The organism is Cycloclasticus pugetii PS-1 (assembly GCF_000384415.1).
In the GTDB taxonomy this organism is placed as follows: domain Bacteria; phylum Pseudomonadota; class Gammaproteobacteria; order Methylococcales; family Cycloclasticaceae; genus Cycloclasticus; species Cycloclasticus pugetii.
Window position 1 is genome coordinate 862,987 of the sequence record NZ_ARVU01000001.1, and the last position, 461,373, is coordinate 1,324,359.

At 40.8% G+C, this 461,373-nt stretch carries 425 protein-coding genes, 12 tRNA genes and 1 riboswitch (2 of these 438 cut by a window edge); of the genes, 271 read left to right on the forward strand and 166 right to left on the reverse strand.

Features of this window, described 5'->3' with window-relative positions:
- The 3 genes from CYCPU_RS0104195 to CYCPU_RS0104210 form a co-directional block, all read right to left on the reverse strand.
- Positions 1-1,561, reverse strand: partial view of an ATP-binding protein gene (locus tag CYCPU_RS0104195; RefSeq protein ID WP_020162017.1) — the 5' portion only. 809 nt of this gene lie to the left of the window's left edge; only the first 1,561 of its 2,370 coding nucleotides appear in the window; it begins with the start codon at positions 1,559-1,561; its stop codon lies beyond the left edge, outside the window.
- Positions 1,545-2,501, reverse strand: coding sequence for an ABC transporter substrate-binding protein (locus CYCPU_RS0104200; protein WP_020162018.1), 957 nt, complete (start codon positions 2,499-2,501; stop codon positions 1,545-1,547). The genes CYCPU_RS0104195 and CYCPU_RS0104200 overlap by 17 nt, the downstream gene beginning before the upstream one ends.
- Positions 2,502-3,026: 525 nt before the next feature.
- Positions 3,027-5,090 (reverse strand): TonB-dependent receptor plug domain-containing protein, encoded by a 2,064-nt coding sequence (locus tag CYCPU_RS0104210; RefSeq protein WP_020162020.1) that lies wholly within the window; start codon positions 5,088-5,090, stop codon positions 3,027-3,029.
- A 138-nt stretch (positions 5,091-5,228) separates the two neighbouring features.
- Here CYCPU_RS0104210 and cysM point away from each other — a divergent pair, with 138 nt between their 5' ends.
- The 3 genes from cysM (at position 5,229) to CYCPU_RS0104225 (ending at position 7,999) form a co-directional block, all read left to right on the forward strand.
- Positions 5,229-6,116 carry a cysteine synthase CysM gene (cysM, locus tag CYCPU_RS0104215; protein ID WP_015005638.1) on the forward strand — a complete coding sequence of 296 codons (888 nt, stop codon included), beginning with the start codon at positions 5,229-5,231 and terminating at the stop codon, positions 6,114-6,116.
- 62 nt (positions 6,117-6,178) lie between these two features.
- Entirely contained in the window at positions 6,179-7,507 is a 1,329-nt protein-coding gene (rlmD, locus tag CYCPU_RS0104220) for a 23S rRNA (uracil(1939)-C(5))-methyltransferase RlmD (RefSeq protein WP_020162021.1), read from the forward strand.
- A complete protein-coding gene (locus tag CYCPU_RS0104225) occupies positions 7,508-7,999 on the forward strand; it encodes a L,D-transpeptidase (protein ID WP_015005640.1) in 492 nt (163 codons plus the stop codon).
- A 1-nt stretch (position 8,000) separates the two neighbouring features.
- Here the strand turns inward: CYCPU_RS0104225 and CYCPU_RS0104230 are convergent, their stop codons facing one another.
- On the reverse strand, positions 8,001-8,387 hold the full coding sequence (locus CYCPU_RS0104230) for a flagellar basal body-associated FliL family protein (protein WP_015005641.1): 387 nt from the start codon (positions 8,385-8,387) through the stop codon (positions 8,001-8,003).
- A gap of 64 nt (positions 8,388-8,451) precedes the next feature.
- Here CYCPU_RS0104230 and nagZ point away from each other — a divergent pair, with 64 nt between their 5' ends.
- Genes nagZ through CYCPU_RS0104250 form a run of 4 tightly spaced genes read left to right on the forward strand, consistent with a single transcriptional unit; the run spans position 8,452 to position 11,548 of the window.
- Positions 8,452-9,486, forward strand: coding sequence for a beta-N-acetylhexosaminidase (nagZ, locus tag CYCPU_RS0104235; RefSeq protein WP_020162022.1), 1,035 nt, complete (start codon positions 8,452-8,454; stop codon positions 9,484-9,486).
- Entirely contained in the window at positions 9,473-10,063 is a 591-nt protein-coding gene (locus tag CYCPU_RS0104240) for a hypoxanthine-guanine phosphoribosyltransferase (protein ID WP_020162023.1), read from the forward strand. Before nagZ ends, CYCPU_RS0104240 begins: the two co-directional genes overlap by 14 nt.
- Positions 10,051-10,803 (forward strand): S-methyl-5'-thioinosine phosphorylase, encoded by a 753-nt coding sequence (locus CYCPU_RS0104245; protein WP_015005644.1) that lies wholly within the window; start codon positions 10,051-10,053, stop codon positions 10,801-10,803. The genes CYCPU_RS0104240 and CYCPU_RS0104245 overlap by 13 nt, the downstream gene beginning before the upstream one ends.
- A 37-nt stretch (positions 10,804-10,840) precedes the next feature.
- Positions 10,841-11,548, forward strand: a complete 708-nt coding sequence (locus CYCPU_RS0104250; RefSeq protein WP_015005645.1) for a DUF3581 family protein — start codon at positions 10,841-10,843, stop codon at positions 11,546-11,548.
- Between the two features lie 28 nt (positions 11,549-11,576).
- Here the strand turns inward: CYCPU_RS0104250 and CYCPU_RS0104255 are convergent, their stop codons facing one another.
- The 3 genes from CYCPU_RS0104255 to CYCPU_RS0104265 all read right to left on the reverse strand — a co-directional run bounded on the left by CYCPU_RS0104255 (position 11,577) and on the right by CYCPU_RS0104265 (position 16,277).
- On the reverse strand, positions 11,577-12,215 hold the full coding sequence (locus CYCPU_RS0104255; RefSeq protein ID WP_020162024.1) for a CsiV family protein: 639 nt from the start codon (positions 12,213-12,215) through the stop codon (positions 11,577-11,579).
- Between the two features lie 5 nt (positions 12,216-12,220).
- Positions 12,221-15,616 (reverse strand): transcription-repair coupling factor, encoded by a 3,396-nt coding sequence (gene mfd, locus CYCPU_RS0104260; protein ID WP_083923779.1) that lies wholly within the window; start codon positions 15,614-15,616, stop codon positions 12,221-12,223.
- 358 nt (positions 15,617-15,974) lie between these two features.
- Entirely contained in the window at positions 15,975-16,277 is a 303-nt protein-coding gene (locus CYCPU_RS0104265) for a hypothetical protein (RefSeq protein ID WP_015005648.1), read from the reverse strand.
- Between the two features lie 115 nt (positions 16,278-16,392).
- Between CYCPU_RS0104265 and CYCPU_RS0104270 the strand changes: the two genes are divergently transcribed.
- Positions 16,393-17,640 (forward strand): lipoprotein-releasing ABC transporter permease subunit, encoded by a 1,248-nt coding sequence (locus tag CYCPU_RS0104270; protein ID WP_020162026.1) that lies wholly within the window; start codon positions 16,393-16,395, stop codon positions 17,638-17,640.
- Positions 17,633-18,313, forward strand: coding sequence for a lipoprotein-releasing ABC transporter ATP-binding protein LolD (gene lolD / locus CYCPU_RS0104275; RefSeq protein ID WP_015005650.1), 681 nt, complete (start codon positions 17,633-17,635; stop codon positions 18,311-18,313). Before CYCPU_RS0104270 ends, lolD begins: the two co-directional genes overlap by 8 nt.
- Here lolD and CYCPU_RS0104280 read toward each other — a convergent pair.
- On the reverse strand, positions 18,281-18,802 hold the full coding sequence (locus CYCPU_RS0104280) for a DUF2062 domain-containing protein (RefSeq protein ID WP_015005651.1): 522 nt from the start codon (positions 18,800-18,802) through the stop codon (positions 18,281-18,283). The two genes, lolD and CYCPU_RS0104280, sit on opposite strands and share 33 nt — an antisense overlap.
- Before the next feature lie 136 nt (positions 18,803-18,938).
- Between CYCPU_RS0104280 and CYCPU_RS0104285 the strand changes: the two genes are divergently transcribed.
- The 7 genes from CYCPU_RS0104285 to CYCPU_RS0104315 all read left to right on the forward strand — a co-directional run bounded on the left by CYCPU_RS0104285 (position 18,939) and on the right by CYCPU_RS0104315 (position 25,092).
- Entirely contained in the window at positions 18,939-21,230 is a 2,292-nt protein-coding gene (locus CYCPU_RS0104285; RefSeq protein WP_020162027.1) for a DNA internalization-related competence protein ComEC/Rec2, read from the forward strand.
- A gap of 87 nt (positions 21,231-21,317) precedes the next feature.
- On the forward strand, positions 21,318-21,926 hold the full coding sequence (locus CYCPU_RS0104290; RefSeq protein ID WP_026362587.1) for a MotA/TolQ/ExbB proton channel family protein: 609 nt from the start codon (positions 21,318-21,320) through the stop codon (positions 21,924-21,926).
- Between the two features lie 5 nt (positions 21,927-21,931).
- Positions 21,932-22,351 carry an ExbD/TolR family protein gene (locus CYCPU_RS0104295; protein WP_015005654.1) on the forward strand — a complete coding sequence of 140 codons (420 nt, stop codon included), beginning with the start codon at positions 21,932-21,934 and terminating at the stop codon, positions 22,349-22,351.
- A 16-nt stretch (positions 22,352-22,367) separates the two neighbouring features.
- Complete coding sequence (gene lpxK / locus CYCPU_RS0104300; protein WP_020162028.1) at positions 22,368-23,366, forward strand: tetraacyldisaccharide 4'-kinase; 999 nt, start codon at positions 22,368-22,370, stop codon at positions 23,364-23,366.
- Complete coding sequence (locus tag CYCPU_RS0104305) at positions 23,359-23,550, forward strand: Trm112 family protein (protein ID WP_015005656.1); 192 nt, start codon at positions 23,359-23,361, stop codon at positions 23,548-23,550. The genes lpxK and CYCPU_RS0104305 overlap by 8 nt, the downstream gene beginning before the upstream one ends.
- A gap of 1 nt (position 23,551) precedes the next feature.
- Complete coding sequence (kdsB, locus tag CYCPU_RS0104310) at positions 23,552-24,310, forward strand: 3-deoxy-manno-octulosonate cytidylyltransferase (RefSeq protein ID WP_015005657.1); 759 nt, start codon at positions 23,552-23,554, stop codon at positions 24,308-24,310.
- 299 nt (positions 24,311-24,609) lie between these two features.
- Positions 24,610-25,092, forward strand: coding sequence for a low molecular weight protein-tyrosine-phosphatase (locus CYCPU_RS0104315; protein ID WP_026362588.1), 483 nt, complete (start codon positions 24,610-24,612; stop codon positions 25,090-25,092).
- On the opposite strand, the gene CYCPU_RS0104320 is transcribed toward CYCPU_RS0104315, so the two are convergent.
- Positions 25,089-25,916, reverse strand: coding sequence for a cytochrome C assembly family protein (locus tag CYCPU_RS0104320; protein ID WP_015005659.1), 828 nt, complete (start codon positions 25,914-25,916; stop codon positions 25,089-25,091). The two genes, CYCPU_RS0104315 and CYCPU_RS0104320, sit on opposite strands and share 4 nt — an antisense overlap.
- Before the next feature lie 146 nt (positions 25,917-26,062).
- Between CYCPU_RS0104320 and ffh the strand changes: the two genes are divergently transcribed.
- The 7 genes from ffh to CYCPU_RS0104355 all read left to right on the forward strand — a co-directional run bounded on the left by ffh (position 26,063) and on the right by CYCPU_RS0104355 (position 31,303).
- Positions 26,063-27,430, forward strand: a complete 1,368-nt coding sequence (ffh, locus tag CYCPU_RS0104325; RefSeq protein WP_016389538.1) for a signal recognition particle protein — start codon at positions 26,063-26,065, stop codon at positions 27,428-27,430.
- A gap of 130 nt (positions 27,431-27,560) precedes the next feature.
- Positions 27,561-27,812 (forward strand): 30S ribosomal protein S16, encoded by a 252-nt coding sequence (gene rpsP, locus CYCPU_RS0104330; protein WP_015005661.1) that lies wholly within the window; start codon positions 27,561-27,563, stop codon positions 27,810-27,812.
- 2 nt (positions 27,813-27,814) lie between these two features.
- A complete protein-coding gene (gene rimM, locus CYCPU_RS0104335; protein ID WP_020162031.1) occupies positions 27,815-28,351 on the forward strand; it encodes a ribosome maturation factor RimM in 537 nt (178 codons plus the stop codon).
- A 5-nt stretch (positions 28,352-28,356) separates the two neighbouring features.
- Positions 28,357-29,118, forward strand: coding sequence for a tRNA (guanosine(37)-N1)-methyltransferase TrmD (gene trmD / locus CYCPU_RS0104340; RefSeq protein ID WP_020162032.1), 762 nt, complete (start codon positions 28,357-28,359; stop codon positions 29,116-29,118).
- 3 nt (positions 29,119-29,121) lie between these two features.
- Positions 29,122-29,466 (forward strand): 50S ribosomal protein L19, encoded by a 345-nt coding sequence (rplS, locus tag CYCPU_RS0104345; protein WP_015005664.1) that lies wholly within the window; start codon positions 29,122-29,124, stop codon positions 29,464-29,466.
- A gap of 166 nt (positions 29,467-29,632) precedes the next feature.
- Positions 29,633-30,523: a site-specific tyrosine recombinase XerD gene (gene xerD / locus CYCPU_RS0104350; RefSeq protein WP_020162033.1), complete on the forward strand. Its 891-nt coding sequence runs from the start codon at positions 29,633-29,635 to the stop codon at positions 30,521-30,523.
- 78 nt (positions 30,524-30,601) lie between these two features.
- Positions 30,602-31,303 carry a DsbC family protein gene (locus CYCPU_RS0104355; protein ID WP_020162034.1) on the forward strand — a complete coding sequence of 234 codons (702 nt, stop codon included), beginning with the start codon at positions 30,602-30,604 and terminating at the stop codon, positions 31,301-31,303.
- Here the strand turns inward: CYCPU_RS0104355 and mutS are convergent, their stop codons facing one another.
- Positions 31,304-33,874 carry a DNA mismatch repair protein MutS gene (mutS, locus tag CYCPU_RS0104360; protein WP_020162035.1) on the reverse strand — a complete coding sequence of 857 codons (2,571 nt, stop codon included), beginning with the start codon at positions 33,872-33,874 and terminating at the stop codon, positions 31,304-31,306.
- A 63-nt stretch (positions 33,875-33,937) separates the two neighbouring features.
- Here mutS and CYCPU_RS0104365 point away from each other — a divergent pair, with 63 nt between their 5' ends.
- From CYCPU_RS0104365 to CYCPU_RS0104395, 7 genes are all read left to right on the forward strand, one after another.
- A complete protein-coding gene (locus tag CYCPU_RS0104365; RefSeq protein WP_016389530.1) occupies positions 33,938-34,438 on the forward strand; it encodes a CinA family protein in 501 nt (166 codons plus the stop codon).
- Between the two features lie 114 nt (positions 34,439-34,552).
- Positions 34,553-35,581 carry a recombinase RecA gene (gene recA / locus CYCPU_RS0104370; RefSeq protein WP_015005669.1) on the forward strand — a complete coding sequence of 343 codons (1,029 nt, stop codon included), beginning with the start codon at positions 34,553-34,555 and terminating at the stop codon, positions 35,579-35,581.
- Positions 35,582-35,583: 2 nt separating this feature from the next.
- The gene (locus CYCPU_RS0104375; protein WP_408639742.1) at positions 35,584-36,039 is read left to right on the forward strand and encodes a regulatory protein RecX; all 456 of its coding nucleotides are present in this window, start codon (positions 35,584-35,586) and stop codon (positions 36,037-36,039) included.
- 17 nt (positions 36,040-36,056) lie between these two features.
- Positions 36,057-38,672 carry an alanine--tRNA ligase gene (gene alaS, locus CYCPU_RS0104380; RefSeq protein WP_026362590.1) on the forward strand — a complete coding sequence of 872 codons (2,616 nt, stop codon included), beginning with the start codon at positions 36,057-36,059 and terminating at the stop codon, positions 38,670-38,672.
- A gap of 65 nt (positions 38,673-38,737) precedes the next feature.
- A complete protein-coding gene (locus CYCPU_RS0104385) occupies positions 38,738-39,958 on the forward strand; it encodes an aspartate kinase (protein WP_015005672.1) in 1,221 nt (406 codons plus the stop codon).
- Positions 39,959-40,070: 112 nt separating this feature from the next.
- Entirely contained in the window at positions 40,071-40,256 is a 186-nt protein-coding gene (gene csrA, locus CYCPU_RS0104390) for a carbon storage regulator CsrA (protein WP_015005673.1), read from the forward strand.
- Positions 40,257-40,271: 15 nt separating this feature from the next.
- Positions 40,272-40,363 (forward strand) — tRNA-Ser (locus CYCPU_RS0104395).
- Between the two features lie 205 nt (positions 40,364-40,568).
- Here CYCPU_RS0104395 and CYCPU_RS0104400 read toward each other — a convergent pair.
- The 7 genes from CYCPU_RS0104400 to ectA form a co-directional block, all read right to left on the reverse strand.
- Positions 40,569-41,663 carry an endonuclease/exonuclease/phosphatase family protein gene (locus tag CYCPU_RS0104400; RefSeq protein ID WP_016389524.1) on the reverse strand — a complete coding sequence of 365 codons (1,095 nt, stop codon included), beginning with the start codon at positions 41,661-41,663 and terminating at the stop codon, positions 40,569-40,571.
- 402 nt (positions 41,664-42,065) lie between these two features.
- The gene (locus tag CYCPU_RS0104405; RefSeq protein WP_015005698.1) at positions 42,066-42,950 is read right to left on the reverse strand and encodes a TPR end-of-group domain-containing protein; all 885 of its coding nucleotides are present in this window, start codon (positions 42,948-42,950) and stop codon (positions 42,066-42,068) included.
- On the reverse strand, positions 42,935-44,368 hold the full coding sequence (locus tag CYCPU_RS0104410) for an aspartate kinase (protein ID WP_016389523.1): 1,434 nt from the start codon (positions 44,366-44,368) through the stop codon (positions 42,935-42,937). Before CYCPU_RS0104410 ends, CYCPU_RS0104405 begins: the two co-directional genes overlap by 16 nt.
- 285 nt (positions 44,369-44,653) lie before the next feature.
- Complete coding sequence (gene thpD / locus CYCPU_RS0104415; RefSeq protein ID WP_020162037.1) at positions 44,654-45,598, reverse strand: ectoine hydroxylase; 945 nt, start codon at positions 45,596-45,598, stop codon at positions 44,654-44,656.
- Positions 45,591-46,010: an ectoine synthase gene (locus tag CYCPU_RS0104420; RefSeq protein WP_020162038.1), complete on the reverse strand. Its 420-nt coding sequence runs from the start codon at positions 46,008-46,010 to the stop codon at positions 45,591-45,593. Before CYCPU_RS0104420 ends, thpD begins: the two co-directional genes overlap by 8 nt.
- Positions 46,011-46,160: 150 nt before the next feature.
- Positions 46,161-47,453, reverse strand: coding sequence for a diaminobutyrate--2-oxoglutarate transaminase (ectB, locus tag CYCPU_RS0104425; RefSeq protein ID WP_015005702.1), 1,293 nt, complete (start codon positions 47,451-47,453; stop codon positions 46,161-46,163).
- Positions 47,450-47,968, reverse strand: coding sequence for a diaminobutyrate acetyltransferase (gene ectA, locus CYCPU_RS0104430; RefSeq protein WP_083923780.1), 519 nt, complete (start codon positions 47,966-47,968; stop codon positions 47,450-47,452). Before ectA ends, ectB begins: the two co-directional genes overlap by 4 nt.
- 466 nt (positions 47,969-48,434) lie before the next feature.
- On the opposite strand from ectA, the gene CYCPU_RS0104445 reads away from it, so the two are divergent.
- The 13 genes from CYCPU_RS0104445 (at position 48,435) to CYCPU_RS0104510 (ending at position 64,912) form a co-directional block, all read left to right on the forward strand.
- Positions 48,435-48,935 (forward strand): MarR family winged helix-turn-helix transcriptional regulator, encoded by a 501-nt coding sequence (locus CYCPU_RS0104445; RefSeq protein ID WP_026362592.1) that lies wholly within the window; start codon positions 48,435-48,437, stop codon positions 48,933-48,935.
- A 194-nt stretch (positions 48,936-49,129) separates the two neighbouring features.
- Positions 49,130-49,206 (forward strand) — tRNA-Arg (locus CYCPU_RS0104450).
- Positions 49,207-49,488: 282 nt separating this feature from the next.
- On the forward strand, positions 49,489-51,642 hold the full coding sequence (locus CYCPU_RS0104455) for an adenosylcobalamin-dependent ribonucleoside-diphosphate reductase (RefSeq protein ID WP_020162041.1): 2,154 nt from the start codon (positions 49,489-49,491) through the stop codon (positions 51,640-51,642).
- 28 nt (positions 51,643-51,670) lie between these two features.
- Positions 51,671-52,372 (forward strand): TSCPD domain-containing protein, encoded by a 702-nt coding sequence (locus tag CYCPU_RS0104460; protein ID WP_020162042.1) that lies wholly within the window; start codon positions 51,671-51,673, stop codon positions 52,370-52,372.
- Positions 52,373-52,449: 77 nt separating this feature from the next.
- Positions 52,450-53,268 (forward strand): hypothetical protein, encoded by an 819-nt coding sequence (locus tag CYCPU_RS0104465; RefSeq protein WP_020162043.1) that lies wholly within the window; start codon positions 52,450-52,452, stop codon positions 53,266-53,268.
- Between the two features lie 94 nt (positions 53,269-53,362).
- A complete protein-coding gene (locus CYCPU_RS0104470; RefSeq protein WP_020162044.1) occupies positions 53,363-54,322 on the forward strand; it encodes a restriction endonuclease in 960 nt (319 codons plus the stop codon).
- A 558-nt stretch (positions 54,323-54,880) separates the two neighbouring features.
- Entirely contained in the window at positions 54,881-55,240 is a 360-nt protein-coding gene (locus tag CYCPU_RS0104480) for a hypothetical protein (protein WP_020162046.1), read from the forward strand.
- A gap of 150 nt (positions 55,241-55,390) precedes the next feature.
- The gene (locus tag CYCPU_RS0104485; protein WP_020162047.1) at positions 55,391-56,671 is read left to right on the forward strand and encodes a TolC family protein; all 1,281 of its coding nucleotides are present in this window, start codon (positions 55,391-55,393) and stop codon (positions 56,669-56,671) included.
- Complete coding sequence (locus tag CYCPU_RS0104490) at positions 56,664-57,986, forward strand: efflux RND transporter periplasmic adaptor subunit (protein ID WP_020162048.1); 1,323 nt, start codon at positions 56,664-56,666, stop codon at positions 57,984-57,986. The genes CYCPU_RS0104485 and CYCPU_RS0104490 overlap by 8 nt, the downstream gene beginning before the upstream one ends.
- Positions 57,979-61,116 (forward strand): efflux RND transporter permease subunit, encoded by a 3,138-nt coding sequence (locus CYCPU_RS0104495; protein ID WP_020162049.1) that lies wholly within the window; start codon positions 57,979-57,981, stop codon positions 61,114-61,116. Before CYCPU_RS0104490 ends, CYCPU_RS0104495 begins: the two co-directional genes overlap by 8 nt.
- 179 nt (positions 61,117-61,295) lie before the next feature.
- Positions 61,296-61,511: a mechanosensitive ion channel family protein gene (locus CYCPU_RS0104500; protein ID WP_016389502.1), complete on the forward strand. Its 216-nt coding sequence runs from the start codon at positions 61,296-61,298 to the stop codon at positions 61,509-61,511.
- A 225-nt stretch (positions 61,512-61,736) separates the two neighbouring features.
- A complete protein-coding gene (locus CYCPU_RS0104505; protein ID WP_016389500.1) occupies positions 61,737-63,569 on the forward strand; it encodes a cation:proton antiporter in 1,833 nt (610 codons plus the stop codon).
- The gene (locus CYCPU_RS0104510) at positions 63,566-64,912 is read left to right on the forward strand and encodes a DUF2254 domain-containing protein (RefSeq protein WP_020162050.1); all 1,347 of its coding nucleotides are present in this window, start codon (positions 63,566-63,568) and stop codon (positions 64,910-64,912) included. The genes CYCPU_RS0104505 and CYCPU_RS0104510 overlap by 4 nt, the downstream gene beginning before the upstream one ends.
- Before the next feature lie 26 nt (positions 64,913-64,938).
- Here the strand turns inward: CYCPU_RS0104510 and CYCPU_RS0104515 are convergent, their stop codons facing one another.
- The 5 genes from CYCPU_RS0104515 to CYCPU_RS0104540 all read right to left on the reverse strand — a co-directional run bounded on the left by CYCPU_RS0104515 (position 64,939) and on the right by CYCPU_RS0104540 (position 69,480).
- Positions 64,939-65,664, reverse strand: coding sequence for a Crp/Fnr family transcriptional regulator (locus CYCPU_RS0104515; protein ID WP_015005722.1), 726 nt, complete (start codon positions 65,662-65,664; stop codon positions 64,939-64,941).
- Positions 65,665-66,074: 410 nt separating this feature from the next.
- On the reverse strand, positions 66,075-66,251 hold the full coding sequence (locus tag CYCPU_RS12025) for a hypothetical protein (RefSeq protein ID WP_015005723.1): 177 nt from the start codon (positions 66,249-66,251) through the stop codon (positions 66,075-66,077).
- A gap of 131 nt (positions 66,252-66,382) precedes the next feature.
- A complete protein-coding gene (locus tag CYCPU_RS11900; protein ID WP_016389497.1) occupies positions 66,383-66,547 on the reverse strand; it encodes a DUF1328 domain-containing protein in 165 nt (54 codons plus the stop codon).
- Between the two features lie 78 nt (positions 66,548-66,625).
- Positions 66,626-66,826, reverse strand: a complete 201-nt coding sequence (locus tag CYCPU_RS0104535) for a CsbD family protein (protein ID WP_015005725.1) — start codon at positions 66,824-66,826, stop codon at positions 66,626-66,628.
- 239 nt (positions 66,827-67,065) lie between these two features.
- Entirely contained in the window at positions 67,066-69,480 is a 2,415-nt protein-coding gene (locus CYCPU_RS0104540) for a fatty acid cis/trans isomerase (RefSeq protein WP_020162052.1), read from the reverse strand.
- Between the two features lie 2 nt (positions 69,481-69,482).
- On the opposite strand from CYCPU_RS0104540, the gene CYCPU_RS0104545 reads away from it, so the two are divergent.
- The gene (locus CYCPU_RS0104545) at positions 69,483-70,151 is read left to right on the forward strand and encodes a DUF502 domain-containing protein (RefSeq protein WP_232228571.1); all 669 of its coding nucleotides are present in this window, start codon (positions 69,483-69,485) and stop codon (positions 70,149-70,151) included.
- A gap of 111 nt (positions 70,152-70,262) precedes the next feature.
- Here CYCPU_RS0104545 and CYCPU_RS0104550 read toward each other — a convergent pair whose 3' ends face one another.
- From CYCPU_RS0104550 to CYCPU_RS0104560, 3 genes are all read right to left on the reverse strand, one after another.
- Positions 70,263-71,372 (reverse strand): ribonucleotide-diphosphate reductase subunit beta, encoded by a 1,110-nt coding sequence (locus CYCPU_RS0104550; RefSeq protein WP_015005728.1) that lies wholly within the window; start codon positions 71,370-71,372, stop codon positions 70,263-70,265.
- 35 nt (positions 71,373-71,407) lie between these two features.
- Positions 71,408-74,200, reverse strand: coding sequence for a ribonucleoside-diphosphate reductase subunit alpha (locus tag CYCPU_RS0104555; protein WP_020162054.1), 2,793 nt, complete (start codon positions 74,198-74,200; stop codon positions 71,408-71,410).
- Positions 74,201-74,471: 271 nt separating this feature from the next.
- Complete coding sequence (locus CYCPU_RS0104560; protein ID WP_020162055.1) at positions 74,472-75,368, reverse strand: LysR family transcriptional regulator; 897 nt, start codon at positions 75,366-75,368, stop codon at positions 74,472-74,474.
- A 97-nt stretch (positions 75,369-75,465) separates the two neighbouring features.
- On the opposite strand from CYCPU_RS0104560, the gene metE reads away from it, so the two are divergent.
- On the forward strand, positions 75,466-77,757 hold the full coding sequence (metE, locus tag CYCPU_RS0104565; RefSeq protein WP_026362594.1) for a 5-methyltetrahydropteroyltriglutamate--homocysteine S-methyltransferase: 2,292 nt from the start codon (positions 75,466-75,468) through the stop codon (positions 77,755-77,757).
- A gap of 190 nt (positions 77,758-77,947) precedes the next feature.
- Positions 77,948-78,859 (forward strand): cation diffusion facilitator family transporter, encoded by a 912-nt coding sequence (locus CYCPU_RS0104570; RefSeq protein ID WP_020162057.1) that lies wholly within the window; start codon positions 77,948-77,950, stop codon positions 78,857-78,859.
- Here the strand turns inward: CYCPU_RS0104570 and CYCPU_RS0104575 are convergent.
- Complete coding sequence (locus tag CYCPU_RS0104575; protein WP_016389488.1) at positions 78,856-79,512, reverse strand: glutathione S-transferase; 657 nt, start codon at positions 79,510-79,512, stop codon at positions 78,856-78,858. The genes CYCPU_RS0104570 and CYCPU_RS0104575 overlap by 4 nt on opposite strands.
- Before the next feature lie 219 nt (positions 79,513-79,731).
- Between CYCPU_RS0104575 and CYCPU_RS0104580 the strand changes: the two genes are divergently transcribed.
- From CYCPU_RS0104580 to CYCPU_RS0104615, 8 genes are all read left to right on the forward strand, one after another.
- Entirely contained in the window at positions 79,732-80,589 is an 858-nt protein-coding gene (locus CYCPU_RS0104580; protein ID WP_269493139.1) for a DMT family transporter, read from the forward strand.
- Positions 80,590-80,868 carry a peptidylprolyl isomerase gene (locus tag CYCPU_RS0104585; protein ID WP_016389483.1) on the forward strand — a complete coding sequence of 93 codons (279 nt, stop codon included), beginning with the start codon at positions 80,590-80,592 and terminating at the stop codon, positions 80,866-80,868. It abuts the gene before it with no gap.
- 21 nt (positions 80,869-80,889) lie between these two features.
- Complete coding sequence (locus CYCPU_RS0104590) at positions 80,890-81,132, forward strand: hypothetical protein (protein WP_015005736.1); 243 nt, start codon at positions 80,890-80,892, stop codon at positions 81,130-81,132.
- A 46-nt stretch (positions 81,133-81,178) separates the two neighbouring features.
- A complete protein-coding gene (locus CYCPU_RS0104595) occupies positions 81,179-82,096 on the forward strand; it encodes a lysophospholipid acyltransferase family protein (protein WP_020162059.1) in 918 nt (305 codons plus the stop codon).
- Positions 82,097-82,132: 36 nt separating this feature from the next.
- Positions 82,133-83,659 (forward strand): AbgT family transporter, encoded by a 1,527-nt coding sequence (locus CYCPU_RS0104600; RefSeq protein WP_020162060.1) that lies wholly within the window; start codon positions 82,133-82,135, stop codon positions 83,657-83,659.
- A 63-nt stretch (positions 83,660-83,722) separates the two neighbouring features.
- On the forward strand, positions 83,723-84,181 hold the full coding sequence (locus CYCPU_RS0104605) for a DMT family transporter (protein WP_020162061.1): 459 nt from the start codon (positions 83,723-83,725) through the stop codon (positions 84,179-84,181).
- Between the two features lie 46 nt (positions 84,182-84,227).
- Complete coding sequence (gene rssA, locus CYCPU_RS0104610; RefSeq protein WP_020162062.1) at positions 84,228-85,130, forward strand: patatin-like phospholipase RssA; 903 nt, start codon at positions 84,228-84,230, stop codon at positions 85,128-85,130.
- Between the two features lie 41 nt (positions 85,131-85,171).
- Positions 85,172-85,954 carry a methyltransferase domain-containing protein gene (locus tag CYCPU_RS0104615; protein WP_020162063.1) on the forward strand — a complete coding sequence of 261 codons (783 nt, stop codon included), beginning with the start codon at positions 85,172-85,174 and terminating at the stop codon, positions 85,952-85,954.
- A gap of 276 nt (positions 85,955-86,230) precedes the next feature.
- Here CYCPU_RS0104615 and CYCPU_RS0104620 read toward each other — a convergent pair whose 3' ends face one another.
- The 3 genes from CYCPU_RS0104620 to CYCPU_RS0104630 are packed head-to-tail and all read right to left on the reverse strand — an operon-like array spanning position 86,231 to position 89,039.
- Complete coding sequence (locus CYCPU_RS0104620; protein ID WP_020162064.1) at positions 86,231-87,130, reverse strand: VOC family protein; 900 nt, start codon at positions 87,128-87,130, stop codon at positions 86,231-86,233.
- Between the two features lie 28 nt (positions 87,131-87,158).
- Positions 87,159-87,707: a 3-phenylpropionate/cinnamic acid dioxygenase subunit beta gene (locus CYCPU_RS0104625; RefSeq protein ID WP_016389470.1), complete on the reverse strand. Its 549-nt coding sequence runs from the start codon at positions 87,705-87,707 to the stop codon at positions 87,159-87,161.
- 15 nt (positions 87,708-87,722) lie between these two features.
- Complete coding sequence (locus CYCPU_RS0104630; RefSeq protein WP_015005744.1) at positions 87,723-89,039, reverse strand: aromatic ring-hydroxylating oxygenase subunit alpha; 1,317 nt, start codon at positions 89,037-89,039, stop codon at positions 87,723-87,725.
- 358 nt (positions 89,040-89,397) lie between these two features.
- On the opposite strand from CYCPU_RS0104630, the gene CYCPU_RS0104640 reads away from it, so the two are divergent.
- A complete protein-coding gene (locus CYCPU_RS0104640; protein ID WP_020162065.1) occupies positions 89,398-90,483 on the forward strand; it encodes a S1C family serine protease in 1,086 nt (361 codons plus the stop codon).
- A gap of 20 nt (positions 90,484-90,503) precedes the next feature.
- On the opposite strand, the gene CYCPU_RS0104645 is transcribed toward CYCPU_RS0104640, so the two are convergent.
- The 4 genes from CYCPU_RS0104645 to CYCPU_RS0104660 form a co-directional block, all read right to left on the reverse strand.
- The gene (locus CYCPU_RS0104645; RefSeq protein ID WP_015005747.1) at positions 90,504-90,731 is read right to left on the reverse strand and encodes a FeoC-like transcriptional regulator; all 228 of its coding nucleotides are present in this window, start codon (positions 90,729-90,731) and stop codon (positions 90,504-90,506) included.
- Positions 90,728-93,085, reverse strand: a complete 2,358-nt coding sequence (gene feoB, locus CYCPU_RS0104650; RefSeq protein ID WP_020162066.1) for a Fe(2+) transporter permease subunit FeoB — start codon at positions 93,083-93,085, stop codon at positions 90,728-90,730. Before feoB ends, CYCPU_RS0104645 begins: the two co-directional genes overlap by 4 nt.
- Complete coding sequence (locus CYCPU_RS0104655) at positions 93,082-93,330, reverse strand: FeoA family protein (protein ID WP_016389466.1); 249 nt, start codon at positions 93,328-93,330, stop codon at positions 93,082-93,084. The genes feoB and CYCPU_RS0104655 overlap by 4 nt, the downstream gene beginning before the upstream one ends.
- Before the next feature lie 69 nt (positions 93,331-93,399).
- On the reverse strand, positions 93,400-94,266 hold the full coding sequence (locus CYCPU_RS0104660) for a CPBP family intramembrane glutamic endopeptidase (protein WP_015005750.1): 867 nt from the start codon (positions 94,264-94,266) through the stop codon (positions 93,400-93,402).
- A 96-nt stretch (positions 94,267-94,362) separates the two neighbouring features.
- On the opposite strand from CYCPU_RS0104660, the gene CYCPU_RS0104665 reads away from it, so the two are divergent.
- From CYCPU_RS0104665 to CYCPU_RS0104735, 15 genes are all read left to right on the forward strand, one after another.
- Positions 94,363-94,447, forward strand: a tRNA-Leu gene (locus tag CYCPU_RS0104665).
- 46 nt (positions 94,448-94,493) lie between these two features.
- Positions 94,494-95,801, forward strand: coding sequence for a trigger factor (tig, locus tag CYCPU_RS0104670; RefSeq protein WP_015005751.1), 1,308 nt, complete (start codon positions 94,494-94,496; stop codon positions 95,799-95,801).
- A gap of 24 nt (positions 95,802-95,825) precedes the next feature.
- On the forward strand, positions 95,826-96,446 hold the full coding sequence (clpP, locus tag CYCPU_RS0104675) for an ATP-dependent Clp endopeptidase proteolytic subunit ClpP (RefSeq protein ID WP_015005752.1): 621 nt from the start codon (positions 95,826-95,828) through the stop codon (positions 96,444-96,446).
- A 124-nt stretch (positions 96,447-96,570) separates the two neighbouring features.
- Positions 96,571-97,848 (forward strand): ATP-dependent Clp protease ATP-binding subunit ClpX, encoded by a 1,278-nt coding sequence (clpX, locus tag CYCPU_RS0104680; RefSeq protein WP_015005753.1) that lies wholly within the window; start codon positions 96,571-96,573, stop codon positions 97,846-97,848.
- Positions 97,849-97,973: 125 nt separating this feature from the next.
- The gene (gene lon / locus CYCPU_RS0104685; RefSeq protein ID WP_020162067.1) at positions 97,974-100,385 is read left to right on the forward strand and encodes an endopeptidase La; all 2,412 of its coding nucleotides are present in this window, start codon (positions 97,974-97,976) and stop codon (positions 100,383-100,385) included.
- A 219-nt stretch (positions 100,386-100,604) separates the two neighbouring features.
- Positions 100,605-100,877 (forward strand): non-specific DNA-binding protein Hbs, encoded by a 273-nt coding sequence (locus CYCPU_RS0104690; RefSeq protein WP_015005755.1) that lies wholly within the window; start codon positions 100,605-100,607, stop codon positions 100,875-100,877.
- 17 nt (positions 100,878-100,894) lie between these two features.
- Positions 100,895-100,970 (forward strand) — tRNA-Val (locus tag CYCPU_RS0104695).
- A gap of 4 nt (positions 100,971-100,974) precedes the next feature.
- Positions 100,975-101,051 (forward strand) — tRNA-Asp (locus tag CYCPU_RS0104700).
- A 414-nt stretch (positions 101,052-101,465) separates the two neighbouring features.
- Complete coding sequence (locus CYCPU_RS0104705) at positions 101,466-103,373, forward strand: SurA N-terminal domain-containing protein (RefSeq protein WP_020162068.1); 1,908 nt, start codon at positions 101,466-101,468, stop codon at positions 103,371-103,373.
- 6 nt (positions 103,374-103,379) lie between these two features.
- The gene (locus CYCPU_RS0104710; RefSeq protein ID WP_016389460.1) at positions 103,380-104,642 is read left to right on the forward strand and encodes a dicarboxylate/amino acid:cation symporter; all 1,263 of its coding nucleotides are present in this window, start codon (positions 103,380-103,382) and stop codon (positions 104,640-104,642) included.
- 66 nt (positions 104,643-104,708) lie between these two features.
- Positions 104,709-106,796, forward strand: a complete 2,088-nt coding sequence (locus CYCPU_RS0104715; protein WP_033422329.1) for an ABC transporter substrate-binding protein — start codon at positions 104,709-104,711, stop codon at positions 106,794-106,796.
- Positions 106,793-107,770 carry an ABC transporter permease gene (locus CYCPU_RS0104720; RefSeq protein WP_015005759.1) on the forward strand — a complete coding sequence of 326 codons (978 nt, stop codon included), beginning with the start codon at positions 106,793-106,795 and terminating at the stop codon, positions 107,768-107,770. Before CYCPU_RS0104715 ends, CYCPU_RS0104720 begins: the two co-directional genes overlap by 4 nt.
- Entirely contained in the window at positions 107,770-109,119 is a 1,350-nt protein-coding gene (locus CYCPU_RS0104725) for an ABC transporter permease (RefSeq protein ID WP_020162070.1), read from the forward strand. The genes CYCPU_RS0104720 and CYCPU_RS0104725 overlap by 1 nt, the downstream gene beginning before the upstream one ends.
- 46 nt (positions 109,120-109,165) lie before the next feature.
- Positions 109,166-109,993, forward strand: a complete 828-nt coding sequence (serB, locus tag CYCPU_RS0104730; RefSeq protein ID WP_016389457.1) for a phosphoserine phosphatase SerB — start codon at positions 109,166-109,168, stop codon at positions 109,991-109,993.
- 5 nt (positions 109,994-109,998) lie between these two features.
- Positions 109,999-111,993 (forward strand): ABC transporter ATP-binding protein, encoded by a 1,995-nt coding sequence (locus tag CYCPU_RS0104735; protein WP_026362596.1) that lies wholly within the window; start codon positions 109,999-110,001, stop codon positions 111,991-111,993.
- Between the two features lie 10 nt (positions 111,994-112,003).
- Here the strand turns inward: CYCPU_RS0104735 and CYCPU_RS0104740 are convergent, their stop codons facing one another.
- Complete coding sequence (locus CYCPU_RS0104740) at positions 112,004-113,602, reverse strand: LysM peptidoglycan-binding domain-containing protein (protein ID WP_020162072.1); 1,599 nt, start codon at positions 113,600-113,602, stop codon at positions 112,004-112,006.
- A gap of 58 nt (positions 113,603-113,660) precedes the next feature.
- Between CYCPU_RS0104740 and CYCPU_RS0104745 the strand changes: the two genes are divergently transcribed.
- The 6 genes from CYCPU_RS0104745 to CYCPU_RS0104770 all read left to right on the forward strand — a co-directional run bounded on the left by CYCPU_RS0104745 (position 113,661) and on the right by CYCPU_RS0104770 (position 117,463).
- Complete coding sequence (locus tag CYCPU_RS0104745; protein WP_020162073.1) at positions 113,661-114,446, forward strand: class I SAM-dependent methyltransferase; 786 nt, start codon at positions 113,661-113,663, stop codon at positions 114,444-114,446.
- A complete protein-coding gene (rnhA, locus tag CYCPU_RS0104750; RefSeq protein ID WP_015005765.1) occupies positions 114,415-114,852 on the forward strand; it encodes a ribonuclease HI in 438 nt (145 codons plus the stop codon). Before CYCPU_RS0104745 ends, rnhA begins: the two co-directional genes overlap by 32 nt.
- Positions 114,849-115,562, forward strand: a complete 714-nt coding sequence (gene dnaQ, locus CYCPU_RS0104755) for a DNA polymerase III subunit epsilon (RefSeq protein ID WP_020162074.1) — start codon at positions 114,849-114,851, stop codon at positions 115,560-115,562. Before rnhA ends, dnaQ begins: the two co-directional genes overlap by 4 nt.
- 232 nt (positions 115,563-115,794) lie before the next feature.
- Positions 115,795-117,213 (forward strand): glutamate--tRNA ligase, encoded by a 1,419-nt coding sequence (gene gltX, locus CYCPU_RS0104760; RefSeq protein ID WP_020162075.1) that lies wholly within the window; start codon positions 115,795-115,797, stop codon positions 117,211-117,213.
- Between the two features lie 42 nt (positions 117,214-117,255).
- Positions 117,256-117,331 (forward strand) — tRNA-Ala (locus CYCPU_RS0104765).
- A gap of 56 nt (positions 117,332-117,387) precedes the next feature.
- A tRNA-Glu gene (locus CYCPU_RS0104770) sits at positions 117,388-117,463 on the forward strand.
- A 159-nt stretch (positions 117,464-117,622) separates the two neighbouring features.
- Here the strand turns inward: CYCPU_RS0104770 and dinB are convergent.
- Positions 117,623-118,720 (reverse strand): DNA polymerase IV, encoded by a 1,098-nt coding sequence (dinB, locus tag CYCPU_RS0104775; protein ID WP_016389451.1) that lies wholly within the window; start codon positions 118,718-118,720, stop codon positions 117,623-117,625.
- A 536-nt stretch (positions 118,721-119,256) separates the two neighbouring features.
- Here dinB and CYCPU_RS0104780 point away from each other — a divergent pair.
- From CYCPU_RS0104780 to CYCPU_RS0104875, 20 genes are all read left to right on the forward strand, one after another.
- Entirely contained in the window at positions 119,257-119,550 is a 294-nt protein-coding gene (locus CYCPU_RS0104780; protein WP_020162076.1) for a putative quinol monooxygenase, read from the forward strand.
- A 127-nt stretch (positions 119,551-119,677) separates the two neighbouring features.
- On the forward strand, positions 119,678-120,748 hold the full coding sequence (locus tag CYCPU_RS0104785; RefSeq protein WP_015005770.1) for an efflux RND transporter periplasmic adaptor subunit: 1,071 nt from the start codon (positions 119,678-119,680) through the stop codon (positions 120,746-120,748).
- A complete protein-coding gene (locus tag CYCPU_RS0104790) occupies positions 120,741-123,827 on the forward strand; it encodes an efflux RND transporter permease subunit (protein WP_020162077.1) in 3,087 nt (1,028 codons plus the stop codon). Before CYCPU_RS0104785 ends, CYCPU_RS0104790 begins: the two co-directional genes overlap by 8 nt.
- A gap of 180 nt (positions 123,828-124,007) precedes the next feature.
- On the forward strand, positions 124,008-124,604 hold the full coding sequence (locus tag CYCPU_RS0104795) for a TetR/AcrR family transcriptional regulator (protein WP_015005772.1): 597 nt from the start codon (positions 124,008-124,010) through the stop codon (positions 124,602-124,604).
- A gap of 642 nt (positions 124,605-125,246) precedes the next feature.
- On the forward strand, positions 125,247-126,161 hold the full coding sequence (locus CYCPU_RS0104800; RefSeq protein ID WP_015005773.1) for a VOC family protein: 915 nt from the start codon (positions 125,247-125,249) through the stop codon (positions 126,159-126,161).
- A 97-nt stretch (positions 126,162-126,258) separates the two neighbouring features.
- Positions 126,259-127,506 (forward strand): aromatic ring-hydroxylating oxygenase subunit alpha, encoded by a 1,248-nt coding sequence (locus CYCPU_RS0104805; RefSeq protein ID WP_232228588.1) that lies wholly within the window; start codon positions 126,259-126,261, stop codon positions 127,504-127,506.
- 34 nt (positions 127,507-127,540) lie between these two features.
- Complete coding sequence (locus CYCPU_RS0104810) at positions 127,541-128,365, forward strand: alpha/beta fold hydrolase (RefSeq protein WP_015005775.1); 825 nt, start codon at positions 127,541-127,543, stop codon at positions 128,363-128,365.
- 16 nt (positions 128,366-128,381) lie between these two features.
- Positions 128,382-128,867, forward strand: a complete 486-nt coding sequence (locus tag CYCPU_RS0104815) for an aromatic-ring-hydroxylating dioxygenase subunit beta (protein WP_015005776.1) — start codon at positions 128,382-128,384, stop codon at positions 128,865-128,867.
- Between the two features lie 47 nt (positions 128,868-128,914).
- A complete protein-coding gene (locus CYCPU_RS0104820) occupies positions 128,915-130,087 on the forward strand; it encodes a Rieske 2Fe-2S domain-containing protein (protein WP_015005777.1) in 1,173 nt (390 codons plus the stop codon).
- Between the two features lie 12 nt (positions 130,088-130,099).
- Entirely contained in the window at positions 130,100-131,422 is a 1,323-nt protein-coding gene (locus CYCPU_RS0104825; RefSeq protein ID WP_016389445.1) for an aromatic ring-hydroxylating oxygenase subunit alpha, read from the forward strand.
- The gene (locus tag CYCPU_RS0104830; RefSeq protein WP_016389443.1) at positions 131,419-131,925 is read left to right on the forward strand and encodes an aromatic-ring-hydroxylating dioxygenase subunit beta; all 507 of its coding nucleotides are present in this window, start codon (positions 131,419-131,421) and stop codon (positions 131,923-131,925) included. Before CYCPU_RS0104825 ends, CYCPU_RS0104830 begins: the two co-directional genes overlap by 4 nt.
- A gap of 208 nt (positions 131,926-132,133) precedes the next feature.
- Positions 132,134-133,738 carry a DUF1302 family protein gene (locus CYCPU_RS0104835; RefSeq protein WP_016389441.1) on the forward strand — a complete coding sequence of 535 codons (1,605 nt, stop codon included), beginning with the start codon at positions 132,134-132,136 and terminating at the stop codon, positions 133,736-133,738.
- 34 nt (positions 133,739-133,772) lie between these two features.
- Positions 133,773-134,999 carry a DUF1329 domain-containing protein gene (locus tag CYCPU_RS0104840; RefSeq protein WP_016389439.1) on the forward strand — a complete coding sequence of 409 codons (1,227 nt, stop codon included), beginning with the start codon at positions 133,773-133,775 and terminating at the stop codon, positions 134,997-134,999.
- Between the two features lie 80 nt (positions 135,000-135,079).
- Positions 135,080-136,297: a Rieske 2Fe-2S domain-containing protein gene (locus tag CYCPU_RS11685; protein WP_016389438.1), complete on the forward strand. Its 1,218-nt coding sequence runs from the start codon at positions 135,080-135,082 to the stop codon at positions 136,295-136,297.
- Positions 136,298-136,359: 62 nt separating this feature from the next.
- Positions 136,360-137,196, forward strand: a complete 837-nt coding sequence (locus CYCPU_RS0104850) for an alpha/beta fold hydrolase (RefSeq protein ID WP_016389436.1) — start codon at positions 136,360-136,362, stop codon at positions 137,194-137,196.
- 76 nt (positions 137,197-137,272) lie between these two features.
- Complete coding sequence (locus CYCPU_RS0104855) at positions 137,273-137,599, forward strand: non-heme iron oxygenase ferredoxin subunit (protein ID WP_016389434.1); 327 nt, start codon at positions 137,273-137,275, stop codon at positions 137,597-137,599.
- A gap of 489 nt (positions 137,600-138,088) precedes the next feature.
- The gene (locus CYCPU_RS0104860; RefSeq protein WP_020162079.1) at positions 138,089-139,207 is read left to right on the forward strand and encodes a beta propeller repeat protein; all 1,119 of its coding nucleotides are present in this window, start codon (positions 138,089-138,091) and stop codon (positions 139,205-139,207) included.
- On the forward strand, positions 139,200-141,575 hold the full coding sequence (locus tag CYCPU_RS0104865) for an efflux RND transporter permease subunit (RefSeq protein ID WP_020162080.1): 2,376 nt from the start codon (positions 139,200-139,202) through the stop codon (positions 141,573-141,575). Before CYCPU_RS0104860 ends, CYCPU_RS0104865 begins: the two co-directional genes overlap by 8 nt.
- Positions 141,576-141,649: 74 nt before the next feature.
- Positions 141,650-142,411: an SDR family NAD(P)-dependent oxidoreductase gene (locus CYCPU_RS0104870; RefSeq protein ID WP_198003962.1), complete on the forward strand. Its 762-nt coding sequence runs from the start codon at positions 141,650-141,652 to the stop codon at positions 142,409-142,411.
- A gap of 205 nt (positions 142,412-142,616) precedes the next feature.
- Complete coding sequence (locus tag CYCPU_RS0104875) at positions 142,617-143,513, forward strand: NAD(P)-dependent oxidoreductase (RefSeq protein WP_020162082.1); 897 nt, start codon at positions 142,617-142,619, stop codon at positions 143,511-143,513.
- Between the two features lie 25 nt (positions 143,514-143,538).
- Here CYCPU_RS0104875 and CYCPU_RS0104880 read toward each other — a convergent pair whose 3' ends face one another.
- The gene (locus CYCPU_RS0104880) at positions 143,539-144,207 is read right to left on the reverse strand and encodes a Crp/Fnr family transcriptional regulator (protein WP_020162083.1); all 669 of its coding nucleotides are present in this window, start codon (positions 144,205-144,207) and stop codon (positions 143,539-143,541) included.
- A gap of 89 nt (positions 144,208-144,296) precedes the next feature.
- Here CYCPU_RS0104880 and hcp point away from each other — a divergent pair, with 89 nt between their 5' ends.
- The 3 genes from hcp to CYCPU_RS0104895 all read left to right on the forward strand — a co-directional run bounded on the left by hcp (position 144,297) and on the right by CYCPU_RS0104895 (position 148,119).
- Positions 144,297-145,967, forward strand: a complete 1,671-nt coding sequence (gene hcp / locus CYCPU_RS0104885) for a hydroxylamine reductase (protein WP_020162084.1) — start codon at positions 144,297-144,299, stop codon at positions 145,965-145,967.
- Between the two features lie 285 nt (positions 145,968-146,252).
- Complete coding sequence (locus CYCPU_RS0104890; protein WP_015005786.1) at positions 146,253-147,581, forward strand: aromatic ring-hydroxylating oxygenase subunit alpha; 1,329 nt, start codon at positions 146,253-146,255, stop codon at positions 147,579-147,581.
- 1 nt (position 147,582) lies between these two features.
- The gene (locus CYCPU_RS0104895; RefSeq protein ID WP_015005787.1) at positions 147,583-148,119 is read left to right on the forward strand and encodes an aromatic-ring-hydroxylating dioxygenase subunit beta; all 537 of its coding nucleotides are present in this window, start codon (positions 147,583-147,585) and stop codon (positions 148,117-148,119) included.
- Between the two features lie 64 nt (positions 148,120-148,183).
- Here CYCPU_RS0104895 and CYCPU_RS0104900 read toward each other — a convergent pair whose 3' ends face one another.
- Positions 148,184-148,903: a Crp/Fnr family transcriptional regulator gene (locus CYCPU_RS0104900; RefSeq protein ID WP_015005788.1), complete on the reverse strand. Its 720-nt coding sequence runs from the start codon at positions 148,901-148,903 to the stop codon at positions 148,184-148,186.
- Between the two features lie 169 nt (positions 148,904-149,072).
- On the opposite strand from CYCPU_RS0104900, the gene CYCPU_RS0104905 reads away from it, so the two are divergent.
- Positions 149,073-149,576, forward strand: a complete 504-nt coding sequence (locus tag CYCPU_RS0104905; protein ID WP_016389422.1) for a DUF411 domain-containing protein — start codon at positions 149,073-149,075, stop codon at positions 149,574-149,576.
- Positions 149,577-149,762: 186 nt separating this feature from the next.
- Here CYCPU_RS0104905 and CYCPU_RS0104910 read toward each other — a convergent pair whose 3' ends face one another.
- The 7 genes from CYCPU_RS0104910 to CYCPU_RS0104940 all read right to left on the reverse strand — a co-directional run bounded on the left by CYCPU_RS0104910 (position 149,763) and on the right by CYCPU_RS0104940 (position 155,224).
- Positions 149,763-150,104, reverse strand: coding sequence for a thioredoxin family protein (locus CYCPU_RS0104910; RefSeq protein ID WP_016389420.1), 342 nt, complete (start codon positions 150,102-150,104; stop codon positions 149,763-149,765).
- A 48-nt stretch (positions 150,105-150,152) separates the two neighbouring features.
- Entirely contained in the window at positions 150,153-150,578 is a 426-nt protein-coding gene (locus tag CYCPU_RS0104915; RefSeq protein ID WP_015005791.1) for a DUF3010 family protein, read from the reverse strand.
- 128 nt (positions 150,579-150,706) lie between these two features.
- The gene (locus CYCPU_RS0104920; RefSeq protein ID WP_020162086.1) at positions 150,707-151,606 is read right to left on the reverse strand and encodes a DUF481 domain-containing protein; all 900 of its coding nucleotides are present in this window, start codon (positions 151,604-151,606) and stop codon (positions 150,707-150,709) included.
- 99 nt (positions 151,607-151,705) lie between these two features.
- Positions 151,706-152,287, reverse strand: coding sequence for a GDP-mannose pyrophosphatase NudK (gene nudK, locus CYCPU_RS0104925; RefSeq protein WP_020162087.1), 582 nt, complete (start codon positions 152,285-152,287; stop codon positions 151,706-151,708).
- Positions 152,288-152,376: 89 nt separating this feature from the next.
- Positions 152,377-153,801: a cardiolipin synthase gene (cls, locus tag CYCPU_RS0104930; RefSeq protein WP_020162088.1), complete on the reverse strand. Its 1,425-nt coding sequence runs from the start codon at positions 153,799-153,801 to the stop codon at positions 152,377-152,379.
- Positions 153,802-153,891: 90 nt separating this feature from the next.
- Positions 153,892-154,512 (reverse strand): LysE family translocator, encoded by a 621-nt coding sequence (locus tag CYCPU_RS0104935; protein WP_020162089.1) that lies wholly within the window; start codon positions 154,510-154,512, stop codon positions 153,892-153,894.
- Between the two features lie 25 nt (positions 154,513-154,537).
- Positions 154,538-155,224 (reverse strand): class I SAM-dependent methyltransferase, encoded by a 687-nt coding sequence (locus CYCPU_RS0104940; RefSeq protein WP_020162090.1) that lies wholly within the window; start codon positions 155,222-155,224, stop codon positions 154,538-154,540.
- A gap of 531 nt (positions 155,225-155,755) precedes the next feature.
- Between CYCPU_RS0104940 and CYCPU_RS11690 the strand changes: the two genes are divergently transcribed.
- A complete protein-coding gene (locus tag CYCPU_RS11690) occupies positions 155,756-157,285 on the forward strand; it encodes a peptidoglycan-binding domain-containing protein (RefSeq protein ID WP_020162091.1) in 1,530 nt (509 codons plus the stop codon).
- Between the two features lie 268 nt (positions 157,286-157,553).
- Here the strand turns inward: CYCPU_RS11690 and CYCPU_RS0104950 are convergent, their stop codons facing one another.
- Entirely contained in the window at positions 157,554-157,862 is a 309-nt protein-coding gene (locus CYCPU_RS0104950; RefSeq protein ID WP_020162092.1) for a hypothetical protein, read from the reverse strand.
- Positions 157,863-158,078: 216 nt separating this feature from the next.
- On the reverse strand, positions 158,079-159,260 hold the full coding sequence (locus CYCPU_RS0104955) for a BaiN/RdsA family NAD(P)/FAD-dependent oxidoreductase (RefSeq protein WP_020162093.1): 1,182 nt from the start codon (positions 159,258-159,260) through the stop codon (positions 158,079-158,081).
- Between the two features lie 162 nt (positions 159,261-159,422).
- On the opposite strand from CYCPU_RS0104955, the gene CYCPU_RS0104960 reads away from it, so the two are divergent.
- From CYCPU_RS0104960 to CYCPU_RS0104985, 6 genes are read left to right on the forward strand one after another with little or no spacing between them, the layout of a single operon-like run.
- Entirely contained in the window at positions 159,423-160,406 is a 984-nt protein-coding gene (locus CYCPU_RS0104960) for an AAA family ATPase (protein WP_020162094.1), read from the forward strand.
- A complete protein-coding gene (locus CYCPU_RS0104965) occupies positions 160,407-161,297 on the forward strand; it encodes a DUF58 domain-containing protein (RefSeq protein WP_020162095.1) in 891 nt (296 codons plus the stop codon). It abuts the gene before it with no gap.
- Positions 161,297-161,761 carry a DUF4381 domain-containing protein gene (locus CYCPU_RS0104970; RefSeq protein ID WP_020162096.1) on the forward strand — a complete coding sequence of 155 codons (465 nt, stop codon included), beginning with the start codon at positions 161,297-161,299 and terminating at the stop codon, positions 161,759-161,761. Before CYCPU_RS0104965 ends, CYCPU_RS0104970 begins: the two co-directional genes overlap by 1 nt.
- Positions 161,758-162,744: a vWA domain-containing protein gene (locus tag CYCPU_RS0104975; protein WP_020162097.1), complete on the forward strand. Its 987-nt coding sequence runs from the start codon at positions 161,758-161,760 to the stop codon at positions 162,742-162,744. The genes CYCPU_RS0104970 and CYCPU_RS0104975 overlap by 4 nt, the downstream gene beginning before the upstream one ends.
- On the forward strand, positions 162,741-164,486 hold the full coding sequence (locus CYCPU_RS0104980) for a VWA domain-containing protein (RefSeq protein ID WP_020162098.1): 1,746 nt from the start codon (positions 162,741-162,743) through the stop codon (positions 164,484-164,486). Before CYCPU_RS0104975 ends, CYCPU_RS0104980 begins: the two co-directional genes overlap by 4 nt.
- Positions 164,487-164,499: 13 nt before the next feature.
- Complete coding sequence (locus tag CYCPU_RS0104985; RefSeq protein WP_232228589.1) at positions 164,500-166,194, forward strand: BatD family protein; 1,695 nt, start codon at positions 164,500-164,502, stop codon at positions 166,192-166,194.
- A gap of 294 nt (positions 166,195-166,488) precedes the next feature.
- On the opposite strand, the gene CYCPU_RS0104990 is transcribed toward CYCPU_RS0104985, so the two are convergent.
- Complete coding sequence (locus CYCPU_RS0104990) at positions 166,489-167,817, reverse strand: LLM class flavin-dependent oxidoreductase (RefSeq protein WP_015005806.1); 1,329 nt, start codon at positions 167,815-167,817, stop codon at positions 166,489-166,491.
- Positions 167,818-168,101: 284 nt separating this feature from the next.
- Positions 168,102-168,998, reverse strand: a complete 897-nt coding sequence (locus tag CYCPU_RS0104995) for an alpha/beta hydrolase (protein ID WP_020162100.1) — start codon at positions 168,996-168,998, stop codon at positions 168,102-168,104.
- A 184-nt stretch (positions 168,999-169,182) separates the two neighbouring features.
- Between CYCPU_RS0104995 and CYCPU_RS0105000 the strand changes: the two genes are divergently transcribed.
- A complete protein-coding gene (locus CYCPU_RS0105000; protein ID WP_020162101.1) occupies positions 169,183-170,673 on the forward strand; it encodes a flavin-containing monooxygenase in 1,491 nt (496 codons plus the stop codon).
- Between the two features lie 175 nt (positions 170,674-170,848).
- Here CYCPU_RS0105000 and CYCPU_RS0105005 read toward each other — a convergent pair whose 3' ends face one another.
- From CYCPU_RS0105005 to CYCPU_RS0105020, 4 genes are all read right to left on the reverse strand, one after another.
- Complete coding sequence (locus tag CYCPU_RS0105005) at positions 170,849-171,463, reverse strand: cation efflux transmembrane domain-containing protein (protein WP_015005809.1); 615 nt, start codon at positions 171,461-171,463, stop codon at positions 170,849-170,851.
- A gap of 80 nt (positions 171,464-171,543) precedes the next feature.
- The gene (locus tag CYCPU_RS0105010; RefSeq protein WP_015005810.1) at positions 171,544-171,789 is read right to left on the reverse strand and encodes a GlsB/YeaQ/YmgE family stress response membrane protein; all 246 of its coding nucleotides are present in this window, start codon (positions 171,787-171,789) and stop codon (positions 171,544-171,546) included.
- 169 nt (positions 171,790-171,958) lie between these two features.
- Entirely contained in the window at positions 171,959-172,312 is a 354-nt protein-coding gene (locus CYCPU_RS0105015; RefSeq protein ID WP_020162102.1) for a DUF4870 family protein, read from the reverse strand.
- A 55-nt stretch (positions 172,313-172,367) separates the two neighbouring features.
- The gene (locus CYCPU_RS0105020) at positions 172,368-173,786 is read right to left on the reverse strand and encodes a bifunctional diguanylate cyclase/phosphodiesterase (protein WP_020162103.1); all 1,419 of its coding nucleotides are present in this window, start codon (positions 173,784-173,786) and stop codon (positions 172,368-172,370) included.
- 458 nt (positions 173,787-174,244) lie between these two features.
- On the opposite strand from CYCPU_RS0105020, the gene CYCPU_RS0105025 reads away from it, so the two are divergent.
- The 5 genes from CYCPU_RS0105025 to CYCPU_RS0105045 are packed head-to-tail and all read left to right on the forward strand — an operon-like array spanning position 174,245 to position 184,130.
- A complete protein-coding gene (locus CYCPU_RS0105025; RefSeq protein ID WP_020162104.1) occupies positions 174,245-176,941 on the forward strand; it encodes a PD-(D/E)XK nuclease family protein in 2,697 nt (898 codons plus the stop codon).
- Positions 176,934-180,314 carry a UvrD-helicase domain-containing protein gene (locus CYCPU_RS0105030; protein ID WP_020162105.1) on the forward strand — a complete coding sequence of 1,127 codons (3,381 nt, stop codon included), beginning with the start codon at positions 176,934-176,936 and terminating at the stop codon, positions 180,312-180,314. Before CYCPU_RS0105025 ends, CYCPU_RS0105030 begins: the two co-directional genes overlap by 8 nt.
- On the forward strand, positions 180,307-182,448 hold the full coding sequence (locus CYCPU_RS0105035; protein ID WP_020162106.1) for a dihydrolipoyl dehydrogenase family protein: 2,142 nt from the start codon (positions 180,307-180,309) through the stop codon (positions 182,446-182,448). The genes CYCPU_RS0105030 and CYCPU_RS0105035 overlap by 8 nt, the downstream gene beginning before the upstream one ends.
- 2 nt (positions 182,449-182,450) lie before the next feature.
- A complete protein-coding gene (gene arsS / locus CYCPU_RS0105040) occupies positions 182,451-183,404 on the forward strand; it encodes an arsenosugar biosynthesis radical SAM (seleno)protein ArsS (protein WP_020162107.1) in 954 nt (317 codons plus the stop codon).
- A 33-nt stretch (positions 183,405-183,437) separates the two neighbouring features.
- Positions 183,438-184,130: a TIGR04283 family arsenosugar biosynthesis glycosyltransferase gene (locus CYCPU_RS0105045; RefSeq protein WP_020162108.1), complete on the forward strand. Its 693-nt coding sequence runs from the start codon at positions 183,438-183,440 to the stop codon at positions 184,128-184,130.
- Here the strand turns inward: CYCPU_RS0105045 and glnD are convergent.
- Together glnD and map are read right to left on the reverse strand one after the other, a co-directional pair.
- On the reverse strand, positions 184,123-186,759 hold the full coding sequence (gene glnD, locus CYCPU_RS0105050; protein WP_015005818.1) for a [protein-PII] uridylyltransferase: 2,637 nt from the start codon (positions 186,757-186,759) through the stop codon (positions 184,123-184,125). The two genes, CYCPU_RS0105045 and glnD, sit on opposite strands and share 8 nt — an antisense overlap.
- Positions 186,756-187,559 (reverse strand): type I methionyl aminopeptidase, encoded by an 804-nt coding sequence (gene map, locus CYCPU_RS0105055; RefSeq protein WP_015005819.1) that lies wholly within the window; start codon positions 187,557-187,559, stop codon positions 186,756-186,758. Before map ends, glnD begins: the two co-directional genes overlap by 4 nt.
- A gap of 297 nt (positions 187,560-187,856) precedes the next feature.
- On the opposite strand from map, the gene rpsB reads away from it, so the two are divergent.
- From rpsB to CYCPU_RS0105185, 26 genes are all read left to right on the forward strand, one after another.
- Positions 187,857-188,654 (forward strand): 30S ribosomal protein S2, encoded by a 798-nt coding sequence (rpsB, locus tag CYCPU_RS0105060; RefSeq protein ID WP_015005820.1) that lies wholly within the window; start codon positions 187,857-187,859, stop codon positions 188,652-188,654.
- A gap of 78 nt (positions 188,655-188,732) precedes the next feature.
- Positions 188,733-189,617, forward strand: a complete 885-nt coding sequence (gene tsf, locus CYCPU_RS0105065) for a translation elongation factor Ts (protein ID WP_015005821.1) — start codon at positions 188,733-188,735, stop codon at positions 189,615-189,617.
- Between the two features lie 4 nt (positions 189,618-189,621).
- Positions 189,622-190,335 carry a UMP kinase gene (gene pyrH / locus CYCPU_RS0105070; RefSeq protein WP_015005822.1) on the forward strand — a complete coding sequence of 238 codons (714 nt, stop codon included), beginning with the start codon at positions 189,622-189,624 and terminating at the stop codon, positions 190,333-190,335.
- A 14-nt stretch (positions 190,336-190,349) separates the two neighbouring features.
- The gene (frr, locus tag CYCPU_RS0105075) at positions 190,350-190,907 is read left to right on the forward strand and encodes a ribosome recycling factor (protein ID WP_015005823.1); all 558 of its coding nucleotides are present in this window, start codon (positions 190,350-190,352) and stop codon (positions 190,905-190,907) included.
- Positions 190,908-190,992: 85 nt separating this feature from the next.
- A complete protein-coding gene (uppS, locus tag CYCPU_RS0105080) occupies positions 190,993-191,736 on the forward strand; it encodes a polyprenyl diphosphate synthase (RefSeq protein WP_020162109.1) in 744 nt (247 codons plus the stop codon).
- A gap of 3 nt (positions 191,737-191,739) precedes the next feature.
- Entirely contained in the window at positions 191,740-192,561 is an 822-nt protein-coding gene (locus CYCPU_RS0105085) for a phosphatidate cytidylyltransferase (protein ID WP_073024372.1), read from the forward strand.
- On the forward strand, positions 192,558-193,736 hold the full coding sequence (gene ispC, locus CYCPU_RS0105090) for a 1-deoxy-D-xylulose-5-phosphate reductoisomerase (protein ID WP_020162111.1): 1,179 nt from the start codon (positions 192,558-192,560) through the stop codon (positions 193,734-193,736). The genes CYCPU_RS0105085 and ispC overlap by 4 nt, the downstream gene beginning before the upstream one ends.
- On the forward strand, positions 193,736-195,091 hold the full coding sequence (rseP, locus tag CYCPU_RS0105095; protein WP_020162112.1) for an RIP metalloprotease RseP: 1,356 nt from the start codon (positions 193,736-193,738) through the stop codon (positions 195,089-195,091). The genes ispC and rseP overlap by 1 nt, the downstream gene beginning before the upstream one ends.
- Positions 195,092-195,240: 149 nt before the next feature.
- On the forward strand, positions 195,241-197,469 hold the full coding sequence (gene bamA / locus CYCPU_RS0105100) for an outer membrane protein assembly factor BamA (RefSeq protein ID WP_015005828.1): 2,229 nt from the start codon (positions 195,241-195,243) through the stop codon (positions 197,467-197,469).
- Between the two features lie 96 nt (positions 197,470-197,565).
- Positions 197,566-198,075, forward strand: coding sequence for an OmpH/Skp family outer membrane protein (locus tag CYCPU_RS0105105; protein WP_015005829.1), 510 nt, complete (start codon positions 197,566-197,568; stop codon positions 198,073-198,075).
- Positions 198,076-198,100: 25 nt separating this feature from the next.
- The gene (gene lpxD, locus CYCPU_RS0105110; RefSeq protein WP_015005830.1) at positions 198,101-199,123 is read left to right on the forward strand and encodes a UDP-3-O-(3-hydroxymyristoyl)glucosamine N-acyltransferase; all 1,023 of its coding nucleotides are present in this window, start codon (positions 198,101-198,103) and stop codon (positions 199,121-199,123) included.
- Complete coding sequence (gene fabZ, locus CYCPU_RS0105115; protein WP_015005831.1) at positions 199,123-199,572, forward strand: 3-hydroxyacyl-ACP dehydratase FabZ; 450 nt, start codon at positions 199,123-199,125, stop codon at positions 199,570-199,572. Before lpxD ends, fabZ begins: the two co-directional genes overlap by 1 nt.
- The gene (lpxA, locus tag CYCPU_RS0105120) at positions 199,569-200,339 is read left to right on the forward strand and encodes an acyl-ACP--UDP-N-acetylglucosamine O-acyltransferase (RefSeq protein ID WP_020162113.1); all 771 of its coding nucleotides are present in this window, start codon (positions 199,569-199,571) and stop codon (positions 200,337-200,339) included. The genes fabZ and lpxA overlap by 4 nt, the downstream gene beginning before the upstream one ends.
- A 40-nt stretch (positions 200,340-200,379) precedes the next feature.
- Positions 200,380-201,558 carry a lipid-A-disaccharide synthase gene (gene lpxB, locus CYCPU_RS0105125; protein ID WP_016390765.1) on the forward strand — a complete coding sequence of 393 codons (1,179 nt, stop codon included), beginning with the start codon at positions 200,380-200,382 and terminating at the stop codon, positions 201,556-201,558.
- Positions 201,555-202,121 (forward strand): ribonuclease HII, encoded by a 567-nt coding sequence (gene rnhB / locus CYCPU_RS0105130; RefSeq protein WP_016390764.1) that lies wholly within the window; start codon positions 201,555-201,557, stop codon positions 202,119-202,121. The genes lpxB and rnhB overlap by 4 nt, the downstream gene beginning before the upstream one ends.
- Positions 202,118-205,621 (forward strand): DNA polymerase III subunit alpha, encoded by a 3,504-nt coding sequence (gene dnaE / locus CYCPU_RS0105135; protein ID WP_020162114.1) that lies wholly within the window; start codon positions 202,118-202,120, stop codon positions 205,619-205,621. The genes rnhB and dnaE overlap by 4 nt, the downstream gene beginning before the upstream one ends.
- Before the next feature lie 42 nt (positions 205,622-205,663).
- On the forward strand, positions 205,664-206,623 hold the full coding sequence (gene accA, locus CYCPU_RS0105140) for an acetyl-CoA carboxylase carboxyl transferase subunit alpha (protein WP_015005836.1): 960 nt from the start codon (positions 205,664-205,666) through the stop codon (positions 206,621-206,623).
- 60 nt (positions 206,624-206,683) lie between these two features.
- Positions 206,684-208,012 carry a tRNA lysidine(34) synthetase TilS gene (tilS, locus tag CYCPU_RS0105145; RefSeq protein ID WP_020162115.1) on the forward strand — a complete coding sequence of 443 codons (1,329 nt, stop codon included), beginning with the start codon at positions 206,684-206,686 and terminating at the stop codon, positions 208,010-208,012.
- A gap of 96 nt (positions 208,013-208,108) precedes the next feature.
- Complete coding sequence (locus CYCPU_RS0105150) at positions 208,109-209,755, forward strand: CTP synthase (protein ID WP_015005838.1); 1,647 nt, start codon at positions 208,109-208,111, stop codon at positions 209,753-209,755.
- Entirely contained in the window at positions 209,752-210,585 is an 834-nt protein-coding gene (kdsA, locus tag CYCPU_RS0105155; RefSeq protein ID WP_015005839.1) for a 3-deoxy-8-phosphooctulonate synthase, read from the forward strand. Before CYCPU_RS0105150 ends, kdsA begins: the two co-directional genes overlap by 4 nt.
- A gap of 21 nt (positions 210,586-210,606) precedes the next feature.
- Positions 210,607-211,887 carry a phosphopyruvate hydratase gene (eno, locus tag CYCPU_RS0105160; RefSeq protein ID WP_020162116.1) on the forward strand — a complete coding sequence of 427 codons (1,281 nt, stop codon included), beginning with the start codon at positions 210,607-210,609 and terminating at the stop codon, positions 211,885-211,887.
- Positions 211,888-211,890: 3 nt separating this feature from the next.
- Positions 211,891-212,175 (forward strand): FtsB family cell division protein, encoded by a 285-nt coding sequence (locus CYCPU_RS0105165; RefSeq protein ID WP_016390758.1) that lies wholly within the window; start codon positions 211,891-211,893, stop codon positions 212,173-212,175.
- Entirely contained in the window at positions 212,165-212,881 is a 717-nt protein-coding gene (gene ispD, locus CYCPU_RS0105170; RefSeq protein ID WP_020162117.1) for a 2-C-methyl-D-erythritol 4-phosphate cytidylyltransferase, read from the forward strand. Before CYCPU_RS0105165 ends, ispD begins: the two co-directional genes overlap by 11 nt.
- The gene (gene ispF / locus CYCPU_RS0105175; RefSeq protein WP_016390756.1) at positions 212,872-213,348 is read left to right on the forward strand and encodes a 2-C-methyl-D-erythritol 2,4-cyclodiphosphate synthase; all 477 of its coding nucleotides are present in this window, start codon (positions 212,872-212,874) and stop codon (positions 213,346-213,348) included. Before ispD ends, ispF begins: the two co-directional genes overlap by 10 nt.
- Positions 213,349-213,354: 6 nt before the next feature.
- Positions 213,355-214,401: a tRNA pseudouridine(13) synthase TruD gene (gene truD, locus CYCPU_RS0105180; protein ID WP_020162118.1), complete on the forward strand. Its 1,047-nt coding sequence runs from the start codon at positions 213,355-213,357 to the stop codon at positions 214,399-214,401.
- 9 nt (positions 214,402-214,410) lie between these two features.
- Positions 214,411-215,211 (forward strand): undecaprenyl-diphosphate phosphatase, encoded by an 801-nt coding sequence (locus CYCPU_RS0105185; RefSeq protein ID WP_015005845.1) that lies wholly within the window; start codon positions 214,411-214,413, stop codon positions 215,209-215,211.
- Here the strand turns inward: CYCPU_RS0105185 and CYCPU_RS0105190 are convergent.
- Entirely contained in the window at positions 215,208-215,756 is a 549-nt protein-coding gene (locus CYCPU_RS0105190) for a Smr/MutS family protein (protein WP_016390754.1), read from the reverse strand. The two genes, CYCPU_RS0105185 and CYCPU_RS0105190, sit on opposite strands and share 4 nt — an antisense overlap.
- 63 nt (positions 215,757-215,819) lie before the next feature.
- Between CYCPU_RS0105190 and surE the strand changes: the two genes are divergently transcribed.
- The 20 genes from surE (at position 215,820) to lysS (ending at position 234,952) form a co-directional block, all read left to right on the forward strand.
- Entirely contained in the window at positions 215,820-216,572 is a 753-nt protein-coding gene (gene surE / locus CYCPU_RS0105195; protein ID WP_015005847.1) for a 5'/3'-nucleotidase SurE, read from the forward strand.
- Positions 216,569-217,225: a protein-L-isoaspartate(D-aspartate) O-methyltransferase gene (locus tag CYCPU_RS0105200; protein WP_020162119.1), complete on the forward strand. Its 657-nt coding sequence runs from the start codon at positions 216,569-216,571 to the stop codon at positions 217,223-217,225. The genes surE and CYCPU_RS0105200 overlap by 4 nt, the downstream gene beginning before the upstream one ends.
- Before the next feature lie 11 nt (positions 217,226-217,236).
- Positions 217,237-217,812 carry a YqaA family protein gene (locus CYCPU_RS0105205; protein ID WP_020162120.1) on the forward strand — a complete coding sequence of 192 codons (576 nt, stop codon included), beginning with the start codon at positions 217,237-217,239 and terminating at the stop codon, positions 217,810-217,812.
- Between the two features lies 1 nt (position 217,813).
- Positions 217,814-218,569, forward strand: a complete 756-nt coding sequence (locus CYCPU_RS0105210) for a peptidoglycan DD-metalloendopeptidase family protein (protein WP_015005850.1) — start codon at positions 217,814-217,816, stop codon at positions 218,567-218,569.
- A 58-nt stretch (positions 218,570-218,627) separates the two neighbouring features.
- Positions 218,628-219,491 carry an RNA polymerase sigma factor RpoS gene (gene rpoS, locus CYCPU_RS11695; protein ID WP_015005851.1) on the forward strand — a complete coding sequence of 288 codons (864 nt, stop codon included), beginning with the start codon at positions 218,628-218,630 and terminating at the stop codon, positions 219,489-219,491.
- 110 nt (positions 219,492-219,601) lie between these two features.
- Complete coding sequence (gene alaC, locus CYCPU_RS0105220; RefSeq protein WP_015005852.1) at positions 219,602-220,786, forward strand: alanine transaminase; 1,185 nt, start codon at positions 219,602-219,604, stop codon at positions 220,784-220,786.
- 64 nt (positions 220,787-220,850) lie between these two features.
- Complete coding sequence (locus CYCPU_RS0105225; protein WP_015005853.1) at positions 220,851-222,161, forward strand: homoserine dehydrogenase; 1,311 nt, start codon at positions 220,851-220,853, stop codon at positions 222,159-222,161.
- An 8-nt stretch (positions 222,162-222,169) separates the two neighbouring features.
- Positions 222,170-223,312: a threonine synthase gene (gene thrC, locus CYCPU_RS0105230; RefSeq protein ID WP_015005854.1), complete on the forward strand. Its 1,143-nt coding sequence runs from the start codon at positions 222,170-222,172 to the stop codon at positions 223,310-223,312.
- A gap of 7 nt (positions 223,313-223,319) precedes the next feature.
- Positions 223,320-225,080, forward strand: a complete 1,761-nt coding sequence (gene recJ / locus CYCPU_RS0105235) for a single-stranded-DNA-specific exonuclease RecJ (RefSeq protein WP_015005855.1) — start codon at positions 223,320-223,322, stop codon at positions 225,078-225,080.
- Between the two features lie 111 nt (positions 225,081-225,191).
- The gene (locus CYCPU_RS0105240) at positions 225,192-225,491 is read left to right on the forward strand and encodes a 4a-hydroxytetrahydrobiopterin dehydratase (RefSeq protein ID WP_015005856.1); all 300 of its coding nucleotides are present in this window, start codon (positions 225,192-225,194) and stop codon (positions 225,489-225,491) included.
- Entirely contained in the window at positions 225,492-226,199 is a 708-nt protein-coding gene (locus CYCPU_RS0105245; RefSeq protein WP_015005857.1) for a transglutaminase-like cysteine peptidase, read from the forward strand.
- A gap of 16 nt (positions 226,200-226,215) precedes the next feature.
- Complete coding sequence (locus CYCPU_RS0105250; RefSeq protein ID WP_015005858.1) at positions 226,216-226,437, forward strand: RNA-binding S4 domain-containing protein; 222 nt, start codon at positions 226,216-226,218, stop codon at positions 226,435-226,437.
- A gap of 164 nt (positions 226,438-226,601) precedes the next feature.
- A complete protein-coding gene (locus CYCPU_RS0105255; protein ID WP_015005859.1) occupies positions 226,602-227,072 on the forward strand; it encodes an SUF system Fe-S cluster assembly regulator in 471 nt (156 codons plus the stop codon).
- On the forward strand, positions 227,073-228,521 hold the full coding sequence (gene sufB, locus CYCPU_RS0105260) for a Fe-S cluster assembly protein SufB (protein ID WP_015005860.1): 1,449 nt from the start codon (positions 227,073-227,075) through the stop codon (positions 228,519-228,521). It abuts the gene before it with no gap.
- 27 nt (positions 228,522-228,548) lie between these two features.
- The gene (gene sufC / locus CYCPU_RS0105265) at positions 228,549-229,301 is read left to right on the forward strand and encodes a Fe-S cluster assembly ATPase SufC (protein ID WP_015005861.1); all 753 of its coding nucleotides are present in this window, start codon (positions 228,549-228,551) and stop codon (positions 229,299-229,301) included.
- 2 nt (positions 229,302-229,303) lie between these two features.
- Positions 229,304-230,635, forward strand: coding sequence for a Fe-S cluster assembly protein SufD (sufD, locus tag CYCPU_RS0105270; RefSeq protein ID WP_020162121.1), 1,332 nt, complete (start codon positions 229,304-229,306; stop codon positions 230,633-230,635).
- Positions 230,632-231,873: an aminotransferase class V-fold PLP-dependent enzyme gene (locus tag CYCPU_RS0105275; protein ID WP_020162122.1), complete on the forward strand. Its 1,242-nt coding sequence runs from the start codon at positions 230,632-230,634 to the stop codon at positions 231,871-231,873. Before sufD ends, CYCPU_RS0105275 begins: the two co-directional genes overlap by 4 nt.
- Positions 231,873-232,319, forward strand: coding sequence for a Fe-S cluster assembly sulfur transfer protein SufU (gene sufU, locus CYCPU_RS0105280; RefSeq protein WP_015005864.1), 447 nt, complete (start codon positions 231,873-231,875; stop codon positions 232,317-232,319). Before CYCPU_RS0105275 ends, sufU begins: the two co-directional genes overlap by 1 nt.
- A 22-nt stretch (positions 232,320-232,341) precedes the next feature.
- Positions 232,342-233,440, forward strand: a protein-coding gene (prfB, locus tag CYCPU_RS0105285) for a peptide chain release factor 2 (protein WP_156815269.1) whose coding sequence is annotated in 2 segments (ribosomal slippage) — positions 232,342-232,416 and positions 232,418-233,440 — 1,098 coding nt in all. Because the reading frame shifts where the segments join, the coding sequence is not laid out codon by codon here.
- Between the two features lie 3 nt (positions 233,441-233,443).
- Positions 233,444-234,952 carry a lysine--tRNA ligase gene (gene lysS, locus CYCPU_RS0105290; RefSeq protein ID WP_015005866.1) on the forward strand — a complete coding sequence of 503 codons (1,509 nt, stop codon included), beginning with the start codon at positions 233,444-233,446 and terminating at the stop codon, positions 234,950-234,952.
- 30 nt (positions 234,953-234,982) lie between these two features.
- Here the strand turns inward: lysS and CYCPU_RS0105295 are convergent, their stop codons facing one another.
- Entirely contained in the window at positions 234,983-235,579 is a 597-nt protein-coding gene (locus CYCPU_RS0105295; protein WP_016390741.1) for a Yip1 family protein, read from the reverse strand.
- 197 nt (positions 235,580-235,776) lie between these two features.
- Here CYCPU_RS0105295 and CYCPU_RS0105300 point away from each other — a divergent pair, with 197 nt between their 5' ends.
- The gene (locus tag CYCPU_RS0105300; RefSeq protein ID WP_015005868.1) at positions 235,777-236,607 is read left to right on the forward strand and encodes a cytochrome c oxidase assembly protein; all 831 of its coding nucleotides are present in this window, start codon (positions 235,777-235,779) and stop codon (positions 236,605-236,607) included.
- Positions 236,594-237,175 carry an SCO family protein gene (locus CYCPU_RS0105305; protein WP_020932674.1) on the forward strand — a complete coding sequence of 194 codons (582 nt, stop codon included), beginning with the start codon at positions 236,594-236,596 and terminating at the stop codon, positions 237,173-237,175. Before CYCPU_RS0105300 ends, CYCPU_RS0105305 begins: the two co-directional genes overlap by 14 nt.
- Before the next feature lie 118 nt (positions 237,176-237,293).
- On the opposite strand, the gene ygfZ is transcribed toward CYCPU_RS0105305, so the two are convergent.
- Positions 237,294-238,175 carry a CAF17-like 4Fe-4S cluster assembly/insertion protein YgfZ gene (gene ygfZ, locus CYCPU_RS0105310; RefSeq protein ID WP_020162125.1) on the reverse strand — a complete coding sequence of 294 codons (882 nt, stop codon included), beginning with the start codon at positions 238,173-238,175 and terminating at the stop codon, positions 237,294-237,296.
- 136 nt (positions 238,176-238,311) lie between these two features.
- Here ygfZ and CYCPU_RS11905 point away from each other — a divergent pair, with 136 nt between their 5' ends.
- Genes CYCPU_RS11905 through CYCPU_RS0105345 form a run of 7 tightly spaced genes read left to right on the forward strand, consistent with a single transcriptional unit; the run spans position 238,312 to position 242,544 of the window.
- Positions 238,312-238,473: a DUF1674 domain-containing protein gene (locus CYCPU_RS11905; protein ID WP_015005871.1), complete on the forward strand. Its 162-nt coding sequence runs from the start codon at positions 238,312-238,314 to the stop codon at positions 238,471-238,473.
- Positions 238,474-238,503: 30 nt separating this feature from the next.
- The gene (sdhC, locus tag CYCPU_RS0105320) at positions 238,504-238,899 is read left to right on the forward strand and encodes a succinate dehydrogenase, cytochrome b556 subunit (RefSeq protein ID WP_020162126.1); all 396 of its coding nucleotides are present in this window, start codon (positions 238,504-238,506) and stop codon (positions 238,897-238,899) included.
- Position 238,900: 1 nt separating this feature from the next.
- Positions 238,901-239,281, forward strand: a complete 381-nt coding sequence (sdhD, locus tag CYCPU_RS0105325; RefSeq protein ID WP_015005873.1) for a succinate dehydrogenase, hydrophobic membrane anchor protein — start codon at positions 238,901-238,903, stop codon at positions 239,279-239,281.
- 6 nt (positions 239,282-239,287) lie between these two features.
- The gene (gene sdhA / locus CYCPU_RS0105330; protein WP_015005874.1) at positions 239,288-241,081 is read left to right on the forward strand and encodes a succinate dehydrogenase flavoprotein subunit; all 1,794 of its coding nucleotides are present in this window, start codon (positions 239,288-239,290) and stop codon (positions 241,079-241,081) included.
- A 20-nt stretch (positions 241,082-241,101) separates the two neighbouring features.
- Positions 241,102-241,887 (forward strand): succinate dehydrogenase iron-sulfur subunit, encoded by a 786-nt coding sequence (locus CYCPU_RS0105335; RefSeq protein WP_015005875.1) that lies wholly within the window; start codon positions 241,102-241,104, stop codon positions 241,885-241,887.
- Positions 241,887-242,123 (forward strand): FAD assembly factor SdhE, encoded by a 237-nt coding sequence (locus CYCPU_RS0105340; protein WP_015005876.1) that lies wholly within the window; start codon positions 241,887-241,889, stop codon positions 242,121-242,123. Before CYCPU_RS0105335 ends, CYCPU_RS0105340 begins: the two co-directional genes overlap by 1 nt.
- Positions 242,098-242,544 carry a protein YgfX gene (locus CYCPU_RS0105345; RefSeq protein ID WP_232228590.1) on the forward strand — a complete coding sequence of 149 codons (447 nt, stop codon included), beginning with the start codon at positions 242,098-242,100 and terminating at the stop codon, positions 242,542-242,544. The genes CYCPU_RS0105340 and CYCPU_RS0105345 overlap by 26 nt, the downstream gene beginning before the upstream one ends.
- Here the strand turns inward: CYCPU_RS0105345 and nadB are convergent.
- Positions 242,534-244,135 carry an L-aspartate oxidase gene (nadB, locus tag CYCPU_RS0105350; protein ID WP_016390735.1) on the reverse strand — a complete coding sequence of 534 codons (1,602 nt, stop codon included), beginning with the start codon at positions 244,133-244,135 and terminating at the stop codon, positions 242,534-242,536. The genes CYCPU_RS0105345 and nadB overlap by 11 nt on opposite strands.
- A gap of 172 nt (positions 244,136-244,307) precedes the next feature.
- Here nadB and rpoE point away from each other — a divergent pair, with 172 nt between their 5' ends.
- The 22 genes from rpoE (at position 244,308) to CYCPU_RS0105460 (ending at position 264,020) form a co-directional block, all read left to right on the forward strand.
- Positions 244,308-244,877, forward strand: a complete 570-nt coding sequence (gene rpoE / locus CYCPU_RS0105355) for an RNA polymerase sigma factor RpoE (protein WP_016390734.1) — start codon at positions 244,308-244,310, stop codon at positions 244,875-244,877.
- A gap of 24 nt (positions 244,878-244,901) precedes the next feature.
- Complete coding sequence (locus tag CYCPU_RS0105360; RefSeq protein ID WP_015005880.1) at positions 244,902-245,372, forward strand: sigma-E factor negative regulatory protein; 471 nt, start codon at positions 244,902-244,904, stop codon at positions 245,370-245,372.
- Between the two features lie 115 nt (positions 245,373-245,487).
- A complete protein-coding gene (locus CYCPU_RS0105365; RefSeq protein WP_020162128.1) occupies positions 245,488-245,931 on the forward strand; it encodes a SoxR reducing system RseC family protein in 444 nt (147 codons plus the stop codon).
- Between the two features lie 41 nt (positions 245,932-245,972).
- Positions 245,973-247,370 (forward strand): DegQ family serine endoprotease, encoded by a 1,398-nt coding sequence (locus tag CYCPU_RS0105370; RefSeq protein ID WP_015005882.1) that lies wholly within the window; start codon positions 245,973-245,975, stop codon positions 247,368-247,370.
- A 125-nt stretch (positions 247,371-247,495) separates the two neighbouring features.
- Positions 247,496-249,298, forward strand: coding sequence for a translation elongation factor 4 (lepA, locus tag CYCPU_RS0105375; protein WP_026362606.1), 1,803 nt, complete (start codon positions 247,496-247,498; stop codon positions 249,296-249,298).
- A complete protein-coding gene (lepB, locus tag CYCPU_RS0105380) occupies positions 249,298-250,071 on the forward strand; it encodes a signal peptidase I (RefSeq protein WP_015005884.1) in 774 nt (257 codons plus the stop codon). The genes lepA and lepB overlap by 1 nt, the downstream gene beginning before the upstream one ends.
- A gap of 26 nt (positions 250,072-250,097) precedes the next feature.
- Positions 250,098-250,466, forward strand: coding sequence for a DUF4845 domain-containing protein (locus CYCPU_RS0105385; RefSeq protein WP_015005885.1), 369 nt, complete (start codon positions 250,098-250,100; stop codon positions 250,464-250,466).
- A 15-nt stretch (positions 250,467-250,481) separates the two neighbouring features.
- A complete protein-coding gene (rnc, locus tag CYCPU_RS0105390; RefSeq protein ID WP_016390732.1) occupies positions 250,482-251,159 on the forward strand; it encodes a ribonuclease III in 678 nt (225 codons plus the stop codon).
- On the forward strand, positions 251,156-252,058 hold the full coding sequence (era, locus tag CYCPU_RS0105395; RefSeq protein ID WP_015005887.1) for a GTPase Era: 903 nt from the start codon (positions 251,156-251,158) through the stop codon (positions 252,056-252,058). Before rnc ends, era begins: the two co-directional genes overlap by 4 nt.
- A gap of 43 nt (positions 252,059-252,101) precedes the next feature.
- Entirely contained in the window at positions 252,102-252,797 is a 696-nt protein-coding gene (gene recO, locus CYCPU_RS0105400; protein WP_020162130.1) for a DNA repair protein RecO, read from the forward strand.
- Between the two features lie 17 nt (positions 252,798-252,814).
- Entirely contained in the window at positions 252,815-253,555 is a 741-nt protein-coding gene (gene pdxJ / locus CYCPU_RS0105405) for a pyridoxine 5'-phosphate synthase (protein ID WP_016390730.1), read from the forward strand.
- A 10-nt stretch (positions 253,556-253,565) separates the two neighbouring features.
- Positions 253,566-254,375: a tRNA pseudouridine(38-40) synthase TruA gene (gene truA, locus CYCPU_RS0105410; RefSeq protein ID WP_015005890.1), complete on the forward strand. Its 810-nt coding sequence runs from the start codon at positions 253,566-253,568 to the stop codon at positions 254,373-254,375.
- 8 nt (positions 254,376-254,383) lie between these two features.
- Positions 254,384-255,013, forward strand: a complete 630-nt coding sequence (locus CYCPU_RS0105415; RefSeq protein WP_015005891.1) for a phosphoribosylanthranilate isomerase — start codon at positions 254,384-254,386, stop codon at positions 255,011-255,013.
- Between the two features lie 7 nt (positions 255,014-255,020).
- Complete coding sequence (gene trpB / locus CYCPU_RS0105420; protein WP_016390728.1) at positions 255,021-256,232, forward strand: tryptophan synthase subunit beta; 1,212 nt, start codon at positions 255,021-255,023, stop codon at positions 256,230-256,232.
- Positions 256,229-257,041, forward strand: a complete 813-nt coding sequence (gene trpA, locus CYCPU_RS0105425) for a tryptophan synthase subunit alpha (protein WP_015005893.1) — start codon at positions 256,229-256,231, stop codon at positions 257,039-257,041. The genes trpB and trpA overlap by 4 nt, the downstream gene beginning before the upstream one ends.
- Positions 257,042-257,061: 20 nt before the next feature.
- The gene (gene accD / locus CYCPU_RS0105430) at positions 257,062-257,985 is read left to right on the forward strand and encodes an acetyl-CoA carboxylase, carboxyltransferase subunit beta (protein WP_016390727.1); all 924 of its coding nucleotides are present in this window, start codon (positions 257,062-257,064) and stop codon (positions 257,983-257,985) included.
- A 12-nt stretch (positions 257,986-257,997) separates the two neighbouring features.
- A complete protein-coding gene (gene folC, locus CYCPU_RS0105435) occupies positions 257,998-259,272 on the forward strand; it encodes a bifunctional tetrahydrofolate synthase/dihydrofolate synthase (protein ID WP_016390726.1) in 1,275 nt (424 codons plus the stop codon).
- 40 nt (positions 259,273-259,312) lie between these two features.
- Positions 259,313-259,837 carry an SPOR domain-containing protein gene (locus CYCPU_RS0105440; protein ID WP_016390725.1) on the forward strand — a complete coding sequence of 175 codons (525 nt, stop codon included), beginning with the start codon at positions 259,313-259,315 and terminating at the stop codon, positions 259,835-259,837.
- 8 nt (positions 259,838-259,845) lie between these two features.
- The gene (locus tag CYCPU_RS0105445; RefSeq protein WP_015005897.1) at positions 259,846-260,352 is read left to right on the forward strand and encodes a CvpA family protein; all 507 of its coding nucleotides are present in this window, start codon (positions 259,846-259,848) and stop codon (positions 260,350-260,352) included.
- A 22-nt stretch (positions 260,353-260,374) separates the two neighbouring features.
- Positions 260,375-261,883 carry an amidophosphoribosyltransferase gene (purF, locus tag CYCPU_RS0105450; protein ID WP_015005898.1) on the forward strand — a complete coding sequence of 503 codons (1,509 nt, stop codon included), beginning with the start codon at positions 260,375-260,377 and terminating at the stop codon, positions 261,881-261,883.
- A 17-nt stretch (positions 261,884-261,900) separates the two neighbouring features.
- Positions 261,901-263,091, forward strand: coding sequence for an O-succinylhomoserine sulfhydrylase (locus CYCPU_RS0105455; RefSeq protein ID WP_016390724.1), 1,191 nt, complete (start codon positions 261,901-261,903; stop codon positions 263,089-263,091).
- 209 nt (positions 263,092-263,300) lie between these two features.
- Positions 263,301-264,020 carry a YebC/PmpR family DNA-binding transcriptional regulator gene (locus CYCPU_RS0105460; RefSeq protein WP_015005900.1) on the forward strand — a complete coding sequence of 240 codons (720 nt, stop codon included), beginning with the start codon at positions 263,301-263,303 and terminating at the stop codon, positions 264,018-264,020.
- Between the two features lie 233 nt (positions 264,021-264,253).
- On the opposite strand, the gene CYCPU_RS0105465 is transcribed toward CYCPU_RS0105460, so the two are convergent.
- On the reverse strand, positions 264,254-265,021 hold the full coding sequence (locus CYCPU_RS0105465; RefSeq protein ID WP_015005901.1) for an NRDE family protein: 768 nt from the start codon (positions 265,019-265,021) through the stop codon (positions 264,254-264,256).
- 155 nt (positions 265,022-265,176) lie between these two features.
- Here CYCPU_RS0105465 and acnB point away from each other — a divergent pair, with 155 nt between their 5' ends.
- The 3 genes from acnB to CYCPU_RS0105480 all read left to right on the forward strand — a co-directional run bounded on the left by acnB (position 265,177) and on the right by CYCPU_RS0105480 (position 273,241).
- Complete coding sequence (acnB, locus tag CYCPU_RS0105470) at positions 265,177-267,774, forward strand: bifunctional aconitate hydratase 2/2-methylisocitrate dehydratase (RefSeq protein WP_015005902.1); 2,598 nt, start codon at positions 265,177-265,179, stop codon at positions 267,772-267,774.
- A gap of 390 nt (positions 267,775-268,164) precedes the next feature.
- On the forward strand, positions 268,165-271,581 hold the full coding sequence (locus CYCPU_RS0105475) for a PAS domain-containing hybrid sensor histidine kinase/response regulator (protein ID WP_016390723.1): 3,417 nt from the start codon (positions 268,165-268,167) through the stop codon (positions 271,579-271,581).
- On the forward strand, positions 271,568-273,241 hold the full coding sequence (locus tag CYCPU_RS0105480) for an EAL domain-containing protein (protein WP_020162132.1): 1,674 nt from the start codon (positions 271,568-271,570) through the stop codon (positions 273,239-273,241). Before CYCPU_RS0105475 ends, CYCPU_RS0105480 begins: the two co-directional genes overlap by 14 nt.
- Positions 273,242-273,479: 238 nt before the next feature.
- On the opposite strand, the gene CYCPU_RS0105490 is transcribed toward CYCPU_RS0105480, so the two are convergent.
- The 7 genes from CYCPU_RS0105490 to sthA all read right to left on the reverse strand — a co-directional run bounded on the left by CYCPU_RS0105490 (position 273,480) and on the right by sthA (position 282,341).
- Positions 273,480-275,159 carry an ABC transporter ATP-binding protein gene (locus tag CYCPU_RS0105490; RefSeq protein ID WP_016390721.1) on the reverse strand — a complete coding sequence of 560 codons (1,680 nt, stop codon included), beginning with the start codon at positions 275,157-275,159 and terminating at the stop codon, positions 273,480-273,482.
- A gap of 10 nt (positions 275,160-275,169) precedes the next feature.
- Complete coding sequence (locus tag CYCPU_RS0105495; RefSeq protein WP_016390720.1) at positions 275,170-276,321, reverse strand: ABC transporter permease; 1,152 nt, start codon at positions 276,319-276,321, stop codon at positions 275,170-275,172.
- 73 nt (positions 276,322-276,394) lie between these two features.
- The gene (locus tag CYCPU_RS0105500; RefSeq protein WP_020162133.1) at positions 276,395-277,786 is read right to left on the reverse strand and encodes a CmpA/NrtA family ABC transporter substrate-binding protein; all 1,392 of its coding nucleotides are present in this window, start codon (positions 277,784-277,786) and stop codon (positions 276,395-276,397) included.
- Positions 277,787-277,955: 169 nt separating this feature from the next.
- Positions 277,956-278,534 carry an ANTAR domain-containing response regulator gene (locus CYCPU_RS0105505; protein ID WP_015005908.1) on the reverse strand — a complete coding sequence of 193 codons (579 nt, stop codon included), beginning with the start codon at positions 278,532-278,534 and terminating at the stop codon, positions 277,956-277,958.
- A 50-nt stretch (positions 278,535-278,584) separates the two neighbouring features.
- A complete protein-coding gene (locus CYCPU_RS0105510) occupies positions 278,585-279,805 on the reverse strand; it encodes a hypothetical protein (RefSeq protein WP_232228592.1) in 1,221 nt (406 codons plus the stop codon).
- A 373-nt stretch (positions 279,806-280,178) separates the two neighbouring features.
- Complete coding sequence (locus tag CYCPU_RS0105515) at positions 280,179-280,868, reverse strand: SIMPL domain-containing protein (protein WP_016390718.1); 690 nt, start codon at positions 280,866-280,868, stop codon at positions 280,179-280,181.
- Between the two features lie 60 nt (positions 280,869-280,928).
- On the reverse strand, positions 280,929-282,341 hold the full coding sequence (gene sthA / locus CYCPU_RS0105520; protein ID WP_015005911.1) for a Si-specific NAD(P)(+) transhydrogenase: 1,413 nt from the start codon (positions 282,339-282,341) through the stop codon (positions 280,929-280,931).
- An 86-nt stretch (positions 282,342-282,427) separates the two neighbouring features.
- Between sthA and CYCPU_RS0105525 the strand changes: the two genes are divergently transcribed.
- Complete coding sequence (locus tag CYCPU_RS0105525; protein WP_020162134.1) at positions 282,428-283,249, forward strand: ferritin-like domain-containing protein; 822 nt, start codon at positions 282,428-282,430, stop codon at positions 283,247-283,249.
- A gap of 24 nt (positions 283,250-283,273) precedes the next feature.
- Here the strand turns inward: CYCPU_RS0105525 and CYCPU_RS0105530 are convergent, their stop codons facing one another.
- Both CYCPU_RS0105530 and CYCPU_RS0105535 read right to left on the reverse strand, forming a co-directional pair.
- Positions 283,274-283,999, reverse strand: a complete 726-nt coding sequence (locus CYCPU_RS0105530; protein ID WP_016390716.1) for a UDP-2,3-diacylglucosamine diphosphatase — start codon at positions 283,997-283,999, stop codon at positions 283,274-283,276.
- A gap of 3 nt (positions 284,000-284,002) precedes the next feature.
- Entirely contained in the window at positions 284,003-284,599 is a 597-nt protein-coding gene (locus tag CYCPU_RS0105535) for a peptidylprolyl isomerase (protein WP_015005914.1), read from the reverse strand.
- Between the two features lie 198 nt (positions 284,600-284,797).
- Between CYCPU_RS0105535 and cysS the strand changes: the two genes are divergently transcribed.
- Positions 284,798-286,189 carry a cysteine--tRNA ligase gene (gene cysS, locus CYCPU_RS0105540; protein WP_020162135.1) on the forward strand — a complete coding sequence of 464 codons (1,392 nt, stop codon included), beginning with the start codon at positions 284,798-284,800 and terminating at the stop codon, positions 286,187-286,189.
- Here the strand turns inward: cysS and folD are convergent.
- Positions 286,186-287,040 carry a bifunctional methylenetetrahydrofolate dehydrogenase/methenyltetrahydrofolate cyclohydrolase FolD gene (folD, locus tag CYCPU_RS0105545; protein WP_016390713.1) on the reverse strand — a complete coding sequence of 285 codons (855 nt, stop codon included), beginning with the start codon at positions 287,038-287,040 and terminating at the stop codon, positions 286,186-286,188. The two genes, cysS and folD, sit on opposite strands and share 4 nt — an antisense overlap.
- A gap of 127 nt (positions 287,041-287,167) precedes the next feature.
- Between folD and CYCPU_RS0105550 the strand changes: the two genes are divergently transcribed.
- From CYCPU_RS0105550 to CYCPU_RS0105610, 13 genes are all read left to right on the forward strand, one after another.
- A tRNA-Pro gene (locus CYCPU_RS0105550) sits at positions 287,168-287,244 on the forward strand.
- Between the two features lie 18 nt (positions 287,245-287,262).
- Positions 287,263-287,339 (forward strand) — tRNA-Arg (locus CYCPU_RS0105555).
- A gap of 77 nt (positions 287,340-287,416) precedes the next feature.
- Positions 287,417-287,492 (forward strand) — tRNA-His (locus CYCPU_RS0105560).
- A 95-nt stretch (positions 287,493-287,587) separates the two neighbouring features.
- Positions 287,588-288,367: a class I SAM-dependent methyltransferase gene (locus CYCPU_RS0105565; RefSeq protein WP_198003963.1), complete on the forward strand. Its 780-nt coding sequence runs from the start codon at positions 287,588-287,590 to the stop codon at positions 288,365-288,367.
- A gap of 163 nt (positions 288,368-288,530) precedes the next feature.
- Positions 288,531-290,825: a DNA translocase FtsK gene (locus tag CYCPU_RS0105570; RefSeq protein ID WP_020162137.1), complete on the forward strand. Its 2,295-nt coding sequence runs from the start codon at positions 288,531-288,533 to the stop codon at positions 290,823-290,825.
- Positions 290,826-290,828: 3 nt separating this feature from the next.
- A complete protein-coding gene (gene lolA / locus CYCPU_RS0105575; protein ID WP_020162138.1) occupies positions 290,829-291,461 on the forward strand; it encodes an outer membrane lipoprotein periplasmic chaperone LolA in 633 nt (210 codons plus the stop codon).
- Positions 291,461-292,759, forward strand: a complete 1,299-nt coding sequence (locus CYCPU_RS0105580; RefSeq protein ID WP_020162139.1) for a replication-associated recombination protein A — start codon at positions 291,461-291,463, stop codon at positions 292,757-292,759. Before lolA ends, CYCPU_RS0105580 begins: the two co-directional genes overlap by 1 nt.
- Before the next feature lie 64 nt (positions 292,760-292,823).
- The gene (locus CYCPU_RS0105585; RefSeq protein WP_016390708.1) at positions 292,824-293,168 is read left to right on the forward strand and encodes a BON domain-containing protein; all 345 of its coding nucleotides are present in this window, start codon (positions 292,824-292,826) and stop codon (positions 293,166-293,168) included.
- Positions 293,169-293,178: 10 nt separating this feature from the next.
- On the forward strand, positions 293,179-293,655 hold the full coding sequence (locus CYCPU_RS0105590) for a BamJ family beta-barrel-assembly machinery protein (protein ID WP_015005921.1): 477 nt from the start codon (positions 293,179-293,181) through the stop codon (positions 293,653-293,655).
- Positions 293,656-293,708: 53 nt separating this feature from the next.
- Entirely contained in the window at positions 293,709-295,109 is a 1,401-nt protein-coding gene (locus tag CYCPU_RS0105595; protein WP_020162140.1) for a mannose-1-phosphate guanylyltransferase/mannose-6-phosphate isomerase, read from the forward strand.
- Positions 295,110-295,336: 227 nt separating this feature from the next.
- The gene (locus tag CYCPU_RS0105600; RefSeq protein ID WP_020162141.1) at positions 295,337-298,090 is read left to right on the forward strand and encodes an intermembrane phospholipid transport YdbH family protein; all 2,754 of its coding nucleotides are present in this window, start codon (positions 295,337-295,339) and stop codon (positions 298,088-298,090) included.
- 16 nt (positions 298,091-298,106) lie between these two features.
- On the forward strand, positions 298,107-298,310 hold the full coding sequence (locus tag CYCPU_RS0105605; RefSeq protein WP_016390705.1) for a YnbE family lipoprotein: 204 nt from the start codon (positions 298,107-298,109) through the stop codon (positions 298,308-298,310).
- A gap of 8 nt (positions 298,311-298,318) precedes the next feature.
- A complete protein-coding gene (locus tag CYCPU_RS0105610; RefSeq protein ID WP_020162142.1) occupies positions 298,319-298,651 on the forward strand; it encodes a YdbL family probable chaperone protein in 333 nt (110 codons plus the stop codon).
- 380 nt (positions 298,652-299,031) lie between these two features.
- Here CYCPU_RS0105610 and CYCPU_RS12030 read toward each other — a convergent pair whose 3' ends face one another.
- Positions 299,032-299,172: a hypothetical protein gene (locus CYCPU_RS12030; protein ID WP_198003964.1), complete on the reverse strand. Its 141-nt coding sequence runs from the start codon at positions 299,170-299,172 to the stop codon at positions 299,032-299,034.
- Positions 299,173-299,215: 43 nt separating this feature from the next.
- On the opposite strand from CYCPU_RS12030, the gene CYCPU_RS12035 reads away from it, so the two are divergent.
- The 13 genes from CYCPU_RS12035 (at position 299,216) to CYCPU_RS11705 (ending at position 313,811) form a co-directional block, all read left to right on the forward strand.
- The gene (locus tag CYCPU_RS12035) at positions 299,216-299,620 is read left to right on the forward strand and encodes an ATP-dependent zinc protease family protein (RefSeq protein WP_015005925.1); all 405 of its coding nucleotides are present in this window, start codon (positions 299,216-299,218) and stop codon (positions 299,618-299,620) included.
- A gap of 3 nt (positions 299,621-299,623) precedes the next feature.
- Positions 299,624-301,147 (forward strand): inactive transglutaminase family protein, encoded by a 1,524-nt coding sequence (locus CYCPU_RS0105620; protein WP_020162144.1) that lies wholly within the window; start codon positions 299,624-299,626, stop codon positions 301,145-301,147.
- Entirely contained in the window at positions 301,144-302,106 is a 963-nt protein-coding gene (locus tag CYCPU_RS0105625) for an alpha-L-glutamate ligase-like protein (protein WP_020162145.1), read from the forward strand. Before CYCPU_RS0105620 ends, CYCPU_RS0105625 begins: the two co-directional genes overlap by 4 nt.
- Positions 302,107-302,194: 88 nt before the next feature.
- Complete coding sequence (locus tag CYCPU_RS0105630) at positions 302,195-303,952, forward strand: CHASE domain-containing protein (RefSeq protein WP_020162146.1); 1,758 nt, start codon at positions 302,195-302,197, stop codon at positions 303,950-303,952.
- A 26-nt stretch (positions 303,953-303,978) separates the two neighbouring features.
- The gene (locus tag CYCPU_RS0105635; protein WP_020162147.1) at positions 303,979-304,401 is read left to right on the forward strand and encodes a response regulator; all 423 of its coding nucleotides are present in this window, start codon (positions 303,979-303,981) and stop codon (positions 304,399-304,401) included.
- 82 nt (positions 304,402-304,483) lie between these two features.
- The gene (locus tag CYCPU_RS0105640) at positions 304,484-306,199 is read left to right on the forward strand and encodes a two-component system response regulator (RefSeq protein ID WP_020162148.1); all 1,716 of its coding nucleotides are present in this window, start codon (positions 304,484-304,486) and stop codon (positions 306,197-306,199) included.
- A gap of 139 nt (positions 306,200-306,338) precedes the next feature.
- Positions 306,339-307,031 carry a hypothetical protein gene (locus tag CYCPU_RS0105645; RefSeq protein WP_020162149.1) on the forward strand — a complete coding sequence of 231 codons (693 nt, stop codon included), beginning with the start codon at positions 306,339-306,341 and terminating at the stop codon, positions 307,029-307,031.
- 24 nt (positions 307,032-307,055) lie between these two features.
- The gene (locus tag CYCPU_RS0105650) at positions 307,056-307,334 is read left to right on the forward strand and encodes a hypothetical protein (protein WP_020162150.1); all 279 of its coding nucleotides are present in this window, start codon (positions 307,056-307,058) and stop codon (positions 307,332-307,334) included.
- 286 nt (positions 307,335-307,620) lie between these two features.
- The gene (locus CYCPU_RS0105655) at positions 307,621-309,372 is read left to right on the forward strand and encodes an ATP-dependent nuclease (RefSeq protein WP_020162151.1); all 1,752 of its coding nucleotides are present in this window, start codon (positions 307,621-307,623) and stop codon (positions 309,370-309,372) included.
- Between the two features lie 387 nt (positions 309,373-309,759).
- A complete protein-coding gene (locus tag CYCPU_RS0105660) occupies positions 309,760-310,956 on the forward strand; it encodes a tyrosine-type recombinase/integrase (protein WP_020162152.1) in 1,197 nt (398 codons plus the stop codon).
- A complete protein-coding gene (locus tag CYCPU_RS0105665) occupies positions 310,953-311,765 on the forward strand; it encodes a hypothetical protein (RefSeq protein WP_020162153.1) in 813 nt (270 codons plus the stop codon). The genes CYCPU_RS0105660 and CYCPU_RS0105665 overlap by 4 nt, the downstream gene beginning before the upstream one ends.
- A 132-nt stretch (positions 311,766-311,897) precedes the next feature.
- Positions 311,898-312,095: a helix-turn-helix transcriptional regulator gene (locus CYCPU_RS0105670; protein ID WP_020162154.1), complete on the forward strand. Its 198-nt coding sequence runs from the start codon at positions 311,898-311,900 to the stop codon at positions 312,093-312,095.
- Positions 312,096-313,811, forward strand: a complete 1,716-nt coding sequence (locus CYCPU_RS11705; RefSeq protein ID WP_020162155.1) for a replication endonuclease — start codon at positions 312,096-312,098, stop codon at positions 313,809-313,811.
- Positions 313,812-313,921: 110 nt separating this feature from the next.
- Here CYCPU_RS11705 and CYCPU_RS11710 read toward each other — a convergent pair whose 3' ends face one another.
- Both CYCPU_RS11710 and CYCPU_RS0105685 read right to left on the reverse strand, forming a co-directional pair.
- Positions 313,922-314,611: an SH3 domain-containing protein gene (locus CYCPU_RS11710; protein WP_020162156.1), complete on the reverse strand. Its 690-nt coding sequence runs from the start codon at positions 314,609-314,611 to the stop codon at positions 313,922-313,924.
- Positions 314,612-314,692: 81 nt separating this feature from the next.
- Positions 314,693-315,550: a DUF2167 domain-containing protein gene (locus CYCPU_RS0105685; RefSeq protein WP_020162157.1), complete on the reverse strand. Its 858-nt coding sequence runs from the start codon at positions 315,548-315,550 to the stop codon at positions 314,693-314,695.
- 572 nt (positions 315,551-316,122) lie between these two features.
- Between CYCPU_RS0105685 and CYCPU_RS11990 the strand changes: the two genes are divergently transcribed.
- Positions 316,123-316,611: an ion channel gene (locus CYCPU_RS11990; protein WP_020162158.1), complete on the forward strand. Its 489-nt coding sequence runs from the start codon at positions 316,123-316,125 to the stop codon at positions 316,609-316,611.
- Positions 316,612-316,850: 239 nt separating this feature from the next.
- Here CYCPU_RS11990 and CYCPU_RS0105695 read toward each other — a convergent pair.
- Together CYCPU_RS0105695 and CYCPU_RS0105700 are read right to left on the reverse strand one after the other, a co-directional pair.
- Positions 316,851-316,938: transfer RNA gene (locus CYCPU_RS0105695), tRNA-Leu, on the reverse strand.
- Positions 316,939-317,002: 64 nt separating this feature from the next.
- Positions 317,003-317,650 (reverse strand): response regulator, encoded by a 648-nt coding sequence (locus CYCPU_RS0105700; RefSeq protein ID WP_016390669.1) that lies wholly within the window; start codon positions 317,648-317,650, stop codon positions 317,003-317,005.
- A 66-nt stretch (positions 317,651-317,716) separates the two neighbouring features.
- Positions 317,717-317,923, forward strand: a riboswitch (cobalamin riboswitch).
- Positions 317,924-318,034: 111 nt separating this feature from the next.
- On the opposite strand from CYCPU_RS0105700, the gene CYCPU_RS0105705 reads away from it, so the two are divergent.
- Positions 318,035-319,858, forward strand: a complete 1,824-nt coding sequence (locus tag CYCPU_RS0105705) for a TonB-dependent receptor domain-containing protein (RefSeq protein WP_020162159.1) — start codon at positions 318,035-318,037, stop codon at positions 319,856-319,858.
- Positions 319,859-319,895: 37 nt separating this feature from the next.
- On the opposite strand, the gene CYCPU_RS0105710 is transcribed toward CYCPU_RS0105705, so the two are convergent.
- From CYCPU_RS0105710 to CYCPU_RS0105725, 4 genes are all read right to left on the reverse strand, one after another.
- The gene (locus tag CYCPU_RS0105710) at positions 319,896-320,678 is read right to left on the reverse strand and encodes an ABC transporter ATP-binding protein (protein ID WP_020162160.1); all 783 of its coding nucleotides are present in this window, start codon (positions 320,676-320,678) and stop codon (positions 319,896-319,898) included.
- On the reverse strand, positions 320,675-321,676 hold the full coding sequence (locus tag CYCPU_RS0105715) for a FecCD family ABC transporter permease (protein ID WP_026362608.1): 1,002 nt from the start codon (positions 321,674-321,676) through the stop codon (positions 320,675-320,677). Before CYCPU_RS0105715 ends, CYCPU_RS0105710 begins: the two co-directional genes overlap by 4 nt.
- A 22-nt stretch (positions 321,677-321,698) precedes the next feature.
- On the reverse strand, positions 321,699-322,544 hold the full coding sequence (locus tag CYCPU_RS0105720) for an ABC transporter substrate-binding protein (protein WP_020162162.1): 846 nt from the start codon (positions 322,542-322,544) through the stop codon (positions 321,699-321,701).
- Positions 322,545-322,651: 107 nt separating this feature from the next.
- Complete coding sequence (locus tag CYCPU_RS0105725; protein WP_020162163.1) at positions 322,652-323,062, reverse strand: MAPEG family protein; 411 nt, start codon at positions 323,060-323,062, stop codon at positions 322,652-322,654.
- A 107-nt stretch (positions 323,063-323,169) separates the two neighbouring features.
- Between CYCPU_RS0105725 and CYCPU_RS0105730 the strand changes: the two genes are divergently transcribed.
- The 3 genes from CYCPU_RS0105730 (at position 323,170) to CYCPU_RS0105740 (ending at position 326,115) form a co-directional block, all read left to right on the forward strand.
- Positions 323,170-324,018, forward strand: a complete 849-nt coding sequence (locus CYCPU_RS0105730) for a fumarylacetoacetate hydrolase family protein (RefSeq protein ID WP_015005950.1) — start codon at positions 323,170-323,172, stop codon at positions 324,016-324,018.
- Between the two features lie 194 nt (positions 324,019-324,212).
- Complete coding sequence (locus CYCPU_RS0105735; protein WP_020162164.1) at positions 324,213-324,809, forward strand: LexA family protein; 597 nt, start codon at positions 324,213-324,215, stop codon at positions 324,807-324,809.
- A gap of 25 nt (positions 324,810-324,834) precedes the next feature.
- Positions 324,835-326,115, forward strand: a complete 1,281-nt coding sequence (locus CYCPU_RS0105740) for a Y-family DNA polymerase (RefSeq protein ID WP_020162165.1) — start codon at positions 324,835-324,837, stop codon at positions 326,113-326,115.
- A 110-nt stretch (positions 326,116-326,225) separates the two neighbouring features.
- Here CYCPU_RS0105740 and CYCPU_RS0105745 read toward each other — a convergent pair whose 3' ends face one another.
- Positions 326,226-327,461: an ABC transporter permease gene (locus CYCPU_RS0105745; RefSeq protein ID WP_015005953.1), complete on the reverse strand. Its 1,236-nt coding sequence runs from the start codon at positions 327,459-327,461 to the stop codon at positions 326,226-326,228.
- Positions 327,455-328,141: an ATP-binding cassette domain-containing protein gene (locus CYCPU_RS0105750; protein WP_033422337.1), complete on the reverse strand. Its 687-nt coding sequence runs from the start codon at positions 328,139-328,141 to the stop codon at positions 327,455-327,457. Before CYCPU_RS0105750 ends, CYCPU_RS0105745 begins: the two co-directional genes overlap by 7 nt.
- Positions 328,142-328,239: 98 nt before the next feature.
- On the opposite strand from CYCPU_RS0105750, the gene CYCPU_RS0105755 reads away from it, so the two are divergent.
- Positions 328,240-328,914 (forward strand): DUF3299 domain-containing protein, encoded by a 675-nt coding sequence (locus CYCPU_RS0105755; RefSeq protein ID WP_020932554.1) that lies wholly within the window; start codon positions 328,240-328,242, stop codon positions 328,912-328,914.
- Positions 328,915-328,925: 11 nt separating this feature from the next.
- On the opposite strand, the gene CYCPU_RS0105760 is transcribed toward CYCPU_RS0105755, so the two are convergent.
- Genes CYCPU_RS0105760 through CYCPU_RS0105780 form a run of 5 tightly spaced genes read right to left on the reverse strand, consistent with a single transcriptional unit; the run spans position 328,926 to position 331,854 of the window.
- Positions 328,926-329,930 (reverse strand): CobW family GTP-binding protein, encoded by a 1,005-nt coding sequence (locus CYCPU_RS0105760; RefSeq protein WP_020162167.1) that lies wholly within the window; start codon positions 329,928-329,930, stop codon positions 328,926-328,928.
- Positions 329,920-330,342 carry a phosphoribosyl-AMP cyclohydrolase gene (gene hisI, locus CYCPU_RS0105765; protein WP_015005957.1) on the reverse strand — a complete coding sequence of 141 codons (423 nt, stop codon included), beginning with the start codon at positions 330,340-330,342 and terminating at the stop codon, positions 329,920-329,922. The genes CYCPU_RS0105760 and hisI overlap by 11 nt, the downstream gene beginning before the upstream one ends.
- Positions 330,339-330,767 carry a MerC domain-containing protein gene (locus tag CYCPU_RS0105770; RefSeq protein ID WP_015005958.1) on the reverse strand — a complete coding sequence of 143 codons (429 nt, stop codon included), beginning with the start codon at positions 330,765-330,767 and terminating at the stop codon, positions 330,339-330,341. Before CYCPU_RS0105770 ends, hisI begins: the two co-directional genes overlap by 4 nt.
- 19 nt (positions 330,768-330,786) lie before the next feature.
- A complete protein-coding gene (locus CYCPU_RS0105775) occupies positions 330,787-331,248 on the reverse strand; it encodes a Fur family transcriptional regulator (protein ID WP_015005959.1) in 462 nt (153 codons plus the stop codon).
- A gap of 9 nt (positions 331,249-331,257) precedes the next feature.
- A complete protein-coding gene (locus CYCPU_RS0105780; protein WP_020162168.1) occupies positions 331,258-331,854 on the reverse strand; it encodes a DUF2796 domain-containing protein in 597 nt (198 codons plus the stop codon).
- A gap of 787 nt (positions 331,855-332,641) precedes the next feature.
- On the opposite strand from CYCPU_RS0105780, the gene CYCPU_RS0105785 reads away from it, so the two are divergent.
- The 4 genes from CYCPU_RS0105785 to CYCPU_RS0105800 all read left to right on the forward strand — a co-directional run bounded on the left by CYCPU_RS0105785 (position 332,642) and on the right by CYCPU_RS0105800 (position 336,565).
- Positions 332,642-332,953 carry a hypothetical protein gene (locus tag CYCPU_RS0105785; RefSeq protein WP_016390652.1) on the forward strand — a complete coding sequence of 104 codons (312 nt, stop codon included), beginning with the start codon at positions 332,642-332,644 and terminating at the stop codon, positions 332,951-332,953.
- A 175-nt stretch (positions 332,954-333,128) separates the two neighbouring features.
- Positions 333,129-333,689: a CBS domain-containing protein gene (locus tag CYCPU_RS0105790; protein ID WP_016390651.1), complete on the forward strand. Its 561-nt coding sequence runs from the start codon at positions 333,129-333,131 to the stop codon at positions 333,687-333,689.
- A gap of 149 nt (positions 333,690-333,838) precedes the next feature.
- Positions 333,839-335,275 (forward strand): sodium:proton antiporter NhaD, encoded by a 1,437-nt coding sequence (nhaD, locus tag CYCPU_RS0105795; protein WP_020162169.1) that lies wholly within the window; start codon positions 333,839-333,841, stop codon positions 335,273-335,275.
- A 291-nt stretch (positions 335,276-335,566) separates the two neighbouring features.
- The gene (locus CYCPU_RS0105800) at positions 335,567-336,565 is read left to right on the forward strand and encodes a dihydrodipicolinate synthase family protein (protein ID WP_015005964.1); all 999 of its coding nucleotides are present in this window, start codon (positions 335,567-335,569) and stop codon (positions 336,563-336,565) included.
- Between the two features lie 27 nt (positions 336,566-336,592).
- Here the strand turns inward: CYCPU_RS0105800 and CYCPU_RS0105805 are convergent, their stop codons facing one another.
- Positions 336,593-337,654 carry an alanine dehydrogenase gene (locus tag CYCPU_RS0105805; protein ID WP_020162170.1) on the reverse strand — a complete coding sequence of 354 codons (1,062 nt, stop codon included), beginning with the start codon at positions 337,652-337,654 and terminating at the stop codon, positions 336,593-336,595.
- A 133-nt stretch (positions 337,655-337,787) separates the two neighbouring features.
- On the opposite strand from CYCPU_RS0105805, the gene trxB reads away from it, so the two are divergent.
- From trxB to infA, 4 genes are all read left to right on the forward strand, one after another.
- Complete coding sequence (gene trxB / locus CYCPU_RS0105810) at positions 337,788-338,747, forward strand: thioredoxin-disulfide reductase (protein ID WP_015005966.1); 960 nt, start codon at positions 337,788-337,790, stop codon at positions 338,745-338,747.
- Between the two features lie 16 nt (positions 338,748-338,763).
- Entirely contained in the window at positions 338,764-339,456 is a 693-nt protein-coding gene (aat, locus tag CYCPU_RS0105815) for a leucyl/phenylalanyl-tRNA--protein transferase (RefSeq protein WP_015005967.1), read from the forward strand.
- The gene (locus CYCPU_RS0105820) at positions 339,453-340,226 is read left to right on the forward strand and encodes an arginyltransferase (protein WP_020162171.1); all 774 of its coding nucleotides are present in this window, start codon (positions 339,453-339,455) and stop codon (positions 340,224-340,226) included. The genes aat and CYCPU_RS0105820 overlap by 4 nt, the downstream gene beginning before the upstream one ends.
- A 94-nt stretch (positions 340,227-340,320) precedes the next feature.
- The gene (gene infA, locus CYCPU_RS0105825; RefSeq protein WP_015005969.1) at positions 340,321-340,539 is read left to right on the forward strand and encodes a translation initiation factor IF-1; all 219 of its coding nucleotides are present in this window, start codon (positions 340,321-340,323) and stop codon (positions 340,537-340,539) included.
- 83 nt (positions 340,540-340,622) lie between these two features.
- On the opposite strand, the gene clpA is transcribed toward infA, so the two are convergent.
- The 5 genes from clpA to aceB form a co-directional block, all read right to left on the reverse strand.
- Positions 340,623-342,887 (reverse strand): ATP-dependent Clp protease ATP-binding subunit ClpA, encoded by a 2,265-nt coding sequence (gene clpA, locus CYCPU_RS0105830; RefSeq protein ID WP_020162172.1) that lies wholly within the window; start codon positions 342,885-342,887, stop codon positions 340,623-340,625.
- Positions 342,888-342,890: 3 nt separating this feature from the next.
- Positions 342,891-343,220 carry an ATP-dependent Clp protease adapter ClpS gene (gene clpS / locus CYCPU_RS0105835; protein ID WP_015005971.1) on the reverse strand — a complete coding sequence of 110 codons (330 nt, stop codon included), beginning with the start codon at positions 343,218-343,220 and terminating at the stop codon, positions 342,891-342,893.
- A gap of 372 nt (positions 343,221-343,592) precedes the next feature.
- The gene (locus CYCPU_RS0105840; RefSeq protein ID WP_020162173.1) at positions 343,593-344,156 is read right to left on the reverse strand and encodes a hypothetical protein; all 564 of its coding nucleotides are present in this window, start codon (positions 344,154-344,156) and stop codon (positions 343,593-343,595) included.
- Positions 344,157-344,297: 141 nt separating this feature from the next.
- On the reverse strand, positions 344,298-345,896 hold the full coding sequence (locus tag CYCPU_RS0105845) for an isocitrate lyase (protein ID WP_020162174.1): 1,599 nt from the start codon (positions 345,894-345,896) through the stop codon (positions 344,298-344,300).
- A 100-nt stretch (positions 345,897-345,996) separates the two neighbouring features.
- The gene (aceB, locus tag CYCPU_RS0105850) at positions 345,997-347,580 is read right to left on the reverse strand and encodes a malate synthase A (protein WP_020162175.1); all 1,584 of its coding nucleotides are present in this window, start codon (positions 347,578-347,580) and stop codon (positions 345,997-345,999) included.
- 124 nt (positions 347,581-347,704) lie between these two features.
- Between aceB and CYCPU_RS0105855 the strand changes: the two genes are divergently transcribed.
- The 6 genes from CYCPU_RS0105855 (at position 347,705) to CYCPU_RS0105880 (ending at position 353,266) form a co-directional block, all read left to right on the forward strand.
- Positions 347,705-348,613, forward strand: coding sequence for a LysR family transcriptional regulator (locus CYCPU_RS0105855; RefSeq protein ID WP_083923781.1), 909 nt, complete (start codon positions 347,705-347,707; stop codon positions 348,611-348,613).
- A 144-nt stretch (positions 348,614-348,757) separates the two neighbouring features.
- Positions 348,758-349,207, forward strand: a complete 450-nt coding sequence (locus tag CYCPU_RS0105860) for an NUDIX hydrolase (protein WP_015005976.1) — start codon at positions 348,758-348,760, stop codon at positions 349,205-349,207.
- Positions 349,208-349,229: 22 nt separating this feature from the next.
- Entirely contained in the window at positions 349,230-350,327 is a 1,098-nt protein-coding gene (mnmA, locus tag CYCPU_RS0105865; protein WP_015005977.1) for a tRNA 2-thiouridine(34) synthase MnmA, read from the forward strand.
- A gap of 14 nt (positions 350,328-350,341) precedes the next feature.
- Positions 350,342-351,721, forward strand: a complete 1,380-nt coding sequence (purB, locus tag CYCPU_RS0105870) for an adenylosuccinate lyase (RefSeq protein ID WP_020162177.1) — start codon at positions 350,342-350,344, stop codon at positions 351,719-351,721.
- Positions 351,722-351,929: 208 nt separating this feature from the next.
- On the forward strand, positions 351,930-352,448 hold the full coding sequence (locus CYCPU_RS0105875; protein WP_020162178.1) for a DUF7931 domain-containing protein: 519 nt from the start codon (positions 351,930-351,932) through the stop codon (positions 352,446-352,448).
- Entirely contained in the window at positions 352,445-353,266 is an 822-nt protein-coding gene (locus tag CYCPU_RS0105880; RefSeq protein WP_020162179.1) for a hypothetical protein, read from the forward strand. The genes CYCPU_RS0105875 and CYCPU_RS0105880 overlap by 4 nt, the downstream gene beginning before the upstream one ends.
- Before the next feature lie 3 nt (positions 353,267-353,269).
- On the opposite strand, the gene CYCPU_RS0105885 is transcribed toward CYCPU_RS0105880, so the two are convergent.
- From CYCPU_RS0105885 to CYCPU_RS0105910, 6 genes are all read right to left on the reverse strand, one after another.
- Entirely contained in the window at positions 353,270-354,625 is a 1,356-nt protein-coding gene (locus tag CYCPU_RS0105885) for an ATP-binding protein (protein ID WP_020162180.1), read from the reverse strand.
- A gap of 17 nt (positions 354,626-354,642) precedes the next feature.
- Positions 354,643-355,323 carry a response regulator transcription factor gene (locus CYCPU_RS0105890; RefSeq protein ID WP_015005982.1) on the reverse strand — a complete coding sequence of 227 codons (681 nt, stop codon included), beginning with the start codon at positions 355,321-355,323 and terminating at the stop codon, positions 354,643-354,645.
- A 15-nt stretch (positions 355,324-355,338) separates the two neighbouring features.
- Positions 355,339-355,605, reverse strand: a complete 267-nt coding sequence (locus tag CYCPU_RS0105895; protein WP_016390636.1) for a PepSY domain-containing protein — start codon at positions 355,603-355,605, stop codon at positions 355,339-355,341.
- An 84-nt stretch (positions 355,606-355,689) separates the two neighbouring features.
- The gene (locus CYCPU_RS0105900; protein WP_015005984.1) at positions 355,690-356,661 is read right to left on the reverse strand and encodes a S49 family peptidase; all 972 of its coding nucleotides are present in this window, start codon (positions 356,659-356,661) and stop codon (positions 355,690-355,692) included.
- 2 nt (positions 356,662-356,663) lie between these two features.
- A complete protein-coding gene (locus CYCPU_RS0105905; RefSeq protein ID WP_015005985.1) occupies positions 356,664-357,308 on the reverse strand; it encodes an HAD family hydrolase in 645 nt (214 codons plus the stop codon).
- Positions 357,305-358,243: an RluA family pseudouridine synthase gene (locus CYCPU_RS0105910; protein WP_016390633.1), complete on the reverse strand. Its 939-nt coding sequence runs from the start codon at positions 358,241-358,243 to the stop codon at positions 357,305-357,307. Before CYCPU_RS0105910 ends, CYCPU_RS0105905 begins: the two co-directional genes overlap by 4 nt.
- 491 nt (positions 358,244-358,734) lie before the next feature.
- Here CYCPU_RS0105910 and CYCPU_RS0105915 point away from each other — a divergent pair, with 491 nt between their 5' ends.
- Positions 358,735-361,227, forward strand: coding sequence for an Rne/Rng family ribonuclease (locus tag CYCPU_RS0105915; RefSeq protein ID WP_020162181.1), 2,493 nt, complete (start codon positions 358,735-358,737; stop codon positions 361,225-361,227).
- Between the two features lie 109 nt (positions 361,228-361,336).
- Here the strand turns inward: CYCPU_RS0105915 and CYCPU_RS0105920 are convergent, their stop codons facing one another.
- The gene (locus tag CYCPU_RS0105920; protein ID WP_020162182.1) at positions 361,337-361,789 is read right to left on the reverse strand and encodes a PaaI family thioesterase; all 453 of its coding nucleotides are present in this window, start codon (positions 361,787-361,789) and stop codon (positions 361,337-361,339) included.
- Between the two features lie 499 nt (positions 361,790-362,288).
- On the opposite strand from CYCPU_RS0105920, the gene CYCPU_RS0105925 reads away from it, so the two are divergent.
- Genes CYCPU_RS0105925 through CYCPU_RS0105945 form a run of 5 tightly spaced genes read left to right on the forward strand, consistent with a single transcriptional unit; the run spans position 362,289 to position 366,732 of the window.
- Complete coding sequence (locus CYCPU_RS0105925; RefSeq protein ID WP_020162183.1) at positions 362,289-362,687, forward strand: Zn-ribbon domain-containing OB-fold protein; 399 nt, start codon at positions 362,289-362,291, stop codon at positions 362,685-362,687.
- Between the two features lie 3 nt (positions 362,688-362,690).
- Positions 362,691-363,842: a thiolase family protein gene (locus tag CYCPU_RS0105930; RefSeq protein ID WP_020162184.1), complete on the forward strand. Its 1,152-nt coding sequence runs from the start codon at positions 362,691-362,693 to the stop codon at positions 363,840-363,842.
- Between the two features lies 1 nt (position 363,843).
- Positions 363,844-365,037, forward strand: coding sequence for a CaiB/BaiF CoA transferase family protein (locus CYCPU_RS0105935; RefSeq protein WP_020162185.1), 1,194 nt, complete (start codon positions 363,844-363,846; stop codon positions 365,035-365,037).
- A 27-nt stretch (positions 365,038-365,064) separates the two neighbouring features.
- Positions 365,065-365,526, forward strand: coding sequence for a flavodoxin family protein (locus tag CYCPU_RS0105940; RefSeq protein ID WP_020162186.1), 462 nt, complete (start codon positions 365,065-365,067; stop codon positions 365,524-365,526).
- A gap of 39 nt (positions 365,527-365,565) precedes the next feature.
- Positions 365,566-366,732, forward strand: a complete 1,167-nt coding sequence (locus tag CYCPU_RS0105945) for an acyl-CoA dehydrogenase family protein (protein WP_020162187.1) — start codon at positions 365,566-365,568, stop codon at positions 366,730-366,732.
- 19 nt (positions 366,733-366,751) lie between these two features.
- On the opposite strand, the gene CYCPU_RS0105950 is transcribed toward CYCPU_RS0105945, so the two are convergent.
- From CYCPU_RS0105950 to CYCPU_RS0105975, 6 genes are read right to left on the reverse strand one after another with little or no spacing between them, the layout of a single operon-like run.
- The gene (locus CYCPU_RS0105950; protein ID WP_015005994.1) at positions 366,752-367,531 is read right to left on the reverse strand and encodes a citryl-CoA lyase; all 780 of its coding nucleotides are present in this window, start codon (positions 367,529-367,531) and stop codon (positions 366,752-366,754) included.
- Between the two features lie 47 nt (positions 367,532-367,578).
- Positions 367,579-368,004: a MaoC family dehydratase gene (locus tag CYCPU_RS0105955; protein ID WP_020162188.1), complete on the reverse strand. Its 426-nt coding sequence runs from the start codon at positions 368,002-368,004 to the stop codon at positions 367,579-367,581.
- Positions 368,001-368,429, reverse strand: a complete 429-nt coding sequence (locus CYCPU_RS0105960; protein ID WP_015005996.1) for a MaoC family dehydratase — start codon at positions 368,427-368,429, stop codon at positions 368,001-368,003. Before CYCPU_RS0105960 ends, CYCPU_RS0105955 begins: the two co-directional genes overlap by 4 nt.
- A gap of 11 nt (positions 368,430-368,440) precedes the next feature.
- Positions 368,441-369,457, reverse strand: coding sequence for an MBL fold metallo-hydrolase (locus tag CYCPU_RS0105965; RefSeq protein ID WP_020162189.1), 1,017 nt, complete (start codon positions 369,455-369,457; stop codon positions 368,441-368,443).
- A gap of 15 nt (positions 369,458-369,472) precedes the next feature.
- Entirely contained in the window at positions 369,473-370,603 is a 1,131-nt protein-coding gene (locus CYCPU_RS0105970; protein ID WP_015005998.1) for an acyl-CoA dehydrogenase family protein, read from the reverse strand.
- Positions 370,604-370,620: 17 nt separating this feature from the next.
- On the reverse strand, positions 370,621-371,820 hold the full coding sequence (locus CYCPU_RS0105975) for an acyl-CoA dehydrogenase family protein (RefSeq protein ID WP_015005999.1): 1,200 nt from the start codon (positions 371,818-371,820) through the stop codon (positions 370,621-370,623).
- A 529-nt stretch (positions 371,821-372,349) separates the two neighbouring features.
- Here CYCPU_RS0105975 and CYCPU_RS0105980 point away from each other — a divergent pair.
- On the forward strand, positions 372,350-373,738 hold the full coding sequence (locus CYCPU_RS0105980; RefSeq protein WP_016390217.1) for an MmgE/PrpD family protein: 1,389 nt from the start codon (positions 372,350-372,352) through the stop codon (positions 373,736-373,738).
- A gap of 58 nt (positions 373,739-373,796) precedes the next feature.
- Here the strand turns inward: CYCPU_RS0105980 and CYCPU_RS0105985 are convergent, their stop codons facing one another.
- The 4 genes from CYCPU_RS0105985 to CYCPU_RS0106000 form a co-directional block, all read right to left on the reverse strand.
- Positions 373,797-374,411, reverse strand: coding sequence for a TetR/AcrR family transcriptional regulator (locus tag CYCPU_RS0105985; RefSeq protein ID WP_015006001.1), 615 nt, complete (start codon positions 374,409-374,411; stop codon positions 373,797-373,799).
- A gap of 42 nt (positions 374,412-374,453) precedes the next feature.
- Positions 374,454-376,106 carry an electron transfer flavoprotein-ubiquinone oxidoreductase gene (locus CYCPU_RS0105990; protein ID WP_020162190.1) on the reverse strand — a complete coding sequence of 551 codons (1,653 nt, stop codon included), beginning with the start codon at positions 376,104-376,106 and terminating at the stop codon, positions 374,454-374,456.
- A gap of 80 nt (positions 376,107-376,186) precedes the next feature.
- Positions 376,187-377,125, reverse strand: coding sequence for an electron transfer flavoprotein subunit alpha/FixB family protein (locus tag CYCPU_RS0105995; protein WP_015006003.1), 939 nt, complete (start codon positions 377,123-377,125; stop codon positions 376,187-376,189).
- Positions 377,125-377,871 carry an electron transfer flavoprotein subunit beta/FixA family protein gene (locus tag CYCPU_RS0106000; protein WP_020162191.1) on the reverse strand — a complete coding sequence of 249 codons (747 nt, stop codon included), beginning with the start codon at positions 377,869-377,871 and terminating at the stop codon, positions 377,125-377,127. Before CYCPU_RS0106000 ends, CYCPU_RS0105995 begins: the two co-directional genes overlap by 1 nt.
- A 249-nt stretch (positions 377,872-378,120) precedes the next feature.
- Between CYCPU_RS0106000 and CYCPU_RS0106005 the strand changes: the two genes are divergently transcribed.
- Entirely contained in the window at positions 378,121-378,786 is a 666-nt protein-coding gene (locus CYCPU_RS0106005) for a nitroreductase (RefSeq protein ID WP_020162192.1), read from the forward strand.
- Between the two features lie 61 nt (positions 378,787-378,847).
- Here the strand turns inward: CYCPU_RS0106005 and CYCPU_RS0106010 are convergent, their stop codons facing one another.
- From CYCPU_RS0106010 to CYCPU_RS0106045, 8 genes are all read right to left on the reverse strand, one after another.
- Positions 378,848-380,050 carry an NnrS family protein gene (locus tag CYCPU_RS0106010; protein WP_020162193.1) on the reverse strand — a complete coding sequence of 401 codons (1,203 nt, stop codon included), beginning with the start codon at positions 380,048-380,050 and terminating at the stop codon, positions 378,848-378,850.
- A 114-nt stretch (positions 380,051-380,164) separates the two neighbouring features.
- Positions 380,165-380,566, reverse strand: coding sequence for an MAPEG family protein (locus CYCPU_RS0106015; protein ID WP_016390213.1), 402 nt, complete (start codon positions 380,564-380,566; stop codon positions 380,165-380,167).
- 85 nt (positions 380,567-380,651) lie between these two features.
- The gene (locus CYCPU_RS0106020; RefSeq protein WP_020162194.1) at positions 380,652-381,488 is read right to left on the reverse strand and encodes a CoA transferase; all 837 of its coding nucleotides are present in this window, start codon (positions 381,486-381,488) and stop codon (positions 380,652-380,654) included.
- Between the two features lie 15 nt (positions 381,489-381,503).
- Complete coding sequence (locus CYCPU_RS0106025; RefSeq protein WP_020162195.1) at positions 381,504-382,367, reverse strand: SDR family oxidoreductase; 864 nt, start codon at positions 382,365-382,367, stop codon at positions 381,504-381,506.
- Between the two features lie 29 nt (positions 382,368-382,396).
- On the reverse strand, positions 382,397-383,161 hold the full coding sequence (locus CYCPU_RS0106030) for an enoyl-CoA hydratase-related protein (RefSeq protein ID WP_232228595.1): 765 nt from the start codon (positions 383,159-383,161) through the stop codon (positions 382,397-382,399).
- A 5-nt stretch (positions 383,162-383,166) separates the two neighbouring features.
- On the reverse strand, positions 383,167-383,937 hold the full coding sequence (locus tag CYCPU_RS0106035; protein WP_015006011.1) for a 3-hydroxyacyl-CoA dehydrogenase: 771 nt from the start codon (positions 383,935-383,937) through the stop codon (positions 383,167-383,169).
- A gap of 11 nt (positions 383,938-383,948) precedes the next feature.
- Entirely contained in the window at positions 383,949-385,121 is a 1,173-nt protein-coding gene (locus tag CYCPU_RS0106040; RefSeq protein ID WP_020162197.1) for a thiolase family protein, read from the reverse strand.
- A 39-nt stretch (positions 385,122-385,160) separates the two neighbouring features.
- Entirely contained in the window at positions 385,161-386,786 is a 1,626-nt protein-coding gene (locus CYCPU_RS0106045) for a long-chain fatty acid--CoA ligase (RefSeq protein WP_232228596.1), read from the reverse strand.
- Between the two features lie 296 nt (positions 386,787-387,082).
- On the opposite strand from CYCPU_RS0106045, the gene CYCPU_RS0106050 reads away from it, so the two are divergent.
- Positions 387,083-387,643: a DUF2889 domain-containing protein gene (locus CYCPU_RS0106050; RefSeq protein WP_020162199.1), complete on the forward strand. Its 561-nt coding sequence runs from the start codon at positions 387,083-387,085 to the stop codon at positions 387,641-387,643.
- A gap of 61 nt (positions 387,644-387,704) precedes the next feature.
- On the opposite strand, the gene CYCPU_RS0106055 is transcribed toward CYCPU_RS0106050, so the two are convergent.
- The 7 genes from CYCPU_RS0106055 to CYCPU_RS0106090 all read right to left on the reverse strand — a co-directional run bounded on the left by CYCPU_RS0106055 (position 387,705) and on the right by CYCPU_RS0106090 (position 392,942).
- On the reverse strand, positions 387,705-387,938 hold the full coding sequence (locus CYCPU_RS0106055) for a hypothetical protein (RefSeq protein WP_020162200.1): 234 nt from the start codon (positions 387,936-387,938) through the stop codon (positions 387,705-387,707).
- Between the two features lie 413 nt (positions 387,939-388,351).
- Positions 388,352-388,696, reverse strand: coding sequence for a hypothetical protein (locus CYCPU_RS0106065; protein WP_020162202.1), 345 nt, complete (start codon positions 388,694-388,696; stop codon positions 388,352-388,354).
- A 79-nt stretch (positions 388,697-388,775) separates the two neighbouring features.
- Entirely contained in the window at positions 388,776-389,318 is a 543-nt protein-coding gene (locus CYCPU_RS0106070) for a hypothetical protein (RefSeq protein ID WP_020162203.1), read from the reverse strand.
- A gap of 122 nt (positions 389,319-389,440) precedes the next feature.
- Positions 389,441-389,947, reverse strand: a complete 507-nt coding sequence (locus tag CYCPU_RS0106075; RefSeq protein ID WP_020162204.1) for a hypothetical protein — start codon at positions 389,945-389,947, stop codon at positions 389,441-389,443.
- Entirely contained in the window at positions 389,944-390,870 is a 927-nt protein-coding gene (locus tag CYCPU_RS0106080; RefSeq protein ID WP_020162205.1) for a hypothetical protein, read from the reverse strand. Before CYCPU_RS0106080 ends, CYCPU_RS0106075 begins: the two co-directional genes overlap by 4 nt.
- 175 nt (positions 390,871-391,045) lie before the next feature.
- On the reverse strand, positions 391,046-392,071 hold the full coding sequence (locus CYCPU_RS0106085; protein WP_020162206.1) for a MaoC family dehydratase: 1,026 nt from the start codon (positions 392,069-392,071) through the stop codon (positions 391,046-391,048).
- Positions 392,072-392,087: 16 nt separating this feature from the next.
- Positions 392,088-392,942 (reverse strand): HpcH/HpaI aldolase/citrate lyase family protein, encoded by an 855-nt coding sequence (locus tag CYCPU_RS0106090; protein WP_020162207.1) that lies wholly within the window; start codon positions 392,940-392,942, stop codon positions 392,088-392,090.
- A 452-nt stretch (positions 392,943-393,394) separates the two neighbouring features.
- On the opposite strand from CYCPU_RS0106090, the gene CYCPU_RS0106095 reads away from it, so the two are divergent.
- Together CYCPU_RS0106095 and CYCPU_RS0106100 are read left to right on the forward strand one after the other, a co-directional pair.
- On the forward strand, positions 393,395-395,422 hold the full coding sequence (locus tag CYCPU_RS0106095; protein ID WP_020162208.1) for an oxidoreductase: 2,028 nt from the start codon (positions 393,395-393,397) through the stop codon (positions 395,420-395,422).
- A gap of 37 nt (positions 395,423-395,459) precedes the next feature.
- Entirely contained in the window at positions 395,460-396,662 is a 1,203-nt protein-coding gene (locus CYCPU_RS0106100) for an acetyl-CoA C-acyltransferase (RefSeq protein ID WP_020162209.1), read from the forward strand.
- 119 nt (positions 396,663-396,781) lie between these two features.
- On the opposite strand, the gene CYCPU_RS0106105 is transcribed toward CYCPU_RS0106100, so the two are convergent.
- From CYCPU_RS0106105 to CYCPU_RS0106125, 5 genes are read right to left on the reverse strand one after another with little or no spacing between them, the layout of a single operon-like run.
- Complete coding sequence (locus tag CYCPU_RS0106105) at positions 396,782-398,581, reverse strand: acyclic terpene utilization AtuA family protein (protein WP_020162210.1); 1,800 nt, start codon at positions 398,579-398,581, stop codon at positions 396,782-396,784.
- Positions 398,574-400,544, reverse strand: coding sequence for an acetyl/propionyl/methylcrotonyl-CoA carboxylase subunit alpha (locus CYCPU_RS0106110; RefSeq protein WP_020162211.1), 1,971 nt, complete (start codon positions 400,542-400,544; stop codon positions 398,574-398,576). Before CYCPU_RS0106110 ends, CYCPU_RS0106105 begins: the two co-directional genes overlap by 8 nt.
- A gap of 3 nt (positions 400,545-400,547) precedes the next feature.
- The gene (locus CYCPU_RS0106115; protein WP_020162212.1) at positions 400,548-401,354 is read right to left on the reverse strand and encodes an enoyl-CoA hydratase/isomerase family protein; all 807 of its coding nucleotides are present in this window, start codon (positions 401,352-401,354) and stop codon (positions 400,548-400,550) included.
- Position 401,355: 1 nt separating this feature from the next.
- A complete protein-coding gene (locus CYCPU_RS0106120) occupies positions 401,356-402,975 on the reverse strand; it encodes an acyl-CoA carboxylase subunit beta (protein ID WP_020162213.1) in 1,620 nt (539 codons plus the stop codon).
- A gap of 9 nt (positions 402,976-402,984) precedes the next feature.
- Positions 402,985-404,145 carry an acyl-CoA dehydrogenase family protein gene (locus CYCPU_RS0106125; protein ID WP_020162214.1) on the reverse strand — a complete coding sequence of 387 codons (1,161 nt, stop codon included), beginning with the start codon at positions 404,143-404,145 and terminating at the stop codon, positions 402,985-402,987.
- 163 nt (positions 404,146-404,308) lie between these two features.
- Between CYCPU_RS0106125 and CYCPU_RS0106130 the strand changes: the two genes are divergently transcribed.
- Positions 404,309-404,503 (forward strand): hypothetical protein, encoded by a 195-nt coding sequence (locus CYCPU_RS0106130; protein ID WP_020162215.1) that lies wholly within the window; start codon positions 404,309-404,311, stop codon positions 404,501-404,503.
- A 10-nt stretch (positions 404,504-404,513) separates the two neighbouring features.
- Here CYCPU_RS0106130 and CYCPU_RS0106135 read toward each other — a convergent pair whose 3' ends face one another.
- The 8 genes from CYCPU_RS0106135 to CYCPU_RS0106170 all read right to left on the reverse strand — a co-directional run bounded on the left by CYCPU_RS0106135 (position 404,514) and on the right by CYCPU_RS0106170 (position 413,449).
- A complete protein-coding gene (locus CYCPU_RS0106135) occupies positions 404,514-405,956 on the reverse strand; it encodes an NAD-dependent succinate-semialdehyde dehydrogenase (protein WP_020162216.1) in 1,443 nt (480 codons plus the stop codon).
- A 38-nt stretch (positions 405,957-405,994) separates the two neighbouring features.
- Positions 405,995-408,091 (reverse strand): acetate--CoA ligase family protein, encoded by a 2,097-nt coding sequence (locus CYCPU_RS0106140; protein WP_020162217.1) that lies wholly within the window; start codon positions 408,089-408,091, stop codon positions 405,995-405,997.
- Between the two features lie 141 nt (positions 408,092-408,232).
- Positions 408,233-409,036, reverse strand: a complete 804-nt coding sequence (locus tag CYCPU_RS0106145) for an enoyl-CoA hydratase-related protein (RefSeq protein WP_020162218.1) — start codon at positions 409,034-409,036, stop codon at positions 408,233-408,235.
- Positions 409,037-409,050: 14 nt separating this feature from the next.
- Positions 409,051-410,382: an acetyl-CoA hydrolase/transferase family protein gene (locus CYCPU_RS0106150; RefSeq protein ID WP_020162219.1), complete on the reverse strand. Its 1,332-nt coding sequence runs from the start codon at positions 410,380-410,382 to the stop codon at positions 409,051-409,053.
- A 73-nt stretch (positions 410,383-410,455) separates the two neighbouring features.
- Entirely contained in the window at positions 410,456-410,869 is a 414-nt protein-coding gene (locus tag CYCPU_RS0106155; protein ID WP_020162220.1) for a MaoC family dehydratase, read from the reverse strand.
- A 15-nt stretch (positions 410,870-410,884) separates the two neighbouring features.
- Positions 410,885-412,033 carry an acyl-CoA dehydrogenase family protein gene (locus tag CYCPU_RS0106160; RefSeq protein ID WP_020162221.1) on the reverse strand — a complete coding sequence of 383 codons (1,149 nt, stop codon included), beginning with the start codon at positions 412,031-412,033 and terminating at the stop codon, positions 410,885-410,887.
- A gap of 26 nt (positions 412,034-412,059) precedes the next feature.
- Entirely contained in the window at positions 412,060-412,842 is a 783-nt protein-coding gene (locus tag CYCPU_RS0106165; RefSeq protein ID WP_020162222.1) for a crotonase/enoyl-CoA hydratase family protein, read from the reverse strand.
- Positions 412,832-413,449, reverse strand: coding sequence for a TetR/AcrR family transcriptional regulator (locus CYCPU_RS0106170; RefSeq protein ID WP_015006038.1), 618 nt, complete (start codon positions 413,447-413,449; stop codon positions 412,832-412,834). The genes CYCPU_RS0106165 and CYCPU_RS0106170 overlap by 11 nt, the downstream gene beginning before the upstream one ends.
- Positions 413,450-413,582: 133 nt before the next feature.
- Between CYCPU_RS0106170 and CYCPU_RS0106175 the strand changes: the two genes are divergently transcribed.
- The 7 genes from CYCPU_RS0106175 to CYCPU_RS0106205 are packed head-to-tail and all read left to right on the forward strand — an operon-like array spanning position 413,583 to position 421,891.
- The gene (locus CYCPU_RS0106175) at positions 413,583-414,743 is read left to right on the forward strand and encodes an isovaleryl-CoA dehydrogenase (protein WP_020162223.1); all 1,161 of its coding nucleotides are present in this window, start codon (positions 413,583-413,585) and stop codon (positions 414,741-414,743) included.
- Positions 414,744-414,745: 2 nt separating this feature from the next.
- Entirely contained in the window at positions 414,746-415,927 is a 1,182-nt protein-coding gene (locus tag CYCPU_RS0106180; protein WP_020162224.1) for a thiolase family protein, read from the forward strand.
- A gap of 32 nt (positions 415,928-415,959) precedes the next feature.
- Complete coding sequence (locus CYCPU_RS0106185; protein ID WP_020162225.1) at positions 415,960-417,567, forward strand: carboxyl transferase domain-containing protein; 1,608 nt, start codon at positions 415,960-415,962, stop codon at positions 417,565-417,567.
- A 12-nt stretch (positions 417,568-417,579) separates the two neighbouring features.
- Positions 417,580-419,583, forward strand: coding sequence for an acetyl/propionyl/methylcrotonyl-CoA carboxylase subunit alpha (locus tag CYCPU_RS0106190; protein ID WP_020162226.1), 2,004 nt, complete (start codon positions 417,580-417,582; stop codon positions 419,581-419,583).
- Positions 419,584-419,586: 3 nt separating this feature from the next.
- Positions 419,587-420,486, forward strand: a complete 900-nt coding sequence (locus CYCPU_RS0106195; protein ID WP_020162227.1) for a hydroxymethylglutaryl-CoA lyase — start codon at positions 419,587-419,589, stop codon at positions 420,484-420,486.
- Between the two features lie 36 nt (positions 420,487-420,522).
- Positions 420,523-421,224, forward strand: coding sequence for a CoA transferase subunit A (locus tag CYCPU_RS0106200; protein ID WP_020162228.1), 702 nt, complete (start codon positions 420,523-420,525; stop codon positions 421,222-421,224).
- Between the two features lie 10 nt (positions 421,225-421,234).
- Positions 421,235-421,891 (forward strand): 3-oxoacid CoA-transferase subunit B, encoded by a 657-nt coding sequence (locus CYCPU_RS0106205; protein WP_020162229.1) that lies wholly within the window; start codon positions 421,235-421,237, stop codon positions 421,889-421,891.
- 47 nt (positions 421,892-421,938) lie between these two features.
- Here the strand turns inward: CYCPU_RS0106205 and CYCPU_RS0106210 are convergent, their stop codons facing one another.
- Both CYCPU_RS0106210 and CYCPU_RS0106215 read right to left on the reverse strand, forming a co-directional pair.
- Positions 421,939-422,799, reverse strand: a complete 861-nt coding sequence (locus CYCPU_RS0106210) for a fatty acid desaturase (protein WP_020162230.1) — start codon at positions 422,797-422,799, stop codon at positions 421,939-421,941.
- Positions 422,800-423,073: 274 nt separating this feature from the next.
- Positions 423,074-423,832 carry an NUDIX hydrolase gene (locus tag CYCPU_RS0106215; protein WP_020162231.1) on the reverse strand — a complete coding sequence of 253 codons (759 nt, stop codon included), beginning with the start codon at positions 423,830-423,832 and terminating at the stop codon, positions 423,074-423,076.
- A gap of 92 nt (positions 423,833-423,924) precedes the next feature.
- Between CYCPU_RS0106215 and CYCPU_RS0106220 the strand changes: the two genes are divergently transcribed.
- The 3 genes from CYCPU_RS0106220 to CYCPU_RS0106230 are packed head-to-tail and all read left to right on the forward strand — an operon-like array spanning position 423,925 to position 427,168.
- Positions 423,925-425,067: an acyl-CoA dehydrogenase family protein gene (locus CYCPU_RS0106220; RefSeq protein WP_020162232.1), complete on the forward strand. Its 1,143-nt coding sequence runs from the start codon at positions 423,925-423,927 to the stop codon at positions 425,065-425,067.
- A gap of 53 nt (positions 425,068-425,120) precedes the next feature.
- The gene (locus tag CYCPU_RS0106225; RefSeq protein WP_016390175.1) at positions 425,121-425,978 is read left to right on the forward strand and encodes an AAA family ATPase; all 858 of its coding nucleotides are present in this window, start codon (positions 425,121-425,123) and stop codon (positions 425,976-425,978) included.
- An 8-nt stretch (positions 425,979-425,986) separates the two neighbouring features.
- A complete protein-coding gene (locus tag CYCPU_RS0106230; protein ID WP_020162233.1) occupies positions 425,987-427,168 on the forward strand; it encodes a vWA domain-containing protein in 1,182 nt (393 codons plus the stop codon).
- Positions 427,169-427,177: 9 nt separating this feature from the next.
- On the opposite strand, the gene CYCPU_RS0106235 is transcribed toward CYCPU_RS0106230, so the two are convergent.
- From CYCPU_RS0106235 to CYCPU_RS0106275, 9 genes are all read right to left on the reverse strand, one after another.
- Entirely contained in the window at positions 427,178-427,795 is a 618-nt protein-coding gene (locus CYCPU_RS0106235) for a flavin reductase family protein (protein WP_015006050.1), read from the reverse strand.
- Between the two features lie 280 nt (positions 427,796-428,075).
- On the reverse strand, positions 428,076-428,984 hold the full coding sequence (locus tag CYCPU_RS0106240; RefSeq protein ID WP_015006051.1) for an SDR family NAD(P)-dependent oxidoreductase: 909 nt from the start codon (positions 428,982-428,984) through the stop codon (positions 428,076-428,078).
- 36 nt (positions 428,985-429,020) lie between these two features.
- Positions 429,021-429,821: a crotonase/enoyl-CoA hydratase family protein gene (locus CYCPU_RS0106245; RefSeq protein ID WP_015006052.1), complete on the reverse strand. Its 801-nt coding sequence runs from the start codon at positions 429,819-429,821 to the stop codon at positions 429,021-429,023.
- A gap of 17 nt (positions 429,822-429,838) precedes the next feature.
- A complete protein-coding gene (locus CYCPU_RS0106250) occupies positions 429,839-430,873 on the reverse strand; it encodes an acyl-CoA dehydrogenase family protein (RefSeq protein ID WP_015006053.1) in 1,035 nt (344 codons plus the stop codon).
- Positions 430,870-432,018 (reverse strand): acyl-CoA dehydrogenase family protein, encoded by a 1,149-nt coding sequence (locus CYCPU_RS0106255; protein WP_020162235.1) that lies wholly within the window; start codon positions 432,016-432,018, stop codon positions 430,870-430,872. The genes CYCPU_RS0106250 and CYCPU_RS0106255 overlap by 4 nt, the downstream gene beginning before the upstream one ends.
- Before the next feature lie 75 nt (positions 432,019-432,093).
- Positions 432,094-433,266, reverse strand: a complete 1,173-nt coding sequence (locus tag CYCPU_RS0106260; RefSeq protein ID WP_016390170.1) for an acyl-CoA dehydrogenase family protein — start codon at positions 433,264-433,266, stop codon at positions 432,094-432,096.
- A 13-nt stretch (positions 433,267-433,279) separates the two neighbouring features.
- Complete coding sequence (locus CYCPU_RS0106265) at positions 433,280-434,425, reverse strand: CaiB/BaiF CoA transferase family protein (RefSeq protein WP_020162236.1); 1,146 nt, start codon at positions 434,423-434,425, stop codon at positions 433,280-433,282.
- Between the two features lie 249 nt (positions 434,426-434,674).
- A complete protein-coding gene (gene amt, locus CYCPU_RS0106270) occupies positions 434,675-437,713 on the reverse strand; it encodes an ammonium transporter (protein WP_020162237.1) in 3,039 nt (1,012 codons plus the stop codon).
- A gap of 225 nt (positions 437,714-437,938) precedes the next feature.
- Positions 437,939-438,028: transfer RNA gene (locus tag CYCPU_RS0106275), tRNA-Ser, on the reverse strand.
- 198 nt (positions 438,029-438,226) lie between these two features.
- Between CYCPU_RS0106275 and CYCPU_RS0106280 the strand changes: the two genes are divergently transcribed.
- Entirely contained in the window at positions 438,227-438,898 is a 672-nt protein-coding gene (locus CYCPU_RS0106280; RefSeq protein ID WP_015006058.1) for a Bax inhibitor-1/YccA family protein, read from the forward strand.
- Between the two features lie 59 nt (positions 438,899-438,957).
- Here CYCPU_RS0106280 and serS read toward each other — a convergent pair whose 3' ends face one another.
- Genes serS through crcB form a run of 3 tightly spaced genes read right to left on the reverse strand, consistent with a single transcriptional unit; the run spans position 438,958 to position 440,936 of the window.
- On the reverse strand, positions 438,958-440,235 hold the full coding sequence (gene serS / locus CYCPU_RS0106285; RefSeq protein WP_020162238.1) for a serine--tRNA ligase: 1,278 nt from the start codon (positions 440,233-440,235) through the stop codon (positions 438,958-438,960).
- A gap of 24 nt (positions 440,236-440,259) precedes the next feature.
- Entirely contained in the window at positions 440,260-440,565 is a 306-nt protein-coding gene (locus CYCPU_RS0106290; RefSeq protein WP_015006060.1) for a DUF190 domain-containing protein, read from the reverse strand.
- Positions 440,562-440,936, reverse strand: a complete 375-nt coding sequence (crcB, locus tag CYCPU_RS0106295; RefSeq protein ID WP_015006061.1) for a fluoride efflux transporter CrcB — start codon at positions 440,934-440,936, stop codon at positions 440,562-440,564. The genes CYCPU_RS0106290 and crcB overlap by 4 nt, the downstream gene beginning before the upstream one ends.
- A 388-nt stretch (positions 440,937-441,324) precedes the next feature.
- Here crcB and CYCPU_RS0106300 point away from each other — a divergent pair, with 388 nt between their 5' ends.
- The 5 genes from CYCPU_RS0106300 to CYCPU_RS0106320 are packed head-to-tail and all read left to right on the forward strand — an operon-like array spanning position 441,325 to position 446,098.
- On the forward strand, positions 441,325-442,659 hold the full coding sequence (locus CYCPU_RS0106300) for a TRZ/ATZ family hydrolase (RefSeq protein ID WP_020162239.1): 1,335 nt from the start codon (positions 441,325-441,327) through the stop codon (positions 442,657-442,659).
- 9 nt (positions 442,660-442,668) lie between these two features.
- Complete coding sequence (ubiG, locus tag CYCPU_RS0106305; RefSeq protein ID WP_020162240.1) at positions 442,669-443,379, forward strand: bifunctional 2-polyprenyl-6-hydroxyphenol methylase/3-demethylubiquinol 3-O-methyltransferase UbiG; 711 nt, start codon at positions 442,669-442,671, stop codon at positions 443,377-443,379.
- Between the two features lie 6 nt (positions 443,380-443,385).
- Positions 443,386-444,069 (forward strand): HAD-IA family hydrolase, encoded by a 684-nt coding sequence (locus tag CYCPU_RS0106310; RefSeq protein WP_015006064.1) that lies wholly within the window; start codon positions 443,386-443,388, stop codon positions 444,067-444,069.
- A gap of 15 nt (positions 444,070-444,084) precedes the next feature.
- A complete protein-coding gene (locus CYCPU_RS0106315; protein WP_016390164.1) occupies positions 444,085-445,353 on the forward strand; it encodes a DNA recombination protein RmuC in 1,269 nt (422 codons plus the stop codon).
- Complete coding sequence (locus CYCPU_RS0106320; RefSeq protein WP_020162241.1) at positions 445,346-446,098, forward strand: SDR family NAD(P)-dependent oxidoreductase; 753 nt, start codon at positions 445,346-445,348, stop codon at positions 446,096-446,098. The genes CYCPU_RS0106315 and CYCPU_RS0106320 overlap by 8 nt, the downstream gene beginning before the upstream one ends.
- Here CYCPU_RS0106320 and CYCPU_RS0106325 read toward each other — a convergent pair.
- The 3 genes from CYCPU_RS0106325 to CYCPU_RS0106335 all read right to left on the reverse strand — a co-directional run bounded on the left by CYCPU_RS0106325 (position 446,086) and on the right by CYCPU_RS0106335 (position 448,835).
- A complete protein-coding gene (locus CYCPU_RS0106325) occupies positions 446,086-447,204 on the reverse strand; it encodes a cysteine desulfurase family protein (RefSeq protein ID WP_016390162.1) in 1,119 nt (372 codons plus the stop codon). The genes CYCPU_RS0106320 and CYCPU_RS0106325 overlap by 13 nt on opposite strands.
- Before the next feature lie 14 nt (positions 447,205-447,218).
- The gene (cysE, locus tag CYCPU_RS0106330) at positions 447,219-448,007 is read right to left on the reverse strand and encodes a serine O-acetyltransferase (protein WP_015006068.1); all 789 of its coding nucleotides are present in this window, start codon (positions 448,005-448,007) and stop codon (positions 447,219-447,221) included.
- Between the two features lie 69 nt (positions 448,008-448,076).
- Complete coding sequence (locus CYCPU_RS0106335; protein WP_232228598.1) at positions 448,077-448,835, reverse strand: RNA methyltransferase; 759 nt, start codon at positions 448,833-448,835, stop codon at positions 448,077-448,079.
- Between the two features lie 58 nt (positions 448,836-448,893).
- Here CYCPU_RS0106335 and CYCPU_RS0106340 point away from each other — a divergent pair, with 58 nt between their 5' ends.
- Positions 448,894-449,694: an inositol monophosphatase family protein gene (locus tag CYCPU_RS0106340; protein WP_015006070.1), complete on the forward strand. Its 801-nt coding sequence runs from the start codon at positions 448,894-448,896 to the stop codon at positions 449,692-449,694.
- Positions 449,695-449,765: 71 nt separating this feature from the next.
- Here CYCPU_RS0106340 and secF read toward each other — a convergent pair whose 3' ends face one another.
- The 9 genes from secF to CYCPU_RS12150 form a co-directional block, all read right to left on the reverse strand.
- A complete protein-coding gene (secF, locus tag CYCPU_RS0106345; RefSeq protein ID WP_016390159.1) occupies positions 449,766-450,701 on the reverse strand; it encodes a protein translocase subunit SecF in 936 nt (311 codons plus the stop codon).
- 3 nt (positions 450,702-450,704) lie between these two features.
- A complete protein-coding gene (gene secD, locus CYCPU_RS0106350; RefSeq protein WP_015006072.1) occupies positions 450,705-452,564 on the reverse strand; it encodes a protein translocase subunit SecD in 1,860 nt (619 codons plus the stop codon).
- 21 nt (positions 452,565-452,585) lie between these two features.
- Positions 452,586-452,945, reverse strand: coding sequence for a preprotein translocase subunit YajC (gene yajC / locus CYCPU_RS0106355; protein ID WP_015006073.1), 360 nt, complete (start codon positions 452,943-452,945; stop codon positions 452,586-452,588).
- 36 nt (positions 452,946-452,981) lie between these two features.
- Complete coding sequence (gene tgt / locus CYCPU_RS0106360; RefSeq protein WP_015006074.1) at positions 452,982-454,097, reverse strand: tRNA guanosine(34) transglycosylase Tgt; 1,116 nt, start codon at positions 454,095-454,097, stop codon at positions 452,982-452,984.
- Between the two features lies 1 nt (position 454,098).
- A complete protein-coding gene (gene queA / locus CYCPU_RS0106365; protein WP_015006075.1) occupies positions 454,099-455,127 on the reverse strand; it encodes a tRNA preQ1(34) S-adenosylmethionine ribosyltransferase-isomerase QueA in 1,029 nt (342 codons plus the stop codon).
- Between the two features lie 817 nt (positions 455,128-455,944).
- A complete protein-coding gene (locus CYCPU_RS0106370) occupies positions 455,945-456,667 on the reverse strand; it encodes a hypothetical protein (protein WP_020162242.1) in 723 nt (240 codons plus the stop codon).
- The gene (locus tag CYCPU_RS0106375; RefSeq protein WP_015006077.1) at positions 456,657-456,938 is read right to left on the reverse strand and encodes a heavy-metal-associated domain-containing protein; all 282 of its coding nucleotides are present in this window, start codon (positions 456,936-456,938) and stop codon (positions 456,657-456,659) included. The genes CYCPU_RS0106370 and CYCPU_RS0106375 overlap by 11 nt, the downstream gene beginning before the upstream one ends.
- Positions 456,939-456,948: 10 nt before the next feature.
- On the reverse strand, positions 456,949-457,347 hold the full coding sequence (locus CYCPU_RS0106380) for a hypothetical protein (protein ID WP_015006078.1): 399 nt from the start codon (positions 457,345-457,347) through the stop codon (positions 456,949-456,951).
- Positions 457,344-457,598, reverse strand: a complete 255-nt coding sequence (locus CYCPU_RS12150; RefSeq protein WP_456297524.1) for a GDCCVxC domain-containing (seleno)protein — start codon at positions 457,596-457,598, stop codon at positions 457,344-457,346. Before CYCPU_RS12150 ends, CYCPU_RS0106380 begins: the two co-directional genes overlap by 4 nt.
- A 47-nt stretch (positions 457,599-457,645) precedes the next feature.
- On the opposite strand from CYCPU_RS12150, the gene CYCPU_RS0106385 reads away from it, so the two are divergent.
- Entirely contained in the window at positions 457,646-458,080 is a 435-nt protein-coding gene (locus CYCPU_RS0106385; protein ID WP_020162243.1) for a MerR family transcriptional regulator, read from the forward strand.
- An 83-nt stretch (positions 458,081-458,163) separates the two neighbouring features.
- Here CYCPU_RS0106385 and CYCPU_RS0106390 read toward each other — a convergent pair whose 3' ends face one another.
- The 4 genes in view from CYCPU_RS0106390 to CYCPU_RS0106405 are tightly spaced (at most 50 nt apart) and all read right to left on the reverse strand, a layout consistent with a single transcriptional unit that may run on beyond the window.
- Positions 458,164-459,534, reverse strand: coding sequence for a dicarboxylate/amino acid:cation symporter (locus CYCPU_RS0106390; RefSeq protein ID WP_020162244.1), 1,371 nt, complete (start codon positions 459,532-459,534; stop codon positions 458,164-458,166).
- Positions 459,535-459,584: 50 nt separating this feature from the next.
- A complete protein-coding gene (locus CYCPU_RS12110; RefSeq protein WP_020162245.1) occupies positions 459,585-459,851 on the reverse strand; it encodes a DUF5676 family membrane protein in 267 nt (88 codons plus the stop codon).
- Positions 459,852-459,889: 38 nt separating this feature from the next.
- Positions 459,890-460,360: an ion channel gene (locus CYCPU_RS0106400; RefSeq protein WP_020162246.1), complete on the reverse strand. Its 471-nt coding sequence runs from the start codon at positions 460,358-460,360 to the stop codon at positions 459,890-459,892.
- On the reverse strand, positions 460,357-461,373 hold the end of the coding sequence (locus CYCPU_RS0106405) for an efflux RND transporter permease subunit (RefSeq protein ID WP_033422344.1). It continues 2,190 nt past the right edge of the window; only the last 1,017 of its 3,207 coding nucleotides appear in the window; the start codon falls outside the window, past its right edge — the gene reads right to left on this strand; its stop codon occupies positions 460,357-460,359. Before CYCPU_RS0106405 ends, CYCPU_RS0106400 begins: the two co-directional genes overlap by 4 nt.

A 461,373-nucleotide genomic window follows, 5' to 3' on the forward strand; every position in this document is an offset into this window, starting at 1 on the left:
GCAGAGGGTGTTCAATCGCTATGGGTTTATTAATAGCTTGGTAGCTATCTTTCACCTGTGTAAAGGGTAGACTAAAGGTGAAATTAGAGCCTTCGCCTAAGGTGCTTTCTACCTTAATGCTGCCGTGAAGTGCATTTAGCAGGCGTTTAGTAATTACTAAGCCAAGACCTGTTCCCTGGTCGCTAGTAGCGCCATCAAGTTGAGAGTATTCTTGAAAAAGCTGTTTGAGGTTATGTCCACTGATGCCGATACCGTGATCAATGATGCTAATATCAATAACATCCTGCTTGTAAGGGTTCATTTTTAAGCGAACGATAACAGATGATTGGTGACTGAACTTGATAGCATTGCTAAGTAGGTTAATAAGTATTTGACCAAACTTGACGTGGTCTTGATTAATAACCACAGGGACATTGGCATCGTGCTGATAATTAATGCTGACGTGATTTTCCTTTGCTTGGGCAGATAAAAGCAAGATGGCATCTTGTATTGCTTTTTTCAGTTCAAAATTTGTTTTATGAATAAGTACTTTGCCAGATTCAAGCTGGGTAAAATCTAATACTTCATTAATAATGGTTTGTAAATTTTTTGATGATAAATGAGACGCATTGACCAATTTCAGTTGCTCATCATCAAGAGGGGTTTGTTGAATGATTTCAAGAAAGCCGATAATGCCATTTAACGGAGTTCGTATTTCATGACTTATATGTGAAATAAACCGTGATTTTGCATCCGCGGATTTGAGGATTTCTTCTTGGGCAGAAAAAAGCTTGTCGTTTTGAGACCTTAACTCTTGCGTCGCTTCAAGGACCCTCTGTTTCAGAATCCGTTGGTGATTATTAATTTGCTGAGCCATTTCATGAACACCGCTCTCGAGTGTGGCAATTTCATCTTTGCTACTGATATTTGGGGTGTTAGGTGGTGGAGTGTAGTTGCCTTTAGTAATGTTTTTTACATCACGTGTTAATTTTAGAATGGGGCGACTAATTGTTGCGCTGAAGTATTTTGCAATAAGAGCGATTACCAATAGTAAAAATAAGGTGATGTAGATTGTGTTAGATAAAATATTATATTGCCGTTGTTGAATAGCCTCATATGAAAGCGTGAGTGTGACGTAACCAATGGTTTCATTTTTTTCAACCGGTGGGCCAACCAATAAGCTATCAAATTCATCCGTGTTTTCAATTGATTTAAGTGTGATTGGTTGAACAATTTCTTTTGATGGGTTGGATAGTAATGAGGGTGTTGCAATATCACTGTTTGCATAGGAAAGAGCCGTTCCCGCACTGTCTGTAATTTTAATAGAGAGGATATCTGGCTCATTAACTACTGAACGGACAACTGCATCGAGCGCCGCTAAATTCCCAGAAAAGACACCATTAACACTGGATTTGGCTATTGAAAGACATAAGTTCTCATTCGTTTTATGCAATAAATCGTACATGTCATTTAAACGCGTTGAGGTTAGGTAGGTGGCTAATATAATGGCTACGATGGCTGCTGGCATAACGCCTAGGAGTAGCAGCTTATCTTGTAATTGAAACCTACTTATCAAACTCATAGCTGATTAATTGCGCTTGTAATGCTTTATCGTTAGGGAAATGTAGGTTTAAACTTTTTGCGACATTTCTATTGGAAATAACGCTGAAATATTTAGGGTAAACAATACTGTTTGCCAGAGGCTTCTTTGCTTCCTCTAGGGCGAAGATTGTTTCGGTTAGATGCTTAGCCAACTGCTCGAGGCTACTGACTGTTCCTGCAATAGCCCCGGCTCTTATAAAGCCTTTAGAGAAACCTATGATGGGTGTTCCATAACGGTAACTGGTTAGTAGGATTTGTGAAAGAGACGTGGCGTTATAAATATCGGTATCGGCTATTGCGAGAATGATGTCCGAAGATTGTGAAACACGACCTATTTGGGAATTTACATTTTTTGAATTACTAAGGTGTTCGTTAATGGTTAATTTTTTATCCGCGGCAATTTTCTTTAAGTGTGTTAGCTGATCTTTTGATTGATGAGTGACAATAACACCAATGTTTTTAAATAAAGGGCTAAGACGTTGTATTAAATTTAATTGTCTAGCTGGTGGCTGATCCAAGACAAAGAAAAAGTGATTAGGCCGAAGCTCTCGGCATGACGGTAAGCATGGGATGTTCTTTTTAGCATGTGATAATGTTGTTAAGGCGTGAAATGTTGTGGTTTGTATATTCAATTCCACGAGTTTTTTTATGGCTTTATTATCGAGATTAATCAGGATGTCGGGTGAGTCTTTTATTAGCGTTTCGGTGCTTAATGAGCTGGTCGGTATGTTTCGTAATTGTATGCTGGGGTCTTGAGATAGCTGGTTCGTAATAAGTGTTTTATAGCTGGTTTGATAATGGCTAGCGTTATCAGAAATGATAGCCAAATTTTGTGCAAGTAAGGGTATAGGTATCAGCAGTAAAGCCACTGCTAGATAGACACTATAAAATTTTCTGGGCTGATGGGTGTTAATCAGCACGCTATTTTATCCTTTGATGCATTTGGTTATTGGTGACTACGTATTGATGAAGAGGCTGCTTTTTATTGGATGCTAATGATGAGCTAAAACGGATTCCATTAGTTAGCTTTTTCGATAGTTTAAAGTACAGTCGAATATTAGCAATGGTTTGATACGTGGGGTTGCCTTTGGTGAGTAGTCTGTTCCTTTTTAGACGTTCTGCGAAAAATTGTTGCTTAACAACATAAGAGAATATGTTATGACTATGACTAAGTTTAATGCCGAAAGTTAGGCAGATAATTTTAGCTATCAAAAAAGCATTAAAAATTATAGTCATCATGTTATTAATAGCTTAGCTAAGGAGCATTGCTGTGTGAGGCTATTCAAAATTAGGTAGAAGAAGAGTAATCGAGGGAACATTGAAAATAGGTATTGATTCTCAACATAAGGAACATAAATAAAGCCGACCAGTAATAAGCTGGTTAGTAAATACCTAGAGTTTTTTGTGCAACATTCCATGTCTTAACTTGTATTACTGTCGTCCTTTTAGTCATACCTATAGGTTAGTTCGACAAATGCTCGGTTATCGAGTTCAAATTCATTCAGGAAGTCTTTGTTTTTATCAAGAGCCAGTTGTAGGTTAAAGCTAAGGTCTATTTCTTGGCGTTGTGATAGGTTAAATGATTTTCCTGTATTAATATCTAAGCGCCTTAACGGACCTTGTGGGTTACCCGAGTCTAAATACTCCATGCTACTAGTGTAGTAGAAAGCAATGCTAGCCCATAAATTATTATCAAACGTATGGGAGACCAAAATATTAAAAACATCTTTTGGTACAGAGCTGCGAATATTTTCAATATCATTGTGAGTGATTCTCCCAACATTGGTATGGTTGTATGCATACCCTAGGTGAACTAAGTTATTTGCATCGGGTCGATAGTTCAGTTCAATTTCATAGCCGTTTATATTTGCATAATGCAGGTTGTCGACTGTTTGAACTTTGGTGCCAAGGTCAGCGGTAGCTATAGGGATGCCAAATAGTGACAGGGTCGCGTCAGTTGCTAGGCCCTTTACGTCAATCAGGTTGTCGTACTCATTTCTAAATAACTTAAGGTCTACGGTGAGTGCGTTATTAAAAAACAAACCATGGTAGCCTGCTTCGAGTGAGTCTACTGTTTCAGGGTCAAGCCCAGCTTTGGTTCGTAATAAAGGTTGATTCAATACCAGCCCCGGTATGCTAATAGACTCTATTGACGCATCGGCATTTAAATTATTTTCAACTAAGACTGGAGCTCTAATGGAATGAGAGGCAGAAAACCTAATACTTTGTGAAGGCGTTAGCAGGTAGTTTACTGCCAACCGTGGTGACAGATCATCACCTGATAATTGAGAATGCTCCCAAAGTGCGCCCATGTTGATAATTAAATTATGTTCGGGGCGCCACTCAACATTACTAAAGATGCGCTGAATAGAATTATCAAGTTTCTGTGTAGAGTTTTGTAAAAGAGGTAAATAGACACGATCGATTCTACTGCCAAGGCCCCAAGAAACGCGAACTTGATCATTAAAATGAAATTGATGCTCAAATTCCATATCATATCGATCAAAGTACTCGGTGAAGTCGAGACGACTAACGGAGCTCCCCATAAAGCCTAAACCTATATTGTTGGCATCAAAGAAAGTTGTAAATTTGTCTTTGTGTAGGTGTCTGGTATAGGAAGCTTGAGTAATAAACAGTTGATCATCAGGTGTTGAATGTTCCCATTTAGCATGAATTGAATGCTGCGAGTCATCAGTGTTTCTAGGTGGGTCAAAAGGATCTAATAAAGTGCCAGGTGTATGTGTTTCCCTTAAGGTATTGATGATACCGAAATTCAATTGCAAGCTATCGAGATGAGTAATTTGGTAATCCAATCGCCCGGTCAGCGAGTCATGACGGCTATCGTCATCATTATTGGCGTAGCCGTTATCATCAATGTGTGAAGCGGAGAGTCTAACGTCGATATCTCCAAAGGAATGGCTACCAGTTAGGAGCGTGCGTTGATAGCCCCTTTCACCGAGCGTGCTTTTAACTTGAAAATCATTTGTTTGCACCGCATGTGATGTGGTGATATTGATGACTGCTTGGAATGCATTCGAACCAAAGGAGGAGCCGTTCGGACCACGGATAACTTCAATTCTTTCAATATCTTCCATCATGATAGGAAGATTTGACCAGTCAACACCACCAAAAAGGGGACTATAAACAGAGCGCCCATCAATTAATACTTGAACGCCTTGGGGGAATTCACCACTAAGCCCCTGATAAGCAACAACAGGTTCATTGCCACGAAAGTGAGCAACATGAAAGCCGGGTACTAATCTAAATAATTCGGGAATGGCTTTTGCCCCCGATAGTTTGATCAGTTGACGGTCAATGATGGTGATCGTTGCCGGTGCTTCGGTTTGTGGTTGTGCTAACCGAGTGGCAGATAAGACAATAGGAATCTCGGTATTAAAAAAAGATAAATCGTTTATCTCATTTGCAACGGCAAAAGGTGTGATGAAGGCAATATAAAAAGCGAATAAGAGATTTTTTCTAGCAAAAAGGGGGCTTTTAACTATCTTCATTAGGCAACTATTTTTTTATGTAATTTTTAAAAAAATTTTAGCATAAGTCGATGGCCTTAAGGACATAACTCAAAATTATTAGCTACGTCGTAAAGGTATGATAGTCTTCTGTGCCAATTTTTGTTTTAAAGAGAGTAAATGACTTACCCAACCATTGAAGATTTTGTTGGAAACACGCCGCTCGTCAGGTTACAGCGGATGGACTCAACAACAAATACTATTTTGTTGAAGCTTGAGGGTAATAACCCAGCAGGCTCTGTTAAAGATAGGCCTGCCATTAACATGATTCAACAAGCGGAGTTACGTGGTGATATTAAGCCTGGAGACCGTTTGATTGAAGCGACTAGCGGAAACACAGGCATCGCTTTGGCAATGGCTGCGGCTATTAAAGGCTACAAAATGACACTCATCATGCCAGATAACATGAGTGCAGAACGGCGTGCATCAATGAAGGCTTACGGGGCCGATATTGTTTTAACACCGGCCGCTGGCAGTATGGAGGCGGCGATCGATCTAGCAAGGCAGATGGAGCAGCAGGGCAAAGGCACGATTTTGGATCAATTTGCTAACCCAGATAACCCTTTATCGCACTATAACGGCACGGGACCTGAAATTTGGCGCGACACGTCAGGAGAGGTAACCCACTTTATTAGTTCAATGGGGACGACCGGAACGATTATGGGTACCTCAATGTACTTAAAAGAAAAAAATAATGATATTCAGGTGATTGGTGTTCAGCCGGAAGGTGATTCTAAAATTCCAGGAATCCGCCGTTGGCCTGAAGAGTATTTGCCAAAAATTTATGATCGTTCACGTGTTGACGACATTCTTGAAGTTAATCAGCAGCAAGCCGAACAGACAATGCGAGCCTTAGCGCAGCGAGAAGGCATTTTTTGTGGTGTCTCGTCTGGTGGGGCCACTCATGTTGCTTTAGAGCTTTCAAAGCGTTTAAGCCATGCAACAATTGTTGTTGTTATTTGTGACAGAGGTGACCGGTATATTTCGACAGGAGTTTTTCCGGATTAAATTTTGTTTAACGTTTAAAATGTAATGCTTATTTAACATAGAAAGATGGTTTTAAAAGCAACATGGCTAGACGTAGGAATAGAAGAAAGAACTTACCGCCTGAAACGGCAACAGCAACAATAGAATCGTTAGCCCACGATGGTCGCGGTGTGGCACATGTAGATGATAAGGCGGTTTTTATCGCAGGTGCGCTACCAGGCGAAGACGTTGTTTTTGAATACAGTAAAAAGAAAAAAGATTTTGCCGAAGGCCGTGTTACTGAGGTGTTAAAAGCATCTGACGACCGTGTTGAGCCGGGCTGCCAGCATTACAGTATTTGTGGTGGCTGTAGTTTTCAGCACATTGATCCTGAGAAACAAATTCTTGCCAAGCAAGGCATTTTGCTCGATCAGTTTAAAAGCATAGCTAAACTCGAAGATGTTGAGTTATGGCCTGCGTTAACAGGGCCTTTTTGGGGTTATCGTCACCGGGCGCGTTTAGGCGTGAAAGATGTCGTAAAAAAAGGCCGAGTGCTGGTAGGGTTTAGAGAAAAAGCCAGCCCTTTTTTGGCTGAAATTGAAAAATGTGAGGTGTTACATCCCTCAGTTGGGCAACGCCTAATGGATTTGTCATCGTTGATTGGCAACTTATCGATTAAAGATAAAATTCCGCAGATCGAAGTGTCTATTTGCGATAGCCGAACAGCATTAGTTTTTAGAATTCTCGAGTCGTTAAGTGAAGAGGATATAGCGGTATTAAAACGTTTTGAAGTGTCTGCTGATGTAGATATTTATACCCAATCCAAAGGCCCAGATACCATTATCCCATTAAGCGGTGAAAAAGCACCGCTCAGTTACCAATTGCCGAATAATGTAAGTTTGTTCTTTGGCCCTAGCGACTTTGTTCAAGTTAATGTTGATATTAATCGCTCTATGATTAATAGAGCGCTAGAAACACTGGCGTTAAATGAAAATGATAACGTGCTTGATCTATTTTGTGGTTTAGGAAACTTTACGCTACCAATGGCTCGAGTGGCAGGTCATGTAACCGGTGTTGAAGGCAGTGATGAGCTGATTATACGGGCAAAACAAAATGCCGATAAGAATGGCTTGGACAACGTGGATTTTTATACCGCTAATTTAATGGAAGCTGTCGCTGAGGAACCTTGGACGAAGAAAAAATACAATAAAGTATTAATTGACCCACCTCGTTTAGGCGCAAAAGAAATCCTACCTTATTTGCCAAAGTGGGGCGCTGAACAGGTGCTTTATGTGTCTTGTAACCCATCTACGCTTGCACGTGATTCAGCTATTTTAGTGAATGAATTAGGCTATACATTAAAAAAGGCCGGTGTCATGGATATGTTTCCGCATACCTCGCATGTCGAATCGATCGCGTTATTTGAAAAATAAATGAATCGCCCTAAACTGAACATAATAATCAGTATTAGCGATCAGTTATTAGCGTTATATAACAGTGACCGATTGATTAAGTCCTATCCGGTATGCACCGCAAAAAATGGTGCCGGTGAACTGTTTGGTAGTGAGTGTACCCCACGAGGGAAACATATCATTCGCGCAAAAATAGGTGCTGGTCAGTTGTCAGGCAGTGTGTTTGTAGGTCGCCGTTTTACAGGTGAAATTTACCAACATGGCTTTGCAAAAAGCCAGCCGAATAGAGACTGGATATTGACTAGAATTTTGTGGCTGTCTGGTTTAGAAAAAGGCAAAAATCGTTTAGGTCAGGTTGATACGATGCGGCGTTATATTTATATTCATGGTGCACCTGATGAACTGGTGACCTCTACACCCTCGTCACATGGATGTATTCGAATGTTAAATACAGATGTTATTGAGCTTTTTGATCGGGTATCGGTTGGGTCTAGTGTGTTAATTAATGAATAGTTTATTGAGAAACAAACTCAGTAAAAAAGACAGCTTCTACGCCTTCTTTTTTAGCGTATTTTTTTAGTGTGGTGTTTAGAACTTGCACTGCTCGGTTTTGTAATTCTATTTTATCGCTGCCGCTGGAAATATTTTCCACATAATTATTGCTTAGCAATACAATAAGTGCGTGGCGAATAGCAGGGTTATGAGCCTCTATCGACTCTTTTATTTCATTGTTACGTAGTTGTAATTGAATACTGGTGCGCAAATAATGATTGTCGCCCAATAGGTTTACAGTGAACTGAGGTGTTAGCGGTAGATAGATGGCTTCTGCAGAAGTTTCCTCATTGGCAACAGTGAAGGGGGAAATAAACATAAGGCCTAAAAGTAAAGCAACAAAACGCATAACAGCTCCAAATAACGATGTGTTTGATTTAAGAAAATTATATTGATAAGGATAGACTAAAAAAATGAAATCGCCTATGCCCCTTGGGCCTTTAATGATTGATATTGACAGTGTGGAATTATCGGCCGTTGATCGAGAGGTTCTTAAACACCCTCTAGTGGGCGGTGTTATCCTTTTTTCAAGGAATTATGACAGTATTGAACAAGTCTCAGTGCTTTGTGATGAAATTCATCGTTTAAGAGCAGAGCCGTTGTTGCTAGCTGTTGATCATGAAGGTGGGCGAGTGCAGCGCTTTAAAGAGGGGTTTACCCCCATCCCTTGTATGCAAATGTTAGGTGAGTGCTATCAGGAAGATAAGGAAAATGCTCTTAATTATGCGCGGCAAGTGGCTTGGTTAATGGCAATGGAATTGAGGCAGGTGGGAGTTGATTTTAGTTTTGCACCAGTGCTGGATATTGATTACGCTTGCAGCGATGTTATAGGCGATCGTGCGTTTTCGAGTGATAAAAAAATCGTTGTTGAGTTGGCTGAAGCATTCCAGCAAGGGCTGGCTGAAGCAGGCATGGCAAGCATCGGTAAGCATTTTCCTGGGCATGGTGCAGTAGCACCTGATTCTCATGTTGCGATTCCAATTGATGAGCGTTCATTAGAAGACATTTTACAAGATGATGTGTACCCCTTTAGGCAGCTCATACAAGCAGGAATGAAAGGCATTATGCCGGCGCATGTGATTTATCAACAGGTTGATGAAATGCCAGCCGGTTTTTCTGAGTTTTGGTTGCAAACTATTTTGCGTCAGCAATTAGGCTTTCAAGGTGCTATATTCAGTGATGACCTGACCATGCAGGGTGCTAGTGTAGTTGGTGATATTGGACAACGAGCGCAGCAGGCGTTAAAGGCGGGTGGCGATATGGCACTTATCTGTAATGATCGAAGCGCAGCCGAACAGGTTATTGATCACTTAAATGGTGTTGAAATAAACACTAACTCTATCGAAAGGTTAAAAAAAATGCGACCGACAACAAGGCTTCCTGAAGGCCATCTTCAAGATTCTTTAAAGTGGCAACAATGCCGAAAGATCATTGATGGGTTTAACTAAGCTGATGATGCCTTTAACAGAAATAGAGTGGGTAAAGAAAAACAGTACCTGTTTGTTGGATGGCGCAGCTGTAGAGCAGATGTACAATACACTGGCTGTTGAAATTACTGAAGAATGTGGGGATAAGAACCCACTTATTCTTTGCGTTATGACCGGTGCAATTGTAGCCGTTGGTAGCTTAATACCTAAATTGGATTTCGCATTAGAAGTTGATTATATCCATGCGACACGTTACCACCGTGATCTGGTTGGGGGGCGACTTGAGTGGAAGCAACTTCCCGCCACGCCGATACAAGGTCGAACAGTTATTATTGTTGATGATGTGTTGGATGAAGGTATCACAATGGCGCATATAAAAGCGTATTGCGAGGAACAAGGTGCTGCCTCTTGTTATACAGCTGTTTTAGTGGATAAAGATTTAAACAAGCAAAAGCCCTTGCGGGCTGATTTTGTTGGCTACCATAGTGGTAAGCAATATTTGTTTGGTTTAGGCATGGATTACAAAGGCTACCTAAGAAACATAAATGGTTTATATGCCTGCCCAGAAAATATTGAGGAACTAGTATGTCAAAGCTAGCGATTATTGGCGGCACTGGTTTAAGCAAACTTGTTAATTTGGAGCGTGTCCGTAAGCGAGTGGTTAAAACCCCCTATGGTGAACCTTCATCACCGATCACTTTTGGTGAATTAAATGGCGTTGATATTGTGTTTATGGCACGTCATGGGTATGGTCATAATATTCCACCACACAGAATTAATTACCGGGCAAATATGTGGGCCTTGAAAGAAGTGGGTGTAACGGATGTTGTTGCAATCGCTGCTGTTGGCGGTATTAATCGATCAATGCCACCCGCGAGTCTTGTTCTGCCAGATCAGTTAATTGACTATACATGGGGGCGAGCCTCAACGTACTTTGAGGATGATCTAGAGCACGTTACTCACATAGATTTTACAACCCCGTATTCGGTGGAGCTGAGAAAAAAAATAAAGCGCGCAATGTATAAAGCGGAAATCGCTGTTTTCGACAAAGCTGTTTACGCTTGTATGCAAGGCCCAAGGTTAGAAACGGCAGCCGAAATAATAAAATTAGAGCGCGATGGTTGTGATTTAGTTGGTATGACAGGCATGCCTGAAGCAGCGTTAGCTAGAGAGTTGGCACTAAATTATGCCTGCTGTGCTTTGGTGGTTAATTGGGCGGCAGGTTTAGAAGGTGGTGAAATTAGTATGCGAGACATAGAAGGCCATGCAGAAGCGGGCATGATCAAAGTGGAGCATTTATTGAAAGTGCTGGTATATGAAATGAAAGTGGATGAATAACGTATAATTCTGTTGGTCTTAACGAAAAATCATAATCATGGATATAAAAAAGTTTTATAAAATAGACGATCAAAAAGTTAGTTTTACAAGGCAGCAAGCCAGCCTTTTTGCTAAATCAGTAGCTGGTGACTTTAACCCATTGCATGATGTTGAGACAAAACGATTTTGTGTACCAGGGGATTTATTATTTGCGGTAGCGTTAACGGAATTAGGTGTTAGCCAATCAATGCGTTTTAGCTTTGAAAGCATGGTGACCGAGCAAACGGTTGTTACTTTGCCTGAGAAGCTGAGTGAGCAGTTTATTTTGTCTGATCAAAATAATAAGTCGATGATGACGGTTCAGTGTTCTGGGGAACAGAGCAACAACGATAAGTTTATTTCGAGTTTGATTGAGAAATATGTTCAATTCTCAGGTCGAACATTTCCAGAAATACTTATCGATTTAATGCAAAAGAAAGGGGTGATGATTAACCCTGCTCGGCCATTAATTATTTATAAAGATATGGTCATTGAAATTCATTCGTTTCTAGAAGGTTCATTGGATCTCGAGTTTTCTGGTGCGTCGATGCGTGTTGATGGTAAAAAAGGCAGTGTGAAGCTTGAATTTAATTTGTTTGTGGATGGTCAAGCCATAGGGCATGGTACAAAAGATATGGTGGTCAGCGGTTTGAGGCCTTTTGAACAATCGGCGATTGACAGCATTGTAGATGAATATAATGCGGTTAAATTAGCCTATGTGAGCTAGCTGTATCAGTTAACTTTTGTTGAGTGGGTTAATTAGGCGAGTCAATTTTTTTCACAATAGCCAAAATACCAAAACGCGGATGATCAAAATAGTGTGATTCATCCGTTTTTATTCGCCGAGTTTCTGTTAATCGGTATAAGGTAACAGGTTCATGAAAACGTTGTGAAAGATTGGTTTGAGTTATCGCTAACGAGTTCATCTCACTCAACTGCAAATCAATGTCTAGGTGTAAAAACCGTCCACGGTGAAAAGTAAGTGTCCCCTCAAGTTGTAAAGGCCCAGTTTGGTGGCTAATTTGTACAGGCTTCCGCTCGCCTTTTTGTTGAAGTGGTTGAACCCACCCCGCATGAGCGATGGGTGTATATGAGGATAGCTTTTCTAACCGATTATAAACGCCGTAAAGTTGTTGTTGGTTGGGTGCTAAAGGCTTAAAGGCTGTATTGCTAGATACATTGCTCAGCCTGATGGCATTGTCAGGTATTTTGAAGGCTGCGCTTGTCCAAGGCTCTAACGTTTGGTTACTCAATGATTTGTTTTCGAAAATGAGGTATTCAATACTGTACCAAGTGCTTGGCTGAGTTGAGCTTTCATTGTCGGCAAACGCCTGAATGTTGTATGAAAGCACAATAAGAATTAAAGCATATGAAAATAATCGTGTTGCTGTCATGTTTATTACTTGCTCAATGCGATAGAGTTAATGAGGTCGAGTATAAACTCAACTTTCTCTTCAGTGGTATTAAGTTTTTTACTAAAACGTAATTTTTGAGGTCCATCCAATTTAAAAATTTGTGGTTGTGTTTGGATCAATTCAATTATTTTTGCAGGGTCTATCGATGGGGCATTTGAAAATATTAATCGCCCATTGGATTTGGCAAAATCAATTTTATCAATACCAATACGTTTAGCCTGTTGTTTTATCTCGCTGATACCAAAGAGGCATTTTGTGCTGTCTGGTAGAAGGCCAAAACGATCTATCATCTCGACTTGTAAGTCCCTTAGTTCTTCTGCATCATCTGCACTAGCAATTCGTTTGTACAACACAAGACGTGTGTGAACGTCCGGTAAATAATCATCGGGGATTAATGCGCTGGCAGACAGGTCTATTTCTGGTCCTGTTTCGATACGTTCTTCAAGTTCTGGTTGCTTACCTGATTTTATTGCGGCTACTGCGTTATCCAGTAACTCGGTATATAAGGTAAAGCCAATTTCTTGGATTTCCCCACTTTGGTTGTCGCCCAATAACTCACCCGCACCACGAATCTCCATATCGTGCGTTGATAAGGTAAAGCCAGCACCTAGGTCGGCACTGCTTTGGATTGCATCAATACGTTTTTTTGCATCTTTAGTCATAACACCTTCTGGCGGTACGATCATGTATGCGTATGCACGATGATGAGAGCGGCCAACCCGACCTCTTAATTGATGCAATTGAGATAAACCGAGTTTATCGGCGCGGTTAATAATAATGGTATTGGCATTGGGTAAATCAATACCATTTTCGATAATCGTCGTAGACACCAGTACGTTAAATCGGGCGTGATAAAAGTCGAGCATGATATGCTCTAATTCGCTTTCACGCATTTGCCCGTGTGCTTTTCGAATATTGGCGTCGGGTACTAGTTCTTCAATGTCACGAATAACCCTATCCATTGTAGCAATGTCGTTATGGAGAACGAACAGTTGACCGCCGCGTCTTATCTCACGTTGGCAGGCCTCTTGAATCAGTCCACTATTCCATTCAGATACAAAGGTTTCGATAGCATGTCTATTCGGTGGTGGTGTTGCAATGATGGAAATATCGCGTAATCCAGACATGGCTTGATTAAGTGTTCTGGGTATTGGGGTAGCGGTGAGTGTAAGCATGTCCACTTCAGAGCGCATGGATTTTAAATATTCTTTATGGCGCACGCCAAAGCGTTGTTCTTCATCAATAATCACTAAACCAAGGTTTTTGTAGGTTAATGATTTTTGTAATAATTTATGGGTACCAATAAGAATATCAACTTTCCCTTCGGCGGTATCAGCAATAATTTGATTTTGCTTTTTGCTGCTGACAAACCGTGAAAGTACTTCAATGCGAATGGGCCAATCGGCAAAACGGTCGGAAAAATTCTGATAATGCTGTTGAGCAAGTAAGGTGGTTGGCACTAAAACGGCAGTTTGGTAGTGATTATTGGCACAGGTGAAGGCCGCGCGCATAGCCACTTCTGTTTTACCAAACCCCACATCACCACAAACAACACGGTCCATTGGTTTAGCAAGGCTCATGTCATGTAGTGTTTGTTCAATAGCGGTTGCTTGATCTTCGGTTTCTTCGAACGGAAATGCACGGGCAAAGTTATCGTACTCGGTTGATTCAGTAACCATTGGGCGGCCAGGTTTGGCGGCGCGTCGAGCATGGATGTCTAATAATTCTGCGGCGACATCGCGTGCACGTTTCAGTGCTTTTTTGCGTGCTTTTTCCCACTGATCACTACCCAATCGGTGTAATGGGGCGCTATCCCCTTGGGTGCCCATGTATCGACCAATTAAATTAAGCGATGAAACAGGCACATAGAGTTTATCGCTATTGGCATATTCTAAGGTTAAAAATTCGGTTTCAATCTCGTCTACAACTAAGTGCTTCAAGCCGATGTATCGACCAACACCATGTTCTTGGTGAACAACAGGGGAGCCGATTTCAAGGTCGGCTAAGCTGTTAAATACATTTTCAAGTCGTTGGTTAGAGGAGGACCGTCTGCGTCTACGTTGTTGAACACGTGTGCCTAATAGGTTGTTTTCCGTAATGATGCTGACGGTAGAGGAGCTAAGGCCTTCATCTATCGGTGCAACGACAATGCAGGGGGATACATCGTTTTGAACAAACGTCGCCCAATCTTCAACGAGGGTAGGGCGTACATTTAGTTTTTGTAGTTGCTGACGCATTGATTCACGATGCCCCGCAGACTCCGCAACAAACAAAGTTTTATGTTTTTGTATGTTTAATAAGTCTAATAAAGGGTGTGCCTGGTCATTTTTATCGGTATTGATTAAGGCTGTTTTTTCTGTTTCATGGATGTCACTTTGTAATGAAGCAGAGGGGTAGTTGGCCATTCTTTGTTGCAGGCTCTCTAAGTCGTGAAACAGTAATTCTGGGCGTAATGCCGGGCGATCAATATCACGTTGCCTGTGTTGAAATCGCTCAATGACCTGTGTGGCAAATGTTTCTCCAGCAGCTAAGATATCACCGTGCAAGATGAGAGTGGCCTTCGGGATGTAATCAAAAAATGATTCGGTATGTTCTACAAATAAGGGCAAATAGTTTTCTATACCATTAGGGATATTACCTTTAGAGACTTGTTGATATAAGGTGTTCTTATCAGACACATTTGGGAACTGGTCTCTAAATTGTTGGCGAAAAAGTTGAATGCTTTTGTCATTAATAGGGAATTCTCTTGCGGGAAATAGTTGAATGGAGTCAACTTTATCAATCGAGCGTTGGGTTTCGGTGTCAAACGTACGGATGGACTCTACTTCATCATCAAACAAATCAATTCTATAGGGCTTTTTGCTGCCCATTGGGAACATGTCTAAAATAGCCCCTCGAACGGAGTATTCACCATATTCATGAACAGAGTGCACATTCTGGTAGCCTAATTTATCTAGATTTAGGCAGGTTTTTTCAATATTGAATTGTTGACCTGTTGAGAGTGAAAAGCACTCATTTAAAAGTTGATCACGTGGCGCTAGCCGTTGTAGTAAGCAAGCGGTGGTGACAATGAGTATGCCTTTATTTAGGCTTTGCAGTTTGTATAAAGTCGCTAGCCTTTCAGAAATAATTTCGCCTAGAGGAGAAAAGCTATCATAAGGTAAGACTTCCCAGTCTGGAAAATAAATAACCGGCAAAGGCGTGGTTAGAAAAAAAGGAACTTCTCGTTCTAATCTCAGTGCCGATTGGGTATCTGAACAAATAACCACCAGTAATTGCTCCGACTCCATTCCTGCGTTTGCGATGGTTAAGGCATCAGAGCATCCTTCGAATTTTCCCCAAGAAATGGATTGTGTGGATTTTGTAGGTAGGTTTGGCATAGCTGAGTAGACGTAAAAAATGGAAAAAATAAAAGAATTATTTTCTCATAAACAAAACAAGGGGTGTATTTCATTTGGCTTAAATAAAGCGCTAAGTGGAAATAGTTAGGTTGACTGGTTGAGACAGTGCCTTTTGATCATGCCAGCCAGTTAGTGGATGGTTAGCTTGTGTGTAATGTATAGAGTAGGGCTGTGTGTCTAATAAGAATAAGGGTTGTTATTGAGCACCTTAATCTAAAGCAAAGACGGTGAGACCACAGTGGTTATATGCTTTATGAAGGTTTTTCCGTGCAGGTGTAAAGTCAAATTACAATATAGGTAATTGATTTATAACTGACTTTAGCCTTTGCCGATTATTTTAAAGTGCTTTTTTGGGCTTGTTAACAACACTATGAATAACAAGGTTGTGTTCAAAATAAACAGAAAATTTGACATATTGCCATCGGGTAATCGGTGGTTCGCCAACAGTAGGGTATATTCTTATGGGGTTGCCAAATTGAGAGATCACGGTATCCATTGATTGCCCATTTTTGGGTCTCAATAAGCCGGCTGGCGTGTTCGCTGGTTCCTTGTTAATCACGTCAATAAGTAAAACGTCAGCATGAGTGATCAATGGTGTGAAACAAAAAATGCTGGCTAAAATGATTTTTTTAAACGTCATGTTGATATCCCTATATGTTTTCCAGCATTAATATATCACCTCTTGATGAAATGTTGATAATTCTCTAGACAGTAAGTTAGGTTTACAAATTAAATATATGATCTAATTCGCACCTATGTTTAAACCACTCGAAATTTTTATTGGCCTGCGTTATACACGAGCAAAACAACGTTCGGGGTTTATATCGTTTATTAGCATGACATCTATGCTGGGTGTCGCGCTAGGTGTGATGGCGCTAATTACAGTACTATCGGTGATGAACGGGTTTGAGGCGCAATTACGTGAAAAGATTTTAGGGATGGCGTCCCATGTTACCATTTCTGAATACTACAATGCATTGCAAGACTGGCAAGTCTTAGGTGATACATTAAGTGAAACTGATGATGTGGCTGGCTGGGCACCATTTGTAAGAGCGGAAGTAATGTTAAGTGCTAATCAACGAGTCAGCGGCAGCTTGTTAAGGGGTGTGTTACCCGGGCAAGAAGATCAAGTGTCTGATATTAACCAGAAAATGGTTGAAGGTCGTTTGGAATTATTAAAACCAAAGGAGTTTGGTATAGTCCTTGGGTCGGAATTAGCTCGTTATTTACGTGTGGGTGTGGGTGATAAAGTGACTGTCATCACACCACAAGTTACGCCAACGCCAGCAGGTATATTGCCTAGATTGCGTCGCTTTACGGTTGTCGGTGAGTTTGAAGTGGGCATGTATGAGTACGATCGAAATTTAGCCTTTATTCATCTTGATGATGGTTCAAAACTGTTACGTTTAAACAAAGGCGTGACAGGGGTTAGGGTGAAGTTGCATGACCTGTTTCAAGCGCCTGTTGTAACCGGCAAAATTGCGCAAACACTGACACCGAATTACAGTATTTCTAATTGGACGATGGAACACAGTAATTTCTTTAAGGCGATTAAAACTGAAAAGCGCGTGATGTTTATCATATTGATGTTAATTGTCGCTGTTGCGGCATTTAATATTGTGTCGACGTTAGTAATGGTCGTCACGGATAAACAGTCTGAAATTGCCATTTTAAGAACACTGGGGTTAACACCTCGCTCTGTGATGGGTGTGTTTATGGTTCAAGGTACATTAATTGGTCTGATTGGCACCCTTGTTGGCGTGGCTGCAGGTGTTGGTTTGGCGTTAAATGTTGAAATGATCGTGCATACCATTGAGCAATTCTTTCATGTTCAGTTCTTACCCGCTGATATCTATTACATTAGTGAGTTACCGTCAAAATTAGTTTGGTCGGATGTGACCACCATAGCGACGTATTCATTTTTATTATCTTTTGTTTCAACGCTTTACCCTGCTTGGCAGGCGTCACGAGTGAACCCTGCGGAGGCATTACGGTATGAATAATGACGTTTTTTTAAGTTGTTCAGGACTGACCAAAACGTTTGGTGAAAAAGACCTGATTGTACCTGTGCTCAAAGGGATTGATTTAAGCCTAAAGCAGGGCGATCGAGTTGCTATTATGGGGTCGTCCGGCTCGGGTAAAAGCACCTTGTTGCATTTGTTAGGGGGGCTAGATCAACCGACCTCAGGTGAAGTGATGATGAATGGCGTAAACCTGACCACACTCACAGAAGTGGAGCGTTCATCATTAAGAAATAAATGTTTAGGGTTTGTGTATCAGTTTCATCATTTGCTGGCAGAGTTTAGTGCCTTGGAAAATGTGGCGATGCCTTTGTTGATAGGTGGCGAGAGTGTTGCACTTGCCCAAGAAAAAGCAGACGAGATGCTCAAGCAGGTAGGCTTAGAAAGTAGGATAAAGCACCGTTATGGTGAATTGTCTGGTGGTGAACGGCAGCGTGTTGCTATTGCGCGTGCGTTAGTTACGCAACCAGCTTGTGTCTTGGCAGATGAGCCAACGGGTAATTTGGATAAAAAAACAGCCGAGCAAATTTATGAATTAATGTTGGAGTTGAATCAACGCCTCAATATTAGTTTGCTGTTAGTGACACATGATCATGAGTTAGCAAATAAAATGGATAGGGTTTTAACGCTTGATGATGGAATGCTTACGAGCTAACCATTTTTTGATAACAGCAAGTCTCCAAATAATACGAGCAAGAACATAGCCGACGGCAGATGTTGCAGAACCCAATATAAAACAACCAAGTAAAAAAGGCTTCCAGCTAGCCCCCAAAGTGTCGAGAATAAAGGCTACTGAAAATGAAAATTCATGGGCCTCTATTGGTACTTCCATAAGGGTCGCACCAACCGAGTATGCGGCATAAAAAAGAGGGGGCATGGTGACCGGGTTACTGACCCAAACGGTGGCAACAGAAACCGGTAGGTTAACCTGTAAAAAAATGGCTGCCGCTGCGGCAATTAACATTTGTGTGGGTAAGGGAATAAAAGCAATAAATAGACCTGTCGCAATCGCCCCTGCAAAAGAGCGGCGGTTAAGGTGCCACAAGTTTTGATTATGTAATAAGCTACCAAAGACCTTTAGGTGTTTGTGTTCCTTTATCGATGTATTGTTGGGGAAGTATTTTTTAATGAATCTTTTTGGCATGTGACGATAAAAACAGCTTAAATTTAAGATACCTTTGTTTGATTGGGCTTAATAATCAAGGGTGGAAAAGTCATAACGATGGGTGCTTGTGAGTTGACCAAGCAAGCCAAGTGTAGCAGAGCATGGATGCGGCTAAATGAATAAATTTCAACAAATGACGTTGTTTTTTTGCATAGGCATTTTACCGGTGCAATTGTTAATCGCCTTACCACCAATATACATTTTAATTTTAGCCTTTTTTGTTGCATTAGGGGTATATAAGTGGGCCAAATGGTTGAGTTTTTTATTGTTTGGTTTTGTTATGGCTACTGGGTACGCTGCTTGGATAAACAATAATGGTTTGCCAAGAGACTTAGAGTCTAAAGAAGTACTGATAAGTGGCCAAGTCATTGGCCTGCCAATACAAACCGATCGCTCAACTGGCTTTTTGTTTAAGGTGGATAAGGTGCTAAGCCCTGCTAATATCGTTGCCTTCCCAACAAAAATTAGACTCAATTGGTATAACCTAGATAAACAAGTGCGCTCTGCTGAAAGGTGGCAGTTATTAGTAAAGCTAAAAAGACCGCATGGGTTGATAAATCCACATGGGTTTGATTTTGAAAAATGGCTATTTCAGCAACAAATAGGAGCAACCGGTTATGTTCGAAAAAGCACTAACAATCAACGGATGGGTGAAGCTTCTCGTTGGGCTATTGGTTACTGGCGAGAATCGTTAAAAAAATATTTAGAGGAGGCGCTTAATGAGCAACAACAGGCCGGTATTATCAATGCCTTAGTGTTGGGCGATAGGCAATCTATTACGCCTGGTGAGTGGCGCGTTTTTCGGCAAACTGGGACTTCCCATTTGATAGCTATCTCGGGTTTGCATATTGGTTTGGTAAGTGCTTTATTTTTTGGCGTTGTTCGCTGGTTTGTACTTAGACTGCCAACTCTACGTGGGAGCGCGACTCGCTGTGCGATTATTGTAAGCATAGCAGCAGCAACTGGGTATGCAGCGTTGGCGGGGTTCTCTATTCCAACGCAAAGAGCTCTCATTATGTTGGTGGTGATAATGGGAGGTGTTTTTTGGCAACGACATTACAATCCTTTCCATGTGATTTCAATGGCTTTGCTGGCGGTGTTAATTTACGACCCTTTGGCGCCTATGTCGGTTGGTTTTTGGTTGTCGTTTTGCGCGGTTTTTATCATTCTGCATGCTGTGGTAGGGCGTATGGAAAAAGTTGGTTTTATAAAACAGTTATTGTATGCCCAGTGGTGGGTATCGATTGGTTTGATGCCATTGGTGCTGTATTTTTTTCATGAAGTTTCATTGGTTGCGCCGTTGGCTAATATTGTTGCCATACCGTTTGTAAGTTTTGCTATTGTTCCAATGTTAATTATTGCGTTGTTAATCGCATTGATAGCCCCATCTGCAGGTGCTTATGCCTTAAAGTTTTCAGCGTTGTTAATAGATGTTTTATGGCAGTTTTTAGAGGCTCTCGCTTCAGTAGACTATTCAACCTTAATGATGCCGGAGGTATCCATTTTTGCCTGTATTACCGCAATGGTGGGTGTTGTGTTTTTATTGATGCCTAAAGGTTTTATTCCTAAGCCTTTAGTATGTGTTCTTTTTTTGCCGGTGTTGTTTCCAATACATGAGAAAAGTTTAGCTTATGGCGAGTTTAAGCTGGTTTTACTGGATGTGGGTCAGGGTTTATCGGCGGTTGTTCATAGCGCAGATAATACCTTGGTATTTGACACAGGCGCTAAATATAGCGAAAAGAGCGATTTGGCATCTCGAGTTCTTGTTCCATATTTGAATTCGGTTAGAACAAAACAAATAAAACAATTAATTATTAGCCATGGGGATAATGATCACGCAGGTGGCGCGCAAACCGTTTTAAATACCTTTGATGTTAATCGCCTTTATACCAGTGTTCCTGAACTATTTAAGGGGTATAACCCTTTGCATTGTGAAAATACTATCAGTTGGCATTTGAATGGTGTTTTATTTGAATTTATAAACCCTTCTGCGGATAACTTATTTGAAGGGAATAATGCATCTTGCGTGTTAAAGGTCAGTTCAGTAAATGGCAGCGTTTTATTAACTGGCGATATCGAAAAAAGCGCGGAATATTCATTGTTGCAATATAAAGGGCATCAATTGAAAGCAGATGTAATGATTGCCCCTCATCATGGTAGTACTACATCTTCTAGTGAAAAATTTATAAAGGCTGTTGATCCTGATGTTGTTTTGTTTCCAGTTGGTTATAAAAACCGGTTTGGGTTTCCAAAGCAGGAGGTTATCGAGCGATATGAAAAACAAGGTAGTCGTCGATTAGATACGGCTCGTCATGGTGCAATTATAGTACGTTTCTACAATCATCAAGGTCCTCGAATAGAAAGTGTTAGAGAGCAAACGGCTAAGTTTTGGAATTGGAGACATTAAAAAATTTTAACGGGTTGTAAAGGTGAATAGAGTTTAAAAATACAGTAATATGACAGCGTAATTAAATTATTGAAAATTGAGGGTGCTGTGCTAGAAATTTTGATGTCAGGTGGTTGGTTAATGGTTCCAATTATTGCGTGTTCAATTGTTTCATTGGCGATAATTGGTGAACGTTTCTGGTCATTAAATAGTGAGAAAATACTCCCGCGTGAACTGGTTTCTTCTGTATGGTCTTTACATAAGGCTAACCAGTTGGATAACAGCAAAGTGAGAAGCCTCTCGAATAGCTCACCCCTTGGTCGTGTCTTAGCGGCGGGCATTATTAATCAATCTCATGGCCGCGAAATTATGCGTGAAAGCATAGAAGAAGTAGGGCGCCAAGTAGCACACGAGCTTGAAAGGTATTTAAACTCTCTTGGTACAATTGCGTCAATTACACCCTTATTAGGCCTATTAGGCACCGTTATCGGGATGATTAATGTTTTTGCTGCTATTACAGCAAATGGTGTGGGGGACCCTACTGTATTGGCGGGGGGTATTTCTCAAGCATTAATCACAACGGCTTCGGGGATGTCTGTGGCGATTCCTTCATTAATGTTTTATCGCTATTTTAGGGGTAAGGTTGATGAGTTGGTGATAAAAATGGAAAGTGAGGCGCTTAAGTTGGTTGAAATGATGCACGGGGAACGTGAGTAAACCAGATGAATTTTAAGCGTAAAAACAGAGAAGGTTTTGATCTTAATTTAACCCCTCTAATAGATGTCGTTTTTTTATTATTGATCTTCTTCATGGTCACAACAACGTTTGATCGTGAAACACAGTTAAAAATTGAATTACCGCAAGCCTCTGGTGAGCAAAAGCAAGCGACTAAAACCTTAGAGGTCAGTATTGATTCAAAAAGTCGTTTTTTTATTAACGACAAAGAGCTCGTCAACTCAGGCTTGGAGACTATCAAGAAAGCATTAAAGCAGGCTGCGGGAGATCAAAAGAACCCACCTTTGTTAATTAGTGCAGATGGTCAAGCGACACATCAATCGGTGATTACGGTATTAGATGCCGCTGGTCAGTTAGGTTTTGTAAATATTACTTTTGCGGCGAACCAGCCTGTGCCAAAGCAATAACGTAGTTTAACGTTTTATGAGTCATAAAATAAGTCGGTTTATTGATAGTATGTGGTATGGGCAACGCCCTGTTGCCCTATTGTTCGTTCCATTATCATGGTTGTTTGGGGTCATTGTTAAGCTACGTGCTTGGCTCTATAAAAAAGGCTGGTTAAGGTCAACTTGTTTAAATGTGCCGGTTATTGTGGTCGGTAATATTACCGTCGGTGGAACTGGTAAAACGCCTATCGTGATTTGGGTAGCCGAACTGTTAAAGTCTGCTGGCTATAAGCCGGGCGTTATTAGTCGTGGTTATGGTGGTATCGCATCTAGTTGGCCCCAGCAAGTACGAGAGGACAGCGACTCAAGAGTGGTCGGTGATGAGGCAAAAATATTAGCAAGACGAACGCAATGCCCGGTGGCGGTAGGGCCTAGCCGAGCGGATAGCGCACAAGCGTTAATAGACCACCATCACTGCGATATTATTATCTCAGATGATGGGCTTCAGCATTATGCATTGCAACGAGATATTGAAATTGCCGTAGTTGATGGGGAGCGTCGCTATGGTAATCGTTATTTACTGCCCGCTGGGCCATTGCGTGAACCTGTCGAGCGATTAGAATCAGTTGATTTTATTGTCTGTAATGGGCTTGCAAATAAGCATGAATACCCATTGAGGGTAGATGGCAGTGAGGCGGTAATGCTAGTGGATGAGTCTGAACGACTTGATTTGCAGAGCTTTAGAGCAGCAGAATGTCACGCGATAGCGGGTTTAGGTAACCCCTCTCGATTCTTTTCACATTTAAAGAAATTTAACCTTTCTTTTGAACCACATATTTTTCCAGATCACTATAAGTACACCGAAAAAGATATAAACTTTAATGATGAAAAGCAGGTGCTGATGACCGAAAAAGATGCTGTGAAATGTACGCATATGGCGACTAGAAAACACTGGTATGTGCCAATCAAAGCGCAAATGACACAGAATTTTGGCTTAACGTTATTATCATTGATAAAAGAGAAAATAAATGGATAAGAAACTACTGGAAATATTGGCGTGCCCCTCTTGTAAGTCGAGTTTGGTGTACGTACAAGAGGAACAAGAATTAGTGTGTATACCGTGCCGGCTTGCTTATACGGTCCGCGATGATATTCCGATTATGTTGATTAATGAGGCGAGGGAGCTGAGCGCTGATGAGGCTGACGCGCTGAGGTCATAAAATGGTGAATACCTTTAAAGTTGTAATTCCTGCCCGTTATGGTTCATCTCGGCTGCCCGGCAAACCACTATTAAAGATAGCTGGAAAAGAGATGATCTTACATGTTTGCGAGAAGGCCTCCTTAGCGGGAGCGCAAGAAGTTGTCGTGGCAACGGATGATGAGCGTATTGTCGACTGTGTTAAACAAGCCGGCTTTAATGCGGTTATGACATCTGCAAAACATACCAGTGGCACAGAACGTTTAGCCGAAGTCGCGAATACACTGCAATGGAAGGATGACACGGTAGTGGTAAATTGCCAAGGTGATGAACCGCTAATCCCACCAGAATTAATCAAGCGAGCTGCAATAGCGTTAATGGAGCAAGAGGTGGCTCAAGTAGCTAGTTTATGCGCCCCTATCTTTGAATTGGCAGAAGTTTTTAACCCGAATGCGGTAAAAGTGGTTCGTGATGCAAAGGGGTATGCACTGTATTTTAGCCGAGCCCCTATTCCCTGGGATCGTGATGCATTTCCTGTTAAAGCAGGCAGTGGCCAAGGTGAGCATTTTAGACACATCGGTATTTATAGTTATACCGCCGGCTTTTTGAGGCGTTATATTACATGGCCTGTATGTGCACTTGAACAAATTGAATCGCTTGAACAGCTGAGGATTTTGTACCAAGGCGAGAGAATTATCGTGCCTGCGGTAGAGAAAGTGCCTGAAGCCGGAGTGGATACACAGGCTGATTTAGATAGAATTAATGCCTTATTGAGCGTGTAATAACAACGCATAATAATATACGTGGAGCTATTTCTAGCTCTTGATTACCTAAAAAGGTTCAAATTTATAAGCCGTATACGCATGTTGTCGTGTAGTTCCAGATCAATCGCAAAACCGTGCTGATGTGCAACTCAATGTGCTGGTTGAGAAGTAAACTGTCGTGACTTTTGGTCGATGACCATCTCAGTGCTAATATAAAGCGAATGGCATGCTTATTAGAATGATTGAATTTGTAACTAGTTAGCAATGTGTTTTGCTATTTGTATAAATGTAAACGATTAATTAGTTTTCAAGGTGATATGGAAGCAATAAAAGTACTCTTTATTTGCATGGGCAATATTTGCAGGTCCCCAACTGCTCATGGTGTTTTTCGAGAAATGGTCAAGGCAAAAGGGTTTCAGCACTCAATTCATGTCGACTCGGCTGGGACGCATGCTTATCACATCGGTAAAAGCCCTGATCCAAGGTCAGTACAAGCGGCGCATGAACGTGGCATTGATTTGCACGATTTAAAAGCACGACAATTAGATGATTATGATTTTGAAGAGTTTGATTATTTGCTGGTGGCAGACAAAGATAACTACTATTTAACTTTAGAATCGTGCCCGAAAGAGCACCGGCATAAGATTAAATTTATATTGGACTTTGCAACACGCACATCGCTTAAGGAAGTGCCTGATCCATATTATGGTCAAGGAAATGGTTTTGAGCGAGTATTAGATTTGATTGAGGATGCTTGTGAAGGTTTGATGCGGGAATTGGAAGAAAAGCTGACGCGTTAACCTTGATTTAAGAGCATTTGTAAGACGAACTTACTACCAAAATAAGCTAACATCAAGGCAAAGTAACCACCATAGGTCCACTTAACTGCCTTTTGTCCGCGCCAGCCAAAAAAATATCGGCCACCTAATAATGCGGCAAATAAAACCCAAGCAATAATTGATAGGAAGGTTTTATGAACTAAATGTTGGGCAAAAATATCATCAAGAAAAATAAAACCACTTGCAAGAGCAAAGGTTAACAAAAGCATACCTAAAAAGATGGTTCTAAACAGTAGGCTTTCCATCAGTTGCATAGGCGGCAAACAATTGATTAATCGACTTGGGTGGCGGTTATGCAATTGTTTTTCTTGAAGCGAAAGCAGAATGGATTGAAACGCGGCAACGGTTAATAAGCTGTACGATAAAACGGATAAAATGATATGCGCTTGTAAGCCGCCATCTAGGTTGCTAGTTGGTAAGGGTGGTGATGCATTATTAAAGTTTAGTAAAACAGCGAGCGCAGAAAAAGGAAAAATAATAATCGATAGAGTCTCTATAGATTGATTTGCTGCTGAGATAATAAATAATAAACCGATCACCAAAAAAACCAATGAAAGCATGCTAAATAAATCGTTGGCAATAATTTGGTTGACGCTATAGCTATGGGCAACCAGTGATGTATGTATAACAATGGCTAAAATAGCAGAGATTAAGACCCATTGACGTTGGCTCTTAAACGTAGGCTCTGTGCTGTTTAGATTAACAACAATAAGGCAGGCGCCAATAATGTATAAAAGGGCGCTAACAACGGTTAAGGTATTAAAAATCGTAAGGGAAAAAAGCATAAACGATAGTGTGTCATAAAGCACCGTTTGGTAGAAGTACTGATGTTCAAAATTATCTCTTTATCTGACTTTTAAGCTATAAAATCAACTGCACAGGACGTAAAGACGTGCGAAAATACCACTAATACATTTTTAAGGTAATAATCATGTTTGATAACTTAACAGACCGTCTTAATGCCACCTTTAAAAATATCCGGGGGCAAGGGCGTTTAACAGAAGACAATATTCAAGAGACAATGCGCGAGGTCAGAATGGCCTTGTTGGAAGCAGATGTCGCTCTTCCAGTCGTTAAAGCCTTTACTGATACAGTTAAGCAAAAAGCGTTAGGTCAAGAGGTGATGCAAAGTCTGTCACCTGGTCAAGCGTTGCTCAAAATTGTTAATGACGAATTAGTTAAAACGATGGGCGATGGCAATGAGTCATTAAACCTGTCGGCTACTCCACCGGTCGTCATTTTGATGGCTGGTTTGCAAGGGTCAGGTAAAACCACAACGGTTGCTAAATTGTCTCGTCTGTTAATGGAGCGCCACAAAAAATCAGTAATGGTAGTTAGTGCTGATGTGTATCGCCCTGCTGCAATTGATCAGCTACAAACATTAGCGACAGAAGTAGGGGCGGGTTTTTACCCAAGTTCAGCCGAGCAAAAACCAGTTGATATTGTCAATAACGCAATTGCACAAGCAAAAAAGGAATTTAGCGATGTGTTGATTGTTGATACGGCGGGTCGTTTACATGTGGATGATGAAATGATGAATGAAATTCGTCAGGTTCATATGGCTGCTAATCCCGCTGAAACACTTTTTGTTGTCGATAGTATGACCGGGCAAGATGCCGCAAATACGGCAAAGGCATTTAATGATGTGTTGCCGTTGACGGGGGTCGTGTTAACTAAAACAGATGGTGATGCAAGAGGCGGTGCGGCCTTATCTATTCGTCAAATAACAGGTAAGCCGATTAAGTTTTTAGGGGTTGGTGAAAAAATAGATGCTTTAGAGCCTTTCCACCCTGATCGAGTGGCTTCACGTTTGTTAGGTATGGGCGATGCGTTAAGTTTAGTTGAAGAGATTGAACGCAAAGTTGATAAAAACAAGGCTGAGAAGTTAGCAAAAAAAATTCAAAAAGGTAAAGGGTTTGATTTAGACGATTATAAAGATCAATTAAGTCAAATGATGGAAATGGGTGGTATGAGTGCAATGATGGATAAAATTCCTGGTATGTCGAATGTTCCCCAAAATGTGAAAAGCCAAGTCAATGATAAAGAGTTTACAAGACAAATTGCATTAATTAACTCCATGACCAAAAAGGAAAAAATATTTCCAACTTTGATTAATGGTTCAAGAAGAAAGCGAATTGCGGCAGGTGCAGGCTTACAAGTTCAAGATGTTAATAAACTTATGAAACAGTACAAGCAGGCACAAAAAATGATGAAAAAAATGTCAAAAGGCGGCATGGCTAAAATGATGCGTGGATTGAAAGGCCAGATGGGGCAAGGGCAAGGTTTCCCTTTCCAATAACTGTAAAGGCATCGAATTTTATTAATTATTAGGTGGAATAATGAAAAAAACTTCACCAAATTAAATAATTCGCGTAAAATTAACGAGTTAACCTAATTAAGATTTATAAAACAGAATTTAAGGAAAATAAATGGTAAAGATACGTCTTTCAAGAACTGGCGCGAAAAAACGTCCTTTCTATCACGTTGTTGTTGCAGATAGTCGCAGAAGTCGCGATGGTCGATACATCGAAAGAGTGGGTTATTACAACCCAAGAGCTACTGGTGGCGAAGTTCGTTTAACACTCGATACTGATCGTGTAGACCATTGGGTTGCTCAAGGCGCCCAAACAAGCGAGCGTGTTGCAAAGCTTGTAAAAGAGGCTGCTGAAACTGCCGCTTAAAGGTGACACAAGTAACAAAAAAAGAACAAATACAGAAAGAAAGCAGCTGGCTAAAACTAGGGAATATCTCTGGTGTGTTTGGCGTTAAAGGCTGGTTAAAGGTCTACGCAAACACAGATAAAAAAGAAAATATACTGTCTTACCAACCTTGGTATATAGAGCGAAATAAGGTTCGTAAGCAAGTTAAAATAAAAGCAGGTAAGCCACACGGAAAAACAATCATCGTCCAATTAGAGGATGTTGATGATAGAAATGAGGCTGAATTGTGGGTTGGTTCTGATATTTATATTAAGCCAGATCAGTTGCCAACCTTAGAGAAAGGTGAGTATTACTGGTCTGACCTGATTGGTTTGAAAGTTGTCTCAACAAAAGGAGATGATTTTGGAATGATTGATCATTTGCTTGAAACCGGAGCGAATGACGTTATTGTTGTTAAGGGAGATAAAGAGCGGTTAATCCCTTATGTTACAGGCCAGGTAGTAAGGTCTGTTGATTTGGAAGCGCAACAGATGGTTGTTGATTGGGAGTTAGACTTTTAACGTCCATGCGTTTTGATGTTATAACGTTATTTCCTGAGTTGTTTGAACAAGCGGCATCTATGGGTGTTGTTGGTAAAGCGATAGACGCTGGTAAGGTGCAGTTAAAAACGTGGAATCCTAGGGATTTTACGAAAGATGTGCACCGAACGGTAGATGATCGCCCTTTTGGGGGAGGTCCTGGCATGGTGATGAAGGTCGAACCGTTGAAAAAAGCAATACAAACAGCGGTAAGACAGAATGATAAGCCATCAAAGGTGATTTATTTAAGTCCTCAGGGGCGAAAACTAGATCAACAAGGTGTTGAATATTTGGCTGAATTCTCACATCTAGTGTTGTTGGCGGGTCGGTATGAAGGTGTTGATGAAAGGCTGCTAGAAGATTATATCGATGAAGAATGGTCGATTGGTGATTTTGTACTGAGTGGTGGTGAGTTACCTGCATTGGTATTGATAGATGCAGTGTCTAGGAGCTTACCAACGGTGTTAGGGCACGAATGTTCGGCTGTTGAAGACTCGTTTGTTGAGGGTTTGTTAGATCACCCTCACTATACGCGACCAGATGAGTTTGAAGGAAAGTCAGTACCAAGTGTGTTGTTAAGTGGGCACCATGAAAAAATTGCTCAATGGCGAGAAAAACAGCGGTTAGGAAAAACGTGGCAAAAACGACCTGACTTATTAGACAAAATTGTCTTAAATAAGCACCAACAGTCGTTACTTGACGAGTTTATAAAAGAATCAAATAATCAAAGAGTTAAAACTAAGGAATAAAAAATGAGTAATATAATTGCACAAATTGAAGCGGAACAAATGACTAATGAATTGCCTGCATTTAGTTCAGGTGATACGGTCGTTGTGAAGGTTAAAGTTAAAGAAGGCACCACAGAGCGTATTCAGGCGTTTGAAGGGATTGTGATTGCAAAACGTAATCGTGGTGTAAATTCAGCATTTACAGTTCGTAAAATCTCACACGGCGAAGGTGTTGAGCGTGTTTTTCAAACATATAGTAAATTGATTGCTGGTGTTGAAGTGAAAAGACGTGGTTCAGTTAGACGTGCGAAACTTTATTATCTTCGTGAGTTACGTGGTAAAGCGGCTCGTATTAAAGAAAAGCTATAGCATTATATTTAAAGTAACTAAGTTGCTTTAATGACGATTAGTTAATCGTTAGCAGACACATAAAAAAAGGCCGATGTACTGGCCTTTTTTTATGCATGTGGTTTATGTGAATTAGCTGAGTTTTTATTGATATGATATGTTTTTTAATAGCTGAAAGGCCTGCTGCTTGAGTGATAAAGAATATATTGTTTCATTTCTTGATAACATATGGGTTGAATATGGCCTAAGTGATAATACTTTAGCGGCGTATAAAACTGATTTAACATCTTTTTCTAGTTGGTTACTTGAACAGCGTAAGAGCTTCTTGACAATAGAGTCATCGGATATATCTTCGTACCTAGCCGATCGATTAGCCCAGGGGGTCTCGGCTCGCTCTTCAGCACGTTTTTTATCTAGTTTAAAACGTTTCTATTCTTACTTAATACGTGAGGCTGTGATAACCGAAGACCCTACTGCGATAATTGATGCGCCAAAGCTTGCTAGAAGTTTGCCATCAACATTATCTGAAGCAGATGTAGAGGGCCTGTTAAACGCACCAGATACTTCTACAGCGCTGGGGTATAGAGATCGGGCAATGCTTGAATTACTGTATGCAAGTGGTTTGAGGGTTACTGAGTTAGTGGGCTTGACGCTATCAGAAATAAACTTTAGACAGGGGCTAGTTAGAGTAACTGGTAAAGGCAATAAGGAACGTTTAGTCCCAGTCGGTGAAGAAGCGTTGGATTGGTTGCAAACGTTTATTGAGCGATGGCGTTTAGATATTTTGGGTGACAAAAAAGCGGACGTTGTGTTCCCAACTAATCGTGGCGGAGGGATGACGCGTCAGGCTTTTTGGTACATCATCAAACGTTATGCGGCGAAAGCAGATATTCATAAAGATATTTCGCCACATACGTTGCGTCATGCTTTCGCTACACATTTGTTAAATCATGGAGCAGATTTACGAGTTGTTCAGTTATTGCTTGGTCACAGTGACTTGTCAACAACACAAATTTATACCCATATTGCTAAAGAACGTTTAAAAGATATCCACGAACGGTTTCACCCTAGAGGTTAAAAAGTTAAAGCCGCTGGTATGCTTTTTATCTTTAAACGTGTTTAATACCATCACAGATGAATAAAGAAGGTGTTGTAGATGAATAAGGTTTTGCTTAGTTGGTTTTTATTAGCGTGTTGTAGTGCACCGGTTTTGGCAGATGAGGCTTCTGTTGTGACAGGCTTATCTAAAGTGATACCAAATATTATGGAGAACCATGTTTCTAAAACACCTATAGAGGGTCTGTATCAGGTATTGATAGGGGCTAGGGTTGTTTATGCATCTGAGGATGGACGGTATATTCTTCAAGGTGAAATGGTTGATTTAGTCAGTCGTGAAAATATGACAGATTCTGCGTTAAAAACTGCTCGTCAATCAGAGATGGCAAAGATAGATGAAAAAAAGATGATTGTTTTTCCGGCTAAAAATGAAAAACATGTTATTACCATTTTTTCAGATATTGACTGTGGTTATTGCCGAAAACTACATGCCGAAATCAACGATTATACGGATGCTGGAATGACCGTACGCTATATGTTTTTCCCACGTTCGGGTCCAAATACAGAGTCTTACCATAAAGCGGTGTCGGTCTGGTGTGCAAAGGATAGAAATAAAGCGTTAACAGATGCAAAATTAAACAACAAAGTGGTTGATAAAACGTGTGAAAACCCAGTTGATGAGCACATGAGAATCGCGCAAGTTTTCGGTGTTACTGGTACACCGGCTATCATTGCTGATGATGGCACCATGGTGCCAGGCTTTGTTCCGGCTAACGATTTGATTCAGCACTTAGGCTGGTAATTAATTCGTTAAAGACTTTAACTGATACAAGGCCTCTAGCGCTTCTTTGGGGCTTAAATCATCGGGTGACAGCTGTTCAATAAAATCAGTAGTGGCTTGGTTATTAGCCGTGTTGAAAATATCAAATTGCGTATGCGTTTGTGTGGGCTTTTCAAAGTTGCTTTGCTGGTTTTCAAGGCTTGCCAGTTTTAGGCGAGCATTGCTGATAACTGTTTTAGGCACGCCTGCTAAAGCGGCAACTTGTAGTCCGTAGCTTTGATTGGCTGCACCGTCTTTAACGGCATGTAAAAAGACAATGTGGTCGCCGTGCTCAATAGCATCTAAGTGAACATTTTTGGCTGTGGGGGCTGACTCGGGCAGAGATGTCATTTCAAAATAATGCGTGGCAAATAAGGTGAACGGTTGAGTTTTATTAGCCAGATAATCAGCACATGCCCAAGCCAGTGAAAGGCCATCAAAAGTACTGGTTCCTCGGCCAATTTCATCCATCAAAACTAAGCTTTTGTCACTGGCGTTATGCAAGATATTAGCTGTTTCCGACATCTCTACCATAAAGGTTGAGCGCCCACTGGCAAGGTCGTCAGTTGCTCCAATACGCGTAAAAATTTGATCAATAGGGCCAAAATGGGCCTCTGATGCCGGAATGTAACACCCAATGTGTGCCATCAACGTTAATAAGGCTATTTGCCTCATATAAGTTGATTTTCCGCCCATATTTGGCCCCGTAATAATGAGCATTTTTTGGCTAGAATTTAGTTCAATATCATTAGCAATAAACGGCGTGTCGATAACACTTTCTACAATAGGGTGCCGGCCTTGTTTAATTGATATACCAGCAGTATTACTTAAAGAAGGTTGATTAAAATTTAAAGTGGCAGCACGTTCTGCGAAATTTGTTAGTAAGTCTATCTCAGCAAGCGCTTCAGCACATGCTTGTAATGCGCTAAGTTTTGGAGCCATGCTTAAAAGTAGGGCGTTATATAGCTCTTTTTCATAAGATAAAGCTTGTTCTTTTGCATGCAATACTTTGTCTTCAAATGTTTTTAGTTCAGGCGTAATATAGCGTTCAACATTTTTTAGGGTTTGCTTTCGAATGAAGTAATCAGGTACCTTGTTGGCTTGAGAACGAGGCACTTCAATATAGTAACCATGCACACGGTTATAGTTAAGCTTTAGCGTACTAATTTGACTAAATTCACGTTCCTTTAGTTCGATCTCTAGTAAAAACTGATCAGCATTCGCACTGATGTTTTTAAGTTCGTCGAGTTTCTCGTCATAACCATTGGCGATCACACCGCCATCACGTATTAAGACTGGGGGGTTGTCAACAATCGCCTTATCTAAGAGCTCGGTTAATGTTTGGTGGTTGCCAGTCTGATCAAGTAAGGTTTTTAGGCGTGGTGCATCGAGGTTAGCTAAGGTGTTTTGGATAGCAGGAACTGCCTTTAGTGTGTCACGTAAAACCACAAGGTCACGAGGTCTAGCCGTTAATAATGCGATTCGGCTTGTGATTCGTTCAATATCACCGGTTTGTTTAAGGCTTGCTTGTAGCTGGTCAATTATTGTTTGGGTTTGTAGTTGCTCAACGGCTAAATAGCGGTGCTTTATGGTGCTCTGATCACGTAATGGTAAATGAATCCAGCGCCGTAAAAGACGTGTTCCCATTGTGGTTTTGCAACGGTTAAGTAAACCAAATAAGGTGAAATGCATATTACCGCTTGGGTGATAGTCCAACTCAAGGTGCTGACGCGTTGCTGCATCGAGGGTAATGAAATCTGTTTGTTGAATGACCTTAATGGATTGTAAATGCGGTAGCGATGATTGATGCGTATCTTTTAGGTACTGTAGTAATGCACCGGCTGCACTTAGAGCAAGTGTCATCGCATGGCAGCCAAAGCCTTTTAGATCCTGGGTGCCAAACTGTTTATTTAACAGTCGAGTAGCTGTTTGCTGATCGAAGTGCCAATCAGCCATTAAATTTAGGCCTTTATGCGTTGCTAACAGTGTTGATAAAGAGCTGTCTTCACTAATTAATATTTCAGCTGGATTAATTCGCGCTAATTCGGTTTTTAGCGATGCTTCATGATCTATTTCTTGTAATAAAAAACGCCCACTAGCTAGATCAAGTGTTGCTAAACCGTATTGTTTTTTTTGTTCGAAAACGGCGCAAAGCAAACTATCGCAATGAGAGTCGAGTAGTGAGTCTTCGGTTAAGGTGCCTGGGGTAATAACGCGAACAACTTTTCGTTCAACAGGTCCTTTAGAGGTGGCAGGGTCACCAATTTGCTCGCAAATTGCAACGCATTCACTGGCTTTTAATAGTTTAGCGATGTAACCATCGGCAGCATGATGCGGGATGCCAGCCATAGGAACAGGCTTGTTTTCAATTTGCCCACGACTGGTTAATGTGATGCCCAGTATATTAGACGCCTTGATGGCATCATCAAGAAACAGTTCATAGAAATCCCCCATACGGTAAAATAAAAGAGTATTGGGGTGATCCTCTTTGATGCGCAAATATTGTTGCATCATCGGAGTGATGGCTTTTTTTGTAGGGGTACTTTTAGGCATCGTGATAGTGTAACAACCTTGCAGGTATTCGGTAAATTGTAATAAAAAATTAGGTAGTGGTGAATGACAGATTCGATATTAAACGAAGCAGGCTTATTAGCGGAAAAATTGGCTGGCTTACTCATTGAAAAGAATAAAACACTGGCTGTTGCAGAATCCTGCACAGGTGGCTGGCTTTCAAAAATACTGACAGACTTAGCAGGTAGTAGCGAATGGTTTCTAGGCGGGGTGGTGAGCTATAGCAATGATTCAAAGCAGCGGTTAATCCATGTGAATAAAAAAAACCTTGATCAATATGGTGCGGTTAGTCAGGAGGTAGCTGAACAGATGGCTGAAGGTGTGATTGAGGCGTTTAACTCATCCATATCAGTATCTATTACTGGGGTTGCTGGGCCATCAGGCGGCACACTAGAAAAACCCGTTGGTTTGGTCTGGTTTGGGCTTAAAGCATCGCCTTATGAGACATATTCAATAAAGAAAAATTTTGAAGGAACTCGAGATCAAGTCCGGCAACAAGCCTTGCTAACGGCATTAACATTATTGGTTGATCATCTAAGTCAATAAGCCACCATAAAATAGTGATTTCATTATGTGCTCATCTTAAGGATGTGTGATAATTCAAGATTATTGACGATAACTAGCTTTTACAGGATGTGGAAGCCTTTAAGGGGATAAAAAATGGATGAAAATAAGAAAAAGGCGCTGAGTGCGGCATTACTTCAAATCGAGAAACAATTCGGTAAAGGGTCAGTCATGCGAATGGGCGATGGTTCAACCATTCCTGATATTGGAACCTATTCAACTGGGTCAATTGCATTGGATGTTGCCTTAGGTGTTGGTGGCTTGCCACGTGGGCGTATTGTTGAAATTTACGGTCCTGAATCCTCTGGTAAAACAACGTTAACTTTAGAAACCATTGCTCAATGTCAAAAAGCAGGTGGTACAGCGGCCTTTGTTGATGCAGAGCATGCTCTAGATCCTATTTATGCCGATAAAATTGGTGTGAATATGGACGAATTACTCGTTTCGCAACCTGATACGGGTGAACAGGCCTTAGAAATTGTAGATATGTTAGTACGTTCTGGCGCTGTTGATATGGTTGTTGTTGACTCAGTAGCGGCTTTAACACCAAAAGCTGAAATCGAAGGGGATATGGGAGATCACCATGTTGGCCTGCAAGCCCGCTTAATGTCTCAAGCGCTTAGAAAGTTAACAGGTAATATCAAACGCTCAAATACCTTGGTAGTATTTATTAACCAAATTCGAATGAAAATTGGCGTAATGTTTGGCAACCCAGAGACCACAACAGGCGGTAACGCCTTGAAGTTTTATTCATCAGTTCGTTTAGATATTCGTCGTATCGGTGCGATTAAGAAAGGTGATGAAATATTAGGTAATGATACACGTGTAAAGGTTGTAAAAAATAAGGTAGCGCCACCATTTAAACAGGCATTATTTGAAATTTTGTATGGTGAAGGAATTTCACGTGAGGGCGAACTGGTTGACTTAGGTGTGAGCTTAGACCTTGTTGAAAAAGCAGGCTCTTGGTACAGCTATGGCGGTGCTAAAATTGGCCAAGGTAAGGACAATGCCAAAAGTTTCTTTAAGGAAAACCCTGATAAATCAGCCGAACTAGAGGCAAACATTAGGGATGCTTTGTTACCTAAAAAAGAGCAGAAAGAAAAATTAATTGATGAAGGTGAGTAAGCCTGAGTGAAGATAAGAAAAGAGAGCTATCAAAGCTAAGAGCGAGCTGCCTTGCTATGCTGGCTAGGCGTGAACATAGTCAGCTAGAACTTATTCAAAAGCTCACAGGAAAAGGTTTTGCTGAAAATGATATTGAGCGCTTATTAGAAGAGTTTATTGAATTAAATTGGCAAAGTGATCAACGGTTTGCAGAGAGTTACAGTCGTTCAAGGGTTTATAAAGGTTTTGGGCCAACTCGAATAGAATACGAATTAAAGCAAAGAGGCGTTGAAGTCAATATTGACACCGTGTTTGATGAACCACCTGATTGGCAAGCGTTATTAAGCGAATTACATACTAAGAAATACGGGCATCAACCGCCAAAAGATATGAAAGAACGGGCAAAACGTACACGCTTCTTTCAACATAAAGGGTATACCAACGAGATGATTCGGCAATTGTTTAATCAATTGTCTTAATGCAGGTTTTAAACGAGATGAAAAATTTAAGCAGTGCTGAAATTAGATCAGCCTTTTTGACATATTTTGAAAAACGCGGACATCAGATTGTTCCGTCTAGCTCGTTGGTGCCTGGAAACGACCCAACGCTATTGTTTACTAATGCGGGTATGGTGCAGTTTAAAAACGTTTTCCTAGGAGAAGAAAAGCGTTCATACACGATGGCGACCTCTTCGCAGCGTTGTGTTAGAGCGGGTGGTAAGCATAACGACCTTGAAAATGTTGGTTACACGGCGCGTCATCACACCTTTTTTGAAATGCTGGGCAATTTTAGTTTTGGTGAATACTTTAAACGTGATGCTATTAAATATGCATGGGATTTTCTTGTTGAGGAACTTGGTATTCCTGCTGAAAAACTATGGGTGACCGTTTTTGATGAAGACACAGAAGCTGCTGATATTTGGCTAAATGAAGTCGGCGTCGATGCGGACCGTTTGTCAAGAATTGGTGCAAAAGACAACTTCTGGTCAATGGGCGAGACAGGTCCGTGTGGCCCATGTTCTGAAATATTTTATGATCATGGTGAGCAGGTTGCCGGAGGCCCCCCCGGCACACCAGAAGAAGATGGTGATCGTTACGTCGAAATATGGAATTTAGTTTTCATGCAGTACGATCGTAATGATAAAGGCGAGTTAACACCATTACCAAAGCCCTCTGTTGATACAGGTATGGGTTTGGAGCGTGTGGCAGCTGTTTTGCAAGGCGTCCACAATAATTATGATATTGAGCTGTTTAAATCTCTCATTAAAAATGCAGCAACATTAACGGGCACAAAAGATACAAGTCATACTTCTTTACGTGTTTTAGTTGACCATATTCGCTCATGTGCATTTCTTATCGTAGATGGTGTGCAACCTTCTAATGAAGGTCGCGGTTATGTGTTAAGGCGTATTATTCGCCGAGCCATTCGACACGGCTATAAATTGGATATGAAAGAGGTCTTCTTTCATAAGCTCGTGCAACCCTTAGTGGAGCAAATGGGCTCAGCGTATCCTGAATTAACTGAAAAAGCGGATATGGTGAGTAATATCTTGCTAAAAGAAGAGCAACGTTTTGCTGAAACGTTAGAGCAAGGAATGAAGCTTTTGCAAGATGGTACGCAATCATTAAAAGATAAACTGATTACCGGTGAAACGGCTTTTAAACTCTATGATACCTATGGTTTTCCCGTTGATTTAACCGCTGATTATGCAAGGGAGAATGGCTTAACTGTAGACTTCGATGGTTTTGAAAAGGCCATGGACGCTCAACGTGAACGTGCAAGGTCAGCCAGTTCATTTTCTGCAGATGGCCCCGATTTGCCGCATTTAACACAAGCAACTGAGTTTATTGGCTATGAGTCGCTGCAAGCAGAATCCAAACTGGAAGCTATTTATAAAAATGGTGAACAAAGTTCGACAATTTGTGAGGGCGAAAGTGGTTATTTAGTGTTAGATAAAACGCCTTTTTATGCAGAGTCAGGCGGTCAAGCTGGCGATCATGGACAGATTACTACATCAACGGCAATATTTGATGTGGTAGATGTTCAAAAAAAGGCAGATGCCTATTTCCATATTGGTCAAGTCAGCAAGGGTGAGTTTAAAAGCGAGCAGATTGTACGCGCTGTAGTCGATAAGAATAATCGACAAGCAACGGCCTCTAATCACTCGGCGACACACCTTTTACACGCAGCTCTTCGTAAAGTGCTGGGTGAACACGTTACACAAAAAGGCTCGCTGGTTGAAGCAAGCAGGCTACGTTTTGATTTTAGCCACTTCGAGCCCATTACAGCTGCTCAGCTTCAAGAAATTGAGCGTTTAGTTAATGCACAGATTCGCTTTAATGAAGAGGTGCAAACACAGGTCACCGATCAAGAAACAGCCATCGCTAACGGTGCTATGGCACTGTTTGGTGAAAAGTACGGCGATAAAGTCCGGGTCTTGAAAATGGGTGAGTTTTCCACAGAGTTATGTGGTGGTACGCATGTCAATCGGGTAGGTGATATTGGCTTTATTAAAATACTCTCTGAAACAGGGATTGCATCGGGCGTACGTCGTATAGAAGCTATCGCTGGAGAAGGTGCGTTATCATGGGTAGAGCAGGGTGATGAGCTACTGCAAAAAATTGCCAAAGTGGTTAAAGGTAATCGTGAATCTGCATTAGAGAAGGTTGTTCAAATTCAAGATAAAAATAAAGCACTTGAAAAAGAACTAGAACAATTAAAAGGTCAATTAGCAACAGCAGCCAGTGGTGATTTGCAAAACCAAGCAGTACAAATTGATGGGCTTAATGTGTTGGCTGCCAATATTGAGGGTGCAGACAATAAAACGTTACGTGATTTAGTAGACCAATTAAAAGACAAATTAGGCAATGCAGCGGTTGTTCTATCTACAACACAGGGTGAAAAAATAACGTTAATAGCGGGTGTTTCTAAAAATCAAACTGACCGTATAAAGGCGGGTGAGTTGGTTAATTCCGTCGCTTTACAGGTCGGTGGTAAAGGTGGTGGCAGAGCGGATATGGCACAGGCGGGCGGTAATGATCTTGCTGCGTTAGAGGGTGCTTTAAAATCAGTACCAACTTGGGTTGAGAAAAAATTAACGGATGCTAGTTAATAAGTATTAGGGTCTAATCTAGCAACGTTCAGACGATAAATTACGCAAGATATGATGAAGCAACGATGAGTTTACATGTACATAAATATGGTGGCACTTCCGTAGGCACTGCTGAAAAAATAAAAGGTGTTGCCAAAAAGTTAGTCCAAGAAAAAAAATCGACACAGCATGATTTAGTTGTTGTGGTGTCAGCGATGAGTGGTGAAACAAACCGTATGACGGAGCTTGCAAAGCAAATGCAGCGCAGCCCCTCTGCGAAACAAATGGATGTATTACTATCTACTGGAGAACAAGTGACCATAGCCCTATTGTGTATGGCGCTTGAAGAACTGGGTCAAGAAGCAACGTCTTATACGGGTGGGCAAGTCAAAATAGTGACTGATGACGCCCATGGGAAAGCTCGTATAGAGGAAATCCAAACAACGAACATTCAAGCAGATTTAGATAACAATAGAATTGTTGTCGTAGCAGGCTTTCAAGGTGTAACGGCTAGTGGGGCAATAACGACCTTAGGGAGAGGGGGCTCAGATACAACAGCTGTGGCCTTAGCTGCCGCGCTAAAGGCTGATGAGTGTAGAATTTATACTGATGTAGATGGTGTTTATACCACCGACCCAAGGGTTGAACCAAAAGCAAGAAGATTGGACAGAATTACTTTCGAAGAAATGCTTGAAATGGCCAGCTTGGGTTCTAAAATTTTGCAAATTCGTTCTGTAGAATTTGCGGGTAAATACAATGTTCCATTACGTGTTTTATCGACCTTTGTTGAGGGGGAAGGCACGCTAATTACTTATGAGGACGATGAAATGGAAAAAGCATTAATTTCTGGAATTGCGTTTAATCGTGATGAGGCAAAAGTAACCTTGGCTGGCGTGCCAGATATGCCTGGCGTTGCTTCAGCAATTCTAAAACCGATTTCAGATGCTAATATTGAAATTGATATGATTGTGCAAAATATTGCGGAAGATAAAACCACAGATTTTACCTTTACAGTCCACAGAAATGATTATGAAAAAACGATGCAGATATTACAAAATATTTGCGCTGAGCTAGGGGCTAAAAATGTTGACGGCGATAATAAAATAGTTAAAGTGTCGATCGTGGGCGTTGGGATGCGTTCGCACGCAGGCATTGCCAGTCAAATGTTTACAGCGTTAGCAGACGAAGGGATTAATATTCGAATGATATCAACCTCAGAAATTAAAATTTCAGTTGTGGTCGATGAAAAATACTTAGAATTAGCGGTTCGTACGTTGCATGAATCTTTTGGTCTGTCAGGTGAATAATCATCACTTGAGAGCTGTTTGAGTTTAATTAGCTATGGTAGAATACGCCAAATAATAATAAATATATAAATTGGTTGGCAACGCTTCAAAGAAGAAGCAATAAGGAGCTAATATGCTTATATTAACGCGTAAAGTTGGTGAGTCCCTTGTGATTGGAGATGATGTCTCTATCATCGTTTTAGGGGTAAAAGGAAACCAAGTAAGAATTGGAGTTGACGCACCTAAAAGCGTTACTGTTCATCGTGAAGAGATTTATAATAAAATTCAAGATGAAAAAGGTACAGACGGTAACAAATAGTCAGTAATAAATTCCGGAGAGATGGCCGAGCGGCTGAAGGCGCTCCCCTGCTAAGGGAGTATGGGTTTTATAGCCCATCGAGGGTTCGAATCCCTCTCTCTCCGCCATTTGTGAGATCAATCAATAAAGTTCAATTTATTGGTTTCTCTTAGTTAATACATCATTGTTGGTGTTAATTCCCGTTCAAATCGACTTAATTAGCTTTGTTCATCAAAGCAAAATAGCCTAGTAGTTAGCGTACAGTGCAGATCGTTTGTGAAGCAATGAGCTGACTTTCTTTATATGACTACTCAAAAGCAGCAACATTAGTCTTCATTCACGAGATACTTCACCAGGCTTTGGGACATCGTCCTTATTAACGTGTTGTTCGGCAGAAATTTCACTAGCCCATTGATGATCAGCGGCGCGGGAATCTAAACTACTTTGTTTGTTGTTTTCTAATGGCGTTAATGAGAGCCTAGTTAGTAAAGGAAAGTGGTCAGAACCAATAGAAGGTAAGCACTGAATGGCCCGTAAAGTGAAATGTTTACTATGAAATAAATGGTCTAAAGGCCAACGCATAAAGGGGTAATCCACATGGAATGTGTTGAGCACGCCTCGTCCAACTCGCGGGTCTAATAAGCCGCTAATTTTTCGGAAAAGTCGGGTTGTTGCAGACCATGCAACGTCATTAAGGTCGCCAGCTACGATGACAGGCTGGTCACTTTCGGCCACACTTCTAGCTACAATAACTAGTTCAGCATCCCGTTCTGATGACTCAGGGTTTTCCGTTGGACTTGGAGGAGCGGGGTGAAGAAAATGCGCGCGAATTTTGTCACCCGTGCGTAGTTCTAGCGTTGCATGTATCGATGGAATACCTTCTTCAACTAAATAGCATATTTCTGTTTCTGCTAACGCTAAGCGTGAAAAAACGTGCATGCCATAAAGGTTGTCGAGAGGGCACTTAACACTATAAGGCATTTGCGTTGCCAACACTTGAAGCTTTTCTTCCCACCACTGATCTGACTCAAGCGTAACAAGGACATCAGGTTGATGTTTGTTGACCAACGCTATTAACGCATCAGCATTATGGTTTGATTTAAGTACATTAGAGGTCAGAACACTCAGTTGATTATCTGGACTGTCATCAGTTGAAGTAAGGACCTCCTTAGGCCAAAAAAAGGTGTAGGGTAATATCCAGCATAATTGCCAGATTAAACAGATAAGCGTTATGCTTATTAAGCATTGAGTGATCAGCAATTGGCTGTCAAGAAAAAGAAAATGTGCTGCTAAAAGGACAATCGCCAACGTGGCAAACTGTAAGCGAGGAAAATCCATCGCTCTAATTAACCAATGTGAAATTTTTAATAAAGGCAGGAAAGTCACCAAAAAAATAAAAACTGTGGAGATTAAGAGTACGGATAACATTCTGCGACTACCTTTGTATGGTTAATAAAATCGTACGTATTTAGGCTCGAAATGGCCAATTTATCGTGGATAAGAATGCCATAAAAACTTATAAAGTGCAGCGTCAGTTGTTACTGGAGATAAGCTTTTGTGCCCAATTCTTATTTGGTAGTGCTATATGAAATAAAATTAGAAGCTTTAAGTTTAATTAAGGTGTGTCGTATATCTACCTACAGCTTATTAGCTGAAGGCTGTTCCATCAAGTTCAGCAGCATAAGATCTGACCGTTTAAGTAAACGATATCGTTTGTGTTGCTGGTGCTGTAAAAATCAGCATGGTTTTTTATGACAGTTATAAAAAAAGGCGCCTTTAAAAACGCCTTTTAATATTTTTAACTGCCAAAAATTGATACTTATCGGTCTTTTAGCTGGTCTCTTTGCCCATTAGGCGAGGTAGTTCACTAAACACTTCATGGTTAACTAATGCTTGCAAGGCTGGGTCATCGTGAATACTCTCCAAGTAACTTTCTCGCCTATTAAGTGCTTCGATTAGAAAGTGAAGTGCTTCATCAAATTGCCTCATAGCGGTATATGCGCAGGCCAATTGATAAAATGCACGACTATTTTCAGGGTCTATTTTAAGTGCTTGGTGACATAAATTAGCCGCCCATTGAGGTTCGTTCAATTCAAGTACTGCATTGGCTTTATAGGTTATTGCCTCGCAATCATCACGGCGTATTTTAAGAATTTCGTCATAAATGGTTATTTTGTTGGAAGGGGAGTCATCTTGTTGTGCCTGTAACCAAAGTGATTGGAGTTCTTGTGTTAATTCGATTTCTTCACGGTTTTCATCAATATGTTGCGTTTTTTGCTGTAATTGCTCTTCAATCATTTCTAATCGAGCCTCATATTCATGAATCAGCTTTGATATTTCCTCATCGGCGAGAGAATGTACGCGTTCTTTGATGTCCCTTATTGAGGTCCAGCCGACCAATACTAAAACGGATGTTGCTGCAGCTATCAAATAAAAGAAGTAGGTAACGGTGTCGGTTGCATAAGCCACAGCACGGTCAACGGAGTTATGTTCACGATCTAAAATTTGTTGCAGTAATTCTTGTTTTGATTTGGCTTGATCGATACGCAATTGTTTAATTTCATCTAATACATAGCGTTCAACAAATGGGGAGTAGAGCGGTTTCTCTAAATTATCAATTTTTTCCGGTATAGGGTCATCGACAGTGGTGGCGGCCGCTAATAATATAGGAAACAAGCAACTTAATAGAATCAGCTTTTTTATGATGCGAGACATATGGCCCTTCCGTGATCATGAACTTCTACCAGTGCGGCATGTAAGCTTTTCACTGTATTGTCATGGTCTGCTTCGTTGACAATAAATTGCATATCTACTTGGCGCATTGACTGGTGGACAGCCAAAACACTAATATTTTCGTTGGCCACTGCCTGCACCATTTTTGCTAATATCCCTGGAATTTGCATATCGCTGCCTATAGCAGAAACAATGGCTACTTTTTTATGATTTACATCGGCTTCTGGAAAACGTTCTTTAATTAAGTAAAGAATGCGTTTTACGGTTTTTAAGTTTGTTGATAAGAAATGGGTAATAGCATTGGCATTGGTGTCCTTAGAGACGATATGTGCATTAAATCGTTTGATAATAGAGACTAATTCGCTATCGTAATTTGATAGATTTCCGGCCATATCTTGATCAAACACCTCAAGCGCATAGATTCCTTTACAACCAGCAATGATTTCAACGCAAGGCGACTCACTAACATAATCGCCAGTAATTAAGGTGCCCGTATGTACTGGCTCAAACGTATTTTTTATACGAAGTGGGATGTCATTTTGTCGTAAGCCTTTGGCTGCTTTTGGGTGAATGGCCTCCATTCCTAGGTTAGCCAGTTGGTCCGCCACGTCATAATTAGTACGGCCGATAGGAACAGCGTTTTCTTCACCAACTAATCGAGGGTCAGCGCTGCTTAAGTGAAACTCCTTATGGATAATGGCTTCGCTCGCCCCAGTTAACACAGCTAAACGGCTGAAGGTCATCTCGCTATAGCCTCTATCAAAAGATGACATGAGGCCAGAATCACTGTGTGCGTAGCCGGTCACAATGGGGAGTTGTTTTTCAAGGTTGATGTGTTGGAAGCTTAAACGAATACGTTCGTCTAAAGAGATATGGTGGTCAGCTCGCCACCCGGTTAAATCAACAAAGCAAGCATCAACACCATCTCGGTTAAGTAGCTCGGCGGTGTTCCAAGCGCTATGTGCTTCGCCAATGCTGGCTAACATTTCTCGAACGGTTGCTAAATGCGCATCTAAGGCAAAATGGCCATGTTGGCATAGGCTTTGTAGGTCGGCTAAGCATTTTTTTGCGTCGTCCATCCGTTCGGCCAAGAAAGTGTTAGCCTTATCTAGCAATGTCGTTTGGCCAAATAGTTCTAGATTAATAGCTTGTAATTGTTGGTGCAATTCGTCACATTTAGTCAGCCAGCTGTCATCTTCTATGCCGTTGGCAAATAGGCCGTAGATGCCCGGTTGGCCACTTTTTTTATGTTCCAGTAAGGCATCAGTAACTCCGCCATATGCTGACACTACAAATATTCGTCGGTAAACGCCGTCTAGGTTTTGATTAAGAATGATGTTATCTCGAACGGACACATAATCGCTCATTGATGTGCCGCCGATCTTTTCTACAGTATGCATTTTATCCTCTATGTATTATGTTTAAATCGCTGAGTTTCAGTGCAAGATGGGCATAATGGTGAGCTCAGTTTAGTTATTAGTCTGGTTAATAGACTTTTAAGGTCACACATAAATAGTTCCCCGTATGCTCAGCTATGTATGGTTTAGTTATTGTTCAGAACGCTACTTTTTTCATGATTAATGGGTTTCTTCATGGTTAAGCTCCTTTCCTTCGCAGTATCTAATTTGTAATTTGATGTGTTAGCTGGCCTATCGGCTTTTGATGTTTGCCTGTTTCCATAATGGCTAAAATGAACGAGAAGGTGTTAATGGTTTGATGTTGGAGCGTGCACAAAGATACTCAGGCCGAGGCGGTTGCTCGCAAAATGGCTTGGCAACTTTGTTGCTTAATGCGTTATATACAAAAAACACATTGGCTCTAGGGTGAGGGGTAATATTACCGTTTGAGCCGTGTAGCGTATTACAGTCAAATACAATAACGCTGCCAGGTTTACTGGTCACTGTGGTAATGCCCTGTTTTTCTACCAACATGCTCAGGTGCTCGTTAGAAGGTACGCCATATTCTTGTTTTTTTAGTGAGGCTAGATGATGTTGCCGAGGCGTCTTACCTTCGCAGGCAATAAACTTCTTGTGCGAACCAGGTATCAGCATCAAGGGTCCGTTATGTGCATGGTTTTCTGTCAGCGTGACCGACATACTCAAGGCGCGCATATTAGGCATACCGTCTTCGACATGCCAAGTTTCAAAATCAGAATGCCAGAAAAACTCTTTACCGATAAAGCCGGGTTTGTAATTAAGGCGTGATTGATGAATATATACTTGGTCGTTCAAAATGTACCTTGCGAGACCTGCTAAACGTTCATCCATCATTAGCTTTTTAAAGACCGTACTGTTTTCATGTAAACTAAATATTGAGCGAACTTCGTGATGCCCCGGCTCTGTATATGCTTTTTCAGATTGTTCGTCGTTGCTAGCTGTAGACCGGAGTCGAGCAGACTCATCTTGAAGGGCTTCGATTTCAGCACTTGAAAAGATATTGTCGAGCACAATAAACCCTTGTTGCTCGAACTGCTCAATTTGTGAAGGGTCGATAGGCGGTGTGCTGTTTTGGGGAGCATAAATTACTGGATCCTGCCGATCCGTTATGCTGCTTAGCCCTTTGCGTGATGGGTACGTATCTGCAACAGCGTGGCTTTGATCAATAGGGTGCCTACTTGCTGTGTTATTCATCAGTGCCATTGTCCTCAATGCCTTGGTCGTTTAATTCATAAGCACCTTCTGCGTTATGCACTTCCTTACCATTAAGTGGCGGGTTGAATACACAAGCCAAAGTCATTTCTTTTGAAGCACGAAGGATGTGTTTATCATGCTTGTCCAAAACGTAAATAGTGCCGGGTTTGATTGGGTGCTTTTTATTGTCGGCTAAGGTTTCAACTTCGCCCTCGCCGGTAATGCAATACACCGATTCCAAGTGATTTTGATAGTGCATTTGAAAATCAGCGCCTTGGTAAATAGTCGTGATGTGAAAGGAGAACCCCATGTTGTCTTCCTTAAGAAGCAATCGGGTGCTTTCCCAGTTTCCATCGGGGGAAATAATTCTTCGGTTACTTTGATTGGCGTCAGATAAATTACGTACGATCATTAGATTATCCTTTGGTTAAGCTTTTTTTACGATGATTGATAAAAATAAGTGATTCAGTAAGCAGGGCTTTATTGCCCCGCTTTTAGTGTGTTTTTATCGTTTAAATGGACGTTTAAACGTCACTAGGCCAGCAGTGAAAGCGGTTAAACCTTAACTGGCTTCGAAATACAGATTCTTTTCTGGAATATCTTGTTTTTCACATACTTCTCGAATAGCTTCTTCAATAATATCAATACCTTTTTTAAGGTTCTCATCAGAGATAACTAACGGGCACAAAAACTTGACGACTTGATCATCTGCACCACTGGTTTCAATGATGAGCCCTTTTTGGAAGGCGTGATGTGTAATTTTCCCAGCAATGTCACCATTAACACAATTAATGCCTTGAAACATGCCGCGACCTTTGGCGGTAAACTGACCTTCACCATATTGGCTGACGATGTTTTCAAGTCGCTCGGAAACATACTGGCCTTTGCGTTTAATCTCTTGCGAAAATTGATCATTTGTCCAATAGTGGTCAATGGCTGCTTTAGCGGTTACAAAAGCAAGGTTATTGCCTCTGAAAGTACCGTTGTGTTCACCGGGTTTCCAGAAATCAAATTCGGCTTTTATCAGCGCTACTGCAAATGGCAAACCATAACCACCAAGCGATTTGGATAAGGTGATAATGTCAGGTTCGATACCGGCTTCTTCAAAACTAAAATAGTCGCCTGTTCGACCGCAACCGGCTTGTATATCATCAACGATTAACAGGATGTTGTGTTTACGGCAGACAGTCTGAAGGTTTTGCAGCCATTTAATACTGGCAGCGTTAATACCACCTTCACCTTGGACAGTTTCAACAATTACCGCAGCAGGGGAGTTAATGCCACTGCTTGAATCGGACAGCACTTTATCAAGGTATTCTGTTGTATCGATGTTATCACCTAAGTAGCCGTCATATGGCATACGGTGGGTACCGACTAAGCTAACGCCAGCCGCATCTCTATGATGTGAGTTGCCTGTTGCCGCTAGTGAGCCCAAGCTGACACCATGAAACCCATTGGTAAAAGTCACAATATTTTGTTGGCCAGTTACATTACGTGCAATTTTCATTGCTGCTTCAACAGCATTGGTACCGGTAGGGCCGGTAAATTGCACCATGTATTCCATATTTCTTGGTTTTAAAATATGGTCATTAAATGCTTGTAGGAACTCACCTTTAGCTTTGGTATGCAAATCTAAGCCATGGGTAATACCATTGCTTTTAATATACTTAAGCAGCGCGTGTTTGAATATAGAGTTGTTATGACCATAGTTAAGGGTTCCAGCTCCAGCGAGAAAGTCTAAATATTGGCGACCTTCTTCGTCCCACATAAACTCTCCTTTAGCGCGATTAAAAACGCGCGGGAAAGAGCGTGCATAGCTTTGTACTTCAGATTCTATTTCATCAAAAATTTTCATAGTAATTTGTTTGTTTGGTTAAGGTTAAAAGGACCGATTCGGACTAAATTCTCAGAATCATGTTGGCCGTCAAAGTGCGTTTGCTTGTCCATCCATGGGGCATGCTGCAACTGTGTCTCTAGGCTTTTTGATAAGGCCTTAAAGAGATGCCAAGAGGGCTTGTTATCTTCGGTGATAGTTGTCTCAATGTAATGCACATCCTGACAAAAAGGGCGGTTTAAGATGTGTAGCAACATCTGTGAAGCAAGCCCCCGCCCACGGGCCTGTTCATTAACAGCAACCTGCCAGATAAACAAAGTGTTTGGGCGTTTAGGCAGTAGGTAGCCTGAAATGAAACCGACTATTTCATCGTTCATTTCTGCTGCGACAGAGGTGCTTGCGAAATGCTCACATTGAAGCAGATTACAGTAGCTAGAGTTGGTATCGAGGGGAGAGCAATTTTCGATCAATCGATAAACGGCCATGCCGTCTTCAAGGGTTGGTTCCCTCAAATAAATAGGTTTGGAATATGACAAATTTTTTTATTACGCTATATATTTAGTTAGTGTGCTAATTAATAAAATTTAAAAATAAAGGCAAATTTAGTTTTTTTGAGCTATAAAGCCTTGTGAATTTAATATTTTATTTAATTAATCATTAGTACACTAAACATTGTAGCATGAGATCGTAGTTGATTTCCACCTGACCGCCTATGCATCAAATTAAGAATGGGATAGGAGCTTGATAATTAAGTAGAATATTTTGACGATAAGGTTTTAGAGAATGGAGATCCTGATCAGAAGGGCTTAAATTATTCATTCAAATTAACTGCTAATGGGCGAGCTGAAAGCATGGGTGTCAACCAGTTGAAAGGAAAACAATACGCAGGTCAGTATGTAGATGGTTTGGGTTAGGCGTTTATCTAGTGGTTTGGTTTTTTTACCATTAAAAATTATCGAAGATATAATGGACTTGAGTATTAATTAATCGAGAGGAGCCCAGTTGAATAACAGTCAAGAAGTATTGATGGCATTAAGGCGTGTAATTAGGGCAACTGACCTGCACTCTAAACACTTAGCGAAAACGACCGGCTTAACGGCACCTCAAATTTTGTTGCTGCAAACTATTCGAGATAAAGGCGAAGTGACCATTGGCGAACTTGCGAGTGAAATAAGTCTTAGTCAAGCAACGGTGACGACGATTTTAGATCGACTAGAAAAGCGTCAACTGGTGTATCGTGAACGCTCTAAAGCAGATAAGCGAAAAGCGCATGCTTACCTTACAGAGCAAGCTATTGAGATTTTAAAAGACTCCCCAATTCCCCTGCAAGAACAGTTTGCGCGCCAGTTTGATCATTTGCATGAATGGGAACAAACGATGATTATCTCTTCTTTGCAGCGTGTTGCTCAGATGATGGATGCACAAGATATTGACGCTTCCCCTGTATTGGATCTTGGTGTTTTAGACCGTCAGGGAACAGCGATAACCCCATCTGGCGTATAAGCAATAATGAGGCTGCGGTTCCTGAGCTTTATTATTGAGTATTCTGCTGGGAGAAATGATTGACGGCTTTGTTTTATTTTTCATTAAACGTTAATGTTTTTTATGGAGCTGCTTTAATTAATTTAAGAAATTAACTTTCTTTAGTGATTTTTGCTTGACCTTTAGTTCAGTCCGAATACAATAGCCACCTCAAAGCGCCTGTAGCTCAGCTGGATAGAGTACTCGGCTACGAACCGAGCGGTCGGGCGTTCGAATCGCTCCAGGCGCGCCATACATGAAACCCTCCTTTTGGAGGGTTTTTTTGTGCCTGCCGATTCAGTATGGGTGCTTTAATGCCTTCATTTTTTAAGGCAATATTTGTAAATAGGGCCTAACAGGTTGATATATAAAAATATTTTTACAGTTAATTAAGTTTGTTTGGAATACAATATATAGTTAATATTAAAATTATTTACACACTATCTTGTGTTTCTATGGGCTTTCTTATAATCTATCTCTACAGGGAATAGGGAGCGCATCCCGAAAACATTTCATTAAGATAGATAGGGGAAATATGAGCACAGTCAACTTGAAAGTTATTAAAGAAAATCACGCTGAGATTGAGTTCCAATCGGCCTCGTTAGATATCTGGGATAAAAAATACTGTTTAAAAAAACAGGATGGCTCGCCCGTCGATAACAATATTGAAGAAACCTATGATCGTGTTGCAGCAGCAATTGCTGAGGTGGAAGAAAACGCAGATAAGAAAGAATATTGGCATGATCAATTTGTCTGGGCTCTAAAACATGGTGCGATTCCAGCAGGGCGTATTATTTCCAATGCAGGTGCTAGCGATTATAAACCAGCGACATCGACTATTAATTGTACTGTATCAGGCTCTATTTCTGATTCTATGGACGATATCTTAAGGAAAACACACGAAGCTGGTTTAACCCTTAAAGCGGGTTGTGGTATTGGTTACGAATTTTCTACGCTACGCCCTAAAGGTGCCTATGTATCCGGTGCAGGTGCTAATACCTCGGGTCCATTATCGTTCATGGATATTTTTGACAAAATGTGCTTTACCGTATCATCAGCGGGGGGGCGACGTGGTGCACAAATGGCAACCTTTGATGTTGCTCATCCGGATGTGCGCGACTTTGTTCGTGTAAAGCGTGAAGATGGCCGCTTGCGTCAGTTTAATTTATCGTTGTTGATTACAGACGACTTTGTACAAGCAGTTAAAGACGATGCCGATTGGCCGTTAGTGTTTCCTTTGTCAGAAAAAGAATTGGCGTCAGGCGAGATTGATTTAAACGATAAAGACAAAGTGCTATGGCGTGAATGGCCTATTACCAAAGGCTACCAAGTAAATGATGTAGGCTTAGTTGCCTGTCGAATTTATAATCGAGTGAAAGCTCAACGCCTATGGGAAACTATTATGGCGTCTACTTATGATTATGCTGAACCTGGGTTTATTCTTATCGATAAAGTGAACGAGATGAATAACAATTGGTTTTGCGAAAATATTCGCGCAACTAACCCATGTGGTGAACAACCATTACCGGCCTATGGATCTTGCTTATTAGGCTCCATTAATTTAACTAAATTTGTATTAAACCCTTTCACCTCAAAAGCGTCTTTCGACTGGGAGAAGTTTCGTAAAACTGTCGGTATTTTCACCCGAATGCTGGATAACGTAGTAGAGATTAATGGCTTGCCTTTGGAAGGTCAACGTGAAGCAATTGAGCACAAGCGTCGCCATGGTATGGGCTTTTTAGGCTTAGGTTCAACCCTAACAATGATGGGTATTCCTTATGGTGAAGATGCATCGGTTGAATTTACTGAAGAAGTCAGTAAGCAACTAGCGGTTACCGGTTGGGAAGCGGGTTTAGAACTGGCTAAAGAAAAAGGGCCTGCACCCATCATGGATGAGGACTTTGAAGTAACTGGAGATATGCTGCGTAAACGCCCAGAAATGTTGGACGATGGTTATCAGGTTGGCGATACAGTAAAAGGCCGTGTTTTACATGCTAAGTACAGTCGTTATATGCAACAAATAGCCTCTGTTGCGCCTGAGCTCGTGGAGCAACTTGCTGAAACGGGCGCGCGCTTTACTCACCATAGCTCTATTGCGCCAACAGGAACTATTTCTCTATCATTGGCCAATAATGCCAGTAATGGCATTGAACCAAGCTTTGCTCATCACTATGCACGTAATGTTATTCGTGAGGGGCGTAATGCGAAAGAAAAAGTTGATGTGTTCTCATATGAGTTATTGGCGTACCGCACATTAATTAATGAAAAAGCCATGCCGTATTCAGAGCAGGCAGATGAAAAACTACCCAGCTATTTTGTAACGGCAGAAACCATTACTCCAAAACAGCATGTGGATATACAAGCTGCAGCACAAAAATGGATTGATTCATCTATTTCAAAAACCGCTAATGTGCCGACAGAATTTCCTTTTGAAGACTTTAAAGATATCTATCTTTATGCTCACGAAAAGGGATTAAAGGGCTGTACAACGTTCCGCTTTAATCCAGATGTATTTCAAGGTGTACTGGTAAAAGACTCAGACCTAGAAAACACAACATATCGTTTTAAGCTTCAAGACGGCTCGACGTTAGAGGTAAAAGGTAACGAGATGGTTGAATATGAAGGTGAATCACATACCGCAGCGAACTTATACGATGCCTTAAAAGAAGGTTATTACGGCAAGTTTTAAGGTTGACGGCAGCGAACAGGAGAAAAAAATGACACATAAAATTACACAAGCCATCACCGGTTACGACGTTGTAAAAGACGATGAACCAAAGGTTGAAGAAGTCGCTCTTCAGACTGAAGAGAAAAGCAATATCATCCAAATGCATGAAAGCCTAAAAAGGCCAGAAATGCTCTTAGGTTCAACCTATAAAATTAAAACGCCGTTATCAGAGCATTCGCTATATATAACGATTAATGATTTGATATTAAACCCAGATACAGACCATGAGCAACGGCGTCCATTTGAGGTGTTCATCAATTCTAAAAACATGGATCACTTCCAGTGGATTGTTGCGCTAACAAGAATTATGTCTGCCGTGTTTAGAAAAGGTGGCGATATCACCTTCCTAGTAGAAGAACTACGTTCCGTATTTGACCCCAGTGGAGGCTACTTTAAAAAAGGCGGTAAGTTCATGCCATCACTTGTTGCAGAAATTGGAGACGTCGTCGAATCGCATTTAAAAATGATTGGGATGATCAAAACTGAAGAAATCAGTGAGCATCAACAAAAAATCATGGATGAGAAACGCGCTCAGTTTGAAGCAGAAAAACAGGTTAAATCCCCCGAGCATGAAACCACTAGCGAATTTCCAGCAGGCTCACAATTATGTACAAAGTGTAATGTGACCGCCTCCATCCAAATGGATGGCTGTATGACATGTTTGAATTGTGGTGATAGCAAATGTGGCTAGGATGAAATCAAGTTGGCTGACCCCTTGATTTTGTTGATTTTGTTATGTTTAAAAAAAACCGGAGGGGAAAACCAATAATGGATGAATTAAATAACCCAGCAGGTAGGCTCCTTGCAATAATCAAGGAAGGTGGATCTCATGGTAAAGATGAACAATGCATAAAAGTGTGGTCAACCTTACTTAAAGTACCCCTTCAAGAAACTCCAGTTCTGCTTCAAAGAATTGGGCATGTAATGTCATTACCAGATCGAATAGCAGAAGCCATATATAGCATCTCTGATGTTAATCATGATATTTATCTTAAATGGCATTCAAGAGTTATGGCTGGTGTCCAAATGACAAATTTCCAAAATCCATGGAAATCATTCATTGATCGGTTTGATGCAGAAATTATGTATGGAATTGAAATTTGTGCAGATACGCTATCACGGTCATGCCCTGAAAAGGTTATACCACAATCAACATTAAATGAATTATTAAGTAAAATAGCTGAACTGCAAAAAGAATTCTCAGAGCATGATCTACCACCTAATCTTGCTCAATTTATTTGTCAACAATTAGAAGAAATTAAACAGGCTATCAATGAGTATCCATACCTAGGAACAAAACCATTAGAAGCTGCTTTAGAGAAAAGCATTGGTAAAATTGTTGTATGTCCACAGATATATAAGAATTGTCAAAAGTCTACTTATGGTAAAAAGTTTTGGGAGTTTATGGGGTATCTTGCAATATCAGTCACAATTACTACTGGTGCAATACAAATTGGTAAAGATGTAGTTAATTTATTGCCAGCAAAAACTGCAGCATCAACTGCTGAAATAGAGATTGAAAAACCAGAAGTAGATAGCAAAGCGTCTAATGAAACAACGAGCGATAGCATTACAATTAAAACATAACAAGGTAAATAACCTGACATTTTTTTTCGCTAGCGCTCTCAAAATGACAGGTTATTTACGGCGTTAGCCTCAAATAATAAAATGGAGCACTGAATTGGCAATTTTGGATTTTAAAGAAATAGCAGAGGCTCATAAGGCAACTGGACTGCAAGATACATTCGAGTTATTTACCAGAGATTTCCTGTCCTTTATGGGTTACAAAGTTATCACCGACCCTGATCGTGGTGCTGACGGTGGAGTTGACTTAATCGTTGAAGAAAGAAGAACAGGTGTTGGTGGTGAAACCAATATTAAATGGCTCGTTAGTTGTAAGCATAAAGCATTTAGTGGGAAATCTGTTTCACCTATAGACGATGCCAATATAAGGGATAGAGTAGAGTCTAATGGTTGCCAGGGGTTTATTGGATTTTACTCAACATTAGCTAGTACAGGATTATCAACCAATCTTGAAGGAATGAAGGATAAGCTGGAATATCAGGTATTTGATAAAGAAAAAATAGAAGGACAGCTTCTTCATTCTGCAAAAGGCCTAGAAATTGCTGAAAGATACTTTCCTGTTTCATTATCAGAATGGCGAACTGAAAACCCACAGCCAGCCAAAATATTTGTTGAGAAACCTAGTTTGAAATGCAAGGTCTGTGAAAAAGAACTTCTTGAACAAGATGATAATGGTGTTATTACTTTATGGCAGAGAAAACGAAAAGATTACGAAAAAGAGAAAGAACATTTTGAGTATGTGTTCTGGACGTGTCGTGGACGCTGTGACTCTGTTCTTGCTCAAGCCATCAGGGCTAAAACCAATCAGCTAATTGATGGTTGGGAAGATATTTCTGATGTAATGATGCCAACTATATTTATAAAATGGGTAATGAGTATCATGAATGAACAGCGCAGTGGTGTTGTATATTCTGACGAAGCATATGAAAGCCTAAAAGAATTTATGCTTCAAGTATTTCCATATGTCTCTCGTCATCTTACAGCCAAAGAAACTGAGCATGTTAAATCTCTGGGTATGATTCCGTCATATCTTGGTGGTTTAGGCTATGAAGGCTAACAAAGCCATTAACTCGGACGCCAAAAACTGCGCTGCGCTCCATTTTTTGGCTCCGGTTATGGTAGGCGTTACACGTACTAAAAATCAATGGGGTCATAAAAATCAATGGGGTCAGACTCGATTGATTTTAAAAGAGGGCCAGTTTAAGTCCAGACGATGTGATTAAAAGGGCTTTATCATGGCGTAATTACTTTGTTGTGTTGTAATGGGTGAACCTCAGCACGCTATCGTTCGTGGTAACAACGCTAAGCTCTTGGTTTCCTAGTCGCGTATTATGATCTAACCCACATCACTAGGGTACGGGGTATAAGCTTCAACAGCCCAAAGATAACGTATTACTAATAAGTAAACTCAATATCACTTTGTGATGAAATATTAGGTACTACAACGGTATTTTGTGTTTAGCTGCTTCTGCATTACAAAAGCTGTGGTCGTTATAGGCTTGATGTATTTGGCGAGATATTTTAAGCGTTTGTTTACGTGTTTTAATGCTAGAATTGAAAAACAACGAATAAAGTTGGCGCTATATTTAAACGTTATTATTTGGCATAACTGTTGATGAAAAAAGTTGTTACATCGTTACTGATATTTTGTTTGATGGCTGCTCCGGCCGTGTCGATATCGGGTGCGTGTTCTAACATGGACAAAGTTGATAGCCTTTCAAAGGCCTTTAAGCATGCAAATAGCGGTGCGACTCATCAGCAACACCAGCAAGCATCTATGGTTAACGAGACTCATATGGGTTGTGAATGCTCTGATAATATAAATTGTGTCGGTCATGCATCTGCCTATGTGGCGACAAACAATGTAGTGCCTAAATCGTTGGGCTTGTCTTCCATTTTTATAACCTATAGCGCCATCGAAAGGCCTAATGAATCACTCTCGCCTGAAATAAAACCTCCCAGACCCTCTGCTTAAGACAGGGGGTTAATGCGCCTGTAGTTTAAGCAAAAAGCAACGCAGTAGAAGAACTACGCGTCTAGTTTTAGTTGTTTATCTTACCGCTTAAGAACCCTCAATACCCTTTGTTGATAACACAAAGTCAACGTTTGAAGAGATGAGGATAATATGGATTTATTGAGAAGGTGGGCACAATTAACTATATTGATAGCAATATTTAGCAACGCCCAAGCTGAAAATTCTGATGCGCTATCATTACAAACAGCGCTTGATCTAGCATTACGAAATAACCCGAGCCTAGCGGAAATAAAGGTACGGTCTGAGGCGATGGCTTATATTCCATCTCAAGTGGCAACATTACCTGATCCGGTGATCAGTTTTAATGCGCTGAACTTACCAACGGATAGTTTTGACGTAGGCCAAGAAAACATGACTCAGTTACAGGCTGGGTTCTCCCAACAGATTCCTTTTCCTGGTAAGTTGGCATTACGTGAACAGACGGCGACACATGAAGCACAAGCGGCTGCTCATACGGTTGTAGAAGCACGTTGGTTATTATTGCGTGATGTGAAACAAGCGTGGTGGAGTCTGTTGTACCTTGATCATGCATTAAAAATAATGGCTGCTAATCAACGTTTATTACAGCAATTTGTTGATATTGCTCAATCTAAATATCAAGTGGGTCAAGGGTTGCAGCAAGACGTGTTGTTAGCGCAGCTAGAATTGTCTAAATTGCTAGACAATACACTTAGCTTACAAGCCGCGCGTGATTCAGTTAGGGCACGTTTAAATAGCTTAATTGATCGTTCCTCAGACCAGCCGATAGTGTTGACAGTTATGCCTGATGAGCATTTGCCGACTCTAAAAAAAGAAGCTGAACTATTCGCGTTTGCTAATGGACATCGCGCCTTACTAGCAGTAAAGCGTGAATCTGTTAAGGCCGCTAAATCACAACGAGACTTAGCAGAAAAGGATTTTTACCCCGATTTTAATGTTGGTGCTTTTTATAGTGTGCGCGACGATATGCCCAATGGGCAAGAGCGTGCTGACTTGCTTAGTGTGCGGCTTAGTATGAATGTGCCAATTTTTACGGATCATAAACAGCAAAAAGCGGTTGATCAAAGGAACAAGGAAGTGCTGCAACAAAAGTTTTCCTTGCGTGATGCAACGAATCGAGTACATAGCGAAATATCCACGGCCTATAGTCAATATCAAAAGAGTAGGCAACAAGTACTGTTATTTAAAACGGGCATTATTCCTCAAGCCAGACAAACGGTTGCATCCATGCTGGCGGGTTATCAGGTGGACAAGGTGGACTTTTTAAATTTAGTGCGAAGTCAGATTACGCTTTACAACTATGAAACCCAATACTGGAAAGCTTTAACAGAAGCCCAACAAGTGTTGGCACAATTAATTGCCGTTGTTGGCAAGGAAGAGATTTATGAGTAACAAGATATTATGGATAGCTGCGCCTGCAATGCTGGCATTGGGGCTGGGTTTAGGGTATTGGTTTGCAAGTACGCCACAGACAAGTGCTCCGAGCACAATACCACCGAAAAAAAGTGATATTTTATTCTATCGTCACCCGATGAACCCAGAGATTACCTCACCTGTCCCTGCAAAAGGTGAAATGGGAATGGACTATACACCGGTGTATGCAGGCGATGAGCAAATGAATAAAGCACCGATAGGCACGGTTAAAATTGATGGGGTCACAACGCAAAATATTGGGGTAAGAACGACTAAGGCTAAAGAAGAGGCAATGTCACATATTGTTAGGGCTGTTGGCCGAGTGGATTATGACGAGCAGAACATGGTTAGGCTGCACCCTAAAATTGAGGGCTGGGTTGAAGACATGTACGTTGATAAAACCGGACAATGGGTTAAAAAGGATACTCAATTACTTAATATTTATTCGCCACAATTAGTCGCTAGCCAAGAAGAGTATTTATTGGCACTTAAAAATAATAAAGCCTTGGAAAAAAGCCCGATAGACACGATTCGTAAAGGCGCTGAACAGCTACTTAAAAGTTCACGTGAGCGACTTAAACTCTTCGACTTTCCGGCTCATCAACTGTTGGAATTAGATAAAACCGGTCGGGTGAAAAAAAATATTCATATTCATAGCCCAGCAGAAGGGATTGTGATGAAAATAGGTGCGCGTAACGGTCAATTTGTCACCCCTCAAACAGAAATTTATATGATTGCGGACTTAAGGACTGTCTGGGTGTATGCGAATATTTATGAATATGAATTGCCGTGGATTAATGAAGGTGATCTTGTGGAAATGCAATTAGTGGGTATTCCAGGGCGCATTTTTAAAGGTCATTTAGCCTACATTTACCCATATGCAGAATCAGAAACAAGAACGATTAAAGTACGATTGGTGTTTGATAACCCTGAGTTATTACTAAAGCCGAATATGTTTGCTGATTTAACTATCCATGCAAACCCCCAGTCCAACGAAGTGGTAATTCCGTCTGAAGCCGTGATTCGATCGGGTTCACGCAACCAGGTATTTGTGGTGCGTGATAAAGGAAAGTTTGAACCTAGACTAGTAACCTTAGGGTTAGAATCTAATGGCAAAATTGCTGTGTTAGAGGGGCTAAAAGCGGGCGAAGAGGTGGTTACGTCGGCTCAGTTTTTGATAGATTCTGAATCGAAATTACGTGAGGCCACGGCAAAAATGCTTGAGTCGATGTCGAGCGATAAACAAACAAGCAGCTCAAAAATGCAGATGCCGCAGGAGATAACGCATGATTAATGCAATTATCAACGGCTCGATTAAAAACCGATTCATGGTGTTAGTGGCCACGCTGATTGTTGCTGTGGCAGGCCTTTGGAGTTATCAAAATACCTATTTGGACGCGATCCCCGACTTGTCCGATGTGCAAGTAATTATTTTTACCAAATACCCCGGTCAAGCGCCACAAGTGGTTGAAGATCAGGTGACTTATCCATTAACCACAGCAATGTTATCTGTTCCTCGGTCTAAAACAGTTCGTGGCTATTCCTTTTTTGGTTTTTCATTTGTCTATATTATTTTTGAAGATGGCACCGATATGTATTGGGCGCGTTCACGAGTGCTTGAATCGCTGAATTTTGTTAACAGTAAACTGCCTAATGGTGTAACACCGACACTGGGCCCAGATGCGACCGGGGTGGGCTGGGTGTATGAATATGCCTTGGTGGATAAAAGCGGACAACATGATTTATCCCAATTAAGATCGATTCAAGACTGGTATTTACGCTACCCGCTACAAACGGTTGATGGTGTGTCTGAAGTTGCTTCGGTGGGTGGCTATGTCAAACAATATCAGGTTGAAGTTGATCCGAATGCATTGCAAGCCTATGGCATCTCGTTAAATAAAGTTAAACAAGCCATTAAACGGTCTAATAATGATGTGGGTGGGCGTTTAATTGAGCGTGCAGAAACAGAATATATGGTTCGTGGTTTAGGCTACATTCGATCGTTAGATGACCTGAATAGTATTCCTGTTGCTGTTGATAGTAATGGCACACCGATACGTTTAAAAGATATTGCTAATGTGCAAACAGGGCCTGAACTTAGGCGAGGCGTGGTTGAGTTAAACGGAGAGGGTGAAGTAGTCGGTGGTGTGGTTATTATGCGCTATGGTGAAAATGCATTATCAACCATTGAAGGGGTCAGAAAAAAATTAGACGAGCTAAAAAAAGGGCTGCCTGAAGGGGTTGAAATTGTGCCTGTATATGACCGTGGTCACCTTATCGAACGAGCAGTAGCAAGCCTTAATGAGGCTCTATTGCAAGAATTGGCGGTTGTTAGTTTAGTGGTTATTTTATTCTTACTACATGTGCGCTCTGCCTTGGTTGCTATTATTACCCTGCCGATGGGGATTCTTATGGCGTTTATCGTGATGAAATGGCAAGGCTTAAACGCTAATATTATGTCCTTAGGTGGTATTGCCATTACCATTGGTACGATGGTTGATGGTGCCATTGTAATGGTGGAAAACGCACATAAGCACCTAGCGCAAGCAACAAAAGAAAAAGGCGCTAAGCTAAGTGATAATGAACGCTGGACGACGATTGCAGCGGCCTCGCGTGATGTAGGGCCTGCGCTGTTCTTCTCCCTGCTTATTATTACCGTATCTTTTTTACCCATTTTCACCATGCAAGCGCAAGAAGGCCGTATGTTTAGCCCGTTAGCCTTTACCGCCTCTTACGCGATGGCAGCTGCCGCTATATTGGCAGTGACATTGGTGCCCGTAATGATGGGGTATTTCATCCGCGGTAAAGTAATATCAGAAAAGGAAAACCCTATTAACCGTGTGATGCACACCATGCATACACCAGCACTGAGATTAGCCATGCGGTGGCGAAAGGTAACGGTTTTATTAGCCTTGTGTTTAATCTTATTGACTGTATACCCATTTTCAAAATTAGGTAGTGAGTTTATGCCGCCATTAGATGAGGGGGACCTTTTATATATGCCGATTACCTTTCCGGGCATATCTATTACCAAGGCTAAAGAGGTGCTTCAGCAAACGGATAAAATCTTAAAAACATTTCCAGAGGTGCACCACGTATTTGGCAAGGTAGGACGGGCCGAAACGGCAACCGATTCTGCGCCGCTCTCAATGATAGAAACAACTATTCGTTTAAAACCTAAAGAAGATTGGCCGGACCCGAATAAAACAACTCAGCAGTTAACTGCCGAAATGGACCGGGCAATCCAGTTTCCGGGGCTAACAAACGCCTGGACAATGCCGATTAAAACACGACTTGATATGTTATCGACGGGGATTAAAACACCGGTTGGAATAAAAGTCTCTGGTCCTGATTTAAATAAACTTCAGGTCTTATCTGGGCAGATTGAGCGTGCAATGAAAACGTTACCAGAAACTATTTCAGCGTTTGGTGATCGAGCTGTTGGAGGCTATTATTTAGACGTTGATATCAATCGAGCGACGGCTTCCCGTTATGGTTTAACGACCGGTGATGTGCAAGATGTCATACAAACTGCTATTGGTGGTATGAATGTTACTGAAACGGTAGAAGGCTTAGAGCGGTATCCCGTTAATGTGCGTTACCCAAGGGAGTTGCGTGATGATGTGGAAAATTTGAAACGAGTTCTGATTTCAACACCAACAGGCAGCCAAATTCCTTTAGTGCAGATAGCCGATTTAACGTATAGACGAGGCCCGCCGGTTATAAAAAGTGAAAACTCACGTCCCAATGCATGGGTCTATGTAGATATCAGCAGTTCTGATATTGGGGGTTTTGTTGATAAGGCCAAAAAAGTGTTGGCTGCGCAAGTAGACATACCTGCAGGTTATACGATTGTTTGGTCAGGGCAATTTGAATATATGGAACGAGCAGCGAAGCGATTGCAACTTGTTGTGCCAGCCACGTTAATGATTATTTTTATCCTGTTGTATCTAAACTTTCGTAATCTTTTAGAGCCGATTATTGTAATGCTTGCTTTGCCGTTTGCCGTTATCGGCGGTATTTGGATGTTGTATTTTAATGACTATAACTTATCGGTAGCGGTGTATGCGGGGTTTATCGCGTTAGCGGGTATGGCGGCTGAAATAGGCGTGTTAGTGTTAAGTTTTATTGATATGGAAATAGCTACACGGCGTACAAAAAGCACACAACCGCTAACACGAGGTGAACTTATACAAGCGTGTCAGCAGGCCACCTCAAAGCGTGTTCGCCCTGTAGTGATGACCGCGGTATCAACCATGGCGGGATTAATCCCTATTATGCTTAGCAGCGGTACTGGTTCGGACGTTACCCATCGTATTGCCGCCCCAATGTTAGGCGGTATGTTAACGGTCTTAATTTTGAATTTATTGGTATTGCCAGTGATTTATAGTTTTGTATTGCAGTACCAAGAGCAGAAGACGTGACACGCTGTTCAGTTTTAGTATTTAGGCATCAGGTGTCGGGGCATTTAGTTAAAATGTTCTATAAAGCAAGAATAATGTTATGTTACTGATCTATTAAGCTTTTTTATTAAAAAAGCGGTAGGGATAATCATGGCAAGCGAGTTTTTAGGATGAAACAAAGAAGCGTCACTATATGAGCAATGGAAGCACTTAAAGTATTACAAACAGCTTTGCATGGAATGCTCAACCCAGGTCTTGAGCTACTTCCTCAGTTGTTGGTATTAATTATTCTTCTTGTTATTGCCTACTTTTTTGTAAAGCTATTTAAAATAATTGCTAGGCGTATTTTGAGCCAAAGCAAAATGCATAAAAGTTTTATAGAGGTGAGCCAATCGTTGATGAAGTGGTGCGCTTAATAAAAGTGTGCTTGATGACGCTAATATTGAAATTCCATTCTCGTATAGGACGTTGTCTTTGAGTGAAGAGTTAAACGTTGTTACGACGAATTTGGACTAGGCACTTTATACATACAAGCTAAGGAGAGCTTAAAATGATAGGCTGCGGTTTAAACGCGGTGTTAATAAAAAATTTATCATACCTAAGGCACGCTCCTTTCAATAAATAAACAAGGTTACTTATTAATGAATCATCATATGGCAGAATTATTAGCCTCGATCCTTATTGTTGGCATTGCATTACAGTGGATTGGTTGGCGTTTAAAAATCCCTGCGTTGATTCTACTTATTGCGGCTGGTTTTATTATGGGCCCAGTAACCGGCTGGCTTAACCCCAGTGAGGATTTTGGTGAGTTATTACAACCGATGATCGCGTTGAGTGTTGCGGTTATTTTATTTGAAGGTGGCTTAAGCCTACGCTGGCATGAATTAAAGCAGAATAGTCGTGTTATTTATCGTCTTATAACGTGGAGTGTTTTACTAACCTTTGCATTTGGTAGCTTGTCAGTTCACTATTTAATTGGTGTCTCTTGGCCTGTCTCATTAATATTTGGCGCTATTATTATAGTCACTGGGCCGACGGTAATAATGCCTTTGCTGAAACAAGCTAATCTTAAAAAAGGCCCGTCATCTTTATTGCGTTGGGAAGGTATAGTGAATGACCCGATTGGCGCATTATTGGTGGTGCTGATTTATGGTTATTATGTACGAACCGAAAATGAAACGCTTGCGCTGGGTGTTTTTATTGGGTTGGCCATTAGCCTTGTTGTCTCACTGGTTTTGAGTGTTAGCTTAGGGTTGTTTATTGCCCGTTCTTTTCGTAAAGGTCTTGTTCCTGAGTATCTGAAATCTCCATTAATATTGGTTGCGGTATTACTGGTATATACGTTGGCCAATAAAGTACAAAGTGAAGCGGGCTTATTAGCCACGACTATTTTGGGGATTACGCTGGCTAACCAAAACCTAAAGACTTTACATGAGCTAAAACGTTTTAAAGAATATGTCACCATTTTATTGGTTTCATCTACTTTTATTGTACTGACTGCGGATATTGACCCCGAAATAATAAAGCATCTGCAGTGGCAAAGTTGGTTAGTGTTAGCGCTGGTAATTTTCATTTTCCGGCCGCTTGCTGTTTATCTTTCAACTATAGGTACTGACATTAGTAAACAAGAAAGGGCGTTACTTGCTTGGATTGCTCCTCGTGGCATTGTTGCAGCGTCAGTTGCGGGTTTGTTTGGCTCAGAGTTAAGCAAAATAGGCTATGCGGATGCAGAGTTATTACTTCCCATGGTTTTTGCTTTGATTATTATGACGGTGCTCTTACATGGGTTGACTATTGGTTGGCTGGCTCGCAAGTTAAATTTAGCATCTATTCACCCAGACGGAATTATGATTGTCGGAGCCGCCGATTGGAGTACACGTTTAGCAGTTGAATTACAAAAAAATGACATTCCAGTAATGCTAATAGACACGCAATGGGCGCAGCTAGAATCTGCTAGGATGCAAAACATTCCCATTCATTATGGTGAGGTTTTATCCGAAAGAACAGAAGAGGTTCTAGAGCTTGCGCACTTTACCAAATTAGTTGCTGTAACACCCAATGAAGCCTACAACACGTTAATCTGTTCGCTTTTTGCGCCAGAACTTGGGAAACGAAATGTGTACGAACTGCGCTGGTCTAATGTTGATAAATTAAGCGATGAAAGTGTTAATAAGCCCAGTGAGGCGATCGGTGGGGATCGTTTGTTTATCGATGGGGTGGATGATGAGTATTTTAAAAAGACGTATGCTGAGGGGTGGACATTTAAAAGTACGCCACTAACGGAGGAATACACACTAGACGATTATTTAAACAGTAACCCGGAATCTACAAAATTAATTTGTTTAATCACGAAGGCGGGCTTTGTCAATTTTTATCCGTGGGATCAAAATATAGAACCAGAAGATATAGCTATTTTAATGAGTTATGTTCCACCACAAACCGATACTAAAAAGATAAACAGTGGCGAGAGATGAAAACACGAATTATTCATTTTTTTGAGGTTTTAAGTTCGAACTTTTGGGTGATCCCTTTACTCTTGCTAATAAGCGGAGCGGGGCTGGCTTTTCTTAACGTTTATTTAGATAAAACACTGTATGCCAGGCATATCGAATTGCCTGAGTTATATCTATACTTTAACAGTGCTTCAAATATTAGAACCTTATTGAGTGTTTCCGCTACGTCTATACTCGGTGTTGCAGGTGTTTCTTTTTCAATAACGATTGCCTCGTTGACACTTGCCTCACAACAATTTGGGCCGAGGTTACTAAGAAATTTCATGTCAGATAGGTTTAACCAATTAGTTCTTGGTTGTTTTATAGGCACCTTTCTTTATTGTATTTTGATGTTGCAATTTACGGGCTCTATGGAGCTTGATAAAACAACGCCATTTTTCTCCATGATGAGCTTGTTAACGATCCTCATTTTCAATTTATTGTTATTAGTATTTTTTATTCATCACATTGCTGTTGCTATACAAGCCGAGACCGTTATTACTGAAGTTAATAACGAATTGGTGACACAGATGAATTGCACATTTCCAAATAAGGCTGATAAAAATAGCCAGTCGATTCAATTCGATATACCTGATGAGTTAACTAAAAAGTTTGAACAAAAAGGTGAGGATATATATTCAACGACATCGGGTTATTTACAAGCAATTGATACCGACAACTTAGTCAAATGCGCGACAGATAATGATTATGTTATTAAATTTATCATCAAACCTGGTGATTTTATTCTGACAAATAGCGTTATTGCCCATTGCTTAGCAAGCGACCAGATTGAAGAGATAGAAAAAGACATCAATACTCATTTGTTAATCGGTAGTGAAGGAACGCCTGAGCAAGACCCAGAATTTGCTGTTCGGCAATTAGTAGAGGTTGCGGTAAGGGCTTTATCGCCAGGCATTAATGACCCTTTTACAGCTATTAGCTGTATTAAAAAATTGGGTGAAAATATTGCTTTTTTAATGCAGCGCCAATTCCCAACACAATATCATTTAGACGATAGTGGGCAGTTAAGGTTAGAGTTAAAGCCATTTACATTTAGAGGGATTGTCGATACATCATTCGACCAAATTCGTCAGCATGGTAAAAATGACATTGCGGTTGTAATCTGTTTATTACAAATGTTGAATAAGTTAATTCTACAATCTCAAACCAAAGAGCATATGGAGGCGTTGAAGGTTCAAGCTGAAGCCATCTCCTCAGTTAATACCGATGATGTCATTGCTCTAAAAGATAAGGAAGATATTAAAGAGTTATACGATGTGATTAATGTGTCGTTGAATACAAAAGAATCTACACTGCTAACTTAACCTTATTACACTATATTTCCTGCCCTTTATGCGTTTGGAAACCAGCTGGTGTCAATTTCAAAAAAACGATCGATAAAATTCAAGTCCTTCTTGAGCTTGTCCGGATCTAAGATGGTTATTTTTTTTCGATGGTTAAGGATTTTATTTTCTTGTTTTAATTGCGCAAATGCATTGCTGACACTGACATTTGTTAAGCCTAATGCGTCTGCAATAACATCTTGAGTTAACGGCATATTGAAGGTTGTAAATACCGTGTTATTGGTATGGATTTTTTGTCTTGAGTATAGCTCAAGCATGTAATTTGCCACGCGGTTGACGGCGTTGTTCCTGGCTATCATGGTTATTCTGTCTAGTAAAATAGCTTCTTCTAACATGCCTAAGCTAAAAATGAGTGCCGTTAACCTTGGGGACTGGATAAAGACCTTATCAAGGTGCTTTTTTTGAAAAGGGCACAAGGTAACGTCTGTGGCAGTTGCAAGGTCACCGAAAGTTTCGCACATGGCAATATCAGTAAGCCCGATAATATCACCAGGGTAATGAACACGTAGTACCTGTCGTCTGCCGTCCTGTAAGTCAGCATAACGATAGAGCCAGCCACGTTTTAATATAAACAAATTGTTTTTTTGTTGTTGTAAATTAAGCGTTCTACGTGCTTTGTAATTAACCTCTTGTTTTTCAAGTTCTAAAACTAGCTTTTCATCATCTTCACTGATGTCTAGGTAGTAACGTAGTCGTGAAACTAAACAACTCATGATGGCCTGCTTGTTTTTGAGTGAGGTGTTGTTTAACGTTTAATGATATCAATGATGTTAAGAACCAATGACATAAACGATAAGCCTTGATCATATTACACCTTTCATCAGTATGCCGGTTAAAGTCTTTTAAGAAGGTGTGGGAAAGGATAATGGAACAAGTGCGTTAGCTGACAATAATGACGCGCTTTATGAAGCGATGGCTTATAACGCAAAAAAGAGGTTTATTACTGCGGCGCTAGAAGAAGTTGAGTGACTTTAGAGTGGAAATAATAAGTACTTAGTGTGTCTAGATCGTTAGGCTTACCGTAGCAAGCCTAACGATCAGACCTATACTAAAGAGTATTTGGAAATAAAAACAATTAAAACTGTGGGGTTAATACACTATCTATTGATAGAGTAAATCAGTTTTAATTAACTTTCTCTTGTAGTTTCTCTCCAGCATTTTCGATGCTTTCAGCAGCATCTTCTGTCATGTTGTCGATTTTTTCACCAGCATTTTCAGCAGGGCCGTCTGGCTCACAACCTGACACCGTGATAGCAAATGCAAGTGTGATAATAATGGTAAACATATGTAGTAATTTCATCGTACTCCCTATATTTTTTTATTTCATAATGGTAGTGCACTAAAGATATTAACAAAAATTAGAATCTTTGTGACACCTAAGTTTTATTCATTAGCCTTTAGGCTCACGAATTGTATGATTAGCCAAGGTATTTATATCTTTGGTTTACGCCCGGTAATCATAAAAATAATGGCTAAAACAATGCCAACGACGAATAATATCCAAGCTATATTGCTGGCAGTGCCTGCAATACCGCTAAGTCCTAGTACGCCCGCTACTATAGCTATAATCAAGAATATGACAGCCCAATTAAACATATTAGCTTCCTTTTTTAAGTAAACTTTAATGCGTAGCTTTAAGGGTCAGTTGTTAGAAACCTTAACCCTTTAGATTAGTTAGTTGTATTTCTTAAACCAGGCCTGAACTTGTCTATCTGCTTCATCTTTTTCAATACCATAACGTTCTTGCAATTTTCCAGATAGTATTTCAGTATTGCCTTCAATAATATCTACGTCTTTATCAGTTAATTCACCCCATTGCTGTTGCGCCTTACCTTTGAGTTGCTTCCATTTGCCTTTTAAAATATCGGTATTCATTTGTTACTCCATTAATAGTTAAACTAACACACAAAATATTGTGCTTTTCGACTTACGGTTTAAACCATAACAAGGCTTGAAATGAAAAACTTTAAAGCAGATTAAAGTTTTCTATCTTTGGCTAAGAAGCTTGTCGGTATGCAGATAGTGAGCTTGGGTGCTCTTTAAAAACAATGACATGTGTTTATTTTTCAGGTAAATAGGGTGTCAGGCTATTTTTAGGTTGGCATTCATCATACCTACCATCGCCCATAACGATTTATGTCATATATTCCTGATTCTAATGGCCGCTTAGTATTAAGTGATGTGGTGAAATCATGCAAAACGTTCCAGAAATTTGGATTCATGCGTCGAATACCCCATTTATTAATCACGGCATCAAATGCCTCAGGGGTGTCTGCTTGAGATAAGGCAAAAACAAAATCATTTAGCTCCTTGATGCTAATAACAAACATTAGGTTAGGGTAGCTGCCAATTAATTCAGGGAAAATAGCTAAGGTATCTTGCTGATCTTGGTGCCTTAAAGATTCACCTAAAATAAAGGAGACACTACTGTGACGACGGTTTTTTAACATGCTGTAAGACAAAAACTGACCGTCTAGCTGTTCAATTTTAATAAAGCTGATTTCTGGTAACCAGTTGATTGCCTTTAATTGCGAAGCAGGGGTGCTGGCAAGCTTAGAGAGTAACTGGTTTATTTGAGTACCTTGATGTTCGAACGTTTCTTTTTTAAGGCTGGCTGCTTCATGACATTCAGCATCACAGCGGTTAATACTATCTTTTGCTTTGGTTAATGCTGGGTAGTCATTTAGTTGTGACGTAAGTAATTCTGAGTAAGGCTCTTTTGTCTCGTAGTTAATGGCTACCGGCGAATCTATATCTATATCATGATAGGTAAACTCGGTTTTAATATTGGCGAAGGTTGGGTACCATTTTTTATACAGTGGTTCTCGGTAATCAGCAGGCATTAAGCGCAAGAAATTAACTTCTGAACTATTACGAATTAAATCAAAATAGAGCCGAGTTTGTGTTTGATGAGAAGCGCTACCAAACACATTAAAACTGACTACTAATTCATAATAGGTTCTTTCGAGTAAGGGGTAATCCATTAGCCACGTGGTTAATGGTAATTCTCCCTTCCATCCCTTTGTAACAGAAGCGTTATCGTGGTGGCGAAACACGGTAAGGAAAGCATTGTCATTGACCTGTTCCCCATTCCATATATGTTCCTTGGTTGCACCTTGTGGAAATGTTTTTTGATAGGTGAGTTGACGCTGACCTATATATTGGTTTCGTTTGGTCTCATATTTCATCCATTGGCTACCAAAATCCAGTAAGGATGTTTTTTCACCTGGCAGCCCTAAGTAAGGATTCATTGCATGTTGGTAATCAGGGTTATTGGTGTAGACCTCATGTTTTGGGTTTTCAAACATAACCCAAAATTGGTCACGGATAACATTGGTTGCTATTTGCCCTCGGCAGACTGGGCCGCGAATAAAGTTGCGTATAAAAAATTCGGCGTTATCTAGTAGAAAACGGTAACGGGCTTTTGCTGGAATAGCCTGATAAGTGATAAAAGGGTTTGACCTTTCTAAATAAGAATAGCCGGGAAGTTTGTCGACAGACCACCCAGGAGTCATGAATAATTGTTTAAAGTGTTTTAAGCGTTGTTGATCAAACCTATATGGAATATGGGTTTTATGCACAATGGTTTCTTCAATAGCTTTTAAACGATAATAAAAAGCCTGATTTACATCGTCAAACGGTCTTGCTGTATTAACAGGCATAATTTTTTGACCGCTGGGAGTATAAGATCTCACCAGTGAATAAAACTGTATGCCTGCGTTGGGTGAGTTACCGGCAGATTGGTTGACTTGATCGAAATATAAATGGCCTAAGAAAAGGTGTTCATATAAATAGCGTGCTACCAATGCTGTACGTTTATCGTTACTGTTTAACCAAGTTTCCCACTGGACAATCATTGCCTGATGTTCTGGTGAAATATCGATGTTCTTTGTGACGATTTTAGCGCCCTCACTCAGCCAAGTGCTTAAGGTTTGTGCCTCGTTTTCATTTAGACCGGCAACAGCTAGCGGCATTCCTCCATGTGGGTTGTTTTTTGCGTAGTCAGAAAACTCTCCGGGAGCAGGGCAGGTATTCTCTCGTTTTAAGCCAAGTTGAATATTTTTTGGGATCGGCTGATTAGGTGTTAGCGGGTTTTGTAAGGCTAAATCAATCATGTTTTTAAACAAGGGCTGATTATTATTCTCTCCCCCGTGTTGTAGACGTTTTTCTAACACAGAAAAAAAGCCTTTTTCTCGCCATTCTTTTGCACTTTGAGCATCGATTGATAATCGAGTAGGGCTAGCATCATTTAAACGGGTAGCATCGTACACCGATTGCTTTGTTGCTCCACGCTCAAGACCATCAGGTGACTGCATTTTTAGTTGACAAGGAGCGTCATAACAAGCATGACAAGCAATACATTTCTTTTCAAGAATAGGTTTAATGTCGCTGTGGTAATCGAAGGTTTGATGTTTGCCGATAACCCTTGGGGCCGTTCTATTGTCTTTTTCACAGGCTGCAAGAACTAAAACGAGTGAAAAGAAAACCATAAAGTTCAGGTTTTTGTTACGAATGGTGTTTGTATGCATGAGTGAAAAATTACTACATAATGTTGATTACCTTAAAGACCAACAAGTTTACTCGACAATCGCTGACTGAAAATTTAATTATGAAAAAATTATGGACGATATTACTGAAAGGCAGTGTTGCTGTTTTTCCTGCACTGTTAACGTTGTACTTTTTTTATTGGCTGGTGACGACAATAGAAAAAACGGTGAGTCCTTTAATTATGTTCATTATCCCCGAGCAATATTACGTGCCTGGCATCGGTTTGTTAGTCGGTATTTGCTTTTTGTTTTGTGTCGGTTTATTGGTTAATGCTTGGATCTTTAAGTGGGTATTTGGACTTGGTGAGAAACTGTTAGAAAGAATTCCATTGATAAAGTCAGTGTATGGCGCACTTCGCGACTTTATGCACTATTTTTCACCATCAGGCGAGCAAAAAGAGCTTAAAAAAGTGGTGATGGTTAGCATTAATAATATGCAATTAATCGGGTTTATGGTCAGTGAGGCAGGTGAGCTTCCTGGTGTTGATATGCCTGATGATAAAGTGGCCGTTTATCTACCCATGAGCTACCAAATAGGCGGGTTTACTGTGTATATATCAAAAGAGAATATTCAGCTCATCGATATGTCTGTAGAAGATGCTATGCGCCAAGTATTGACGGCCGGCTTGTCTAAAAAGAAAACAGCTCCATAGTTTATAAAAAGCATCAATCAAGTGTGTTTTTATCTAAGGGTGAAGGTTTGCCGCAACTGTCATTGTCGGCAAACCTTTTATTGATAAGACCTTTATAAAACGATTTTTAATTTACCAATTTAATGCACCACCAGTTTGATATTCGGTCACGCGTGTTTCAAAGAAGTTTTTTTCTTTACGCAAATTAGCTTGCTCATCTAACCATGCTAGGGTGTTTTTTGCGCCTGGAAAGGGCTCTTTTAATGCTAAGGTGCGTGAGCGTCGGTTGGCAATAAAGCGAAACTGCTCAATATGGTCAGCTTTGTTGTAGCCTAAAATGGGCTTCTCTAGCAGGTAGTTGGCATAGTCAAGCTCGGCGGCTTCAGCTTCCTCCCAAAGTGCTTGTACTGCCTGTGGGTCTAACTGGATATTTTCTTCAATTAAAATTTGTTTGATAACGCGCAGACCAAAAGAGCAGTGCATGACTTCATCGCGCATAATATATTGAAGTTGCTCGGCAGTTCCCTTCATTAAACCACGCCGTTGTAAGGCAAAAATGGGGCTAAAGCCGTTATAAAACCAAGTTCCTTCAAAAATGGCAGCAAAAAAGAAATACGCCATGACAAAGTTTTGCAGTTCATCTTTATTCGTTAAATCAATGTCGGGGCGCATAATTGAGCCCAGCCGTTGATTACACAATTGAATTTTATGATGTATTTGCGGCACAACGCGATAGCGGTTGTAAATCTCCGATTGGTCAAGCCCAATGGTTTCTATGCAATGTTGGTAGGTCCATGTGTGCATAGCTTCTTCATACACTTGTCGAGCCTGATAAATTTGTAGCTCGGGCGCACTCATCTTTTCCATCACCGCCAATCCGATATTTCTCATGGCGAGAATGTCCGAGGTGGTCAGGTAAGCTAAAACATTTTCATAAACATGGCGCTCTTCGGGCGTTAGTTTATGTTGATAATCATGAATATCTTGAGTCATATTGACATCTAACGGTGTCCAATGATTTTTATTCGCATTGATAAAGTAATTCCATGCCCAGTGATATTTAAAGGGGGCCAGTTGGTTAATGTCAGCCATGCCATTAATTACCCGTTTATCTTCTGGGTTAATTGGCGAGTTAGCTGGCCGTGAAGACGTAGCAGCTTGCGCTTGGTTGACAGTGGGTTTGTTGCTTGATGTGTTTTCTTTGCTTGAGTTTTTCGCAAATGGATCATTCCAATTTAGCATCATAATTCCTCTTAATTTACATGTTAGGTGATGGCCTACTGGCAGGCATCACAATCAGGGTCTAAGATAGAGCAGACCTGCGGTGCTTGTTCGGACGTCGCGTCGTTATGATTATCATTTTGTTCCATATGGGTCGCCCCTATGGAGCGCAAATAATAGGTACACTTTAGGCCTCTTGCCCAAGCGAGCATGTAGAGACTATCGAGTTTTTGGCCTGATGCTTCAGCCATATAAAGGTTGAGACTTTGTGATTGATCAAGCCATTTTTGTCGCCGCCCAGCCGCTTCAATGAGCCAGCGCGAATCTATTTCAAATGCTGTGGCATAAAGGGCTTTAAGTGCTTCAGGTACACGTTCAATGTGTTGCACAGAACCGTCGTAGTACTTTAAGTCATTAATCATGACCTCATCCCACAGGCCAAGCTCTTTGAGATCAGCCACCAAATGAGTATTGATAACAGTAAACTCACCAGACAGATTAGATTTAACAAACATGTTTTGATAGGTTGGCTCGATAGATTGCGAAACGCCGCAAATATTTGAGATCGTGGCCGTTGGTGCAATCGCCAAACAGTTACTATTTCGCATACCTGTGTTCATTACTTGCTGGCGTAAGCTGTCCCAGTCTAGGGTTTGACTTTGGTCAACTTGTAAATACTGGCCACGCAGCTCAGCCAGCGTTTTTAATGAGTCAATCGGTAAAATGCCTTTGCTCCATAAAGAGCCTTTGAAACTAGGGTAGGAACCCCGTTCAGCGGCTAACTTACAGGAGGCGCTAATGGCGTAATAGCTGATTAACTCCATTGATTTATCAGCAAACTCAACCGCTTGTTCACTGCTGTAGGGTATTTTTAATTGTTGTAAACTGTCTTGAAAGCCCATTATGCCCAGGCCAACTGGGCGATGCTTTAAGTTTGAGTTGCGCGCTTGCGGGACACTGTAATAATTGTAATCAATCACGTTATCGAGCATTCGCATGGCGGTGGTAATTGTTTTTTCTAAATGTACAAGATCCAGTTCGTTACCCTGTAGATGGGCGGGTAGATTGATAGAACCCAAATTGCAAACAGCAATTTCTTGCTCACTGGTATGTAAGGTGATTTCGGTACAAAGATTCGAGCTGTTAACAACACCGACATGCTGATTGGTATAGCGAATGTTACAAGGGTCTTTAAAGGTAATCCAAGGGTGACCGGTTTCAAATAACATGCCCAGCATTTTTCGCCAAAGATCTACTGCTTTGATGGTTTTATGTAATTTTATCTCGCCTTGCTGAGCTTTCTGCTCGCACAGCTGGTACGCCTTTTTAAAGGCTTCACCAGTTAAGGCATGAAGGTGGGGCACTTCGTCGGGTGAAAAAAGAGTCCAATCATCTTGTTCGATAACGCGTTGCATAAATAGATCAGGGATCCAGTTGGCGGTATTCATATCGTGGGTTCGGCGGCGCTCATCACCGGTGTTTTTTCGAAGCTCTAAAAAGGCTTCAATATCAATATGCCATGTTTCAAGGTAGGCACAAACAGCCCCTTTACGTTTGCCGCCTTGATTAACCGCAACCGCGGTGTCATTGGCGACTTTTAAAAAGGGAATCACTCCTTGAGATTGGCCATTGGTCCCTTTGATCTCAGCGCCTAAGGCACGAACTTGCGTCCAATCATTGCCTAGCCCACCGGCATATTTAGAGAGTAAGGCGTTATCTCTGAAAGATGAGTAAATATCGGCCAAATCATCGTTAACGGTGGTGAGGTAGCAGCTGGACAGTTGTGGCCTTGGTGTGCCCGCATTAAATAAGGTTGGTGTCGAACTCATAAAGTCAAAAGATGAGAGTAATTGATAAAACTCAATCGCTCGTTCTTCTCGCTCAACCTCATTAATTGCTAAGCCCATTGCTACGCGCATAAAAAAGGCTTGTGGTAACTCAAAACGGGTGTCTTTTGTGTGAATGAAATAACGGTCGTAGAGTGTTTGTAAACCAAGGTAACTAAAATTAAAATCACGCTCACTTTGTAGCGCCTCGGCTAGCTTATCTAGGTCGAATCTTGATAATTCTTCATCTAATAAGTTTAATGAAACGGCTTTGTTGATATAAGCTTTGAAATACTCAGGATAGTCGGCGAGCATCTCAGCTTGGCTTCGGCTGGTGGTTTGTTGGTGAGTAAAACTTAATGCCTCGGTGCGTAAATTATTAAGCAGCAACCTTGCTGCCAATTGGCTATAGTCGGGGTCTGTGTCAATCAAGCCTCTGGCACCCATAACAATGGCTTGTTGGAAGGCGGACTCGGGCATTTCATCAAAAAGGTTATTTTTAATTTCGTTGATTACTCGTTCGACTGAAATATCATTAAGCCCTTCTGCGCACTCTGATATTAAGTCGCTCAGTGATTCTTCGTTAAATGGCTGGAGGGACTGGTCAACTTGCTGGATGCTAATTTGCCAGCTGGATTGTTCAGCTGTTTCTTCGGCAGAACGTTCAGCGGATCGTTGTTCACGATACAAAACATAGGCACGGGCTACCTTATGTAAGTCGGCGCGCATCAGTGCTAATTCCACTTGGTCTTGTATGCTTTCGATATGAATGGTGTCACTTATCGATAGATGCCTAACAATAGCCTGTTGTACTTGGCTGCTTAGTTGAGTGGCAAGATCGTGAATATGACTAGATTGTTGTGTATGTTCACCTTCTACCGCCAATAAGGCTTTACTGATGGCAATATAAATTTTATTAACATCGAATTGGGTTAGTTGCCCGTTGCGGCGAATAACTTGATAGTTGACAGCTTGCGCAGCTGCTGGATGATCTGTTGTTAAAGCGACAGAAAGATCGTTCATTGTTAAATCCTCAGGTTGATTATTAGGCAAACCTCGAGGCAACAATGGGAAAAAGTGATATCAATACGGGGCTGATACATCACTGATTACAATCCTTAACGCGAGGCTTGGCAAAAAATAGAGGTAATCGGACTGAGTGAATATAAGATTCACAACACCGTTGCGCGACAGTTCTGGATTCTAACCAGATTCCCCTCAAATACTATATATAGTGCTTAAATATTTATTGGCTAACAAGATAATGTAAAATTAATGTATTTACAAGTGCTTGTTATTTTTTATTTTTGAACCCCCGTGCTAATTCAATAAAGGCACTGATGTAAGGTGTTTCAATATCTTGCTCACGGCAAGCAGCATGTAACATCCCATGCATGCCCTTAGCGCCCAGTGGTTTTCCAATTAATGACTGTGCTGTTGATGGCGCATCCAATAACCAGTCGGGTAGGGCAGCCACCCCTTGGCCAACGGCAATTAATTGCATCATCATTGTGGTTAATTCAACCTGACGAACTTGCGCGGGTTCTACATTGGCAGGGTCTAGGTAGTGTCTAAATACATCAAGGCGACTACGCTCAACTGGGTAGGTAATAAGCGTTTGCTCGGCTAAGTCTTCTGCGTTAATGAAGGCTTTATCTTTCAATGGGTGCTGATCATTCATCACTAACAAGGCTTGATACGGAAACAGCGTTAAGAATGAAAGACCTGGTTTATCAACTGGGTCGGTACTAATAACTAAGTCAATTTCACCACGACTCAGCGCCGGTAGCGGATTAAAACTCATACCGAGTTTGATATCAATATGGATGTCTGGCCATTGCTTGCGGTATTGCTCTAAGGTTGGTAATAACCATTCAAAACAGGCATGACATTCAATGGTAATAAAAAGCCTTCCTGCTTTGCCATTAGCAATTTGTTTAAGCTCATGCTCGGTGTTTTCAACCAACGGTAATACTCGCTCAGCTAGATCTAATAAGCGTTGCCCCGCATCAGTAAGCCCGAGGGGCTTGTGTTGGCGGAAAAACAGCGTCGTTTCAAAGTGGTTCTCAATTGTTTTTATTTGGTGTGATAAGGCCGATGGTGTCAGATGAAGCTTTTGTGCGGCTTGATTAAGGTTTTTACTGCGGGCAATGGTGTAAATGGCCCTGAGGTGTCGAATTTCTAAGATCATGGTGAATTTATTTCAACTTAATGGTGAAAATTATGAGATTGATTCAATTCTATGCTTGCTGGATACTTCTCGCAACATAAAAATAATGAGGTTAAAGATGATTCGTACACATAATTTAGGTTTTCCACGTATTGGCGCGCAAAGAGAGTTAAAAAAATCATTAGAGTCGTATTGGCAAGGAGAGATAGATTCGCAAGATTTGTTTAATAATGGCCAACAATTAAGAAAGAACAACTGGCAAACTCAAGCTGACTCGGGCTTAGACCTTATACCCGTGGGTGATTTTTCGTGGTATGACCATGTGCTAGATATGAGCGCCTTACTAGGCTGTATACCTGAACGATTTAAGCATGATGGTGGTGCAGTGGATATTGACACGTACTTTCGGATGGCGCGTGGCCGTTCTGTTGATGGTGGTGATGTTAGCGCTTGCGAAATGACTAAATGGTTTGATACGAATTATCACTATATCGTGCCCGAATTTCAGCCCGAGCAGTCGTTTAAGCTATCCACTGAAAAGTTGTTTGAGGAGGTAAATGAAGCGCTTCAATTAGGCCATCGTGTTAAACCCGTTATTTTAGGCCCGCTGAGTTTTCTTTGGCTTGGCAAGGCAGAGGGCGAGAAGTTCGATAAGTTAAACGTGCTCGATCAACTGCTGGCAGCTTATGGTGAGATATTAAATCGTTTATCTGATCTGGGTGTCGAATGGGTACAAATTGATGAGCCTATTTTAGTCCTCGATTTGCCTGATCAATGGAAGTTAGCCTTTGAACAGGCCTACCATAAATTACAACGAGGCGATCTAAAGTTATTGGTGGCAAGCTACTTTGGCGAGTTAGCTGACAATTTAAAGCTTGTTTGCGATTTGCCCGTGGCAGGGCTGCACATCGATGCGATTAGAAGCCCCGAACAAGTCCAACAACTGATTGACTGGTTGCCCAGTTATAAGGTGTTGTCAGTCGGTATTATTGATGGCCGAAATGTTTGGAAAAACAATTTGGGCGCGACAGTCAGCGTGACACAAGCTATTCAACAACATTGGGCTGGCGAGTTATGGCTGGCACCTTCTTGCTCTTTACTGCATGTGCCTGTTAATTTGGCGTTTGAAACGTCATTATCGGATGATATTAAATCTTGGTTATCTTTTGCCACAGAAAAACTTACCGAGTTACAGTTGGTAAAAGCCGCGGTGTTAGATAATAACTGTTTATCAAGCGATGAGTTTTCACGTAATAGGGAAGCCATTAGCAATAGAGAAAATTCTTCGCTGGTGCATAATAAAGACGTTCAGCGATGTTTAGAGAATGTGAAAAGCTTAAGCTTAAAGCGAGGCTTAGATTTTAACGAGCGGATTAAACTTCAACAGCAGCATTTGCGCCTACCTAATTTCCCAACGACGACCATTGGCTCGTTTCCACAAACCACCGATATTAGATCAAACAGGCGACGTTACAAACAGGGTGAACTTTCTCAGGCAGACTACCAATCAGTCATGCAACAAGAGATTGCTGATGTCATTGCCAAGCAAGAAGCGCTAGGCTTGGATGTGTTGGTGCATGGTGAGCCAGAAAGAAACGACATGGTGGAGTATTTTGGTGAACAACTACAGGGCTTTGCCTTTACACAAAACGGCTGGGTGCAGTCATATGGCTCGCGTTGTGTGAAACCGCCGATTATTTATGGGGATGTGTCTAGACCTAAACAAATGACAGTGAATTGGGCTAACTATGCACAATCGTTAACCGATAAACCGGTTAAAGGCATGTTGACTGGGCCGGTGACCATTTTGAATTGGTCGTTTGTTAGAGATGATCAAGACCGTGCGACTACATGCCAACAAATAGCCTTAGCAATACGAGATGAGGTGCTGGATTTAGAAAAAGCAGGTATTCGCATTATTCAAATAGATGAAGCGGCGTTACGAGAAGGCTTACCATTGCGAAAAAAACAATGGTCAGAATACTTAAACTGGGCTATTGAGGCTTTTTGTATTACCACCTCAGGGGTGAAAAATGAGACACAGATTCATACCCACATGTGTTATTCAAACTTTAATGACATCATGAGCTCTGTCAGTGACATGGATGCTGATGTGATTACCTTTGAAACCTCACGATCAGATATGAAATTACTAGATGCTTTTGAACAGTTTCAATACCCAAATGAAATTGGCCCTGGGGTGTATGATATCCACTCGCCAAATGTTCCAAAAATTGAGCAGATAGAATATTTAATGCAGCAGGCAGCAAGGCGGATTCCGTTGGAGAGACTGTGGGTGAACCCAGATTGTGGCTTAAAAACACGTGCTTGGCCGGAAGTGCAACAAGCGTTGCGCAATATGGTCACAGCCGCTAAGCAATTAAGGCAGTCGGTTACAGTGGTTGAGTAAGAGAGCAGTGTTTTCATAGGATTTGTGTGTTACATCACCTAATCGGGTTGTGCTGGAACAAATAGTCATGGTTTGAAAAACATAGGACGTTTAAAATATGAGAAGGTCGGTGCTAGTCTTAATGGTTTAAGGCTGGCATTGATTTTTGTTTTAATACGCCATTGATTAAGTCAAAAATATGAGGGACTGTATGCACGAACGCACGTTAGATCATTTAAAACACAGTCATGATTTCTCGTTGAAAAATGAACGTGGAGAACGGCGCACACAATATGTGTTGATATTGACCGCTATTACCATGGTCGCAGAAATAGTGGCTGGTACTGTGTTTGGCTCAATGGCGTTGTTAGCTGATGGCTGGCATATGGCCACTCACGTAGCAGCCTTTTTAATTACTATATATGCCTATCGTTATGCACGTAGGCATGCAAAAAATAAGGCTTACACGTTTGGTACTGGTAAAGTCGGTGTGCTAGGTGGTTTTGCCAGTGCCGTTGCCTTGGCTGTTGTAGCATTTGTGATGGTGATTGACTCTATCCAACGCTTGATTGATCCTCAAGTGATACAATTTAATGCGGCGATTGGTGTGGCAGTTATTGGCCTTCTGGTAAATTTTATTAGTGCTTTTTTACTTAAAGAAGACCATCATCATGGCCACGCTCATGACCACAATTTAGAAGCGGCTTATATGCATGTTCTCGCCGATGCATTAACATCATTACTCGCTATTGTAGCATTGCTATCTGGCAAGTATTTTGGTCTTAATTGGCTTGATCCAATGATGGGTATAGTAGGAGCAGTAATTATTACTCGCTGGTCTTATGGCTTATTAAAGCAGACGAGCCCTATTTTACTGGATGGCAGTGTTGATGAGAAATATAGGCTTGCCATTAAAGACAGCATTGAAAAAGACGCCGATAACCGTGTTTCAGATATTCATATCTGGAAAGTCAGTGCAAATCATTATGCCGCAATTATTTCTTTGGTCACACATGACCCGAAGCCGACAGAACACTATAAAGATCTATTAGCGGGCTTTCAGCAACTTTCTCATATTACCGTTGAGGTATATGAATGCGCTGATGAGGTTTGCGAAATTTAAACCTTACCGAATACAACGGTTGCTTGATTTTCTGTCCAAGGTTCGTGCTTGACCATTGCTTTTGTAAAAACAGCTTGTTGGTATTGGGCTGTTAACCATCGCTGTAGAGCGGGGTAAGGCGCTTGTAGATACCATTGCCGTTCAACACGAGAGAATTGCCTGATAAAGGGTAAAATCGCATAGTCGACTAAGCTGGGGTTATCGCCCATGATGAACTCATGTCGGTTAAGTCGCTGCTCAAGTTGTTTAACGTATTCTTCACAGTGCCCGCGGTAAGTGTTTTTCTCTTTGTCGTGATATCGAGAGGCCGCTTTATATTTTTTAAGTGAGTCTACGAAGGTGATATCGTTATGTTCAATGAACTTAAGCATATCCTCTAGCATGCTGGCTTGGTGCTTATAAAGTAAGTTACTAGGGTCATTTTTATTTAAGGCCCAAAGCATAATATCGATACTTTGATCGATGACTAAGCCATCATTTAAGACCAGTACGGGAACGGTTGCTTTTGCTGAAACAGATAGCATCTCTTCGGGCTTTTTTTTCATGTTCACTTCACGCAAAGTAACGACTTGTTGAGCCATTAATAAACCCATTCGTGCTCGCATCGCATAAGGGCACTGACGTAATGAATAAAGCGTTGGTAAAGAGGGCATAAAAGAGGTCGTTGTTTTGAATGTAATGGAAATGTCTTGAGTATAAGGGTGATTGTAGCGTCAAGTTGTGAGTGTCACATAGTTTTGATCTAATGAGGTTTAATAAATACCTCAGCATCAGAAAAGACTGCGTTAAACACTGTAAAATGCGGATTCAAGTTTTTTTACATATGCACTTCGGAGATAACCATCAACGCTTTTCTATCTATCCCTCTAGGTATTCGCTACATGATACTCAGTGCTTTTGCATTCAGCATCATGGCATTGTTTGTAAAATTAGTCGGTGATCACGGGATTCCTGTTTTAGAAATAGTTGCTGCGCGCTCGCTCATTTCATTGGTCATCAGTTACCTAGGGCTAAGGCGAGAAGGAATCGCAGTATTGGGTACACGTAAAGGCTTGTTGGCGGCACGCGGCTTAATTGGTTTTGCTGCCCTTATTTGTGTGTTTTATGCAATTACCCATTTGCCCTTAGCCGAAGCAATGGTTTTACAGTATCTGCACCCTATGTTTACTGCGTTATTAGCACTGTTTTTTTTAAAAGAGGTGTTAAGAGTTGGCACGCTGGTATGTATTTTTTTAAGTTTTTTCGGCGTATTAATTATAGTGCAACCGGACGTTCTGTTCTCTTCAACTACGGTTGATTTTGATTTTTTCACAGTGATGATTGCTATTGCGGGTGCGTTTGGTAGTGCCGTTGCCTATACCTTAGTTCGAGCCTTGGGGAAAACAGAGCACCCCTTAGTGATCGTGATGTATTTTCCGTTAATTTCCTTACCGGCTAGTCTGATTTTGCTATGGGGCGACTTTGTCATACCAGTAGGGATTGAATGGTTTTACCTACTAGCCATTGGGGTTGCAACCCAAGTAGGTCAGGTAGGTCTAACAAAAAGTATGCGCACTGAATCTGCCGGCCGTGCTACAAGCTTTGGTTACTTACAAGTTGTTTTTGCGATGTTATTAGGTATGCTTTTTTATCAAGAATATCCAAGTCTAAATACCTTATTGGGGGCCGGTTTGATTATCATAGGCGCATACCTCAATCTCACTTGGAAAGAAAAAGTTAAGGAAATATAAATGGCAAAAGCATGTGCACGACATATATTGGTTAAAACTAAGGAAGAGGCCGAGAGACTGAAAAAACAGTTGGCTGGTGGCGCTGATTTTGCAAATTTAGCTAAAAAGCACTCACAGTGCCCTTCAGCAAAAAAAGGCGGGGATCTTGGTGAGTTTAGCCCAGGTAAGATGCTAAAAGCATTTGATAATGTTGTTTTTAAAAAAGCATTGTTAACTGTTCATGGCCCCGTTAAAACGAAGTTTGGCTATCATCTTATTGAAACCATTTACCGGACTTAATGATCAGAAAACTGTCAGATTATGAAAATATTATTTAGTAAACCTCAGCAGTTGAGCGAGGAAAAAAATGTTGAGCTGGTGGCGCAATTGAGCGGTGTCTTGTCATATAAAAACCTTGATGATATGCATACTCACTTCTTATTAGAGTTGGACAATGAAACTGTAGAGTTTGATTCTATTAAGCAGTTGTTTAGTTTATTTGAGCAATGGAATATTGATCAAAGCCCGCTTGAATCTTTATTGCAGATGGTTAATATGAAATAAAAAAATCGCACTGGCTGATAGTTTTAATAAAAAAAGAGGGTCACTCATGGCAACTCAAAAATTTAAATTAAGTTACCTGCATCCTAAATATTGGCTAGCGTGGTTAGCGGTTGGAGTGAGCCGATGTATGGCTATTCTTCCGAGGTCTTGGCAGTTTAGCTTGTCAAAATGGATTGCGAATAGGCTGGCGAGTAAAGAAAATCGTCGCATTAGCACTATTCGACGAAATATTGACCGCTGTTTTGCTAATGAAACAGATGCTTATCGAGAGGAACTTGTTCGCGCTAATATCAAGTCATCAGCCTTAATGTTATTTGATTTGTTTAATATAATTTGGCGGCCACCCGCTGATATGACCGCTAACATTAAGGTTGTTGGTGAAGAATATCTAGAACAGGCGTTGCGTGCAGATAAACCTCTTTTGTTAGTCATTGGGCATTTTACGCCACTTTTTCACGCCATTAGTAAACTGAGTACCTTGGCCCCCTTTGACGTGATTTATAGGCGTATGAATAATCCAGTAATGGAAGCAAATTTGTATCAACGGGGTGCTGGGAAATACCCGATAACCTTATTCCATCGTAAAGATATTCGTAAAATGCTAGAAAAATTGGCTGATAACGGGACGGTTTTTATTGCACCAGACCAAGATTTTGGTGTCAGTCGTGGCGCATTCGTTTCTTTTTTTGGTATTCCAACAGCGACGATTACCACTATTCCACAATATGCCCAACAGACGAATGCGCAAGTGATGTTACTTAGCGCATATCGAGATGGTGAAAAAGGTTCTGTAATTGAGTTTGAGCCTGTTTTAGAGAATTACCCAACGGGTGATGATGTGGCGGATACGCAGCGCTGGACGGATTGGTTAGAAGAAAAAATACGTTTACATCCGGCAGACTATTTATGGATGCATAAGCGCTTTAAAACTCGGCCTAAGGGCGAACCTGGTTTTTATAAATGAATACTAGGATTATCATCATTAAAATAACGAGCAGCTATGCAACAAGCTAAACGCCGATTATCGCAACGATTGTTACGTAGAGTTGAGGCGTGGGGTAATACCTTACCTCACCCAACGATGTTGTTTATTTACTTATGTTTTTTAGTGATAGGGGTGTCATGGATAGGCCATTATCTTGGTTTGTCGGCTATACACCCTGTTAACGGTGAACAAATTAGCGTAGTAAACCTGTTTAATGCGGCTGGTTTGCATCAAATACTGGGCAAAATGGTTTCAAATTTTATGACTTTTGCCCCCGTTGGTCCTGTATTAGTCGCAATGCTTGGATTAGGTATCGCCGAACGATCGGGTTTAATTCAAACCGCTTTGCGTTTAATGGTGATGAAGGCGCCGACAAAGTTTTTAACGTTTATTGTTGTGTTGGCGGGGGTGCTATCTAGTATTGCAGTGGACTCTGGTTATGTAGTGATGATACCAATGGCGGGCGTTATATTTTTAGCCGCAGGACGGCACCCATTAGCGGGCATTGCGGCCTGCTTTGCTGGTGTTTCTGGGGGATTTAGTGCGAACTTATTAGTTGGCCCATTCGATGCTATTCTCGGTGGTATAAGCACAGAAGCTGCGCGCTTGATCGACTCGAATTATGACGTAACCGCTACTGCAAACTACTATTTTATCGTTGTTTCTACGCTGCTGATCTCTGTAGTGGCGACGTGGGTAACCGAGCGTTTTATTAGCCCGATGTTAGGCGAATACCGTGGTGCAGAACAAGGTGATTTAAAAACGGTGTTAACAAGCGAAGAACAAAAAGGTTTAAAAGGGGCCTTTGTAGTTGGGCTGGTTATTGTCGTGGGTATTTTATGGGGGCTAATCCCTGATCAAGGGTTGTTAAGAGACCCTGTAACAGGCGGTATTATTAAGTCACCATTTATGTCTGGTCTGATTGCCTTAATTGCTTTAAGTGCCGCTCTTATGGGGATAACATATGGCAAATTGTCTGGCTGTTTTAAAACCCATGTCGATGTGATTAAGAGCATGGAAAAAAGCATGGAAATAATGGCTACTTACATCGTTTTGATGTTTTTTGCAGCCCAATTTGTTAATTATTTTAATTGGACTAATCTGGGGTTAATTCTTGCCATTAATGGTGCTGATACATTAAAAAATAGTGGGTTGGGTGCTGTTCCATTAATGTTAGGTTTTATCTTTTTTTGCACATTTGCAAATTTATTTATTGGTAGCGCATCAGCTAAATGGGCCATCATGGCCCCTGTTTTTATTCCGATGTTTATGTTGATGGGAGTGGCACCAGAGGTTGTACAGGCGGCTTACCGTGTTGGGGATAGCTCTACTAATATCATTACACCATTGATGCCTTATTTTGCTTTAGTGTTTGCTTTTATGAAACGCTATGATGATAAGGTTGGTGTGGGGACAATCATGACGCTGATGCTACCTTACTCAGTAGCCTTTTTATTAAGTTGGGGGTTATTGTTAAGTCTATGGTTAATGTTGGGTATTCCATTAGGCCCAGGAGCCTCATTGTTTTTAGCCATACCCTAGTGAACAGGGATCGTGGTGCACATTACTATCAGTATCAATAAATATAATAAAGGGGAATAAGAAGTGAATATAGTTGGTCAAAATTTTATCTACGCTGCAGTGATGTTTTTGGCGGGGGTAGGCATTCCTATCATGGGTGCGCTAAGTGGCGGTTTAGGCGCAAGGTTACAAAGCCCAGCGTTAGCAGCGGTTATATTATTTGTAGTTGGTTTTGTGATTGCAGGTGTTTATTTGTTTGTTGTAGAAGGCTTACCTAGTGGGTTACCTGATGCATCAATACCAATACAGTATTATTTGGGCGGTGTATTTATTATTTTTTACACATTAGGGATTACCTATATAGGCCCTAAATTTGGCATTGGTAATGCTGTGTGTTTTGTGTTGTTAGGTCAGCTTATTTCAATGACTGTGATTGATCATTTTGGTTTATTAAGCTCACTTCAGTATTCAATTACTATGCAGCGTTTGGTAGGCTTGTTATTTATGGCGACTGGCGTTTTTTTGGTAGTAAAGCGTTTTTAATTAAAAGGCTTTAATGAGCTGAATTAAACGTCTCAGGAGAGGTTAAGTGGCAGACATGAAAATAGGGTTGGCATTAGGAAGTGGGGCCTCTCGTGGCTGGTCACATATTGGGGTTATTAAAGCGCTGATTAAACAGGGCATAGAACCAGATATCGTTTGTGGAACATCAATAGGTTCACTAGTAGGCGCATCCTATGTATCGGGTCATTTAGATGATCTGGAACAGTGGGCGCTTTCGTTATCTAAGCTTAATACAGTTAAATTCTTTGAGATTAATCGTTCATTTAATGGGTTTGTTAATAAAGATCGGTTGCATCATTTTCTAAGTCAATATGTTGCTTCAGATAAAGCACTCATTGAAGAATTTGACAAGGACTATGCCAGTGTAGCGACAGACCTTAAGACGGGGAGAGAAATATGGCTGTCTGAAGGGTCAGTGTTAGAGGCTGTGTGGGCTTCTATTTCGTTACCGGGTTTGTTCCCAGCGATACAGCATGACAATAAATGGCTGGTCGATGGAGGCTTAGTGAACCCTGTGCCTGTTTCTACTTGTCGAGCCTTAGGCGCGGATGTAGTGATTGCGGTAAATTTAAATGGAGACATTGTCGGTAAGCATATAGGAAAACAAGAGAAAACCATTAAACCATCCGGAAAAGTGGTCGATAAGCTCACCAATTTAGTCGCTGAATATACCGATTCAATTTTTTCATTTGATAGAAACCAAGAACAGACGCCTAGTTTATTTGAGGCGATTGCTGGCTCAGTTAATATTACCCAAGACCGAATTACCCGAAGCCGTATGGCAGGAGACCCCCCAGATATTATCCTGACGCCTAAGTTATCACAAATGGGTTTGTTGGAGTTTTATAGGGCGCAAGAGGCAATAGATGAAGGGATGGACTGTGTCGAGCGGATGATGCAAGAGATACAATGTACTGTGGGTAAATAAAAAAATATTGGTATCTAAAAATAATAATAAGAGGGTAGACAATGGCAGAGGGTTTAAAATTTAATGATGAGGTAAGTCATGCATTAAAAATGGCTTATCAAACGCCGGATATTGTGTCAGCGAGAGGTCAAGTGATTGCCTCACTTAAACTACAAAACGGTTTAAAGGTGCTTGATATTGGCTCTGGTCCTGGCTTATTAGCTAAAGATATCAGCCAGCATATAGGTCCTACAGGGTCAGTGGTTGGTGTTGATATGGCAGACAATATGATTGAGTCGGCTAAACAACTCTGTGCTGATGCTGTGAATGTCACCTTTGAGCAAGGTGATGCAATGTCCTTACCCTTTGCCGACAACAGTTTTGACTCGGTTGTTTCAACGCAGGTCTATGAATATGTTCCTGACTTAAATGCTGCTTTATTAGAGTTCGCAAGGGTACTTCGCCCAGGTGGGCGAGGGGTTATTGTTGATACAGATTGGGCGTTCCCGTACTGGAGCGCAGCGGATGTTGATTGTCGTGACCGTATTATTCATGCATGGAAGCAGCATTGTGCGCAAGAGTCTGTTCCTATGCGTTTGGCTGGCGCCATTAAATCAGCAAGCCTGCAATTAAGTAAGGTGGAAGCGTTGCCAATTATGAACATTGAATATAATGATAAAAATTTTAGTTATTGGTTATCTAAAATTATTGCCTCGTTTGCAATTGACCGTAATGGTGTGACTAATAAGGACTCTGAGGCTTGGTTAGCAGGAATTGAGTCACTTGAACAAAAAGGGGAATACTTTTTTTGTATTAATCGTTATCTTTTTGAAGTGACAAAATGATTTTTTGTAATGGTATTTTTTGCACAGAAAATTAACGTGATTGCACTTATTTATGTAATAGGTTTATCAAGCGAAAACAATAGCTCATTTCTAATGATTAAACGAGTTAGTACGAGGAGGTTGGCATTGGCTACTTCTATTCGATAGATTAAAAGAGGTAGTTTTTTAATGCCTATGCTATTTAAAAAGAACGCCCACTTCAGTGGGCGTTCTTTACACTGAAACTACCAAAGTTCAGTAAGTGCTAATCAGTGATAGCCTGAATATAGTGCCTTGTTATATATCAATATCCATACCATAACCAGACGCTTCTACACCATGACCAAAAATGTCACCAGCATAATGCTCTTGTGTCTCTGGTTTAACATAATCACCCCAACCTAATTCCATCAACCAACCAGAAGGAGTAGCTGAATAGAAGGTATACAGTTGATCATTAGCATGTTTACCTAACTGCATAGCAACATCAATACCTTGGTTGCGAATAATATCGTGAGATTGGCCAAAATCGTCTAAGTGACTGTATTGGATATGAAGGTGGTTTAGCCGCTCAACCATGCCATGGAAACCAAAAGCAATGGAATGTTGACGGCTGTTACAGTGCATAAAGCAAGGCTCAGCAAAGTTACCATCGGGCATTGGAATTCTATACTCTACCGAGCCAACTAAGCCTAATAATTTATAGAAGTTATACGTTTCTTCATCGTTATCTGAACGCACAAGAACGTGACCTAACCCTTGGTCGCCAGCAATAAAGTTGCCAAATAATGGGCGGCCAGGGTGGAAGGGTTTCATAACATCTACTTGAGGACTGTAATAAATTTCATTCGCTGTGCCTGATGGATCTTTAAGTTTTATCAGCGCCAATACATGACGCTCACGCGCTTCTTCAGGCGTTCCAACTTGAAAATCAACGCCAGCATCTGTTAGTTGTTTTTGCATGGCTTTGAATTCTTCTTGCCCAGCGACACGCCAGCCCATATAAGCTAAATCATCACAATCAGCTGTTTCATGAACAGTAATACGATGATGCTGAAGGTCCATTCTTAGATGAAAGCGGTCATCTTGACCACTTTCAACAATTTGAAGACCAATGCATTCTGTCGCGTATTTCCGCCAAGCAGCAGCGTCAGTGATATTAAGACCTAAATAACCTAGTTCTATTACCTTTACCATTTTCTCTCCTCGTTAAGCTTAAAGATGTTTATAAAAATACGTTTAAACTTTTGTTCATAAAGATGTTTTGATCCAAAATAATTTTACGTTTGGCCAGTTTTAATTGCCCATCAACGCGACGTAAAATATCAGTACGATGACCAACCATTAGGTGTTCTTCATCTTCATTCATATTGCGGTTGACCGTTGTTAATGAATACACTTTGTACTCATCTGGATTCTTTGTATGTTCAACCTCGATATTGCTGATAACATGAGAAGAGCGTGTGGCTGGGTCTTCAGACCAACACGTTCCGGTATCATTTCGTAGAACTCGCCTTTTTAAGTTATGCATATCATCATTGTAATAAGCCATACCCTTCACGGTTGGTTCTACATGGTTTTTACGATAGCGCTGATAACGATAAGGCATCCAGTAGTGAATATCGTCGGTTAGGATACCCAACCAAGCATGAAATTCTTCGGTATCTAGTAAACGAGCTTCTTTATACAAAAACTGCTCAACCTCAAAAGTAAGCTCCATAGAGGCCGGTACTGGTGCTGCTACTGCTGCTGTTTTTTCTGATAAATTTGTCATCGACCTAGCTCCTATTTAGTTGTTTTTTGTATGACGGGGTCTGTAACGTGTTGGTACGTCATTCCATGAATCAGCATTCATCAAGTCAGCCCAGCGGGTATAGAAATGTCGTTGATTGGCGTCGTTAAACTGGCCTTTGTAAATGATGCCCGGTAGCTCTTCGTGCTCAATTTCTCGGGTAATACCGCAGCCATAATGAAGTTTTTCTTGGCGAGTTAAATAACCCTTATTGACCTGTGTATTGCCTTCCCAGTTTTCCCCATCGTCCATCTCAAGAACACCGGCTGGGTTAAAGGTCATCATGCAAGCATTATTAATTTCTTGTTTGATCTCTTCGGGCATGTTTTTATTAACAATGGTGAAAACACGTAGTTCTAACTTTTTAGGCCCTCTAGGTAACCAAACACGAAATGTTTGAATGCCAGGTAAAAATGAAATATTGGGAAATAATGAAACGGAGGCTAATGAACCAAATATATTGGAGCGAAGCTCACCATATTTCTCTTTAATTTTAGGTTTAATGATGTCTCTGACATAATTAAGCCACTTTTCAGACCCACCAATCACTACATCTGCGTAGCCATCGGTTCCAAACTCCCAACCATGCCCATTAATACTTGCGTGATAAGAGTTTTCAGTTACTGCTGGGCCAAAGCCTTCACCTTTATTCATGGCTTTAAGGCCAGAGTCATGGTTCCAAAGCGCATGGTAAGCATCACCAACAAAGTTTTCTACGCCAAATTTCCAGTTGGCATTAACATATGATTTAATGCCGCCATCAATGAATTCTGTTTCTCCATCGTTGTCAAACATCATGTCTAAGTACCAACGAAAATCACCGAGCCACTCATCCAGCGAAGGTGCATCTTGGTCAAATGTCGCAAATATTAAGCCCTTATAGGTTTCAACACGCGCTTGTTTTGGGCTCCATTTTTCTTTATCAATATCGCCTTCATCATAAACATGCTCGTTCGCTAAAGCGCCTAGCTTGCCGTCAATACCAAAACTCCAGCCATGGTAATTACATATAAAAGAGCGAGCATTGCCTTCGTCTGCAAAACAGAATTTGTTTCCACGGTGTGGGCATGAGTTTAAAAAAACTCTGACGTTACCATCTTTTTGTCGCGCCCCAATAACACCATCTTCGCCCATATAAGTGGTATAGAAATCATTAGCATTGGGAATCATTGAGTCATGAGCGATGAATTGCCATGATTTAGCAAAAATTTGTTTTAATTCTTGCTCATAAATTTCTTCTTCCCAAAAAATACGTCGATCGACCCATCCTTCGTCATTATCAATAAATTGATGGTAGTCGGTATTATTAGTCATAAAGTAGGTTCTCCTAAGTGACGAGTTATAAAATACAGTTGCTTTCAAGTAATATTTGTTTTTACTGTGGCGCAAATTCTAATGTTTAATGCCTATAACTACTCTGATGTAGATCAGGAAAATAAAAAGAAGGAAACCCTACTAAAGCAAGTTCTACTATTAAGTATTTACACAATAAAACTTGTTGAAAAAGCAGGATGAGAAGGGCCTGAAAGCCTTTGAATAATTGATGCTAACCATTGAGACCGATAATAAATTTAAAATTTGAGCTAGACTTTCTTTATCGACAAGGGGGTTTTTTTAAGGTCAAATGATCACTGATACGACCATGAGGGCAGTGTTTACACTGATATAAATTATGCGTTTTATAATCACCTTAACAACAGTCTGCTTACTTTATATTCCAAGCACTTGTGTGGCGGAAATATTTAAATATAAGGATAAAGGTGGGCATTGGCAGTTTTCTGATTCGCCTATCAATGAGGATGGGGCTACCGAGGTTCGCGCATATAAAAATTCAACCGCCTCTGTCGAGAGGTCAAATGATTTTATAACGCTGCTAAATAGTAAATACCCATTTACTAATCCTGTTCAGCAAGCAACGAAGGCTGTTGTTACTGTTAAAAGTAAACTTGGTTCTGGATCTGGCTTTTTTGTAACCGAGGATTGTTATTTAGTGACGAATAAGCATGTGGTTCGCCCCGCTAAAGGTAAGCAATGGGATGCGACGCAGGCAAAGATCAAAAAAAATAGTTTAATATTTAATAGTAATAAAATACGGCTTAATCAACAAAAAGAGCGGCTCTTTATTAATAAGCAAAAACTCGATGATTTTCGAATATATATAGACGGTTTGAGATCAGACAAAGAAAAACAAATCGCGTTACGCGAGTACGCGCTTTATGAGCAGCAATATCAGCAAGACCTGCAACAACTGAATGAAACGCAGAGGCGCCTGAGCTTGGATGAGGACATCTTTAATCGACAAAAATCTGACTTTAACTTCTCTAGCGCGGTGTCAAATGTTGCTCAGTCATTTGATATTGTTTTAAAAGATAATACTAAAGCAAGAGCCAAGCTAATTAAGGTGGCGTCGACAGATGACTTGGCTTTGCTGAAAGTAAATGCCTGTAAAGCGCCTTACTTAGAAATGGCACCTGGCTCAGTCGTACAGGGTACAACCGTTCATGCAATTGGAAGCCCCTTGGGGTTACGTGATCAGTTAACAGATGGGACGGTAACTCAGGTGTTGCAAAACCGAATAGTCACTGACGCACAGATTTTACCGGGTAACAGTGGTGGGCCATTGATAACCGATGATGGTCATGTGGTGGCAGTTAATACCATCAAAGTAGCAAAAGGGTCTGCGTTAAAGACTGGGTTTGGCGTTTCGATTCCAATTGCTAAGGTTAGGAAAAATTTTGCTGAGTATTTAAATAATTAAATAAAAGGTATTTATTAAGATTAGCGAGGGCCAGTCCATTCATAGATATCTATTGTCTCGGGGTCACAACTTCTACAACCACCTTGGCAAAGTGAGCCAGCTGGAAGTTTTTTTGCATAACCTTTTTTTACCCAGTGTTCGAGCATTGATTTGGCGTCATCTTGAGAGATTTTGAAATGTAAGGCTAAATCACGAACAGGAGCGCTTCGTGCGGCTTGTAAGTAATCACGGACCTCTAATAAAATCATGCGTCTTTAATCAGTGTTGGTTCAACAGCGAGTAATTTCTGGCCAAGTTGGCGAAGCGTAAGCCATATTCCTAGAAAGCCAGCAATGAATACACATAACCAAATCAGTGTTTGTGTTGGATGGCTTGAAAAGTTCGCAATTTGATAGAAAGAAGTCGCCATGCTGTATGCCAAATAAAGGCTCCAGAAAATAGAAAATAAGGCCCAACGTGTTCCTGTTTCACGTTTAACGGCGGCAATCGCAGCAACACAAGGGACATATAAAAGAATAAAGAGTAGATAACTAAAGGCACCAATTTTGCCATCAAAATATTTCACCAAGGTGCCAAAGAGAGCTGAGCTAACTTCTTGCTCAGTTGCGGCTTCATCAAGATTGTCGTTGGCATCAAGTGTCCTTAAACCAAGCGGGTCGCCCATGTTTTGGAACGCATCATTTAAATTATCTTTAGTTGTTGTCACAGCTTCTGAGAACTTATTTTTAAGGCTAAAGTTTTCGTCGTTATCGTCGGTGTTGCCTTCAATATTTGAATAAACTGCATCGAGTGTTCCAACAACCACTTCTTTAGCGAGTAAGCCACTAAAAATACCAACGATAGCGGGCCAATTTTCTTCTTGGATTCCCATCGGTTCAAAGGCAGGTGTGAATGTTTTACTGACTTCACTCAAGACTGATTTTGAACTGTTTTCATTACCAAAACTGCCATCAGTGCCAACGGAATTAAGAATATTGATCACCATGACCATCATGACGATAAATTTGCCAGCTTCTAATACGAAACCCTTTAGGCGTTCCCAAGTGTGGATTAGTAAGCTTTTGATGGCTGGTCGGTGGTAAGGGGGGAGTTCTATGAGAAAACTATCAGACTCACCCTCAAGCACGCTGCTTTTTAGTAACAGTGCGGTAAAAATAGCCGCTGCAATACCTAATAGATATAGTAAGAAAACAATATTTTGCCCAGATTGAGGAAAAAAAGCTGCAGCAAACAAGGCATACACAGATAACCGTGCACCACACGACATAAACGGCGCCATCATCACCGTCATAATGCGGTCACGTTGCTTTTCTAGGGTACGTGTAGCCATGATGGATGGTACGTTGCAACCAAAGCCAATAATTAATGGCACAAAAGCTTTGCCGGGTAGTCCAAGCTTACGCATAAAACGATCCATAACAAAGGCAGCTCTGGCCATATAGCCGGAGTCTTCGAGTATAGATAAACAGAAATAGAGAGTCGCGATGATGGGGATAAAGGTAGCAACAACTTGGATACCACCGCCTAAACCATCAGCGAGTAAGACTTGAAACCAATTGGGAAAATCCAAATTCTGGAGTTGAATTTTAAATCCATCAACAAACAGCGCGCTGGCGGTAATGTCAAAGAAATCAATAAAAGCGCCACCAAAGTTAATGGTTATACTGAACATTAAGTAGATGGCTAAAAAGAAGATAGGTAAGCCGAGATAGTCACTAAGAATGACTTTGTCTACTCGGTCAGACCATGTTTGTTGAATGTTTTTGACTTGCTTGACTACCTGTAAGGTTAGCTGGTGTGCAAATTCATAGCGGCTGGCAGCAATAAGAGTATCTGCATCTTCTCCAGTTGAATCTTTTATATAGAGCTGTCGGCTAGCACAAATTTCTTCGGTTTGCTGTGTTGTAGTGGGGGAGAAGTACCCCTCTAAGCATTGAAGCGCATGCCATCGTAGAATAAATGGGGAGTTGCGTTGCGTATTTAACGTCGGAATAATTTCATCAAGAGCTGAGGTAACGGCAGTCGGGTATTCAATGTTTAAGTGATGCTTAGGCTGCTCATCAATTACCGTTAATATGCTTTCTAAAAGTGAGGTGATTCCTTGGTTTTTACGTGCAACAATAGGAAAAACAGGGCAGCCAAGAGCGTTAGATAAAGCCTCTAGGTCGATGTTCATGCCACGAGATTTGGCAACATCCATCATGTTTAACGCAAGTACAGCTGGAATGCCGGTTTCAAGTAATTGACTGGTAAGGAACAGGCTGCGTTCTAGATTGGCTGCATCTGCAACAATTAAAAGTGCATCAGCCTCTTCGGATAAAATATATTGGCGAGCTATTTGTTCATCAAGAGCCTCGCGGTCACTATCAAGCGCATAAACACCTGGTAAGTCGACCAAAACAAGCTCTTGGTTGTTAACTTTAGTAAGCCCTTCACGACGGTCCACTGTAACGCCAGGCCAGTTCCCCGTTTTTTGTTTAATGCCTGTAATAACATTAAATAATGTTGATTTTCCGCAGTTAGGGTTGCCAATAACGGCAATGACAGGGCTTTTATTAGAGGGGCGTACGGGCATATTTTCTTCGCAACATTGCTTGGTCATAATGTTTCTATTACTACTTGTTTTGCGAGGGTTTCATTCAGAGCAATACGAGTATTTCCAATACTGACAATAATTCCACCTTTGCTTCTTTGAGTAACCTGAAGGGGAATTAATTTAGAAAAGCCTAGCGTTAGCAATTTTTTTTCTAACGAATGAGCCATTTGATTTTTACACAGCATTACTTCCTGGCCAATTTCAATATCAGCAAGAGTAGCGTACTGGTTTAATGCCTGGTTATTTGACATGTGATCTCAAACGTTAATGATAATGATTCCCATTCTAATCTATGATTGAGTCATGTCAAGGATGTGGAATTAAGAATGCGGTTGATACTTAGGTTTAATGACATAGATCAGGTAAGCAAAAATGATTACGCTAATCCAAATAAAACTAAGAATACCAATTATGCCATCGTATTGCCCAGTTAAGTAAGTCCAGCTTGATGCGGGGTTATGGTCAGTGAGTTCTTTAGTTATTTTTATGAGGAAAACCCAGCTAGCATGTAGACCAATGCAATAAGCAAGAGTACGTGTCTGAAGACGAACTAGGGCAAGGAAAGCGCCAACAACAAAAAGCGCTAGAAAGTCATCAAGCGGCATAAATGCAACTGCTTTAAATGCATTAACGATAACTTCAAAACCAGTGCCTATATATAAAAGGTTTTGATCAATATGTTCAATGGGTTTAATAAAGTGCAAAATGGCATAAAAAAAACTACTAACAACAACCGCCGTAAAACCGTTGTGCCATTGTTGGCTTAGCTTGAAGAATAGCCCTCTAAATAAGGTTTCCTCTATTAAAGCAACGACGATTCCGGCTAATAATGCTTTAGAAACAAGTTTCCATGTGAATTGAGCATCTTCTGACAGTACTCTAATATCAAGAACGATCAGAGTAAACACAACAACGCCAAGAATTAACAGGCCAGAAATAAAGCCGAATGATGTTTTTTTAAAGAAGTTGCCATAGGTATTATTGTGTCCAATGGCGTTTAAACTCAATTTAAAAAACTTAAAACATGGAATCAGTCCTAAGATTAAAAATAAAAGGGCGGCGCGCGTAACCCATTTTTCAAAACGATATTCATTTGTGCCAAACGCTAAAAATAATGGATAGGCGATTAAAGCAGCCAAAACAGAGGCTGTTAAGAAGTAAAAAACAAAAAATAAGGTAGCTTTCATATGGTTTTTTTACATTTAAGTAAAATTGTATTCAAAAAGGAGTGCAAAAATGTTGAAAGAGTCGGTATGATACCGCACATTATTTCCAACCAAAATGCGAAAGTGGCGGAATTGGTAGACGCGCTGGATTTAGGTTCCAGTATCGTAAGATGTGAGAGTTCGAGTCTCTCCTTTCGCACCATCTATTTTTTTGAACAATCATCAATAAACTACACTAGAGAATAATTATGCAGGTTTCTGTTGAATCTATTTCTGATATTAAAAAAACATTAACAATCGTTGTCCCTCAAGAAGAGGTCGATACGGCGATCAATAAGCGTTATGACGATGTGAAACGAAACGCACGGATTGATGGATTTAGACCTGGTAAGGTTCCTATGAGCGTTATCAAAAAGAAATTTGGAGCAAGTGTGCGCGCTGAAGCGTTATCAGAGTTAACACAAAGCTTTTTTTATAAAGCAATCATGGAAGAAAAGCTAAACCCAGCCAGTGCGCCTGTTATTAAAGCTAACGAAGCTGAGGTTGAAGGGTATGAGTTCTCAGCAAGCTTTGAAGTCTATCCAGAGATTACAGTTAACCCAGTTGAAGACTTATCACTGAATAGCCCAGTAGTGGAAATTGCAGAGTCTGATATAGATAATATGGTTGAAAAGCTGCAAAAACAAAAAGCAAGCTGGAAAGAAGTTAAAACCAAAGCTAAAGACGGTAACCAAGTAACAGTTAGTTTTGAAGGTAAAGTAGGTGATAAGCCTATCTCGGAAGAGCCTATTAAAGGTTTCCCTGTTGTTCTTGGCTCAAAAAGCATGATACCTGGGTTTGAAGAAAACTTAAAAGGCGTGAAAACTGGTGAGAAATTAAGTTTTGAAGTGACTTTTCCTGAAGACTATCAACAAGCTGACTTTGCCGGCAAGGTTGGGGTTTTTGATGTAGAAGTGGATAAGGTTGAAAAGAGCGAATTACCTGAAATAAATGAAGAGTTTATTAAGGAATTTGGTGTGGAAAGTGGTGATGTGGCTGACTTTAGAGCAGACCTTGCTAAAAATATGGGCGGTGAGTTAACTCGTGCATTAGCAACTAAACGTAAAGAAATTGTCATGGATGCAATTGTTGAAAACAATGAAGTGTCTGTGCCAGAAGCACTTGTTGATAATGAAATTAATCAAATGCTTGCTTCGCTAAATGAAAAAGCAGCTCAGGCAGGTCAACCAGCACAGCCGGATTTACCAAAAGAGCTTTTTAAAGATCAAGCAACTAAACGCGTTAAATTAGGCTTGCTATTGTCTGAAATGATCAAGCAAAATGATATCAAAGCGGATGCTGAAAAAGTACAAGCACGAATTGAAGAGTTTGCTCAAACGTATCAATCGCCTGAAGAAGTTATCAATTGGTATAACTCTAACCCAGAAGAGCGCAATAAAGTTGAAAGCGTTGTATTAGAAGACCAATTGGTTGATTGGGTGTTAGAAAAGGCTAAAATAACAGAAACTCAGTTAACGTTTGATGAGCTAATGGCACCTACTCAAGCAACTGGATAAATGACAGATAATAAGGGAGTTAAGATGCAAAATAAACTAGAGGCGCAGGCACTTGGATTAGTTCCGATGGTGGTTGAGCAGACTGCACGTGGCGAACGTTCATACGATATTTACTCTAGACTCCTTAAAGAACGGGTTATTTTCTTAGTAGGCCAAGTGGAAGACCATATGGCTAATTTGATTGTTGCTCAGATGCTATTTTTAGAATCTGAAAACCCTGATAAAGATATCCACCTATATATTAATTCACCAGGTGGTTCTGTCACAGCAGGTATGTCTATCTATGACACGATGCAGTTTATCAAACCAGATGTTAGTACTATGTGTATCGGTCAAGCAGCCAGCATGGGTGCATTATTGTTGACAGGTGGTGCTGAAGGTAAACGATTCGCTTTACCACACTCAAGAATGATGATCCACCAACCGCTGGGTGGTTTTCAGGGTCAAGCATCTGATATTGATATTCATGCGAAGGAAATTCTATTAATCCGTGATCGTTTAAACAAAATTATGGCTTCACATACAGGCCAGCCGTTAGATGTTATTCAAGGTGATACCGATAGAGATAACTTTATGGGTAGTCAACAAGCCGTTGAATACGGCCTGATTGACCAAGTATTAAAAACACGTAATATAGAAGAGTAGAATAGTTAGCGCTTGGACTGGACAGATTTATAATCTTTAGCATACTGTATATAGCATGTAACTAAAGATTAAGAGTAATGAAACAGTCAACCCTAATAATGAGTGTTAAAGAAAAGAGGTTTGTATGAGTGATGATAAAGACAATGGCGAGAATGATAGTAAGCTTTTGATTTGCTCGTTTTGTGGAAAGAATCAGCATGAAGTTAGAAAGTTAATTGCAGGCCCTTCTGTTTTTGTTTGCGATGAGTGTGTAGAGCTTTGTAACGATATTATTAAAGAGGAGCTTCAAGAGAATGAAGCGACAGGCGCAGGTGATAAATTACCTAAACCCTCTGAAATTAAAGAATCCTTAGATAAGTATGTGATAGGCCAGCAACAGGCCAAAAAAATCTTATCAGTTTCAGTCTATAACCACTATAAGCGTCTAAATGCCTCAAAAGGTGTTGATGATGTTGAGTTGGCAAAAAGTAATGTATTGTTAATTGGCCCCACCGGCTCAGGCAAAACATTATTGGCTGAAACATTAGCAAGAATGTTAAATGTTCCTTTTACCATTGCAGATGCTACGACGTTAACTGAAGCGGGTTATGTTGGAGAGGATGTCGAAAACATTATTCAAAAAATCTTACAAAAATGTGATTTTGATGTCGATAAAGCTCAAAACGGCATCGTGTACATTGATGAAATAGATAAGATCTCACGGAAGTCGGACAACCCGTCTTTAACACGTGATGTTTCTGGTGAAGGTGTCCAACAAGCATTGTTAAAATTGATTGAAGGAACAGTTGCTTCAGTCCCTCCACAAGGTGGAAGAAAACATCCACAGCAAGAATTTTTACAAGTAGATACCAGTAACATCTTGTTTATTGTTGGTGGTGCGTTTGCCGGTTTAGATAAGGTTATTAAAGATCGTTCTCAAAAAAATGTCGGCATCGGTTTCTCAGCTGAAGTAGTAAGCGAGAATGAAGCGCCAGATGTCAGTGATGTTTTGCAAAATGTTGAGCCGGAAGATCTTGTTAAATATGGTTTGATTCCAGAATTTGTTGGCAGGTTACCTGTTGTAGCAACGCTTGAAGAGCTAGATGAAGATGCATTAATTCAAATACTCAGTGAACCTAAAAATGCATTAACAAAACAATATGTAAGGCTTTTCGAAATGGAAGGCGTTGAACTTGAATTTAGAGAAGAAGCCTTAAGAGAGGTCGCAAAGAAAGCGATGGCTCGTAAAACAGGTGCTCGTGGTTTAAGGACAATTTTAGAACATGTATTACTAGACACAATGTATGACTTACCTTCGCTAGATAATGTTTGTAAAGTTGTTATTGATGATAAGGTTATTCGGGGTGAGTCTGACCCTATGTTTATTTATGAAAATGATAAAAAAGTAGCATCATCGGAATAAAATAGACTTCAAAGAGAAAAAAAGGCGCTTTAAGCGCCTTTTTTTATGAGTTATGGCTTGAAAATAATGTTCGGTGCCCTGATATTCTTACTAATACTAAATTTAATTCTTTAAGGCGGTAACTAATGAACGAAAAACTAGATTTAACAAACTTACCAATTCTTCCGCTGAGAGATGTGGTTGTTTACCCACATATGGTGATTCCGCTTTTCGTTGGTCGCGATCGATCAATACAGGCGATTGATTTTGCGATGGAAGATAATAAAAAAATTGTTCTAGTTGCACAAAAAAACCCAGATAACGATGATCCCAAAGAGGGTGACCTTTATCAAGTCGGTACCTTAGCCACTATTTTGCAGCTCCTTAAGTTGCCTGATGGAACGGTAAAGGTTTTAGTAGAAGGTGAGCAGCGAGTTAATATTGATAAGATTTATACCAATGAAAAATTGTTTGGTGCAGATGTCAGTTTGCTGAAAGATGCCGTAGACCTTGAAGAGCAAGAAATGGATGTGCTAATTAGGACCGTTAGTTCCGCCTTTGAAAGCTATGTGAAGTTAAATAAAAAAGTACCACCTGAAGTATTAACTTCATTATCTGGTATTGAAGACTCTGGCCGTCTTGCAGATACTATGTCAGCGCACATGGTGTTGAAAGTTGAAGAAAAACAAAAAATACTGGAAACATATAACCTTCGCGAACGTTTAGAACATTTGCTGTTATTGATGGAGGGTGAAGTTGATATTCTGGAAATGGAAAAACAAATCCGTAGCCGGGTTAAGCAACAAATGGAAAAGAATCAGCGCGAATATTATTTGAGTGAGCAAATGAAGGCCATTCAAAATGAATTGGGAGACATGGAAGAAGGTTCAAATGAGATAGATGAACTCGAAAAGAAAATAGCTGATGCAGGGATGTCAAAAGAAGCAAAAGAAAAAGCTGAATCAGAACTGAGCAAGTTAAAAATGATGTCCCCGATGTCAGCTGAAGCCAGTGTTATACGTAATTACATTGATTGTATGGTTAATGTGCCGTGGAAAAAACGTACGCGTATTAGGCATGATCTCGCTGCTGCACAAAAAGTGCTTGATGCTGACCATTATGGGCTAGAGAAAGTAAAAGAAAGAATTTTAGAGTACTTGGCTGTTCAACAACGGGTTAAAAACATGAAAGGGCCAATTCTTTGCTTGGTCGGGCCTCCAGGTGTTGGTAAAACATCCTTGGGGCAATCTATTGCTCGTGCGACGAACCGTAAGTTTGTAAGAATGTCTTTAGGTGGTGTGCGAGATGAAGCTGAAATACGTGGACATCGTCGTACATACATTGGTTCAATGCCAGGTAAAATTTTACAAAACTTGTCAAAAGTTGAAACAAAAAACCCTTTATTCTTGCTTGATGAAATAGACAAAATGGCAATGGATTTCAGAGGCGACCCTGCTTCTGCTTTACTTGAGGTGCTTGATCCAGAACAAAACAGTACGTTTAACGATCATTACTTAGAAGTGGATTTTGATTTGTCTGATGTTATGTTTGTCGCGACTGCAAATAGCATGAATATACCGGGTCCCCTGTTGGACCGTATGGAAGTGATTAACCTCGCTGGTTATACTGAAGATGAGAAAATTAACATCACGGAGAACTACCTCATTACCAAACAATTAAAAAATAATGGTTTGAAAGAGTCGGAATTGCACGTAAGCCAATCAGCGATTAGAGATACGGTGCGTTATTATACGCGTGAGGCTGGAGTTAGAAATATCGACAGAGAAATGTCTAAAATTTGTCGAAAAGTAGTGAGAGACATTTTACTGAGCAAACCTAAGAAGCGAATCAATGTTACATCGCGTAACCTTAGTAAATACTTAGGGGTTAGGCGATTTGACTTTGGTAAAGCCGAAGAAACTAATCAAATTGGGCAAGTAACTGGCTTGGCTTGGACAGAGGTTGGTGGTGAATTACTAACAATTGAATCAGCTATTAGCGAAGGTAAAGGCAAGTTAACACTTACCGGTAAGTTAGGTGATGTTATGCAAGAATCTATTCAAGCTGCTTTAACAGTGGTCAGAAGTCGTGCTGCAATGTTAGGTGTTCCAGCTGATTTTTATCAAAAGAACGATATACATGTACATGTTCCTGAAGGAGCAACGCCTAAAGATGGTCCAAGTGCAGGTATCGGTATGTGTACGGCCTTAGTATCATCCTTAACGGGTATTCCTGTATTAGCTGATGTGGCTATGACAGGGGAAATTACGCTTCGAGGTGAGGTGTTACCGATCGGTGGGCTTAAAGAAAAATTGTTAGCAGCTCTTCGCGGTGGAATCACAACGGTTGTAATCCCACACCAAAATGAAAAAGATTTAATAGAGATGCCGGCTAATATTAAACAAAATTTAACGATAATCCCTGTCCGCTGGATTGATGAGGTGCTGGAAGTCGCGCTTGAACGGTCCCCGACACCATTGAAAGGAAGTGAAAAGTTAATAAAAAAAGATGACAAAAAAAGTAAACCTTCAAAAAATAAAACGGTGACAGCACATTAAGCTGAAGTGTTTGATTTAATTGAGGCAAGTAAATTAATTGAAGGTATGCTTTAAAAAAAATATAGTCATAAAAACCTTCTGAAGCTTGACACTGGTGGGGGGGAAAGGATATAAAATCTCCTGTTGTGTGAATAGTGAGGTAGATATAGCCGCTCTAAACACCAGTAACAAAAAAAATTAACTTTAAAAATTATTTAATCATCCTATTGGGGAAAATTTATGAACAAATCAGACCTTATCAATGCAATCGCTGAAGAATCAGGACTTACTAAAGCTGACGCAGGCCGCGCATTAGATGCCACTATCTCTTCTGTTAGTAGTGCACTTAAAAGCGGTGACTCAATCTCACTTATTGGCTTTGGTACCTTCTCTGTAAAAGAGCGTTCTGCACGCACAGGCCGCAATCCACAAACGGGTGAAACGATTCAAATTAAAGCTTCAAAAATTCCTTCATTTAAAGCTGGCAAAACTTTAAAAGACTCTGTAAACTAGCGCCTCTTCTGTTCTTGGGGTGCTTAGCTCAGCTGGGAGAGCGTCGCCCTTACAAGGCGAATGTCGGGGGTTCGATCCCCTCAGCACCCACCATTTAGGAGTGGTAGTTCAGTTGGTTAGAATACCGGCCTGTCACGCCGGGGGTCGCGGGTTCGAGTCCCGTCCACTCCGCCATTGGTACAAAAAACCATTAATTTGAAAAAATTAATGGTTTTTTTTTGCTCATCGAAAATGTGAGTTAATTTAGAACACGATGCAATTAATAGGATGTTTATAAGTGACCCCTATAAAGTGCTATCCGTTGTTTAATAAATGCAGTTGCCAGCAGTAACGCCGCTTAATATCGTTTTCTTGGCTAGTGTCCTTGTTGTTGTAAAGGATAGTTTGTTCAAACTAACGCACACTAGCCTAAAATATGGTTTAATTTCCTCACATATAGTGCAATAGTGAATTCCCTTTTAGGATGCTGCGGCCACTGTCAATAAACATTAAATTGTTAATGCAGTGGTTTTATATAAACTGAGAGTGTTGTCTTTTGAGACGACTGTTAAGCACTATTTTTTTAAATTTTTATGCGGATTATTTTTTATGTTAGATAGATTGCGGGTACATGTTAAAGGTTGGTTGGGTATGGTTATTCTTATAATGATCTCTATCCCATTTGCTTTGTTTGGCTTACAAAACTACACCAATGGTGGGTCCGAAAAAGCGGTCGCTAAAGTAGGGGATTATAAAATTTACCAAGCGGATGTTAATCAGGCTTATCAAAACCGCGTGGCTCAATTAAAAGAGCAATATGGTGATCAATACTCTGCTGACTTATTTAATCAAGAGGCAATACGCCAAGAGTCGTTGAATCGATTAATTCAAGAACAACTAGTTTTGCAAACAGTTAATAAAGATGGCTATGTCGCATCAAACAAGGCCGTTCTTGATGTAATTTCTAATATAGATGCCTTTCATAAAGACGGACGGTTTGATAAAACAACCTATGAGCAATTATTACAAGCAAGAGGCTTAACAACCACTGATTTTGTAGAAACGGTACGTGCAAGCATTGAACGAGAACAATTTATAAACTCTATTATAGGTACGACCTTAGTAGACGAGAGTGAAATAGATGAATTTCATCGTTTAACGAATCAAACTAGGGATATTAAGTATTTGTTGCTGCCTATTTCTTCAGTGGTTAATGAAGTGGTGGTAACAGATGAAGAGCTTAACGAACATTATTCACAAAATAAGCTTCTTTATAGATCACCTGAAGAAGCATCTATTGAATATATTTCATTAAACTTGTCTGACTTGATGTCGGAGGTTTCCCCGTCGAAAGATGAATTGTTAGCGTTCTATGAACGTGAGCGTCAGTCATTTACGGTATCCGGTCATCGAAGAGCGAGCCATATATTGATTGAAGCAACTGCTGATCTCGCAGATGCAGAGAGAGAGGAAAAGAGAGCAAAAGCCGACATGGTTTTAAGCCGACTTAACAAAGGAGAAAATTTTGCAAGCTTGGCTAAAGAGTTGTCTGAAGATATTGGTTCGGCTGAATCAGGTGGTGACTTAGGCATCATCACCGACGGTATGATGGGCGCAGAGTTTGAAAAAACGCTGGATTCTCTTGAAGAAGGCGAGGTTAGTAACGTAGTTCAAACTCAATACGGCTTTCATATTATAAAGCTGGTCTCAAAAGAGGCTGATAAGGTGCAACCATACGAAGCAGTAGAAGAGACAGTAACAGAACTGTTTAAATTAAATGTTGCTAGCGAAAGGTTTTATCAACTAGCAGAGCGTTTTGCTGAGTTAGCGTTTGAAAATCCAGATTCATTAAACCCTATCGCTGATGAATTAGGGTTAACGGTTGAACAACAAACGGGTATTACACGTACTAGTGATGAGGGCATTGCTGCCAGCACTAAAGTGCGTCAGGCTGTGTTTAATGAAGATGTTTTAGCGGGTAATAATAGCGATGCAATTGAAATAGGCTCTGAGCATTTAGTTGTATTACGTATTAATGACTATGTTCCTGAGGCAACAATGCCGTTAACTGCAGTAAAAGATAGAGTTGAATTGTCTGTTAAAAAAGATAAGGCTAATGAATTGTTAACACAGAAAGCGGCTGATTTACTGTCTCAGCTAACATCAGGGGTAACGATTAATACCTTGTCAACGTCAGATGATGTCCTGCTTGAAGATATTGGACCGGTGACAAGGCATGATAAATCGGTTCCAGTAAAATTATTAAACGATGCGTTTAGTATGTCTCACCCAACACAGGGAAAACCCTCTTTTAAATTAAGTACGCTAGACAATGGCGATGTTGCGATTATTGAGTTGAGTAAAGTAACTGATGGCGACCCAACAGAGATGACAGAGACTTCACGCCAAACATTTAAGCAGTTTTTATCACGTTTAACTGGTGAAGTAATGTTGGCCGCAACAATAGAAAATTTAAGTGTTGAGGCAGACGTGGTTTTAGCTAATCAAGCACAATAAGTTGAAATGAAACTACACTGGCAAATTTTTATTGCAATTGGCTTAGCGATTATTGCGGGTATTGCAACAGGAGAAGAAGCGGGTATAGGTTCATTCACTTTTTATGATGTGTATGTATTTTTAGGTACGTTATTTCTTAATGCACTAAAAATGTTGATAGTCCCATTGATCTTGTCATCGATTATTTGTGGAATTGCAAATATGGGTAACTTAGGTGGTTTAGGTCGTTTAGGGGGGAAGACAATTACGTATTATCTGTCGACCAGTCTGGTTGCTATTTTAATCGGTTTGGTTTTGGTTAATATCGTAGAGCCAGGCATCATTGCTGGTGAACCAGTTCGTGATCGTGTTGGCTTAACGGAAGATATTACAGAGGTTGCTTCAAAGCTAGAAGGAAAAGGAGCTGCTGATATCACCGGTATATTTTTACGGATGGTGCCAACCAATATTGTCGCAGCAGCAGCCAATGGCCAAATGTTAGGGCTGATCTTTTTTGGACTATTATTTGGCTATTTTATGACTCAAATAATCGAACAAAGAAAAACAGTTTTGCTGACATTTTGGAATGCAGTATTGGATGTAATGATGAAAATGACCGATTGGGTCATGAAGTTTGCACCGATCGGTGTTTTTGGCTTAGTAGCTAAAGTAGTTGCTTCAACAGGCTTAGCTGCTTTTTTACCATTAGCCTATTTTTTCTTTACGGTATTAGGTGCTTTAGTTATTCATATGTTTGGTGTTATGCCATTAGTGTTGAAATACCTCGGTGGCGTTAAACCACTTCGCCATTACAAAGCGATGACCCCCGCATTGCTGACCTCTTTCTCAACAAGCTCGTCGTCAGCCACACTGCCCATTACGTTAGAGTGTGTTGAAAAAAACGCAGGTGTTTCAAATCGTACAAGTAGCTTTGTCTTGCCGTTAGGTGCAACTATTAATATGGATGGTACGGCGTTATACGAATGCGTGGCAGCTATGTTTATTGCTCAAGCTTATGGCTTAAGTTTAGGGTTTACTGAGCAGTTTCTTATTGTCCTAACAGCCTTGGTTACCTCGATTGGTGTAGCGGGTATTCCAGCGGCAAGTCTTGTTGCAATCAGTATTATTTTGGTAACAATAGGGCTTCCATTAGAGGGCATTGGGCTTATTCTTGCTGTCGATCGTGTTTTGGATATGTGTAGAACCAGCGTTAATGTATTTAGTGATTCTTGTGGCGCAGTTATTATTGCTCGAAGTGAAGGCGAAGATCAGGTTTTACAATCAAAATAAATCATCGTGAATAAGCCAGTAATTAAACTGCGTAGGGCAGCGGGTTTTCTCTTTTTAGTGCTATTAATGTCTGCTTGTACAGATAAGGCTTTAAATAACCCTTATGTTGAGGATCACGGAGAAGGCAAGGTCATATATTCGTCATTTTCTGAACGGCCTAAGCATCTTGATCCTGCGAAAGCGTACAGTTCAAATGAGTATGCCATTATTGCGCAGGTCTACGAACCATTATTTCAATATCATTATTTAAAACGGCCTTATCAATTAGAACCGTTAGCGGCCGCTAAAATGCCTTCGGTCAGCTACTTAAATGCGAAAGGTGAATATTTGTCAGACGATGCGGATGTGGCCAATATTGCTTTTAGTGAATATCATTTAACAATTAAAAATGATATTAAATTTCAGCCCCACCCGAGTTTTAATCTTGAATTACATAAAACATTGCCCGAGGGTTGGGATACTCGGTCTTTATACGACTTACCAACGGCAACACGTACATTAACGGTAGATGATTTTATTTATCAAATAAAGCGTTTGGCTGACCCAGCAACACAATCACCAATAGCCAGCTTAATGGCGAACTATATAGTGGGTTTTAAAGAGTTTTCAGAAACACAAACGGCATTACAAAATAAATCGCCTAGATTAAGTAAAACTCAACGTTTGCACTCTGAGCAAATGACTGGCATCAAAAAATTAACGGGTCAACACTTTACGATTCGCATCAAAGGGAAATACCCACAGTTTATAAATTGGTTAGCAATGCCATTTTTTGCACCAATGCCCTGGGAAGCAGATGAGTTTTATTCAAACCCTCTATTGGTAGAAAAAAACATAACATTAGATTGGTTCCCTGTGGGAACAGGACCATATTTTTTGCAAGAAAATAACCCTAATAGACGAATGGTTCTGGCAAAAAACCCTAATTTTCATACGGAGTATTACCCTTCAGAAGCATACCCTGGTGCAGATATTCAGACCTTATTGATGGATGCAGGCAAACCATTACCCTTAACAGATAAAGTGATTTTCTCGTTAGAAAAAGAGAGCATTCCTTATTGGAATAAATTTTTACAAGGTTATTACGATGTCTCCGGTATTAGTTCAGATAGTTTTGACCAAGCGGTTAGTTTTTCGGCGCAAGGGGATGTTGGTTTAACCGATAATATGATTGCACGTGGCATTGGCCTACAAACAGCGGTGACAACATCGACCTATTATTTCGCGTTTAATATGTTAGATAATGTTGTTGGTGGTGATTCTGACAAGACTAGAAAGCTACGTCATGCTATTTCTATAGTTATGGATTATGAGGAATATATTTCAATTTTTCAAAATGGTCGTGGTGTTCCAGCACAAAGTATTATTCCTCCAGGTATTTTTGGTCATGTTGCTGGTAAGCAAGGGATGAACCCTGTTGTTTATAACTGGCGTGATGGCTTACGCAGACGGACTGTGGCTGAAGCAAGGGAGTTGCTGGCTGAGGCGGGCTACCCGAATGGGTTAGACCCAGCAACTGGGAAACCGTTGGTTTTATATTTTGACACAATGGACAGTGGGCCAGATAGCAAAGCTAGACTAAATTGGTTACGTAAACAGTTTGATAAACTTAATATTCAACTGGTTATTCGTAGTACAGATTACAATCGCTTCCAAGAAAAAATGCGTAATGGTAATGCGCAAATGTTTATGTGGGGTTGGAATGCAGATTACCCAGATCCTGAGAATTTTTTATTTTTGTTATACGGCAAAAATGCCAAATCAATTCATGGCGGTGAAAATGCTTCTAATTATCAAAATAAACAGTTTGATCGTTTGTTTGAGAAAATGAGCGCTATGGAAAATACCCCTGAACGCCAAGCGATCATTAAACAAATGGTAGCAATCAGCCAACAAGATGCACCGTGGTTATGGGGCTTTCATCCAAAAGCTTTTTCACTACATCATGCTTGGTATAAAAATGCATACCCCAATTTAATGGCCAATAATAAAACTAAATACATCAATATTGACCCTGAGATGAGGGATGAATATCAAAAGAAATGGAATGCGCCGGTTTATTGGCCATTAGTGTTCGTTTTATTGGTGATAGCCTGTTTACTATTACCTGCTTACATTATCTATCGGCGAATTGAGCGTTCCACAGCCCTATGATTAATTACATTATCAGACGTTTGTTTTATGTATTACCTGTGTTGCTTGGGGTCAATATATTAACGTTTGTACTATTTTTTATTGTTAATTCACCCGATGATATGGCGCGAATGCAACTGGGTGATAAACATGTGACTCAGGCTGCGGTTGATAACTGGAAGCAACAACGTGGCTATAATTTACCGTTACTGTGGAACAAGCAAGAAGCGGGTGTTAAACAGTTTTCGGAAACAATTTTTTTTGAAAAATCAGTGGGTTTGTTTGTATTTGATTTAGGCGTTTCTGATAGTGGTCGTGATATTGTTGCCGATATTTCGCAACGGATGTGGCCCAGTTTAGCTATCGCTATTCCATCATTAATATTTGGGGTATTAGCAAATATTACATTTGCCCTCTTATTAATATTTTATCGAGGCAGTATTTTAGAGTTTGGTGGTTTGTTTTTATGTATAGCCTTAATGTCTATTTCAGGGCTGTTTTATATTATTGCTGGTCAATATTTTGTAGGCAAGTTGTTAGCGCTAACCCCCATTTCTGGATATGCTCCGGGTGTCGATGCACTTAAGTTTATTATCCTACCTGTGTTGATTGGTGTGGTGTCTGGTTTAGGCTCTGGTGTTCGCTGGTACCGTACGTTATTTTTAGAAGAGGCTGCAAAGGATTATGTTAGAACAGCAAAAGCAAAGGGGCTGTCTGATATCGAAGTATTATTTAAACATGTGCTTAAAAATGCCATGATTCCAATTCTAACCGGCATTGTTGTGATATTACCCTTGCTCTTTATGGGGAGCTTGATTACCGAATCGTTTTTTGGAATACCGGGTTTAGGCAGTTACACCATTGACGCGATCAGTAGTCAAGACTTTGCTATTGTTCGTTCAATGGTGTTTCTTGGTTCATTTTTATACATTATTGGCCTGCTTTTGACCGATATTTCTTACACCTTGGTTGATCCAAGAGTACGGCTAGATTAATGCTGACGCTTTTATGGACAGATATGGCTGTGTTTGCCCTTGTGATCAGTGGGGTATGGGCTGTTTGCTATTCTCGAAAAAAAGAACATTTACGCCGGCCTTGGTTAAAAGTAATGAACAACTCGGTTGGCGTTATATCACTAACCGTTTTATTGGTGTTTTTATTGATTGGTACGTTAGATTCTATTCGGCTTGAGCATCATGAAACATTAGCGAATGGACAAATAAATGAACATGCAGAAGTCGTCAGTGTGTTGGATATCATATTGACGCCTTTGCGCACAAAGGTAGAGAAAACGTACTCTAAGCCTTTTGCACATTTGGCCTATGCTAAAGAAATGCGTGTCGATGCAAGCGGTGTTACTCGCTGGGTTTATCCTCCGTTGCTTCATGGAGGGGCGCATTTAGCTAAACCATCTAATAAGCAAAAAGATATCCTGGTTAAAATCTTACAAGGACTAGCAACGGGGGTTTTGGTCTGGTTCTTCTTAATAGCTATTTTTAAGCTGATAAGTAAACGTGCATTATTTACTGGCTCTAATGGCCTAAAGAGTTGTCTCTTAACGCTATTGGTTATATTTTGCTTAGTGTCTGTTTTAACAATGTTAGCACCTCATTACCATGTTTTAGGTACAGACAAGGTGGGCGAAGATGTGCTTTATCAAGCGATAAAAAGTATTCGTACAGGCTTGGTTATTGGTGCACTGACAACCATTGTTATGTTGCCTATAGCGATTACTTTTGGCTTAACCGCTGGGTTTTTTCGCGGTTGGATAGACGATGTTATTCAATACCTCTATACCACCCTAAGCTCCATTCCTAGTGTGTTACTGATAGCTGCAGCTATCTTAATGGCGCAGGTTTATATGGCAAATAACCCTGAATTATTTACCACAGTTGAAGACAGAGCGGATATGCGGCTCTTGCTGCTGTGTATGATTTTAGGTATTACGAGTTGGACAGGGCTTTGTCGACTATTACGTGCGGAAACCTTGAAAATTCGCGAAATGGACTATGTTGTTGCTGCTCGAGCATTAGGTGTTGGGAAGTTTCAATTGTTGAAGCGGCATGTGCTGCCTAATGTCATGCATATAGTGATGATTACCATTGTGCTCGATTTTAGTGGATTAGTGCTGGCCGAAGCGGTTCTGTCTTATATAAATATAGGTGTTGATCCATCAACCTACAGCTGGGGCAATATGATTAATACATCGCGGTTAGAAATGGCGCGTGAGCCGATTGTTTGGTGGTCTTTAACCGCGGCGTTTATTTTTATGTTTACCTTGGTGTTAGCGGCTAATTTATTTGCGGATGTCGTACGGGATGCTTTTGACCCAAGATCAATATAATTGAAAGCGTAGATTAACTTAAATTAAATTTGTAACGTATTGAATAATGAATAAATATATTTTCCATGATGCTCTTTTTTCTGATCAAGACCTTTCTTATATCAGTAAGGTTTTTGATACAAAAGCTGAACCTAACGATGGGTTTTATAGCTTAACGAGTCCACAGTTTGTTGAGCTTTCAGCAGTACGCCAGGCATTAAACTGCGATGTAAGTCGGTTACCAGATCATTTCGATGGACAGCAAGTACGCTTAATAGTCACTGATATGGACTCAACATTAATTTCTATTGAATGTATTGATGAAATTGCTGATATGTTAGGTATCAAGCCAAAGGTGTCGAGTATTACAGAAGCTGCGATGCGTGGTGAGTTAAATTTTGAAGAGTCGTTGACTCAACGAGTTGCGTTATTGAAAGGGTTACCTGTCGGGGAGTTGCAGCGTGTCTATGATGAACGGTTAAAGCTAAACCCGGGTGCAGAGAAACTTAATGATTATTTAAAGCAGTCAAAGATAAAGTTGGCCCTAGTGTCAGGTGGTTTTACTTTTTTTACTGAAAAATTAAAAAACAGATTAAACCTAGATTACACACTAGCTAATACCTTGGAAGTTGCTGATGGTTGCCTAACCGGTGCAGTGGAGGGTGATATTGTTGGCGCACAATCAAAAGCAGATTTGTTATTAGCGTTGTCTAAGGAATTGGGGTTAGCGCAGCATCAAGTGATAGCAATGGGTGATGGCGCCAATGACTTGTTGATGATGAATTGTGCTGGTTTAAGCGTGGCTTATCATGCAAAACCAACCGTTCAGGCTCAAACGGATATTCAATTAAACCATCGTGGTTTAGATGCTGTGGTTGATCTACTGAAAGCTTAATTAAGATGCGCGCACCGATACTGTCCGTTGACGGACTGATGACTCAATTTAATCAACCGTCTGAAACGGTTAAAGCGGTTGATGGTGTAAGTTTTGACATTGCTGAAGGGGAGACCTTTGCACTGGTTGGTGAGTCGGGTTGTGGCAAGTCAGTGACTGCTTTATCAGTAATGAGGCTGTTGTCTAATAACGCGCAAATAACAGCAGGAAAGGTACTATATCGGGGCGTCGATCTATTACGGATGGCAGAAAAAGATATGCGTCAGGTACGTGGAGCGCGTATATCGATGATATTTCAAGATCCAATGACATCGTTGAACCCAGTGCTAAGTATTGGGGAGCAGATTGCAGAAGCAGTTTTAGTACATAAGAAACAAGCCGCTGAGGATGTGAGAAAACGTGTCATAGGATTGATTAAACAAGTCGGTATACCGGATGCAGATGAACGTTATGCTGATTACCCCCATCAATTATCCGGAGGAATGAGACAGCGAGTGATGATTGCCATTGCGTTAGCAAATGAGCCTGATTTATTGATTGCCGATGAGCCGACAACAGCGCTAGATGTAACTATCCAAACGCAAATTCTACAGTTGCTTAAAGAATTGCAGCGAGAAATGGGCATGTCGTTATGGATTATCACGCATGACTTGGGCATTGTGTCTGATATGGCTGACAAAGTTGCGGTGATGTATGCAGGGCAGTTAGTTGAAATGGCATCGCGAGATGACTTTTTTAAAAAGCCAGTACATCCTTATAGTCAGCGTTTATTTGATGCTGTTCCTAAAATGGAAAAGCGCAAGGAGTCGTTGGTAACCCTGCCAGGCACAGTTCCTAAGCTATCGCAGCCATTTGTTGGCTGCCGGTTTGCAGATCGTTGTGATTTTAAACAGTCGTCTTGTGTAGATTCGACTATGGTTGAGTGGACCGAGGTATCTAATACACATCAAGTAAGGTGTATAAGGGTAGGCGAGCTTGAACTGGTTGAGAAACTAGGGACTACATTGGCTCCTTCAAATGAAGATGCGGTAAACCATTCATCGTTAACGGTTAATCAATTAAAAGTTCATTTTCCGATCAAGAAAGGCTTGCTAAAGCGCACGGTTGGGCAGGTTAAGGCGGTAGATGAGGTTAGTTTGGACTTAACAGCAGGCAGTACAACTGCGTTAGTTGGGGAGTCCGGTTGTGGCAAAACCACGTTAGGAAAAGCACTGTTACGATTGTTGCCTATTACATCGGGTGATGTTGTATATAAGGGGCAGAATATCGCAAAGCTCTCAGAAAAAGCTTTTCAAGCATACCGCCAGCAGCTGCAAATTATTTTCCAAGATCCATTCTCATCGATGAACCCAAGAATGCTGGTTGGTGATATTTTGGAGGAAGGAATTAGGGCGTTAAAACCTAATTTAAGTGATGCCGATGTTGTGCGTGAGTGCAACAGCTTACTGCTTAAAGTTGGCTTAACAACAGAGGTTAGATTACGTTATCCTCACGAGTTTTCAGGTGGGCAGCGTCAACGTCTTTGTATTGCCCGTGCTTTGGCGGTTAATCCGTCAGTAATTGTTTGTGATGAACCAACCAGTGCATTAGATGTTTCTGTGCAAGCGCAAGTTTTAAATTTGTTGAAACAACTGCAACATGAGAAAGGGCTTAGTTATTTATTTATTACTCATGATCTGTCAGTGGTGGCTTATTTAGCTGATAAGGTTGCCGTTATGTATTTAGGGCGAATTGTTGAATATGGCAAGGTTGAAGAGGTACTTAATCGCCCGGCTCACCCTTATACAAAGGCATTGATTGAAGCAGTTCCTAGCTGGGATAAAGATTTGGGGAAAAAGGTCATTAAACTGCCAGATAATATGCCATCACCCGCTAATCCGCCAACTGGCTGCCATTTCCATACACGTTGTGATCAAGCGATGGCTGATTGTAGCCAAATCAAACCGACTGATGTGTTATTGAGTGAAAGCCATAAAGTAGCCTGTTTGTTGTATCGGTAAACGTAGCTTGTTATGTCCTGGTGACATCAACAATAATTTTTAGTTTTTGTCCTGGCTTCAGGTATTTTTTATTTAAGGTGTTCCAACGTTTCAAATCTATAATGCTAACGTTGAACTTCCTAGAAATAAGGTACAAAGAGTCACCGCTTTTTACGGTATAGCGAATAGTCTGGTTTTTACGTTGAGAGGCAAGTTGTGTGCGCGGGCTTGGATGTGTTGGGTGCTGACTCCAAATAACCAGCTTTTGACCAATTTTTAAGGTATCTCTGGGGGCCATTGCATTCCATTTAGCTAAGCTGCGAACGCCCACTCCGTATTGTTTAGCAATACTCCAGAATGAATCGCCTGACTGAACGTAATACTCTACTTTTTGCCCCTGGCGCGTGGTGTTAATAATGTCACTTTTACGCATATCCGCACTACTAGCGTATAAACGATTATTGTAATTAGCCGTAGGTATAAGTAGATGCTTGCCAGCTCTGATCAGGTTGTTTTTAATAGGGTTAGCTTGTTTTATTTGTGTAACCGTCGTGCGGTAACGTCTAGCAATTTGTCCCAAAGTTTCGCCGTTTTTAACTTTATGGCGAACCCACTTTAAGCGTTGTGAGTCGGGTAAAGCAGCCAATTTAGTTTTAAAATCGGCAGATTTAGACACGGGAAGTAGTAGGTAATGGGGCCCTTCAGGGCTGGTTGCCCATTGGTTAAATGAAGGGTTAAGAATGTATAAGTCTTCAATGCTAATTTCGGCAAGCTCAGCGGCGCGAGCAAGGTCAAGTTGTTTTGTAATGTTTACTTTTTCAAAAAATGGCTCATTAGGGATATCGATGAGTGTTACATTGTACTTGTCGGCATTTGCAAGAATACTTGCAATGGCAATTAATTTGGGGACGTAATGTCGCGTTTCTTTGCGAAGGCTAAGTGCCCAAAAATCAGTTGGGTGACCGAGTCGCCTGTTCTTTCTCATTGCTGACGACACAGAACCGCCGCCTGCATTATAGCCAGCTAAGGCAAGAAACCAATCATCATCAAATCGTTTAGATAGTTTTGTAAGGTAAGTTAAAGCAGCATTTGTAGAAGCGTACACATCACGTCGCCCATCATACCACCAAGTTTGTTTTAAGCCGTATGCGACACCAGTAGAGGGGATGAACTGCCATAAACCAGCAGCTCTGCCATGCGAATAAGCAAAGGGTTTATAAGCACTTTCAACAATGGGTAAGAGGGCAAGTTCACCGGGAAGTCCGCGTTTTTCTATTTCATTAACGATATGGAAAAGATACGGTTTTGCATTTTGTTGAACGCGTATTAAATAGTCAGGGTGTTTGCTGTACCAGTCAATCTCAGCTTGGATGCGGTCGTTTTCAATGGTCGGGAATTGATACAATGAGAACAAACGAGACCAGAGATTTTTCGACAAATTGACGTTAGATGAAGGCGTTTTTTGAACAGCCTTTATAGTGCTTGAACTGGCTAGCGATTGTGCTTCAGTAGAAGGGTTTAGTTCAGCTGTTGGCGTCGGTTTAAGCTGTATCGGGGTACAAGAAATAAGTATAGTAAAGCTGGCAAATAAAAGAAAACTGATCGTTTTATTTGTGATTAAATATCGCATTGAATTGGGCTAGTTGTGACGGGTTAGTTTAATATTCTAATTATAGGTTGTTTAATTAATGGTAGACAGAAAAAACTCATTTATAGGCAGCACTAGCGAACTTCGTCATTGGTTTGAGTCGCCTATTGGGCAAATTTTTCGGCAAACGGAATCTGTTTTATTAAGTGAAAAACTCAAAGAGGGGTTTCACCCAGAAGTATTACAGCTTGATTTTATCGGTTGGGAAGACGAGCTTCATGAAGCAATGCGTTTTGCTCATTACACTATTTTGGACCATGAGTTAAACAAGACGACAAACTACCCATGCATCGTCGGGGAGGCCGATAGTTTACCGATAGAAACGCATAGTGTAGATGTTGTTATTATGCCTCATACATTAGAGTTTGAAGAAAACCCTCACCAAGTTTTGCGCGAAGTAGATCGAGTATTAAGGCCTGAAGGCATTATCTTATTGATGGGGTTTAATCCGTGGTCTTTTTGGCATTTACCTCGATTTTTACCAAAAGTGATGAAAAAAACACCTTGGAACGGTCATTTTATTAGTCGTTATCGGGTGGTCGATTGGTTAAGGTTGTTGAATTTCGAGATTGAAAAAAGCAAAGGTTGCTGTTTGTTTCCATTGCATAAAAAAGAAGCGACGACGACACGACAAAAACTTATTGAAAAGGTACTGGCCTGTTTGCCCTTTTTGCCAGCCGCATATTTTGTAATGGGTGTTAAGCGTGTTTCAGGTGGCACGCCTATTTTTCATTTAAAAGATTTAAAAAAACGATTTATTTCACCTCTAACTGAACCAGCGACAAAGGTAATACATGTTAAAAAAGAGCGTACAAATATACACTGACGGCGCATGCCGAGGAAACCCAGGAATAGGCGGTTGGGGCGCCAGTTTGCAGTACAACGGGACTAAAAAAGAAATTTACGGGGGAGAGCTAGAAACGACCAATAACCGTATGGAGCTAACCGCGGTAATTGAAGCGTTGAAACTATTAAAAGAACCAGCGGAATTAACCATCAATAGTGACTCTAAATATGTTTTAAGTGGCATTAATGAGTGGTTACCCAACTGGAAAAAAAGAAACTGGAAAACGGCGAGTAGAAAGCCCGTTAAAAATGTGGATCTTTGGCAACAATTAGATGCATTGGCTCAACCGCACACTATTAAATGGGTTTGGGTTAAAGGGCATAGTGGTAATGTAGGTAATGATAGGGCCGATGAGCTGGCAAATATGGGTATAGATTCATTATGAGACAAATTATTTTAGATACTGAAACCACTGGGCTTGAGCCAAAACAGGGGCACCGTATTATCGAGGTAGGATGCGTTGAGTTGGTTAATAGACGTTTAACAGGGAACAATTTCCATTATTACTTGAATCCGCAGCGAGATATTGATGAAGGGGCTGTTGAGGTGCATGGTTTAACAGCTGAGTTTTTAGCGGATAAACCGTTATATGAGAATATTGCAGAAGAACTTTTCGAGTATCTAAAAGGAGCCGAAGTGATTATTCACAACGCGGCATTTGACGTTGGCTTTATTAATCATGAATACAGTTTGATGGGTTCGGATCATACAGATATGGCATCGTGGTGTGAGGTGACAGACTCTCTGCATATGGCTAGAAAGATGTTTCCTGGCCAACGCAATAGCTTAGATGCGCTTTGCAAGCGCTTTGAGATAGACAATAGCCAACGAACGTTGCATGGCGCTTTGTTAGATGCTGAGATTCTAGCCGATGTGTATTTGATGATGACCGGTGGGCAAAACTCCCTGTTTGCTGATGAGCATCAAACGGATACTGTATTTGAGCCTAAAATGTTAGATAAGAATCGCCAGCTTTTACCAGTTATTAAGGCGAGCAGTGACGAGTTAGAAAAGCACGCTGAGCGAATGGAAATGATTAATAAGGCGTCCGGTGGCCAATGTGTTTGGGATAAAATTAACCAAACTGCTCAGTAGGTATAAGGCGTGTAAATATTAAGAAAAGTCATTGGTTTTAAATAGAGACTATTTTGTCGATCATGAGCAAATGACTTAATGCGATGTAACGAGCCATTACGGGGCTGCTAAAGCCTTAACGAAAGTTATTATTTTGTGATGGCTTCATTTAGTAACAGTTTTTTGCTGACTTCCATGAAACTTACCCTCGTTGAGTATAAAATATCGCTTTTATTTTATCTGGTGATTTTAAATGACAGTCCGTACACGATTTGCTCCTAGCCCCACAGGTTACCTACATGTTGGTGGTGCAAGAACAGCCTTATTTTCATGGTTATATGCTAAAAAAACAAAAGGGCAGTTTGTATTAAGAATAGAAGACACCGACCGTGAACGGTCTACAGACGAATCTGTGCAAGCTATTTTTGATGGTATGAAGTGGCTTGGACTATCCCATGATGAAGGGCCTTTTTTTCAAACAGAGCGATTTTCCCGTTATCAAGAAATTATTGAACAGCTATTAGAACAAGGTGATGCTTATCATTGTTATTGTTCTGCTGAAGAAGTAGAAGCAATGCGTGAGCAGCAGCGTGCTAATAAACAAAAACCACGTTATAACGGGAAGTGCCGACACCGTACAGAAGCTGTTGAAGGCGTGTCGCCAGTGGTACGCTTTAAAAACCCAGAAACGGGTATGGTTGTTTTTGATGATTTGGTACGCGGCGAAATATCCATTGCTAATGACGAGTTAGATGACCTGGTTATTGCCCGATCAGATGGCACACCAACGTATAACTTAACCGTTGTGGTGGATGACTTAGATATGAATATGACGCATGTGATACGCGGCGATGATCATATCAACAATACACCTCGACAAATCAACATTATGAAAGCACTTGGTGCTCAGGAACCTCGATTTGCACATGTGCCGATGATTCTTGGCGACGATGGCGCACGATTATCCAAACGACATGGTGCGGTTAGTGTTATGCAATATCGCGATGACGGTTTTCTACCCGAGGCCTTATTGAATTATTTGGTTCGTTTAGGCTGGTCTCATGGTGACAAAGAGTTGTTTACACAAGCTGAAATGATTGAGCTATTTGATATTAAAGATGTCAATAGAACCGCCTCAACATTCAATACAGAGAAACTACTTTGGATTAATCAACAATACATTATAAATAGTGACCCTAAGCGGTTGGTTGAGCCATTAAGTGAACAATTAGTAGCGCAAGGTTGTGATGTGGATAAGGGACCATCTATTATAGAGCTTGTAAAAACACAGCAAGAGCGCGCTAAAACATTAAAAGAAATGGCCGAAAAAAGTCTTATGTTTTATAATAACTATGAGGCGTTTGATGAAAAAGCAGCTAAAAAGAATTTAAAGGCAGCTAGTTTAGAACCCTTAGAAATGATGTTAGCAACATTTGAAGCGTTAGATGACTGGTCTAAAGAAAAGCTGCATGAGGTGATTATAAAAACGGCTGAAACTTTGGATTTAAAACTTGGAAAAGTTGCGCAGCCATTACGTGTTGCATTATCAGGTACATCAGTTTCACCAGCATTAGATGCAACGCTTTTCTTGTTGGGGAAAGAAACCTGTATAAAAAACATCAAAAGAGGGATAGATTACATAAAAAATAGAATTCTTCTGCAAGAAGGCTAGACACTTAGTTAATCATTCAGTACAATTCGCGTCCTGCCAAGAGGGGCCATAGCTCAGCTGGGAGAGCGCAACACTGGCAGTGTTGAGGTCAGCGGTTCGATCCCGCTTGGCTCCACCATTTTTTTGGTGATAAAGTGATTTAGACGATTCACTTTTGTAGTAAATATAGACTTAGTCCCCATCGTCTAGAGGCCTAGGACACCGCCCTTTCACGGCGGTAACAGGGGTTCGAACCCCCTTGGGGACGCCATTTAAAAAACCGCTTACAGAAATGTAAGCGGTTTTTTTATGCGCGTAGATATTTCTCAGATTTAAACAGGCTAGAGTGCTTTAGTAGAAAGATTTTAATAAGGCAGTATTTGTGAGAAACAACAATAAATGCTGAAAGGAGCGGACCTAAAAGGAGGGGTTAGTTTAAATTAAACTCAAGTTGATCAGCGGGCCCATTTTTTGCTTTTTTATCGTTCATACTTTGTAAACCACTGGCACTGATGCCGACTAATCGAACACCTTGTTGACCAGCGTCAGTGCGAGAGAGTAATTCTGTGAGTATGTTGGGTATTTCAGGTAATTGAATAAAAATTTTAGTACTGCTGTACGAACGAGTCACTGATTTAAAATTTGCGTATTTTATTTTTACGGTGATTGTTTTAGCCATGAACTGCTGAGCTGCTAAATTATCGAAGACCTTTTGCGCTAATTGATTGAGTTTTTCAAGCAGTAAGGTTTTATCATAAACATCCGTTTTGAATGTTGTTTCTTTACCTAATGATTTTCGAATACGTGTGCTGCGTACAGGGCGATGGTCGATACCACGCGCGATTTGGAAAAAGTACTCGGCTGATTTACCAAAATGCTTAGTTAATTCGACAGAGCTTTTAGAGCGTAAATCACGGCCTGTTTTAATGCCTAATTTATTCATTTTTATCTCTGTGGCAGGGCCAACACCGTAAAAACTTCCAATAGGTAGGGTTGCTATAAACGCTTCGCCTTGTTCTGGTCTTATAACATACAGGCCATCAGGCTTATCCATATCAGAGGCTATTTTTGCCAAAAATTTATTGTATGAAACACCCGCTGATGCAATCAGCTGCGTTTCGGCTTTAATGTCATGTTTAATGGCTTCAGCGATCCGCGTTGCTGAGCCTTTATATTCGCTGCTATGGCTAACATCAAGATAGGCTTCATCAAGTGATAAGGGTTCAACGTCTGTGGCATAACGCCAGAATATTTCATGGATTATTTTTGATACGGCTTTATAGGCATCAAATCTAGGCGGAATAAATATAGCTTGTGGACAAAGTCTGTAAGCGCGTGAGCAGGGCATGGCAGAATGAATGCCAAATTGGCGTGCTTCGTAGCTACAAGCCGCTACCACACCACGACTATTGGGCTGGCCACCGACAATAACAGGTTTGCCTTGTAGTTCAGGCTGGTCACGCTGTTCAACGGAGGCAAAGAAGGCATCCATGTCGATATGGATAATTTTTCGTTGCAAAGGGGTCATTAACTCACATTATGCCGAGTTTTCTTTATTTTAAGATAGGCAAGGCGCATTGTAATAAATAAGCCAGCAATAAAGATAGTGATGCCTGTTATAGAACTGCGATTAAAGGGCCCCCGGAATGGAGAAAGTGTCTAAAGAGAAAAAAATAATGGAAATTGTAACAGAGCCATTTAGTGACGGTGTCTGCAAAAATTAAATCTAGCTTGATGGTGCAGGTGAAATTAGTTTTATAATCGTCGGGCGCGTTATTATATGGCTAATTATGTATCTGCGGTTTAAGTAAATAAGCGTAGGGCTTGTGTGGTTTATCTGTACGTTTATTATAGCTTTACTAATTTTTCAGCTATACATGATGGTGTCAACATGCTTTAGTGGCTGTGAACAGCTAGGCGGATTACGGATGGCTAGTTATGAGAAGTTTTGCTTGCATCTGCCATGCATAGCTCACTTTTCTGTTAGTATTTTTGGCGTCAGGTTATGTTGACTGTTGACCATTGATAGCAAACCAATAATGAAAATTAAAATAGGAGAAAATAATGTCTATAGATGTAACGCTGGATATGCACGTGAGTGCAGACAATCGTGAAACGTTATTGAATACACTGGAAGCTATTTTGCCAGATACACGGTCCTTTAAAGGTTGTCAGAGTATTGTTGTAACTTGCAATGATGATGACCCTTTAAATATTGTGCTACTTGAAAAGTGGGAAACACGTGCAGATCATGAAAGCTATGTTGCTTGGCGTGGAGAACGAGGAGATCTAAAAAAACTGGGTGCTCTGTTAACAGCGCCACCGGCTTCTACGTTTCTTTCAGCCTTAGATATATAAGCGTTATTAAAAAATAATAGACTGGAGCTAAAGAAGCTTCAGATAAATAAAAATGATACCTTTTCTAGGTATTAATACTCGATAGGGGCTGACCTTCAGCCCCAAACTTTTATAATAATAAAAATTTATGCATATTTTATCCGTTGCTCTGATTGCTATTTTAGCCATCACTCTTAGTGCTTGTGGTGATGTATCGAATAGTCAACCATTAAATAAGCTCGTTGATGTAACTACTTTTTCATATCAACCGGCGACTCGTATTATGGATTACCCAGGTCGTGTTCAAGCTCGATATCAAACTGAGTTATCATTCCAGGTAGAAGGTCGTTTGATTGAGCGCCTAGTTGAAGTTGGTGATGTAGTGCAAAAAGGTGACCTTATTGCAGTGCTTGATGCAAAAGACTATGCGTTGAGCAATGAAAGCTATTCCAATAAGAAAAAGGCTGCTGAAGCAGATTTACAAAGAGCTCAGCGTGATTTGGCTCGGGCTAAAGAATTACGTCAAAAGAAGTTTATTGGGCAATCCGAGCTTGATAAAGCGATTAATATTGAACGAGCCGCTTATGCTGAATTAAACGTGATGAAAGCGGAATATGCTCAACGTGTGAATCAGCATGGGTATACGCAATTATTAGCCCCAGCAGACGGTGTTGTTATTTCACTTAGTAAAGAAGTCGGTGATGTGGTTAAAGCTGGCGCAGCCATTGCTATGTTTGCCTGGAAAGATGGTTGGGAATTTGTTACAGCGGTAGCAGAAAAAGAGATTAATCAATTATCAATTGGTCAGTCAGTCAGCGTTACACTTTGGGCCTATGACGATAAAGAATATGCTGCATCAGTTCGTGAAATTAGCCCTATTTCAACCATTAACGCCCCCTCGTATAGAGTAAAACTGAGTCTTAATGAGCAACCCAACGGGGTAAAACTGGGTATGACAGGGCATGCGTTATTTTCAATAAAAGAGGATCGTGTAGGCTTGTTGCCAACGTCTGCTATTGTTAAGAATGATGGTCAAATGATGGTCATGACCGTTGATTCAACGACAAAACAGGTTCGTGCTAAGCAGGTTACTCTGGGTCAATCACTAGCAGACCATGTGAGTATTGTTGATGGCTTAAAAGATGGCCAATGGGTGGTGATTGCTGGCGCTAATAAAATTGAAGAAGGTAATACGGTTAGAGTTTTAACCAATGAGTGATAAAGAGCGCATAAACCTCGCACGATGGGGAATAAAGCACTCACAGGTGCTGATCTATTTTATGGTTGTTATTTTGGTGGCCGGAACGTTTGCCTTTTTCAAGCTAGGGCAGCGTGATTTACCCGTTTTTGCAATTAAAACTATTGTGGTTAATGTGAAATGGCCCGGAGCGTCGGCAGAAGAAATGTCGCAATTCGTGACAGACCCCATTGAAACAAAATTACTAGAAGTGCCTTGGCTTCGCGAAGTCAGCTCGTTTAGTAAACCGGGTGAGGCGTGGTTAATCGTTAATATTGAAGATTTTATGCCAAATGCCGCGATAGAGATGAAGGATCGTGCGTATGACATACGAAAAAAAATCAATGATATTCAACACCGGTTGCCTGAAGGTGTTCAAGGTCCTTTTATTAATGATGAGTTTGGCGATATTTTTTCAATGGTGTACAGCTTCAATAGTGACGACTACTCATTTGCGGATTTGAAAGATTATGCTGAGAAAGCGCGAAATGCTTTGGTGCGTATTGAGTCAGTGGAAAAAGCTATTTTATACAGCGTACAAAATGAAAAAATATTTGTAGAGATGGATGATAAGCGTATGTCGGCGCTGGGTTTAGATCCTTTGCAAATTGGTATGTTGTTGCAACAACATAATAAGGTGCAAACCAGTGGCCGAATAGAAGGCAAGCAGTCCTATTATAGGCTTAGCCTTAATGATCGTTTTCAATCCATTGACGATATAAAAAAACTGCCTATTAAGCTACAGGATAATAGCGTTATATATCTTGAAAATATCGCCACTATTAGCCGAGGTTACGACGATCCCCCTGTATTCAGGATGCGTGTTAATGGTAACCCGTCTATTGGGCTAGGTATTACGATGCGTAAAGGCTATCAATTACTAACCTTGTCAGATGAGGTTAAGGCCACCATGGCAGAGTTTACAGAACAGTTACCCGCTGGTGTGGAGGTCGTTTTGGTGAGCGATCAGCCTAAATCTGTGCAAGCACAAATTAATCGGTTTTTGCTTAAATTATTAATAGCTGTTTTTATTGTATTGGTGGTTTGCTATTTCTCACTTGGGTTTCGTACCGGCTTTATCGTAGCGCTAGCCATTCCTGTGGTTTTGGGTTTGGTATTTGTCATGATGTCTATATTAGGAATCCCCCTTACCCGTACCTCTTTGGGTGCCTTAGTCATTGCACTTGGCTTGTTAGTAGATGATGCGATGATCGTGGTGGAATTAGTTCATGTAAAACTCGAGCAAGGTTGGGATAGGTTAAAAGCTGCTACCTATGCATATACTGCGACATCGAAACCGATGTTAAGTGGTACCTTAATTGCGGCCGTAGGTTTTTTACCAGTTTATATTGTCGATGCAGCACCGAATGAGATATTGGGTAATCTTTTTGTAGTGATTGGTGTGGCGTTAATTGCCTCTTGGATAGTGGCTGTTTTGTTAACCCCTTATTTGTCTTTTAAATTGCTAAAGGTTGAACACCAGGGTAAGCAGCATATACAAACGGCTAATGTCGACAATTCGGCTATGTATCAGAGTGATTTTTATAATCGGTTTCGCCGCTTAATCGCTTGGTGTATGTGTCATAACAAAACGGTACTAGGGGTCACGGCACTCTCATTCGTTTTGACCATATTTGGAATGCAGCATGTAAAAATGGAGTTTTTTCCAGGCAATGATCGCCCTGAGGCACTGGTCGATGTCTGGTTCCCAGAGGGGACTAGCTACCATCAAATGGAGCGTCAGATCGCCGATGTTGAACGGTTGCTAGACGCACAAGATAATATTGAAAATTACCTTACTTATATCGGCGGGGATTCTTTGCGTGTACAGAATGATATGTACATAGAGCAACCTAATGCGAACTACAGCAAAATTATTGTGATTGCAAAGAACCTAGAGGCACGTGCACAAATAAAAACCTTGTTAAGCGACTATTTTGCAACACATCAACCCAATGTGCGAACCCGTGTGTATAACCTTGTATATGGTTTACCGTTCAACTACCCCGTTCAATATTTAATCACTGGAAATGATGCTGAAAAATTGTCTGATATTTCTGAGCAATTAAAAGACATACTCAGAAATAATCCACAAACAAGAGATGTGCATGATAATCGCCGAGAAAAACGGGTGGTGGTAGATATTAAGCTTGACTTGCCCCGTGTGGCAGCTAGTGGGACTGATCCGGCTCAGTTGAGCAAAACACTCGGTGTTATGCTTAATGGCTTACCGGTGACTCAATATCGCGAGGGTAATGACCATATTGATGTTGTGCTTCGTAATGAATCGGAGAATCGTTATAACCTAGATCGAATTAATTATTTACAAGTGCCCTTAGGCAACGGCACAACCGTTGCGTTGTCTGAGCTGGCAGATATCAGTTTGAAATTTGAAGAAGGTGTTATCTGGCGCTATAACGGATATCGTTCGGTGATTGTGCAGTCATTATTGGAAGAGGGCGTGTTGAATTTTGATGTGGTTAAAGCGTTAAAACCACAGATAGATGAATTACGTGATTCATTACCTAGTGGTTATCGGGTTGAAGTGTTTGGAGAAGTGGATATCTCCAGAGAAGTTGATACACAATTAGCGAAAACAATGCCTTTTATGTTGATTGCGATACTTACCTTATTAATGTTTGAGCTAAATAGTATAAAAAAAATGTTCTTAGTTTTAATGACGGTACCATTGGGACTAATTGGAGTTGTCTTTATTTTATTAGTATTGGACTTGTCATTTGGTCTAGTAGCACGGCTTGGCTTACTGGCCTTGGTGGGTATTATTATTCGAAATTCGATTATTTTAATGGATCAAATTGATCAAGATTTAGCAGCGGGTTCATCACCTTGGAATGCGGTATTGGAGTCAACTGTACGACGTGCTCGGCCGATTATTTTGACAGCCTTGGCAGCTATTTTCGCGATGATACCGTTGATTACAGATTATTTTTGGGGTCCAATGGCGATCACTATGATGTCGGGACTGTTAGTTGCGACCTTGTTAACATTGCTGGTATTTCCAACGATGTACGTGGCGTTTTTTAAGGTTAAAGGTCAGTAAAGGGTACTGGCTGAGCGCAGAAACTAATAACGATTATTCTGAGCGCAGCGGCCTTAAAAGTATTGCTGTATTAAGGAAAGTTATAGGTTCTTGCACTTATAAACTGCTCTATATCAAGGTTGAAGTTCTTTTTTTTTATATTACTTGTATACTATTTCTTTTAGTTTAATAATTTTTGAAATGAAATTATCGAAAGGATTGGATAAGAAAAATAAAATATTTGATGTTGCGTTAACGCTATTTTCAAAATATGGCTTTAAGGCAGTTACTATGAGAGAGATAGCTGCTAAATCATCGACCAGTCTCGGTTCCTTATATATTCACTATAAATCAAAGGCAGAGTTATATGACATGGTTTTAGACAGTGCTTACCTTGAGCACGCTAAAGCATGGCGAGTAACCTCTGATCCTGATGAAACTTTAGAAAGCAAACTGTACCGATTTATAAATAACTTTTGCCACTTTATGAATGATAACGTTGAAGTGGCGAAGCTTTTTAAACGTGAACAACTGGATGCTGATCCTAAGCGTATTAAGAAGCTTGCAGAGAAGGTATTATCCGAAGAATATAATAATTTAAAAGAGCTAGTGATAGAGGCTAACCCTACATGTCATGCAGATGTCACGACGGTTTTGATTTTTGGTATGGCACTAAATTATTATGAAACGATGGAATTTAGAAAATACTTTCCTGGTTATGATGATTCCATCAATAGTCCAGATTTTATTGCAGAGCAAATATTTAATATGGCAATAGCGGGGCTTAAAAGTACGTAAGCGCCTAGTTAATCTTCAATATGTTTATGCGAATTGTTCTTAACAACTGTAAGCAAACTCGTTTAAATATCTAAATTATTTAAATTCCCAAGCTAATTCCAGACTTATTGCGTTGATAATTCCTACTAACGCATTCAGTGTATTGACTACCACGAGTGGTAATAACCTTTATTGTTTTAAGAAATTGATCAGTAAAATCTCATTAATAATCAGATCCATTTAAATGTAATGTGACTCTTAAAAGGGGATGGTTATTTATTTCCTAAGTTGTTGATTAATGATGAGTTAGATCGGTTTCAATTATTTCCCTGTGCACATTCCTTCTGTAAAGTACTTTTAAATATCTATGAACAAATGTTCATTTTGATGTTGAAGTTATAAAAACACGCTGATAATATTTATGTGAACAATTGTTCATATTGTTTTAAAAAAACATTTAATCCATAGAATATGGGGATGAACAAAAGTTCAAATAATTGTTGCGACGCAAAAAAACAGGTGGTAGGATTTAGTGAACAAGTGTTCATTTGAACTAGAAATGAAAAGGTAGATGTTAAGTATTAAGACTAATTAATGAATGGTTAACGAAAAAAGTTTCAAAATTTTAACGTTAAACATTTAATTTATATCAGCAGAGGACGTATGAATTTAGATCAATTAACTCCATCCAGTTTGGGATATTTTGTTTTTAAATCCGATAAATTGGCGGAATGGAACACTTTTTTAAAGGACCTAGTTGGTCTGCAGCTTAGTGACAAAAGTAGTGACGATCAACTTGCTTTTCGTATGGATAAGCAAGAACAACGAATCATTATTGAAAAAGGGTCAGCAAATGATTTATCAGCAGTCGGTTGGGAATATGATAATGATCAATCGCTGAATGAAGTTGTTCTACATATAAAAGGAAAGGGTGTTGAGATTGTAAAAGCAGACCAGAAGTTTTGTGAAAGTAGGGGGATTAAGAAAGCCTATATATGCACAGACCCGGATGGGGTTGATCATGAACTATATTATGGCGCATCGATTATCCCGATGAATGACAGTTTTAAATCGGATGTTTTGGTTGGGCAATTTTTAGCTGATCGTTTTGGTGCTGGTCACTATGTTGCTAATGCTGAAAATGTTGAGATGAGTCTTAACTTTTATAGGAATGTATTGTGTATTCGATTAAGCGATTATATCACCGGTGAGGTTTTTCCTGGTGGGCCAGTATTAGAAGCTACTTTTTTACATACAAAAACTGGCAGACACCATTCTGTCGCCTGTGCAAGTATCCCAATACCTAAAAAGCTACATCATTTTATGATCGAGTATGAAAATATGAATGACGTTGGTCTCGCTTTTGATCGCTTTAAAAAGGCTGATACACCTTTTTTTATGGAGCTTGGTCATCACCCAAATGATCAAATGTTTTCTTTCTATGTTCAAACACCCGATGGTTTTGGTTTAGAAATTGGTTGGGGCGGAATAATCATTGAAGAAGATAACTGGGAAGTTAAGACGTATTCCCAATTAAGTGATTGGGGTCATGTTGAACCTAGATCAAATGACAACTAAAAATTTTTTCAAAAAATGAACGTCTGTTCATAAGTGTGTGAGTTTGGTAACAAATTTGTATTAAGTTCTTTGGAAAATAATGATGAGGGTGAATAAAGTGAATGAAAAAAATAAAGTAATTAATAGCTTGGATTGGAGTGACTCAACAAAAATTCCATTTGAAGTTTATACAGACGAAAGTATTTATAAGCTTGAACAAGAAAATATTTTTCGTGGTGAAACCTGGAGTTTCGTTGCGCTGGAATCTGAATTAGCAGAAGCATTTAGTTATAAGTCGACATTTGTAGGTGATGTGCCTGTTGTCGCAACCCGTGATGATAAAGATAACTTCTATGTATGGGTTAACCGCTGTTCTCATAGAGGTGCAGAAGTTTGTAGAGAACGACATGGGAAGTCTGAAGATGGCGTTTTTACTTGCGTTTACCACCAGTGGGCCTTTGATGCGTCAGGCGAGTGTGTTGGGGTTCCTTTTCGTAAAGGCCATGGTGGAAAAGGTGGTTTTCCTAAGGACTTTAAGCCGAGTGACCGACCTTTACAAAAGTTAAAAGTTGAAAGATTGGGTGGGCTTATTTTTGCAAGTTTTGCTGATCAAGGGCCAACATTAGAGGAATACCTAGGCCCTCAAATGCTCAAAATGATGTTGAGGGTGTTATGTAAGCCGATCGAATACCTCGGCGTGACTCGGCAATATGTTAATGCTAATTGGAAGCTATATACAGAGAACACTAAAGACCCTTATCACGCCAGTTTACTGCATCTTTTTCATGCCACGTTTGGTGTTTACCGATCTACGATGGGTGGTGGTGCTGAAATAGGTGGGCCGTTAAATATGCATAGCCTTCTTAGCGCCTATGTTATTGAAAATGAAGATAAATCTGAGTACGAAAAAGGTGATTTAAGAACCTATGATACAGGTGTTAAGTTAGCTGATACCTCTGTTTTAGAAGTTACACCAGAATTAGACCCAGTTTTTACCAATCATATCCAATCTATTTTCCCTTCAATGGTGTTACAGCAAATTCATAACACCTTGGCGGTACGTCAAATTATTCCTAAAGGTGTCGACGAATTTGAGTTGGTGTTCCATTTTTTTGGCTATGAAGATGATACCCCTGAATTAAGAGCTGAAAGAGTTAGGCAGATGAACTTAGTAGGCCCAGCGGGTTATATCTCTATGGAAGATGGTGAAGCCACTGAATTGGTTCAAAACGCCATTAAGGGTGATCCAAGTCATCATTCATTGATGGCAATGGGTGAAGACGGAGATGAAGGTACGTTGTTAACCGAGTCGATATTACGTGCCTATTGGAAAGGTTATCAGCAAATTATGGGTGTGACTCAGTAAAGGTTTATTAATAATTAAATATAAGGATAAAGAGATGAACGAAGCAGATTTTGAAACAAAATATATTGATGTTAACGGTGTTAAAACTTGTTATATAGAAGAAGGGCAAGGTGAGCCGGTCATTTTAATTCATGGTGGTGGAGCAGGTGCCAATAGCTACGGTAACTGGTTTGCAAGCCTGCCTCTTTTCGGTAAGAAGTTTAGAGCGATTGCCATCGATATGATTGGCTTTGGTAAATCTGAAGGCCCTGCTGTCATTGGAGCGGACTGCTCACAAAAAACCCGCTATGACCATTTAGCTGGCTTTATTAAAGCCATGGGGTTTGAAAAAGCAACATTGGTTGGAAACTCTATGGGTGGCGCAACGGCTATGGGTGTTGCGATTGAGTACCCAGAGCTTGTTGATAAATTGGTGTTGATGGGAAGTGCTGGTCTCAATACAGAAATCTCAGAAGCATTGATGCCGATCTTGAAATATGACTTCACTAAAGAAGGTATGGTGAAAATGGTTCAAGCGTTAACCAATGATGATTTTGTTATTACTGATGAGATGATCGATTACCGTTTTGCCAACTCTATAGACCCGAGTAATAAAGAAGCTTATGGCAATGTGATGGAGTGGATTAAATCTCAGGGAGGGCTTTTTTACGAGGATGAATACATTGCGAAAATCACCCAGAAAACATTAGTTGTAAATGGCAAAAATGATCTGGTTGTTCCCTTAACTCACGCGCACAAATTTTTAGAATTAATTAATGATTCATGGGGTTATATAGTCCCTCATTGTGGTCATTGGGCGATGATTGAGCATCCAGAAGATTTTGCATCAGCGGTTAGCCAATTTATTGAATCTCACTAATTCGAAGGAAAATTAGATGCCTAATATACCCTTAACCATAGAATTAAAAAGCGAAGTAGAACAACTGCTTAATAGCTATGTCCAGTGTATTGATGATGATGACCTTGAACATTGGCCAGACTTTTTCACGGAAGATTGTTTGTACCAAATCATTCCTAGGGAAAACCATGAAATAGGCTTGCCAACAGCGGTGATCTGGTGCGATAGCCGTGGAATGTTAGCTGACCGTGTTACAGCTTTGCGTCATGCAAATGTATATCAAGTGCAGTGGTACCGTCACATTATTAGCAACCCAATGATCAGTACAGAAGACGGAGAGACCTTTCATGTGCAGTCTAATTATGCGGTCTTTAAAACATGTAACGACGGTGAAAGTAGCGTTTACAACGTGGGTCGTTATGTCGATGAAATAGTTCGTGATGAAGGGGTTCTTAAGTTTAAAAAGCGTTCTGCTATTTATGACACTCATCGAATTACGACTCTGATGGTTATCCCAATTTAAACCTAAGCATCACTTGTAATTTAAATTTAATTTAAAAGGAAAATGTTATGGATCAAAGTGAAAGAATTTTAGTCAACGAAGAGGTCGTGAAAAAGAACAAGTTATGGCCGAACTTTATTAAGGCCAAGCTGGGGTTTAGAAACCATTGGTACCCCGTCATGTTCGGTAAAGAAATAGAAGAGGGCAAGCCTGTTAAGGCGATGTTATGTGGTGAAAACCTATTACTCAACCGAATTGATGGAAAAGTTTATGCCATCAAAGATAGGTGTTTACACCGAGGTGTTGCCTTTTCTAAAAAGCCTGAGTGTTATACAAAAGAGACCATTACCTGTTGGTATCATGCTTGGACGTATCGATGGGACGATGGCTCGTTATGCGACATTATGACGGACCCTAAAAGCGATATGATTGGTAAGCATCGTCTTAAAACGTATACCGCGCAAGAAGCAAAAGGGCTTGTATTTATTTTTCTCGGCGATATTGAACCTACCCCTCTGATTAATGACGTACCACCTGGGTTTTTAGATGAAGGGCGTGCGATTAGAGGCATTAAACGAGAAGTTGGGTCAAACTGGAGAATCGCTGCTGAAAATGGTTTTGATTCAACACATGTTTTTATTCATAAAGACAGTAAGTTAATACCAAACAATGAGACCGTTATTCCATTAGGGTTTGCGACAGATCGTGAAGAAGAAGCAAAAGGCACCTTATGGGAAGTAGTTAATAACGAAGACGGACCTAAGGGTGTTTACGATAATATCGGCCAGCATGCGGTTCCCGTCGTTGAGGGTAAAGTAGATGGTGAAACAGTTCTTCGTCCGGTTATTGGTGGTGATAAACGCATAGCCAACCAAATCTCAATATGGATGCCAGGCGCCCTTAAAGTAGACCCCTTTCCAGACCCTTCATTGATTCAATTTGAATGGTATGTGCCAAGAGATGAAAACTCACATTGGTATATTCAAACGCTTGGTAAAGAAGTGGCTAATGAAGCTGAAGAGCAAGAGTTTGAAAAAGATTTTAATGAAAAGTGGGAAGACTGGGGGCTACGTGGCTTTAATGATGATGATATTTGGGCCCGTGAAGCGATGGAAGAGTTTTACAAGGATGACTGGGGTTGGATTAAAGAACAGTTATTTGAGCCAGATGGAAATATAGTCGCGTGGAGACAGTTAGCCAGTGAAGCAAATCGCGGTGTCCAAACACTAGAAGATTTATAACTGGGTGATCAAATGAGCACACTCAATAATGATGCTTTAGACGAACTGTTTGATAGGCGCCCCGACGACGGTATCTACAAGGTTAACCGACGTGTATATAACGACCCCGCTCTTTACGAGCGGGAGTTGGAGAGTATTTTTGAAGGGTCTTGGATATATGTCGCGCATGAAAGCCAACTACCGAATAAAGGGGACTTTGTTACAGTCACCATGGGTAGACAGCCTGTCATTATTAACCGCGATATGAATGGGCAAATTAATGGTTTCATCAATGCTTGCCCACATCGGGGCGCACGTTTATGTAGAACAGAACGGGGTAATACGAAAAGCTTTATATGCACCTATCATGGTTGGGCATTTGCTAGTGATGGTGAAGCAAAATGGATTCAGCGAGAAGAAGAGGGCTATCCCGAGCTGCTTGATCATAAGAATGACGTCGGCCTAAAACATGTTGAGAAAGTAGAAAGTTATCGTGGCTTTATCTTTGCAAGCCTATCTGCAGATGTTCCTACCTTAGATCAGCATTTATTGGGGGGTAAGGCTTATATCGATATGTTGGTTGACCAGGCGCCGAACGGGCTAGAAGTGTTAAAGGGCAGTTCGAGTTGTGTTTATAAGGGTAATTGGAAACTGATGCTTGAAAATGGCGGTGGTGATGGATTACACCCAGATTATGCACACAGCTCGCTATTAAAAGTAGCCGATCGAAAATTGCAAAGAAGCACTGCAGTTCAGACCATGCAGGTTTCAAAAATGTATGAGCAAGTTGGTGGGCAGTGGGCTTTTGGTAATGGCCATACTGGCATTTGGTTTAATTTTCCAAACCCTGAAGACAGACCGGCTTATAAGCATTTGGCTGAACTAAGTAAAGCGTACGGAGAAGACAGAGCTCATTGGATGACCGGTGTGTTTCGTAATCTATCTATCTACCCTAATTTACATTTGCTGGACCAAATGGCGACGCTTATTCGCACCTTTAGACCCTTAGATGTAAACCGTACAGAAATAACTTTTTTCTGCATAGCACCAGTCGGTGAGCCAGTTGAAGATAGAAAAAACCGTCTGCGTCAATTTGAAGAGTTTTTTGCCGGTAGCGGAATGGGTACGCCAGATGATAATGCTGAGTTTGAAGAATGTCAGTCAGGTTCTGAAGGGCGTAATTTAGCCACTAGCTATATTTCTTTTGGCCTACATTCACGCCACGAAGGTACCGATGAAGTTGCTAGTAACTTAGGTATTGAGCTGTCTCATAGTGGGATCATCGGCTATGAGGGTTGCACAATGACGCAATATGACCGTTGGATAGAGCTGATGACGAAGGAAGACAAATCATGAAAACACAAGTTGTAGATTTTGATACGTGGAACTTATTGTCCGGGGTTTTATATGAAGAAGCGGCTGCTTTAGATGAACAGCGTTGGGAAGATTGGTTGTCCTTGTATGCAGATAATTGCGTTTATTGGGTGCAAGCTTGGGATAGTGAACATGAGTTGTCATGTAATCCTGAGAATGATGTATCGCTGATCTATATGGATAACAAATCCATGCTAGAAGACCGTAAATGGCGTTTTACCAGTGGTACATCACCTGCTTCAGTGCCACTACCAAGGACTAATCACCTCATCGGAAATGTACAGCTTGTTGAATTCAGTGGTGAAAAGGCCGTATTAAAAAGCCATTGGCAAGTTGCTTCGTATAGGTTCCGAGAGCTTACCCAAATAGCTGGGCGTAGTCGATATATGCTGACGTTAGACAATGGTCTATGGAAGATCGAACAACGGCAGACAGTTCTTGTGAATGATCAGGTCCAAACAACCTTGGATTTATACCATATATAGATGTTCAACAGAGGTGTTTAAGCATTGAAGTAGGTTTTGGTAACAAAAAGGCGAAAGAAATATTTATTAAATTAACGAGTGATTTTGTACAGATATCTTTTATCCATAAAAAGCTAGAAATTAGTGAATGACAGTTAATGGATATGCAGATATGGGGATAAGGATTTAAATAGTTTTAAATACTTTAAATGGGAAATAGGAGCATAAAATGCGCACAACTCAGACTATAAAAAAGCTGATAGCAATCGGCCTGACAACGTTGGTTGTCAGTCCATCGGCACAGGCAATTGATTATCTAAACGGGGATTTACGTGTATCCGGATTCGTTCGAGCACAAACCGCTATCTCCACCACCAGTGATAAAAATGCGGCCAACACAGCATTAGGCCAACAAGATAATCCCGACTTTAACTTAAACCGCGTCTGGGGGATTGCAGACTTTGACTACCGTCCATCAAGCTTAAGAAACGGCTTGTTTGATAGCGTTCGCTTATTTTCACGGGTCAAACTGGCGTATGACCTCACCGAAGATTTAAGCGGCGGCGTCGATAGCTACGATGCCTTCTCTGCCTCCAATAACCTTAAAGATCGCGGCACGATGATGAATGCAAGCAACGACACCGCATCAGCCGATATCTGGGAACTCTTTGTCGACATTAAAAAAGGCAAATTATGGACACGGTTAGGTCGTCAAAACATCGTCTGGGGAGAATCTGATGGGGTAAGACTGTTAGATATTGTTAACCCACTGGACAATGCCTGGCACCCATTTGAAGGCGGCGGTGAGCTCTTTGATCACCGTCGTATTCCATTGTGGATGGCACGGTTTACCTACCAACTACCCATCAATGATATGAGCGTCGACTTCTTCTATAACCCCGGTGACTTTGTTCCCACAGTACAGGCGGATATCGGTTCACCTTGGAACGTAAACCCCTTACCACGTGATGGTGTTGGCGATCCGGCTGATGGGTTTTTAGTCGTAGGCAGCCCATTTGGACCCACCTTAGCACCCGGCACCACCTTCATCGTGGATGACGACACCAATGATTGGCGCGGCGAAGACCAATGGGGAATACGCTTATTAGGCTCACTAGGTGGGTTTAATTACACCTTAAATTACTTAAGCTTAATTGATCAAGATGGGGTGATTTCAGCGACCAACACACTCCCTGTTTTCACACCAACACCGCCAACAGCACCAGGTGCGCCAGTAGCCGTACTGCCCGTGCTACAAAACACCCATGAGCGCTTAGATATAGCAGGGGCTTCATTTAACTGGTATGCCGATAGCCTTGCCGCGGTGTTTAGAGGCGAAATGTCCTACACCTTTGATAAGCCGTTTGCAAAATCTGCCTCAAACCTACAGTTTGCTGGGCCTGTCCCGCTGAACCCGCAAGATGCACTCGGGGTCGCTCATCGAGATGAAATGAAAGTAATGTTAGGTATTGATCGACCTTCCTTTATTTTCTCAAAAACTAGAACGATGAACATCTCCGCTCAGGTGATCTATATCGAACGTGAAAAAATATCCCTTGATACAGATCTTAACGGATTAGCGGCTCGAAAAGATGAAACACAACTCACACTGAACTTAAGTCAGCCCTTCGACAATGATCAGTTTTTCGTTGAATTCTTTGGCTTGTATGACATAGACGGCGGTTATTGGTTACAGCCCCAAGTCAGATGGCAGCCGGGTAATAACTGGCGTGTATGGGCTTACTACAACGCCTTTGGCGGAGAAGAAGAACGCAGTATCGCCGTGTATGACCACGCTGACGAAATGAATATAGCCGTGTCATACCAGTTCTAATCAATCATTCATAAAAATTTAAGAGGTCATGAAAATGAATATAAATGAAATAATGAAACATGCTTTGAGCGCACTCATTATCAGCAGTGCATCAACAATGGCATTTGCCAAGGTTCCGCAAGTCGGCGATGTGATTGATGCCAGCAATGTAGACCAATACAGCGAATACTTAATTGAATCAGCGATTGCACTTGTTAAACAAGGTCAGGTACTCAAAGTCACACCGACTTCTGAAAAAGGCTCATTAAGTAACCCGGAGTTTTTGCAAATCACTGAGGCAAACAAAGGTAAAGCCAGAATACTGGACGAATACGGGACATTGGGCCTTGAAGATGGCTCGCCATGGATCGGTGGATTGCCCTTCCCGGTTGCTGAAAAAGGTATCGAGGTGATGGTTAATTATCAGGTCGGTAACCTCGCTTTAGAGGGTGATGACTTTGGTCATGTGAATGGTCCTGATTTTCCGATTAGTCGATTAACCTATATCAATAGCGATGGTGATGTTTATAAAGAAGCGACCATGGGGATGACGCAAATCATGATGACAGGTCGAGTGGCCGCTGAACCAAAACCAAGCATTCCTGGTTATGAAGATGAAACCACAAGAAGGATTATCAAGTTTATTGAACCCTATGATGTGAAAGGTATTATTTCCTTAGATATTCAATACCGAGACCAAAGTAAGTTACCAGAATCTTATGTTTACTTACCATCGTTTAGACGGGTTCGCCAAGTGGCTACAGCGAACAGAACTGATTCGCTTGCAGGCTCAGAATTAACACAGGCAGATTTAAGTGGCTTTTCAGATCCAATGGGCCTGTGGAAATTCAAAATTATTAAAAAAGGTTTAATGTTGGTAAACACAAGGAGCATAACGCCTACGGTTCCTTATCCAGAGCCTATTACACTGCATAATAAGTTTTTCCCACAACCTCAACGTCAAATGGAATTGCGTGAAGCCTATGTAGTAGAAGCGATTCCAAGGTATGACACGGTTTATGGTAAGAAAATTATGGTATTTGATGCTGAGGTTTATCGATTGGGTGATGTGGCTATTTATGACAACGCCGGCAAACTTTATAAAGCTTTTCAGCAAGATTTTGGTGTAACAGATGGTAATCACCCCATACCAACATGGATGGTGGCACTTAACTTGCAAACAGGAAGCGGGACCGTATTTGGTAATTACGATATGGGGCTTAATTTAAACCCATCGGTCACTGTGACAGAAAAATCATCAATGAAAAACTTAGCGAGATAATCAAAATGCCCCTTGGGCGATGAATCGCCAAGGGGCATTAGGTGGCTCTATCCATATTGACTAAATATTAAGGAAAGCAAATGATAAATTTTGATAATGAAAACGATACAGTTGTAGATCAAGAGGTTGTCAAAAAACTTAAAGGTTGGGGCAATTACATCCAAGCAAAACTTGGTTTCCGTAATCATTGGTATCCGGTTGGGTTTAGTGAAGATTTAGAAGAAAACAAGCCCAAGCCAATTCAATTAGGCGGCGAAAAACTATTAATCAACCGCATTGATGGAGAGGTGTTTTGTATTGCCGATACCTGCTTGCATCGTGGTGTGTCCTTCTCAGAAAAAATCGAATGTTACAGTAAAGACACTGTAACGTGCTGGTATCACGGATGGACCTATAATTTTAATGATGGCAAACTTTGCGATATTTTAACCGACCCAAATAGTCAAATGATTGGGACTCGTGCACTACAAACTTATCCTGTAGAAGAAGCAAAAGGGATGATGTTTGTGTTTCTAGGCGATGTCGCAGAAGGCGATGAACCGCCTGCGTTAGGCTTAGATTTACCACCCTGGTTTTTAGATGAAGACCGATATGTCATGGGGATAGGCCGTGAAATTGAATCTAACTGGCGCCTTGGTGCTGAAAACGGTTTCGACACAACACATATTTTTATTCATAAAGACTCATCTTATTTAACAGCACGCGATGCACCTATTCCACTTGGTTTTGCAACTGAGCAAAAATTAGAATTAGGCATTCACGACAAAGATGGAGCACCTAAAGGGGTCGTTGACCCATTAATGGGCAATTACCGACCTGTATTTGATGCAAATATCAAAGGTGAATCCGTTTTATCAAGTGTTCGCCCTGAAGGTGAGCATTCAACTATTTATCAAGTGTCGTTGTGGATGCCAGGCATTCTGACGGTAGAAAATCACCCTGAACCCGATATAACACAGGTTGAGTTTTATGTACCTATTGATGAAAAAAGACATATGTATTTTCAAATTCTGAGTAAAAAAGGGGTCACTGAGCCTGAGCAAATACACCGTTATAAAGAGGAATTCACGTCATTGCATGAACCGTTAGCGCTACGTGGTTTTAATGATGATGATATTTGGGCCAGAAAAGCATCTCAGGCATTTTATGATGATGATTATGGTTGGTTAGAAGAGCAGCTTTTTGAACCGGACCATAATTTAATCGCCTGGAGAAAACTGGCAAGTGAACATTGCCGTGGAATACAACGAGCACCTCGAACAGGGGCCGCTAGAGTAGTTGCACCAAAAAAAGAGTAACGGTTTTAAGTAACGTACTTAAAAGCTAAGAACGTTTAAATTTTATATGAGAGGGCATAATTTTGAATATAGAAAATGAATCACTATATGAAAAGAAATATATTGATGTGGATGGTATTAACACTTGTTATATAGAAGCCGGCGAGGGTGAGCCGTTAGTGTTAATACATGGTGGTGGCGCTGGCGCAAATGGCTACGGAAATTGGTTTGCTTGTTTGCCGTTGTTTGCCAAAAGCTTTAGAACCATCGCTGTTGATATGGTGGGCTTTGGTTTAACAGATAGCCCTGACCCCAGTGATTTTGAATATTCACAAAAAGCACGTTATGAACATATTGCTAACTTTATTAAAAAAATGGGGTTAGAGAAAGTCAACCTTGTTGGTAATTCAATGGGTGGAGCAACAGCCATGGGGGTTGCCGTTGAGTACCCAGAACTGTGTGAGAGGCTTATCTTAATGGGCAGTGCTGGGCTAAATACAGAGTTGGATATAGCAGCGCTTAAGCCTGTTTTAGGGTATGACTATACAAAAGAAGGGATGATAAGGCTGATAAAGGTTCTCACTAATGATTCGTTTCAAATTACCTCAGAAATGATTGATTACCGACACGCAAACTCAGTAGACCCAAAAAATGAAGCCTCTTATGCGGCGACTATGGACTGGGTTAGAAAAGCAGGGGGCTTGTTTTATGAAGAAGACTATATTGCCAGCGTGCAACAAAAAACACTGGTTGTGAATGGTAAAGACGACCAAGTGGTTCCTTTATCGAGTGCACATAAATTTTTAGAGTTAATGGATAACTCATGGGGTTATATCATGCCGCACTGTGGTCATTGGGCGATGATTGAGTACCCCGACGACTTTTCTAGTGCCGTGTCGGCTTTTATAAAATCGCACTAGTATGTTGAAGTGCTAATGAATTTTTTAACTAACCATATTATAGATGCCCTGAAAGCTAAGGGATAAAAGGAGTCTTATGTCTGAATTAATGATGCTTTGTAAAACAGCCGAGGTGACCGAAGATGCACCAATTCAAGTGGTGGTAGATGGTTTGCCCCCACTAGCGGTTTATGAGTTTAATAAAAGTTATTACGTTACCAGTGATATTTGCACACACGGAATGGCGTTTATGACAGAGGGTGAACAAGATGGAAATGAAATTGAGTGCCCTTTTCATGGTGGTGCATTTAATTTTGTCACAGGGGAAGTGGTGTCTATGCCCTGTCATATTCCATTAGAGACTTTTCCAGTCGTCATAAATGATGAATACGTGTGTATTGAAAAACCAGTGCTTGAGAAATGATTTATTACTCTTAACGGCGAGAGTAATTGTCTGCACGAATACTGGATAAAAGTTTATATGAGCGGGAAGTTTTTAAAAAGTACGATGGATAATACGCAAGCAGTGCTTAGTGTTATTTGAGGGTGAAAAATCCTTAATGAAAAAGCAATGGTATTAAAACCAAATAGGTTTAATCAGATAATAATTTTATTGTGAGGGATTAGAAAACAGTTGTGTTTGTGTAAGTGAGGTGAGAATGGCAGTTTACTGCGAATCGGTTTGATAGATAACACTGGTTAAGTAGTAGGGTGAAGACTCTAACCTTTATTGAAAAACAGTTTAATGAAGAACACCACTCCAATGTCGGGGATACGGATACTTATCTTTTTAGGGTTTGCATAGTGTTTAGGCAATCCCTCATTCGATAAGTTTTAAACAAGTTAAATATCAAATTATTCAGTTGGTATGAATAGTTGATGGGCATTTAAATATCGTTTAAGGAGTGGTTAAGTGAAGAAACGTATTTGTACAAGAAGGGTTATTGCTAGCCTATTGGTTTTTGCTGGGTTCAGCCAGGCATCAGGCGTTTTGTGGGCAGTAGAAGCGCAACAAAAAGTGGACATCAGAAACGGTTCCATGGGGTTAGCCCATATAAAATCGAATCAATTGGATGATCTTGAAAACCCAGTCTTAAAGCCCAGAGATAGCTTATTTGATATCACTCAACTGGCTGATCAATCTTACCTAATGGTTGGAAATGATGGCTTGATCATCAAAGCATCAAAGAAGCAGGCGGCAGAAAGGCTAGATTCCAATATTAACCACGACCTGTTTAGTACGCACGCCACCAAGCAAGGTGACGTGTTTTTAGGTGGTGCAAATGGGTCATTGTATAAGTCTAATGATCATTTGACTAACTGGTCAAAACAAATAATAGCACCCAATGAATCGATCTTTAACTTTATTGAGTTGAGCACCGCTGAAGTTCTTTTATCGGGTAGTTATGGGCTGCTGATGTCAAGTAGGCCACCTTATCAGCAGTGGGAAGCCGTCAATATACCTTGGGCAGACTTTCTAAAAGAAGCGTGGAATGAGTTTGGCGAAGCAGCCCCTCATTTATATGCTGGTTGCACTAACCAACGCGATGAATTACTGGTAGTTGGTGAGTTCGGCTTAGCACTTAAACGTGATACTGACGGGCAGTGGAGCAAAATACATGGGGGGGCTATAGAACCGGCTATTTATGGCTGTCAGCTATCCAATAACGGCAAAAATATCATTTTGGTCGGGCAACAAGGCATGGTTTACCAAACCAGTAATGGCGGCGATTCATGGGTTGAAAAGAGTATTTCAAAAGGAAGTGACCTATATAAGGTGGAAAAGATCAAAGACCTTTTCATTATTCTGGGCGATAAAAAGAAAATATACACCTCATTAACTTCATCAGACTGGGTGTGCCAGCGATTTATTGGTGACAGGCCTTTGGGTTGGTTTGTTGATATGGCAGTGCAAGGGGAAGACATCGCCATTATCGGCAGTAATGGTGGTTTTAAAGTGACAAGCTATGCGTCATTTGTAACCGCAATAAATCAATTGAATAACTCAAAGGAGCTTGTTAGCTGTGAATAATTGGGCTGAAAAAATACTATCATTACGGATCATATTATTGGTAATAGCTGGCATCATTACGGTTATTGCTGGGTTTTATGCATCCACCATTTCATTTAAAACGGTGTACGAGGAGATTTTGCCTCAACACCATCCATACATTGATACACACCTTGCCTACGAAGGGCAATATGGTGGTCCTTTAACAATCAAGCTTATTTTCGAGTCTAAAGAAGGCTCCATTTATCAGGCTGATGCGCTAAAAAAGATTAAAGCCATTACCGAAGGACTTGATGCAACGCCTTATGTCAATCATGATCAAGTGTTTTCAATCGCTTCTCGCAAAGTAAGGCGGGTAAAAATTGATGAGTTTGGTGCCAGCAGCATTCCGCTATTGCCGGGTGATGAACCACTACCAAAAACTGAAGGGCAGTTAAAAGCGTTTTCAGAACTGGTTGATAGCACGCCTGGGGTTCTTGGAACGTATGTCTCATTTGATAAAAGCTCTGCTTATTTTCAAGCCAGCTTAATTCCAGGTGAAATAGATTATACAAAGGTATTTAATTATTTAAACGCATTGTCAGAGCAATATAGCAATGAGACGTTCACCTTGCATATGTTTGGTCAACCCGTGTTAACAGGGTGGATCTATATGTACAACGCAGAAGTCATACAAATTTTATGTCTTTCTTTTCTGGTGATGTTAGTGATGCTTTTTTACTTCTCTAAAAACACAAGAATGGTTGTTTTAGCAGGTGTAACCTCTTTAATTAGTGCGGTATGGGGCTTGGGCTTTGTAGGCTTATTAGGTTGGTCTTTAGACCCCCTAATACTAGTGATTCCAATGCTAGTTATGGCACGTACCTTAAGTCATTCGGTACAAATGGGGATGCGTTATTTAGAAATAGCGCATGATCAGTTAAGTAAAATTGATGCCTGCGTTATCTTACTAAAAAAGCAATTTAAACCAGGTGTTTTGGGGATCGTAACCGATGCAGCAGGTATCTTCTTAATTGCGGTAGCCGATATTCCTGTGATGCAAAAACTAGCCACATTTGCAGGTATTTGGTCGCTTAGCGTGATTGTGACAGTACTTATCTTAATACCGTTAATGTTCAGCTGTGTAAAGCAAGTTGGTAAGGTCAATCTGTCAGTCGAAGATGAGAGTTATTGTCTTACAAAGAAAATATTAAGCGGTATATTCTATCTGTCAGATCATAAAACAAGCCGTGTCATCGTTTGGGTTGTTTTTATTACGGTATCAGCCAGTTCATTTTGGATTTCAAAAGATCTAAAAGTAGGTGAGGTTGAACCTGGCACCAGTTTATTATGGCCTGATTCGCCGTATAACCAAGCGGTGTCACTTCATACCAAAAAATTTATTGGTCCAGATCAATTGCTGGTGGTTGTTGAAGCCACACCAGCAGAAGAAAACAATGGTGCTAAGAAGGCTGACCGTGTGGATATCCGTGAATTGAGTGTTATAAAGAAAATTCAAACCTTTCAATATATGATGCAAAACACACCTGATATTAAAGGGAGTCTATCATTTGTAGATTTATTACCCAGTGTAAAACGCAGTTTATCGGGTAACTATCCTAAATTTGAAACGCTTCCCGTGGACGGCCGTGAATCGGGGCAGTTGGTCAATTTACTGCAGGCAAATGCTTCACCAGGCGATTTTAGTTACTTATTTGATAATGAATATAAAAATGCCAGTGTGCGCTTTTTTGTTTCAGACCATAAATCAGAAACGGTTAATAATGTTATTGAAAAGACTAAAAAAGTTATCTCTGAAATAGAAGCCACTGATAGTAGCCCCGGCAAATTACGCATGGCCGCAGGCAGTATTGGGATTGCATCAGCAACAAATAGTGAGGTGTCAAAAGCTCAAGGTTTAAACTTTATCTTAACGACAATGGTTATTATTGTTGCGATATGGTTTGGTTATCGATCCTTGTCAGCGGTATTGATTTTAATTACCCCATTATTATTTACTGATGTGGTTGTCGCAGCCATTATGGTGAAACTCGGGATGAGTATTAATGTAAATACCTTGCCCATTTTGTCGGTTGGCATGGGTATCGGGATTGACTATGGTATTTATTTGCTAAGTCGCTCAATAGAAGAGGGTAAACGCGGAGTACATAGTAGCTTGAACGAGGCTGTGCATCATGCAATTTTAACCAGTGGTCGAGCTATCTTTATTACCGCTATTACGATGGTCTTTGCGGTTGGTATTTGGTATTTCATGTCTAACTTACGCTTTCAAGCTGATATGGGCCTTTTACTTGCATTAGTGATGATTATCAATTGCTTAGGTGCACTTATTTTGATTCCTTTGGCGATACATACGTTTAAACCAAATTTATTAAAGGCCGATGCGTAATGTTTTGGTTAATAGATCGCACAATTAGTAATGCTTGTTAATATGAATATTATAGGTATGGTTATATTATGAGAATGAGTGGAAAAGTAGCCCTCATAACGGGGGGTGGTTCAGGGATTGGTGAAGCAAGTTGTCAGCGTTTAGCGCAAGAAGGTGCAACGGTTATCGTGACTGATATTAATTTAGACAGTGCCGAACGTGTTGCGGATGCGATAAATAATGAAGGAGGGCATGCTTGTCCTAAGTATCACGATGTAACCAAGGAAAAAGCTTGGGTAGCTTTGATCGATGAGGTTATCGATCAATTTGCTAGTTTAGATGTATTAGTAAACAACGCGGCTATTGCACCAACAGGGTCGGTAGAAGACACCTCTTTGGACGACTGGCGAAGTGTTCAGCAGGTCAATGTAGAAGGCGTTTTTATGGGTACACGTGAAGCCGTAAAAGCAATGAAAGAGAAAGGAGGCTCAATCATTAATATTTCTTCTGATTTAGGTATTATTGGTGAACCTACAATGGCTGCGTACAGTACGAGTAAAGGGGCTATTAGAGTTTTTACGAAAGCAGCTGCCTTACATTGTGCCAGGGAAGGCTACGCTATTCGGATAAACTCTGTACACCCTGGTTTTATTGATACACCCGCTGTAACCAGCACGGTAGCGGAAATGAGCGAAGATATGGCGAAGGCATTTAGAGAACGAATTTTAGCTGGAATTCCAATGGGGCGAATGGGTAGGCCTTTAGATGTAGCGAACGGCATTCTTTTCCTTTCTTCAGATGAATCTAGTTATATGACCGGTTCTGAGTTGGTGATTGATGGTGGTTTTATCGCTTAATGTTAAGTTTGCCAAACTGCTAGGTTAATCTGTATGAGGCAAGGCAAGCACTGACAGTTCGCCGAATATAATGCTTTTATTTAATTGCTTCCTTGATTAAAAGTTCATAAGGGATAAATCCCTAAGAATGATGCTGAGCAGTTACATTTATTTGTTATGTTAGACTTCTTTTTCCGTTATTAAAGACTGTGAAGAGGTTAACGAATTGACATTTAAAATTGCTTTTATCGGGCTTGGTGCAATGGGGCAAGCTATTGTTTCTAGAATTATACAAGCTGGCCATAGCGTTACGGTACATGACCTATCCGCTCAAGCTGTTAACGCGATGGTGGAGAAAGGAGCAACAGCACTTGAACAAGGTGTGCCGTTAGGCAGCGATAAAAACCTCGTGTTTGTCAGTGTGTCTCATGCCGATATCATGGAAAAGTTGATCTGTGAAGAAGGTGGTTTGTTAGATGGCATGGATGAGGGAGGCATTATTGTTGATTTAGGCACAACGCCCAGCGGGCAGTGTCGGCAGTTAGCAAAACTGGCCAGTGCTAAAGGTAAAGTTTTTTTAGATGCTCCTGTAAGTGGTTCAACGCCTTGGGCTGATGCTGGTACCTTGGCCATGATGGTCGGTGGAGAAGAGCAAAGCTATCAGCGAGTGCGGCCGATCCTCTCCTCATTTGCAAATAAAATTCACTATTTAGGTGGGTCGGGTAATGGGCAATTACTAAAATTGTGTCACCAGTTGACCTTTGTTTCTACCATAACAGGCATATCGGAAGCCATTGCTTTGGCCGAAGCGCACGGGCTTAAGGCTAAAATGGTTCTTGATGTATTGGCAGATTGCGTTGCGCCGAGGCATGTTATTGACTTTATGCTGCCGATGGCTGAAAACGAGCGTTTTGACCAAGGGCGTGGAACCTTAAAACTAGGCCATAAAGACCTACAAGCAGTTAAGCAAAGTGCCGAAGATGTCAGTTTAAAACTACCGCTCGCTGAAGAACTGTTGGGTTATATGGATAAGGCAATGAAAGAGGGTTGGCAAGATGCTGACTTGTTTGCTTTGGTTGATATGGCAAGAGATGAGTTTTATGCAACGATGAAAAGCCGTTAAGAAAAGACTTTTTTATATAAACAGGTTAAATGTTTATATGCTGACGTAAAGCCTCTAAATTTAGAATAGTAATCGTTTTGCCTTGTACCTCAATCAGGCCATCGCGTGTTAATTGTTTTAAAATTCTAGAAAAGGTTTCAGGCCGTACGGATAGGCGTGACGCTAGGGTTGCCTTTGGTGCTGTCCATTGTATTTTATAAGGCGATAGGGCATCGTTAGTGATGCCTTGGAGCATAAATTGAACAACACGCATGGTAGCATTTTGTAGGGTTAGCTGATCAATCTCCTGAATACTTCCATGTAAGCGTTGGCTCATTTTAGCCAGTATTTTTAAACAAGTGGCGGGTGACTGATCGAGTAGTTTAAGAAACGTACTCATTTTAATTTGTATCAGTTGGCAGTCACTAATCGCTTGCGCATGCACTGGATAGTGTTGAAAGTTCATAAACATTACTGCTTCAGCAAATGTTTGTCCTGGACGAATTAATTCGATCACTTTTTCCTCACCATTGGCAGAGAGGCGATACAGTTTAATCTCGCCGGCCTGTAAATAATAAAAGTACTTGGCCGGGTCTTGCTGGTGAAATAAATGGTTCCCATCGTTGAGTGAAAGCGTGCTAGTCGCCGTTTCAATTTGACTAAATTGTTGCTCATTAAAGCTGGCAAATAATAAATGTTGGCGTAATGAAGTCATGTTTTTTAGGTTTCTTGATGTAGGTCAATTACAACGGAAGGAGCGCTGCCTAGAATTCGCCACACATGTAAAAGACAAAGGAGACTAACATGTTTTGTTATCAATGCGAACAAACAGCACATTCAAAGAAAAATGGTATTGGCTGCCAAACAGCGCAAGGGGTTTGCGGTAAAGATGCCACCACCGCTGATTTACAGGATTTAATGACTTATAGCGTTAAAGGCATTGCGCAATATGCAAAGTTGGCTCGTGAGTTAGGCCACACAGACAATGAAGCAGATGTTTTTATTTTATATGGGTTATTTACGACCTTAACCAATGTTAACTTTAATGCAGATCGTTTTGTTGAGCTCATTGCTGAAGCTAAACAAATACGAGATCGTCTTAGGGAAGCGTATGAACATGCCGCCGTAGAACAAAATGTACCTATTGAAACGCCAGAAGGGCCAGCAGTGTGGGAGCCAGCGACGGTTAAAGCAGGTTTGTTGTTGCAGGTTGAACACGCAGCGATTGATAAAGACTTAGACATTGTTGGAGAAGATATTGTTGGTTTACGTGCCATGATGCTTTATGGCCTTAAAGGTGTAGCGGCATATTGCTACCATGCGCATGTTTTAGGTTACCAAAATGAAGAAGTTTTTGAGCGCATTGAAAAAGCGTTAGATTTGTTAGCGAACGAACCAACTGATGCAGAGCTTCTACTCGGAGGTTGTCTAGAAGTAGGGGCTATTAACCTAAAAGTAATGGAATTACTGGATGCGGCTAATACCGGTCAATTTGGTGCTCAAGAAGCGGGTGCAGCAAGAACAACGGCGGTTAAAGGGAAAGCCATTTTAGTCAGTGGGCATGATATGCAAGACCTTTATGACTTGCTTGAACAAACCAAAGATACGGGTATTAATATTTACACTCATGGAGAAATGTTGCCTGCTCATGCTTACCCAAAGCTAAAAGCATATCCTCACTTAATTGGTAATTATGGCACGGCTTGGCAGAACCAACATGTGGAATTTGCGGCCTTTCCAGGTGCCATCATCATGACATCAAACTGTTTAATTGAGCCGCAAGACTCTTATAAAGATAGAATTTTTACTGCTGGACCGGTCGGTTGGCCTGGAGTTCCTCATCTAGAACATGGTGATTTTACGTTGGCGATTGAAGCGGCTAAAGCAGCCGAAGGTTTTACCGAAGATGAAGAAGAAAAATCAGTGATGGTTGGCTTTGGTCGTCATACCGTATTGAGTGTTGCAGACAAAGTAGTTGAAGCGGTTAAAAGCGGCGATATTAGTCATTTCTTTGTAGTCGGTGGTTGTGACGGTGCGGCACCCGGTCGTAATTACTACACAGAGCTGGTTGAGCAAACACCCGATGATACCGTTGTTTTAACATTAGGCTGTGGTAAATACCGTTTCAATGATCAAGATTTAGGTGATATTGGCGGCATCCCGCGTTTATTAGATGTTGGCCAATGTAATGACACATACTCGGCTATTCAAATTGCCTTGGCATTGGCTAAAGAGTTTGACTGTGGCGTTAATGATTTACCACTATCTTATATGGTTTCATGGTTTGAACAAAAAGCGGTTGCGGTTTTACTGAGCTTGTTATCATTGGGTATAAAAGGCATTCACCTAGGGCCAACATTGCCCGGTTTTATCACCCCCAATCTTCTTAATATTCTTGTAGAAACGTTTGATATTAAACCGAATGGTGTGGCCTCAGAAGATTTAGCAAAAGCATTGGCTCAACAAGCCGCTTAATATTTAATTAATAACATTCTGATTAAAAAAGAGCGCCTAGAGCGCTCTTTTTTATATTAATAACCATTGATGTCACTGATGAATCGAGATGGCTTGTATAAGAAAAAATCACCAGCGGTGAATCTGATCTAGATCATTTAATAAGAAAATAGTGCTCTAAAACAAGGCTTGGCGAGAAAGCCAAAATAAAAAATTGATTAGGGTCAGTTTAATTAATAGGCGTAGCAGATAGAGTCACGTTTTTCGACATGATAATAAAAGTTAGATCATTTCACAGGAGATAAGATGAAGCCAGTTAATAAATTAATCCAACAAGACGGTGCGATTCAAGATCGTGCGATATTTTGGGATGAGGACATTTACCAAAAAGAGATGGAAGAAATTTTTGCTCGATGTTGGTTGTTTTTAACACATGAATCAATCATTCCCGATGAGGGTGATTATCAGTCGACAATGATGGGTGAGGACTCTGTTGTTGTTGCACGCCAGAAAGACGGCAGTATTAAAGCATTTGTAAACTCATGTACACATCGTGGTAATGCCGTTTGTTTTTCAGATGGTGGTAATGCTAAATCATTTACCTGCCCATACCATGGCTGGGTGTTTGGTATGGATGGTAACCTTGTTGATGTACCTTTAGAAAAACAGGCCTATCATAATGAAATTGATAAGAGTGCCTTACACCTTAAGAAAATAAGGGTAGAGAGTTATAAAGGCTTTGTCTTTGGTACATTTGATGATGAAGCGCCATCACTAAAAGATTACTTAGGTGGAATGGCTTGGTATATGGATTCATTTATGGACGTGCCCGGTGGCTGTGAGCTAATCGGCCCTCCGATGAAATCTATTCTAGATTGCAACTGGAAAAACCCAACAGAGAACTTTATTGGGGATGGCTACCATGTCGGTTGGGCACATGCGTCCGCGTTAGAAATAGCAGGTGGCCCATTAGCCATTGCCAAAGGTAATGCCGTTTATGATGCTGAAACATCCGGGTTGCAAGTTACCGTACCTGAAGGTCATGGGTTCGGTGTTATTTGGGAAGGCGCGGCTGCGCTTCATGGCGGCCCTGTTTTTGAAGCCTATCAAAAATGGTTGGATGACAGATCGCCACTGATTAGAGAAAAAATGGGTGAGCACCGTGAGAAGTTTTACCGTGGGCACTGGGATGCTGCAATTTTTCCTAATTGTTCATTTTTATACGGCACAAATACTTTCAAAATGTGGCAACCACGTGGCCCGCATAGTATTGAGGTGCTGACATGGACCTTAGTTGAAAAAGAAATGCCCGATCAGCTTAAACAAATGATACATACCGATAATATGCTGACCTTTGGTACAGCGGGTATTCTTGAAAGTGATGATGGTGAGAATATGGAGCAATGCACACAAACTAATCGTGGCTATTCTACACGTCAAGGGACGCTTTATCTTGGTATGGGAAAAGGGCATGAATACCTTGATCCTGAGTTACCCGGTTTGGTTAGTAAAGGATGGGTTAACGAAGCACCTCAACGAGGCATGTATCGTCGATGGGCAGAGTTTATGGAAGGTAAACCTTGGAGTGAATTGTCAACGACGGCTCAATTAGAGCAAAAAAAAGTAGGGGGCTAAAATGAGCAATAAACAACAAGCAGGACAAAGCGTTGATCAATCTACTCACTTTGAAGTTGAGCGTTTTTTAGTACAAGAAGCAAGAGCCTTGGATGAAGAGCGATTTGATGATTGGCTTGGAAATATGCTATGTAAAGATATTAGCTACCAGCTACCAACTCAAGAAGTGCGCTATCGCCGTGACAACAAGGTATTGGGCAATTCCCAAACAACATATTTATATAATGATGACTACGGCATGTTGAGTATGCGTGTGGCAAGAATGGCGACAGGCATTGTATGGGCTGAGGACCCTAGGGTTCGTAATCGTCGTATTATCAGTAATATAGATGCTCAATGGTCTGAGGCCGACGACGAAATTGATGTGCGTTCTGCCTTTATTTTATTTCGTAGTCGTATGCAAAGGGACCAAGCAACACATTACGGTATTCGGATGGATAAATTAAGAAAAGAAAAGGGTAACTGGAAACTAGCATCAAGGGTGATTACCTTAGATCAACGTGTTGTGCTAGACAAAAATATTCACTGTTTCTTTTAGCAAGCAGCCCGTTTAGTTCAACTTTACCAACCACCAGCCTAGCTAAGATAGGCTGGTGGTTTTTTTAATAACTTTCTTTGGAATGCTCAATAGTAAGGTTAGAACATTCTTGCAAGGCCTCTAAGTCCACAATGTGAATCTCTTTATTCATTTTATGAATACAGTTTTTATCAACCAGCCTAGTAAAGGCACGGCTGGTTGTTTCGTTGGCAAGTCCCAAGTAGCTTCCAATATCTTGACGAGACATCGGTAATTGAAAGTCTAATTGGTACTGATCAGATCGGCTGGTACGTTTGGATAAGGTTAATAGAAAAGTCGCTAATCTCGCAACAGCAGTGTGTTGAGACAGGCAATTAAAAAAGTCTTGGCCAGAAGCCAACGACAAACTAAATAGGTTGATAGCCCAGTCAGACAAAGCGGGTGTATATTTTCTTAATTCGGCCAGCTCCTGATAATTTACCCTGCAAAGTCTACTGTCTGTGAGTGTTTTAGCGGTGTTTAGGTAGCGCCTTTTTGAAATACTCTCAAGACCCACGATATCTCCAGGCATGTAAAAACCCGTAATATTTTCATCCCCCTTAGAGTTAGTAATATAGGTTTTTAACGCACCCGATTTAACAATATATAAGGCCTGAAAGTTGCTACCTTGATGGTATATATTTCGATGCCGAGGGTATTGCTTAGTGGGCGATACAATTTTATCGAGTTTATGAATATTATGCTCAGCAAAGGCGCTGGGTATACAGGTGTTTGCTAATGAGCAATCCTTACAATCTTCAGGCATAAAAGTATACTGTTTTACAATTTGACGGTGAATTTCATCACACTCTTGATCTATTAGCAATTGATAATATAGCTTGCTTATCTTTTAATCTCTATCTATTAACAATTTGTTTACAATAAGGTTATAACGTACATCAAAAATACTTCAGGTTAGAACAAGGAATGAAAATATGTTTAATATAGTAAGGCTACTTTTGCCGTTAGCATTTTTATTGGGGCTAACAGCTTGCTTAGAAACCGAGCAGCAAACACAAAAAAATAATGCCAATGAAGAGCTATCGTCCTTGGTTCAATTAGATGTTTTTAAAAGTCCCACCTGTCAATGTTGTGATGGTTGGGTAAGCCACGCAAAGCAACATGGTTTTATATCGACAACGCATCATCCGCTAGATTTAAATGAACTTAAATCAAAATGGGGAGTTGCCCCGCAGTACCAGTCTTGTCATACGGCGGTATCAAAAGAAGGTTATGTTTTTGAAGGGCATATTCCAGCGCAGGTAATACAACGTTTTTTAGCTGAAAAACCTGCTAATGCATTAGGTCTTGCTGTTCCTGGAATGCCGATTGGAAGTCCGGGAATGGAAATGGGTGACCGACGTGACGATTATGATGTTTTATTGCTGAAAAAAGATGGTGGCTCACAAGTTTATGCACGTATTCGTGCAAATAGTTAGTTTCAATGTATTCACGTCCATTAGGTGCTGCTGTGCTTATTTGTTGCCTTATGCTCACCTAGCGCCATACATGGGCGTTAATTGGACACAGGTGTATGGTAAAAGAGCATATCATGCAAAAGAAGTTGGCTATCAGTTTTAATTGAATGATTAACGCAGTACAGATATATAGCTTAAATTAAAACTTTAGCCAGCAGACATTGATGAGAGTAATGCATTCACCTGCGCAGTAGACGTTGGGCGAACCACGCGAGCTAATTCCACACCATCTTTTAATAAAATTAACGTAGGCCAGCGTCTAACTTTAAAGGCGCGGCCTAAAGCCAAACCTTTACCGTCATAAACCTTAACGTGCGCAAATTGAAGCGGTTTTAAGGTTTGCTCAATGGCAGATTGTGCCGCTTTGCAATGCTCGCACCATGGGGCTCCAAATTCTAAAAAGGCATAGCCGGTCAGTTGGCTAATGTCTTCTAAAATCGGGTTATCTTCAGCGTATAGAGGGTTAAACCCTATTTGACTAGCTTGCATAATGATGGCCTTTTTTAACGAGTTAGTCGAAAAGTTTAATTCTACACCTTATGCCAAAACATGCGCGGCATAAGCGGTGGTAAAGGCGGTTTCTTGAAACACTTTTAATCCAGTATCAGAAAAACTTATTGGTAAACGGTTTTCAGATAGAGCTAACTTAATTTCTTTTTGAGATAGCATTATTACATCAAGTGTATCAATCAACTGAATAGTTGCTTCTAATTTAAAACCAATGGGGCCACCGGCAAATTTGCCTTTTAAAGCACGCTCTTTAATGGCCACCTTGTTAATGCCATAGTCGGCCATCAATTTAGCAAAAGTTTTTTGGAAGTGTCGTAAGTCATCAGTAGAATGCCCCTTTGGCAAACTTACTTTACGGACTCGACAATCGGGTAAATTAAACGTTTGCTGTTCAAATTGAAGGAAACAAATAACAGCATCATTAGCAGAGAGTTCTACACCACAAATTTTCATAAATAATTTTTAGTTGTTTGAAATAATGTGTGACAGATTAGCATTTTTAGCTTGTATGATCTTGTTAGATACATACGTTGCAGGCGATTCATATCACGTTGATTGGCGTTATAGGTAAGGTGGTATGTTTAGATATCAAAGGCTAATAAAAGACGATATTGAAAATCATTTTCTTGACTCTCACCGTTCGCTAATGAGTCATAGTCATTAACAAACCCTACTTTTAGATTCAAATTATTAATATCTGCTAGGCCAATTTTCCAATTGAGTTCTGTTAAATTTCTAAACTCGCCTAATTTATCCAAATTTGGGTATAGGCTGTTTTTAAACTCTACCGAATGATGTTTACTAATAGCCCAAAAACTTTCAAGCCCCAAAAGTGCTTCTGGTGTCCAGTCATCATTGTCACCACCAAACTCTTTACTCACACCTAGACCTGTTCTACCGATAAGTGACCAAGCGTCTTTTTTTATTAATTGGCTACCTACACCGGCCGATAGGTCAATTTGGTGATCCCAATCTTCGAACTCATCCCAGTCATATCGACCCTTTATAAAAGAAAAGTGGGGTGTTGATGGGTTAAGAAAATCTCTTGTAAATTGAGCAAAAAAATCACTTTTTGTCGTTTCATTATCATCGCTACCATTGTTATATCCACTGGATATCGACCAACGTCTTGTTGTGTTTGAAAAATCCCCATTCACACCAATATGAATATCCATATCTTGTGTATTACCTTCATTGCCATTAATCCCTAGTTCAGCGGATCTTTTCCAGTCTTTAAAAAAGCCGGTACCTAATAGGCCGTTATCTTTTTTATCGACTATTTTTTCTTCGCTCACTACAGCTGGTTTAATGTTGGACGAAGGGATAGTTACTAAGCCTAAAATAGGGTGAGAAAGGGTGACTTGTCCATTTTCTGTTTTAATAACATCACCGTTCAAGGTGTCTCCATTGAGTAATTTAATTTCAGTAGCGATTGCGGATTGGAAAAAAGCTAAGCTCAGCAGAAAGATAAAAGGCTTCATAAAATAATAATTAGATAGGGCAGAAAAACAGGTTAAACAAGAATAGTTTTGCTTGATAGGGGGGCGCTATGGCCACGTGTGTTTATTACAAACCGATCATTATAAACAAAGTTGATTTAGTTTTGCGTATTGGAGAAGCATAATAGTTTTGGCATCAACGATATCGCCTGTTGCGATCATTTGATATGCCGCTTCAAAATTAAGCTCTAAGACTTCAATGTTTTCTTGTTCATGCGCGAGTCCTCCGCCTTCACTTATTTTCATTTGCGGTGTGTATTCAGCAATAAAAAAATGCAGTATTTCAGTCACTACGCCTGGGGACATATAGGCTTGAAAAACTTTCTTAACCGTTTTAACGCTGTATCCAGTTTCTTCCTCAATTTCTTTTTTTATACATATTTCTGGTTCGTCGCCGTCTAACAAACCTGCACAGGTTTCAATGAGAAGGCCGTCATTATTGCCATTTAAATAGCTGGGTAAACGAAACTGTCTAGTAAGAATAACGCTCTGCTTTGCTGCACTATAGAGCAGTACCGTAGCACCATTGCCTCGGTCATAAACCTCACGTTGATGTTGCTCCCATTGACCGTTTTCTTTTTGGAAATCGAAGGTATATTTATTCAATGTATACCAGTTATCGGATAGTACTTTTTTACTTAAATTTTTAATACTCTGAATCATAATATCGAGGGGTATAGATATTTATTTGGCTGTTACTCATTATATTGCAATGTCGCAAGGTGTTCTTGCCGAGTAGGTAAGCTGTGGGTTTATAAATAAGGGGTAAAAAGCCACCAAAAGGCATCCCAAGCTTTTATTACAAAAGAGCGTTTATTGAGTTTTTGGGGCGTTATTTCAATGGCTTGTTGTTTATCGTTGTTTATAATTTTGGCCATTGATTGAGCAAAATTAGCATCAAATATTTCGACATTAAGTTCAAAATTTAATCGCAAACTACGAGAGTCAATATTAGCCGATCCAATTTGGCAATAATGATCGTCTATTAGTAACAGTTTTGAATGTACAAAAGGGCTGGGCTGATAATAAATTTTTACGCCATAGGCTAGAAAATGGCGCATGTTATTTCGCATCGCCCAATGAATATAAGGTTGGTTATTATGGACCGGCAATAATATTGAAACATCTACACCTCTCAGTGCGGCAGACTGTAAAGCAATAATCAGCCCATTAGGCGGTAAAAAATAGGGTGTCACCAGTGTAATACTCGATTGAGCACTGTTAAGAGCGCTAATCATTACTTTTGTTAATACATTTATATTAATGCCCGGACCATCACTGATAGCGCGACAGGATGATTGTCCGTATGTGTTAATGTCATAGCACTTGCTTGGTAGCTTTTCACCACAGGCGTAAAACCAGTCATTCTCAAATATTTGACCGATTTGTTGTACAACAGGGCCTTTCAAGCTAAACATAAAATCTTTAGTTGCCCTGTTAGGCTGACACGTTTGTACTAAATGACATTGGCGAATATTCATTCCGCCCGTAAACGCATGTTTTCCGTCACATAATAAAATTTTGCGGTGGTTACGCAGGTTAAGTGTAAAGCGCGGTAACATTTTTCCTATGGGTAAAAAGGTAAGTGTCGTTACACCACGAGCAACTAGAGCCTTTCTAGTTTGACCGAGACTGTACCAAGAACCTACACCATCAAGTAACACACGAACATCAACACCACGTTCCACAGCATCAGCCAGCGCATCGATAAACTGTTCACCAACACCGTTAGACTCAAAAATGTACATGGATAAATAAACCCACTCAGTTGCTTCATGAATAGTTTTTAACATCGCTGGGTAAGCATTCTCACCCTGACTAAGTATCTGTATTTGGTTGCCTTCGCTTAAGGGTAGTCCGGTAACAGCCAAACTAAGACGTTGATGAGGTGATAAAGGTCTGCTTTTTTTATCAACAAAGGTAATAGGTTTGGGAATAGTGCTAAGTGAGGTATCAGCAACTGCGCCTAGTGATAAAACTTTATTGTGAGCGCGGTTTATTCCTAAAACAAGGTAGAGAATAGGACCAACAAATGGAAGAGAAAAGCAGGTAATAATCCAAAGTAGTGATGACCTAGGATCGTTTTTATTCATCAGTGCATGTAAAGCGGTTGAAACCGACAACATAATTAGTAGCAGTTGGATCAGCCAGTTTAGAGTTAGCCAAAAAGTAATCATATTTTTCTTAACGAGAGGCGATGAAAATTAGCCGAGACTGATTAGTCTACGCTGATTTTTTAAAGTCACAAATCAACTTGCCGATGCTTACTAAGCTTTAAAAATTAGGTAGCCCCCAGCGGCTAACATAAAACTACCGGCTGTTTTTCTAACCACGTTATCAAACTTATTAGCGGATGCAACAGCAACTATTTTAGCGGCTGAAAACGCATATAGAATTTTTACACTAGCTAGGCTAATAACCATAATAGAAATTAAAATTAGAATATCTGGGGTTTGAACGGTAGACAGATTAACGAATACAGGTAAGAAACTAGCGTAAAAAATAATGGCTTTAATATCGCCCAAAGTTAATATTAAGCCTGCAGCGAAACTAGCGAATAAATTTTGTTGTTTTACGCTTTTATCAACTGATATTGAGCTAGCACCGTTGGACGTGATGAGCGTATAACCTAACCAAAGTAGGTAAGCGGCTCCGAGGTGTTTAATAACCATAAATAAGCTACCCAAGGTGTCAGCCACAACCGACAAACCAACAATAGCCAGTAGAATAAAGATCAAATCACCCAGAATGATGCCGGCAGTTACAGCAACACCGTTGGCTACACCAAATGTGGCTGAGCGCGTAACAACTAAAGCAACACTAGCACTGGGTAAAGCTGCCAGCGCAACCATCATGCCGAATAGAGTAATAATCTCAATAATGCTCATTCTTTTTGCCTATTGATTGTGCTGGTTATTTATTAGCCGCCAACTGACTAATAAAGATGATAGAAACGGCTTCTTTTATGTGTGAGTTTACAGGCTCAAGTATTTCAATAAGCTCAAGCTTATTAAGATTAAACAGGGCTTTCCATGTTTCTAATGTTCTAAAGTACCAAGGTGGTGGGTTTGTAAACTGCTGATTAAAGCCAGCCCAAGTGCCTTTTCGCCACCCATCCTGGTATTTAACATGTCCGCAGCCGTTAATAGGGTGGATAGTTTGAATAATAAAATAACCTTGCTCATTTAGAACATGTGGTATGCAGTTAAAAACATGATTAACAGATTCATTACCTAATAATGAAAAGTTACAAACAGCTACATCAAATTTTTCTTTAATAACACGTTGGCTTAACTGCTCATAAGGTATTAGCTTAAAGATACCGCCGCCCAGTCTGTTAGCCTCATCAACAAGGCCGGGCACAACATCTATACCAAATGTAGTAATACCCGAATCGCTTAATTTTCTAGCTAACCAACCCTCGCCACAGCCTATGTCTAATACGGTTTGAGGTTTTTTTTGTAAAATTGTGTCGGTGATTGCCTTATTTGTAAGCAGCGTTCTGCTTGCTATTTCATTATCACGAATAGCAACAACCCATGGTTTTGCATTTTGTAACCACGAATCAATGATATGTTTGTCAGAAAAGTTATCATCCATATTGAAAAGGGGTGGGTTTTATCTCATTTATATTCTCATAGGAGAGCTAACATTGTGCTGTGTTACACAACACTGTCAATAGGTATTAGAAGCAGGGTGGTTTGAACGGGGGAATAATTGAAGAATTTGCTATACGTTGATTCCCGCATATTAACTAGAAGGACTAATTAGATACCTTCTTTCTAGCTAAGCTGTAATTTCACCCCACTTAGAATGACGCGCACGCTGCTGATGAAAGTCAAATACTTTGAATCAATAGGGTAGACTAGAGCAATTTAAACCTTTATCGTTTGTTTAAAATAAACTCTATGCCCTGTTTGTTGTCTTGTATATTTCTTCAGGTGTTCTTTACAGAGCCTTTAATCAATCGAGCCTGACTCTACTGATTATTTACAAGGGTGCTCTTTTATAATTCTTTTACCCACGTTTTCATGAGTCTCTATAACATGCTAACGAAGCGTTCGTTCATCATATGTTCAGCTTGGAGTCCATAAAGTTATAATCCAACTTCATATATATAAAGGAATCAATATGAGCATACGGAAAATAACTACCAATATAGCCATGGCAAGCGCTATCGTTATGGCAGTCGGTTGCGCTAGTACAGAACAAGGAAGTACTAGTGTTTTAGAGTCTCAACTTAAGGGTCGCGCAGCCGCATTAGATAGTCGGGAATCAGCCATTGCACAAAGAGAAGCGGAACTAGCTGCTTCAGCTTCTAGCCAATCTTCAATGAAAAGCGACCTATTGCCACCTAATGCAAAGAGTGGTGAGTGTTATGCCCGAGTATGGGTGCCTGAAAAATTCAAAACAGTCAGTGAACAAATGCTGGCAACCGAAGCATCAGAACGTGTTGAAATTATCCCTGCTACATATGAGTGGGCCACAGAGACCGTTGAAGTCAGTCCAGCTTCAAGCAAACTTGTTGCTGTACCTGCCGTATACGGTACAGAGTCTGAGACAATAAAAATGAGCGATGAACAGCTTGTTTGGCGATTAGACCGCAGTAAAAATTCAACGCCTGCTAGTAGCGAGCTTTTAGCATTAGCAAAAAAATACGGTGCTGATCTTGACTCCGCAACGCCCGGTATGTGCTTTCATGAGCACGCACTTCCAGCTAAGTTTGAAAATGTAACAGAGCAAGTTTTAACAGCTGAGGCATCTGAAACAGTTAAAACAATTCCAACAACCTACCGTACCGTTGAAAAAACCGTTCTTGTTAGTGAAGCGTCAAGCAAAATCATTCAAGTACCTGCTACCTTTAAAACTGTATCAGAAAAAGTACTTGTTAAGCCTGCACACACCATCTGGAAGAAAGGCACTGGCCCAATCCAGCGTATTGATTCTGCCACCGGTGAGATTATGTGCTTAGTTGAAGTGCCTGCAGAATATAAAACAGTAAGCAAGAGTGTACTTGCAACACCAGCCACCACTAAAACGGTTGAGATTCCTGCTCAGTATAAAACTGTCTCGGTCCAAGAAGTGGTTAAACCAGCATCAGAATTACGCACAGCAATACCTGCAAAATACGATACGTTAACAAAAACAAATCAAGTGACTGCTGCAACGTTTACTTGGCATGAGATTCATAATAAAGAGCATCCTACTTCTTCACGAACAGGACAAAAGGTATGTTTAACAAAAACGCCTGCTACGTTTAAAACAGTAACTAGACAAGTTGTTAAAACACCTGCAACAACTCGTGAAGTTACCATTCCTGCACAGTTTAAAACGATTAAAGTACGTAAACTAGCTTCACCAGCAACTGAAAAACGAATCGCCATTCCAGCGACATATAAAACAGTTACTCACCAAGAGTTAGTTAGCGATGGCTTTATGCAATGGCGCTCTATCTTATGTGAAACCAACATGACTCAAGGGCGTATTTCAAAAATTCAATCTGCGTTAAAAGCAAAAGGCTTCAACCCTGGCAGAATTGATGGCGTGATTGGTGCAGAAACAATCGCTGCAGTTAATGCATTTCAATCAGCTAATAAACTACCCGTCGATAAGTATCTGAATGTTGAAACAGTAAAGGCGTTAGGTGTATCTGTAAAATAACAACGTAATATTAACGATAAAAAAAACCCGCTACGGCGGGTTTTTTTTATACCTTTCTAAAATCAATGGATCAGGCTAGATGGGGTTTGTCTGTAAACGTTTATATCTTCCTTATTAATACTGTAGTTATAGCTATAAGTGATGCAAAGAGCTTAATATTTCCACAGTACATTTAAAGTTACTCATAACTCTCCTGAAAAGCTAACGAAGCCAATAAGCAGATGCCAAAAGTTGCAGAGCGAAGCGGCGCAGCTTTTGGCAGCCCGAGTTAATTTTCCTTGTTAAGTGATTGCTCTGCTGGGTTGGTTTGTAAGAGCACCAACCTAAACTCCCCATAATCTTTAGCCAAAATCATCTTGACTGGTACGATAGAAATTAGTAGTCCTATTATCATGCCGATTGGTGCTGTAATAAATTGTATGGTTTGACTAGAAACTCCCACAATTGCTAGTATGAATCCAATAATAAAGCCGATGACACCCCCAATTATCATTGCAACTATGATTGCAATGATATTTCTCCAGAGATACGCCCACCATACTTTTGCTGCTCGTTTCCAAGTTACTTCGAGTTCCATTCTTTTCTCCTTTTTGATTCACCTAACAGTGTTAATAAGCAAAACCAATTATCCGCGTATTACTTGCTCTATGCGGATAGTACTTCCATGTATTTTGATATTAAAGACATAAATATGGGTATTACCATGCGCACCAAATACCCTTAACTCAGAGTTTAGAGTGTTTACTCAAAGGGATCAATGTTTAAAATAAACTAATCAAAATAAGAAGTGGTTTTAAACCACTTGCCCTGCACACCAACCTGAAGACCAAGCCCACTGAAAGTTATAACCACCCAGCCAGCCGGTAACATCGACTACTTCGCCCACAAAATATAACCCTGTTGAGTAATTTGATTCCATGGTTTTTGATGATAGCTCATCACAGTTAACACCGCCAAGGGTGACCTCTGCAGTTCTATAGCCTTCGGTGCTGTTGGGTTTTATTTGCCATTGGTGTAGTTGCTTGCTGATGTTTTTAAAGCGATCGTGCGAAAGGGATTGCAGCGGTTGGTTTAGGAGTTGTTCATCAAGTAAGGCGACGATAAATCGTTTGGGTAGATGTTCAGCTAATATGGTTTTTAAATGTGCTTTGGGCTGCTCTTGTTGCTTTGTTTTTAGAAGTGTTTCTATGTCTACATCGGGCAATAGGTTAATGCTGAGCGTTTCGCCAGCGTGCCAGTACGATGATATTTGCAAAATGGCTGGGCCGCTTAAACCACGATGGGTTAGCAAGATATTTTCTCTAAAGCTGTTGCGCTCATTACTCACCACGCACTCTATGGCAATGCCAGAAAGCTCGGCTAGCCATGCTTTATCGTCCGGTTGTAGGGTAAACGGTACTAGCCCTGCAGTCGTTGGGTGAACGGTATGCCCAAAACGTTTGGCTATGTTATAACCAAAGCCTGTTGCGCCCATTTTAGGAATGGATAAGCCACCGCTAGCAATCACGACCGATTCTGCACTGTAATCGTCTAGGGATGTGTTGATGATATAGCGGTCATTTTCTTTGTGAATGTTTTCTATACTGCAATTAAGGCGAATGTCTACCCCTGCATGAGCACATTCTGATAGCAACATATTGAGAATGTCTTTAGCGCTATCATCGCAAAATAATTGCCCGTGGCTACGTTCGTGATAGGGGATGTTGTAGTCGCACACCAGCGCAATAAAATCCCATTGTGTGTATCGACTAAGTGCTGATTTACAAAAGTGCGGGTTATGGGAAATATAATTATCTGCACTGATATCCATATTGGTGAAGTTACAGCGCCCACCACCGGACATGAGTATTTTTTTACCCGCCTTATTTGCATGGTCTAATACCACCACATTGCGGCCACGTTTGCCGGCTTCTATTGCACACATTAAACCAGAAGCGCTAGCACCAATAATAAGAACATCGATGGGTTTATTCATGATGCGAATAGAAAGGTTTAGTTAGAATGGAGAACATTTGTAATGTTGGTGGTTGAATCATGAGATGGTTGCCCCCAATGTTTATAACGGATTAGAAATAAATATTGGGTCCGGTAAACGCACTATTGTATAAAACTCAGCATTAAAAAGGATAAATAAACCATGGTAGAAAGTAGTTTACGCGATTCTAAAGCGGCTATTCAGCAACTTAAAGAGACGATCAGCAAGCAGATTATTGGCCAAGACGTATTAGTAGAAAGAATGTTAGTTGCCTTGTTAGCAGATGGCCATATTTTAGTTGAAGGTGCGCCGGGCTTGGCTAAAACGCGTGCCATTAATGTGTTGAGTAAAGGGATTGAGGCAGACTTTCACCGGGTTCAGTTTACACCAGATTTATTGCCCTCAGATTTAACCGGTACGGATATTTATCGACCACAGCAGGGTACGTTTGAGTTTCAAAAAGGGCCTTTATTTCATAATCTAGTATTAGCGGATGAAATAAACCGTGCGCCTGCAAAAGTTCAAGCCGCTTTATTAGAAGCTATGGCAGAACGACAAATTACTGTTGGTGGTGCCAGTTATCAGTTGCCCAGTTTATTTATGGTAATGGCTACGCAAAACCCATTGGAACAAGAAGGCACTTATCCTTTGCCTGAGGCACAACTAGACCGGTTTTTACTGCATGTAAAAATAGATTACCCTAAGGCAGCACATGAAAAAGAGATTTTACATTTAGCCCGTCGCGAGGAAAAAGGCGGTGATACTAAAAAAGCAACAAGCGAGCCGATAACACAGCAACAGTTATTTGCAGCACGTCAGGAAATATTAAACGTGTATATGAGTGACGAACTGGAAGATTATCTGTTGCAATTGATATTAGCAACACGTGAACCGGCTGCTTATGGTGATGATCTAGCTGCTTGGGTTCAATACGGGGCTAGTCCAAGAGCGAGCATTGCGCTTGACCGTTGTTCTAGAGCCAAAGCGTGGTTGAATCAACGTGATTTTGTTACCCCGGAAGATATTCAAAATATTGCCTACGATGTATTACGACATCGTTTAATTATGTCTTATGAAGCCGAAGCAGAGGGCATTACAGCCGATAGGTTTATTAAAGAATTAATTAATAGAGTTGCTGTGCCTTAAATGAAGCAGGCTGTTTTACAAAACGAACGGGTTTCTGTTCAGTTAAAACCCATGGTCGATTTAGCGAAAAAGGCGGGGCTGTTAAAAACTCGTCGGCATCGTATACAGTCGGCCCAAAATGGCGGGTATGTGTCACGTTTTAAAGGCCGTGGAATGGAGTTTGATGAAGTTCGTTTGTATCAAGCAGGGGATGATATCCGTAGTATTGACTGGCGGGTGACTGCTCGTACGAATAAAACACACAGCAAAATATTTCGTGAAGAACGTGAACGACCCATTTTTATTTCTGTTGATTTACGACCCACTATGAATTTTGCAACACGCGGTGTGTTCAAATCGGTACAAGCGTCTAAAGTGGCTGCCTTAGTAGCGTGGGCTGCTCAGTTAAATGGCGATAGAGTAGGCGGTCAGGTTTTTAATCAGCACGGTTGCCAAGAGTTAAAGCCAGCCAATGGCCGCTCAGCTGTTTTACATTTTTTAAATGCGTTGGTTAAACCTACGTTATCGATAACAGAGTATTTCTCGTTAGAGCAAATTCTTAACCGCTTAATGCAACATGCCAGACCTGGTAGCTTGGTATATATTGTTAGTGATTTTCGTGGCTTAAATAATCATGTTGAAAAACAGTTATCTAAATTAGCTAAACACTGCGAACTTCAATTAGTACATATTTATGATCCGCTAGAAAGCCATTTGCCAAGCAGAGGGCGCTATCGTTTTACTAATGGTAAACAGGAAACAGTACTGGATACTGGCGATAACCAGCGGGTATTAGCCTATCAACAACATTTTAAAAACAGGCAACAACAGTTAACAACATTGTGTAAAAAATGGCGAATTTCACTGCTTGAATGTAGCACCGTTGATGATCCATATGAGGTGTTAAGTTAATGAATGAAACATTGCCCTTAAAAGACATTCATTTACCAGCTGAGGTTAGCTGGTGGCCACCTGCTTTAGGTTGGTGGCTTGTTTTACTGGTTGTTGTTGTGGCTTTGGTTTGTGCTTGGTGGTTGTATAAAAAATTAACACGTCGTACGGCGATTAAAGCAGCATCAGCCTTATTGGTTGATATAAAGCAATCCAAAAACAACGATGAATTAAACACACTTAAACAGTTATCTATGTGTCTGCGTCGTGTTTCTATCAGTGTGAATCCGCGCAATAAGACGGCAGGTTTAACGGGTAAAGACTGGTTGGAGTATCTAGATCAATCGGTAGACGGTACGCCATTTAGTACCGGTATAGGACGTTATTTATCTGAAGCGCCTTATCGGCAAACAGCGCCAGAAGACATAGAAATAGATGACTTAATTGAATTGTGTGAATGTTGGTTAAAGAGGCAACACCAATGATTCATATCGAGTGGCCTCAATTATTTTTATTATTACCGTTGCCATTGCTATACCGCTGGCTTTTGCCGGCTTATGCAGCAGATACACAAGCGGCCCTAAAAGTCCCTTTTATAGAAGATTTTGGTGAGGCTAAGGCACGGTATAGCTCAGCAAAACAGCCTTGGCTTTTGTGGTTGGCTGTTATTGCGTGGGTGTTATTAGTGTTGGCGTCTGCTCGACCACAATGGCTGGGTGAGCCTATTGAACAAGCAGTGAGTGGACGTGACTTAATGCTGGCGGTAGATGTATCTGGCAGTATGAAAGAGGAAGATTTTGTTATTGAAAACACCCGTGTGGATCGCTTAACAGCTACTAAATATGTGGCAACAGACTTTATTGAGCGACGCATCGGCGATCGGTTAGGGCTGATATTGTTTGGCACTACAGCCTATTTGCAAACGCCTTTAACCTTTGACCGTAAGACGGTTGCAACGTTATTAGACGAAGCATTTATTGGTATTACTGATGATGAGCCGGCAACCTCTATTGGGGATGCAATTGGTTTAGCTGTTAAACATTTGAAGGATGAGCAAGCAAACAGTCGAGTGCTAGTTCTGCTAACAGATGGAGCGAATACAGCGGGTGAAATTAGCCCCCTTCAAGCTGCAAAATTGGCAGCTGACCAGCAACTTAAAATTTATACCATTGGGATTGGTGCAGATGAAATGCTGGTACGCAGTTTTTTTGGTAACCGTAAAGTTAATCCATCACGTGATCTTGATGAAAAAACCCTTAAGGCCATTGCAGAGGCAACAAATGGTCAATATTTTCGTGCGCGCAGCAAAGAAGAGCTAGAGCAGATATATGAGCTGTTAGATCAACTAGAACCAGTTGAGAAAAATAAGCAATTTTATCGCCCCATGAGTGAACTATACCCTTGGCCATTAGCGCTAAGTTTATTGTTATTGGGCATTATTACTGTGATTCGTTTGAGGCTTATATGAACTGGGCAGATTTTCATTTTATAAGACCTTATTTTTTATTGGCGCTGATTCCGGCGCTGGCTTTAATGTTTGTATCGGTTAAAAACACACTGGCTAAAGGTGAATGGGCCGATGTGTGTGATGCAGCCTTATTGCCGTTTATTTTAGAAGATAAACAATCGTCTAAAAGTTATTGGGTAGTTGGGGCTTTATCAATGGCCGTTTTATTATCAATTGTTGCACTGGCAGGCCCAACATGGGAACGCTTAGAAACACCTGCATTTCGTAATGATGCGGCGTTGGTTATTGCCTTAGATCTTTCGCAAACCATGAATGCGACTGATATAAAACCCAGCCGTTTAGTGCGTGCTCGCTATAAAATTGCAGATATTTTAAGACAAAGAAAAGACGGACTGACGGCCTTGGTGGTGTATTCAGCAGATGCGTTTACCGTTACGCCATTAACCAGCGATGTGGCAACGATTGAGAACCAGCTGAATGCCTTAGAAAGCAGTTTAATGCCACGGCAAGGTAAAGATACACAAGCGGCTTTAACGTTGGCCGTTAATCTTTTACAACAAGCCGGTCAAAAGCAGGGTAATATTTTTCTTATAACCGATGGTATTAAGCAACCGGCAAAAACATTAGAAAAAGAGCTGGGGGATTATGTTGTCTCTATTTTGGGGGTTGGAACAGCTGCTGGTGGTCCGGTTAAACAAGCTGGTGGTGGTTTCTTAAAAGATAATCAAGGGAATATTATTATTGCCAAATTAAACGCTAAAGAACTTGCATCGTTAGCGAGCCGTTCAGGCGGGCACTACGGCACAATGACGGCGGATGATAGTGATATTAAAGCAATGTTATCTAGCCTAGAACGGCCGGTGTTAGATGAAATTGCTAATGATAATAATGGACTGATTGAGCAATGGAATGATAGGGGCGTTTGGTTGCTATTGTTGATCTTGCCATTGGCCGCCTTTGGTTTTAGGAAAGGGCTACTAATAGGGTTGGTTTTTATTATTATGCCACTGGCCGAAAACAGTTATGCGGTGGAATGGGACGCGCTTTGGTTGAATAAAAATCAGCAAGCAAAACAGCTATTTGAAGAAAAAAAGTTTCAGCAAGCAGCAGAAAAATTCACCTCACCAGAGTGGAAAGCAGCGGCTCAATATAAAGCAGGTGAGTACCAACAAGCTGTAGAGCAACTTGAAGGGATTGAAACAGCAGAGAGTCTGTATAACAAAGGCAATAGCCTAGCAAAATCGGGTCAATTAGATGAAGCAAAACAGGCGTATGAGCAATCGTTAAAATTAAACCCTGATAATGAAGATGCACTACATAATTTGAAACTGATTGAAGAGGCTCAAAACAAATCACAGCCTAAAGGTGATCAAGGGCAAGACAAACAGCAAGAGGGAGAGGATAACTCTAAAAACGCCGAACAAGCAGAGCAGCCATCCAATACACAACCAGCCGATAATAAGGACGATTCGTCCAACGAGTCTAAAGAGGCAGCGCAAGATCAGGCTGCTGAGTCATCAACGTCAGCTAATCAGGAATCGTTAGCAGAAAATACCGAGGCGCAAAGCAGTCCGAACGACAGTAAAGAGGTGGGTGAGCAGCAGCAAGCGGCAACGGCAGAGCTTTCTGATGAAGAACAACAAGCGGCTGAGCAATGGTTAAAACGTATTCAAGATGACCCTGCGGCATTATTAAAACGAAAATTTAAGTATCAATATGGTCAACGACAGCTACAACGTTAAGAAAAAGGCAGCAATGATGAAAAATAACCTGTTGAAATACTTTGTTTTAATATCAGTTTTTCTAGTTAGCACGCATAGTATTGCGCTTGATATAAATGTCTCTGTTGATAGAAATCCAGTCAGTATTAACGAATCTTTTAAGTTATTTTTTAGTATGGAGGAGTCGCCTGATGATGATCCGGACTTTAGCCCATTGGATAATAAGTTTGAGGTATTAAATCAACAAAAAAGCAGTCAATCTTCATGGGTTAATGGCCGATCAACAAAGTCTATTTCTTGGACCTTAGATGTCATGGCAAAACAGACCGGTCCACAACAAATTCCGGCTATTTCATTTGGTGATGATGTATCAAAAGCGCTGAGCATTACTGTTTTAGCAAACAGCACAAGCGATAAAATGGACATTGATGATGACCTATATTTACAAGTAGAGGTTTCGCCAGAGCAGCCTTATGTTCAGTCTCAATTATTGTATACCGTACGTTTATTCCAGCGTGTGCAAATTTCAAAAGCATCACTTTCTGAACCAACAATCGACAATGCCATCGTTGAAAAAATAGGTGAAGATAAGCAGTATAATAAGCAGTTAAATGGGGTTAATTATTCGGTTTTCGAACGTAAATATGCCATTTTTCCTCAACAAAGCGGGCCATTAACAATTCCACCCACGGTATTAACCGCACAAGTGGTTACCGGTGCAGGTCGGTCATGGAATGGCAGCCTGTTTAATACTCAACGTACAAAAACTAAACGGGTTCAATCAACAGCAGTTAATGTTGATGTGCAACCTGCGCCAGCAAGTTTTACAGGTGAGCATTGGTTGGCTGCTAAAAGTGTTCATTTACAACAAACTTGGTCAAACGACGAGTTAAGCGTAACAGTAGGGGAGCCGTTAACTAGAACGTTAACAATGTTGGCGAGAGGTGTAACGGCCAGTCAACTACCAGAGTTAAATACTGATACAGCGTCTTCGCAGCTTAAAGTGTATCCAGATCAGCCCTTGTTAAGAATCCAAAGCGAAGAAGACGGCGTTATAGCGTTGAGAGAACAAAAAGCGGCTATTATTCCTTCTAAGGCTGGGGACTATACATTACCCGCTATAGAGGTGCCTTGGTTCAATACAATAACAGGGCGTATTGAAACAGCCGTTATTCCAGAAATGACCATTACTGCCGTTGCGCTTGAATCGGTCGAAATACCGCAGGTTATAGCCACGGAGCCTAATCAAAAATTGGTTACAGAGATAGACAGGCTTGATCAGGCAGCAACGGTTAACACCACAGAGTATTATTGGAAATGGTTAGCTATTATATTTGCAATAGCTTGGTTAATTACTCTTGTGTGGGTGGTTATAAAGGGACGGTTTAGACGTTCTTCAAGCTCTTCAATAGACGAAGAAAATAGCTCAGTGAAAAAAGCGATTAAAGACCTGCAACAAGCCTGTAAAGCGAATGATCCTAAAGAGACAAAAAAGGCGTTAATAACTTGGGGCTTTGTACAATTTAACAGCAAAGAACTGGATCAAATAAGCCGGTATTGCAGCAAAGAATTACAAGCAGAAATTGAACAGCTTAATCAGGCGCTGTATTCAAACAATGATATTGAATGGAAAGGTGAGGATTTGGCAGGCTTGGTTAATGAACATAGTCAGCGCTTGCAAAAAAGAGATAAAAGAGCCGAGGGTTTGGAACCGCTTTATAAACTATAGGTCTAATAAATTAAATATCTATCATATAGTTAAAAGACTTTTATAATGTAATATATTATATTTATTTATTGTTAAAATTTAGAAAATTTGTTGACTGAATTAAGGCAAGGCTAAAGTTTAAATGAGCTTGTATAAAGTTAAATTACTACAACTTAACCACAGTTTCAGCTTAACCAGACTGCGGCTCTAATTAAATTATCTGCTATAAAAAAGGCCCCAGACGGGGCCTTTATATTGCTGACTCATTAGTCTAAATTTAACGGCTTAACAAGGTATTAACGTTGGATGAAAGATTCAATCACAGTACTGATTTTTGGGCCTTGGTAAGCCAAGGTTTTCACGTAAGGTATTACCTTCGTAGCTGGTTCGATAGACGCCCCGTCTTTGTAGTTCTGGGACTAGTTTTTCAACAAAATCATCTATGCCCTGAGGTAGGTAAGGAAACATGATATTAAAACCATCACAGGCATTAGAATTTAGCCACTCTTCCATTTGGTCCGCTATCATTGAGACGGTTCCTAACATTTCTAAACAGCCATAAGAGCCGCCAACATATTGGGCTAATTCGCGTACAGTCATATTGTCTTCTTTTGCCATATCAACAAGTTTTTGACGACCAGATTTAACTGCGTTGGTTTCGGGTATTTCAGGAAGAGGGCCATCAAGATCAAACTTGCTAGCATCACACCCTAACAAAATGGATAAAGAGCCCATGCCTGTGCTAGGGTCAACCATGCTATCTAGTTGACGTTTTTTATTTTTTGCTTCCTCTAAGGTATCACCAATAATAACAAAGCAACCAGGAAAAACTTTAAGATGATCTGGGTTTCTTCCGTAGGCTTTAGCGCGTGATTTTATATCGGCATAATATTCTTGTGCGGTACTTAGTGTACTAGCGGCTGAAAAGACCATTTCTGCTACTTCTGAGGCAAACTGGCGTCCTGCCTCAGAGGCACCAGCTTGGACTATAAGAGGCCAGCCCTGAACCGGGCGTGCTACATTTAAAGCACCTTCAACAGCATAAAACTCACCTTTATGTTTAGGTGGGTGCAATTTATCAAGGTCTGCAAATATGCCCGTTTCAGTGTTTCTAAGAATAGCGTCATCTTCCCAGCTATCCCATAGTTTGGTTACCACCTCATAACACTCTCGTCCGCGTTTATAGCGCTCGTCGTGTTCTACTGCTTCTGGTAAACCAAAATTAAGGGCTTCTAACGGGTTAGAAGAGGTCACAACATTCCAGCCAGCTCGCCCTTCACTGATGTGGTCTAGCGAGGCAAATTTTCGTGCAATATGGTAAGGCTGGTTGTAGGTTGTGGATGCGGTAGCAATTAGGCCTATATGTTCTGTAACGGCAGCAAGCGCAGGCAGTAGGGTTAGAGGTTCAAGGGATACAACAGTTGCACTTCGTTTTAATGCCTCATCGGGCATGTTTAACAATGAAACGTGGTCCGCCATAAAGATGGCATCAAAAAGCCCTTTCTCTAAGGTTTGCGCAAAACGAATATGGTGTTTAAAGTTAAAGTTTGCATCTGAAAATGCATCAGGGTAGCGCCAACTGCAACTATGGATGCTGGCTGGGCGCATAAAAGCCCCAAAGTGTAACTGTTTTTTTGTACTCATCGTTGCCTCATTCTTTGTAGTATTAAGTTTTTATTTTAGGTTTGGAGGTTCTTTCCAATTAAGCTACTTCGAGCTTTTATTGCTGTTCTGAGAAAATTTTTTATTGTTATTATATTTTTATATGCGTTGAATCTAACGTTTGAACTGCCCTATATATAAACCATAAAAGTGGGAATAGTCCATACAAAAGCTATATAAATGTCTGTCATTAATTACTCGTAGCTCGTTTAAATGGCACATAGTTGAGTCGTTTTATTAATGACGTTACGTTAATAATTAGCCCTTTAATCATCTATATGGGTTTTGATAAAAGTCCCTATCGAATGAATGGCTTGGTGCGCTTCTGGAATCAATCTGGACATTAACTGCCAGACATGAACTTGGCCATGCCAAACTTCAAGCGTTGTATCGACACCTGCTTTTTTTGCAAATTTGTTCAAACGGACGGCATCGTCCAGTAATACCTCATCACTGCCCACTTGAATTAATAGGGGAGGGAGTCCGTTTAGCTCGGCAAAAAGAGGTGAAACTCGTCGGTCATCCGCGGCTACATCACCAAGGTATTGATCAGCTAACCATGTTAAGGATTCCTTACATAAAATTGCATCTGCCTTGGCATTCGTTTGCATCGAGTCCCCAGAAAAGCTTAAGTCGACCCAAGGGGACAGGCAGATACCTGTAGCCGGTAACGGGATGGACTGCTCTTTTAAGGCAAGCATCAGTGAAAGAGTCAGTCCTCCACCGGCTGAATCACCTGCAATAACAATTTTTTTCGGATCTTGGCCGTCATCTAACAAGGCTTTATATGCAGACACTGCATCGTCCAGTGCAGCTGGGAAGGGGGCTTCTGGCGCTAAACGGTAATCTAAAACAAATACCCTTGCTTGAGCTAAATTAGCTAACATGGCTGCCAAGCCTCTATGGCTGGTAGGTGATCCAACCACATAGCCACCACCATGCAAATATAAAATAGTCGTTTCTTTACTGCCTAATTGCGCTTCATGCCATTCGCCGGGAACACCCCCTAAGGTAGTCACTCGCCCTCGTGCCGGTTTGACGCTCATGACTGCTAACTTGTCCATGTTATCGCGTTCTTGAACCAAATTACGACTGGCTGTGAATTTCCTTTTAATGGTCATTCGCAGAACCTTCGCTAATAACTGACTTCGTATGCTTGCCATTACTGCCTCCTTTATTTATTGATAGTAAACCATAAACCACTACGTAGTATTCATCAGATATTCTTCATCATTTTAGTAAGCGTATAACTTTTTGCTAATATTTAATATCATTAGCTAAAAAAGTTTTTATAATGAGTGTTAGAATTTGTAATATAAGAATTAAAACAATAACTAAGGGCTAGGCATGTCAACGATAAAAACAATTAAAGCGTTAAAGGATGGAGGCGTTAAGGAACCACGGGTGATTATTATGGGTGCCGGTATGTCGGGTATCTTAATGGGCATTAACTTACTAAAGGCGGGGCTAACAAATTTTAGTATTTATGAAAAACGTAGCACTATAGGTGGCACCTGGCGTGAAAACACCTATCCTGGAATTGCATGTGATATACCATCTTATTTTTATACGTACAGCTTCGAGCCTAACCCACATTGGACGCGGCGTTTTCCCCCGGGGTCAGAAATTCAAGCCTATTTTGAGCGAGTTTTTGAAAAGTACCAATTGGCAAGTTACACAACCTTTAATGAAGAAATAACCAATACCCAGCACAAAGATGGGCAATGGCATGTTGAAACGGCCAGTGGAAAAACAGATACCGCTGACTTTATTGTGGCGGCAACTGGGGTGTTACATAAGATCAACGAACCTAAATTTGAAGGTATTGAGGACTTCGAAGGCGATGTTTTTCATACGGCACGCTGGAATCATGACGTTGAGTTATCAGGTAAAAGGATTGGTGTGATTGGCGGGGGGTCAACAGGCACCCAAATGATTGATCCTTTATCTAAGGTTGCTAAAAAGTTGACTTTATTTCAACGTACGCCGCAATGGATTTTCCCGATTCCTGATAAGGCTTATTCTAAATTGTGGATTCGTTCGGTTAAACGGTTTCCTGTTCTTGGGAAGTCTCTTTACCGGCTTTATAAGTTTATGCAAGAAAGAACAGTCGGTGTTGCAACGGTTAAGCCTGGTTGGAATCGTTCAATACTCAATAAGTTGTGTGAATGGAATTTAAATCATGTGAAAGACCCTGTATTGCGCGCTAAGTTAACGCCTAATTATGAACCTGGCTGTAAGCGCCTAGTGATGTCCACCAGCTTTTATCCAGCCATTCAAAAACCGAACGTTGACTTAGTGACAGAAGGCATCGATAAAATTGAAGCAAAAGGTATCCGTACTAAAGATGGCGTCTTGCATGAGCTTGATCTTATCGTACAAGCGACAGGGTTTGATGGTTTTGCTTTTATGCGCCCGATGACCATGCAAGGCACGAATAACACAACATTATCCGAGGCATGGGAAAGCGGCCCGCGTGCTTTTCGTGCGATTACTATTCCAAATTTCCCCAATTTTTTTATGTTAAATGGCCCCAATAGCCCTATAGGGAACTATTCATTAATTGCCATTGCCGAGACGCAAAGCAGCTATATCATGAAATGTATTCAAAAATATATGGAAGGTGTTTTTGATTATATTGAGCCTAAACAAGAAGCTGTTGATGATTTTTATAAAACAGTTCATGAAGCGCTCCCGGGCACCATTTGGACGACAGGTTGCCAAAGTTGGTATTTAGATGATAACGGTGTGCCATTATTGTGGCCGTGGTCACCACAACGTTATGCAAAAGAAATGAGTCAACCAGACTTTAATAATTATCATTTGAAAAAAGCGTAGCTATTAAGTGGAGACAGCTGTCTGTTCTATAAGGTTTCACAACCTTTAGCCGATACTTAAATAATACTTGTTAAACTGTTTTGAGCCTTAGTCGTTGAGATGAGGCTCTTTTTTGAGGGCTAGACTTTAGGGACGGTTAGCTATTTTTGTATAAATAGGCCAGTTAAAACAACCTTTATGTGGGGTTTGATAATTCAGCCAAGGCACCTTTTATAACATGTGCAGACGATCTTAATAAAATAATGGCCAAGAAAGAGGCAATGATAATATCGGGAATCCCAGAATTAAAAAACCACACGCCAAGGGCTGCTAAAAGAACAGATAAGTTAGATGCGATATCATTTCGTGAGCACTCAAACACAGAGCTCATATTTATATCCTCGTGCCGATGTTGCCAAAGTAGTAAAAGGCATAAGCCATTGGCCAGTAAGCCGGCAATACTAAAAATACTCATTACTTCGTAAACTGGCAGGGTGGGCGTTACTAGTCGATATATTATCTGGGCGATAACAACACTCGCGGCAATAAAGATTAGCCCACCTTTGAAAAGTGCAATGCGGGCTTTTAGTTCGGGTCCTTTAGATACTGCAAATAAACTCAGAGCATAGGTTAGTGCGTCGCCTAGGTTATCTAAACTGTCAGACATTAACGCTGTAGATTGACCATAAAAGGCAGCAGCTACTATTACCACGAACATAATGGCATTTATCCAGAGCACCTTAATTAGCGTGCTACGCTGTCTACCTTCTTTTGCATCTAGTGTGCAGCTATTGTCGCAACATGATCCCATATGGTTACCTTAAAGAGCGAATGTCATGGGTAGAATTGAATTATGAACATTGAGTGTGGGCATAAAGTCACCGGTATTATTTATGCTCTTTTTTTGATTGAGCCGACAATAAAAAGCAGTAATACAGCGCCCACAGTTGCGGTGATGATTGAACCAATCAAACCACCCGCAGAAATACCTAACAAACCAAAGACAAACCCACCAAAGACAGCGCCAATAACACCAACGACAATATTGCCTAATAAACCAAAACCGTTACCTTTCATCAGTGTGCCCGCCAACCAACCAGCAATGCCACCAATGGCTAAAAAAATTAAAATGTCCATTGTTTTATCTCTTAATATATAACGTTTATATAAGTTTACCCTAGCATACGGGATATTAGTTGGCGAATGAAAATATCAATCCGTCACCGGCTTTATTTGGTAGGTAGACATTCTTTAGGCCATGTCGTTATTTAAAATAAGCAAGTTCATTATATTTATTTGAACGAGTTTAAAACAACCATGTTGTTGGGTTTGGGTACTCTTGTTGTTGCTCTATTAATTTTAGGCCTTTTATGCAGCGAATAATCAGCCATACCACAGAAAACATTAGTACTAAGTAACCGATTAGAACGGAGGCTAGTAGAGTGCCGACTAGGATAAAGAGAATACCAATCCAAAAGGTCCTAATCTGGAACCGATAATGGCTTTTTAACCATTCCGGTGAGTCGTTTTGGTTAAGGTAGGCCATGACGATGCCAATGATGCTAGTGATACCAAAAACAAGCCCTACCAGATACAGAATGTAGATAGTTTTAGCGGTTCGATCTGTGCTTGGCCCTAGTTGTGCGATTGGTTTATTCATAACTTTTGTCCATATTAGTTTTGTGGCTCACAGGTTCAACTTAGTTACCCTTATACTAAGGTGAGGGTGGTGCAATCATTACGCGATCTCGACCTTGTTGTTTGGCGTTGTACATAGCCTCGTCAGCGCGAGCTAAGAGGCTTTCAATGGACTCGTTGTTGTCAAACATGGCAACGCCGGCACTGATAGTTATCGTAATAAACTCTTCGCTGTTTAGCTTGACGGGGTGTAAAGCTAAAGTGTGTCTTAGCTTGTTACCAAATTCCTCTGCACGTTCTATGTTTGCACCAGTTAGCACAAAGATAAATTCTTCTCCCCCGATTCGTCCACAAAAATCAGTTTTTCGGCCTATACCTGACGCTATTTGTGCAAATTCTACCAATGCTTGATCGCCTGCGGCATGTCCGTATTTGTCATTAATGCTTTTAAAATGATCAAGGTCTATTGACAGTACACAGAGTTTTTTGAAAAACCTATTGGATTGATCAATGAGTTGATGCAGACGCTCAAAGGTGGCTCGTCGGTTAGGTAGGCTGGTTAACTCATCAATTCTTGCTAAGGTTTCTAATTCTTCTTCTGATACTTTTTTGTATAACAGGTAGCTGAAGGTATCAGAGAGTAACTGCATCAAGATGTAGTCGTCCTTACAAAAAGGGTCTACAGGAGAGGAGCTGGTGAAATTTACGGTTCCATAGAGTTTGCCATCCAGTTTTAATGGCGTGCCTATGTATGATTCTAATTGGAAGTTCTTGTAGCAAGGGTGGTTTTGAATTTGACTCTTACCCACAAAATGAAAGCCAACAGTTTTATTTTCTTTTAATGTGTGAACACAGTAAGTTCCCTCTAGGTCAAATTGTGTTTTTGGCTTTAATTGACCATTAAAATCGACGCAGTTTTCAACCGTATACTCATTGCCTTCAATATGAGACATTATGGCTGTTTCCAGACCAAAATGATTAAGGCCAATGGTCAATAATGATTCTATTTTTTGCTCATAACTTAAGCTAAGGTCAGAGGTTACATTGTGAATTTTTTGCAGGGCATCTAAAGATTGGTCGGCTGAGCGTGCAGGGCGGATAAGGCCTAAAAATCCAATGACCGCTCCATCAGAAGAATGCATAATGGTCCCTGTTGTTACGCCAAGGAAAATTTCTCCGTCCGAACGGCGATATAAAATCCTATAGTTTTCTGTAGGCTTTTCGCTTGCTAGGTTATAGCGATGCCGACCTTGTTCTGAAAAATCATTTTCATCTGCATACAGTATTTTTGATTCTTTTCCATACAGCTGCTGTTTCGAGTAACCAAATAAATATTCTGCTGCCAAGTTCATATACACTAGGCGTCGATTGGTATCGGCAACTAAAATAGCTTCTTCAAAACCATCGAATATTTCGGAAAGCAGTGTTGATGAAATTTCACTTATTTCGTCAGCCGCTTTCACTGACTGCATAGTGTCCAAATTAGGTTCATTCATAATTTACCTCAGTAAAATCTATTGCGATAGTGCTGGCAATTAGTGGATCCACAATAGAGAACGAAGAGATGTGGCGTATTGTAGGTCAGTTATTTTGAACAGTTGTGTACTGTAAGTGTTGGTGTTTATTGAGACTTCCATAAGAGTAACCTGATATAGAGTCCAATAGCCAAACCTAAACTTGCCAATAAATAATCATGGAAAACATCAAATAAGAGATCAACCAAGGGCTTCTTTAAGGGGCACAATACTGCTGAGAACCCACACTACTACAAGGATTAAGACGGTTGCAAATAGAAAATATAAATACTTGTGGTTTTTTTAATATGGATCATTTTTAAGGCAGTTTTTAGGCGTATTAAGGGAGAATTAGAATTCAATGATAATGGACTCATTAAGTAGCCTCATAATGAGGCTGTTGTTCTGATTTAATAGATGGATTTTGATACGCTAGTTAAATGAATTTTTCAGATTTTTTTAAAGCAATAAAACAGGGCGCAGTCGTGATTACCGTGAATCAGCGTTTATCACGACACTTAACAAGTCGGGTTGAACAAGCGCTAGTGGATGAAGGTGCGGCTGTCTGGGATTCGCCTATGATTATGTCGTTTGATGTTTGGTTATTACAGTGCTGGCAACGACGGTTTGATCTGCAAAGCAATGAGGCATCGGCTTCGTTAGTGAATAAAACTCTATTAACACAGGAACAAGCGCTAGTTATTTGGGAACGTGTTATACGACAGACCTTGGGTGCTGAGTTATTAAACGTACCAGCAACGGCCAAAGCAGCCAGTAAAGCCAGACAACTAAGCCTGCAATGGATGATCGCTGAAAACGCGGTGAATGATATTTCTACCGGTGTTGATATGGCCTCGTTTAACCAATGGCATGATGCGTATAAAGATGAATTAAATAAATCAGCTTGGATAGATCGTGCGCAGTTAATAAAGACGGTTAGTGAATTGGTAGATCAAGATTGTTTGCTATTGCCAAATCAGATTATTTTTTCAGGGTTTGAAATTTATACGCCGACACAACAGTCATTGCATGCATTGTTAATAGAGAAAGGGCATCAACTTAGCGAGTTTTCTGCAGAGGCCGCTACAAACCAGACGCATGTGCTTAAAGCGATTGATCGTAAAGAAGAAGTGAAGCTAATGGCGCAATGGGCAAGAGAACGTTTGGATGAAAACCCTGACAATAAGATCGGTATAGTCGTGCCAGATTTGGAAGTCATGCGAGAATCGATTGAGTCAGCCTTTAAAACGGTTTTTTATCCCAGTGTTGTTTACCCAGTAGATGTACCTTTTGAAAAACCATATAACGTGTCGTTGGGCCAGTCTCTATTAAGCTATTCTCCCATTCAACAAAGCCTTCGGTTGTTACAATTTTGTAGCCAACCAATAACTTTTAGTGAACTGTGTCTATTGCTTCGTTCTTCTTTTATTACGGCGGGGCAAAAGGAATGGGGTCAGCGCGCACGATTGGAAGTTGTTCTACGTAAAAAAGGCATCTTGTCCTGCTCGGTCAAGCAGTTACGCAATAGTCTTCAGGCACCTAAAGACGATGAGTCTTTATGCCCGTTACTGCTTAAGTGTTTAAATCAGGTAATAGAGCTGCTAGAGGCAAAACCAAACCGTGTGCTGCCGTCAGACTGGGTACAGCTGTTTAGGTCTTTTTTAGCCACCATGGGGGTGCAAGGCGATCGAGTATTAAGCTCCACAGAATACCAAGTATTCCAAGTGTGGGACGATGTGTTGAAAAGTTTTTCAACCTTGGATGAGGTGTATAGTGTAATCACCTTTGAAACGGCACTAAATGCATTACGAAAAATACTACTTGAACGTGTTTTTCAACCTGAAACCCCAACAGCAGCGATTCAAATAATGGGTTTAATGGAGGCATCAGGACATACGTTTGATGCGTTATGGGTGTGTGGTTTAGATGATAAAACATGGCCACAATCGCCAAACCCTAGCCCTTTTTTACCGCTTGCCGAACAGCGCAATAAAGGTTTGGTTCAATCATCTGCTGAACACCAATATCAACATGCGAAAATAATCACAAAAAACTGGGCTCGCTCAGCAAAAACAGTGGTGTTTAGTTTTTCTCATGTTAAGGATGAAACACTACAAGCAAAGAGCTCACTGATAGAAGGTTACCCTGTGATAACAAAGGAGCAGTTATTACAACAACTACCCGTGAATCCAATTGAACACCGAGTAGGTAATAAGAATTTTAAATGGATTGAAGATGTTTCCGGGCCATTGCTAGAAAAAAGCGAAACAGTGCGCGGTGGTGTCAGCATATTGAAAGATCAAGCCGCGTGTCCATTTAAAGCTTATGTGCATTTTCGTTTGCAAACGAACGCTTTACAAGAGCCTGAGCCAGGAATAGATGCACGCTTACGCGGTAGTCTTGTACATCGAAGTTTAGAAGAACTATGGACGAAGATTAAAACGCATAAAGCCTTATGTGATTTATCAGTTGATGAACAATATGAGCTGGTCAAAGCGATTGTGACGGCTGTCGTTCAAACTGAAAGTAAACGGACCGCTATTTTAAAGAAAGCACTGGGTCAGCTAGAAACCGAAAGAATCACGCAATTATTAATGGCATGGCTGAACATAGATCGCCAACGAGAGCCGTTTGAGGTTATTGCAACGGAATTAAAGCAGTTGTTAAGCGTTGGAGAATTACAACTTAACACCATTATTGATCGTGTGGATAAGCTACCAGATGGTTCATTAGCGATTATTGATTATAAAACAGGTGATTGCAGTATTAATAGTTGGTTTGGTCTGCGGCCTGAAGAGCCACAATTACCACTGTATAGTGTATTTAGTGAAGGTAATGTAGGTAGCATCAGTTTTGCACAACTTAAAAAAGGCCAAACTCAGTATCAAGGTTTAACGGATAGTGACGATCACTTTTCTACATTAAAAAACTTAGCGGATAAAAAAGTAAAAGCAGACTATGATCAATGGAATAGTCAAATGGGTCATTGGCGTACAGTGTTGGGTGGTTTGTCCGATGAGTTTGTTACAGCTAATGCACGTGTGAGCCCAACGGCCAAGGCTTGCCAATATTGTGATTTGACTAGTCTATGCCGTATTAATGAACAAATAACGCAAAGGGCTGCTGAAGATGAGTAAACCGCATGATATTGCTCAACGACAAGAGGTGCTGGATGTTAACCAATCGTTTATCGTTCAAGCGCCTGCCGGTTCGGGAAAAACCAGTTTATTAACGCTAAGGTTTTTGCATTTACTAAGTATTGTTAATAACCCTGAAGAAATTTTAGCGATTACCTTCACGAAAAAAGCAGCGGCTGAAATGCACCTGCGTATCATAGAGTCGATTAAGCTAGCGACCAAGCCTTGTCCTGAGAATGAGTTTGAAGCACAAACATGGTTAGTTGCTGCAAAAGTGCTCGAGCGTGATGAAGCCTTACAATGGCATCTGTTACAAAACCCAAACCGTTTACGAGTGCAAACCATTGATTCATTGTGTGCGCACTTAGTGAAGCAAATGCCAATTACTGCACAGTTTGGTTCTTTGCCCAACATTCAACAAGATGCCAGTTCTCTATACACTCAAGCAGCTAGCAACTGTTTAAAAGAACTTGACAGTAATGACCGTGTTGGCGAAGCGATAAGGTTACTGTTAACTCATGTGGATAACCATTTGTCACGAGCTGAAGATTTAATTTCATCGATGTTAGCTTCAAGAGACCAATGGCTACGCCACGTCTTAATGAGTGACTCTGATGCAGCTAAACGTGAAGCATTAGAAAACGTTTTAACGCAAACGGTCGAGTCAACACTGGCTGATATTGTGCGGCATCTGAGTCAACAGCAAGCAGATGTTCTAAAAGATTTACTACAGTTTGCGGCAACTAATTTAAGTGATAAAGCGTCACCTGTGTGTTACTTGGCTGAACACCTTGATGAGTTGGACACCTCGGCTGATTCATTAAATGATTGGTTAATCTTGAGGGACTTTTTGCTCACCGGTGCGGGAACTTGGCGTAAACAAGCAGATGCAAAAATGGGTTTTCCACCCGTCAGTCAAGCCAGTAATAAAGATCAAAAGGCTCTGTACACAGATAAAAAGAATGACTACAAAGCGTTGTTGTTGGCCTTACAAGAAAATGATGAATTAACCGAAGCGATGGCTTGGTTGCGTTACCTGCCAAGTCCAGGATATAGCGATCAACAGTGGCAAATTATTCAAGCTTTATTATTGATCTTGCCGCAAGCCGTTGCTCATTTACGATTGGTGTTTCAACAGATGGGTTGTGTTGATTTTTGTGAAGTGTCATTAAGTGCCAGTCGAGCGATTCATGATGCGAGCGGAATGACCGATGTTGGTTTAAAGCTAGATTACCAACTGCAACACATGCTTGTTGATGAGTTTCAAGACACGTCTGAAACTCAATTTATGTTATTAAAAGATTTAGTGGCAGGTTGGCAAGAAGGCGATGGGCGAACATTATTTTTGGTGGGTGACCCGATGCAATCTATTTATCGGTTTCGTCAGGCTGAGGTTGGCTTGTTTTTAAAAACTCAGCAAGATGGTTTGGGTGAAGTTAAGAATATTAAACCGGTTAATATTGCGGTTAATTTTCGCTCGCAAGAAGGGGTTATTAACTGGGTAAATGAGGCGTTTAGCCGGATTATGCCGCCAAGTGATAATATATTCAGTGGTGCTATTTCTTATAAAGCTTCAATAGCATTTAAAACAGCACAAGCTGCAACTAATGGCGTTCAATATTACCCGTATGAAAGCAGAGTTCAAGAGGGTAAAGGCTTATTAGCCTTAATTCAGCAGATTCAACAAACATCGCCTAATGAGTCAATCGGTGTGTTGGTTCGAGGGCGTAAGAGCTTAAGTGAGTTGGTTATCGCGTTAAATGAGGCATCTGTGGCTTATCAAGCCAGTGATATTGACCCACTTAATACACGACAAACAGTGATTGATTTAATGTCCCTGACACGAGCCTATTTACACCCGGCAGATCGGTTGGCGTGGTTATCCGTATTACGTGCGCCATGGTGTGTTCTAAGTTTGGTAGATATGCATTTGTTACTAGAAGGCGAAACGAATGAAACGGTCTGGCAGTTAATACAACACAGTGAACGGATACAGGAATTATCGCAAGACGGGCAAAGGAGTATTGCCCATGTGGTATCACATTTTAAGGTTGCACTCTCGTATCGAGAACAGATGAGTGTGACCGACTCAATACTTGGTTTATGGTCTGAGTTGTTAGGCCCTGAGGGTTTATCGTCTGCTGCTGATTTAGCCGATTGCGAACGGTTTTTTGAGTGTTTGCAAATGTTAGAGCTTGATAAAGGCAGTGTTGATATCACAGAGCTTGAAGAGCAGATTGATAAACTGTACGCAGCTCCAAACACACAAGCGCCTGATACATTACAGATAATGACGATACATAAAGCTAAAGGTTTGGAGTTTGATCATGTAATTTTGCCGGGCTTAGATAGACGCTCAGGGCGAGATGAGTCACGTTTATTGTCTTGGCTAGAACGCCCTTCGGAGATAGCGGGAGGTAGTGAGTTAATGATTGCACCCCTTAAGGAAGTGGGGGCGAACGAGGATGATGCCATTGTTAATTATTTAAATAGGGTAGAGCAGGAAAAGGCCATTCATGAAAGTCAGCGATTGTTATATGTGGCGGCGACCCGTGCTAAAAAACAATTACATTTAAGTTTTTGCTTAACGCTTAACGAAAAAACACAAGAGGCTAAAACGCCTGCGAGTAATACCTTACTTGGTTTGCTTTGGCCGACAATTAAAGATGAGGTTGTTATTAAATTTTCAGATAACAAACTAGATGATAATAAGGCTCTAACAAATTGTTATTTAAAGAAAATAAATATATACGATATTGATAAAAAAGATTATTCAATGCTGGATTATCAGCATGGTTTAGATAATAGGATACGGCTACAAACAAATATCATTGAATATGATTGGGCCTCAGATTTAGCCGCATCGGTCGGGACTGTTTGTCATCAATGGATGCAAATAATGGGTGAGCAAGGCTGTTTAAAAGTTGATGATGGAATGATGCGAGTAAAGGTTCAACAGCAACTTGTAGAGCTTGGCGTCTTACCTCGGCACCTTGATGAAGCTACTAAGCGTGTTTTACACGTTCTTGATGTTTGTGTGAAAGATTCGCGTGGTCAATGGGTTCTTAATAATCAGCATGAAGATAGTCAGTTTGAATTATCGCTGTCAGGAGTAGTGGATGAAGCGATCATTCATTACCGATTAGACAGAACCTTTGTTGATGAGGGTAAACGTTGGATTATTGATTTTAAAACAAGCCGCCATGATGACGATGATAAGGAGCAGTTTTTGGACGCTGAAGTGACACGATATAAGGCTCAACTTGAACGTTATGCCCAATTGATGAGCAAAAAGGAGTCGCGACCTATTATGTTAGGGCTTTATTATCCAGAATTTGCTGGGTGGCGAAGCTGGGAATATATGGATGTTTAAATCGCGAAAAGTTTGCTTAATAGGCCTTGTAGCGTTGTTGTTTGTAGGTTTTTATTGGTTAGGTTTTGATCAATATATCGATTTAACTGTTTTAAAAGAAAAAAACGATGAATTAGCCGCTTATTACATTGCAAACCCCTGGCAAACTTCCGCTTGGTTTTTTGTTTTTTATATTATTTCAACGGCTATTTCTATACCGGGAGCTAGTATTCTGACCTTGGCGGCGGGTGCAATTTTTGGTTTGTTTTGGGGCGTTATATTAGTTTCATTTGCATCAACAATAGGGGCGAGTTTAGCTTTTTTATTGTCTCGTTATATTTTGAAGGAGACAGTGCAGCTAAAATTTTCCGATAAACTTACCGATGTAAATGCCGGGATCAAAAAAGAAGGGGCTTTTTACCTTTTTACATTACGTTTAATTGTGCTGTTTCCATTTTGGCTTGTTAACCTGTTAATGGGGCTGACACCTATTAAATTAAGGAGCTATTTTTGGGTTAGTCAAATAGGTATGTTGCCAGCCACAATACTGTTTGTTAATGCAGGTACGCAATTAACTAAGGTTGAACAGGTGTCAGATGTTTTATCGCCAGCAGTCGCTATTTCATTTGCGTTACTGGGGCTATTTCCCTTATTCGCCAAAACCGTGCCGACTATTATTCGACGTTATAAAATTTTAACGTCCTATAAAAAACCTAAGGTTTTTGATTATAACTTAGTTGTAATCGGTGGTGGTTCTGCGGGGTTAGTAAGCGCTTATCTTGCAGCAGCAGTAAACGCTAAAGTCTTGTTAATTGAAAAAAATAAAATGGGGGGCGATTGCCTCTATAGTGGTTGTGTGCCCTCAAAATCACTGATTAAGTCTAGCCGTTTTTTAGCAGAATTAAGCAGAAGTAAGCACTATGGTATAAACAGTGCTTCGGTAGAATTTGATTTTGCTGAGGTTATGGAGCGTGTATCGTCGGTTATCAAGCAAATTGAACCGCATGATTCTGTAGAACGTTACACTCAATTGGGTGTTGAGTGTATGCAAGCTGAAGCGCGTGTGTTATCACCTTGGGAAATAGCCGTTGGCGATCGAATCATTAGCAGCCGACATATTATTGTTGCGACCGGTGCTAAACCACGGATACCAACGATTGAAGGGGTTGATCAAGTTCCTTATTACACATCGGACACAATATGGTCATTGCGTGAACAACCGAAACACCTTCTTGTTGTTGGGGCTGGGCCTATTGGTTGTGAATTGGGTCAGAGTTTTAGTAGATTAGGCAGCAAGGTAACCCTTATTGATAACGCCGATCGCATTATGCCGTCTGAGGATGAAGAGTCAGTCGGTGTGTTAATGACTCATTTGGAACACGATGGTGTTGAATTAAAACTACAATATTCGGTTGATTCCTTCGCAATGGACAATAATCAATGTGTCGCCACGCTTAAATCGGCACAAGGTAAGCCGTTAAAACTTATTTTTGATGCGGTACTCTTTGCTGTTGGACGAGAGGCCAATGTTGCTGATTTAGGTTTGCAAGAGCTTGGGGTTCAATTAACACAATCGGGTACGATAAAGGTCGATAAATACATGAGAACCCATGTGCCCACCATATACGCTTGTGGAGATGTCGCTGGGCCTTACCAATTTACCCATACCGCTGCACATTTTGCTTGGTATAGCGTTGTGAATAGTTTATTTGGTGATTTTTGGCGTTTTAAAGCAGACCGACGGGTGATCCCAAGGGTGACCTTTACAGAGCCAGAAATAGCCAGTGTGGGTTATAACGAGCAATCAGCAAAAGCGGCGGGCTTGCAAATAGAGACAACAAAATTTGAGTTTAATGAACTTGATAGAGCCATTGTAGAGGGTAAAACAGAAGGGTTTGTTAAAGTGCTAACTGCAGCAGGAAAAGATCATATTTTAGGCGTTACCATTGTTGGAGAACATGCTGGTGAAATACTGCCTGAGTTTGTTTTAGCCATGAAGCATGGGTTGGGCTTAAATAAAATATTAGCAACGATTCATGTGTACCCAACATGGGCTGAAGCAAGTAAATATACAGCGGGGGTCTGGAAAAAGAACCATCAGCCTACAAAATTGCTAAAAATTTTAAAACGCTACCATTTAGCTAGGCGGAGTTAACTATGCACCCAACGTTAGCTAAGCTAGTGGATACAAACTTCCCTGCGATAACACGAACTAAACTTCACACGTTACAAGTAAACATGGGGTATTTGTGTAACCAGTCCTGCTTACACTGTCATGTTAATGCTGGTCCGACACGTAAAGAAATAATGGCGAAAGAAACTATCGATCAAGTCTTTAATTTTATAGATCAGCAGGCTATTAAAACACTCGATTTGACCGGCGGTGCGCCAGAAATGAACCCTTGTTTTCAATATGTCGTTATAGAAGCGAGAAATAGAGGAGTGGAGGTCATTGATCGCTGCAATTTAACGATTCTTGAAGAACCGGGTTATGAATATTTGGCTGATTTTTTAGCATCTAATAAAGTACAAATTGTTGCCTCCCTACCATGCTACTCCAGTGATAATGTAGATGCACAACGTGGTAAGGGGGTCTTTGAAAAGAGTATCACTGCGTTAAAAAAACTAAATACCCTCGGTTATGGGGAAGCATTAGAACTAAACCTTGTATATAACCCACAGGGTACTCAATTGCCGCCAGATCAGTCGGCTCTTGAAGCGGATTATAAAGACCATTTATTTGAACACTTCGGCATTGTGTTTACGCGTTTGTTCACGATAACAAATATGCCCATTAAGCGGTTTGGTAGTTGGCTGATTTCAACAGGTCAGTTTGACGAATATATGAACGTACTTAAAACGGCGCACCAAGCGGTTAACCTTGATCAAGTGATGTGTAAAAGTACTTTAAGTGTTGATTGGGCAGGTTATGTGTACGATTGCGATTTTAATCAAATGCTAGGCTTGCCTGCTGGCCAGCTTAAATCAAAGAGGCATATTAGCGAGTGTTTAGGGCTTGATTTTGAATCACAAGCCATTACGGTAGCCGATCATTGTTATGGTTGCACGGCGGGTAGTGGTTCAAGCTGTGGTGGCGCCTTGAAGCAGTGATTATAAAATATCCTATAGAAGGGGCTGTTATTAATGCCTGAGCTATCTATTATTATTCCCACGCTGAATGAGGAGACGGCCTTACCGGTAACGCTGGCATCGTTACAATCGCTTAGAAGGGAAGGTGTCGAAATTATAGTGGTAGATGGCGGCAGCACCGATAAGACGGTCTGCTGCACAGAAGGCCTTGTTGAACAGCTGGTGGTCTCTTCAGCAGGACGTGCGGTGCAACTTAATAAAGGTGCACAAGTAGCACGTGGAAAGGTATTGCTTTTTTTACATGCAGATACCCTGCTAGCAGACAGGGCCATTAAAAAACTATTAAAGCAACCGAAACAGCCAACTCTTTGTTGGGGACGTTTTAAGGTCAAGTTGGACGATACAGCAATTGTTTTTCGAATAATTGAAACGATGATGAATTGGCGCTCTTGTTTGACCGGTATCGTAACAGGGGACCATGCAATGTTTGTTTCAAAGCACTTGTTTGAACAGGTAGGCGGCTACCCGTGCATTGAGCTTATGGAAGATATTGCAATAAGCAAAAAACTAAAAAAAGTTTCAAAGCCGATATGCCTTAAAGAAACTGTTACCACATCCTGCCGGCGTTGGCAGGTTAATGGGGTCGTGAAAACAGTCCTGTTAATGTGGTCTTTAAGGTGGGCATATTTTTTTAATGCGGAACCTAAAGTATTGGCGCAGAAGTACCGCCAAATTAGAATCAAGTAGTACTGTTTTGCGACGAAGTCAGTTTTTCAATTAAGCTTTCTTTTAGCTGATCGATGATCTCGGAATCTTCAATCATTTTGTTATCGCTATCGGTAATATAGAAAATATCTTCAGCGGTTGAACCTAAGGTGGTAATTTTTGCATTTCGCACGTTAACTTTACAGGCACTAAAGCATTGCCCAATGGTGGATAAAACACCGGGTTGGTCTTGTGTGCGTATTTCTAAAATGGTGTAGCGTTTTTGATAATCACTTTTAAAGCTGATAGTCGTTTTAATGTTGAAGTGTTGAGATTGGCGAGGCCTATGCCTATCAACCGATAAAACTGATTGGTCTGGCGCTATTAAATTAGCACGTAAGACGTTGACGATAGATTGTTCACGAGTAAGGTCGGGAATAGGGCTGCCGTTATCCTCTAAAACATGGAAACTAATCAATGCGAGGTCTTCATTAGTGGTAATGATTCGAGCATCTAAAATATTAAGGCCAAGCTGATCGAGCGTTGCTGTGCAGATAGCAAATGTGCCAGCGCGATCATCTACGTAAATAAAAATTTCTGCGCCACCGCGATGTGTTTGTGGGCGTAGTAAGACCAGTGGCATCTCTTCTTGACGACAAGATGATATGGCCAATGTGTGCCAAATACTATCTTCAACAGAAAACCGTGAAAAATAATCCTTACTGATCGTTCGCCATACTCGATCAATTTTATCATCACTTAAGCCACGGATATTAAGGCCTTGTCTAGCCTGATACTGCATGTCTTTGATTTCGTCACTTAATTCATCAGTGACCGTTTGTAATCCGCGACGTAAAAGTTGCTGAGTGTTGTTGTAGAGTTCTTTTAATAACGAGCCTTTCCAGTCGTTCCACAGCGTTGGGTTTGTTGCTCTAATATCTGCAACGGTTAGTAGGTAGAGGTAATCAAGGTACTCAAGACTGCCAATTTTAGAGGCAAATTTATGAATAACAGCGGGGTCATTAATATCCTTACGCTGCGCGGTCATTGACATGATTAGGTGGTTTTGAACCAGCCAACCGACAAGGTTGGTGTCATAAGAATTGTAGCCATGCTGGCGGCAAAATTCGATGGCATCATGCATGCCAAGTTCTGCATGGTTGCCGCCGCGGCCTTTAGCAATATCATGAAATAAGCCAGCTAAATAAAGTAACTCAGGTTTGCGAATTTCTTGAAAGACATCGAAACAATGCGGCAGGTCGTCACGGTGCTTTTCTAAGGCAAACCGTCTTAGGTTTCTAACAATAAATAGGGTGTGCTGATCAACGGTATAGGCATGAAATAAGTCATACTGCATACGCCCGATAATATCGTCAAAGGCTGGAATATAAGCCGCTAATAAACCGTAGCGATTCATCCGACGAAATTGATGGGTGATGCCATGCGGTTGGCGAAGAATATCTAAAAATAAACGTTTAGCTCGAGGGTTTGCCCTGAACTCATCATCAACCAGGTGTAAAGACTCGCGTATTAAGCGGATAGTTGCTGATCTGATCCCCTTTACATCTTCATGTTTTTGTAATTGAAGGATAATATCGAGTAGAGCAGTAGGTGTTGTTTTAAAGGTATCTGGATGCGTCACCTCGATATAATCATTAATGATCCTAAAAGATTCATTGATAGGGGTCACATCCATGACTTTATTTTCTAAAGCCTCATTAAATATTTGCAAGACCAGTTCATTAATGCGCTCAAGGTCCATCACAGTACGGTAGTACAACTGCATAAATGATTCGACAGCAAGGTTGTTATCGCCATCTTCAAAACCAAAGGCTAAGGCAAGGTTTTTTTGATAATCAAATAGCAGGCGGTTTTCAGGTCGATTCGCTAAAAGGTGTAATTCGAAACGGACTTTCCAAAGAAAGCGTTGCCCTTTTACCAGTGAGCGATACTCATTTTTAGTAAGAAACGCATGATTTACCAATTCACCAAGTGAATTGGAACCAAAATAACGCTGGGTAATCCATTGAATCGTTTGAATGTCTCGTAACCCACCTGGCCCTTCTTTCATATCAGGTTCTAGGTTGTATGCGGTATTGCCAAACTTCAAGTGTCTGTTGTGTTGTTCTGCTACTTTTTCGCGAAAAAATGCAACCGGCGACCAAAGATTATCGATACTGATCTGATCTTGCATGTCAGAAAAGAAAGCCTCTGAACCTGTGATGAGGCGAGCTTCCATAAGGTTTGTAATAACCGTAATATCTAACTTAGATTGTTCTAGGCAGTCTGAAATTGTTCGTACACTTAGACCCGGCTTAAGACCAATATCCCATAGGAATGTCGAGAACGATTCGAGTTCTGTTTTGTAATTGTCGAGCTCGGATTCATCAAAGATAATGAGTAAATCAATATCGGAAAAAGGGTGCAGTTCCGCGCGGCCATAACCACCGGTGGCAATTAAGGCCAGTTGGTTAGAATAGGGACCTAATATTTCATTCCAATAGTTGGTAAGTAATTGATCGATAAAATCACTACGAGCTTTTAGAAGTGTTTCTACCGTTTCACCAGACTTAGCGCGTGTATGTAATTCATTATTAAAGGCTTGAATTAGCGCTTTAATATCAGCAATTTTATGCGCGGCTGGTTCATTTTCAGTAGGAAGAGATGTCATGATTTATATAACTCTGGTGGAATATGGGTTGCTTCAATGGCCTCGTTATCTCGAACGGTAAAAATTTCAAACCCATTGGATGTGACCGTTAAGGTGTGTTCAAACTGTGCGGATAGGCTGCGGTCTTTAGTAACCACGGTCCAATCATCTGCCAGTGTTTTTACATTCCTTTTGCCAGCATTAATCATCGGTTCTATAGTAAAGGTCATGCCCTCTTCTAGTGTGGTACCGGTATTAGGTTCGCCGTAATGTAAAACTTGGGGCTCTTCATGAAAAACGCGCCCAATACCATGACCACAATACTCTCGAACAATAGAGTAACGCCTGCTTTCTGCAAATTTTTGAATAGCATGGCCAATATCACCAAGTCTTGCGCCGGGCTTAACCATGCTAATCCCTAGGTATAAAGCTTTTTGTGTGGTATCGATAAGACGCTTGGCTAAAATGCTTGGTTCACCAACAACGAACATTTCACTGGTATCACCATGGAACTCATCTTTAATAACGGTGATATCAATATTGACGATATCTCCTTTTTTAAGTTTTTTATGGTTGGGGATACCGTGGCAAACAGTTTGGTTAACCGAGGTGCAGATTGATTTTGGAAAGCCATGGTAATTTAGCGGGGCGGGGATTGTTTTTTGGGTGTTAACCATGAAGTCGTGACAACGTTGGTTAAGCTCCTCTGTAGTGACACCTGGAACAACATATTCCCTGATCATCTCGAGAACTTCAGCAGCTAAACGGCCAGCGACACGCATTTTTTCAATTTCAGGGGGTGTTTTTAAAGTAATACTCATATTTTAATAAATAAAGTGGTTTCAGAATGTCAAACAAGTGACAGATTATAACGCTTAATAGATGAATTTAAGGTTTTTTTACAGCTTAGGCATAACACTAATATTTTAGGTTTAAATTGCTGTTTAGCTCTAGATATGGTATAAAGCGTCGCCACTTTTGGCAACAACGATCACATGCATCAACACATCCGGTAGGGTGCTTGAATTAAATCAGGTTACCGTTTGGGATGCGTGGTAGTTATCAACCCGAGTCATGTCAGATTATCTGGCTGGCTATAACATAAGGAATTAAAAGAAATGTCTAAAATCACAATGCGTGAAATGCTCGAAGCTGGTGTCCATTTTGGTCACCAAACGAGGTACTGGAACCCTAAAATGGCCCCTTACATCTTTGGTGAGCGTGGCAAAATTCATATCATTAACTTAGAGAAAACCTTACCTCTTTTTAATGATGCATTAAATTTCATCAACAAACTAGCAGCAAACAAAGGCACTATCATGTTTGTTGGAACAAAAAAAGCCGCTCGTAAAACAGTTGCAGAAGAAGCAAAACGTTGCAGCATGCCATATGTTGATCACCGTTGGTTAGGTGGTATGTTGACAAACTTCGGTACCATCAAAAAATCAATTAATCGTTTAAAAGAACTTGAAACGATGCGTGAAGACGGTAGCTTGAATCGTTTTAGCAAAAAAGAAGGTTTAAAGTTCATGCGCCAGCTGGAAAAACTAGAGCGCAGTGTTGGCGGTATTAAAGACCTTAAAGGCCCACCCGATGCTATTGTAGTAATGGATGTAGGCTATGAAAAAATCGCAGTTAAAGAAGCGGCTAAATTAGGTATTCCAGTGATTGGTATTGTTGATTCAAACAATAAACCTAATGATGTGGATTATGTAATACCAGGTAACGATGACTCAATCAGAGCCTTAACACTATATTGCCAAAGTTTTGCCGGTGCGATTCTTGAAGGTAAAGCCAGCGTAATTAAAGAATTAGTTGATAATAAAGAAGTGGCTAAATCAGTTTCTAAAAAACCGGCTGTGAAAAAAACAGCGGTAAAAAAAGCAGCAACTGAAGAAGTAAGCAAAGAAGGTTAATCGCTACAGCTTAGAAGACAATGAACGCCTCCTGTTGGGGGCGTTTTTATGATTAATTAATATAGACAGAGGTTTAGAATGAGTGTAACAGCTGCAATGGTCAAAGAATTACGTGAAAGAACGGGTTCTGGCATGATGGAGTGCAAAAAAGCATTAGTAGAAACAGGTGGTGATTTAGAAGTTGCGATTGAAAACATGCGTAAATCAGGCATGGCAAAAGCAGATAAAAAAGCAGGGCGTATTGCTGCTGAAGGTGTTTTAAAGGTTGCAACGTCCGGTGATGGATCAGCAACAACGATTGTTGAAATTAACAGTGAAACTGACTTTGTTTCAAAAGGTGATGATTTTGTTGAGTTTGCTACAGTGGTTGCAAACACGATTGTTAATAATGACGTCGCTGATGTTGAAGCATTAAATAATGCAACGATTGACGGTGAATCTGTGACAGTTGATGAAAAACGACGTGCATTGATTGCTAAAGTTGGTGAAAACATTAATGTTCGACGTTTTCAAACCATTAAGCCTGAATCAGGCGTTGTCGGTTCATATTTGCACGGTATCCGTATTGGGGTGTTGGTTGAATTGGAAGGTGGGTCTGTTGAATTAGCAAAAGATATTGCTATGCATGTTGCTGCGACCAATCCTTTATGTATTTCTGAAGCAGAAGTACCTGCAGAGGCTATTGAAAAGGAAAAAGAAATTTTTAAAGGGCAAGCTGCTGAAAGTGGTAAGCCACCTGAGATTGTTGAAAAAATGATCGTTGGTAAAGTTAAAAAATTCTTAAAAGAAGTCACCTTATTGGGTCAACCATTCGTTAAAGATGGTGATGTTACGGTTGAGCAATTATTAAAATCTAATAATGCTAAAGTCGTATCTTTCGTACGCTTTGAAGTAGGTGAAGGTATCGAGAAGAAAGAAGAAGATTTTGCATCTGAAGTAATGGCTCAAGTACGAGGCGATTAATTTAATGAGCGAGTTGACATATAAACGAATATTGCTAAAACTCAGCGGGGAAGCCTTTATGGGCGACTCCGCTGGTGGTATTGATGGTAATACAGTTTTAAGGCTAGCAGAAGAAGTTAAGCAGCTATGTGACATTGGTGTTCAAGTTGGTCTTGTTATAGGTGGTGGAAATATTTTACGTGGTTCTGAAGTAGCTTCAGATGTTATGAATCGTGTGACCAGTGATCATATGGGTATGTTGGCGACAGTCATTAATGCCTTAGCGATGCAAGATTCATTAGAGTCTCTTGGTCAGGATGTTCGCGTTATGTCAGCGCTTCAAATTAACCAAGTATGCGAAAGCTTTAAACGTAGAAGAGCAGTTAGACATTTTGAGAAAGGCCGCGTGGTTATTTTTGCAGCAGGGACCGGTAATCCATTTTTTACCACTGATTCGGCAGCGAGCCTCAGAGGTATTGAGGTTGAGGCTGAATTGCTGATTAAAGCAACAAAAGTGGATGGCATTTATTCTGATGATCCGGTTAAAAACCCTGATGCCACGCTGTATTCACGTATTAGTTTTGATGAAGCCATTGATCAACGTTTAAATGTTATGGACGCAACAGCATTGGTACTTTGTAGGGATCATAAGTTACCATTAAGGGTCGTTAATATTTTTGATAAAGGTGCTATTAAACGTCTTGTGATGGGTGATGATATTGGCACACTTGTAGAATAACGGTAGAGATAATTATGATTGAAGATATTGTTAAAGATGGAAACCTAAGAATGGGTAAATCCGTTGAGTCTTTTCAAAAAGCATTGACAAAAATTCGTACAGGTCGTGCGCACCCAAGTTTGCTAGAGCATATTGTTGTGTCTTACTACGATGTTGATACACCCTTAAATCAAGTAGCAACAGTTAATATTGAAGACGCTAGAACATTGTCTATTATGCCGTGGGAAGCAGGTATGATTGGCCCAGTTGAAAAGGCTATTATGAAGGCAGATCTCGGGCTTAATCCAGTGACTGCTGGTAATGTCATTCGTGTACCAATGCCACCATTAACAGAAGAAAGGCGTCGCGATCTTGTTAAAGTGGTTCGTGGTGAGGCAGAAGCTGCGAAAGTTGCGATTAGAAACATTCGTCGTGACGCAAACTCTGAGTTTAAAGAGGCGTTAAAAGAAAAGATGATTACTGAAGATGAACTTCGCTCTGGTGAAGAAAAAATTCAGAAAATCACCGATCAGCATGTAAAAGATATTGATAAGCACCTTGAGGTAAAAGAAGCTGACTTGATGTCAATGTAGGCAATGAACCTAACATCGTGTGCTGTCGTGTTTAACCTTGATCTAAGTTTTTACGACGTTGTCAAAAGAGATAAAAAGGATTCTTGTGACTGACAACCAAGTTAAAAAAAATATAAAAAAAAGCCCTAAGCACATTGCCATCATAATGGATGGCAATGGGCGTTGGGCTACCGCTCAGGGTAAACCTCGTACAGCAGGCCATAAAGCGGGCGTTGATGCATTAAGAACCACTATCGAAACGTGCGCTAGCTACGGTGTAGAAGTGTTAACAGTGTTTGCATTTAGCAGCGAAAATTGGCGTCGTCCAGCGAAAGAAGTTAATGTACTGATGGACTTGTTTATGTTGACGCTAAAAACACAAGCAAAACGATTACATAACAATAATATTCGTTTGAAAATAATTGGTGATAAAACCAAACTGTCCCAGTCGTTACAACAAAAAATTATAGATGTTGAGTTATTAACAGCTAAAAATACTGGTTTATTGCTGGTCATTGCAGCAAATTATGGTGGCCAATGGGATATTACGCAGGCAAGCCAATGTATGATGGCACATGCCGTCAGTCAAGACATTCCTTTAACAGACCTGAACATAGAAGACTTTTTATCCACTGCAGCTATACCAGACCCTGATTTATTCATAAGAACAGGTGGTGAACAGCGAATTAGTAATTTTTTACTTTGGCAAATAGCTTATAGTGAACTTTATTTTACAGACACACTTTGGCCAGATTTTGATAAGAATGCTCTTGATGTGGCCATTCAGTATTTCTCTTCTCGTGAGCGTCGGTTCGGACAGACAGGTGAGCAACTTGATGAAGATGGTTAAGGAATGACTAGTCTCGCTAAGAGGCTTCTAACAGCCATAGTATTGATTCCAGCTGTGGTCTGGATTGTAATGTATTCTTCTGAACCATTTTTTATAGGGGTTCTAAGTCTAATTGTTTTGATAGCTGGCTATGAATGGGCTGCTTTAAGTGCTGTAAAAAGCAAGCTATATAAATCTATATTTGCGATAACTGGCTTGCTGTTTTCGTTTGGTTTAACGCTTTTAAATGAACCTTTTTTAAGTGGTTTTTTTTACGCTAGTTTAATATTTTGGTTATTGGCGATCGTGTTGCTGATAACTAAAGCGCAAGATTTACTGGCAAATAAAGTAGCGCGCCCTGTGATGCTTTTAATTGGCTATTTATTGCTTGGTTTAATATTCATATCGCTTTACCAGTTGAGGCTCAATTTTGAACAAGGCCCTGAGCTTTTAATGTACCTATTATTGTTGATGTGGGTTGCTGATAGTGGAGCTTATTTTGCTGGCCGTTCATTTGGGCGTCATAAATTATCACCTCTTATTAGTCCTGGAAAATCTATAGAAGGCGTCATTGGTGGTGCATTAGCTTGTTTATTGTTGGCTTTTTTTGCAGATCAATATTTTGAAATTAACAACGGTACCATGTTTATAAGTGTGTCGGTGTTTGTTGCCTTTGTCTCGGTTTTTGGGGATCTATTTGAAAGCCTTATGAAGCGACGTGTAAACGTTAAAGATAGTGGGGCAATTTTACCGGGTCATGGTGGCGTTCTTGATCGTATTGATAGCCTTATTGCGGCGGCTCCTGTTTATGTTGCTTGTCTGTTAATGACAAAACTGTTCACATGAAAAATGTTTGCTTGCTTGGCTCAACTGGCTCAATTGGAGTTAGTACGCTTGATGTTATAAGACTCAATAAGAATGCTTACAGAGTAGTTGCACTGACAGCTAATAAAAACATTGGGCGGTTATTAGAGCAATGTATAGAATTTAAGCCAACTTATGCAGTGGTTCCAGATGCTGAGCTTGCAGATGCGTTTAGAGGGAAATTGGAACGCTCTGACGCATGTGAAACCCAAGTGTTATCTGGCATGGATTCTTTAGAGTTTGTTGCTAAACATTCAATGACTGATATTGTGGTGGCAGCCATTGTTGGAGCGGTTGGTTTATTGTCAACTTTAGCAGGTGCTAAGGCAGGTAAAACAATTTTACTGGCGAATAAAGAATCTTTAGTTGTATCGGGTGATTTATTGATGTCTGTAGTGAAACAAAATGGTGCCACCTTGCTACCGTTAGACAGCGAACATAATGCTTTATTTCAATGTATGCCCGATGCATACAAGGCTGGGCAACGTGCTGAGGGCGTTAGAAAATTAATTTTAACGGCTTCTGGTGGGCCTTTTTTGAACCTTAATGCCAGTGAGTTGGATAATGTAACGGTCGAGCAGGCTTGTGCACACCCAAACTGGTCAATGGGGCATAAAATCTCTGTTGACTCAGCGACTATGATGAATAAAGGTTTGGAGTTAATTGAAGCGAGTTATTTATTTGATATGCCCGCTGAATTAATAGATGTGCTGATACATCCTCAAAGTATTGTTCATTCGATGATTGATTATGTGGATGGGTCTGTTTTAGCGCAACTTGGAAACCCCGATATGCGCACACCCATAGCACATGCATTAGCATGGCCAAAAAGGCATGAGAGTGGCGTGTCAGCGCTGGATTTTCTAGTGAATAATCAATTAACATTTGAATCAGCCTCATATGAAAAATTCCCTTGCTTACGTTTAGCTTATGAAGCTTTAGATGCTAAAGGAACAGCACCAGCGATCTTAAATGCAGCAAATGAAGTTGCCGTTGAAGCATTTTTGGCAAAAGAATTAGCGTTCACTGGTATTTCCACATTGATTGAGCAGGTGTTGAGTATTACAACAGTGAGCCCTGCTGACTCAATTGAAAGCGTTTTAAGCGCAGATGCACAAGCACGTCAGGTTGCAAAAAATTGTTTGGAGAACGGTTAATGAGCATTATTATTTCAATGGCCTCTTTTATCTTGGCCTTAGGTATTTTGGTTACCGTTCATGAATTCGGCCATTTTTGGGTGGCGCGTAAATGTGGTGTGAAAGTATTACGTTTTTCTGTCGGTTTTGGTAAACCGTTAATTAAATTTAAAAGGAAAAATGACGAGACAGAATATGTCATTGCAAGTATACCGTTAGGCGGTTATGTGAAAATGCTCGATGAGCGTGAAGGAAACGTCGAAGAGAGTGAGAAAAAGCTAGCCTTTAATAATAAACCTCTGCTAAGTCGTTTCCTTATCGTTTTAGCGGGCCCTGTTTTTAATTTGGTGTTTGCCTTCTTGGTTTTTTGGCTAATTCTAACAGTTGGCGAAAGAGGTTTGAAGCCTGTGGTTGGTAAACTAGACCCGGCTGGTGTTGCTATTCATTCAGGTATTGAAGTTGGTGATGAAATTCTTGCTGTCAATGATCGTCCAGCAACTATATGGCGTGTGGCCATTGGCTTAATTGCCAGTGAAATGATTGATAATGGCTCGGTTGATCTCACCGTTGAGACACCTGGTGGACAAACAAAAGACATTCAATTTAACGTCCAATCGGGAGATATTCCTGAGCCAAACGATATTGTTAATAAGCTTGGTATTGAGCCTTTTTTGCCGACATTAAAACCGATGATTGGCAATATTGTTTCTGCTGAGCCAGCTGATTTAGCGGGGTTAAAGAGGGGTGATTTGATTCTGTCTGCCAATAATGAAGAGGTCGATAGTTGGCAACAATGGGTCTCAGTTATTCGTGCAAACCCAGAAAAAAGCATTTCTATAATAGTGCTAAGAAATAATGAGCGCTTAGCATTACGCCTTATTCCGCAAAAAATCATAGAAAATGATAGCCCGATTGGAAGAATTGGTGTGTCCCCATGGGTCGATGAGGTGTCAAATGACTTTTATACTACGTATTCATTGAATGGTTTTTCAGCGATAGTAGAAGCGGCCACTCAAACGGTTCATTATTCAATATTAACTGTTAAGTTAATTGGCAGAATGCTGATTGGAGAGGCATCTGTGCAGAACTTAAGTGGGCCTATTAGTTTGGCTCAATATGCAGGTAAAACGGCCACAATAGGTCTAATACCATTCTTAAAATTTTTGGCATTTGTCAGCGTTAGTTTAGGTGTTATGAATTTATTGCCGATTCCTATGTTAGATGGCGGTCATTTGTTTTTTTACCTCATTGAAGCGGTTAAAGGTAAGCCTGTTTCTGAAAAGGCTCAAGGTCTGTTTATGCGTGTGGGTTTATTTGTCCTACTTTGTATGATGGTGTTGGCCATTTTTATCGACATTGGTCGAATAATTGGTTAAATAAAAATACGTATTGAGTCAATGGATTGTTTTATCTATACTTGCTCGATACGCCTTAAACGAACATAACATTAAAACGCATTGTGATAAAAAAAATCAGAACACTATTTCTTCCAGTTTTTATACTATTTGTTCTATTCAGCTCAAATGTGGCATTTGCAGAAGAACCGGTGCTGGTTAAAGATATACGGGTTAATGGATTGCAGCGGATCACAGCGGGTGCTGTTTTTAATGCGCTAAGTCTGAAAGTAGGTGATCAATTTGAAGAGGAGACATCTGGGGAGATTATCCGAGAACTCTTTGAAATGGGCTTTTTTAGCGATATCAATGTGGACCTGAATGATGACATAGTCATTATTAATGTAAAAGAACGTCCAGCGATTACCAGTATCGAAATTGAAGGCAACGATGATATCGAAAACGAAACATTGCTTGAAGCATTTGGTGATGTTGGTATGGAAGTAGGACGTGTATTTAACCCACTAGTTCTCGATAAAGTTAAAAACGAATTACTTCAGCAATATTACAATAACGGTAAATATTCAGCAGAGGTTAGCAGTAAAGTGACAACACTTGAGCGTAATCGAGTGGCTGTATTAATCAGTGTTGTAGAAGGTTCAGCAGCAAGTATTAAGAAAATTAATATTGTTGGTAATAAGTCTTTTTCAGATGAAGAGATTTTGTCGGTATTTGAGTTAACAGGTCCAACTCTGATTAGTTTTTATACGAATAGTAATCAATACTCAAAACAGAAATTATCGGCTGATTTAGAACGTTTGAACTCATTCTATCAAGATCGTGGTTACATCAATTTTAAAGTTGAATCCACACAGGTCTCAATTAGTCCTGATAAAAATGGAATTTTCATCACTATCAATATCAATGAAGGGAAGGTGCACACAGTTAGTGAAGTAAAACTGGCCGGTGAGTTGATTGTTAATCCTGATAAGTTAATCCCTTACGTGATTGTTCAGCCAACAGATGTTTTTTCTAGGAAAAAAGCAACGCAAACATCAGAATACATTACTACCATTCTTGGGCAGGCGGGCTACTCGTTTGCAAATGTCAATATGATTCCTGAAATTGATAATGAATCATCAACAGTCAAAGTAACGTTTTTTGTTGACCCTGGGAAACGTGTCTATGTTCGACGTGTGTTGATGGAAGGGAATACTAAAACACGTGACGAGGTTCTAAGGCGAGAAGTTAGACAAATGGAAGCGGCATCCATTTCAACCAGAGCGGTTGATCATTCTAAAGCTAGGTTGTCACGATTAGGCCACTTTGATGAAGTGGACGTGGAAACCTTACCCGTTGCTGGTACCAGTGATCAGGTTGATATTAAATACACGGTTAAAGAAAAGTCATCGGGCAATATTTTAGCCGGCGCTGGGTTTTCTCAATCACAAGGAATTGTGTTAAATGCGAGTATTAGTCAAAACAACTTCTTAGGCACTGGTAAGCGGATGAGTGCTAGCTTTAATAATAGCTCAGTTAACACTATTTATAGTTTGGGTTATACCAATCCGTATTACACAGTTGACGGCGTGAGCCGAGGCTATAACATCAGTTATAGAACAACCGACTATGATGAAGCCAACAGCTCAAATTACGAAACTGAAACATTTAATATGGGCGTTAATTTTGGCTTGCCATTAAATGAAAGTGATAAGATTGGTCTAGGTTTGGATCTAGAGTTCACTGATATTCAGTTAGACAATAATCTGTTTTTTGGTGAAATAAATAAATTTATTGTTGAAAATGGTAATTCTTTTACTAACTTAAAAGCTTCTGCTTCATGGGGCACTGATACAAGGAATCGTGCTGTGTTTGCAACGCGAGGTGGGTCAAAACGTTTATCTGGCATCATTACAGTACCGGGTTCCGATCTTGAGTTTTATAAGTTGTCATATAATCAAGAGCAATATTTCCCAATCAGTACTAATACAACACTCTATTTGAATGCTGATTTTGGTTATGGTGATTCATATGGCGATGCTGAGAGCTTACCGTTCTTTGAAAATTATTATGCCGGCGGTAAAGGCTCTGTCAGGGGGTTTACAGATAATACACTAGGTCCTCGGGATATTTTTGACGATCCAATTGGCGGCAGTGTTAAATTAGTGGGTAATGCAGAATTCATCTTTCCTGTACCCTTTATGCCAGATAATAAAAGCGTCAGAATGAGTACTTTTGTTGATGCTGGTAATGTTTATGATGATGAGATAGACGTAGGTGAGTTACGTTACTCTGTTGGTGTGTCAGCAAAATGGTTGTCTCCATTTGGCGCATTATCCTTCAGTTTAGCAATGCCTATTAATGATGGAGAAGATGATGAGGTGCAAACATTCCAATTTGCCTTTGGCTCAGGGATATAAAATCGGCTAAAACCGAGGCTACAGGCACCACTTCAACTTAACGAAATATACCTTGATGGGTATTGATAATAGTAATGTAAACAGTAGGAGAACACATTGAAACTTTTTAACCAGATCTTAATTGCTAGCATATTAACAGTAGGACTTCTAAGTACCGCGCAAGCTGCCGACATCAAAATTGGCTTTGTTAACGTAGCTAGGATTTTAGAAAAAGCACCTCAGGCAGAAAAAGCAAAGGTGGCTTTGGAAAAAGAATTTTCTCCAAGAAATAAACGCTTATTAGCGAGTCAAAAGGAAATCAAAAAACTAGATGAAAAACTTGCTCGTGATGCCAAATTAATGAGTGAGTCTGAAACACGACGCTTACAGCGTGATGTGCTAGAAAAGAAGCGTGCACTCAATCGTGACCAAGAAGAGTTTAGAGAAGACTTTAATTTAAGACGTAACGAAGAGTTAGCCAAGTTACAAAAATTGGTTTTCGAAGCAATTAAAGGGCTTTCAGAAGCTGAAAAATATGATTTAGTGCTTCATGATGGTGTTGTTTTTGCGAGTGGCGCAGTTGATATAACCAATAAAGTTCAAAACCGTCTATCTACTGGTAAATAGCGTTAACCAAAATGGCTGTTGATTAATGCTGACTTTACAAGAATTAGCGGTCGCTATTGATGCTGATTTAATCGGTGACCCAAACTATCAAATCAGTAGTTGTGCTACGCTTGAATCAGCTAGGTCTGATCAGCTATCGTTTATCTATAATAAAAAGTACATTACAGATTTACAGACAACCAATGCGGGCGTTGTTATCTTATCCGATGCTTTTTTAGCAGGATATGATGGCAATGCATTGATTGTTAAAAACCCATATTTAGCGTACGCAAAAGCAGCAAATGTGATTCATGCCGCCCCTCCAAGATTGGGCAGTATTCATGCTTCGGTTGTAATTGGTGATAATGCAAATATTGCTGAGGATTGCGTGTTGGCTCCTCATGTTGTCATTGGTGATGATGTCACCATTGGTAAAGGTTGTTATATAGGGCCTGGATGCGTCATTGCCAATAAAGTAGTGATTGGTAATAATCTTAAGTTAGTCGCCAATGTAAGTCTTGGAGAAGAGACGAAAATAGGCGATAACGTTACGATTCACCCAAGTACTGTGATAGGTAGTGATGGCTTTGGCTATGCACCATACAATGATAAAAAAGGTTGGTGTAAAATACCTCAACTTGGACATGTTGTTATTGGTAATGATGTTGAAATAGGGTCTAATACGTCGATTGATTGTGGTGCTTTAGATAATACAGTTATTGGTGATGGCGTTAAAATTGATAACCAAGTACAGATAGCACATAACGTTGTGATTGGTGACCATACAGCTATAGCCGCTTGTACTGGTATAGCCGGTAGTACGAAAATTGGAAAATATTGCACATTTGCTGGTGGTGTTGGCCTAGTAGGGCATATATCGATAACAGATGGTGTGCATGTAACCGGCATGACAATGGTTACGCATTCAATTAATGAAGCCGGTGTTTATTCATCAGGTACACCGTTTCAAAAAAATACAGATTGGCTTAAGAATGCAGTTCGCTTTAAGCAACTTGATAAATTAACCAAAAAAATCAATTATTTAATAAAGTTAAAAAAGGAAAATTAATGTCGCTTGATGATGTAAGAAAAGTAATGGAATTCTTGCCACACCGTTATCCTTTTTTAATGATTGATAGAGTTGTTGAGTATGAGGCCGGCGAAAGGTTGTTAGCCGTTAAGAATGTCACTTACAACGAACCCCAGTTTACCGGTCATTTCCCACATAACCCGATTATGCCAGGCGTATTGGTTATTGAAGCATTGGCACAAGCAACGGGTCTGTTGTCGATGAAAACATTAACAGATCGTGGTGAAGACTTTGGCGAATACTACTTGGTAGGTATCGATAAAGCGCGTTTTAAACGGTCTGTTGTACCCGGCGACCAATTAATGATAGAAGCGGTTTTCAAAAAGAATAAACGAAATATTTGGTCCTTTTCAGCGTCCGCAACAGTCGATGGAGAATTGGTTGTGTCTGCTGAGATTATGTGTGCCTCAAAGGAGTCGACTAAATGATTCACCAAACGGCTATTATCGACCCAACAGCGTCTATAGGTGAGAATGTAAAAATTGGTCCTTATACGGTTATCGGAGCGAATGTTTCGATAGGCACTGGAACGGTTGTTTCTTCTCACGTTACGATTAATGGAACAACAACAATAGGCAAAAACAATCGAATTTATCAGTTTTCGTCTATTGGTGAAGACCCTCAAGATAAGAAGTATGCTGGTGAAGAGTCATTCTTAGAAATTGGTGATAATAACGAAATCCGCGAATTCACAACAATTCACAGAGGCACAACACAGGATAAAAATATTACGAAAATTGGTAGTAATAATTTATTCATGGCCTATACACATGTTGCTCATGACTGTGTGATTGCCGACGATGTTATTCTTGCTAATGCTGCTTCATTAGGTGGTCATGTACATATTGGCAATAATGCTATCTTGGGCGGTTTCTCCATCGTCCATCAGTTTTGTCATTTGGGTGATCATTGTTTTTCAGCTATGGGTAGCGCGATTACAAAAGATGTGCCGCCTTTTGTAATGGTTGGTGGTCGACCTACCAAACCTCATGGGATCAATACGGTTGGATTAGATAGGCGTGGCTTTTCAGCGGACACTATTTTGCAGGTTAAACGAGCCTATAAATTGCTTTATAAATCAGGCTTAAAGTTAGCTGATGCTAAAGCAGAATTAGTCAATGTTGTAAAAGATCACCCCGAGTTAACCATCATGTTGGATTTTTTAGAGAATTCTAGCCGCAGTATTTTACGATAGTTAGACAGGTAAGCTTCATAAGGATTACCGTGCGTTTACTATGATGCCCACAATTATTGATAAACCTATAAAAGTTATGCTGGTTGCCGGTGAGCACTCTGGTGATATTTTGGGTGCTGGTCTAATAAAACGATTGAAAGAAAGGTACCCTAATGCAACGTTTTCCGGTATTGGTGGACCAAGAATGTTAGCTGAAGGTTTTCAATCGTATTATCCGATGTCTAAATTATCTGTTTTTGGCTTATTTGAAGTGATAAAACATTTACCGGAATTACTGGGGATTAGAAAGCACTTAAAAAAAATCATAATCAGTGAGAACCCAGATGTTTTTATTGGGATAGATGCGCCCGATTTTAATCTAAAACTAGAACGCGAGCTCTATAAAAAAGGAATTAAAACAGTTCATTATGTCAGCCCAACCGTTTGGGCATGGCGGCCAAAACGAATTAAGAAACTAATTGGTTCGTTAAATGCCTTGTTATGTATTTTTCCTTTTGAAGAAACTTATTTTAAAGATACTGCTGTCCCAGCTTATTTTATAGGGCACCCATTAGCCGATAAGCATCAACATCCTATCAATACACAGGCGGCTAGACAGTCTTTAGGATTACACAGTGAACAACCGGTATTAACAATAATGCCCGGTAGCAGGCTTGGTGAGCTTGAACGACATAGTTTTTTATTTTTACAGACCGCCTATAATTGCTCAAATAATATTTCTGGACTCAAAATTTTAGTACCAATGCCAGATCAAGTGGTTGCAGATAAATTTGAAGAATATTATAGAGCGTCGGGGTTGACGCTCGATTTAGAGATAAAAGTAAGGGCGACTACGGAAATGATTGCAGCTGCCAATATGGTGTTAGTGGCTTCTGGTACAGCAACGCTTGAGGTGATGTTGTTTAAAAAACCGATGGTGGTTGCCTACAAATTATCAGCACTAACTGCATGGGTCATTAAAACATTCGATTTACTAAAAGCACCCTTCGTATCGATGCCAAACTTAATAGCAGGCAAAGAATTGGTTAAAGAATATTTACAAGATGACATTAAAGTCGCTACGTTAACTGAAGAATTGGTTAGTTTTTACCAAGATAAAGATAAGACTCAAACTATAGTGAATGAATTTAATAAAATGAAAATAAAATTGACACGTCAGGCTGATATTCAAGCTGCAAACATTGTGTCAGGCGTTATTAATGGTGATGTTTCATTTTGAACAAGGTGGTTGTTGGCTTAGATGAGGTAGGTAGAGGCTGTATTGCAGGGCCTGTTGTTGCAGCGGCTGTCATTCTGGATGATGAAAAACCAATTGATGGCCTGATGGATTCAAAAAAGTTGACAAAAAAGAGACGAGAGGTGCTTGCACAACAGATCATCGAGTCTGCTAAAGCATGGTCAATTGGTCGAGCAGAGGTGGCTGAAATTGATGAAATTAATATTTTACAGGCAAGTTTATTAGCCATGAAACGGGCATTTGATGGCTTGGATATTAAGGCAGGTTATGCCAAAGTTGATGGGACATTCTATCCAGATATTGATCTGCCGGGTGAATGTATCAAAGGCGGTGATAACCTTGTGGCTGAAATCTCCGCGGCTTCGATTATCGCAAAAGTGTATAGAGATGAGCAGATGGCCCTGCTTGATGTGTTATATCCCGGTTATGGCCTATCAAAACATGCCGGTTACCCGACCCCTGATCATAAAATGAAACTTGCCCAGCAGGGTGTTATTTCGATTTACCGACAATCATTTTCCCCAGTGAGAAAATTATTACCATGAGTGAGGCCATCAAGTTTATCCACCTTAGGAACCATACCGAATATTCATTGGTAGATGGCATTATTCGTGTAAAACCATTGGTCAAACGTGTAGCTGAACTAGCTATGCCAGCTATCGGGGTGACCGATCAGTCTAATTTATTTGCCACGGTAAAGTTTTATCGTGCTGCCTTAGCTGCTGGCATCAAACCTATTATTGGGGCGGATGTACAGATAAGAGATTCGGTGGGGCAAAAAAAGCCATATATCATCACCTTACTGGCCCAAAACCAACAAGGTTATTTAGCACTGTGTGAATTAATTTCTGAGGCGTATCTTAATGGTCAAGATAAAGGTGTTGCCTATCTAACCAGTAAAAAAATACTGGAGAAAAATGAAGGTTTAATTGCCTTATCTGGCTGTTTGGACGGGTTGTTCTCAACATCGCTTCAGTCAAATGATACAGAGCAAGCAGATACTATGTTATCTACTTGGTTGCAGGTTTTTAAGGATCGTTTTTACATAGAGCTTCAACGTATTGGTCGATCAGGTGAAGAGGGGTTAAATAACCAGTTATTAGCCTTAGCTAGTAAGCATCATGCACCTATAGTGGCTACTAATAGTGCATGCTTTTTAAAACCAGAGGAGTTTGATGCGCATGAGGCGCGAGTCTGCATTAATCAAGGGCGTGTATTATCTGATACTAGGCGGGTCAAAACGCATACCGAACAGCAGTATTTAAAAAGTCAGGAAGACATGTTGGCGCTTTTTTCTGATTTACCTGAAGCGCTTGAAAATACAGTAGAGATTGCAAAACGTTGCAATGTTGAACTTAGTTTAGGGGAGAACTTTTTACCTGACTTTCCCGTTCCAGAAGGTATGACCATAGATGAATATTTCGCAGATTTATCACAAAAAGGGTTAGAGAAACGAATTCAAGAAACTTCTCATCGAATTAAGTTTGATGATGAAAAAAGGGCCCAGTATCAAGCCAGATTAAAGCGCGAATTAGACGTTATTTGTCAGATGGGCTTTCCTGGTTATTTTTTAATTGTTGCTGATTTTATTCAATGGGCAAAAGATAATGGCGTACCCGTTGGCCCGGGTCGTGGTTCTGGTGCTGGTTCTATTATTGCGTATGCATTAAGAATTACTGACCTAGACCCGCTAGAGTTTGATTTACTGTTTGAGCGATTTTTAAATCCTGAACGTGTGTCAATGCCTGACTTTGATGTGGATTTTTGTATGGATGGGCGTGATCGGGTGATCGATTATGTCGGTGAGAAATACGGACGAGATAAAGTGTCGCAAATTATTACCTACGGGAGTATGGCTGCGAAAGCTGTTATACGTGATGTGGGGCGTGTATTAGGCCATCCTTATGGTTTTGTAGATCGTTTAGCAAAAGCAATCCCCTTTGAAATTGGTATGACCTTAACAAAGGCACTTGATGAAAGCCCTGATCTATTGAACGCATATAAAGAATCAGACGAGGTTCGTGAGCTAATAGACTTAGCTCTAATGCTTGAAGGGGTGGCAAGAAACGCGGGTAAACATGCGGGTGGTGTTGTCATCGCTCCGAGTAAGTTAACTGATTTTTCACCCTTATATTGCGAGGAAGGTGGTGCAAACCTGGTGACGCAGTTTGATAAAGACGATATCGAAGCTGTTGGTTTAGTTAAGTTCGACTTTTTGGGGTTACGAACATTAACAATTATTGACTGGGCCTTACAAAATATAAATCAACGCTTAGCCGCAAAGGGCGAAAAGGCCGTTAATATTGACCTGTTACCTCGCGATGATGAATTAACGTACGAGTTATTAAAAAATTACGCAACAACAGCTGTTTTTCAGCTTGAGTCTAGGGGCATGAAAGACTTGATTCGTCGTCTGCGCCCTGACACCTTTGAAGATATTATTGCTCTAGTGGCTCTCTTTAGACCAGGGCCATTGCAGTCTGGCATGGTGGATGATTACATTAATGTTAAGCATGGTCGCAAAAAAGCAGAATATCCGCACCCAACCTTGATACCAATTTTAGAGCCAACTAATGGGGTTATTTTATATCAAGAACAAGTGATGCAAATTGCTCAGGATTTAGCTGGCTATAGTCTTGGCTCAGCTGACTTGCTGCGTCGAGCGATGGGCAAGAAAAAGCCCGAAGAAATGGCCAAGCAGCGTGAGATGTTTACCACAGGAGCGGTTGCTAATAATGTCGAAGAAAGTGTAGCGACCTATATTTTTGACTTAATGGAAAAATTTGCAGGCTACGGGTTCAATAAATCTCACTCCGCTGCGTATGCATTAATTGCCTACCAAACCGCTTGGTTAAAAGCGCACTACCCATCAGAATTTATGGCCGCAGTGTTGTCTTCAGATATGGACAATACCGATAAAGTTGTTTTGTTCATCGATGAATGTCGTGATATGGGGCTCAATATTCTTCCGCCTGATGTTAATAGCTCTTACTATCGATTTACGACAAATGAAGAAGGCGACATTATCTATGGCTTAGGGGCGCTTAAAGGTGTCGGTGAAGGAGCTATTGAATCAATTATTCAACAAAGAGAACTTAACGGCCCTTATTCTAGTCATGAAGACCTTGCCAATCGTATAGATTTAAGAAAGGCAAATCGTCGTGTGCAAGAAGCTCTTATCAGAGCGGGTGCATTAGATTGTTTTGACACAAACCGTGCACAGCTGATGCAGCAATTAACGAATGTACTTCAAGTGGCTGAGCAGCAGGGGAAAAGTGCGATGGCTGGGCAAAATGATTTGTTCGGCGTAAGCCTTGTTGAAACAACTCAAAAATCTAATGCTGTTCGTGTAAAAGCTTGGAGCGAGCATGAGCGCCTTAAACATGAAAAGACAATACTTGGACTGTATTTAACCGGGCACCCATTTGATACAGTTCGAGATGAAATGAGCAATATTGTTTCAGGAAAATTGGCAGCCTTACATGATATGGAGTTAAGCTCCCCGGGGGGAGGCCAGTATCGGCGTGCAAAAGGAAAACCGATTACCGTCTCTGGTTTGGTGTTAAATATCCGTACACGTCCAACAAAAAGTGGTGCTAAAATTGCCACCATTATTTTAGATGATGGAAGCGCTCGCATGGAGGCTGTGGCCTATAGTGAGGTTTTTGAGACCTATAGCGAACAATTACAGGTCGAGCAAATTGTTGTTATTGAAGGCAGTATCTCTTTTGATGACTTTGCCGGGCAAAATAGAATTAGCATTGAGTCAGTGATGACAGTTGAGCAAGCACGTAAACGGTTCATAAAAGATGTATTGATAGAGTTAGACGCTGATGTTCTAAAACAAGACAATAAAATTAATCAATTACATACTGTTTTAAGTAAATACCGTGGTGGTGATTGCCCGGTTAAAATAAAATTGATGCTACCCGGTGCTTCATCCGCGCTTTTATTGCCGGATGAATGGAATATTAAACCTGAAGATGCATTGTTGACAGATTTACATAATGCATTGCCAGAACAACAAGGCTTTATTCGATATTGAATTTTGCTGGCTGAATTCATCGACTCAAGATAAAATAAGCTTATGAACTTAGATTACTTAGATTTTGAACAACCGATTGTTGAACTTGAAGAAAAGCTTGAAGAGCTTCGTCGAGTTGGATCGGATAATGAAATTGATATCCAAAAAGAGATCGATAGGCTGCAAGAAAAAAGCCTGTCTTTAACGGAGTCGACGTTTGCAAAATTATCTGATTGGCAAATATCAAAACTCTCGCGTCATCCTAAACGCCCATACTCTTTAGATTATATTGATGGTGTTGTTGATAACTTCATCGAATTACACGGTGATCGCCATTATGCTGATGATGCGGCTATTGTTGGTGGATTGGCAAAACTAGATGGGATGCCTGTTATGGTGATTGGGCACCAGAAAGGACGAGATACAAAGGAAAAACTTAAACGTAATTTCGGTATGCCAAGACCTGAAGGCTACCGGAAAGCGCTACGTTTAATGCATATGGCAGAACGTTTTAATTTACCAATTATTACGTTTATTGATACACCCGGTGCCTACCCCGGCGTTGGTGCTGAAGAACGTGGGCAAAGTGAAGCGATTGCAAGAAATCTTTTTGAAATGTCTAAACTTAAAACACCTGTTATCAGTATTGTAATTGGCGAAGGTGGTTCTGGCGGTGCGTTAGCATTGGGCGTATGTGATAAGTTGTTTTTATTAAAATATAGTACGTACTCGGTAATATCTCCCGAAGGCTGTGCATCGATACTATGGAAAAGCTCAGAAAAGGCATCTCAAGCTGCTGAAGCGATGGCAATCACCTCAACGAAGTTATTAGCAAATGGCTTGATCGATGGTGTGATTGAAGAGCCGTTAGGGGGTGCGCATAAAGATTTAGCGTTAATGAAAAAAAGAATCAAAGAGGTTTTACTCAAAGAGGTCGCTGAGCTCAATAGTAAACCCATAGAAACTCTTTTAGCTGAGCGTTACGATCGTTTAATGAGTTATGGAAAATTCACAGAATCCTAATTCTATTTAGCTTCTTTATCACCTTAAACAACGCTAAACTTTATCAATTAAGGTGCTACATTGGATGACCTTGTTAACACTGTTAAGCAGCACCTCGATTCAATAGAGGGTGTTACAAAGGTCGTTGTTGCTTATAGTGGTGGTGTGGACTCACATGTTTTGCTGCATGCCTGTTCAATATTAAGGCAGCAGTTAAAATCACTATTTTTTTCGGCTGTGTATATTGATCATGGTTTACACGATGATTCTGTGCATTGGTCTGAGCATTGTAAAAAAATAACGGCTGAGCTTGGTTTTCCTTTTCATTCTATACAGGTGAATGCGCAGGACAAGCACGGTGATGGCCCAGAACAAGCGGCGAGAGTGGCAAGGTATGCTGCATTATCAACGTTTATAGATAAACACAGTGTTTTATTAACCGCCCAGCATGAGGATGATCAAGCTGAAACGCTAATGCTTCAATTACTTAGAGGTGCGGGTGTGGATGGTTTGGCTAGCATGCCCTCGTTTAATCAATTTAATGCAGGTTTTATTTCAAGACCCTTATTAAGGGTGAGCAAACAACACATTTTGCACTATGCAAAAAACAAAGGTTTGAAATGGGTTGAGGACTCAAGCAACTATGATGTGTCCTATGACCGCAATTTTCTACGCCAAGAAGTCATCCCTTTAATACAAAGCCGATGGCCTGCTTTTTCAAAAACCACTGCACGATCTGCTTCCCACTGTGCCGAAGCGTCTAAAGTCCTTGCTGAACTAAGTAAGGAGCTGTTGAGTGATTCGGTAGGACATGAGTTAAGTATACAGTTACTTGCAGGCAATAAAGAAGAAACACAGCGTTTAATGATTCGGGAGTGGCTTAAAACACAGGGTGTACGTCTACCGTCTAAGAAAATCTTGCAACAAATACAGTCGATGCTAAAAATTGATAGTAATAAACCAACGCTGATTGCTTGGGCAGATCATCAAGTAAGACTGTTTGATAACCGTCTTTTTTACACACCAAAAACTGAACAGTTAATATTGCATAAAGTTAAATGGTGTGGAGAAGTCTTAACCTTGCCTAATTTGCTAGGGATACTCACAAGAACGACGGCTGTTGGAGAAGGGATAGATAAGGCATTATGGGACTCATCAACTACCTCGGTTTGTTATAGGCTAGGTGGTGAACGGATTAAATTAGCAAAAAGATCTGGCAGCAAGGCATTAAAAAAACTTCTTAATGAGGAAAAGATTTTTCCGTGGGTTAGAGATTCAATACCGTTGATTTATTTGGATGATCATTTAGTAGCAGTGGCTAATTTATGGTTGGATGAAAGGTTTTTAGCTAAAGAGGGCGAGCAAGGTTATGTTGTTGAATGGGATCATCCTGACTGGCGAATTAAATAAGCGTTAAGTTTTACTTAATTATATCTTGCGAGTGCTTTCTTATTATTTGATTCGCGTATAATACTTGGCATTCAATTTTTCACTTCATAGGTTTGTATGGCTAAGTTTATTTTTATTACGGGTGGTGTTGTGTCTTCTTTAGGGAAAGGCATATGTGCATCCTCATTAGCAACTATTCTTGAAGCTCGTGGTTTGAAAATAACCATGACAAAGCTCGATCCTTATATCAATGTCGACCCTGGCACAATGAGCCCATTTCAACATGGTGAAGTGTATGTAACAGATGATGGCGCTGAAACAGACCTAGATTTAGGTCATTATGAGCGATTTAGTAACAGCATTATGTCTAAGGCTAATAACTTTACGACAGGCCAAATTTATGAAACGGTTATTAAAAAAGAAAGACGTGGCGACTACTTAGGGGGAACAGTTCAGGTTATTCCTCATATTACTGATCAAATTAAAAAGAATATTATAGACAGTGCAGAAGGCGTTGATGTCGCGCTGATTGAGATTGGTGGAACGGTTGGTGATATTGAATCATTACCCTTTTTAGAAGCTATCCGTCAAATGCGAGTCGAGCTGGGTGATGATCGCTGCCTGTTCATGCACTTAACACTGGTGCCCTATATTGCTTCCGCAAAAGAAATTAAAACAAAACCAACACAGCACTCTGTTAAAGAGTTAAGGACTATTGGGATTCAACCCGATGTGTTGATTTGTCGATCAGAACGCCCAATCCCATCCTCTGAGAGAAAAAAGATTGCACTGTTTACCAATGTTGAAGAAAAAGCGGTTATCACGGCGTTAGACGCAGACAGTATTTACCGCATCCCAATGATGTTGCATGAGCAAGGCCTGGATCAAATTGTCGCTAAAAAATTACATTTAGATACGGTTCCTGCTGATCTATCAGATTGGCAAGCTGTTGTTGATGGGTTATTTGCACCGACCGACACCGTGAAAATAGCGTTAGTGGGTAAGTATATTGATCATGCTGATGCATATAAATCTTTAACGGAATCGTTGATTCATGCTGGTATACATACAAAAACACAGGTGGAAGTGGTTAAGGTTGACTCCGAAGATATTGAAAATCAGGGTACCTCTGCATTAGATAACGTGGATGCTATTCTTGTACCTGGCGGTTTTGGTGAAAGAGGTGTTGACGGTAAAATTGCAACCATCCGTTATGCGCGTGAAAACGATGTGCCGTATTTAGGTATTTGTCTTGGAATGCAATCGGCTGTTATTGAGTATGCACGCAATAAAATAGGCCTTGAAGGGGCAAATAGTACAGAATTTATGCCCGATTCACCTTTCCCTGTTATCGGTTTAATTACCGAATGGTTAACCGAGGAAGGGCAAATTGAGACACGTGATGCAAGCTCAGACCTGGGGGGGACGATGCGTTTAGGTAGTCAAAAATGTCAATTAACTCCTGGCTCATTAGCTCATAAGGTTTATGGCAAAGATGTTATTACTGAACGACACAGGCATCGGTATGAGTTTAATAACACCTTTATAGAGCAGTTTGAATCAGCAGGGCTTAAAATTTCTGGTAAATCAATGGATGGCCGCTTAGTTGAGATTGTTGAAGTGCCAGGGCATAGATGGTTTTTGGCTTGTCAATTTCACCCAGAGTTCACCTCAAAACCAAGAACAGGACATCCATTATTTAGTAGTTTTGTTGCCGCAGCCATTGAGTATTCAGGATCAACCGACAGAGTAAAAAAATCATGAAATTATGCGGGTTTAATGTAGGTATTGATCAGCCGTTCTTTTTAATAGCAGGGACCTGTGTTGTAGAAAGTGAGCAAATGACGATTGATACAGCCGGTCAATTAAAAGAAATAACTGATGAGTTGGGTATTCCTTTTATATATAAATCATCGTTTGATAAGGCTAATCGCTCATCTATTGATGGTTTTAGAGGTCCTGGCATTGAAGAAGGCTTACGTGTTTTGCAGTTGGTAAAAGACCAATTAAATCTCCCTGTTATTACCGATGTGCATGAAGACACGCCGATGGATGAAGTGGCCTCTGTTGTTGATGTGTTACAAACGCCTGCTTTTTTATGTCGTCAAACTAATTACATTACTAAAGTGGCGGCAACAGGCTTGCCGGTTAACATTAAAAAAGGCCAGTTTTTAGCGCCTTGGGATATGAAGCACGTAGTTGATAAAGCACGTTCGACCGGTAATCAAAATATCATGGTGTGTGAAAGAGGGGCATCTTTTGGCTATAATAATTTAGTCTCTGATATGCGTTCATTAGCCGTAATGCGCGAAACAAGTGCACCAGTGGTTTTTGATGCAACTCACTCGGTTCAACTACCCGGGGGGCAGGGAAGTTCTTCTGGCGGGCAACGTGAATTTGTGCCGACATTAGCGAGAGCCGCAATGGCAGCTGGCGTGTCCGGCGTATTTATGGAAACACACCCTGATCCGGATAAAGCGTTAAGTGATGGTCCTAATTCGGTGCCATTAGAAAAAATGAAAGCATTACTCAGCATTATGAAAACAATCGATGACGCGGTTAAACAAGCCGGGTTTATTGAAAACGAATTTTAAGATAATTTATTTGAGGAAGTTATGGCAGAAATAGTTGATATTAAAGCGCGTGAGATTCTTGATTCACGCGGTAATCCAACCTTGCAAGCGGATGTGACGTTAGCCTCTGGCATTATTGGCAGTGCAATGGTGCCCTCAGGTGCGTCAACCGGGGAACGTGAAGCGATCGAATTACGTGATGGCGATAAAAGTCGTTATGGTGGTAAAGGCGTACTGAAAGCTATCGGCCATGTAAATGGCGAGTTAAAAGATGCTTTATTGGGCATGGATGCAAGCAATCAGGCAGCGATTGATAAGACAATGATTGAGCTTGATGGAACTGAAAACAAGGCTCGGTTAGGTGCAAATGCAACACTTGGTATTTCGTTAGCTACAGCACATGCTGCAGCAAATGAAGGTGGTTTGCCACTGTTTCGTTATTTAGGTAACAGCGAGTTTACGTTACCAGTACCGATGATGAATATCATCAATGGCGGTTCACATGCTGATAACAGTGTTGATCTGCAAGAATTTATGATTTTACCTGTCGGCGCACCTAACTTTAGTGAAGCGATGCGTTACGGCACGGAAGTTTTTCATGCCTTAAAATCGGTTTTACTAAAAAAAGGCTTAAGTACGTCGGTAGGTGATGAAGGGGGCTTTGCACCTGATTTGTCATCAAATGTTGAGGCAATTGAGGTTATTTTACAAGCCATTGAACAAGTTGGTTTGAAGGTTGGTGATGATATTTCGTTGGGTCTTGATGTGGCAAGTTCTGAGTTTTGTGAAAACGGAGAATACTTCTTAGCGTCGGAAAATAAACGCTTTAACTCTACTGAAATGACCGACTTTTTAGCTGGCTGGGTTAATCAATATCCAATTATTTCTATTGAAGATGGTTTAGATGAAAACGATTGGGACGGTTGGAAATACATGACCGAGCAATTGGGTCATAAAGTTCAATTGGTTGGGGATGATTTATTTGTTACAAATCCTAAAATATTTAAACAAGGTATAGATAAAAATATCGCCAATTCGATTTTGATTAAAGTTAATCAAATTGGCACGTTAACAGAAACATTAGCGGCCATTAAAATGGCGCATGATTCAGGTTATACATCAGTCGTATCTCATCGTTCTGGTGAAACAGAAGATACCACAATCGCTGATTTAGCTGTTGCAACCTGCTCAGGCCAAATTAAAACAGGCTCGCTTTGTCGTTCTGATCGTGTTGCTAAATACAACCGTTTACTGCGGATAGAAGAAGAGTTAGGCGAGCAGGCTGTTTATGCGGGTAGAAAGGCATTTAAATACCTTCGCTAATCTGTGAAAGCGCTTTTGATCATTCTTGTTATTGTCTTCAGTTATTTGCAGTATAAACTATGGATAGCTGAAGGCAGAGTTCAAGACTCATGGTCTTTAGAGCAACGAATAAACACCCTTGAAGCAGAAAACAAAATTCTGAGCGAGCGCAATAACGCCTTACAAGCCGAAGTTTCCAATTTAAAAAGTGGTTTAGAGGTCGTCGAAGAAAAAGCTCGAAATGAATTAGGGTTTGTAGGTAAAGACGAAACGTTCTTTCAGTATATTGAAGCTGGCGATGGTAAATAAACCAGAAAAAGTTTGGTGTGTAGTGGCAGCCGCTGGCATTGGTTCAAGAATGCAATCAGCAGTTCCTAAACAATATTTACCACTTGGTTCATCAACTGTTTTAGATGCAACATTGGAACGACTACTGTTATGCGAAAAGATTGAGCATATTGTTGTTTGTATTCATCAGAATGATAACTACTGGCAACACAGTAAATTGGCACAGAATGACCGTATTAGCATAACGTTTGGTGGAAGTGAACGAGCTGATTCTGTTTTAAATGGTGTGTCTTTAGTCAAAGAGCATGCTGATTTAAATGATTGGGTTCTTGTTCATGATGCCGCACGACCCTGTGTTAGATGTAGTGATATAAACGTGTTAATTAACACTGCATTAAAACAGCAAGTTGGTGCTATTTTGGCGACACCAATACACGATACGGTTAAAAAAGTAGTCAATAAAAAATCCACACAAACGCTCGATAGGTCAATATTATGGAGAGCGCTGACACCACAAATATTTAAACTCGACATGCTAAATAATGCCCTAATCAATGCGATCGAGTCTAATCGTGTAATCACGGATGAGGCCAGCGCTATTGAGCAGATGAATCAAGCTGTACAAATAGTAAAAGGACATGCTGATAATATCAAAATCACTTCGCCATCAGATTTAGATTTGGCTCGTTATTATTTAGAACAACAAGAGAGGCAAGTATGCGCATAGGCCACGGCTATGATGCACATCGGTTTGAAGCAGGGAAACCTCTCGTATTGGGCGGTGTGAAAATTTCTCATGACTATGGCTTATTAGCGCATTCAGATGGTGATGTGCTGTTACATGCGTTGTGTGATGCGCTGTTAGGTTCAATAGGTGAAGGTGATATTGGGCAACATTTCCCTGACAGCAGTGATGATTATGCCAATATCGACAGCCGTGTTTTGTTGCGGCATGTATATGCTTTAGTCCAACAAAAAGGTTTTAAGCTAGGAAATGCTGATTTAACAATTATTGCGCAAGCCCCGAAGTTATCTCCTTATTTAAATAAAATGGCGTTATATATAGCCAAAGATTTAAATTCAGGCGCATCGCAAATAAATATAAAAGCAACCACTACAGAAGGAATGGGCTTCCCCGGAAGAAAAGAAGGTATTGAAGCGCATGCTGTGGTTATTGTCGTTTCTGCGCGTTAAATTAAGATGCTGTTTGAGAAACATATTGATGAGCTGGCTTATGCCCATGGCGGCACAGTTGGGGCTGGCCAACTAAAGCAACAAGCAGAAGATTTTATCGTAAACGAGCGCTTAACATTTACCCCGTCTGGCGAGGGAGAACATGAATTTGTGTATGTGCAAAAAAAAGGGCTCAATACCGATGAGGTGCTAAAAAAACTTGCTGTTCATGCAGGTGTAACCCGGCGTTCAGTCTCTTATGCGGGTATGAAAGATAAACATGCGGTTACCAAACAGTGGTTTAGTGTACATTTGCCAGGCCGAGCAGCACCGGATTGGCAGTTATTAGAAGATGATTCAATTAAAATCAAACGAAGTACTCGTCACCTTAAGAAATTAAAAAGAGGGGTTATTCAGTTTAATGAATTTGAGATTGTTATTTCACAGTTAACAGTTGATCATGCCTTGCTGCAGCAACGTATTGAACAAATAAAAATGTTTGGTGTGCCTAATTACTTTATGCAACAACGTTTTGGTTACTTATGCCAAAATCTAGATCGTGCGTATGGACTGTTTTCTAGAGGCGAGAAAATTAAGAATAAGCAGTTAAAAGGCCTATTGTTATCTTCAGCCAGATCGTTTCTGTTCAACCAAGTGCTGTCTGAGCGAGTGAAGGCTGAAAATTGGGATAAGGCGCTACCCGGTGATGCATTTATGCTCAGTGGAACGCGTCAGTATTTTACAGATGAAGCCAACTCAACAACGACTCATACACGTTTAATGGAACATGATATTCATCCAAGTGGTCCATTATTTGGAGTAAATGATAAAGTGGTTTCTGCTTCAGTTGAGCAGCTGGAAGACACAGTGTTTACGGCTAACAGTGTATTTTGTAAGGGTTTATTGAAGGAAAAAGTTGACTCTGCTAGACGCGCTTTAAGGGTTGTGCCGACAGATTTTAAGGCAGAGTTGATATCCACTGATAAACTTCGATTATCGTTTAAACTCCCTTCCGGCAGTTATGCAACCGCTGTTATTCGTGAGTTAATTAACATAACAAGTCATGTTAACTAGGGTTTATTAATGGATTTTGAACATATCTTAGGCTTAGGGTTATTACAAGGGTTAACAGAGTTCCTGCCGATATCAAGTTCAGCACACTTAATTTTATTGCCCACTCTTTTAGGTTGGAAAGACCAAGGTTTAGCTTTTGATGTTGCTGTGCATGTGGGAACATTAATAGCAGTAGTTAGCTATTTTCAACACGATTTGAGGCAAATTATTAAAGGTTGGTTTGCATCTGTCTTCAAAAAAAATCATACGCAAGACAGTCGTTTAGCTTGGATGATAATCATAGCGACAATTCCGGTTGGTTTGGTTGGTTTATTAGCGGGTCATTTAATTGAAATTTACCTTCGCTCGCCCATAGTTATTGCAATAGCGACGCTCTTTTTTGGCTTGCTTCTTTGGTATTCGGATACTAAGGCACAGCGACATAAAGATGAATATGCAATATCGATTAAGACAGCCATTATTATTGGGTTATATCAGGTGTTGGCACTTATTCCTGGGACATCAAGATCGGGAATTACCATGACTGGAGGCTTGCTGCTAGGGTTGACGCGTGAGGCAGCCGCAAGGTTTTCTTTTTTACTATCCGTCCCATTAATCTTTTTAGCAGGAAGTTTAAAGTCAGTTGAGTTGATGAGTAGCCCAAGCCAAATTGACTGGTTCTCTATTATTATGGGTGTATTTATTTCAGCGTTAAGTGCCTTTGCCTGTATTTCAATTTTCCTAAAGGTGCTAGAAAAAGTAGGGATGCTGCCTTTTGTGATTTACCGTTTAATACTGGGTTGTTTTTTATTGTATTTATATGCAGTTTAGCGTTTTTGTCGTAACAAAACGTATAACGCCCCGGTTCCACCATCTTTAGGCTGGGCAGAGGCAAAAGCTAATACGGCAGAGTCATTTTTTAGTAGATTAACACAAAGGTTTTTTAAAACAGGCGATTGATTGAGTGATCTTGTTCCCTTGCCATGTATAAGCAATAGATAACGCTGCTGAAGCTCAAGCTGTTCTCTAATACACTCTCTAATGTAATGTTGTGCTTGTTGTTTATCTAAACCATGTAAATCAATTGTTTCATTAATTGTTATCGCGCCTCGTTTTAATTTTTTTATCGTTTTAGCTTGGACAGAGCTGTGGGCAAAGAAAACGTATTGCTCTGATGTAATGTCATTTGTGTGATCAACAATATATTCATGATCCGCTTTTAGAGGTGGAAAGCTTTTTTTTATTGGTTTTGGTTTCGACGTATCATCATAGAAATGCCGTTCTGTGTTCGAGAGTATGTTTACCTCTCCAATAAACTCACGGAATAATTGAGAATCATTATCGGAACTTAGGCGTTTTTTTTTATCTTCAGGCATAATATGAGTTTATCAAATTTGAGCGCTAATTTTTTTATAAGTAACGGTATCTAGATAAACTTAATGCATATTTTAGTAAGTAATGATGATGGGTATTTAGCCCCTGGTTTGTCGGCATTGGCGAATAAACTATCTGAAGTAGCTCGTGTTACTGTGGTCGCGCCGGATAGAAACAGAAGCGCGGCGAGTAACTCTTTAACACTGGATATGCCGCTGCGAGTACAGCAAATGGATAATGGTTACTTTAGTGTTGATGGAACCCCCACAGATTGCGTTCATTTAGCGATTACAGGCTTGTTAAAAGAAGACCCCAGTATTGTATTCTCTGGCATTAATAACGGAGAAAATATGGGTGATGATGTTTTGTATTCCGGTACGGTTGCTGCGGCAACTGAAGGGCGCTTTTTAGGCTTACCGTCAATTGCTATTTCAATTACCTCTAGTAAGCCAAGATACTTTGAAACAGCGGCAAATATTGCTGTGCTGTTACTCAATCAATTGATGGTTAAAGAGCTTCCGGCCGATACAATTTTAAATGTTAATGTCCCTGATTTGCCATTAACAGAGATAAAGGGTCTTAAAGCGACAAGGCTTGGTCAACGACATCGTTCAGAGCCGGTAATAGAGGGGCGTGACCCAAGGAATAAAAAAATATACTGGGTAGGGCCGCCTGGCGCGCAGCAAGATGCGGGTGAAGAAACAGATTTTTATGCTGTTGAAAATGGTTATGTTTCGATTACGCCGTTAAAAATTGATTTAACCAACTACCAGCGTTTAAATACATTAAATGATTGGCTTGAAGAGCTCGTTTTATGAAAGACCTAACAGGCATTGGGATGACTTCGCAGCGCACCCGAGACAGGCTTATTGCTCATTTAAAAGAACTAGGTATTAAGGATGAGCGGGTGTTATCGGTAATGAGAAAAGTACCGCGGCACTTGTTTATGGCTGAAGCCTTATCAAGTCGGGCTTATGAGAATACCTCGCTACCAATTGGGCATGGTCAAACCATTTCGCAACCGTATATGGTTGCGCGCATGACTGAACTATTGATTGAAGATGGTTTGCCTGAAAATGTCTTAGAAGTTGGAACTGGTTCGGGCTATCAATCTGCTATTTTGGCCAGTTTAATACCCAGAGTATTTTCAGTTGAAAGAATCAGGCCGTTGCAAGAACAAGCAAAGAGAGTGTTGGCTGATATAGGGGTTAGAAATATAAGTTTCAAACATTCAGATGGCGGTTGGGGGTGGAAGGCATGTGGGCCTTATCAGGCTATTTTGGCGGCCGCCGCACCTGCTGAGATTCCTATGAAGTTATTAGAGCAACTAACCATTGGTGCTAGGCTGATTATTCCCGTTGGTAAAGAAGGGCAACAAGTTTTACAGCGAGTGACCAGAACAGAATCGGCTTATGAAGTTGAAACGATTGAAGAAGTTAGTTTCGTACCTTTTTTAAAAGGGCGTGCCTAGGAGGCGTTAGATTGTTTAAACGTTTATATCAGCAGGTTTTATTTTGGGCGGAGCACCCAAAAGCTAACAGGTACCTTTTTACTTTAAGCTTCGCAGAATCTTCATTTTTCCCCATTCCCCCAGATGTTATGTTGGCACCAATGTGTTTAGCAAAACCGTCGAAAAGTTTTTATTTTGCAATGATAACCACTATTGGTTCAGTTATTGGCGGAGTATTTGGTTATTTAATTGGAATGTTTTCGTTTGAGTTGATAGAACCGATTATTGAAATGTTTCACTACCGTGAGAAATTGGAACATGTAAACGCGTGGTTTATAGATTGGGGCTTTTGGGCAATTTTAATAGCTGGCTTCTCACCGATTCCCTATAAGTTGTTTACGATTGCTGCAGGCTTGCTCGGTATGATGTTTATCCCCTTTGTCCTTGCCTCTCTAGTCGGTCGTGGGGCACGGTTCTTTTTAGTGGCTTTCCTGGTGTCGTTAGGTGGTAATAGTTTGAAAAACAAACTCAATGACTACATAGAGGTAACTGGTTGGATCGTGACAGCGATGATTGTTATGGGGTTGTTAATCTCTAGATTTTATTAACGTGTTTAGCTTAAAAGCCATTAAAGATACTGTTACTTTAATAAGTGTTTTGCTCGTAATCTGCACGCTCATATCTTGTGGTGGCTCTAGTGTTCATGCGCCAGTCTATAATAATCATTTACCTACGAAATCAACTTCATCTAAAGTACATATCGTTCGTGCTGGCGATACCTTGTATTCAATTGCTTGGCAAAATGGTAAAGATTACCGAACATTAGCTCAATGGAATAATATCTCATGGCCTTATACAATTTATAAAGGTCAGAAATTGACCTTAATTGGCAGCAATTTAAAAACAAATGATAAGAATAAATCATTAAAACCAGCCACAAAAACACTTAAAAAACAAAAGATAACGAAGAGTACTTCAAATAATTATCAAAAAAGGTTAAAGTTAAATTGGCAGTGGCCGATAAACGTTGCAAGCTTTGAGAAAGGCCTTGTTAAATCTGGTCTGGTGTTATTTGGAAAAACCGGTGAGCAGGTTAAAGCAAGTGAAAGTGGTAAGGTTGTGTATGCGGGCAGTGGTTTAAAGGGCTATGGTAACCTCATAATAGTAAAGCATAATGAAGAGTACCTAACGGCCTATGGTTATAACAAACGTGTGTTAGTCAGTGAAGGCAGCGTTGTTAAAAAAGGTGAGGTTATAGCAGAAATAGGTGTCGACAATAAAAACCGTCGGGTTCTTTTTTTCGAAATGAGGCGTCACGGTAAGGCAGTTTCGATACTAGAGTATATGCCAGTATTAAGAAAGTAAATGCAAGGAAATGCTAACTAATAAATCATCTGATAAAAAATCAGACTGAGAGAATACTATGGACGATAATAAAAAATCAAAAACAACTACTAACGACCCAACCCAGCTTTACCTAAATCAATTAAGTGAGTCCTGCTTGTTAACTGCTGAAGAAGAGGTTTTCTTTGGTCGTCTTGTGCAAAAAGGTGATCACCCAGCAAGACAGCGAATGATTGAAAGTAATTTACGGTTAGTGGTTAAAATATCACGACGTTATATGAACCGTGGTCTTCCTATGCTGGACCTAATAGAAGAAGGAAACTTAGGATTGATTCGTGCGGTTGAAAAATTTGACCCCGAAAAAGGGTTTAGATTTTCAACCTATGCAACATGGTGGATTAGACAAACAATTGAAAGAGCGATTATGAATCAAACCAGAACGATTCGTTTGCCAATTCATATCATCAAAGAGATGAATATTTATCTCAAAAAAGCCCGTGAACTCAGTCAACAACTCGATCGTGAAGCCAGTGCTGAAGAAGTGGCTGAAGTAACCGGTAAGCCTGTAGAGGTCATTGAAAAATTGTTTCGTATGCACGCTGATAATGTTTCATCACTGGATGTGTCTCTTTCCCAAGACTCTGACCAACAAGTCTTAGATACGGTTGTTGATCAAGATGCTAAAGAACCTACTGATATTTTACAGTCTGAAGAAGTCCGAGAGAACCTGACAGTTTGGCTCGAACTGTTGAACGATAAGCAAAGAGAGGTGATCTCTCGTCGTTTTGGTGTTCGTGGCTACCATGCATCTACTTTAGAGCAAGTAGCTAATGAAATGGGGGTAACTCGAGAGCGTGTTAGGCAGATACAAATGAATGCACTTAAATCATTGCGCTCGATCCTTGAAAATGAAGGAATGTCAGCATCTGTTCTACTACATTAGTGATGCAGGGCCTAGATTAGGTCCTTTGTATTACATTAATGTTGACAGTTAAAATGCAGATGAGTACTGTATCGCGCTCATCTCGTCTTACATAATGGCCCTGATACAATATGCATGATTTCGCTAGAATACAACGTCTCCCACCGTATGTTTTTAATATTGTTAATGATTTAAAGGCACAAGCGCGTGCAGCAGGCGAAGATATCATCGATTTTGGTATGGGTAACCCTGATCAGCCAACTCCTCAACATATCGTTGATAAAATGACCGAAGCCGCTCAACGTGGTGATACTCATCGATATTCCGTTTCACGAGGTATCCCTCGTTTAAGAAAAGCTATTTGTGGCTGGTATAAAACAAAATATGACGTAGACCTAGATTTTGACTCAGAAGCCATTGTTACCATTGGTTCTAAAGAAGGTTTGGCGCATTTAGCAATGGCGACTCTTGGTCCCGGTGATGCCGTACTGGTTCCCAACCCAGCTTATCCAATACACCCTTATGGTTTTGTTATAGCGGGGGCTGATATTCGACATGTTCCAATTAGCCCTGAAGTAGACTTTTTTAGTGAACTTGAAAAAGCAATAAAAACGTCGTATCCAAAACCCAAAATGTTGGTATTAAACTTTCCGGGTAACCCAACAACGCAGTGTGTTGATTTAGAGTTTTTTGAGAAAGTAGTAAAAATGGCTAAAGAGCATGACATTTGGGTCGTGCATGATAATGCCTATGCAGAAATTGTATTCGACGGTTATAAGGCGCCGTCTATTCTTGAGGTTCCAGGTGCTAAAGATATTGCTGTTGAGTTTTATTCGTTGTCAAAAACGTACAATATGCCTGGTTGGCGAGTGGGCTTTATGTGTGGAAACAAAGAATTGGTGGGCGCATTAGCACGTATAAAGTCTTATTTGGATTATGGGATGTTTACACCTATTCAAGTAGCGGCAATTGCTGCACTAGAAGGTCCGCAAGATTGTGTTGATGAGATACGTACCTTATACAGAGAGAGAAGGGATGTATTGTGTGACGGGCTTAATGCAATTGGTTGGGCGGTTGAAAAACCTAAAGCAACCATGTTTGTATGGGCAAAAATCCCTGAACAATATCGCTCTCTTGGTTCTTTAGAATTCTCTAAAAAGTTGCTAAAAGATGCAAAGGTGGCGGTATCTCCGGGTATTGGTTTTGGTGATTTTGGTGATGAATATGTGCGCTTCGGGTTAATTGAAAATACTCACCGAACACGTCAAGCTGTTCGGGGTATTAAACAAATGTTTCGAAACGATAATCTGGCATAACTGCTTTTTCGTCCGAGGTTAAATCCTGTATAATCGCGCCCTTAATTGAACGAAGGGGAATCGCTTGAAAGTTGTAAAGGTTGGGCTATTAGGTCTAGGTACGGTAGGCGGCGGTACAGTTAATGTTTTAACTAAAAATGCTCAAGAGATATCACGTCGCAGTGGTTGTGAAATTGTTGTTAGTTCAGCAAGTGCACGGGATATAACGCGCCCACGAATTTGTAATACCGATACGCTGCACCTAACGACAGATTCGCAAGAGATTATCAACGACCCTGATGTTCAGATAGTGGTCGAGCTTATGGGTGGTATAGAACCAGCGAAGTCTTTAATTCTTGAGGCTTTATCTAAAGGTAAGCACGTAGTCACAGCAAATAAGGCGCTTATTGCGAACCATGGTAATGAGTTGTTTGTTGCTGCTGCTGAAAACAAAGTAACGCTGGCTTATGAAGCTGCTATTGCTGGTGGTATTCCAATTGTAAAAGCGATGCGTGAGGGGCTCAGCGCAAATAGCATAGAGTGGCTAGCCGGAATTATTAACGGAACGGGTAACTTTATACTGACCGAAATGTTTGAAAAAGGCAGTGTGTTTTCAGATGTATTGAAAGAAGCGCAAGAGCTAGGCTATGCTGAAGCAGACCCAGAATATGATGTTGAAGGCATCGATGCCGCACATAAACTGTGTATTTTGGCCTCATTAGCTTTTGGTATGCCGCTTAATTTCGAGCGAGTCTATACAGAAGGTATTTCAACAGTCACCCCATTAGATATTGCCTATGCTGATGAGCTGGGCTACCGTGTTAAACATTTAGGTGTTGCGAGAAAAACAAAGATGGGTGTGGAAATGCGTGTTCACCCAACGTTAATTCCAGAAAAAAGGCTTATTGCCAATGTGGATGGTGTGATGAATGCCGTTGTAGTGAAAGGCAATGCAGTTGGACCAACATTATATTACGGAGCAGGGGCCGGTGCAGAGGCAACAGCGTCAGCTGTTATCGCAGATATTATCGATATTTGTCGAGACTTAGATACGCCTACAGTAAATGCTGTGCCTGCATTAGGTTTTGCAACCTCAGCGCTGGAAGAATTACCGATTCTTCCGATTGAAAGTATTACAACCGCATTTTATTTGCGTTTGTCTGTCGAAGATAAACCCGGTGTTATGGCAGCAATTACGAAAATCTTAGCAGACCATGGTATTAGCATCGAAGCAGTTCAGCAAAAAGAGCCAGAGCAACATGGTGATAAGGCTCAAGTAATTTTACTGACAGATAGCGTTGTTGAAAAATCACTGATCAACGCGTTAACAGAAATTGAATCACTTGATTCAATCAATCAACCAGCGGTTCGTATTCGCGTCGAATCGTTACAATAGGAATGACTATGCCAACAGGAAATCGTTATATCGGTCTAATCGACAAATTTAAAACTGTGTTGCCAGTGTCTGACAGCACTCGCTTGATTAGTTTAGGTGAAGGGAATACGCCGCTTATTCAATTGCAGAATATTCCCGCGTTGATTGGTAAAAATGTCGATATTTATGTTAAGTATGAAGGCTTGAACCCAACAGGTTCTTTTAAAGACCGTGGCATGACGATGGCGGTAACAAAAGCAGTCGAAGAGGGTAGTAAGGCTATTATTTGTGCATCTACAGGCAATACCTCGGCATCAGCTGCGGCCTATGCTGCTCGTGCAGGTATTAAAGCTTTTGTATTAATTCCTGAAGGAAAAATTGCGTTAGGTAAATTGGCACAAGCAATGATTCACGGCGCAGAAATAATACAAATTAAAGGTAACTTTGATCATGGGATGCAATTGGTTAAAGAGGTTGCAGAGCACGCGCCTGTAACCATTGTTAACTCTATTAACCCTTATCGTTTGCAAGGCCAAAAAACAGCCTCCTACGAAATTGTTGAGGCCTTAGGTAAAGCGCCAGATTATCATTGTTTACCCGTCGGTAACGCTGGAAACATTACAGCTCACTGGATTGGGTATAGTGAAATGGCACAACCAGCCGGTGAGCACGTAACCGATTCATGTGCATTTTGTGAGGGTGATTGCGAATATGATCGTACACAATATGTAACCGCTAAGCGCCCTGTGATGGTGGGCTATCAAGCAGCTGGCGCAGCTCCTTTCTTAAAAGGTGAAATGATTGATGAACCAGAAACAGTAGCAACAGCAATTCGTATTGGGCGACCACAATCTTGGGATCAAGCGTGGGCGGCACAAAAGGAATCAGGTGGTTGGTTTGACTTGCTGACTGATGAAGAAATTCTTGCAACACAAAAGTTACTCACTGAAAAAGAAGGGATTTTCTGTGAACCCGCGTCTGCTGCTTCTGTTGGTGGTGCTATTCGTGATATAAAAAACGGCAAAATCCCTGAGGGCAGTACGGTTGTTTGTACATTAACTGGACATGGGCTGAAAGACCCCGATACGGCCATTGCGCAGTGTGCGGTAAATCCTAACGCCATTGAGGCGTCATTGGATGCTGTTAAAGCGGCTATTTTAGACAAGTTATAATGCCGTAATGGCGGGCGAAACCGAACTAGCAAGCTCATCTATTGTTATAAAACATCGTGAATCAACTGACCATGATTCAGACGCTTTGCCAGATTTACATCCTGTTTTACGGCAAGTGTACTTAAATCGTGGGGTTACCCATGAGCAACAACTTGACCGTACATTAAAGAACTTACCGAATTATCAACGCCTTTCAGGTATTGATAAAGCTGTCAGCCTTATTAAGACGGCAATTAAAACAGATCAAAAAATACTCATTGTGGCTGATTTTGATGCGGATGGTGCCACTTCGTGTGCGGTAGCTATTAGAGGTTTACGGATGTTGGGTGCAACTAATTTAGACTTTGTTGTACCCGACCGCTTTAAATTTGGTTATGGGCTAACGCCTGAAATTGTTGATGTTGCACTAGAGTTAAAGCCAGATTTATTAATCACGGTAGACAACGGTATTTCTAGTGTGGAAGGGGTTGCGCATGCTATCAAGAAAGGCTGCCAAGTCATTGTTACTGATCATCATTTACCACCTAAAACACTACCAAATGCAGATGCTATCGTTAATCCACAGCTACAGGGTGATGAGTTTCCTAGTAAATCCTTAGCGGGTGTTGGCGTCATCTTTTATGTTTTATTGGCACTGAGAGCCGCCTTAAAAATTGAAGGTGTGTTTGATAAGCAACCAGTGCCTAATCTTGCAAACCTACTCGATATTGTAGCGCTTGGTACGGTGGCAGATGTGGTACCCCTAGATGAACTTAACCGTAAATTGGTCTATCAAGGCTTGCTTAGGATACAAGCAAAAAAATGCGTTCCAGGGATTATTGCCTTACTTAATATTGCTAAGCGTGAACCAGAGCGTGTTGTTTCTAGTGATTTAGGTTTTGCTATTGGTCCACGGTTAAATGCCGCCGGGCGACTTGATGATATGTCTCTCGGTATTCAATGCTTGCTCACCGATAGTGAACAACAGGCACGCGATATGGCTGAGCAATTGGACATGTTGAATATAGAGCGTCGTTCAATTGAAGAGGATATGAAGCAAGATGCATACAAGATTTTGGCTTCGTTAAAACCAAGTCAGCATCAACATGATCAATGGGGTGTTTGTTTGTTCGATGAATACTGGCATCAAGGTGTGATAGGTATACTGGCATCGCGAATTAAAGAAAAACTTAATCGACCAGTGATTGCTTTCGCAAAGGGTGATGGTGAAGATGTAAAAGGCTCAGCACGTTCGATCCCCGGGTTACACATAAGAGATACGCTAGACGATGTGGCTAGTTTACACCCTGGGTTATTAAAAAAATTCGGTGGTCATGCAATGGCGGCAGGGTTGACGATTGCTGAAAATAATTTAAGCCTATTTATCGAGGCGTTTAATGTAGCCGTTAAAAAACGTCTTAATAATGAATTGCCTGATGATGTGTTATTAGTAGACGGAGAGGTGCCTGATAACGATATTAATTTAACATTTGCTGAAACACTTCGACAAGCTGGACCTTGGGGTCAAAACTTTCCGGAACCGGTTTTTGTTGGTCGTTTTAAGGTAAAGCAAGCGCGAATTTTGTCACAAAAACACGTGAAGTTATCTTTTGAGACGTTAAGTAACAACAGAGTGATAGACGCGATTTATTTTAATGTAGATAATCCAGACAGTATTATTGGTTTAAATGAGGTGGTTGTTGCTTATCAATTAGATGTTAACACCTATATGGGGCGCTCAAGGGTGCAATTATTAGTTAGGCATCTAGAAGAAGTGAAGCAATTTTAAATGCGTTTAGCAGTAGAGAAGAAAATGATTAACGGCCTTTGTTTAGCTCCTAATTATTTGAATCATATTTAGATCTTTTGCTAATGATGTATCACAAATTCGGAGGATCAGATGGTTGAACAATATTCAAAGTTAGAAATTGACAGGGAGCTTGCCCTCTTAAATCAGCTTACATCTGTTCATTGGATCTTGAAGAGTGGAAAGCTGGCTAAGACATTTACCTTCTCAAATTTTATCGAGGCGTTTGGCTTTATGACAAAGGTGGCTCTTTATGCTGAGAAACTAGGTCATCATCCGGAGTGGTTTAATGTTTATAAAACAGTTAATGTGAATTTGATAACACATGAAGTAGGCGGGCTATCAAAAAAAGATTTTGAGTTAGCCAAAACTATGGAAATACTCAGTCATTAAATGATGAAAGCTATTTTTAAACATTTCTTCGTCATAGTAGTTATTAATTTACTAATAGCTTGTGCTGGTGCACCGAAAAACCCTCATTTAATAGATGGGATTAACCCTGAAACTCGACAGCGTGTTGAGGCATGGAAAACGCTGATAGAGCAAGGGGCTAAAAAGCCAGATATTGATAAATTGAATGCAGTTAATGATTTTGTTAACAAAGTTGAGTTTATTGATGATATTTATCATTGGGGAAAGCAAGACTATTGGGCAACACCGTTACAAACTCTGGTGACTAAGGCCGGTGATTGTGAAGATCTATCAATTGCAAAGTATTTTACTTTAACAGCGATGGGCGTCGAAGAAGAGAAACTTCGTCTAACCTATGTGAAAGCCTTAGATATTAATAGGGCGCACATGGTTGTAAGTTATTTTAACAAGCCAAATGCTGAACCGTTAGTGCTGGATAATTTAAACCCAAAAATACTTCCGGCATCTCAGCGTAATGATTTACTACCGGTGTATAGTTTTAATGCAAATGGTCTATGGCTTACAAAACGTAATGCAACGGCACGCTATGCAGGGAGCAGTGATCGAGTGGGGCTGTGGCAAGAATTGCTTCAAAGTATGAACGTCGAGGCTTCAAATGAACCTGCCATGATTTGTTTGTATCAGTATTATGATTTGCCAGACGAAAAAGCAAAAACATTTTGCCCATAAAGAGTTAATAATAATTATGATTGACGTTGAAATTCCAAAGGAACCAGTAGAGTTGTATAAAGTGTTGAAGTTTGAAAATCTGGTTGCCAGTGGTGGCGAGGCAAAATTGGTCATCAGTGAAGGGTTGGTCTTGTTAAATGGTGAGATAGAAACAAGGAAACGTAAAAAAATTGTTTCAGGCGATGTTGTGGAGTTTGCCGGTGAAACGTTGCGTATTAAATTAGGGTCAGCAACGTAAGGTTTATCATTTGGCACGTTTAGTTTTAGAATTTAACTGATTTCAATAATTAAAAAACAGGGCGCTAGCTCGTTGTTTTTAGGTGCATAACTGGCTCAGACTTACGATTTTAGGTGTACATTGAACCTATATAGTACTAAAATAGTCCTATATATGAGGTTATTATGTTAAGAGTCAGTAAACTTACAGATTACGCGAGCGTTATTTTGACGCATATTGCTCATCATCCAGATGCGCTTCATGCTGCTTCTGACTTAACCAATGCAACAGGTGTTGCGTTACCCACCGTGAGTAAGATTCTTAAATTGTTAACAAAAAATAACATTTTAGTCTCTCACCGTGGATCTAAAGGTGGTTACGCATTAGTAAACTCCCCCAGTGAAACAAACGTGGCTGACATAATTACCGCGATAGAAGGCCCAATTAGTATGACTGAATGCAGTACGATTTCAGGTCTATGTGAACAGGAAGCCTCGTGCGAAGTTAAGGGTAATTGGCATTTAATAAACAGAGCCGTCTATACCGCTATTGAGGCGGTTAGTCTGGCAGATATGATTACCCCGGTTAGGCAGCAAACAGTTAATTTTAGTGTGCCAGAAATGGTCAAAACAAGTGATTTAAAAGTGGAGAGCTAGATGTCAGCATCTAATGAAAATTTAAAAGATAGGATAGGTCAAGCGTACAAAGATGGTTTTGTGACGGATATTGAATCAGATTCTTTTCCGCCAGGCCTAAATGAAGATGTTATCAGAGCCTTGTCAGCAAAAAAAGAAGAGCCTGAGTTTTTGCTGGAATGGCGATTAGAAGCATATCGGCATTGGCTAACAATGGAGCACCCCGAGTGGGCGTTTGTTGAATTTCCTAAAATAGATTTTCAGGATATCAGCTATTACTCAGCGCCAAAAAGTATGGAAGATGGGCCTAAGAGTTTAGATGAGGTGGACCCTGAACTTATCAGTACCTATAACAAATTAGGAATTCCACTGGAAGAGCAAATGCGTCTTGCCGGTGTGGCCGTTGATGCTGTGTTCGATAGTGTTTCTGTCGCGACCACGTTTAAAGATAAACTAGCTGAAGCGGGTGTTATATTTTGTTCATTCTCAGAAGCAGTTAAAGACCACCCAGAGTTGATTAAACAGTACTTAGGCACTGTGGTTTCACAGTATGATAATTTTTATGCAGCGTTGAATGCTGCGGTGTTTAGTGATGGCTCATTTGTATACATTCCTAAGGGCGTTCGCTGTCCAATGGAACTGTCTACTTACTTTAGAATTAATGCGGCTAATACCGGACAGTTTGAGCGAACCTTAATTGTCGCAGATGAAGGTAGCCATGTCAGTTACCTAGAAGGTTGTACAGCGCCTATGCGAGATGAAAACCAATTGCACGCAGCAGTGGTTGAATTGGTGGTTTTGAAAGATGCTGAAATTAAATATTCAACTGTTCAAAATTGGTATCCGGGTGATGAGAACGGCCTTGGTGGTATTTATAATTTTGTAACAAAACGCGCTGATTGTCGTGAAGACAATGCCAAAGTGTCTTGGACACAAGTTGAAACAGGTTCCGCGATTACGTGGAAATACCCCAGTGTTATCTTGAAGGGTGATAATTCTGTTGGCGAGTTTTATTCAGTTGCGTTGACAAATAATTACCAACAAGCAGATACCGGCACAAAAATGATCCACCAAGGAAAGAATACGAGTAGTACAATTATCTCAAAAGGTATTTCGGCGGGGCATGGGCAAAATACGTATCGCGGTCTTGTTAAAGTAGGTCGAGGTGCTGAAAATGCTCGAAACTATACACAATGTGACTCGTTGTTAATGGGTGACCAATGTGGCGCGCACACCTTTCCGTATATAGAAACAAAAAACCCTACTGCGACCATCGAACATGAGGCGTCGACCTCTAAGATCAGTGAAGACCAATTATTTTATTGCATGCAACGAGGCATTTCTGCCGAAGATGCTGTCTCGATGATTGTGAACGGATTTTGTAAAGAAGTGTTTAAAGAATTACCGATGGAGTTTGCGGTTGAAGCGCAGGCCCTACTTGGCATTAGTCTTGAAGGCAGTGTTGGTTAATAAATAAAATAGTTAAGGAATAAAGATATGTTAAAGGTTGAAAATTTACACGTCAGTGTAGAAGGAAAAGAAATTCTTAAAGGTATTAATTTAGAAATTGGCGCTGGTGAAGTACATGCGATTATGGGTCCAAATGGCTCTGGTAAAAGTACCTTGTCATACGTGCTCTCTGGTCGAGAAGGCTATGAAATAACCGAAGGCCGTGTATTATTTAACGGTAAAGACTTGTTTGAAATGAGTGTAGAAGAGCGTGCTTGGGCAGGCGTATTTCTGGCTTTTCAATACCCGGTAGAAGTCCCAGGCGTGAGCAATATTTATTTCCTAAAGGCTGCACTTAATGGTGTGCGTAAATTTAACGGCTTACCAGAGCTTGATGCGATGGATTTTATTTCCATGGTAAAGGGAAAAATGAAAGAGCTCGATATGGATGAAAAGTTTCTATACCGCGCCGTTAATGAAGGGTTCTCTGGTGGTGAGAAAAAGCGTAATGAAATTCTTCAAATGTCAGTATTAGAGCCCTCATTATGTTTGTTAGATGAAACAGATTCTGGTTTAGATATTGATGCGCTTCAAGTCGTTGCTAAAGGCGTTAACCGTCTACGTAACCCTGAACGTTCATTTGTTTTAGTGACTCATTACCAGCGTTTGCTAGATTATATTAAACCTGATTACGTTCATGTATTAGCTCATGGACAAGTCGTTAAGTCAGGTGGTCCAGAACTAGCATTAGAACTTGAAAAACAAGGCTATGCTTGGGTTGACGAAAAATTAGCGAGTTAATTATGTCTGTTACGCATTTACCAAATACTCATTACACTGGCTTAGTGCTAGATCAAAAAAAACAGCTTCTTGGTGAAGGGTTTGATTGGTTAGCTAATCTACGTAAACAAGCGGCAGAGCAATTTTCTGCTAGTGGTTTTCCAACGTTTCGTGAAGAAGAGTGGCGATATACGAATATTACGCCGATAGAAAAGAATCAATTTACACTGCCTGATGTCGCTGGACAGGTCGATTCTGCATTTGTCGATAGTGTCTTGTTAGATGACTGCCATCACATCGTGTTTGTTGACGGCTTTTATCAAGCTGAGCTTTCTTCGCTTAAGGATATACCGAATGGTGTGATTGTTTCCGCTTTGAGTGATGGCCTAGTCGATAACGAAGCGCTTATTAAGTCATTATTGGATTCTGTAGTAGAAACACCAGCGTTAGGGTTCATTAATTTTAATACCGCTCTTTTTTCTGATGGTGCGTTGATTTGTATTGAGGAAAACACGGTGGTCGATAAACCGATTCAGGTAGCGTTTATCTCATCAAAACAAGGCGCATTAACACTGAGTAATACAAGAAACTTAATACTTGCTCAAGCATCATCAAAAGCACAAATCATTGAAACCTATCATGCAGTTGATGACAGCTGTTATCTTACAAACGTTATCAGCGAAGTGGTTGTTGAGCCGAATGCAAACTTATCACACCACCGTTTACAATCTGAATCTACAAGCGCCTATCATATTGGTGGTGTTTATTCACGGCTTGAGAAAAATGCAATATTTAATCAGAACAGTTACACTTTTGGTGCAAGTATCTCGCGCACGGAGGCTCATGCAACCCTAGGAGAAGCCTCTGACTGTACTATGGATGGTTTATATGTTGGACAAGATCGTCAGCATATGGATCAACATACGCGCTTAAATCATGCACAGCCGCACGCTGTTAGTAATGAGTTCTATAAAGGAATTTTAGGCGACCATTCAACGGGTGTTTTCCAAGGGCGTATTATTGTTGCGCAAGATGCTCAAAAAACTGATGCAGCAATGAATAACAGAAATTTATTGTTATCCGATCGTGCCGAAGTTGACACCAAGCCACAATTGGAAATTTATGCTGATGACGTTAAATGTGCTCATGGTGTAACGGTTGGTCAGCTTGATGATGCAGCTGTTTTCTATTTGCAGTCTAGGGGCGTTGACAACCAGACTGCAAAAAATATGTTGACCTTCGCGTTTGCCAACGAAATGATTGAGCGAGTTAGTTTTGAACCATTAAGAATGGCCTTGTTAGCTAACTTGCTTAAACGCTTCCCACAGGCCGGTATGAAAAAAGAGTGGTTATGAATCAATCAGTAGAAAATTTAGCCGCGTATGATGTTGATAAAATCCGTCAGGACTTTCCTGTCTTAGATCAGCAAGTTCGGGGTAAACCATTGGTATACCTTGATAATGCAGCGACAAGCCAAAAACCTAAGCAGGTGATAGATAGTATCGTTAACTATTATGAAAACGATAATGCTAATATCCATCGAGGTGTTCATACATTAAGTGAGCGGGCTACTTTATCGTATGAGAATGCGCGTAAAACTGTTCAACAGTTTTTGAATGCAGCATCAGAAAAAGAAATTGTTTTCACCCGTGGGGCGACAGAAGCTATTAACTTAGTCGCCAATGGCTTAGCAGAAACAATTAAACAAGGCGATGAAATATTGATCACCGCGATGGAGCACCATTCCAATATTGTTCCTTGGCAGATGTTATGCAAAAAAACAGGGGCTAGCTTAAAGGTGGCACCAATTAATGAGCATGGTGAGCTGATGCTGGAAGAGTTTGAAGCATTGATAAGCAACAAAACTAAGTTTGCGGCTATATCGCACATGTCCAATGCGTTGGGAACAATTAACCCAATTAAGCAACTAATCGACCAGCTTCATCAGCATGATGTTCCTGTTCTTGTGGATGGCGCTCAAGCAATTCCTCATATTTCAGTTGATGTGCAGGCGCTTGATTGTGAATTTTATGTGTTTTCTGGGCATAAATTGTACGCACCAACCGGTATTGGTGCTCTGTATGGAAAAATGGAGCAACTTGAACAAATGGCGCCTTATCAAGGTGGTGGTGACATGATCAGTGTTGTTACATTTGATAAGACGGTCTATAACAAAGTACCGTATAAGTTTGAAGCGGGAACACCAAACATTGCTGGAACGATTGGTTTAGGCGCAGCAATAGACTATGTAAACAGCATTGGGGTTGATGAGATAGCGGCGCATGAAAATGCATTATTAAACTATGCTGTAGCACAAGCTAAACGCATTGATAAATTAAGAGTTATTGGTACGGCTAAAGAAAAAGGAGCGATTATGTCGTTCGTTTTAGACGGTATCCACCCGCATGATATTGGTACGATGATGGATCATCAAGGTATTGCAGTTAGAGCAGGGCATCATTGTGCAATGCCTGTGATGGATTTTTTTGGAGTGCCTGCCACTGCGAGAGCTTCATTTGCAATGTATAATACGCATCAAGAAGTCGATGCTTTGATGGCTGGAATTGAAAACTTAATAGAGATGTTTGGCTAATGTTGGATGATTTAAGAGATCTATATCAAGAAGTTATTTTTGATCATAATAGAAACCCAAGAAATTTCCGCGCGATGGACGATGCAGATCGTCAAATAGACGGCTTTAATCCATTATGTGGAGACCGATTAACGCTTTTTATAAAATTTTCAGACGGTAAAATTAGTGATGCTAGCTTTCAGGGTCAAGGTTGCGCAATTTCAACAGCCTCCGCATCATTGATGACAGATATCGTTAAAGGGCAGACCGAAGAAGAAGCTCAACACCTATTTTCATTGTTCCATAAAATGGCAACGGGTGAGCATGTTGAAATGGACGAGCTTGGAAAACTAGCCGTATTAGCAGGTGTCTGTGAATATCCTGCACGTGTTAAATGTGCAACATTACCATGGCATACGTTAGATGCTTTGTTACAAGGGTCAGAAGAACCGGTAACAACCGAATAACCACCTTTAGTAACTTTTAGCCATGCGTGAGCTTAACCCAATCATTAATAAGATTAGTGACCTAAAAGAGCGTACTTTATCGCTTAGGGGGTACCTTTGACTTCGAAACAAAAGACGAGCGTTTAACCGAGGTTTTACGCGAATTAGAAGACCCTGACGTATGGAATGATCCTGATCGAGCACAAACATTGGGTAAGGAACGTGGCCAACTAGAACTTGTTGTCAATACTATTAATGAATTAACTAGCGCGTTAGCAGATGCAAGTGACCTGTTGGAAATGGCTGTTGACGAAGATGATGATGAGACAGTCGCGACAATAGAAGAAGACTTATTATCTTTTGAAAAAAAAGTAGCGGCACTTGAATTTCAACGCATGTTTGCAGGTGAGATGGATGCAAATAATGCTTTCTTAGATATTCAAGCAGGCTCAGGTGGCACAGAGGCCCAAGATTGGGCTGAAATGATTTTGCGTATGTACCTGCGGTGGGCGGAGCAACATGATTTTAAGACAGATATCATCGAGATTTCAGCTGGTGATGTGGCCGGTATTAAAAGTGCAACAGTGTCTATTCAAGGAGATTATGTATTCGGTTGGTTAAAAACTGAAATTGGTGTGCATCGATTAGTGCGGAAATCACCATTTGATTCAGGTAACCGTCGTCATACATCTTTTGCTGCTGTTTTTGTATCACCAGAAATTGATGATGATATTGATATTGATATCAATCCAGCTGATTTGAGAATTGATGTGTATAGGGCCAGTGGGGCAGGTGGGCAGCATGTTAACAAAACAGAGTCTGCTGTGCGCATTACACATGAACCGACCAATACGGTTGTTCAATGTCAAAATGATCGATCGCAGCATAAAAATAAAGCCACAGCAATGAAGCAATTAAAAGCTAAGCTGTATGAGCTAGAAATGCAAAAGAAAATGGCTGATCAACAAGAGCAAGAAGAAAGCAAATCAGATATTGGCTGGGGAAACCAGATTAGGTCTTATGTATTAGACCAATCAAGAATTAAAGATTTACGTACAGGTGTCGAAACTGGCAATACACAAGCAGTCCTCGATGGGTCGTTAGACCAATTTATTGAAGCCAGTCTAAAAAGTGGAATTTAAGTGATGAGTGAACAAAAGAACAATAACCCAGAGCACGATGAGAATAAATTAATTGCGGTTCGTCGTGAAAAACTCGCTGAGATAAAAAAATCAGGCAATGCTTACCCTAATGATTTTAAGCGCCAACACTATGCTGAAAGCTTACAAGCCGACTATGATCAATTTGATAAAGAAACATTAGAAACTAAAGCAGTTAACGTTTCTTTAGCTGGCCGCTTAATGGGTAAACGCGTTATGGGTAAAGCGAGCTTTGCTCACATACAAGATATGACTGGGCGTATGCAACTATTCGTTCAACGAGACAGCCTGCCTGAAGGGCATTATCAAACATTTAAAAGTTGGGATATCGGTGACATTCTAGCGGTTGAAGGCGTTTTATTTAAAACCAAAACGGGTGAGTTATCAGTTCGCGTTGCATCAATTAGATTGCTAACAAAGTCTTTACAGCCCTTACCTGAAAAATTTCATGGGCTCACAGATCAAGAACAACGTTATCGCCAGCGGTATGTTGACTTGATTATGAACGAAGAGTCACGAAAGGTATTTCAAACACGTAGTAAAGTGGTTAGCTATATTCGTCAATACCTCGTTGATCATAACTTTATGGAAGTTGAAACCCCAATGATGCATGTCATTCCAGGTGGTGCAACGGCTAAACCATTTGCAACGCATCACAATGCCTTGGATATGGAGTTGTTTTTACGTATTGCCCCTGAATTGTATCTAAAACGCTTAGTCGTTGGTGGTTTTGAACGAGTTTTTGAGATTAATCGTAGCTTTAGAAATGAGGGACTTTCAACACGTCATAATCCTGAGTTTACAATGCTTGAGTTTTATCAGGCGTTTTCAGATTACAAAGATATGATGGATTTAACTGAAGATATGCTTCGTTCACTGACTGAACGTGTTCTTGGAACAAATATCGTTCATTATCAAGGTGAGGATTATGACTTAGGTAAGCCTTTTAGGCGTATGTCGGTTATTGAGTCTATTTTGCATTATAACAACGATATAACTCGGGAAAACTTGGCAACAAAAGAAGCTGCATTAGAAGTGACTAAACGCTTAAAAATTCCAGTTGAAGACAGTTATGGACTAGGGAAAATTCAAATTGAGATATTTGAAAAAACGGTTGAAGAGAAGCTTCATGAACCAACGTTTATTACTGAGTACCCAACAGAAGTGTCACCGCTTGCCCGTAGAAGCGACAAAGACCCGTTTGTAACCGATCGGTTCGAGTTTTTTGTTGGCGGGCGTGAAGTAGCTAATGGCTTTTCAGAGCTTAATGATTCAGAAGACCAAGCTGAACGTTTTAAACAGCAAGTAGAAGATAAGGAAGCAGGTGATGATGAGGCTATGCATTACGACGCAGATTACATTCGTGCACTAGAAGTGGGTATGCCCCCAACCGCAGGTGAAGGAATTGGTATAGACCGTTTGGTTATGTTTTTAACTGATTCGGCTTCAATCAGGGATGTAATTTTATTCCCTCATATGAAATTAGAAAACTAACCGTTTTACTCGATTTCTAAGGTGTATTTCTTAGGCATGGATTGGTGCTAGGCCCATTGCCCAAAGACTAACTGTCGCAACTAAAATTCCAACGATGGTTACTAAACCGATAGTAAGGACAGCACTGGCAAATAGAAAACCTCTTTCTTGATTAATTCCCATTACAATGGGAATGCCGGTGTATAAAAGATAAACGGCATAAGCAATGGCGATAAGCCCCATAATAAAAATAAGCCAAGGGATGGGTGCGCTGGCAAAAATACCACTCAGGAAGAAAGGTGAAAGTATCGTAATGCTTAATAACATACAGGTCGATAGATCTTTACTTGCCCCATATGTTGCTGCCATCCAATGGATTGCTTTACCTATAATCGCGGTGCCAATTATACAAGCCAAATAGAAAGCGACGGCTAGTGGAATGGTACTTTGATAAGTGAATCTAAAATTTCTGTCGCCAATATCCCAGCCAATTACTGCAGCACCAATGAAAGCAGATACTGCCGGGATTGCTGTCAATAAAAGGATATATTTATAAAAGCACTCAGCAATACTGATTTTTCTATCACGGATCTTAATCCATTCTTTATCTGATCGTATGAATTTACCGGTAAGGTGTTTAAGTATCATTTGAATTCCTTTTTAAATTATTGGCTGATATCTCAGTAATAAGTATGAACTAATCTAAGTATCTATCTCTAAATATTAATACTTTCTTGATCTAGATCATTATTAATTTAATTGTTGTGCAATGAATATTTAAGAAGCTAATGCAGTACCGGGTAACACCTTTGTTATAATCTTGCTTTTTTACAATATTCATTTCAATGCATTTACTTGATTTCCTTAAACCATGGGAGTTTTCACCTGTCTTAATGGTGTCATTCTTATTGCTCTTTTGGTTATATACGCGTGGTTTTATGGCGATTAAGAGGGTGGATAGAACGGCTAAAACGTATTGGCAGGCAGTCAGTTTTTATATTGGTTTGTTCTCAATATATATTGTTTCTCATACCTACATTGATTACCTGTCTCAGTATATGTTTTGGGTGCATCGTTTCCAGCATTTAGTTTTGCATCATTTAGCACCCATGTTAATGGTTCTGGGTGCTGTGGAAATTGTGCGTAAAGGCTTGCCGAATTACTGGCCGTGCTGGTCGTCTGTGCCAACACTTATTAGGTGGCCTTGTGAGCGTCTATACCACCTTATTCAACACCCTGTGTTAGCCCCTATTTTGTTTGTTGGTTTAATTTATTTGTGGCTAATACCCGACATTCACTTTATAGCGATGCTCAGTAAGAAGTTGTATTATGTAATGAACTGGTCGATGCTTCTTGATGGCTTTTTATTTTGGTGGTTGGTATTAGGCCCCGAATGGCGTGGGGAAGGGAAGGGGTTTAAAACGCGTATCATCATGATGTTCGTCGTTGTTGTTCCTCAACAATTATTAGGGGCTTATTTAACCTTTAGTACCGATGTTATTTATGATGTATATGATGTGTGTGGCCGTGCATGGCCCATTAGCCCTATAGCTGATCAAATTTATGGTGGTATTATTACGTGGATTCCAGCTAGCATGATGAGTGTTTTAGGGCTTGTTTTAGTATTACGTCGCCGTTTGAATTATCAAAAAAATGAAAATTATGAAAAAAATTAAGTCCATTGCCGCTATAGCTATCCTTATCACATTATCAGCATGTGCTGAAGACGAGCCGACACGTTTAACCAATGTCAGTGGTTTAATACCAGACCTTAGTTTTGAACTTATTGATGAAGATAATAAGGTGGTGACAGCAAGTGATTACCATGGTTACACAGTAGCGTTATTTTTTGGTTTTACCAATTGTCCAGGAATCTGTCCAACGACCATGCACCAACTATCACAGGTGTTAGCCGACGTTGACCCTGAGGGTTCTTCGATGAAAGTTTTATTTGTCTCGGTTGACCCTAAGCGAGACACGGTAGAAAAACTTAAAAAATATACGGATATTTTTGGCCCAGCGTTTATTGGGCTTCGTGGCGATGAATCAGCGGTTAAAGAAATGACAAAAAAATACCGTGTGACGTTTGGTTATGGTGATTCTGATGCCCAAGGCAATTACGAGGTTTCGCACAGTGGAGCGGTTTTTGTTTTTGATTCAAAGGGTGAGGCAAAGTTATTAGCAACTCAGTCATCAACGACAGAAGACATGATATATGATGTGAAAAAACTCGTTAATTTATAAATTAACGAGTTTTTTAGTCACGATGCTCTGGCTGATTTTGATCGTCTGGTATCAGGGTTGATAAAAAGCAGCTTGTAAATATAGCCTCTTATCGTTACGCACTACATTATTGCAAACTTTATTCCCCTAAGCCGTAAGTTGGTTTATGTAGAGTTAGCTCACTTTTATCATCTAACTGCAGTGCTTCATCATTAATAAACGATGTTTTAAGGACGACTAGTCCGGTGTTGGTTTCACCACCTATATTAAGTGAATTTAATATAGTCCCAACACTGTTAGGGTCGTCAGGACAATGGATGCTTTCACCTGCGGCGCGATCTTTTTCTGTGTGAAATTGAACCAACCGCCTTTTAACGGTGCCTTTATAATGCATTCTAGCGACAACTTCCTGCCCCGTATAACAGCCTTTTTGAAAATTAATTCCATTCAAAAGGTCCATATTTAACATTTGTGGGATAAATAACTCGCTTGTCTCTGTTGTTATTTCTGGAATGCATTCATTAATCAATAGTAGCTGCCAATCTGTCTCGTTGCTCTGTAATGCTATTGATGGGTCTGTCTTAGCAGTCGTGTATTGTTGGGTTGCAACGATTAATAAGGAAAGCTCGCTATCAGATTGATATTTAATGCTTTTTAAAGGCGCTAATAAGCTGCTCATTGCTGGAGGGAGAGGCTGGTTTATGCCAAATACTTTGTAGTCATTTGATGCGTCAGTAATCTCAACCTTTGATCGAAATACAAACATTTTCATACGTTTGATAATAATTGAGGCCATATCACTAGATAAAACCATGTAATAGGTTTCGTCGTGTTTTATTAGGTGAAATAATGTAATTACTCTGCCTTTTGGGTTACATACGGCTCCAAAAACAGCGTCAGAGTTTTTTAAAGTCAATACGTCACAAGTTGTTTGGCCTTGTAAAAAATGAGCTGCATCCTCTCCTGAAAAAGCAATAATTTTCTTACTACTTGAAAGGTCATATAGGGTAGTTGTATTCATATGCTTAGACTTACAATTCATGAGAGACATATTGTAACGTTAAAAAATTATGTTGCGGCACAAAAACCGTCAGTATATCCTTGAATATAAATGACTGATGTTTTAATCTAACGAGCTTCTGAATTGAGGTGTTTTAATGCGCAAAGAACTGGAACCAGCAGAGCAATTAAAAAAAAATAATGCTGAAAAAGACAATAAGCCTACACCGGAATTAACAAAAGAAATCAATGGTCGTTCTGGTCCAGAACCAACTCGCTACGGGGATTGGGAAAAGAACGGAAGATGCATTGATTTTTAATATATTTTTTACATCATCAAGAGGGTTTACATGAGTAGTAATAACAGACCACTATCACCGCACCTAGATGTTTACAGGTTGCCATTATCAGCATTGCTTTCAATCGTTCATCGCGGTACAGGGGCTTTTTTAACGCTTGGGACTCTTGTTCTAGTTTGGTGGTTAATGGCGTTAGCCGGCGGTGAAGAATCGTTTATCTCTGCACAACAGTTTATGGGGAGTTTTATAGGGCGATTGGTTTTGTTTGGTTGGACATTTGCTTTGTTTTTTCATTTATCAAACGGCATTAGGCACTTGGTTTGGGATGCTGGTTATTGTTTTGAAAAAGCTGACGTTGAAAAAACGTCTTATATTGTCTTAGGGGTATCTGCTTTCTTAACAATTGTTGTTTGGATTGTTGCCTTTTCATCTGGAGCGGGAGCATAACATGAGTTTAAGATCACCACTTGGCCAGGCTAAAGGCCTAGGTTCAGCAAAAGACGGTTTACACCACTGGTGGGCTCAACGTGTAACGGCCGTTGCCCTTATTCCATTAACAATTTGGTTTGCGTTTAAAGTGGCTGTACTCAGCATGGCTGATTACACAACCGTTGTAGACTGTATTGGCACGCCTTGGTCTGCTGCTTTGATTGTTAGTTTAGTTGTTGCTGCTTTCTATCATGCCGCATTGGGTATGCAAGTTATTTACGAGGACTATATTGGTGCTAAGGCTGTACGAATTGCCGCCATTATGGGGACTAACTTATTATTATTTTTATTGGCCGCTGCAAGCATTATTGCTGTGGTACGCATTGCTGTGGGAGGCTAGAGCTGTATGAGTATTGAAGATTATAAAATAACCGAACACAAGTACGATGTTGTGGTGGTCGGTGCTGGCGGTGCTGGTTTACGTGCAACCTTTGGGATGGCGCAAAAAGGCTTAAAAACAGCGTGTATTACTAAAGTTTTTCCTACGCGTAGTCATACTGTTGCTGCGCAAGGTGGTATTAGTGCAGCGTTAGGTAATATGGGTAAAGATGATTGGCGCTGGCATATGTATGACACCGTCAAAGGGTCTGATTGGTTGGGTGACCAAGATGCTATTGAGTATATGTGTCGTGAAGCGATTCCTGCAATTGTTGAGCTTGAACATTATGGTGTGCCATTTTCTCGTACAGAAGAAGGCAAAATCTATCAGCGTCCTTTCGGTGGGATGACCACTAATTATGGTGAAGGGACTGCACAACGTACTTGTGCAGCGGCTGACCGAACAGGTCATGCAATCCTTCATACGCTATATCAACAATCTTTAAAACATGATGCAGAGTTCTTCATTGAGTACTTTGCGCTTGATTTAATTATGGATGACGACGGTGTATGTCGTGGTGTATTAGCACTTAAAATGGACGACGGTACGCTTCATCTGTTCCGTTCACACATGGCTGTCATGGCAACCGGTGGGTACGGGCGTTCATACTTCTCTTGCACCTCTGCGCACACCTGCACTGGTGATGGTAATGCTATGGCGTTAAGAGCTGGCTTGCCTCTACAAGATATGGAATTTGTTCAATTCCATCCCACAGGTATATACGGCTCAGGTTGTTTGATTACTGAAGGTGTGCGTGGTGAAGGTGGCTATTTAACTAATTCTAAGGGTGAGCGCTTTATGGAGCGTTATGCGCCGAACGCTAAAGATTTGGCCTCTCGCGATGTAGTGAGTCGCTCCATGACGATTGAAATTAATGAAGGGCGTGGCGTTGGTCCAGATGGGGATCATATTAACCTTCATCTGGAACACTTAGGTCCTGAAGTTATTGAAGAACGTTTACCGGGTATTGCCGAAAGTGCAAAAATATTTGCAGGTGTAGATGTCAGCAAGGAACCTATTCCTGTTCTACCAACCGTGCATTACAACATGGGTGGTATTCCAACCAATTATAAAGGTGAAGTTGTTACTCTTGATGGTGATAACCCAGATAAAGTTGTAGAAGGGTTGATGGCTATTGGTGAGGCTGCTTGTGTGTCTGTTCATGGTGCGAATAGATTAGGGTCAAATTCACTATTAGATTTAGTAGTGTTTGGCCGTTCTGCAGCTATTAGAGCTGCTGAAGTGGTTAAACCTGGTACGGATCATCCAGACTTGGCAAAAACTGCCTGCGATAAAGCATTAACTCGCCTAGATAAGTTTAGAAATGCAAATGGTTCTAAAAGAACCTCAGAAGTTCGCCTAGATATGCAAAGAACCATGCAAAAGCATGCGGCTGTGTTTAGAACAGGTGAGTCTATGCAAGAAGGTGTTGAAAAACTTAGAGAAGTTCAAGAATCATTTAAAGACGTGTCGATCTCTGATCGTTCACTAATTTGGAACACTGATTTAATAGAAACACTGGAACTTGATAACTTATTGTCTCAAGCAGCGGTAACGATTGAAGGTGCTTTAAATAGAGAAGAAAGCCGTGGTGGTCATGCACGTGAGGATTTCCCAGATCGTGATGATGATAAATGGCATAAGCATTCAATTATGTGGTTTGACGATCAAAATAAGGTCAGTATTAAGTTCCGCCCTGTACATATGTATACATTGTCGGATGATGTGGATGTTGTTCCGCCTAAAAAGCGTGTCTACTAAGATTTAACGAGGATAAATAAATGGCTGAATTTACACTTCCAAAAAACTCTGTAGTACAAGAGGGTAAAACTTACCCTGCACCTGAAGGTGCTACCAATATTCAAGCAGTTGAAATTTATCGTTGGGACCCAGATAGCGGTGAAAACCCACGCGTTGATAAATACTTTCTTGACCTAGATACTTGTGGCCCAATGGTATTGGATGCCATTATCAAAATTAAAGATGAGGTTGATTCAACATTAACTTTTCGCCGTTCTTGCCGTGAAGGAATTTGTGGCTCTTGTTCGATGAATATTAATGGTAGAAACACCTTGGCCTGTACCAAAGATATTGGTGATATTGATGGGCCTATTAAGATTTACCCCTTACCGCATATGCCCGTTGTAAAAGACATTGTGCCTGACCTAACGCACTTCTATGCTCAATACGCCTCTATCAAACCTTGGATTCAATCAACAACACCACCTCCACCTGATAAAGAGCGGCTACAGTCAAAAGAAGACCGCGCACAACTTGATGGTTTATATGAATGTATTCTTTGTGCATGCTGTTCAACATCATGCCCAAGTTACTGGTGGAATGGTGATCGCTACCTAGGTCCAGCTATCTTGCTGCAAGCTTATCGTTGGTTAGCTGATTCGCGTGATGAAAATGCAGGTGAGCGTTTGGACGAGCTTGAAGATCCTTTCAAATTGTATCGTTGCCATACCATTATGAATTGTACTGAAACCTGTCCGAAAGGTTTGAATCCAGCAAAAGCCATCGCTGAGATTAAAAAACTATTAGTTGAACGAAAGATTGCTTAATGTCTGATAAATCAAAGCTCCTTTGGCGCTGCCGACGTGGCGTGAAGGAGCTTGATGTTCTTTTTACTCGTTTTGTAGATACCTCTTATGATGCGCTCTCAGCAGCTGAAAAAGAGGCATTTAATAAACTACTAGAAATTGAAGACCCTGAAATATTAGGTTTCATGCTCTATGGTGATATTCCAAAGGATCAAAACGTAGCCCGTATCGTTGAAAAAATTTGTACCGACCTTTGAAATAAACATACAACCATCGAATAGAATTAGGTGGTTTGCTTATAGCGTCTTTATATTCTCACTGATGGCTTGTTGGTTAAATGCCTTGGCTTTTCCAGCCCAAGTTATGTTGAGCGTATTTGTCATATTGATGATTTCCCATACCGTTCACATTGGTGCTTTAAATGTTGCTCAAGTCAAAAAAATACGCTGTAAGGAAAATGCTGATTGGCTGATAGAGAGAAATCATGTTAAACCTCATGTGTATCGTCTTAAAGAAACCACAAGACTCTTAGGTCCGCTTATTTTTCTACATTTCCAGTCAGACACCAAGACCTTATATTTGGCATTAAGCAGTGACTCTATGACTAACGAGGAGAATAGAAAACTGCGTGTTGCGTTAAGGGTATATAAAAACCAGCTGCTAAACCCTAAGGTTTAAGGATTGTATCTTTTTTAAAGTGCTTATCATCTAGGTTAGGATAATCTCGTGTGTAATGTAAGCCACGGCTTTCCTTACGTAGAAGCGCACTATCGATAATAAGTTCTGCGGCGGTAACGAGATTCCTTAATTCGAGAAAGTCACTGGTTACATGAAATTTACCGTAATACTCTTGTATCTCTCGTTTTAATAGCTCAATACGATTTTTAGCTCGCTGTAACCGTTTGGTTGTTCGAACAATACCCACGTAATCCCACATGAACTGGCGCAATTCAGCCCAGTTATGTGAAACGACAATGGCTTCATCTGAATTAATGACTTTTGAATCGTCCCAGGCTGGGATGTTGGGCTGTTTTTTGGTGTTTTTTAAGAAACGAGTGATATCAACACTGGCCTGTTTGGCGAAAACTAAACATTCAAGAATAGAGTTGCTGGCCATTCTATTAGCACCATGTAACCCAGTGAAAGCAGTCTCTCCAATAGCATATAAACCGGTAATGTCGGTTAGTCCGTTTTTGTCAGTCATTACGCCGCCACAAGTGTAATGCGCCGCAGGAACAACAGGTAACGGTTCTTTGGTCATATCAAAACCGAAATCAAGGCACCTCTCGTGGAGCATGGGGAAATGTGATTTTGTAAACTTAGCGGTACGATGGCTAATGTCTAAGAACAAAGAAGAAACCCCTAAACGCTTCATTTCATGATCAATCGCACGGGCAACAATATCACGAGGGGCGAGTTCTGCACGTTTGTCAAAATTTGGCATAAAACGTGTGCCGTCTGGCAATAATAAAAGTCCACCTTCTCCTCTAACCGCTTCGCTGATTAAAAAAGACTTGGCTTCTGGGTGAAATAAACAAGTCGGATGAAATTGCATAAATTCCATGTTAGCGACTCTACAACCAGCGCGCCATGCCATAGCAATGCCGTCGCCAGTTGAAACATCGGGGTTGCTGGTATACAAATAAACCTTGCTCGCTCCGCCTGTTGCGAGCGTAATGCAAGGTGCTTTCATGCTAAATACGATATCTTTTTTAGCGTCCAGTACATAACAACCGATGACCCTTTTTTTACCGCTTAGGGTGTCTGTTTCTGTGACTAAATCAATAACATTATGGTGTTCAAAAATCTTAATATTCGGCTTATTAAGCACTTGTTCGTTTAGTGCAAGTTGCACCGCTTTACCCGTTGAATCATCTGCGTGAACAACACGCCTATAGGAATGACCACCTTCTTTAGTAAGGTGCAATTGACTGTTTGATTGCGTGCTCTTATGAGTGGAAAACGCGACATTATTCTTCATGAGCCAATCAATACTGCTTTTACCGTTTGATACCACTAATTCAACAACATCGTCATGGCATAAGCCAGCACCAGCACGCATGGTATCTAGGCGGTGAGATTCTAATGAGTCAGCGCTGTCTAAAACGGCTGAGATGCCACCTTGGGCATAATAAGTACTGCCTTCAGACATATTTAGTTTTGAAAGAATAGCAACTTGAAGGTGGTCAGGTAATGAAAGGGCAAGTCCTAGACCAGCGGCACCGCTACCTATAATGATAACGTCATAAGAAAGTGAATGATCAGGCATATTAATTTATTTGATTAGACTTACTCTTAAGGGTCATAATGGAAAAACTTTGTTACTTTACACGGAATAATTAATAAATTGCTTTTTTCTTCTAAACAATTGAACTCCTTCTTAATACGACTGTCTTTAGGGCAAGCGTTAGAGTTATCTGTACAAGTTTATGTGAGCAGGTATGTCTGACCAAGATGATCAGCAATTAATCGCGCTTGTTAAAGAGGGTGATAAGAAGGCGTTTGATAGATTAGTTATTAAATATCAGCAGCGTATTATTCAATTGGTGAGCAGGTATATTAGTGATGCAAGTGAGGCTCAGGATGTGGCGCAAGAAGCATTTATTAAAACGTATAAAGCCTTGCCGAATTTTAGGGGAGATAGTGCTTTTTATACATGGTTATATCGTATTGCCGTTAACACAGCTAAAAATCACCTTGTTTCTAGAGCACGAAAATCTTCTGATCATACGGTGGATGTCAATGATGCAGAAAATTTTGAAGGCGCTTTTCAACTTAAAGAAGGCGACACGCCTGAACACCTGTTACTTAGTGAAGAGATTAGAAACACTATTCAACAGGCCATTAACGACCTGCCAGACGAATTGAGAAATGCGATCAGCTACCGAGAACTAGATGGAATGAGTTATGAAGAAATTGCACAAAAGATGAAGTGTCCGGTTGGTACAGTTAGGTCACGCATATTTAGGGCTCGTGAAGCCGTGGATAAAATACTAAAACCATTGCTCTAATTAGGTTATTGATTAGGAAAAAAAATGAATGACACGCATAAACAACAACTCTCATCGCTGCTTGATAATGAATTAAGTAATTATGAGATGAAAGAGTTATTAGCCGAAATACAAAGTGATCACGAGCTCAATCAAACCTTAGATCGTTATGCACTTATTAGAGAAGTATTAAGTGAAGAACCAGATGTTCATCAACAATCATTTTTAAAGCAAGTTCAGGCGGCAATTGTTGCGGAGCCAACAGTTTTAGCCCCCCAACGTAATAAATCAGACAGCAAAACATATATAACGGCAGCCATAGCGGCCTCAGTGGCCATTTTCGCAGTCATTGTTTTTAATATAAATAATGTGCCCTCCGTGTCCCCACAACAACAATCTATTGCATCACTTGACCCTCAAAAGGAAGAACATTTAGCCCTAGAAGAGCCCGTTGATGATGAGTTAATAGTTAATGAAAATACATTACGTCCTCAGTTAGTTACCTTTGGACGGTAATTGATTAACTCTCCGGTTTATCGGAATAACGTGGTGAATAATTTGCTGTTTAATAACAGGTTTCAGTATTTTTAGTAAAAGCACTTAAAACTAATATAACCAAGTGGAAATAGATGTGATTGAAGAAATAGCCGTCGTACAATCGGTAGACCATTCATGGGTTAGTGTTGAAACCACTCAAAGCTCTTCATGCCAAAGTTGCAAAGAAGCGTCTTCCTGCTCGACTTCAACGTTATCAAAATTTTTTGGGTCCAAAAAAATTCAACTTAAAATGCAATCAACGTTACCACTAAAAGAGGGTGATGAAGTTGTTATTGGTATTAGCGAAAAAGTGTTTTTGGGATTAACCGGTTTAATATATTTTGTACCCTTATGTGCGCTATTTCTCTTTGCAATAGTAGGCCAATACCTAACCGAACAATTCAATTTAAATAATGAATTATTAACTATCGTTCTAGCACTTATTGGTTTTGCTGGTTGCTATCAATTTATTAAAAAATTAATTGAGAGCTTTTTTGAAGTACAGAAAATTAACCCAGTAATCTTGAAAAAAATTTAATGCTCCCCATTTATTTTGAATCGTTATAAAAAGGAAAACTTATGTATACACGTTTGAGCCGAAGTATTTTTTTTATAGTTATGTTATCGGGGTTGTTTACGAATGCTGTAGCTAATGGTTTGCCTGACTTCACGGACCTAGTAGAGAAAAATAATAAAGCCGTTGTAAATATCAGCACAACGCAAAAAGCGCAACAGCACAGTGTCTTGCCTGAAGGTTTCGAGTTTCCAGAAAACCAGCCTTATAGTGATTTGTTAAAACATTTTTTTGGTGGCCAAGGGCAAAGGCCACGCCAACGCGAGTCTCGTTCATTAGGGTCAGGGTTTATTATTTCAAATGATGGGTTTTTGTTAACCAATCACCATGTTGTTAAAAATGCAGATGAGATTTTCGTTAGGCTTCAGGACCGTAGAGAGCTTAAAGCCGAATTGATTGGTAGTGATGAGCGTACCGACGTTGCGTTACTAAAAGTAGATGCTAAAGACCTCCCTGTTGTGAAATTAGGTTCATCTAAATCACTTAAAGTAGGGGAGTGGGTATTTGCGATAGGCTCACCCTTTGGTTTTGATAGCTCAGTGACGGCGGGAATTGTTAGTGCTAAGGGTCGAAGTTTACCTAAAGAGAATTACGTGCCTTTTATTCAAACGGATGTCGCGATTAACCCCGGCAATTCTGGTGGCCCCTTATTTAATCTAGAGGGCGAAGTGGTTGGTATCAACTCACAAATTTATAGTCGCTCTGGTGGCTTTATGGGTTTATCATTTGCAATTCCGATTGATGTTGCGCTAAATGTAAGTAACCAATTGAAGGAATCTGGTCATGTTATTCGCGGCTGGCTAGGTGTTCGTATTCAGGATGTTACTCGTGAACTAGCAGAATCCTTTGAGATGGATAAACCTCAAGGTGCCTTAGTGGCTCAAATTGTTCCTGATAGCCCAGCAGAAAAAGCAGGCATTCAAGTCGGCGACGTTATCATAAGTTTTAACGGTGAAAGTATAAGTCGCTCATCCTCTTTACCTCCTTTAGTAGGTGCCGCTAATATCAAAAATAAGGCTCGAGTAACCGTTATTCGCAATAAGAAAACTAAAGTGCTTACGGTCACGCTAGAAAATTTACCAGAAGATGAACAAGCATCAGCTACCGATGTAATTGAGTCAAAGGGTAATAGTATTCTTGGCATGTCTATAAAAAACTTAACAAAACAGATGCGTGATGAGCTAGGAATTAAGCAATACGGTGTTCTTGTTGCCTCTGTTGATAATGGGAATGCATCAAATGCGGGTATTCGTGCCGGTGATATTATTATGCAACTTGATGGCCAGTCAGTTAAAAATACCCAGCACATGAAAAAGTTGGCTTCTAAAATAAAAGAAGGAAAGTTTATTTCTGTGTTAATAAATCGACAAGGGAACCCAATTTTCCTCGCATTGAAAAAATAATAGGTACAATACACGCTATAAAATTAAACGCCTCTTTTGAGGCGTTTTTAACTATGTGAATCGGATGATTTATATACGATTTAGCCTACATTTACGGTCTATGACCCCGATTGACGAGTAAAAACGTGCCTGATATTAGCTTAACAAGAAATTTTTCTATCATTGCCCATATTGATCATGGGAAATCTACTCTTGCAGATCGCTTAATCCATATATGTGGAGGTTTGAGTGAACGTGAAATGGAGGAGCAAGTCCTTGATTCAATGGATATTGAACGTGAACGTGGTATTACCATTAAAGCGCAAAGTGTTACCTTGCATTACAAAGCAAACGATGGAATAACCTATCGATTGAATTTTATTGATACACCTGGTCATGTAGACTTTTCATATGAAGTATCACGTTCTTTAGCAGCCTGTGAAGGAGCTTTATTGGTGGTTGATGCCGCGCAAGGAGTTGAGGCGCAAAGTGTAGCGAATTGTTATACCGCTATTGATTTAGGGCTAGAAGTTCTACCGGTACTAAATAAGATAGATTTACCCTCTGCAGAGCCTGAACGTGTTGCAGAAGAAGTAGAAGAAATTATAGGTATTGAAGCAATTGATGCGCCTCAAATTAGTGCTAAAACTGGATTGGGTGTTGAATTGGTTTTAGAAGATATTGTAAAGAATGTGCCTGCGCCTAAGGGGGATCCTGATGCCCCTTTACAAGCGTTAATTATTGATTCTTGGTTTGATAATTACCTGGGTGTTGTCTCTTTGATTCGTGTTGTTAATGGCACGATAAAAAAGAAACAGAAAATCAAAATGATGTCTTCAAATAATATTCATTTAGTCGATCAAGTTGGTGTTTTTACGCCCAAAAGGGAGGTGCTTGATGCACTGTACCCTGGTGATGTGGGGTTTATGGTTGCTGGCATTAAAGATATTTATGGGGCTCCAGTTGGTGACACGATCACCTTTTCGAGCCAGCCTGCGGAAAACTCATTGCCGGGTTTTAAAAAGGTTCAAGCACGTGTGTTTGCCGGCTTGTTCCCTTCAAGTTCTAATGATTATGAGAACCTTCGAGAAGCATTAAATAAATTAAAGCTTAATGATGCCTCTTTAAATTATGAACCAGAAACGTCTGATGCACTGGGTTTTGGGTTTCGCTGTGGTTTCTTAGGTATGCTGCATATGGAAATCATTCAAGAACGTCTTGAACGTGAATATGACTTGGACCTAATAACTACCGCACCAACGGTTGTTTATGAAGTGCTATTACATAACGGCGATATTATTGAGGTAGATAACCCAGCAAAGCTGCCTGATATTTCAACAATTGCTGAAATTCGTGAGCCGATAATTGAAGCCCATATACTGGTTCCTCAAGAGTATTTAGGAAATGTGATTACGTTATGTATTGATAAACGTGGCGTACAAACAAAAATGCAATACATGGGCAAACAAGTGTCATTAAGCTATGAGATACCTATGAGTGAAGTGGTATTAGACTTTTTTGATCGTTTAAAATCTGTTAGTCGCGGATATGCATCGTTTGAATATGAGTTTAGACGTTTTCAAGCTGAGCCCTTAGTAAAATTGGACGTGCTTATTAATGGCGACAGGGTCGATGCCTTATCCCTAATTGTACATCGAGATATTAGCCAAGGGCGTGGCCGCGAGTTGGTTGAAAAAATGAAAGACCTTATTCCAAGGCAGATGTTTGAAATTGCCATTCAAGCCGCTATTGGTGCGAAAATTATTGCACGCTCCTCAGTCAAAGCACTTAGAAAAAATGTGACGGCTAAATGCTATGGTGGTGATGTTTCTCGTAAACGTAAACTATTAGAAAAGCAAAAAGCCGGGAAAAAACGTATGAAACAAGTTGGTAATGTTGATATTCCACAAGATGCCTTTCTTGCGGTGCTTAAACTAGGAAGTGACTAATGCATTTTGACTTTTCTGCCGCACTAACACTCGCCACCTTTATAACTGGGTTTATTGCCGCTATTTATTGGCTTATAAAACGGTTGAAAAAAAGCCAAACCGCCCGTAAAGAGCCACTGATTGTTGAGTATTCAAAATCATTTTTCCCAGTGCTTTTATTCGTTTTGGTTTTGCGCTCGTTTATTGTAGAGCCATTTAGAATCCCCTCCAGCTCGATGATGCCAACATTACTAATAGGTGACTTTATTTTGGTTAACAAGTTTTCCTACGGCATACGGTTGCCTGTTGTTGATACAAAAATAATTGATATCGGAAAGCCAGAACGAGGTGACATTATGGTTTTTCGTTACCCCCAAAACCCCTCATTAGATTACATTAAACGCGTGATTGCCTTACCTGGTGATAAAGTCGGCTATTTCGATAAACATATTTTTATTAATGGTGAGAAAATAATACAAAAACCCTTAGGTCTGTACAAAGGTGTTGGCCAAGGGGAGAATATGACAGGTGCCTTATTGCAGCATGAGCAACTACAAGCGAAAGAACACGAGATACTTATTATGCAACAACGTCCGTCAGTTGAAGGTGAAATAATAGTGCCTGATGGACATTACTTCATGATGGGAGATAACCGTGATAACAGTAATGATAGTCGATACTGGGGTACGGTCCCTGAAGAAAATATAGTCGGTAAAGCGTTTATGATTTGGATGAACTGGGATGCTGATAATAAAGGTGTCGATTGGTCAAGATTAGGTTCAATAATACAGTAGGATTAATTATAAAAAGGAAATATGGTATGAATTCATCAAAGCAAAAAGGGTTTACTCTTGTCGGGTTAATTTTAGTTTTCGGCTTAATAGGCATTATTACATTAAGTGTTTTGAAGGTATTCCCTGTTTATATGGAACACCTTGCTGTTAAAAAGGCAATGGAAGCGATCGAGATGGATCAAGACTTAAGTAAAATGAGTGTTGGGCAGATAAGGGGCTTGTTTCAGAAAAAACTGGATATGAATCAGGTGAACAGTATTAACGCCAAAAACGCCAAAATCAACCGTTCTCTTAGCGACATTACGATGAAAGTTGACTATGAGGTTCGTAAAGACTATATCGGCAATGTTGATTTAATCCTCTCATTTAGTGATGAGTTTGAAGTACCTATTTAAAGTAAATTAGATGATATGTTGAGCTTTGATGCTAGCAGGCTGCAAAAAAAAATAAATACAATATTTGATGATCATGCTTTACTCGAACAGGCATTAACGCATCGAAGTATTAGTAAAAATAATAATGAGCGTTTAGAGTTTTTAGGCGATGCTATTTTAGGGTTTATTATTGCCGATGCAATCTATGAGAAATTTCCTGCGGCTGATGAAGGCGTGATGAGTCGGCTTCGTGCGCATTTGGTTAATGGAGAATCGTTAGCAAATATTGCTAAAATGCTGCAGTTAAGCGATGAATTGGTACTGGGGCCGGGCGAGATGAAAAGTGGTGGTAAACACCGAGCTTCGATTCTTTCTGATGCTGTTGAAGCATTAATAGGTGCCATGTATAAAGATAAAGGGCTCAACGAAACGAGATCTTGGGTGTTGACGATATTCAAAACACAATTAGATTCATTAAGTTTAGATACCGCTTCAAAAGATCCAAAAACTCAATTACAAGAATATCTACAAGCGCGTGGTATAGCGGTACCTCGCTATAATGTAATCTCAACCACAGGACTGGATCATAATCAGCAATTTAAAGTTGAGTGCCAGGTTGACGGTGTGGAAGAAGTGGTATGCGCAACAGCTAGCTCTCGGAAAAAAGCCGAGCAAAAGGCTGCATCAAAAATTTTAGAGGGTTTATTATCATGACAAAAAAATCATTCAAAAGTGGTTTTGTTGCCCTTATAGGTGCACCAAATGCAGGTAAATCAACCCTTTTAAATAATATATTAGGGCAAAAGATCAGCATTACTTCTAGACGACCACAAACGACGCGTCATCGGATATTAGGCATTAAAACAACGGAAGCATCGCAAGTTGTGTATGTTGATACGCCAGGTATGCATTTAGGTGGTAAAAGGGCGTTAAATAAATACTTAAACAAAACCGCAGACACCAGCCTAATGGGGGTTGATGTGATTGTTTGGGTTAAAGATGATATGCAATGGGATGCTATTGATATCTCTATTCTTGAGAAGTTAAAAAACGAAGGAGCACCTGTCGTTTTAGCGATTAATAAAATTGATAAGGTTGCTGACAAAGAAAGCTTATTGCCATTTATTCAGAAAATTAGCCTCGAACACGATTTTCAGTCGATTATCCCTATTTCTGCTTTAACAGGTAAACAATTAGGTGAGTTTGAACAGTTGCTTCTAACGTTACTTCCTGAGGGTGAGTTGATGTTTCCGGAAGATCAAGTAACCGATAGCTCTGAACGATTTATGGCAACAGAAATTATTCGAGAAAAGCTTATACGTCGTCTAGGGCAAGAAATTCCTCATTCATTAAGCATTAGTATTGATCAATACAAAGTGGAAGAAAAAATAACCCGTATTCATGCTGTTATTTGGGTGGAAAGGGATGGGCAAAAGAATATAGTCATAGGCGATAAAGGCGTAGGGCTTAAAGAGGTTGGTACGCAGGCCCGTCTGGATATTGAGAAAATGCTCGAATCAAAGGTTTATTTGAATTTATGGGTAAAGGTTAAGAAAAACTGGTCGGACAATGAACGAGAATTGATCAGTTTAGGGTATCGGGGTATCGAATAACTGACTATATAAGGAACAGCGTTAATTCGTTTACACAAATGCGATGAATAGAGTGGAGCATCAGACGGGCTTTATTTTAAAAAGTCAGGGGTTTAAGGAAAACAGTTCAATTCATCAAGTGTTTACGCGCGATTATGGTGTTTTGTCGATTCTTTCCAAAGGCTCAAAAAAAAATAATTCTAAATACGGTTCTTTGTTGCAAGCCTTTCGAGCATTATCGCTGTCTTGGATCGGTAAGAGTGATCTTAAAACGCTTATCTCTATCGAGGACCCTGAAAATATACCTCAATTGAAAGGAGCTGCTTTGTATTGTGGCTTTTATGTTAATGAATTAATTCTATGTTTACTTCATAAACACGATGCGCACCCTTATTTATTTGATGCATATAGAGACGTTATTGTTTTGCTGTCAAAGGGCCTATCGCTGGAAGTACACCTGAGAGAGTTTGAAAAAAAGTTATTTGACGGAATCGGCTATGGGCTCATGCTGGAATATGACAGTGAATATCAACGACCGATAGACCCTAGTAAATATTACATCTATCATCCAGGGCAGGGGCCTCGGTTGACTAATAATGAAAATCATCCTGATACCGTTCTTGGTAGTACTCTAATTAACCTTAACAATAATAACCTACAAGGCAAAACAGAGCTAAAGCAAGCAAAACGTCTTATGCGACGGTTAATCGATAACCAGTTGGATGGTAAAATACTTAAAAGTCGCGATTTGTTCGCTTAATTTTCTACTTTATTACTATGCATAAAAATTCTCTCTTTTTAGGTGTTAATATTGACCACGTTGCCACATTAAGAAATGCACGAGGCACAGACTACCCGTCCCCACTTGATGCCGCCTTTATCGCTGAGCGAGCTGGCGCCGATGGCATCACTATTCATTTACGAGAGGATCGCCGCCATATTAGAGATCAAGATGTATACGACATCGCGTCCAATATACACACTCGGTTAAATTTAGAGCTGGCTATTACCGATGAGATGATTGATATTGCTTGTAGAACAAAGCCAGCGTCTTGTTGTTTGGTGCCTGAAAAACGTGAAGAATTAACCACGGAAGGTGGCTTAGATGTTTCTGGGAACTTTGAGCGATTAAGACAAGCTTGTTTATCACTATCATCAGCTGGCATTTTGATCTCCCCTTTTATCGACCCAGATAAAGAACAAATAGATGCTGTAAAAGAAACGGGTGCCTCGATGCTTGAATTGCATACCGGTTGCTACGCAGATGCAAAATCATTATCCGAGCAAGAAGCAGAATATAACAGAATTGTAACGGCTGCTAATTATGCCGATAGTTTGGGTTTGCAAGTTAATGCGGGCCATGGTTTGCATTATCATAATGTAGAACCCATTGCTAAAATTCCAGAAATTGTAGAGCTTAATATTGGTCACTCAATTATTTCAAGGGCGCTAATAACGGGACTTGAGTTAGCCGTACGTGATATGAAAACATTGATGCATAACGCACGTGTTAACTAGGCTGTATTAAATGATGAAATTTGCTGTTGGGGTTGAGTATGATGGAAGTTGCTACCATGGTTGGCAACGGCAAAAAAACACTCCTCAGACGGTTCAAGAGAAACTAGAGTCTGCCTTGTCTGTGCTTGCATCGAGTCCTGTATCTGTTGTTTGTGCAGGGCGGACCGATGCTGGCGTGCATGCTTTAGAGCAAGTTGTACACTTTGAAACCAGTAAGCAACGAGAATTACATCAATGGGTATTTGGTACAAATGCTAATTTACCCGACGATATTCGTGTTGTGTGGATTAAACCGGTTACGGAAGATTTTCATGCTCGTTTTTCAGCGGCTGCGCGTTACTACCGGTACGAGATTTTAAATCGTTGGGTAAAATCTGCCTTAAGTCGACATCATGTCACCACTATTTTTAACCCCTTAGATGAAAACTTAATGCAGAAAGGGGCTAATTATTTATTGGGTACTCATGATTTTACTTCATTTCGTGCACAAGCTTGCCAAGCAAAATCTCCGGTTAAACATATTCATTCGATTGTTATTAAACGTATCGATGATAAAATCATCATCGATATCATCGCCAATGCTTTTTTACATCATATGGTGCGAAATATAGTTGGCACCTTATTACCTGTTGGGACAGGGGAGCGACCTCCCGAATTCGTACATCATGCACTGAAGGCTAAAGATCGTCGACAGGCAGGCGTAACTGCTTTGCCTAATGGTTTGTATTTTAAAGGCGTGTACTACCCTGAAGCGTTCGGTTTAGATAATCTTGAGGCGTTTTCACCTTTTAGTGATGCCATTGAAAAAAAACAGAGCTAAGTAAAAAAATGCCATTTAGAACACGTGTGAAAATTTGTGGAATTACTCGGCCTGATGATGCCTATGCAGCGATAGAAAATGGTGCAGATGCGTTAGGTTTTGTCTTTTATGATAAAAGTCCAAGAAGTATAGAAATACAAAAAGCTGAAATTCTATTTTCTAATATATCGCCATTTATCAATAAGGTAGCGCTTTTTGTTAACCCAGATTATGATTATGTTAATCACGTCTTAAGTAAACTTCCGGTTGACCTTCTTCAATTTCATGGTGATGAAGATGAAGTATTCTGCTCATCTTTTAACAAGCCCTATTTAAAAGCGATTAGAATGCGTAACAGCATAAATTTAGATGAGGTAGCTGATACTTATCACTCAGCATCTGGGTTATTGCTTGACGCTTTTGACAGCAGCCAATACGGTGGTACTGGACAAACATTCGATTGGGATCTAATACCAAAAAAATGTAAATTACCTATCGTATTAGCCGGTGGGCTTAATCCGAGTAATGTCTCTAAAGCCATACAGAATACTAACGTATTTGCCGTAGATGTTAGTAGTGGGGTTGAAAAAAGCAAAGGGGTCAAAGACCACCAATTAATAAAACAATTTATGCAAGAGGTTAAACGTGCCAACGAGTGACAAAAAAATGCAAGCAGCTGTAACACATTATGACTTACCTGATGAACGTGGTCACTTTGGCCCTTACGGGGGGCTGTTTGTTGGTGAAACACTAATGGAATCGATTGAAGAGTTGAATGAGGCATATGCTAAATTTATGCAAGACCCCGATTTTCTTGCAGAATTGGATGCTGATTTGCATGACTATGTCGGTCGTCCATCTCCTATCTATCATGCAAAACGCTTAAGTGAAGAAAATGGTGGTGCGCAAATTTATCTTAAACGAGAAGATTTAAACCACACCGGCGCGCATAAAATAAACAATACAATTGGCCAAGCGTTATTAGCTAAACGCATGGGTAAAACACGAATAATTGCAGAAACAGGTGCTGGTCAACATGGTGTTGCGACGGCAACTGTAGCTGCACGGCTAGGCCTTGAGTGTGTTGTTTACATGGGCGCTGAAGACATTCAGCGTCAATCACCTAATGTATATCGTATGAAATTGCTAGGTGCCAAAGTGGTGCCAGTTACTTCTGGATCACAAACGCTTAAAGATGCTCTAAACGAAGCGCTTAGGGACTGGGTAACCAATATAGATGATACGTATTATATTATCGGCACAGTAGCCGGGCCGCACCCTTATCCTGCAATGGTCAGAGACTTTCAAACGGTTATTGGGCGTGAATCTCGTGAGCAAATGATTGCTAAAACGGGCCACTTACCCAATGCGCTAGTGGCCTGTGTTGGTGGTGGTTCTAATGCCATCGGGCTTTTTCACCCATTTATAGAAGATCAATCAGTCTCTATTTATGGCGTAGAAGCGGCTGGTTTAGGTGTTGAAACAGGGCAGCACTCAGCGCCTTTATGTGCAGGTAAACCAGGTGTGCTGCATGGGAACAGAACGTATTTGATGGCCGATGACAACGGTGAAATTATTGAAACGCATTCTATTTCTGCTGGTCTTGATTACCCTGGAGTAGGGCCAGAGCATTCCTGGTTAAAGGATATAGGGCGTGCAGAATATGTCAGTATTAAAGATGATGAGGCGTTAGCGGCTTTTCATCAATTAACCCGAGTAGAAGGTATTATTCCTGCGCTGGAATCTAGCCATGCAGTTGCTTATGCGACCAAACTAGCGAAAAAAATGAACAAAGATGAAACCATTTTAGTGTGCCTATCGGGTCGAGGAGACAAAGATATATTTACTATTGCGAAACTTGAAGGTATTGAACTATGAGTCGTTTAGACAAGTGCTTTAAAGGACTCGAAGGTGCCAAGCAAAAAGCTTTAATTCCCTTTATTACTGCGGGTGATCCAGATGCTGATTTTACTCTATCTTGCATGCATAACATGGTTAAAGCTGGAGCCAGCATTATTGAACTAGGCGTTCCTTTTTCTGACCCGATGGCCGATGGCCCTGTTATTCAACAAGCCAGTGAAAGGGCGTTGGCAAAAGGAATGTCTTTAAAAGGGGTTATAGAGATTGTTCGGGCATTTCGAGAAACTGATCAAGTAACACCGGTTATTTTAATGGGCTATTTAAATCCGATTGAATTTATGGGTTATGAAACCTTTGCCAGTACTGCTGCGAAAGCTGGTGTTGACGGCGTGTTAACTGTTGATATTCCTCCTGAAGAAAGCTCCGATTTAATAGCAGCGTTTAAACAGCATGGTTTAGCGCCTATATTCCTCTTATCACCAACCAGTAATGAGAGTCGTATCAAAAAGGTGTCAGCTGTTGCGCAAGGTTATATTTATTATGTGTCTTTGAAAGGCGTAACCGGTGCGGGGCACCTTCAACTAGACGACATTAAAACAAAAATACAAAATATCAAACAATACACATCATTGCCTATAGCCATTGGTTTTGGTGTTAAAAATGCCGATATCGCCGCGAATATTGCTAAAATAGGTGATGCTGTCGTGGTGGGGAGTGCGTTGATTAACTGCATTACCGATCACTCTGAGAATCAATCGAAAGGGCAACAAGCCATTTCTGGTTTATTAAGTGAAATGCGAACGGCGATGGACGCTGTCACAAAATAATTATAAAGGTTAGGTGATTTATGAGCTGGTTTGAAAAATTAATACCGTCTGGCATCCAATTAAGTGGTAAGAAAAAAGGCTCTGTGCCTGAAGGTTTATGGTGTAAATGTGATAGTTGCCATAGCGTTTTATATAAAACGGACTTGGAAAGCAATTTACATGTATGCCCAAAATGTGATCACCATCAGCGTCTAAGTGGTCGAGCACGCCTAGAGTCTTTCTTAGACGAAGCTGGCCGTGTAGAAATTGGTGGGAACGTCAGATCGCTTGACCCATTAAAGTTTAAAGACAGTAAAAAATATAAAGACCGCCATGCCTCTGCCGTCAAAGCTACAGGGGAAACTGATGCACTTATCGTGATGAAAGGCAGCGTTCTTGATATGGAGCTTGTTGCAGCAGCCTTTGATTTTTCATTTATGGGTGGGTCTATGGGTTCAGTAGTCGGTGAGCGCTTTGTGCGGGCTGTGAATCAATCCATCGAATCCAATATTCCATTGGTATGCTTTTCAGCAAGTGGTGGAGCGAGAATGCAAGAGTCCTTGTTTTCTTTATTCCAAATGGCTAAAACCAGTGCCGCCTTAGCACAATTGGCTGACAAAAAAATCCCCTTCATATCCGTTTTAACAGACCCAACTATGGGTGGTGTGTCGGCTAGTTTAGCAATGCTAGGAGATGTACATATTGCAGAACCCAATGCATTAGTAGGCTTTGCAGGACAGCGAGTGATAGAGCAAACGGTTAGCGAAAAACTACCAGAGGGCTTTCAACGCAGTGAGTTTTTATTAGAGCATGGTGCAATAGATATGATTGTTGACCGCAGAGATCTACGTCAAACGATCACAGATATTCTTTCCTTATTGCATGCGGGCCATGACAACTTGAAAGCACTCGATGTGCCTGTGGCTGAAGTAGTGCCCGATGACGAACTGGACGACGATCAATAATCAATAGTTAGCGTGCAATCTGGTTTATCAGCGCTATCTTCTATTGACGAGTGGCTGGCTTGGCAGGAACAGTGTCATGTTAAAAATATTGATCTGGGTCTGGAGCGTGTAGCAAGCGTATACAAAGCATTAAAGCCAACACATTCACGGTCTATTTATACCATCACGGTGGCGGGCACCAATGGTAAAGGCTCTTGTGTTGCTATGCTAGAAGCAATTTTTATTGCCGCTGGCTACCGTGTAGGCGTTTATAGTACACCGCACCTTAACCACTATAATGAACGGGTTAGAATTAATGGCACGCCCGTGCTTGATTCCTCACTAGCCTCATCTTTTTATAAAATAGACCTCGCACGAAAAGAAACCAGCTTAAGTTATTTTGAATTTGGCACGCTGGCAGCCATAGACGTATTTGATCATTATAAAGTGGATATTCAAATTCTCGAGGTTGGTTTAGGCGGGCGACTTGATGCAGTTAATATCGTCGATGCTGATGCCGCACTTATTACGAGTATCTCTATTGATCATATTGATTGGTTAGGTGATGACCGTAATCAAATTGCGTTAGAAAAAGCAGGTGTTTTCAGAGCCAACCAGATCGCTGTTTGTGGCGATTCGACGGTGCCTAACAGCTTAATTGATTATGCAAAAAAACTAGGCACCCAATTATCGTTAGCAGGTAAAGACTTTGATGTTAATAAAAACGCTAACGACTGGTCTCTAGTGGCGAATCATGTGTTTGCAGGGCATTACCCAATGCCAGTTTTACAAGGTTATCACCAAATAAAAAATGCTGCTGCCGTGGTTAGCCTATTAGCAAACATACAGCACATTAAACCAGTTAGTAAAAATAATATTGACATTGGCCTTCGACACACCTCATTAAAAGGTAGGTTGCAACAGGTTAGTTCAGCGCCTGATATTTTTTTAGACGTTGCACATAATGCTGAATCAGCTCAGGTGTTATCGGACTTTCTTAAAAGTAAAAAGACTAATGGGCAAATCCATGCCGTCTTTTCTGTACTGGCGGACAAACAGTTAAATGAAGTGCTTAAACCTTTTATTGGGCTAATTGATAATTGGCATATTGCGCCATTACAGTCTCCCAGAGCGTTATCAGTGGCTGATTTATATAAATGCTTGGTAGATGATAATTCACAACAATGCTTTAAATATTCATCAATACAGCAGGCATTGAAAAATGCGCAGCTTGCTGCAAAGCAAGATGATTTAGTTATATGTTTTGGTTCTTTTTATGTGGTAGAAGCGTGTTTAGAAGCGTTATAATGCGCTCAAATACTCCCTAATAATAGTCTCTTAAATTTATATGGAACAACCTTTAAAACAGCGTTTAATTGGTGCCACTATTGTTATTTCTTTGGCTGTTATTTTTTTACCAATGTTCATCGGTCAAAAGCCAGCGGATACAGATATTATTACAATAGATATTCCTACTGAACCGAGCGAGCCAACGCCGAACATTCAGACATTGCCCGAACAAAAAGAAGAAATAGTGGCTAAGGTTTCAATCTCTAAAGAATCCGGTGTCAAAATTTCTGAACAAGCCCCGCCAACTATCCCCAGCCCACCAGAGGTTAAAACGGTTGAAGGTATTTCTGCATGGGTTGTTCAAGTTGGTAGCTTTTCAGACTCAAAAAATGCAAACAGCCTAGCAAGTAAACTTAAAAGTGCTGGTTTTACAGCATTCGTTGAACCGTCATCTGTTAAAACTGGTGATATTTTCCGCGTAAGAGTTGGGCCGGAATTAGACAAAGAGAAGGCAGAAGCTATTAGTGTAAAGCTTCAAAAAGAACAGAAGCTTTCAAATACCATCGTTATCCAATATCCATAGGTTTGTCGGTGAATGTTTTAAATAATATGATTTGGGTAGATTATGTCATCCTTGGCATTATCTTCATTTCGGCACTCATTGGTTTATTTAGAGGTCTAGTAAAAGAAGCCTTTTCGTTAGGCACATGGGTGGTTGCGATTATAGTTGGTATTAGGTTTAGCCAACCATTCTCATTTTACCTAACCGACTATATTGAGGTCCCCTCCGTCAGAATCGCTGCGGCGTTTATTATTTTATTGTTATTAACACTGATATTAGGCGCTATGTTGTCCTATTTAATCAGTCAAATAGTTGATAAAACAGGGTTAACGGGTACCGATCGATTTGCTGGTCTGCTTTTTGGTATAGCACGTGGCGTGGTCGTTATGGCCGTGTTAGTTTTATTGGCGGGTTTAACACCTTTACCTCAAGATCCTTGGTGGGTAGAGTCAATGCTTATTGGGCCTTTTCAGGAATTATCTCTTTGGTTAAGAGAACAAATTCCCGATGGTGTTAGTGAGTACTTTTCATATTAAGTTTTTAAAAGGTTGAATCAAAATGTGTGGAATTGCGGGTATCGTTGCTCATCACAACGTTAATCAAGAGTTATATGAAGCGTTAACTGTTTTGCAGCACCGCGGTCAAGATGCCGCTGGTATTGTCACTTGTGAAGGCAGTCAGCTGCATCTTCGTAAAGCAAACGGCTTAGTTCGAGATGTTTTTAGAACCAGTCATATGCTAGAACTGAAAGGAAATATGGGTATTGCTCATGTTCGTTACCCAACAGCAGGCTGCTCAAGTTCTGCAGAGGCTCAGCCATTTTATGTCAATTCACCTTTTGGCATTACCTTGGCGCACAATGGTAATTTAACAAATGCCGCTGCGCTGAAAAAAGAACTGTTTATCGAAGATCAGCGCCATATCAATACTAATTCGGACTCGGAAATTTTATTAAATGTATTAGCCCATGAGCTGCAATCTTTAGGCAAATTAAAACTTAATGAAAATGACGTTTTTAAAGCGGTAGAAGCCCTACATAAACGTTGTGAAGGAGCCTATGCAGTCGTAGCAATGATTACAGGTTTTGGCGTTGTTGGGTTTCGTGACCCTAATGGCATTAGACCCATTTGTTATGGTGTGCGTGAAACTGATGAGGGTAGCGATTATATGATTGCTTCGGAATCAGTTGCCATGGATGCTCAAGATTTTAAATTAATTAGAGATATTGCACCGGGTGAAGCTGTTTTTATTAAAAAAGGCGGGGTAATACACACCAAACAGTGCGCAGAAAACCCTCGTTTAACACCTTGTATATTTGAGTACGTATATTTAGCTCGTCCAGACTCAATTATGGACAATGTTTCAGTGTATAAATCACGTCTAAGAATGGGTGAGAAATTAGCCGAAAAAATCATGAGAACTCGTCCTGATCATGATATCGACGTGGTAATCCCTATCCCAGATACTAGTCGAACCTCTGCTTTACAGCTTGCTAATATGCTAGATGTCAAATATAGAGAAGGGTTTATTAAAAATCGCTATATTGGCCGCACGTTTATTATGCCGGGGCAACTAGAACGTAAAAAATCGGTTAGACGCAAACTTAATGCCATTGATCTAGAGTTTAGAGGTAAAAACGTTTTATTGGTCGATGATTCCATCGTTAGGGGGACAACTTCAGGTCAAATTATTAAATTAGCGCGTGAAGCCGGGGCTAAAAAAGTTTATTTTGCATCGGCTGCCCCAGCCGTTCGCTACCCAAATGTCTATGGTATTGATATGCCGGCTGTTGAAGAATTAGTTGCGCACGATAGAACAACGGACGAAGTACAACAAGCCATAGGCGCTGATTGGTTGATCTATCAAGAGCTCGATGATTTATTTGAGTCGGTTAGAAAACGTAACCCAGAAATTGTTGATTTTGATGCGGCTTGCTTTAATCAAAATTATGTTACCGGAACGGTTAGCGATGAATACCTTAGAGAGCAAGGGTTAAGTCGGTCAGATGATCAAAAAGCGATCAACGATTTGGATCCTACAGTGATTGAACTGCATAACTCTCACTAATTATAAAAGGCGCATATATGTCAGATATTGATTGGCAAGATTACTCCATTGAAACGCAGGGTGTTAGAGCAGGTCAGCAAAGAACGCCAGAAAATGAACATAGTGATGCAATTTTTCCAACGTCGAGTTATGTTTTTGGTAGCGCACAAGAGGCCTTTGAGAGATTTTCAGGAAAAGCTGCGGGTAATATTTATTCGCGTTTTACAAACCCTACAGTTAGAGCTTTCGAAAATCGCCTTGCTGTAATGGAAGGCGCCGAACGTGCAATGGCAACATCGTCAGGCATGGCGGCGATTAATGTTGTTTGTTTAGGCTTGTTAAGCGCCGGTGATCACGTCATTTGTTCGCGTAGCGTTTTTGGAAATACTGCATTGATGTTTAAAAATATCATGCAAAAATTTGCCGTAGAGACCACCTTTGTAGATCTCGATGATATCAACGCATGGGCGTCAGCAATAAAGCCAAATACAAGGTTTCTTTTTTTAGAAACACCATCTAACCCTCTTGGCAATGTAGCAGATATAAAAGCACTAGCCGAATTAGCACATGCCAATGGTGCGTTGCTTATCGTTGATAATGTTTATTGTACGCCGGCCTTGCAAAAGCCACTGAGCTTAGGCGCTGATTTGGTTGTTCACTCGGCGACTAAATATATAGATGGTCAAGGTCGCTGTATTGGTGGTGCTGTTGTTGGCAATAACGCACTGATAGAAGAAAAAATTTATCCAATTTTACGTACCGCAGGTCATACGATGAGCCCATTTAATGCATGGGTATTTCATAAAGGCTTAGAGACTCTATCGTTACGGATGGAAAAACATTGTTCCAATGCACTGATTGTTGCGAGATGGTTAGAACAGCAATCGAATGTTGAAAAAGTCTATTACACTGGCTTAGCTAATCATCCACAACATGAGCTTGCTAAGCAGCAACAAAGCGGTTTTGGTGGCATTGTTAGCTTTGAAGTAAAGGGCGGTAAAAACAATGCTTGGAAAGTTATTGATATGACGCAGATGATTTCGATAACCGCTAACCTAGGTGATGTAAAAAGCATGATTACTCACCCATCGACCACAACTCATGGACGTCTAACCGAAGAGGAGCGTAACAAAGCTGGTATAACAGACGCCTTAATACGCTTAGGCGTTGGCTTAGAAAATGCTGGCGATATAACAGCAGATTTACATCGAGGTCTGTCATCCTTTTAATGTTTTCTATTGGCATCTAAAAAACCAAAGACGTTGAAGTTTATCGGTTTCTTTAAATCACAAAAAAGTTGTCTTAATGCAAGCAGACTAACCAAGACATTCTAATGATCGGTTGATATTAATCGACGTAAGTGCACTTTCAACATTCACATGTATTGTGCTTAGCTTTAAAATAAACAGTAAATAAATTAATTCGGAGTATCAATCGCATGGGTAGAGCCTACCAAAACCGCAAAGAGTCTATGGCTAAAACGTCTGATATGAAGGCGAAGGTTTATAGCCGTTATGGGCGTGAGATTTATGTTAGCGCAAAGTCAGGTGGTGTTGACCCTGAAGGTAATCTGGCACTTCGTAGCTTAATTGACCGCGCGAAAAAAGACCAAGTGCCTGCTCATGTTATTGAAAAGGCGATTGATAAAGCAAAAGGCGGTGGTGGCGAAGATTATTCTCCCGCACGTTATGAAGGGTATGGGCCTGGTGGAAGTATGGCCATCATTGATTGTCTAACTGATAACCCAAATCGTACGTTTGGTGATGTTCGCCAAGCGTTTACTAAAACAAAATGTAAAATTGGCACGCAAGGTAGCGTAAGCCATATGTTTGATCATTCTGCCATTCTAGTGTTTAAACACGATAATGAAGAAGCGGTTTTAGAGATACTAATGGATGCAGACGTAGACGTGACAGATATTGAAAATGAAAATGGTAAAATTTCCGTTTTTGCGTTACCTACCGACTACTTTAAGGCAAAACAAGCACTGCTTGATAAGCTAGGAGAAATTGATTTTGAAGTAGATGAAATCCAGTTTATTCCACAGGCATTTACTACTATGACAGGCGATGATGTAGAACTGTTTGAAAAGTTTCTTGCCATGTTGGATGATTTAGATGATGTGCAACAGGTGTATCACAACGTTGAGTTCAACTAGAAAGGATGGCCTAGTTATTAAGTAAGGGAATGCAGCAAATTGTTCTCAATTGATGAGATAGTCAGAAGGGTGCTTGGATAAGCAATTTGAGCACTCAAAAATAACTGCCTAATTAATGAAGGCCGCATTAAAACCCAAAATTTAAATGCTGTGTACCAAGTTGGTTACGCGTATCGTTTAGTGCTTGATTAGTCGGCTGTCATGTTTATGTTGGTTGATAAAAAAGTTTTAGTTTATCTAGTTATTAGCTCAATTTCTTCTTTTACATCACCTGTTATTTCTCCACTCGAGTCATAACTTATTTCTAGAAACTTAACACTTAGTTCATCAACAGTTAGTAATGTGGTGCATCGTGTACCGTAATCTTTCCCTTGAATAAAAATAGGTGATAAGAAACGCTCAAATTCGAGGCTAATCCCGGTGTTAGGTAAATCTTGGTCATTAGCTTGGGTTTGCGACTGCATCGTACTTAATAACTCAAATGGGTCGATTTTGTTGCTTGCTAACGATTTTTCTACGGCCGCAGTAGCGGTAGATAATTTTGGCCACGGGGTATTTAAGGAGGCATTACAAAGCCCATGAATACCAGCAGGTACTTGTTGAACATGTAACGAGTCATTAGAGTAATACCACAAGCCAGTGTGATCCATTAATAATAAATTGAATAAACCGTAATCAGCACGCCGTTTTTTTAGTTTTTCTATGAAGTCTGGAGCTGTGGATTGTTGAGATAAGAAATCACGCACTAAATGGCCGCGAGATAGTTTTGTATTTTCTATAAAGGGAGGTTTCCGCACATTAGTCAGTGCTGCTAGTCGGCCTGAGGTATCGGTACTTAACCAACTACCGCCAGCAACATGGTCTATGCCACCGAAAATATGCGGTTGATCTGGCCAATAACCAGCGGCTTGTGTTGCACGCTGATAATATTCGTCACGGTTAGCAACTAGCACTAATTTATAGAGGTCGTTTGGTTGGTATTTAAAAATGATTAGGCACATTGAGAATTGTGATATTTGTTTTAAATAACCGCATGTGTATATAAAACACCTTATCGCTAAACCTGTCAATTTTGAGTGCTAAATGCTAAAATATTCACCCTGATTGGTAAGTATTGCTTGCTTAAAGCCCCAAATTTTAAACCTAGGAGTGATCTGTGTTAGAAGAATATCGTAACCATGTAAATGAACGAGCTGCTTTGGGTATTGTTCCAAAGCCACTGGATGCCGAGCAAGTTGCTGGCCTTGTTGAGTTATTAAAAGCGCCGCCAGCAGGAGAAGAAGAGTTCTTGCTTGATTTGATCATTAATCGCGTACCAGCAGGAGTAGATGAAGCTGCTTATGTAAAAGCAGGTTTTTTAGCGGCTATCGCAAAAGGCGAAGCATCTTCTCCATTAATCGACCGAGTTAGAGCCACTGAGTTGTTAGGCACCATGTTAGGTGGCTACAATATTATGCCATTGGTTGAACTTCTTGATGACGCAGAACTTGCCGAAACAGCTGCAGATCAGCTGTCTCAGATTCTACTCGTGTTTGATGCTTTTCATGATGTTCAAGAAAAGGCAGAGGCTGGCAATGCTGCTGCTAAACGTGTGATTCAATCATGGGCAGATGCCGAATGGTTTACCAATAAAAAACCGCTTGCCGAAAAGTTAACCGTTAAAGTATTTGAAGTCACTGGTGAAACTAATACTGATGACTTATCACCAGCCCCTGATGCATGGTCTCGTCCTGATATTCCTTTACACGCGCTTGCGATGCTTAAAATGCCACGTGAAGGCATTCAACCAGATGTCCCAGGTGAAAGAGGACCAATCGCTCAAATTGATGAAATGGAAAAAGACGGTATTCCTCTCGCCTATGTAGGTGATGTTGTCGGCACAGGCTCCTCTCGTAAATCTGCTACTAACTCAGTGTTGTGGTTTATGGGTGATGATATTCCTTACATCCCTAATAAACGTGCGGGTGGTGTTTGTATTGGTGGCAAAATTGCGCCAATTTTCTTTAACACAATGGAAGATTCAGGCGCATTACCGATTGAAATGGATGTGTCTAAATTACACATGAATGATGTTATTGATATTTATCCATATGAAGGAAAAGTCACTAAAAGTGGCACCGATGAAGTGTTGGCTGAATTCAAATTAAAATCAAACGTGATTCTTGATGAAGTTCAGGCTGGTGGCCGTATTCCTTTAATTATTGGACGTGGTTTAACATTACGCGCACGTAAATCACTTGGCTTGGAAGCATCAGAGATATTTAGAACTCCAGAAGCTCACGAAGATAGTGGTAAAGGCTTCACCTTAGCGCAAAAAATGGTTGGTAAAGCCTGTGGCGTAAAAGGGATTAGAGCTGGCGTTTACTGCGAACCACATATGACCACTGTTGGTTCACAAGATACAACAGGCCCGATGACTCGTGACGAGTTGAAAGATTTGGCTTGCTTAGGTTTCTCAGCAGACCTAGTGATGCAATCTTTCTGTCATACTGCGGCTTACCCTAAGCCAGTTGATGTTACAACTCACCACACCTTACCAGACTTTATTATGAATCGTGGTGGCGTGCCGTTACGTCCGGGCGATGGAATTATCCATTCATGGTTAAACCGTATGTTGCTTCCAGATACTGTCGGTACTGGTGGTGACTCTCATACACGTTTCCCATTAGGTATTTCATTCCCTGCTGGTTCTGGTCTAGTAGCCTTTGCTGCAGCAACAGGTGTTATGCCATTGGATATGCCAGAGTCTGTTTTGGTTCGCTTTACTGGTGAAATGCAACCAGGTATTACGCTACGTGATATGGTCAATGCTATTCCTTTAGCGGCTATCGACAAAGGTTTACTAACGGTAGCGAAAGAAGGCAAAATTAATGCTTTCTCTGGTCGTATTCTTGAAATTGAAGGCTTACCTGATTTGAAAGTTGAGCAAGCATTTGAACTATCGGATGCTTCTGCGGAGCGTTCAGCGGCCGGCTGTACTATTAAGTTAAACAAAGAACCTATCATTGAATATCTGAATTCAAATATCACCATGTTGAAATGGATGATTGCTGAAGGTTATGGTGATGTTAGAACGATTGAACGTCGTATTACTTCAATGGAAGAATGGCTGGCTAATCCAGAACTAATGGAAGCCGATGCCGATGCTGAATATGCAGAAATCATTGAAATTAACATGAGCGATATTCACGAGCCTATTCTTGCATGCCCTAATGACCCTGATGATGTCAAAACATTATCAGATGTTGCTGGTACTAAGATTGATGAAGTTTTTATCGGTTCTTGTATGACAAATATTGGTCATTTTCGAGCAGCGGGTAACTTATTGCAAGAGTATGGCGGTGTAACCCCAACTCGTTTGTGGATTGCACCTCCAACTAAAATGGATGAGGCGCAATTGACAGCAGAAGGTTATTACAATATTTATGGAACATCAGGTGCACGTACTGAAATGCCAGGGTGTTCGCTTTGCATGGGGAACCAAGCACGTGTTGCAGAGAAGTCTACAGTTATTTCAACCTCTACACGTAACTTCCCTAATCGTTTAGGAAATGGTGCTTTTGTCTACTTAGCGTCGGCAGAACTGGCAGCAGTGGGGGCAATATTAGGTAAGATTCCAACTAAAGAAGAGTATATGGAATACGCCAATAAAATTGATACCATGGCGGATGAAACATACCGATACTTAAACTTTGATCAAATTGAAGAGTATCAAAAATCAGCGGATACAGTGAAGATTGCTGCTAAAGCTTGATATTGCTAGATAGTTAGGTAAGAAAAAAGGCGCTGTTTTAACAGCGCCTTTTTTTGTGATATTGTTTTTTCAAATGATTTTAAATTCATCTAAAAAAATGATGCGTGAATTTTGCAGTATGAAAGGCTCTGGGGATATTCAAATCAACTTATTATTTAATGTACCCCAGTCATAGATGGGTGAATGAACTGAATAAAGTTGTTTATCAATAATTTAATGATACAGTTATATATAAATTCCCGCTGTTTTACTTAGTTTCAAGTTTCGGGCAATATACCAATAAATATTATTATTTTGGTAAAAGTGAAACTCCATATGAATGGTAGATAAGGACTATGTTGATTTAGAAAAAAGGAATATTTTCGATTTTATTAACTTGGAGCGTTCTTAATGAGACTAAGTACCCGTTTATCCATTATTGTTTTTAGCCTTGGCTTAACAATAACTGTACTTAATTTATATGCTGTAAGACATGAGGTCCTCCAACAGCAAACACACACACACAGAATATTTGCTGAAACGTTAGTTCGCACCATGGCGAGTGTGGTTGCCGATGATGTTATTACTGGAGATAAGGAGCAATTAACACAAATGCTGCAGGTTGCTCAAAACTACAAGAATAACTCGATTGAGTATTTGTATGTTATAGATAGGGAGGGTCATCTTTTTGCCCATTCATATGATACAGACTTCCCTAAATTTTTAAATAAACAGATTGCTAAGTACCCATCAACACTGAATGGTTCGAGACCAATTAATCTCGTTGCTCAATATAATATTGAAAATCGGGGGCTTATTTATGAATATGCTGTTGCACTAACTCCCAGCCTTTCGGGGCAAATGCACCTTGGATTAAACCAAACGAAAATTCAGGTAGCTGTTAATACGGCTAGTAAAAAAACACTCTTCTTCGGTATGGTGTTATCTATGCTATTTACATTGCTAGCATGGCTCGCTACTCGCTATGTAGTTCGTCCAATTGAACAAATTTCCACTACGTTACAGAATTATCAACCTGGGGGAAGTATCGACTTTTCATTTAAGCAATCAGACGCCCTAGATATTCAAACACTTAAGTACTCGTTAAAAGAAGCTTTCAATTCTCGTGATTACTATGAAAACCTTTTAAAGCAACGAGAACAAGACTTAGAGGTGACATTGAGTAGTATTGGAGATGCGGTTATTACTACTGATGAACAGGGACATGTGACTCGAATGAACCATGTTGCAGAAACGTTAACTGGCTGGTCAATAGAAGAAGCGCAAGGGCAGACAGTCAAAACAATTTTTCCTATTATCAATGCGTCTACAAAAGAGCCAATACCAAACCCTGTGGAAAAGGTACTCGAAACCGGTGAGACGGTTTATTTGAGTAACCATACGACCTTAATATCAAAAGAAGGTGATGAATATCAAATTGCAGACTCAGCAGCAGCTATTCGTGATGTAAATAATAATATTTTGGGCATGGTGTTAGTGTTTAATGATGTAACTGAGCAGTATGAGTTACGCCAAGCAGCGCTTCAAGCTCAACAGCAAGTTGAAAAAGCATTTAATGATATGCAGACGATGGTCGCTGTCCTAGATACTGATTTTAGAGTTACTTTTATCAATAATACGCCGCTAGAATCTCTCAGTCTTAAAGCAGAGGATGTTATTGGAAAAGAATTTTGGATGAATGAGTGGTTTTCATATGACTCTGCTCTTCAAAAGACTATTCAGAGTGATTGTATCGAAGCCTTTAATGGGCGAAAGACGCTACGCGATATTGAGATAATGACTAATAACGGTGTACTGGCTCTTCAGATAGGCTTTCACCCTATACGCGATGAGAATAATAGCGTCATTCAATTAGTCGCTGAAGGTGTTGATGTCAGTGTACGTAAGCATCTGGAAACTGAGATGCGTGCATCAATGCAGCACCTACAGCTATATCGCGAACAAACGCCATTGGCAGCTATAGAATGGAGCATCGATTTTGAGGTTGTTAATTGGAATAAAGCGGCAGAGTTAATGTTTGGTTACACACTCAAAGAAGTCGAAGGGCGTAACTTTTCCGACATGATATTACCAGAAAGTGCAGTGATAGATGTCGATAAAATATGGCAAGGCTTGATGACGAATACGGGTGGTGAAAACAGTAGGAATGAGAATGTTACAAAAGAAGGCAAGATCATCTTATGTGAGTGGTATAACAACCCGCTGATTAATGAGTCAGGTCAGGTGATTGGTGCAGTCTCGCTGGTTCGAGATATAACACACGAACATGCTTCGCAACAAGCATTGATGAAAAGTGAACAAGAGCAACGCGATATTCTGGACACACTCAGGGACGGCATTATTACGCTTAGTGAGACGGGGGTCATACAGTCCTTTAACCGCGCTGCCGAGCATTTATTTGGTGTAAGTAGCGTAGAAGCAATTGGTCAAAATATATCGATATTAGTACGTGAAAAAGATGAAGGTCAGCCTGAGGGTTATAGTCAAGCAAACGCCATGTGTCTTTTAGCTGGTTCTCGTGAAGCTGTTGGTGTATACAAAAAAAACACCACATTCCCTATGCGCCTTACCCTTGCAGAGTTGCCAGTTTCAGCTAATGGACAACACCGATTTGCCTGTTCATGCCAAGACTTAACTGAAATAAAGTCTCAGCAAGCTCAGATTCAACGGGCACAGAAAATGGATGCTTTAGGCAAACTGGTGGGTGGTATAGCGCACGATTACAATAATATGTTGGGGGTTATTTTAGGTTATACCAGTCTCATGGAAATGAAATTTTCCAATGTTAAAGGTTTGCAAAAATACATTGGAAATATAAGCCAGGCAGGGGAACGAGCAAGACAGTTGACTAAGCGGATGCTTGCTTTTTCTAAGCAAAAGAGCACAGAGGCTGAAGCCGAAGCGGTTGATGTTAATAGTCTAGTGGATGATCAAAAAGATCTAATTAACAAGTCACTAACAGCAATGATCACAGTTCATTACCAACTGTGTGACTCACTAGGGCTTATATGGATTGATAAAAGTGAACTTGAAGACACGTTGCTGAATTTAGTGATCAATGCTAAACATGCCATGCCAGATGGAGGGCAACTAACGGTTAGTACAGGTGCCGTGCACCTTTCTCAGATAGAGGCAGAGATGCTTGGATTAACTGAAAATGATTATATAACATTATCGGTTAAAGATAATGGCTGCGGAATAGATAAAGACATTGTAGATTTCATCTTTGACCCATTCTTTACGACGAAAGGTATTGATGGAACAGGGCTTGGTTTAAGCCAAGTATATGGTTTTGCAGGACGATCTGGCGGTACGATAAAAGTATATTCAGAAAAAGGCCTAGGCAGTGAGTTTACCTTATATTTCCCTCTGTATCGTGGTGAGGAAAGGAATGATACTGGCCCTATTGAAGTAAAACCATATCGTCAAGGTGAAGGGCAAGCAATTTTAGTCGTCGATGACGAACCTGCTTTACGAAAGCTAGCTCTAGAAATTTTAACGTTGGCTGGCTATCAAGTGTTGCTAGCAAGAAATGGTAACGAGGCTATAGAGATGTTAGCAACAACGAAATTTGACTTGGTTTTAAGTGATGTCATTATGCCTCAAATGGATGGTTATCAGCTTGCGAAGCATATCAAAGAAAATTATCCGAGTATTAAAGTTCAATTGGCTACGGGCTTTAGCAGTAATCGTCACTCAGCAATGAAAGATAAAAGTTTGCAGAACAACATGATGTATAAACCGTATCGTACAGGTGAATTGCTAAGGCGAGTTTCAACGTTGATCTATGGTAATGATGATGATTGAAGTTAAAAGTTATGAGCTATGGCATTGGGCTCCAGAGATGAGTGTAGGGATAGATGCTATTGATAAATATCACAAACGCTTATTTCAGTTATTTTATGAAGCTCATGTGATAGCCGAGAATGGGGGTGAGAGGGCGCTGCTAAATAAATTAGCAATGGGCCTTCTCCTATATGGAGAATCATATTTTACGCGTAAAGAAGCTATTATGCAGTCATTGAGTTACCCGTTTGCTGATAGTGAAGTCGCTCTTCACCAAATGATAAGTCAAGAATTACACCAGAAATTCAAAAATACCGTTAAAGCAAATGGGGACATTGCAGGGTTCATTGTGTATCTAAAAGACTGTTTTATAGAGTATCTAAATAAAACGAATCAACATATTAAGCGGTTTAGCAAGGAGCATGAACGAGAAATTGAAGACGCTCTAAATGTAGATGGGTTTCTTACGCTACCAGAGGAAATTATTATTTATGTGGTAGATGATGAGCCGCAACAAGTTGAAATGCTTAAAGAATTGATTGAGGTGGCTGGGTTTTCTGCAAAAGGTTTTACATCGGCAGTTGAGTTTATCAATCAGCCTGTTAGTAGTGATGATATTGTTGTGCTTGATTTAAATATGCCAGAAATGGATGGTATCGAAGTGATGAGGCACCTTCATGCAAAAGGAAGCGTGCCAAGTTATGTACTGATTAGTGGATTTGATGAGAAAGTGTTACATTCCGCTAGACAATTTGCTGATGCAAAAAAAGTGGTCGTTGCTAGAACATTAACAAAACCACTGGAGCCATATAGTTTTATTGATGAAATAAAGCAAATATATACCCATAAGAAGATCATGCTTGATAAAACTGACCTTTCTCCATTAATCTCAACATCTAGCACATCATTATTTACTCTGGCAGATTTACAGCACGCAATTGAGTCTCACTATTTGATTATTTTTTATCAACCACAGATTGAATTAAGGTCAGGGAAAGTAGTTGGTTTTGAAGCATTAGTTCGTTTGCAACACCCCGAGCGTGGCATGATATTTCCGGATCAATTTATAGGTCTAGCAGAACAAAATAATCTGATTTCAAGTATTACCAATGAAGTGATAGATTTGGTCATCACTGATTACGGCTTATTTTGTGAAAAAGGTATTGAACCAAACATTTCAATTAACATTTCTGCACAAGATTTATTGGATTTATCTTTACCAGAGCAATTAAGTACGAGGCTAGCTAATGTTGGTATCCCAACAGGAGCCATTACTTTTGAGTTAACAGAATCAGCAGTTTTAACATCTATTTCTGACTCGCTAGATATTATGAATAGACTCCGAATGAAAGGCTTTGCCTTATCAATTGATGATTTTGGAACAGGTCACTCATCACTTGTGCAACTTTACCAAGCACCCTTTACAGAGCTGAAAATTGACCGTAGCTTTGTGATGAAAATGTTAGACGATGACGAAGCAATGTCTATCGTCAAAGTTTGCATTTACCTTGCTAAAGAATTAAAAATGGAAACGGTTGCTGAAGGTGTTGAAACAGAGGAGATATGGAATAAACTAAAGGAGCTAGGCTGTGACATTGCGCAAGGCTTCTACCGCGCAAAACCAATGTCATTAAAAGCGTGTTGTGATTGGTTAACGACAGAGTTTAATATCAAGAGTTAGTGTGAACCATGTATAGCGGCTTGATAGCAAAAACAATTCGAACATAATGATATGAAACCGAAAGAAAGTCTCTATAAGGTTTAACTAAAAATGTAAATAATAAGCGCCTTTAAAAGGTTTGAGGTTAGCAGAAATTTGTACGAAGGAGCATTTTTGAAAAATGGACCAATCCGCTGGTTTGTTAGATAAAAAGGCGCTGTTAAAACAGCGCCTTTTTATGGCTTTAGCGTTGCATAGCTTAGTGATTATCACACTCTGCTAGGAAGGTTAGCAGCTCTTCCCTGTATTTATAATAATCAGGGTGCGATACCAGTGCCTTACGTGTTCGAGGACGTGGTAAATCCACTTTCATAATTTTACCAACCTTAGCATTAGGTCCATTGGTCATCATCACAACACGATCAGCCAGTAAAATAGCTTCATCAACATCGTGTGTCACCATAATGGCAGTGACTTTAGTCCGTGTCCAAACTTCCATTAACACCTCTTGAAGCTCCCACCTTGTTAAAGAATCTAACATACCAAATGGTTCATCGAGTAACAGTAATTTAGGGGAGAGGGCGAAGGCACGTGAAATACCGACACGCTGTTTCATACCATTTGAAAGTTCAGCGGCTTTCTTATTGAAGGCTTCACTTAAGCCCACTTTACTTAAATAGTACTCAACAATGCTATTTCGTTCTGCTGGGGTGCAATGCGGATAAACTCGCTCGACGCCTAAAGCAACATTTTCTTTCGCGCTTAGCCAAGGAAAAAGGCTAGGGGCTTGGAAAACAACTGCCCTGTCAGGGCCCGCGGCACTGACTTCTTTCTTGTCCAAAACAATACCGCCATCGCTAATGTCGGTTAACCCAGCGGTCATAGACAATACAGTCGATTTGCCACAACCGGAATGGCCAATAATTGAAATAAACTCGCCTTTTTCTATATTTAGTTCAAATTTATCGACTACTGTTAAGGGACCTTTCGGTGTTGGGTAGACCTTGGTTAAATTGAAATACTCTAGGTATTTTTTATCACCCATATTATTTGAATAAGGTTTCAGTGCATCAGGCTTCTCGTCGTCACTAAGACCAAAGTCACTGGCTGTATTAGGCTGGACATTGGGTAATTGATAAACATTACTTGTTGAATCAGCACTATCACCGATGCCGACACTCATTAAATATTGAGTAATATCACTGCGTAATTTTTTAAAATTTTCATCATGGTTCATGGCTGTTCTATCGCGCGGCCTTGGCAGATCAACAATGAATTCGGGACCAAACGTAGCATTTGGCCCCGGGTTTAATGGAATAATCCGGTCGGCCATTATCAACCCTTCATCTACATCATTCGTGATGAGTACCACGGTTTTTTTCTCTTGTTCCCAAATTCTAATGATTTCATCTTGTAGGTTCGCGCGCGTCAATGCATCTAGTGCGCTGAGTGGCTCATCTAATAATAAAACATGTGGGCTTGCCGCCAAAGCTCGTGCAACATTAACACGTTGTCGCATACCACCAGATAGTTCAGAAGGGTGCCTATGCGTCGCATGCGACAATCCCACCATATTGATGTATTTTTCTATGCGTTCTGTTCGTTCAGAAGCAGAAAGATCACTAAAGACAGAATCAACAGCTAATGCAACGTTTCCAAAAACAGTTAACCAAGGCATTAAGGAGTAGCTCTGAAAGACAACACCGCGTTCTGAACTGGGGCCAGTAACTTTTTTACCTTCCATTGTCACTTCACCACTATCAGGTTTAATTAAACCTGCAATAGTGGAGATAAGGGTAGTTTTACCTGTGCCCGAGAATCCAACAATGGCAACAAATTCACCTTCTTTAATATCAAGGTTAATATTGCTCAGAACGTCACTTTTATTGTGACCACTGCCGTAGGATTTACTAATATTTTTAAGTGCTAAAAATGACATATCTTTTCTCCTACATTGCGTCGCCGTATGAAAAATATTTTTGCAGCGTCAACATGATACGATCGAGCATAAAACCGATAATACCGATAGTAAACACAGCAACCATAATTTTTCCTAACGATTGAGAACTGCCATTTTGGAATTCATCCCAGACAAATTTACCTAAACCTGGGTTTTGCGCTAGCATTTCTGCAGCAATTAATACCATCCAACCGACACCAAGTGATAGACGTAAGCCTGTAAAAATTAATGGCAGCGAACTAGGTAAAACAATTTTAGTGACTGTTTTCCACCACCCGAGTTGTAAAACCTTTGAGACATTCATTAAGTCTTTATCAATAGTAGATACGCCGACGGCTGTATTAATTAGAGTTGGCCATAATGAGCACAATGTTACTGTGATGGCCGATACAAGAAAGGACTTGCTAAATGTAGCGTCCCCCTCAACCACATACAGTGCACTAACAATAAGTGTGACTATAGGTAACCAAGCCAATGGAGAAACAGGTTTAAATATTTGAATAATCGGGTTAATGGCAGCATTAAAAGCAGGGCTTAATCCGCAAATAACACCCAGTGGAATAGCCACAACAGAGGCTAATAAAAAGCCTGCGAAAACAGTCCATAAACTGGTCATAATTTGTTGCGGATAGGTTGCTTTGCCAGTGTAATCACGAATTTTAATAACCGCATCTGGGTTCTTTTCAAGCTTTTTAGCATTACGAACTTCCTGACGTTTGTAAAAAGCGACTTCTTTTTCTTTCTCTTTGTAGTGGTCGGCGGCAAGGCTTTTTGTTTCTTGCCATACCGCAGCAGGGCCAGGAATAGCGCCTAGGCTCGTTTGAATTTTCGCAGCGCCCCAGTCCCAAAACCCAATAAATATCAACATGGCTAATACTGGCACACCAATAACTTTTATCGCTTCTTTTAGCTGTACAACAGGGTCTTCACCAGCCAACATTTTTACGATGGGTATAAACCAAGTAAAGCCAATTAGTTCTAAAAAATTATTAATTTTTACGGAAATTTTAACGCCTTCATTGGCGACCTTTTTTTCAGGCTTATTGGCAACAGACTCTGGTGAGTCTGCTGATGAACTTGTAGTGTTACTCGCTTCTTGATTTTTCATATTTTTATCTTCTAATGCTGTATCAACAGGCATAGTGTTACCTCTAGTTTTTTTGTTAAATAGGTACCCGCATCATCACGGGTACCTATCATTGTCATACCGTTATTTACTTAACAGTGTCTTTTCCTTTTAAACCAATGTTGAACTTCTCTAGGTAAGCATTGGGTGTGCGGCCATCAAAGGTGATGTTATCGATAAAGTGAGTTTGTGGTTCGCGGTAACCATCGGTATCCCAAGGCATATCTGCTTTAGAAATTTTCCCTTCTTCTAACAACTCTTTAGCGGCTACTAAATAAATGTCTGGACGGTAGACTTTTTTTGCAATGTCGTGGAACCATTGATCTGATTTTTCGTCGGTAATTTGACCCCAGCGACGCATTTGGGTTAAGTACCAAATAGCATCTGAATAATAAGGGTAGGTAGCAAAGTAGCGGTAGAAAACGTTGAAGTCTGGTAAGTCACGTTTATCGCCTTTTTCATACTCAAATGTGCCTGTCATGCTGTTAGCGATCACATCGTAGTCAGCACCAACATATTCAGATTGAGACAGAATTTTTACCGCTTCTGGACGGTTTGCATCGTTGTTAGCATCTAACCATTGCGCTGCACGAATTAATGCTTTAATAACGGCTTTATGTGTATTGGGGTTCTTTTCTGCCCACTCTGCACTAACGCCAAATACTTTTTCTGGGTTATTTTTCCAAATTTCATAATCTGTCACAACAGGAACGCCAATACCTTTAAAGACGGCTTGCTGGTTCCAAGGTTCCCCAACGCAATAGCCATAAATAGTACCGGCTTCAAGCGTTGAAGGCATTTGAGGAGGAGGGGTAACCGATAATAAAGCATCCGCATCAATTTGACCGGTGATATCCGTTTTTGAATAATAGCCCGGGTGGATTCCGCCTGCAGCTAACCAATAACGTAGCTCATAATTATGTGTTGATACGGGGAAAACCATGCCCATATTAAAAGGCTTACCTTCAGATTTATATCGATCAACAACTGGCTTCAGTGCGGTCGCACTAATAGGGTGCACTGGCTTACCATCAGCACCTTTGGGGATATTAGGTTTCATTTCTGCCCAAATATCATTTGAAACAGTAATCGCATTACCATTTAAATCCATACTAAAGGCAGTAATAATATCCGCTTTAGTGCCAAAACCTATGGTTGCACCAAGTGGTTGCCCGGCAAGCATATGTGCACCGTCTAGCTCGCCATCAATCACACGGTCAAGTAACACCTTCCAATTCGCTTGCGGTTCAATGGTGACATACAGGCCTTCATCTTCAAAAAAACCTTTTTCATAGGCAACCGCTAACGGTGCCATATCTGTTAATTTGATAAAACCAAACTTAAGTTCATCTTTTTCAAGTTCTTCAACGGCATGTGCAGCCGTTAAACTACCTGCCATTGTTAACGCTAAACCAGCCAGACAGCTTTTAAACATGCCTCCAATGTTTCGTTTACTGAAAGTCTTACGATTTTTTTTCATTTTTTTTCCTGTTTACGTTTATAAAATGCAAAAAAACGCCCGCCAATTATTTTCGTTTTAAAGAAAACAAGCTAGCAGACGTCTTTGTCTTGTGACCTTAAAAGGTCTATTAAGTTTTAAGCCCCAAGTTCGGGGGTGGTACTATTCGTTAGAAATTAAAAAGCAATACCTATGCCAATATTTCACTTGCTGAGATTATGCTTTCTGCTAGATCTACCATTTTGATATTTTTATTCATCGCCATTTTACGCATTGCTTTATAAGCTTCATTTTCACTAATTTTAGAGCGTTGCATAATAATGCCTTTTGCTTTATCGATAATCTTACGTTCACTTAAGGTATTTTTCGTTCGCTCTAACTCTTCTTTAATAAGCTGTTGCTCGTTAAAACGAAAACAAGCGGTATCAATAATAGACACAATACGTTTGGCCTGAAGGCCATCTACAATATAAGCACTTACACCTACTTTAATGGCTGCTTGAATAACATCTCTACTGTCTTCGTAGGTAAAGACAATAACCGGAATAGGGTTTTGCACGTTAATTTGTTGTATACAACTAAATAATTGATCAAAACGTTTTTCCGTTACTGCCATCACAATATCTATAGAGCCAGTAAGAGCAGCACGACTAATGTCGCTTAACTGGGATGTAACGGCTGTTACCTCGTAAATAGAGTCAGATAAATGCCCCTGAACATCTAGGAGGTCATCAGCCGTTGTATTAAATAATAGGATTCTAGGTTTCATTAAGTGTCGATTAATGCTTCTTTAAAAAAAGGCTTATACCAATGCCATGACTAGAATTTTGCGCTTACAAAAGCCCACAATTTAGTCGTATCAACGGCTGTTGGGCCGATATTTAAAGCATTATTGTCAGCATTGTAATCTGCATACTTGAGACCAACGGTGTAGTTTTTACCTACTTTTTTAGTAGCCATCAAATCAAACTCAGTACCGTAATCGTAGCTATTATTATCTGAACTAAAGTCATGATAAGCTGCTACAAATTTTATGCCATAAGCAGTCGTCACAGCTGTTAAGTAAATATCTTCAACACCATCACCTGGGGTTACTAAGAATTTATCCGCCCAGCCTTGGTAAGCGTGATTTGTTCCAAGAATTGTTACAAAACGGTCAGCGCCGCCATTACCTTCTTGTAATTCATAACTGGCTTTTAACAATAGCATGTTGATAGGCCCATTAAATGATATTTTTGTGCCGAGTTCAGCCAAAATATAATCAGCATCTATTGAGTTAGGGTTATCAGCGGCATCTGATTGGGTGGCGTATTCAGCTGTATAAATAACCTTAGTCGCATCACTGATAGGCTTAGCACCGCTAAGTCTTAGACCATATGTATTGGTTGAAAAAGCATCTGCATTTTCAAAGTCATATAAATATGCATAAGCTTCAATTTTTGCAGCTTTAAAACCACTATATTGGATATTAAATAAATGTGAATCACTGTCAAAATTATCAAGTGGTTCAGGCGCATCTTCACCAAAGATACGATTTACATTCCATACATAAGCATAATTAATGGTTGTATCACTAAGCGACTGATTAGAAATAGAGAATGCATCCAGTGTTTGCCAATTTTGACGCCAAGCAACCGTACCGATATGCCGATGAAAGGGTGCACCACGATATGTCAATGCTTGTCGCCCCAATTTTACAGACATGTCTTCAAGCCCTGTGTAAAACAAGTAACCTTGATTAAGCTCTGTTTCATTAGGATCAGCAATAACAGGGTATTTAGCACCTTTGGCTTGAGATGGATGCGCATAATTGTTACTAAATAAGCTATGAACACTTTCTACTTCACCAAAAAGCCCAAACCCATAATACGTTCCTGTTTTATAGGCCGCCGTTAATCTAGCGGTATAAGCGTTTGCTTCTTCAGATAAGTTTTCTTGATCGACATTTTCATAACGTAGTCTAGCGCTGTAACTGGCTTTACCACTGGATAGGGCATTTAATATAGATTCCTCCGCCTGCGCTAAAGGAGCTGTTGTCATTAGTATCGTGCTAGCAATAGCGCCTACTATGATAGGGTTTGAGTGACTTTTTTTGTTGCTTTTCATATTAACTCTCTACGTTAAATTTTTTTAAAAAAACATAAAACCTAAAGCAACCAACACGAATATACCGAGTTAGCGCCTTTGCTTTATAAATTAAGGTGTTCATGACTGCGCCGTTACAGTGTGTTATGACTTAATCGAAAGAAATAACAGCTACAAGTAGTGCAATGGTTATGCCAAGTTTAATTTATTGGCAATACAGTGATTGGTAGAGGCTTATGAGGCAAATAAATGCTGCGTCGCATCCTTTAGGTGCTGATATGATAGATAGGCACTAAAATGGTGCGAATGAGAATTAAGCTTGTTAGCCTTAGTCTACTAGGCGAATTGAGCCATTAACATTGACTTGGATAGTTGACGTGTTCTGTTGTAAGTTAGCAGGAGCAGCTTCATCAGTTGCACTGCTTGAAAGCATTCTTGATTTGGCGTAATACACTGGGCGATGCTGATTGTTCGAATGGATATTAATTTGATGAACAATATACTTATTTTTATCGAACTCGTTAGTGATCGTTTGTGCTTGCGCCTTAAAGTCTGCAATAGCTTGTTTTGTTAATAATTGTTTAGTGGCATTTAATTTTTCTTCTGAGACTTGGTAGCGCAAGGATTTAATTAGTAATTCTTTTTGTAATAAGCCAATCAGCTTGCCTAAGTGCTCACTGTCTTTACTTTCTAGCGTTATAGTTTGAATACCACGCCAAGCTTTAAAAATACGTTTGTTATAAAGTTGATGAGATGTGTATTGCCCACCTTTAACTTTAACGGTTTTAAAGGGGGCGGCTGTTTTAAGAGCCCAAGACATTTTTTGGTTGATTTGTTCAGCCAAAACAGCGGGGTCGTAATGTTCAGCTTCAACAGCAATACTGGCCAGCATCGTATCGGTTTCAACCTCTAAACTAGCAGAAGCTTGTAAATTAACAACTCCATCAAACGGTTTATCATGAGCCATTAGAGGGCTGGTTAAAAATATTAAATTAAACAACAAAATCCATTTATTCATCTTTAACTCATTATTTTATTGGGGTGTAACTTACTATACGGGCCTAAGCTGAATACTATCTTAATGGTTATCTAGTCGGTTTAAACCATTTAAAGCAGCCACTCGATAAGCCTCAGCCATTGTTGGGTAGTTAAAGGTTGTATTAGTAAAATACAGCAGGGTATTTGCTTCGCCTTTTTGCGACATAATCGCCTGCCCAATATGTATAATTTCAGCCGCTTGGTCACCAAAGCAGTGCACACCTAATATTTGTAATGTTTCTGAGTGAAAAATTATTTTTAATAAACCCTGAGTTTCACCAGAAATTTGCGCTCTTGCCAGTGAATCGAAACGTGAATAACCGGTTTCATAAGGTACTTTTTGCTCGGTCAATTCTTTTTCTGTGTAGCCAACTGAACTAATTTCCGGATTAGTATAAATACCTGTTGGAATGTCTTTAACCAGAGTAGCGTCACAAAACCCATCAACGATATGGGTTGCGGCAAAACGGCCTTGATCATAAGCGGCGCTGGCTAAACTTGGATAGCCAATAAAATCTCCAACCGCATAAATATGTTCTTTACCTTCCACTTGGTAATTCTCGTTAACATTAATTTGACCGCGAGAGTTAGGGGTGATGCCGACTTTGTCTAATGCTAGGTCATCAAAGTTACCGGTCCTACCATTGGCCCATAGAAAAATATCAGTTTTGATCTTTTTTCCTGAAACCAATTGGGTAACAACGCTTTTATCGTCAGGTATTATTGAATCGTATTCTTCACTAGAACGGATAACAACACCCTGGTTTCGCATATCATGACTTAAGGCATGTACGATTTCTTCATCTAAAAAGGCCAGCAAAGTAGAGTGCGTATTAATAAGGTTAACTTTAACCCCTAACCCTTGAAAGATAGAAGCATATTCGGAACCAATAACGCCCGCTCCATAGATTGTAATTGAGCGTGGTGTGAAGTCTAAATCTAAAATAGTATCGCTATCAAAAACATTATGATGATTAAAATCCACATCATCAGGACGATAGGGGTGAGAGCCAGGCGCCAACACAAACACCTTGGCAGTTATTTTTTTTACTTTACCACCGGCATTAGGTTTAACCTGCATTGTATTTTCATCAACAAAACTAGCTGTGCCGTATAGCAAGTCAAGATTGTTGCGTTCATAAAAGCCATCTCGCATATCAACCTGTTTTTTTATTACGTCGGTAGCAGAACTTAAAAGTTGAGGAAACGTTAAGTGAAGTCGGCCACCGCAGGCTTCTTTAAACCATCTATTGCGATTAAATTGAATAACACGCTGAACCGCTTGACGTAATGCTTTTGAGGGAATTGTTCCCCAATGAGTACAGCCACCGCCAACCTCTTTATATTTTTCTATGATGGCAACTTTTTTACCTTCTTTACAAGCCTTCATTGCGGCGCCTTCACCTCCTGGGCCTGTGCCTACAACAATTACATCATAGTCATATGTACTCATTAATTGCTCTCATAATTATTTATAAACGTCTGAGCAAGTATACAACAGATACGATAAAATCTGCTTTTCGCCAAGAGTATTTATTCATGCCTGATTTTTTTAATTCGCTCGAAAATGCCTTATTGAGCTCATCGGTTAACGAAACGATTGAGATGACACGGCAAGCTTTTGAGTTGTGCCATCAAAATAGCTCTTTTATTGAGCCAGTAAACCGCATTATTAAACCAATAGACCTCGTACGTTTTCCTGACAAGCCCATCTGTGTTGCACCCAGAGATTTACCACGAAGGCGGCTAGGAACAGAAGCAGGCAAGCGCTCATTTATACACGCTATCGCACACATAGAGTTTAATGCGATTAAATTAGCCCTAGATATTGCTTATCGTTTTAAAGGTATGCCGGCACAGTTTTATAAAGACTGGGTCTATGTTGCTAATGATGAATGTAAGCACTTTCAATTACTATGCAATCATTTAGCGACCTATGATTGTCAATATGGTGACAATCCATCGCATGATGGTTTATGGAGTATGGCCGTTAAAACAGACGATAATTTACTTGCTCGTTTATCATTGGTTCCACGTTACCTAGAAGCTCGTGGACTTGATGTTACCCCAGCCATGTTGGAAAAACTATATACCCAAAAAGACATGGACACAGCGGCCATTTTAGAAATTATTTTAGAAGATGAAGTAACACATGTTGAATTTGGTACAAAATGGCTAGATTTTGTTTGTGAAAACGAAGGAGTCGAGCGTGAAGATGTGTTTTTCGAACATGTTGAACGCTTATTAAAAGGTCAAATACTCGGCCCATTTAATAAGCCTTTACGGCTCCGGGCGGGTTTTACGCCCAGTGAGTTGTTAGAGCTTGAACGCCTTGATAAACGTAAATTAAAGCAAACATAATATTCAGAACTAGCTACGTTAAGACTAAGAAAGTTCGATGAGCTGATAACCGTCTTCACTCCAGTCGAGAACACTGCCGCTATGATCCCACTCTGCTAAAACAAAACGTTCAATCTCTTCCCCGTCCGCAATATGCGAGTGAATATCTGGCCTGTGTGTATGCCCGTGAATAAGACGTTTCACCTGATGTTTTTTAACATAATTTACAACGGTAGAGGCATTAACATCCATAATCTCCATCGACTTGTTTGCTTTATTTAAATGACTTTCTTGCCGGTAGTGTTGAGCCATCGCCAAGCGTTCTTGAAGAGGTTTAGATAAAATGCTTTGTTGCCATTCAGGCGTGTGCGTTAAGTCTCGAAATTTTTGGTATTCGACATCATCACTACACAACAGGTCGCCGTGCATTAATAAGGTACTCGTGCCAAATAAATCAATAATATATTCGTCTTCTAAGCTGACCACCTGAGTATCAGCAAAAAACTTTTTACCGACCAAGAAGTCTCTATTGCCCGCCAAAAAGTACACCTTAACTCCCTTGGAAGTAACTTTGGCTAAGTGTGTTTTAACTGCTTCACTAGGCGGGGTTGGGTCATCGTCACCAACCCATACGTCAAACAAGTCGCCCAAAATATATAAAGCTGACACATCACTACTTAAGGACTCAAGATAGGCTAAAAATCGCTGCGTATTTTCAGGCCTATCTTGGGTAAGGTGTAAGTCAGAAATAAAATGTATGTGCTGAGTCACGAATTACTTAATAACCTCAGCTTTCTCAATAATGACAGTTTCTTGAGGAACATCCGTTGGGAACATACCACCAGAGCCAGTAGGAATAGCGGCCATTTTATCAACAACATCCATACCGTCAGTTACTTTGCCAAAAACAGCATATCCCCAACCTTGTTGTGTTTTTGAACTGTGGTTTAAAAAGTCATTGTCAGCCAAGTTAATAAAAAATTGTCCTGTTGCTGAGTGCGGGTCACCTGTTCGTGCCATTGCAATCGTGCCACGGTCGTTAGCTAAACCATTATCGGCTTCATTTTGTATAGCACTGTTGGTTTCTTTCTGTGCAAAATCAGCGGTAAAACCACCGCCTTGTGCCATAAAGTTAGGAATGATTCGGTGAAAAATAACGCCTTCATAAAAACCTTCTTCAACGTAAGTGACAAAGTTTTTAACAGTATTAGGTGCTTTTTCGGCATCCAACTCTAGAGTAATATCGCCTTGGTTTGTGGTTAGTTTAATAGTTGTCATGCTCATATTTTTATCCGTTGCGTAAGTTGCAGTTGCGAAAAGTAGGGCGCTAGCAATAGATACCTTTAAAAATTGGATTAACTTTTTGGTCATCAGTAAAACTCCTACAATAAATTAAGCTGTGTATCTTATCTTCTTAGCTGGTTTTGATAAAGCTCACACATTCGTTATTTTAAAAACTCGAGCTTTAAGCAAAACAGGGCGGCTTAATATGATTAATATCGCATGCTAATCATGCCGAGATTCAATGAATCGGTTATTATTCGCCCTTAAATAATGTTGGTTATAAAAATGAGCGCACTAAAAATACACAATACCTTAACAAAGCAGAAAGAAACTTTTGTTCCAATCAACAAAGGAGAGGTTAATTTATACGTATGCGGTATGACCGTTTATGATTTTTGCCATATCGGACATGCGCGAGTTATGGTCGTTTTTGATGTTGTTTCAAGGTACTTAAAGTACTTAGGGTATAACGTTAAGTATGTGCGCAATATTACTGATATTGATGATAAAATTATTACCAGATCGATTGAATCGGGTGAGGATTTCAAGCAATTAACTAAGCGCTTTATCGATGAGATGCATCAAGACGAAGCTTCATTAAACGTCCTTTCTCCCGACATCGAACCGTTAGCAACCGACTCGATGGAGGCTATTATTACTATGATCGAACAGTTGATTGCTAATGATAATGCCTATGTTGGGCCAAATAATGATGTGTATTATTGCGTTGAATCGTTTGAGAACTATGGCCAATTATCAGGCCGAAAACTAGATGATATGAATGCAGGAGAGCGGGTAGATGTTGATAGCAGTAAACGCAACCCCTTTGATTTTGTTTTATGGAAGTCTGCTAAGCCTGACGAGCCTTCATGGTCATCGCCTTGGGGTAATGGTCGGCCTGGATGGCATATAGAGTGCTCTGCAATGGCAACGTGTTGCCTTGGAAACCATTTTGATATTCATGGAGGTGGAATGGATTTACAGTTTCCTCACCATGAAAATGAAATTGCTCAATCAGAAGCAGCAACAGGTGAAAAATACGTTAATACTTGGATGCACAATGGTTTTGTGCGCATTGATGATGAAAAAATGTCCAAATCGCTAGGTAACTTTTTCACCGTTCGAGATGTGTTGAAAAAATACCGCGGGGAAGAAATTCGCTTTTTCGTGCTATCAAGCCATTACCGCAGCCCATTGAATTATTCAGACGATCAGTTAAATGAGTCACGTTCCGCATTAGAACGGCTTTATACAGCGCTACGTGATGTCACGCCTGTAAAAAATGAGGTTAAATCAACGTATATCGAACAATTTGAAAACGCGATGAACGATGATTTTAATACTGCAAAAGCCATTGCCGTACTGTTCGAATGCGCAAACGAATTAAATAAATTAAAACATACACAACCTGAGCAGGCGGCAAAAACCGCAGCTGACTTATTAACTATGGCCGAACCGCTGGGTCTTTTGAGCCAAGACCCGGATCTGTTTTTAAAATCAATGGCGGGGCAGGATGCCAGTATCAGTAATGAAGAGATAGAAGCTCAAATTAATCAGCGTCTTGAAGCTAAAGCGAATAAGAACTGGAGCTTAGCTGATCAAATTCGCGATAGCTTAAAAGAACAAGGCGTTATTTTAGAAGATAAGGGGCCTGAAACAACTTGGCGCAGGGGTTAACTGCTTTGTAACTCAGCTGCTTGTAAGGTGTTTTCAAGTAAAGAAGCGATGGTCATTGGGCCAACACCACCTGGTACGGGTGTTATCCAACTTGCTTTTTTTGAAGCCGTTTCATAATCAACATCCCCAACCAGCTTACCTGACTCTAGACGGTTAATACCGACATCAATAACCACAGCGCCTGGTTTAACCCAGTCACCCTTTACAAAACTTGGAATCCCAACCGCGGCAATAATAATATCTGCACGTTTAACATGCGCCTCAAGATCAACTGTACGACTGTGACAAGTGGTTACGGTACAACGAGCCATTAATAATTCTAATGAAACAGGCCGACCCACAATATTAGAGGCGCCAATAACAACAGCTTCTTTGCCCTCAAGGGCAAGCCCAGTGCTTTTAAGTAAGGTCATAATGCCTTTAGGTGTACAAGACCTTAAAACAGGCATACGAAGCGCTAAGCGACCTATATTATAAGGATGGAAGCCATCTACATCTTTAAGCGGGTCAATCGCTTCGATGATTCTTTCCTCATTAATATGCTCCGGTAACGGTAGCTGGACAAGAATCCCGTTAATAGCCGAATTATTATTTAGGTCATCAATTAAATTAAGGAGCTCCTCCTCAGTAACACCATAAGGAAAGGTCTTTGATAAAGAATAGAAGCCGACTTCTTCACAGGCATTACATTTATTACGTACATAAACTTCAGAAGCAGGGTTTTCACCTACCAAAATGACCGCTAAACCGGGTTTTGATAAACCACGAGAAATTCGACCGTCTGTTTGTTTTTTTATTGCAGCTCTTAGTTCAGCTGAGATTTTTTTTCCATCAATCGTTTGAAATGTCATATTTTTTAAATTTTTTAAGGTTCTTTGTTAAATTTGTTAAAGAAGCGTTGACCAAAATTACCGTGTGCCGTATTATCGCCCACCTACAGACTTATTGCATTATTTATGCATTTTTTCTGAAGGAAGTCGGGGTGTAGCGCAGCCTGGTAGCGCAACTGCTTTGGGAGCAGTGGGTCGGGAGTTCGAATCTCTCCACCCCGACCAATTTTTACTTATGCTGAAGCGCTTGTAGCTCATCTGGATAGAGCATCGGCCTTCTAAGCCGAGGGTAACAGGTTCGAGTCCTGTCAAGCGCGCCATTAAGGCTAGGTTAAGTTGGTTATACCCTTTAAGAGATAAAAATTGTAAATTTAAGTTCTGTTTAAAATCGTCGATGGTGGGTGTAGCTCAGTTGGTAGAGCCCCTGACTGTGACTCAGGTTGTCGAGGGTTCGAGTCCCTTCATCCACCCCATTTTACGATTATTCTTTCCTTTAATATGCCTAGTCATTTCACTGTTTTAGTTTTTAAACTAAAATTCGGTGTTATTTTCCTTAGCGGGCCATATTTTGCCATTTAAACCATTTCCCATCTTGCTCACTGAGCCAAGCGAACCACCTCCTGAAATCAAACACCTTATTAATAAGGGTGATTATCGACTCATCGACACTGACGATACCTCTGAAGCTTGTTTGTTAATCTATAACGATAGACGCCTTAACCTTCAACTACGAACGACTAATAAACCTTTGCAGCTATGCATTGATTTCATCAATGGCAAAGCTAAGCACCGTAGACAATATGGTGGAGGTAAAAATCAGCCTCTGGCAAAAGCGTGCGGGCTAAATAAACACCCAGATTGGAGTATTTTAGATGCCACTGCTGGACTTGGAAAAGATGCCTTTGTTTTAGCTAGCCTGGGTGCGCAAGTCACTTTATGTGAAAGACACCCCGCCTTATATGGTTTGTTAGCCGATGCCCTTGATCGAGCCACTCATGATAGTAGCGTTGCAGATATTGCTGATAGGATGAAATGTATTTATCAAGACTCAATAACTCACTTAAATACTTACCAGCATATTAATAGCAAATTACCGGATGTAATTTACTTAGACCCCATGTACCCCGAAAGAAAAAAATCGGCAAAAATAAAAAAAGAAATGCAAGTATTACAATATCTTGTCGCACATAATTTAAATAATAATGAGCTTTTAGAGACGGCACTGAAAACTGCCATGCATCGTGTTGTAGTGAAGCGACCAAAATCTGCAGCTCCACTCAATGAGTGCTTTCCGAGTTACACTATTAATAGTGTGAATACACGATACGATGTGTATGTTAATTCATAGATTATGCCTGTCGAGAAGATCCCTTCTTTAAGCTCAACATTTGTTATGAAAATGATAAGATAGAACATGAGAATAGTCGCCTATCAGTCTTAAAGTAGCCTGTATATTGCAATTAATCAGTCGGAAAAAAGCACACAATTAACCAGTTTAAATAAATTATTACGTGAATCAAAAAACGACAACTTCAACGCCTTCGCCCGCACATTTACAGATTGTAAAGCTGTTAAAAGAGTCGGCTTTTTTGGTATTACTTGCTGTCAGCTTATTTTTGCTGGGCTCACTTTTTAGTTATCACGTGGACGATCCTGGTTGGACGCATAGTGGCACGGGACAGGCTGTATTAAATATCACCGGAGTTGTTGGCGCATGGATAGCAGACTTCATGTTATCTATCATGGGATTTATGGCGTTTGCTCTTCCTTTTATGTTAATGAGCAGCGCATGGAAGTTCTTATCGGAAGCACGTTCCAAACATGTTGATACACTCACGCACCAAGTCATTCGTTGGGTTAGCTTTATTGTGTTTTTAGTTGCCGGTGCTGGCTTGTTAGACATGCATTATTACCAACGTTGGCTCACCATCCCTGGTTCACCGGGAGGCATTATTGGCTTAGAGTTAACAGATTTTTTAACACATCTGTTTGCTTTTCAGGGCGCAACACTTATTCTCTTGAGCTTCTTCCTTATCGGCATCACACTTTCTACTGGGCTTTCATGGCTAGGTCTGATGGATAAACTCGGTGCCTTATCAATAAAAGCATTTCGCCTGCTAAAAACCTACATTGAAGATAGCAAAGAACGTAAAACGTCTGTTACCGTCAAAAAACAACGTAGTGATTCATTCAAAAAGCAATCGAAAATATTTGCAGCCAAACCGAAAGCACGAATTGAGCCTGTTATTAGAGAAATAAAAAGCAGTGAGCGTGTTGAAAAAGAGCGACAAGTAGCGTTATTTGATGAGCCTGCCGGTGCCTTGCCAGGCTTGGCATTATTAGATAAGGCTACCGAGCAGGTTGAAGGGTATTCTAAAGCAGCGCTTGAAGCACTGTCGAAATTGGTTGAATTAAAACTGCAAGATTTTGGTGTTGAGGTCGATGTAGTAGCAGTTAATCCGGGCCCTGTTATTACACGGTTTGAAATTCAACCCGCGCCGGGCATAAAAGCCAGTCGAATTAGCGGCCTTGCTCAAGACTTGGCGCGCTCGATGTCCACACATAGCGTACGTGTTGTAGAAGTTATTCCTGGCAAATCTGTGATTGGCTTAGAAATACCCAATGAAGCACGTGAAATGGTGAGGCTTAGTGAAATACTCTCTTCTCAAGCGTATGAAAAATCAAACTCTCCTTTAACATTGGTGTTAGGTAAAGACATTTCCGGTCAACCTACGGTTGCTGACTTGGCTAAAATGCCGCACTTATTGGTTGCTGGCACAACCGGTTCGGGTAAATCTGTTGCCATTAACGCGATGATTTTAAGCTTGTTATATAAAGCAACACCGGAACAAGTTCGAATGATCATGATTGATCCAAAAATGCTTGAGCTATCAGTCTACGAAGGTATTCCACATTTATTAACCCCTGTTGTAACTGATATGAAAGAGGCATCCAATGCATTGCGTTGGTCTGTTGCCGAAATGGAAAGGCGTTATAAATTAATGTCCTTATTGGGTGTGCGAAATTTAAGCGGTTATAACAAAAAAGTAAGAGATGCAATAAAAGAGGGGAGCCCTTTAGCTGACCCATTATGGGAGCCAACACCCTTTATTGATGAGGATGAGGCTGGCACACTGACTGAGTTACCTCAAATAGTCATCATAATAGATGAACTTGCCGACATGATGATGGTGGTTGGTAAAAAAGTTGAAGAGTTGATTGCGCGGCTTGCGCAAAAAGCACGGGCCTCTGGCTTACATTTAGTGTTGGCAACACAACGCCCATCGGTTGATGTGTTAACTGGCCTAATTAAAGCCAATATTCCTTCAAGAATAGCCTTTCAAGTGTCATCAAAAATTGACTCGCGTACGATACTCGATCAGTCCGGTGCAGAATCCTTACTAGGGAATGGTGATATGTTGTATCTACCCCCAGGTTCTGGTTTGCCACAACGTGTTCATGGAGCATTTGTGGATGATCATGAAGTGCATAAAGTTGTTAAACAACTTAAAAAATCAGGCAAAACAAATTATATAGATGGCATTTTGACCGCCTCTGACCCGGCTGAATTTGATGGGGGAGGGTCTGGCGGTAGCTCGGAAGATTCCGATGAGCTGTATGATCAAGCCTTAAAAATTGTAACAGAGACACGCAGAGCATCCATTTCTGGTGTACAGCGCCAATTAAGGGTTGGTTATAATCGAGCCGCACGAATGATTGAAGAAATGGAACGCTGTGGCGTTGTCGGTCCATTACAATCGAATGGTTCACGTGAAGTATTGGCCCCACCACCACCTGAGTTATAAATTATGAATACACTTCGTAGCGTTTTTTGCTGTTTTGTCTTATTTGCTTTTACTTTACCAAGCGTCGCAAAAAGCAGCGAAGATAATCTAGCGCTTCATTTGCAACACTATGTAAACCTTAGCGGTCAATTTACTCAGGTCATTAGCAGTGAACAAAGCTCTTTTATTCAATCATCAACCGGTGAGTTCTGGATAAAAAAGCCCAATCAATTTCGTTGGCACTACACAACGCCTTATGTGCAAAAAATTATCTCAAACGGGGATAAGCTTTGGGTCTACGACGAAGACCTTGAGCAAGTTACCATCAAAAATGCATCGCAATCGGTTGGTTCCTCGCCTTTAGCAGTAATTCTTGGCTCTATTGAACTTGATACGCTTTTTAATATTACTCAGTTGGATAACAGCGAGCAATTAGAATGGTTAATGCTAACGCCTAAAGAAGACTCAAGTGGTTTTGAATTTATTAAGGTGGGTTTTAAAGATGGCCTACTCAACAAAATGCGTCTGCATGATAGTTTTGGCCAAACCACAGATTTATTGTTTACTGATGTGACCATTAACGAGCCTATTGTAGACGAAACCTTCGAGTTTATTGTGCCAGATGGCGCTGATGTTTTTGAAGAAACGCCGAACTAATGAAACCCACTGAACCGCTGGCCGATCGCCTTCGTCCCACCTCGTTACAGGAATTTTCAGGTCAAAAACATCTTTTATCTGAGGGTAAACCCCTTTATGAAGCAATTCAATCAGGGCAATTACACTCGCTCGTTTTATGGGGCCCTCCAGGTGTTGGTAAAACAACCTTAGCAAGAATCATTGCGCAACAAGCCGAGGCCGACTTTATTTCACTTTCAGCTGTTTTAGCCGGCGTTAAAGATATTCGAGCCGCTGTTGAGCAAGCAAAGAAAAATCGTATAGATAAACAACAAAACACACTTCTTTTTGTTGATGAAGTACACCGTTTTAACAAATCACAACAAGATGCTTTTTTACCACATGTAGAAGCCGGAGTTTTTACGTTCATTGGCGCGACCACTGAAAACCCCTCTTTTTCGCTCAATAATGCATTATTATCCAGAGCGCGTGTTTACACATTAAAATCACTTGAAGAAGACGATTTGCGCGCTATCCTTAATCATGCCTTAACGGATAAAAACAAAGGGCTCGGTAGCCAGTTTACTATCGACAATGAGGCCATTCAATTGTTACTGAATGCCTCAGATAAAGATGCCAGACGGTTATTAAATTTTATTGAATTAAGCGCTCAATTAGCTTCTGCAAACGAACATAAAACCATTACAGCCAATATAATTAATGAGGTTGTTCAAGATGGAGTGCGGCGTTTTGATAACCACGGTGAAGACTTCTACAATCAAATATCGGCGTTACATAAATCCGTTCGTGGTAGTGACCCCGATGCCTCGTTATATTGGTTAAAACGTATGCTTGATGGCGGGTGCGATCCCTTATATGTCGCACGACGTATTGTCCGTATTGCCTCTGAGGATATCGGTAATGCAGACCCTCGTGCGTTACAAATAGCTTTAAATGCCTGGGAAACACAAGAAAAATTAGGCAGCCCTGAAGGTGAGTTAGCACTTGCGCAAGCAGTAATTTACTTGGCCTGTGCAGCAAAAAGTAATGCCGTATATAGCGCTTTCAATGCAGTTGACAGCGTTATAAAAAAAACAGGTAGTTTGGATGTTCCTTATCACCTTAGAAATGCGCCAACAGCCTTAATGAAACAAGAGGGCTATCATGAAGGTTATCGTTACGCACATAATGAGCCCAATGCCTTTGCTGCAGGGGAAAATTATTTACCAGAGGCGCTTATTGGTTCAACTTATTACGAACCAGTTGATCGTGGACTTGAAATAAAGATTGCTGAAAAGCTTCGATACTTAAGAGAACTTAACAAACAAGCAAAAAAATAAAATATTCCGCTATATTAAAAGGTATTATTACCACTCATTAACTGACACATTAATTGATTTAGCAATGAATAAATTTATTACTCTGCTTATTTTACCCCTTCTGCTTTTCCTAAGTGCTTGCACAACCGTATTAATTGGTGGCGCTGGTGCTGGCGGTTATGCAGTTGGTACTGACGAGCGACCTGTTGGTGTTATATCAGAGGATATTTCTATAACCACTCGAGTCAAAACTACATTAATCAAAGATAAGCAGATTGATGCTTTTGATATTAATGTTGATACCTACCGTTCCGTGGTCACTCTATATGGACATGTTAAGAGCTCAGCTCAATTAAATCGAGCCATAAGTCTTACAAGCTCGGTAAAAGGGGTTAGTAAAGTGATTTCAAAATTGACGGTCATTCAATAATAGAGCTGCTATGAAAATTTTACTTATTATTGTTGTCATTGCAGCCGTTTTTTATCTGGTTCAGTATTTTTTAAATGGTAAAGCAACGTTAAACGCTAAAGATAATATTCAAGCTGGTGAAGAGTTCTTAGCAAAAAACGCTGAACAAGAGGGCGTTATAACCACCGCATCAGGTTTACAATACAAAGTGCTTTCACCAGGTGATGGTGAAGTGCACCCAACTTCGACCGATAAAGTGACCGTTCATTACCATGGTACTTTGTTAGATGGAACGGTCTTTGATAGTTCTGTAGATCGAGGTGAGCCCATTGCCTTTGGCCTAAACCAAGTCATTAAAGGCTGGACTGAAGGTGTGCAGTTAATGGTAACAGGTGAAAAAACACGTTTTTTTATACCCAGCAAATTAGCGTATGGCAATCAATCCATGGGGGCCATTAAAGGCGGTTCAACGCTTATTTTTGATGTTGAGTTGATTGCTATTGATTAACGTATTTTATTAGGCATTATGCAGTTACTGAGTAGGATTAAATAAGGAAGTTTATGATTCCAGTTATTATGTCGGGTGGAAGTGGTACACGCCTGTGGCCACTGTCTAGAAAGAACAAACCTAAGCAGTTTATTGCTTTATTTGGCGAAAATACCATGTTTCAAGAAACGCTAAATCGACTTAGTGGACTTGAGGGTATTCAATCACCTATTGTTGTCTGCAATAACGATCATCGCTTTATGGTAGCAGAGCAATTGCAAGAATTAAGAATCACCTCACCTAATATTATTTTAGAACCTGTTGGGCGAAATACTGCGCCAGCGCTCGCTACATCAGCGTTAGAAGCTCAAAAAATGGGCGATGATCCAGTTTTATTAGTCTTAGCCGCAGACCATGTTATTGATGACCTTACAGCTTTTCATCAAGCCATTGAAGCTGCAAAAATACAAGCAGAACAGGGCAAGATTGTAACGTTTGGTATCGTGCCCACTTCCCCAAACACCGGTTACGGTTATATTCAGGCCGATCAAAAAAACACCATCAGCCCCGTTAAAGCGTTTGTAGAAAAACCAGACTTACAGACTGCTACGCAATATGCCGACTCAGGTAATTTCTATTGGAATAGTGGGATGTTTATGTTCAAAGCATCCACGTTGATTTGTGAATTAGAAAAATATTCACCTGAGATTTTGTCCAGTTGCCGTGAAGCTTTAGCTAAAGGTACGAAAGATCTCGACTTTACTCGTTTGGATGTTGCTTCATTTGAAGCTTGTGACTCAGACTCAATAGATTATGCAGTGATGGAACATACCAGCAAAGCCGTTGTTGTACCGTTAGATGCCGCCTGGAGCGATGTTGGTTCCTGGTCTTCCTTATGGGAATGCGCGCAGCAGGACGCCGATAATAATGTTTTACAAGGCGACGTGGTCGTTGAAGATGTGCAAAATGCTTATATTCATAGTGAGCACCGTTTGGTATCTGTTATAGGGTTAGATGATATTGTTGTTGTTGAAACCGCTGATGCCGTCATGGTCGCGAGTAAAAAATCTGCACAAAATGTAAAAAGCATAGTCAACCGACTGGTAAATGAAGACCGTAAAGAGGCAGAAAACCACCGTCTATGTTATCGCCCTTGGGGACATTATGACGCTATTGATGTTGGTGAACGGTTCCAAGTTAAACGAATTACGGTTAAACCAGGCGCTTCATTATCATTACAAATGCACCACCATCGTGCTGAACACTGGATTGTAGTGACAGGCACGGCAGAAGTTACCTGCGATGATAAAGTTATGCTGGTTTCAGAAAACCAATCCACTTACATCCCAGTTGGTACCAAACATAGATTACATAACCCTGGTCGAGTTTTGCTCGAAATGATTGAGGTACAGTCAGGGGCTTATTTAGGTGAGGATGACATTATTCGTTTTGAGGATGATTATAGTCGGACATAATCATCGAGCCCTCTGAGATATTATATAAAGCTCTATAATGACTAATACAGGGTCGTTTTTGAATTAATTAGATAGAACCCGAATGTCGACGAGTGCGAATTAACATCTATTTTTATCGTCTGTAGAAAAATGTTTTTAAATGAAAAATGGCGTATTATTTAAAAGCTCTTTAATCACGCTTGCTAACTATTGTATGTTTACCTCCCCAGGACGATAGATTGTCTTTCATGACCAAAAAACGTGGTGTACTTATAGCGTTTAGCGCTATAGTTTTCTTATTCCTTCTCTCATACATCGCGTTACCTTGGCTTGTACAAACAGCACTGACATCTTCATTAAGCAAGTACGACATTGAAGTTACAAACATTCAGTTCGATCGCCCATCGTGGAAACAACTTTCTTCACGCTCATTGCAGTTAAAGTCATTATCATTAAGATTTGAAGAGCAGGTAGACGTTGATATAGCAAATACATTCATCAATTTTAATACACCTTCCGCATACTTGGTTTTGGTTAACATCGACTCTATTGATATACGGATAAATAAACCTTCTTCGAATAACACTGTTACTGACATTAATTTATTTGATGTTTTGCCAAGCGCTTTAATCGATGATCTACCTGAAGTGCGTCTGCTTGTTAACTCGTTAACGGTCCATCGACCTCATTTAGAACTGAAGGCGTTCAGGATTGATTTATCAAATGGATTATTAACCGTCCAAACCATATTAGGTGACGGTTTTTTTAACAAAGGTTCCAAAGTATTTAAGCAGTTAATCGACACCAATATTTTATTAAAAATAAATGCGCAAAATGAACTTGAATTAAACATATCAGATACCGCCGCTAATCCATTACTAGCGTTGAGCCTTAAGTTAACAAAACAAGGTGATCTACTGAAAGGGGACGTGCAGCTTAACAGTGAATTAAATGCTTTCGAGTGGCCAACAATTAATGGTAGTGCGATAAGTGTTAATAGCAATCAATTGGTCAGTAGCAACCAATTCACATTACCTGCCACACAACGGTTCTCTATAGATGAGATTACACAACTTACCGGCGTTACTAAGATACAAAATACCAGTCATTTTTCTAACCAACACACAGCAGCAACGACTAAAGTCACCACCGACACAACGCTAAGGTTTTCATTAGACAAAGGAAAATTTCGTTTAACGCTCGTAGACCCTAAACAACCTATTGTAGAAATAAACGGCTATCTAAAACGTTTCCTTATGCCCGATAACAACTACAAAATGATGGATGAAATGGGCACTTTGCTTGCCAATCTAAAGGAGCCTCTCACCATCGAGTATGATCTATTGGCTGATTTGAATAACCCTTTCTCAATTATAGATGGCAGCTTTACCCTAGAATACATTGAAAAGAACAAAAAGCTGATCGATGTACAGTTTTCTAACATGGAGGTTATTACCCCAGAAAACAGTCACAGAAGCCATTATCAGTTTCAGCTCAAAGGTAATCTACACCTTGCTAATATTTATCGTCCACTCGATATAGAAAACCTCTTTATTAGCAAACTAAGAGGTGAGGTTAACAGCCGAGTAAGCATTCAAGATCATCACTTGATGATTCAGCCGTTGTCGAAAAATCGTTTTGAAATACATTCTTTACGTTTTAATGAATACAAAGCCAAAACACTTTTCGTAAACATTCCAAACCAAACGCTTTCTATTAATTTAAACACGCAAGATGTTTCCGCTATGAAATTTGCATTAGGTGGTCAAAACCTTGATAGCAATCAATTAAACATTAAAAAATGGGGGCTTACAGCAAACGCAAGCCTCCAGCAGCATAAGATGAGTATTCGTTCTTCAATTGACGCAATGAATCTGGCGTTGTTAGATCAGACATACTATATCCCACCCATGATTATTAAAAACCAACTCTGGTTTAAAGACTTAAGTGCAACTAAAGCATCGCTTAAACTCGCCAATATTTGTAACGACCCCATCCTTTTCGCAAACTGGCAACCTAAAAACAGTACAGAGCATTTAATTGATATCCATTGGCAGCAGACTTTTTCAACACATAAGACATTCAGAAAATGGCTTAACACACCAATACTTCCATTTGACATGACTGGAGGGAGCTTTGCGGGAGACGCGGTTATTGAATTAAACAAGGGTGAAACTGAATTTAAGCAATTCAAGGTCTCATTACACGAAGCTCAAGGTGTTTATCAGACAGGTACATTTAAAGGGGTTCAGCTTCAGTTAAGTTCACCCTCGCAACAATTGGGGTCATATAAAACACAACAGGCGGTTACGTTTGACACCTTTTATGCTGAACTTAACGGCCACATTAATGAATTAAATATGGGTATCAAGGCAAACAATATCGAGCTTAATGGCGTACTTTATAATCAACTAAACGAGTGGCATTTTAAAACCCCGTTAAGCAAAGCGACCGTTTTTTCAGGTTTAGTAGAAATTCAAAATGAAGACATTAATTTTAACGATACTATACAACTGGAGTTGATCGTAGATCGCTTGGATTTATCTGAATTGGTCAGAACGCAAAACATGGATGGCTTATATACCAGTGGCAAATTATCAGGACGTATTCCTGTGCACTATATAAACGGGCAATTCAACGTATCGGATGGCCATATGAATAGCATCGATGGCGGGAAAATACGTTACACCACACCTTTAAGCCAAAGCACAAATATAAATGATCAACTCAAATTAACCTTCGATGTACTGGAAGACTTTAACTACACAACGTTAAACAGCAAAATAATTTACGATGATGATACGCTATTGTTTAAATCTGCTATTTCTGGGCGTAATCCAACTGTTGCCAATGGCCGTTTAATCAACTTAAACTTAAATACTGAAGTCGGCTTAAAAGGGGCTCTTGAAACAATGCGCATTCAATCAGGTATTGATTTAAACATAGAAGCGTTTATACGCTCTAAAATAAAGCATTCAAATAATCAATATTATTGCCAATAAAAACATGAGGTTTTGTATGAAAAAAATAGCCCCCATCGCATATATAACATGTATTGGCTTGTTGCTAAGCTCAATATTTGGATGCACGCCAACCGTCAAAGTAGAAGCGTCAGACAAGCCCATTACAATCAATTTAAATGTAAAGATTGAACACGAAATTCGAGTCAAGGTTGATAAAGAGCTAGACTCCATACTGTCTGAAGATTCAGGCTTATTTTAAGAGGAACGATGATGAAATACGTACAAATTTTATTAACTGTTTTTATGCTCACACTATCAACAGTTTCTTTAGCCATTGATCTACATAGTGCAAAAGATCAAGGTTTAGTAGGAGAAACGCCGAACGGGTATTTAGCCAGCCCCGTTAGTGCTCCATCAGCTGACATTAAAGCACTCATCAGTGATATTAATGCCAAACGGAAACAAAAATATGCCCAAGTTGCAGCAAAAGTTGCTAAGCCATTAAGCGTCGTTGAACAACTGGCAGGGAAAAAAGCTATTGAAAAAACAAGCAAAGGGCATTTTATTCAATTTCCAGATGGCCAATGGGTCAAAAAGTAACGACAAACGCTTATCCCTTTAACTTTGAAACTATTTGGCTTTTAGCATTAAGCGCCTGTACATGCCTGAGTAATTAAAGTTTATTGGCATCAATTTCTGCAGTGACAGGCATAACATATTAGCGAATACTACGGAGTAGTATCTGTCTACACTGTACGCTGCTGAGCAAGAAGTTAAATTAAATACTGTGTTATATTAAGCTCCAGCAAATACTCGGAATTCACTTTTTTATTCATTTTTTTATGCTCTAACCAGCACAAAAATAGCGTGATACCATAATGGACACGGCTATACCTAAACTTTCAATCTACTTTGTCGGTGACGTTTGTGAGCACACTGTTTTATCCCATCCAACTTCTTCGTTCTACAACAAGCTTTATTTACACCTTATTTCTATTAAGTGTTTTGTTTATTAGCGGTTGTAGCACAATACCACCGATCGATAAAAAGGAACCAGTAATAACTGCACCGGTATGCCCTGTGTGTAAACCAACGACTTGCCCTAAAGTTGCTGAACCCATAAAAAAAGTAGCTAAAAAAACAAGAGGGGAGTTAAATCTACCCGTGATAGGAGGCGTTGAAAATGTTGTTGTTGAGCCTCTAAATTTAAAATTTGAAGCACGTATAGATACCGGGGCAAAATCCACCTCGATACATGCAGAAAACATCCAGCTCATTGAACGTGAAGGCAAGCGCTTTGTGCGCTTTTCATTATACGATAGTAAAACCAAATCACTCGTTGAGGTAGAACGTCGTTTTCGTAGGCGAGTAATTATCAAACAGCAAGATGGGAATAATGAAATGCGATACGTCGTCACATTATGGTTAACTCTCGGCAAGAATAAAGATGAGGTTGAAGTGAACTTGACCGACCGATCTGCCTTTGACTATCAGCTATTAGTTGGGCGTAATTTATTAACTGACCGAGCTATAGTTGATGTTAGTTTACGTCATACCTTAAGGCCTTAAAACTTGTCATCTACACATAAAATCACCATCATCGCGCTATTTATGATCCTGCTCGGTCTTGGCTTGACCTTGTACAAAAATATAGTGTTAGGGTTCCCGCTTTTACCGGGTATTAGAGAAGATGTTTGGACAATAGAATCCAAAATAAACCTTAAACCCCTACATGAAGGGCCTGTTCAAATAGCGCTAACCTTACCTGAAGAAGATGCTGGTTGGGTGTCTTTAGACGACCACTTTGCCTCATCTGGCTTTAATTTTTCAGTGACTGAACAAAACGGTCATAGACGAGCACATTGGACACGCGAAACAATGGAGCGGGCTACGACCTTGTTTTATAAAAAACAAGTTTATCGTATGCGAGACAGGGCGCTCACAGACCGAGTTGTCCCTAATGTTGAGCTGCCTATTTTAACCACCACGAATGAAGAGGTGATGGAAAAGGTGGTCGAATCCTTAAAGACAAAATCGACAACGCCCGCAGAGTTTTCCACTTTATTATTCGACAGTATCAACCTGCCGCAACCCGACCCAGACATGAGCTTTCTTTTGTCGAGCTATGGTGGCGTACATCTAGACGTAGTTATGGATGTTCTAGCTTATGCCAACATTCCAGCACAAGTCATTAAAGGTATCTTCTTGGAAGATGGCCGTCGTCGACAACGTATCAACAGCCTTGTTGAAATAGTCGCTGGCGACCGCTGGTTAATTTTTGACCCTACAACAGGTGCTGAAGGGCTGCCGGATAACTTTTTTGTTTGGCAACACGGTTCCACCTCAATATTAGACGTCATTGGAGGGCGCAACTCATCCATTGAGTTTGCGTTAGTAAAAAACACATTACCTCTTAAATCCATCCTTTTCATGGAAGGGCATCTTGAAGAGCAACCCTTATTAGATTTTTCAATTTATGCTCTACCTGTAGAGCAACAAGGTATTTTTAAGGGCTTATTACTGATACCAGTGGGTGCTTTAATCATCGTTTTGCTGCGAATACTGGTTGGCTTAAAAACATCTGGCACCTTTATGCCTATTCTGATTGCACTCGCCTTTATTCAAACCTCACTCTTAGTGGGATTGGGTATTTTCCTTACCGTGGTCGGCTTCGGCTTATGGATACGCTATTATTTGTCTTACCTCAATTTATTATTAGTAGCACGAATAACCGCTGTGGTCATCGTGGTTATTCTATTAATGGCAGGATTAAGTGTTATTAGTTATAAACTTGGCTTTCACCAAGCTTTAACAATCACCTTTTTCCCAACCATTATTCTTGCTTGGACTATCGAAAGAATGTCACTTTTATGGGAAGAAGAGGGCGCGCACGAAGTCTTAGTACAAGGAGGCGGGAGCCTATTAGCGGCCATTTTGGTTTACTTAACCATGTCAATGTCGATGGTAGAGCACCTTACCTTTAATTTCCCCGAGTTAATGATCAGCCTACTGGGCATTGTTTTATTATTAGGTAAATACACTGGTTATCGCTTGTTTGAACTGTATCGTTTTCGTGCTTTCGGCCACACTGAATGAAGTGGGTATCGCCTAAAAAACTAAGGGAACTTGGCATCCTTGGTATGAACAGCCGAAACATTGATTATATCGGCCGTTCAAATGACAGGCGTCTTTTTCCATTAGTAGATGACAAGCTAAAAACTAAAAGACTCGCTGAAAAATTTGGCATGTCTGTGCCTCGACTTTTTGCTGTTATTAATAATCAACATGACATACAAACATTAGAAAACCAACTTAGTGGGCGAAACCAGTTTGTTATTAAACCAGCGCAGGGCAGTGGTGGAAAAGGCATTTTAGTCATAGCCGAACGTGTAGACGATCAATACATCAAATCCAGTGGCCCCTCGCTAAAACTAAGGGACTTAAAACATCATGCCACCAATATATTAAGCGGTTTGTATAGTTTGGGTGGCCGCCCCGATGTTGTCATGATCGAAGACATGATTGTTTTCGACCCTATTTTTTCACCGTACAGCTATGAAGGCGTTCCAGACATAAGAGTTATCGTTTATAAAGGATACCCTGTTATGGCCATGCTTCGTTGCTCAACCCATGCATCAGATGGCAAAGCGAACTTACACCAAGGTGCCGTCGGGGTAGGGCTTGATATAAACACAGGAAAAAGCCTTTTCGCAGTGCAAAATAATATTAAAATTGAAAAGCACCCAGACACTGGGTTTAGCTTTGATCAGCTAGTAATTCCTAACTGGGACCATATTTTACAGCTCGCCTCTCATTGTTATGAAATGGTCGGCTTGGGTTACTTTGGCGCTGATATTGTATTGGATAAAAATAAAGGCCCTATGATCTTAGAACTCAATGCTCGCCCGGGCCTCGCTATTCAGGTTGCAAACCAAACCGGTTTAACCAAACGACTTCAACATATCGATCAACATATATTAGCTATGACACATGACGTTGAGGCGCGCATCGCGCTAGCAAAAAAATGGTTTGCTAACTCCCTACGCAACGCCTAACCCTGTACTATATATTTAAAAACAACAGGTAATGACATTGAAGCACCCAGCAAATAACTAATATGTAACCATTACAGAGTTTAAATAAATGGTAGAACCCGAAAAAAAAATCATACAAAGAGAGAAGTTAATACAAGCAGGGCAAATGCATTTAGTGCATTGGTTAATTGTATTGCTTTCTATTGTACTAACTTTTACAGCTTGGCAATTTTCTAGGTTGCAACTTAATCAAAAACTTGAAACTAAATTTCATCGTAATGCAGAGCAAGTTGTTAACTCAGTAAAAGAAAGAATGAAGCTTTATGAAAATGCACTTTGGAGCAGTGTCGCATTCATTGATGCAGTTGACACACCGATTACCTACAGAACATGGCTATCTTATTCACGGAGCCTTAAAATAGACGCTACCTATCCTGGCATTAATGGGATTGGTGTTATTTATAATATCCAACCACCTCAACTGGATAGTTATCTACTAAAACAGCGAGAACTTAGGCCACATTTCAGCATACACCCTAAGCATCATGAATCTGAATATTGGCCCATTACCTATATTGAACCCGCATTACCGAATCAAAAAGCGATAGGCCTTGATATGGCTTTTGAGAAGAATCGCTATGTATCCATTCAAAAAGCACGTGATTCAGGGCAGGCTCAGTTAACAGGACCAATTACCCTAGTACAAGACGCAAAAAAAACGCCCGGTTTTTTATTCTACACACCCTTTTATGAAAATGGTGCTAAGCCAGACAACCTTGAAACACGAAGAGCGTTAATTGAGGGTGTGACGTACGCCCCGTTCATTATGAAAAACCTTATGCAAGGCACCTTGGCTGAGAAATATAGGCATGTCAGTATTCAAATACATGATAACGGACAATTGTTATTTGACGATCATGCTGATAGAAACCTCGATGATGTAGATCAGGATCCGCTGTTTAGCAAAAAAGAACATGTCGAGTTATATGGCCGAGTATGGACTTTTTCAATTCAATCAAATTTGGCCTTTAGGAATGAATTTTCGTCAAACCAATCCGCATTCATCTTAATTGGAGGCTTAGTAATCGATGCCTTATTACTTACACTCTTTTTATTATTAACTAAAGCTAATCGCGAAGCACTAGCCTATGCCGATAAAACAACTCAAGCCCTAAAAGAAAAAACAATTAATTTAGAAAAATCAAATAGTGATTTAGAACAGTTCTCATATGTTGCCTCACATGACCTTAAATCGCCTCTCAATGCGATCACAAACCTCGTAGAATGGATAACTGAAGACTGCCAAGATATTATTCCTGACGAATCAAAAAAGCACTTGGCGTTATTAACTCAGCGTAGTGGCCGTATGATGAGGTTACTGGATGACCTTCTTGAATACTCACGTATTAATCGCAATAAATTTAAAAATGAGCCTGTAAACTTAAAAGATATCAGCACAGATGTGTTTTCAATGCAGGATAAGACAGAGGGATTTACATTATCTGCGCCAGATGTAGAAATAACTATCCCTAAAACACCCTTAGAAATAGTACTCAGAAACTTGATTTCAAATGCAATAAAACATCATGAAAGTAAAAGTGGTGCTATTAATGTCTTGTATGAAAGCAATCCAGATTACCATATTATTATCGTTGAGGATGATGGCCCGGGCATTCCATTAGAATTACATGAAAAAGCACTGGAAATGTTTCAAACATTAAAGCCGAGAGATAAAGTGGAAGGCAGCGGTATGGGATTAGCGATGATTAAACGAATTGTCGAACATTATAAAGGCAAGATATTAATTACTTCTGATGGTAAACACGGAACAAAGATATCTATTTATTGGCCATTATCAAATGCATAAATATTCACACTATTAGAGTATAAACTATGGACACTAACCCAAAAGACGTAACCTTATTATTAGTTGAAGATGATGATATTGATGCCATGACAATTGAGCGGGGCTTTCTTAAACAACGCATCGCCAACCCAATCGTTAGAGCTTACGATGGTATAGAGGCATTAGAGTTATTAAGAAGCAATAAAGTATCTCGCCCATTGATCATCTTACTTGATTTACAAATGCCAAGAATGGGCGGTATTGAGTTCTTAAAACAGTTACGTGCAGATGAAACTTTGTCTGATTTAGTTGTTTTTGTATTAACAACCTCTAAATCTGAAGAAGATATGTTATCAAGCTACAAACAACATATCGCAGGATATTTTATAAAAGGCGATTCAGGCGAAAAGTTTTTAGACATTGTGAATGTTTTAGATAGTTATTGGAAAATTGTCCAATTACCTAAATGAAAAACAATAAAACCAAATAATATAAAACTTAGCAACTATACTGATTTTAATAGCTGGTTAACTTTGGAAAGCGTGTCAAGATATGAATATACTAATAGTTGATGATGATATTGTTGACAGAGAACTTATTACAAGGACTTTAAAGCGCAGCAATATATCGTGTGAAATTTCGGGTGTAGAGTCAGTAGATCAAGGACTTGAACAATTAAAAAAAACGGAATTTGATGCCGTTTTACTCGATTATAACTTACCAAAACGTAATGGTATTGAGTTATTAGTTGAACTGAGAAGCGTCCATGAACGACATGACATCCCAGTTATAATGATGAGCACGTCAAAAGACGACGAACTAGCGCTTAACTGTATTAACGCAGGCGCGCAAGATTTCCTTGTAAAAACTGAAATAAACGTTTTTCGATTACAAAGAGCTATTGTTAATTCACATGCGAGAGCTGATCTAGAAAAACGTCTCTATCAAAGCTATCAACACACTAAAGAACTTGCAGAACAAGATAGTTTAACTGGCATATCCAGCCGCTATCATTTTGATGAATCTTTGAGTAATGATTTAAAAAGTAACGAAAGAAATAAAACAACGCTCGCGTTATTATTAATTGACCTCGACCATTTCAAATACGTTAACGATAATTATGGACATGACATTGGTGACAGCTTATTAATAGAAGTAGTCAACCGAATACATCGTTGCTTAAGAGGAAATGAATTATTTGCTCGTCTTGGTGGTGACGAATTTGCAATAACCTTAACCAATATAAACTCAGCTAATAATGCCACGCATGTTGCACAACGTATTATAGATGCATTAAGTGAGCCATTTACGATTGATAATCACATCATCTCTTCAGCAGCGAGTATAGGTATTTCCATTTCTCCAGATGATAGCGTTAACCCAAAAGAACTATTTAAATACGCTGATATAGCAATGTATAAAGCTAAAAGCAAAGGGCGTAATCAATTTTCGTTTTTCGAAGAAGCAATGCAAGTAGAGTTTTTATCGAATTTTCATATTGAAAATCAGTTAAAAGAAGCGCTTAAAAATAAACATTTTAACCTGCATTACCAACCTGTTATGGATCCAAAGACTCAACAGTTAACAGGGGTAGAAGCATTAATTCGCTGGGAAGTCGATGGTGTAGCAATAAGCCCAGATAAGTTTATACCTATTGCTGAAAAATCTAGGTTAATTTTCGATATTGGTCAATGGGTCATTGAACAAGCAATAAGGCAATTAAGTAACTTAAATCTAGACCATTCGCAATCAATTACTATGGCTATTAACTTATCAGCCGTACAGTTAACAAATGACAGTGTAATCGACGTCATTCACGACTGTATAAAACAATATAATGTCGATGCCAATTTAATTGAATTTGAAATAACAGAAACAGCCTTAATTGTTGAACCAGAAAAAACGGTGAAAATAATACAAGCAATCAGTGATTTAGGTTGCAAAATATCACTGGATGACTTTGGTACTGGCTTTTCTTCATTGTCGCACTTACATAGCTTTCCTATTGATATTGTAAAAATAGACAAATCTTTAATGCCTAGTTATTTCTCAACAGAAAAAGTGAAAAAATTATTATCAGGTTTAATTGTCATGCTTAAATCTTTAAAGCTTCAAATTGTTGCCGAAGGTGTTGAAACACAGGATGATTTAGATTTATGTATAAATTTAGGCGTTGATAAAGTTCAAGGCTACTTTTTTGATAAAGCACTGCCAGTTGATGAGTTTGAACGGAAATATTTACAACTAAATAACAAAAAAGTGCTGTAAAACTTTATACCGTCATTAATTAAACATCTTAAGCTTTTTGTACTCAGCAAAAGTTTTAATTCAGGAAGTACGCTTAAGTCGCTTTCATCTTAGATCAGTATAGAGCCTTAATTTTAGAAACCCCTCTGTGGATATGGGAATGAAAGTAACGCCAAAAACTTTCAATCGCGCCTGCTTGTTTCTTCAAGGTATTATTAAGCTGTTTGATTCTTATGGTTGGATAATGCAGAAAGGTATTGGGAACTCTAATCAAGCTGCCTTTGTATTTGAGGGTGAACGATTAAGCTTTGAATTGAAAGAACCCGTAACACAGATCTCTGCTGAAATTACTAATCTCAAGAGAAAAGACGGATATTTATGGCCTACAAAAGAATACGCCCCTTCAGGTTTGTTTGAGTTCACTATAAGCGGTATGTATTTAACTGGGTTACAGGCATGTTGGAAAGATACTGCAAAGAAAAGGCTTGAAAATAGACTGCCGAGTATCGTGCAAGGGTTCAGGCAGGCTTTTGAGTATAAGAAGCTTGAAACCATTAGAATAAGAGCTAAGCCCCTTGCCTGGGAGAAAAAAGCAAAGATAAATCAGGAGTTGTTACGTTTAAAGGAAATCGAAGAAGCCCGGCGCAATCATTTATTTGAACTGGCTCAGGCATTTGATCAGGCAAGATCTATTCGGAACCTAATTTTGGCCTTTAAGGAATCAGATAGCAGGGAAGAGGGGTTCGATATGTGGTTAGGTTGGGCTGAAAAAACAGCTAATGAAATTGATCCAGTTGATAAACAAGCAGAGGTTTTAACTGGTTCTCAACAGATAGAGGCAGGAGAGTTCTGATTTGAATTCTAACTTGGACTCAAGATGGTTCTGGTATATTCTGGTTACGCATTTAAAGCGCTGTTGTTATTTAATGAAGAGTTGAATGAGGAAGATAGGCGAGCTGTACGAGAAAATTTGGATGTTGAATCGTTGGTTTTATTTGACTTATTACAAAAGCCAAATTTATCGAGTAAAGAAATTAATAAGATTAAAAAGGTTGCCAATAACCTTCTAATAACTTTAAAGACAGAGAAACTGAATATAGCAAATTGGTGCGAAAAAGAAGGCACTAGAGATGCAGTAAGACAGAGTTATATATGATTACCTGTATGACGAGAAAACAGGCTTGCCTGTCGATAGTTATGAAGTTGAAGAAATAAAGGAGCTAACAGAGGACCTTTTTAATCACATCTACCGAGTGTATCCTAAGTTACCTTCGCCTATTTATAAAGGAACTTAATGGGACGTGGTGTGCGATGACGATTTAAGATTATTAGCCATAACACGACTTTAAAATAGATGACTATCAGTCCACATGATATAAGTAGCATTACGCTTATCAAACACTAAGAACTTGGATGTGCGTTAGATTAACAGGAGGTTTAAGTTGCAGTTAAAAGGTTTTGGGTTTTCTGGGTATAGGAGCTTTGGTAATGAGTTAACTAAAATTGCACCACTTAGAAAAGTGAATCTTATTATCGGAAAGAATAATACTGGTAAGTCCAATATTATTAATTTCCTTAATGAACAGTATGGCTATTTTGTTGCGAAGGCTCAAAAATCACGGCCTGAAAAGGTATCGTTTCAGGATATTGATCTACACATATCAAATCAAAGAGCTAAGCACAGAATATCATTTCCATTATTCAAGGGTGATATAGATGAATACATCAATAGCAAATTCCCTAACGAAAACGAACATAGAAGATATCGACTAGCAGCAAAAAAATTACTTTCATCTAGCCTTATAAGTAACGATAAGGGTGATATTTGGTTTACCTACATATCAGCAAACCATAATGGTGAATTCACTCTGGACTTCTCCATAGAAGAGATATTGCCAGTTCTTACCCCCCAAGAATGGCAGCAGTTATGGAATGGTTTTTCTAATCAAAGTGGTGGAGGCATCAAGCGCCATTGGATACCGGAAACATTAAAGTATTTAGCACCTATCCCTTCTTCCATACCTGATATAGAAGTAATCCCAGCCATAAGAAAAATTGGGAGTGCCGGCACTGAAGCGGGTGACTTTAGTGGTGAAGGTATTATTGAAAAACTAGCAAAAATACAAAACCCTTCACATACTCAGCAAGCAGAAAAAGAAAAGTTTTCAGCTATTAATAAGTTTGTCCAAGTAGTTCTTGAGAATGAAGGCGCTATAATTGAAATTCCCTACCAGAGGGATATGATACTAGTTCATATGGATGGCAAAACCCTTCCACTTGAGTCACTGGGAACTGGTGTTCATGAGGTTGTTATTTTAGCTACTGCAGCTACTCTACTTGAAAACACGATACTTTGTGTGGAGGAACCGGAGTTGCACCTTCACCCTTTACTCCAAAAAAAGCTCATTAAATATTTAGCCGATAGCACAACTAATCAATATTTCTTCACTACGCATTCAGCGCATTTACTGGACGCAGTGGAATCTGAAATTTTCCATGTCACTCAGGTAAATGGAGCTTCAGTTGTTAGAGCTATTGCCAGCACAAAGGAGCGTTCAGGCATTTGTAATGATTTAGGGTATAAGGCATCAGATATTCTTCAAGCAAACTGTATTATATGGGTCGAGGGTCCTTCCGACAGAATCTATCTAAATTATTGGATTTCGGCTAAAAACCCCAACTTGATTGAGGGTATTCATTACTCAATTATGTTCTATGGTGGTCGTTTATTTAGTCATCTCAGTGCTAATGATGATGACGAAAAAAATAGGGTAGATGACTTAATTTCTGTACGTAATTTGAATAGAAATACAGTCATCATGTTTGATAGCGATAAAGCGAGTCCGAATGTAAAATTAAATTCAACAAAGCAAAGATTAGAAGAAGAGTTTAATTCTGGTATAGGGTTCTCTTGGATAACGAAAGGCCGAGAGGTTGAAAATTACCTAGATCATGACAGGCTGGAAGAAAGTGTTATTGCCGTTCACCCTTCGGCTGGTAGTTTACTTAAGAAAGGCCAGTGGGAAAACCTTTTGAAGTATAAAAAGAAAGGAGGTTCAATTGAGAGAGATGCAAACAAGGTAGATGTAGCAAGACATTACGTTAATAATAATGATGCCGACTTAAGTGTCCTAGATCTAGAGGAAAGAGTGCAAGAGCTCAGTCAATTTATTGATGAATCAAACGGGAATTAAACCTAATTTACTAGAAATTAGCAGTAATAGAATTATTGAACTAGAGTAATTTTCGCTCATTACTAGAACATGAGCTTTAGAAGTTACACCTGAGTTACGCCATTACAAATAGGCAATAAAAAAGCCCCAGCACGATTAAATGCTGAGGCCTTGTTATTCAATGGTGCCTGGGGCCGGAATCGAACCGGCACGACTGTTAAGGTCGCGGGATTTTAAGTTATTTGTGTCCTTCTTTTAGGTTTCTTGATATTCTTGTTTAAACAACTACTTATCAATAATTTAGAGCAACTCTTCTTTTAGGTTTATTGCAATAAATAGTGCGTTTTTGCCGTAATTTGTCTACTATACGTCTACTATTAGAATCAAGTAACACTAAAGGGACCCAAAATGGCTCATCTTAAACTTTCAAAAAAAGTAGTAGACAGCATCAATCCACCAGCACTAAAAGAAGACGGAAAACCGTCTCAAGAATTTTATCGTGATACAGAACTTACAGGCTTTGGCCTAAAAGTAACTAATACTGGAAATAAGACCTATATAGTGGAAACCCGTATCAATGGAAAACCCAAACGAATGACATTGGGTAAGCACGGCCACTTAACAGCCGAGCAAGCACGAAAACAAGCACAAATTTTATTAGGTGAGATAGCTCAAGGAAATGATCCTGTAGCTGATAAGCGTGAAAAGAAAATTCAAGCAGTAACGCTGCGTGATTGCTACAAAGAGTATCTGATAACTCGACGTGACCTCAAACCTAATACGTTAGAAGATTACAAACGGTGTATTGAAGGCTCTCTTGAAGACTGGCTAGATAAACCAGTCACCGCTATTAGTAAAGATATGGTCGAGAAACGACATCGTAAGCTAGGAATTAGAAGCCATGCTAGAGCAAATAACACGATGCGGGTATTGCGTGCGCTATTGAACTTTGCAATGGAGCGTTATGAAGATAAAAATGGCAATGGAATAATACAAATTAACCCAGTGAATCGCCTTAGTAGTACGCGAGGGTGGTATGAAGTAAAGCGCCGCCAAACACTGCTTACACCGACACAACTGAAGCCTTGGTATGAAGCAACGTTAAAGCTCAATCAAGAAGTCACTCGTGATTATCTACATTTTTTATTGTTTACTGGCCTTCGTCGTTCAGAGGCTACTGGCTTGAAATGGGATGATGTGGACTTTGACGAAAAGAGCTTTATTATTCCAGATACAAAGAACAAAGAACCTCATCGTCTACCTATGTCAGATTTTCTTGAAGATCTGTTAAAACGCCGTTACCGTCAAGCTGAAAAAATATGGGTGTTTCCATCTCCAATTACTGATGGCCCATTGAAGGAACCAAGAACAGCTATTGCACGTGTTATATCGTATTCAAGCATTCAATTTACATTGCATGATTTAAGACGAACATTCATTACTATTGCTGAAAGCTTGGATATACCTGCTTATGCATTAAAACGCTTGCTTAATCATAAATTCTCAAATGATGTGACCGCTGGATATATTGTTCCTAACACTGAGCGCTTAAGAGCACCCATGCAACAAATAACAAATTACATCATGGAGAAAATAAAAGAATGATTCACTACCTAGATGCCTTTGCTGATTTCAACCCATTGACTGATAAACTCCCAGAAAATTTAGAATGGGAAGTAGGGTATGTTCAACAGCATGCCTTAATGTATTTACCAGACACTATAACGGTTCAAGACTTGAATGCAGGTCTAGAAATACTATTCCAAATGAGGCTTAAAAATAGTATTAACGCCATTCACGAGTACTATGAAAAAGGTGCCGATCGTTTTAAGGATACCGGGCTATTTACAACGACACCATTCGAACACTTTCTTTGTACAGATTATTTTCAGGAGACTGAAAGGCCAAATGGAGAAAAGTTTGTTTGGTCTCAGGTCTTCGCAGTAGCAGCGTTGGCTTGTGTAAGTGATTACGTAAACCTGTCCCTTAATTTGGTCCACACATACGAAACTGGCGAAAGTATAGCGGCTAAACTTAATAACCAGCGGGGTGATTTTAATAAGAGACAGAAGCCTGAATTAAAGGCTAATGCATTGGAGTACTTGGGGTTTGTAAGATTATTTTCAGATCGACAAGAGCGAATTACCAGCGATAAACGACGCGGTGAAGCAGTTAGACAAAAGAAGCTCCAGAACTACCATGAAGTTAAATATTATATGGTTGAACAATACAATGCTTTATCAAAACCAATAAATGATCGTAAAGCAGCTAAAATCATCTTAGAGTCTATGGAGGAGGGACTACGGTCCCAAATGGTCAGTGAAGACCCAGAGCAACAATTACGAATCTGGCTAGGTCAGGCTCGGAATAATAAGCTTGCTGGACAAGCTGGACTCCCAGAACTAAAGCATTAAGGCTCACTTGTATATATTTTAAGTACTTGAAATATATTTTAAGTACTTAAAGTATATTTCAAGTACTCAAAGGATATAAAGCAGAGGCAAACCAAAGGAAAATTTTCTCCAACGATTTCAAAAGGAGAAAATATGTCACATTTACTTACCACCAAACAAGCAGCAAATTTCTTATCAGTTAGTGCCGCATTTTTAGAGCGTGACCGTTGGGCGGGAGCACGGATTCCATTCATAAAACTAGGTACCCGTTCAATTCGATATCGTGAAGAGGACCTAGAGCGTTACATTCAACAACAAGTACGGTTTTCAACATCAGAGGAGGGCTATTAAATGTCTACCTCTGCATTACCTTGGCAAGTTATCCGTGAGGACAAGCTACATTGGCAAAACTGTTTAGATGCTATTCCTTTTGAATTTCGCTGGAAAGCTAAATCTGAAGCAGAATCAATGAGCCGCTTTGATGGAAACTATTTCTTACTTAACCTTAAAGAAAATTCACATGTGGGTGATGCTCCGCTCATTTATTCTGATGACGAAATTCAACAGACAGCAAAAAGTTGTTCTGAGGATTTATCAAAACGTTTGGCTAGTTTCGGTGTCGATACAAACTTATGCGTAGATATGGTTCTTATTTACTTAAAGAAATGGGGCATCCAAGTATCACGAAATTTCTTAAAGAAAACACCGCCCGAAAACTTCTTAAAGAGAGCGACATGTGATCTATGGTGGCGTCGCCAGTTAAGAAAAATTCATGGGCGAAAAGCAGAACAAATTGGTATTAACCTTGGCCTAGTTCAAAAGAAATCAGGGGGATATTGCTCAGATTTTGCGTTACAACGCCGTAAAGATCAGTTATTAAGAAATAAGGCCCTGCTTGAAAAACTTGAAGCCGAAAACCAGGAGGGGCAGGTATATTCACTCGATGAGCTTGCTGCATTAGGTGTCTCAAACCCAAGCATCAAGCGCAGCGAGTTAATGGTAAGAATGAGAGGGTTTGAGGAGTATGCAAACGAAGCAGGGCATGATGCTGAATTTTATACGATCACATGCCCTTCAAGGTTTCACTCGCATTTATCAAAATCCGGTAAACGCAATCCTAAATATAGTGGGGAAACACCACAACAAGCTCAGAAATACCTAGGGAAAGTATGGTCAAGGGTTAGAGCTAAACTTAGTAGAGATAATTTGCCAGTTTATGGGTTTCGTGTTGCAGAACCTCATCACGACGGTTGCCCACATTGGCATATGTTGTTCTTTATGAAACCGGAACATAAGAAGCTTGTAAGACAAATTATACGAAAATATGCTCTGGCTGATTCACCAGATGAAAAGGGCGCACAAGAATATCGGTTTGAATCAGTTAGTATTGATCCAAGCAAGGGAAGCGCAACAGGCTATTTAGCTAAATACATCGCAAAAAACATTGATGGTCATGCAGTCGGTGAAGATTTTGAAACGGGGCGTGATGCAGAACAATCTAGTGAACGTGTCGAAGCATGGGCCGCAACGTGGGGCATTCGCCAGTTTCAACAAATAGGCGGGCCACCAGTTGGTGTGTGGCGCGAATTACGTCGTATGGAAACAGAAGAATCGGGGGTGATAGAAAAAGCACGTCGTGCTGCTGATAACTCAGATTGGTGTAGTTATATCGAAGCACAAGGTGGTGCACTTTCAAGACGTTCAGAGATGCCCATTAAAGTAGCAGTATGGGAAGAATATGAGCAAGAAACTGGAGCCTTAACACTCCCCCCAATTGGACGCTATGGAGACTCAATCAAAGGGCGTATTTTCGGGCTTGTTTCTAAAGGCGTTCACTATGTTACAAGATTCTATAAATGGACTATCAATTGGGTTAAAAATAATCCTAATCAAGACGAACATATAATTAAAGCCAAGCCTGAGTTTAATTTATTTAAAAAGGGTGGGGGGTTAGCGCCACAATCTACGGATTTAAGATCTAAAGGTCAGCGGCAACCTTATGAACTCGGGTCATTTGATATCTTGAGTGGTGTAGCGATAGCTACGCCCTTGGAGTTCTGTCAATAACTGTACGTTATTAATAATATTGTCTGGAATTACCTATAACGCCAAGCTAAGCGGCGCAGCTTTGCAGCGTCCGGCGCCTGAAAGGCGCGAAGTTAATTGACTTGTTAGGTTTAATATTTATAGACACTATTGATTTCACATTCGATGGAATCTATTTTTACGTTAATAACTTCTTTGTATGAGCTGAAAGTAAAATCAAAATCCATATCGCCGGACTCTGAGCCGTAAGAGTAGAGCGAATGGTTTTCCGATTCGCTGTCAGAGTTATAGCTCCAAGAATATCCATCTCTTTTCTTATATTTTATTTCAACCTCGCATTCCACATCTACATTTAGGTAGTCGTCTCCTTCGTAGTCTGACGAAACGCTGTATTCGACTTCAATTTCGCAACTGCGATAATAAGTGCCATCATAAGACTCTCGACAATCCATTTCCGCATCTGTAGCGGTAACACAAACCTGTGCATTTGAATCATATTCATACTCACAATCATCCCCAGATACACCATAAGAGCTTGTGGATCTTGATGTGTTTCCTGAGTTAACTACCTTTAAATACGAACTGCTCACCCAACCGTATTTAGCTCTGCCGGGATCATTTCCAGGTAAGTACATGATCATTGCCCAGCTTCCTTGCACTCGCATTACCCCTACAATTGAGTTTTGCGGCAAGGAAAATAGAACTTTACCTTCCGGCTCCGATCTTACGTTTAAGGAGGAAGCCGTTGTTTGAGCAATGGTCGTTGCAAAAACACTCGAAGAAAAAATAGCTATGAATATAAATAATATGACTTTCTTCAATTTGCACTCCGTGGAAACCTAACGATTTGGGTAAGGCGCGCGACGCTTTTTCGCGTCGCACTTGACCCGCTTGTTAGCAATTTAGTTTGGAGTACCACTGAATTTTTCCTTAATCCATCGCCAAACATATACCAATGGTAGAAAGACTAAAAACCAAAGCTTCTTAGCAAAAATAGCTGCCATAGCTATAATTCCAGCTTTTGCTACTGCTTTTCCAGTTGCTAATTTATAAACTAATGCACCAACGCCTGCTGCTGCCACAGTATCTGTGCCAGGAACATAATCAGTATATTTAAAACCATCGTTATAATTGTAATTTGCAAGTACAGGTTCGAGAGCTATTTCTGAGCTTGTAAATTGTTCTGGAGAGCCTATCCATATAATTTCAGTATATCCTTCACGGCCAAGTTTTAATGCCTTCGCATTAATGAACCTGTTATTTTCTTCATCATGGCCTGCTATTGCCCAGTAAACTGTATTGTTAACATTATCAAGATGAGGGTCCTGCGCCCAACCATCAACATATAGATTTGAATAACCTTCACCTCTTAACTTATTTGCTTCAGCCGTTCCATCTTGTATTTCTTTGAGCATTTCATCTTTGTCTACATTGTCACTCCAATCATCTTTCGTAAGATAACCGACTTTATTAATTGTATAAATTACTTGTGAGTCAGCTTCAGGTCCTTGAACTCTCAATATTGCAGCATCTGGATTGTAGTTTCTGTGCCCTTGCATAATGAACATATATTCAGCAGCGTCCTTACCTACGACGAGGAAGTCATTTTCTGTTGTTGTTATTTCAGCTTTATTTTTTGAAATTGAATAAACACTTGGTTCTTGCTTCCAATCAAGAGCTCTTAATTGATTTAGATGATCTTCTTCTGATGCTGAAGCCTGCGTGGCAAATATTAATAGAATTATAAAAAGTGCTTTCATATCATTCCCTCGGTAGTTTTTAATATTTTCTTGCTAACTTGTTATTAAGGGGAATAAAAATTCCCTGTAATTCTTACTTTTATATGGACAAAAATTCCTAGTAATTCGATATTAAGCATTAAACAGAGAATAGAAGAAGCATTTGTACATCTGTTAATAATACTACAAAAGATTCACCGGCCTTGAGAATTTAAAAGTAAGTGTCATTAGATCTACCGCAATTCAAAATTTAAAACTAACTTGTTTAAGTCCTCTCTCTTTATACCCACTGAAAAGAGAGTTATTGCCCTGTGACGCCTATTAAATAATAGGTGACTAATTATCACCTCAACTGCCTCCAGGGCGTCTACATAAGGCAAGTATAAAAAAGCCTCAACACCGAGAAACGGTGCTAAGGCTTTGATTTGTATGGTGGCCTACAAGGACTTGAACCTTGCGCAAATGGATTGTGAGTTTTATTGCCTTTTACTTATGAAATTGCATGTGTTTTAAGTGATATTATTTGGTTTGAATATGACGCAGCAATCATTATAAGGAAATTATATTATGGCAAGGAAAGATAAAGGTAATAAATGAAATTGAAAGAATTGTTTAGATTAAAAGATCTAGAAAATAGCGGGGTTTTGATCATTTCTATTATTCTGTCATATCTATGTCTGCTATCAGCAGAGTACATAGGATATTGGGGGATAGGGCTTACAATTATTACTATCCTGTTACCTACAGTCTATTATGTATGGTCTTTTAAGAAGGGTGAGAATTTAGGTGAAAAATTCACGTTTTATTTCCTCAACTTGATAATAATGATTGCTTATTTTGGTGTATTGTACAAAGCCTTTGGAATCAAATTACCAGATGGAAAAGAAGCAAATCTTTTTGATGCATTTTATTTTAGTGTAGTGACTTGGACTACATTAGGCTATGGCGAAATTCTTCCATCTAGTACTGAATCCAAAATTTTTGTAATTGTTGAAGTTATGCTTGGCTATATCTATATGGGAATATTAATTGGTAAGTTGCTCGTACTCTCAAAGCTTGGTGAGGAAAAGAAAAAAGATTAAGTAAAGATATTTTGTAGGGGCAACCGAGATTTCCATAACGATCTAGATCTTTCTTTATAAGTCATCAAGGTAGTAGCTGGATGACGCCACTTCTTGTATTTTTTATTTAGATTTGCTTGTTTGATTCCCTGCGGGAAACACTAGTTATTTACCAAATAAACCGTCTACTATGCGTCTACTATTTAGGAAAGGGCATAAAAAAGCCCCAGTACAATTAAGTTCTGAGGCCTTGATATAAATGGTGCCTGGGGCCGGAATCGAACCGGCACGACTGTTAAGGTCGCGGGATTTTAAGTCCCGTGTGTCTACCAATTTCACCACCCAGGCAATCAAATTGAGCGCGAATTTTACCCTATGATGACGATAATGACGAGTGGAAATTATTATAAATTTATAAATTTTTTAGCAGACCTTCATTAATGGCCAATTTAACAAGTTCGATATCGTTAGAAACGCCTAGTTTTTCGTGTGCTCGATAGCGATGCGTGTTAACTGTTTTGGGGCTGATCGATAATGAATTGGCAATATCTGCAATTCTATGGCCATCAACAATTTTTGTTACTATTTGTAACTCTCTACTGCTTAACTGGCTAAAAACATTCTTTTCTGGTTCTTGCCCACTGAAGATTAAGTTGGTTGCCACTGCAGAGGACAGGTAGTTTTTACCTTGGTAAACCGACATAATCGCGCTTGTCATTTCATTAACCGCGCAGCCTTTATTGATATAACCTTTAGCACCTAACTTTATAGCCTGATGCGGGATAGGGCCATCGTCATACACACTTAGGGCAATAATTTTAGAACTGGGTTCGCGCCTTAATATTCGTTTCAAAGCTTCGGCTCCACCTATACCCGGCATATTTAAGTCCATTAGGATAACGTCTGGCTTGAGTTGTTCGGCTAATTTAACAGCTTCTTCACCCGATGAGCCAATCGCCACAACTTCTATATCCGGGTCAGATTGCAAGATGTGCTCTATACCGCTTCTAACTAACTCATGATCGTCAACAAGTAGAACCTTAATACTATTCGAATTCATTAGATATTGATTTTCTTCAATTAATTAACCTAGCGCTCATCTTGACTAGCATAGACTAAATCAAAGATAATGCCCACGCTTTTTGGTATTAGGCCTTAGCCTAATTAAAAGGGAAGTTGGTACGATTTAATCAAACCCAACGCTGCCCCCGCAACGGTATATAAGTAACATGTATCAACAGCCACTGTGTCAAAACATGGGAAGGCGATACATCGGTTAACAGAACATTAGCCACTTATGAGCCCGGAGACCTGCCAAAGGCAAACCGGTACGTTGCGGGTGGGCAACTGGGCTGACGTTGTTTACTCTGTTTCAACTTCATCACATTTCCTCACGTGCGTCTTTTAACTGGCGCGGGGCTGCGCCTTCTAACGAGGAAATCTCATGAAAAAAACCCTTTTGGCTGCAAGCGTTGCCGCCGTTATACCTTTTACTCCTTCAATTGTATTCGCCAGTGATGATGCGCTTATTGTGACGGCTACACGTACGGCTCAAACGGCTGATGAAACATTTGCCTCTGTCTCGGTTGTGACCAAAGAAGAGATCGAAAAGTATCAATATAAAACGGTTGCAGAGGCTATTTCAGGACTTCCTGGTGTAACGATTGCCAACACAGGTGGTTTAGGCAAGCAAACGTCATTATTTTTACGCGGTACAGAGTCTAACCATACCCAGGTTTTATTAAACGGCGTTAAGTTGGCAACGAATGCATTTGGTGCGCCTCAAATTGAGCATATTCCACTTAACCAAATTGAGCGTATTGAGTTGGTTCGTGGGCCGCAATCAAGCTTATATGGCTCTGGTTCTATTGGTGGAACTATTCAAATTTTCACTAAAAAGGGAAGCGGTGAGCTAACACCTCATCTTTCGGTTGGTTTTGGTACGCATGATACGAAAGAAACCACCTTTGGCATTTCTGGTGGAGATGCATCTAACTGGTATAGCTTAAGCGGTGGCTATACAGAAACAAATGGTTTTAACAGTTGTGATGGTCGTAGCGGCACATTGTTCATTGGTTGTTTCGCTACCGAGCCTGACGACGATGCTTATAGAAACACTAATGCCTCTATTAGAGCAGGGCACCGCTTTGCAAACTCTGCTGAGCTAGAGTTTTTTAGCTTATACAGTGAGGGGCAAAGTGAATACGATGGTTATTTCAACACAACGGACTTTTTGCAACATACCTTTGGTGCTAAGTTGACGGCTGATGTGTCAGATAGATGGACTGTAAAAGCAACCTTAAGCCAAGGCAGAATTGAGGCTGATAACGAAGGCGCATTTGCAACCAGTTTTGCTGATAATCAACAGGACCATTTTAGCCTGCAAAATGACTTCCAAATTAATGATGAGCATGTGTTGGTGTTAGGTTATGACTACGAAGACGACAAAATAAAAGAATCGGGTGGCTTCACAGAAACCAACCGTCATAGCAATGCCGTTTTTGCTCAATTATTAGGTGAATATGGTGCGCATTCTTATCAATTAGCCGTTAGAAATGAAGATAATGAGCAGTTTGGTAGCAATACCACGGGTAACATTGCTTGGGGTACGTCGCTTTCTAATAATTTACGCTTAAACGCATCGTTTGGAACAGCCTTTGTTGCGCCAGCCCTTGTTGATCTTTATTCTCCATTTGGTGCAAACCCTAGCCTAGATGCCGAGCGCTCTAAGTCCTTTGAATTAGGTTTAGTGGGCAAACACGCAGATATTACGTGGTCGGCAAGTGCTTACCGTACAAAAATTAAAGACTTGATCGCGCTGGATAGTTTATGGGTTCCTCAAAATATCTCCGAGGCGTTGATAAAAGGGCTTGAGCTGCAAGCAGCTACTGATATTGCCGGAATAAATGTCGATGGCCAGTTTTCTTGGATTGATCCTGAAAATAAAAGCGGCGGTGTGAACGATGGTAATGTGTTGGCTAGACGTGCTGAACAAACCTTTACCTTGAATGCTAATAAAGCATTTGGTGATTTTAGTCTTGCAAGTAAGGTGTTTGTGTCGGGCCGTCGCTTTGATGATGTTGCAAACAATCGCCGTCTTGCCGGTTTTACCACAGTCGATTTAGTAGGTGCTTATAAAATAAACAAGGACTTAACAGCACAAGTAAAAGTTGCTAATTTATTTAATGAAGAATATGAAACAGTAGCGGGTTACAACACAGATGGTGCCAATGTGTTTTTCTCATTGAGCTATCAACCAGCTAATTAGCATCGTTAGCCGTTTCTAAATGGACTAGGGGGAGGGCTTATGCCTTCTCCCTTTTTTTATGCTGCCAAGGTAAAACCCATTGGCTTCCTTGGTGTTCTCCAAAAATCGCATCAACACCATAAACAGCCTGCATGTTCTCAATCGATAGTACATCGTTGGCGATACCTTCAGATGTTTTTACCCCGTTATTCAGTAAAACAAGATTCTCACAATACCTCATGGCTAAGTGCAGTTCATGTAAAACGATAATGACTGTTTTTCCTTTTTTTGCCAGCGTCTGCAATAACGCCATAACCTCAATTTGATGCCGTGGGTCGAGCGATACGATCGGCTCATCTGCCAGTAAAATAGGGCTCTCAGTGGCCAGTGCTCGAGCTAGCATCACTCTCGCTCGCTCACCGCCGGATAGTTCATTCACCGAGCGGCCGATTAGGTGTTCTATATCCACTTCTTTAATCGCTTTTTCTACTGCCTGTAAACTCAAACTATCTGCATGATGCCCATCATTATGCGGGTGCCGGCCTAACATAACGACCCGTTCAACGGTTAGCGGCCAATGGCATTCGCCGAGTTGGGGCAAATAGGTTATTTCTTTTGCTAATTCAAGCGCTTGCATGGCTTGAATGTCTTTGTCTGCCAAACGTATTACACCCGATTCAATGGGCAGTAAACCAGCTAAGGCACGCATCAGCGTCGATTTACCGGCTCCATTAGGGCCAATTAATCCAGTGAGTTTTCCTGCTGGAAACTGAATGCTAATATTTTTTAATATGCTGTGGCCGGATAAACTAACGGCTATGTTTGATGCCACTAAACTCATGACAGCCACTCTCGTCTGGATTTTAAAATTAAATGTAAAAAGAAAGGAGCACCTAATAAGGCGGTTAATACGCCAATTTTAAGTTCTTGTTGCGTCGGTATTAAGCGAACAATCATATCGGCTGCTAATAGTAATATGGCGCCACCCAGTGCGCTGCATATTAATAGCCGCCCAGGTTGGTAGCCTACATGTGGCCGCAGTAAGTGCGGAATTACCAAGCCTACAAAGCCAATACCACCGCTTACCGATACCGCAGAACCAACAGCTAAGGCAACGCCTAAAATAATACGTCGATTAAGCTTTGCTAAGTTAACACCCAAAGATTGGGCGGTGTCTTCACCCAGTGAGAGCACATCTAAATCGCGCCGTCCTTTTAGCATTAACCACCAACCTAATAGGGTTGGCAGTAGAATCAACCAAACGTGTGTAAAGCTTCTATCGGCTAAGGAGCCCATTAACCAAAAAAATATTTCAAGAGAAGCATAGGGGTTAGGCGATAAATTGAGCGCTAACGCTGTTAAGGCCGCTGTAAGGCTACTAACAGCGACGCCCGCCAATATTAGGGTGAGCATGCTGCTATTTTTACCGGTTAATAAGTACAGAAAAATAACCGCTAATAAAGCACCGGCTATCCCCCCGAGCGGTAATGCCATTGGGAAAATGGCGCTTAAGCCAAAGTAAAAAACAATCACTGCACCTAAGGCGGCACTACTTGATACGCCGATAACACCGGGTTCGGCTAATGGGTTTCTAACCATGCCTTGTAAAGCCGCGCCGGATAAACCTAATGACGCGCCAATCAGCACAGCGAGTAGTGTGCGGGGTAAACGAATTTCTTCAAATACAATAGATTCTAGTGTAGATTCCTTATTAACAATACTTTTTAAGCTATTGATAATACTTATATTTAATTCACCTATTATTAATGAAAATGCCATTAACACTAACAGGCCCATTAATAAGATTGCTGTTAAACGGGTTTCGTTATGGTTAGTCATTAAGCGAGTTTGCATGGGTGTATTAAAGGGGTTGCGCTAATAATTGCTGCTGTAGGTAACTCGCTGCAGCGAAACTAGACGGTCCTGCACAACTCCAATATCTATCAGGAATGGTTATTCTTTTTACCTGTTTGAGCGCTGCATACCGATGGATGGCCTGGTGCTGCAAAATTTGGTGCGCTAAGCTGTTGGTGTTTTTATTGGAGCGTCCTAATAGAAGAATGTCTGGCTTTGATGCCAGTAGAGATTCTAGCGATAGCGGGGCAACATAATCTAAATTCAACTCCGCAGCAATATTTCTTAGCCCCGCCATTGTTAAAATCTCATTGACGATAGTCTGCTGGCCTGCGGTAAAGCCGTTGGCATAGTAAACAGCTGCTCGTTGAGACCTTTTATCTTGTGCCCCAATAATGTTAGCTAACTGTTTGTGCATAGCCAGAACAAGCGCCTCGGCACGAGCAGGTTCACCAATTTGCTGACCTAAAAAGCGCACTTGCTGAAAAATGCCGTCACTGTTAATAGGTAAGCCTAACTTGATCACCTTATAACCTAACTCTTCAAGTAGCTGGTTAGTTGGTTGGGCGGTAAATTCACCAGCAACAATTAAGTCTGGCTTAAGTGCCATAATCTCTTCAATACGGCTACTATGTTGATGATATTGAGCCGCTTTTTGGTATAAATAAGAGGCTTCTGGGTTCGCTGCTAATGGCGTAATAGCAATTAACCGCTCGGGCGGTAATAGTGCCATTAATAGCTGATCGGCACATAGGTTTAGCGAAACAATTCGCTGAGGTTTTGCTAGTACATTAGCGCTGATCAATAAGCTGATAAAAAAGGCGATAAGTCGCTGTGTTTGTTTCAATTGCATGCCAGTAATTATACGGCTATTTAACAAAAAACAAGGGATATAAAAAAGGCTAAACCTGAAGATAAGGTTTAGCCTTTTTGTTGACTCACTAAAAAATGTAACCTTTCTTATATAATAATCTGCCAGATATAAGAGATTAATAATGCAACTTGAACAACAAAGAAGATACCGCGAATCAGCACAGCAATAGCTGAAGTAGAAATCAGATGTACGATAGATTGAGCCACTCTAGCATACAGAATGTACATAACGGTTGGTTCCAATAAAGCCATTTGACCCGCCAAAGAGGCCGTTAATACGACGGCAGCAAAAACCGGTAGCAGTTCAAGGCTGTTTAAGTGTGCACGGGTTAATCGTTGACCAAAACCCGGTACATCTGAGCCATCCGGTTTAAAGCCGTTTATAGGAATACCGCGCTTAAGAACAAGGTCACTAACCGCACGAAATGTGGCTATCGATAAAACAAGAATTAAGGTCCAAAACGCGAACCCGCCTAAGGCTACAACTGCATTACTCATATTTATATCTCCTAAATTTATTATTAGTTTGTATCACTGTTCACCAACATAGTGATTCAGATATAGTATCAGAGTATTTAATTAACCCTTAATGAAAAGGCTCCTCTATGAAATTACTCAATGTTGGTTTACTCGGTCAGGAAATTCCTTGCCTGTTAGACAGTAACAATAGAATTCGCTCTTTAGAGGGTGTGTGTGATGTTATTTCATCTGATTTTTTAGCCAACGATGGTTTACAGGCACTGAAAAACCTCGATGTTGATAGCCTGCCCATTATAGAAAAACCTGACCGCATTGGCGCGCCGTTATTAAACCCAGGCAAGATTATTGCTGTTGGTTTAAATTATGATGAGCACATTAAAGAAACAGGGGGCAAGCAGCAAGACGAGCCGGTGCTCTTTACCAAAGCAGTTAGTGCTTTAAGCGGCCCCTTTGACCTTATTGAGCGACCTAAAGGCGCGACACAAGTGGACTGGGAGATAGAGCTTGTCGTTATTATTGGTAAGCCAGCTCGATATATTTCAGAAGACGATGCAGAAGCGCATATTGCTGGTTTCTGTACGGGCATTGATGTATCTGAGCGATATTTTCAAAAAAGCCGAAGTGGCCAGTGGCTTAAAGGTAAAAGTGCAGATACCTTTGCCCCCATTGGACCATACTTTGTGACCTTGGATGAGTTTAGACAGTACCAATCATGCGCTGTGAGCTTAGATGTTAATGGTAAACGGATGCAGGCCAGCAACACCGATACGATGATTCATTCAGTTAAAAAATTGGTGAGCTATATTAATGAGTTTATGAGCCTTCAACCGGGTGATTTAATTTTTACCGGCACGCCAGAAGGAGTAGGGCTTGGTATGAACCCACCACAGTTTCTTAAAGCAGGCGACAAAGTGGTTGCCGAAGTCGAAGGACTCGGTGCTCAACAGCATAACGTTGTTGATTATAGCGCTTAGAAACTAGCAAAATATTATGGCTGGTCAAAATTAGACCAGTTTTTATAAGTAGTCGCCAGCACTACCTTTTTTTCGCTTTACGATACTTCTTCACAAAGTTATCCACAGTTTTAGTGGATAACTTTTAAAAGCCCTTTTCATTCCAACTTGATTTACGTACACTATTCAAGTGTCTTATAGAAAAGAGTTTTATCATGGTCGAAAAAGTAACAAAACATGGAGGAGCGCGTGCAGGAGCAGGTCGCAAAAAAGGCTCTTCAAGCTATGGCGAACCTACCAAGGCCGTTAGAATACCAGAAAGCCTTATGGCGACTGTTAGCGAATTACTGGAACACAAAAAGCAAAAAATTAACGCTGAAAAAATACCTTTTCCTAATATTTTTTTACCCGATTTAGATAGCCCCGTACCATCTATCCCACTCTATGGTGTCAGTGTTGCTGCTGGTTTCCCGTCACCGGCCGATGATTACATAGAAAAAAGACTTGACCTGAATGAACTCCTTATTAACAAGCCGGCGGCTACTTTTTTTGTTAGAGCAGAAGGGGAGTCTATGCTGGGTGCTGGTATTCACCCCGATGATATCCTTGTGGTTGATCGATCCGTTCATGCAAGCGTGGGTAAAATAGTTGTTTGCGCTCTAGATGGCGAGTTAACTGTTAAACGGCTGCGCTCAAAAGAAGGTAAATTGGTGCTTGCTCCCGAGAACCCAGATTACCCAGATATACCCATAAAAGAGGAAGTAGACATGGTTATTTGGGGTGTGGTAACGAGCGTTATCCACAATGTATAAAAACCTATAAAAACGCTAACTTACCGTGAAATACCCCGCAAACATTGCATTGGTTGATTGCAATAATTTCTACGTCAGTTGTGAGCGATTATTTCGTCCCGACTTATTGAATAAACCGGTGGCCGTGCTCAGTAATAATGATGGTTGCATTGTTTCTCGTAGCCAAGAGGTTAAAGACCTAGGCATAAAAATGGCCGTCCCTGTCCACCAAGTCAGGCAGCTGGTTAGACAGCACGATATACAACTGTTTTCCTCTAATTACCCTTTGTATGCAGATTTATCCGCACGCATCATGCATAGCCTGACTGCTTTTTCGCCCTCGGTAGATGTTTACTCGATAGATGAGGCTTTTATCGATTTGGAGCGACATAACGTTAACGCAACTGACTTAGGCCTAGAAATAAAAAACAGCCTAGCACGCTGGGTTGGTATACCGGTTGGGGTAGGGATAGGCCCAACAAAAACGCTGGCTAAACTAGCTAATTATGCGGCAAAAAAATGGCCAAGTAGCGGTGGGGTAGTAGATATTAACGAACCCATTAGGCGCCAGAAAATAATGCAAATAACGCCGGTTGGCGAAGTGTGGGGAGTTGGCCGCCGATTAAACGAAAAGCTTAATACGTTGGGTATTGAAACTGTATGGGATTTGCAATCCCAACCCATCAATTCAATAAAAAAGCACTTTAATATTACCTTGGCTCAAACAGTGCAAGAATTGCAAGGGACTCCAGTTATGTCTTTTAATGAAGAGCAAAAACCAAAGCAACAAATTATTTGCTCTAGAAGCTTTAAAGATAAAGTGACTGATCGGCAAGAACTTGAACAAGTATTGAGTGTTTTTTGTCTTAAAGCAGCCGAAAAACTAAGAGCCCAGCAGGGTGTTGCGCTGCAAGTGAGTGTTTTTATTCGTACCAGCCCATTCGATAAAAAACCGTTTTATTCTGAAAAAGCGACTTATAAATTAAAATCGGGCACACAAGATAGCCGAGATTTAATTAAAATTGCTAAAAAACTATTAGCGGGTATTTTTCTCCCAGGCTATCAATATCAAAAAGCGGGTGTAACGTTAGGAGATATACAGCTGGCTCAAAGCAGTGTGATCCATCAGCAGGATATATTTAACAGTCAGTCGACAGGCAATGAAAAAAGCGTAACTCTGATGAAAACGATGGATGCCATTAATTCACGATTTAATAACAGCCTTCGTTTTGCTGCAGCAGGTAATAAGTCATTACAGCAGTCAGTTCCCATTAATAGGTCTAGCCTTTATACAACAAACTGGAAAGAAATAGCGCGGGTTAAATAGATTCTATAAAGCATCTATATTTCAATAAGTTGCAATTAATAAGAAACCTAATTTATTATTATTTAGCTACTACTCTCTACCGGATTTTTTTTGCTTACCAATTAGACCAGCTATCCTCTAGCTTTTCGGTAACTGCTCAACGCAGGAATGATGGCGGCAAAAATGGACGTAATGATTAACGCAGCCATCAAATACAGGCTATTTTCGGTCAATAAATTTAATTGGATAGGTAGCCCGAAATGCGATATTAAATAATCCTGTAAGAAAAATAGGCAAAGAGCCAAAAGAGCGATTGCTAAAACACAACTTAGCAGTGTAATCAGTAGGGCTTCTAGCTCAATGAGTAAAAACAAAATATAGGGCGGTGCGCCAATAACACGCAGTAAGTGGATTTCACGGCTGCGCTCGCGAATCGATGCCAGTAGCATTGCGCTAACCCCCAAGCAGGCAGCAATAAAAACCAATGCAGAGACTAACAGTAGCGTATTTTCTAAAACACTCATCATTTGCCAGAGTTCTGATAAAGCAACCCCTGGCAAAATAGCCAGTAAAGGTTCTTGTTTGTATTGATTGATCATCCTTTGAAACTGGAATGTGGTCATTTTTGATTTAAGACCCAGCATAAAAGCATTAAGGCTTTTGGGTTTTAAATTGGTTTGTTCTAGCTCTGCTTGAGTGAGTGTATTGTTATGTGTTTTCACGCCTTGTTGCCAATCGGTATGAATGGCTTCAATACCTTGCAAGCTAACATGCAAGGTTTGATCAACCGGCGTTCCGGTAGCTGCTAAAATCCCAACCACGGTAAAGGGTCGATCATCGTGCATACTAAAACTAGTGGCGGCAAGACCATGAGCCAAGGTGATTTTATCACCCAATTGATAACCGAGTTGTTGTGCGACATTGGAACCCAATACGACATCAAACAACTGACCAAATGCCTGTCCTTGAGTAAATGCTAAACGATGCTGTTTGCCATAGCTGAAATAGCGAAAATAGTCTGTCGAGGTGCCCAGCACACGATAGCCTTTGTGTGAATCACCGAGAGACATCGGGATCGCCCATTTCACTTTTTCATTGCTGGCAATATTGTCGTAGGTTTCCATACGGATATTGTTGGTCGGCGAGCCGATTCTAAAAACAGAATATAACAGTAAGTTGAGACTGCCTGTTCTAGCACCAACAATCAGGTCAACACCGGACACGGTATTAGAGAAATTCTCTTTAGTTTGTTGACGAATTTGCTCGACACCAAGTAACACAAAAATACTCACTGTCATCGCCATCAATGAGAGCATAACTGAGCCTTTACGGTCGAGTAAGCTTTGCAGGGCCAGTTTGGCTAGCATGAGGCTGAACCCCCTAATTGATTGATATCATGCAAAGATTCAACATTCTCAAAATAACTGGATAAGCTAAGGTCATGGCTGACGAACAGTAATGTCATGTTGTTATCAGCCACTATCGTCATTAACAAGTCCATAAAGGCGTCTCTATTTTTCATGTCTAGCGAAGAGGTAGGTTCATCAGCCATCAGTAAACGCGGTTTGTTGATCAAAGCGCGGGCAATGGCAACGCGTTGCTGTTGCCCAATACTTAGCTCGCGGGTAGGGCGGTACCATTCTTTCTTGGCGATGTGCAATGCATTTAATAGCTCTTGAGTTTCTTCGTTTAGGTCGATTGAGGACTGTCGTTTTGCAAACCGAGTCGCCAACAAGATATTGTCGACTGGACTGAGGTAGGGAACCAAATTAAACTGCTGGAATACATAACCGATATGCGCAGCACGGAAGCGATCACGCTGTCGGCCGCTCATTTTATCTAAAGGTTGGCCAAGAACGTTCAACTGTCCATCGCTCGGCGGAAGTAAACCACTCAACAGGCTCAGTAAAGTTGATTTGCCACTACCTGAAGGGCCGTGTAAAAATATCCGCTCTTCGCTAGCTAAAGACCAATGGGGAATATTTAATATATTCTGCTCAGGCTGTGCCGGGTAGTGAAAGCGGATATTGGTGAGCTCAATGGCCATTAAACGCCTCAACAATGCATCAATTAAAGTGCTATAAATGATATAATGTAACATTGCAGAATGAAATCAATTTTTAAAATTTTTGAGTGCTTAACATAATGCCTAAACTATTAAACGTAACGTTTTTTATATTCGCCACATTGACGCTCTTAGCATGTGAGATGCCAGATAGTGAGGTTGTTAACGAAGCAATAGATCCAGTATTGAGGCCAGAAGTAGTAGAGTCGCCAACTAAGCAACCGTTAATAACTGATAAGCCTGAACAGGCAACACTGTCAGAATCGAGCTTCAAAACCATTGAATGGACGAAGTTGATGCCGAAAGAAGACTTAGAAATACTTCTTAATCCGCCTAGCTACATAAACGATATTGAAGATGGTTCATTTGAAGATCAGATTAGTAGCCAAGTTGCTAATGCCCTTGCTGCTGCTAGTGATGATCCCTATCAACAGGCACTCTCTTCAACACGGATTGTTCAGGAAATGGATGGGCAAGCGATTCGAATTCCAGGCTTTATTGTGCCCTTAGAGTTTGATGATGAACAAACCATCACTCAGTTTTTTCTAGTACCTTTTTTTGGTGCCTGCATTCATGTGCCGCCACCACCACCTAATCAAATTATTTTTGTAAACTACCCAAAAGGCTTAAAAGTAGAGGCTTTGTATGACCCTTTCTGGGTATCGGGTATTGTAAAAACATCGCTTGTTGAAAATGAGGTGGCAACAGCCGCTTACAGCATGCAGATGCAATCATTTGAGCTTTACTCAGAATAAACCATTAAAAATCAATCGGCGATACAAGCCATTAGCTGCGGTTCTAAGGCGTCATCGAGGCTGTCAGAAATAATTTCAATACGGCTTTCCAAGCACTCGTCCAGTCCAATCTCTGTTAACGTATCGTTAGCAAGGTTATAAGCAAAAAAACCAGCCTCAGTTATAAAAACGGCCTTCATTCGTTCGACTTGCAAGCCGGTTAAAAATACCAGTAATTTTTCGCGCTGAAAAACCTTATGAGGAGAAAAGCGCCAGCCGATACTTTTATATCCTTCACCCTCATTGATGGCCTTTAAGAATCCGCAAGCCGGTATGTCAGCCTCTGAAACAAGTGGTTTTGAACCCGATGCGTGATGATGGGGAAGGGACGCTTGGTATGAACTGGAGGTTGAGCCCTGTAATGCTGAAAAGGGTATTTCCCCATGCTGGGTAAAAATAACACGTGTGTTGGTCTGTCCTCGTTGTTTCACGTAAGCAATTAAGTTGGCCTTATCAGTGTCTTGATATAAGTCCAACTTATTTCCAACAACGGTATCGGCAATTGCAATTTGCTGGTTAAACGTTTCATGCTGGGTATAGCGTGAGTCAGACAAGTTTCTTGCATCCACCAAGGTAATAGTTTTCTGCAAAGACAAGACCTCCTGATAATACTCCATAGAAAGCGCCTGCAATACTTCTTTAGGGTGTCCGAGCCCGGTGGGTTCAATCAGTAAACGATCTGGTTTAGCTTTCGCTAAGAGTTGGTTTAAGGCAGTTTGCATAGGTAAGCCGGCAGCACAACACATGCAGCCTCCGGGTACTTCACGAATGAAAATCCCCTCGTCGGTTGAATGTTGACCGGCTACAACACTGCCGTCGACACCAATTTCTCCAAATTCATTGATTAATACCGCCCAGCGTTCATCGTTTGGTTTGCATTTAAGTAAATGCAAAATTGCAGAGGTTTTTCCAACACCTAAAAAGCCTGTAATGATGTTGGTGGGAACGGCTTGAATGTTACCGCTTTCAGAGCTCATTGCTGTCAGTGATCCTAACGTGCTGACTATCAACGTCAACGTGCAAATAAAAACACGATTTGCGGCCGGTATGGCAAGCAGCTCCTTGTTGCTCGACTTCACAAAGAATAACATCGCCATCACAATCGAGCGACATGGCTAGCAATTTTTGCCAGCTACCACTGGTTTCACCTTTAATCCAAAGCTGCTGACGGCTTCTCGACCAGTAGGTCATGCGCTGAGTTGCAATTGTCTGTGCAAGTGCCTCTTTATTCATCCAGGCGAACATTAATACCGACTGGGTGTTTGCATCTTGAGTAATAACAGGAATTAAACCTTGCTCGTTAAAAGCAAGTTGCTCTATAACTTCAGGTAATGCTAATAAACTGTTGTTACTTTTTTGCTCTAAGGTGATAAAGTAGTCGCGTTTCAATTTACACCAGAATCTTTATCGTTAGGGCAGGCGCAGTTTTCATGGTCTAGTGCATTACAAAGGCGGTAATTAAACCAATGGCCAATGGCAACGAAGCAGGCGCCTAAAACTGTCAGTGTCTTTTCACCTGACTCACCAATTCGCTCTTCTCCTAAAGCTAAGGCCAAGATGAGTAGCGCCACTCCAATTGCGCCTAAATAGAACAGTTGATAGCGTTTGTGCTGTTTGCAGCCCAAGGTTAAAGCGTAAAGACTGCTTGGAATGACAGCCACAACCATCCATAGATGGAAGTTCTCATTATCTAATCCCAGTGCCGCCATACTGGGTAGTAAAACCAATAAAATCGGTAGGGCTAAGCAATGGAAGGTGCATAATAATGATAAACCAATCGCTAGTTTGTCTGTCATCACTTGTGTTGTTTTCATTTAATAGTTTCCTAGGTTGTTAGGCTGTATGTGCTAAACAATCAGCACAAATGCAGTTCATTTCAAATTGGGGGCTGATAAGCTTGAATCCGGCTTCGTCAACGGTCGTTTGAAGTTCCGCCATAGTAGCTGGCTTAATGTTGATTTCTTTAACTTTATTACATTGCCCGCAAATCAAAAATTGCGACACGCCATGAGCATGGTCGCAGCTAATATGCTCGCAAGCGATGTACTTATTTGCTAATTTGAGCTTATGAACCAGTTTTTCACTTTCTAGAAAATCTAAAATACGATAAACCGACATGGCGGCAAGGTCTTGATTGTATTGTTTCTTTACCTCAGCGATTAATTCATAAGCGGAAAGAGCCATCTCAGACTGTATAAGCCCCGTTAAAACTAGCTTTCTTTTTTCCGTCAATCGGGTGCCGTGATCTTTGCAATGACGTTCTGCAGATTGAAGGATGCTATCTGTGTTATCCATAAATGTGGCCTAAAAGTTAATAGTACGGTTATTGTGTCGGAGTGTTATCCCACCTTGCCCTGTTTGATTAATCCACATGGTATTTATTTCTTCAATACCCGTAAAAAACTCAAATAAATTCACGGTTATTGAGGGCAGGGAAGTGCTGTCCTGACAGTGGTATTTATAGGTGACCATTATTTCACTGTGGTTCTCATCATGATGCTTCCCATTATCGTTATGTTCATGCTTATGGTTACTTGAACTTCTGTCATGATCATTATCCTGATGGTCTATGTCGATAATTTTGGATAGGTCGACAGACATATTAATCAGCTTGCAATGGGCATCAGACATTAAGAAAAGAGCCTCAGGTTGACGAAGCGTTGAAGCAGCTTTATCAACCGCCTTAAGGTCTTTTGATGATTTCGCCTGATGCTCAAAACCAACGAGGTTCATAGCGGGTGATTTAAATTGAATTTCAAGCGCATTCTCTTCGGCCACTACCATTAGCTCAGATACGCCATGAACATGTGCATCTAAGTTCGTCCTTGCTTCCTCAGCCTGTATTGCAGCGCTTAGGAAAACTAGATTAAAGCTAACGAACTTAAGTAATGTATTCTTCATTCTAGTGACCCTCCATACGATTAAAGTTATGATACAACATAACATTTATATCGTAAAGGCTACACGTTTAAGCCAAAAATCAAAACGTGACCAAAGGGTTTCGACATAACTTTGTCTTAAGCCTGTAACCTTGGCCGAGCAGATAATAAATAACCTCGCTAATTCTCACATTAAAAAAGAGTAGTCCCTGTTAAATGGCTTTATTTAAATAAACAACCCGTTAACTAAAAATTAATAAAGTGAGGTCCTAAATTCATTAATCCTCTTAATTTTCAACTGTCGTTTAGGTATTAATTTAACATAATATACATTATACGAAGTATTATATTCGGCAATATCATTAAAGCTAAGGATTACAGCGTGTACTCTTCAGATGCTATGGAAAACTTTTCCAGTTATATAAAAATGCTTTAGGCGACGTTAAACGTTCGATATCTTCTTTTAGCTTGGTGTTCTCGTCAGCTCTAAAATCAATCGTCACATTAAGATTAAGGTATTAATGAGCGCGAATTTTACCCAGCGTGACAAACTCATTTTCAGGTGTAACCAGTTCATCATCAATAAACTGAAAGCCGATCCAGTCATCAACCGAATGCGATAAATCGATTTTAATGGCGACTGAGAGCTAATTATTCTTTTCTTTATGTAAACAGCAGGCTCTACGAACAACAAAGGTTTTTATACAAATTCCATTGACAATATCATTAACCTTCAGCAATATTCCTTATTAGGCAATCTACACGCACTGGCCATTAATTTAAGTTGGACTAACCTCATCAGATTCCTCATGTTAATTAAGAAATCAAAGATAGGTCTATTTTTTCTGTCTTTAACACTGATCGCCGTCTCATCGGCGGCTCTAGGTGATACACAGCACCTATATTCAGACAGCTCTTTTAAGCCTGCCTCTTCGCTTGTAGAGTTTGAGTTATCAGATGAAAACAATCCTTTTGATAACGTTGATGATTTTTTATCAACGCACGTCTATCACAACAAAAAACACGCTACTCATAGCGACCGTTCACAGCCTATTTACGTTTCAGCACATAATATTGCTGGCAAATTTTCTATCCGCGCCCCTCCCTCCTTCATCGGCTAACGTTATACAGACTAGACTTTTCTGGTCAAAAACAACTATTTTTTAAGGGCTGCCTAATAGCTGCGTATTCGCAATAGCCGTCACAAGCTATGCAATACTGTAAGACAACACGCCTCCCTTAAAGTCATTTTCTGCCTTCCCATGGCATATCATTTAAAAACCGGAGAGCACAACGATGAAAGACTTAGCATTTTACGATACTACTCCCTTCGATGAATTAGCTTGGCCAGAGCTAAACAAACAAATTAGCTTGAAGTCACCAGCGCTCGAAATCTTCACCGATTTTGAAAAAACCCAACCGATGGTTATAAACTCCTCTATGTCTGCCATAGATGCTGAAAAACTCATGCAAACAGAACATGTTCGCTTAAAGTTTGTTGTTAATAGTAACAATCATTTATTAGGTGTCGTTAGTCTAGAGGACTTAAATAGCCGGGAAATACTTAAGCGTGTATCTAAAGGTGAAAACAGAGAAGAACTGTCTGTTACTGACTTTATGAGACCGAGAAATAAATTAAAGTCTTTTGATTATTCGGATCTGGCACACGCCTCTATTAAAGATGTTATTGGTAGCCTTAAAAACAGCGGTTACCGACACTGCCTGGTTGTGGACCATAAGCATCACAAAATTCGAGGAATCATTTCAGCCAGCGACATTGCTAGATCACTTCAATTACAGATAAACATTAAAAGTGACTCCAGTTTTGTTGGGATTTTTAAGGCCATTCAACATTAAATTAAACCTTATAACGGTGAGGCTGGGTTCCCACGATCAATCGTGGGAACCTTTACCTTAATAGAACAGATATCTACGTTCATTTCGTTTCATACTCGATAATTTTTTTAGCATTTTTAACACAGTGCTAATAATAAGGAGCACTTTAGATGAAAATACTTATGATACTAGCCGCTTTACTGCTGCTAATAACCCCCTGCCTTGCATGGTCCTCCTCAGCTACTTACCAACCGATAGACCTTACATCCACTATAGTTGGATATTTATCATTATTAGTTTTTGCTCTCGCCTACACACTAGTGATCTTTGAAGAGCAACTTCACTTACGTAAATCCAAACCGGTCTTATTGGCTGCTGGGCTCATCTGGATCATGATCGCAATCGCATACAAGACCCATGGGTATGATCATGCTGCAGAAATCGCCTTACGCCATAACTTTCTTGAATATGCCGAATTATTCTTCTTTTTATTGGTAGCAATGACCTATATAAACGCGATGATAGAGCGCAAAGTATTTGATGCGCTCCGTGGCTGGTTAATTGATAAAGGCTTCAGTTATAAAAACCTATTCTGGTTAACCGGTACCCTAGCCTTCTTTATATCACCGGTGGCAGACAATCTAACAACGGCACTTATCATGTGTACTGTTGTGCTTACCGTTGGCAAAAACGCTCCTAAATTTGTGTCTATTTCCTGCATCAGCATCGTTGTTGGTGCAAACGCAGGTGGTGCGTTCAGCCCGTTCGGCGACATCACCACGTTAATGGTGTGGCAAAAAGGCTTACTTCAATTTACTGAATTCTTTAATCTTTTTATACCATCACTGGTAAATTATTTAGTACCCGCAGCCATTATGAGTGCTTTCATCCCTGCTGGAATGCCTAACTCTGTCGATGATAATGAAACATTGCTTATTAAACGAGGCGGTCTAACTATTGTTATGCTTTTTGCATTAACCATTTTGACCGCTGTCTGCTTTCATAACTTCCTGCACCTACCTCCTGCCATTGGCATGATGACCGGTTTAGCCTACCTGAAATTTTTTAGTTATTACCTTAAAATTAGCGAGCATTCACGAAACTCACCAGGTTTTGAAGAAAGGTTTCAAGAAGGCAGTAAAGATAACGCACAGACTGATTTTCGTGAATTTGATGTTTTCGACAAGGTTGCAGGCGCTGAATGGGACACCCTATTCTTCTTCTATGGTGTGATCATGGCGGTAGGAGGGTTAGGCTTTCTTGGCTACCTAGGTCTGGCTTCCGAATTCATCTATGGCGACCTAGGACCAACTACCGCAAATGTATTACTGGGCCTTATGTCTGCCATTGTCGACAACATTCCAGTGATGTTTGCCGTTTTAACCATGTCGCCCGATATGTCTCAAGGTCAATGGTTACTGGTTACATTAACCGCTGGAGTTGGAGGAAGCTTATTATCAATTGGCTCTGCTGCAGGTGTTGCCCTAATGGGGCAAGCACGTGGTATCTATACATTTGCTTCACACCTTAAATGGGCACCTGTTATCGCTCTCGGTTACGCTGCCAGTATTTATGTGCATATGTGGATCAACGCGGGGCTTTTTTAAATAACATGTTCTATAAAATAGCTAAAGCTTAATATAAAACATTCGATTAATTAATCCCATGGAGTCACCGCTTAGGCCCAATTTATTAATTTTTTTGCGCACTTTAATAAATAATATTAAGATTTTTATACAGTTAGAATAAAATTAAAATGCGTATTAAATACCTCGACTGTCAGGTTCATGTTGTATATAAGAAAAAACTGATAAAAGTCCTTGGTATATAAAATGTTATCAATATACAATTCTCGCTCTCATATTTATTTTAAAAATAACAAATAGGTGGACATAATTATGGCTAGAAGACAAGACAGGTTAACAGTAGAAGATGTGAATGGTGCTTGGGCAATCATTCCTACACCAGCGATAGAAACTGGTGATCAATGGCAAACAGAAGACAGCGTTGATTATGACGAAATCGCTAGAGCTGTTGACGGCCTTATTGAATCTGGTGTTGACGCCATCATGAGTCAAGGAACTTTTGGAGAAGGCGCTACCCTTACTTGGGAAGAAAAGAAAAAAATGATGGAAGTCATGGTTGAAACTTCAGCCGGACGAGTACCTATCTTTGTTGGTGTTACAACAATGAATACTCGCGAGACTATTCGTCAATTACGTCATGCACGAGATATTGGTGCTGACGGAACAATGTTAGGCTTACCAATGTGGCAGCAAATTGATGTACCTGCAGCTGTTCGTTTCTATCAAGATGTTGCTGAAGCTGTGCCTGAAATGGCAATCGCTATTTACGCTAACCCAGAAGCATTTAAATTTGATTTCCCAGCTCCATTTTGGGCTCAAGTTGCTAACATTCCACAAGTCATCACTTGCAAGTACATAAATATTGGTCAACTACACTTGCACACGATGGTTTCAAAAAAGCAAATTAGATTTTTGCCACTAGAAATCGATCACGCAGATGCTGCTAAAATGGATCCAGAATTCAACACTGCTTTTTGGTCACCACTTGCTTGTACAGGCCCTGAGCTAACCATTCATTGGCGTGACAGTGTTAGAGAAGCGGCTAAAACAGGTGACTGGAGTAGACCAGACGAGCTTTACCCACAAATGGCATTAGCACTGTCTAGCTTATTCCCTCCTGGAGGCTTTGCTGAATTTTCTAAATATAACATTCAGTTAGAAAAAGCGCGTATTAATGCAGCTGGTTGGATGAAAGCAGGTCCATGCCGCCCTCCTTACATGACAGCACCTGAACACTACTTAGAAGGCGCCGCTAAATCTGGTACAGGTTGGGCTGAGTTAAATAAAAAATTACTTGAAGGCACGCTTTAAGTAAAATATTGATCTCGTCATTAATGTCTAAAGCAGGTCAATAAGCACTTTTCCTGCTTTGACATTAATGGCCGATTTCATAACCGCATCTCGTTCAGACCACTCTTCTTGTGCAAATCGATGAATATATGCGGGTAACACTTCTGAAAGAGCTTGCGTAGCCGTTCTAGGTACAGCTCCTGGCATATTAGCCACACAAAAATGAGTAACTCCCTCCTCTACAAAAGTCGGTTCGTTATACGTTGTCGGACGAGTTGTTTCAACACATCCCCCTTGATCCACTGAAATATCCACAATGACAGAACCTTCCATCATTAATTTTAAATGGGAACGGTTAATAAAATGCGGCGCTTTCTTCCCGGGAACATGCAAAGCAGCCACTAACAAGTTTGTGGTAGCCATTAACGACAAACATTCCTCTTGATTATTTATAGGGTTAATTAAAGGATCCAGTTGAGTGACTGATGCAAGTGCCTCAAGTGACTTATCATAAACAGACACATTCGCGCCTATATTTCTTGCTAATAAGGCTGCTTGCCTTCCAGCAGAACCAGCCCCAAGTACCAATACTTGCCCTTTTTCGACACCATCGTCTTGCAAACCGCCTAACAATAAACCAGAACCACCGCGGTATTGATGTAATAAAGTAGCACCTATCTGAACAGATAGTTTTCCGGCTATTTCACTCATGGGTTTAAGGATTGGCAGCTGTTTATTATCTCGCACCGATTCAAAACCAACAGCCGTCAGGCCTATTTTTGATAATTTACTCGCTAGTTCTTCGTTCGCAGCAAGGTGAAGAAAACAAAAAAGAAGGTGATTAGGTGTTAAATATTGAAGGTCCCCCTCTTGCGGCTCTTTTACCTTTACAATTAAATCGCCTGCCTTATAAAGTGCTTGCGCTGTAGGGCAAACAATCACACCAACTTGCCTATATTGGTCATCATCAAAGCCGCTTAAAACACCAGCCTGATGTTCAATATAAAGGCGGTGCCCCTTCGCAATGAGTTCCTGACAAGCCATTGGCGTTAATGCAACACGCCCTTCAGCTGTTTTAATCTCTTTTGGAATACCAATATTCATCAGCATAATACTTTACCTAGTTAGATCTTATCGCCATACTACAGCGCTTTAAAATTAAATTAAATGAGCCAGCGCTCATTTTCAAACATACCCCCTTGGGTATAAGCATAGTTTAAACACAGTTATTTAGGAGCCACTTATGAGCGACAACTCACATCATCGATTAATTATTTTAGGGTCCGGCCCTGCAGGTTACACAGCTGCTGTATATGCTGCTAGAGCCAACCTAAACCCCTTATTAATCACCGGTATTGAACAAGGCGGCCAACTGATGACAACTACTGAAGTTGATAATTGGCCTGGTGATGTAGAAGGCTTGCAAGGCCCAGCTTTGATGGAAAGAATGAAGCAACACGCTGAACGCTTCGATACAAAAATTCAGTTTGACCATATCCATACTACCGAATTACAACAACGCCCATTCACTTTAAAGGGCGATGCAGGCACATACACTTGCGATGCCTTAATAATCGCCACCGGTGCTTCTGCAAAATATTTAGGCTTACCGTCTGAAGAAGCATTTAAAGGAAAAGGTGTTTCAGCATGTGCCACCTGTGATGGTTTTTTCTATAAGAACCAACGTGTTGCTGTTATCGGCGGCGGCAATACTGCCGTTGAAGAGGCACTTTACTTATCTAACATTGCAGAACACGTTACAGTTATTCATCGACGTGACTCATTTCGTTCGGAAAAAATCTTATCCGATAAATTAATGAAAAAAGTGGCCGATGGTAATATTTCAGTCGAATGGTTTAACCAATTAGATGAAGTACTCGGCGACGATATGGGTGTCACGGGTATTCGCATTAAAAACACTCAAGATAATAGTACGAAAGAGATTGACCTTGAAGGTGTTTTTATTGCCATCGGTCATTCACCTAACACTCAAATTTTTGACGGCCAATTAGATATGTCTCATGGGTACTTACATACTGAACGTGGCAGCTCAGGCAATGCAACACAAACCAGTATTCCAGGTATTTTTGCCGCTGGGGATGTCGCTGACTCTATATACAGGCAAGCCATTACATCGGCAGGCTCTGGTTGTATGGCTGCGCTTGACGCCGAGCGTTTTCTTGATGCTTTAGAGGATGCATAAAGATCTGTAATCTATCATGCTCCACTGGTTAGATATAGAAAATGATGCTGAACCATTTCCTTCTCTAGATTACGCATTAGAGGAGCCAAATGGCTTACTAGCAGCTGGGGGAACTTTAAACCCCCAGCGCTTACTAAATGCCTACCGTTGCGGTATCTTTCCTTGGTTTGATGAAGATCAGCCTATTCTTTGGTGGTCACCTGACCCTCGGTTAGTTTTAAAACCGGATGATCTACATATTTCTCGCAGCCTGAAAAAATGTATCAATAAAAATTTATATAGCTGCACCGTTGACAAGGCATTTAATGAGGTCATCGTGGCCTGCTCTACGAGTCGAAAGGATCAACAAGGCACTTGGATTACCGATTCAATGATTGATGCTTATCAAACTCTGTTTACTTTAGGTCACGCTCATTCAGTTGAAGTTTGGGCGGACGAAAAACTAGTTGGTGGTCTTTATGGTGTCAGCATTGGGCAGGTTTTTTTTGGCGAATCAATGTTCAGCCGGTTAGATAACGCATCCAAAGTGGGGTTTGCTTTTTTATGCAAACAGTTAAGTCAATGGGAGTTTCAGCTGATAGATTGCCAAGTCCACTCTGACCATCTAGAGCGATTGGGCGCATCAACCATACCGAGAAAAGAATTTGCTGAACAACTTGCAGTATATTGTCTAAAAAAACCGTCGACAAACGCGTGGTTACTTTCATGAGCTCACCCTCCCCAGCTGGCAGACAGTTACAACTCTATATATCAACACCACAAGCGTGTGATTACTTAACGGATCGACAATCACAAAATATTTTTATTTCGCCTGATGTCACAGTAACACCTAGCATTTACGAATACCTTATTAGCATCGGTTTTAGGCGAAGCGGACAACATACATATCGCCCACACTGCCCTAGTTGTCGTGCCTGCATTTCTTCGAGAGTGGATGTACAATCATTTAACGCATCAAAAAGCCAACGAAGAGTGTTAACAAAAAATAAAGACCTAAGCGTTAGCTCTGTGCAATCTATTTTCTCAACAGAACACTACGAGCTATACTGCCGATACCAAGCTTTTAAACACCCTGGTGGCTCTATGGAAAGTTTCGGTGAAAATGAATACGAAGAGTTTTTATGTCAATCATTTGGTAACAGTTTGATGTTTGAAACCCGTTTGGGTGAAAAACTATTAGCTGTTTCAGTAACAGATATTTTTGGTGATGCCCTCTCTGCAGTTTATACTTTCTTCGACCCAGAATACTCAGCTAGAAGTCTGGGGACCTTTTCAATTTTGCAGCAAATCAAGGCCACTCAAAACCGCGGGAAAAGGCATTTATACCTTGGGTATTACATAAAAAATTCAGTAAAAATGGCTTATAAAACTAATTTCATGCCCCTTGAGATGTTAATTGAAGGAAAATGGCGTCGTTACACTAAAGATGATGAGCTACCCGATCAAAGCGCATCTTTGGACTCCCCAATAACTTTTTAAACCAATTCGTACTTAACACCGCTCAAATAGTGTAAAATCGCGCCGCATTAGCTTGTTAATCAAGTGTTTAGTTTATTATTTTTTAAAGGAAATCATGGCAAAAGAAGATCAAATTGAAATGGAAGGCGTAGTAAAAGATACGCTACCAAATACAATGTTTCGTGTTGAGTTGGAAAATGGTCACATTATCACAGCGCATATCTCAGGAAAAATGCGTAAGCACTATATTCGTATTTTAACGGGTGACCGCGTTAAAGTAGAAATGACACCATACGATTTAACAAAAGGCCGAATCACCTACCGAGTTAAATAAGCATCACTCTATACGTATTACTTAACGGGGACACACCCCGTTAACTCATACCCGATCAGAACCTTATCATTTGGTAAGCGTTATTAACGCTGCTCAATTAAGTCTTTCGTTGCTTCTGTGATAATAAAATCAATCTTATTATCCTTTACGTAAACCTTCACTGTTCCGCCGTTGGTTAATCGACCAAATAACAGTTCGTTAGCCAATGGTTTTTTGATATGTTCTTGCACAGTACGTTCCATCGGTCTTGCGCCCATTTTAGGATCGTAGCCTTTTTTCGCTAACCAACTACGTGCTTCCGGCTCCAATGTTAACGATACATTCTTATCATGTAATTGAGACTCTAGTTCAAATATAAACTTGTCTACCACATGAATAATGGTGTCTTCGTCTAGTGATTTAAATTGAACAACCGCATCGAGTCTATTTCTAAACTCTGGTGAAAATGACTTTTCAATCACTTGCATACTATCTGATGAGTGCTCTTGTTCAGTAAAACCAATTGAGGCACGACTCGCTTCTTGCGCGCCAGCATTCGTCGTCATCACTAACATGATGTTTCTAAAGTCTGCTTTTCTGCCGTTATTATCTGTTAACGTGCCGTGATCCATAATTTGCAGTAATAAATTAAAGATATCAGGATGGGCTTTTTCAATTTCATCAAGCAACAAAATTGCATACGGGTGCTTGTTCACTTCCTCTGTTAGTAAGCCACCTTGGTCATAGCCAACATAACCTGGGGGGGAACCGATCAAACGAGAGACCGTATGACGCTCCATGTACTCTGACATATCAAAGCGAATTAAGTCGACACCCATTATTTTGGCTAGTTGATTGGTCACTTCTGTTTTACCTACACCCGTTGGACCAGCGAATAAAAATGACCCTATGGTTCTTTCTTCTTGGCCAAGCCCAGCTCGACTTAAAATAACAGCATCAGACAGTTTCTCAATCGCTTCATCTTGGCCGAAAACAACCATTTTAAGATGGCGCGCCAAGTCCTTCAGCTTGTCTTTATCTTGAGATGAAATGCTTTTCTCAGGAATTCTCGCAATTTGAGCAATGATTTTTTCGATATCACTAGTTAAGATCACAGGTGGCCGATCCGCTTCAGGCAACAAACGCTGTTTTGCGCCAGCTTCATCAATAACATCAATTGCTTTATCCGGTAAAAACCTATCATTGAGATAACGGTCTGCTAATTTAGCTGCCGTTTCGATACTTTCAGCACTGTATTCAATATTATGATGTTCCTCATAACGTGGTTTTAAGCCTTTTAAGATACGAATAGTATCGTCAACTGATGGCTCATTGACATCAATTTTCTGAAAACGTCTTGCTAAGGCATGATCTTTTTCAAAAATACCGCGGAATTCTTTATAGGTAGTAGAACCAATACAGCGCAACTCACCCGATGCCAAAGCTGGTTTGATCATGTTTGAAGCGTCCATCACACTACCTGAGGCCGAACCTGCTCCAATGATAGTATGTATTTCGTCAATAAATAGTATGCTTTTTTCTTGTTTTTTAAGTTGATTGACCAAACCTTTTAGTCGTTTCTCAAAATCGCCTCGGTATTTTGTTCCGGCAACTAATGTGCCCATATCTAATGAATAAATAGTGGTTTCTTCAAGTACTTCAGGAACATTACCCTCAACAATCTTTAACGCTAGGCCTTCCGCAATTGCTGTTTTACCAACGCCTGCCTCACCAACCAATAAAGGATTATTTTTACGGCGGCGACATAGGGTTTGAATCGTACGTTCTAACTCTTTTTCACGGCCAATTAAGGGATCAATTTTTCCAAGTTTCGCTTGTTCATTCAAATTAACTGCATACTTTGTTAGTGGATCATTTGAAGCCTCTTCTCCCTCTGATGCAGGAACTTCCTCAAAGTCAGACATGTCGTCCTCTTCAATTCTTGCAATACCATGAGATATAAAATTAACCACATCAAGCCGAGTCACATTTTGGCGGCTCATTAAATATACCGCTTGTGAATCTTGTTCGCTAAATATAGCCACCAGTACATTCGCACCAGTCACTTCTTTTTTCCCGGACGACTGAACATGAAATACCGCTCGCTGAAGAACCCGCTGAAAACCTAGTGTCGGTTGAGTTTCACGTTCGACATCACTTGGAATAATCGGCGTAGACTCTTCTAAATATGCCTCAAGATCACTGGTCATTGCCTCTACATTGCCACCAGATGCTTCAAACACTTCACACGCAGACTTATTACTCATCATCGCTAACAGCAAGTGTTCTACTGTTATAAATTCGTGACGTTTCTCATGCGCTTGTTTAAACGCATTGTTTAATGACTGTTCTAACTCTTTGTTAAGCATTGTTCACTCCACTTCTTCTAATGTGCACTGCAAAGGATGCTGGTTCTCTTGAGAATGCGCTATGACCTGTTGCACTTTTGTTTCCGCTATATCTTTAGTATAAATACCACATACACCAATACCACTAGTATGCACATTCATGGTGATTCTAACGGCCTCTTCTTTATCTTTATAAAAAATTGTTTGCAAAATAGACACCACAAAATCCATTGGCGTGAAATCATCATTTAACAACAACACCTTATACATCGGCGGCTTTTGCAACTTCGGTTTTGATTCTTGAACAGCTAAATTGCCGTCGTCTTGGTCATCTTCAAAAGGTAAATCAGGCATACGTTTCAATAATTAAAATTAAGTTATGTCATTTTGACAGAAAAAACATCATCTTGTTCTATATAGTCGAACTAAATAGATAGACTTTTTCATCAGGCCGTTGAGCAATGGTATACCATCTGCTTCAAATCTGAACAGCCTTTTAACACCACTATATTTTATTGCTACAAACTCCAGTTAACTTACTAAATGGTGCCTGTGAAATGATTTTTCAAGTTAACTTAAATCATCCGCACGTTCACATAAGTGCACTGCTTGTGTTTATAACACCTTATGCTTTAGAAAAAACAGCTCAACTTAATTTTATAAACACATGTACTGATAACTCCTACAGCACACTATTTAGGCCTATTAATCGCTTCAACCCTTTTTTCACTCAGACACCAATGAAATAAAGTCTGCCTTAATATCTTCATTAATATAGGCCATTCCGAGCTTATTTAAATAGACTAAACGAGGTGCGTTCTTCAAATCTATACGCAGTTCTCCGGCCTGACAGTGCTGATAAAGCGCGGCAACATACTCAAGGTAGTCCTGCCCGTCCTTAATCATTAACAAACTGGCTGCGCCAACATCAGGGCGAACAGCCTGATGTTGTTCTTGCGTTAATGCAATAGCAAAAACAACCGGCGATTCTTCAACGTCAACCCGTAAACGTCTACGGCGTACAGTTTGCTGAGCCCAGTAATAGGCCAGTTCTTTACTGGGTGTTAAAAAAACCGGCTCAGTCGTTTCACGATAAGTATTTCCAATAGTCGCCATGGTGCTCTTTGCTGCTTCGTTCATAAGGTGATCACCTGAACGTTTTAAGCCAGCAGACAAAATAGAGTCAACTAAAGATGAGGAGGTACCGTGATACCAAACATGACTGGTAATAAAACCGTTTCTGCTTAGAAGCATGTTGGCATCTTTTAAATAATGGGGTATCTCACGCATTTAATGGTCCTTTCTATCTATACTAACCTTACGTCGAATTTTAAACTCAGCCAAATAAAAAGGCGACTTCAGTAGAAAAAGCCGCCTTTAAAGTACATAAGTTTCAACAAATACGCTTAGCTAACGCATCTCTCTAGGTATTTAAGAAAACTGATTGGAGGTGTTTTTCGCGCCACCCGCTTTCAGTGCATTTTCACCCGCAAAATATTCTTTGTGGTCATCGCCCATGTCTGATCCCGACATATTTTGATGTTTAACACAGGCAATACCCTGACGAATTTCTTTTCGCTGTACGTCCCTTACATAGCCTAGCATTCCAGCCTCACCAAAATACTCTTTAGCCAAGTTATCTGTAGACAATGCAGCTGTGTGATATGTCGGCAGTGTAATCAAGTGATGAAAGATATTTGCTTCTCGAGACGAGTCAGCTTGGAACGTGCGAATTTTATCGTCTGCATCGGCAGCCAATTGCGTTGCATCATATTTAGCATTCATCAGATCTTCTCGGTCGTAAGCCGATACATCCTTACCCTCTTCGACCCATCGATCGTAAGCCTGTTGACGAAAATTAAGCGTCCAGTTGAATGACGGGCTATTGTTGTACACTAACTTCGCATTAGGAATCTCTTTACGTACTTCGTTCATCATGTCTGCAATGTCTTTAACGCTTGGTGTTGCCGTTTCAATCCAAAGAAGATCGGCACCCGCTTTAATGGCTTCGATTGAGTCAAATACGCAACGTTCAGGACCAGTACCTTGACGGAATTGGTATAGACCAGAAGGTAAGCGCTTAGGGCGAACAAGTTTACCGTCACGATTGAAACATACGTCACCTTCAGCCATATCAGCTACGTCAATTTCTTCAACATCTAAGAAAGAATTGTATTGATCGCCTTGGTCACCAGGCTCTTTAACCACCGCGATTTCTTTGGTTAGGCCTGCACCCTCAGAGTCTGTACGAGCAACAATTAGCCCATTGTCGATACCCAATTCTAGAAATGCGTGACGTAATGCACGAATTTTGGCATGAAAATCAGCATGAGGAACCGTGACTTTGCCATCTTGGTGACCACATTGTTTTTCATCCGCCACCTGGTTTTCAATTTGTAAACAACAGGCCCCCGCTTCAATCATTTGTTTGGCCATTAAATAAGTCGCTTCTGCATTACCAAAGCCCGCATCAATATCAGCAACAATCGGCACAACGTGGGTCACATGATTATCAATTTCATCTTGGATTTGTTCGACTGTAGCTTCATCACCTGCTTCGCGAGCAGTATCTAATTGACGAAACAGGCCACCTAATTCACGCGCGTCAGCCTGCCGAAGAAATGTATAAAGCTCTTCGACTAATGAAGCAACCGCGGTTTTTTCATGCATTGATTGATCGGGTAAAGGACCAAACTCAGAGCGTAAGGCCGCCACCATCCAACCAGAAAGATAAAGGTAACGACGATCCGTCTTGCCACCAAAGTGCTTCTTAATAGAAATCATTTTTTGTTGACCAATAAAACCGTGCCAGCAACCTAATGATTGTGTGTATAGCGTGTTGTCTGCATCGAAGGCCGCCATGTCTGCATTCATAATATCAGCGGTATATTGCGCGATATCAAGGCCCGTTTTAAATTTGTTCTGTGCACGCATACGTGCAACAGATTCTGGGTTAATGGCAGCCCAAGAATCTCCCTTAGCTTGAACTAACTCTGAAACAGCATTTATATCATTTGTATAAGATGACATTTAGATCTCCTTTCAATTAATGACGTAAAAAGTAAACATGTATAGCGTTAAAATATATGGACATTTTACTGCCCAACCTAACGTGACTGATTCCTAGCAACTACAAATACTCGTAAGCTGGTACCGTTAAGAAATCCACTAGTTTTTCAGATGTGGTAAAGCGGTCCATTATTTTTGCCGCCTCGCTGAAACGGCCCTCTTTAAAGCGCTTTTCACCAATCTCACTCTTAATAGTTTCCATTTCTTCAAGCATTAATTCGCGGAACAATTCAACGGTTACTTTTTTGCCGTTGCTTAAGTTTTTGCCGTGATGTATCCATTGCCAGATTGATGAGCGTGAAATCTCAGCAGTTGCCGCATCTTCCATCAAACCATAGATCGGCACACAACCATTACCTTGGATCCATGCTTCAATATATTGAACAGCTATTCGCAAATTAGCCCGCATCCCCTCTTCTGTTCGATCGCCTTCACAAGGCTCTAATAAATCCTCTGCTGTCACGTCGGCATCTTCAGTACGCAATACGTCCATTTGGTTTGCTTTGCCTTCACCAATATATTCATTAAAGACCGCCATTGCTGTATCTGCCAGACCTGGGTGCGCGACCCATGTTCCATCATGGCCATTTTTTGCTTCTAGCGTTTTATCGCCAACGACTTTTTTTAAGACAGTGGCATTAGCCTCGGCATCTTTTGCGGGTATAAACGCTGCCATTCCGCCCATTGCTAAAGCACCGCGTTTATGACAAGTTTTAATTAATAGCCTCGAATATGCACTCAAAAAGGGTTTATCCATGGTCACAACTTGGCGGTCTGGAAGCACACGATCTGGGTAATTTTTAAGCGTTTTGATGTAGCTAAATATATAATCCCAACGACCACAGTTAAGTGCCACAATATGATCACGAAATTCGTAGAGAATCTCATCCATTTCGAAGACAGCTGGTAGTGTTTCAATCAAAACAGTTGCTTTGATAGTACCCCGCTCTAACCCTACCAAATCTTCAGCTTTATCCATTAAGTCAGCCCACCAGCGAGCTTCTTTATGCGATTGCAATTTAGGAATATAAAAGTATGGCCCTGAATCTTTTGCTAATAAGGTTTTATAGTTATGGAAAAAATAGTATGCAAAATCAATTAAACCACCAGGAATTTCCTGTCCGTTTAAATGAATGTGCTTTTCAGGAAGATGCAAACCTCGTGCGCGGCAAACAAGTACCGCAGGGTCATCATTTAGTTCATAGTGTTTGCCTGATTTAGGGTCATCTAATGAGATAGTCCCATTAACTGCATCACGCATATTAACTTGGCCCTGAGCGACTTTATCCCACGTCGGCGACAATGAATCCTCAAAATCGGCCATAAACACTTTTACATTGGCGTTTAAAGCATTAATGATCATTTTACGATCAACAGGACCGGTAATCTCTACTCGTCTGTCTTGTAGGTCATCTGGAATACCTAAGATACGCCAATCACCCTCACGTATATGTTTTGTTTCCGCTAAAAAGTCAGGCAATTGACCCGCATCAATTTCGGCCTGCCTTACTTTACGTGCCTCGAGTAACGCTGCAACACGAGGGGAAAACTCTTCCGCTAATGTTGACACAAAAGCATTTGCTTCATCGTTATAAATACTGGCATAACTTGGTAACAGTTCACCTTTAAACGTTAATGCATTCATTTAAACCTCCTAAGTCGGTTATAAAATAATGTTTGTGCAGTGCATTATATTAACTTTATACCACCGTACAATCCCAATAAAGCTATTTCTATCATTAATTAAATTAATGATAGAATGCAATCCTATGGAAGAACATACGATAAAGTCTAACCGTCATAAGCAATTAAGGTCATTTTGTATGGCCGCCAAAGTTGGTGGCTTTTCAAAGGCCGCTGATTTATTACAATTAAGTCAACCGTCCGTATCACTGCAAATTCAAAGCTTAGAAAAAGAATTAAACGCTAAGTTATTTACTCGAAATGGTCCGAAAATAACCTTAACGGATGCGGGGAAAAAATTACTGGAACTGGCAAAACCACTTGTTGAGCAAATGGATACTCTGCCAACACGGTTCACTGCCGCCAACAACCCAGAAGAAACAACTGAAATTAACATCGCTGCCGGTGAGGCGAGTATCCTTTATTTATTACCGAATATCGTAGAACGCTTTAAACAACGATACCCTCATGTACATATTAAGTTGCATCAGGTATCAGGAAACACCAGCATAGACGCCATTAGAAATAATGAAGTAGACTTTGCTGTTGGCCCAATGTTAGAAGTCCCCGCCGATATTCTATACAAGCAAGTTTATCGCTTTGTCCCTGTGCTGATTATGCCATTTGGTCATCCGCTAGCCTCGGTCGATGAGGTTAGCCTGCAAGAGATTGTTCAATATGACCTTATTTTGCCACCTAAACACTTAAATACATGGCGTATTGTTGATGACGTATTACAAAAACACAAATTACGCTATCGGGTTTCATTAGAAGCTTGGAGTTGGGAAATCATCAAAAAATACGTCGAATTAGGTTTAGGCTTATCAATCGTTACCAGCGTGTCATTAACGGGCAACGAACAGCTCATCGCAAAACCATTGTCAAAATACTTTCCTGATTATTACTACGGTGTCACCATGAAAAGACAAGGGTCATTATCATTACCAGCCAAAAACTTTCTTGAGTTAATAGACCCCAGCTTTTTTCAAGGTTGATAAATACAGCATAGCTTTATTCAACAATAAATATTTTTAAATTCAAAACATTAGCACTGTTAAATCCATAAGTTTAATTCAATTGAAGCACTCTTCAATTAATTCAATTAAAATACGTACTCTAAATAATTTTTACTACACCCGATGATCTGGAAACCAAACGTCACCGTCGCATCTATTGTTGAACTTGACGGAAAATTTTTGATGGTTGAGGAAGAGTCCCCAGTCGGCCCTGTCCTTAACCAGCCTGCTGGACATTTAGACCCAAACGAAAGTATGGAAAACGCTGTCATTAGGGAAACTTTAGAAGAAACGGGTTACCGTTTTACACCGGAAGTAATTATCGGCTCGTATTTATGGCATAACACTGATAATGAAACCACCTATTATCGAAGTACTTATGCTGGCAGCGTGTGTCATAAAGAAGTCTCAACAGAACTTGATGAAGGCATTATTCGTGCGTTATGGATGAGTCTCGATGAAATCAAAGCAAATACCGATCGCTTACGTAGCCCTATTATTTTAGAAAGCCTTAATGACTACCTGTCAGGGGTTAGCTACCCGCTTTCAATCATTAAATCTTACATTAAATAAAACCTATAACCTACTGTTTTAAATGGACAATAAAAAAATAATGATCGGCATGTCAGGTGGGGTAGACTCTTCTGTAGCCGCATTGCGCTTGCTTGAACAAGGTCACGAGGTAACCGGTTTATTTATGAAAAACTGGGATGAGGATGATGGCAGCGAATATTGTACAGCGAAGGAAGATTTAGCCGATGCCCAACAGGTCAGTGATAAATTGGGTATTGAACTTAAAACCGTCAATTTTGCAGCTGAGTACTGGGATAACGTTTTTGAAGACTTTTTAAGCGAATATGCCGCTGGTAGAACACCCAACCCCGATATTTTATGTAACCGTGAAATTAAGTTTAAAGCCTTTTTAGATTATGCCACTGAACTCGGAGCTGATTACATAGCAACCGGACATTACACACAAATTGCTCAACAACACAATCAATTCCAACTCCTGCGTGGTTTGGATAACAATAAAGACCAAAGCTACTTCCTTTATACATTGGGGCAAACGCAATTAAGTCGCTCACTCTTTCCTATTGGGAATATGGAAAAACCGGCTGTTAGAGAACTTGCACAAAAAGCGGGGTTTATTAATAGTCGGAAAAAAGATAGCACCGGTATTTGTTTTATTGGTGAACGCAAATTTAAAGATTTCTTACAACGCTACCTGCCCGCTCAACCAGGCCTTATGAACACACCAGAAGGTGAAACCATTGGCGAACACCAAGGTTTAATGTATTACACCTTGGGCCAGCGTCAAGGGCTCGGTATTGGCGGCATTAAATCCGCTGCCGAAGAACCTTGGTATGTGGTTGAAAAAGACCTAAAAAATAATATTTTAGTAGTCGCTCAAGGGCATGACCATACCTTAATGCAAAGCAATACACTCAACGCATCGCAGCTCAGCTGGGTTAGCGGTCAAGCTGTATCAAACAGCTTTCGCTGCACCGCTAAAACACGCTACCGTCAAAAAGACCAAGCATGTCAAGTCACCCTGATTGGTGATGATCATTGCCTAGTACAATTTGACGACCCTCAACGTGCCGTGACCCCGGGTCAATCTGTTGTTTTTTATAACAATGAGGTTTGCCTTGGTGGCGGTATAATAGACGCCACTTCCACTATAAACTCATAATTCACTATAATTTCATGACATTAAATAAACTAAATGCCCTTTCGCCAGTTGATGGCCGTTATGCCAGCAAAGTTAATGAACTACGCCCTATTTTCTCAGAATTTGGCTTAATTAAAGCACGTGTGACCGTTGAAGTCCGCTGGCTACAAGCCTTATCAGAACACGATGAAATTTCTGAAGTTAATCGCTTTTCGGACACTGCTCATGCCTTGCTTGATAGTATCGTCGAGCAGTTTTCGTTAGACGATGCTCAACGTGTAAAAGACATTGAAAGCACAACAAACCACGATGTAAAAGCAGTTGAGTACTTTCTTAAAGAAAAAATCGCTGACAATGCCGAATTACTGACCATTAGCGAGTTCATTCACTTTGCATGCACTTCTGAAGACATTAACAACTTATCTTACGCCTTAATGCTTAAAGAAGGTCGCGACGAAGTAATAGGCACTGCGATCGCAAATGTTATTGATGACATTAAAGAGAAAGCGCTTGACTATGCGGCAGCGCCATTGCTCTCAAGAACACATGGGCAGACTGCCTCGCCAAGCACAATGGGGAAGGAGTTTGCTAACGTTGTTGCCCGCTTAGAGCGCCAATTATTGCAGCTGGAAGATGTAGATATCATGGGTAAAATAAACGGTGCCGTGGGTAACTACAACGCACATTACTCAGCCTATCCAGCCGTTGATTGGCCAGCGTTTGCAGAAGCATTTGTTGAATCATTGGGTTTAACCTTTAACCCATACACTATCCAAATCGAGCCTCATGACTATATTGCTGAATACTTTCATGTCCTAGCAAGAATCAATACTATCCTGATTGATTTCTCACGAGATGTCTGGGGTTATATCTCAGTTGGTTATTTCAAACAAAAAACCATTGCTGGAGAAGTTGGCTCATCAACTATGCCACATAAAGTTAACCCCATTGACTTCGAAAACGCAGAAGGTAATTTTGGTATTGCTAATGCCTTAATGAACCACTTTTCTGAGAAATTACCTATTTCAAGATGGCAACGTGATTTAACTGATTCTACTGTGCTTAGAAACCTAGGCACTTGTTTAGCACACAGCTTAATTGGCTTTAAATCATTACAAAAAGGCATTTCTAAACTAGAAATTAATGAAGCAAAACTATTAGCTGACTTAGATGCCAACTGGGAAGTTCTTGCTGAACCTATCCAGACGGTGATGCGTCGCTATGGTATTGAAAAACCCTATGAAAAATTAAAAGAACTCACTCGAGGGCAAGGCATAGATCAAAACTCCATGAAAGCCTTTATCGAAACTTTGGAGATTCCTAACGATGCCAAACAATTACTGCTTGAAATGACACCTGCTAGCTACACCGGCTGTGCAGAAACACTAGCAAATAATATTAGTAAACTCTCATAAATGTGACGTAACTCATACTCAAATTATTTTAAATAATTATAATGAATCACCTGCAAGACGATACCTAAAGTCTATTTTTTCCCCATTTATAGGCTTTAAGTCTTGTACGTTCACCGAATCAATTGATTCGGTTTTTTTTTGCTTTATTTGCTATTCATTACCGGCACTGGTTAACTATTAGTAATATTCATTTTACTTGGAGTTTTCAATGTCAATTTATGAGCTTGAACACGCCGTCTTTAGAGAAACAAAAACAACATTTAACCTAAACTCTTTTGAAGAAAACAAACTAGCCCTAGTTTGTTTGATTAATCAGGCCCACACTGACATTAATATCTACAGTCACACGCTAAACCCTTTGGTTTTTGATACCGAAGCAGTTATTTTTGCTTGTGAACAGTTTTGTTTAAAAAATCATCGCACTCATATCAATATATTAGTGAATGAGACACGTCCAATCACCCGAATCTCTCATCGCTTACTAGGTTTATCACATCGATTTTCTAGCAGCATTTCGTTTAAGAAAGTGGCCGCTGCTAGCCCTCCTCGTGAGGATGATTTTGTTTGTTTCGACAAAAGCGCCTACCTTCAAATACCTAACTATCAACATTATGTTGGCCTCTGTAATTTTTCAGACGCAGACCGTACTGCACAGTTCTTATCCTATTTTAAAAGTGCTTGGGAAATCAGTTCGCCAGACATCGAACTTCGGTCACTGCCATTATGATTAATAAGTTTACTGCTGCTTTTCTTTTGTTATTGTTTACCACACCTGTTCTTGCTGAACTTATTTTTCACCCTTTAAAGCACAAACAACCTGTCGATGTTATCAGTAGCATCAAACCTTTTTTACAACCTCATGAGACAGTGGGAGCCGGTTATAACGAATTAATTCTGCGTGTTGACCCTCAAAACCTATCCGATATTAAAAGACTCATTGAGCGATTAGACCAACCTGCTCACCGCTTAGTTATTCATGTAAATCGTGATGGTCAGTTTAATCAGCAAACAAAGGGTTATAACGTCAACAGTCATATCAATATTGATACCCGTCATAATGCAAAAAGTGCCATCGATGGCGAACTAAAAATATATAGTACAAAAGACCAATCAAATGAAAAGAACAATCAGAGCATACAAGTTTTAGAAGGACATACCGCTTATATATCAGATGGTGTCAGTGAACCTGTTAATAGTGTCCATATCCAACAATATAACAACCATCATCATATCTCAGCCTCTACAGACTATCGTGAAGCCTCAAACGGGTTTTACGTTACGCCTCGGTTATCGAATGATTCCGTTATTCTAGACATTGCTCCTTGGTATGAAGAAGCCTTGTCTGAAAATAGAACCTCGGCGCACTTTACCCGCGCCTCAAGTGTTATTCGCGGGCGGCTAAACACCTGGATTAAATTAACAGGCATTGATGAAATCACTCAGCAAACCAACTCTAAAATTCTTGGCAGTCAGTCTAAAACATCTATAAAAAATAATACTATTTGGATAAAAATTGTCGACCTAGATGCACAATCAACTCAATAAATGTCAGTTTTTAGGAAACACTATTGTCCATTTTTGCCCGCCTAACCGACTTTGGCCCGATGTTAACGTTCCTTTATACAGTGATACCAATTCATTCACGACCGCTAAGCCAATGCCATGACCATGAACAGACTCATCAGCCCTAATCCCCCTTTTTAAAACATTTTCAATTTCATCATCACAAATCCCAACCCCATCATCCTCAATGGTAATTTCAATACTTGAAGATGAATCATTCGTTACCTTTTTAACACTAACTTCTACAACCGTATTCGCCCATTTAAAAGCATTATCTAATAAATTACCAAACAGCTCAAAAACATCCCCTTTTTCTGCATTAAACAAAAGATTCGGCTCAATATCTTTTATCACCTTCAATGATTTATCAGCATAGACTTTGTTTAATGAATCGATAATTTGCGACACTATTAACTCTACATCTAACGGTTTTGCTAACGTCTGGTGTCCTTTAGCTGCAGCTTTTTGCAACTGATAATCAACCATTTGCCTCATTAGCAAGGTTTGATTCTCAATAACTTTTTTATCGTCTTGCGATAAATTTTCTTTTTCATAAATCCCCGTTAAAACGGATAAAGGGGTTTTTAAACTATGTGCCAAATCAGCCAAGGTATTTCGGTAGCGTTTTAAATGTGTTCTCTCGTTATCAATAAGCTTATTGAGTGTATTAGCAACCTCTTTTAATTCATGACTATAATCGTTATCTAAATACTTTGCATCGCCGGTTTGAATGCTTTCTAGGTCATCAACTATATGCCTTAACGGCCTTAAGCTAACCCTTATAATCCAAAACTGTAAAATAATTAATATCAGCCCGATGCCACCTAACCATTGCCATAAAACAGATCGGAATCCAGCTATCTGATAATCCACACTTGAGGTAGACTCAATAACAACAAATTCAAAAGTCTTCTGCTGAGAGTGTTCGTTTTCCAGCGTTGCTTTATAGTGTAAAGCAACACTTTCTTGACGGCCCGGGTGGTTTTTTATATAGGCTTTTTGACCTAGCTTTAAACGCTTAATGGGCTCTATTAATTTACCTATCGATGAGGTACTTCGCCAAACCATTTCACCGTTAAGGTCAAAAATATAGGCATATAAGCCTGAACTAAGCTGTGAGAACCTCGGTTCTGATAAGTTAGTCGGCATCACTAGTTTATTGGTACGGCTGATTTCGGCTTTTCCAAGAATAGAGTACAGGTGAATTTGAAGTCGGTCGTTTAAAGCATTTTGTGCGCCTTTTTGATAGGCCGCATCTAAAACTACGCCTGCTAAGCCTAAAAAGCAAAACAACACCACACTGGCAGAAAAAATTAACCGAGACTGTATGCTGTTATTCATCTACAGCTTTAAACTAACTAGTGATTAAGCGGAATGGAAAAGCGATAGCCTCGTCCTCTTAGTGTTTCTATCGGCTTGTGTTGATCATTGGGGTCTAATTTTTTGCGCAATCGGCCTACAAACACTTCAATTACATTACTATCACGGTCAAAATCTTGATCATATATATGCTCCGTAATTTCAGTTTTTGAAATAACCTTACCAGAATGCATCATCATATATTCCAGCATTTTATATTCATAAGCGGTTAATACAACAGGCTTTTCATCCACCAAAACCTGCTGTGCACTGCTATCCAATGATATTGGGCCACACACAAGCATTGGAGATGCAACACCGGCAGAACGACGAATCAACGCATTCATCCGCGCTAATAGCTCTTCGGTATGAAATGGCTTAACTAAATAGTCATCTGCGCCTGCCTCTAAACCCTCAACCTTTTCTTCCCAACGTGCACGAGCTGTCAATATAAGTATTGGGAAATTGATATCTTTAGCACGAAGCTGCTTTATAACTTCCATCCCTGGGATATCTGGCAAGCCAAGGTCTACAATCGCAATATCAATGGGGTACTCTGTACCAAAATAAAGAGCATCAGTACCATTATCTGTCGCATCGACAGCAAACCCCCTCTTCGTTAAATTCTCAACCAGTTGCTCCTGCAAGGATTGATCATCTTCAACTACAAGAACTCGCATAAAAAAACCTTTCCGTTATTTTCGTGTACCTTGAACACGAATTTTTTTAACATGTCCTTTATCAGTCAACACCTTGATTACGTGAACTGGTTGCCCATTCATTTGCTTTGTTTGAGCGTCAAGAACCTTCCCTTTACTATTCTTTTTAACTGTCTTGATCGCTTCATCCAAACTGATAATATCTGCAACAGCTAACACAATCATCTCATCACACGCTAAAACATGACTTGAAATAGCCATATTGCAAAAAATAGTGAACAAAATTACTTTTAAAGTGCGCATATCATTATAAAAAGCTCATTGAGTGGTTAACAGTTTATTCATTTCGCATGAATTTTAGCTGAATATTTTATCTTCTATACGCCTCTAAAACAAAAAGACTTTATTCAGTGTTGTAAAGTTAGCCATGAACGATGCCGTAGCAGCGCCCATACTTTTTGCCAATTTCTCAAGAAAGGGTTGCTGGGCTGTAAAATCAACAATTTTCTCTTCGCCAATTTCATTCTTCGCAACAGATCGAACATCACCAATAGCATCAGTCAAACCTAATTCAATACTCTCAGAGCCAGCCCACACTAGACCACTAAATAAATCTGGGTTTTCTGCTAAACGCTCTCCTCTGCCACTTTTTACAGACTCGATAAATTCTGTATGAATATCGTTCAACATCCCTTGAACGTGTGCTTTTTCAGCAGGTTTTACGTTGGAAAATGGGTCTAAAAATCCTTTATGCTCTCCGGCAGTATATAAACGACGCTCTACACCCAATGATTTCATCGTGTCCGTAAAGCCAAAGCCATTCATCACCACGCCAATTGAGCCGACAATGCTAGATTGGTTGACAAATATTTTATCCGCCGCTGACGCGATAAAATAACAGCCAGAGGCACATAAATCCTCAACCACTGCATAAATTGGTAGTGTTGGGTGAGTATTTTTGAGCTCTCGAATAGCCTCATAAACATAACTCGATTGTACGGGACTTCCACCAGGAGAATTCACCCGTAAAACAATTCCTTTAGTGTTGGGGTCTTTAACTGCATTTTTTAGACTTTTAATAATACTCTCAGCATCTGCCTCGCCACCCGAAACAATGATTCCTTTAACATCAACCATCGCGGTATGTGGACCTTTTGATAATGTGCTTACATCAGACATCGGTGACATAGCCAAGCTACTGATAAAAATGATGTAGGTTAACAATAAAAGCTTGAAAAAAATATTCCATCGTCGTGTCCGTCGTTGCTCTATGACAGAAGCCAAAGCGACCTTCTCTAATACAGATCTCTCCCACTGTTGATCATTCGGTATTGATTTATCTTTGTTAAAAAACGCCATTCTTACCCCTCAAATATTTCCATTAAATTATTAATACACGCTACCGGCATCTGTTTTGATAATATTTCATGTGAGTGGGCACCCGTGGTGACGCCTATGCTGGATACACCTGCATTATTCGCCATCTTTAAATCTAATGTTGAGTCACCAATCATTATCGCCTTGTCTGGCTGGATACCACTTTCGTCAAGAATATCAAATAACATATGTGGGCTAGGTTTCGATTGCATTTTTTCAGCACACCTAAGGTGGTCGAAATAAGGGCGAAGCCCTGTTCCATCAAGGCTTCTATCCAAACCTGATTGCCCTTTACCCGTCGCCACTGCTAACGTTTTACCCATTTGTTTTAACTTTTCCAAGGTCGGTAATGTATCAACAAACAAGTCTTTTGTTGAAATCTTTTTAGCTAAATAAACCTCACGATAGGCAGCAACCATGGCTATTTTTTCATCATCAGACAGCTCTGGAAATAAGGTTACCATTGCCTCTGACAGGCTCAGGCCAATAATATCTTTACAGGCTTGTTGGCTAGGTTGATCTATGCCTTGGTGCTTAGCTATTATCTGAATGCACTCAACAATCCAATCAATAGAGTCTACTAGGGTGCCATCCCAATCAAAAATTATTAAATCGTACTGAGTAATCATAGTGTTTTTAAAAACATTTCAAGTTCGTTATCTAGAGGCGCTTCAAACATGACCTTTTTTTCACTTAAGGGGTGTATAAACTCAAGCTTGCTTGCATGTAAAAAAAGCCTCATTAAGCCTTTCTCGCGGTAAGATTTATACTGTGCCGGTGTTGAATAGCGCTCATCTCCGGCAATAGGGTGACCAAAATGCTTAGCATGCACCCTTATTTGGTGTGTTCGACCCGTTTTAGGCGACGCTGATACTAAGGTTGCCCCTTTATATTGCGCCAATTTCTCAAACAAGGTTTCCGACTTTTTACCCTCAGGGTGAACACGCACCCTGTGTTCGCCACTTTCTAATGTCCGCTTTTCCAACGGTGCATTCACGTTGACGGACTGTTTATGGATAACACCACAGAGTAATGCTGTGTATGTTTTGCTTATTGTTCTATTGCGTAATAATGATTGCAGTCCATTTAACATTTTTCTATTTTTTGCGATCAATAAACAGCCAGAGGTCGCCTTATCTAAACGATGAACTAATTCCAAATAACGCTCCTCTGGGCGTAAAAACCGTAATGTTTCAATTACCCCGTGACTGTTTGCCGTTCCGCCATGAACAGCCATACCAGAAGGCTTATTAAGCACCAATAAGTGTTCGTCTTCATATATCACCCTTTCCTCAAGGCTCGACAACATCCACTTTGCTGGTGATGACGTGCTTTTTTCTTCCATTTTTACTGGTGGCACCCTCACCAGGTCATTGACCTTTAAACGATAGATGTTTTTTGCTCGCCCTTTATTAATCCTGACTTCCCCACGGCGAATAATCTTGTATATATGGCTTTTAGGAACGCCTTTTAACTGCGTCATTAAAAAATTATCCAAGCGTTGACCTACTGAATTTTCGTCGACCTCAATAAACCGAACTTTGTCATACGCCTCTGTTTTCATATAGTTTTAACTTTAGTGTATATCTGATTGATGTTATTAGCTTAATTTGCTATAGTCCGAAAAGTTTAATAGGTATTAGATAAGAATTATTAAACTCAGTGAACATGATAACGATTGTCTGTTAGCAAAGCTAATCTGTCGTTTTATAACTCGCCCTTTGGGGTGGTTACATTGAAGTAGGTCAGCTACTTTATTCAGCTTTACAACAGGATCTGAATGCATCAGTTACACAACTGGCATTCAAACGGGTTTTATTTGCTCGACCCATGATGAGCGATTTTTAATTGCCCATAAATACAGAAATTTAATACGGACATTTCAATAAAGCCAATTAATAAAATAAGTTTAAGCTTTTATGTCTGAACCAAGTGAGAAACAAACTATTTTTAAACCACTAAAATTTAAAGATAACAATTAGTATATGAAACTACTCCACCTTTCTCGCCTCCCAATAATTTCTGTGCACTATGCGGCATCAGGAAAAGAAACAAATGAAAAGAATGTTAATCAATGCCACTCACACAGAAGAGTTACGAGTGGCCCTTGTCGACGGACAAAAACTATATGACCTTGATATAGAGGTACCTGCAAGAGAACAGAAAAAATCAAATATATATAAAGGACTTATTACCCGCGTAGAACGTAGCTTAGAAGCCGTTTTTGTTGACTATGGTGCTAACCGCCATGGTTTCCTTCCATTTAAAGAAATTACCGGTCAAGCGATTGGCTTAGACACCCAAGATATAAAAGACAAAAACCAAATTAAAGAAGGTTTGGAAATTGTCGTACAAGTTGAAAAAGAAGAGCGTGGCAATAAAGGCGCAGCGCTGACAACACAAATTAGCTTAGCAGGTAGCTATTTAGTATTAATGCCAAACAACCCGGGTTCGGGCGGTATTTCACGCCGTATTGACGGTGATAATAGAACAGCTTTACGCGAAGTACTTGATCAACTTGAAATTCCAGAAAATATTGGCCTCATCGTTCGTACTGCCGGTGTTGGTAAGTCAGTCGAAGAGCTCCAATGGGACTTAAACTATCTTACACATTTGTGGGATGCCATTAGTCTCGCTTCAAAAGACCGTAAAGCGCCCTATTTGATCTTCCAAGAAAGCAACTTTGTTATCCGTTCTATTCGTGATTACTTACGTGCTGATATTGATGAAGTTCTGATTGATAGTGAAGCATCATTTAATTTAGCACATGATTTTATGCAGCAAATTATGCCGCAATATTTATCGCGCGTTAAACTTTACGAAGACTCCGTTCCTTTGTTCACGCGTTACCAAATCGAAAGCCAAATTGAAACCGCTTACGGACGTGAAGTCCCTCTTCCATCTGGTGGGTCTATTGTTATAGACCCAACTGAAGCGCTCACCTCCATCGACATCAACTCAGCTCGTGCTACAAAAGGTGCTGACTTTGAAACGACCGCACTCAATATCAACCTTGAAGCTGCTGATGAGATTGCAAGACAACTTCGTATTCGTGATATGGGCGGCCTATTCGTCATCGATTTCATTGATATGGGGCCTACTAAAAATCAACGGATGGTAGAAAATCGCATTAAAGAAGCGATGAAGCATGACAGAGCACGTATTCAATTCAGCAGAATTTCACGCTTTGGTTTATTGGAAATGTCTCGTCAACGAATCCATTCATCGCTAACAGAGTCTAGCTTGCCTGTTTGCCCACGCTGTCATGGCCAGGGTACTATTCGAAGTGTTGAATCGCTCTCTTTATCCATTATTCGCATTCTGGAAGAAGAAGCGATGAAAGAGCATACAGCGCGGGTAGTTGTTCATGTCCCCATTGATTGCGCGACTTTTGTTCTTAACGAAAAACGTTCTGAAGTTGAGCAAATTGAAGAGACTCATAAAGTATCGTTGATTATCGTTCCTGATAAACATCTTGAAACACCTCATTACGAAATAGAACGAATTCGTACAAAAGAAGCAAAACAAGATACGGCTGCCAGTCATGAGCGCTTACAAAATAGTAAGACTCGAGATGCTAAACCATATCAACGTGAAGCCGTCAGCCAAGAAACGGCCGCCGTTAAGAATGTTATGCCTGCTACACAACGCCCAACAGCACCATCAAACGTAGCCAACGATGGTTTCTTTAAGCGTTTGTTAAGCAAAATAGTGCCGTCATCAGAAAAACAACCTGTTAAAAAAGAGCCGGCTAAAGCAAATAAAACGAGCAATAATCAGCAAGGCAACCAACAACGCAACGCTAACCCAAACGAAAATAAAAATAGAAACCGTAATAAAAACAGAAATAAAAATAGAAATAACAAAGATCAGAGTAAGCAGAACCCAAATACATCACAGGCTGCTAATGTTGATGGTTCAAACGAAAAAACAAACCCAAAACCAGCTCAAACCAAACAAAACGATGCTGAGCAACCATCACGACCTAGAAGACGACGTAGATCCAATAAACGTTCACCTAACAGCGATGCACCTAAGTCACAAAACACTAATATTGACGAATCTAAGCCTGTAGAATCTAAGCCTGTAGAATCTAAGCCTGTAGAATCTAAGCCTGTAGAGTCTAAATCTGTAGAGTCTAAATCTGTAGAGTCTAAATCTGTAGAGTCTAAATCTGTAGAGTCTAAATCTGTAGAGTCTAAATCTGTAGAGTCTAAACCTGTAGAAGCTAAGTCCACTGAAACTGGTAACACAGGGGTTAAAAACGGTACTCGCCACCCTCGCAGAAGAAGGCGTACAACAAGCAACAAACCTAAGCCTCTCGACACGGCAAATGGCTCACCAGAAACCAATCAAGGTGCAGCCACTTCAAAGCCAGTAGATGTAGAGTCTAAGCCTGTAGAGTCTAAGCCTGTAGAGTCTAAGCCTGTAGAGTCTAAGCCTGTAGAGTCTAAGCCTGTAGAGTCTAAGCCTGTAGAGGCTAAGCCTGTAGAAGCTAAGCCTGTGGAGCCTAAACCTGTTGAGTCATTAACCAAAGATCAACAGTAATTACACACTGTCAAAAAAAGTAGTTAAAACGTTATAAACCAATAAAGGCCTCAGCAAAAACTGGGGCCTTTATTGGTCTTCTAATCTTATAAACCGAACAAACTAAGAGTCACTGTGCTGCTTTAAGTTGAATCGCTACTACATCGCCTCTGACACAGGTTATGCCATCACTTTGTAACTCTGTTTTAATAAAATATTTTCTACCCTCAACCTTTTCCACTGTGGCACGTAATTCAACTTCCTTCATCGGAACTGGTTTTATATAGCGAAGGTTCATTGAGCCGGTCACCATCTGAATGCTTCGGTCGTATTTATCATCATTTCCGACCTTTTTATGAGCATACGACAAGGCTGTATTGACTGAGTGACAATCAATTAAACTGGCAGAAATTCCGCCATACAAATAATTTGGCGGCCCAATCATGTATTCCTTAGGCGTCCATTGGCAAACTACTTCGTCACCTTCCCAATGACTTTCAATTTGCAAACCATAAGGGTTATCTTGCCCACAACCAAAACATCCATTGGGTCTCATTTTTTCTTGTATTGATATTTTTTTCATAACATCCTTTATATAAGCGCTTCAATTAATAACTAACGAGTTGTTGTTTTTCTAGATACCGCGAATCATAAGAATAACAAAGTCTATTATTTTTCTTAGACTAATTTAAAGCCCAAGCTTTTGTCGCCATAATTTCAACTAAGTTCATGAACAAGCAATAGGAGCCCGAATATAAGCCCTGTATAAAAAACCCCAAGCATAACGACTGACATCCGTTTTTTTCTCTTGCCAAGTCACCTAACGATTTTTATTGTCAGCATCCCTAGGTACTTTTTTATTCGTTGCATAAAGAGTTTTTATCAATTCTTTATTGTCTGCGTGGTTATTAAGAAAAGCTTTAACTCGTCCTGTTAATATTCACTGGTAACCACTCAAGCTATCATTATTCTCGCGTCCATTTGTATTAATTCACTGGATAAACAACATAACAATTGTTAGAATTTCAGGTTTATAAAAAGACTATTTAGCCTCAACAAAACCTGTACAGGAGTTAATATAAATGAGCACCAAAAATGAGCGATTTAGCGGCCCAGGCCCTGATCAAATCTACGATGATTTTTTAAAAAAAGGTGTTTTTTCCTTACCAAAATGTCAAGACTGCCAAGAATTTCATTTCTTCCCTCGAGTCGTTTGTCCTCATTGCGGTAGTTTTAACCTTGAATGGACAGCGGTCAGCGGAAAAGGTGAAGTTTATTCAACAACAACCGTTCGACGTAAGCCCGAACGCGGCGGTAATTACAATGTATGTCACGTCACATTAGAAGAAGGCCCTCGCCTGATGAGCCGCGTTGAAGGTGTTGACCCATTAGATGTAAAAATTGGTGATCAAGTCAGCGCCGTTATCAAAAATGATGAAGACAGTTCTTTTATTGTCTTCGTACCAACACAGGGAGTTTAAAAGATGTCACATGAATTAAGAGGTTCATCTGCGGTTGTTGGCGTTGGTTTGGCCGGTTGCGGCGAAGCTCATGGGAGAATGCCATTAGATATCCTAGCCGAGGCTACGCATAACGCGTTAGATGACGCTGGCTTAAAACTATCCGATGTAGACGGTATTTTCACCGGTTCGTCTTATCATTTTATGCCGGCATTGAGTACAGCAGAGTACTTAGGCATCAAACCGCGTTTTTCTGACAGCAGTATGGTGGGTGGTTCATCATTTGTAGCACATACCTTAAATGCTGCAATGGCCATTAAAACAGGCCAATGTGATGTTGCTTTAATTTGTTATGGCAGTAATCAGCGAACAGCCGGTGGAAAATTGGCCACCATGTCTGAACAACAAATTTATGAAGCACCTTATAAACCCCGTTATCCAATAAGCTCCTACGCACTCGCTGCGGCTCGTCATATGCATCAATACGGTACAACGCGTGAACAAATGGCTGATGTAGCTGTTGCAGCTCGTCAATGGGCGCAATTAAACCCAGCCGCCTTCGCTCGCGATGAACTTACTCGCGACGATGTGCTTAATTCGCGCATGATTAGCGACCCTCTTTCCTTACTAGATTGCTGCTTAGTAACCGATGGTGGTGGTGCTGTTATTATGGTATCGAGTGAACGGGCAAAAGATTTTCCGAATAAACCCGTTTATGTATTAGGCACTGGTACCGCTCACTGGCATCGTCAAATCACTCAAATGCCGGACTTAACAACCACCGCTGCCGTAGACGCTGGAAAGCGTGCGTTTACAATGGCCGGTTTAACAAAAGACGATGTTGATGTTGTTGAGCTTTACGATGCATTTACTATTAACACTATCCTTTTCCTTGAAGACTTAGGTTTCTGCGCAAAAGGCGAAGGTGGCGCTTTTGTCGAAAATGGTAATATTGCACCCGGCGGTAGCCTACCAGTTAACACCAATGGTGGCGGTCTATCATGTGTCCACCCAGGTATGTACGGCATCTTCATTCTTATTGAAGCCATTCAACAACTACGTGGTGGGTGTGGTGCACGACAAGTTGATAACCCAGAAGTTGCTCTGGTCAACGGCAATGGTGGAGTACTATCCAGTCAAGTAACAACAATTCTAGGAACAGAGGCAGTTTTATAGTATGAGTAACCCTTCTTTAAACGGCATAAAAGTCGTTGATTTATCACGCGTTTTAGGTGGCCCCTTATGTACTCAAATTTTAGGCGACCATGGCGCAGAAATTCTAAAAGTTGAACCTCCCGCAGGTGATGAAACACGCGGCTGGGGCCCTCCTTATCATGAACGTGGAAGTGCCTATTACGATGGGGTTAATCGTAATAAAAAAGGCATTGCCTTAGATATGCGTCAGCCTGAAGCACACCAAATTCTATTCCGCTTACTTGAAACAGCAGATGTTCTTGTTGAAAATTTTAAGGTTGGCACACTCGAAAAATGGGGTATAGGCTTTACTGATGTATTACAAAAGAAATTTCCTCGCTTAATTCATTGCCGTGTAACTGGTTTTGGCAGTAATGGTCCCTACGCTGGTTTCCCTGGTTACGACGCCGTTGCTCAAGCCACGTCCGGCTTAATGAGCATTAACGGTGACGCTGATCGCCCACCTGTTCGAATTGGTGTGCCTATCGTTGACTTGACCACCGGCATGAATGCAGTTATTGCGATATTATTAGCCTTATATGAGCGAGAAACTTCTGGGCTAGGCCAATCAATAGAAGTCAGTTTATATGATACGGCGGTGAGCTTAATTCACCCGCATGCCGCCAACTGGTTTTTAGATGGTAAACCACAAAAACGCCTCGGTAGCGCGCATCCAAACATCACACCTTATGACCTCTTCCCTACCGCTAATGGGATGTTGTTTCTAGGGATTGGTAATGATCGTCAGTTTGCTGGTTTATGTAAAGAATTAGGTCACCCTGAAATAGCACAAGATCCACGTTTTACGATTAATGCTAACCGCGCCAAAAATAAAGCTGAGTTGCGCGTTATTCTTGAAGATTTACTGGCTAACCGCGATGGCAAAGCGATGACCGCAGAATTAATGAGCAAAGGTATTCCTGCTGGCGCAGTACAAACGGTTGAAGATGCTTTGCAGCACCCGCAAACTAAAGCAAGAGAAATGGTCATAGAGTCGGGCGAGTACAGAGGCACAGGCATTCCTATAAAACTATCGCGAACTCCGGGGAAATTTAAATGCCGCCCTCCCCAATATGGTGAAAACAATACCGAAATATTAACGGATGCCGGCTACAGCCCAGAAGAAATAGAGCGCTTTAAAGAAATGCAAATAACATTAGAAAAACCACGTAAATAACTGATAAATAATTGTTTTTTATATAAAATGAAACGCTTAGCTATTATTGCTCATGCACCCTCGCCGAATATAAAACGGATGATAAATGCCGTCTTAAAGGGTGCAAATAGTAATGAGGTAAACGGCGTCGAAGCTATTTTTATACCCGCGCTAGAAGCAAAGGCAGAAGATGTACTCAATGCAGATGCATTAATTTTAGCTACGCCAGAAAACTTAGGTTATATGAGTGGTGGCTTAAAGGATTTTTTTGATCGTAACTATTATCCGTGCATGGATAAAACAGAAGCCATGCCCTGTGCAGTCCTTATTCGTGCAGGCAATGATGGCACTGGCACAAAACGAGCGATTGAATCTATTTTAACCGGCCTACGATGGAAAATTGTTCAACAACCGCTTATTTGTCGTGGTGATTTTAAAGAAGAATTTATAGGCCAAGCCGAAGAGCTTGGCCTTTTTATGGCGGCTAGTTTAGATGCTGGAATTATCTAAACCAGATAACCCATTAACGACCTAGTAGGCAATCAAGTAATGAATTTTTCCTATACTGAAGAACAGCAAGCCATTCAAAACTCTATTCAAAAGCTTTGCAAGCCTTTTGATGATGACTATTGGTTAAAGCGCGATCAGCAAGGTGGTTTTCCACATGACTTTTACCAAGCAATGGCAGACGGTGGCTGGATGGGAATTTGTATTCCTGAAGCTTATGGTGGTTCAGGTTTAGGTATTACCGAAGCTGCCATTATGGCGAGTACCATTGCTGAATCAGGAGCGGGTATGTCTGGCGCATCAGCCGTTCACATTAATATTTTTGGCTTAAACCCCGTTGTCGTGTTTGGTACCGAGGAGCAAAAAAATCGCATGCTACGACCCATGGCTGAAGGTCGCGAAAAGGCTTGTTTTGCTGTTACTGAACCGAACACCGGATTGAATACGACGCAGCTTAAAACCTTGGCTATCCGTAAAGACGACCGTTATATTGTTAATGGGCAAAAAGTATGGATTTCCACTGCGCAAGTGGCTGATAAAATCTTATTATTAGCACGAACAACTCCTTTAGAAGACGTTAAAAAACCTACGCATGGTTTAAGCCTTTTTTATACCGACTTCGACCGTAATAAAATTAGCGTTCATGAAATTGAAAAAATGGGGCGCAAAGCGGTTGATTCAAATGAATTATTTATTGATGGCCTAGAAATACCGCTTGAAGACCGTATTGGCGAAGAAGGAAAAGGCTTTGAATACATTCTTCATGGGATGAACCCTGAACGTATTTTAATTGCAGGAGAAGCCATAGGCCTTGGAAGGGTTGCGCTAAAAAAAGCAACCGATTACGCTAAAGAACGTAATGTTTTTAATCGCCCCATTGGCCAAAACCAAGGCATACAACACCCATTAGCTGTGTGCTGGTCTGAGTTAGAAGCTGCTTGGCTGATGGCCATGTCGGCTGCTTGGCAATATGATAATAATCAACCCTGTGGTGCAGCGGCTAATGCAGCTAAATATTTGGCTGGAGAAGCAGGTTTTCATGCTTGTGAAACAGCAGTTATGACTCACGGTGGTTTTGGCTACGCAAAAGAATATCACGTTGAACGCTATCTTCGTGAATCAATGATACCAAGAATTGCCCCTGTCAGTCCTCAGCTTGCCTTATGTTATATTGCAGAACGCGTATTAGGTTTAGCTAAATCGTATTAACCATTATTAGGTAATCAACCTAGTCATCTAATGTACGTTTGCCGGTATACGGCACTGTGTCTTCAATGTGCGAGTAAATAAATGGTGCAATGGGGTGTTCCCTTTCTTCACTTATATGGCCTAGCAGACCAGCACTGCGAGTCACTACTGCTATACCACGCATCACGTCCCATGGCACACCAATTTCTGATAACACGACCGCTATCGCACCGGTTGCATTAATGGTTAAGTGCTTGCCGTATACTTGATCAACCGTTTTAGATAGTGTAGTAACAATATCTATATAATGCCCCTCTACACCTGCTTGACGAGCTATTTCAAAGAGTCGCGGCGTTCGCGGGTCATCTGGTTTGTGAAAGGGGTGACCAAACCCGGGGATTGCTTGGCGTGTTGCTTTGAAGCCGTTCACAATGCGTAAACAACTGGCCTCTAACCCTTCTTCTGCGGTGATAATATCTTGTAAATTCTTAGCCATGCCCTCCATTGTGCCCACTAATCCACTACCAATTCCTTGTAAACCTGCCGATATAGCACCTTGAACCGATTCTGGGGCTGCCATTATTGTCAATCGAGTGGCTATCGCACTGGGCGTTAAGCCATGCTCCATTAAGGTGACCAAAACAGCATCGAAAATAGCTATTTCCCCCTTACTAGGCATGCGTTGCATCAAATGTAAAAAGAACATTTCGGTAAAACTAACATGCCCCATCAACTCATTGACCAGATCTTTGTTTCGAACCAAAATCTGTTGCTCATTTGTGGTCGATATTTTCGTTTCAGGTGTTAAGTGCTTTGCCATACATACCCCCTTTTTACCGCTAAATAGTTAATCGATTGCCTGTATCCTTATTTTGATATTTTGCTAATGACAAAGCCTTTTAAAACGGTTCTTTCACCACAGAAACATACCAGTTGGCATCGAGCATACACGCCATCTTCTCTTTTCTCTATCTGTTCAATATCACCTGATACGCACACAGTATCACCGGGGTAAACGGGGCCTAAAAATGACACATTCAATTCACCACCATAAGCCCATCCTTGCCAGTTCCAAGCTGATAAAACTCGAGAAACAAATGCAAGTGTCAATAAACCATGAGCAATCGTCCGACCAAAAAAAGTGGTTTTCGCAAACTCAGGGTCAATATGTAAAGGATTGATATCGCCTGACGCGTCAGCATAAGCATCAATCATGCTTTGATCGACAGCTTGAGTCAATTCACCTATTGAAGCACCGACACAATACCCTTCATAAGATTTTAGTTCGCTCATGCCTCTTTCCCCCAGATCCGTGTAATCATCCCGCTGGTCACTAATTCTCCTTCTTGGTTGTGCGTTTGCGTTGTCATTTCAACGTAGTTACGCCCTTTCCTTTCATACAACTTAAGAACTTTTGCCGAGGTATAGAGCGTTTCACCAATATAGGCAGGCCGATGAAATTTAAATTGTTGTTTTGCATGAATTCCGCCCGGTGGGCCTACGCGTGTACGTAGTGCTTCAATCACATATACCGCCGCCAACATGGGTGGTGCAATACGGCGCCCTTGTTGATCCTCTTCTCTTAGCTGAGGTGTTTCATCCTGTGTCGATTCAATGTATTTATCCACACGCTCCGCTGTCACCTCAAAAGATGGTACTGGGTCGAGAAAATCATCACCTTCAGACATACTGCTATACTTCACATAAGTGCTCATCATCAATTCTCTGTTTAATTTGTTTTGTATTGATAAACCAGGTCGCCACTACGTGTCACCTCACCTGTTCCAATTAAATAATTTAAATGCGCCATCGCTTCACCCGTTGCCAACGATAAATTGAATAGACTTAATCGTTTGCCATAGAGCGTATGCAATACCTCCAACCCTGACCGAGCTTGTTGGCAAAATGCTAAAATTTGATCTAATGATTTACGATGCCCTTCTTTAAGCATTGTTGCACGTTCCTTAATGCCCTTAAAAATTCGACCGTGTGATGGCAATACCACCGTATCGGCACCTAAGGTTGCCAAGGTGTCTAAACTGGATAAATAATCAGCCAGTGGATCTGCATCACTTTCATAGAAATTAACACTGACATTCGGCGAAATATTAGGCAATATTTGATCTCCGGAGACAAGAAGGTCTCGTTGCTTATTATGCAGACAAATATGCCCGGGGCTGTGGCCATTAAATTGTAATAAATGCCATTGCTCGCCATTAATCAACAGTGACTGCCCATCAACCAAACGCTGATATGAGGTAGGTGCCTCCGGAACACCGGTAACATAACCACCGACTTTATCTTGTAGCTGTTGAATGTCTTCTTGAGCTAAACCAAAACGCTCAAAATATTCCCTACGTCTAGCTTTTTGCTGCTTAGAATACTCTTGACACGCCATCTGGGTAGTCAAAAATTCAATTTGACTCATATGCACGGGCGCATTTGTTTTATGCGCTAACCATTGAGCCATGCCTACATGATCAGGGTGAAAATGAGTAATGATTATTTTCTGAATCGGTTCATTATGACAAAAATCTACCAATACCTTATTCCATAGTAAAGTTGCCTCTTCACTATAAAACCCAGAATCAATAATCGTCCAGCCTTCCCCATCCCTCAACAACCAAAGGTTGATATGATCTAACGCATAGGGAATAGGCATTTTCAGTAAGAAAATGCCTTCTTCTACCTTCATTGGAAGACCAAACTCCGGTTTGCTGGCTATCGGAAAGGTCAACATCCCCATATATTAATACGTCCTTTAAGCCTGACTAAAACGCTGTAGATGATAATCACGGTCTCCAAACACTGCATTCATCATGGTTAAACGTTTTACATAATGTGCAACATCTAATTCATCGGTTACGCCGATACCACCGTGTAGTTGAGCGGCTTGCTCACCAACAATTGATCGAGCGTCTCCCAAATAAACTTTAGCCGCAGAGACACTTTTTACACGTTCAGTCGTATCATCTTCTGACACCTTGATAGCGGCCAGATAGGACAACGAACGCAGTTGTTCTTCGGTCATAAACATATCAACACAGCGGTGCTGAAGTACTTGAAAATTACCAATGGGCTGATCAAATTGTTTACGTGTTTTAAGGTATTCTACAGTTTTATCACGCAACTCAGTCACCACACCAACCCCTTCGGCACAAACTGCAGCTGTTGCAGCATCAATCACATATTCAATGTCGGAAAATGCACCATCTAAGTCACCAACAAGGGCGCTTTCATCTACCATGACATTATCAAATGTTAATTCAGAAGCACGTAGGCCATCGACTGTTTCATAATCACGCGAGGTTAAGCCCTCTATATCTTTATCAACAATGAATAAAGAAATCCCTTCTGGCGTAAAATTATCACCACTGGTTCTAGCTGAAACGATTATTTTATCCGCCGTTTCTGCATTAAATACCACCGATTTTGCACCAGACAAACAGTATTGAGCTGCTTTTTTCTGTGCGCTAAATTCAACGTCAGTTAAGTTATAGCGTGATTGACGCTCGGCATAGGCAAATGCTAGTTTCATTTCCCCTGCAATAAGAGCAGGTAAAATGGCTTCTTTTTGTTCAGTATTTGCAGCTCGTTGAATCAATAAACCACCCAATACAATAGAGGCTAAATACGGTTCAACAACAAGACCTTTACCAATCGCCTCCATTATTACAATCAAACCTGTTTGGCCAAAACCAAAACCGCCAAACTCTTCATCAAATGGCACGCCCAATAAACCCATATCAGCAAAATTTTGCCAATTTTCTTCGCTGTAACCAATGCCTGTACGACTAAGTGATTGGCGAGTCTCAAAGTCATATTCATTTTGCAAGAACTTATGTATCCCATCTTGCAACATGATCATTTCTTCAGTAAATTCTAAATTCATTTAACTACTCCTACTGCTTAAAGGCCCAACACGGCCTTCGCCATGATGTTCTTTTGAATTTCATTTGATCCACCATAAATGGATGATTTACGCCAATCTAAATAGTGAGGCGTCAGTACTGATGCTTCTTCCGGCCCAATAGGTTCTTCTTGCCAACCTTCGGTCATAGACTCTTTTACGTAAGGCAAGGCAAAATAACCAACTGCTTCCATTAATAAAGCAGTGATTGCTTGTTGAACCTCTGTCCCTTTAACTTTTAAAAGCGAGGACTCAGCACCCGGCGCATCGCCCAATGCAAGTTTGGACAACACGCGCATATTAGTCATTTCTAAGGCCATTAATTCAATTTCAACCGCTGATATTTTCGCTTTAAACATCGCATCTTCAATCAGTGGCTTACCATTATATTTTTCTTTTGAAGCGAGCTCTTTAAGACGTTTAATTTGTCTTTTTGAACGAGGTACTTGCGCAATATATGTTCGCTCATGCATCAATAATGATTTAGCAATTGTCCAGCCTTCACCTTCTTCGCCCACTAGGTTCTCTACCGGCACTTTCACGTTTTCTAGAAATACTTGGTTAACCACATGCATGCCATCAACCGTAATAATCGGCGAGGTTGAAACACCTGGCGATTTCATATCAATTAATAAAAAGCTAATGCCTTTTTGTTTTCGATCTTCTTGGCTGGTCCTTACCAGTGTAAACATCATGTCGGCGTAATGGCCGTGTGTTGTCCATGTTTTTGAGCCATTGACAATGTAATGGTCGCCCTGTCTTTCAGCTTTTGTTTGTAATGAAGCTAAATCTGAACCTGCATTAGGTTCCGAATAACCTTGGCACCACCACACATTACTATGAAGAATATCATTTAGATATTTATCGCGTTGTTCAGGCGTACCATATTTCATCAACACCGGTGCTAACATCACTAAACCAAAAGCTACTGTCCTAAGGCAATTAGCTGCACCGCACTCTTCCTCGAAGATATATTTTTGCACCGGCGTCCAACCTGGGCCACCATATTCAGCAGGCCAACCTGGAGCAACCCAACCATCTTTAGCCGCCAGAATTTTTTGCCAGCGTACGTAGTCTTCTTTTTTAAGGGCAATACCTTTAGCTACTTTTTCTTGTATATCTTTAGGGTAATTTTCCTTAATAAATTCACGCACTTCCTGCTGGAAGGCTTTTTCTTCGGGGGTATAATTTAAATCCACGTATAACTCCTTTATTGCCTTAGTTTATTAAATTTATCTTTTAAATAAGTTTTATTGATTGGTTCTCTACACCCTAAACGGTATGGGTTGATAGTTTTATTGTTGATCTATAGCCGCTTAACTCTCGTTTTATAGTCTTCAACTAATTCGTGAAGCCATTATAGACACCCGGGCGGTTAATAGTGCGTCTGCCTAACTCTTGTTAGTGTCTTAGTATTACCTACTGTTAGTTATCATCTTGCTTTGGATCACTAGAAAACAGGCACACCTCTTCATTTACGCCCTCACGTTTCTAGTCTTCAATTGTTTTACTTTGCCTAAATTACTAAGCTTTCATAGGCAGTGGCTACCAATTAAAAAATTCGGCATCAATAAACAAAATGCCTTCAAGGCAATTTGCTCCTCACCCTTAGGGCATAAAGCACAACCATATAAAATACTAACAATCGTTAGATTTTGCAAGTAATTTAAGCTTTTTTATGTTATTTTTCACAATAAAATAACATTTACTCACATTGGATAACGCTAAATGAATAAACAAGCTTCTCAAACCATCTCAACTAAACTGTCTCAATTTGTTCATGGTTTCAATCTCAATAACGTCCCCCTTGATGTTCAGCAATATGCCTTACAACTAATTCTAGATGGAACAGGTATCGCCTATGCTTCAACTCAATATGATTTCAGCAAAAAAGGGCTCGAAGCACTACGTCTCTTTAAGGAGCCCGGTGAGCATATTGTACTCGGAACAGGTGAAAAAATGCCCTACCGAGATGCTGCGCTGGCCAATGGCTTACTCATACATGGACTAGATTTTGATGATACTCATGTCGCAGGTGTAGTGCATATGACCTCAGCAGTTTGGCCCTGTGTTTTAGCAGTTGCTGAAAAATGTAATTCAACCGGTGAAGAGATGTTAGCCGCCTATATAGCAGGCATGGAAGTCGGGGCTCGACTTGGAATGGTTGCAAAAGGAGCCTTTCACCAAGTCGGTCATCACCCCACCGGAATCGCAGGAGCATTTGCCTGCTCCCTTGTCGCTGCCATGTTAATGAAGCTGCCCGTAGAACAGATGACGATGGCGCAAGGTATTGCCTTAAGTATGGCTTCAGGTAATTTTGAATTTTTGGAAGATGGCGCATGGACCAAGCGTTATCACCCAGGCTGGGCTGCCGTATCTGGCATTATGGCAGCGACCTTTGCTAAGGCCGGATATATTGGCCCGAGTTTGCCTTATGAAGGGCGTTTTGGTTTATACAACAGTCACTTGATTGGGCTGGAACCGGGTTGTGATTATGATTTAGCAACCGCCGGCTTAAATTCTGTTTGGGAGGTTATGAATGTAGGCGTTAAGCCTTACCCTTCTTGCCATTTCACCCATGCTTGCATTGATGCTACTTTACACTTAACGAAAGAGCATCAATTAACGGTCGATCAAATTGAGAGCATTACAGCACTAGTTCCCGAGGAAGTTGTTAAAACAGTGTGCGAGCCGCTTGAGAACAAACAAGCACCAACCTGTGCATATGAAGCTCAATTTAGTGTGCCTTACTTAGTTGCTGTTGCTTTAGTCCGCCACGATTTTACTTTAGCAGATCTAGAACCTACACCCTTGGCAGACCCTGTCGTTGCAGCATTAGCAAAAAAAGTGATTTATCAGGTAGACCCAAACTCTGGTTTCCCAACCTATTACTCCGGTGAAGTACATATCACCTTAAAAGATGGGCGCGTCCTGAAACATCGCGAACATAAAAACCGAGGTTGTTTTGATAGGCCGTTAAGTGCTGACGATATTGCTAAGAAATTTTTCCTTAACTGCCAATTGGCAATCTCAAAAAACAAAGCAACTGAGATTCAACAAGCTATTTTAAATTTGGCCTCATTTTCTAGCGTGACAGAATTAACAAGTCATTTATAACGACCACTAAATTTAAAGTGAATAACGTAACAGTTGGCTGACGTTATTCACTTTAATACTATGACCCTTTAATACCATCCCAGAAAAAACCAATTTGAATTTCTGCAATTTCATCAATTGTTTTACCACCAGGTGAATACCAAGCGAGTGTTCTATTAAGTGAGCCTAGTAAAGACAGCCTTAATATTTTTAAATCGACATCGGCTTTAATGTCACCTTTTTCCTGTGCGGCAACTAGCCATTTTCGCCAAATATTTTCGTACCTATCTCGTCCTACACGCCCTTCTTCTTGGACTGCAGTTGGCATTTGCCCATAGTTACGAATACTCGTTGAGGTATAGTCTCCTTTTTCAAGCAAAGCAGTTAAATGTCCCTTTGCAGCCTCCATCAAGACCTCTTGAGTCGACGCGTCTTCTGGCAACGCATTAACACGAGCAAGCACGGTATTAATTATATTTTCAAGACCAATCTTTAAAATCTCAAGAACTAGCTGTTCTTTCGAATCAAAATGATAATAAAGACTACCCGCCTTCATATCTAATGACTTGGCTATATCTCTTAATGCTGTACCGTTATAACCTTGCTTACTAAACAAAGCTGCTGAAGCATCTAAAATTCTCTCTCTGGTTTTCTTCACTTTATTTTTTGGAGCAGCTGCTGGTATTGTCGACATGGCTAAATTTACGATTAACTAAATTGAATGATTATAACATAACTACATATTGGCATAGTTCGGCCCACCGCCCCCTTCAGGCGTCACCCAGGTGATATTTTGTGTAGGGTCTTTAATATCACATGTCTTGCAATGCACACAGTTTTGGCCATTAATCTGAAACGTTGGCTGGCCCTCAGCATCTTCAATCACTTCATAAACCCCAGCTGGGCAATAACGTTGAGCTGGCTCATCATACAGCGGCAAATTATGTTTAATTGGAACAGAAGGATCTATTAATTTTAAATGGCAAGGCTGATCTTCTTCATGATTCGTGCTAGATAAAAAAACAGATGACAATTTATCAAACGTAAGCTTTCCATCAGGTTTTGGATAGTCTGGCGCCTCGCACTGTGAAGCTTGTTTTAAAGTTTCATGATCGGGTGTGGTGTTATGCCAAGTAAAAGGCATCTTCCCTGCAAAAATATTTTGGTCTAACCAAGCAAATGAGCCACCCAGTAACGTACCAAATTTATGTAACGCTGGGCCGAAATTACGGGTTTTATACAATTCATCAAATACCCAAGATGATTTGTATTTATCGTCCATTACGGTTAATGCCTTATTTGCAATATCACCGGCTAACATCGACTCCATAATTGCTTCAGCAGCTAACATTCCGGTTTTCATGGCCGTATGATTGCCTTTAATTTTTGCACCATTTAGGAAACCAGCATCACAACCCACTAACAGCCCACCAGGGAAACTAAGCTTAGGAACTGACTGCATTCCTCCTTTGTTAACTGCACGTGCACCGTATGCGATCCGTTTTCCACCTTCAAGGAACTGAGAAATTTTAGGGTTAAGCTTCCAACGTTGCATTTCATCAAACGGGCTCAAATGTGGGTTGTCATAATTTAATGCAACGATAAACCCAAGTGCGACTTGATTATTTTCCATATGGTACAAAAAGCCGCCGCCTTCAGTGTGGTTATCAAGCGGCCAGCCAGCCGTGTGCACGACAAGCCCTTCTTCGTGTTTTTCCGGCTCAATTGTCCAAATTTCTTTAATTCCTAAGCCATAATGCTGGGGGTCAACATTTTCACGCAGGTTAAAGGTTTCCATTAACTGCTTACCAAGGTGACCGCGGCAGCCTTCAGCAAAAATCGTCTGTTTAGCCAACAATTCCATACCTGGCATGTAGCCATCTTTTTCTGAACCATCTTCAGCAACGCCCATGTCGCCGGTTAAAATACCCTTAACACTGCCATCATCATTATATAAAACCTCTGATGCCGTGAACCCAGGGAAAATTTCAACACCCATCCCTTCTGCCTGCTCAGCCAACCAACGACACACATTAGCCATGCTAACAATATAATTACCTTCATTATGCATCGGTTTAGGAATTAAAAAGTTAGGGGTTTTGATACCTTTTTCTTGGCCAGTTAAATAATAAACATCATCTCCTTTGACCTTTGTTTTTAATGGTGCGCCTTTTTCTTTCCAATCAGGAAACAGCTCATCCATCGCTGTGGGTTCAATCACCGCACCCGATAGAATATGTGCGCCAACTTCCGAGCCCTTTTCAATAACACAAACCATTAATTCTTGGTTTCTTTCTTGCGCTAACTGCATCAGTTTGCAGGCCGCTGATAAGCCAGCAGGCCCAGCACCAACGATCACTACATCAAACTCCATTGACTCACGTTCCATATTACCCCCTAACATTAATACGAAAAAAAGGTGCCAGCGCTTATCAGTAGCCCTGGCACCTTCATTATTTTATAAAGTACTTATAAGGCTTTTTCAAGCTCTTCAATCACTTCAAATAAATCACCAACCAAACCATAGTCAGCCACTTCAAAAATGGGCGCATCCGCATCTTTGTTAACAGCAACGATAGTTCCAGCATCTTTAATACCCGCTAGGTGTTGAATAGCGCCTGAGATACCGAAGGCCATGTAAAGTTCCGGTGCAATAATTTTACCCGTCTGACCAACTTGATGATCATTAGGAATAAAGCCCGCGTCAACGGCTGCTCTCGATGCACCAACACCCGCCCCTAACTTATCAGCCAAACTATAAATAACACTGAAGTTTTCTTCGCTACCAACACCACGTCCACCAGAAACAACTTTTGTAGCCGCTTGAAGATCAGGGCGATCGCCGCCGCCACTGGTGGTAAGGCCTACATAACGCGTGTGTGAAGGCAAGTTAGCCGCTACTTCGCGTGTTTCGATCACAGCAGAACCTTCTGTTGAGACCGCTGAATATGATGCCGTTCTAACCGTCCCAACCACTAATCCTTCTGGTGCTTCAACCGTTACAACCGCATTCCCAGCGTAAACTGGGCGATCAAAAACAGTTGCACTTTCAACACGCATAATATCGCTGATTTGCGGCACACCCAAGTGTGCAGCAACGCGCGGCATTAAATCTTTACCAAATGTTGTGCTTGGCGCGAACACGTGACTGTACTCTGATGCTAACACCTCAATTTGCGGAGCTAGCAATGCTGCCACAGCGTGCTCATTAACCTCGTTTTGAACCAAAATGACTGTTGCAACACCCGTTAGCTTAGCCGCTTGTTCTGCCACCGATTGTCCATCGGAAGCTAACACAGCCACATCGACAGCCTCTAAACCAAGTTCACTTGCACAAGCTACAGCACGTGCTGTAGAACCATTTAATTCACTACCATTATGTTCTGCAATAACCAGTACTTTGCTCATTAGACCAACCCTTTTTCTTTTAATACGCTAACCAGTTCATCAACAGACTCTACTTTAATACCTGCTTGGCGTTTTGCCGGTGCAGATGTTTTTAAAACCTTGACTGGTGCTGCTGCTTCAACATTTAGTTCCGCAACGGTTACTGTTTCAATCGGTTTACGCTTTGCTTTCATAATATCGGGAAGTTTGACATAGCGCGGCTCGTTTAATCGTAAATCCACACTAATAACAGCTGGCAAATCAACTGACAACGTTTCAAGCCCAGCATCAATTTCACGAGTCACTTGTGCTGTGTCACCCTCAATTTTTACTTCTGATGCGAATGTTGCTTGTGGCCAATGTGATAACGCACCCAGCATTTGAGCTGTTTGATTATTATCGTCATCAATCGCTTGTTTACCTAACAACACAATCTTAGGCTGCTCTTTATCAGCCAGTGCTTTTAAAATACGCGCCCCTGTTAACGGTTGAATTTCATCATCTGTTTCAACATGAATTGCACGGTCTGCACCCATCGCTAGCGCAGTTCTTAATTGCTCCTGACAAACTTTAGGGCCTATCGTTACAGCGATCACTTCTTCTGCTGTTCCTGATTCTTTGAGACGTAACGCCTCTTCAACAGCAATTTCATCAAACGGATTCATGCTCATTTTAACGCCATCAGTGGCAACGCCTGAACCATCGGCCTTAACCTGTATCCGAACGTTGTAATCAACAACTCGTTTAACACCCACTAAAACTTTCATTTACTTTACCTTCATTTTCGTTACTTTAAAGGACATTCTAACAATCATTAGGTTTCTTTTAAAGATAATATTGAGTTGACCTACGATAAAATCTAATAGATATTTGAATTTAAATTGTACAACAAATTGAAAGCTTTAATCTTTCTAAAAACTGAGTAAAGACACATCGAGTTTTAACCCCGTTTTATTTTATTAGACGCTCACAAAGCTGATAATATATATTTTTTAAAATGAATCGGTCTTAATTCCATGGATATAAAAGAAGCAATTAAAGGACGAATCTCGGTACGTGCCTTTCAAGATAAACCCGTAGCGAAAGAAGTAATTTATGATGTACTAGATACTGCGCGTTGGGCTCCATCTGGTACCAACACACAACCTTGGAAAGTCGTTGTTGCCCAAGGTAAAACAAAACAAACTATTTCAGATGCCTTATTAAACGCCGCCAAAAATGGCGTTAAAGCAAACCCCGATTATCAATACTACCCAAAAGAATGGGTCGAGCCGTTCAAAGGCAGACGCTTCCAATGTGGAATGGATCTCTACCAAGCCTTAGATATTGGCCGTGAAGACAAGGAAAAACGAACCGAGGCAGCCTTGGCTAATTATCGATTTTTTGATGCGCCCGTCAGCATATTTTTCTTTATCGATAAAATAATGGCCCAAGGCTCATGGTTTGACATGGGGATGTTTGTACAAAGTGTTATGTTAGCCCTCCGCGGCCATGGTCTAGGAAGTTGCCCGCAGGCCTCAACCAGTGATTACCCTGATATTGTACGTGAGCGTTTAAATGTCTCTGATCAATACTCCTTCATCTGTAGCTTATCTGTCGGTTACCCCGATAATGATAAACCTGTAAATCAATATCGAACACAACGTGAAGACGTGGACAGCTTCACAACATGGGCAGATTAACACCTCGCTTAATCGTGTTATCCATTGTTTTTATAAAGAACCATGCTGCTAAGGGACACGCTTAACCTTCAGCAGCATCGGCTCTTACTTTTGTTAAAAAAGGCACATTAACAACAAGGAAAATGGCAAAACCTATTATCCAAAGCAGTTGCGACATAAAAACCGACTCGAGATAAAAACGCTGAAAAAACAATGGTACGACAACTCGGCTAATAACCCCCATTACTAATAACCATTGCGCCACCGTAATCCACGTAGAAGGTTGCTTAACCCCTCTTCCTGTGTGACCCAAGGTAACACGTGACATCATAGAAAGCGTCAACAAGCCAAACCCGCCTAAAGTAAAAGCATGAATTGAAAGCGAACGTGTTACTACATCCACATAGGGCACTAAAGCAAACAATAAAAAGCCCAAGGTTATAACCATAAAAGCACTATAAATTCCCCATAAAAGCGGTTTACGCCATATGCCCTTTGCATACCAATTATATAAACGGGCGGAAGAAACAATAAATAACAATAACGCCAAATAACTACTTGTCATCACATCCAGAATAAATACTTCATTTATCCCAAATAGCAAAAACAGCACAATGCTTGCGCTATCCAAAAACAAGGAGTTTTTCAACTGAACCGTTTCATCGAGACCTTTTTCAATAAAAAAAGGCATCACACGTCTCAGCATTATCATCACTAGCGCTAACAACAAAAATAAAGCGCCATAAATACCCCAATAGGTACCGGCATCAATGACCCCAAACACGCCAAGATAAAACAACGTATTGAACAACGCCATTAAAAAAACCACTAACACAATGCCTGCTTGCCGCCACTGTTTCACCTTAAAAACAGGCACTAACACGGCCAACAATAAACAGAAGTTAAAACCTAAATCTAACATGGCCGCAGGAATGAAAAAATTCGCCCCAAGCAACATACAAGCTCGAGCACCCAGCCACATTAAGCACAGCATTAATAAAGCCGTGTACTGAATAGTTTGCTGGCCAGTCCAATTCTTAATAGCCGTTAATAAAAAACCAGCCACCACCGCCATCGTATAGCCGTACAACATTTCATGCGCATGCCAATACGAGCTAGGCAAACCAGCCATAGGAATTTGTAACCCAGCACCATATATCGCCATCCAGGCCGACATACTGACTATTGAAAACACACCGGCTGCAAGGAAAAATGGGCGAAAGCCTAAAACAAATATATTGAATTTTATTTCTGCTTGCGAAGGATTTTCGTTTAACGTACTCATACAGTTAGCATCATATAAAGATGCTAACCCTATAACAAATGCCTTTGCCGCTTATATGACCTGCATCATAGTCAAGCACTTTAAAAACTCACAACGATGGGTATCTCACAGTAACTAAAGAATAGCTGCGTTAACCGCCATATAAAACAAACCCGCGCAGCAAAAAAAACCAAGTGTAAAAGCCGTGAAACGTAACATAGCCATATTCGCTAAATAAGCAAAAAAATAAACACACCGAATAACCACAAAAGCAACCGAGAGCATACCAACAGTTTCAATATTCGCACCAGCAAGAAACACAGCCAATATCGCTACAGAGAAAAGTATTAATGCCTCCCAGCAGTTGGCTTGAAGGTATTGTGATCGAGCGCCAGCGCCGACTAATTGCAGAGCTTGCGCACGAGGGTTAACAAGATCATACGTACCCTTTTGTGATACGCGATAATAACCACCAATAGTCGATGCCACATACGGCATAAAAGCGATGCAGCTTAAGCAAATGATAATAGTTAGCATGTGCTGTTCTCCCCTTAGTTATTTATTATTTTCTACAAAATATTTTAAATATCGCACACTAATCAGCAAACACAGTATGCTCGTTTTAATCTTTTTTTACTGCCACTAACGGAATATCTTGCTGATTAGCCCACGCCACCCATTCACTCGATGATTTTTGTTTTAGCCTAATCGCAACTTCTTGTTTATTAAATAATTTAAGCGCTAACTGCTGTTTAAATTTAGTTTTAAAATGTGATTCAAGAGCTGCCACAGCAACCCAACCATCCAGTGTTTCGTATAAATCATACTCAGCTAAAGCACCGCTTAATAAACCACCGCCGCTTGTCAAACCATAATTAAACGGTTGAGCCATGTACTCAGCTGCATCCGACAAGGCGACTAAAGTCTGCCTAGCTTTTGCACCTTCTCTAGTAGCCATTATCATTGCCAAGCCTTCAAATGCAGCACGTTCTGCACCGGCTAAATCGGCAGTTAATGTTTTAGGCATATGAGGTGGATTCAATAAGCCCAGTGCAGCTTGATACGTTAAGTCATGACCAGCGTGATTATCATTCGGCGGCGGATAACCCACTACCGCAAGATGGTTTAACAATGGAAATTTTTCGTGCAATTCATTCCAACCAAGCCCTAATCGCTCTAATGCCGCTGGCCGTTGAGCGGTCAATAATAAGGTGGCTGATGACAGCAATGTATTTAATTGTGCACGCCCTTCAGTTGACTTTATATCGATAACTTCACGTTGCTGCCCCTCATTTAGTTGCGCATACCATTCTGGGCAATACTGCTCAAACGGATCGCCTTGAGGTGGTTCAACTTTTACAACGTTTGCGCCTAGCTCGCAAAAACGTTTTGCTGCCAAAGGCCCAGGAAGGTTTAAAGCTATTGTAACAATAGTTATATTTTTTAATGGTTTAAACATTATCTTTAAAGCAATTTATTTAAAAACGTCCGCTGTTATTTGACGATGAAAACCATTAAATGGGGTTGAATTTTTCGCCTGAGCTAATGGGTAAATAGCCGTATTACCCTGTGATGCAGCACCATCCACTCGAATAGTTGTGCCACTGATATAACTGGCTGAATCGCTTAACAAGAAACAAATAGCTGCGCTAATTTCAGCTTCATTACCTAAACGGCCTAATGGCACGGCATCTTTTAGTGTTTTAAGCCTCTCCTTAAATTCAGCGTCATAGGTATCCATTCCGCTCGACATAATCCAGCCTGGAGCCACCGCATTCACTCGTACATTTGCATGCCCCCACTCATAAGCGGCTGTCTGTGTAAAATTAGCCATGCCTGCACGTGCAGCCCCTGAATGCCCCATACCTGGCATACCGCCCCACATGTCTGCCACGATATTAACAATAGCCCCTCCATGAATTGACATGGACTGCTTATAAACTTCACGCGCCATTAAAAAACCGCCCGTTAAATTCGTGTTAACCACAGCATTCCAACCGTTCTTACTGATTTTTTCCAATGGCGATGGAAATTGCCCGCCCGCATTATTCACCAAACCATAAATTTGCCCATGGTTTTTAATGAATGTTGCCACCCGTTCTGTAACCGCTTGTTCTTCCCGTATATCACAGCTGCCAAGGTCACAAACCCCACCATCTTCGATAATTTCGTCGCGAACCATTTCAAGTTTTTCAATTTTACGGCCCACTAACAAAACACGGGCACCTAAAGACGCTAACTCATGCGCATTGCATCGCCCAAGACCACTGCCTGCCCCTGTCACAATAATATTTCTATTGTTAAATAAGCCAGCACGAAAATCTGATTGATACCCCATTGTTAATCCCTTATTTCAATGATTAGAAACTAGTTCGATTTATTTAAAAATGCCGTCATCATTTGTTTTGCATCTTCTGTATCAAACAATGGAATAAATGCGTTTCGTTCAAACAATAAGCCCTCTTCTAATGTAGAACTCATCGCCTTATTGACACAAGCTTTACCTGCACGTACCGCCAAGGGTGCTCTGGCAGCCAGTTCTGAAGCCAATTGAACGGCTTCGGCTTCTATCTCAGTAGGCTCGATTACGCGGCTAACAATACCTCGTTGGTGTGCTTCTTCAGCAAATAGGGTTCGCCCATTCATAATCATTTCCATTGCTAACGATTTACCAATAATTCGAGCAACACGTTGGGTACCACCCGCCCCAGGAATAACGCCTAAATTCACTTCAGGTAAGGCAAATTTTGCCCCTTTCGTCGCCAATAAAATATCGCACTGTAATGCGAGTTCAAAACCACCTCCTAATGCCATACCGGAAACAGCACAAACAGTCGGTTTGGTAAATGTCGACAAAGCCCTCCAACCGGTTGAGGCTTCAACCATTTCAAGCATCTGTTGACCACTAATACCGACCATTTCTGCAATATCTGCTCCGGCAGCAAAGGCTTTATCAGAGCCGGTAATAATCACCGCGCCAACCGCATCATCGGTTTCAAAATGGTTTAGTGCATCACCTAACTCAACCAATAAAGTTGAATTAAGGGCATTATATTGACGAGGTCTATTTAGGCGAATTAAAGCAACACCTTTAGCCGGGGTTTCTATTAATAATGTTTCGAATTGCATCATATCGCCTACTTAGCTGTTAACCGAACAGCACCGTCCAATCGAATCACTTCACCATTTAACATGACATTTTCAATAATATGCCCTGCAAGTGAAGCAAACTCATTCGGCTGCCCTAAACGTGGCGGGAAAGGAACAATTTGACCTAAAGATTCACGTGCTTCATCTGAAAGTTCTGACAACATTGGCGTTTCAAAAATGCCCGGTGCAATAGTACAAACTCTTATGCCATATCGAGCTAATTCACGCGCAATGGGTAAGGTCATTCCCACCACGCCTGATTTAGATGCAGAATAACTGGCTTGGCCAATTTGCCCCTCATACGCAGCGATGGATGCTGTGTTGATAATAACTCCCCGCTCACCACCTTCTGTTGGTTCATTTTTAGCCATCATCTGCGCCGCTAGGCGAATAACATTAAAGGTGCCAATAAGGTTAATAGTAACCCCTTTCGTAAATAGCTCTAACGAGTGTGGGTTACCGTCTCTATCTAGCACCTTACCAACAATGGCTACGCCCGCTGCATTAATGACACCATGCACACCTGTAAATGTAGTCTTTGCCAGCTCTATCGCTGCCATCACTTCTTCTTCACTGGTCACATCTGTTTTTATAAACCGGCTATTTACCCCTAATTCAGCTTCTTTCTCTTTACCGGCTTGCTCATTAATATCCAATATAACAACATAAGCCCCTTGCTCAATTAGCATAGACGCCGTTGCACCACCTAAGCCAGAGCCTGCACCGGTTACCAAAAATGTTCTATCTTTATAATCCACTCTCTAACTCCTTAAATTCGTTCAATAATTGTGGCTGTTGCCATACCTAAACCAATACACATGGTCTGAAGCGCAAACTGTCCATCTGTCGCTTCTAAACCCGCCAGCATTTTTGCCATCAGGCCTGCGCCGGTTGCGCCTAATGGGTGCCCATGTGCGATCGCGCCGCCCCACGGATTAACTTTTTCTGGCGCTGGGTTTATTGCTTCCATCCACGCTAATGAAACCGTTGCAAAGGCTTCGTTTATTTCAAACCAATCTATATCATCTACTGTTAAACCAGCCTTTTTTAACGCTAATTTAGTGGCCGCAATTGGCCCGTCTAATTGTAAAACAGGGTCACTACCTACAACGACACGAGCACGGAACCTAGCCCTCGGCTTAAAACCATCCGCCACGGCTATCTTTTTATTGGCGATCAGAACTGCGGCAGCACCATCTGAAATTTGACTGGCATTACCTGCTGTTACTACACCGTCGCCTTTCGGGCGAAAAATGGTTTTTAGCGAACTTAATTTATCAGAATCTATAACCGCGCGAACACCTTCATCGACCTCTAAAATAATGCTATTTCCTTCCTTGTCTAACCCTTGCATTGGGCTTATTTCCTTGTTCGCGCCGGTATTAATAGCCGCTTGAGCTTTAGCATGGCTATCAATAGCAAAGGCATCCACGTCAGCACGGCTAATACCCCATTTATCCGCTATTAATTCAGCACTAACACCCTGATGCACTAGCGGGTATTGTTTAAGTAATTCTGCCCCCATTGGCGCAAAGTCTTTATACGGTTCTCCCAGAGTCATATCTGTTAACATCGCAACACGCGTCATGCTTTCCGCACCACAAGCAATAATATAATTGGCATCTCCAGCATCAATAACTTGTGAGCCAAAATGCACCGCTTGCTGACCCGAGCCACAAAAACGATTCAACGTAACACCGGCCACTTCCACCGGAAACCCGGCCATTAAAGAGGATTGTCTAGCGATATCTGCGGCTTGTTCACCAATTTGAGTTACAGAGCCTGCGATAACATCTTCGATTTTTTCTTTATCAATACCTGACCTAGACACCACGCTTTGTAACGCATTAGCTAGTAATTTATTGGCAGGTATGTCTCTAAATGCGCCATTATATTTAGCAAAAGGTGTGCGTACTGCTTCGATAATGACCGCATCTTTCATATTATTCGTCCTATTTAAATGTTAATTAACGTTTCTAATTTATTCCCAAACCCAGTGTTTATACTGTTCTCGCAGTGCCATTTTCATAAATTTACCCGTTGATGTTTTAGGAATTTCAGCAATCACCTCCACCGCATCAGGCAACCACATTTTAGTAAACTTGCCGTCTAAAAATTGACGTATATCGTCCGTTGTTATTTGCTTATCTTCCTTAACCACAACAACCGCTAGAGGCCGCTCATCCCATTTAGGGTGTGCAACAGCAATGACAGCCGCTTCTAATACATCAGGGTGGCCCATAATTGCGTTTTCAAGATCCACCGAACTAATCCATTCGCCGCCAGATTTAACAAGGTCTTTCGTTCTATCGGTCAGTTTGACATAACCCTCTTGATCTATCTGGCAAACATCCCCAGTTTTTAGCCAACCATCTTCGCTAAAACTATCCTCAGCACCTTCATTCTTATGGTATGCAGCGGTTACCCACGGCCCTTTTAACTCGGCATTACCAGATGTTTTACCATCCCAAGGTAATTCAACACCCTCTTCATCGACAATTCGTATATCAATAAAGGGCAACGTTAAACCTTGTTTAATTCGGCAGGCATATTTTGCATCTTCATCAAGGTCAGATAGGCTTTCTTTAACGATACCTACGGTGGCTAACGGCCCAGTTTCTGTCATTCCCCACGCTTGAATAATAGTCATATCAAACTTATCAAACGCCCGAAATAAAGACTCTGGAACAGCCGCTCCGCCAACCACCATTCGCATATTAGGCGCTGTCTTCCAGCGATTCGGCTCTGCTTCTCTGGCTGTTTTTATTGCCATCCAAATGGTGGGCACACCAGCGCTCAACGTTACTTGTTCGCTTTGGTATAAATCCATCAAACTCTCAGCATCTAAATGTGGGCCCGGTAACGCTTGTTTTGCACCGACTAGCACCGATGTATAGCTTAGCCCCCAAGCGTTGGCATGAAACATTGGCACCACAGGCGTCACCACATCAGACTGACTAACGCCCAATGTATCAACCATAGCCTCTGCCATTGCATGTAGAACCGTTGAGCGATGGCTATACACAACCCCTTTAGGGCGGCCTGTTGTGCCCGAGGTATAGCACATCCCCGCTGCATCATTTTCATCAATAATAGGGTAGCTAAAGTCATCATCACCAAGCTTTAAATAATCCTCGTAATCGGTATATTCGCTGTTAACCTTTTCGCCTGTTAGCGGAACAACGATCACTTCATCTAACGCCACATCATCTTTAAACTGCTCATATAAAGGCAGTAAAATATCGTCAATAATAAGTACCTTATCGCCAGCATGATTAATAATATAAGCAATATCTTTGGGCGATAATCGTAAATTCACAGTGTGGAGAACACCGCCCATAATAGGCACCCCAAGGTAAGCCTCAAGGTGCCCGTAATGATTCCACATTAGGGTCGCTACGCCTTCTCCTTTTTTAACACCCCGCTTTGTTAACGCCGAAGCTAAGCGCTTAGTTCGTTTATGAATATCTAAATAGTGTGTTCTATGCAGGGTTTTATCTGGCAGTCTTGACACCACCTCCACACGCGGATAATACGTCTTTAAGCGCTCGACTAAGGTGCTTAATGTTAATGGGTAATCCATCATTGTGCTTTTTATAGACATCATATTTCCTCGAACGTATACTTAAATTCAAACTAGCGCTAGGTAAAATATGACTATACCCAAGCCATCCCTCAGGCGCAACGAGCTTATCGTTACAACCGCTTGGTTCTGTAACGAACAGCCATTCAAGCTAACTACAACCAAACACAGGCCAGGCAACACATCAGCAACCTCGCTACGTTTGCAAATACAAAAAAACATATCCAAATATTGCACTCGCTCGCACAACAAACGACTAGAAACGATTATAATTTCAAGCAAGAAGCAACTCCCCACTGTAACTAAACGCAAAAAACCTTATGCCTTTACCTGAAAGTACCTATCCACGAGAAAACATTCATACTCGCCAAATTACTTGTAACGGCTTTAAAAGGCCTGACGGTTTATGGGATGTCGATGCACAGATTACAGATATTAAAACCTACCCCCTTGAGAACTCTTACCGTGGCACCATTGAACCGGGTGAACCCATTCATGAAATGTGGATTCGCTTAACAGTCGATACCAATCTGTTGGTTCACGATTGCATTGCAGTAACAGACCATTCACCCTACGGTTGTTGTGGTGAGATCACGCCTATATTCAACAAACTAATTGGTAAACAAATAGCCCCGGGGTGGACTCGTTTAGTAAAGTCTTTAGTAGCCGGTATTCAAGGTTGTACGCACCTAGCCGATCTTGTAGGGCCTGCCACGACAACGATTTACCAAACAATGGCGGGAATCGCAAAAGGCAAAACTGAGAACGAAACATCAAAACCCTTCTATATTGATGGTTGCCATGCATGGAGTAGCGATGGCGAACAAGTTCTTGCCTATCACCCAGAGTATTACACCGGAAAAAAAAGCACGCCCAAATAAGCACAGCAAAGGTATAAAAAGGCGCGGAAACCAAGGCTTTCAAATACAGCCATGGTCGGCTTTATTGTCTGGCTTTAACGTACGAACCAATATCTATTGAATAAAAATAGCCACCATCTTCTACTGGCTCAGGGAAATCTATATAAATGTAGGCACGGTGAATCTGCTCTGCTGGAATAAGCAATTCATAGAATTTTCCTTCTTCTGTATCATCAAGCTGGTTCAAAAAAGACCTTTCTGTTGGGCGCAGTGGAATAATCGATTCAACGCCAGACAGATTTAATTCTTTACCCAAAAACGCGCTCGCTGATTCTGTTCATCAGGCGGTATAAACTGCGGTATTGTTATAACCCACGCTTGTTTATACGGGTATGCAACCGCTTTTAGCCTTATCATATACGACCCATTATCTTCACTTACAGGCGCTACATAAACTCTTAGGTCAACTTCGCTTTCTGTTACAGAAGACACATACGCATAACTGCTCCAAAACGCATAAACGTATGATGAGACGGATAAAAGCAGCAAAAACACAAAAAGCTTACGCATAGTTGGGCCCTTCCATATAAAGCTAATGTTAAATATTAAGATGCTAAATCAATCGAGTCTGACCATTGATTTTCAAATCCACAAAATAAGCTAGAGCACTAATTAATAAAAAACAATAAAAAATAAAACGAAGCTTATAGGTTCTGATTGAAGGCTTTGTTATGCATTTTTTTCGTTAAGTACATCTGCAATGTCCAACAGCGAATTAGCAATATCTCTAAGCAATACTGGATCGCCCGGTATATTTAGCGCAGGATAATCAACTCCGAAGGTATGCTCATAGTGTCCGGGATAATTGGTTTTTAAAGGGGATATCTCTACATTTGTTGCTGAAAATGATATACCTAACCCGTAATAATGTTCATAGCGTTTCTTACCGCTTGCTAGTGACTCAAAAAAACTTCTTGATACAAAAGAACTCGGATGCTCATATCTCCACTTTATCTCTAGAAGCCCTTTTTCAAAATACTTCTTATCTTTCTCTTCTATGTACGAATCACCCATGCCGATTCCTCTTTGATGCATAACGTTTTAAATAAGCCGCCGCGTCTTTTGCGGTCTGATTGATTTTTTTGTTATATGTTTATACCTCCAAAAATTCAGACAACACATGTCTTGGAACTGTTTCTACGTCGGTATTTTTAGCTATTAAGTCTACCAATATATTGGCATTTTGATATACAGTTGTGGCGACTTCAAAAGTTGCCATTTTTTCCCACTCTGCTGCTGGCCAAGAATTTTTTCCAATTTCTAGGAAATGCTTGGACTTCTGATGCGATAAACTTTCGGTCACCGAATGTGCCATAGTATTTCTAAATCTAAATGTGGCTCGAAAGGACTGAAATGGCTCAATCCCAAAATTGACATTAACTTTTACCTTCTCACAGATCAACGCAAGTTTGGCTTCGATACCTAATGATTTTTTAAGATTATCCTGCCAACATTTGAATATTTGTTCTCCGATATGATTAAGATACGCCTCTATTGCAAAAGCTGAAAATACAATTGATGCCGTCGAATTATTGTATTCACTTTTTTCTTGATCATGTTGTTCATCCAAAAATGACTCGGCCATCATAAAATGATGATTATAAGTGTACACTTTTCTATAAGTTTCTTTATTCACTTATCGATCCTTAACATATAACGCCTAGCTCAGCGGTTGGCGAAAGTGGCGATTCTTTTGCAGCTTTTTCGCAAAAGAAGTGACGCTTTTGGCAATCCGATGCAGCAACTTATTATACGCATTTATGATATTAGCAATACATGCATGCGCTTTACTATCATTAATATTGTTAGTATTAAGTTAACAGCAGTTACTATAATTAATGGAGTAATAAAGTAAATATTCATAAACGGTGAAAAAGCCTCGACTACGGTATGGAGCAAACAAATAACAACCAAAAAAACTGACATAATAATGCAGTAACAAATATTGTAGTAAAGGTGATTTAAGAGAGACTTCTTAGCATTTTTTAATGATGCATCGGTGTTTTGATCGATTTTATTTTCTTGGTCATAGACGAGTACTAAAACGCTAAGTAATAATGCTGTAAAAATAGCACCGAAATTAACTAGTAATGAAGATATTTCTTTGCTTATATTGAAGCAGAAAAAAATTCCAAATCCGGCGATAATTGCAGGCAATATATAGAACGAAAACATGTCTGCAAAGCTAATGCTTTTTTTACCCGCATCAACTAAAGTACCAATGTGCCCAGTTACAATGTCTTTAACATTTAATTTTGAACTCATGGTTGCACTCCAAATTCTGGATACATATCTAAGACATACTCACTAATTATTACTAATACCCACCTATTTACGGACTCTATCATTGGCGCGCCATCTTGCATTTGGACGCTGTCATCAAAGTCTATGCGACAAACACTATTGAATGCATCTGCGCCAACAGTAAATGTTCGTTTTTTACCGTTCAATTCAACAACTGTTTTAACTTGGCTGCCGAGTTCACTTAATACTTCAACTATTTTAGCTTGCTCACTATCAGGGTTAAAAAAATCCTTTAATGACCCGAATGTACCTTTCCTTGGAGGTTTCATTGTTAACTCCTGTTCTTCGTGTCCTAGGTTTTTAATTTGGTCTGCTATGTCTGTTAAGCCTTTGAATTTTGTTATTTTTAATTCTTTGGTGTTTGCCTCTTGCCAGTTTTCTATTGCTTTCTCGTAAGCGAGCGGGCTTAACTGTAAATTTAGAGTAGTTGCTTCTCGAAAATAGGGTGAGAAGATATCTGTAAATAATGTTTTAACACCGTGCCCTCTGTAGCTATGCATCATGCATATTGCTTCATTAAAGCCGACGGGTATAAACATGTGTAGATAATGCTTGATTATCTCTGCATTATTTTGAGCTTTTTCGAAATCAACCTGACCACTTTCGATGTTTATAATGTCAGTTTTTATTCCATATGTTCCCACTTGAAACCAACCATAAATATGTCTTGTTTCATCGTTGAATGACATTTTACTGAATTTATACACTTGCTTTGAATCTTCCACAACGTGATAGTTTTCAGTTTTTGCGGATATGAAAATCTTAAGTAGGCTGTAAAGATCATGTTGGCCGATTTGATCTAATACGCAATATCTATCTTCAATTTTTTTTGATTCTATTGCCGGATTAAAGCAACGCATCGCGTATGGTGATATCGAGTGCATTTAAATCTCCTATTTTATGCGTATAACAGTATTAATAAGCGGAAAGCCAATGTCCACGTATTAGTTGTATATAGGTGGATAGTACTTCCATGTATTTTGATATTAGCACATCAAACATGGATAAAACCCTTTTAGCCGCCCTACTTTCTTTAACGGTAGTACCTTAGCAGTGGGCTTATGCCATAAAAATAACTAATCCCCAGTCTAGTACGTGGTCATTTTTGCATTCTTTAGGTGCATTTTCTCCGCGGTCAGCCCATACGTTGATTTGTAAATCTACTAGCCCACCACCCGATGCTAACGGTGTTTTTTTCAATACTGATATTTCGCTACGTAAAATATCGTCTTCAAACACGGGGGCTAGGTGATTACAGTGCCGCCAAGCTAATATTGACAAGGTGTTTGGCAGGGCTCTTATTAGTTGGGCTGCTGCCATCGAGATAGTATGCCCACCATATACCAAGCGTTTGCCATAAACGCTGGCGCCAGCGTCTGTATGTGTCATAGCTAGGTTAAGCGTTGTTCTGGTTAGTTCTGGCGCGGAGGTTACTGTGTCCCTTGCTTTAATTTTAAATAAAACGTCTGTTTCTACTTGGTCAAAATGGATGCCCGCAAAACGCTTTTTATACGTTGCCAAGTCCCAGTCTGTTGGTACTGCCTCTACCAAGCTTTGCGTAGAAATATCAGACGGCATAATATCTAAGTCATCTGCATGGGTGGTTTGTACTTTTGGATCACGACACGGCACCATTGGGCAGCGCCAAAAATGCAAAATTTCTTCACCCCGTTGGTTTGTGGTGGTAATTTCAAGCCCCACCATACCTGTTGAGGGACGCCCGCCTTTGACTTTATTTTGCCGTAAGGCAACAATTTTTGTTGTTGTGCTTAAGGTATCGCCGATATAGACCGGTTTTTTAAGAACCAAGCCTCTATAAAACAAATTACCCATTACATTTTGCGTGGCATAGGTTGTTTGCCCTATCGCAAAACCCATTGCCATAATAGCGTTTGCTAACGGACGATCTGAACCGGTTATTTCGTGTGTTAAATGACGATCTAACGGCAGCCTTAAACGATCACCAAACAACATTTGATGCAAGGTTGCATGGCCATCGGTAATGGTTATGGATGGCGGTTCTTCTAGGAACTCGCCAATTGTAAAGTCTTCAAAATAAGGGCCATCAATTAAAATCTCTTTCATGCGTATAAGTCTCTTATTATTGCGCCATTTGATAGCGCCTTAAAATACTCTGTTGGGCGCGAATAACAGGCAGGTCAATCATTTTATTTTGGAAGGTAAATACCCCGTGGCCTTCTTTTTGAGCAACATCCCAAGCCGCTAAAATAGCTTTTGCTTTGTCTACTTCATCCAGTGTTGGGGTATACACTTTGTTAACAATGGGCACTTGGTTGGGGTGTATGCATAGCTTTCCAGCATACCCGAGTTTTAAGCCTTTTAAGGTGTCATCGTGTATCGCTTTTTCATCGGCAATTTCTAAGCAAACATTATCAATAGGCGATGCGCCAAACGCTCTTGCCGCTAAGGCAACTTGACAGCGTGACTGGTAAATAACCCCTTCACTGGCATCGGCTTCATTAAGCGCCATATCGGCAGCAAAATCCACATGACCAAAACAAATAGAGTCTTGCGGTGTTAATACCTTTGAAATTGACGCTACATCCAACACGCCTTTTGCTGTTTCAATAATAACAAACAGCGCAATATCGGCTTTATTAAAATATTTTTTTACCGCATTAACGTCTTCTGGCGTTTCGCATTTTGGCAACATCACTGCACTATTACCAGCCGCGACAACTGCCTTAATGTCTTCTTCAAACCAAGGTGTAGAAATGCCATTGATTCGCACAATCAATTGTTTGCCTTTAAAAGCGGACGACTTTAAGGCTTCTACCACCTGTTGCCTTGCACGCACTTTTTCATCGGGCGATACGGCATCTTCCAGATCAAAAACAATCGCATCTGCAGGAATGTTCGCCGCTTTATCTATGCGTTTTTGAATCGCCCCTGGAACAAATAAAATCGAACGGCATAGTTGTATAGTGTTAGTCATATTATTTATATATTTATTATTAAAAACGCAGCAAACCAAGGCTTTTCAAGCGCTATAGTTTAATAGCATTTCATCAGTAATTAGGTTTGTTTTTTAATTGGCCAGCTGATACATAGCGTTGCTATCAACACTTTTAATAAACTATTAGCCTATAAGCACCATCGTGCAGCATTAACCGTTGTTATTGAAGTTAATCTTTATTATTTCTTCATCCGGCATCTGGGTCACACACTTTTCTTTTCGTCCATTTAACGTAATATTCACAACACCATTGCTAAATTGATAGATTAACCCATCGTTATCATCGTGGCGCTATGCTGTATTTGTTCTGTTTGAGCGGTATAATTGCTTAACAATCTATCAAACAATCGTTAGTTTGTGAAGCGCTTTAATCTGCTTCAAAATCTTAAAGGCAAAGACGCATCAATACACTTATGCAAAAAAGGAAACGTATGCCAAATCACTTATTTTCACCCATTAAAATCGGTTCTTTAAGCTTAGCTAACCGTTTCATAATGGGCTCTATGCATACTGGGCTAGATCATAGTGACGACCCTTTTGGCCGCTTAGCTGCTTTTTATAAAGAACGTGCAGACGGCGGCGTTGGCCTTATTGTTACCGGTGGTGTTTCGCCTAATGAGCAAGGCTTACTCAGCCCAGGTTCAATGAAACTAACAGACCCTGAACAAGTTGCCGATTATAAAATCATTACAGAGGCTGTACATGAATCAGGTAGTCATATTATTTTACAAATTCTTCATGCTGGGCGTTACGCAAAGCAAAAGAACCTAGTTGCGCCCAGCCCTATTCGTTCACCTATTAATAAATTTGAACCCAAAGAAATGTCTGAGAAGGGCATTCTAAGTACCATTGACGATTACGTAAATTGCGCCTCTCTTGCGCAACAAGCAGGTTTTGACGGCATTGAATTATTGGGTTCCGAGGGTTATTTTCTTAATGAATTTACCGCCTCACGTACAAATCAGCGAACCGATCAATGGGGCGGCAGTTTCGAAAACCGTGCTCGTTTTCCATTAACAGTATTGCAATCGATTCGAGAAAAAGTAGGTTCTCAATTTTTTATTCAATATCGCATGTCAATGCTTGATCTGGTTGAAGATGGTTGGACTATTCATGAAGCGCAACAATTTGCCCAGCTCTTAGAGGCTAACGGTGTCGACTTGATCAACACGGGTATTGGTTGGCATGAATCATCTATACCAACCATTGCGATGCAAGTTCCACGAGCTGCCTTTAGTTGGGCTACCCGTATGATTAAACAAGTGGTCAATATCCCTGTTGCCGCTGCCAACCGGATTAACACCACCGAGGTGGCCAACACGCTTATACAACAAGGAGATGCCGACCTAGTCTATTTATCTAGGCCTTTTTTGGCTGACCCTGATTTTGTTATAAAAGCTCAGCAACAACGAAGCGATGAAATAAATAGCTGCATTGCCTGCAATCAGTCTTGCCTAGATAATTTATTTAATTTTAAAACTGTTAGCTGTTTGGTAAACCCGCGTGCCTGCCACGAAACAAAAATGCCCAAATTACCACCAGCCCCTAACCCACAAAATATTGCCGTTATTGGTGCTGGGGCGGCTGGTTTATCTTTTGCTATTGAAGCTAAAAAACTTGGTCACAACATTACCTTGTTTGACGCTTGTGCTGATATTGGTGGACAAATGGCTTACGCACGTAAGGTACCGGGTAAAGAAGAGTTTGATGAATTACTTCGGTATTTCAACGTTATGCTTAAAAAATACCACGTTAATACTCAGCTAAATACGACGGTCACCTTAGCGCAACTAAACGATACAAAGTATGACTCAATTGTCATCGCTGCTGGTATTAAGCCACGCAAACCAAATATTCCAGGCATTCATCGCCCTAATGTCTTTAGCTACGAAGAGGCCTTTAATTCACCAGAGAAAATAGGTCAAACCGTGCTTATAATAGGTGCTGGTGGCATTGGTTATGATATGGCTGAATTTTTAACCCATCAAGATGACGGCCTAGAGCCCATTGACTCGTTTAACAAACATTGGGGAATTGATCCAACAGGTCTTCAGTCTGGTGGGCTAAACGCGTCAGTAAAACCGATAATAAAAAGCAAACGTACTGTCACGATTTTACAACGTAAGGCTGGAAAGTTTGGGCGTACGCTTGGAAAAACAACCGGCTGGATTCATCAAGCAGAATTGCAAAAACGTGGTGTTAAATTGCTTGGCGAACTTAATTATATAAAAATTGATGAAACAGGCTTACACATAGAAAAAGAAGGAACCACTCAGTTATTACACGCTGACAGCATTGTTATTTGCGCAGGGCAAGAATCACGCGATGAACTCGCCCAACAACTTGGCGATTTAGCTCCCAATGTATACAAAATAGGCGGCGCTAAAGAAGTACGAGAACTTGATGCAGCACAAGCCATTAGCGATGGCATTAAACTCGCCTACACATTAAGCACTTAATCAACATTCAACCACAACTTAACTTAAGGAGACATCCATGTTAGATGCCTACATTTACGATGGAGCAAGAACTGCTTTTGGAAAATATTGCAGCTCACTGGCACACGTCCGACCGGACGATTTAGCCGCTAGCGTTATTAAGGCGCTGGTTACACGAAACAATATTGACCCATTATTAATTGACGATGTTATTTTGGGCTGCGCTTGTCAATCCGGTGAAGATAGCCGAAACGTAGCACGTTATGCGACATTAGCCGCAGGCTTACCTGTCGAGGTAAGCGGGCAAACCGTTAATAGACTTTGTGGCAGTAGCTTAGCCGCAATTATTGACGCCGCTCGTGCTATCTCCTGTGATGAGGGTAGTTTATTTATTGCCGGTGGTGTTGAAAGCATGACACGTGCCCCTTTAACCTTTAACAAAAGCAACACCGCATTTAGTAAAGACATTACGGTTTACGACAGCGCCATTGGTGTGCGTTTTCCAAACCCAATAATTGGAAAACTATATGGTCACGAAGCCATGCCAGAAACTGCTGATAACGTCGCTAAAGCTCTGGGTATTACGCGTGAGCAATGTGATGTTTTTGCTTATCAATCACAACGAAAATGGGCTGACGCAACAGCGAAAGGCTATTTTGATAAAGAAATAATTCCCGTTAACATTCCACAAAAACGTGGCAAACCTGACATTATTGTCGATAAAGATGAGCACCCACGGGCCGATACAAGCTTAGATAAAATGGCCAGCATGCGTACGCTTTATGAAGATGGCGTTGTTACTGCCGCCAATGCATCTGGTATTAATGATGGCGCAGCGGCTTTAGTTATTGGCTCACGCGCTTATGGTGAACAGCATGAGCTTAAACCTATGGCCCGTATTCTAGGCGGCGCATCAGCGGGTGTTGAACCATCGATGATGGGATTAGGCCCTGTGCCTGCCTGCCAAAAATTATTAAAACGACTGGGTTTAACACTTCAACAAATGGATATTATCGAAGTGAATGAAGCGTTTTCTGCGCAAGTGCTTGGTGGTTTAAAACAACTGGGTATTGCCGAAGATGACCCCCGTATTAATCCCAACGGTGGCGCTATTTCTGTTGGTCATCCACTAGGTGCGTCTGGTGCAAGGCTTGCGATAACTGCTAGCCATCAACTACAACGCACACAAGGTCGTTATGCTCTTATTACAATGTGTATTGGTGTTGGGCAAGGGATAGCAATGGTTATTGAACGTTCTTAACGGGCGCTCCGCTACGTTTTATTTAAAACGTTTAGTTAAAAAGGGTGTGTATTAAACACACCCTTTTTTATGCTGCGCTTGAATACCCTATTGACTAGCATAGAAGAACTCTAGGCACCTTAACGCCTTTCATTTTTTAACAAGCCAGCTGGGACCTTAACTGGCATTTTTAAAATTTGCTGTGCGTAAGTTTTACCCTGTGTATCTATATTCATGGAACTGACCCCTCCTCCCCCTAACGCATCTTGTAAGAGGAAATTAAACGCATCGATACCCGGCAAATAAAAACGTTCTACGCGGCCTTTTACTACATGAGAAAACCAATCAGATACTGTCTGCTCGGTTAAGGCTTGGGCAATATACGGCATATATTCAGGCCGACGTGCAATCACCCCTATATTGGCAAACCGCCCTTTATCACCACTTCGCGCGACCGCCAGTTTAACCAAAGGTACTTGTATGGCATTTTTATCACTTTGCCTTACTATTGGGTCAGGCTTACGATGAACTATATTGTCATTAAACGTATTACCAGACGCTTGTGGGTAATTTAACGGCTTACCCTCCACCTCAACCACGGCGTTTACTAAATTTTTATCGATTAGAAATGAATATAAACTAATCACTGGCGACACCTTAGGCCGGCCTGCCTGACCAGCTGCACAACGCCCCGTCGTCATATTTAAAATAACGCCCATTACTTCTCTTGAAAATAAAGCAACCGCATCACGCTTATCATGATGAACCACTATTCTTAATACTATTTCTTGTATCTCTTGCGGTATAGAAAAGTGTTCTTTATTCCATAAGGCATTAGCGCCTAAGTAGTTAATTGAATATTGTTTAAAGTTTGCGTAACCGGTGTTAGCCAACAGTTTTTCGCAACGCTCTAAAATTGCATTGGCCGTTAGCTCGGCTTTTTTTAATACATCAAAGCCCGTTAATAGCTGCGTATAAACGGCGCGATAACCATCTAAATAAGTCGCCGAGACTTTATATTGACCGCTTGGCGGATAGCCAATAGCGCCTGTAACTAATACCCGATCAGTGCTTTGTTCGGTTAATTTAACCTGCGAAAAATCACAAACAACATCGGGTAAGAAATAGGTTTGCGGATCGCCTATTTCATACACCAATTGTTCTGCAACAGTCAGCTTAGAAACCAAGCCCCCCGTTCCGGCAGCTTTTGTAACAACAAAATCACCACTTTCATCACATTCAATAATGGGGTAGCCCATGTCAGCCCAGCCATCACAGCTGTCATGCCAGTCGGTAAAGTTACCTCCTGTTACCTGACAGCCACATTCGATTAAATGCCCTGCTAATGCCCCCATCGACAGTTTATCTAAGTCATCAACCGACCAGTTATATTCATGAATCAAGACCCCTAATGTGGTGGCCGAATCAACAACTCGCCCAGTAATGACAATATCTGCGCCCGCATTGAGTGCCGCCGCTATGGGAAAAGCGCCTAAATAGGCATTAATGCTGGCTAGTTTGTTGGGAAACGGTTCACCAGTTTCCATTTCAGTTATGCCAGATGCGCGTAATGCAGCTTCTTTTGGCATTAAATTATCACCATCAACGGTGCCAATTTTCAGTGCTAAGCCTTGCTCATCTAAAATGGCTTGGATCGCCTCTTTACACGCAGGTAAATTGACACCCCCTGCATTGGCAACGACTTTTACCCCACCTTCGGCGATCTGTTGTAAATTAGGTTTCAGTATTTGCTGCACAAAATCAGTTGCATAGCCAAGCTGTTCAGATTTTGACTTTGCATTCGCCAACAGTGACATGGTGACCTCGGCCAAATAATCATAAACCAAATAATCAACATTACCTTTTGTCAGTAATTGTTCTGTTGCATAGGCGCTATCACCCCAATAGCCAGAAGCACCGCCAATTTTGATTTTATTCATCGTTAGCCTGCTCACTGGTGACGATATCTATCAACGGCATATTCACTTCTACTTGCTGATTAGGCTTTATATAAACGCCCGTTACCTGGCCGTCTTGTTGGGCCATAAGCTCTTGGTACATTTTCATTGACTCAAGCACTACCAGCACATCACCCTTGTTAACCGTGTCACCTTTTACCACCTTAATCTCAGCAATTTTTCCACTCATCGGTGCGATAAGGTTTGCACCGAGAGTGTCTTGGTTTTGTTTTTCTGAAAATGATAACTTTTCAAACATCGCGACCTGTGAACGATTATCAATATAAACACTGTGTCGCTCATCTAGCGCAACATTAAGCTTGCAGCAAATACCATTAATCTGAAGCAATAACTCGCCATCAGACTCCGCTAAAAAAAGGATATTTTGTATTCCATCATCGCCGTATTCAACACGGTATGCAGAACCGTCTTGGAAAACCGTAACGTCACGTTGTTGTTGCTGGTATTTCAACCTGACCGGCCAGCTGAGGGTGCCAGTACTTCGCCAACCTGTTGTGCCGGGCATTCGCGATAACAAAATGGCGGCTATTGCCCACATTGAGTCACCCGCCCCCTGAGCCGCCTGTTTTTGTTGCGCGGGTAGGTATTGCTCTTCAATATACCGCGTGGTTGCCTCAGCATTCATGAACGCAGGGGTTTCTAGCAAGCCCAGTAAGAAAGTTTTATTACTAGGCAAACCTAATAAAACTGTGTCTTTTAAGGCCCGTGTTAAGCGCCTAATCGCTAGTTCGCGCGTAGTACCATAGGCAATAATTTTTGCCAGCATTGAGTCATAATAAGGACTAATAATTTGCTCATTGACAATACCATTATCAACTCTAATACCCTTAGCGACTGGCATTTTCCACTGCCTTATACGCCCTGTTTGCGGCATAAAATCGCACTCACAATCTTCAGCATATAAACGCACCTCAATGGCATGCCCCTTTAGCTCAATCTCATTTTGTTGTAGCGCTAATGGTTCACCAGCCGCTACTGATAACTGCCATTCAACTAAATCTAAGCCTGTTATCAATTCTGTTACTGGGTGTTCAACTTGTAGGCGCGTATTCATTTCCAAAAAGTAAAATGATTGATCCTCACATAATAAGAATTCAACGGTACCGGCACCAATATAATTAACCGCCTCAGCCGCTTTTACTGCGGCATCACCCATTTTTTTTCGTAAGGTGGCATCCATATTCGGCGCAGGTGCTTCCTCAATAACTTTTTGATGCCGTCGCTGCATCGAGCAGTCTCGTTCACCCAAATAAACCGTGTTACCAAGTTGATCTGCAAATACTTGAATTTCAATATGTCGGGCCTTTTCAATATATTTTTCAAGCAGTAATTCATCAGAGCCAAAACTGCTAAGTGCCTCTGCTCTAGCCGCTTCAAGTTCTGTTATTAAGCGTTGTGGGTCTTTAACAATGCGTATACCACGCCCACCACCACCGGCAGCTGCTTTAACCATCAACGGGTAACCGACACGGTTAGCTTCTTTTTGTAACGTTGGGTTGTCTTGCGACGGTCCATCATAGCCTGGCACTAGGGGTACATTTGCCTCAAGCATTTTATGTCGGGCAACCGTTTTGTTTCCCATAATGGCCATTGCCTTTGAATCCGGCCCAATAAACACTAAGTTAGCTTCTTCACAACGCTGTGCAAATTCAGCTGATTCGGATAAAAAACCATACCCCGGATGGATAGCCTGAGCATTAGTTTTCAGCGCTGCGGCTATTATTTTGTCAATATTTAGGTAGGATTTTTCAACGTCTGACTCACCAATACCTATCGCTTTATCAGCGAGTGAAACATGAAGTGCTTCACGATCTGCCTCGCTAAAAACAGCAACCGTTTCATAGCCCATCTGTTTAGCCGTTTTAATGACCCTAACGGCTATCTCGCCACGATTCGCAATCAAGATAGTATCAAAATGATTCATTAATCAGGCCATCCAGTGCGGTTTTCTTTTTTCAACAAAGGCGCGATGTCCTTCGCGACCTTCATCTTGCTTGTTTAGTCTGGAAAAAACATCTGCCGAAAACTCAATCATCTCATCATCAATTTGATGAGCCACCTTATGCATAATGTCTTTTGTTGCGGCACATGCCTTAGGTCCACAACGTTCTACTTGTTGGATCACAGACTCTAATTTATCGCTGAGGGCTTCGTTAGAATCGGCAAGGTATTGCGCTATGCCTAAGCGATATGCTTTGTCGCCATTAATCCTTTCACCGGTTAATGCCATTTGCTTGGCAGGTGTTAAGCCTATTCGCTGAACGACATAGGGAGCAATTTGCGCAGGTGCAATTCCTAATGTTGTTTCTGGCATGCCCAGTGTTGCATCACGATGAACAAACGTAAGGTCTGCCAAACACGCCAAGCCAAAACCGCCGCCCATTGCCGAGCCTTCCACAACTACGATTAAGGTTTGCGGTAAGCCAAAAAATTTTTTAAATAGCTGCCCCGATCTAATATTTCTGTCACGCGCAGGGTCTAGGTGTTGAGCCGCCTGATCGGTTTGGTTTTTACGTTCTTTAATATCGCCACCGGCGCAAAAATGACCACCGGCACCTTGCAATATAACCAGACGAATTGCCTCCGACTTAGCTAAAAAATCGGCTATTTGATGTAACTCGTCATTCATCTGATTGTTCATTGCATTACGCCGTTCAGGCCTATTTAACGTAATGTATAGACGCCCGTTCACATGCTTTAGTAATAACGTATCCACCTTGGGTAGATTAATCATTTTAAATCCTCGCCACGCCAAAGGTATTGGCATCTAATTTGGTTTCACGCCCTTGAACAACAATATCAATCAGCTCGGCAAGCAAACGACGACTTTTACGTGGGTCAATTATGCCTTCATCCCAAACCTGTGAGGTGCAATAAAATGCAGACGAAACACTTGAGTAGTAGTCTAAAATATCTTCTGTTTGCTTGGCTAAAAACGCTTCATCAATCGGCTTATTATTCGCTTTTTGTTTATTTTCATAAACAATGGACATCACCGTTGCGGCTTGCTCGCCCCCCATTACGGCCAAGGTATTAGTGGGCCAGGCAAATAGAAAGTCTGGCTCAAATGAGCGGCCCGACATAGCATAATTTCCTGCACCAAAGGCGCCACCAATATTGAGTGTTATTTTAGGCACAGTGGCATTCGCCACCGCTTGAATAAGCTTGGCACCATTTTTTATCATGCCATTTTGTTCATGCTCAATTCCAACGATAAAACCCGTAGTATTTTGTAAAAAAATCAGTGGTTTATTCGCTTGGCAACAGAGTTGAATAAACTGTGTCGACTTGCCGGCTCCCTTATTAGTAATAGGGCCATTATTTGCAATAATGCCACAATGTTGACCTTCGATTTCTGCAAAACCGCAGATGGTAAACGGATCGTAATTCGCCTTAAATTCAACAAAGTCAGAATCATCAACCAAGCGTGCAATCACTTCACGGCTGTCGTAGGGTTTATGATAATCAGCCGGCACTATGCCGCATAATTCATCAATATCGTATCGCGGTTCTTTATAAGTTTTTCTTGCCGTTGTGGTTAGGCGGTTATTCCAATTTAAACTTTTTACAATTTCTCGGGTCATTTCAAGCGCATGCGCATCATCTTCAGCTAGGTACTCGGCAAGCCCCGATTCACTTGCATGCATCTCAGCGCCACCAAGCTCTTCTTCCTCAGCTATTTCACCGGTTGCTGCTTTTAATAATGGTGGGCCAGCAAGATAAGCTCGGGCTTTATTTTTGACCATCACCACGTAGTCTGACATGCCAGGTATATACGCACCTCCTGCGGTAGATGCGCCATGCACTACCGTAATTTGCGGAATACCCGCGGCAGACGCCTGTGCTTGTGACATAAACCGGTGTCCGGCCAAGTTAAACCCAAGGTGTTGTAGAAATAAATTTCCTCCCCCACTTTGCACTAAACAAATAAAAGGTAACCTAGAGGTACTGGCAATTTCTTGCGCGCGACGTAACTTTTTATACGCATGGGGCATGTTTGTCCCCCCTTTAATCGCCGCATCATTGACATACACCATACACCTTGTGTTTTCTACAAAACCGATACCAACAATAATGCCCGCACCATAAACATTTTCTTCGCCATCATCGTCATGTTGGCCTAGGCCAGCAAGCGTACTAAGCTCAATAAAACTGGCACCTGGGTCTAACAACATGTCTAAACGCCTTCTCGGTAATAACTGCCCTCTTTGCTCAAAGACCGCTTGCTTTCTTTTTGAGGCTAGATGCACCTTATTTTCGAGCTCCTTTAACTGATCGATCAGCGTTAATAACTCTTTCCTATTGTTTTTAAAGGCATCGCTTTGGGTATTTACCTTACTTTGTATAACAGCCATAACGTTTACTTAACTTAGTGATGATGGGTGAATACCCATGCGCTTTGAAACAATTTCAAGCATCACTTCGTTTGCTCCCCCACCGATTGAACACAAGCGCGTATCACGAAAAATACGGCTAATTAAGTTATCCCACATAAAACCTTGCCCACCCCAGTATTGCAGGCAGGCCGAGGGTATGGTTTGTCCTAATTGGCCAACTTTAAATTTAGCCATTGAGGTGAGCATATCGACATCTTCGCCGTTGATATACTTTTCACAAGCATGGTAGATAAGCGCGCGAACAGCCTGAATATCGGTTTGCATTTCTGCTAATTTAAAATAAATATCTTGATTAGCAATTAACGGTTTACCAAATGCTTTACGGTGCTTTGTATATTCAATCGTAATATCTACCGCATCTTGAACTTGACTCAGGTATTTAGACATCGCAAAAAAACGCTCTTCTTGAAACTGTTTCATTTGATATATGAAGCCGCGCCCCTCCTCACCGATACGGTTAGTAACCGGCACTCGTACATCATCAAAGAATAATGGTGCGGTGTCCGAGCTATGCGCACCTAGTTTTTTTAGGCGTTTACCACGCGTTACGCCTTTAGCATCCAGTGGCACAATGATTAGCGATTTATTTTTATGGGGCCCCTTATCGCCACCGGTATTGCATAACAAACAGACCCAATCAGCTTGCGTTGAAGTGGTAATCCACATCTTACTGCCATTAATAACGTATTCGTTACCAATACGGCGTGCTTGCGTTTTAATTGAGGCCACATCTGAACCCGCACCTTCTTCACTCACACCAATACAGCCAACTGATTCCCCTTTGATTGCTGGAACCAGAAAATTACGTCTTAATTCATCACTGCCATAATTTGCCAATGCAGGTGTGCTCATATCTGTTTGTACACCAATGGCTGTTGAAATTCCCGAGCAGTTAATTCGCCCTATTTCTTCGGCAAACACTAAGGAATAGGAATAATCTAATCCTAAGCCTCCCCATTTTTCTGCCTTATTAATGCCGAGAAGTCCTGCGTCTCCCATCTTTTTAAATAACTCATGAGCAGGAAAAATACCGGCTTCTTCCCATTCATCAACAAACGGGGCAATTTGACGCTCAACAAAAGTTGATACCGAGTCACGTAACATGGCATGTTCATGGTTAAACAACATAGTTAATTATTTTTATTATTGGGTTGTTCAGTATAAACAGAAAAATATCAAACTAACAACAGTTAGGTTAAATACTGCAATACATTTTAGATATTAGTGAGTGAGATCAATACTTATTTTTGGCAGGGTCGAAGGGATAACCTTCTATTGCAGAAAGACTTCGATGCCAAACGAAACAATTAAATTTGCAGATATACATTATGAGTTAATAGCGCAACACACCACTAATCCATTGATGATTACACAGATTATCGACGTTTATAACAGCAGTATTTTATTAAGCGCGAGTCCCTGTGTAAAAACACAGGAACTCGCGCAAGCACTAGAGGTTTTAGACGCCGTCGAACGGTATGCTTAGCAACATTCAGCTAAATAGCACTTTGACTAACAAATTTTACAATTCTATAGGCATCCAATCCCTCATAGCCACCTTCACTTCCATAGCCTGATTGACGCCGTCCGCCGAGTGGTGAGTCTAGAAAAACAACTGGGTAACCATTAATACCCACTTTGCCCGAATCTAAATCGCTACCCAGCTTATCAATGGTTTCTTGCGAGCCACTAAATGCATATGAAGCCAGTGCAAAATCAGTATTGTTGGCTTTTTCAATCGCTTCATCATAGCTGCTAAATTTATTAATAATTGCAATCGGGCCAAAAGGCTCTTCTTGCATTATTCTTGCTGTTGCTGGCACATCGGCCAATACCGTCGCTTCATAAAAATTTCCTGGACGATCAAGACGTTTACCACCGGTCATTAAGCGCGCACCTTTACTCACGGCATCTTGAACCAAATCATCTATTTCAGCAGTTCTACGTGGGTTTGCCAAAGGCCCCATTTGAGTATCGTTATCCAAACCATTACCAATCCGAAGTGCTGCAAATTTTTCTGTAAAACCTGTTAAAAATTTATCGTATACAGCCTCTTGCACAAAAAACCGTGTCGGAGAAATGCACACTTGTCCTGAGTTACGGCTTTTAGTCGTTACTGATAAATCAATTGCTTTGTCTAACTTCGCATCATCAAAAACCAATACGGGCGCATGACCACCCAGTTCCATCACACAGGGTTTTGCCTGATCTCCGGCTAACGCAGCCAGTTTTTGACCGACAGGTGTTGAACCGGTGAACGATATTTTTTTAATAACCGGTGATTCAATTAGTTTTTTACTAATCAGCGAAGAATCACCCATAAGTATGTTAACCACACCTTTCGGTAAACCTGCCTTATCAAGTGCATCAACTACCGCCATAAATGAAACTGGGGTTTCTTTTGCGGGTTTAACAATAACCGAACAACCGACAGCTATCGCTGAGGCCATTTTACGCGTTGCTAATGAGGCTGGAAAATTCCATGCAGGAAACGCCGCCACAGGACCTATTGGCTCTTTACGCACGGTTCTGTCTACAAAACCATTTAACTCAGGCAAAGTGCGGTCATCATGGTCCGCAGCTGCCGTAGAACACCATTCCAATAGACATGCGCAATTTTCTACCTCGCCTTTTGAATCTGCAAGCGGTTTTCCATGCTCCATCGTCATACAACGGGCGGTGTGCTCAGCATTTTCGCGAAGAATCGCTGCGGCACGGTGCATAATTTCAATTCGTTCGTCATAACTTGTTTTACGCCATTGTTCAAAAGCGGCTTCAGACGAAGCAAGTGCACGCTCAATCTGCTCTTCATCTGCGATAGGAAATTTAGCTAATACTTCATCTGTCGCTGGGTTTAGTACCTCACCATAGCGACTGGTTTGAGTTACCCACTCACCATCAATAAACAAAGCAGGTTGTGTATAGTCATTGTCTTGCATGTTTGTTCTCCAAATAATTATTTTAGTGTTCAATAACTTTAATAATGCCTTGCCTCATCCATACGAAGGACGAGCGCATCTAAAGCGACTACTTTATCAGCCATCGCACGTAGGGGGTTAATCTCAATACTTGCGACCGTCTCAGTTTTTTGCACCGCCAATACAGACAATCGACTCACCACCTCAGCAACTGCTTGTATATTGATCACAGCTTGGCCACGGGCTCCTTGAAAAATGCCCGCACCACGTAATGATGTCAACATTGATAAAGCTTTGTTTGGCGTAACCGGTGCTAACGACAAACTAAGGTCTTTTAAAACTTCTGTATAAATACCCCCGAGGCCAACCATGATAATCGGCCCAATTGTAGGATCCTGTTGCGTACCAACAATAAAATCAACGCCCTCTTTAATCATTGGGCTCACCAGAAGTCCTTCGATATTGGCCGTCGGTTCACGTTCAGCCACCGTTTTAAACATTGAATGTGCAGCTGTGCGCACAGACTGCTCGTTTAGCAGATCAAGTGCGACACCTCCTGCTTCGGATTTATGTGCAATATCGGCTGAAACAATTTTAATGGCGACAGGAAAGCCAAGCTCTTTAGCACATAGAACTGCCTCTTCTGCAGTGCTAGCAACCTTTTCTTTTAATACAGGGATACCCGCTTGTTGTATCAATCGTTTGGCCTGCGCTTCACTAATTTTTCCTGCCGGCCACTCGGTTGTTGGAATAGAGGGTAATACACTTTGATCTTCATTAACTGTTTGAAAGGCCGTATTAAACTTGGCTAATGCTGATAAGGCCGCAATTGCTCTTGAAGGGTCTTCAAAGAACATCATCCCCGCAGATTCATATTTTTCTTTAATGCTTTCGCTTGACTGACCAATCACAGCAAATGGTTTTTTATGCGTTTTCATACCCGTATCTAGGGCATCAAAAAGCTTATCTCCATGTGCTGGTGATCCGACCCATGAGGTAAAAAATGCAACCAACAAGTCATAATGGCCTTCTTCGCACATGGCCGCTAAACTTTCACCCACTAAGGAAAAGTCATTAAGCGCACTACCGGTGACATCAATTGGGTTGCGCGGTGCACATAACGGATTTCTCGCAATAAGCTTTTTTTGTGCCTCTATAGGCATTGGCGGCACAGGAAGACCGACTTCCTCGGCGGCATCTGCCATTAGTACCCCTGCACCACCTGATACCGTTAAAATACCTAATTTATTGCCATTGGCAGGTGGCGAAATACTGAAGGCGTAGAGGATATCAAACATTTGCTCGGTTGTTTTCGCACGTTGCGCACCGTATTGATCAATTAGTGCTTGGAAGCTTGCATCGGAGCCTGTTAACGATGCTGTATGCGATTGAACCGCCTTTGAACCAACCTCGGATACGCCGACCTTCATAATAACAATCGCTTTACCTTTAGCACGCGCTTTTTCAAGCGCGCGAATCAATACTTTTGGCTTTTTAACCCCTTCCATATAACAACCAACGACATCAACTGTCTCTGAATCGATCAAATATTCCAGACACTCGGCCACCGTCAAATCTGATTCATTACCGGTGGATACCCATTTTGAAACCCCTAAACGCCGAGTTTTGGCCATCGTCAACAAATGTGTGCCGTATGCGCCCGATTGAGTAATCAGGCCAACGCGCCCGTTGATTGGAAAGCCCCCTTCCAAACCAGAGGTAAAGGTAGGACAGTTTCCGGCATCTCCATTGTATAAACCTAAACAATTAGGTCCAAGAATGCGCATACCGTAACGCTGCACAATGTGGTCCAGTTGAACTTGTAATAAATCACCCACCTCACCTTGTTCAGAAAAGCCAGCGGAAAAAAGCACCACTGCCTTAACGCCCTTATCGCCACACGCTGTTAAAGCCTCGGCCACCAAATTAGCTGAAATAGCTAGTACCGCTAAATCAACCTGATCGGGAATCGATGTGATATTAGGGTATGCTTTTAAGCCTTGAATCTCCGTTCTTTTCGGGTTGACAGGATAAATACGTCCTTTAAAACCAGCCTTTAAATAATAGTCTAGCGGTCGCCCACCGATTCGCGCAGGGTTAGATGAGGCGCCAATAACCGCCACTGATCTCGGTTCAAATAGTGCTTTTAAACTCATAAACCTGCTCCTTTATGTATTCAACACCACAATTTATCGCGCGCTCTTTAAAAAAAAACTAACCGTCTCATTTAAAAATTACGACAAAAATTTATTTAAATTAAAGCAATATAAACAGTAAGTTAAAGAAACTATTTATTGTTATTTATTAGATTTTTTATTGAAAAAATTTTCTAACGCTGCTTGGTGCTCAGCGGTATGGTGAAACATCGCTTGATTTGCTGAACAAAGATCCAAGTGATCGGCATAACTTAAGCTATCGGTTGATTTTAGTAATCGTTTAGTGACCACGAGTGTTTCGCGTGATTTTTCTGCAATACTGCTTGCCAGTTCTGTTGCGGCTGTCATCAGTTGGTCATGTTCAACTAGCTTTAATAAAAGCCCCATTTCCAAGGCCTCTTGGGCAGCCACTGTTTTGCCCGTCAAAATTAATTCTGCTGCCTTTTGTGCACCTACGGTTTTACGTAACAACCAGCAGGCACCATCGCCAGGAATAACGGCTAAATTTAAAAATGAAGAGCAAAAACTGGCTCGTTCCGAGGCAATTCTAATGTCGCATAATAAGGCCATATCAAAACCTGCCCCGGCCGCCGCACCATTAACAGCTGCAATAATCGGTATTTCAATGGAGTACAGTAATTTAGATAAGCTATGAATGCCTTTGCGATAATTGTTTTGCACCGCCAACTGATCACCTGCAAACATTTTTTCTCGATTGAGCATGTCTTTAACATTACCACCCGAGGAAAACCCTTTACCTTCACCGGTCAAAATACAAACCGATACAGCTGGGTTATCTTGAATACCCATAAAAACCGTTTTAACTTCTTCTAATAACGTAGGGTCCGTAATCGCGTTACGTGAGGCAGGGTCATTTAACGTCACCGTTGCAATTTTATTATTTATTTCTAATTTAACTGTTTTATAGCTCAATTTTTTATCCACTTAATGGCTGCAGGCTAGCAATAACGACGTGACACAATGCCACTGTCACGTGCTTGCTGTAACAAGCTTTCACGGTCATCGGGGTGCGCAATGCTGATCAGTGCTAATGCTCTTTCACTGATGCTTTTACCTTTCAAATTAACAATACCAAATTCGGTCACAACATACATCGTATCCGACCTAGGTGTTGTCACGACGGTCCCCTCTTCTAGCCCGGGCACAATTCTAGAGCGAGGTCGGCCTTCTTTATCCTTAAACCTAGATGAAAGGCAGATAAACGACTTCCCGCCTTTAGAAGCCACTGCCCCACGGACAAATTGCAACTGCCCCCCAGTACCTGAAATTTGCCGATGACCATTACTCTCTGAGGCCACTTGACCGGTTAAATCCACTTGCAAACAGTTGTTAATAGAAATCACATTGTCATTTTGTGCAATTTTGTTTGTCAGGTTTGTTTCATCCACAGGAATGCTGACACACAATGCATTTTTATGAATAAAGTCATACGTTCTTTTGGAACCCAACGCAAAGGTATAGACAATTTGACCACGATAAGTTTGCTTGTAGTTCCCTGTTACTTTTCCTTTTTCAACCAGATCTACCATCCCATCAACAAACATCTCCGTATGAATCCCGAGGTCCTTGATAGTTGAATGTGCTAAAGCAGAACATACCGCATTTGGCATTCCACCAATGCCAATTTGCAAGCAACTTCTATCCTTTATCAGTGGCACAATATAATCAGCGACTTGCCGGTCAATATCGCTAATAGGTGCGCTTGGTAACTCAAATAATGGCGCACTATCACCTTGAAAAACAGCCGCTACCTCACTGATATGAACGGTGTTTTCATTACCGTAACAAACAGGAATGGCGCTGGATGTTTCTATGATAATTTTTTTCGCTATATCACAACACGCTCGTGCAAATGTGTTGGAAACACCAAAATTAAAATAACCATGCTGGTCCATCGGTGATGTTTTTAATACCAACACATCTGTTTTTAAATATTCGCGATAGATATGAGGGCCTTCTCCAAAATTAAAGGGGATATAACTAACCACTCCTTGTTCAGATTTTTTTCTATCGTAGCCAGAAAAATGCCAATTTTGATATTCAAAGTGCTGTTGATCTGGGTCCTGTTCAATAATTTGCCTAGCAGCGACCGACAATGTACCTCTAACAATCACATCTTTTAATCGATCTTTCTGTTTGGCTAACTCAGTATCAAATATATCTGATTGCGTAACACTAAACCCATAATCAATGGTGTCGCCACTGTTAACTAACGCTACCGCCTCGCTAACGCTCACCATTTTTTCCTGAAGCATTTGTTGTACTGGCATGTATCCCCCCAAGCCTAACGATCTCTATATTATTTTTATAATGTTTTACCGAGTACGCTTCGTACTCAAAAAACTATGGTTTCATCATTGCACAATCACCAATAACTACTTTTGTCTCTCCAACCATACATACCGTATCTAATTTAACAATTTTCTTATCGATATTAATATCAGTAATGGTGACCTTCGTTTTAACCGTATCGCCAATTTTAACCGGTGCTTTAAACTTCATATTTTGGCCTAAATAAATACTGCCCGGCCCAGGCAATTTCATCGCTAATGTTGCACTAATAAAACCTGCTGACAGCATGCCATGAGCAATTCGTCCTTTAAACATGCTTTGTTTGGCATATTCTTCATCAATATGAGCGGGGTTAAAATCACCCGTAATACCGGCAAATAAAATAATATCTGCTTCCGTCACTGTTTTGCTCATAGAGGCAGACTGCCCCACCTTCATTTCTTCAACACTAAACCCTTCTGACATTTTTATTCCTTTTATTTAATTAATCATTCTTTTTGAAACTTCTTCGAGCATTACCTCAGTAGCACCGCCGGCAATGGCTTGAATACGAGCATCACGATACATTCTTTCTATTGCACTTTCACGAACATAGCCAAAGCCACCATGAAATTGAAGACAGTCATACATGACTTCATTCACCAGTTCACCGCAGTAGGCTTTCACCATAGAGACTTCTTTTATGCAATCAAGCCCTTGTGCATCTAACCAAGCAGAATGATAAACAAGTTGCTTACCCGCCTCAACACGCGCCGCCAATGCGGCTAAGCGCTGACGTATCGCTTGTTTATCAAATAGCACACCACCGAATGCTTTACGTGTTGTCACATAGTCCATTGTTAGCTCAAGCGCTTTAGAAGCCTCGCCCATTGACTGGGCACCTAACACAAGGCGTTCGTTTTGGAAATTACGCATAATGGAATAAAAGCCTTTATTAATCTCGCCGATTATATTGTCTGCTGGCACGCGACAATTATCAAAAATTAACTCCGCAGTATCTGACGATAACCAACCCATTTTTTTAAGGTTTTTACCAACACTAAACCCAAGGGTGCCTTTTTCAACCGCAAATATAGTAATACCGCGCGACGGTTTGACATCCATATCTGTTTTTGCCGCAACAAAAAACAAATCACCGTGTACGCCATTGGTAATAAACATTTTTGAACCGTTCAATACATAGTCATTACCGTCTTTTACTGCACGGGTTTTCATCGCAGCAACATCAGAGCCGACATCCGGTTCTGTTACCGCAACACCGGTAATTTTTTGTCCAGAGATAATCTCGCTCATGTATTTATTTAATTGCTGTTTATTACCAAAATTATCTAAATGAGGGGACGCCATATCTGTATGTACTAACACCGTCACTGCTAAACCGCCAAAGGTTGAACGGCCAAGTTCTTCAGCCAAAATAACAGACCCCAAAGCATCCATTTCACTACCTCCATAGTCAGTTGAATAACGAATACCCAGAAAGCCTAAATCACCCATTTGCTGTAAAATTTCTCTCGGGATATAGCCTTTTTCTTCCCATTCATCAGCAACAGGCACTACCTTTTGTTCAACAAATCGTCGAATCTGATCGCGTAAAATCGTGTGCTCTTCAGAAAAATAAATTGAATTCATTCAATACCACTCCTAAGACTAAAAACTTAAGCCCAGCTTGCTTTGCGTTTATTTAAAAAGGCTTCTATGCCTTCTTTACCTTCTTCTGTTTCCCAGGCATCCGCCAAATTATCGGCCGTGTAAATTGCATTTTCTTCTGCTGTATGGGTATCTACATAGTCAATGAGTTTTTTAGTCGAGGCAATCGCTCCAGGCGCGCACTTTAAAATCATTTTTACTTCTGTTTCTATCGCTTGATCTAGTTCAGCAACTGTTACAACATCTGTTAAAAGGCCGATTGTTTTTGCTTCCGTCGCACCAAACACTCTTGCGTTTAAAAAGTTTCTGCGTGCATTTGCTGCACCAATTCGTTTAACGACATACGGTGAAATAGTCGCGGGGGTCAGCCCCAATTTCACTTCTGTTAAGGCAAATTTTGCTGTCTCAACGCCGATACTAATATCGCACACCGACACCATACCAACACCACCACCATAAGCTGGCCCCTGAATACGGCCTATTATAGGTTTACTTAAGTTGTTTAAAGCCGCTAACATTTTTGCAAGTTTGCTAGTTTCTTCTACACGTTGCGCTCTTGTTTTACTGATATTGCTTTCCATCCACTTTAAATCACCGCCGGCACAAAATGTTTTACCTGCTCCCGTTAAAACAACCACACGAACAGCAGCATCCAATTCCACAGTGGCACAAATATGTTGCATCTCTTGGATAAAATCAGCACTCATAGCATTGTGTACGATTGGTCGATTGAAGGTCACATAAGCCACCCCTCTATCATCAATATCCATAATTATGTTTTTATACTGCACCGTGCTCTCCATCTACATAACAACCATTAAGAAACAAATCAGCTTGTGATTGTGCAATTGCTTCCACGCTTGCGCCACTATCAACATACCAAATACTTGCCCAATTCATACTCCCGAAAATGGCAAGACGCAATAAATGCTTATCTACCCCTGTACGTATAACACCATCTTTTTCAGCTTGCTCGAATAAATCACGCCAAAAATTCTCATAAGCATCACGGTCAGGTTGTGCCGCATTATGAACGGTTTCTGGCACTTGCCCATAATTCCTAATACTGGCTAAGGTATAGTCCGAGTGCCGCAAGATAGCGATTAAATGCCCCCGAATAGCAGCCCGTAACAAGTCAGGAAAAGAAGGCGCCTTAGCCAACTGTTCTACTTCGTATTCAACAATATCTCGGATCAGATGGACACTTTTATTAAGTACTTCCTGCACTAAGGCTTCTTTTGAGTTGAAGTGATAATACAAACTCCCTGCCTGCATGTTTATTGATTCTGCAATATCTTTTAAATAAGTTCCATGATAGCCATGCTGACTTAATTTTTTAGCCGCTGCATCTAAAATTAACTGACGGGTAACGGAGCTTTTTTTTATTGTATTTGTCACTGAACCTAACCCTTTGATGAAGCCATAGTTTAAATCTAATGCAGATTAGATTCTAATTAGCGTTAGAATGAGTATAGTGATATGATCCGGCAAACGCAATATACAATAACTCAAATAAACACAAGGAAATCCAATGACTTTTAATGTTCAAATTAATGATGAAGTGGATGCGTTACGTGAGGCTGTACGTAAGTTTGCAAACGGTGAAATCGCCCCACTCGCTGAATCTGTTGATAAAGACAATGAATTTCCAAATCAACTTTGGCGTGCCTTTGGAGACATGGGTTTATTAGGCATGACTATTCCTGAAGAATACGGTGGAACTGGGCTAAATTACCTATCACACCTTGTCGTCATGGAAGAAATATCAAGAGCCTCTGCCTCTATCGGTTTATCTTACGGCGCTAATTCAAACCTTTGCTTAAACAACCTTTACCTAAATGGTAGTGAGGAACAACGATATAAATATTTACCTAAACTCTGTACGGGTGAATATATTGGCGCTTTGGCTATGTCTGAACCCGGGGCAGGTTCAGATGTCGTCGGTTCAATGAGTTGTAAAGCCGAAAAAAAGGGTGATAAATGGGTCGCCAACGGTAACAAAATGTGGATTACCAATGGCCCCGACGCTGACGTGTTGATTGTGTATATGCGCACTGCTGGACCAGAAGCCGGTTCACGCTGCATGACTGCTTTTATTGTAGAAAAGAGCATGCCTGGTTTTTCAACCGCACAAAAACTAGATAAGCTTGGTATGCGTGGCTCTAATACCTGTGAATTGGTTTTTGAAAACTGCGAAATTCCTGAAGAAAATGTACTTGGCAACGTTAACGAAGGGGTTAAAGTTCTAATGAGCGGCCTTAATACCGAGCGCATGGTGCTATCCGGTGGCCCTATCGGCATTATGCAAGCGACCATGGATATTTGCTTACCGTATATTCATGAACGGAAACAATTTGGTAAACCTATTGGCCTGTTTGAGCTAATGCAAGGAAAAATGGCCGATATGTACGTTGCTCTTCAATCAACGCGAGCTTTTGCTTATCGTGTGGCTGAACAATATGACAAAGGCAATGATTCACGTAAAGATGCTGCTGGGCTTTTACTATTTGCTTCAGAAAATGCTGTAAAAGTTGCCTTAGAAGGCATCCAAACGTTAGGCGGTAATGGCTATATTAATGAGTTCCCTACTGGCCGTTTACTACGAGATGCCAAACTTTATGATATTGGCGCCGGTACCAACGAAATTCGTCGGATGTTAATTGGCCGTGAATTATTTGAAGATACAAAATAGATATGAATAAAAAAAGCGTTGTTATTGTTGCCGCCAAACGAACGGCTTTAGGTAGTTTTCAAGGTCAATTTTCCTCGCTTAGCGCATCAGACCTTGGCAGTTACGCCATAAGCGCCGCTATCGAAGATAGCCATATTGAACCCACTCAAGTAGACAGCGTGCATATGGGCTGCGTATTACCTGCCGGACAAGGCCAAGCACCCGCACGGCAAGCCTCATTAAAAGCAGGTCTACCGCTATCGGTCCCTTGTAATACTGTTAACAAAATGTGTGGATCTGGCATGCAAGCGGTGATGTACGGCTATAACCAAATATTCGCGGGCGATGCTAACTGCGTGGTCGCAGGTGGCATGGAATCGATGACTAATGCTCCCTACCTTTCAACCAAACTACGTGGGGGCCTTAAAATGGGCCACAGCGAAATGATTGATCATATGTTTCACGATGGCCTGCAAGATGTTAAACATGGCAAATTAATGGGTTCATTTGCTGAACTGTGCGCAGAAAAATACGGCTTCACGCGTGAACAACAAGATGATTTTGCCATTACCTCATTGCAGCGAGCTAATGCAGCGACTCAATCAACGGCTTTTGAGTCTGAAATAACACCGGTTGTCGTTAAAAATCGCAAAGCTGAAACGCGCTATGCAACTGATGAACAACCGGCTAAGGCCGACCTTAACAAAATCAAAACACTACGTCCTGCTTTTAAAAAAGATGGCACGGTTACCGCCGCCAATGCCTCGTCTATTTCTGACGGTGCGGCTGCCTTAGTGCTAATGGATGCAGATGAAGCGCGCAAACAAGGCCTGCAAGCGCTTGCAACCATCACCGCGCAAGCAGCACATGCACAAGACCCTGATTGGTTCAGCACCGCGCCTATTGTTGCTATTCAAAAAGTATTAGAAAAATCTGGTTGGACTATTAACGATGTTGATTTATTTGAAATAAATGAAGCCTTTGCTGTAGTAACCATGGCAGCCATTGAAACGCTTAATTTAGACCCTGACAAAGTGAATGTTAATGGTGGTGCATGTGCCTTAGGTCACCCGATTGGTGCATCAGGCGCGCGCGTTCTAGTCACATTAATTCACGCATTAAAAGCTAGGCAACTGACTAAAGGGGTCGCCACGCTATGTATTGGCGGCGGCGAAGCCACTGCAATGGCGATTGAAATAATTTAACGCTGAGCACTTAACAATTATTAAGGTAAACAATGCCGGTCATTAAATCAAAAATTGAACCAGCATCTGCTGATTTCAAAGCAAACACGATTCAAATGGAATCGCTTGTTGATGAACTTAACGAACGCATCACTAGCGCTGCCAAAGGTGGCGGCGAACGTGCACGTAAAAAACATTTAGCTCGCAATAAACTACTGCCAAGAGATCGGATTAAAGCCTTACTGGACCCAGGCAGTGCTTTTTTAGAGCTATCGCAGTTAGCCGCTTATGGCATGTATGATGATGCTGCACCTGCAGCAGGCATCATTACCGGTATTGGCCGCATCCACGGTGGCGAAGTGATGATTATTGCGAATGACGCCACCGTTAAAGGCGGAACCTATTACCCACTCACCGTCACCAAGCACCTACGAGCACAAGAAATTGCCGCTGAAAACCGCCTACCCTGTATTTACCTGGTTGACTCTGGTGGTGCCTTTTTACCTCTACAGCACGAAGTATTCCCCGGCAAAGAACATTTTGGCCGTTTCTTTTATAACCAAACACGAATGTCTGCTGATGGCATTCCACAAATTGCCGTAGTGATGGGCTCCTGTACCGCTGGCGGCGCTTATATCCCATCACTGTGTGACGAGTCTATTATTGTTCGCGAACAAGGCACTATCTTTTTAGGTGGCCCGCCTTTAGTGAAAGCCGCTACCGGTGAACAAGTCTCTTCTGAAGAGCTAGGCGGCGCAGAGCTACACTGTAAGCAATCGGGCGTTACCGACCATATTGCTGAAGATGACTCGCATGCCCTGTCCATTGCACGTAACGTTATTGAGCACCTCAACGAAACCAAAGAGCTGCAGGTAAAAGTTCGTGAGTCCCGCGAGCCATTATATCCAAGCGACGATATTTTAGGCATTATTCCTAAAGACCCAAAACAACCGTACGACATACGCGAAATTATTGCCCGCTTAGTAGATGGTTCTGAATTCCAAGAATTTAAACCGCTGTATGGCCCAACGCTAGTGTGTGGTTTTGCCCATATCCACGGTTATCCAGTTGGCATTATCGCCAATAATGGTATTTTATTTTCACCCTCAGCACTGAAAGGCACGCATTTTATTGAGTTGTGCAATCAACGTGGCATTCCACTTCTATTTTTACAAAATATTACTGGCTTTATGGTCGGTAAAAAATACGAAGAAGAAGGTATCGCAAAAAATGGTGCCAAAATGGTCACCGCTGTGTCTTGCGCTAGTGTGCCAAAGTTCACCGTGTTAATTGGTGGCTCCTATGGCGCCGGTAACTACGGCATGTGTGGCCGTGCGTTTGGCGCACGTATGCTTTGGAGCTGGCCAAACTCTCGTATTTCAACCATGGGTGGCGAGCAAGCAGCCGCTGTACTGGCAACAGTTAAACGTGATGCACTTGAAGCCGCTGGCGAGAGCTGGGCTGATGAAGAGGAAGAAAACTTCAAAGCACCTATCTTGGCCCAATTTGAAGAGCAAGCTAACCCCTATTTTGCTACTGCTAGACTTTGGGACGATGGCTTAATCGACCCACGAGATACTCGCCGAATTCTCGGCCTATCACTCGCTGTAGCCGCTAAAACGCCAATAGAAAAAGCCAATTTCGGCGTTTTTAGAATGTAGAGAGTTGATCGAATGTTTAAAAAAATACTCATAGCAAACCGTGGTGAAATCGCTTGTCGGGTGATCTCCACACTAAAAAAAATGGGCATCACCAGTGTGGCTGTTTATTCCGACGCAGACCGTCATGCACGCCATGTAACACTAGCTGATGAGGCTTATTATATTGGTGCTTCAAGGCCAGATGAATCTTACCTAAAAGCGGATGACTTACTGGCACTCGCTAAAAAGAAAAACATTGATGCCATTCATCCTGGCTATGGTTTTTTATCTGAAAACAGCCACTTTGCACAGGCCTGCTCAGAGGCGAAAATTACCTTTATTGGCCCCTCGGCTGACTGTATTGAAAAAATGGGCGCTAAAGATGCAGCAAAAGCGCTTATGGAAGCTGCCAATGTGCCGGTTGTGCCTGGTTATCATGGTGAAAATCAAGCACCAGAACACTTGCAAAAACAAGCTGAAAAAGTAGGCTTCCCCTTATTAATAAAAGCGGTGTCTGGCGGTGGTGGTAAAGGCATGCGTGTTGTTAACAAAGCCGCTGAGTTTGCTAAATTGCTAGACTCAGTAAAACGTGAAGCGATGAATGCCTTTGCTGATGACCGTATCTTACTCGAACGCTATATCAGCAAGCCTCGTCATATAGAGTTCCAAATATTTGGTGACTGTCATGAAAACTACGTACATTTACACGAACGCGAATGTTCATTACAACGTCGTCATCAAAAAATTATTGAAGAAACGCCCTCGCCCTTCTTAGACGAAAAAACACGTCAAGCCATGGGTATTGCTGCTGTTAATGCGGCACGTGCTATTCGTTATTCGGGCGCTGGAACTATCGAGTTCATCGTCGGTGAAGACCGTTCTTTTTACTTTATGGAAATGAACACACGCCTTCAAGTAGAACACCCTGTGACCGAAATGGTCAGTGGGCAAGACTTGGTTGAATGGCAAATTCGTGTTGCCGCTGGTCAAGCCCTTCCCTTAAAACAAGAGCAAATCCCGCGTACAGGCCATTCGTTTGAGGCACGCCTCTATGCTGAAAACCCTAACAATCAATTTCTACCATCCACCGGCAAACTTCAGCATTTACGTTTCCCCACAAGCGATAAAAATCTGCGCATTGAAACCGGGGTAGAACAAGGCGACAGCATCAGTGTGTTTTATGACCCAATGATCGCAAAATTAGTGGTTTGGGGTGAAGACCGCGAAACAGCACGTAAACGTTTATTAAATGCCTTAGGCGAAACCGGCATTATTGGCGTTGAAAACAATATTGCCTTCTTAGAAACATTGGCAACACACCCAGACTTTATTGAAAACAAGATTGATACTCAATACATTGATAAAAAGTTAGACAGGCTTCTTGCAGATAGCGAAGTGGAACTACCGGAAAATGTCTTACTTGCTGCAACAGTAAAGCGTCTTATTGAGGGTAAGCAATTAGTTAAGGAAATGGCAGCCACATCAGCTGATGGTAATTCGCCTTGGTTTGATACCACTGGTTGGCGACCCAATGGGCAAAGCCAGCGCAGCCTATTTTTTAACTATGAGGAAACCGATGAGATAGAAGTTAAAGTGACCGAGAATGATGAACACTTTATTTTCCATCTAGACGATGATCTAGATGTTATCGCTGAATCCTTGGCTAACGATGCCATCCGATTACAAATTAATGGCAGCTGGGAGCGTTTTATAGTCTTAAGGCACGAGACAAGCCTGCTTATTTCTTGGAAAAACCGTTGGTACGCCCTAACTGAAATGAACCCTTTCGAACCCGACCTGTCAACAATGAGCGCTAATTCAAACATTATTGCGCCAATGCCTGGTAAGTTATTGAAAGTCTTAGTAGCTAATGGTGATGCCGTTTTTGCAGGCCAAGCACTGACGATTATTGAAGCGATGAAAATGGAACATACCTTAAACGCACCCTTTGATGGTGAGATTGATCAAGTATTTTATAGCGAGGACGATTTTGTAGAAGCAGATGCCACCTTAATTACTTTTAAGGAACAGGCGTAAAGCATGCTTCACAATTATCCAAGCCAAGTAAGAATTGTAGACGTCTCACCACGTGATGGCCTGCAAAATATTAAAACCACTGTCCCCACTGAGGTTAAAACTACCTTAATAAACAAACTGTGTGATTCCGGCATTCAACATATAGAAGTAGCCAGCTTTGTTAGCCCTAAATGGGTGCCACAAATGGCAGATGCAGAAGCTGTTCTACAACAATTACCGCCTAGAGAAGGTACTTCGTATATCGCATTAACTCCTAACCTTCGTGGGTTTGAACGTGCGATTGACAGTGGTGCTAAAGAGGTCGCAATTTTTGCTGCCGCCTCAGAAACCTTCAGCCAAAAAAACACCAATTGTAGTATTGCCCAATCGCTTGAACGCTTCGAACTCATCATGCTCAAAGCAGCTACTTTGGGAGTTCGCGTTCGCGGTTATACCTCCTGCGTTTTAGGCTGTCCCTATGAAGGCGATGTAGCTGTTGCTGAGGTTGTTCGAGTATCCAAAGCACTAATTGATATGGGTTGTTATGAAGTATCGTTAGGCGACACTATAGGCATTGGAACACCCATCAAAGCACGTGAAATGATCGCAGCTGTTATTAAAGCAGTGCCAGCAGAAAAACTAGCGCTGCACTTCCACGATACGCGAGGGCAAGCATTAGCTAACATTTTGGCCTGTTTAGAGTATGGAGTGGCAAATATTGATGCCTCAGTCGCTGGCCTAGGTGGCTGCCCTTATGCCGCGGGCGCATCGGGTAATGTTTCAACTGAAGATGTTGTTTACATGTTACATGGCATGGGCATTGAAACTGGTATTGATTTAAAAAAATTAGTAGCCGCTGGGCACTACATTAGCGAGCAAATTGCTGGACCTAATCTTAGTAAAGTTGGCGCAGTCTACAAATAAGCCTTATACATAAAAAAATTAAACAGGAGTAAAACCATGAGTGGTTTTAACAAAGTGGTATCAAACTACCAAGAAGCAATGGCTGGACTAGCAGATAATATGACCATTATTGCTGGTGGTTTTGGGCTTTGTGGCATTCCTGAGGGCTTGATCAGCGAAATTAAACATAGCGGCGTTAAGGGTTTAACTATCGTCTCCAATAACTGCGGTACCGATCACTTTGGCCTAGGCATGTTATTAGAAGACAAGCAGATTAAAAAAATGGTTTCCTCGTATGTAGGTGAAAATGCAGAATTTGAACGCCAATATCTATCTGGTGAACTTGAGGTGGAACTCACCCCACAAGGCACCTTAGCTGAAAAAATGCGTGCCGGTGGTGCTGGCATACCTGCTTTTTATACGGCGACTGGTGTTGGAACCCTTGTAGCTGAAGGCAAAGAGCTTAAGCAGTTTAATGGCCGAGACTATATTTTAGAAGAAAGTATTAGCGGTGATTTTGCCATTGTAAAAGCATGGAAAGCAGACAAAACGGGGAACCTCATTTACCGTAATACCGCCATGAATTTCAACCCAATGGCGGCTACCGCAGGCAAAATATCCGTTGTTGAAGTTGAAGAAATTGTTGAGGTGGGTGAGCTTGACCCAAACCATATTCATACTCCCGGTATTTACGTTGACCGTATCATCCAAGGAAGTTTCGAAAAACGTATTGAAAAAATCACTCTAGCTAAAAATTAAGGAGCCTCAAATGTCATTAAATCGTGACCAAATTGCCATGCGTGTGGCTCAAGAGTTAAAAGATGGCTACTACGTTAATCTTGGTATTGGTATTCCAACCCTAGTGGCTAACTATGTGCCTAGTGATATTGAAGTGATGCTGCAATCAGAAAACGGCTTGCTGGGAATTGGCCCCTACCCGACCGAAGAGCAAGTGGATGCTGATATGATCAATGCCGGTAAAGAAACCGTGACAGCGGCTTTAGGCGCCTCAATTTTCTCATCGGCAGAAAGTTTTGCAATGATTCGAGGCGGCCATGTGGATCTAACCGTACTGGGGGCTTTTGAAGTTGATCAACAAGGTAATATTGCCTCTTATATGATTCCAGGCAAACTCGTTAAAGGAATGGGCGGCGCGATGGATTTAGTCGCTGGCGCCGAGAATATTATCGTTACTATGAGCCATGCAGATAAACGCGATAATTCCAAATTATTGGAAAACTGTACATTACCCTTAACAGGCGCTGCTTGTGTTAAGCGCGTCGTTACCGATTTAGCAGTCATGGACATTAAAGAAGGCGCTTTTCACTTAATTGAACGAGCGCCTGGTATTAGTGTTGAAGAAATTAAGCAAAAAACTGCCGGTAGATTAGTCGTGCCGGCTCATGTGCCAGAGATGCCATTTTAAGAAACATCTATAGCAAAACGGTTAATCAATAAGACCCCACCCGCCCTTTAATTTGGCTCAGAAGCAGGCTTTTTGCTTGGGTTAAACAAGTTAGCATCCTCATGATGGTTCTTGTGATACAAAGTACCAAAACTCACCATATTCATTAACTTATGCCAGACCTTAGTATTAAGGTTTACTGCCGCGTTACCGCCCTCTTCATTGTATGGGTGCGTGTAATAGTTGATAACATAATATAGCCACCATGCTGAAATAAAAATAGGCATCCAGATTGCTGCAAACAGCGTTGGTCCAAAAACGAGCAACCAAAAGAGGGGGATGCCTGCCAATAAAAGCGCTCCAAGAACCATCGTTAAAATATAGATTCGCTTTGGTAAATGATGCAATTCAAGGTGTCTTGCATCAAGATATTCAACAGTGCTTTTTTGCATGTTGTTTGCATAAGGCCAAAATGCTTTGCCCTGAGGGCAATGTGGATCTTTATTAGAATCATCAGTATGCTTATGATGATAGTAATGCACCATCTTCCAACCGAAATAATTCGTTCTCACTAGCAAACTAATCACTTCCCCCACACAAGTGTTTAACCAACGTGGCTTAAGGGTTGAATGGCTAGCATTATGCAACAAGGCAGCACTAGCAATTCCAACAGAAACAGTAATAGGCAATAGACATACTAAATAAAGCGTCGTTTCTAGTGGCGTTGGAGACAATAGAATAGCTGGAATAATAGCCAACAACATAGCATCTAAACGCAATGTTAGCGTTAAACTTATCATCAGCACAGGCATCAACCAGTCCCCCGAATACGAAGGTAGAAGCATGAAAATCGCAACCCATAATAAGGCCGCCCAAACAACAAAATACTGCAACATAAAATATGGCTTATCGAAAAAACTATGAAACATGCTGTCCCCACTATGAACTCTAAAGATTAGAGATTGTATCCTAACGAAATGGATAAACAAAAAATATTAACGACCCCTCTTCAGTAATATACCCCTATGGACTTTAGTTTTTCAGCATATGACACAATTTTCAAAGCCTCAGTTAGACTCTGTTAAGAATTTTTCACTTATTCGCCTACTCCTTATCAGCGCATGATCGTTTGGGTCCATGCCCTATATAGGTTTTGTGACGACGAGTCAAAAACTAATATATATTTTTATTCCAAATTAAACCTCAAGCTTTGGCCTTATAAAGAGAGTATTCAACAACCCCTTCTGGCAAATGAATAGTGACGGAGACTGGCTTGCCTGCTTCGTCAACGTTTAGAAGCGGCTCAATGATTGGAACATTATTCTGTTTTTTAGCAAACGCTAAAACATCACTTACTTTTTTGAAGGTCGATAAGCGCTTAAGTTGAACATGTGTTACTGGCATTAACTTAACCTCGCCTTGCTCATAAAGCGATAAAATCTCTTCAGGCAACGCCCAGCAAGACGAGTCAGTTTCTATATTGTCATGACTAACTTGGTGACCCATTGAGCCTTTGGCTATAAAAAAACGTGTATCAAAACGCTTAGGTGTACCATCGGGAGCTATCCAATGGTCATAAAAAATAACCCTGTCTAAATCTAGCGATGCACGGTGCTCCCTTAACAAGCTCTCAAAACTCACATCACCTTTATGCAGTTTTTGACGTAATGCTGCGTTAACCTGAATATCATCATTTCTCGTAGCAGCAAGGATGCCCGCCTCCTCTAAGGTTTCACGAATAGCCGCTATTTTATAAGCGTGTATCGATAAATCAGTGTCATTTGTATAAAAACAAAGGTTATTATTTAACCTAAGCTGTTTATCTTGCTCATCAACAACACCGCCGGGAAAAACATAAGCCCCTGCTGCAAAACCTGTTGTTTCGACCCGGCGTAACATACAAACTTCTGGGCCTTTTTTTGTATCCCTTAACATGATTAGTACAGCAGCTTCTCTGATCATTTCAGCCTATTATTTTCAATTGTTAATCATTCGCTTTATAACGCCATAAAGACCATACTATAACAAGTGTTAGATAGGTCACAGGATTGAGTATGAACAATGAAAATGAACAGTTAATCTTAGATGCAGTTGATAAGTTTTTAATAAAAATAAAACCATCTGTACGTTCATTAGAAGCAAACGATGAATACCCCGATGATATTGTAGAAGGAATGAAAGAAATGGGCTTATTTGGTGCTGTTATTGACCCACAATACGGTGGCCTTGGTCTCCCCGTCTCGACTTATGCAAAAATTGTAGAACGCGTTGCCAGCGTATGGATGTCTTTAACGGGTGTGTTTAATTCCCATCTGATTATGGCCATGTCTGTACAACGGTTTGGAACTGAAGAGCAAAAAAACAAATGGCTACCGTTATTTTCCTCGGGTGAGATACGCGGCGCATTAGCACTCACCGAGCCGAACTGCGGAACTGACCTTCAAGCCATTAATACTGTGGCGAAACGTGAAGGTGATAACTACATGATTAATGGCTCTAAGGCTTGGATTACCAACAGCCTGCATGGTAGTTGTTTTGCTCTGTTGGTAAAAACCAATGCCGCAGCCAATCCTGCACATAAAGGCATGAGTCTTTTTATCGCCCCCAAAGGTGAAGGTTTTGTAATGGGTAGTCAACATAAAAAACTCGGTTATAAAGGCATAGATACCGCTGAATTTTTTCTAGATAACTACCAACTACCAAAGGAAAACCTGATTGGCCTGCAGGAAGGGCATGGCCTACAGCATGCCTTAGGTGCGTTAGCCTTAGGCAGAATCAACGTCGCATCACGTGGTATTGGTGTCGCCTCTGCCGCACTAAAAGACTCTATTAAATATTCACAACAACGTAAAACCTTTGGTAAACCCATTTGCCAGCATCAATCCATTCAAATCTATTTAGCTGATATGGCCACACGGGTCGAAGCGGCTCGTCTGCTCGTACAATCTGCCGCAACCGCATTTGACCGAGGTGAGCGCTGCGATATGGAAGCTGGCATGGCTAAGTTATTTGCCACAGAAGCGGCGATGGAGAACTCTGCCGAAGCATTACGCATACATGGTGCGTATGGCTACTCAACCGAATTTAATGTAGAACGATATTATCGGGATGCGCCACTACTCGCCATCGGCGAAGGCACGAATGAGCTTCAACGGATTATTATTGCTAAGCAACTGATCGAGAAAAATCCGCTTTAAATTGTCTTACAACCCTCTACAATATAGATTTTTCAGATTTAACACGTAATTTTATGAGCAACAAACAATTTGAAAGTACCAGTAACTACATTGCCACAGAAGAACTGAGTATGGCAGTTAACGCGGCTATCACACTGGAACGCCCTTTATTAATAAAAGGCGAGCCGGGTACCGGTAAAACGCAACTCGCTCTTGAAGTAGCTAAATCCTTAGATGCACCGTTAATTGAATGGCATATAAAATCCAGCACAAAAGCGCACCAAGGCTTGTATGAATACGATGCGGTCTCGCGTCTTCGCGATTCTCAATTAGGTGATGATCGTGTGCACGATATTAGCAATTACATTGTTAAAGGTAAGGTCTGGGAAGCGTTTGCCTCAGATAAGCGTGCGGTATTATTGATTGATGAAATTGATAAAGCGGATATTGAATTCCCAAATGACCTTTTGCAAGAACTCGATCGTATGGAATTCTTCGTGTACGAAACGCAAGAGCTTGTTAAGGCAAAAAATAGGCCTCTCATCATTATCACCAGCAATAATGAAAAAGAACTACCTGATGCCTTTCTAAGGCGTTGCTTCTTCCATTACATTCGTTTCCCCGAGCTAGAAACAATGCAACAAATTGTTAATGTTCACTTCCCTAATCTGAAAAAAGATCTACTGGCTGAAGCACTCGGTATATTTTTCGATGTACGAGAGATTGCTGGCTTAAAAAAGAAACCTTCTACCTCTGAGTTGCTCGACTGGATAAAACTACTGTTATCTGAAGAGCTAACCGCTGATACATTACGCGAGGCGAATACTAATAATATTCTGCCAAAGCTACACGGGGCACTATTAAAAAACGAGCAGGATGTCCACTTATTCGAACGCATCGCGTTTATTAACAGGCGTAAACAAGAGCAGTAATAGCTTATATGTTTATTTCTTTCTTTTTCAGCCTGCGCAAGGCCGGTTTACCGGTCAGCATTACAGAACTGCTTAGTTTACTGAGCGCCCTTGATAAGCGACTTGCCAGTTTTAACATTCAAGCTTTTTATTATTTATCGCGCACTGCTTTAGTAAAAGACGAGCGTTATTACGACCGATTTGACCAGGTATTTGCCGAGACATTTAATGGGCTTGAGTACGACCACGCATTAGAAGATGTCTTTAATCAAATTCCTGAAGAGTGGCTTCGCAAACAAGCCGAAAAACTACTCAGCGAAGAAGAGAAACAAAAAATCCAATCGCTGGGAGGTTGGGAAGAATTAATGAAAACGCTTAAAAAGCGTTTAGAAGAACAAAAAGAAGAGCACCATGGTGGCAATAAATGGATTGGAACTGGTGGTACATCGCCTTTTGGTGCTTATGGTTATAACCCTGAAGGTGTACGTATAGGGCAAGATGAGTCTCGCCATCGTCGAGCTACCAAAGTATGGGATAAACGAGAATTTAAAAATTTAGACGACAGTGTTGAACTAAACACTCGAAACTTAAAAGTAGCCTTACGAAAACTTAGAAAATTTGCCCGCCAAGGATCTGCTGAAGAGTTGGATCTAGACTACACCATTCGTTCTACTGCATCCAATGCCGGTTATTTAGACATTAAAATGGTGCCTGAACGCCACAACGCCATTAAAGTATTATTGCTATTAGATATTGGCGGCTCAATGGATGACCATATTCGTATTTGCGAAGAGCTTTTTTCTGCCAGCAAAGCTGAATTCAAGCATTTAGAGTATTATTATTTCCATAATTTCACCTATGAATACCTTTGGAAAGATAATACACGCCGATTTGATGAGGCCACCCCTACCGCTGAGGTGATTAACCGCTACCCCAGTGACTACAAGCTTATTTTTGTTGGCGATGCCAGTATGAGTCCGTATGAAATTACCTACCCTGGCGGCAGTGTAGAACATTGGAACGAAGAAGCGGGCGCCGTTTGGTTCCAGCGACTGTTAGCCGCATTCCCTAGCAATGCTTGGCTTAACCCAGATGCCGAACAAAACTGGGATAGACGTCAATCTAACCGCCTCGTTCGACAGCTAAACGCCGAGAAGATGTTCCCCTTAACGATTGGCGGCCTAGATAGCGCGATCAAGTCGTTGCTTTAATAATAAAGCCTATTTATCCGCCTTATAAACCGGTTGCTTCATCTCAAAAAGATTATCAACATGGCAGTAACTATGCCCACCTAAACGCCCCACCACATCAAGCCCTTTCATATCAACGTAACGACCATCATAGAGCTCATCGTTAATATGGCAATAAACCACCTCTGCGATCACTAATCCACACTCTCGCCGGGTTCCTTCGTTAATCGGCACCACTTGCTTTAAACGGCATTCAAGGCTAACCGGAGACTCAGCAACACACGGTGGCGTTATCAACTCAGAAGGCATTGTGTTTAGACCGGCCAGTTCAAATTCATTCACTTCTGTTGGGTATTCAGCGGCTGTTTTATTCATCGCTTCGGCAATATCGCTATTAACAAGGTTTACAACAAACTCACCCGTTTCTTCAATATTCACCAAGCTATCTTTTGACTTTGCGCCGGCAAAACGTGCAATCGATACGCTAATAGTCGGCGGCACATAACAAACACCATTAAAAAATGAAAAGGGTGCCAAGTTTAAAATACCCTCTTTAGATTGTGATGATATAAAGGCAATTGGCCTAGGGGCCACCACTGCTTTTAAAATATTGAAAAATTTATCATGCGTCTTTGGGTCAATTTTCATCTTAAATCCTTCGTTTAACTTTTCATCTTAATAATTCTAGCATCAACTAATTTGCCAATCTGCTGAATAACTTGTCAGCTGCAATACTGTTAATCACTGAAAGATTGCACCCTGTTCAATCTTTTCAGTATTAATACAGCCTTTGCTTAAATTTCCAAGTAATTCTAGTTATGGCTTTAAATCCCCCCATTAAAAAACGCTTGTATAAGCAAATAGTTAGCATAAGCGTTTTGATTAATGGGGTTGCTGTCAGTTCATTAACGTCAAAGCCGTGTTTTCTTTATACCGGATCCCAAGAAAACACATCAGGCGAACGCTCTAGAGGGTAGAAACTACTTTTCAATGCAGGAATTGCATGCTCTGAAATGGTTTGTGGCGTCCAACCTTCTGATCGATGAGTAGAGCGTAATGGTCTGGACTGTCCCATCAAGAAAACTTCATTATTACGCACCGCAAAAATCTGCCCAGACACTTCACTGGCCTCATCACTGGCTAAGTAAACAGCCATTGGAGCCACCTTATCGGGTGTCATTTCTTTTAATTTATCAACTCGGGCTTGTTGTTCTGGTGTATCAACAGGGATCGCTCCAATCATTCGGCTCCAAGCAAAGGGGGAAATACAATTAGAACGCACGTTATAACGCTGCATGTCTAATGCAATACTTTTAGATAACGCAGCAATACCAGCTTTTGCGGCAGAATAATTTGCTTGACCAAAATTACCGATTAAACCGGATGTTGATGTCATAAATACAAAACTACCGCTTTCCTGTTGTTTGAAATGTTTCGCAGCAAAATGAGCCGTATTAAAACTACCATTCAAATGAACATTAATCACCGCGTTCCATTCTTCAGGTGACATTTTATGAAAAATTCTATCGCGCAAGATACCGGCATTATTAACAACGGTGTCAATCCGACCAAAGTTATCGATAGCCGCTTGGATCATAGCCTCTGCACCATCAAGCTCTGCAACATTATCACCATTAATTACCGCCTCACCACCCGCAGCACGGATAGTTGAAACGACTTCCTCTGCTGGGCTTTCGCCAGTTTCTTCTCCACCAACGCCGGCACCTAAGTCATTAACAACCACTTTTGCGCCTTCTTGCGCCATCATTATCGCCATTGCTCGGCCAATACCTCGACCTGCTCCAGTAATTAGTACTACCTTATCTTTCATTATCATTTTATTGTCTCCAATTTTGTTGTTTTCTAACCTAGCTTATCGGCCTTTAAATTCACCCTGGCGTTTATCAAATATTGCATTCATTGCCTCTCGGTGGTCATCGGTACGATGCGATACCGCTTGCATAACAGCAGCCGTTTGTAAGTGCGTATCCAAATCGGTTTGTTGCCCCTCGCGTATTAACTGCTTGGTCATCCGAACCGAAACAGGTGGATTAACCGCAATTCGTTTCGCCAGCGCCATTGCTTCATCGATCAACTTATCATCTGCGACGACTTTTGAAACAAGTCCAAATTTCAACGCTTCTTGGGCATCAATCGGGTCACCTGTAAAAGCCATTTCAGAGGCTTTTGCCAAACCAACAGCTCGTGGTAATAACCACGAACCACCATCACCTGGAATAATGCCTAATTTAACAAAGCTTTCAGCAAACCGAGCACTTTCAGCAGCAATTCGCATATCGCACATACAGGTAAGGTCGCAACCCGCACCAATAGCTGGCCCATTAACCGCCGCTATAATAGGAACATCTAACGCTTGAAATGCACGTGGTATTCGCTGAATACCTTCGCGGTACCACGTGGCTAACTCGTGGGGCGTTTTATCTGATTCGGTCATTTCGGCACGAATCTTTTTAACATTACCACCTGATGAAAAGGCAGGCCCGTTACCCGTTAAAATGATCACCCTTATTTGGCTGTCTTTTTGTGCTTGTTCGGCCAATGATACTAAGTCATCAATCATTTTATTGTCTGTTATCGCATTACGTGTATCAACACGGTTCATACGCCAAACAGCAATGCCATCTGTTACTTCAGTTATTACTTCTGTTATCACTATTGTTTCCTTAATTGTTAACCTGTTTGCGTTGTTAACCAACTCCATAAACTATCAGTATCAAGCGCGAAGCACTGCTGACCTAATTTTGCAGACCAATAGGCCTCATTGCCATACTCATCACGCCAAGACCATAGTCGACGTGTACTCAGTTGTAATGGGTATTCTTGCGTAAATCCAATCGCGGCATGTACTGCATGAGAAGTTTTTGCTGCATAACCGGCGGCTTCTCCCGCCGTGATTTTTGCACAAGCAATCAACTCCCATTCTTGTTCTGTGTTTAAGTGATCTATAGCGGCATCAACAGCGCAAATAGCGGCACTGGTCATTTCAGCTAAAACGGCCATTTGTTGCTGAACTGCTTGAAATTTACCAATAGGCCGGCCAAATTGTGATCGCTCATTAGCAAAATCAACGGTCATTTCTAATACCCGTTGCAACGTACCTGTTATTTGGGCCGCGCGACAAAGTGCAAACCATGATTCAAGCTGTTTGAGACTCATCGCCTGTACATCGCTTGCATTATCCAGCAAGCTAGCTTTAAAGGTCACATCATCACGTGGCTCACCAGCCATATTCTGACCAGCATTAATCGTTATATCCTGAGCTTTAACAAGGCTCAACTGTGTTTTATTATTCTGAGTAAAAATAACCACTATCGATGCTGCATGACGCGCCCAAGGGATTCCATATAAATGGATATCAGGCTGCTCGTTGAACGGTGCATCAAGTATCACAGGGATAATCAATTCATCGCTAAATTCTGCGCCTGACTTAAGCGATAAATAAACGCCCATTAACGCTTCAGCAACCGGCAACGACACGTTGTAGTACCCAGCTAACCTCATTAATACACACCCAGCTTCAAGGCCAAGGCCCGCACCACCATCCTCTTCAGATAACAACGTTGTTAACCAACCATCTGCCAAGAAATCTGCCCAAAGTACTTCTGGAAACTGTCCTGTTTCCATTAACTCATGACCGTTAGTTGTTGAAAAGTCGTCAAAAAGACGGGTTGCTGACTCTTCAATTAATTGAGCAACTTCGTTCATCGTAACCCCAAACCTCTGGCAATAATGCCACGTAAAATTTCACGCGTACCACCACGTAATGAAAAAGATGGCGCTTTTAGTATTGATTCAGATAATAAGCGCGCAACGCCGCCGTTTGCAGTTGGGCGCGCTTCGGTTGCTAAAATCAATCGCATGGCTTCAGGAAGCTCTTGTTCGAACGAGGTCCCTAAATCTTTAACTACCGATGCTTCGTTAACCGGTAATTTGCCTTCTTGTAGTTGATTCGCGACCGATAAAGACATTTGGCGTAACACCATTAAGCGCGCTACAAATTGACCAATAACGGGTTCTGCTTGGTGCGTTAGATTCGCATCACGTAGTTCTTTAATCGCCGCTTCAAGTAGTTGATAACTGCTTAAAAAACGTTCTGGCCCGCTTCGCTCAAATGCTAGCTCGGCCACTACTTGACCCCATCCTTCGTTGACCTTACCTACCAGTCGATTATCTGGCACAAATACATCATCAAAGAAAATTTCATTAAAATGCGCCTCTCCGGCCAACGTAACAATGGGCCGAACCGTAATACCTTCATGCTTCAGGTCAACAATTAGTTGACTCATACCATGGTGGCGATCATCCGATACTGGCGCCGTTCTACATAACGTGATCATTTGGTGACAAACATGCGCCCAACTGGTCCAAATTTTGGAACCATTGATAAGCCAACCGCCCTCTACTTTCTGTGCACGAGTTTTAATCGACGCTAGATCTGAGCCGCTATTAGGCTCACTCATTCCAATGGCAAAAAAGCACTCCCCTTTTACAATTTTAGGCAAAAAGTGTTGTCGTTGCTCTTCGGTACCAAAACGCAATAAAAGTGGCCCGCTTTGACGATCTGCCACCCAATGGGCACCAACTGGTGCGCCCGCTGCGAGTAGTTCTTCAATAACTACATACCGCTCAAGATAACTGCGACCGCCACCACCGTATTCAGTGGGCCAGGTCATACCCAACCATCCTTTTGCAGCTAGGGCGCGACTAAGTTCGGGGTCACAAATAGACCATGAATCAATGATATTTGAAACATTAAAAGCACCATAGTTTTTTAAAAAAGAACGAACTTCATTCCTTAAAGCTGCTTCCTTTTCACCCGTTAAAAGGGGTTTAAAATTTAATTTTTTCATATGCTATAGACAGGGCTTAGGCTCTATAAATATTTTGGTTCAAAGGCTGAAACCCTATAGACTTGCTGTCTATTTTTAGTAAGATTTAGGCATGCCCAGTACATGTTGGCCAATGTAGCTTAAAATCATATTGGTTGAAATAGGTGCTATTAGATACAAACGCGCTTCACGCCACTTTCTTTCAATATCGTATTCTTTAGCAAAAGCAAAACCACCGTGAGTTTGCATACATGCCTCTCCGGCGTTCCAAGCAGCCTCAGCACATAGCATTTTTGCCATATTAGCCTCGGCTCCACAGGGTTCGCCCGCTTCAAACAGTGCTGCTGCTTTTCTTGCCATTAACTCAGCGGCCTCAATTTCAGCATAGGCTCTAGCTATGGGAAACTGAACACCTTGGTTTTTACCAATTGGCCCACCAAATATTTTGCGTTCGCTGGCATAGTTTTTGGCTCGTTCAATAAAAAATCGTGCATCACCTATACTTTCTCCGGCTATGATCACTCGCTCAGCATTCATACCACTCATGACATACCGAAAACCCTTACCTTCCTCACCAATCAGTGAATCAGCAGGAATTTCCATATTATCGAAAAAAACTTCCGTTGTATTATGGTTAATCATGGCGTCAATCGCACGAATTTCCATGCCATTACCAACAACATCACGCATATCGACTAAGAAAATAGACATCCCATCAGTAGGTTTTGACACCTCTTCTAAAGGCGTAGTTCTGGCGAGTAATAACATCAAATCTGATTGAAAGGCACGGCTAGTCCATACTTTTTGGCCATTAACGATATATTTATCGCCTTTCTTTACCGCTTTCGTTCTGAGTTTTGTCGTATCAGACCCTGATGTAGGTTCTGTTACACCAAATGCTTGAAGTCTTAATTCACCTGTTGCAATTTTTGGTAAATACTTTTGCTTTTGTTCTTCGCTACCATGCCTTAAAACCGCGCCCATAATATACATTTGAGCATGACAAGCCGAGGCTGAGCCACCCGATGCATGAATCGTCTCCATAATGACAGCCGCTGCGCGCAATGGTAGCCCAACACCGCCGTATTCCTCAGGAATCAAAGCTGATAAAAAGCCCGATTCGGTCAAGGCATTAACAAATTCTTCAGGGTATGCACTGTCGGCATCTAGTTTTCGCCAATATTCGCCCGGAAAGTCAGCGCAAATCTTACTAACGGCATCACGAATATCAGCGTAGTCATTGCCTAGTGGAATGGAAATCTCTTTCATGTATCTTTCTCCGTTAATTTTTATAGGTGTCGTTATCAGCACCTAAGGCAGGCGCTTCATTTTGTAGCGGTGGCCGCTGGCCGTTAAACTTCATTGGCAGACCCACTAGCTTCATTGCATGTTCAACTGATTCTTGAACAATGCCTAATGATTGCGTTTGCGGGTCGTTTAATACCTCATCAACCAATTGAATTGGCGAATTAGGAATGCCTACATCATCTAATTTTTTCTGCCAATGAGAACGAGGTTCTTTTATTAAAATCTCTGTCATTCGACGATTCAATTCAACCTTATTCTCAAAGCGTTTAGGATTGGTTTCAAAATGCGCTTCATCCGCCCAAGCCGGGTTCCCCATAACACCTTTCAACAAATCAAATAATTTATTATTTGGCGCAGCTACCACAAGATAACCATCTGAACACTCATAGGCTTGATAAGGCGAAATACCTTGCACGCCAGAACCTTGCGGTGTTGGCAGGCTTCCTGTCGCGTGATACCCAGCCATGTGATAAGTCATCCAACTTAGTGCTGTTTCGTACAAAGCCGTATCAACGACACAACCTTCCCCCGTTTTTTGGCGGTTAAACAAGGCAGAAATAATAGCAATAGAACACCACATACCTGTTCCCATATCGATGGCTGACGTCCCTATTCGTACAGGGGGACGGCCTTCTTCACCATTTAAGCTCATTAAGCCGCTATATGCTTGCATTAATGGGTCGTAACCCGGTTTATCAGCCATTGGCCCAGTTTCACCAAATGCCCAAATATTACAATATACAAGCTTAGGGTTTTCCTTGCGCATTTCTTCAGCTCCAAGCCCAAGGCTAGTCACTTTACCCGGACGCATGTTTTGCAACACAACATCCGCCTTAGTGACTATTTCATTTCGAAGCCAAGCTTTATCTTCAGGGTCTTTCAAATCTACAGTGACTGATTTCTTATCCCTATTCAATGCTTGAAACATTGCAGAGGTACCATTCCAAAATGGAGGCCCCCAATGACGACAATCATCACCACGACCTTCTGGTTCAACTTTAATCACTTCTGCCCCTAAAGCGGCTAAAATCCATGTACCAAAGGGAGCGGCTACGCTAGTCCCAATTTCATATACGCGAACTCCACTTAATGGCAGTTCGATTTCTTGCTTATCCGACATTTTGTTCCTAGTGTGTATTGAAAAACCATAGTGTATGGTTGAAAAAAACGAGGCATAAAGCCTCGTTGGTAAATAGCACTGAACGCCATCTAACGCTTGTTATAATACAATAACTTTGTATATTATAAAAACAAATAATTGACTCAACATTAATGTCAAAACGTTAAGCCTCGACCTAAATGGTTAAACACCAATGTGACACTGCTTTGAAACAAAATATTTCGAGTCATTACTACTGTTAACCAGCCATTAAGGCCTTTTTAAAAGGACCTCAACATCACTAGCAGGTAGTGGCCTACTGTATAGGTAGCCCTGATAAATATCACAGCCTTGCTGTTGTATAAATTCTAACTGCTCTAGCGATTCAACACCTTCAGCTACTATTTTAAGCCCTAAACTTTTAGCAAGTGAAATAATCGCCATACAAATAGCGGCATCATCAGGGTTATAAGCGCACTCATTAATAAATGAACGGTCAATTTTCAATACATCAATTGGAAATTTCTTCAAATAACTTAACGATGAATACCCCGTACCAAAGTCATCCACAGATAATTTAATACCCAACTTTTTTAACTCGGTCATCGTTGCAATACTACTATCAGTATCGCCGGTTAAAGCATTTTCGGTTATCTCCACCTCTAATAGGCTTGGGTTAAGTTGATACTGATGCGCCAACGCTTTTATAAATAACGACAGTGACTCATCATGTAAATGAAAACCTGAAATATTGACAGCGACCGGCAATAACTCATAACCTGCCTTACGCCATTCAACTAACTGACGTGCAACTTCGGTTAGCACCCACTCACCAACATCAACAATCAAACCAGATGATTCAACAACCGGAATAAAATCTCCTGGGGGAATCAAGCCAAACTCTGGGTGCAACCAACGTAATAACGCTTCAAAACCTACAACTTCGTTCGTTAAACACGATACTTTAGGTTGGTAATTTAATAGTAATTGATTTTGAGAAATAGCATCAGGAAGGTCAGCTTCAATTTGAATTCGTTTACGTACAAACAGCCCCATTTCCTCGGTATAAAAACAAAAGTTGTCCCTACCCAATTTTTTTGCCTGATACATGGCAACATCAGCGCACTGTAGTAAACGATCCGCTGATCGTTCACCATCAACCGAAAAAGCGACCCCAATGCTTGTTAACACATTTAGCGTATGCCCAGGCAGTTCAACCGTTTCACGCATTACATGAAGAATTTCTGTTGCTTTACTATTAATAGCTTCCTCATCCAAGGCACCACTTATCGCCACAACAAACTCATCGCCACCCCAACGACCCACCAAGTCATTACCACGTACTACTCCACTGAGTCTCTTACCCACCTCACAAAGCAATTGATCGCCTACCTTATGGCCAAAAACATCATTCACTTTTTTAAAGCGGTCTAAATCTAAAAACATTAACGCCACCACTCCAGCATGAGATTTATGGTAATTAATTCGTCTTTCAAGCTCACGAATAAAGGCGGCTCTATTATATAAACCAGTTAGCGAATCATTAAACGCTAAGGTTTCTAAACGTTTTTGTAACTTAGTTTGTTCACTCAAATCGCGAATATGTAGCGTATACTCCAATGGTTCACTCGCTATGCTAACCGTTCGAGTCACTACTACTTCGGCAGGAAAAGATTCTCCGTCATAGCGTTGTAATTCTGTCATATTCCTACGCTCCAGAACCCACCCACTGGTTAGCAAAAAGCCCTCGTCTAAACTCGCTGAATTTAACTCCTGAACCCGGTCTTTAGTAAACAGCTTAAAAAAGCTACGGTTAATAATCGCACCCGCTGTTTGACCAAAGCAACGCTCTGCCGCAGGATTAAAGCTTTGAATCCTGCCTTTCGAATCAATGCCAATAATGCAATCCATTGCTGCATCTAAAATAGCACCCTTTCTACGTTCACTTTGTTTAAATGCTAAGAAGGCCTCATCTCGCTGTTTAATTTCTTCGTTAACCTGGTCAATAACGTGATTATATTTTTCGGCTATTTGCCCCACCTCGGTATAGGGCTCAACGGCTACTTGAGTTGAAAAATCTGCTTTTTCCTGCTGTTTATGCATGGCGCTTAGCAAGTCAAAAACTTCGGTGCTTATATTATGTTCAGCAACATTTAGGCCTCTTAACTCATCTTGCTCACTGACTCTTAACGAGTAAACCTTGTTAACCAAACTAAATACTACATATGCAAGGCCAAAACTATAAAAACCAACACTGACGACCCCAATTAATTGGGTCCCTAATTGTTCCCACACTGAAAGATCATTTTGAAGTTTAGCCGGCAGCGCAAAAAAAGGTAACGCGATTGTTCCCCAAACCCCAGCAAATAAATGAACAGGCACTACGCCAATAGCATCATCGATTTTCTTATCGGCCAGGTACTTCTCACCAAAAAAAACAACTGAGCCGGCAACGGCGCCAATCATGACAGCCCCTCCTGTGCTCACAATATGACAACTGGCGGTAATAGACACTAAACCACCTAGAACACCATTAATTATTTGATCAACCTCAATATAATGTTCTGCACGAAGCTTTAACATCGTCGCAACCACCCCACCGGCTAAAGCAGCAAGGCATGTATTTAATAAAATAAGTGGAACTGAGTTATTCCAAGCTAATGTACTGCCGCCATTAAAACCAAACCAGCCCAGCCAAATTAATAAACAACCCAATATAGCTGTTGGGATACTACTACCTGGAATAGCGCTAGCGCTGCCGGTAAATCGCCCTATACGAGGCCCAATAACTAATACTGCCGCCAGTGCTACCCAACCACCCACAGAATGCACAACGGTTGAACCCGCAAAATCAACGAAGCCAATTTTTTCAAGCCAGCCTATCGGCTCACCCGTAATGATTCCTGCCCAAGCCCAATGACCAACAAAAGGGTAAATAAACAGTGCTATTGTCACCGTTACTACCATATACCCCATAAAACTCATCCGCTCAGCGACGGCGCCAGAAACTAACGTCGCAGCCGTGCCACAAAACATCATTTGGAATAAGAATATTGCGATGAGTTTTGTATCTGCTGGTTCAGCGAATGCAAAATCAGACCATCCAAACAAGCCCCACTGGCTACTTCCAAACATTAAACCGAATCCAAACAACCAGTACAGACTACTCGACACGATAAAGTCACTAATATTCTTGGCCGCAACATTAATGCTATTTTTACTTCTAACAAGTCCGCTTTCTAAACACAAGAAACCGGCTTGCATAACAAACACCAAAATGGTCGATACTATTACCCAGACAATATCCAAACTCTAAATCCCCTTTATGTTTACCTCTTGCGCGCGGCCAAAGGATGTTCGATTTAATAGTATCAGAACCTCTATGTGCTTTGTAGTCGGCCACAACGATGATTTTAGTTTTGTAGATAGGCTTTTTTAGTAGAAAAAACAAACTGACTGTCCGTATTTCTAATGGTTTACTTTTTGTTAAGGCATAAAAAAAGCCCTACGTATCAGATACATAGGGCTTTTGAATGGCGGAGAGACAGGGATTCGAACCCTGGAAGGGTTTGACCCCTTGCCGGTTTTCAAGACCGGTGCATTCAACCGCTCTGCCATCTCTCCAGTTTTAAGCGATTATATTGAGAGCAATCATTAAATGTTTTGCTTTCAAGCCGCGCATATTACTTAAGTCTGAGGATTTTTTCCAGCGGAATTGTTAAAAGACTTGAAGTATTTTATTGAATACGTAAGATTGAACCTTCTATGCGGTACAGAGTCATATCTGTTGAGCATTTTTTAATTATCAATGAGGTATTTTAAGTGAACCAATTTAATCAATCTATTTCTCGTAGTGAAGAGAGTATTTTAGCTACCAATAAGGTGTTAAAAAACACCTATATGCTACTTGCCATGACATTACTCTTTAGTGCAGGTACTGCTGCATTATCAATGAGCTTAAACCTTCCACACCCTGGGTTGATCATTACATTAGTCGGCTACTTTGGCTTACTATGGCTAACAACAAAATTTAGAAATAGCTCTATGGGTATTGTTTGCGTATTTGCTTTAACCGGCTTTATGGGAATAACACTCGGCCCTATCCTTAATATGTATATCAGTGCCTTTTCAAACGGTCATGAGCTGATCATGACATCGTTAGGCGGCACAGGTGTTATTTTTCTAGGCTTATCTAGCTACGCACTAACCACTAAAAAAGACTTTAGCTTTATTTCTGGTTTTTTAATGGTGGGTATTTTAGTGGCTTTCTTAGCAGGCATTGGCGCTATGATCTTTAACATCCCTGCTTTATCTTTGGGTGTTTCTGCTATGTTTATTATGTTGATGTCCGGCATGATTCTTTATCAAACTAGCGAAATTATTCATGGTGGTGAAACCAACTATATTATGGCAACCGTGTCGCTATACATTAGTTTATTCAACTTATTCACTAGCCTTTTACACATACTCGGTGCAGTAAGTGGTCGTGAGTAGTCTTTAGCTTTACCCATAAAAAAAGCCCCTTTTAGGGGCTTTTTTTATGCTTCGATTATTTACAACGTAATCGAGGTGACTTTTCCCATATAAGGTTGTAAAGCATCAGGGACTTTAATGGACCCATCGGCTTGCTGATAATTCTCCATCACGGCAATTAACGTCCGACCTACCGCTAAACCCGAACCATTAATCGTATGCACTAACTCTGGTTTACCTGTTTCTGGGTTACGCCAGCGCGCTTTTAACCGGCGTGCTTGAAAATCATTAAAATTACTACACGATGAAATTTCGCGATACGCCTCTTGACCAGGTAACCAAACCTCAAGATCATAGGTTTTTGTTGCCGAAAAGCCAGTATCACCTGAGCACAACAACATGAGGCGGTAAGGCAAGTTCAACGCTTGCAAAATACTCTCTGCATGTTGAGTTAACTGTTCATGAGCCTGTTCAGAATCAGACGCCTTGACCACTTGAACCAACTCAACTTTTTCAAACTGATGTTGGCGAATCATGCCTCTTACATCCCTACCATAGGCGCCTGCCTCACTTCTAAAACAAGGCGTATGGGCAACAAACTTTAGCGGCATTTGGTCTGCAGCGATAATCTCATCACGCACTAAATTCGTAACAGGCACTTCTGCCGTTGGAATTAAATAATACGGCGAGTCGTCTGAAATTTTAAATAAATCTTCTTCAAACTTAGGTAACTGCCCCGTTCCTAACAAACTGTCTTTATTAACAAGGTATGGCACATACGTTTCTCTATACCCATGCTGATCGACATGCATATCTAACATAAACTGCGTCAATGCACGTTGAAGCCTAGCTAATGGACCCGATAGGGTAACAAAACGTGAACCCGCTATTTTTGCACCGGCTTCAAAATCTATTCCCGCCAATGATTGACCCAAATCCACATGGTCTTTAACGTCAAAATCGTACTGCGGTATCACGCCCCATTTACGAAGCTCAACGTTATTCTCTTCATCTTTACCGAGTGGTACATCATCAGCAAGAATATTGGGTAATGAGAGCTGAATAGCCTGCAATTTAGATTGGATTCCCTGTAATTCCGTTTCAGCGGCTTTTAACTCATCACCTAATTGAGAAACACTGTCTAATAAAGGCTGAATATCTTCGCCTTTGGCTTTCGCCATGCCTATCGACTTGGAGCGTTTATTACGTTCGTTTTGTAAGTTTTGAGTTTTCACTTGAATATCTTTACGCTGTGTTTCAAGCGCATTAAATACCTCTAGATCCAAATCAGCACCATGACGTTGCATGACTGTTTTCACTTCTTCAGGGTTGTTTCTTAAAAGCTGTGGGTCAAGCATGTAGCTTTCCTTTTTAAATTTAGTTTAGTGGTGGTGTTCAGCTAACCAACTAAGGGTTTGACTGACATTGAAGTTTTCTTTTACATGTTTAATTGCCATCAACACTTTTTCTGATTGATCAAAAAATTCAATGGTAACAGGCAAATCAAACGACAAATCAATTAACGACGAGTCATGCATCTTTCCAGATAAGCCATAGCCCTCAACGCCTCTATAAGCCGTTGCGCCAGAGATGCTTTCATGATCATGAAGGTATTGCATAATTTTATTAAGCTGATGATCCGCTTCGGTTAAATAAATTCGAGCGATTCTGACTGATTCTGTTTTCATAATTGCCTCGCGATTAGCAGGCCAACCCAAGCAGCTAGCACGCATAAAATGACGCTAGCTAAAACATTAACAATGGCCTTTATTACATAACCTTGCTCAATTAAATTAATGGTCTCTATTGAGAAGGTAGAAAATGTTGTAAACGCACCCAAAAAGCCAACCAATAACACTGCTCTTACTTCGGGTGAAACCGACAAACGCTGCAAAAATAGTTCGTACAACAGTCCCATTAATAACGAACCAATAACATTAACAACCAAGGTTCCATAAGGGAACCCACGGCCAAGCCAGCTATATATGCCCGTCGATACAATAAAGCGCATCACTGCGCCGACTGATCCACCTGCTGCTATTGCCAGAAGTTGAGCCATTAAATTACCATTAATGCTAATTAATTAAAGCCTTCATTTTACTGTCATCTGGCGCTTCAAGCACCTTTTTTTCGGTCACAATCGTTAATATTTGGCTCAACTCATGGCACGTTATCAATTGTTAGCACTCTGTCTTCACTAATGCCTCGCCAAAAACCCAGCTTTTAATACAAAAATCGCCGCTGAACCAAAAAGCTACTATCAGGCGCTAACAACACTTTTGAGCCTACTTTTTTATCAAATGGCTAGGGCTTGCGTACTGTTTAGATCTAGCTATACTTTATTATCACGTCATGACTGCTGGCCCTATTTAACACTTACTATTATCGCGTCATCTAGCTGAGCGAATGGCGCCCTATATTAACGTTTCTGGTTTCATCACTTAATTATGCAAGTAAGTCTTCAAATTAATGCCCGCTGGGTTATCACCGTAGATGCTGACGATAACGTTTTAGAAAATCACGCTGTTATCATTCAAGACGATATTATTATTGATGTTTTACCTCAACAAGATGCGAAGAAATACAGCCCCGTTGAACTAATAGAATGTAACGATCACGCCTTAGCACCCGGTTTTATAAATGCGCACACCCATGCGGCTATGAGCCTCTTAAAGGGCCTTGCTGATGATTTACCGCTAAACGAATGGCTAAACGACCACATCTGGCCTGCTGAAACAGCTTTAGCCGATAGTGATTTTGTCAAAGACGGTACTGAGCTTGCCATTGCAGAAATGATTAGGGGCGGCACAACCTGTTTTAATGACATGTACTTCTTTATCGACCAGACTGCAACTGCCGTCTCGAACACGGGTATAAGAGCATGTCTTGGTATTCCGGTTATAGATTTCCCAACGCGTTGGGCTAAAGACTTAAATGAATATATCAGTAAAGGCCTTGCAGTTCATGATCACTTCCGTAGCAATGAACTCATTCATTTTACCTTTGCCCCGCACGCCCCTTATACCGTTTGTGATGATTCTTTAAAAACCATTCAACCCATCATGGATGAACTGGGCTTGGCGATGCATATTCATTTACACGAAACAGAAAATGAAGTCGAACAGTCAATTGCCAAACATGGTGTAAGCCCTATCGCACGATTAAACAATCTTGGCCTATTAAACCCCGACTTAATGGCCATACATATGACCCACCTAAGCGCCACCGATATTCAGTTAATCGCCGAACACCGCGTTAATGTTATACATTGCCCCGAATCAAACTTAAAACTTGCCAGTGGTTTTTGCCCTGTTGATGAATTAATCACGTCAAATATTAATATTGCTATTGGAACAGACGGTTCGGCTAGCAACAATGATATTGATATGTTGGGTGAAACCAAAACGGCTGCGCTGTTAACCAAAGGCCGCACTAAACAAGCAGATGCATTACCCGCAAAAACTGCTTTGCGTATGGCTACCATAAACGGCGCGAAAGCCCTACGATTAGATAAAAAAATAGGCTCCCTTGAAATTGGAAAACAAGCCGATATGTTCGCAATAAATCTTAATAGCATTGAAACTCAACCTATTTATGATGTTATTTCTACACTGATTTATTCTGCAAACCGCTCTCAAATTACTGATGTATGGGTTGCTGGCCAACGTTTAATGCAAGATCAGCAATTAACCACCCTGGATGAAGCCCAGCTAATTGAAAAAGTAAAACACTGGCAAAGAAAAATTAACCCGTTTCATCATCAACCCAATAAAGCGGTGTAAAATAATCAAATGACGCAGACTAAAGACAATGTAAACCCAAGTGAAATCGAAAAATTTAGCGCTATGGCTTCCCAGTGGTGGGACACCGAGGGCAACTTTAAAACACTGCATCAAATTAACCCGTTACGTCTTAACTTAGTTGATAAAACAGTTTCGTTGTCCGGCAAAGATGTTTTAGATGTTGGCTGTGGCGGCGGTATTTTATCTGAGTCAATGGCGCTTAAAGGCGCTAATGTAACGGGTATTGATTTAGGCAAAGAACTGCTAGACGTTGCTGACCTTCATAGTTTAGACAGCGGTGTTTCCGTCAATTACCAGCACATCAGTGTTGAAGCATTGGCCAGCCAAAAACCGGAGCAATTTGACTGTGTTACCTGCATGGAAATGCTCGAACATGTTCCTGACCCGGTAGCAATTATTAACGCGTGTTCAACACTCATTAAACCGGGCGGCTACGTTTTCCTATCCACCCTAAATAGAAACCCAAAGGCCTACCTATTATCCATTATCGGTGCCGAATACATCCTCGGCATGATGCCCAAAGGCACACATGATTATGCCAGCTTCATAAAACCTTCCGAACTAGCCTTATGGGCACGACAAGCAGGTTTAACACTGGAAGATAGCCGAGGTATTGAATACAACCCTTTTAACAAGTCCTTCTCTATGTCCGATGACATCAGTGTGAATTACATTTGCGTCTTTAAAAAGACGGTCTAAACCATTATGTCCATTGCAATGCATGATTGGCAAGTCGATGCGGTTTTATTTGACCTTGATGGCACCTTAGTCGATACCGCGCCAGACCTTGCCGCCGCATTAAATGTCGCCTTAGTACAAAACAATCAGCCAGCGTTACCTTATGAAACGATACGGCCTATCGTCTCAAACGGTGCTAATGGTTTAATAGAGCTCGGCTTTGGGTCTGCCCTATCCAGTGACCAGCATGAAAAAATTAAAGCATCCTTACTTGGCCATTACCAACAAAACATTGCTAATGAATCAACACTATTTGATGGATTTGAAGACAGCTTACTGTTTCTTGAAAAACATCAAATCCCTTGGGGTATTGTGACGAATAAACCAGCCTATTTAACACTGCCCCTCTTAGAGAAATTAGCGCTAATTAATAGAGCCAGTTGTATCGTTTGCGCTGATCAGGTCAACCACCCAAAACCACACCCCGAATCTATTTTATTAGCCTGTAAACAGCTGGATGTTTTACCCATGAACGCACTCTATCTTGGTGATGCAGAACGTGATATTCGTGCAGGTCGATTAGCTGGCCTAAAAACAATAGCCTGTACCTTCGGTTACATTCCAGACAGTATTGACTTTAATGACTGGCAAGCTGATAGATATATTGATAAACCCGCCGATTTATTAACATCTCTACAACCCTTACTCTAAGCGCATCAATTAATCATGGCTGGCATTAACGATATTTTTTTCCTTTTAGGTGGCATCGTCATAGGCCTTATTGGCGGTTATTTGCTCATGTTACGCACTAACACAGCACTTAAAAAAGAATTACTGACGCATGAAACACGCCAAGCCATTGAAAAGGAGTTAAGAGAAAAAACGAAGGCCGATGAAGACAGTATGATGCAAAACTTTCGCGATAGTTTTTCTGCCTTATCCAGCCAAGCATTACGAGACAATAATGAAGAGTTTCTAAAACTTGCTAGAGAAAACTTTAGCAAACAACAAATGACCGTCGAAACGCGCTTAAATGAAAAAGAGAGAGCCTTTAGCGAGATGGTCTCCCCGATTAAAGAGATACTTAAACAAACCGATGAACAACTCAAAAAACTAGAGGCCGATCGACAACAAACTCACGGCTCAATCAGTCAATATTTACAAAATATGACTGAAACCCAGCACCAGTTACACAGTGAAACACGAAATCTTGTTCAAGCCCTAAGACGGCCTGAAGTCCGTGGCCAATGGGGCGAACTAACCTTAAAGCGTCTTGCCGAATTAGCCGGGCTGGTAGAGCACTGTGACTTCTTTGAACAAGAAAACTTAAACACCCAAGAAGGTGCTATGCGACCTGATATGATCATTCGCATGCCAGACCAACGCGATATTGTTGTTGACGCTAAAACACCTCTTGACGCCTATCTATCGGCTACCGAACAAAGCAAAGATGGCGAACGAAAAGCACACCTTATCCGACACGCAAAGCAAGTAAGGGATCGAGTCAAAGAGCTATCGAAAAAGGCTTATTGGTCACAGTTTAAAAATACACCCGACTTCGTTGTTCTCTTTATACCCGGCGACCAATTTCTTAGTGCCGCCTTAGAGCAAGACCACTCACTACTTGAAGATGCACTCGCTCAACACGTTATCTTAGCAACGCCCACCAGCTTGGTCGCCTTACTAAGAGCAATAGCATTTGGTTGGCGCCAACAAGCCAGTAGCGAAAACGCCGAAGCGATTCGAAAACTCGGTGAAGAAATGTACTCCAGACTAACAACCTTTGTAGAGCACATCAGTAAAATTGGTAGCTCCTTAGAGAAAAGCGTAGATCATTACAACAAAGCGGTGGGCTCTTTAGAGCGGCAAGTCTTCCCGAATGCACGTAAATTTAAAGACCTTGGTATAGAAACACGCAAAACCATGTCTGAAATAGAACCCATTGAAAAAGCAACCCGAAAACCAACACCTATCAGCAATATAAAAGATGACTAAACCTATAATAATCAACCCGATAAACCTTCAGCCTCAGACGCTCAAAGATCACGTTTACTTAGTAACTGGCTCAACCGGAGGCTTAGGGCGAGAAACTGCTCTTGCACTTGCCAAACTCGGTGCAACAGTGGTTTTAACCGGCAGAAATGAAAAGAAATTAGAAGCCTTGTATGATGAAATAGAACAGGCCGGCAACCCAACGCCTGCTATTGTTCCCTTTGATTTAAGCCAAGTAGACGAAGAGCTTTACCAGCAATTAATAAAATCTATTTATAATGAATTCAAAAGGTTAGATGGTATAGTTCATGCGGCTTGTGATATGGGAATCATTGGCCCCATTGGCAGCCAAGAAGGCTCGATCTGGCAGAAAGTTCTACAGGTTAATTTAAACTCAGCCGTGTTACTAAGCAAAGTTTGCTTGCCACTTTTACATCAGGCTAAACAACCATCTATCACTTTTATTTCTGATTCCTCTGCTCGCCAAGGAAAAGCCTACTGGGGCGCATACGGTGTTTCCAAGGTGGCACTTGAATCTTTCTGCACCATGTTAGCAGATGAGCTAGAAGCGACCACTGTGGTCAGTAATGTCTTCATTCCAGGCCCCAGTATGTTACCGATTAGAAAGAAGACACATCCAGCTGAAGACGAAAAAAACCTAAGCTCGCCCACTGAATTAGCCAATAACTTGATTAACGTTATTCTTAGCGAGAAGTCTGGCCAGTGCTTTTCACATCAAGCCGACTGAGTCACAACCGACTTTAAGATTGAAACAAACTCTGCTACTTCTTGTTGAGTGTTTTGTTGCCCCAAACTTACACGAATAGCACTTAGGGCTCGCTTATCGGGCACGCCCATCGCCGTTAATACGGCGCTTGGGCTTTTACTATTGCTTGAACAGGCTGAACCACTTGAGATTGCCACGCCTTTTTGGTCAAGCTGCATCAAAAGCATTTCCCCATCAACCGATTCAATAAGCAATTGACTTGTATTGGGTAGACGGTCAACATCTGAAGCAACTACCCTCACCCCTTCAATGCCTTTAACCCCTGCTTCTAATGCTTGCTGAAGAGCTAACAAGTGCCTAGAGCGATTATCCAGCGTTTGTTGGGCTAACTCAGCTGCTCGCCCAAAACCAATAATAGCCGCAGCATTTTCAGTACCGGGCCTAATATTCATTTCTTGCCCACCACCATAAAGCATAGGCATTAACGACGTTTTTTTATCGTGAATAACCGCGCCAACACCTTTTGGGCCATAAATTTTATGACCTGATATAGACATTAAATTGACACCCAATGCATTAAAATCAACGGGTATTTTACCAACTGATTGAACCGCATCCGTATGAACAATAGCACCCTTTTCTTTAGCCAACGCAGCTAATGGTGCTATATTTTGAAGCACACCAGTTTCATTATTAGCCTGCATAATACTCACTAGGCCAGTGTCCTCGCTAAGACCACGTTTTAGTGTATCTATTGAGATCAGGCCATTATCATCAACGGCTAATTGATCAAAAAAGAAACCTTTTTTTGATAACTGGCGTATTGGCTCAACCACAGAAGGGTGCTCTGTAGCGCCCAATAAAAGGTGTTGTTTGTTCGAACAAACAGCCGCTGAGATACAAAGATTATTTGCCTCGGTTCCACCACTGGTAAAAATAACTTGCTCAGCACTCACATTAACAAGGTTAGCCACTTGTTGCCTTGCTTGTTCAATCGCTGTTTTAACCACCCGCCCGTGTCTGTGCAAACTGGAAGGGTTACCATAAAAGGTCGTTAAGAATGGCTCCATCGCTTCAAAAACAAGAGGATCTATCGGCGATGTCGCGTTATTATCAAAATAAATCATCAGTGTTCTAAATTCTAGCCTTCTTTAGCTCGCGCTTCTGGACAAGTAGAACCTGTTCCATCATCAACTGGTTCACTGTTAATTTCTTCGACCGACCGATCATCCATTCCACCACCCAATGATTTTATTTCATGGCACATGCGTTCCATTTCTTTATCCATTGTGTGGATATGCTCCAACATACTATTAATAGCTACCGCCACTGGGTCAGGTAGTTCTTGAGAGGCGCCGTATGCGTCAAAACCAATTTTTTTAGCCATCTCTTCTTGCTCAGGGCTTGGTTTAACAGAATCAGTGGTTGCAACACGACCGGGTATACCGACGATTGTGGTGTCAGCAGACACCGATCTAACAACAACCGCATTAGAGCCAATCCTGGCATTATCACCTATCTCTATCGGCCCCAGCACTTTAGCACCAGCACCTACGACCACACCATTACCTAGCGTAGGGTGTCGCTTACCCTTTTTCCAACTCGTACCACCTAAGGTCACCCCATGATAGAGCGTACAATCATCACCAATAACAGCTGTTTCGCCAACCACGACGCCCATTCCGTGATCAATAAAAAAACGCTTGCCTATCACCGCACCAGGATGTATTTCTATACCGGTTAACCAGCGTGAAAAATAAGCGATAAAACGAGAAATAAATTTTAAATTCACTCCCCACAGCCAATGATTTAAGCGATGAAGCAGGAGCGCATGAAACCCGGGGTAGGTCATGATCACTTCAATTTTGCTACGTGCCGCAGGATCCCTGTCAAAAACTATATTAATATCTTCTTTTAATTGGTTAAACATAATGCTTTTTTATTTAATAGTGACTCTATTCTAACGTGCGTGATTTTATTAACACATTTTTTTACAACGTTAGGCTTTTTTGATTCCATCTATCTTATTATTGATTGCCGTTAACACGCCACGTAGGATATTCACCTCTGTTCGATTAAGTTCAGAACGGTAAAAAATACGCCTGATGCGTTGTTGCAGCCTTTTAGTTTTATAGAGCTGTAGAAAATCTGTTTTCTCAAGCGTCTTTAAAAGGTGCTCAAAAAAACCTTCAAACTCTTGGCTGGTTGCAGGCCTATCTTCAACATCAGGTGATTCAATTACCTGTTCACCTATCACTGCTGAATACACCTCATAACATAACACTTGCACAGCAGATGCAACGTTTAATGAACTAAAATTTGGATTAGTTGGAATATGTAATAAGTGCTGACACAATTCCAACTCTTCATTCGTGAGCCCGGAGTTTTCTCGGCCAAACACCAACGCAACCTTTGCATTCTTTGCCGATGCAATGGCCAATTCACTGCCTTTTTTAGGGCCAACCTCTGACCAACCCAAATGCCTAATTCTAGCGCTAGCCCCCAAGACTAACTCACACGGCTCCAAGGCTTCTTTTAAACTATTATAAACATTTGCTGTTGCCAAAATATCATCGGCACCAGACGCACGTGAGGTGGCCTCAGAACTCGGAAATATTTTAGGGTTAACTAAGGCTAAATCACTAAGCCCCATATTTTTCATGGCCCGCGCTGTTGCGCCTATATTCCCAGGATGTGAAGTTTGTACCAACACAATCCTTATATTTGACAATATTTCGTTATTTTCATCGACTTTCAAAAGACATCCTCCGGCTGTATCTGTTATCCTTGCGCCACATAAATAGTTAGGCATCATCATGCACCCAATGTTAAATATTGCCATTAGGGCAGCAAGGCAAGCAGGCGATATTATAATACGTTCAGCTGACTCAATTGACACACTTAAGATAACTATTAAAAATCAAAATGATTACGCCACAGAAATTGACCGGCGTGCTGAAGAAGAAATTATTAATATCTTATTAAGTGCTTATCCCGATCACGGTGTTTTAGCCGAAGAATCTGGCTATCTAAATCAAGACGCTGAATATATTTGGATTATAGACCCTCTTGATGGAACCACGAATTTTATACACGGTTTTCCGCATTATGCGGTATCTATTGCTTTAAAAAGAGGCGATACCGTAGAGCAAGCCGTAATTTACGACCCTGTTCGTCAAGACCTATTTACTGCAACACGTGGTAAAGGGGCAATGCTGAACAACAGACGTCTTCGTGTTGGCCGACAACGAAAAATCGAAGGTTCATTTCTAGGCACTGGCTTCCCTTTTAAGAACGATAAAGATATTGAACCTTACCTCGATATCTTTCGTGATATTTTCTCTTCCACCTCTGGTGTTAGACGTGCAGGAGCTGCTTCTTTAGATTTAGCTTATGTAGCTGCTGGAAAACTAGATGGTTTTTTTGAAATCGGTCTAAAACCTTGGGATTTTGCTGCTGGCGTCTTACTCATTCAAGAGGCTGGTGGTGTTGTTAGTGATTTTTCTAATAATCACGATTTCCACAAAACAGGTAACATTGTTTGTGGCAACCCTAAAATGCATCAGGCCTTATTAAACAAAATTACACCGCATGCAGAAAAAGTAATTAACAGTTAAACAACACACAAAACTTGATCAATAAAAAAGCCGCTATAAAAGCGGCTTTTTTATTACCAATTATCAGCTCATCAAGGAATTTTATCTAACTCATCTTGATCAACCTTAACAACCATCAGGTCTTCTTTCGTCACTCCCAAGGCAAGCGTTATGGGGCTAGCAACATAAATAGAAGAATAGGTACCAATTAACACGCCAACAATCAGCGCAAGTGCAAAGTCATGAATAATTTCACCACCTAAAACAAACAATGCCATTAACACTAACAAAGTTGTTAGCGAGGTCATCACGGTTCGAGTAAACGTCTGGTTTAACGAGATATTAACAACATCAACCGGTGAGCCTTTTCGCAATGTTCTAAAGTTTTCTCTTACACGATCAAACACAACAATAGTATCGTTCAATGAATAACCAATAATCGCTAAAATAGCCGCCAGTACTGTTAAATCAAATTCAAACTGAAAAACAGAAAAGAAACCAAGGGTAATAATAACGTCGTGCGCCAGTGCCGCCACAGAGCCTAAGCCAAAGCGATATTCAAAGCGAATAGCGACATAAATCAGGATACAGATTAAGGCATATAATAGTGCCAAACCGCCATCTTCTTGTAACTCTTCACCAACTTGTGGGCCAACAAATTCTGCCCGTCTTAACTCACCTTGTTGTGAGAAATTCTCATTCACCGCAGCCAACACCTTATTACTTAACGCTGCAGTATTTAACGCATCATTTGGTAATAAGCGGATGAGCACTTCTTTTGATGAACCAAAATGTTGTACCACAGCGCCACTAAAATTAGCCTCTGTTAACAAATTCCTTAAACTTTCCAGCTCAACTGCTTCGGGAAAGCTAAGCTCTACCAACGTTCCACCAGTAAAATCAATCCCTTTTTTTAACCCCATGGTCGCTAAAGAAGCGATAGAAACAATAATTAATAGAGTAGAAAAAATAAGCGCTATTTTACGTTTACTTAGAAAATCAATCTTGATTGTATGTTGATTACTCATAATTTAAATCTTCAGTTTTTCTATTTGACGACTACCAAAAGTCACATTGACTAATGCACGCGTACCAATAATAGCGGTGAACATAGAGGTTAAAATACCGATACTTAAGGTAATAGCGAAACCTTTAATAGGCCCTGTACCAAAACCGAAAAGGATAATCGCGGCAATCAATGTCGTGATATTTGCATCCGCAATGGTAGAAAAGGCTTTATCGTAGCCCGCCGCAATACTAGCTTGAGGTGAGTTTCCATTTTTAATCTCCTCTTTAATGCGCTCAAAAATTAGCACATTAGCATCTACCGCCATCCCCACTGTTAGCACAATGCCGGCAATTCCAGGCAGCGTTAACGTGGCTTGCAAGAGTGACAATACAGCAACGATAAAAACCAGATTAAAGGCCAAGGCCACATCGGCAAAAAGGCCGAATGTCTTGTAATAAATAGCCATAAAAATTAAGACTAAAACAAAACCAATCATCACAGAATTGAAGCCTTTATCAATATTATCTTGCCCTAGGCTTGGCCCAACCGTGCGCTCTTCAACAATATCAATCGGCGCAGCCAAGGCACCTGCTCTTAATAATAAAGCTAGATCACGTGCTTCAGCTGAATTATCTAAGCCTGTTGTTTGAAAACGGTTACTAAAGTGCCCACGAATGGTCGCCACATTAATCACTTCCTCGACGACTGTTTTGTAGCGTACCGGCTCGCCGTTAACCATTTTTATATCGGTTCTATTTTCAATAAATACAACCGCCATTGGTTTACCAATATTTTCTCGTGTGGTTTTGCTCATTTTTTTACCACCCGGACCATCTAATGACACAGAAACCATTGCGGAGCCTGTATCACCTTCTATCCCTGATGAAGCATCTACAATCTCATTACCGGTCACAATAACCTGTTTTTTCAACAGGATTTGGCCACCATCTCGACGGTTATATAACTTAGAACCAATCGGCACTCTTCCAGCTAATGCAGATGACACTGAATTTTGCGTATCAACCAGATGATACTCAAGTGTTGCGGTTGCACCTAAAATCTCTTTTGCACGAGCCGTGTCCTGGACACCAGGTAATTCAACAACAATACGGCTTTCACCCTGTCTTTGAATAACAGGCTCTGCAACACCTAACTCATTAACACGATTTTTTAACGTAATGATATTTTGCTGAACAGCATAGTTTCTTACGTCCATTAACTCATCATCTGACATCGTTGCCGTTAAGGTGGGCGTTGAGGACTCGCTAACTTCAGGCTTAAAGTCCCAAGTACGGAACTGAGACTCCAATTTGCTGATCGCCTCGTCATGAATCTGTTGGTTTCTAAATTTAATACCAACATTGTGGCCATTGACCATAACGCTTAGATAACGCAATTTATTTTCGCGCAAATATTGGCGAAAATCAGCCGCACCACGGTCTACTGCTTGCTTCTCAGCAGCTTGCATATCCACTTCCAGTAAGAAATGCACACCACCTCTTAAATCCAAGCCTAAATACATAGGCGCTGCATTTAACGAACGCAACCATTGAGGGGTTGTTGGCGCCAAATTAAGAGCCACAACATAGTTATTCCCTAAGACCGACTTAATAATATCAACCGCCTTAAGTTGATCATTCGAATGCTTGAAGCGCAACAAAATTTGGCTGTCATTCAACTCACCTTTTAATAAGGCAACACCATTTTGTGCTAGCTGATCTTTTACATCAGCTAAAACAGAACTGTTGATGACCGCACCACGCAAAGGCGAAATTTGTACAGAAGGGTCTTCACCGTAAAGATTTGGTAGTGCGTAAATAATAGCAACAACTAACGCCATTATTATCATTAAGTTCTTCCAAGCAGGAAAATGATTCGTCATAACAATAACTCGTTTGGCAGTTTATTTTTTTGCTTTTCCAGCAGATGCGTATGTGCCTTTAGGCATTACCGTTGAAATTGAAGTCTTCATCACTTGAACCGATGTATTAGGCGCAATTTCAAGTGTAATAAAATGATCATCCACTTCTGTAATTTTACCCAGCAAACCACCATTGGTTACAATTTCGTCGCCTTTCTTAGCGCCTGCAACAAGTTGCTTGTGTTCTTTATTACGCTTTTGTTGAGGACGAATTAAAAGAAAGTAAAAAATAACAATTAACGCAATTGGAAAAAGTAATCCTTCGAACCCTGGTGCTGCTGCTTCTTGAGTTGCGGCTGCGGTATCTGCTGCGATGGCGTTTGAAACTAAAAAATCTAACATATTTTTTCCTTATTAATGAATTAACTCAATCACGCATTATGCCACAGCATCTCGTGTTTTGCCTTGCTGCTCATAAAAATCATCCACAAATTCTAACAAGCGCTCTTGCTCAATAGCCTGACGTAAGCCACGCATCAAGTCTTGATAATAATGAAGGTTATGAATCGTATTTAAACGCGAGCCTAAAATCTCTTTACACTTATCTAAATGTCGCAAGTAGGAACGCGAATAATTCTTACAGGTATAACACTCACATGCCTCATCAACTGGCTTGGTATCAAATTGATACTTTTCATTTCTTATTTTCACTAAGCCTTTACGGGTAAACAAATAACCATTACGTGCATTCCGTGTTGGCATAACACAATCAAACATATCAATGCCTTTTAACACCGCTTCAACAATATCTTCGGGTTTACCCACGCCCATCAAATAGCGCGGTTTATCACTGGGCATAGCCGGAACAATATGTTCCAAAACTCGCTCACGGTCGTCTTTAGGCTCACCAACAGACAAACCGCCAATCGCAAAGCCATCAAAATCAATTTGCTTCAGCGCTTCTAATGACCTATCACGTAAATTTTCATACATACCTCCTTGAACAATACCAAATAAAGCCGAAGGGTTATCGCCATGAGCATCTTTACTTCGCTTGGCCCAGCGTAGCGATAACTCCATAGATATACGCGCTTCTTCTTCAGTGGCTGGGTACGGTGTACATTCGTCAAAAATCATTACAATATCCGAGCCTAATTGCCGTTGCACTTGCATTGACTCTTCAGGCCCCATAAATACTTTTCGGCCATCCACCGGGGAACGAAAATGAACACCCTTCTCTGTAATTTTACGCATTTCATCCAAGCTAAATACTTGAAAGCCACCGGAGTCAGTCAAAATAGGCTTTTGCCAGTTCATGAAGTCATGCAAGTCACCATGCGCTTCAATAACCTCCACACCCGGACGCAACATTAAGTGAAACGTATTACCGAGCACTATTTCAGCACCGGTGTCTAATAACTCCTCTGGTGCCATTGCTTTAACCGTACCGTACGTGCCTACGGGCATAAAAGCGGGGGTTTCAATAGTACCGCGGTCAAACGTTAAACGTGCACGGCGGGCCTTAGCATCGGTATTTAATAAATTAAATTTCATATTATTCAGTTGTATCTGACATTTTTGTTAAAAACATAGCATCACCATAGCTAAAAAACCGATACCGTTGGGCTATTGCATGTTGATACGCCAATTTCATTCGCTGATAACCAGAAAATGCACTCACTAACATTAATAAAGTAGATTCAGGCAAATGAAAATTCGTTACCATCGCATCCACCACATTAAAGTGGTAACCCGGCGTAATAAATAAATCTGTATCGCCTGTAAAAGGCTTAATAGCCCCCTCTTTTGCTGCAGACTCTAATGAACGCATCGCCGTTGTACCCACAGCAATAACACGCCCACCATTTTTTTTAGTCGCTTCAATTTGTTGAACCGTTTGTTCATCTACCGTTAGCCATTCTTTATGCATAATATGGTCAGCAAGGTTTTCTTCTCTAACCGGCTGAAAAGTACCACTACCAACGTGCAAGGTGACATAAGCAAAGTTCACCCCAAGTGATTTTATGTCGTCAAGCAGGCGCTCATCAAAGTGCAGCCCTGCTGTTGGCGCAGCAACTGCCCCAGGTTTACGACCAAACACCGTTTGATAGCGTTCAATATCCAGCGTTTCATCGTCCCTATCAATATAAGGTGGTAATGGCATATGCCCGATGGCCTTCAACACAGTATCAATCGAGTCATCAAACGTAAGTTGAAACAAATCGCCTTCACGACCATCAACCAAACACTTATAACCATCATTTAAAATAATGTGGGTACCGGCTTTGGGTGATTTACTGCAACGAACATGTGCCAACGCCGTCTTATCCCCCATAACACGCTCAATAAGGATCTCTAACTTACCGCCTGTTTCTTTATGGCCGAACAGGCGCGCAGCAATAACGCGGGTATTGTTAAAAACTAACAGATCCCCTTCTCTCAATAACATCGGCAGATCAGCAAAAACCTTGTCGGAAAAGTCATTCTCACCCACCACCAGCAAACGGCTATCAACCCGCTTCTCTAATGGGTAGCGAGCAATCAATTCATTGGGCAAGTCGTAATTAAAGTCACTTTTTTTCATGGCGACGGATCTTAACAGGAACGACCCTCATCAGCGAGCGCAAAACAGGCTATTAAATTAAAATTTTAATAGAGTTTGAATTTGAAACTGTCTATAATGCCCACACTTATTTGCCGGGGTGGCGGAACTGGTAGACGCGCCGGATTCAAAATTCTCAAGCGATTTTGTATCCCAAGTGGAAATTAAGCTTTTCTGTGGTGTACCTGTGAAAGGATTTGCGGGTAGTATAAAAAAGGACTGTCGGCAGACAATAAATGTATTTAGTGCCAGAGTGGTGAAATTGGTAGACACAGGGGATAAGCGAAAGCCAGTGTCTTTAAAAAACTGAGTCCCCCTCGTGAGCAATCGCGAGTGAGAAAAACTGGATGAATTGCTGGAAACTCTAAGTCTAGAAATAGATACGACAATCAGCAGCCAAGCCGTCTGAGACGGAAGGTTCAACGACTACCTGAGCTGTTGCGAGATGGCTTAATAACAGGAAGTAGCTTGGATTAGAACCCAAGTGAAACAGCGTCCAGCCCCTAAGTATATTAGGGTGATGATATAGTCTGGCTAGCATCGAAAGATGGTAGGTTAATGTCAAAATCCCCCGCCTTCACGGGTGTGCCGGTTCGAGTCCGGCCTCTGGTACCATCTTCCCCTTCACATAAACGCAACGGATTATTTCCTACTCCAGATCCTAGATAAAGCCTTGGGATACACTGGGGATACAAACAGGAGTAATTCCCGTGATCGTCGGGTAATGATAGGTAATCAACCTAACGATATACAGCAGGCTCAAAATGCAACAATTTGCATAATCAGTAAACTCTTTATCTCAATGAAACCGTATGCTGAGCAAGAAACCGGTAGCATCCGGACCATTCAGGTCCTGAATAACGCCTCCCTCTAGTACCCAGCGCCCTTGTGTCCACTGCAGGCCCAAGGTGAATTGGTGAACCATCGAAGCCCCCTTTTGCCAGCGGCCACCCAGCTCAACGACTCCATACAACTCTGACTGAATCCCCCACTCTGGATACACCGCTGGCATCAATCGATGCTGCCAGGATAGATCATAGCGTGCTGAATCCCGTCGATCACCGGTACCTCGCTGATATAGAGCATCAATATCCCATTCGTTCTTATCCCGAAACCAAGTAGCTACTGCACCAGCTTGAAACGCCCCATCCCGTGAACTATCAGTTGGAATCACTGCACCACCCAATAGCCCTATACGACGCGTGCCTTTAGGGTCATCCCCCTGAGAAACAATCTGCCGGTATAGCAGGCTAAAATCACCTAGCTGTTTATCATCACCGGATGACAGGCGATAAGGAACACCAAATAACAGCGTCTTTTTGTGATCGATACCATAGGCCAAGTTGGCTGTTAGCTGGTTAATATTGGTTTCATTGTCGTGACTAACAATACCACGTAAGACCGTACCGCCCTTCTCTACCGGTAGCGCCACGAAAGAGCGCAACCCCATACCCAACGCGCTCGACTGAAAACACAGCTCAAGCAAACCGATCCACAGTAAAATCGCCCATCTATTTGACATGAACCTTGACCGGCGTAAAACCTGAATCAATGATTGCCTGTTTGATTGCATCAATATCGGCCTTTTTATCACCAGTATCGACCCTAACCTTTTTGTTTTTTAAGCTAACATCTACCTGGGCAATTTCAGGTAACTTGCCCAATTTACGTTGCAAGCTGTCGACGCAGAACGCACACGTCATACCGTTGATATCAATTTCCAAGGTCTCCGAAAATACTGTGGCGGGAAATGCGATGCCCACTAACAGTATCAATAAGGTTATGGTTTTCATCTTAACCTCCCTAAATGCCCAACAGGTTCCTGAGGGGCAATAACAAAAAGGCAGCAGTAAATCCTACCGACCACACCACCAAAGCCAGAAAAAAAATGCGGCGATTCCAGATCTGCGCTCTCTTGCAGCGGTCAGCCAAAACTGGATCAGCAGGGCAACTAACAGGGCTTTTCCAGAGCACCCATGCAGCAACCCCCAAAATCAGGGCTGAACCACCAAACATCCACGACTCATAGGATGCCAACGTGACCAACACGGGAAATTGGCTAGTTAAAGACGCGACGACTGCTCCCATACCAATGCTGACCAATAGGATAGGTAGCGCGCAGCAAAGCAAGGTTCCGGTGGAAGCAAAGAGAGCCAACCACCCCAACGCTTTTTTGGAGCCCTCGCCAGATTCCCTATTCATCGACAACATCCTGTTTTTTCGCTGGATTCATTGGTCTTCTGGACCGGTGGACAGGGAATACTGCCATAAGAACAAAATACGCAGCAGTCGCCCGCCACAGGCTTCAATACCACAGAACACTGGGGACATTGAAAGAAATACATGCAGGCATCTTCCGGCATAATTTCCACTGTTTTGTGGCCACATTCAGGGCACATAAGCTCAGATTCAAGCATGGTTGTCATCGGCATACCTCTATCATTTTGAGCCATTAGTGCTAGTATAAAATCTGTAGTAACTACAGGTTCATGTGATTTATATGCAAGAACGTTCAGCCAAGGCACCCTTCGGAGTCGGAGATCTGGCCCGCGCGGGCCAGTGTAAGGTCGAAACAGTGCGCTACTATGAGAAAATCGGTCTGATGCCAACACCGCAGCGCACGGAAGGCGGGCATCGGGTATATCACCGGCCAGAATTGAAACGACTGATTTTCATCCGCCGCAGCCGGGACCTGGGCTTTAGCGTGGCGCAGGTCCGTGACTTGTTGCAGTTCGTCGACGAGCCAAATCACACCTGTGGCGAAGTGAAAGCCCTTACCCTGGCGCAATCAGAAGAGGTGCAACGCAAGATAGATGATTTGCAAAGGCTTCATCAAGCATTGGTTACGATGGCTGAACAGTGCAAAGGACACTCTTATACCTTGGATCAGTGCCCGATTATCGACGCACTATTTGAAGACCCCAATGAACAATAAGGGCATACAGAGAACAACGCTGGTGCCTATCGACAATCATATTGTTGCTCGAATACAGCAGAAATAATAAATGCATATTCAATTCACACCACCTCCCGATCAATAGGTTTGGATGGAAGCCATTTATCCATCACCACACAGGCTGTTAAATCCCCGGTTACGTTTATTGCAGTGCGCGACATATCAAGGATTCGGTCAACCCCAATTATCAAAGCTATGCCGCTTGCTGGTACGCCGATATTTGTCAGTATCGTAGCAAGAATGACGATACCAACACCTGGTGTGCTAGGCGAACCAATTGAGGCACCAATGGTTGTTGTGATTAGCAATAGAAGCTCTCCCGAAGAAAGCTCAACCCCAAATACTTGCGTGAGAAACACGGCAGCGACAACTTGATAAAGCGCGGTGCCATCCATATTAATCGTCGCGCCTAACGGCACGATAAAATCGGCAGTTGAGGATTGCACACCAAGCTTTTCTTCCGCCGTTTTGATGGACAGAGGCATCACCGCAGCCGAGCTGGATGTTGAAAATGCCAGCAATTGGACTTCTCTTACCCTAGACAAAAACGTTGAAGGGCTTACACCCGCCACAATCAATACAACTGTCAGGTAAAACCCAAGCAGCATCCCTAAGCCAAGTAGAACAGTACCCACATACACCGACATTCCCATGAGCGCGTCAATGCCGACTTGCATAATGATTTGCGCCAACAATCCCAGTACCGCCAGGGGAGCGATCACCATCGCCCAACTAACAATCTTCATTGACAATTCTTGTACGGATTTGGAAATATCGAGTAAGGGTTTAGCCCGATCCTGGGTAATAGAGGCTAGCGCAACCCCCGTAAGGATCGCAAACACGACGATTTGCAACATGCTTTCTTCAAGCGCCGCACTCAATGGATTAGCCGGTATTAGACCGACTATACGGTCATGAAGTGTCAGTACTTCCTGATTTTCACTCACCTTCACAGGTCCTGTATCGGCGAGTGCTGCAGAGAGCATATTTGGATCGATGTACTGCCCTGGTTCAACGAACGTCGCGAGCACTACACCAATTAGGACAGCTACAGTTGTTGTAGCTACGAAATAGGGAGCAATTCGCAACCCCATTTTGCGAAGTTTGGTCAGATCTTCAGCGCCTGCTATACCAAGCACAATTGACGATACGACAAGCGGAAGCATAATCATCTGAATCAGCGCCAAAAACAAATGTCCAGGCAAAACAAGCCACCCAGTAATAAGTTCAGCTGTTTGATCAGACACCAAGGCCGCCCCTTCCGGAGACACCAATAAACCAATGCCGACACCCAAGACCATGCATACAACAATCTGCACCCACAGTTTGCTGCGGATCAGAAATGTCAATTTCTCAGCCAGTGCTCCCAGCTCTGAGACAGTTTCAATTGTCGACGCAAAGCCTGGCTGAAAATATCCCTTCTTTTCAACCATTAGCAGTACCGCTCAAAATAATTGCTCTTCAGCATACCCAAAAAATTAGCCTAACTAGCTTCACTGCCAACCATCTGGTTATAGATAACTGCCAGTAACGCTCCTGCAACACCGGCAAGGATCATCCAACCGATTAACCCGACCAGAAACCCAGACCATGTCAACGTCCATCCCATCTGCGTTATATCGACGTGAATCATATGCGTTGTCATTAGCAGCATGTAATGAGGAAAAAGGGCTACAAGAATGCTACATATCACCCACAATAGCCCCGCACATAGTCCGCTTGCCACCGCAAATTTATTCCTGTTGATCATATCCACCTCTTCATTCGTTGACTCCCAATGTGTCGAGACTAACCGGTGTTCTTTCGGGGCTCATCCATTCGACCAGTACACGCGTTATCCCATGGCCATAAACGACCCATTGCAAGAAACGTAAACGACGCAGACCAGGTGATTAATAGAAAACCATTCAGTGCCTCCATGGCGGTTATAAAGCGAATGTGCCCTTGGGGCTGTATATCTCCCAAGCCCAGTGTTGTGTAGATAACCCCTGAGTAATATAAGTAACTCATTGCATCACCCACTGGTGCCCCTTGAAACATACCCAATTTAAGCGAAGATACAGACCAGCTGTAGGTTATTGCGTAGAAAGCAATCTCAACGATATGCGTCAGGAAAAGCACGACGACAATAACTAACACCTGCGTTTGTGTTGGCAAATTCATCTTTGGCGTATTCAACCCAAGCCAAAGCAATACTCGGTAATGAAATGTAAAGGTGACCGCAACCAGACTGAAAGCCAACACAATTGCAAATATCATGCAGTGTCTCCTTTTTCAGTTAACACCTGAAAATCGGCATTCGCAGGTAGCTCTCGGCGCTTCTCTTGGTACTGTAGAATGAGGCTATAAATCACAGGCAGTACCAAAAGATTCAGTATCATAACCGTCAGCATCCCGCCTAACATCGGTGCGGCAATACGGTGCGTAACATCGGAGCCAGTGCCGCTACTTAGCATGATAGGAATCAGTCCAGCCATCGTGGATATGGCCGTCATCGCCACAGGTCGTACCCGCTTTGACGTTGCCGACAGTACCGCATCCTTTATTTCCTCTAGCGATAGCAACTGCCTCGACTCGGCGCGTCGTTTGGCGATCTCGACATCAATAAAGCTTAAGACCAGAACACCAATTTCTGCCGCCATCCCTGCCAACGCAATAAAGCCAACAGCAACAGCCACCGACATATTGTAATCATTGATATAGATAAGCCAGATTCCGCCTACGAGACCGAACGGAATCGACATCATCACAACTAATGGCTCGGTGATGTTTCGGAAATTGAAGTACAGGAGCAGGAAAATAATGAGCAGCGTTGCTGGTGCCACAATGCTCAGGCGCTCAGCAGCACGTTCCATATATTCGAACTGGCCGGACCAGGTAATAGTGTATCCCGCTGGAACCGTAACTTGTTCATTCAACACCTGCTTAGCTTTGGCAACATAACCTCCAATGTCCGAAGTAGAGATATCGACATAAATCCAGGCGTTAGGCCGCGCATCTTCGCTTTTAATAACGGGCGGTCCACGCTGATAATCAATATCCGCCACCATCGCCAGGGGAATTTGTGTTCCCGTAGGCGTGGGTATTAATACACGCTTGAGGGTTTCCAGATCATCGCGCAACTCACGCGGGTAGCGTAGATTGACTGGATACCGCTCAAGTCCCTCGACAGTTTCGGTGATATTCATACCACCAATGGCACTTTGGATAATATCCTGAACCGCTCCAACAGTTAGCCCGTAGCGCGCTGCGCTTTCCCGATTAATGTTGAA

Coding starts and splice junctions, on each gene's coding strand:
- CYCPU_RS0104210 (WP_020162020.1), bottom strand. CDS start 5,090: ATGAAGATAGTTAAAAGCCCCCTTTTTGCTAGAAAAAATCTCTTATTC.
- cysM (WP_015005638.1), top strand. CDS start 5,229: ATGACTTACCCAACCATTGAAGATTTTGTTGGAAACACGCCGCTCGTC.
- rlmD (WP_020162021.1), top strand. CDS start 6,179: ATGGCTAGACGTAGGAATAGAAGAAAGAACTTACCGCCTGAAACGGCA.
- CYCPU_RS0104225 (WP_015005640.1), top strand. CDS start 7,508: ATGAATCGCCCTAAACTGAACATAATAATCAGTATTAGCGATCAGTTA.
- CYCPU_RS0104230 (WP_015005641.1), bottom strand. CDS start 8,387: ATGCGTTTTGTTGCTTTACTTTTAGGCCTTATGTTTATTTCCCCCTTC.
- nagZ (WP_020162022.1), top strand. CDS start 8,452: ATGAAATCGCCTATGCCCCTTGGGCCTTTAATGATTGATATTGACAGT.
- CYCPU_RS0104240 (WP_020162023.1), top strand. CDS start 9,473: ATGGGTTTAACTAAGCTGATGATGCCTTTAACAGAAATAGAGTGGGTA.
- CYCPU_RS0104245 (WP_015005644.1), top strand. CDS start 10,051: ATGTCAAAGCTAGCGATTATTGGCGGCACTGGTTTAAGCAAACTTGTT.
- CYCPU_RS0104250 (WP_015005645.1), top strand. CDS start 10,841: ATGGATATAAAAAAGTTTTATAAAATAGACGATCAAAAAGTTAGTTTT.
- CYCPU_RS0104255 (WP_020162024.1), bottom strand. CDS start 12,215: ATGACAGCAACACGATTATTTTCATATGCTTTAATTCTTATTGTGCTT.
- mfd (WP_083923779.1), bottom strand. CDS start 15,616: ATGCCAAACCTACCTACAAAATCCACACAATCCATTTCTTGGGGAAAA.
- CYCPU_RS0104265 (WP_015005648.1), bottom strand. CDS start 16,277: ATGACGTTTAAAAAAATCATTTTAGCCAGCATTTTTTGTTTCACACCA.
- CYCPU_RS0104270 (WP_020162026.1), top strand. CDS start 16,393: ATGTTTAAACCACTCGAAATTTTTATTGGCCTGCGTTATACACGAGCA.
- lolD (WP_015005650.1), top strand. CDS start 17,633: ATGAATAATGACGTTTTTTTAAGTTGTTCAGGACTGACCAAAACGTTT.
- CYCPU_RS0104280 (WP_015005651.1), bottom strand. CDS start 18,802: ATGCCAAAAAGATTCATTAAAAAATACTTCCCCAACAATACATCGATA.
- CYCPU_RS0104285 (WP_020162027.1), top strand. CDS start 18,939: ATGAATAAATTTCAACAAATGACGTTGTTTTTTTGCATAGGCATTTTA.
- CYCPU_RS0104295 (WP_015005654.1), top strand. CDS start 21,932: ATGAATTTTAAGCGTAAAAACAGAGAAGGTTTTGATCTTAATTTAACC.
- lpxK (WP_020162028.1), top strand. CDS start 22,368: ATGAGTCATAAAATAAGTCGGTTTATTGATAGTATGTGGTATGGGCAA.
- CYCPU_RS0104305 (WP_015005656.1), top strand. CDS start 23,359: ATGGATAAGAAACTACTGGAAATATTGGCGTGCCCCTCTTGTAAGTCG.
- kdsB (WP_015005657.1), top strand. CDS start 23,552: ATGGTGAATACCTTTAAAGTTGTAATTCCTGCCCGTTATGGTTCATCT.
- CYCPU_RS0104315 (WP_026362588.1), top strand. CDS start 24,610: ATGGAAGCAATAAAAGTACTCTTTATTTGCATGGGCAATATTTGCAGG.
- CYCPU_RS0104320 (WP_015005659.1), bottom strand. CDS start 25,916: ATGCTTTTTTCCCTTACGATTTTTAATACCTTAACCGTTGTTAGCGCC.
- ffh (WP_016389538.1), top strand. CDS start 26,063: ATGTTTGATAACTTAACAGACCGTCTTAATGCCACCTTTAAAAATATC.
- rpsP (WP_015005661.1), top strand. CDS start 27,561: ATGGTAAAGATACGTCTTTCAAGAACTGGCGCGAAAAAACGTCCTTTC.
- trmD (WP_020162032.1), top strand. CDS start 28,357: ATGCGTTTTGATGTTATAACGTTATTTCCTGAGTTGTTTGAACAAGCG.
- rplS (WP_015005664.1), top strand. CDS start 29,122: ATGAGTAATATAATTGCACAAATTGAAGCGGAACAAATGACTAATGAA.
- CYCPU_RS0104355 (WP_020162034.1), top strand. CDS start 30,602: ATGAATAAGGTTTTGCTTAGTTGGTTTTTATTAGCGTGTTGTAGTGCA.
- mutS (WP_020162035.1), bottom strand. CDS start 33,874: ATGCCTAAAAGTACCCCTACAAAAAAAGCCATCACTCCGATGATGCAA.
- CYCPU_RS0104365 (WP_016389530.1), top strand. CDS start 33,938: ATGACAGATTCGATATTAAACGAAGCAGGCTTATTAGCGGAAAAATTG.
- recA (WP_015005669.1), top strand. CDS start 34,553: ATGGATGAAAATAAGAAAAAGGCGCTGAGTGCGGCATTACTTCAAATC.
- alaS (WP_026362590.1), top strand. CDS start 36,057: ATGAAAAATTTAAGCAGTGCTGAAATTAGATCAGCCTTTTTGACATAT.
- CYCPU_RS0104385 (WP_015005672.1), top strand. CDS start 38,738: ATGAGTTTACATGTACATAAATATGGTGGCACTTCCGTAGGCACTGCT.
- csrA (WP_015005673.1), top strand. CDS start 40,071: ATGCTTATATTAACGCGTAAAGTTGGTGAGTCCCTTGTGATTGGAGAT.
- CYCPU_RS0104400 (WP_016389524.1), bottom strand. CDS start 41,663: ATGTTATCCGTACTCTTAATCTCCACAGTTTTTATTTTTTTGGTGACT.
- CYCPU_RS0104405 (WP_015005698.1), bottom strand. CDS start 42,950: ATGTCTCGCATCATAAAAAAGCTGATTCTATTAAGTTGCTTGTTTCCT.
- CYCPU_RS0104410 (WP_016389523.1), bottom strand. CDS start 44,368: ATGCATACTGTAGAAAAGATCGGCGGCACATCAATGAGCGATTATGTG.
- thpD (WP_020162037.1), bottom strand. CDS start 45,598: ATGAATAACACAGCAAGTAGGCACCCTATTGATCAAAGCCACGCTGTT.
- CYCPU_RS0104420 (WP_020162038.1), bottom strand. CDS start 46,010: ATGATCGTACGTAATTTATCTGACGCCAATCAAAGTAACCGAAGAATT.
- ectB (WP_015005702.1), bottom strand. CDS start 47,453: ATGAAAATTTTTGATGAAATAGAATCTGAAGTACAAAGCTATGCACGC.
- CYCPU_RS0104455 (WP_020162041.1), top strand. CDS start 49,489: ATGAGCACAGTCAACTTGAAAGTTATTAAAGAAAATCACGCTGAGATT.
- CYCPU_RS0104460 (WP_020162042.1), top strand. CDS start 51,671: ATGACACATAAAATTACACAAGCCATCACCGGTTACGACGTTGTAAAA.
- CYCPU_RS0104465 (WP_020162043.1), top strand. CDS start 52,450: ATGGATGAATTAAATAACCCAGCAGGTAGGCTCCTTGCAATAATCAAG.
- CYCPU_RS0104480 (WP_020162046.1), top strand. CDS start 54,881: ATGAAAAAAGTTGTTACATCGTTACTGATATTTTGTTTGATGGCTGCT.
- CYCPU_RS0104485 (WP_020162047.1), top strand. CDS start 55,391: ATGGATTTATTGAGAAGGTGGGCACAATTAACTATATTGATAGCAATA.
- CYCPU_RS0104490 (WP_020162048.1), top strand. CDS start 56,664: ATGAGTAACAAGATATTATGGATAGCTGCGCCTGCAATGCTGGCATTG.
- CYCPU_RS0104495 (WP_020162049.1), top strand. CDS start 57,979: ATGATTAATGCAATTATCAACGGCTCGATTAAAAACCGATTCATGGTG.
- CYCPU_RS0104500 (WP_016389502.1), top strand. CDS start 61,296: ATGGAAGCACTTAAAGTATTACAAACAGCTTTGCATGGAATGCTCAAC.
- CYCPU_RS0104505 (WP_016389500.1), top strand. CDS start 61,737: ATGAATCATCATATGGCAGAATTATTAGCCTCGATCCTTATTGTTGGC.
- CYCPU_RS0104510 (WP_020162050.1), top strand. CDS start 63,566: ATGAAAACACGAATTATTCATTTTTTTGAGGTTTTAAGTTCGAACTTT.
- CYCPU_RS0104515 (WP_015005722.1), bottom strand. CDS start 65,664: ATGAGTTGTTTAGTTTCACGACTACGTTACTACCTAGACATCAGTGAA.
- CYCPU_RS12025 (WP_015005723.1), bottom strand. CDS start 66,251: ATGAAATTACTACATATGTTTACCATTATTATCACACTTGCATTTGCT.
- CYCPU_RS11900 (WP_016389497.1), bottom strand. CDS start 66,547: ATGTTTAATTGGGCTGTCATATTCTTGATTATAGCTATAGTAGCGGGC.
- CYCPU_RS0104535 (WP_015005725.1), bottom strand. CDS start 66,826: ATGAATACCGATATTTTAAAAGGCAAATGGAAGCAACTCAAAGGTAAG.
- CYCPU_RS0104540 (WP_020162052.1), bottom strand. CDS start 69,480: ATGCATACAAACACCATTCGTAACAAAAACCTGAACTTTATGGTTTTC.
- CYCPU_RS0104550 (WP_015005728.1), bottom strand. CDS start 71,372: ATGCTAAATTGGAATGATCCATTTGCGAAAAACTCAAGCAAAGAAAAC.
- CYCPU_RS0104555 (WP_020162054.1), bottom strand. CDS start 74,200: ATGAACGATCTTTCTGTCGCTTTAACAACAGATCATCCAGCAGCTGCG.
- CYCPU_RS0104560 (WP_020162055.1), bottom strand. CDS start 75,368: ATGATCTTAGAAATTCGACACCTCAGGGCCATTTACACCATTGCCCGC.
- metE (WP_026362594.1), top strand. CDS start 75,466: ATGATTCGTACACATAATTTAGGTTTTCCACGTATTGGCGCGCAAAGA.
- CYCPU_RS0104570 (WP_020162057.1), top strand. CDS start 77,948: ATGCACGAACGCACGTTAGATCATTTAAAACACAGTCATGATTTCTCG.
- CYCPU_RS0104575 (WP_016389488.1), bottom strand. CDS start 79,512: ATGCCCTCTTTACCAACGCTTTATTCATTACGTCAGTGCCCTTATGCG.
- CYCPU_RS0104585 (WP_016389483.1), top strand. CDS start 80,590: ATGGCAAAAGCATGTGCACGACATATATTGGTTAAAACTAAGGAAGAG.
- CYCPU_RS0104590 (WP_015005736.1), top strand. CDS start 80,890: ATGAAAATATTATTTAGTAAACCTCAGCAGTTGAGCGAGGAAAAAAAT.
- CYCPU_RS0104595 (WP_020162059.1), top strand. CDS start 81,179: ATGGCAACTCAAAAATTTAAATTAAGTTACCTGCATCCTAAATATTGG.
- CYCPU_RS0104600 (WP_020162060.1), top strand. CDS start 82,133: ATGCAACAAGCTAAACGCCGATTATCGCAACGATTGTTACGTAGAGTT.
- CYCPU_RS0104615 (WP_020162063.1), top strand. CDS start 85,172: ATGGCAGAGGGTTTAAAATTTAATGATGAGGTAAGTCATGCATTAAAA.
- CYCPU_RS0104620 (WP_020162064.1), bottom strand. CDS start 87,130: ATGGTAAAGGTAATAGAACTAGGTTATTTAGGTCTTAATATCACTGAC.
- CYCPU_RS0104625 (WP_016389470.1), bottom strand. CDS start 87,707: ATGACAAATTTATCAGAAAAAACAGCAGCAGTAGCAGCACCAGTACCG.
- CYCPU_RS0104630 (WP_015005744.1), bottom strand. CDS start 89,039: ATGACTAATAATACCGACTACCATCAATTTATTGATAATGACGAAGGA.
- CYCPU_RS0104640 (WP_020162065.1), top strand. CDS start 89,398: ATGCGTTTTATAATCACCTTAACAACAGTCTGCTTACTTTATATTCCA.
- CYCPU_RS0104645 (WP_015005747.1), bottom strand. CDS start 90,731: ATGATTTTATTAGAGGTCCGTGATTACTTACAAGCCGCACGAAGCGCT.
- feoB (WP_020162066.1), bottom strand. CDS start 93,085: ATGACCAAGCAATGTTGCGAAGAAAATATGCCCGTACGCCCCTCTAAT.
- CYCPU_RS0104655 (WP_016389466.1), bottom strand. CDS start 93,330: ATGTCAAATAACCAGGCATTAAACCAGTACGCTACTCTTGCTGATATT.
- CYCPU_RS0104660 (WP_015005750.1), bottom strand. CDS start 94,266: ATGAAAGCTACCTTATTTTTTGTTTTTTACTTCTTAACAGCCTCTGTT.
- tig (WP_015005751.1), top strand. CDS start 94,494: ATGCAGGTTTCTGTTGAATCTATTTCTGATATTAAAAAAACATTAACA.
- clpP (WP_015005752.1), top strand. CDS start 95,826: ATGCAAAATAAACTAGAGGCGCAGGCACTTGGATTAGTTCCGATGGTG.
- clpX (WP_015005753.1), top strand. CDS start 96,571: ATGAGTGATGATAAAGACAATGGCGAGAATGATAGTAAGCTTTTGATT.
- lon (WP_020162067.1), top strand. CDS start 97,974: ATGAACGAAAAACTAGATTTAACAAACTTACCAATTCTTCCGCTGAGA.
- CYCPU_RS0104690 (WP_015005755.1), top strand. CDS start 100,605: ATGAACAAATCAGACCTTATCAATGCAATCGCTGAAGAATCAGGACTT.
- CYCPU_RS0104705 (WP_020162068.1), top strand. CDS start 101,466: ATGTTAGATAGATTGCGGGTACATGTTAAAGGTTGGTTGGGTATGGTT.
- CYCPU_RS0104710 (WP_016389460.1), top strand. CDS start 103,380: ATGAAACTACACTGGCAAATTTTTATTGCAATTGGCTTAGCGATTATT.
- CYCPU_RS0104715 (WP_033422329.1), top strand. CDS start 104,709: ATGTCTGCTTGTACAGATAAGGCTTTAAATAACCCTTATGTTGAGGAT.
- CYCPU_RS0104720 (WP_015005759.1), top strand. CDS start 106,793: ATGATTAATTACATTATCAGACGTTTGTTTTATGTATTACCTGTGTTG.
- CYCPU_RS0104725 (WP_020162070.1), top strand. CDS start 107,770: ATGCTGACGCTTTTATGGACAGATATGGCTGTGTTTGCCCTTGTGATC.
- serB (WP_016389457.1), top strand. CDS start 109,166: ATGAATAAATATATTTTCCATGATGCTCTTTTTTCTGATCAAGACCTT.
- CYCPU_RS0104735 (WP_026362596.1), top strand. CDS start 109,999: ATGCGCGCACCGATACTGTCCGTTGACGGACTGATGACTCAATTTAAT.
- CYCPU_RS0104740 (WP_020162072.1), bottom strand. CDS start 113,602: ATGCGATATTTAATCACAAATAAAACGATCAGTTTTCTTTTATTTGCC.
- CYCPU_RS0104745 (WP_020162073.1), top strand. CDS start 113,661: ATGGTAGACAGAAAAAACTCATTTATAGGCAGCACTAGCGAACTTCGT.
- rnhA (WP_015005765.1), top strand. CDS start 114,415: ATGTTAAAAAAGAGCGTACAAATATACACTGACGGCGCATGCCGAGGA.
- dnaQ (WP_020162074.1), top strand. CDS start 114,849: ATGAGACAAATTATTTTAGATACTGAAACCACTGGGCTTGAGCCAAAA.
- gltX (WP_020162075.1), top strand. CDS start 115,795: ATGACAGTCCGTACACGATTTGCTCCTAGCCCCACAGGTTACCTACAT.
- dinB (WP_016389451.1), bottom strand. CDS start 118,720: ATGACCCCTTTGCAACGAAAAATTATCCATATCGACATGGATGCCTTC.
- CYCPU_RS0104780 (WP_020162076.1), top strand. CDS start 119,257: ATGTCTATAGATGTAACGCTGGATATGCACGTGAGTGCAGACAATCGT.
- CYCPU_RS0104785 (WP_015005770.1), top strand. CDS start 119,678: ATGCATATTTTATCCGTTGCTCTGATTGCTATTTTAGCCATCACTCTT.
- CYCPU_RS0104790 (WP_020162077.1), top strand. CDS start 120,741: ATGAGTGATAAAGAGCGCATAAACCTCGCACGATGGGGAATAAAGCAC.
- CYCPU_RS0104795 (WP_015005772.1), top strand. CDS start 124,008: ATGAAATTATCGAAAGGATTGGATAAGAAAAATAAAATATTTGATGTT.
- CYCPU_RS0104800 (WP_015005773.1), top strand. CDS start 125,247: ATGAATTTAGATCAATTAACTCCATCCAGTTTGGGATATTTTGTTTTT.
- CYCPU_RS0104810 (WP_015005775.1), top strand. CDS start 127,541: ATGAACGAAGCAGATTTTGAAACAAAATATATTGATGTTAACGGTGTT.
- CYCPU_RS0104815 (WP_015005776.1), top strand. CDS start 128,382: ATGCCTAATATACCCTTAACCATAGAATTAAAAAGCGAAGTAGAACAA.
- CYCPU_RS0104820 (WP_015005777.1), top strand. CDS start 128,915: ATGGATCAAAGTGAAAGAATTTTAGTCAACGAAGAGGTCGTGAAAAAG.
- CYCPU_RS0104825 (WP_016389445.1), top strand. CDS start 130,100: ATGAGCACACTCAATAATGATGCTTTAGACGAACTGTTTGATAGGCGC.
- CYCPU_RS0104830 (WP_016389443.1), top strand. CDS start 131,419: ATGAAAACACAAGTTGTAGATTTTGATACGTGGAACTTATTGTCCGGG.
- CYCPU_RS0104835 (WP_016389441.1), top strand. CDS start 132,134: ATGCGCACAACTCAGACTATAAAAAAGCTGATAGCAATCGGCCTGACA.
- CYCPU_RS0104840 (WP_016389439.1), top strand. CDS start 133,773: ATGAATATAAATGAAATAATGAAACATGCTTTGAGCGCACTCATTATC.
- CYCPU_RS11685 (WP_016389438.1), top strand. CDS start 135,080: ATGATAAATTTTGATAATGAAAACGATACAGTTGTAGATCAAGAGGTT.
- CYCPU_RS0104855 (WP_016389434.1), top strand. CDS start 137,273: ATGTCTGAATTAATGATGCTTTGTAAAACAGCCGAGGTGACCGAAGAT.
- CYCPU_RS0104870 (WP_198003962.1), top strand. CDS start 141,650: ATGAGTGGAAAAGTAGCCCTCATAACGGGGGGTGGTTCAGGGATTGGT.
- CYCPU_RS0104880 (WP_020162083.1), bottom strand. CDS start 144,207: ATGACTTCATTACGCCAACATTTATTATTTGCCAGCTTTAATGAGCAA.
- hcp (WP_020162084.1), top strand. CDS start 144,297: ATGTTTTGTTATCAATGCGAACAAACAGCACATTCAAAGAAAAATGGT.
- CYCPU_RS0104890 (WP_015005786.1), top strand. CDS start 146,253: ATGAAGCCAGTTAATAAATTAATCCAACAAGACGGTGCGATTCAAGAT.
- CYCPU_RS0104895 (WP_015005787.1), top strand. CDS start 147,583: ATGAGCAATAAACAACAAGCAGGACAAAGCGTTGATCAATCTACTCAC.
- CYCPU_RS0104900 (WP_015005788.1), bottom strand. CDS start 148,903: ATGCCTGAAGATTGTAAGGATTGCTCATTAGCAAACACCTGTATACCC.
- CYCPU_RS0104905 (WP_016389422.1), top strand. CDS start 149,073: ATGTTTAATATAGTAAGGCTACTTTTGCCGTTAGCATTTTTATTGGGG.
- CYCPU_RS0104910 (WP_016389420.1), bottom strand. CDS start 150,104: ATGCAAGCTAGTCAAATAGGGTTTAACCCTCTATACGCTGAAGATAAC.
- CYCPU_RS0104915 (WP_015005791.1), bottom strand. CDS start 150,578: ATGAAAATTTGTGGTGTAGAACTCTCTGCTAATGATGCTGTTATTTGT.
- CYCPU_RS0104920 (WP_020162086.1), bottom strand. CDS start 151,606: ATGAAGCCTTTTATCTTTCTGCTGAGCTTAGCTTTTTTCCAATCCGCA.
- nudK (WP_020162087.1), bottom strand. CDS start 152,287: ATGATTCAGAGTATTAAAAATTTAAGTAAAAAAGTACTATCCGATAAC.
- cls (WP_020162088.1), bottom strand. CDS start 153,801: ATGATTACTTTTTGGCTAACTCTAAACTGGCTGATCCAACTGCTACTA.
- CYCPU_RS0104935 (WP_020162089.1), bottom strand. CDS start 154,512: ATGAGCATTATTGAGATTATTACTCTATTCGGCATGATGGTTGCGCTG.
- CYCPU_RS0104940 (WP_020162090.1), bottom strand. CDS start 155,224: ATGGATGATAACTTTTCTGACAAACATATCATTGATTCGTGGTTACAA.
- CYCPU_RS11690 (WP_020162091.1), top strand. CDS start 155,756: ATGAGCATACGGAAAATAACTACCAATATAGCCATGGCAAGCGCTATC.
- CYCPU_RS0104950 (WP_020162092.1), bottom strand. CDS start 157,862: ATGGAACTCGAAGTAACTTGGAAACGAGCAGCAAAAGTATGGTGGGCG.
- CYCPU_RS0104955 (WP_020162093.1), bottom strand. CDS start 159,260: ATGAATAAACCCATCGATGTTCTTATTATTGGTGCTAGCGCTTCTGGT.
- CYCPU_RS0104960 (WP_020162094.1), top strand. CDS start 159,423: ATGGTAGAAAGTAGTTTACGCGATTCTAAAGCGGCTATTCAGCAACTT.
- CYCPU_RS0104965 (WP_020162095.1), top strand. CDS start 160,407: ATGAAGCAGGCTGTTTTACAAAACGAACGGGTTTCTGTTCAGTTAAAA.
- CYCPU_RS0104970 (WP_020162096.1), top strand. CDS start 161,297: ATGAATGAAACATTGCCCTTAAAAGACATTCATTTACCAGCTGAGGTT.
- CYCPU_RS0104975 (WP_020162097.1), top strand. CDS start 161,758: ATGATTCATATCGAGTGGCCTCAATTATTTTTATTATTACCGTTGCCA.
- CYCPU_RS0104980 (WP_020162098.1), top strand. CDS start 162,741: ATGAACTGGGCAGATTTTCATTTTATAAGACCTTATTTTTTATTGGCG.
- CYCPU_RS0104985 (WP_232228589.1), top strand. CDS start 164,500: ATGATGAAAAATAACCTGTTGAAATACTTTGTTTTAATATCAGTTTTT.
- CYCPU_RS0104990 (WP_015005806.1), bottom strand. CDS start 167,817: ATGAGTACAAAAAAACAGTTACACTTTGGGGCTTTTATGCGCCCAGCC.
- CYCPU_RS0104995 (WP_020162100.1), bottom strand. CDS start 168,998: ATGGCAAGCATACGAAGTCAGTTATTAGCGAAGGTTCTGCGAATGACC.
- CYCPU_RS0105000 (WP_020162101.1), top strand. CDS start 169,183: ATGTCAACGATAAAAACAATTAAAGCGTTAAAGGATGGAGGCGTTAAG.
- CYCPU_RS0105005 (WP_015005809.1), bottom strand. CDS start 171,463: ATGGGATCATGTTGCGACAATAGCTGCACACTAGATGCAAAAGAAGGT.
- CYCPU_RS0105010 (WP_015005810.1), bottom strand. CDS start 171,789: ATGGACATTTTAATTTTTTTAGCCATTGGTGGCATTGCTGGTTGGTTG.
- CYCPU_RS0105015 (WP_020162102.1), bottom strand. CDS start 172,312: ATGAATAAACCAATCGCACAACTAGGGCCAAGCACAGATCGAACCGCT.
- CYCPU_RS0105020 (WP_020162103.1), bottom strand. CDS start 173,786: ATGAATGAACCTAATTTGGACACTATGCAGTCAGTGAAAGCGGCTGAC.
- CYCPU_RS0105025 (WP_020162104.1), top strand. CDS start 174,245: ATGAATTTTTCAGATTTTTTTAAAGCAATAAAACAGGGCGCAGTCGTG.
- CYCPU_RS0105030 (WP_020162105.1), top strand. CDS start 176,934: ATGAGTAAACCGCATGATATTGCTCAACGACAAGAGGTGCTGGATGTT.
- CYCPU_RS0105035 (WP_020162106.1), top strand. CDS start 180,307: ATGTTTAAATCGCGAAAAGTTTGCTTAATAGGCCTTGTAGCGTTGTTG.
- arsS (WP_020162107.1), top strand. CDS start 182,451: ATGCACCCAACGTTAGCTAAGCTAGTGGATACAAACTTCCCTGCGATA.
- CYCPU_RS0105045 (WP_020162108.1), top strand. CDS start 183,438: ATGCCTGAGCTATCTATTATTATTCCCACGCTGAATGAGGAGACGGCC.
- glnD (WP_015005818.1), bottom strand. CDS start 186,759: ATGACATCTCTTCCTACTGAAAATGAACCAGCCGCGCATAAAATTGCT.
- map (WP_015005819.1), bottom strand. CDS start 187,559: ATGAGTATTACTTTAAAAACACCCCCTGAAATTGAAAAAATGCGTGTC.
- rpsB (WP_015005820.1), top strand. CDS start 187,857: ATGTCTAAAATCACAATGCGTGAAATGCTCGAAGCTGGTGTCCATTTT.
- tsf (WP_015005821.1), top strand. CDS start 188,733: ATGAGTGTAACAGCTGCAATGGTCAAAGAATTACGTGAAAGAACGGGT.
- pyrH (WP_015005822.1), top strand. CDS start 189,622: ATGAGCGAGTTGACATATAAACGAATATTGCTAAAACTCAGCGGGGAA.
- frr (WP_015005823.1), top strand. CDS start 190,350: ATGATTGAAGATATTGTTAAAGATGGAAACCTAAGAATGGGTAAATCC.
- CYCPU_RS0105085 (WP_073024372.1), top strand. CDS start 191,740: ATGACTAGTCTCGCTAAGAGGCTTCTAACAGCCATAGTATTGATTCCA.
- ispC (WP_020162111.1), top strand. CDS start 192,558: ATGAAAAATGTTTGCTTGCTTGGCTCAACTGGCTCAATTGGAGTTAGT.
- rseP (WP_020162112.1), top strand. CDS start 193,736: ATGAGCATTATTATTTCAATGGCCTCTTTTATCTTGGCCTTAGGTATT.
- lpxD (WP_015005830.1), top strand. CDS start 198,101: ATGCTGACTTTACAAGAATTAGCGGTCGCTATTGATGCTGATTTAATC.
- fabZ (WP_015005831.1), top strand. CDS start 199,123: ATGTCGCTTGATGATGTAAGAAAAGTAATGGAATTCTTGCCACACCGT.
- lpxA (WP_020162113.1), top strand. CDS start 199,569: ATGATTCACCAAACGGCTATTATCGACCCAACAGCGTCTATAGGTGAG.
- lpxB (WP_016390765.1), top strand. CDS start 200,380: ATGATGCCCACAATTATTGATAAACCTATAAAAGTTATGCTGGTTGCC.
- dnaE (WP_020162114.1), top strand. CDS start 202,118: ATGAGTGAGGCCATCAAGTTTATCCACCTTAGGAACCATACCGAATAT.
- accA (WP_015005836.1), top strand. CDS start 205,664: ATGAACTTAGATTACTTAGATTTTGAACAACCGATTGTTGAACTTGAA.
- CYCPU_RS0105150 (WP_015005838.1), top strand. CDS start 208,109: ATGGCTAAGTTTATTTTTATTACGGGTGGTGTTGTGTCTTCTTTAGGG.
- kdsA (WP_015005839.1), top strand. CDS start 209,752: ATGAAATTATGCGGGTTTAATGTAGGTATTGATCAGCCGTTCTTTTTA.
- eno (WP_020162116.1), top strand. CDS start 210,607: ATGGCAGAAATAGTTGATATTAAAGCGCGTGAGATTCTTGATTCACGC.
- ispD (WP_020162117.1), top strand. CDS start 212,165: ATGGTAAATAAACCAGAAAAAGTTTGGTGTGTAGTGGCAGCCGCTGGC.
- ispF (WP_016390756.1), top strand. CDS start 212,872: ATGCGCATAGGCCACGGCTATGATGCACATCGGTTTGAAGCAGGGAAA.
- truD (WP_020162118.1), top strand. CDS start 213,355: ATGCTGTTTGAGAAACATATTGATGAGCTGGCTTATGCCCATGGCGGC.
- CYCPU_RS0105185 (WP_015005845.1), top strand. CDS start 214,411: ATGGATTTTGAACATATCTTAGGCTTAGGGTTATTACAAGGGTTAACA.
- CYCPU_RS0105190 (WP_016390754.1), bottom strand. CDS start 215,756: ATGCCTGAAGATAAAAAAAAACGCCTAAGTTCCGATAATGATTCTCAA.
- surE (WP_015005847.1), top strand. CDS start 215,820: ATGCATATTTTAGTAAGTAATGATGATGGGTATTTAGCCCCTGGTTTG.
- CYCPU_RS0105200 (WP_020162119.1), top strand. CDS start 216,569: ATGAAAGACCTAACAGGCATTGGGATGACTTCGCAGCGCACCCGAGAC.
- rpoS (WP_015005851.1), top strand. CDS start 218,628: ATGGACGATAATAAAAAATCAAAAACAACTACTAACGACCCAACCCAG.
- alaC (WP_015005852.1), top strand. CDS start 219,602: ATGCATGATTTCGCTAGAATACAACGTCTCCCACCGTATGTTTTTAAT.
- thrC (WP_015005854.1), top strand. CDS start 222,170: ATGCCAACAGGAAATCGTTATATCGGTCTAATCGACAAATTTAAAACT.
- recJ (WP_015005855.1), top strand. CDS start 223,320: ATGGCGGGCGAAACCGAACTAGCAAGCTCATCTATTGTTATAAAACAT.
- CYCPU_RS0105240 (WP_015005856.1), top strand. CDS start 225,192: ATGGTTGAACAATATTCAAAGTTAGAAATTGACAGGGAGCTTGCCCTC.
- CYCPU_RS0105245 (WP_015005857.1), top strand. CDS start 225,492: ATGATGAAAGCTATTTTTAAACATTTCTTCGTCATAGTAGTTATTAAT.
- CYCPU_RS0105250 (WP_015005858.1), top strand. CDS start 226,216: ATGATTGACGTTGAAATTCCAAAGGAACCAGTAGAGTTGTATAAAGTG.
- CYCPU_RS0105255 (WP_015005859.1), top strand. CDS start 226,602: ATGTTAAGAGTCAGTAAACTTACAGATTACGCGAGCGTTATTTTGACG.
- sufB (WP_015005860.1), top strand. CDS start 227,073: ATGTCAGCATCTAATGAAAATTTAAAAGATAGGATAGGTCAAGCGTAC.
- sufC (WP_015005861.1), top strand. CDS start 228,549: ATGTTAAAGGTTGAAAATTTACACGTCAGTGTAGAAGGAAAAGAAATT.
- sufD (WP_020162121.1), top strand. CDS start 229,304: ATGTCTGTTACGCATTTACCAAATACTCATTACACTGGCTTAGTGCTA.
- CYCPU_RS0105275 (WP_020162122.1), top strand. CDS start 230,632: ATGAATCAATCAGTAGAAAATTTAGCCGCGTATGATGTTGATAAAATC.
- sufU (WP_015005864.1), top strand. CDS start 231,873: ATGTTGGATGATTTAAGAGATCTATATCAAGAAGTTATTTTTGATCAT.
- lysS (WP_015005866.1), top strand. CDS start 233,444: ATGAGTGAACAAAAGAACAATAACCCAGAGCACGATGAGAATAAATTA.
- CYCPU_RS0105295 (WP_016390741.1), bottom strand. CDS start 235,579: ATGATACTTAAACACCTTACCGGTAAATTCATACGATCAGATAAAGAA.
- CYCPU_RS0105300 (WP_015005868.1), top strand. CDS start 235,777: ATGCATTTACTTGATTTCCTTAAACCATGGGAGTTTTCACCTGTCTTA.
- CYCPU_RS0105305 (WP_020932674.1), top strand. CDS start 236,594: ATGAAAAAAATTAAGTCCATTGCCGCTATAGCTATCCTTATCACATTA.
- ygfZ (WP_020162125.1), bottom strand. CDS start 238,175: ATGAATACAACTACCCTATATGACCTTTCAAGTAGTAAGAAAATTATT.
- CYCPU_RS11905 (WP_015005871.1), top strand. CDS start 238,312: ATGCGCAAAGAACTGGAACCAGCAGAGCAATTAAAAAAAAATAATGCT.
- sdhC (WP_020162126.1), top strand. CDS start 238,504: ATGAGTAGTAATAACAGACCACTATCACCGCACCTAGATGTTTACAGG.
- sdhD (WP_015005873.1), top strand. CDS start 238,901: ATGAGTTTAAGATCACCACTTGGCCAGGCTAAAGGCCTAGGTTCAGCA.
- sdhA (WP_015005874.1), top strand. CDS start 239,288: ATGAGTATTGAAGATTATAAAATAACCGAACACAAGTACGATGTTGTG.
- CYCPU_RS0105335 (WP_015005875.1), top strand. CDS start 241,102: ATGGCTGAATTTACACTTCCAAAAAACTCTGTAGTACAAGAGGGTAAA.
- CYCPU_RS0105340 (WP_015005876.1), top strand. CDS start 241,887: ATGTCTGATAAATCAAAGCTCCTTTGGCGCTGCCGACGTGGCGTGAAG.
- nadB (WP_016390735.1), bottom strand. CDS start 244,135: ATGCCTGATCATTCACTTTCTTATGACGTTATCATTATAGGTAGCGGT.
- rpoE (WP_016390734.1), top strand. CDS start 244,308: ATGTCTGACCAAGATGATCAGCAATTAATCGCGCTTGTTAAAGAGGGT.
- CYCPU_RS0105360 (WP_015005880.1), top strand. CDS start 244,902: ATGAATGACACGCATAAACAACAACTCTCATCGCTGCTTGATAATGAA.
- CYCPU_RS0105370 (WP_015005882.1), top strand. CDS start 245,973: ATGTATACACGTTTGAGCCGAAGTATTTTTTTTATAGTTATGTTATCG.
- lepB (WP_015005884.1), top strand. CDS start 249,298: ATGCATTTTGACTTTTCTGCCGCACTAACACTCGCCACCTTTATAACT.
- CYCPU_RS0105385 (WP_015005885.1), top strand. CDS start 250,098: ATGAATTCATCAAAGCAAAAAGGGTTTACTCTTGTCGGGTTAATTTTA.
- rnc (WP_016390732.1), top strand. CDS start 250,482: ATGTTGAGCTTTGATGCTAGCAGGCTGCAAAAAAAAATAAATACAATA.
- era (WP_015005887.1), top strand. CDS start 251,156: ATGACAAAAAAATCATTCAAAAGTGGTTTTGTTGCCCTTATAGGTGCA.
- recO (WP_020162130.1), top strand. CDS start 252,102: ATGAATAGAGTGGAGCATCAGACGGGCTTTATTTTAAAAAGTCAGGGG.
- pdxJ (WP_016390730.1), top strand. CDS start 252,815: ATGCATAAAAATTCTCTCTTTTTAGGTGTTAATATTGACCACGTTGCC.
- truA (WP_015005890.1), top strand. CDS start 253,566: ATGATGAAATTTGCTGTTGGGGTTGAGTATGATGGAAGTTGCTACCAT.
- CYCPU_RS0105415 (WP_015005891.1), top strand. CDS start 254,384: ATGCCATTTAGAACACGTGTGAAAATTTGTGGAATTACTCGGCCTGAT.
- trpB (WP_016390728.1), top strand. CDS start 255,021: ATGCAAGCAGCTGTAACACATTATGACTTACCTGATGAACGTGGTCAC.
- trpA (WP_015005893.1), top strand. CDS start 256,229: ATGAGTCGTTTAGACAAGTGCTTTAAAGGACTCGAAGGTGCCAAGCAA.
- accD (WP_016390727.1), top strand. CDS start 257,062: ATGAGCTGGTTTGAAAAATTAATACCGTCTGGCATCCAATTAAGTGGT.
- CYCPU_RS0105440 (WP_016390725.1), top strand. CDS start 259,313: ATGGAACAACCTTTAAAACAGCGTTTAATTGGTGCCACTATTGTTATT.
- purF (WP_015005898.1), top strand. CDS start 260,375: ATGTGTGGAATTGCGGGTATCGTTGCTCATCACAACGTTAATCAAGAG.
- CYCPU_RS0105455 (WP_016390724.1), top strand. CDS start 261,901: ATGTCAGATATTGATTGGCAAGATTACTCCATTGAAACGCAGGGTGTT.
- CYCPU_RS0105460 (WP_015005900.1), top strand. CDS start 263,301: ATGGGTAGAGCCTACCAAAACCGCAAAGAGTCTATGGCTAAAACGTCT.
- CYCPU_RS0105465 (WP_015005901.1), bottom strand. CDS start 265,021: ATGTGCCTAATCATTTTTAAATACCAACCAAACGACCTCTATAAATTA.
- CYCPU_RS0105475 (WP_016390723.1), top strand. CDS start 268,165: ATGAGACTAAGTACCCGTTTATCCATTATTGTTTTTAGCCTTGGCTTA.
- CYCPU_RS0105480 (WP_020162132.1), top strand. CDS start 271,568: ATGATGATGATTGAAGTTAAAAGTTATGAGCTATGGCATTGGGCTCCA.
- CYCPU_RS0105490 (WP_016390721.1), bottom strand. CDS start 275,159: ATGTCATTTTTAGCACTTAAAAATATTAGTAAATCCTACGGCAGTGGT.
- CYCPU_RS0105495 (WP_016390720.1), bottom strand. CDS start 276,321: ATGCCTGTTGATACAGCATTAGAAGATAAAAATATGAAAAATCAAGAA.
- CYCPU_RS0105500 (WP_020162133.1), bottom strand. CDS start 277,786: ATGAAAAAAAATCGTAAGACTTTCAGTAAACGAAACATTGGAGGCATG.
- CYCPU_RS0105505 (WP_015005908.1), bottom strand. CDS start 278,534: ATGAAACCTAGAATCCTATTATTTAATACAACGGCTGATGACCTCCTA.
- CYCPU_RS0105510 (WP_232228592.1), bottom strand. CDS start 279,805: ATGACAACAGCTCCTTTAGCGCAGGCGGAGGAATCTATATTAAATGCC.
- CYCPU_RS0105515 (WP_016390718.1), bottom strand. CDS start 280,868: ATGAATAAATGGATTTTGTTGTTTAATTTAATATTTTTAACCAGCCCT.
- sthA (WP_015005911.1), bottom strand. CDS start 282,341: ATGAGTACATATGACTATGATGTAATTGTTGTAGGCACAGGCCCAGGA.
- CYCPU_RS0105525 (WP_020162134.1), top strand. CDS start 282,428: ATGCCTGATTTTTTTAATTCGCTCGAAAATGCCTTATTGAGCTCATCG.
- CYCPU_RS0105535 (WP_015005914.1), bottom strand. CDS start 284,599: ATGACCAAAAAGTTAATCCAATTTTTAAAGGTATCTATTGCTAGCGCC.
- cysS (WP_020162135.1), top strand. CDS start 284,798: ATGAGCGCACTAAAAATACACAATACCTTAACAAAGCAGAAAGAAACT.
- folD (WP_016390713.1), bottom strand. CDS start 287,040: ATGACATTTCAAACGATTGATGGAAAAAAAATCTCAGCTGAACTAAGA.
- lolA (WP_020162138.1), top strand. CDS start 290,829: ATGAATACACTTCGTAGCGTTTTTTGCTGTTTTGTCTTATTTGCTTTT.
- CYCPU_RS0105580 (WP_020162139.1), top strand. CDS start 291,461: ATGAAACCCACTGAACCGCTGGCCGATCGCCTTCGTCCCACCTCGTTA.
- CYCPU_RS0105585 (WP_016390708.1), top strand. CDS start 292,824: ATGAATAAATTTATTACTCTGCTTATTTTACCCCTTCTGCTTTTCCTA.
- CYCPU_RS0105590 (WP_015005921.1), top strand. CDS start 293,179: ATGAAAATTTTACTTATTATTGTTGTCATTGCAGCCGTTTTTTATCTG.
- CYCPU_RS0105595 (WP_020162140.1), top strand. CDS start 293,709: ATGATTCCAGTTATTATGTCGGGTGGAAGTGGTACACGCCTGTGGCCA.
- CYCPU_RS0105600 (WP_020162141.1), top strand. CDS start 295,337: ATGACCAAAAAACGTGGTGTACTTATAGCGTTTAGCGCTATAGTTTTC.
- CYCPU_RS0105605 (WP_016390705.1), top strand. CDS start 298,107: ATGAAAAAAATAGCCCCCATCGCATATATAACATGTATTGGCTTGTTG.
- CYCPU_RS0105610 (WP_020162142.1), top strand. CDS start 298,319: ATGATGAAATACGTACAAATTTTATTAACTGTTTTTATGCTCACACTA.
- CYCPU_RS12030 (WP_198003964.1), bottom strand. CDS start 299,172: ATGGGTTCAGCAACTTTAGGGCAAGTCGTTGGTTTACACACAGGGCAT.
- CYCPU_RS0105625 (WP_020162145.1), top strand. CDS start 301,144: ATGAAGTGGGTATCGCCTAAAAAACTAAGGGAACTTGGCATCCTTGGT.
- CYCPU_RS0105630 (WP_020162146.1), top strand. CDS start 302,195: ATGGTAGAACCCGAAAAAAAAATCATACAAAGAGAGAAGTTAATACAA.
- CYCPU_RS0105635 (WP_020162147.1), top strand. CDS start 303,979: ATGGACACTAACCCAAAAGACGTAACCTTATTATTAGTTGAAGATGAT.
- CYCPU_RS0105640 (WP_020162148.1), top strand. CDS start 304,484: ATGAATATACTAATAGTTGATGATGATATTGTTGACAGAGAACTTATT.
- CYCPU_RS0105645 (WP_020162149.1), top strand. CDS start 306,339: ATGAAAGTAACGCCAAAAACTTTCAATCGCGCCTGCTTGTTTCTTCAA.
- CYCPU_RS0105650 (WP_020162150.1), top strand. CDS start 307,056: ATGGTTCTGGTATATTCTGGTTACGCATTTAAAGCGCTGTTGTTATTT.
- CYCPU_RS0105660 (WP_020162152.1), top strand. CDS start 309,760: ATGGCTCATCTTAAACTTTCAAAAAAAGTAGTAGACAGCATCAATCCA.
- CYCPU_RS0105665 (WP_020162153.1), top strand. CDS start 310,953: ATGATTCACTACCTAGATGCCTTTGCTGATTTCAACCCATTGACTGAT.
- CYCPU_RS0105670 (WP_020162154.1), top strand. CDS start 311,898: ATGTCACATTTACTTACCACCAAACAAGCAGCAAATTTCTTATCAGTT.
- CYCPU_RS11705 (WP_020162155.1), top strand. CDS start 312,096: ATGTCTACCTCTGCATTACCTTGGCAAGTTATCCGTGAGGACAAGCTA.
- CYCPU_RS0105685 (WP_020162157.1), bottom strand. CDS start 315,550: ATGAAAGCACTTTTTATAATTCTATTAATATTTGCCACGCAGGCTTCA.
- CYCPU_RS11990 (WP_020162158.1), top strand. CDS start 316,123: ATGAAATTGAAAGAATTGTTTAGATTAAAAGATCTAGAAAATAGCGGG.
- CYCPU_RS0105700 (WP_016390669.1), bottom strand. CDS start 317,650: ATGAATTCGAATAGTATTAAGGTTCTACTTGTTGACGATCATGAGTTA.
- CYCPU_RS0105705 (WP_020162159.1), top strand. CDS start 318,035: ATGAAAAAAACCCTTTTGGCTGCAAGCGTTGCCGCCGTTATACCTTTT.
- CYCPU_RS0105710 (WP_020162160.1), bottom strand. CDS start 320,678: ATGAGTTTAGTGGCATCAAACATAGCCGTTAGTTTATCCGGCCACAGC.
- CYCPU_RS0105715 (WP_026362608.1), bottom strand. CDS start 321,676: ATGACTAACCATAACGAAACCCGTTTAACAGCAATCTTATTAATGGGC.
- CYCPU_RS0105720 (WP_020162162.1), bottom strand. CDS start 322,544: ATGCAATTGAAACAAACACAGCGACTTATCGCCTTTTTTATCAGCTTA.
- CYCPU_RS0105725 (WP_020162163.1), bottom strand. CDS start 323,062: ATGAGTAATGCAGTTGTAGCCTTAGGCGGGTTCGCGTTTTGGACCTTA.
- CYCPU_RS0105730 (WP_015005950.1), top strand. CDS start 323,170: ATGAAATTACTCAATGTTGGTTTACTCGGTCAGGAAATTCCTTGCCTG.
- CYCPU_RS0105735 (WP_020162164.1), top strand. CDS start 324,213: ATGGTCGAAAAAGTAACAAAACATGGAGGAGCGCGTGCAGGAGCAGGT.
- CYCPU_RS0105745 (WP_015005953.1), bottom strand. CDS start 327,461: ATGCTAGCCAAACTGGCCCTGCAAAGCTTACTCGACCGTAAAGGCTCA.
- CYCPU_RS0105750 (WP_033422337.1), bottom strand. CDS start 328,141: ATGGCCATTGAGCTCACCAATATCCGCTTTCACTACCCGGCACAGCCT.
- CYCPU_RS0105755 (WP_020932554.1), top strand. CDS start 328,240: ATGCCTAAACTATTAAACGTAACGTTTTTTATATTCGCCACATTGACG.
- CYCPU_RS0105760 (WP_020162167.1), bottom strand. CDS start 329,930: ATGAGCTCTGAAAGCGGTAACATTCAAGCCGTTCCCACCAACATCATT.
- CYCPU_RS0105770 (WP_015005958.1), bottom strand. CDS start 330,767: ATGAAAACAACACAAGTGATGACAGACAAACTAGCGATTGGTTTATCA.
- CYCPU_RS0105775 (WP_015005959.1), bottom strand. CDS start 331,248: ATGGATAACACAGATAGCATCCTTCAATCTGCAGAACGTCATTGCAAA.
- CYCPU_RS0105780 (WP_020162168.1), bottom strand. CDS start 331,854: ATGAAGAATACATTACTTAAGTTCGTTAGCTTTAATCTAGTTTTCCTA.
- CYCPU_RS0105785 (WP_016390652.1), top strand. CDS start 332,642: ATGTTAATTAAGAAATCAAAGATAGGTCTATTTTTTCTGTCTTTAACA.
- CYCPU_RS0105790 (WP_016390651.1), top strand. CDS start 333,129: ATGAAAGACTTAGCATTTTACGATACTACTCCCTTCGATGAATTAGCT.
- nhaD (WP_020162169.1), top strand. CDS start 333,839: ATGAAAATACTTATGATACTAGCCGCTTTACTGCTGCTAATAACCCCC.
- CYCPU_RS0105800 (WP_015005964.1), top strand. CDS start 335,567: ATGGCTAGAAGACAAGACAGGTTAACAGTAGAAGATGTGAATGGTGCT.
- CYCPU_RS0105805 (WP_020162170.1), bottom strand. CDS start 337,654: ATGCTGATGAATATTGGTATTCCAAAAGAGATTAAAACAGCTGAAGGG.
- trxB (WP_015005966.1), top strand. CDS start 337,788: ATGAGCGACAACTCACATCATCGATTAATTATTTTAGGGTCCGGCCCT.
- aat (WP_015005967.1), top strand. CDS start 338,764: ATGCTCCACTGGTTAGATATAGAAAATGATGCTGAACCATTTCCTTCT.
- CYCPU_RS0105820 (WP_020162171.1), top strand. CDS start 339,453: ATGAGCTCACCCTCCCCAGCTGGCAGACAGTTACAACTCTATATATCA.
- infA (WP_015005969.1), top strand. CDS start 340,321: ATGGCAAAAGAAGATCAAATTGAAATGGAAGGCGTAGTAAAAGATACG.
- clpA (WP_020162172.1), bottom strand. CDS start 342,887: ATGCTTAACAAAGAGTTAGAACAGTCATTAAACAATGCGTTTAAACAA.
- clpS (WP_015005971.1), bottom strand. CDS start 343,220: ATGCCTGATTTACCTTTTGAAGATGACCAAGACGACGGCAATTTAGCT.
- CYCPU_RS0105840 (WP_020162173.1), bottom strand. CDS start 344,156: ATGCGTGAGATACCCCATTATTTAAAAGATGCCAACATGCTTCTAAGC.
- CYCPU_RS0105845 (WP_020162174.1), bottom strand. CDS start 345,896: ATGTCATCTTATACAAATGATATAAATGCTGTTTCAGAGTTAGTTCAA.
- aceB (WP_020162175.1), bottom strand. CDS start 347,580: ATGAATGCATTAACGTTTAAAGGTGAACTGTTACCAAGTTATGCCAGT.
- CYCPU_RS0105855 (WP_083923781.1), top strand. CDS start 347,705: ATGGAAGAACATACGATAAAGTCTAACCGTCATAAGCAATTAAGGTCA.
- CYCPU_RS0105860 (WP_015005976.1), top strand. CDS start 348,758: ATGATCTGGAAACCAAACGTCACCGTCGCATCTATTGTTGAACTTGAC.
- mnmA (WP_015005977.1), top strand. CDS start 349,230: ATGGACAATAAAAAAATAATGATCGGCATGTCAGGTGGGGTAGACTCT.
- purB (WP_020162177.1), top strand. CDS start 350,342: ATGACATTAAATAAACTAAATGCCCTTTCGCCAGTTGATGGCCGTTAT.
- CYCPU_RS0105875 (WP_020162178.1), top strand. CDS start 351,930: ATGTCAATTTATGAGCTTGAACACGCCGTCTTTAGAGAAACAAAAACA.
- CYCPU_RS0105880 (WP_020162179.1), top strand. CDS start 352,445: ATGATTAATAAGTTTACTGCTGCTTTTCTTTTGTTATTGTTTACCACA.
- CYCPU_RS0105885 (WP_020162180.1), bottom strand. CDS start 354,625: ATGAATAACAGCATACAGTCTCGGTTAATTTTTTCTGCCAGTGTGGTG.
- CYCPU_RS0105890 (WP_015005982.1), bottom strand. CDS start 355,323: ATGCGAGTTCTTGTAGTTGAAGATGATCAATCCTTGCAGGAGCAACTG.
- CYCPU_RS0105895 (WP_016390636.1), bottom strand. CDS start 355,605: ATGCGCACTTTAAAAGTAATTTTGTTCACTATTTTTTGCAATATGGCT.
- CYCPU_RS0105900 (WP_015005984.1), bottom strand. CDS start 356,661: ATGGCGTTTTTTAACAAAGATAAATCAATACCGAATGATCAACAGTGG.
- CYCPU_RS0105905 (WP_015005985.1), bottom strand. CDS start 357,308: ATGATTACTCAGTACGATTTAATAATTTTTGATTGGGATGGCACCCTA.
- CYCPU_RS0105910 (WP_016390633.1), bottom strand. CDS start 358,243: ATGAAAACAGAGGCGTATGACAAAGTTCGGTTTATTGAGGTCGACGAA.
- CYCPU_RS0105915 (WP_020162181.1), top strand. CDS start 358,735: ATGAAAAGAATGTTAATCAATGCCACTCACACAGAAGAGTTACGAGTG.
- CYCPU_RS0105920 (WP_020162182.1), bottom strand. CDS start 361,789: ATGAAAAAAATATCAATACAAGAAAAAATGAGACCCAATGGATGTTTT.
- CYCPU_RS0105925 (WP_020162183.1), top strand. CDS start 362,289: ATGAGCACCAAAAATGAGCGATTTAGCGGCCCAGGCCCTGATCAAATC.
- CYCPU_RS0105930 (WP_020162184.1), top strand. CDS start 362,691: ATGTCACATGAATTAAGAGGTTCATCTGCGGTTGTTGGCGTTGGTTTG.
- CYCPU_RS0105935 (WP_020162185.1), top strand. CDS start 363,844: ATGAGTAACCCTTCTTTAAACGGCATAAAAGTCGTTGATTTATCACGC.
- CYCPU_RS0105940 (WP_020162186.1), top strand. CDS start 365,065: ATGAAACGCTTAGCTATTATTGCTCATGCACCCTCGCCGAATATAAAA.
- CYCPU_RS0105945 (WP_020162187.1), top strand. CDS start 365,566: ATGAATTTTTCCTATACTGAAGAACAGCAAGCCATTCAAAACTCTATT.
- CYCPU_RS0105950 (WP_015005994.1), bottom strand. CDS start 367,531: ATGGCAAAGCACTTAACACCTGAAACGAAAATATCGACCACAAATGAG.
- CYCPU_RS0105955 (WP_020162188.1), bottom strand. CDS start 368,004: ATGAGCGAACTAAAATCTTATGAAGGGTATTGTGTCGGTGCTTCAATA.
- CYCPU_RS0105960 (WP_015005996.1), bottom strand. CDS start 368,429: ATGATGAGCACTTATGTGAAGTATAGCAGTATGTCTGAAGGTGATGAT.
- CYCPU_RS0105965 (WP_020162189.1), bottom strand. CDS start 369,457: ATGGGGATGTTGACCTTTCCGATAGCCAGCAAACCGGAGTTTGGTCTT.
- CYCPU_RS0105970 (WP_015005998.1), bottom strand. CDS start 370,603: ATGAATTTAGAATTTACTGAAGAAATGATCATGTTGCAAGATGGGATA.
- CYCPU_RS0105980 (WP_016390217.1), top strand. CDS start 372,350: ATGAATAAACAAGCTTCTCAAACCATCTCAACTAAACTGTCTCAATTT.
- CYCPU_RS0105985 (WP_015006001.1), bottom strand. CDS start 374,411: ATGTCGACAATACCAGCAGCTGCTCCAAAAAATAAAGTGAAGAAAACC.
- CYCPU_RS0105990 (WP_020162190.1), bottom strand. CDS start 376,106: ATGGAACGTGAGTCAATGGAGTTTGATGTAGTGATCGTTGGTGCTGGG.
- CYCPU_RS0105995 (WP_015006003.1), bottom strand. CDS start 377,125: ATGAGCAAAGTACTGGTTATTGCAGAACATAATGGTAGTGAATTAAAT.
- CYCPU_RS0106000 (WP_020162191.1), bottom strand. CDS start 377,871: ATGAAAGTTTTAGTGGGTGTTAAACGAGTTGTTGATTACAACGTTCGG.
- CYCPU_RS0106005 (WP_020162192.1), top strand. CDS start 378,121: ATGGATATAAAAGAAGCAATTAAAGGACGAATCTCGGTACGTGCCTTT.
- CYCPU_RS0106010 (WP_020162193.1), bottom strand. CDS start 380,050: ATGAGTACGTTAAACGAAAATCCTTCGCAAGCAGAAATAAAATTCAAT.
- CYCPU_RS0106015 (WP_016390213.1), bottom strand. CDS start 380,566: ATGCTAACTATTATCATTTGCTTAAGCTGCATCGCTTTTATGCCGTAT.
- CYCPU_RS0106020 (WP_020162194.1), bottom strand. CDS start 381,488: ATGTTTAAACCATTAAAAAATATAACTATTGTTACAATAGCTTTAAAC.
- CYCPU_RS0106025 (WP_020162195.1), bottom strand. CDS start 382,367: ATGGGGTATCAATCAGATTTTCGTGCTGGCTTATTTAACAATAGAAAT.
- CYCPU_RS0106030 (WP_232228595.1), bottom strand. CDS start 383,161: ATGATGCAATTCGAAACATTATTAATAGAAACCCCGGCTAAAGGTGTT.
- CYCPU_RS0106040 (WP_020162197.1), bottom strand. CDS start 385,121: ATGAAAGATGCGGTCATTATCGAAGCAGTACGCACACCTTTTGCTAAA.
- CYCPU_RS0106045 (WP_232228596.1), bottom strand. CDS start 386,786: ATGATGTCTATAAAAAGCACAATGATGGATTACCCATTAACATTAAGC.
- CYCPU_RS0106050 (WP_020162199.1), top strand. CDS start 387,083: ATGCCTTTACCTGAAAGTACCTATCCACGAGAAAACATTCATACTCGC.
- CYCPU_RS0106065 (WP_020162202.1), bottom strand. CDS start 388,696: ATGGGTGATTCGTACATAGAAGAGAAAGATAAGAAGTATTTTGAAAAA.
- CYCPU_RS0106075 (WP_020162204.1), bottom strand. CDS start 389,947: ATGAGTTCAAAATTAAATGTTAAAGACATTGTAACTGGGCACATTGGT.
- CYCPU_RS0106080 (WP_020162205.1), bottom strand. CDS start 390,870: ATGCACTCGATATCACCATACGCGATGCGTTGCTTTAATCCGGCAATA.
- CYCPU_RS0106085 (WP_020162206.1), bottom strand. CDS start 392,071: ATGAAAGAGATTTTAATTGATGGCCCTTATTTTGAAGACTTTACAATT.
- CYCPU_RS0106090 (WP_020162207.1), bottom strand. CDS start 392,942: ATGACTAACACTATACAACTATGCCGTTCGATTTTATTTGTTCCAGGG.
- CYCPU_RS0106095 (WP_020162208.1), top strand. CDS start 393,395: ATGCCAAATCACTTATTTTCACCCATTAAAATCGGTTCTTTAAGCTTA.
- CYCPU_RS0106100 (WP_020162209.1), top strand. CDS start 395,460: ATGTTAGATGCCTACATTTACGATGGAGCAAGAACTGCTTTTGGAAAA.
- CYCPU_RS0106105 (WP_020162210.1), bottom strand. CDS start 398,581: ATGAATAAAATCAAAATTGGCGGTGCTTCTGGCTATTGGGGTGATAGC.
- CYCPU_RS0106110 (WP_020162211.1), bottom strand. CDS start 400,544: ATGAATCATTTTGATACTATCTTGATTGCGAATCGTGGCGAGATAGCC.
- CYCPU_RS0106115 (WP_020162212.1), bottom strand. CDS start 401,354: ATGATTAATCTACCCAAGGTGGATACGTTATTACTAAAGCATGTGAAC.
- CYCPU_RS0106120 (WP_020162213.1), bottom strand. CDS start 402,975: ATGGCTGTTATACAAAGTAAGGTAAATACCCAAAGCGATGCCTTTAAA.
- CYCPU_RS0106125 (WP_020162214.1), bottom strand. CDS start 404,145: ATGTTGTTTAACCATGAACATGCCATGTTACGTGACTCGGTATCAACT.
- CYCPU_RS0106130 (WP_020162215.1), top strand. CDS start 404,309: ATGCCAAACGAAACAATTAAATTTGCAGATATACATTATGAGTTAATA.
- CYCPU_RS0106135 (WP_020162216.1), bottom strand. CDS start 405,956: ATGCAAGACAATGACTATACACAACCTGCTTTGTTTATTGATGGTGAG.
- CYCPU_RS0106140 (WP_020162217.1), bottom strand. CDS start 408,091: ATGAGTTTAAAAGCACTATTTGAACCGAGATCAGTGGCGGTTATTGGC.
- CYCPU_RS0106150 (WP_020162219.1), bottom strand. CDS start 410,382: ATGCCAGTACAACAAATGCTTCAGGAAAAAATGGTGAGCGTTAGCGAG.
- CYCPU_RS0106155 (WP_020162220.1), bottom strand. CDS start 410,869: ATGTCAGAAGGGTTTAGTGTTGAAGAAATGAAGGTGGGGCAGTCTGCC.
- CYCPU_RS0106160 (WP_020162221.1), bottom strand. CDS start 412,033: ATGAATTCAATTTATTTTTCTGAAGAGCACACGATTTTACGCGATCAG.
- CYCPU_RS0106175 (WP_020162223.1), top strand. CDS start 413,583: ATGACTTTTAATGTTCAAATTAATGATGAAGTGGATGCGTTACGTGAG.
- CYCPU_RS0106180 (WP_020162224.1), top strand. CDS start 414,746: ATGAATAAAAAAAGCGTTGTTATTGTTGCCGCCAAACGAACGGCTTTA.
- CYCPU_RS0106185 (WP_020162225.1), top strand. CDS start 415,960: ATGCCGGTCATTAAATCAAAAATTGAACCAGCATCTGCTGATTTCAAA.
- CYCPU_RS0106190 (WP_020162226.1), top strand. CDS start 417,580: ATGTTTAAAAAAATACTCATAGCAAACCGTGGTGAAATCGCTTGTCGG.
- CYCPU_RS0106195 (WP_020162227.1), top strand. CDS start 419,587: ATGCTTCACAATTATCCAAGCCAAGTAAGAATTGTAGACGTCTCACCA.
- CYCPU_RS0106200 (WP_020162228.1), top strand. CDS start 420,523: ATGAGTGGTTTTAACAAAGTGGTATCAAACTACCAAGAAGCAATGGCT.
- CYCPU_RS0106205 (WP_020162229.1), top strand. CDS start 421,235: ATGTCATTAAATCGTGACCAAATTGCCATGCGTGTGGCTCAAGAGTTA.
- CYCPU_RS0106210 (WP_020162230.1), bottom strand. CDS start 422,799: ATGTTTCATAGTTTTTTCGATAAGCCATATTTTATGTTGCAGTATTTT.
- CYCPU_RS0106215 (WP_020162231.1), bottom strand. CDS start 423,832: ATGATCAGAGAAGCTGCTGTACTAATCATGTTAAGGGATACAAAAAAA.
- CYCPU_RS0106220 (WP_020162232.1), top strand. CDS start 423,925: ATGAACAATGAAAATGAACAGTTAATCTTAGATGCAGTTGATAAGTTT.
- CYCPU_RS0106225 (WP_016390175.1), top strand. CDS start 425,121: ATGAGCAACAAACAATTTGAAAGTACCAGTAACTACATTGCCACAGAA.
- CYCPU_RS0106230 (WP_020162233.1), top strand. CDS start 425,987: ATGTTTATTTCTTTCTTTTTCAGCCTGCGCAAGGCCGGTTTACCGGTC.
- CYCPU_RS0106235 (WP_015006050.1), bottom strand. CDS start 427,795: ATGAAAATTGACCCAAAGACGCATGATAAATTTTTCAATATTTTAAAA.
- CYCPU_RS0106240 (WP_015006051.1), bottom strand. CDS start 428,984: ATGATAATGAAAGATAAGGTAGTACTAATTACTGGAGCAGGTCGAGGT.
- CYCPU_RS0106250 (WP_015006053.1), bottom strand. CDS start 430,873: ATGAACGAAGTTGCTCAATTAATTGAAGAGTCAGCAACCCGTCTTTTT.
- CYCPU_RS0106255 (WP_020162235.1), bottom strand. CDS start 432,018: ATGAAAAAATTAAATTTTAAACCCCTTTTAACGGGTGAAAAGGAAGCA.
- CYCPU_RS0106260 (WP_016390170.1), bottom strand. CDS start 433,266: ATGAAAGAGATTTCCATTCCACTAGGCAATGACTACGCTGATATTCGT.
- CYCPU_RS0106265 (WP_020162236.1), bottom strand. CDS start 434,425: ATGTCGGATAAGCAAGAAATCGAACTGCCATTAAGTGGAGTTCGCGTA.
- serS (WP_020162238.1), bottom strand. CDS start 440,235: ATGCTTGACCCACAGCTTTTAAGAAACAACCCTGAAGAAGTGAAAACA.
- CYCPU_RS0106290 (WP_015006060.1), bottom strand. CDS start 440,565: ATGAAAACAGAATCAGTCAGAATCGCTCGAATTTATTTAACCGAAGCG.
- crcB (WP_015006061.1), bottom strand. CDS start 440,936: ATGGCTCAACTTCTGGCAATAGCAGCAGGTGGATCAGTCGGCGCAGTG.
- CYCPU_RS0106300 (WP_020162239.1), top strand. CDS start 441,325: ATGCAAGTAAGTCTTCAAATTAATGCCCGCTGGGTTATCACCGTAGAT.
- ubiG (WP_020162240.1), top strand. CDS start 442,669: ATGACGCAGACTAAAGACAATGTAAACCCAAGTGAAATCGAAAAATTT.
- CYCPU_RS0106310 (WP_015006064.1), top strand. CDS start 443,386: ATGTCCATTGCAATGCATGATTGGCAAGTCGATGCGGTTTTATTTGAC.
- CYCPU_RS0106315 (WP_016390164.1), top strand. CDS start 444,085: ATGGCTGGCATTAACGATATTTTTTTCCTTTTAGGTGGCATCGTCATA.
- CYCPU_RS0106320 (WP_020162241.1), top strand. CDS start 445,346: ATGACTAAACCTATAATAATCAACCCGATAAACCTTCAGCCTCAGACG.
- CYCPU_RS0106325 (WP_016390162.1), bottom strand. CDS start 447,204: ATGATTTATTTTGATAATAACGCGACATCGCCGATAGATCCTCTTGTT.
- cysE (WP_015006068.1), bottom strand. CDS start 448,007: ATGTTTAACCAATTAAAAGAAGATATTAATATAGTTTTTGACAGGGAT.
- CYCPU_RS0106340 (WP_015006070.1), top strand. CDS start 448,894: ATGCACCCAATGTTAAATATTGCCATTAGGGCAGCAAGGCAAGCAGGC.
- secF (WP_016390159.1), bottom strand. CDS start 450,701: ATGAGTAATCAACATACAATCAAGATTGATTTTCTAAGTAAACGTAAA.
- secD (WP_015006072.1), bottom strand. CDS start 452,564: ATGACGAATCATTTTCCTGCTTGGAAGAACTTAATGATAATAATGGCG.
- yajC (WP_015006073.1), bottom strand. CDS start 452,945: ATGTTAGATTTTTTAGTTTCAAACGCCATCGCAGCAGATACCGCAGCC.
- tgt (WP_015006074.1), bottom strand. CDS start 454,097: ATGAAATTTAATTTATTAAATACCGATGCTAAGGCCCGCCGTGCACGT.
- queA (WP_015006075.1), bottom strand. CDS start 455,127: ATGAAAAAAAGTGACTTTAATTACGACTTGCCCAATGAATTGATTGCT.
- CYCPU_RS0106370 (WP_020162242.1), bottom strand. CDS start 456,667: ATGTCAAATAGATGGGCGATTTTACTGTGGATCGGTTTGCTTGAGCTG.
- CYCPU_RS0106375 (WP_015006077.1), bottom strand. CDS start 456,938: ATGAAAACCATAACCTTATTGATACTGTTAGTGGGCATCGCATTTCCC.
- CYCPU_RS0106380 (WP_015006078.1), bottom strand. CDS start 457,347: ATGAATAGGGAATCTGGCGAGGGCTCCAAAAAAGCGTTGGGGTGGTTG.
- CYCPU_RS12150 (WP_456297524.1), bottom strand. CDS start 457,598: ATGGCTCAAAATGATAGAGGTATGCCGATGACAACCATGCTTGAATCT.
- CYCPU_RS0106385 (WP_020162243.1), top strand. CDS start 457,646: ATGCAAGAACGTTCAGCCAAGGCACCCTTCGGAGTCGGAGATCTGGCC.
- CYCPU_RS0106390 (WP_020162244.1), bottom strand. CDS start 459,534: ATGGTTGAAAAGAAGGGATATTTTCAGCCAGGCTTTGCGTCGACAATT.
- CYCPU_RS12110 (WP_020162245.1), bottom strand. CDS start 459,851: ATGATCAACAGGAATAAATTTGCGGTGGCAAGCGGACTATGTGCGGGG.
- CYCPU_RS0106400 (WP_020162246.1), bottom strand. CDS start 460,360: ATGATATTTGCAATTGTGTTGGCTTTCAGTCTGGTTGCGGTCACCTTT.